This is a genomic window from Paenibacillus sp. DCT19, from assembly GCF_003268635.1.
In the GTDB taxonomy this organism is placed as follows: domain Bacteria; phylum Bacillota; class Bacilli; order Paenibacillales; family Paenibacillaceae; genus Paenibacillus.
Map to the genome: position 1 here is coordinate 2,777,863 of NZ_CP029639.1, position 461,373 is coordinate 3,239,235.

391 protein-coding genes, 43 pseudogenes, 3 riboswitches and 2 other annotated features (2 of these 439 cut by a window edge) are annotated in these 461,373 nt (G+C 43.6%); of the genes and pseudogenes, 341 read left to right on the plus strand and 93 right to left on the minus strand.

Going from position 1 to position 461,373, the window contains the following annotated elements; genetic code table 11:
- Positions 1-196, minus strand: the 5' end (the start) of a protein-coding gene (locus DMB88_RS12635) for a MerR family transcriptional regulator (protein ID WP_128101639.1). It extends 215 nt beyond the left edge of the window; only the first 196 of its 411 coding nucleotides appear in the window; it begins with the start codon at positions 194-196; the stop codon falls past the left edge of the window.
- Positions 197-380: 184 nt separating this feature from the next.
- Here DMB88_RS12635 and DMB88_RS12640 point away from each other — a divergent pair, with 184 nt between their 5' ends.
- Both DMB88_RS12640 and DMB88_RS12645 read left to right on the plus strand, forming a co-directional pair.
- Positions 381-1,421 carry an NAD(P)-dependent alcohol dehydrogenase gene (locus DMB88_RS12640; protein ID WP_128101640.1) on the plus strand — a complete coding sequence of 347 codons (1,041 nt, stop codon included), beginning with the start codon at positions 381-383 and terminating at the stop codon, positions 1,419-1,421.
- A 250-nt stretch (positions 1,422-1,671) separates the two neighbouring features.
- Positions 1,672-2,043: an iron chaperone gene (locus DMB88_RS12645; RefSeq protein WP_128104424.1), complete on the plus strand. Its 372-nt coding sequence runs from the start codon at positions 1,672-1,674 to the stop codon at positions 2,041-2,043.
- Positions 2,044-2,268: 225 nt separating this feature from the next.
- Here DMB88_RS12645 and DMB88_RS12650 read toward each other — a convergent pair whose 3' ends face one another.
- Positions 2,269-3,732 (minus strand): HAMP domain-containing sensor histidine kinase, encoded by a 1,464-nt coding sequence (locus DMB88_RS12650; RefSeq protein WP_128101641.1) that lies wholly within the window; start codon positions 3,730-3,732, stop codon positions 2,269-2,271.
- Entirely contained in the window at positions 3,717-4,403 is a 687-nt protein-coding gene (locus tag DMB88_RS12655; protein ID WP_128101642.1) for a response regulator transcription factor, read from the minus strand. The genes DMB88_RS12650 and DMB88_RS12655 overlap by 16 nt, the downstream gene beginning before the upstream one ends.
- 193 nt (positions 4,404-4,596) lie before the next feature.
- Here DMB88_RS12655 and DMB88_RS12660 point away from each other — a divergent pair, with 193 nt between their 5' ends.
- From DMB88_RS12660 to DMB88_RS12690, 7 genes are all read left to right on the plus strand, one after another.
- Positions 4,597-5,313, plus strand: a complete 717-nt coding sequence (locus DMB88_RS12660; RefSeq protein ID WP_128101643.1) for a YceI family protein — start codon at positions 4,597-4,599, stop codon at positions 5,311-5,313.
- A 254-nt stretch (positions 5,314-5,567) separates the two neighbouring features.
- Positions 5,568-8,144 (plus strand): glycosyl hydrolase 53 family protein, encoded by a 2,577-nt coding sequence (locus DMB88_RS12665; protein WP_128101644.1) that lies wholly within the window; start codon positions 5,568-5,570, stop codon positions 8,142-8,144.
- Positions 8,099-9,091, plus strand: a complete 993-nt coding sequence (locus DMB88_RS12670) for a discoidin domain-containing protein (protein ID WP_254438638.1) — start codon at positions 8,099-8,101, stop codon at positions 9,089-9,091. The genes DMB88_RS12665 and DMB88_RS12670 overlap by 46 nt, the downstream gene beginning before the upstream one ends.
- Positions 9,092-9,168: 77 nt before the next feature.
- Positions 9,169-9,945, plus strand: a complete 777-nt coding sequence (locus DMB88_RS12675) for an S-layer homology domain-containing protein (protein WP_164848688.1) — start codon at positions 9,169-9,171, stop codon at positions 9,943-9,945.
- Positions 9,946-10,144: 199 nt separating this feature from the next.
- The gene (locus DMB88_RS12680) at positions 10,145-11,185 is read left to right on the plus strand and encodes an SPFH domain-containing protein (RefSeq protein WP_128101647.1); all 1,041 of its coding nucleotides are present in this window, start codon (positions 10,145-10,147) and stop codon (positions 11,183-11,185) included.
- A complete protein-coding gene (locus tag DMB88_RS12685; RefSeq protein WP_128101648.1) occupies positions 11,182-12,201 on the plus strand; it encodes a diacylglycerol kinase catalytic domain-containing protein in 1,020 nt (339 codons plus the stop codon). The genes DMB88_RS12680 and DMB88_RS12685 overlap by 4 nt, the downstream gene beginning before the upstream one ends.
- A gap of 150 nt (positions 12,202-12,351) precedes the next feature.
- On the plus strand, positions 12,352-12,693 hold the full coding sequence (locus DMB88_RS12690) for a cupin domain-containing protein (protein WP_128101649.1): 342 nt from the start codon (positions 12,352-12,354) through the stop codon (positions 12,691-12,693).
- Between the two features lie 162 nt (positions 12,694-12,855).
- On the opposite strand, the gene DMB88_RS12695 is transcribed toward DMB88_RS12690, so the two are convergent.
- From DMB88_RS12695 to DMB88_RS12715, 5 genes are read right to left on the minus strand one after another with little or no spacing between them, the layout of a single operon-like run.
- Positions 12,856-13,155, minus strand: a complete 300-nt coding sequence (locus tag DMB88_RS12695) for a metal-sulfur cluster assembly factor (RefSeq protein ID WP_128101650.1) — start codon at positions 13,153-13,155, stop codon at positions 12,856-12,858.
- 25 nt (positions 13,156-13,180) lie between these two features.
- Entirely contained in the window at positions 13,181-14,413 is a 1,233-nt protein-coding gene (locus tag DMB88_RS12700) for a hypothetical protein (RefSeq protein WP_128101651.1), read from the minus strand.
- 13 nt (positions 14,414-14,426) lie between these two features.
- Complete coding sequence (locus DMB88_RS12705; RefSeq protein WP_128101652.1) at positions 14,427-15,032, minus strand: DUF2249 domain-containing protein; 606 nt, start codon at positions 15,030-15,032, stop codon at positions 14,427-14,429.
- Complete coding sequence (locus tag DMB88_RS12710) at positions 15,019-15,393, minus strand: hypothetical protein (RefSeq protein WP_174715286.1); 375 nt, start codon at positions 15,391-15,393, stop codon at positions 15,019-15,021. Before DMB88_RS12710 ends, DMB88_RS12705 begins: the two co-directional genes overlap by 14 nt.
- Positions 15,394-15,410: 17 nt before the next feature.
- Complete coding sequence (locus tag DMB88_RS12715; RefSeq protein WP_128101653.1) at positions 15,411-15,644, minus strand: DUF2249 domain-containing protein; 234 nt, start codon at positions 15,642-15,644, stop codon at positions 15,411-15,413.
- Positions 15,645-16,068: 424 nt separating this feature from the next.
- On the opposite strand from DMB88_RS12715, the pseudogene DMB88_RS31070 reads away from it, so the two are divergent.
- The 7 genes and pseudogenes from DMB88_RS31070 to DMB88_RS12745 all read left to right on the plus strand — a co-directional run.
- Positions 16,069-16,436 (plus strand): annotated as a pseudogene (locus tag DMB88_RS31070) (radical SAM protein); the annotation flags it as partial.
- 99 nt (positions 16,437-16,535) lie between these two features.
- The gene (locus DMB88_RS31075) at positions 16,536-16,961 is read left to right on the plus strand and encodes a GTP 3',8-cyclase MoaA family protein (RefSeq protein WP_254438639.1); all 426 of its coding nucleotides are present in this window, start codon (positions 16,536-16,538) and stop codon (positions 16,959-16,961) included.
- Between the two features lie 87 nt (positions 16,962-17,048).
- Positions 17,049-20,765, plus strand: a complete 3,717-nt coding sequence (locus DMB88_RS12725; RefSeq protein WP_302476289.1) for a nitrate reductase subunit alpha — start codon at positions 17,049-17,051, stop codon at positions 20,763-20,765.
- The gene (gene narH, locus DMB88_RS12730) at positions 20,755-22,227 is read left to right on the plus strand and encodes a nitrate reductase subunit beta (protein ID WP_128101654.1); all 1,473 of its coding nucleotides are present in this window, start codon (positions 20,755-20,757) and stop codon (positions 22,225-22,227) included. Before DMB88_RS12725 ends, narH begins: the two co-directional genes overlap by 11 nt.
- A gap of 17 nt (positions 22,228-22,244) precedes the next feature.
- On the plus strand, positions 22,245-22,901 hold the full coding sequence (gene narJ, locus DMB88_RS12735; RefSeq protein ID WP_128101655.1) for a nitrate reductase molybdenum cofactor assembly chaperone: 657 nt from the start codon (positions 22,245-22,247) through the stop codon (positions 22,899-22,901).
- A gap of 14 nt (positions 22,902-22,915) precedes the next feature.
- Complete coding sequence (narI, locus tag DMB88_RS12740; protein ID WP_128104426.1) at positions 22,916-23,623, plus strand: respiratory nitrate reductase subunit gamma; 708 nt, start codon at positions 22,916-22,918, stop codon at positions 23,621-23,623.
- Positions 23,624-25,134, plus strand: a pseudogene (locus DMB88_RS12745) (MFS transporter). It abuts the gene before it with no gap.
- Positions 25,135-25,455: 321 nt separating this feature from the next.
- On the opposite strand, the gene DMB88_RS12750 reads toward DMB88_RS12745, so the two are convergent.
- Positions 25,456-26,157: a Crp/Fnr family transcriptional regulator gene (locus DMB88_RS12750; RefSeq protein WP_128101656.1), complete on the minus strand. Its 702-nt coding sequence runs from the start codon at positions 26,155-26,157 to the stop codon at positions 25,456-25,458.
- A gap of 63 nt (positions 26,158-26,220) precedes the next feature.
- On the opposite strand from DMB88_RS12750, the gene DMB88_RS12755 reads away from it, so the two are divergent.
- Both DMB88_RS12755 and DMB88_RS12760 read left to right on the plus strand, forming a co-directional pair.
- A complete protein-coding gene (locus DMB88_RS12755; RefSeq protein ID WP_368028337.1) occupies positions 26,221-26,961 on the plus strand; it encodes a YwiC-like family protein in 741 nt (246 codons plus the stop codon).
- A 173-nt stretch (positions 26,962-27,134) separates the two neighbouring features.
- Positions 27,135-27,860, plus strand: coding sequence for a ZIP family metal transporter (locus DMB88_RS12760; RefSeq protein WP_128101657.1), 726 nt, complete (start codon positions 27,135-27,137; stop codon positions 27,858-27,860).
- Positions 27,861-28,018: 158 nt separating this feature from the next.
- Here the strand turns inward: DMB88_RS12760 and DMB88_RS12765 are convergent, their stop codons facing one another.
- From DMB88_RS12765 to DMB88_RS12775, 3 genes are all read right to left on the minus strand, one after another.
- Complete coding sequence (locus DMB88_RS12765; RefSeq protein ID WP_128101658.1) at positions 28,019-28,447, minus strand: YlbF/YmcA family competence regulator; 429 nt, start codon at positions 28,445-28,447, stop codon at positions 28,019-28,021.
- Positions 28,448-28,564: 117 nt separating this feature from the next.
- Positions 28,565-29,251 (minus strand): Crp/Fnr family transcriptional regulator, encoded by a 687-nt coding sequence (locus tag DMB88_RS12770; RefSeq protein ID WP_128101659.1) that lies wholly within the window; start codon positions 29,249-29,251, stop codon positions 28,565-28,567.
- 52 nt (positions 29,252-29,303) lie between these two features.
- A complete protein-coding gene (locus DMB88_RS12775) occupies positions 29,304-30,290 on the minus strand; it encodes a multicopper oxidase domain-containing protein (protein WP_128101660.1) in 987 nt (328 codons plus the stop codon).
- Positions 30,291-30,669: 379 nt separating this feature from the next.
- Between DMB88_RS12775 and DMB88_RS12780 the strand changes: the two genes are divergently transcribed.
- Genes DMB88_RS12780 through DMB88_RS12805 form a run of 6 tightly spaced genes read left to right on the plus strand, consistent with a single transcriptional unit; the run spans position 30,670 to position 35,273 of the window.
- Positions 30,670-31,278 carry a hypothetical protein gene (locus DMB88_RS12780; protein ID WP_128101661.1) on the plus strand — a complete coding sequence of 203 codons (609 nt, stop codon included), beginning with the start codon at positions 30,670-30,672 and terminating at the stop codon, positions 31,276-31,278.
- Positions 31,279-31,310: 32 nt separating this feature from the next.
- Complete coding sequence (locus tag DMB88_RS12785) at positions 31,311-31,967, plus strand: hypothetical protein (RefSeq protein WP_128101662.1); 657 nt, start codon at positions 31,311-31,313, stop codon at positions 31,965-31,967.
- A complete protein-coding gene (locus tag DMB88_RS12790) occupies positions 31,964-32,521 on the plus strand; it encodes a hypothetical protein (protein ID WP_128101663.1) in 558 nt (185 codons plus the stop codon). Before DMB88_RS12785 ends, DMB88_RS12790 begins: the two co-directional genes overlap by 4 nt.
- Before the next feature lie 52 nt (positions 32,522-32,573).
- Positions 32,574-33,326: an SMI1/KNR4 family protein gene (locus DMB88_RS12795; protein WP_128101664.1), complete on the plus strand. Its 753-nt coding sequence runs from the start codon at positions 32,574-32,576 to the stop codon at positions 33,324-33,326.
- A gap of 4 nt (positions 33,327-33,330) precedes the next feature.
- Positions 33,331-34,632, plus strand: coding sequence for a WD40 repeat domain-containing protein (locus DMB88_RS12800; RefSeq protein ID WP_128101665.1), 1,302 nt, complete (start codon positions 33,331-33,333; stop codon positions 34,630-34,632).
- Between the two features lie 29 nt (positions 34,633-34,661).
- Positions 34,662-35,273, plus strand: a complete 612-nt coding sequence (locus DMB88_RS12805) for an SMI1/KNR4 family protein (RefSeq protein ID WP_368028338.1) — start codon at positions 34,662-34,664, stop codon at positions 35,271-35,273.
- A 51-nt stretch (positions 35,274-35,324) separates the two neighbouring features.
- On the opposite strand, the gene DMB88_RS12810 is transcribed toward DMB88_RS12805, so the two are convergent.
- Positions 35,325-35,687, minus strand: coding sequence for a hypothetical protein (locus tag DMB88_RS12810; RefSeq protein WP_217363774.1), 363 nt, complete (start codon positions 35,685-35,687; stop codon positions 35,325-35,327).
- A gap of 106 nt (positions 35,688-35,793) precedes the next feature.
- Here DMB88_RS12810 and DMB88_RS12815 point away from each other — a divergent pair, with 106 nt between their 5' ends.
- From DMB88_RS12815 to DMB88_RS12830, 4 genes are all read left to right on the plus strand, one after another.
- Positions 35,794-36,876: a leucine-rich repeat domain-containing protein gene (locus DMB88_RS12815; RefSeq protein ID WP_128101666.1), complete on the plus strand. Its 1,083-nt coding sequence runs from the start codon at positions 35,794-35,796 to the stop codon at positions 36,874-36,876.
- Between the two features lie 145 nt (positions 36,877-37,021).
- Positions 37,022-37,801, plus strand: coding sequence for a cupin domain-containing protein (locus DMB88_RS12820; protein WP_128101667.1), 780 nt, complete (start codon positions 37,022-37,024; stop codon positions 37,799-37,801).
- A gap of 96 nt (positions 37,802-37,897) precedes the next feature.
- A complete protein-coding gene (locus DMB88_RS12825) occupies positions 37,898-38,344 on the plus strand; it encodes a carboxymuconolactone decarboxylase family protein (protein WP_128101668.1) in 447 nt (148 codons plus the stop codon).
- Between the two features lie 49 nt (positions 38,345-38,393).
- On the plus strand, positions 38,394-39,320 hold the full coding sequence (locus tag DMB88_RS12830) for a sigma-70 family RNA polymerase sigma factor (RefSeq protein ID WP_128101669.1): 927 nt from the start codon (positions 38,394-38,396) through the stop codon (positions 39,318-39,320).
- A 128-nt stretch (positions 39,321-39,448) separates the two neighbouring features.
- Here the strand turns inward: DMB88_RS12830 and DMB88_RS12835 are convergent, their stop codons facing one another.
- Together DMB88_RS12835 and DMB88_RS12840 are read right to left on the minus strand one after the other, a co-directional pair.
- A complete protein-coding gene (locus DMB88_RS12835) occupies positions 39,449-40,411 on the minus strand; it encodes a hypothetical protein (protein ID WP_128101670.1) in 963 nt (320 codons plus the stop codon).
- A 251-nt stretch (positions 40,412-40,662) separates the two neighbouring features.
- On the minus strand, positions 40,663-41,304 hold the full coding sequence (locus tag DMB88_RS12840; RefSeq protein WP_128101671.1) for a spore coat protein: 642 nt from the start codon (positions 41,302-41,304) through the stop codon (positions 40,663-40,665).
- A gap of 138 nt (positions 41,305-41,442) precedes the next feature.
- Between DMB88_RS12840 and DMB88_RS12845 the strand changes: the two genes are divergently transcribed.
- A complete protein-coding gene (locus DMB88_RS12845) occupies positions 41,443-42,129 on the plus strand; it encodes a DUF1361 domain-containing protein (RefSeq protein WP_128101672.1) in 687 nt (228 codons plus the stop codon).
- Between the two features lie 50 nt (positions 42,130-42,179).
- Positions 42,180-43,199, plus strand: a complete 1,020-nt coding sequence (locus tag DMB88_RS12850; protein ID WP_254438550.1) for a serine hydrolase domain-containing protein — start codon at positions 42,180-42,182, stop codon at positions 43,197-43,199.
- Positions 43,200-43,284: 85 nt separating this feature from the next.
- Here the strand turns inward: DMB88_RS12850 and DMB88_RS12855 are convergent, their stop codons facing one another.
- Positions 43,285-44,304, minus strand: coding sequence for a serine hydrolase domain-containing protein (locus DMB88_RS12855; RefSeq protein WP_128101673.1), 1,020 nt, complete (start codon positions 44,302-44,304; stop codon positions 43,285-43,287).
- Between the two features lie 339 nt (positions 44,305-44,643).
- On the opposite strand from DMB88_RS12855, the gene DMB88_RS12860 reads away from it, so the two are divergent.
- From DMB88_RS12860 to DMB88_RS12910, 11 genes and pseudogenes are all read left to right on the plus strand, one after another.
- Complete coding sequence (locus DMB88_RS12860) at positions 44,644-45,150, plus strand: hypothetical protein (protein WP_128101674.1); 507 nt, start codon at positions 44,644-44,646, stop codon at positions 45,148-45,150.
- 20 nt (positions 45,151-45,170) lie between these two features.
- Positions 45,171-46,979, plus strand: coding sequence for an ABC transporter permease (locus DMB88_RS12865; protein ID WP_128101675.1), 1,809 nt, complete (start codon positions 45,171-45,173; stop codon positions 46,977-46,979).
- A gap of 11 nt (positions 46,980-46,990) precedes the next feature.
- Complete coding sequence (locus DMB88_RS12870; RefSeq protein ID WP_128101676.1) at positions 46,991-47,755, plus strand: ABC transporter ATP-binding protein; 765 nt, start codon at positions 46,991-46,993, stop codon at positions 47,753-47,755.
- Positions 47,756-47,817: 62 nt separating this feature from the next.
- A pseudogene (locus DMB88_RS12875) lies at positions 47,818-48,455 on the plus strand (TetR/AcrR family transcriptional regulator).
- 13 nt (positions 48,456-48,468) lie between these two features.
- The gene (locus DMB88_RS12880) at positions 48,469-49,722 is read left to right on the plus strand and encodes an MFS transporter (protein WP_254438551.1); all 1,254 of its coding nucleotides are present in this window, start codon (positions 48,469-48,471) and stop codon (positions 49,720-49,722) included.
- Between the two features lie 209 nt (positions 49,723-49,931).
- Positions 49,932-51,004: pseudogene (locus tag DMB88_RS12885) on the plus strand (ankyrin repeat domain-containing protein).
- 196 nt (positions 51,005-51,200) lie between these two features.
- Positions 51,201-51,794, plus strand: a complete 594-nt coding sequence (locus DMB88_RS12890) for a cupin domain-containing protein (protein ID WP_128101677.1) — start codon at positions 51,201-51,203, stop codon at positions 51,792-51,794.
- Between the two features lie 221 nt (positions 51,795-52,015).
- Positions 52,016-52,717 (plus strand): hypothetical protein, encoded by a 702-nt coding sequence (locus DMB88_RS12895; protein WP_128101678.1) that lies wholly within the window; start codon positions 52,016-52,018, stop codon positions 52,715-52,717.
- Between the two features lie 537 nt (positions 52,718-53,254).
- On the plus strand, positions 53,255-54,844 hold the full coding sequence (locus DMB88_RS12900) for a methyl-accepting chemotaxis protein (protein ID WP_128101679.1): 1,590 nt from the start codon (positions 53,255-53,257) through the stop codon (positions 54,842-54,844).
- Between the two features lie 23 nt (positions 54,845-54,867).
- Positions 54,868-55,293: a chemotaxis protein CheW gene (locus DMB88_RS12905; protein WP_128101680.1), complete on the plus strand. Its 426-nt coding sequence runs from the start codon at positions 54,868-54,870 to the stop codon at positions 55,291-55,293.
- Positions 55,294-55,308: 15 nt separating this feature from the next.
- A complete protein-coding gene (locus DMB88_RS12910) occupies positions 55,309-57,312 on the plus strand; it encodes a chemotaxis protein CheA (RefSeq protein WP_128101681.1) in 2,004 nt (667 codons plus the stop codon).
- A gap of 139 nt (positions 57,313-57,451) precedes the next feature.
- Here the strand turns inward: DMB88_RS12910 and DMB88_RS12915 are convergent, their stop codons facing one another.
- The gene (locus DMB88_RS12915) at positions 57,452-58,336 is read right to left on the minus strand and encodes a LysR family transcriptional regulator (RefSeq protein WP_128101682.1); all 885 of its coding nucleotides are present in this window, start codon (positions 58,334-58,336) and stop codon (positions 57,452-57,454) included.
- A 111-nt stretch (positions 58,337-58,447) separates the two neighbouring features.
- Here DMB88_RS12915 and zwf point away from each other — a divergent pair, with 111 nt between their 5' ends.
- From zwf to DMB88_RS12955, 8 genes and pseudogenes are all read left to right on the plus strand, one after another.
- Positions 58,448-59,971: a glucose-6-phosphate dehydrogenase gene (zwf, locus tag DMB88_RS12920; RefSeq protein WP_128101683.1), complete on the plus strand. Its 1,524-nt coding sequence runs from the start codon at positions 58,448-58,450 to the stop codon at positions 59,969-59,971.
- A gap of 97 nt (positions 59,972-60,068) precedes the next feature.
- Positions 60,069-60,734 carry a fructose-6-phosphate aldolase gene (fsa, locus tag DMB88_RS12925; protein ID WP_056689807.1) on the plus strand — a complete coding sequence of 222 codons (666 nt, stop codon included), beginning with the start codon at positions 60,069-60,071 and terminating at the stop codon, positions 60,732-60,734.
- A gap of 98 nt (positions 60,735-60,832) precedes the next feature.
- A pseudogene (gene gndA, locus DMB88_RS12930) lies at positions 60,833-62,211 on the plus strand (NADP-dependent phosphogluconate dehydrogenase).
- A 303-nt stretch (positions 62,212-62,514) separates the two neighbouring features.
- On the plus strand, positions 62,515-63,618 hold the full coding sequence (locus DMB88_RS12935; RefSeq protein ID WP_128101684.1) for a metallophosphoesterase: 1,104 nt from the start codon (positions 62,515-62,517) through the stop codon (positions 63,616-63,618).
- A gap of 406 nt (positions 63,619-64,024) precedes the next feature.
- Positions 64,025-64,867: a BglG family transcription antiterminator LicT gene (gene licT, locus DMB88_RS12940; RefSeq protein WP_056689816.1), complete on the plus strand. Its 843-nt coding sequence runs from the start codon at positions 64,025-64,027 to the stop codon at positions 64,865-64,867.
- 163 nt (positions 64,868-65,030) lie between these two features.
- A complete protein-coding gene (locus DMB88_RS12945) occupies positions 65,031-66,947 on the plus strand; it encodes a beta-glucoside-specific PTS transporter subunit IIABC (RefSeq protein ID WP_128101685.1) in 1,917 nt (638 codons plus the stop codon).
- 20 nt (positions 66,948-66,967) lie between these two features.
- Positions 66,968-68,430: pseudogene (gene ascB / locus DMB88_RS12950) on the plus strand (6-phospho-beta-glucosidase).
- A gap of 122 nt (positions 68,431-68,552) precedes the next feature.
- Complete coding sequence (locus DMB88_RS12955; RefSeq protein ID WP_254438552.1) at positions 68,553-69,026, plus strand: 5' nucleotidase, NT5C type; 474 nt, start codon at positions 68,553-68,555, stop codon at positions 69,024-69,026.
- A gap of 228 nt (positions 69,027-69,254) precedes the next feature.
- Here DMB88_RS12955 and DMB88_RS12960 read toward each other — a convergent pair whose 3' ends face one another.
- Complete coding sequence (locus DMB88_RS12960) at positions 69,255-70,127, minus strand: AraC family transcriptional regulator (protein WP_128101686.1); 873 nt, start codon at positions 70,125-70,127, stop codon at positions 69,255-69,257.
- Between the two features lie 133 nt (positions 70,128-70,260).
- Here DMB88_RS12960 and DMB88_RS31085 point away from each other — a divergent pair, with 133 nt between their 5' ends.
- The 11 genes and pseudogenes from DMB88_RS31085 (at position 70,261) to DMB88_RS13010 (ending at position 83,854) form a co-directional block, all read left to right on the plus strand.
- Positions 70,261-71,463, plus strand: coding sequence for a family 78 glycoside hydrolase catalytic domain (locus DMB88_RS31085; RefSeq protein WP_254438553.1), 1,203 nt, complete (start codon positions 70,261-70,263; stop codon positions 71,461-71,463).
- Entirely contained in the window at positions 71,460-72,950 is a 1,491-nt protein-coding gene (locus DMB88_RS31090; protein ID WP_254438554.1) for an alpha-L-rhamnosidase-related protein, read from the plus strand. Before DMB88_RS31085 ends, DMB88_RS31090 begins: the two co-directional genes overlap by 4 nt.
- Before the next feature lie 175 nt (positions 72,951-73,125).
- Entirely contained in the window at positions 73,126-73,515 is a 390-nt protein-coding gene (locus tag DMB88_RS12970; RefSeq protein WP_128101687.1) for an acyltransferase family protein, read from the plus strand.
- 146 nt (positions 73,516-73,661) lie between these two features.
- Positions 73,662-73,853 carry a hypothetical protein gene (locus DMB88_RS12975; RefSeq protein WP_128101688.1) on the plus strand — a complete coding sequence of 64 codons (192 nt, stop codon included), beginning with the start codon at positions 73,662-73,664 and terminating at the stop codon, positions 73,851-73,853.
- A complete protein-coding gene (locus DMB88_RS12980; RefSeq protein WP_128101689.1) occupies positions 73,850-74,218 on the plus strand; it encodes a hypothetical protein in 369 nt (122 codons plus the stop codon). The genes DMB88_RS12975 and DMB88_RS12980 overlap by 4 nt, the downstream gene beginning before the upstream one ends.
- A gap of 231 nt (positions 74,219-74,449) precedes the next feature.
- Positions 74,450-74,752, plus strand: coding sequence for a hypothetical protein (locus tag DMB88_RS12985; RefSeq protein ID WP_128101690.1), 303 nt, complete (start codon positions 74,450-74,452; stop codon positions 74,750-74,752).
- Between the two features lie 404 nt (positions 74,753-75,156).
- Positions 75,157-75,995, plus strand: a pseudogene (gene licT / locus DMB88_RS12990) (BglG family transcription antiterminator LicT).
- A gap of 168 nt (positions 75,996-76,163) precedes the next feature.
- Positions 76,164-78,104: a beta-glucoside-specific PTS transporter subunit IIABC gene (locus DMB88_RS12995; protein ID WP_128101691.1), complete on the plus strand. Its 1,941-nt coding sequence runs from the start codon at positions 76,164-76,166 to the stop codon at positions 78,102-78,104.
- Positions 78,105-78,760: 656 nt separating this feature from the next.
- Positions 78,761-80,023 (plus strand): group II intron reverse transcriptase/maturase, encoded by a 1,263-nt coding sequence (gene ltrA / locus DMB88_RS13000; protein ID WP_128101692.1) that lies wholly within the window; start codon positions 78,761-78,763, stop codon positions 80,021-80,023.
- Positions 80,024-80,452: 429 nt separating this feature from the next.
- Positions 80,453-82,364: pseudogene (locus DMB88_RS13005) on the plus strand (beta-glucoside-specific PTS transporter subunit IIABC).
- A gap of 47 nt (positions 82,365-82,411) precedes the next feature.
- Positions 82,412-83,854 carry a 6-phospho-beta-glucosidase gene (locus tag DMB88_RS13010; RefSeq protein ID WP_128101693.1) on the plus strand — a complete coding sequence of 481 codons (1,443 nt, stop codon included), beginning with the start codon at positions 82,412-82,414 and terminating at the stop codon, positions 83,852-83,854.
- Between the two features lie 112 nt (positions 83,855-83,966).
- Here the strand turns inward: DMB88_RS13010 and DMB88_RS13015 are convergent, their stop codons facing one another.
- Entirely contained in the window at positions 83,967-85,127 is a 1,161-nt protein-coding gene (locus tag DMB88_RS13015) for a S8 family peptidase (RefSeq protein WP_128101694.1), read from the minus strand.
- A gap of 217 nt (positions 85,128-85,344) precedes the next feature.
- On the opposite strand from DMB88_RS13015, the gene DMB88_RS13020 reads away from it, so the two are divergent.
- From DMB88_RS13020 to DMB88_RS13035, 4 genes are all read left to right on the plus strand, one after another.
- Positions 85,345-85,878 carry a GNAT family N-acetyltransferase gene (locus DMB88_RS13020; protein WP_254438555.1) on the plus strand — a complete coding sequence of 178 codons (534 nt, stop codon included), beginning with the start codon at positions 85,345-85,347 and terminating at the stop codon, positions 85,876-85,878.
- 51 nt (positions 85,879-85,929) lie between these two features.
- Positions 85,930-86,382, plus strand: a complete 453-nt coding sequence (locus DMB88_RS13025; RefSeq protein ID WP_128101695.1) for an SMI1/KNR4 family protein — start codon at positions 85,930-85,932, stop codon at positions 86,380-86,382.
- A 50-nt stretch (positions 86,383-86,432) separates the two neighbouring features.
- Complete coding sequence (locus DMB88_RS13030; protein WP_128101696.1) at positions 86,433-87,308, plus strand: Cof-type HAD-IIB family hydrolase; 876 nt, start codon at positions 86,433-86,435, stop codon at positions 87,306-87,308.
- A gap of 83 nt (positions 87,309-87,391) precedes the next feature.
- Positions 87,392-87,655, plus strand: a complete 264-nt coding sequence (locus tag DMB88_RS13035; protein ID WP_128101697.1) for a hypothetical protein — start codon at positions 87,392-87,394, stop codon at positions 87,653-87,655.
- Between the two features lie 195 nt (positions 87,656-87,850).
- Here the strand turns inward: DMB88_RS13035 and DMB88_RS13040 are convergent, their stop codons facing one another.
- Positions 87,851-88,951: a hypothetical protein gene (locus DMB88_RS13040; protein WP_128101698.1), complete on the minus strand. Its 1,101-nt coding sequence runs from the start codon at positions 88,949-88,951 to the stop codon at positions 87,851-87,853.
- A 173-nt stretch (positions 88,952-89,124) separates the two neighbouring features.
- On the opposite strand from DMB88_RS13040, the gene DMB88_RS13045 reads away from it, so the two are divergent.
- Positions 89,125-89,304, plus strand: a complete 180-nt coding sequence (locus tag DMB88_RS13045; protein ID WP_056689867.1) for a YjfB family protein — start codon at positions 89,125-89,127, stop codon at positions 89,302-89,304.
- Between the two features lie 147 nt (positions 89,305-89,451).
- Here the strand turns inward: DMB88_RS13045 and DMB88_RS13050 are convergent, their stop codons facing one another.
- Positions 89,452-90,087, minus strand: coding sequence for a YwqG family protein (locus tag DMB88_RS13050; RefSeq protein WP_128101699.1), 636 nt, complete (start codon positions 90,085-90,087; stop codon positions 89,452-89,454).
- A 71-nt stretch (positions 90,088-90,158) separates the two neighbouring features.
- The gene (locus DMB88_RS13055; protein ID WP_128101700.1) at positions 90,159-91,043 is read right to left on the minus strand and encodes a hypothetical protein; all 885 of its coding nucleotides are present in this window, start codon (positions 91,041-91,043) and stop codon (positions 90,159-90,161) included.
- Positions 91,044-91,205: 162 nt separating this feature from the next.
- Here DMB88_RS13055 and DMB88_RS13060 point away from each other — a divergent pair, with 162 nt between their 5' ends.
- Entirely contained in the window at positions 91,206-91,898 is a 693-nt protein-coding gene (locus DMB88_RS13060) for a pseudouridine synthase (protein ID WP_128101701.1), read from the plus strand.
- Here the strand turns inward: DMB88_RS13060 and DMB88_RS13065 are convergent.
- Positions 91,890-92,831, minus strand: coding sequence for a DMT family transporter (locus DMB88_RS13065; protein ID WP_128104431.1), 942 nt, complete (start codon positions 92,829-92,831; stop codon positions 91,890-91,892). The genes DMB88_RS13060 and DMB88_RS13065 overlap by 9 nt on opposite strands.
- Positions 92,831-93,678: pseudogene (locus tag DMB88_RS13070) on the minus strand (AraC family ligand binding domain-containing protein). The gene DMB88_RS13065 and the pseudogene DMB88_RS13070 overlap by 1 nt, the downstream one beginning before the upstream one ends.
- A gap of 161 nt (positions 93,679-93,839) precedes the next feature.
- Here DMB88_RS13070 and DMB88_RS13075 point away from each other — a divergent pair.
- The 4 genes from DMB88_RS13075 (at position 93,840) to tyrS (ending at position 98,395) form a co-directional block, all read left to right on the plus strand.
- A complete protein-coding gene (locus DMB88_RS13075; protein ID WP_128101703.1) occupies positions 93,840-94,145 on the plus strand; it encodes a Dabb family protein in 306 nt (101 codons plus the stop codon).
- A 340-nt stretch (positions 94,146-94,485) separates the two neighbouring features.
- A complete protein-coding gene (locus tag DMB88_RS13080; RefSeq protein ID WP_128101704.1) occupies positions 94,486-95,955 on the plus strand; it encodes a protein adenylyltransferase SelO in 1,470 nt (489 codons plus the stop codon).
- Positions 95,956-96,167: 212 nt separating this feature from the next.
- On the plus strand, positions 96,168-96,608 hold the full coding sequence (locus DMB88_RS13085; RefSeq protein WP_128101705.1) for an Imm63 family immunity protein: 441 nt from the start codon (positions 96,168-96,170) through the stop codon (positions 96,606-96,608).
- 185 nt (positions 96,609-96,793) lie between these two features.
- Positions 96,794-97,015, plus strand: a binding site (T-box leader).
- Positions 97,016-97,135: 120 nt separating this feature from the next.
- Complete coding sequence (gene tyrS / locus DMB88_RS13090) at positions 97,136-98,395, plus strand: tyrosine--tRNA ligase (protein ID WP_128101706.1); 1,260 nt, start codon at positions 97,136-97,138, stop codon at positions 98,393-98,395.
- 76 nt (positions 98,396-98,471) lie between these two features.
- On the opposite strand, the gene DMB88_RS13095 is transcribed toward tyrS, so the two are convergent.
- The 4 genes and pseudogenes from DMB88_RS13095 to DMB88_RS13110 all read right to left on the minus strand — a co-directional run bounded on the left by DMB88_RS13095 (position 98,472) and on the right by DMB88_RS13110 (position 100,678).
- The gene (locus DMB88_RS13095) at positions 98,472-98,753 is read right to left on the minus strand and encodes a YxcD family protein (protein WP_128101707.1); all 282 of its coding nucleotides are present in this window, start codon (positions 98,751-98,753) and stop codon (positions 98,472-98,474) included.
- Between the two features lie 5 nt (positions 98,754-98,758).
- Positions 98,759-99,259, minus strand: coding sequence for a hypothetical protein (locus DMB88_RS13100; RefSeq protein WP_128101708.1), 501 nt, complete (start codon positions 99,257-99,259; stop codon positions 98,759-98,761).
- A gap of 102 nt (positions 99,260-99,361) precedes the next feature.
- Positions 99,362-99,927, minus strand: a pseudogene (locus DMB88_RS13105) (PadR family transcriptional regulator).
- A gap of 187 nt (positions 99,928-100,114) precedes the next feature.
- Entirely contained in the window at positions 100,115-100,678 is a 564-nt protein-coding gene (locus DMB88_RS13110; RefSeq protein WP_128101709.1) for a beta-class carbonic anhydrase, read from the minus strand.
- A 417-nt stretch (positions 100,679-101,095) separates the two neighbouring features.
- Between DMB88_RS13110 and DMB88_RS13115 the strand changes: the two genes are divergently transcribed.
- The 22 genes and pseudogenes from DMB88_RS13115 to DMB88_RS13220 all read left to right on the plus strand — a co-directional run bounded on the left by DMB88_RS13115 (position 101,096) and on the right by DMB88_RS13220 (position 127,229).
- Positions 101,096-102,610: a carboxypeptidase M32 gene (locus DMB88_RS13115; protein WP_128101710.1), complete on the plus strand. Its 1,515-nt coding sequence runs from the start codon at positions 101,096-101,098 to the stop codon at positions 102,608-102,610.
- Between the two features lie 156 nt (positions 102,611-102,766).
- Complete coding sequence (locus DMB88_RS13120; RefSeq protein ID WP_128104432.1) at positions 102,767-103,771, plus strand: ABC transporter substrate-binding protein; 1,005 nt, start codon at positions 102,767-102,769, stop codon at positions 103,769-103,771.
- A gap of 30 nt (positions 103,772-103,801) precedes the next feature.
- Positions 103,802-104,596, plus strand: a complete 795-nt coding sequence (locus DMB88_RS13125; protein ID WP_128101711.1) for an ABC transporter ATP-binding protein — start codon at positions 103,802-103,804, stop codon at positions 104,594-104,596.
- 38 nt (positions 104,597-104,634) lie between these two features.
- Positions 104,635-105,432, plus strand: coding sequence for an ABC transporter permease (locus DMB88_RS13130; protein ID WP_128104433.1), 798 nt, complete (start codon positions 104,635-104,637; stop codon positions 105,430-105,432).
- Between the two features lie 654 nt (positions 105,433-106,086).
- A complete protein-coding gene (locus DMB88_RS13135) occupies positions 106,087-107,064 on the plus strand; it encodes an aromatic acid exporter family protein (protein ID WP_128101712.1) in 978 nt (325 codons plus the stop codon).
- Positions 107,065-107,139: 75 nt separating this feature from the next.
- Positions 107,140-107,699: pseudogene (locus DMB88_RS13140) on the plus strand (outer spore coat protein CotE).
- A 707-nt stretch (positions 107,700-108,406) separates the two neighbouring features.
- Positions 108,407-109,149 (plus strand): annotated as a pseudogene (locus tag DMB88_RS31095) (hypothetical protein).
- Between the two features lie 234 nt (positions 109,150-109,383).
- Complete coding sequence (mutS, locus tag DMB88_RS13150; protein WP_128101713.1) at positions 109,384-112,176, plus strand: DNA mismatch repair protein MutS; 2,793 nt, start codon at positions 109,384-109,386, stop codon at positions 112,174-112,176.
- Between the two features lie 22 nt (positions 112,177-112,198).
- Positions 112,199-114,381 (plus strand): annotated as a pseudogene (gene mutL, locus DMB88_RS31100) (DNA mismatch repair endonuclease MutL).
- 17 nt (positions 114,382-114,398) lie between these two features.
- Positions 114,399-114,677, plus strand: coding sequence for a hypothetical protein (locus DMB88_RS31995; protein WP_368028340.1), 279 nt, complete (start codon positions 114,399-114,401; stop codon positions 114,675-114,677).
- Positions 114,659-115,183, plus strand: a complete 525-nt coding sequence (locus tag DMB88_RS13165; protein ID WP_368028341.1) for a class I SAM-dependent methyltransferase — start codon at positions 114,659-114,661, stop codon at positions 115,181-115,183. Before DMB88_RS31995 ends, DMB88_RS13165 begins: the two co-directional genes overlap by 19 nt.
- Positions 115,167-116,114, plus strand: a complete 948-nt coding sequence (gene miaA / locus DMB88_RS13170; protein ID WP_128104434.1) for a tRNA (adenosine(37)-N6)-dimethylallyltransferase MiaA — start codon at positions 115,167-115,169, stop codon at positions 116,112-116,114. Before DMB88_RS13165 ends, miaA begins: the two co-directional genes overlap by 17 nt.
- 192 nt (positions 116,115-116,306) lie before the next feature.
- A complete protein-coding gene (locus DMB88_RS13175) occupies positions 116,307-116,552 on the plus strand; it encodes a hypothetical protein (protein ID WP_128101715.1) in 246 nt (81 codons plus the stop codon).
- 218 nt (positions 116,553-116,770) lie between these two features.
- Complete coding sequence (gene hfq, locus DMB88_RS13180) at positions 116,771-117,013, plus strand: RNA chaperone Hfq (RefSeq protein WP_056689929.1); 243 nt, start codon at positions 116,771-116,773, stop codon at positions 117,011-117,013.
- A 167-nt stretch (positions 117,014-117,180) separates the two neighbouring features.
- Positions 117,181-119,861, plus strand: a pseudogene (locus DMB88_RS13185) (PBP1A family penicillin-binding protein).
- A 286-nt stretch (positions 119,862-120,147) separates the two neighbouring features.
- Entirely contained in the window at positions 120,148-120,711 is a 564-nt protein-coding gene (locus DMB88_RS13190) for a ribonuclease FAU-1 family protein (protein ID WP_056689934.1), read from the plus strand.
- A 187-nt stretch (positions 120,712-120,898) separates the two neighbouring features.
- Positions 120,899-121,873: an AAA family ATPase gene (locus DMB88_RS13195; RefSeq protein WP_251381500.1), complete on the plus strand. Its 975-nt coding sequence runs from the start codon at positions 120,899-120,901 to the stop codon at positions 121,871-121,873.
- 155 nt (positions 121,874-122,028) lie between these two features.
- Positions 122,029-123,315 (plus strand): GTPase HflX, encoded by a 1,287-nt coding sequence (gene hflX, locus DMB88_RS13200; protein ID WP_128101716.1) that lies wholly within the window; start codon positions 122,029-122,031, stop codon positions 123,313-123,315.
- 84 nt (positions 123,316-123,399) lie between these two features.
- Positions 123,400-124,653 (plus strand): methionine gamma-lyase family protein, encoded by a 1,254-nt coding sequence (locus DMB88_RS13205; RefSeq protein ID WP_128101717.1) that lies wholly within the window; start codon positions 123,400-123,402, stop codon positions 124,651-124,653.
- 82 nt (positions 124,654-124,735) lie between these two features.
- Positions 124,736-125,149, plus strand: a complete 414-nt coding sequence (locus DMB88_RS13210; RefSeq protein ID WP_095286436.1) for a MerR family transcriptional regulator — start codon at positions 124,736-124,738, stop codon at positions 125,147-125,149.
- Positions 125,150-125,277: 128 nt separating this feature from the next.
- Positions 125,278-126,606, plus strand: a complete 1,329-nt coding sequence (gene glnA, locus DMB88_RS13215; protein WP_128101718.1) for a type I glutamate--ammonia ligase — start codon at positions 125,278-125,280, stop codon at positions 126,604-126,606.
- A 338-nt stretch (positions 126,607-126,944) separates the two neighbouring features.
- Positions 126,945-127,229, plus strand: coding sequence for a hypothetical protein (locus DMB88_RS13220; protein WP_128101719.1), 285 nt, complete (start codon positions 126,945-126,947; stop codon positions 127,227-127,229).
- 105 nt (positions 127,230-127,334) lie between these two features.
- Here DMB88_RS13220 and DMB88_RS13225 read toward each other — a convergent pair whose 3' ends face one another.
- Entirely contained in the window at positions 127,335-127,940 is a 606-nt protein-coding gene (locus DMB88_RS13225) for a TetR/AcrR family transcriptional regulator (protein ID WP_128101720.1), read from the minus strand.
- A 267-nt stretch (positions 127,941-128,207) separates the two neighbouring features.
- On the opposite strand from DMB88_RS13225, the pseudogene DMB88_RS13230 reads away from it, so the two are divergent.
- The 3 genes and pseudogenes from DMB88_RS13230 (at position 128,208) to DMB88_RS13240 (ending at position 131,718) form a co-directional block, all read left to right on the plus strand.
- Positions 128,208-129,520 (plus strand): annotated as a pseudogene (locus DMB88_RS13230) (MDR family MFS transporter).
- Between the two features lie 176 nt (positions 129,521-129,696).
- Complete coding sequence (locus DMB88_RS13235) at positions 129,697-130,119, plus strand: hypothetical protein (protein WP_128101721.1); 423 nt, start codon at positions 129,697-129,699, stop codon at positions 130,117-130,119.
- Positions 130,120-130,416: 297 nt separating this feature from the next.
- Entirely contained in the window at positions 130,417-131,718 is a 1,302-nt protein-coding gene (locus tag DMB88_RS13240) for an aldehyde dehydrogenase (protein ID WP_128101722.1), read from the plus strand.
- A gap of 108 nt (positions 131,719-131,826) precedes the next feature.
- Here DMB88_RS13240 and lexA read toward each other — a convergent pair whose 3' ends face one another.
- Positions 131,827-132,453 carry a transcriptional repressor LexA gene (lexA, locus tag DMB88_RS13245; protein ID WP_128101723.1) on the minus strand — a complete coding sequence of 209 codons (627 nt, stop codon included), beginning with the start codon at positions 132,451-132,453 and terminating at the stop codon, positions 131,827-131,829.
- Between the two features lie 295 nt (positions 132,454-132,748).
- Between lexA and DMB88_RS13250 the strand changes: the two genes are divergently transcribed.
- The 8 genes from DMB88_RS13250 to DMB88_RS13285 all read left to right on the plus strand — a co-directional run bounded on the left by DMB88_RS13250 (position 132,749) and on the right by DMB88_RS13285 (position 139,774).
- Entirely contained in the window at positions 132,749-133,126 is a 378-nt protein-coding gene (locus tag DMB88_RS13250) for a cell division suppressor protein YneA (protein WP_128101724.1), read from the plus strand.
- A gap of 96 nt (positions 133,127-133,222) precedes the next feature.
- Entirely contained in the window at positions 133,223-133,432 is a 210-nt protein-coding gene (locus DMB88_RS13255; RefSeq protein ID WP_056689967.1) for a DUF896 domain-containing protein, read from the plus strand.
- A 133-nt stretch (positions 133,433-133,565) separates the two neighbouring features.
- Positions 133,566-134,078: a hypothetical protein gene (locus tag DMB88_RS13260; protein WP_128101725.1), complete on the plus strand. Its 513-nt coding sequence runs from the start codon at positions 133,566-133,568 to the stop codon at positions 134,076-134,078.
- Positions 134,079-134,106: 28 nt separating this feature from the next.
- Positions 134,107-134,898: an HAD family hydrolase gene (locus DMB88_RS13265; RefSeq protein WP_128101726.1), complete on the plus strand. Its 792-nt coding sequence runs from the start codon at positions 134,107-134,109 to the stop codon at positions 134,896-134,898.
- A gap of 547 nt (positions 134,899-135,445) precedes the next feature.
- Positions 135,446-136,408, plus strand: coding sequence for an ABC transporter permease (locus tag DMB88_RS13270; RefSeq protein WP_174715287.1), 963 nt, complete (start codon positions 135,446-135,448; stop codon positions 136,406-136,408).
- Between the two features lie 12 nt (positions 136,409-136,420).
- Complete coding sequence (locus DMB88_RS13275; RefSeq protein ID WP_128101727.1) at positions 136,421-137,290, plus strand: carbohydrate ABC transporter permease; 870 nt, start codon at positions 136,421-136,423, stop codon at positions 137,288-137,290.
- 68 nt (positions 137,291-137,358) lie between these two features.
- Complete coding sequence (locus tag DMB88_RS13280) at positions 137,359-138,990, plus strand: ABC transporter substrate-binding protein (protein WP_128101728.1); 1,632 nt, start codon at positions 137,359-137,361, stop codon at positions 138,988-138,990.
- Positions 138,991-139,099: 109 nt separating this feature from the next.
- The gene (locus tag DMB88_RS13285; RefSeq protein ID WP_128101729.1) at positions 139,100-139,774 is read left to right on the plus strand and encodes a GntR family transcriptional regulator; all 675 of its coding nucleotides are present in this window, start codon (positions 139,100-139,102) and stop codon (positions 139,772-139,774) included.
- 88 nt (positions 139,775-139,862) lie between these two features.
- Here DMB88_RS13285 and DMB88_RS13290 read toward each other — a convergent pair whose 3' ends face one another.
- Entirely contained in the window at positions 139,863-140,414 is a 552-nt protein-coding gene (locus DMB88_RS13290) for an acireductone dioxygenase (protein ID WP_056689982.1), read from the minus strand.
- Positions 140,415-140,592: 178 nt separating this feature from the next.
- Between DMB88_RS13290 and metH the strand changes: the two are divergent.
- The 31 genes and pseudogenes from metH (at position 140,593) to DMB88_RS13440 (ending at position 168,367) form a co-directional block, all read left to right on the plus strand.
- Positions 140,593-144,032: pseudogene (metH, locus tag DMB88_RS13295) on the plus strand (methionine synthase).
- Between the two features lie 77 nt (positions 144,033-144,109).
- Positions 144,110-145,048, plus strand: a complete 939-nt coding sequence (rnz, locus tag DMB88_RS13300) for a ribonuclease Z (protein ID WP_128101730.1) — start codon at positions 144,110-144,112, stop codon at positions 145,046-145,048.
- A gap of 354 nt (positions 145,049-145,402) precedes the next feature.
- Positions 145,403-146,212 carry a TIGR01457 family HAD-type hydrolase gene (locus DMB88_RS13305; protein WP_128101731.1) on the plus strand — a complete coding sequence of 270 codons (810 nt, stop codon included), beginning with the start codon at positions 145,403-145,405 and terminating at the stop codon, positions 146,210-146,212.
- 8 nt (positions 146,213-146,220) lie between these two features.
- Positions 146,221-147,041 (plus strand): annotated as a pseudogene (locus DMB88_RS13310) (Fpg/Nei family DNA glycosylase).
- Entirely contained in the window at positions 147,031-147,879 is an 849-nt protein-coding gene (locus DMB88_RS13315) for a deoxyribonuclease IV (protein WP_128101732.1), read from the plus strand. Before DMB88_RS13310 ends, DMB88_RS13315 begins: the two are co-directional and overlap by 11 nt.
- Before the next feature lie 21 nt (positions 147,880-147,900).
- Positions 147,901-148,242, plus strand: coding sequence for a cyclic-phosphate processing receiver domain-containing protein (locus DMB88_RS13320; RefSeq protein WP_128101733.1), 342 nt, complete (start codon positions 147,901-147,903; stop codon positions 148,240-148,242).
- Positions 148,239-148,556, plus strand: coding sequence for a thioredoxin family protein (locus DMB88_RS13325; RefSeq protein ID WP_128101734.1), 318 nt, complete (start codon positions 148,239-148,241; stop codon positions 148,554-148,556). The genes DMB88_RS13320 and DMB88_RS13325 overlap by 4 nt, the downstream gene beginning before the upstream one ends.
- Positions 148,557-148,558: 2 nt before the next feature.
- The gene (locus tag DMB88_RS13330; protein WP_128104437.1) at positions 148,559-149,332 is read left to right on the plus strand and encodes an ABC transporter ATP-binding protein; all 774 of its coding nucleotides are present in this window, start codon (positions 148,559-148,561) and stop codon (positions 149,330-149,332) included.
- Positions 149,333-149,338: 6 nt separating this feature from the next.
- Positions 149,339-150,388 (plus strand): 23S rRNA (cytidine(2498)-2'-O)-methyltransferase RlmM, encoded by a 1,050-nt coding sequence (locus DMB88_RS13335; RefSeq protein ID WP_128101735.1) that lies wholly within the window; start codon positions 149,339-149,341, stop codon positions 150,386-150,388.
- Positions 150,389-150,796: 408 nt separating this feature from the next.
- Positions 150,797-151,624, plus strand: coding sequence for a serine/threonine protein kinase (locus DMB88_RS13340; RefSeq protein WP_164848690.1), 828 nt, complete (start codon positions 150,797-150,799; stop codon positions 151,622-151,624).
- Between the two features lie 2 nt (positions 151,625-151,626).
- On the plus strand, positions 151,627-152,274 hold the full coding sequence (locus tag DMB88_RS13345) for a P-loop NTPase family protein (protein ID WP_128101737.1): 648 nt from the start codon (positions 151,627-151,629) through the stop codon (positions 152,272-152,274).
- A gap of 64 nt (positions 152,275-152,338) precedes the next feature.
- The gene (locus DMB88_RS13350) at positions 152,339-153,367 is read left to right on the plus strand and encodes an SAF domain-containing protein (RefSeq protein WP_128101738.1); all 1,029 of its coding nucleotides are present in this window, start codon (positions 152,339-152,341) and stop codon (positions 153,365-153,367) included.
- A 101-nt stretch (positions 153,368-153,468) separates the two neighbouring features.
- Positions 153,469-154,182: a ParA family protein gene (locus DMB88_RS13355; RefSeq protein ID WP_128101739.1), complete on the plus strand. Its 714-nt coding sequence runs from the start codon at positions 153,469-153,471 to the stop codon at positions 154,180-154,182.
- Positions 154,179-154,709: a CpaE/TadZ family protein gene (locus DMB88_RS13360; protein ID WP_128101740.1), complete on the plus strand. Its 531-nt coding sequence runs from the start codon at positions 154,179-154,181 to the stop codon at positions 154,707-154,709. The genes DMB88_RS13355 and DMB88_RS13360 overlap by 4 nt, the downstream gene beginning before the upstream one ends.
- Positions 154,694-155,008 (plus strand): hypothetical protein, encoded by a 315-nt coding sequence (locus DMB88_RS13365; protein ID WP_128101741.1) that lies wholly within the window; start codon positions 154,694-154,696, stop codon positions 155,006-155,008. The genes DMB88_RS13360 and DMB88_RS13365 overlap by 16 nt, the downstream gene beginning before the upstream one ends.
- Before the next feature lie 6 nt (positions 155,009-155,014).
- Positions 155,015-156,841 (plus strand): ATPase, T2SS/T4P/T4SS family, encoded by a 1,827-nt coding sequence (locus tag DMB88_RS13370; protein WP_128101742.1) that lies wholly within the window; start codon positions 155,015-155,017, stop codon positions 156,839-156,841.
- Positions 156,842-157,118: 277 nt separating this feature from the next.
- The gene (locus tag DMB88_RS13375; RefSeq protein ID WP_254438556.1) at positions 157,119-158,897 is read left to right on the plus strand and encodes a hypothetical protein; all 1,779 of its coding nucleotides are present in this window, start codon (positions 157,119-157,121) and stop codon (positions 158,895-158,897) included.
- Positions 158,898-158,984: 87 nt separating this feature from the next.
- A complete protein-coding gene (locus DMB88_RS13380) occupies positions 158,985-159,470 on the plus strand; it encodes a hypothetical protein (protein WP_056690030.1) in 486 nt (161 codons plus the stop codon).
- A gap of 16 nt (positions 159,471-159,486) precedes the next feature.
- Entirely contained in the window at positions 159,487-159,885 is a 399-nt protein-coding gene (locus DMB88_RS13385; RefSeq protein WP_128101744.1) for a hypothetical protein, read from the plus strand.
- Positions 159,882-160,433, plus strand: coding sequence for a hypothetical protein (locus DMB88_RS13390; protein ID WP_128101745.1), 552 nt, complete (start codon positions 159,882-159,884; stop codon positions 160,431-160,433). The genes DMB88_RS13385 and DMB88_RS13390 overlap by 4 nt, the downstream gene beginning before the upstream one ends.
- Entirely contained in the window at positions 160,420-160,797 is a 378-nt protein-coding gene (locus DMB88_RS32000) for a hypothetical protein (RefSeq protein ID WP_368028343.1), read from the plus strand. Before DMB88_RS13390 ends, DMB88_RS32000 begins: the two co-directional genes overlap by 14 nt.
- Positions 160,776-161,414 carry a hypothetical protein gene (locus DMB88_RS32005; RefSeq protein ID WP_368028344.1) on the plus strand — a complete coding sequence of 213 codons (639 nt, stop codon included), beginning with the start codon at positions 160,776-160,778 and terminating at the stop codon, positions 161,412-161,414. The genes DMB88_RS32000 and DMB88_RS32005 overlap by 22 nt, the downstream gene beginning before the upstream one ends.
- Positions 161,415-161,537: 123 nt before the next feature.
- Positions 161,538-163,087, plus strand: a pseudogene (gene abc-f, locus DMB88_RS13400) (ribosomal protection-like ABC-F family protein).
- A 76-nt stretch (positions 163,088-163,163) separates the two neighbouring features.
- A riboswitch (TPP riboswitch) is annotated at positions 163,164-163,272 on the plus strand.
- A 218-nt stretch (positions 163,273-163,490) separates the two neighbouring features.
- Positions 163,491-163,712 carry a hypothetical protein gene (locus DMB88_RS13405; RefSeq protein ID WP_128101746.1) on the plus strand — a complete coding sequence of 74 codons (222 nt, stop codon included), beginning with the start codon at positions 163,491-163,493 and terminating at the stop codon, positions 163,710-163,712.
- 17 nt (positions 163,713-163,729) lie between these two features.
- Positions 163,730-164,113 (plus strand): thiamine phosphate synthase, encoded by a 384-nt coding sequence (locus tag DMB88_RS13410; RefSeq protein ID WP_164848691.1) that lies wholly within the window; start codon positions 163,730-163,732, stop codon positions 164,111-164,113.
- A 48-nt stretch (positions 164,114-164,161) separates the two neighbouring features.
- A complete protein-coding gene (locus tag DMB88_RS13415; protein ID WP_128101748.1) occupies positions 164,162-165,181 on the plus strand; it encodes an NAD(P)/FAD-dependent oxidoreductase in 1,020 nt (339 codons plus the stop codon).
- Positions 165,109-165,450, plus strand: a complete 342-nt coding sequence (locus DMB88_RS32010; RefSeq protein WP_368028368.1) for an NAD(P)/FAD-dependent oxidoreductase — start codon at positions 165,109-165,111, stop codon at positions 165,448-165,450. Before DMB88_RS13415 ends, DMB88_RS32010 begins: the two co-directional genes overlap by 73 nt.
- Positions 165,389-165,592 (plus strand): sulfur carrier protein ThiS, encoded by a 204-nt coding sequence (gene thiS, locus DMB88_RS13425; protein WP_056690049.1) that lies wholly within the window; start codon positions 165,389-165,391, stop codon positions 165,590-165,592. Before DMB88_RS32010 ends, thiS begins: the two co-directional genes overlap by 62 nt.
- A gap of 3 nt (positions 165,593-165,595) precedes the next feature.
- Positions 165,596-166,362, plus strand: a pseudogene (locus tag DMB88_RS13430) (thiazole synthase).
- A complete protein-coding gene (locus DMB88_RS13435) occupies positions 166,359-167,408 on the plus strand; it encodes a ThiF family adenylyltransferase (RefSeq protein ID WP_128101750.1) in 1,050 nt (349 codons plus the stop codon). The pseudogene DMB88_RS13430 and the gene DMB88_RS13435 overlap by 4 nt, the downstream one beginning before the upstream one ends.
- Before the next feature lie 320 nt (positions 167,409-167,728).
- On the plus strand, positions 167,729-168,367 hold the full coding sequence (locus tag DMB88_RS13440; RefSeq protein ID WP_128101751.1) for a winged helix-turn-helix domain-containing protein: 639 nt from the start codon (positions 167,729-167,731) through the stop codon (positions 168,365-168,367).
- Positions 168,368-168,537: 170 nt separating this feature from the next.
- On the opposite strand, the gene DMB88_RS13445 is transcribed toward DMB88_RS13440, so the two are convergent.
- Positions 168,538-169,038, minus strand: coding sequence for a C40 family peptidase (locus tag DMB88_RS13445; RefSeq protein ID WP_128101752.1), 501 nt, complete (start codon positions 169,036-169,038; stop codon positions 168,538-168,540).
- A 280-nt stretch (positions 169,039-169,318) separates the two neighbouring features.
- Positions 169,319-169,959: pseudogene (locus DMB88_RS13450) on the minus strand (thiamine diphosphokinase).
- A gap of 371 nt (positions 169,960-170,330) precedes the next feature.
- Between DMB88_RS13450 and DMB88_RS13455 the strand changes: the two are divergent.
- Both DMB88_RS13455 and DMB88_RS13460 read left to right on the plus strand, forming a co-directional pair.
- A complete protein-coding gene (locus tag DMB88_RS13455; RefSeq protein ID WP_254438557.1) occupies positions 170,331-171,005 on the plus strand; it encodes a trimeric intracellular cation channel family protein in 675 nt (224 codons plus the stop codon).
- Positions 171,006-171,010: 5 nt separating this feature from the next.
- On the plus strand, positions 171,011-171,481 hold the full coding sequence (locus DMB88_RS13460; protein WP_128101753.1) for a low molecular weight protein-tyrosine-phosphatase: 471 nt from the start codon (positions 171,011-171,013) through the stop codon (positions 171,479-171,481).
- A gap of 158 nt (positions 171,482-171,639) precedes the next feature.
- On the opposite strand, the pseudogene DMB88_RS13465 reads toward DMB88_RS13460, so the two are convergent.
- Positions 171,640-172,373, minus strand: a pseudogene (locus DMB88_RS13465) (alpha/beta hydrolase).
- Between the two features lie 256 nt (positions 172,374-172,629).
- On the opposite strand from DMB88_RS13465, the gene pdhA reads away from it, so the two are divergent.
- From pdhA to DMB88_RS13510, 9 genes are all read left to right on the plus strand, one after another.
- Complete coding sequence (gene pdhA, locus DMB88_RS13470) at positions 172,630-173,697, plus strand: pyruvate dehydrogenase (acetyl-transferring) E1 component subunit alpha (protein ID WP_128101754.1); 1,068 nt, start codon at positions 172,630-172,632, stop codon at positions 173,695-173,697.
- A gap of 105 nt (positions 173,698-173,802) precedes the next feature.
- Positions 173,803-174,780, plus strand: coding sequence for an alpha-ketoacid dehydrogenase subunit beta (locus DMB88_RS13475; RefSeq protein ID WP_128101755.1), 978 nt, complete (start codon positions 173,803-173,805; stop codon positions 174,778-174,780).
- A gap of 176 nt (positions 174,781-174,956) precedes the next feature.
- Positions 174,957-176,279, plus strand: coding sequence for a dihydrolipoamide acetyltransferase family protein (locus DMB88_RS13480; protein WP_128101756.1), 1,323 nt, complete (start codon positions 174,957-174,959; stop codon positions 176,277-176,279).
- Positions 176,280-176,282: 3 nt separating this feature from the next.
- Positions 176,283-177,698, plus strand: a complete 1,416-nt coding sequence (gene lpdA, locus DMB88_RS13485; protein WP_036613658.1) for a dihydrolipoyl dehydrogenase — start codon at positions 176,283-176,285, stop codon at positions 177,696-177,698.
- A 276-nt stretch (positions 177,699-177,974) separates the two neighbouring features.
- Complete coding sequence (gene thyA / locus DMB88_RS13490; protein ID WP_128101757.1) at positions 177,975-178,769, plus strand: thymidylate synthase; 795 nt, start codon at positions 177,975-177,977, stop codon at positions 178,767-178,769.
- A gap of 52 nt (positions 178,770-178,821) precedes the next feature.
- On the plus strand, positions 178,822-179,310 hold the full coding sequence (locus DMB88_RS13495) for a dihydrofolate reductase (protein ID WP_128101758.1): 489 nt from the start codon (positions 178,822-178,824) through the stop codon (positions 179,308-179,310).
- A 630-nt stretch (positions 179,311-179,940) separates the two neighbouring features.
- Positions 179,941-181,428, plus strand: coding sequence for a glutamate synthase subunit beta (locus DMB88_RS13500; RefSeq protein ID WP_128101759.1), 1,488 nt, complete (start codon positions 179,941-179,943; stop codon positions 181,426-181,428).
- Positions 181,429-181,634: 206 nt separating this feature from the next.
- Positions 181,635-182,126: a ferric iron uptake transcriptional regulator gene (locus DMB88_RS13505; RefSeq protein WP_285858534.1), complete on the plus strand. Its 492-nt coding sequence runs from the start codon at positions 181,635-181,637 to the stop codon at positions 182,124-182,126.
- Positions 182,127-182,252: 126 nt separating this feature from the next.
- Positions 182,253-184,598 (plus strand): type IA DNA topoisomerase, encoded by a 2,346-nt coding sequence (locus tag DMB88_RS13510; RefSeq protein WP_128101760.1) that lies wholly within the window; start codon positions 182,253-182,255, stop codon positions 184,596-184,598.
- A 106-nt stretch (positions 184,599-184,704) separates the two neighbouring features.
- Here the strand turns inward: DMB88_RS13510 and DMB88_RS13515 are convergent.
- Positions 184,705-185,461: pseudogene (locus tag DMB88_RS13515) on the minus strand (HAD family hydrolase).
- 42 nt (positions 185,462-185,503) lie between these two features.
- On the minus strand, positions 185,504-186,424 hold the full coding sequence (locus DMB88_RS13520) for an ArsR/SmtB family transcription factor (protein ID WP_128101761.1): 921 nt from the start codon (positions 186,422-186,424) through the stop codon (positions 185,504-185,506).
- A 208-nt stretch (positions 186,425-186,632) separates the two neighbouring features.
- Here DMB88_RS13520 and DMB88_RS13525 point away from each other — a divergent pair, with 208 nt between their 5' ends.
- From DMB88_RS13525 to DMB88_RS13545, 5 genes are all read left to right on the plus strand, one after another.
- Entirely contained in the window at positions 186,633-187,823 is a 1,191-nt protein-coding gene (locus DMB88_RS13525) for an MFS transporter (protein WP_128101762.1), read from the plus strand.
- Positions 187,824-187,907: 84 nt separating this feature from the next.
- Positions 187,908-188,627, plus strand: coding sequence for a phosphonate ABC transporter ATP-binding protein (locus tag DMB88_RS13530; RefSeq protein ID WP_128101763.1), 720 nt, complete (start codon positions 187,908-187,910; stop codon positions 188,625-188,627).
- 27 nt (positions 188,628-188,654) lie between these two features.
- On the plus strand, positions 188,655-189,971 hold the full coding sequence (locus DMB88_RS13535; protein WP_128101764.1) for a hypothetical protein: 1,317 nt from the start codon (positions 188,655-188,657) through the stop codon (positions 189,969-189,971).
- The gene (locus DMB88_RS13540; protein ID WP_056690105.1) at positions 189,964-190,662 is read left to right on the plus strand and encodes a response regulator transcription factor; all 699 of its coding nucleotides are present in this window, start codon (positions 189,964-189,966) and stop codon (positions 190,660-190,662) included. Before DMB88_RS13535 ends, DMB88_RS13540 begins: the two co-directional genes overlap by 8 nt.
- Positions 190,659-192,116, plus strand: coding sequence for a sensor histidine kinase (locus DMB88_RS13545; protein ID WP_128101765.1), 1,458 nt, complete (start codon positions 190,659-190,661; stop codon positions 192,114-192,116). Before DMB88_RS13540 ends, DMB88_RS13545 begins: the two co-directional genes overlap by 4 nt.
- Before the next feature lie 50 nt (positions 192,117-192,166).
- On the opposite strand, the gene DMB88_RS13550 is transcribed toward DMB88_RS13545, so the two are convergent.
- Entirely contained in the window at positions 192,167-193,393 is a 1,227-nt protein-coding gene (locus tag DMB88_RS13550; RefSeq protein ID WP_128101766.1) for a glucose-1-phosphate adenylyltransferase, read from the minus strand.
- 195 nt (positions 193,394-193,588) lie between these two features.
- Between DMB88_RS13550 and glgB the strand changes: the two genes are divergently transcribed.
- Positions 193,589-195,595 carry a 1,4-alpha-glucan branching protein GlgB gene (glgB, locus tag DMB88_RS13555; protein ID WP_128101767.1) on the plus strand — a complete coding sequence of 669 codons (2,007 nt, stop codon included), beginning with the start codon at positions 193,589-193,591 and terminating at the stop codon, positions 195,593-195,595.
- The gene (gene glgA, locus DMB88_RS13560; RefSeq protein ID WP_128101768.1) at positions 195,592-197,034 is read left to right on the plus strand and encodes a glycogen synthase GlgA; all 1,443 of its coding nucleotides are present in this window, start codon (positions 195,592-195,594) and stop codon (positions 197,032-197,034) included. Before glgB ends, glgA begins: the two co-directional genes overlap by 4 nt.
- A gap of 134 nt (positions 197,035-197,168) precedes the next feature.
- Here the strand turns inward: glgA and DMB88_RS13565 are convergent.
- Positions 197,169-198,915, minus strand: a pseudogene (locus DMB88_RS13565) (alpha-glycosidase).
- A gap of 263 nt (positions 198,916-199,178) precedes the next feature.
- Complete coding sequence (locus DMB88_RS13570) at positions 199,179-200,375, minus strand: M20 family metallopeptidase (protein ID WP_128101769.1); 1,197 nt, start codon at positions 200,373-200,375, stop codon at positions 199,179-199,181.
- A 253-nt stretch (positions 200,376-200,628) separates the two neighbouring features.
- Between DMB88_RS13570 and DMB88_RS13575 the strand changes: the two genes are divergently transcribed.
- From DMB88_RS13575 to DMB88_RS13585, 3 genes are all read left to right on the plus strand, one after another.
- Positions 200,629-202,086, plus strand: a complete 1,458-nt coding sequence (locus DMB88_RS13575) for an ABC transporter substrate-binding protein/permease (RefSeq protein ID WP_128101770.1) — start codon at positions 200,629-200,631, stop codon at positions 202,084-202,086.
- Positions 202,073-202,795, plus strand: a complete 723-nt coding sequence (locus DMB88_RS13580; RefSeq protein WP_174715288.1) for an amino acid ABC transporter ATP-binding protein — start codon at positions 202,073-202,075, stop codon at positions 202,793-202,795. The genes DMB88_RS13575 and DMB88_RS13580 overlap by 14 nt, the downstream gene beginning before the upstream one ends.
- 395 nt (positions 202,796-203,190) lie before the next feature.
- Positions 203,191-203,384: riboswitch (cyclic di-AMP (ydaO/yuaA leader) on the plus strand.
- Positions 203,385-203,440: 56 nt separating this feature from the next.
- Positions 203,441-204,061 (plus strand): 3D domain-containing protein, encoded by a 621-nt coding sequence (locus DMB88_RS13585; RefSeq protein ID WP_254438641.1) that lies wholly within the window; start codon positions 203,441-203,443, stop codon positions 204,059-204,061.
- Positions 204,062-204,242: 181 nt separating this feature from the next.
- On the opposite strand, the gene DMB88_RS13590 is transcribed toward DMB88_RS13585, so the two are convergent.
- Entirely contained in the window at positions 204,243-205,022 is a 780-nt protein-coding gene (locus DMB88_RS13590; protein WP_128101773.1) for a polysaccharide deacetylase family protein, read from the minus strand.
- A gap of 155 nt (positions 205,023-205,177) precedes the next feature.
- On the opposite strand from DMB88_RS13590, the gene DMB88_RS13595 reads away from it, so the two are divergent.
- From DMB88_RS13595 to DMB88_RS13615, 5 genes are all read left to right on the plus strand, one after another.
- The gene (locus DMB88_RS13595) at positions 205,178-205,522 is read left to right on the plus strand and encodes a prenylated flavin chaperone LpdD (protein ID WP_128101774.1); all 345 of its coding nucleotides are present in this window, start codon (positions 205,178-205,180) and stop codon (positions 205,520-205,522) included.
- 118 nt (positions 205,523-205,640) lie between these two features.
- Entirely contained in the window at positions 205,641-206,312 is a 672-nt protein-coding gene (locus tag DMB88_RS13600; protein WP_128101775.1) for a PspA/IM30 family protein, read from the plus strand.
- A gap of 95 nt (positions 206,313-206,407) precedes the next feature.
- Positions 206,408-206,809, plus strand: a complete 402-nt coding sequence (locus DMB88_RS13605; RefSeq protein WP_056690140.1) for a DUF350 domain-containing protein — start codon at positions 206,408-206,410, stop codon at positions 206,807-206,809.
- Between the two features lie 49 nt (positions 206,810-206,858).
- Entirely contained in the window at positions 206,859-207,365 is a 507-nt protein-coding gene (locus DMB88_RS13610; RefSeq protein ID WP_128101776.1) for a DUF4178 domain-containing protein, read from the plus strand.
- A gap of 11 nt (positions 207,366-207,376) precedes the next feature.
- The gene (locus DMB88_RS13615; protein WP_128101777.1) at positions 207,377-208,111 is read left to right on the plus strand and encodes a DUF4247 domain-containing protein; all 735 of its coding nucleotides are present in this window, start codon (positions 207,377-207,379) and stop codon (positions 208,109-208,111) included.
- A gap of 118 nt (positions 208,112-208,229) precedes the next feature.
- Here DMB88_RS13615 and DMB88_RS13620 read toward each other — a convergent pair whose 3' ends face one another.
- Entirely contained in the window at positions 208,230-208,535 is a 306-nt protein-coding gene (locus DMB88_RS13620; protein ID WP_128101778.1) for an HNH endonuclease, read from the minus strand.
- Positions 208,536-208,698: 163 nt separating this feature from the next.
- On the opposite strand from DMB88_RS13620, the gene glp reads away from it, so the two are divergent.
- Complete coding sequence (gene glp, locus DMB88_RS13625) at positions 208,699-209,967, plus strand: molybdopterin molybdotransferase MoeA (RefSeq protein ID WP_128104440.1); 1,269 nt, start codon at positions 208,699-208,701, stop codon at positions 209,965-209,967.
- Positions 209,968-209,970: 3 nt separating this feature from the next.
- Positions 209,971-210,498, plus strand: coding sequence for a molybdopterin-guanine dinucleotide biosynthesis protein B (gene mobB, locus DMB88_RS13630; RefSeq protein ID WP_128101779.1), 528 nt, complete (start codon positions 209,971-209,973; stop codon positions 210,496-210,498).
- A gap of 134 nt (positions 210,499-210,632) precedes the next feature.
- On the opposite strand, the gene xerS is transcribed toward mobB, so the two are convergent.
- On the minus strand, positions 210,633-211,727 hold the full coding sequence (gene xerS / locus DMB88_RS13635) for a tyrosine recombinase XerS (protein ID WP_128101780.1): 1,095 nt from the start codon (positions 211,725-211,727) through the stop codon (positions 210,633-210,635).
- Positions 211,728-211,910: 183 nt separating this feature from the next.
- On the opposite strand from xerS, the gene DMB88_RS13640 reads away from it, so the two are divergent.
- From DMB88_RS13640 to DMB88_RS13660, 5 genes and pseudogenes are all read left to right on the plus strand, one after another.
- Positions 211,911-212,399, plus strand: coding sequence for a GNAT family N-acetyltransferase (locus DMB88_RS13640; RefSeq protein ID WP_128101781.1), 489 nt, complete (start codon positions 211,911-211,913; stop codon positions 212,397-212,399).
- 212 nt (positions 212,400-212,611) lie between these two features.
- Positions 212,612-213,507: pseudogene (locus DMB88_RS13645) on the plus strand (aldo/keto reductase).
- Positions 213,508-214,135: 628 nt separating this feature from the next.
- Positions 214,136-214,236: riboswitch (guanidine-I (ykkC/yxkD leader) on the plus strand.
- 99 nt (positions 214,237-214,335) lie between these two features.
- Complete coding sequence (locus tag DMB88_RS13650) at positions 214,336-214,677, plus strand: DMT family transporter (protein ID WP_128101782.1); 342 nt, start codon at positions 214,336-214,338, stop codon at positions 214,675-214,677.
- The gene (locus DMB88_RS13655) at positions 214,674-214,988 is read left to right on the plus strand and encodes a DMT family transporter (RefSeq protein ID WP_128101783.1); all 315 of its coding nucleotides are present in this window, start codon (positions 214,674-214,676) and stop codon (positions 214,986-214,988) included. Before DMB88_RS13650 ends, DMB88_RS13655 begins: the two co-directional genes overlap by 4 nt.
- A gap of 116 nt (positions 214,989-215,104) precedes the next feature.
- Positions 215,105-215,962, plus strand: coding sequence for a Cof-type HAD-IIB family hydrolase (locus tag DMB88_RS13660; protein ID WP_128101784.1), 858 nt, complete (start codon positions 215,105-215,107; stop codon positions 215,960-215,962).
- A 170-nt stretch (positions 215,963-216,132) separates the two neighbouring features.
- Here the strand turns inward: DMB88_RS13660 and DMB88_RS13665 are convergent, their stop codons facing one another.
- Together DMB88_RS13665 and DMB88_RS32015 are read right to left on the minus strand one after the other, a co-directional pair.
- Positions 216,133-216,726: a helix-turn-helix transcriptional regulator gene (locus DMB88_RS13665; protein ID WP_128101785.1), complete on the minus strand. Its 594-nt coding sequence runs from the start codon at positions 216,724-216,726 to the stop codon at positions 216,133-216,135.
- Between the two features lie 24 nt (positions 216,727-216,750).
- Positions 216,751-216,930, minus strand: a pseudogene (locus tag DMB88_RS32015) (AraC family ligand binding domain-containing protein); the annotation flags it as partial.
- Between the two features lie 335 nt (positions 216,931-217,265).
- On the opposite strand from DMB88_RS32015, the gene DMB88_RS13675 reads away from it, so the two are divergent.
- Both DMB88_RS13675 and DMB88_RS13680 read left to right on the plus strand, forming a co-directional pair.
- Positions 217,266-218,465, plus strand: a complete 1,200-nt coding sequence (locus tag DMB88_RS13675) for an MFS transporter (protein ID WP_128101786.1) — start codon at positions 217,266-217,268, stop codon at positions 218,463-218,465.
- A gap of 334 nt (positions 218,466-218,799) precedes the next feature.
- Entirely contained in the window at positions 218,800-219,474 is a 675-nt protein-coding gene (locus tag DMB88_RS13680; RefSeq protein ID WP_254438558.1) for a gamma-glutamyl-gamma-aminobutyrate hydrolase family protein, read from the plus strand.
- Positions 219,475-219,579: 105 nt separating this feature from the next.
- On the opposite strand, the gene DMB88_RS13685 is transcribed toward DMB88_RS13680, so the two are convergent.
- Positions 219,580-221,904, minus strand: coding sequence for an MMPL family transporter (locus DMB88_RS13685; protein ID WP_128101787.1), 2,325 nt, complete (start codon positions 221,902-221,904; stop codon positions 219,580-219,582).
- 48 nt (positions 221,905-221,952) lie between these two features.
- Entirely contained in the window at positions 221,953-222,573 is a 621-nt protein-coding gene (locus tag DMB88_RS13690; RefSeq protein ID WP_128101788.1) for a TetR/AcrR family transcriptional regulator, read from the minus strand.
- Positions 222,574-223,218: 645 nt separating this feature from the next.
- Between DMB88_RS13690 and DMB88_RS13695 the strand changes: the two are divergent.
- The 3 genes and pseudogenes from DMB88_RS13695 (at position 223,219) to nspC (ending at position 226,628) form a co-directional block, all read left to right on the plus strand.
- Positions 223,219-223,676: pseudogene (locus tag DMB88_RS13695) on the plus strand (nucleoside deaminase).
- A gap of 584 nt (positions 223,677-224,260) precedes the next feature.
- On the plus strand, positions 224,261-225,499 hold the full coding sequence (locus DMB88_RS13700) for a saccharopine dehydrogenase family protein (protein WP_128101789.1): 1,239 nt from the start codon (positions 224,261-224,263) through the stop codon (positions 225,497-225,499).
- 1 nt (position 225,500) lies between these two features.
- A complete protein-coding gene (gene nspC, locus DMB88_RS13705; RefSeq protein WP_128101790.1) occupies positions 225,501-226,628 on the plus strand; it encodes a carboxynorspermidine decarboxylase in 1,128 nt (375 codons plus the stop codon).
- A 123-nt stretch (positions 226,629-226,751) separates the two neighbouring features.
- On the opposite strand, the gene DMB88_RS13710 is transcribed toward nspC, so the two are convergent.
- Positions 226,752-227,534, minus strand: a complete 783-nt coding sequence (locus DMB88_RS13710) for an SDR family NAD(P)-dependent oxidoreductase (protein ID WP_128101791.1) — start codon at positions 227,532-227,534, stop codon at positions 226,752-226,754.
- Positions 227,535-227,647: 113 nt separating this feature from the next.
- Here DMB88_RS13710 and DMB88_RS13715 point away from each other — a divergent pair, with 113 nt between their 5' ends.
- Entirely contained in the window at positions 227,648-228,004 is a 357-nt protein-coding gene (locus DMB88_RS13715; RefSeq protein WP_128101792.1) for a MerR family transcriptional regulator, read from the plus strand.
- 142 nt (positions 228,005-228,146) lie between these two features.
- Positions 228,147-229,019: a YitT family protein gene (locus DMB88_RS13720; RefSeq protein WP_128101793.1), complete on the plus strand. Its 873-nt coding sequence runs from the start codon at positions 228,147-228,149 to the stop codon at positions 229,017-229,019.
- Between the two features lie 57 nt (positions 229,020-229,076).
- Here the strand turns inward: DMB88_RS13720 and DMB88_RS13725 are convergent, their stop codons facing one another.
- Positions 229,077-229,748 carry a cyclase family protein gene (locus tag DMB88_RS13725; protein WP_128101794.1) on the minus strand — a complete coding sequence of 224 codons (672 nt, stop codon included), beginning with the start codon at positions 229,746-229,748 and terminating at the stop codon, positions 229,077-229,079.
- A 633-nt stretch (positions 229,749-230,381) separates the two neighbouring features.
- On the opposite strand from DMB88_RS13725, the gene DMB88_RS13730 reads away from it, so the two are divergent.
- Genes DMB88_RS13730 through DMB88_RS13740 form a run of 3 tightly spaced genes read left to right on the plus strand, consistent with a single transcriptional unit; the run spans position 230,382 to position 231,819 of the window.
- The gene (locus DMB88_RS13730; protein WP_128101795.1) at positions 230,382-230,627 is read left to right on the plus strand and encodes a hypothetical protein; all 246 of its coding nucleotides are present in this window, start codon (positions 230,382-230,384) and stop codon (positions 230,625-230,627) included.
- 1 nt (position 230,628) lies between these two features.
- Entirely contained in the window at positions 230,629-231,117 is a 489-nt protein-coding gene (locus tag DMB88_RS13735) for a hypothetical protein (RefSeq protein ID WP_128101796.1), read from the plus strand.
- A gap of 33 nt (positions 231,118-231,150) precedes the next feature.
- Positions 231,151-231,819: a hypothetical protein gene (locus DMB88_RS13740; RefSeq protein ID WP_128101797.1), complete on the plus strand. Its 669-nt coding sequence runs from the start codon at positions 231,151-231,153 to the stop codon at positions 231,817-231,819.
- Positions 231,820-231,854: 35 nt separating this feature from the next.
- Here the strand turns inward: DMB88_RS13740 and DMB88_RS13745 are convergent, their stop codons facing one another.
- Positions 231,855-232,586, minus strand: coding sequence for a MurR/RpiR family transcriptional regulator (locus DMB88_RS13745; protein WP_128101798.1), 732 nt, complete (start codon positions 232,584-232,586; stop codon positions 231,855-231,857).
- Positions 232,587-232,810: 224 nt separating this feature from the next.
- Here DMB88_RS13745 and DMB88_RS13750 point away from each other — a divergent pair.
- The 5 genes and pseudogenes from DMB88_RS13750 to DMB88_RS13765 all read left to right on the plus strand — a co-directional run bounded on the left by DMB88_RS13750 (position 232,811) and on the right by DMB88_RS13765 (position 237,324).
- A pseudogene (locus tag DMB88_RS13750) lies at positions 232,811-234,234 on the plus strand (glycoside hydrolase family 1 protein).
- A gap of 137 nt (positions 234,235-234,371) precedes the next feature.
- Complete coding sequence (locus tag DMB88_RS13755; RefSeq protein ID WP_128101799.1) at positions 234,372-234,560, plus strand: hypothetical protein; 189 nt, start codon at positions 234,372-234,374, stop codon at positions 234,558-234,560.
- Between the two features lie 118 nt (positions 234,561-234,678).
- Entirely contained in the window at positions 234,679-235,968 is a 1,290-nt protein-coding gene (locus DMB88_RS31105) for a helix-turn-helix domain-containing protein (RefSeq protein ID WP_254438559.1), read from the plus strand.
- A complete protein-coding gene (locus tag DMB88_RS31110; protein WP_254438560.1) occupies positions 235,893-236,711 on the plus strand; it encodes an ABC transporter substrate-binding protein in 819 nt (272 codons plus the stop codon). Before DMB88_RS31105 ends, DMB88_RS31110 begins: the two co-directional genes overlap by 76 nt.
- Positions 236,712-236,736: 25 nt before the next feature.
- On the plus strand, positions 236,737-237,324 hold the full coding sequence (locus DMB88_RS13765; RefSeq protein WP_128101800.1) for a nitroreductase family protein: 588 nt from the start codon (positions 236,737-236,739) through the stop codon (positions 237,322-237,324).
- A gap of 116 nt (positions 237,325-237,440) precedes the next feature.
- Here DMB88_RS13765 and DMB88_RS13770 read toward each other — a convergent pair whose 3' ends face one another.
- A complete protein-coding gene (locus DMB88_RS13770) occupies positions 237,441-238,331 on the minus strand; it encodes an AraC family transcriptional regulator (protein ID WP_128101801.1) in 891 nt (296 codons plus the stop codon).
- Positions 238,332-238,646: 315 nt separating this feature from the next.
- On the opposite strand from DMB88_RS13770, the gene DMB88_RS13775 reads away from it, so the two are divergent.
- From DMB88_RS13775 to DMB88_RS13785, 3 genes are all read left to right on the plus strand, one after another.
- Positions 238,647-240,314: a glycoside hydrolase family 43 protein gene (locus DMB88_RS13775; protein WP_128101802.1), complete on the plus strand. Its 1,668-nt coding sequence runs from the start codon at positions 238,647-238,649 to the stop codon at positions 240,312-240,314.
- 20 nt (positions 240,315-240,334) lie between these two features.
- On the plus strand, positions 240,335-241,573 hold the full coding sequence (locus tag DMB88_RS13780; RefSeq protein WP_128101803.1) for an MFS transporter: 1,239 nt from the start codon (positions 240,335-240,337) through the stop codon (positions 241,571-241,573).
- Positions 241,574-241,768: 195 nt separating this feature from the next.
- Positions 241,769-242,905 (plus strand): serine hydrolase domain-containing protein, encoded by a 1,137-nt coding sequence (locus DMB88_RS13785; protein ID WP_128101804.1) that lies wholly within the window; start codon positions 241,769-241,771, stop codon positions 242,903-242,905.
- A gap of 167 nt (positions 242,906-243,072) precedes the next feature.
- Here the strand turns inward: DMB88_RS13785 and DMB88_RS13790 are convergent, their stop codons facing one another.
- On the minus strand, positions 243,073-243,945 hold the full coding sequence (locus DMB88_RS13790; RefSeq protein ID WP_217363775.1) for a DMT family transporter: 873 nt from the start codon (positions 243,943-243,945) through the stop codon (positions 243,073-243,075).
- A 226-nt stretch (positions 243,946-244,171) separates the two neighbouring features.
- Between DMB88_RS13790 and DMB88_RS13795 the strand changes: the two genes are divergently transcribed.
- Both DMB88_RS13795 and ppsA read left to right on the plus strand, forming a co-directional pair.
- Positions 244,172-244,645 (plus strand): ASCH domain-containing protein, encoded by a 474-nt coding sequence (locus tag DMB88_RS13795; RefSeq protein WP_174715289.1) that lies wholly within the window; start codon positions 244,172-244,174, stop codon positions 244,643-244,645.
- A gap of 340 nt (positions 244,646-244,985) precedes the next feature.
- The gene (gene ppsA, locus DMB88_RS13800; protein WP_128101805.1) at positions 244,986-247,583 is read left to right on the plus strand and encodes a phosphoenolpyruvate synthase; all 2,598 of its coding nucleotides are present in this window, start codon (positions 244,986-244,988) and stop codon (positions 247,581-247,583) included.
- A gap of 139 nt (positions 247,584-247,722) precedes the next feature.
- Here the strand turns inward: ppsA and DMB88_RS13805 are convergent.
- Positions 247,723-248,354 (minus strand): annotated as a pseudogene (locus DMB88_RS13805) (class I SAM-dependent methyltransferase).
- Between the two features lie 201 nt (positions 248,355-248,555).
- Here DMB88_RS13805 and DMB88_RS13810 point away from each other — a divergent pair.
- Complete coding sequence (locus DMB88_RS13810; protein ID WP_128101806.1) at positions 248,556-249,104, plus strand: spermidine/spermine N(1)-acetyltransferase; 549 nt, start codon at positions 248,556-248,558, stop codon at positions 249,102-249,104.
- On the opposite strand, the gene DMB88_RS13815 is transcribed toward DMB88_RS13810, so the two are convergent.
- On the minus strand, positions 249,058-249,915 hold the full coding sequence (locus tag DMB88_RS13815; RefSeq protein ID WP_128101807.1) for a helix-turn-helix domain-containing protein: 858 nt from the start codon (positions 249,913-249,915) through the stop codon (positions 249,058-249,060). The two genes, DMB88_RS13810 and DMB88_RS13815, sit on opposite strands and share 47 nt — an antisense overlap.
- A gap of 99 nt (positions 249,916-250,014) precedes the next feature.
- On the opposite strand from DMB88_RS13815, the gene DMB88_RS13820 reads away from it, so the two are divergent.
- On the plus strand, positions 250,015-253,194 hold the full coding sequence (locus tag DMB88_RS13820) for a discoidin domain-containing protein (protein ID WP_128101808.1): 3,180 nt from the start codon (positions 250,015-250,017) through the stop codon (positions 253,192-253,194).
- A gap of 107 nt (positions 253,195-253,301) precedes the next feature.
- Here the strand turns inward: DMB88_RS13820 and DMB88_RS13825 are convergent, their stop codons facing one another.
- Complete coding sequence (locus DMB88_RS13825) at positions 253,302-253,847, minus strand: GNAT family N-acetyltransferase (protein WP_254438561.1); 546 nt, start codon at positions 253,845-253,847, stop codon at positions 253,302-253,304.
- Between the two features lie 51 nt (positions 253,848-253,898).
- The gene (locus tag DMB88_RS13830) at positions 253,899-254,468 is read right to left on the minus strand and encodes a TetR/AcrR family transcriptional regulator (RefSeq protein WP_128101809.1); all 570 of its coding nucleotides are present in this window, start codon (positions 254,466-254,468) and stop codon (positions 253,899-253,901) included.
- Positions 254,469-254,749: 281 nt separating this feature from the next.
- Here DMB88_RS13830 and DMB88_RS13835 point away from each other — a divergent pair, with 281 nt between their 5' ends.
- The 9 genes and pseudogenes from DMB88_RS13835 (at position 254,750) to DMB88_RS13875 (ending at position 264,624) form a co-directional block, all read left to right on the plus strand.
- Positions 254,750-255,076, plus strand: a complete 327-nt coding sequence (locus tag DMB88_RS13835; protein WP_254438562.1) for a nuclear transport factor 2 family protein — start codon at positions 254,750-254,752, stop codon at positions 255,074-255,076.
- Positions 255,077-255,434: 358 nt separating this feature from the next.
- Positions 255,435-256,427 carry a LacI family DNA-binding transcriptional regulator gene (locus DMB88_RS13840; protein ID WP_128101810.1) on the plus strand — a complete coding sequence of 331 codons (993 nt, stop codon included), beginning with the start codon at positions 255,435-255,437 and terminating at the stop codon, positions 256,425-256,427.
- Positions 256,420-257,298 (plus strand): ribokinase, encoded by an 879-nt coding sequence (gene rbsK, locus DMB88_RS13845; RefSeq protein ID WP_128101811.1) that lies wholly within the window; start codon positions 256,420-256,422, stop codon positions 257,296-257,298. Before DMB88_RS13840 ends, rbsK begins: the two co-directional genes overlap by 8 nt.
- Positions 257,298-257,699 carry a D-ribose pyranase gene (gene rbsD / locus DMB88_RS13850; RefSeq protein WP_128101812.1) on the plus strand — a complete coding sequence of 134 codons (402 nt, stop codon included), beginning with the start codon at positions 257,298-257,300 and terminating at the stop codon, positions 257,697-257,699. The genes rbsK and rbsD overlap by 1 nt, the downstream gene beginning before the upstream one ends.
- Positions 257,700-257,714: 15 nt before the next feature.
- Positions 257,715-259,196, plus strand: a complete 1,482-nt coding sequence (locus tag DMB88_RS13855) for a sugar ABC transporter ATP-binding protein (protein WP_128101813.1) — start codon at positions 257,715-257,717, stop codon at positions 259,194-259,196.
- 1 nt (position 259,197) lies between these two features.
- The gene (gene rbsC, locus DMB88_RS13860) at positions 259,198-260,166 is read left to right on the plus strand and encodes a ribose ABC transporter permease RbsC (protein ID WP_128101814.1); all 969 of its coding nucleotides are present in this window, start codon (positions 259,198-259,200) and stop codon (positions 260,164-260,166) included.
- A gap of 14 nt (positions 260,167-260,180) precedes the next feature.
- Entirely contained in the window at positions 260,181-261,113 is a 933-nt protein-coding gene (rbsB, locus tag DMB88_RS13865; RefSeq protein ID WP_128101815.1) for a ribose ABC transporter substrate-binding protein RbsB, read from the plus strand.
- A 330-nt stretch (positions 261,114-261,443) separates the two neighbouring features.
- Positions 261,444-263,541, plus strand: a pseudogene (locus DMB88_RS13870) (serine hydrolase domain-containing protein).
- 228 nt (positions 263,542-263,769) lie between these two features.
- Entirely contained in the window at positions 263,770-264,624 is an 855-nt protein-coding gene (locus DMB88_RS13875; protein ID WP_128101816.1) for a cupredoxin domain-containing protein, read from the plus strand.
- Between the two features lie 135 nt (positions 264,625-264,759).
- Here the strand turns inward: DMB88_RS13875 and DMB88_RS13880 are convergent, their stop codons facing one another.
- Positions 264,760-265,605 (minus strand): helix-turn-helix transcriptional regulator, encoded by an 846-nt coding sequence (locus tag DMB88_RS13880; RefSeq protein ID WP_128101817.1) that lies wholly within the window; start codon positions 265,603-265,605, stop codon positions 264,760-264,762.
- A gap of 140 nt (positions 265,606-265,745) precedes the next feature.
- Between DMB88_RS13880 and DMB88_RS13885 the strand changes: the two genes are divergently transcribed.
- Complete coding sequence (locus DMB88_RS13885; protein ID WP_128101818.1) at positions 265,746-267,689, plus strand: glycoside hydrolase family 127 protein; 1,944 nt, start codon at positions 265,746-265,748, stop codon at positions 267,687-267,689.
- 168 nt (positions 267,690-267,857) lie between these two features.
- Positions 267,858-268,232 carry a hypothetical protein gene (locus DMB88_RS13890; protein WP_128104443.1) on the plus strand — a complete coding sequence of 125 codons (375 nt, stop codon included), beginning with the start codon at positions 267,858-267,860 and terminating at the stop codon, positions 268,230-268,232.
- 93 nt (positions 268,233-268,325) lie between these two features.
- Here DMB88_RS13890 and DMB88_RS13895 read toward each other — a convergent pair whose 3' ends face one another.
- On the minus strand, positions 268,326-269,819 hold the full coding sequence (locus DMB88_RS13895; RefSeq protein WP_128101819.1) for a glycoside hydrolase family 43 protein: 1,494 nt from the start codon (positions 269,817-269,819) through the stop codon (positions 268,326-268,328).
- Positions 269,820-270,046: 227 nt separating this feature from the next.
- Here DMB88_RS13895 and DMB88_RS13900 point away from each other — a divergent pair, with 227 nt between their 5' ends.
- The 4 genes and pseudogenes from DMB88_RS13900 (at position 270,047) to DMB88_RS13915 (ending at position 276,109) form a co-directional block, all read left to right on the plus strand.
- Complete coding sequence (locus DMB88_RS13900; protein ID WP_128101820.1) at positions 270,047-270,967, plus strand: ArsR/SmtB family transcription factor; 921 nt, start codon at positions 270,047-270,049, stop codon at positions 270,965-270,967.
- Between the two features lie 245 nt (positions 270,968-271,212).
- Positions 271,213-273,795: a X2-like carbohydrate binding domain-containing protein gene (locus DMB88_RS13905; protein WP_128101821.1), complete on the plus strand. Its 2,583-nt coding sequence runs from the start codon at positions 271,213-271,215 to the stop codon at positions 273,793-273,795.
- 213 nt (positions 273,796-274,008) lie between these two features.
- Complete coding sequence (locus DMB88_RS13910) at positions 274,009-274,599, plus strand: TetR/AcrR family transcriptional regulator (protein ID WP_128101822.1); 591 nt, start codon at positions 274,009-274,011, stop codon at positions 274,597-274,599.
- 119 nt (positions 274,600-274,718) lie between these two features.
- Positions 274,719-276,109, plus strand: a pseudogene (locus DMB88_RS13915) (MFS transporter).
- Between the two features lie 22 nt (positions 276,110-276,131).
- Here DMB88_RS13915 and DMB88_RS13920 read toward each other — a convergent pair.
- The 5 genes from DMB88_RS13920 to DMB88_RS13940 form a co-directional block, all read right to left on the minus strand.
- Positions 276,132-276,725, minus strand: coding sequence for a DUF5412 family protein (locus tag DMB88_RS13920; RefSeq protein WP_145407501.1), 594 nt, complete (start codon positions 276,723-276,725; stop codon positions 276,132-276,134).
- 274 nt (positions 276,726-276,999) lie between these two features.
- Positions 277,000-278,277, minus strand: coding sequence for a glycoside hydrolase family 27 protein (locus DMB88_RS13925; protein ID WP_128104444.1), 1,278 nt, complete (start codon positions 278,275-278,277; stop codon positions 277,000-277,002).
- Between the two features lie 109 nt (positions 278,278-278,386).
- Positions 278,387-279,268, minus strand: a complete 882-nt coding sequence (locus tag DMB88_RS13930) for an AraC family transcriptional regulator (protein ID WP_128101824.1) — start codon at positions 279,266-279,268, stop codon at positions 278,387-278,389.
- An 87-nt stretch (positions 279,269-279,355) separates the two neighbouring features.
- Positions 279,356-280,030, minus strand: coding sequence for a class I SAM-dependent methyltransferase (locus DMB88_RS13935; protein ID WP_128101825.1), 675 nt, complete (start codon positions 280,028-280,030; stop codon positions 279,356-279,358).
- A gap of 116 nt (positions 280,031-280,146) precedes the next feature.
- Positions 280,147-280,503 carry a winged helix-turn-helix transcriptional regulator gene (locus DMB88_RS13940; RefSeq protein ID WP_128101826.1) on the minus strand — a complete coding sequence of 119 codons (357 nt, stop codon included), beginning with the start codon at positions 280,501-280,503 and terminating at the stop codon, positions 280,147-280,149.
- A 145-nt stretch (positions 280,504-280,648) separates the two neighbouring features.
- Here DMB88_RS13940 and DMB88_RS13945 point away from each other — a divergent pair, with 145 nt between their 5' ends.
- From DMB88_RS13945 to DMB88_RS13960, 4 genes and pseudogenes are all read left to right on the plus strand, one after another.
- Positions 280,649-281,563: a DsbA family protein gene (locus DMB88_RS13945; protein ID WP_128101827.1), complete on the plus strand. Its 915-nt coding sequence runs from the start codon at positions 280,649-280,651 to the stop codon at positions 281,561-281,563.
- Positions 281,564-281,773: 210 nt separating this feature from the next.
- Positions 281,774-282,208, plus strand: a complete 435-nt coding sequence (locus DMB88_RS13950; protein ID WP_128104445.1) for a ribonuclease domain-containing protein — start codon at positions 281,774-281,776, stop codon at positions 282,206-282,208.
- Between the two features lie 11 nt (positions 282,209-282,219).
- Positions 282,220-282,492 (plus strand): barstar family protein, encoded by a 273-nt coding sequence (locus DMB88_RS13955; RefSeq protein ID WP_128101828.1) that lies wholly within the window; start codon positions 282,220-282,222, stop codon positions 282,490-282,492.
- A 325-nt stretch (positions 282,493-282,817) separates the two neighbouring features.
- Positions 282,818-284,457 (plus strand): annotated as a pseudogene (locus DMB88_RS13960) (ABC transporter substrate-binding protein).
- Positions 284,458-284,692: 235 nt separating this feature from the next.
- Here DMB88_RS13960 and DMB88_RS13965 read toward each other — a convergent pair.
- Entirely contained in the window at positions 284,693-285,580 is an 888-nt protein-coding gene (locus DMB88_RS13965) for a helix-turn-helix domain-containing protein (protein WP_128101829.1), read from the minus strand.
- A gap of 199 nt (positions 285,581-285,779) precedes the next feature.
- Here DMB88_RS13965 and DMB88_RS13970 point away from each other — a divergent pair, with 199 nt between their 5' ends.
- The 6 genes from DMB88_RS13970 to DMB88_RS13990 all read left to right on the plus strand — a co-directional run bounded on the left by DMB88_RS13970 (position 285,780) and on the right by DMB88_RS13990 (position 294,113).
- Positions 285,780-287,297, plus strand: a complete 1,518-nt coding sequence (locus tag DMB88_RS13970) for a glycoside hydrolase family 43 protein (protein ID WP_128101830.1) — start codon at positions 285,780-285,782, stop codon at positions 287,295-287,297.
- A 61-nt stretch (positions 287,298-287,358) separates the two neighbouring features.
- Positions 287,359-287,553: a family 43 glycosylhydrolase gene (locus DMB88_RS31115; protein ID WP_254438563.1), complete on the plus strand. Its 195-nt coding sequence runs from the start codon at positions 287,359-287,361 to the stop codon at positions 287,551-287,553.
- A gap of 29 nt (positions 287,554-287,582) precedes the next feature.
- On the plus strand, positions 287,583-288,890 hold the full coding sequence (locus tag DMB88_RS13975) for a glycoside hydrolase family 43 protein (RefSeq protein WP_254438564.1): 1,308 nt from the start codon (positions 287,583-287,585) through the stop codon (positions 288,888-288,890).
- Between the two features lie 355 nt (positions 288,891-289,245).
- Complete coding sequence (locus DMB88_RS13980) at positions 289,246-290,703, plus strand: extracellular solute-binding protein (RefSeq protein WP_254438565.1); 1,458 nt, start codon at positions 289,246-289,248, stop codon at positions 290,701-290,703.
- Between the two features lie 24 nt (positions 290,704-290,727).
- Positions 290,728-292,494: a sensor histidine kinase gene (locus DMB88_RS13985; RefSeq protein ID WP_368028346.1), complete on the plus strand. Its 1,767-nt coding sequence runs from the start codon at positions 290,728-290,730 to the stop codon at positions 292,492-292,494.
- On the plus strand, positions 292,479-294,113 hold the full coding sequence (locus DMB88_RS13990; protein ID WP_128101832.1) for a response regulator: 1,635 nt from the start codon (positions 292,479-292,481) through the stop codon (positions 294,111-294,113). Before DMB88_RS13985 ends, DMB88_RS13990 begins: the two co-directional genes overlap by 16 nt.
- Positions 294,114-294,273: 160 nt before the next feature.
- Here DMB88_RS13990 and DMB88_RS13995 read toward each other — a convergent pair whose 3' ends face one another.
- Positions 294,274-295,038 carry a helix-turn-helix domain-containing protein gene (locus tag DMB88_RS13995; protein WP_128101833.1) on the minus strand — a complete coding sequence of 255 codons (765 nt, stop codon included), beginning with the start codon at positions 295,036-295,038 and terminating at the stop codon, positions 294,274-294,276.
- Positions 295,039-295,310: 272 nt separating this feature from the next.
- Here DMB88_RS13995 and DMB88_RS14000 point away from each other — a divergent pair, with 272 nt between their 5' ends.
- From DMB88_RS14000 to DMB88_RS14045, 10 genes and pseudogenes are all read left to right on the plus strand, one after another.
- The gene (locus DMB88_RS14000; protein ID WP_128101834.1) at positions 295,311-296,672 is read left to right on the plus strand and encodes an extracellular solute-binding protein; all 1,362 of its coding nucleotides are present in this window, start codon (positions 295,311-295,313) and stop codon (positions 296,670-296,672) included.
- Positions 296,673-296,781: 109 nt separating this feature from the next.
- On the plus strand, positions 296,782-299,679 hold the full coding sequence (locus tag DMB88_RS14005; RefSeq protein ID WP_128101835.1) for an extracellular solute-binding protein: 2,898 nt from the start codon (positions 296,782-296,784) through the stop codon (positions 299,677-299,679).
- A gap of 19 nt (positions 299,680-299,698) precedes the next feature.
- Entirely contained in the window at positions 299,699-300,655 is a 957-nt protein-coding gene (locus tag DMB88_RS14010; protein WP_128101836.1) for a carbohydrate ABC transporter permease, read from the plus strand.
- 2 nt (positions 300,656-300,657) lie between these two features.
- Positions 300,658-301,532, plus strand: a pseudogene (locus DMB88_RS14015) (carbohydrate ABC transporter permease).
- Between the two features lie 15 nt (positions 301,533-301,547).
- The gene (locus tag DMB88_RS14020; protein ID WP_254438566.1) at positions 301,548-303,011 is read left to right on the plus strand and encodes an NHL repeat-containing protein; all 1,464 of its coding nucleotides are present in this window, start codon (positions 301,548-301,550) and stop codon (positions 303,009-303,011) included.
- Positions 302,995-303,630: a YIP1 family protein gene (locus tag DMB88_RS14025; protein ID WP_128101837.1), complete on the plus strand. Its 636-nt coding sequence runs from the start codon at positions 302,995-302,997 to the stop codon at positions 303,628-303,630. The genes DMB88_RS14020 and DMB88_RS14025 overlap by 17 nt, the downstream gene beginning before the upstream one ends.
- 205 nt (positions 303,631-303,835) lie before the next feature.
- A pseudogene (locus DMB88_RS14030) lies at positions 303,836-306,216 on the plus strand (DUF5696 domain-containing protein).
- A 53-nt stretch (positions 306,217-306,269) separates the two neighbouring features.
- Entirely contained in the window at positions 306,270-307,115 is an 846-nt protein-coding gene (locus tag DMB88_RS14035; protein WP_128101838.1) for a carbohydrate ABC transporter permease, read from the plus strand.
- 17 nt (positions 307,116-307,132) lie between these two features.
- Positions 307,133-308,077, plus strand: a complete 945-nt coding sequence (locus tag DMB88_RS14040) for a carbohydrate ABC transporter permease (protein WP_128101839.1) — start codon at positions 307,133-307,135, stop codon at positions 308,075-308,077.
- 34 nt (positions 308,078-308,111) lie between these two features.
- Positions 308,112-308,513: a hypothetical protein gene (locus DMB88_RS14045; RefSeq protein ID WP_128101840.1), complete on the plus strand. Its 402-nt coding sequence runs from the start codon at positions 308,112-308,114 to the stop codon at positions 308,511-308,513.
- Positions 308,514-308,628: 115 nt separating this feature from the next.
- Here the strand turns inward: DMB88_RS14045 and DMB88_RS14050 are convergent, their stop codons facing one another.
- On the minus strand, positions 308,629-309,771 hold the full coding sequence (locus tag DMB88_RS14050; protein ID WP_128101841.1) for a family 8 glycosyl hydrolase: 1,143 nt from the start codon (positions 309,769-309,771) through the stop codon (positions 308,629-308,631).
- Between the two features lie 233 nt (positions 309,772-310,004).
- Here DMB88_RS14050 and DMB88_RS14055 point away from each other — a divergent pair, with 233 nt between their 5' ends.
- From DMB88_RS14055 to DMB88_RS14075, 5 genes are all read left to right on the plus strand, one after another.
- The gene (locus tag DMB88_RS14055) at positions 310,005-311,288 is read left to right on the plus strand and encodes an SGNH/GDSL hydrolase family protein (protein WP_128101842.1); all 1,284 of its coding nucleotides are present in this window, start codon (positions 310,005-310,007) and stop codon (positions 311,286-311,288) included.
- Between the two features lie 66 nt (positions 311,289-311,354).
- On the plus strand, positions 311,355-312,122 hold the full coding sequence (locus tag DMB88_RS14060; RefSeq protein ID WP_128101843.1) for an alpha/beta hydrolase: 768 nt from the start codon (positions 311,355-311,357) through the stop codon (positions 312,120-312,122).
- A gap of 380 nt (positions 312,123-312,502) precedes the next feature.
- Positions 312,503-312,877, plus strand: coding sequence for a response regulator transcription factor (locus tag DMB88_RS14065; RefSeq protein WP_128101844.1), 375 nt, complete (start codon positions 312,503-312,505; stop codon positions 312,875-312,877).
- Positions 312,867-313,502 (plus strand): chemotaxis protein CheC, encoded by a 636-nt coding sequence (locus tag DMB88_RS14070; RefSeq protein WP_128101845.1) that lies wholly within the window; start codon positions 312,867-312,869, stop codon positions 313,500-313,502. Before DMB88_RS14065 ends, DMB88_RS14070 begins: the two co-directional genes overlap by 11 nt.
- A complete protein-coding gene (locus tag DMB88_RS14075; protein ID WP_128101846.1) occupies positions 313,495-314,460 on the plus strand; it encodes a sensor domain-containing diguanylate cyclase in 966 nt (321 codons plus the stop codon). Before DMB88_RS14070 ends, DMB88_RS14075 begins: the two co-directional genes overlap by 8 nt.
- A gap of 236 nt (positions 314,461-314,696) precedes the next feature.
- On the opposite strand, the gene DMB88_RS14080 is transcribed toward DMB88_RS14075, so the two are convergent.
- The gene (locus DMB88_RS14080) at positions 314,697-317,234 is read right to left on the minus strand and encodes a tetratricopeptide repeat protein (RefSeq protein ID WP_128101847.1); all 2,538 of its coding nucleotides are present in this window, start codon (positions 317,232-317,234) and stop codon (positions 314,697-314,699) included.
- A gap of 130 nt (positions 317,235-317,364) precedes the next feature.
- Between DMB88_RS14080 and DMB88_RS14085 the strand changes: the two genes are divergently transcribed.
- The 20 genes and pseudogenes from DMB88_RS14085 to DMB88_RS14180 all read left to right on the plus strand — a co-directional run bounded on the left by DMB88_RS14085 (position 317,365) and on the right by DMB88_RS14180 (position 333,281).
- On the plus strand, positions 317,365-317,748 hold the full coding sequence (locus tag DMB88_RS14085) for a tautomerase family protein (RefSeq protein ID WP_128101848.1): 384 nt from the start codon (positions 317,365-317,367) through the stop codon (positions 317,746-317,748).
- Positions 317,749-317,807: 59 nt separating this feature from the next.
- Entirely contained in the window at positions 317,808-318,443 is a 636-nt protein-coding gene (locus DMB88_RS14090; protein WP_128101849.1) for an FMN-dependent NADH-azoreductase, read from the plus strand.
- Positions 318,444-318,639: 196 nt separating this feature from the next.
- Entirely contained in the window at positions 318,640-319,323 is a 684-nt protein-coding gene (locus DMB88_RS14095) for a metal-dependent hydrolase (RefSeq protein ID WP_128101850.1), read from the plus strand.
- A 335-nt stretch (positions 319,324-319,658) separates the two neighbouring features.
- On the plus strand, positions 319,659-320,684 hold the full coding sequence (locus tag DMB88_RS14100) for a M14 family metallopeptidase (RefSeq protein WP_128101851.1): 1,026 nt from the start codon (positions 319,659-319,661) through the stop codon (positions 320,682-320,684).
- A gap of 24 nt (positions 320,685-320,708) precedes the next feature.
- Positions 320,709-322,259, plus strand: coding sequence for an ABC transporter substrate-binding protein (locus DMB88_RS14105; protein WP_251381606.1), 1,551 nt, complete (start codon positions 320,709-320,711; stop codon positions 322,257-322,259).
- 52 nt (positions 322,260-322,311) lie between these two features.
- Positions 322,312-323,229: an ABC transporter permease gene (locus tag DMB88_RS14110; protein WP_056690418.1), complete on the plus strand. Its 918-nt coding sequence runs from the start codon at positions 322,312-322,314 to the stop codon at positions 323,227-323,229.
- An 18-nt stretch (positions 323,230-323,247) separates the two neighbouring features.
- Positions 323,248-323,559 carry a hypothetical protein gene (locus tag DMB88_RS14115; protein WP_128101852.1) on the plus strand — a complete coding sequence of 104 codons (312 nt, stop codon included), beginning with the start codon at positions 323,248-323,250 and terminating at the stop codon, positions 323,557-323,559.
- Positions 323,532-324,086 (plus strand): ABC transporter permease, encoded by a 555-nt coding sequence (locus tag DMB88_RS14120; protein WP_164848692.1) that lies wholly within the window; start codon positions 323,532-323,534, stop codon positions 324,084-324,086. Before DMB88_RS14115 ends, DMB88_RS14120 begins: the two co-directional genes overlap by 28 nt.
- Before the next feature lie 84 nt (positions 324,087-324,170).
- Positions 324,171-324,815, plus strand: coding sequence for a hypothetical protein (locus tag DMB88_RS14125; protein ID WP_164848693.1), 645 nt, complete (start codon positions 324,171-324,173; stop codon positions 324,813-324,815).
- Complete coding sequence (locus DMB88_RS14130; protein ID WP_128101855.1) at positions 324,773-325,177, plus strand: hypothetical protein; 405 nt, start codon at positions 324,773-324,775, stop codon at positions 325,175-325,177. Before DMB88_RS14125 ends, DMB88_RS14130 begins: the two co-directional genes overlap by 43 nt.
- Positions 325,177-326,019, plus strand: coding sequence for an ABC transporter ATP-binding protein (locus tag DMB88_RS14135; RefSeq protein WP_128101856.1), 843 nt, complete (start codon positions 325,177-325,179; stop codon positions 326,017-326,019). Before DMB88_RS14130 ends, DMB88_RS14135 begins: the two co-directional genes overlap by 1 nt.
- A pseudogene (locus tag DMB88_RS14140) lies at positions 325,994-326,509 on the plus strand (ABC transporter ATP-binding protein); the annotation flags it as partial. The gene DMB88_RS14135 and the pseudogene DMB88_RS14140, both read left to right, overlap by 26 nt.
- A 185-nt stretch (positions 326,510-326,694) precedes the next feature.
- Entirely contained in the window at positions 326,695-326,775 is an 81-nt protein-coding gene (locus tag DMB88_RS32020) for a hypothetical protein (protein ID WP_128104448.1), read from the plus strand.
- Positions 326,776-326,847: 72 nt separating this feature from the next.
- Positions 326,848-327,396, plus strand: a complete 549-nt coding sequence (locus tag DMB88_RS14150; protein ID WP_128101858.1) for a carboxymuconolactone decarboxylase family protein — start codon at positions 326,848-326,850, stop codon at positions 327,394-327,396.
- Between the two features lie 259 nt (positions 327,397-327,655).
- Positions 327,656-328,366: a FadR/GntR family transcriptional regulator gene (locus DMB88_RS14155; protein WP_128101859.1), complete on the plus strand. Its 711-nt coding sequence runs from the start codon at positions 327,656-327,658 to the stop codon at positions 328,364-328,366.
- Positions 328,367-328,662: 296 nt separating this feature from the next.
- Positions 328,663-330,008 (plus strand): annotated as a pseudogene (locus DMB88_RS14160) (MFS transporter).
- A 129-nt stretch (positions 330,009-330,137) separates the two neighbouring features.
- A pseudogene (locus tag DMB88_RS14165) lies at positions 330,138-330,970 on the plus strand (transketolase).
- Positions 330,967-331,917 (plus strand): transketolase family protein, encoded by a 951-nt coding sequence (locus DMB88_RS14170; protein ID WP_254438567.1) that lies wholly within the window; start codon positions 330,967-330,969, stop codon positions 331,915-331,917. The pseudogene DMB88_RS14165 and the gene DMB88_RS14170 overlap by 4 nt, the downstream one beginning before the upstream one ends.
- Before the next feature lie 74 nt (positions 331,918-331,991).
- Positions 331,992-332,750 (plus strand): SDR family NAD(P)-dependent oxidoreductase, encoded by a 759-nt coding sequence (locus tag DMB88_RS14175; RefSeq protein WP_128101860.1) that lies wholly within the window; start codon positions 331,992-331,994, stop codon positions 332,748-332,750.
- 105 nt (positions 332,751-332,855) lie between these two features.
- Positions 332,856-333,281: a DUF3237 family protein gene (locus DMB88_RS14180; protein WP_128101861.1), complete on the plus strand. Its 426-nt coding sequence runs from the start codon at positions 332,856-332,858 to the stop codon at positions 333,279-333,281.
- A 24-nt stretch (positions 333,282-333,305) separates the two neighbouring features.
- On the opposite strand, the gene DMB88_RS14185 is transcribed toward DMB88_RS14180, so the two are convergent.
- On the minus strand, positions 333,306-333,977 hold the full coding sequence (locus tag DMB88_RS14185; RefSeq protein ID WP_128101862.1) for a Crp/Fnr family transcriptional regulator: 672 nt from the start codon (positions 333,975-333,977) through the stop codon (positions 333,306-333,308).
- Between the two features lie 142 nt (positions 333,978-334,119).
- On the opposite strand from DMB88_RS14185, the gene DMB88_RS14190 reads away from it, so the two are divergent.
- The 11 genes from DMB88_RS14190 to DMB88_RS14235 all read left to right on the plus strand — a co-directional run bounded on the left by DMB88_RS14190 (position 334,120) and on the right by DMB88_RS14235 (position 344,622).
- On the plus strand, positions 334,120-335,298 hold the full coding sequence (locus DMB88_RS14190) for an adenosylhomocysteinase (protein WP_128101863.1): 1,179 nt from the start codon (positions 334,120-334,122) through the stop codon (positions 335,296-335,298).
- A 207-nt stretch (positions 335,299-335,505) separates the two neighbouring features.
- Complete coding sequence (locus DMB88_RS14195; protein ID WP_128101864.1) at positions 335,506-336,444, plus strand: glycoside hydrolase family 43 protein; 939 nt, start codon at positions 335,506-335,508, stop codon at positions 336,442-336,444.
- Positions 336,445-336,555: 111 nt separating this feature from the next.
- A complete protein-coding gene (locus DMB88_RS14200; RefSeq protein WP_128101865.1) occupies positions 336,556-336,954 on the plus strand; it encodes a GNAT family N-acetyltransferase in 399 nt (132 codons plus the stop codon).
- A 109-nt stretch (positions 336,955-337,063) separates the two neighbouring features.
- Complete coding sequence (locus DMB88_RS14205) at positions 337,064-337,582, plus strand: RNA polymerase sigma factor (protein WP_128101866.1); 519 nt, start codon at positions 337,064-337,066, stop codon at positions 337,580-337,582.
- Positions 337,566-339,176: a DUF4179 domain-containing protein gene (locus DMB88_RS14210; protein WP_128101867.1), complete on the plus strand. Its 1,611-nt coding sequence runs from the start codon at positions 337,566-337,568 to the stop codon at positions 339,174-339,176. The genes DMB88_RS14205 and DMB88_RS14210 overlap by 17 nt, the downstream gene beginning before the upstream one ends.
- A 192-nt stretch (positions 339,177-339,368) precedes the next feature.
- Positions 339,369-339,947: a TetR/AcrR family transcriptional regulator gene (locus tag DMB88_RS14215; protein WP_128101868.1), complete on the plus strand. Its 579-nt coding sequence runs from the start codon at positions 339,369-339,371 to the stop codon at positions 339,945-339,947.
- Positions 339,948-340,145: 198 nt separating this feature from the next.
- Entirely contained in the window at positions 340,146-340,517 is a 372-nt protein-coding gene (locus tag DMB88_RS31120; protein ID WP_254438568.1) for an SDR family NAD(P)-dependent oxidoreductase, read from the plus strand.
- A 5-nt stretch (positions 340,518-340,522) separates the two neighbouring features.
- Entirely contained in the window at positions 340,523-340,849 is a 327-nt protein-coding gene (locus DMB88_RS31125; protein WP_254438569.1) for an SDR family NAD(P)-dependent oxidoreductase, read from the plus strand.
- Between the two features lie 451 nt (positions 340,850-341,300).
- Complete coding sequence (locus DMB88_RS14225; RefSeq protein WP_128101869.1) at positions 341,301-342,056, plus strand: carboxymuconolactone decarboxylase family protein; 756 nt, start codon at positions 341,301-341,303, stop codon at positions 342,054-342,056.
- A 22-nt stretch (positions 342,057-342,078) separates the two neighbouring features.
- Positions 342,079-342,477: a cupin domain-containing protein gene (locus DMB88_RS14230; protein WP_128101870.1), complete on the plus strand. Its 399-nt coding sequence runs from the start codon at positions 342,079-342,081 to the stop codon at positions 342,475-342,477.
- 156 nt (positions 342,478-342,633) lie between these two features.
- Complete coding sequence (locus tag DMB88_RS14235) at positions 342,634-344,622, plus strand: glycoside hydrolase family 2 protein (RefSeq protein WP_128101871.1); 1,989 nt, start codon at positions 342,634-342,636, stop codon at positions 344,620-344,622.
- A gap of 138 nt (positions 344,623-344,760) precedes the next feature.
- On the opposite strand, the gene DMB88_RS14240 is transcribed toward DMB88_RS14235, so the two are convergent.
- On the minus strand, positions 344,761-345,306 hold the full coding sequence (locus tag DMB88_RS14240; protein WP_128101872.1) for a TetR/AcrR family transcriptional regulator: 546 nt from the start codon (positions 345,304-345,306) through the stop codon (positions 344,761-344,763).
- Positions 345,307-345,627: 321 nt separating this feature from the next.
- Between DMB88_RS14240 and DMB88_RS14245 the strand changes: the two genes are divergently transcribed.
- Positions 345,628-347,211: a histidine-type phosphatase gene (locus DMB88_RS14245; RefSeq protein WP_128101873.1), complete on the plus strand. Its 1,584-nt coding sequence runs from the start codon at positions 345,628-345,630 to the stop codon at positions 347,209-347,211.
- Between the two features lie 127 nt (positions 347,212-347,338).
- Here DMB88_RS14245 and DMB88_RS14250 read toward each other — a convergent pair whose 3' ends face one another.
- Positions 347,339-348,196 carry an AraC family transcriptional regulator gene (locus tag DMB88_RS14250; protein ID WP_128101874.1) on the minus strand — a complete coding sequence of 286 codons (858 nt, stop codon included), beginning with the start codon at positions 348,194-348,196 and terminating at the stop codon, positions 347,339-347,341.
- Positions 348,197-348,353: 157 nt separating this feature from the next.
- On the opposite strand from DMB88_RS14250, the gene DMB88_RS31130 reads away from it, so the two are divergent.
- The 10 genes from DMB88_RS31130 to DMB88_RS14290 all read left to right on the plus strand — a co-directional run bounded on the left by DMB88_RS31130 (position 348,354) and on the right by DMB88_RS14290 (position 362,123).
- Positions 348,354-348,893 carry a hypothetical protein gene (locus tag DMB88_RS31130; protein ID WP_254438570.1) on the plus strand — a complete coding sequence of 180 codons (540 nt, stop codon included), beginning with the start codon at positions 348,354-348,356 and terminating at the stop codon, positions 348,891-348,893.
- Between the two features lie 80 nt (positions 348,894-348,973).
- The gene (locus DMB88_RS14255; RefSeq protein ID WP_254438571.1) at positions 348,974-350,347 is read left to right on the plus strand and encodes a hypothetical protein; all 1,374 of its coding nucleotides are present in this window, start codon (positions 348,974-348,976) and stop codon (positions 350,345-350,347) included.
- A gap of 138 nt (positions 350,348-350,485) precedes the next feature.
- Entirely contained in the window at positions 350,486-351,484 is a 999-nt protein-coding gene (locus DMB88_RS31135; RefSeq protein WP_254438572.1) for a glycoside hydrolase family 95 protein, read from the plus strand.
- Positions 351,481-352,800 (plus strand): glycosyl hydrolase family 95 catalytic domain-containing protein, encoded by a 1,320-nt coding sequence (locus DMB88_RS31140; protein ID WP_254438573.1) that lies wholly within the window; start codon positions 351,481-351,483, stop codon positions 352,798-352,800. The genes DMB88_RS31135 and DMB88_RS31140 overlap by 4 nt, the downstream gene beginning before the upstream one ends.
- 573 nt (positions 352,801-353,373) lie before the next feature.
- Positions 353,374-354,873, plus strand: coding sequence for a response regulator (locus DMB88_RS14265; RefSeq protein WP_368028369.1), 1,500 nt, complete (start codon positions 353,374-353,376; stop codon positions 354,871-354,873).
- Positions 354,874-354,893: 20 nt separating this feature from the next.
- Entirely contained in the window at positions 354,894-356,609 is a 1,716-nt protein-coding gene (locus DMB88_RS14270; RefSeq protein ID WP_254438574.1) for a sensor histidine kinase, read from the plus strand.
- Between the two features lie 120 nt (positions 356,610-356,729).
- Complete coding sequence (locus DMB88_RS14275) at positions 356,730-358,391, plus strand: ABC transporter substrate-binding protein (protein WP_128101877.1); 1,662 nt, start codon at positions 356,730-356,732, stop codon at positions 358,389-358,391.
- Positions 358,392-358,431: 40 nt separating this feature from the next.
- Complete coding sequence (locus DMB88_RS14280; RefSeq protein WP_128101878.1) at positions 358,432-360,108, plus strand: ABC transporter substrate-binding protein; 1,677 nt, start codon at positions 358,432-358,434, stop codon at positions 360,106-360,108.
- A gap of 137 nt (positions 360,109-360,245) precedes the next feature.
- Complete coding sequence (locus tag DMB88_RS14285) at positions 360,246-361,187, plus strand: ABC transporter permease (RefSeq protein ID WP_128104450.1); 942 nt, start codon at positions 360,246-360,248, stop codon at positions 361,185-361,187.
- Positions 361,188-361,202: 15 nt separating this feature from the next.
- Positions 361,203-362,123 (plus strand): carbohydrate ABC transporter permease, encoded by a 921-nt coding sequence (locus DMB88_RS14290; protein WP_128101879.1) that lies wholly within the window; start codon positions 361,203-361,205, stop codon positions 362,121-362,123.
- A 308-nt stretch (positions 362,124-362,431) separates the two neighbouring features.
- Here the strand turns inward: DMB88_RS14290 and DMB88_RS14295 are convergent, their stop codons facing one another.
- Together DMB88_RS14295 and DMB88_RS14300 are read right to left on the minus strand one after the other, a co-directional pair.
- Positions 362,432-363,199, minus strand: coding sequence for a sulfite exporter TauE/SafE family protein (locus DMB88_RS14295; protein WP_128101880.1), 768 nt, complete (start codon positions 363,197-363,199; stop codon positions 362,432-362,434).
- Positions 363,186-364,661, minus strand: coding sequence for a carboxylesterase/lipase family protein (locus DMB88_RS14300; protein ID WP_128101881.1), 1,476 nt, complete (start codon positions 364,659-364,661; stop codon positions 363,186-363,188). The genes DMB88_RS14295 and DMB88_RS14300 overlap by 14 nt, the downstream gene beginning before the upstream one ends.
- Positions 364,662-364,802: 141 nt before the next feature.
- Between DMB88_RS14300 and DMB88_RS14305 the strand changes: the two genes are divergently transcribed.
- The 15 genes from DMB88_RS14305 (at position 364,803) to DMB88_RS14365 (ending at position 381,599) form a co-directional block, all read left to right on the plus strand.
- On the plus strand, positions 364,803-365,693 hold the full coding sequence (locus DMB88_RS14305; protein ID WP_128101882.1) for a LysR family transcriptional regulator: 891 nt from the start codon (positions 364,803-364,805) through the stop codon (positions 365,691-365,693).
- Positions 365,694-365,795: 102 nt separating this feature from the next.
- The gene (locus tag DMB88_RS14310; RefSeq protein WP_128101883.1) at positions 365,796-368,057 is read left to right on the plus strand and encodes a glycoside hydrolase family 3 N-terminal domain-containing protein; all 2,262 of its coding nucleotides are present in this window, start codon (positions 365,796-365,798) and stop codon (positions 368,055-368,057) included.
- 325 nt (positions 368,058-368,382) lie between these two features.
- On the plus strand, positions 368,383-369,132 hold the full coding sequence (locus DMB88_RS14315; protein WP_128101884.1) for an FCD domain-containing protein: 750 nt from the start codon (positions 368,383-368,385) through the stop codon (positions 369,130-369,132).
- Between the two features lie 15 nt (positions 369,133-369,147).
- Complete coding sequence (locus DMB88_RS14320; RefSeq protein ID WP_128101885.1) at positions 369,148-371,202, plus strand: hydantoinase/oxoprolinase family protein; 2,055 nt, start codon at positions 369,148-369,150, stop codon at positions 371,200-371,202.
- Complete coding sequence (locus DMB88_RS14325) at positions 371,199-373,172, plus strand: hydantoinase B/oxoprolinase family protein (RefSeq protein ID WP_128101886.1); 1,974 nt, start codon at positions 371,199-371,201, stop codon at positions 373,170-373,172. The genes DMB88_RS14320 and DMB88_RS14325 overlap by 4 nt, the downstream gene beginning before the upstream one ends.
- 107 nt (positions 373,173-373,279) lie before the next feature.
- Positions 373,280-373,426, plus strand: a complete 147-nt coding sequence (locus DMB88_RS31145; protein WP_254438575.1) for a hypothetical protein — start codon at positions 373,280-373,282, stop codon at positions 373,424-373,426.
- An 8-nt stretch (positions 373,427-373,434) separates the two neighbouring features.
- On the plus strand, positions 373,435-373,764 hold the full coding sequence (locus tag DMB88_RS31150; RefSeq protein ID WP_254438576.1) for an extracellular solute-binding protein: 330 nt from the start codon (positions 373,435-373,437) through the stop codon (positions 373,762-373,764).
- Positions 373,740-374,414 carry an extracellular solute-binding protein gene (locus DMB88_RS31155; protein ID WP_254438577.1) on the plus strand — a complete coding sequence of 225 codons (675 nt, stop codon included), beginning with the start codon at positions 373,740-373,742 and terminating at the stop codon, positions 374,412-374,414. The genes DMB88_RS31150 and DMB88_RS31155 overlap by 25 nt, the downstream gene beginning before the upstream one ends.
- 98 nt (positions 374,415-374,512) lie before the next feature.
- A complete protein-coding gene (locus DMB88_RS14335) occupies positions 374,513-375,583 on the plus strand; it encodes an ABC transporter ATP-binding protein (RefSeq protein ID WP_254438643.1) in 1,071 nt (356 codons plus the stop codon).
- On the plus strand, positions 375,580-376,497 hold the full coding sequence (locus tag DMB88_RS14340; protein WP_128101887.1) for an ABC transporter permease: 918 nt from the start codon (positions 375,580-375,582) through the stop codon (positions 376,495-376,497). Before DMB88_RS14335 ends, DMB88_RS14340 begins: the two co-directional genes overlap by 4 nt.
- The gene (locus tag DMB88_RS14345) at positions 376,490-377,323 is read left to right on the plus strand and encodes an ABC transporter permease (protein WP_128101888.1); all 834 of its coding nucleotides are present in this window, start codon (positions 376,490-376,492) and stop codon (positions 377,321-377,323) included. Before DMB88_RS14340 ends, DMB88_RS14345 begins: the two co-directional genes overlap by 8 nt.
- A gap of 5 nt (positions 377,324-377,328) precedes the next feature.
- A complete protein-coding gene (locus DMB88_RS14350) occupies positions 377,329-378,552 on the plus strand; it encodes a M24 family metallopeptidase (RefSeq protein ID WP_128101889.1) in 1,224 nt (407 codons plus the stop codon).
- Between the two features lie 79 nt (positions 378,553-378,631).
- Positions 378,632-379,831 carry an MFS transporter gene (locus tag DMB88_RS14355; protein WP_128101890.1) on the plus strand — a complete coding sequence of 400 codons (1,200 nt, stop codon included), beginning with the start codon at positions 378,632-378,634 and terminating at the stop codon, positions 379,829-379,831.
- Positions 379,832-380,109: 278 nt separating this feature from the next.
- Positions 380,110-380,604, plus strand: a complete 495-nt coding sequence (locus DMB88_RS14360; RefSeq protein ID WP_128101891.1) for an RNA polymerase sigma factor — start codon at positions 380,110-380,112, stop codon at positions 380,602-380,604.
- Positions 380,601-381,599 (plus strand): hypothetical protein, encoded by a 999-nt coding sequence (locus tag DMB88_RS14365; protein ID WP_128101892.1) that lies wholly within the window; start codon positions 380,601-380,603, stop codon positions 381,597-381,599. Before DMB88_RS14360 ends, DMB88_RS14365 begins: the two co-directional genes overlap by 4 nt.
- A 97-nt stretch (positions 381,600-381,696) precedes the next feature.
- On the opposite strand, the gene DMB88_RS14370 is transcribed toward DMB88_RS14365, so the two are convergent.
- On the minus strand, positions 381,697-382,146 hold the full coding sequence (locus DMB88_RS14370) for a GNAT family N-acetyltransferase (protein WP_128101893.1): 450 nt from the start codon (positions 382,144-382,146) through the stop codon (positions 381,697-381,699).
- 129 nt (positions 382,147-382,275) lie between these two features.
- On the opposite strand from DMB88_RS14370, the gene DMB88_RS14375 reads away from it, so the two are divergent.
- The 4 genes from DMB88_RS14375 (at position 382,276) to DMB88_RS14390 (ending at position 385,775) form a co-directional block, all read left to right on the plus strand.
- Complete coding sequence (locus DMB88_RS14375; protein ID WP_128101894.1) at positions 382,276-383,091, plus strand: MerR family transcriptional regulator; 816 nt, start codon at positions 382,276-382,278, stop codon at positions 383,089-383,091.
- Between the two features lie 99 nt (positions 383,092-383,190).
- Positions 383,191-383,706 carry a ClbS/DfsB family four-helix bundle protein gene (locus DMB88_RS14380; protein ID WP_128101895.1) on the plus strand — a complete coding sequence of 172 codons (516 nt, stop codon included), beginning with the start codon at positions 383,191-383,193 and terminating at the stop codon, positions 383,704-383,706.
- A 298-nt stretch (positions 383,707-384,004) separates the two neighbouring features.
- Positions 384,005-384,928, plus strand: a complete 924-nt coding sequence (locus DMB88_RS14385; protein ID WP_128101896.1) for a copper amine oxidase N-terminal domain-containing protein — start codon at positions 384,005-384,007, stop codon at positions 384,926-384,928.
- Positions 384,929-385,319: 391 nt separating this feature from the next.
- Positions 385,320-385,775 (plus strand): NUDIX domain-containing protein, encoded by a 456-nt coding sequence (locus DMB88_RS14390; protein ID WP_164848694.1) that lies wholly within the window; start codon positions 385,320-385,322, stop codon positions 385,773-385,775.
- 174 nt (positions 385,776-385,949) lie between these two features.
- Here DMB88_RS14390 and DMB88_RS14395 read toward each other — a convergent pair whose 3' ends face one another.
- Positions 385,950-387,443 (minus strand): arabinosylfuranosidase ArfA, encoded by a 1,494-nt coding sequence (locus DMB88_RS14395; protein ID WP_164848836.1) that lies wholly within the window; start codon positions 387,441-387,443, stop codon positions 385,950-385,952.
- A 204-nt stretch (positions 387,444-387,647) separates the two neighbouring features.
- On the opposite strand from DMB88_RS14395, the gene DMB88_RS14400 reads away from it, so the two are divergent.
- Both DMB88_RS14400 and DMB88_RS14405 read left to right on the plus strand, forming a co-directional pair.
- Positions 387,648-388,568, plus strand: a complete 921-nt coding sequence (locus DMB88_RS14400; RefSeq protein ID WP_128101899.1) for an ArsR/SmtB family transcription factor — start codon at positions 387,648-387,650, stop codon at positions 388,566-388,568.
- A gap of 271 nt (positions 388,569-388,839) precedes the next feature.
- Positions 388,840-389,850, plus strand: a complete 1,011-nt coding sequence (locus DMB88_RS14405) for a phosphotransferase enzyme family protein (RefSeq protein WP_254438644.1) — start codon at positions 388,840-388,842, stop codon at positions 389,848-389,850.
- Positions 389,851-389,983: 133 nt separating this feature from the next.
- Here the strand turns inward: DMB88_RS14405 and DMB88_RS31160 are convergent, their stop codons facing one another.
- Together DMB88_RS31160 and DMB88_RS14410 are read right to left on the minus strand one after the other, a co-directional pair.
- Complete coding sequence (locus DMB88_RS31160) at positions 389,984-390,124, minus strand: helix-turn-helix domain-containing protein (protein WP_254438578.1); 141 nt, start codon at positions 390,122-390,124, stop codon at positions 389,984-389,986.
- Positions 390,121-390,834 (minus strand): AraC family ligand binding domain-containing protein, encoded by a 714-nt coding sequence (locus tag DMB88_RS14410; protein ID WP_254438579.1) that lies wholly within the window; start codon positions 390,832-390,834, stop codon positions 390,121-390,123. Before DMB88_RS14410 ends, DMB88_RS31160 begins: the two co-directional genes overlap by 4 nt.
- 176 nt (positions 390,835-391,010) lie before the next feature.
- Between DMB88_RS14410 and DMB88_RS14415 the strand changes: the two genes are divergently transcribed.
- On the plus strand, positions 391,011-392,408 hold the full coding sequence (locus DMB88_RS14415; protein ID WP_174715290.1) for a family 4 glycosyl hydrolase: 1,398 nt from the start codon (positions 391,011-391,013) through the stop codon (positions 392,406-392,408).
- Positions 392,409-392,512: 104 nt separating this feature from the next.
- On the opposite strand, the gene DMB88_RS14420 is transcribed toward DMB88_RS14415, so the two are convergent.
- Positions 392,513-393,397: a LysR family transcriptional regulator gene (locus DMB88_RS14420; RefSeq protein ID WP_128101900.1), complete on the minus strand. Its 885-nt coding sequence runs from the start codon at positions 393,395-393,397 to the stop codon at positions 392,513-392,515.
- A 129-nt stretch (positions 393,398-393,526) separates the two neighbouring features.
- Between DMB88_RS14420 and DMB88_RS14425 the strand changes: the two are divergent.
- From DMB88_RS14425 to DMB88_RS14470, 10 genes and pseudogenes are all read left to right on the plus strand, one after another.
- A pseudogene (locus DMB88_RS14425) lies at positions 393,527-394,272 on the plus strand (acetoacetate decarboxylase).
- Between the two features lie 14 nt (positions 394,273-394,286).
- The gene (locus DMB88_RS14430) at positions 394,287-395,333 is read left to right on the plus strand and encodes a ketopantoate reductase family protein (RefSeq protein WP_128101902.1); all 1,047 of its coding nucleotides are present in this window, start codon (positions 394,287-394,289) and stop codon (positions 395,331-395,333) included.
- Positions 395,334-395,666: 333 nt separating this feature from the next.
- Positions 395,667-396,317, plus strand: a complete 651-nt coding sequence (locus DMB88_RS14435) for a hypothetical protein (RefSeq protein WP_128101903.1) — start codon at positions 395,667-395,669, stop codon at positions 396,315-396,317.
- Between the two features lie 37 nt (positions 396,318-396,354).
- Positions 396,355-397,233 carry a phosphotransferase family protein gene (locus tag DMB88_RS14440; RefSeq protein ID WP_128101904.1) on the plus strand — a complete coding sequence of 293 codons (879 nt, stop codon included), beginning with the start codon at positions 396,355-396,357 and terminating at the stop codon, positions 397,231-397,233.
- The gene (locus DMB88_RS14445; protein ID WP_128101905.1) at positions 397,230-397,601 is read left to right on the plus strand and encodes a hypothetical protein; all 372 of its coding nucleotides are present in this window, start codon (positions 397,230-397,232) and stop codon (positions 397,599-397,601) included. Before DMB88_RS14440 ends, DMB88_RS14445 begins: the two co-directional genes overlap by 4 nt.
- 14 nt (positions 397,602-397,615) lie before the next feature.
- Complete coding sequence (locus DMB88_RS14450; RefSeq protein ID WP_128101906.1) at positions 397,616-398,173, plus strand: GNAT family N-acetyltransferase; 558 nt, start codon at positions 397,616-397,618, stop codon at positions 398,171-398,173.
- A gap of 331 nt (positions 398,174-398,504) precedes the next feature.
- Positions 398,505-399,782 carry a cytosine permease gene (gene codB / locus DMB88_RS14455; RefSeq protein WP_128101907.1) on the plus strand — a complete coding sequence of 426 codons (1,278 nt, stop codon included), beginning with the start codon at positions 398,505-398,507 and terminating at the stop codon, positions 399,780-399,782.
- Entirely contained in the window at positions 399,751-401,019 is a 1,269-nt protein-coding gene (locus DMB88_RS14460; protein ID WP_128101908.1) for a cytosine deaminase, read from the plus strand. Before codB ends, DMB88_RS14460 begins: the two co-directional genes overlap by 32 nt.
- Positions 401,020-401,364: 345 nt before the next feature.
- On the plus strand, positions 401,365-402,324 hold the full coding sequence (locus tag DMB88_RS14465) for a helix-turn-helix transcriptional regulator (protein ID WP_128101909.1): 960 nt from the start codon (positions 401,365-401,367) through the stop codon (positions 402,322-402,324).
- Positions 402,325-402,551: 227 nt separating this feature from the next.
- The gene (locus DMB88_RS14470; RefSeq protein WP_128101910.1) at positions 402,552-402,740 is read left to right on the plus strand and encodes a hypothetical protein; all 189 of its coding nucleotides are present in this window, start codon (positions 402,552-402,554) and stop codon (positions 402,738-402,740) included.
- A gap of 293 nt (positions 402,741-403,033) precedes the next feature.
- Here DMB88_RS14470 and DMB88_RS14475 read toward each other — a convergent pair whose 3' ends face one another.
- A complete protein-coding gene (locus DMB88_RS14475) occupies positions 403,034-403,651 on the minus strand; it encodes a TetR/AcrR family transcriptional regulator (protein WP_128101911.1) in 618 nt (205 codons plus the stop codon).
- Between the two features lie 130 nt (positions 403,652-403,781).
- Here DMB88_RS14475 and DMB88_RS14480 point away from each other — a divergent pair, with 130 nt between their 5' ends.
- Entirely contained in the window at positions 403,782-404,546 is a 765-nt protein-coding gene (locus DMB88_RS14480; RefSeq protein ID WP_254438580.1) for an alpha/beta hydrolase, read from the plus strand.
- Positions 404,547-404,615: 69 nt separating this feature from the next.
- On the opposite strand, the gene DMB88_RS14485 is transcribed toward DMB88_RS14480, so the two are convergent.
- Both DMB88_RS14485 and DMB88_RS14490 read right to left on the minus strand, forming a co-directional pair.
- The gene (locus tag DMB88_RS14485) at positions 404,616-405,833 is read right to left on the minus strand and encodes an NAD(P)/FAD-dependent oxidoreductase (RefSeq protein WP_128101913.1); all 1,218 of its coding nucleotides are present in this window, start codon (positions 405,831-405,833) and stop codon (positions 404,616-404,618) included.
- Between the two features lie 101 nt (positions 405,834-405,934).
- Positions 405,935-407,065, minus strand: a complete 1,131-nt coding sequence (locus DMB88_RS14490; protein ID WP_128101914.1) for a GerAB/ArcD/ProY family transporter — start codon at positions 407,063-407,065, stop codon at positions 405,935-405,937.
- 154 nt (positions 407,066-407,219) lie between these two features.
- Positions 407,220-407,472, plus strand: a binding site (T-box leader).
- Between the two features lie 69 nt (positions 407,473-407,541).
- On the opposite strand from DMB88_RS14490, the gene trpS reads away from it, so the two are divergent.
- Complete coding sequence (trpS, locus tag DMB88_RS14500; RefSeq protein WP_128101916.1) at positions 407,542-408,528, plus strand: tryptophan--tRNA ligase; 987 nt, start codon at positions 407,542-407,544, stop codon at positions 408,526-408,528.
- A gap of 64 nt (positions 408,529-408,592) precedes the next feature.
- Here the strand turns inward: trpS and DMB88_RS14505 are convergent, their stop codons facing one another.
- The 3 genes from DMB88_RS14505 to DMB88_RS14515 all read right to left on the minus strand — a co-directional run bounded on the left by DMB88_RS14505 (position 408,593) and on the right by DMB88_RS14515 (position 412,215).
- Positions 408,593-410,302, minus strand: coding sequence for an AraC family transcriptional regulator (locus tag DMB88_RS14505; protein WP_128101917.1), 1,710 nt, complete (start codon positions 410,300-410,302; stop codon positions 408,593-408,595).
- A 200-nt stretch (positions 410,303-410,502) separates the two neighbouring features.
- Positions 410,503-411,450, minus strand: coding sequence for an ABC transporter substrate-binding protein (locus DMB88_RS14510; protein ID WP_174715291.1), 948 nt, complete (start codon positions 411,448-411,450; stop codon positions 410,503-410,505).
- Positions 411,451-411,585: 135 nt separating this feature from the next.
- Positions 411,586-412,215 carry a GNAT family N-acetyltransferase gene (locus DMB88_RS14515; protein ID WP_164848695.1) on the minus strand — a complete coding sequence of 210 codons (630 nt, stop codon included), beginning with the start codon at positions 412,213-412,215 and terminating at the stop codon, positions 411,586-411,588.
- A 135-nt stretch (positions 412,216-412,350) separates the two neighbouring features.
- Here DMB88_RS14515 and DMB88_RS14520 point away from each other — a divergent pair, with 135 nt between their 5' ends.
- From DMB88_RS14520 to DMB88_RS14540, 5 genes are all read left to right on the plus strand, one after another.
- Positions 412,351-412,911: a TetR/AcrR family transcriptional regulator gene (locus DMB88_RS14520; RefSeq protein WP_128101919.1), complete on the plus strand. Its 561-nt coding sequence runs from the start codon at positions 412,351-412,353 to the stop codon at positions 412,909-412,911.
- A 294-nt stretch (positions 412,912-413,205) separates the two neighbouring features.
- Positions 413,206-414,504: an NCS2 family permease gene (locus DMB88_RS14525; RefSeq protein WP_128101920.1), complete on the plus strand. Its 1,299-nt coding sequence runs from the start codon at positions 413,206-413,208 to the stop codon at positions 414,502-414,504.
- Positions 414,505-414,717: 213 nt separating this feature from the next.
- The gene (locus tag DMB88_RS14530) at positions 414,718-415,701 is read left to right on the plus strand and encodes an alpha/beta hydrolase (protein WP_128101921.1); all 984 of its coding nucleotides are present in this window, start codon (positions 414,718-414,720) and stop codon (positions 415,699-415,701) included.
- A 79-nt stretch (positions 415,702-415,780) separates the two neighbouring features.
- Complete coding sequence (locus DMB88_RS14535; RefSeq protein ID WP_254438581.1) at positions 415,781-416,770, plus strand: alpha/beta fold hydrolase; 990 nt, start codon at positions 415,781-415,783, stop codon at positions 416,768-416,770.
- A gap of 189 nt (positions 416,771-416,959) precedes the next feature.
- Positions 416,960-418,171 carry a multidrug effflux MFS transporter gene (locus DMB88_RS14540; RefSeq protein WP_128101923.1) on the plus strand — a complete coding sequence of 404 codons (1,212 nt, stop codon included), beginning with the start codon at positions 416,960-416,962 and terminating at the stop codon, positions 418,169-418,171.
- Positions 418,172-418,372: 201 nt separating this feature from the next.
- Here the strand turns inward: DMB88_RS14540 and DMB88_RS14545 are convergent, their stop codons facing one another.
- A complete protein-coding gene (locus tag DMB88_RS14545; RefSeq protein ID WP_128101924.1) occupies positions 418,373-419,320 on the minus strand; it encodes a DMT family transporter in 948 nt (315 codons plus the stop codon).
- A 167-nt stretch (positions 419,321-419,487) separates the two neighbouring features.
- On the opposite strand from DMB88_RS14545, the gene DMB88_RS14550 reads away from it, so the two are divergent.
- The 7 genes and pseudogenes from DMB88_RS14550 (at position 419,488) to DMB88_RS14585 (ending at position 426,221) form a co-directional block, all read left to right on the plus strand.
- The gene (locus DMB88_RS14550; RefSeq protein ID WP_128101925.1) at positions 419,488-420,330 is read left to right on the plus strand and encodes a LysR substrate-binding domain-containing protein; all 843 of its coding nucleotides are present in this window, start codon (positions 419,488-419,490) and stop codon (positions 420,328-420,330) included.
- Between the two features lie 141 nt (positions 420,331-420,471).
- Positions 420,472-421,349 (plus strand): annotated as a pseudogene (rarD, locus tag DMB88_RS14555) (EamA family transporter RarD).
- A gap of 975 nt (positions 421,350-422,324) precedes the next feature.
- Positions 422,325-422,609 carry a DUF4258 domain-containing protein gene (locus tag DMB88_RS14560; protein ID WP_128101926.1) on the plus strand — a complete coding sequence of 95 codons (285 nt, stop codon included), beginning with the start codon at positions 422,325-422,327 and terminating at the stop codon, positions 422,607-422,609.
- Positions 422,610-422,713: 104 nt separating this feature from the next.
- Positions 422,714-422,965: a hypothetical protein gene (locus DMB88_RS14565; protein ID WP_128101927.1), complete on the plus strand. Its 252-nt coding sequence runs from the start codon at positions 422,714-422,716 to the stop codon at positions 422,963-422,965.
- Positions 422,966-423,791: 826 nt separating this feature from the next.
- A complete protein-coding gene (locus tag DMB88_RS14575; protein WP_128101928.1) occupies positions 423,792-424,985 on the plus strand; it encodes a chromate transporter in 1,194 nt (397 codons plus the stop codon).
- 160 nt (positions 424,986-425,145) lie between these two features.
- Entirely contained in the window at positions 425,146-425,523 is a 378-nt protein-coding gene (locus DMB88_RS14580; protein WP_128101929.1) for a hypothetical protein, read from the plus strand.
- A 56-nt stretch (positions 425,524-425,579) separates the two neighbouring features.
- Positions 425,580-426,221 carry a YdcF family protein gene (locus DMB88_RS14585; protein WP_128101930.1) on the plus strand — a complete coding sequence of 214 codons (642 nt, stop codon included), beginning with the start codon at positions 425,580-425,582 and terminating at the stop codon, positions 426,219-426,221.
- Between the two features lie 165 nt (positions 426,222-426,386).
- Here DMB88_RS14585 and DMB88_RS31165 read toward each other — a convergent pair.
- Both DMB88_RS31165 and DMB88_RS14595 read right to left on the minus strand, forming a co-directional pair.
- Positions 426,387-426,482, minus strand: a pseudogene (locus DMB88_RS31165) (ROK family protein); the annotation flags it as partial.
- A 16-nt stretch (positions 426,483-426,498) separates the two neighbouring features.
- Positions 426,499-426,846 (minus strand): winged helix-turn-helix transcriptional regulator, encoded by a 348-nt coding sequence (locus tag DMB88_RS14595; protein ID WP_128101931.1) that lies wholly within the window; start codon positions 426,844-426,846, stop codon positions 426,499-426,501.
- 145 nt (positions 426,847-426,991) lie between these two features.
- Here DMB88_RS14595 and DMB88_RS14600 point away from each other — a divergent pair, with 145 nt between their 5' ends.
- Complete coding sequence (locus tag DMB88_RS14600; protein WP_128101932.1) at positions 426,992-427,876, plus strand: SDR family oxidoreductase; 885 nt, start codon at positions 426,992-426,994, stop codon at positions 427,874-427,876.
- A gap of 518 nt (positions 427,877-428,394) precedes the next feature.
- Positions 428,395-429,572 (plus strand): annotated as a pseudogene (locus DMB88_RS14605) (MFS transporter).
- Positions 429,573-429,641: 69 nt separating this feature from the next.
- Here DMB88_RS14605 and DMB88_RS14610 read toward each other — a convergent pair.
- Positions 429,642-430,538 (minus strand): annotated as a pseudogene (locus DMB88_RS14610) (LysR family transcriptional regulator).
- Positions 430,539-430,815: 277 nt separating this feature from the next.
- Here DMB88_RS14610 and DMB88_RS14615 point away from each other — a divergent pair.
- The 4 genes from DMB88_RS14615 to DMB88_RS14630 all read left to right on the plus strand — a co-directional run bounded on the left by DMB88_RS14615 (position 430,816) and on the right by DMB88_RS14630 (position 435,924).
- Positions 430,816-431,673 (plus strand): aldo/keto reductase, encoded by an 858-nt coding sequence (locus DMB88_RS14615; protein WP_128101933.1) that lies wholly within the window; start codon positions 430,816-430,818, stop codon positions 431,671-431,673.
- 402 nt (positions 431,674-432,075) lie between these two features.
- Complete coding sequence (gene murB, locus DMB88_RS14620; protein ID WP_128101934.1) at positions 432,076-432,966, plus strand: UDP-N-acetylmuramate dehydrogenase; 891 nt, start codon at positions 432,076-432,078, stop codon at positions 432,964-432,966.
- Between the two features lie 186 nt (positions 432,967-433,152).
- Positions 433,153-434,355, plus strand: a complete 1,203-nt coding sequence (locus DMB88_RS14625) for a DUF418 domain-containing protein (protein ID WP_254438583.1) — start codon at positions 433,153-433,155, stop codon at positions 434,353-434,355.
- 396 nt (positions 434,356-434,751) lie between these two features.
- Positions 434,752-435,924, plus strand: a complete 1,173-nt coding sequence (locus DMB88_RS14630; RefSeq protein ID WP_128101936.1) for an FAD-dependent oxidoreductase — start codon at positions 434,752-434,754, stop codon at positions 435,922-435,924.
- A gap of 91 nt (positions 435,925-436,015) precedes the next feature.
- Here DMB88_RS14630 and DMB88_RS14635 read toward each other — a convergent pair whose 3' ends face one another.
- Positions 436,016-437,167: an MBL fold metallo-hydrolase gene (locus DMB88_RS14635; protein ID WP_254438584.1), complete on the minus strand. Its 1,152-nt coding sequence runs from the start codon at positions 437,165-437,167 to the stop codon at positions 436,016-436,018.
- 161 nt (positions 437,168-437,328) lie between these two features.
- Here DMB88_RS14635 and DMB88_RS14640 point away from each other — a divergent pair, with 161 nt between their 5' ends.
- Positions 437,329-437,724 carry a VOC family protein gene (locus tag DMB88_RS14640; RefSeq protein WP_128101937.1) on the plus strand — a complete coding sequence of 132 codons (396 nt, stop codon included), beginning with the start codon at positions 437,329-437,331 and terminating at the stop codon, positions 437,722-437,724.
- Between the two features lie 166 nt (positions 437,725-437,890).
- Here DMB88_RS14640 and DMB88_RS14645 read toward each other — a convergent pair whose 3' ends face one another.
- A complete protein-coding gene (locus DMB88_RS14645; RefSeq protein WP_128101938.1) occupies positions 437,891-438,343 on the minus strand; it encodes a hypothetical protein in 453 nt (150 codons plus the stop codon).
- Positions 438,344-438,488: 145 nt separating this feature from the next.
- A complete protein-coding gene (locus DMB88_RS14650; protein ID WP_128101939.1) occupies positions 438,489-438,833 on the minus strand; it encodes a hypothetical protein in 345 nt (114 codons plus the stop codon).
- Positions 438,834-439,159: 326 nt separating this feature from the next.
- Here DMB88_RS14650 and DMB88_RS14655 point away from each other — a divergent pair, with 326 nt between their 5' ends.
- From DMB88_RS14655 to DMB88_RS14670, 5 genes are all read left to right on the plus strand, one after another.
- Entirely contained in the window at positions 439,160-439,798 is a 639-nt protein-coding gene (locus tag DMB88_RS14655; RefSeq protein ID WP_128101940.1) for a hypothetical protein, read from the plus strand.
- Positions 439,799-439,839: 41 nt separating this feature from the next.
- Positions 439,840-440,160: a hypothetical protein gene (locus tag DMB88_RS31170; RefSeq protein ID WP_254438585.1), complete on the plus strand. Its 321-nt coding sequence runs from the start codon at positions 439,840-439,842 to the stop codon at positions 440,158-440,160.
- Positions 440,157-440,771: a poly(ethylene terephthalate) hydrolase family protein gene (locus DMB88_RS14660; protein ID WP_254438586.1), complete on the plus strand. Its 615-nt coding sequence runs from the start codon at positions 440,157-440,159 to the stop codon at positions 440,769-440,771. The genes DMB88_RS31170 and DMB88_RS14660 overlap by 4 nt, the downstream gene beginning before the upstream one ends.
- Before the next feature lie 75 nt (positions 440,772-440,846).
- Positions 440,847-441,731 carry an AraC family transcriptional regulator gene (locus DMB88_RS14665; RefSeq protein ID WP_128101941.1) on the plus strand — a complete coding sequence of 295 codons (885 nt, stop codon included), beginning with the start codon at positions 440,847-440,849 and terminating at the stop codon, positions 441,729-441,731.
- A 137-nt stretch (positions 441,732-441,868) separates the two neighbouring features.
- On the plus strand, positions 441,869-442,306 hold the full coding sequence (locus DMB88_RS14670; protein WP_128101942.1) for a hypothetical protein: 438 nt from the start codon (positions 441,869-441,871) through the stop codon (positions 442,304-442,306).
- A gap of 189 nt (positions 442,307-442,495) precedes the next feature.
- On the opposite strand, the gene DMB88_RS14675 is transcribed toward DMB88_RS14670, so the two are convergent.
- A complete protein-coding gene (locus DMB88_RS14675; protein WP_128101943.1) occupies positions 442,496-443,014 on the minus strand; it encodes a hypothetical protein in 519 nt (172 codons plus the stop codon).
- A gap of 265 nt (positions 443,015-443,279) precedes the next feature.
- Here DMB88_RS14675 and DMB88_RS14680 point away from each other — a divergent pair, with 265 nt between their 5' ends.
- From DMB88_RS14680 to DMB88_RS14720, 9 genes are all read left to right on the plus strand, one after another.
- On the plus strand, positions 443,280-444,716 hold the full coding sequence (locus DMB88_RS14680; RefSeq protein WP_128101944.1) for a Gfo/Idh/MocA family oxidoreductase: 1,437 nt from the start codon (positions 443,280-443,282) through the stop codon (positions 444,714-444,716).
- Positions 444,717-444,784: 68 nt separating this feature from the next.
- Positions 444,785-445,321, plus strand: a complete 537-nt coding sequence (locus tag DMB88_RS30485; protein ID WP_174715292.1) for a hypothetical protein — start codon at positions 444,785-444,787, stop codon at positions 445,319-445,321.
- Between the two features lie 543 nt (positions 445,322-445,864).
- The gene (locus tag DMB88_RS14690; protein WP_254438587.1) at positions 445,865-447,046 is read left to right on the plus strand and encodes a right-handed parallel beta-helix repeat-containing protein; all 1,182 of its coding nucleotides are present in this window, start codon (positions 445,865-445,867) and stop codon (positions 447,044-447,046) included.
- Positions 447,047-447,327: 281 nt separating this feature from the next.
- Positions 447,328-447,627, plus strand: a complete 300-nt coding sequence (locus DMB88_RS14695; protein WP_128101945.1) for an immunity 53 family protein — start codon at positions 447,328-447,330, stop codon at positions 447,625-447,627.
- Between the two features lie 95 nt (positions 447,628-447,722).
- Positions 447,723-448,403 (plus strand): response regulator transcription factor, encoded by a 681-nt coding sequence (locus DMB88_RS14700; RefSeq protein ID WP_128101946.1) that lies wholly within the window; start codon positions 447,723-447,725, stop codon positions 448,401-448,403.
- Entirely contained in the window at positions 448,400-449,416 is a 1,017-nt protein-coding gene (locus DMB88_RS14705) for a sensor histidine kinase (RefSeq protein ID WP_128101947.1), read from the plus strand. Before DMB88_RS14700 ends, DMB88_RS14705 begins: the two co-directional genes overlap by 4 nt.
- A gap of 271 nt (positions 449,417-449,687) precedes the next feature.
- Positions 449,688-452,117 carry an RNA polymerase recycling motor HelD gene (gene helD / locus DMB88_RS14710; protein WP_128104455.1) on the plus strand — a complete coding sequence of 810 codons (2,430 nt, stop codon included), beginning with the start codon at positions 449,688-449,690 and terminating at the stop codon, positions 452,115-452,117.
- A gap of 178 nt (positions 452,118-452,295) precedes the next feature.
- Entirely contained in the window at positions 452,296-453,918 is a 1,623-nt protein-coding gene (locus DMB88_RS14715; RefSeq protein ID WP_164848697.1) for a helix-turn-helix domain-containing protein, read from the plus strand.
- 22 nt (positions 453,919-453,940) lie between these two features.
- Positions 453,941-455,692 carry a cache domain-containing sensor histidine kinase gene (locus DMB88_RS14720; protein ID WP_128101949.1) on the plus strand — a complete coding sequence of 584 codons (1,752 nt, stop codon included), beginning with the start codon at positions 453,941-453,943 and terminating at the stop codon, positions 455,690-455,692.
- Between the two features lie 96 nt (positions 455,693-455,788).
- Here the strand turns inward: DMB88_RS14720 and DMB88_RS14725 are convergent, their stop codons facing one another.
- From DMB88_RS14725 to DMB88_RS14735, 3 genes and pseudogenes are all read right to left on the minus strand, one after another.
- Positions 455,789-456,679 (minus strand): carbohydrate ABC transporter permease, encoded by an 891-nt coding sequence (locus DMB88_RS14725; RefSeq protein ID WP_128101950.1) that lies wholly within the window; start codon positions 456,677-456,679, stop codon positions 455,789-455,791.
- Positions 456,680-456,694: 15 nt separating this feature from the next.
- Positions 456,695-457,584 (minus strand): annotated as a pseudogene (locus DMB88_RS14730) (ABC transporter permease).
- A gap of 92 nt (positions 457,585-457,676) precedes the next feature.
- Positions 457,677-459,281 (minus strand): type 2 periplasmic-binding domain-containing protein, encoded by a 1,605-nt coding sequence (locus DMB88_RS14735; protein WP_128101951.1) that lies wholly within the window; start codon positions 459,279-459,281, stop codon positions 457,677-457,679.
- Between the two features lie 336 nt (positions 459,282-459,617).
- Here DMB88_RS14735 and DMB88_RS14740 point away from each other — a divergent pair.
- The 3 genes and pseudogenes from DMB88_RS14740 to DMB88_RS14750 form a co-directional block, all read left to right on the plus strand.
- A pseudogene (locus tag DMB88_RS14740) lies at positions 459,618-459,899 on the plus strand (cytochrome P450); the annotation flags it as partial.
- A gap of 254 nt (positions 459,900-460,153) precedes the next feature.
- Positions 460,154-460,597 carry an Hsp20/alpha crystallin family protein gene (locus tag DMB88_RS14745; RefSeq protein ID WP_128101952.1) on the plus strand — a complete coding sequence of 148 codons (444 nt, stop codon included), beginning with the start codon at positions 460,154-460,156 and terminating at the stop codon, positions 460,595-460,597.
- Between the two features lie 207 nt (positions 460,598-460,804).
- A protein-coding gene (locus DMB88_RS14750; protein ID WP_254438588.1) for an ABC transporter ATP-binding protein crosses the window boundary here: on the plus strand, positions 460,805-461,373 show its 5' portion. Its footprint extends 25 nt past the window's final position; 569 of the gene's 594 nt are visible here — the first part of the coding sequence; it begins with the start codon at positions 460,805-460,807; its stop codon lies off the right edge, out of view.

Below are 461,373 nucleotides of genomic sequence, written 5' to 3' on the forward strand. Positions count from 1 at the left end.
TAATATCTTTGATTGGCATTCCGGTTGCTTTCAGACATTGAATGATCTTAAGAAAATCAATGTCAGATTCCTTGAATAACCGAGTTCCATTAGAAGTCCGTTCAACAAAAGGCATGAGTCCCTCTCGATCGTAGTAGCGCAGTGTATACACCGTAAGATCTAATTTTTTGGCAACCTCGCCAATCGAATATGTCATATATATGATTTTCCTTTCCATTAAGGTTAGACTTGGAGTTAACTATAGGATTGATCCGAGTGAATACTACCATGACGCATGATTAGATGTCAAAGTTGGAACTTAATAAAAAAAGTATTTGACCTAGAGTTAACTGTAGGGGGTACGATAATGCTGTATTCGAAATGAATAGGAGGTTTTTACATTGATTATAGCTAAAGCGAGAGCAGTTGACGGACCAGACCAACAATTTCGAAATGCCGAAATTAAAAGACGGGATCTTGATACCAGTGACGTACTGATCGAGATTAAATATGCGGGCATTTGCCATTCTGATATTCATACTGCACACGGTGACTGGGGGCCTGTGAACTATCCACTCGTTCCTGGACACGAAATTGCCGGCATTGTAACGGATGTAGGTACAGGTGTAACCAAATATAAAGTAGGCGACCGTGTAGGTGTTGGATGTATGGTGGATTCTTGTGGCGAGTGTGACAATTGCCGCAAAGGTGAAGAGCAATACTGTCTCAAAGGAAACATTCAGACCTATGCTGGGGTAGACAAGTATGGTGAGCCTACCCAAGGTGGTTACTCTACACATATCGTTGTAACAGAGAACTTCGTTGTTCGAATCCCTGATAATATTGCGCTTGATGCAGCTGCACCATTGCTGTGCGCAGGTATCACGACGTATTCACCACTACATCACTGGGGAGCTGGCCCAGGCAAAAAAGTAGCGGTAGTAGGTATGGGCGGACTTGGTCATATGGCTGTTAAAATTGCACATGCGATGGGTGCGGAGGTTACTGTACTATCCCAATCGCTTAGCAAGAAGGAAGACGGCTTGCAATTTGGTGCTGCCCATTATTATGCGACAAGTGAACCGGAAACATTTGAGAAACTTGCAGGTTCTTTTGACCTGATGATTAATACGGTAAGTGCCAGTATTGACATTAATGCATACCTGTCTCTGCTCACGCTGGATGGTACAATCGTTAACGTTGGTGCGCCAGCAGAACCATTGCCCGTACAAGTATTTTCTCTCATTGGTCACCGTCGTTCGTTCGCGGGTTCCATGATTGGCGGTATTCGTGAGACACAGGAGATGCTCGACTTCTGTGCTGAACATAACATCGCACCCAACATTGAAGTGATCTCAGCAGATCAGATTGATGAAGCTTACAAACGTGTACTTGCTTCAGACGTGAAATATCGCTTTGTTATTGATGCGAGTACGATTTAATAGGGTCAATTCGATAATAACTACACTAATCGTCGTTGATTAGCGCACGTATAAATGTACGCAATATAGCAGATATATTAAAAAGCAGCTAACCCTTGTGGTTACTGCTTTTTATACTATTTTATTACAAGTAAGCATATGTGTTTGCAATTGCGAGAGGTTACGGAGATATGATGAGTTTTGATTAAAAGGTAATTAGAGACTCCCTATTCATGATAGAATGGATTGGAGTATAAGGGGGAGGCATATGATGGAGACTTTTGCAGAATATTTAGCAAGCATTGATAACCCGGAGCATAAGGAACGAACGGAAGAGGTTTTGAAATGGGTTACGGAGAAATTTCCAAGTTTAAAGCCTAAGATTGCGTGGAATCAGCCGATGTTTACTGACCATGAGACCTTTATTATCGGTTTTAGTGTGTCGAAGCAGCATCTGGCTGTTGCTCCCGAGAAAGTAGTTATTAATCAGTTCTCAGAAGAGATCGTGCAGGCAGGTTATGAGCATACCAATCAACTCATTCGTATGAAGTGGAAACAGCCGACTGATTTTTCGTTACTTGAAAGAATAATTGAGTTTAACATTAAAGATAAAGCAGATTGCACTACGTTTTGGCGTAAATAGTCAGAGAAGGTGGAGCCGTTTCCTTCCATATCATTTATAAGAGGTTATTCAAAAAGTCCGCTTTAGATTATGATGCCTAACCGACATTTTTGAACCGTACTATAAGTAAAAAAAACGCGCACCGATGATCCATCGATGCGCGTTTGTAGTTAGTATCTCTCGCTTCATCTACTTGATCAAGGAGAGCACAAGTAGAGGCAAGCTGTTGACGCAACTGTAAATAACTCAGGCTTTAACTGGAGAAGGATACGTTTGCTCTTTAGTCACATGTTTAGGCGTTGTCCAACGTGGTAGCCTTAACGTGAACCTACTTCCATCAGGTGTGCTTGAGGTGAGAGACAGTTCTCCGTTCTGGGCGTTGGCGAGTAGCCTGCTGTAGGTAAGTCCAAGCCCCAAACCGCGATTTCTGCGTTTTTTGATCTCTCCGCGATAGAAACGTTCAAATATTTTCGGTTGATCAGCCTCGGATATACCTGTGCCATAGTCCTGTACATCTATAAATAGATTGTCACCTTCTGCCCGCAATTCAATGTCGAACTTGGCTGTTTGACCAGAAGCAGTAGCTTGAAGACCGTTATTCAGTAAATTAACGATAATTTGTTGAATACGCAAGGTGTCACCAATGGTGTACAATGGGCCTGCAGGTGCATGTAGTTCAACCTCGGGTGTCTTATCTTCGTACGCAATCTTCCACTGATAGATGATCTCGCCAACCAATAACTTCAGATCCGTTCGTTCCTTGCGCACAGCAACACTTCCGGCAGACATCGCATTGTAATCGAGTAGATCTGCAATCATCCGCTCCATGCGTTCCGATTCCTTCAAGGCAATATCCAAAAACTCTTTTCCTTCCTGAGGACTCACCACATCGTCGCGTACCGCCATAACGAGCCCTTTAATGGAAGTGACGGGTGTCTTGAGTTCATGACTCACGCCTGCTAATGAAAGAGTACGCCATTCCTCAAGTTGTCTTAAACGTGTCGCCATATCTCGGAAGGAGCTTACGAGTTCAGTGATCTCACGTTCTCGGGTTTTGATATCGAGGCTAACATCGTAGTTACCACCACGAATTTGTTCAGCCGCATAAGCTACTTGGCGAATAGGCCGGGATAACTTGTTGGATAGCAGATAGATCGTAAACCATCCACATAGAATCAATCCTCCCAGAATTAACAGCACAAGCCACATCGTTTCTGGGCCGAATGTAAGAGATTGTTTAGATTGCATAACCCATACTTTTCCAAGGGTTTGATCACCTTCGTTTATGTTGACGGTTACTCCTGCATATTTGTTATTTCTTGGTTCACGAAAATCGTCGGACAGTCGATAAAATACCTCTTCTTGAGTCATTTTAGGCTGAGAGAAAATCAATTGATTGTTGTTGTCCAACACCATGACACAGAAATAATGATCTGTATTAAATAGTTTCTCCCTCTTGGTTACCATCATGTCTAGATCGGGTGGTACATGAAGCTTATTATTGTCAATGGTTACACGATCGGCAATCTCCAGTCCTAACAATTCTGCGGTCTTGAGACTTTTCTCAATCGAGGTTGTACGGATCCAATAGAGCGCTCCTGCTACAATTATGGTGAAACCAATGCACAGGATCAGAAAATATCGAAGTGTCCAGTGGGACAAAATGGATGTTGAAGGTCTCGGTCCCTTTCTTCTCAGTTTGCGATCCAAAATTGATACCCCATTCCTCGCAACGTCCGAATTTCTCCTGTCTCTGGCAACCAGTGGGAGAGAGCCTGACGTAGTCGTTTAATCGATAAATCTACAGCACGATCACTGCCATCGTAGTCCATACCCCACACCTGTTCGATCAGATGATCTCTCGTAAATGTACGGTTCGGATATTCAGATAGAAATATGAGGAGTGATAGGTCACGTGGAGTGAGTGCAACCTCAGCGCCATTAAGCAATACCTGCTTGGCAGCGAGATCAATAACGAGATTGCCGTAACAGCGTTTATCCTCACTACCCGAAGTATAGTGAGGGTTACGTCGCAGTACAGCATTAACTCTTGCAACAACCTCTTCGGGGACAAATGGTTTGCTCATATAATCGTCAGCACCGGCATTTAATCCGTTGAGACGATCTCGAATGTCATCCAGTGCGGTTAGCATGATCACAGGACAAGCACTTTTTTCACGAATAATGCGCAGCAGATCCCATCCGTCCATTCCAGGTAGCATTACATCAAGTAAAACTAGGGAAGGATTCACGGAATCAAAAAGGGTAAGTGCAGTGGGGCCATCTGCTGCATGATGCACCTCAAATTCTGCTTTTCTCAGATAAGCAGCCAGAACCCGTGCAATGGCTTGCTCATCCTCGACGATGAGTATGGATTTCAAGAAAAGCGGTCTCCTTTCACTTCAAGAAGCTTGTGTACTGATTTTACATGAGCAAGAGCCTAATGCCAATGCTGTATTAGAGGATTCGAAAAAAATTGGTACATGTCCATCTTTGACTTCTTCCTGACACATTGGGCTGATATTATCCATATCAACAAGTAATTCAACCAATAATGTACTGGAGGAAAAATAAATGAACAAGAAGACCAAAACATGGATTATTACAGGGGTAGCTGCTGTGGCTATCATCGGAGGTGGAGGATATTACTTTACCAATAGTTACCTCGGCAATAACGTTGAAATCGAGCAAGTGCTTCCTGCTAGTACAGCAACATCAACCACGGCAGTAGATAGCACAGGAACGGCAGTAACAAGTGATGTTGTTGGCTCAGAGCAATTGAATGGAGACTGGAACATCAGTGAAGGCTCAAAAGTATATTTCTCTGTAACAACTTCACAGGAAACGGTTAATTTTGTGGACGAGCAGGTATCTGGTAAATGGACAATCAATGTAGATGACGCATCTCAGATGAAAGCAGAAGGACAGATTGAGATGGACGGTATTGACTCTGGTAATGGTCAACGTGACGGACATGTGAAGCAAGCGGATTTCTTCGATATTGCTACATACCCTCAAGCAACATTTACAGCTACCTCATTTGAAGGTTTACCAGCGGAATGGCCTGTAGGTCAGACGGTTGATGTGAAAATGAATGGTACATTGACTGTAAAAGGTGTTGAAAAAGAAGTCATTTTTGATGCAAAAGCTGCTTATGACAATGATCAGGTGTTGTTGTCTGCGACTTCAATGGTAACGTTCGAAGACTTCGGTATGGAAAACCCTCACTCTGTTGTTCTCTCAACAGAGAATGACATTAAGCTCCAGCTTGAGTTGAAGCTCACGAAATAAGCAAAATGGATCAAATGTACCAAAGCGAATCTGTTCTGTTCTACCTCAGGGTAGCGGAACAGATTTTTTTGCTTTCTATTAATTTTAACAAGACGACCAGGATGTGCGAATCAGCTGTGACACACAATTTGTTAAAATAACTGCTGTTTCCTTTGGATTATACCGTGTCGTCTATCAACCTGAAGCGCTTACAATGAAAAAGGTTAAACGCATTCATTGATCAATTTACAACGATAAAAAGGGGGAGATCAAGAGTGAACAAGAGGTACATAAGTGGTTGCCTTGTATTGCTACTGTTATTTTGCGAGCTAGGTTTGTTGGTTCAGCCGGCAGACGCGGCAACGAAGGTGAATGTAGCATTAAATAAAGAGGTGACCGTAAAATCGGAATATCTGGAGTATGGGAGTAATAAAAACCATCTGGTGGATGGTAAACTGGATACACATTGGAGTTCCAAAGAAGCAGCTACCGAAGAAGCTCCTCAATGGATTCAGATTGATCTGGATGGAGAGTTTCGCTTAAACGGGGCAGAGATTGTATTGAAAGAACAAAAGAAGATTCATCTTGATGTTGAGGTTTCTTTCGACGGGGAGAATTGGGAGCAAGTAGCAACTCATAGAGAAGAAACAACAGAGCAGCAGCTCAATTTTGACTTTCAAACCGATCTAGTTCGATATGTAAAAGTGACTATTCCATTTTATGATCAACAGGGGGCATGGCCAACGCTGTCCGAGATTCGTATTTTTGGACAACAAGAAGGACGTGAGCCGGAAAATATTACAGCATATGATGACGTGAATATCACGACAATCATTGGTGGTGCGCCTGTCTTACCTACCGAGGTTCGGGCACAGTATGGTGCGGATCAATCAGGTCATGTAGCCGTAGTCTGGGACCATATTGATCCTGAACAATATCAGTTGGCTAACACATTCAGTGTAAACGGTCATGTGGAAGGTGCGACAATTCAACCCACCGCTTCGGTAACGGTGCAAGGGTATCAAGATGATTTTATCAGAGGTGTCGATATTTCTACGTTAACGGCGATTGAAGACAAAAAGGGTAAATTCCTCGACAGCAACGGTACCGAAAGGGACTTGCTTGATATTCTTAAAGACCGTGGTGTAAATTACGTCCGTATTCGCTTGTGGAATGATCCACAAAAATCAGGAGGTTATAACGATAAAGAAGATGTCATCCGTTTAGCCAAGCGAGTGAAGGAAAAGGGCATGAAAATCCTGCTTGATTTCCATTACTCTGATGAGTGGGCGCATCCGGGTCAACAGCTACGTCCCAAAGCATGGGAGAATCTGACCTTCGATCAGTTGAAGCAGGCTGTATACGATTATACGTATGAGGTTGTTGGTGAAATGAAGGAAGAAGGTGCCATGCCAGACATGGTGCAAATTGGTAACGAGATTAACAGCGGAGTGCTTAATGGATACGTGAGTACAGTGAATCAGACGGAAAATGTTGCTCTGCTACAACGTGGTGTTGATGCTGTACGTGCCCTTCAAGGAGATCAGCACGTTCAGATTATGATTCATCTGGCTGAAGGTGGACAAGCGGATATGTTTGATACCTACTTCGGTGAATTGGAGAAAGGGAAACTGGATTACGATATTATCGGTCTCTCTTATTATCCGTTCTGGCACGGTACGTTCGCAGATGTACAGGAAACGATGAACCGAGTATCCCAGAAATACAAAAAAGATGTCGTTATTGCTGAAACATCGTATCCATTTTCCTTCAAAAATGGTGATGCCCATGGCAATATTATCGGTGGCCCGGACAAATTAAATGTCGGAGGTGCGACATTCCCAGCAACAGTGCAAGGTCAATATGACGCTATTGCTGGCATTATGGACTTGATTGCTGAAGTGCCCGAAGGACGTGGAGCTGGGTTCTTCTATTGGGAGCCTGCCTGGATTCCTGCTGGAGTGGGCTGGATTGCTTCCGAAGGGGATGCATGGGAAAATCATGCGATGTTCGACTACGATGAATTCCCAGGGAACGGAGGAAATTCCTTAGAAGGACGTGCATTGCCATCCCTTGATGTGTATAAACGCGGAATGCAGAATGTTCCTGCGGATCGTCAGCATTTATCTGCAGCAATTACACGTGCACAAGGTTTGGTAGCCAAAGATTTCGAAGAACAGAGCTGGCAATTGCTTGCGCCGGCGATTGAAGCTGCTAATTCTGTATACCGAATGGTATATACATCAGCAGGAGTAACGCAGGAAGAAATTAATGATGCAACCTCTTCTCTTAAGCAAGTCATGGATTCAATGGAAGTAATCCCCGCGAATCGAGCGTTGCTTCAAGCTAAGGTAGACGAAGCGCAGACATACAAGGAATCGGATTGGTCAGCGGTCACATGGGGGATTGTTACTAAGGCGCTTGCACATGCGACTCAGGTTCTATCAGATCCTAGAGCGACCCAGACTGATGTAGATGCGGCGGAGAAACGTTTACATGAAGCCATTAGCGGACTATCTGATGTAGACAAAACCAAATTAACGTTGCTGATCGGTGAGATGCAGCAGCAGAATGCCTCATCGTATACCCATCGAAGCTGGAAGACGCTAATGGATGCGTTGCAGGCTGCAATCGTTGTGAGAGATAAGCAAAGTGCAGTGCAATCTGAGGTTAATCAAGCTTTGGAAACATTACAGCAGGCCAATCAAAGTCTTGTTCGCCTGCAAGCTCTAGCAACCCATAAGACAGCGACAGCTTCTTCAAGTGCTGGACAAGGTGGGGTCAGGCGAATTCACCAGAAGGAGCAATCGATGGCAATACAACGACGTCATGGGGAACAGATCAGAGCGTAGGTAGCTGGTGGGAAGTAGACCTTGGTAAGGTTGCCTCTGTTCGCACGATTGAAATGTCAATGTGGAGTGGTGGCATTAAGTACAAAATTGAGGTCTCCAAAGACCGTAACGAATATGTAAAAGTCGTGGACACAACAAGTGATGTTATTGTTTCAACAGGGCCAAGACACGTTCTCCCTGATCAGACACAAGCACGTTATATTAAGGTTACGATAACAGCGGGACCAGAATGGGTAGGGTTCATGGATTTTGAAGCATATGGTACGTTCCCAGCGGATAAATCTGTTCTTGAAGCAAGCGTGAGTTCAGTAGCCGAATTGAAACAAAATGATTATACGACAGCAACCTGGAATGAGTTCAGCAAGGCGCTTGAGCACGCAAAGTCTATTATCCAAGATGAAGAAGCTTCCGTCCAAGATGTTGGTGCTGCTGATGAAGAGTTGCAGGCTGCAACTCGTCGACTCAAACGGGAGGAATCTACACCTGGCTCTGGACCTTCGCAGCCGACTCAACCATCACAGCCAAGCGAACCGTCACAACCATCCAGTTCAGGAGCGGTTCCATCAACGGGAAATTCCAATGGTGTGACACCGGCTGATACGAATAATCGACCTGAGAAAGGTGCAATTTCTGTTGATGGCATCTTAACAGGTAATGGAAACTATGCAATTCGTCCGACTGCACAGCAATTAAACGAAGCGGTTCAATCGATGGAGGCAGGAGCGCAGCAATTAAAGCTAATTGCTAAACTACCTGACAACTCCAGAGCCGTATCGTTCCAATTAAACACGAATCAACTTGCAGAATGGGTCCGTTCGCAGGCTGTTACATCACTAGATCTAATCGTAGGGGGACTTCGATTCGCATTCCACTCAAATCTATTCCGCTACAAGGTGAAGAAACTGCCGGAACATTTGATGTTGAGGTGTCTGAAGGATCAAATATAGCTTTAACGGAATCACAAAAAGCAGCCATTGGTAACCGATCCATCCTTAATGTTAATGTATTAATGAATGGGGAACCAATGGTCTGGACAGATAGAGCGATTGAAGTCGTCATGTCCAATGAAGGCGAGCTTCAAGGAAGCGATGCCGTTCGAATTGTACAATCGATATCGGAGAATGGTGAGATGAAGCCAGTAACGTACTCTGTAGCGAATGACAACAACGAAACCATCGCGTTCAAGCCTACACAATCCGGAAGCTTTGTCATTACTGAAGTTCAAGTTCCGTTAAATGACATGCAAAATCACAATTGGGCGAAATCAGAGGTACAGAATCTCTATGGTAAAGGGATTATTAAAGGCATGAATGCCACAAACTTCGTTCCAGATGGTAACCTCACGCGTGCACAATTTTTGCAAATGATCATTAAAGGAATTGGAGATTCAAGTCTGCCAGATGCAGATGTGCTAACTCCAACAGATGTGCAGGAAGGTCAATGGTATGCTGATGCGGTGCGAATCGGTTTGCAGATGAATATTATCCAAGGCCGAGCAGATGGAACCTTTGGAGCGAATGAGCCTGTTTCCAGAGAAGATATGGCCGTTATGCTGAATCGTGCGTTGCAATCTTTGAAGCAAGAAACAAATACAGCAGCTCCAGTGGCGCAAAAAGAGAATACATTCGAAGATCATACAGCCATTGCTGGGTATGCAAGAGAAGCCGTGGTGTCAATGCAGCAACTTGGACTATTAAATGGCATGGCAGATGGTACGTTTGCGCCTAAACAAACGGCTAATCGTGCTCAAGGAGCTGTTGCGGTCGCGAGATTGATGGAACAGCTGTATGCTAAACACTAATTTATACGCAGGAGAGATCGGGTCATAAGACTCGATCTTTTTTTTGTTCAGAAAATTGATCTTTATCTCTTTCATGATGTTGTACCTTCATACCTCGAAATAAACTAAAACTCATTAATGTCATATTGACAGTAACGATTTTGTTTGTTATCATTTCGATAATATCATAATGACTATATTGAGAAATGAGGAATGAATCATGTTCGGATTTCGATTTGTAAAATTTCAGCCCAGTGAATACGTCATGAAAGTGAAGAACGGTCAGGTGCAGCGTCAAGGCGTAGGTTTATCTTTCACATATTATGAACCGACCACTTCGGTTGTCGTTTTACCTGTATCGTCTGTAGAAGTGCCTTTCATGTTCGAAGAAATAACTGCAGATTATCAGACCGTAACGGTTCAGGGACAACTTAGCTACCGCATTGTGGACTACATGAAAATTACACAAAGCTTGAATTATACGTATAATTTACGTAAAAATCGGTACATTTCAGATGATCCCGGTAAGCTTGATCAACGTGTAATCACGATTGCCAAAGTCTTGACCAAGAAGCATCTGGAACAAATGCCATTGAAGGAAGCAATTCAATCCAGTGAACGGCTGGTAACGAGTATGAAACGTGAGGTTGCCCAGAGCCAAGAACTGGAGAAGCTGGGCGTAGAGCTAATGAGTTTATCGATTCTGGCGATTTTGCCTAACAAAGAAACGATGCGTGCGCTGGAAGCGCAGGCTCGGGAAGAAATTTTGCGTCAGGCTGATGAAGCATTGTATGTGCGCCGTAATGCGTCCATCGAGCAGGAGCGCAAGGTGAAGGAAAACGAACTGAATACGGAAATCGCAGTTGAATCCAAAAAGCGACAAATTCGAGAAACGCAATTGCAGGCAGAACGTTCCATCAAACAAAAGCAAAATGAGATGGAGCAGGAGCAGCTCCAATTCAATACAGCGATGGAAGAACGAAAACAACAGCTGATTGAGCTGACGATTGCCAATCGGAATGCAGAAGCAGATGCAAAAGCTTATGAAATGGCAGCTGTAATGAAATCACTGCAGGATGTCGAACCGACCGTTCTGCAGTCGATGGCAAATATGGGGATGAATTCGGATAAACTCATTGCACTCGCATTCCAGGAACTGGCGGAGAATGCAGGTAAGATCGGACAATTGAATATTTCACCTGATCTGCTGCAAGGTTTGATGTCCACCTCGAACAGAGAGCAAGGGGGAAGAGGGAGATGAGACGCTTAGGAACCGAAAAGTCAGCATCAATAACAGTGACGGAAGAGCATCGATTAACGGAACATAAACTTATTTTGATCAAACGAAGAACACGACTAGAGGAATTAATCGTTCGTTATAATACGGTGCAGCAGGCACAATTCTATATTGAACGTCTAGGAGCAGATTTTAATGATTATATTGCGGAGGATGCTCGTTATCGGGAATCCGTGTCACAAGCGCAACAAATTCTTGGTTCGCTCGGAAGAGTTCAAACGATAGATCGGGAGCATGTGCCTAATTTTATATTTGGTAAACAGGATATTATCGTCGTTGTTGGTCAGGATGGTCTTGTTGCAAATACACTCAAATATTTATCAGAACAGCCGCTGATTGGGGTTAATCCTGATCCCATGCGCTGGGATGGGGTGCTGCTTCCTTTTACAGTGGAGGATTTGCGTTTTATTATTCCTGACGTGATTCGTAGACGTCGTTCACTGAAAGAAGTTACAATAGCCAAAGTTGAGCTGAATGATGGTCAGTATCTCTATGGCGTTAACGATCTGTTTATTGGTCGGAAGACACATGTCTCTGCTCGTTATGAAGTGCAATTTGGTTCAATCGTAGAAAGGCAATCCTCCAGTGGTGTTATCGTATCTACAGGAATGGGCGCCACGGGTTGGTTCAAAAGTGTGCTGGCAGGTGCAACCGGCATTGTGAACTCGAAAGCTTGGCAGCGTATGAATACCAACGATGATATGACGACTACACATTGGGAGCAAAAAGGGATGAAGCATTTTGGTTGGGACGCACCCTACCTTTACTTCACAGTGCGCGAACCATTTCCTAGCCGTACAACGGCTGCCAATGTCGTATTTGGGCAGATCCATGCGAACCAACCTTTACGAATGGTTTCCCAGATGCCAGAAGACGGAGTTATATTCAGCGATGGCGTTGAACAGGATTTTCTTGAATTTAATTCAGGTGTAGAGGCAACCATTAATCTTGCGGACAAACGAGGTCAGCTCGTCGTATAATGTCTCAGTTCTATCTATTACGCTAAGTCAAACTAAATATTGGGATAATCTTTCATATAGCCTGGAATTTCTTGATTTAGATCAAGGAGTTTCGGGCTATGTCACGTTATGATGGATCTAATCACAGATTACAGAGGAGGATGAATGAATATGAGTATCACATCATTGCAAGACGTAAAAGAATTTAGTACAGATCGCTTTACTAAACGGGTATTATTCCGACACGACGGCGGGGTTACGTTTGTACTTCATTTCTTGCCAGGTCAACAGCTTCCGGTACACAAACACCCAGGAACAGATGTTATCTTGCTGGTGGTTGAAGGCACAGGAACGATGATTCTGGATGGCGTTGAACAGGAGGTCAAACAAGAGGATGTACTCTGCTGTGGAGGGGATACAGAATTTTCCTTCCATAATACAGGTAACAGTGAAACTCGTTTATTTGTTACACTGAATAAAGTACCTAACGAATCCTACGCGCAAAATATATAGTGAGAACACGGCAACACTCTATAATGAGGTGTAATTACACCTGTATATCGTAGCAAGTAACTATAAACTTGATAACGATTAAACAACAAAAAGCGTACTTATGTCTCTGGCAGGAACAGAGCTTAAGTACGTTTCTTTGTGATATGAACACTTCATTCAATGTCAGAAATATCCTAACATTTCTTTTGCTTCATTAGACATGAGCTGTGGTGACCATTGAGGTTCCCATACAACTTGTACATCGATATCGGCCTTGCCTGAATTTTCTTGTAACACCCACTTCACGGCGCCTACAATCGTATCATGCAGTGGGCAGCCAGGTGTGGTCAAAGTCATTCGTACGTACACACGTTCAGGCTCTTCGCGTACTTCATATACAAGCCCGAGATCTACAATGTTGACGCCTAACTCAGGGTCGTATACTTCCTTCAGACATTCTAACAAATGGGTTGTTTGTTCCATGGTTATCGCTCTCCAATCCTCCAAATTAACGTTTAAAAACCAAAGCAATATTTGCGATATAAGCAATGGAAATCAGGGAAAGTATGGTTCCTCCGACCATCATTACTTCTGCCAGATTTATTAAAATTCCACTCACCAACAATAGACTGCCGCCCACCATGGCGATGATTCCCCATTGTACGTAGCGTTCACTCAGCATGCCAGCCATAAGGGGTACTCCAGGTCTGCCAGCTTGCTTTCCATACTTATGTGTCCACCATAGAAACGGTACGATTTTGGAAGCATATCCTAATATCGTGAGTGAAACCCAGCCTCCGAGATATACCCATCCAGATAGAAGCACTACCCGTGGATGGAGCAACAGATCGGTTCCTTGTGCGGAATAGATTAGCAATGCCACAACATATACGGCAAAAGCACGACTTACATACACTGACCAGCGTATACCTGGTCCTGGATTTTTTTTATGCCGTTTCTCCTGAATCTGTTCTAAGTGATATACATAACAGATCATTGCTGCACTTAGAAGCAAGAGTGCGAACCAGAGTAACCCGTCTTGGATACCTGTTAAGAATGCGATGACACCTGTGATTACCGCTGCGTTCCACAAATACAAGACGATCTTTTGCAGCCGTATGGAGTAATCATGGGACAGGTAGAACATAGGTAACATCTTATAGCTGAATCCAGTGATTAACATGCCGAACCAGCCGAGGGTTCCCATCCAAATATGTGCTCCGAACAAGCGCTCATGGAGACCGTTCCATTGCCCAAAAGCAAAATTCAGTCCCATCAGCATACCGGAAAGTCCGGTCAGAACAAGATACAGACAAGAACAGGCGGCACTAATCGTTACCGGATTCCACTGAGAAGCACGGAAGAGTGTTACCGCCATATTCCATCCGAACAATAAAATACCAATTAAGGCTAGCGTAGCTGAACCGGCAATCCAATGAACATCTCCACGGATGAAACCATATAACATACCAGTAAGCCCGATGGTGAAGAAGAAGTAATGACAGTAGCCCAGCAGCAGACTGTAGATATTAGATTGCAGAATTACGTGGATCAATTGATATATCGCACCCATAGCAAGCATGGTTGCCCACCCCAGAACAAAGAGGTGAGCGTGAAACCAGCCTTCAGGGCCTCTTAATTCATCACCAAGCCAGCCTGTTAGCGAGAGCAGGGAGAAGGCGTGATACATAACAAATCCGAAGATGCCCGTGATGATAAAAAGAAACGGCAACCTGGACATGGCTTTCGCCTCCTTACCCTTTTTCAATTCTGACTTTCGCCGTACCGTCCGCTTGATCCTCAACCGTATATGGACAACCCAAATTGTTTAACTCTTCTATTAAGAACACGGGAACGCGATCGTTGTGAATGAGAACAACATCTCCAGGGTTGCAACGCTCGAGTGCAGCAAGCGTGCGCATCATCGGTTGTGGCGGTTCTAATCCGCGATTATCAAGCATTATGGTTGCAGATTTTGGCTGTTCTTCACCTTTCATTGCAACGGTAACTCCTTCAGGTCGCCCTAGACATGCTTCTTCATCTGATGCTGGCGACACATCAAGAGTAGACTCAACATTTTCAAGCTGCTGCGCAGATAATACATTTGCGCCTTTTTTGTTTTTCTTGTGAATGAAAGTGGTGACCCAGTGATCCGAGCTCATTCGTTCAGAAGAGTTGGAGTACCCTTTCAATTTGAGAATGCCAAGTAGCGGCGTTGGCTTAAATGGGGCATGAAGTACAAATACATCTTCAGGATGCAGACCTTTTACCGTATCCATAATGAGTTGAAATGGCTCCAGCTTCTTACTTAAATGAGGCCGTACATCCAATTCAATAATATTGACATCAGCTCGAGACATGTGCGTTCACATCCGATCCTGTACCCGCTACATTCGCCTGTTCGAGCAAGTGTTGTGATGACTCATATAGAGCAGCCATTCCGCCATACAGCGCATAAAAGAATGACTCCGGTGCATCCAGAGAGAAGGACAGGTATGCCTTAGGATCCATATCGAGCAATCGCTCAAAAAGTCTCGCACTGTCATAGGCGTAAAAACAAAAGTGTGTATATTCGAATACCGGCATTTTTTCATAAATCGTAATGATCTCGTGTGCATATTCCGCTTGATTCTGTTGCGCCATCTGAATCATGGTCATCGCATCTTCCAGCCGAAGCGTGATGCGAAGTGTGGTGTCATTTATGATATCAACTTGCGGCATGGCTGCTCATCTCCAATCTATCGTTTGCTGATTTTGACCTGGAAGGTTGTAGGTCCTTGTTCAATGTACTCCCAATCGAAGCCTTCAGGATGTGTAGATTGGAACTGGAATCGCAAAGGTTTCGGATCGTGATCATTAATAAGGAGCATTGATTCTTCCGGCTGCAATTGATCAAATGTTTCGAAAATGATTTTATGTTTCAGATGAGGTGGATACTCAGTGGCATTAATAGTAGCTGCATATGTGTTCATGATTCATTCCTCCAAGTGGGTTAGTGTGGTGCTGCAATTTGATTATAGAAAACGATAAGAAGGGGCTGTGTGAGCAGGCTCACATTTCCTATTGTCATAATCTTGCCTTATTTAAACGAGAATCCTGTTTGGAAAGGGATTGCGACGATTTTATAAATGTGCAAGTGTGCGCTATGTTTCACTTCTTGTGATATTTTGCACAGTTAGGCGAGCTAGACATCCTTATATTTAGCACCAAGATGACAATTGATGAGAGGAAGCATGTTTCCTCCTTCAGCCGAATATAGACAGCACCCTAGAGAAGGGAGGTACGTGTATGGAATCAAAATTAATGGATCCGTTCGGAAGAGTTCATGACTACTTGCGGATTTCGGTTACAGATCGTTGCAATCTGCGCTGTTTATATTGCATGCCAGAAGAAGGAATGCAGTTTGAACCGACAGAACGAATCCTGTCTTATGAAGAAATCACGTCGATCGTCAAGGCGCTTGCTCCACTGGGTATTCGGAAATTGCGTTTGACTGGGGAGAACCTCTGGTTCGCAAGGGGCTGGATCAATTGATTGCAATGTTATCCGCTATTCCAGGGATTGAGGATATTGCATTGACAACCAATGGCATCTATTTGGCAGCTTATGCGGATCGACTAAAGTCAGCGGGGTTAACTCGGGTCAACATTAGCTTGGATTCACTCAAGCCGGAGCGATTTGCAAGCATTACACGAGGCGGTAAGGTACATCGTGTGCTGGAGGGCATCAAAGCCAGTCAAAAGGCTGGATTTCAGCCCATCAAGCTAAATGTTGTTCTGATGAAAGGTGTAAATGACGATGAGGTGGAGGATTTTCTGCGCATGACACTGGAGGATCCAATTGATATTCGATTTATCGAGTACATGCCCATCGGTGATAGTGGGAGCAGCTGGAAGTCGAGTTATTTGCCGCTTGAACATGTGCTGAAGACTTGTGGAGCTAAATGGAACTACGAAAGCTGCGGTGATGTGTACGGCAATGGTCCAGCAGACAGTTACCGAATTGCTGGAGCCGCTGGAACGTTTGGTCTGATTCATCCCGTCAGCAGTCATTTCTGTGGTAGCTGCAACAGGCTCCGGTTAACAGCCGACGGCAACATTAAACCGTGTCTGTACTGGTCGGATGAGTACAATGTTCGCCCACTTGTTGGCAACGACAAGGCGGTGCAGGATCTGTTTTACAAGGCGCTCGGCTCCAAACCCGAAACTCATGACATGGTAAAAGCCTTAAAAGGGCAACAGATTGACGGAACACCTACGCTGCGGCATATGTCGCAGATCGGAGGATAGCAAGAGCAGCTTCGAATTCAGTTTAATCTCGATCTTAATTTCAGGTGCGGTATCGCATCAACAGGTCACATTTGTGGGAGGACAACAATGAGCAGCAAAAGCATGCCCTGGATGGGCAAACTGAAGTATTTTGCCAAACGTGAAAAAAACGCGGAAGGCTGGAGTGAGATGTCCCCGGTAAACCGGGACTGGGAGGACGTGTATCGTCGCCGCTGGCAGCATGATAAAGTGGTGCGTTCCACACATGGTGTTAACTGCACGGGTTCATGCAGCTGGCAGATTTATGTGAAAGACGGCATCGTGACGTGGGAAACGCAGGCGACGGATTATCCCTCTACCGGGCCGGATATGCCTGATTTTGAACCACGTGGATGCCCGCGTGGAGCAAGCTTCTCATGGTATTTATATAGCCCTTTGCGTGTGAGGTACCCTTACGTGCGTGGTGCCCTGCTGGAAATGTGGCGTGACGCTCTAAAAACTTATGGTGATCCCGTACAGGCATGGTCAAGTATTGCGAATGATCCGGTCAAAGTAAAAAGGTACAAATCGGTACGCGGTAAAGGCGGACTAGTTCGTGCATCATGGGGCGAAGTGACACAGATTATCTCTGCTTCCATGATTCATACGATCAAAGATTACGGTCCTGACCGTATCATTGGGTTCTCACCGATTCCAGCGATGTCCATGGTCAGTTATGCTGCTGGTTCGCGTTTCTTGTCTCTGGTTGGTTCACCATTGCTTAGTTTCTATGACTGGTACGCGGATCTGCCGCCGGCATCCCCGCAAATCTGGGGAGATCAGACAGACGTGCCGGAGAGCAGTGACTGGTACAACTCTGGATACATTTTGGTGTGGGGTTCCAACCTGCCAATGACACGTACACCGGATGCTCACTTCCTCGCTGAAGCGCGTTATAAGGGGACAAAAGTGGTATCCATCAGTCCGGATTATGCGGAATATGTGAAGTTTGCAGATACATGGATGTCCGTAAAACAAGGAACAGATGGTGCTCTTGCCATGGCTATGGGACACATCATTCTGAAAGAATTTTATCTGGATCATCCTACAGATTACTTCATGTCCTATGCGAAACAGTATACTGACTTCCCGAATCTGTTGATTGTCGAAGAGAAGGATGGCGTAAACATAGCAGGCCGATTCTTGCTCGGGGAAGACCTAGGTATCCAAGGCAACAACATGGCATGGAAAACCCTTGTATATGATGAGAACTCCGGCACTTATGCTATTCCAAAAGGGAGTATGGGCTTCCGTTGGGGTGAAGAAGGTACGTGGAATCTCAAAATGGAACAGGTGGATACTGGCGAGCCGATCGATCCACGACTATCCATGCTTGGCGTGCATCATGATCTCGTAACCGTGCATCTGCCATACTTCGATGATGAAGGAAGTCATGTCATGGAGCGTCAAATCCCAGTGCGCCGCATCTGGGTTGAAGATCGCTGGATTACCGTTACGTCGGTATACGATCTCGTGCTGGCGAAGTATGGTGTTGATCGTGAAATGACACGTTCTGCAGACTCTACTGAGATCGTAGCAGGAGTCGTCGTGGAAGCTGAAGAGGATAAACCATTTACACCAGCTTGGCAGGAGAAAATTACTCGAGTTGACCGGGATACCGTCGTTCAGATCGCACGTGAGTTTGCACAAAATGCAGTTGATACGCAAGGTCGCTCCATGATTATTATGGGTGCCGGGATCAACCACTGGTACAACTCCGATGTCATCTATCGTGCCATTATCAACCTGCTTCTGATGACAGGCTGTCAGGGGGTTAACGGTGGTGGCTGGGCTCACTATGTAGGTCAGGAGAAGCTGCGTCCGGCGGAAGGTTGGCAGACGATTGCTTTTGCACGTGACTGGAGTGGACCTGCTCGTTTACAGAACGGAACATCGTTCTTCTATTTTGCAACTGATCAATGGAGATACGAGGAAACCCAAGTCGGAGAGCTTACTTCGGCACTTGAAGGTGATCCGCGCTTCCAGCACGTTGCTGACTATAATGTCATGGCTGCTCGCATGGGCTGGCTCCCATCTTATCCACAATTCAACCGTAACTCGATTGATTTGCATCAGGATGCACTGGATGCGGGGGCAACAACGAAGGAAGAAATCGGCGCATATGTGGCTTCCGAACTTCAAAATAAAAATCTGAAATTCTCGATTGAGCAGCCGGATGATCCAGCGAACTTCCCACGTGTGTTGTTTGTCTGGAGAGCAAACCTAATCTCAAGCTCAGGCAAAGGACATGAATACTTCCTCAAGCATTTGCTTGGTGCAACAAACGGATTGCTCAATGATGATGATCATGGACTACGTCCGGAGCATGTGGAGTGGGTGGATGAAGCTCCGGAAGGCAAGCTTGATCTTATGGTCAATATGGATTTCCGCATGGCAGGTACAGCGATGTATTCCGATATCGTATTACCAGCAGCAACATGGTATGAAAAAAGCGATTTGAGCAGTACGGATATGCACCCATTCGTGCATCCGTTCAACCCGGCGGTAGCTACGCAGTGGGAATCCCGTTCCGACTGGGATACGTTCAAGGAGATTGCACGTGTGTTCTCCGAAATGGCTTCACAGCAGTTCGATGGTCCACAGAAGGAGATTCTGGCTACACCGCTGCTGCATGATTCACCAGATGAACTCGCTCAGCCGTATGGTGAGATTAAAGACTGGAGTGCAGGAGAATGTGAAGCCATTCCAGGCAAAACGATGCCGCATATTCAGGTGGTTGAACGTGACTATGCTGCGGTCTATAACAAAATGATCAGTCTCGGGCCGAACGTGAAGGATAAACCGATTGGTACGAAGGGTATGTCCTGGTCAGCGAGCGAAGAATACGAGAAGTTGAAGGGTGTTTTGGGTGTGAACCGCAAAGATGGCGTTGGACAAGGATGTCCAGATCTGAGTTCAGATCGTAACGTTGCTGAAGCCATTCTGACGCTGTCCACCACAACGAACGGTAAGATGGCTGTACGTGCGTGGGAGTCTCTGGAGAAGAAAACAGCACTGCATCTGAAGGATTTGGCAGAAGAGCGGTCAGAAGAATGCTTCACCTTTGACGAGATTACTTCGAAACCCAAAACGGTCATCACATCACCTGCATTTAGCGGATCGGAAAAAGGCGGACGGCGGTATTCACCGTTCACGACCAACGTAGAACGACTGATTCCGTGGCGCACATTGACGGGCAGACAACAATTCTATATCGACCATGCGATGCTGCGTGAATTCGGTGAGACGCTGGCTACCTTCAAACCGATTTTAAAACACACACCATTCCATCCAAACAGTAAACGTCCGATTGAAGGCGGCAAGGAAATCGTGCTGAACTACATGACACCGCATAACAAATGGTCCATCCACAGTATGTACTATGATGCGCAGCCGATGTTGACCTTGTTCCGGGGTGGTCCAACGATCTGGATGAACCATGAGGATGCTGAGGAAGCGGGTCTGGTGGATAACGACTGGATCGAATGTTTCAACCGCAACGGGGTCGTTGTGGCAAGAGCGGTAGTCACACACCGTATTCCTCGCGGAGTAGCCTTTATGTATCACGCCCAGGATCGACACATTAACGTTCCGGGGACGAAAATTTCACAGACACGCGGTGGTACGCATAACAGTCCAACTCGTATTCATGTGAAGCCAACACATATGATCGGCGGTTATGCTCAGTTAAGTTATGGTTTCAACTATTATGGTCCGACAGGCAACCAGCGTGACCTGAACGTCATCATTAGAAAACTGCAGGAGGTGGATTGGCTTGAAGATTAAAGCACAAGTCAGTATGGTCATGAACCTGGACAAATGTATCGGCTGCCATACATGCAGCGTAACATGCAAAAACACCTGGACGAATCGTCCAGGTGCAGAGTACATGTATTTTAACAATGTCGAAACAAAACCAGGTGTCGGTTATCCAAAACAATGGGAGGATCAGGAGCGTTATCGCGGTGGCTGGGAGATGAAAAATGGCAAGCTGGAGCTGAAATCCGGTACACGTGCAAGACGTTTGCTTAACATTTTCCACAACCCAGATCAGCCAACGATCGACGACTACTATGAGCCTTGGACCTATGATTACGAAAAACTGACCAATAGTCCGGAGAAAAAACACCAGCCAGTCGCAAGACCAAAATCCCAAATTACCGGAGAGTACATGAACCTCGAATGGGGTCCAAACTGGGAAGACGATCTTGCTGGTGCCCATATTACGGGGATGGAAGATCCGAACATGAAGGGTGTCGAGGAATCGATCAAAATGGATTTTGAACAGGTATTTATGATGTACCTACCACGGATCTGTGAACATTGCCTCAATCCATCCTGCGTGTCCTCCTGTCCATCAGGCGCAATGTACAAACGTGAAGAGGACGGGATCGTACTTGTAGACCAAAATGCTTGTCGTGCATGGAGATTCTGTGTGTCGAGCTGCCCATACAAAAAAGTTTATTTCAACTGGCAGACAAACAAAGCTGAAAAATGTACACTTTGCTTCCCACGGATTGAAGCGGGTCTACCAACGATCTGTTCTGAAACTTGCGTTGGACGTATCCGTTATATCGGCCTGATGCTCTATGATGCTGACCGCATTGAAGCAGCAGCTTCGGTGGAGAATGAAAAGGATCTGTATGAGTCACAAATGGATGTTTTCCTTGATCCAAATGATCCTGAAGTGATCCGTGAAGCACGTGCAGCAGGCATTCCGGAGGATTGGATTATTGCAGCACAGCAGTCCCCAATCTACAAAATGGTTATCGACTGGAAGATTGCACTTCCACTTCACCCTGAATATCGCACAATGCCGATGGTATGGTACATTCCGCCGTTGAGCCCGATTACTAATCGGGTAGAAGGTCAAGGAAGCTCGCTCGAAGCGAACGATATCTTCCCGGCGATTGATAACATGCGTATTCCGGTTGAATACCTAGCGAATCTGCTCACGGCAGGAGATACAGGGCGTATTCGTGAAGTATTGCGCAAAATGGCTGTGATGCGGATTCACATGCGTAACCAACAGACTGGCAAAACAAGCGAGTCAGACTTACTGGATTTTGTCGGCATGAGTGCGCAGGAAGTTGAAGATATGTACCGTCTGCTCGCTATTGCAAAATACGATGACCGCTTTGTGATCCCGCCAGCTCACCGTGAAGAAGTCGCAGACCTCTTCAGTGAACAAGGTAGCTGCGGCCTTGACTTTGCAGGCGGCCCTGGTTCTTGCGGCGTATTCTCATAGGAGAGGAGACAACAACGATGACGATCGATATTAATCCAGAACCTATCGTAAAGCAGGTGTATGACACGGATACAAGACGAATGGTCTGTAAACTGATCTCTTATTTGCTGCAATATCCGGATACCGAGTGGAGAGAAGGATTACAAGGAGTACAAGAAGCCGTTCTTTCGATCTCTGAAGAAGAAGTGAAGCAGATCGTGTTAACCTTTATCAGAGATGCACAGGCTGTAGATGCCATTGGATGGCAGGATGCCTACGTACGTGCGTTTGACTTTGACAAAAAATCTAATCTCTATCTCACCTATGCGTTGCATGGTGATGAGCGGGATCGCGGGCCAGCACTGATTGATTTGAAGCGCAGATATGAAGCGGCTGGTTTCTATATGGAAGCCAGCGAGCTGCCGGATTATTTACCGATGGTGCTTGAATTCATTGCCGAGGCTCCGGAGAAAGATGCCATTGGAGTTCTGAGTACCTGCCATAAAGCACTGGTCACAATGACCGAAAGTATTGCAGGACAAAACAGTCCATACGGGTCGCTCCTCACGCTGATGTTACAGGTGATGCCCGAGTCGTCTGTTTCGGACGTACCTGAACCAAGCAAAGAAGAACAGAAACAACCGCTTGGCGGTCTGAACGAGATCGTTGAGCTGATGAGGAGGGGCAATCGGTGAGTACACTGGAGTTAATGTTATGGGGTGCTCTCCCGTATATGGTCATTGTGTTTTGTATCACGGCGACCATCTGGAGATATGTAACCAATCCGTTTAGCTGGACATCGAAATCAAGTGAGATGCTGGAGAAACGTATGCTGCGATGGGGAAGTTTACTCTTCCACATCGGTATTTTCGCCGTCATCTGCGGACATATTGCTGGACTGCTTGTGCCGATTGAATTCTATCATTGGATCGGTCTAAGTGACGAAGCGTATCATATGGGCGCTGTGTTTGGAGGATTACCGGCTGGTATTATTGCATTTGCCGGTTTGGTTATTTTGTTGGTGCGCCGGTACACGGCTCGCAGAGTGCGGGCAACAAGCAGCGTCGGGGATTGGGTGGCATTGGCTATGTTGATCATTGTCATTGTGACCGGGATTCTGGCAACATCGGCTAATGCGGTAAACCATAGTGGATTCGATTATCGTACAACGATTAATCCATGGATTCGTGGTCTGCTCGTATTCCAGCCTGACCCGACTCTGATGCAGACGGTACCAATGAATTTCAAAGTACACATCCTGCTCACATTTGTTCTGTACAGCGTATTTCCATTTACACGTCTGGTTCACATGCTCAGTATGCCTCTGGGATACCTGAAACGGAGTTATGTCCTGTATCGCAGAAGAGATGGAGCAGTGTATCCGAATCAGGAACAACAAAAGGAAAGGGCGATGTAAATGCAGCAAAAAGGTAAAATTCAACTGCCCTTGCAAACGGCAAGTCTTGTTCTTGGCTTTATGGTATGGGTGATTCTCTCGTCACTCATGCCTTTCATCAAAGAAGATATCGCACTTTCATCTTCACAGCTGGCTTGGGCGACTGCCATTCCGGTATTAATCGGTTCGATTGCTCGTATTCCGATTGGGTACTGGACGAACCGCTACGGGCACGTAACATTTTCATGATCAGCTTTGTGTTATTGCTTGCTCCGGTATGGTGGGTTAGTCGTGCAACATCATTCAGTGATCTCGTTATTGGCGGATTTTTCCTCGGAATCGGTGGCGCTGTATTCTCTGTCGGTGTAACATCACTGCCGAAGTATTATCCCAAAGAACGTCATGGTTTTGTAAACGGGATATATGGAATTGGTAACCTTGGAACGGCGTTATCTGCATTCGGAGCACCGTTGATTGCCGATCGTATGGGATGGTCTACAACGGTATTGCTATATAGTATTTTGTTACTCGGGATGGCTGCACTGAATTTTGTTCTCGGGGACAAGAAGGAAACACGTGTTAATGTTCCGCTGATGCAGCAGTTAAAGGCCGTATCGCGAAACAATAAACTGTGGCTGCTATGTTTGTTCTATTTTTTAACGTTTGGTTCATTCGTTGCATTTACAGTATATCTGCCCAACTTCTTGGTTACTAACTTCCAGATGGACAAAGTAGATGCAGGTATTCGTACCGCAGGCTTCATTCTGGTTGCAACGATTATGCGACCTGTGGGTGGCTGGCTTGGTGACAAGTTTAATCCGTTCAAAATATTAATGTTTGTGTTCGGCGGATTAACTATTGCTGCGATCGTATTATCGTTTGCACCTTCATTCTACATTTATACAGTTGGGTGTCTGACTGTCGCGCTCTGCGCGGGTACAGGTAACGGTACAATTTTCAAATTAGTGCCAATGTATTTCGTCAAACAAGCAGGTATCGCTAACGGGATGATCTCGGCTATGGGTGGTTTGGGCGGTTTCTTCCCTCCATTAATGCTGACGCTGCTGTACAGTATGACAGGTCATTACGCGATTGGATTCATGGCGTTATCCCAGATTGCACTGGTAAGTCTCGTGCTCGTCATCTGGATGTTCTATCAAGAGAAACTTCAATTGTCTTCTAGCATTCTGGAGAATACCATTGAAGCGATCCTGGTGACAGATACGAACAGTGTTATTCGTTCTGTGAACCCAGCCTTTACGGCGGTTACAGGTTACACAGCTGAAGAAGCGGTGGGACAGAAGCCAAGCATGCTGAAATCAGGCAAGCAGGATAAGAAGTTCTATGATCAGTTGTGGCAGGAACTGCGTGAAAAAGGATACTGGCAGGGCGAGATCTGGAACCGTAAGAAAAACGGTGAGGTTTATCAGGAATGGCTTAGTATTACAGCAATCCGTAATGAAGCTGGAGAAGTCAAATATTACGCGGGTATGTTCAGTGACATGAGTAAACCCGATCTAACGATTGCCTAAGCGATTCATGTAAACAGAACAGTTATTGAAAAAGTGATCCAACATACAGCAAGAGACCTTAACTTGATTTACAGTAGTTAAGGTCTCTTTTTGCACAAGCGATAGTTCAATACACAGAGGATGTGATTAACATTCCTGATGAATGTGGCTCAACGCTGAGCTGTCATTGTGAATAACAGAAAGAACAAGTTAGAAGCAGGGAGCAGGCTGTAAGAAACAAATTAGTAGCAAATAGCAAGCAGCAAGTAGTAAGAAACAAGAAGTAGCAAGCCACAAACAGCAAGAAGCAGCAAGATGCAGGAAGCAGTCTTGCTGTTATGCTCAAGCGTCTCGCTGTTCTTTTAAAGCTTGCAGATTGTGAATGATGATGCGGCTGCGATCAACTTCAAGAAACTCATCTTTTGCAAGCTGGTTTAGCAGTCGATTGGCTGTCTCTCTTGTCGTTCCGATGGAATTGGCGAACTCCTGGTGTGTCATGGGCAGATTGATGATGATCTTATCCCCTTGCTCCTGACCATGCTGCTCCGCAAGCATGAGAAGAAAGGAGAGCACACGATTACGTACGTCCTGACCGGAAAGCACTTGTAATTTGTCTTGTAATTCACGTATTTTGTCGCCTAGTACACGCATGATTTTGATGGCAATTGAAGGTGTACTTAGCATGAGCCGTTCAAAATGTCTGACGGGAATCGCGAGTAGACTTGTCGGCGTGATCGCAACAGCGGTAGCGGGATAGGGATGCGCGTTGAAGAATCCGGTATGTGGAAACATATCACCTGTTTTGAGGAAGGATACGATCTGTTCATGTCCGTTCTCATCTGTTTTGTAAGCTTTGACAATGCCGGTACGGATGAAGAATACAGCTTCTTTTTCACTGCCTTCACTAAAGATCACTGCCTTTTTGTTGATGCTCCGTGATATGGCGATATCTTCAACCTGTTTTAACTCTTCGGGGCTCAGATCCTGAAAAATAGGAAATTGCTGCAGAAATTCAGCTGCATTATCTTTGTTTACCCTGGTCATACAAGTTCATCCTCTCTGTGAAGCTTTTTGTAATGATAAACCTGATAGGAGGTTGTGATTGAATTGAAAAACAATGGAGGTACAAACGCAAATCCAATCGTTATTCCCCATGAACATGGTGGATGGGCGATGGTCAGCGTACCTTTTCTCGTTGGTGTGGCGGCAAGCAGTCCCCAGTGGCTTCATGTGCCGCTGTTCTTTGCCTGGCTTGGCTTGTATCTAACCGCCTATCCTTTGCTGCAATCGCTCAAACGAAACGCGAATCGGCAGCGCTTATATAAATGGGCCGGCATATACGGTACGATCGCCCTAGTATGTCTCATTCCGGCTGTGATTGGTCAATCATCGCTGTTATGGTTTGGCCCCATGTTGGTTGGGTTGCTCTTGGTTAACATCTGGCATGTGAGACATAAGGCCGAGAGGACACTGACCAATGATCTATGTGCAATGATGGTCTTCTCCCTTGGCGGAGCGGCAGCTTATCTGATTGGCAGCGGTGAATGGGACTATGGAATGGCCATCGTTGTGTTATTTTCCTTTTTACATTTTACAGGAAGTACGTTCTTTGTGAAATCCGTCTTTCGGGAACGTAGCAATCCGCGCTGGATCAGGTTGTCACGTCTTGTCCATGTTGTACTGCTCTTCATTCCGGCTGCAGTTGGGTATCCATGGATGGGGCTGGCCTATGTCTATTCCGCTGTGCGAGCATTTCGATATGCAGGTAAAACAATGCGTCCTATGAAGGTGGGAATTATCGAAATTATTGGAGCGGTACAGTTCCTGCTCTGGTTCATCCTGCTGTAAATCACATCATTTTATCATAACGTGATTTGTATCCACATCAGGTGATATACGTCACACCGTCAATGGATTGACATTTATAAATGAAGTCCACACGTTCTGTTGATTGTTTTTGAACTGGCAGCCAGGGTTAATGGGAGATAAAACAATCTGGAACAAGAGAGGGGCGAGCCCAAATGTGGACGGCATTGATGTGGGGCGGTATCTCCGCCTCAGCGGTTGTGATCGGTGCGCTTGCAGCACTATTTATGAAGATTCCGAAAAGGGTCATCGGCTGGATTATGGCTTTCGGGACAGGAACACTCATTGGTGCTGCTACGTTTGAGCTTCTTGGAGATGCATTGAACGATGGAGGCATACTGCCAACAGCTATCGGTTTTACCGCCGGAGCCTTGGTATATACACTGTTTGATCTGCTCATCTCGTCCAAAGGTGGTTCAGATCGGAAACGTTCCAGCAAGAAAGATTCAAGCCAGCAAAGCGGGCTCGGGATATTCGCAGGCACGGTGATGGATGCGATTCCTGAGTCGATCATGCTGGGTGCCAGTTTGCTGGCAGGTAAAGGTGTCAGTGTGGTGCTGGTCGTATCCATCTTTGTCAGCAATATTCCTGAGGGCTTATCCAGTACAGCAGGACTGAAGAACAGCAAGTATAGCAAAGGCAAAATTCTGTTGATGTGGGTCGGTGTATTGCTAATCTCTGCACTTGCCGCTTTGGGCGGGTATCTGTTTCTAGAACAGCTTCCGAAGGAGATGGGAGCAGCGATTGGTGCTTTTGCCGGAGGAGGTATTATAGCCATGCTCTGCTCAACGATGATGCCTGAGGCTTTTGAAGAAGGAGGTCCTGTAGTGGGGTTGATCGCATCGATGGGATTGCTTGTATCCTTGCTGCTGGACATTTAGCTCCAAACATTTTCTAATCCCCTCAATGTAAACTCTATTACCATCAAACGCTGATAACTTCAACATATGAAGATAAGAAAAAGAGTATCCTCTCAGATCGATCTGAGTTTCGGATACTCTTTCTTATGAGTTAATGCAATTTAGCGGCCAAGGAGAAATTAGTGACCAGAGCAGCTTCCGCCGCAGCCACAAGCTTCTTTGCCAAGTTCTTTTGATTCAGGCAAGCGGTTCAATTCAACAGACTTTGTAAAATAGTTGCTGATCTGCTGGTGCAATTGGCTGAACTCACGCTGTGCATAGATAAATCGACGAATGAGAGGGTTATCATATAGTGCGCGTTCTTCCTCTTCATACACCTTAATTTCGGACTCCAACAATTCGATATTTTGCCGCTCTTTCTCTTCCAATGCTTGATGCTTCTCCATAAAACGTTCATATTGGGTTGTCGCTTGTTCATCCGCTGCAAACTCATCAATCATGTCACGCATTTCTTTATAGCCTTCGTCCTGCAATAGAAGGGAGCATAGCTCCTGCATTTTGTGCATAATAAGCTGTTTATCTAATTTTACAACGGTATTTGTACTCATGTGGTCAACCTCCTGATCTTTCCTTAACTGTATAATGGAATGAAGCTGTATACTGTGACGTTACTCACATTCCATGTGAAATTGATTACTTACCTGAAACGAGATTCTCTTATTTTTTCAGTGAGTTAGCTTCTCCTTGAGTTGTTCTAATTGAAGAATAAGGATGCAGTTACCTGTAACCTGCAAAAGCCCTTGTGTCTGCATAACGGTGAGCTTACGACTAAGCGTCTCGGGCGTAATTCCGAGCAGCAGTGCCATATCCTTTTTGAAGACGGGCAAACGAATTTCATGTTGTGCATGATTTCGGCTGTGAAAATACAACAGCAGCTTGGCGATCTTCTGTTCCGTTGTCAGAGCGCTAAGGGAAATGTTCCATTCATCTGTATCACGCAGCAGCTCAGAGACGGCAAGCAGAAAATGATATGCAAGCTTTGGATCATGCTCAAGCAATTGATCAAAGTCACGTTTGTTCATAGAGCAGATGGAAGAGGACTCCAGAACCTCAGCATTTGCAGGATGAGGCTTCTGATGAAGCAAGGAATCTTGTCCGAAGAAATCTCCGGGAAAAAGGAAACGAACAATATGCTCCTTGCCATTCTCCGTATATTTAGATAGCTTCACACAACCCTGATGAACCACATAAAGCGTATCTGAACGCTCACCTTCCTGAACGATATAATCTCCCTTGTTATATTGCCGAGAGTGAAGGAGTGAGAGCAGCAATTCGGAATCTGCCGGGTCAAGATGCTGGAACAGGGATACTTTGGAGAAACAGGCATCCTGATTTTCATGTGTACATATCATCTTGTGAATCACCTCGATTGTTCAGAATAGTATGAAGCAGTCAAGTCATGTCTTAATGTGTCATCGCTGGCCCACCATGATCTGTGCCATCCTTCGTTACACGAAGAACTGCAGACGCTCCTTTGGCAACATGGTTGAACTGGTGCGTTACAATAGGATAATCGCCTTCTTCGGTTACCGTGAATTCGACGACAGCACCTCCGCTTGCGGGTAGCATAACGGTCTGTATGCCGTACTGAATATTACGTGGATTGCCATCTACATACACACGATCCATAATGGTACCGACAACATGGAAGGATGAGACTTTATTCGGCCCAGCATTGCTCACATAAATTCGAACCGTATCACCAACTCGGGCTAATAATGGATGTTCTTTTAAGCTATAGTCATTGCCATTAAATACGACATAGTTAGGTTCTGCATTCACAAAAGCATCATAGTCATGCTCTTTGTACCACTCACTCTGAACCAGGGTATATTCCCGATCCACCAGATGATCAGAAGGATATCCCGCTTTGGGTTCAACAATAATCATGCCATACATGCCATTGGCGATATGAGCAAGCACCGGTTGTGTTCCGCAGTGATACATGAATACACCAGGCGAGGATGTAGGATAGGTGAATGTCCCTTTCTCTCCGGGCATGACATCAATAAATTTGCTGCTCGGGGAAGCATGCACGGCATGAAAGTCCATAGAATGTGGCATGCTGGCATCTTTATTTTTCAATGTGAAAATCAGTGTATCTCCTTCGGTTACTCGTAGGACGGGACCAGGCACGGTTCCATTGAATGTCCAGGCATTGTACATAACGCCTTTGGAAATTTCGATATCGGTGACTTGAGCAGTCATCTCAATGTACACGTTCGTCCCTTCTCGCCGAATAATGGGATCGACAGGCTCTTGACTGATTCGAGTTGCCGTCTCTTCAGCATGATGATCAGGCTTGACTGCGTCTGAACTACAGTGGGCGAGGGTAGCTGTGAATATGACAAATACCAATGACAATTTCATTACATGGATTAAAGAGAACATGGGCGCACAACCTTATCTTAGGACGTGTCTCAAAACGCGCTGAAGTACCTCTTTCACGACCTTTTCGCCCCCTGCTGCGTCAGTTTCCCTTGATGTGCGCCTGCACGCCTGCAGAAACCTGCCTTGCTTGGAACGAAAATTCGGCGAAATCTGCGTCCTTGGGAGTTTTCAGACGCGTCCTAGTGATTTAATTCACAAAATTTAAAGGATTACTTTTCTTGTATATATAGAGTACATAAATGTGATGAGAACGGGTGTGATACGAAACACACTTGAGTCATCGAAAGAGAAAATGTTGAAATAGAAGAGGGCGTTTCTTGTACTACATAGCTGAGTTACATATAATTTAGATAGAGAATTGGTGAAAGGTGGAAGTGAAATGAAACGTTTCGAAGATGAAGGGGCATATAAGTATAACTACTACTATCTACTTCATCGGGGGAAGCAGATCGACGTTAAATGTAAGGAATGTGGTGGGCATGCGGTTATTTCTAAGTCTGGTGATCGGTTGGTGTGGGCGTGTTCCACTTGTTATGCTCAAGGTGCGGATGAACCAAGCTATCGTTATGATGCTAAGGGAACTTGTGTCTTATGTGAACGATGGTTCAATGTGCAAGTCACGGATGAGAAAAGAACACCTCACCAATCAGCGCATGTGGAGTGCCCACATTGTGGTAAAGTCAATCAAGCTCTGTTGTATCGTCGAGAGACACATCGAGGGTATTATCCAGAAATTCGGGAAGGGCGAGATCCGATCTTTGGTATGGAGCTGTACTTTCTCGATCAGGTAAGAGGCAAGCACGTCTGGGCAGTCAATCGCGAACATTTGAATTATCTCATTGCATACATCTCTGCAGATCTGCGAGTGAAGCCTGCCAACTCACCTATGAAAACGGCCTCGCATGCGATCCCTGCTTATATGAAAAATGCCAAAAATCGAGCGCAGGTTGTTCGCACACTAAAAAAGTTGCAGTATAAAACAGGATAACAAGCAAGAGATATTGTGGTGGAGGATTACGAATGAAAAAAAGAGTATCACTGTCTGTTTTTGCATTCATTTTCGCTATGTTAAGTATTCCAGCATTTTTTATCATGCAAAGCTATGGTGTTTTTCAGAAAGAGAAAGTGCTATCAGACTATGCCTTAGCTATCGAAGTGAACGGCAAATCATATGCGACCTGGCCACTAATTAATGGTTATGCTGCGATGGACAAAGCTGAGGAGAACCGTCAATTTTACTACCGTATGGATACAAGTGGTCTTCAAAATCTGTTTCAATTAGCATACCAAGAATATGAGATTGAGCCGAATGATACGAACCCATATTTGGCGGGACAAATAAATTATTCATCTGACGCAATGAATTATGTCCAGGAAGAGCAGCAATATCTCAATGCCAACGACTTCATACCTATAGTGAAGGTGTTTAATCACGATGGTCAACTGATCTATACATATGAAAAAACAGGCAAAGGCGATGGCAAATTAGTTCAGTCCATTATTCATCAAGGCATGACCCGTTCGAATGGCAATGGAAGCAGTAAGGCAGCCCGTGACCCGTATCTTAATATTACGGCATTGTTCCGGGATCAACTTCATATGGATGTTCAATTAACAGTGGATGAAGAACGTAAGATCGTTTCGATTCGAATCAATAAACCGGAGGCGAGATCATGAATGAATTAGGAGTACAACAAGGCCCAGCCTACCTCGAAGGATTGGTACAGAACTTGAAGAAGGAACAAGCTCATGAAGTAGAGTGGAATGGAAAAGTACAAACGCCAGATGGTCACGACAAGTTCCATATCTTTTATTATGGTGACTTGATCGACGATGATCTCATAAGCTGGCAGGATTCGACACCACTACTTGTGTATGCAGAGCATACCGTAACGGGTGAGCGTTATCTGCTCTTTGATGCTGCCAAACATGGCTATGATGCCATGTTATGTGAAACGTATCCTGAGGATGAGCTTAAAAATAGGCCTTTGCGTCCTTATCTGGACGTAGAAGGAGAGGATATTTTTGAAGTGTATTTAACTGCCTTCTATAATGTGCCGTATGATGATGAGTTAGGGGAAGATGTCAATGAAGATGGAACCTATGAACTGATCACAGGTGAACATCTGAATTTTGACTTAGTAAAACGTAATGGATATGATGCATTTGCAATTCAGATTACAAACCGTAAAGGGGTCACAACGGAGATTGTTCAGGAAGAGTTGGCGTAAGGTGGGCTAACTACTATAAATAGCATGATCTGAAGATGGGGGATGTCATCCTATGTATATCGTATCTCAGGCAATGAAGCCCATAACGGCTGAAGAACTGAACCTTTTTGAAGAACAACATAAAATCTCATTACCTTCATCCTATCGTAGATGGCTCGAGCAGTACGGGGAGGGCACTTACACTGGCTGGATGAATATACAGCGGCCCGATCGAGATGTGCTAGCTCCTTTTGTTGAATATGACTTCTGGATTCATACGGAGGATACACCAATTAGTCAGCGTCAATTACAGGAATGTGTGAGTATCGGAAGTTCAGTGGATGGAGACTTCTTGGCGGTACACCCTCAGGTCGAGGGATTGCTCTGGTTTCCGCGCCATGATGAACATATTACTGTATGGGCTTGTGAGGATGCGGAATTTGGTGAACTGCTAGATCGAATATACTGTGGATATTATCAACAAGACAAGCCGTTAACTCCACATTATTATGAACCGTGGAATGAATTACGACACCACACATTTTATCATGTTGAGAATGGTGAGCAAGGTGATTCCTTATATGAGGTGGCTCAACGCTGTAAAAAGGAATTTAAGTGGGATGTTGTGATGGAGAATGAGCATACCTGTATGTTATTTATGGCATCAATAGGCGGTTATCTGCGTTTTAATTATGCCTACGGTAGAGAAGTCGCCATGTTCTACGAAGAAACAGGTGATTCAGGTGGAGGTAGGGATCACGAGCTGCATTTGTTCTTAATCGCACATCATTGTCGCCCTGTACATATCGGTGGAGTGGAGGAATGATTAATTGAGTTGGTTAAACGAGAAGATTGCACAGCAGTGGCGTCAAGAAGGTAGACGTTATGCACTACATGTGAATGAATTTGTACGCAAAAGTATAGCTGGTGAGACCCCAGATGAATCCGAGCTGGAGAATGATGGTCGAGCCAGTTTTAGTGCTGAAGTCTGGGAGATGGTGAAACAGGCAAATGCGCAAGAGGATGTGCTTCGCCTACGAGCTGAATTGCCGCCTGCTTCATGGCCTATGAGTGAACAGTTTCAGTCTGTTATGCAGGCAGTACAGGTTGTTGGATTTATCGCACAGGATGTCGTTGTATTTAATATTGGCGGTCATACGCAGGATGGCGCCGTATACACCGCAGATTCACAAGGAGTAATCGCTTCTGCCCATTATCATTTTGCGGGATGCTCACCCGATGGCGTTGATTATGCGTTAGCGGATGAAACTGTTATTCGAATCATTCGAAGGCCTGACCGGCATTTGGAAGGTCAAGAGCTTGCTATGTATCACTGGGAAGATATTCAGTCTAGTCTTCATAACACGCTTCCTCAGATCGAGTCGCTCGCAGATTGTGAATATCCGGAACGTTCACTTATTGAGCTGATCCCATTCAACGATGGGCAATCTCTTCTTATTTTGTCCACGTATGGCGTTCATCTGGTCGAACAATCCCAAGTTTCCTTGCTTCATCCCGATCCGTCGGAGATTCAGGAATATGAATTGGAAGATACCCAAATTGATATGGGTCATGCGGCAGTTTCAAGGGATGGACGCTGGATTGCCTTTGGCAGTCAGGTGAGTAACCACATGTTACTGGATCGGACTCAGGATCATACGTATTCTTTGTATCCGGAAATTAGCTACCCTCATCATGCAATTTTCACCCAAGATAATCGTACCGTTTGGTTTAATGCATGTCACTTCTATAACGGTGTTACGATTCAGGTTAAGCTGGATGAAGTAGAGGTCAATGAGAAGAAAGAAGATTGGCCAATTATGGATGAGAATGCACGTGTGTATGCCTCGGCAGAGACTAAGCAAGGCATTGTGATTGGGGATGCATATGGTTATCTACGTTGTGTAGGCACTCAGGGACAGGAGGTATGGCGTCATTTTGTAGGCGGTACAATCTCGTCCATCGTGGTCTCGCCTGATCAATCCAAGCTTGCAGTAGGAACATACAGTGGCATGCTGCATGTTCTCGATTTAACTTCAGAAGGGATGGACGATTACGGCATTGGCACAGGCACGATTCGTGAATGCGAGCGTTATGTGTTATGGCGGGGAGAAAACCCAATGCGCTGGTAGGACGTTAGGGAGAATAAGGAGGACTTTTGTTGAAATCAGATATACACTCCAGGATCGATCAACTAATGGACGCTTTGCATCAATTGTTGGATGTTAAAGTGGTGGATGAAGAGATTAATGAATTGTACCAACAGTATAAACAGATCGATTGTACCTCCAAGGAGAGTTTGGCGGCGTTTGAAGCGGATTTTGATATTAAGTTGCCAGCGGATTTTCGTGCTTTTTACGAACGTAAAAATGGCAGTGGTTACGGATTTCATGTGTTGTACCCTGGGGATGAAGAGGAGCAACGGAGTATTCCATTCTATCTGATGTCCTTGGATGAAATTCGTGAGACCAAACGATTCTTTTGTGAAGTGGATGAAAAGCTAGAAGAGCATTATTCTGAGGAAGAGATTCGCAAGCTCGATCCCGAGATTAAACCATTTTTATTCCATAAGCAGTGGATACCTTTTGCAACGATGGCAGGTGGTTCGCTGTATATCATGCTGGATTTTGATCCAACAGAGCAGGGCAAGTATGGGCAAATTATTATGTATGTGCATGATCCGGATTTTGTCTATTATCTTAACGAATCATTCGAAGAACTACTTGAAGCATCCAATCGAAATCTCAGTTTGAAGGATGAAATCGATTATTGACGAACGAAGACAGGAGCTACATCAAGTAGCACCTGTCTGTGATTAATTACCTTACCACTGGAACAAGCGATGACCGTGAGATCCGCCGCCCGGTCCTCCACCATGAGGACCCCCTGGGTAGCCGCCGCCCGGTCCCCCACCATGAGAACCCCCTGGGTAGCCGCCGCCCGGTCCCCCACCATGAGGACCCCCTGGGTAGCCGCCGCCTGGTCCTCCACCGTGAGGACCACCCGGATAGCCGCCACCTGGATAACCACCATGCCACCATGGGCCGCCTCCGATTGGATAGGGGAGCGGGATGGGGAAGAAGGGTGGGTACGGATAAGGGTAGGGATAAGGTGGAGGTGGTGGATAATATGGATAAGGATACCCTGTAGGTGAAGGGTACTGAACAGAGCGTAAATCATATACCATGATTGTGCCTCCCATTAGTTCGAATGATGATATCAGCCTATGCCTGAATGCATGCTCATGACACAAAACAAATTCAGTACGAACATAACAGTGGAGGAGGAAGTGAATGATAGCTGTATCTTTATATACCGATCCAAGAGAAACTGCCTATAATCAGCTTATTGATGAATTAATAGAGAAGACGGATCGCTTCTTAATCGTGGATCGAGAATATGCATTAGATGATACACCTGAACGGGTTGCTCAAGTTTTAGATCAATTGGAGCCCTATCTAATCGAAGTTTTCACAATGGATGAGGCGATGGTAAGAGAGCGATCTATGCATAATAGTAAGATAAACAGTCATGCGATGTACTCCAGCGGCAGTTATTACATATATTCATGCACTCCAGAGTCTGGGCAAGTGCTTAAGCAAGAGGCTACTCGATTTGGGGATTGGTCGTACCCCTCATTACCAGATGATCTCTGTTTTCTAAAGGAAGATGGCAGCGATTACTTCTATACCGTGGCACATGAAGGAATGTATGGCATGGGAATTACGGAGGAAGAAGCGAGCGGGTTAATGGAGCGCATTCCCGGCTTATTTTTCAAATTACAACGGCATGAGCAGTTTGATTGCTTCCTTGATGATGCCATCCAACACCAGACAGATCGTCTCAATATAACGGGCTATCTATTGTCTGAAATTCCAGATCGCATTCGCGAGCTCAAGCAATTGAAGGAACTTGAAGTTTTTGAGCAACATGTGAGTGAGCTTCCCCAGGCTTTCTTCGAATTGACCGCATTGGAGAAGTTGACCATTATGACAGCCGATCTGAAGGGGATCCCGCAAGATATTGGGAAGCTTACTCAGCTCAAGGAGCTTACGATTTATGGTGGCAGTGCGTATCATGTCGAACCTGGATGGAAACCCAAGCCTAAGCGGGAACTGGAGCTAAAACATATCCCTGCTGAGATTGGTGAACTGACAGAGTTAGTGAGCTTGAATATAGGTTACTCAGGAATTCGGGAGTTGCCTCCAGAGCTAGCGAAATTGAAGAAACTGAAGTGGCTAAATATCACTAATAGTCTGATTGAAGGAACTCCTGATGTGGTGTCTCAGATGCACTGGGTAGAACATGTTTGCTTGAGTGAACATTCTCTCGGTCTCAGTGTAGAAGCCCTGCTGGATGAGGAAAAAATAGAGTAACATAGCTACCCCTAATAGACGTTTTCTATTCAGGGGTTTTTGTCATTTCGGTTTAACGTTCAGAATTGGGCTCACGAATGTAGGCTGATGACATAAGCTGGCGTATAGGTTTTTACCTAACCGTAGAATGAAGGGCAGGCGTTAAATGTTGGCAACCTCGAATATGGATTACACGTCACCGAATACTGAATTCACCTATGATGTGAATCAAAATTTACTATTTAAGAAAGACGAACGAAATTATATCAATTCCCTCTCTATCGAACAGCTCAATACCCTAGGCAATACCTCATTGTTGGACATTTTTCTCAGCACTGGAAACGTAGTAGAGCCTCATATTCATCAGAATGCAACTGAACTGGTCTATTGTATTAGTGGTGCAGCTGTTGTCTCACTAATCAATCCTTTTACGAACGAATTGTTGAATTTTCCGATTACTCCCGGTCAAGTGGCGAATGTACCACAAGGCTGGTGGCATTACGAAATTGCTACTGTAGATGATACTCACTTACTGGCGATTTTTGATGCACCTGTGCCTGAAGCTATTTTTGGTTCAGATATTCTGCGCCTTACGCCTCCTAGTGTACTTGCTCATACCTATTGTCTGGATGAGGCGCAAGTCCAAGCTACCTTGGCTCCAATCCAGAAGACCGTGTTTATTGGCCCACCCGCGGATTGCGTGACAGGTGTCTCCACCTCTCCTAACGCTGTATGCAAACCGAATAACCAAGCAAACAACCAGCCCCATGTAAATGCCCAGCCTTATGTCCAATTACAGACTTCACTTCACGCAGAGCATTCGTATGGAGATGCCGTGAATCCAGCTTATGAACATTTGCCCAACGCGTCTTACATGTTGCCGACTTCAAACTATACGCCATATACGATGCAGCGGCAGTTGATTGGTAATGGTTGGAGGTACTGATCATTCATCAATGTTATAAAAAATATGAGAATCTTGTCACAGATGGAGCTCTTCATTTGTCTTCAGGTTGTAAACCAATTTACGGAGGCGAATGTAATGAAATTAAGATTGAACTATAGGAAAGTAAACCCAAGTGCGTATAAAGCGATGATGGCACTTGAACAATATGTATCTGGGCAAATGGAGGACAAGGTATTATACGAGCTGCTCAAAATCCGGGTATCTCAAATTAACGGTTGTTCCTTTTGCCTGGATATGCACGCTAAAGACCTGATGAAATTGGGGGATTACGCAGATCATATTCTGCTGTTAAGTGTATGGCGCGAAGTGCCTTTGTTTACAGAAAAAGAACGTGTTATGCTGGAGCTTGCTGAAACGGTGACTGAGATTTCGCATCAAGGCGTGCCAACAGAGCTGATTAATAAAATACGGGAGCATTTCAGTGAAGCAGAACTGGTGGATCTGATCATGGCGATTAATACGATTAATAGCTGGAACCGGATTGCAATTACAACAGGCATGTATCCGGGATGTTTTAATTAAATCAATATTCGATTAGTTCCGAAACCATCTGCCAGAGGAGGCTGTTCATATGAATTCCAAACCACTCCCCAATGAACCAGAATTGTCTTCTCTGGAAGTTGGTGAACTATATACTCGTTACAAATCTTATGCATTCGCCGTCGCCTATCGCATGCTTGGAAGTGTTGTTGAGGCGGAAGACATTGTGCAGGACTGTTTCACTGGTCTTCAAAGTCAACCTTCCACGGTGATTCATAACCCTAAGTCGTATATTGCTAAACTCGTGGTGAACCGGAGTTTGAATGTGCTCAACTCTGCCCGTAATCAACGCGAACATTATATCGGAGAATGGTTGCCTGAACCACTTTCGGATCGGGAAACTGGCTTAGAAATGGAAGTGGAGCAGAAAGAGATGATCTCATACGCATACCTCGTTATGTTAGAATGTCTCTCGCCAACAGAGCGCGCGGTCTTTGTTCTGCGTGAGGCATTTCAGTATGACTATCAGACGATTGCAGATTGGCTTGGAAAAAGTGAAAGTAACTGCCGGCAGATTTTCAGCCGTGCGAAGCGGAATTTACCAGATGATTTATCCTCTGTGCCACGAGCACAGACGACGAATAAGGCTCATGAGCAGATGCTGGAGCGTTTCACTACCGCTTTTCTGAATTATGATGTCAATGCAATGATGGAAATGTTGGCTGAAGAGCCTGTGTTTACTGCCGATGGCGGTGGACGTGTGCATACAGTCATGAGATCAATGAAGGTGTACAAAGGTGTATTAGCACTACTTACTTCACGCAAAGTGCTAACTCGCTTACGATCACGGCAATGGGTTTCCACACCAATTAATGGAGAGCTTCAGTTAGCTTTACTGGACGATGGACAAGTAACCGAGGTTCTGTGTCTGGAGTTCGACTCGACTGGAGAACGGATTCGGGGCGTGTACCTGATGGTGAATCCGGAGAAACTGGGATCGATTTTTGTGAACATATGAAATATAGAACAGCATCATGCCAAGGAAGTTGGTATATGAACTTGAGGAAATATGAACTTAAAGAAAGCGGCAACTCACTCATTGGAGTAGAGTTTATGCCGCTTTTTTGTGATTCTAACCATGTCTGGTTACTCAGGAGAATATTGATCCAGAATAGATTCTATCTTGGCTTGGATGTCAGGTGTAAGCCTATCATTAGTTTGTTCCAGAAGAGTTAACACCTGCTCTAAACTTTCAAGTATTGCGCTTTTTGTGTCAGGTTCCCTTTTCGCTAATGCTTTCTCATATGCCTGTTTCACTTCAGGAATCAATGTGCGGATCTCATCTTCGGTGAACCAATCGTATGCGGGTGTATTATCACTTCCATAAAATAAAAAATGTACATACAAAGATAATGAATACTCTACCGCTGTCGTGCGGCTGGATTGTGGGTATGAATTCAAAAAGGCCTCCATTGCTAACGTGCGCTGGATCATTTCGCCCCAAGGAATGATAAGGGCAGCATCTGAGGTCGAAGCCTGATTTGATTCAGCAGCCATGATATCAATATACGCAGCGATGTCGGGGGCAACGTATGGTTGAAGTCTTTTGTAAGCTTCATAATTGATAATGGGATAATATAAGCCTTCACTGGTCTCCAGTTTGTATCCGAGATCGGAAGCCTCCTGCAATAACTTACGCACCGCGGGATCTTTGATTTCTTTGAGCAAGCTACTGTACGTCAGCTTCTGATCGTATCCTATATTGTCATGAGCTTGTGAGATCGTTGCTTGAACAGTTCCTGTATACATTTTTTCATCGATATCGGCTAATTTAAGCTTCTGTAACGTTTCCAATTGTATGGTCATCAAGGTAGCCTGTCTTGTATTAACCTTATGCACATGATTCAGCAGATATTTACGTGCCTGAATTAAACTAGCAGTCGATTTTACGGCATTATTTCGATACTTCTGGAACTGGTGGTATACTGCTTTGGATTCTGGGACAGGTGCTGCCCATGTGGTTTGTGGTATAGACAGTGCTGCACCCACAGTGGTACATCCTAATGTCAGCGCAAGAATGCCTAGTTTGATCGAAGAGTTCAATCTCATTCCAGTACCTCCCATGAAAAATGTAATGTAGTTTCCCGAGTTCGTTGCGGATGTAAACCTTGAGTGGAACCAAAAATTTCAAGCTATACATAGGGTTTGCTTTGATTAAACCAGTTTGTGGAAAATCAATCAAGGTTCTATTCATTACATTTATGATTTTCAACCGGAGAACAGACGGAGAACAGACAAAAGAGCAGTCCTCCGACAACTCAGTGGCTGTGTGGACTGCTCTTTCAATAGTTGTACGTGATTTATTGGAGTGGTGCGTTGTTGCTTCGAGGCAACTGTGGAGCCCCGGTTGCGGGAACATAAGCTTTAAGCATCTGTTGTGTATCGTTTGCATTAAGCTGCGGCACCTGATAGTAAGCATGTTGATTTTGATACATAAAAATCTCGTAAGCCATCTCAACAAAATGTTGAACCTGTGAAGCGACTACGCGCCGTACAGTTGGGTTTGTTATCTCAGGGGAAGACATTGCCAGTAATGATGCATGAGATTTAATTAGACCTAACATATGACCGCTAATTCCAGCATCCTTCACATCGGCAAGGGACTGATTGGGTTTCTTCGGTGCAGATGGCCTAAGTCCATACACTGGTGGAGTCATATTCGGAATCATATACGTAGCAGTCTCCTGAGATGGCTTCTGTCCTGTAGCAAAACATTCTGCAGTCAAGTTGTACTGCGACAACATAAAGTTGTATTGGCGATCCAAAATATCGAGCAAAGCTGTATCCACTACAAAAGTTCTAAAAATCATGTACTGGTCCAATACATTAATTGCACAACTTAATATTTCATGCATATCGAACATCTCATGTCCGCCGTGGTTCAATTGAGGGATAAACCCTGGGTTAACATGATTTGTTGGATTGATTTGATTTTGATTCATGTGAATTTAATTCTCCTTTGGGAAATGGTATGATTCTATTATGTTTATTTCCAGTCAAATTATGTATTGTAGGAGGAAACTTAATCATTTTCAGAAGAGTCCTATCATTTTAGTTTAATGTCAAGTGGAGGAAGATCATTGAGAGAGCTGAACTACGTTAAAATTTTTATTTATCTAAGTATAGTTACTGTTGTCACGGTAGGTTTATATTTTGTTACTGCAGCTTGGCTAGATCAGAGATATTTTCGATTTTTGATCTGGAATCTGTTTTTGGGATGGATTCCGTTTATATTCTCCTATGTAGCTTATGGCTTTAGTCATGCCAAATGGAGAGGAGCCCCATGGCTTGCGATTGCAAGCGGTGCATTATGGCTGTTATTTTTCCCGAATTCATCCTATATCGTAACAGATCTCATTCATCTGACGGCTCGAAGCTCGCGTTATTATGGTGGTCATGGTCTGAACTTTACGTATTGGTATGACTTGATTGTTGTGCTCATGTTTGTCTGGGTTGGATTATTGATTGGATTTCTCTCGATGTATCAGCTTCAGGAAGTAATCTATCGGAGAGTTGGACGGATGGCATCTTGGATTTTTGTATTGGCGGGTTGTGCACTAGGAAGTTATGGTGTCCTCCTTGGACGAGTCTACCGGTTAAACAGCTGGGATGCATTAACGAACCGCTCCTCACTCATCGCATTGATGCAAGAAAGTGTAAGTCGTCCATCCCTGGCGTTCTGTATGTTCTTTGGCACGTTTATTCTGACTATCTATGCAACACTGTACTATCTGATCAACACAAGATCTACACGGATGAGTAGTTGATTGAACGAGGTGAAGTTGGAGAATCAAAATGACGAACGGAGGATGATGGAGTGACAAGTATAACGAATGTAATACGTAAGGTAGAGGAAGTTATGGAGGAAAAGGACTTTTCCGGTGTAGTATTATTACAGCAAAATGGAAAAACTCTCTTCTCGAAGGCTCGCGGATACGCCAATCGTAGTGAACAGATCTCGAATACAAGTGGAACGCGATTTGGCATTGCCTCAGGCTGTAAAGTTTTTACTGCGGTGAGTATAGGTCAGCTGATTGAGCAGGGGAAATTTTCTTACGAGAGTCGTCTAGTTGATGTATTGAACATTGAATTTCCTCTGTGGGATAAAGAGATTACGGTACATCAGTTATTGACACATACTGCGGGCATCCCTGATTACTTTGATGAAGAAGTCATGGAGGATTTCGCGGAGCTATGGCAGGAGCGACCAGTCTATATGATGCAACAATTACATGACTTTTTGCCAATGTTCCAGAACTTAGCAATGAAATCTGCGCCAGGCGAACGCTTCCACTATAACAACGCAGGTTATATTGTGCTGGGGCTCATTGTTGAACAACAATCAGGTCAATCCTTCACTGAATATGTGGAAGCACATATTTTCAAACCAAGCGGCATGAAGGATTCTGGTTATTTTCGAACAGATCAGTTACCTTCTGACACGGCCATTGGTTATGTTGATCAGGAAGACGGTACGTGGAACACAAATATCTTCTCGATCCCGGTTCAAGGCGGGTCTGACGGCGGAGCCTATGTCACCGCGCAGGATATGATTCATTTCTGGAATGCATTGTTGGGACATACATTGTTAACGGAGGAGAGCACTCGGAAGCTACTTACTCCGTATTCGCATCAAGAGGATGATGATTATTACGGACGAGGAATCTGGATTGACCAAAAAGGGGAAGAGATCTTCAAGTATCATGTCATGGGATTTGATCCTGGGGTGTCATTTATGTCCTCTGTGTATCCGGCACAAGGCATTCAACTCGTTGTATTATCGAATCAGGAGTGGGGCCGTATCCAGTCACGGTTGCTATTGAAGAATCACTTTTGATTTAGTGGAAGAAGAACCCTCAACCCGGTAGGTCATTCCTAACGAGACGAGGGTTCTTTGTTATGGCAAGGAAACACTTTGACAGTCATAGATAACGCAACAATTGAGGAGCGATTAACCTTGGAAACACATCCAAAGGAGGCTTCTCTTTTTTACGTTTATCATTGGTCAGCACCACAACCAGTTCAAGCGCGGGCACGATATATACGAATTGACCGCCAAATCCACGAGCGTAATAGTAGTTGAACGAAGGTAAGGCAAGGTCTGAAGCAGCCATGGTTGTGGTAGATTGTACGCTTGTAGGATGCTCATCCTCTATGAATGGAGAAGACTCTGCTGAACAGGTATCGACCCACCAATGCCAAGCATAATATCCGTGATTAGGAGGGGACACCGCGATTGCAGGGGTGGTGGATCGTTCCACCAGATCTTGCGTAATTAATGTTTCGCCATTCCACTGACCTCTCTGCAGGAACAGCATACCGAACTTAAGCAAATCCATGGGCAGCATTTTAAGACCGAAACCACCAGTGTGCACGCCTTGAGGGTCACTTTCCCATTCATAATCTATAATTCCCAGTGGTTCAAATAAATAGTGTTCTGCAAACGTATTGACGCTCATGCCGGTTTGCTGCATCAGAATCGCTGATAAGATCTGTGATACGCCAGAATTATATTCCATGTGTGTACCTGGTGCATGGCTTAAGGTCTGTTCCAATGCAAAATGAACCCAATGATCCGTGCGTGTCATACGTGGAAACGAATTTTGTCCTCCGAACTCATCCCAGTTGAACCCAGCTGTCATCGTTAATAATTGCTCCAGTGTGATCTGTGGTTTTCTTGCATCTGCGTCAGTCTGAACTTCTGGGAAGAAGAACGAGAGCGGGGTTGATGCGTCTGGAATCTTGCCTTGATCCATCGCTATGCAGATCAGTGCGGAGAGCACGCTTTTCGTACAGGAATTAACTTTTGCCTTACTTGTCTGCGCTTCTTCGTTACGGTAATGCTGGTAGATCAATTCTCCTTTTACACTGACGAGACAGCTTCTCAGGTCTAATGTGGGAATGATTGAATGTAACATGTCATGTATAGATGAAAGATTCATAGTGTCCTCTCTGTCGCTCAGTTTTTGTCGTACACCATTAAGTCGAATAGGAGTGTCCATTATCTTAGCATAGGATCGGAGCGAAGCTCAATAACGGCAGCATGTTCACGACAATGAATCACCACATAAACCTAATTTCTTCCTCTACGAATCAATGTTCCGCCATCCTCAGGCATTATCATCAACCTGGACTGGAGACTGATTTCAATTCTCCTTCTTATTGATACACTGGAGAATAACTACAAATGAATTGAGGTGATTCAGCACACAAACGTTGAAGTTACATATCATGTCCCGCGCGTATCTACGTGATACCAGACAAAGGAGAAATGAACAATCATGCTAGCACGGATGCTACAAAATGAGTTTAGGCGAAAAAAAGGAATCACGCTCACATTATTTATGTTTGTTCTATTGGCGGCCATATTAGTCGCATCAGGCACCCGAATGATTATGGAGTTAAGCACGTCAATTCAACATTTATTCACAGAATCTAAGACTCCGCATGTGGTGCAGATGCATTCTGGGGAACTGGACAGGAACAAGGTGAGTCAATGGACACAGGCCAATGACCTCGTGGCTCAACACCAGATCGTAGATATGATTAACGTCGATGGTTCCCATGTTTACTTTGGAGCGGAATCTGAGAAGGGCAGCATTATGGATATGGATTTTGTTGTTCAAAATAAGGAATTCGACTATTTGCTTAATATGAACAATGAAAAGATTCAGGTGAATGAAGGGGAAATTGCTGTTCCCGTTTACTATCTCCAGGAGAAACAACTGCAACTCGGGACAGTGTCGTTATTCAAGACGGTTCGTTCAACCGATCCTACCGCATCGTAGATTTTGTTCGAGATGCACAGATGAATCCGTCGATTATTCATTCCAAACGGTTTGTGATTAGCCCTCAGGACTTTCAAATGCTCAAGCAAAGAACGGGAGAGACGGAGTACCTCATTGAATTTAGACTTGTAGATCCGAATAAAACGAACGAATTCATTCAGACCTATCAAAATGCAGCTCTACCCAATTCAGGGCCACTCGTCACCTATAGTTTGTTTCAATTGCTGAATGCACTGACAGATGGGGTTGTTGCAGCAGTAATTATTATGGTCAGTATAATTTTAATTGTGATCGCAGTCTGTTGTATACGGTTTACAATGCTGGCAACGATTGAAGAAGATTATCGGGAGATCAGTGTTATGAAAGCCATCGGTGTATCTGGACGTGATATTCGAACGTTGTATTTAAGCAAATATGTCGTTATAGCGGGTCTGGCATGTATTGTGGGTTACCTGTCCTCTATATATGTGAATAGATTGTTCACGTCCAACATTATGCTGTATATGGGATCAGCTCCAGCAACATGGCTGAATGAAGCATTGTCCCTATTCGCCGTTATTACTATTTTTGCTATTGTCCTAGGATGTTGCATCTTAGTGCTCCGTCGTTTCAATCAGATCTCTGCGATCGAGGGGCTACGGTCAGGGAGCCTTGGTGATACGGATGTATCCACAATGAAGTTAAGTTTATCTAACAGCAGGTGGTCACGTTCTGTTCCCGTTTTCTTGGCTTTACAAGATGTGATTCAACGTAAGAGGTTGTACCGACTGTTACTGCTTGTGTTTACAGTTAGCTCCTTAATCATAATTGTCCCTGTTAATTTCCTGAACACCTTGCGGGCACCTAGCTTCATTTCATATATGGGTGTCGGTCAGAGTGATATTCGCATTGATCTGCGCTATTCCGAAGATGTGGAGCAGAGATATGCCGAGTTACTCGAACATGTACGGACAGACAGCGATGTGCTGAGATATTCACCACTTGTAACTACCCAATTCAACGTTCGCAACAATGAAGGAGGGTATGACCAAATAAGTGTCGAGACAGGGGACTTCAGTATCTTCCCTTTATCTTATCTGAGTGGCTTGGCACCCAAAACCGATAATGAGATTGCGCTATCTGATGCTAATAGTCGTGAGTTGGATAAAAAGGTAGGAGATTCTATTGTACTTATGGTAGAAGATCGGGAGAAAACTATGGTCGTTAGTGGAATATACCAGGACGTCACCAATGGTGGAAAGACTGCAAAAGCACTACTGCCGTATGACAAGAATCGTGTGCTCTGGTATGTGGTTAGCTTGGATCTGAAGGATGCAAGTCAGATTACAGATAAAATTGCTGCGTATGAGCAGGCATTTTCGCCGGCAAAGGTCACCGATTTACAGGGATATTTACATCAAACACTTGGCGGCACCATTGATCAGTTGAAACGGATTACGATAGCCGTGCTTGTTGTGGCTGTGTTGGTCTCCATTCTCATTACGTCGTTATTTCTCCGAATGCTTGTAGCTAAGGATCATGGAGATATTGCCATCTTACGAAGCTTGGGCTTCGCTCTCTCTAACATCAGGTTAAAATATGTCATGATCACCCTCATCGTATTAGGTATCGGCGTACTTGCGGGTACGATTCTAGCAAATACCGCGGGACCATTGCTCATCAGCGCAATTATGTCCTCATTCGGTGCATCCCATATGGAGTTTGTCATCAATCCGTTGCAAGCGTACATCCTATGTCCTCTAATGCTGGCAAGTGCTATCACCATAGCTGCTTTGCTCAGTATTCAGTCCATTCGAGAAGCGAGCATTGTCAAAATGATTGTTGAATAAGGAGAATGAACATGACAACGATATTAGAAGCCAAACACGTGAATAAGTCGTATACGGTTCATCAGCATGAGGAACACCAGATTCTAAAAGATATTAATCTGCTATTAAAACAAGGGGAGTTTGTCACCATTATGGGTCCTTCGGGTTCAGGCAAATCTACACTATTGTACAATATCAGCGGTATGGATCAGGTTAGTGAAGGAAGTGTTTACTTTGCAGGGGAGAAGATCTCTGCGTTGTCTGAGAAAAAATTGTCGAAGCTGCGGTTGAACAAGATGGGTTTTATTTTCCAGCATAGTCATCTATTGAAAAACCTGAACTTGCTCGACAATGTTTTGTTATCGGCATATTTGGCTAAGAACAGCAGCAAAGAGGTTATCGGTGCACGAGCGCTCAGATTAATGAAACAAATGGGTGTGGATGGGTTGGCCAGCCACAACATTACACAGGCTTCGGGAGGACAATTGCAGCGCATTTCGATCTGCCGAGCGTTAATTAACAATCCAGACATTTTGTTTGGCGACGAGCCAACAGGAGCACTGAATTCAAGCACAACTGCGGAAATTATGGATATACTGCACGATATTAATGCTGCGGGTACAACGATTTTGCTTGTGACTCACGACGTCAGAGTGGCAGCCAGATCCCAGAGGGTATTATTTATGCTGGATGGCAAGCTTGTAGCCGAGCGTAACATGGGGAAATATAACAAGCAGCAGAACATCAGAGCAAGGGAAGCGGCTTTATCTGATTGGCTCACCGAGCAAGGGTTCTAAATTGGCACAATTATGACTAGAATAGACCGACAGTCGGTCTAATGCTATTGGAGGTCGAACACATGAGGATCATCAAAAATCCAGAGGAGCGTCGGAATGAAATATTGGATGCAGCCGAGACACTGTTTATTGCGAAAGGGTATACCAAAACGACAATAATTGATATTTTACAGGCGGTGAATATCGCCAAAGGCACGTTTTATCATTATTTTCAATCCAAAGAAGAGGTCATGAATGCCGTCGTGATGCGCTTTATCGCCGTTGGTGTAAATGCAGCGAAGCGCATTGCGGAGGATGATTCTTTAGATGCACATACCAAGATTTTAACATTATTACAGCTCAAGGACAGGATGTGGGCAACAAGGAACAATTCATCGAAGAATTACACCAAGTCCATAACGTAGAGATGCATCAGAAAAGTTTGGTGGAAACGATTCTGCAGCTCAGTCCGATCTTGACAGAAGTGATTGAACAAGGCATTCGGGAAGGGGTGTTTCATACTCCGGCGCCAAGAGAAGTGGTTGAGTTTTTGCTAGTCTCGTCACAGTTTTTATTGGATCAGGGCATATTCCAGTGGACAGAGGAGGAACTGCAACGCAAAGTCGAAGCGTTTATGTATATTCTGGAATGCACACTTGGTGCGGAAAAAGGGAGTTTCTCGTACATCATGGAGAGATATCGCCCGAATGAATTAAATTAGGGGGGGTAATCCTATGGAATTCACCGAACATCAATCATTTGGTAAATTTCTAATTGTATGGTTTGGGCAGCTGATCTCGACAATCGGCATTGGACTTACGGCATTTTCACTTGGTGTCTATGCTTTTGAACAAACGAGTACAGCGACTTCGGTAGCCCTAATTACTTTGTTCACCTTTTTACCAAATATCTTATTGCGTCCAATTGGAGGTGTGCTCGCGGATCGATATGATCGTCGAACGATGATGGTCATTGGAGATTTAGGGTCTGCGACAGGGTTACTCTTTATTTTAGCCATGATCATGACAGGAAATATCGAGGTGTGGCACATTTATGTTGGTGTTGCATTCAGCTCTGTATTTTCAGCTATTCAAAGTCCTGCCTATAAAGCATCGGCTACCGATCTGTTGGCAAAAGAGCAATTTTCCAAAGGCAGTGGCTTGTTACAGCTCGCTGAATCCTCCAAATTTCTATTATCACCCATTATTGCAGGCATTCTACTTACGATCACTTCAATTGAAGTTATTTTAATCATTAATATGCTTACCTTCCTTATCGCCATTCTGGCTGTACTTGTCATTCGGAGAAGCACCAAAGTGGATCGAGATGCTAGGGAAGAGAAGCCTTGGTTCACAGATCTTATCGAAGGCTGGCTCGAAGTGACCACGAATAAGGGTGTGCTGCTGCTCGTCATCATTATTTCAATGGTTACGTTCTATCTTGGATTCTTGGAAACACTCATCGGTCCAATGATCCTATCGTTCTCGGATGCCAAGACGTTGGGAATGTTTCAATCCATTAGCGCAATCGGTATGCTGATTAGCAGCCTGTGCATTGGTATTTTTACAATGACTAAGAAATATGCCAGTGTATTAGTAATTGGTTTAGTTATGTCAGGTATTTCGTTTTCCCTTATAGGTGTATCGACGAATCTCTACTTTATTATCTTTGCCGGATTCTTGTTCCTGGCGTCCCTTCCTTTTGTGAATATGAGTGCTGATGTGTTGGTACGTAACAACATTGCTAACGAAAAGCAGGGCAGGGTATGGGGCATTATCGGAATTCTCTCTCAATTAGGATTTATCGTATCTTATAGCCTAGCGGGTTTCCTGGCAGATCGTGTGTTTAATCCGTTGCTTGTTGAAGGGGGAGCCCTTTCTACGACCTTAGGTTCCATTATTGGCGTTGGACCTGGCAGAGGTATTGCTTTGTTATTTATTATTGGGGAGTGTTTGTGGTCATTATGGCTGTCATCACTTCTCGGTTAAAGCCGATTAAGCTTCTGGAGCATGGTATGGAAATGTTGCCCGCGGAGCCTGTAGGTCTAATACAAGATTGAAGACATAGTCAATGACTATCGCTACGCTCAAAGGCAGGCTACTGGATAAGGTGTAAGCATTCAATCGTCAAGAGTAACGTGATAAACTTATGAGAGTGATTATGGTAATTTTTACTTTTCTCATAGGAGGTTACATCTGTGTTCAAAATCGGAAACCAAGGAACGTTCAAAACATTGCCAGATCAAGCTCAGGCCATTTACCAAGGAGATACCGCTGCGGTAGAAGAGTTCATTGAACAGGGCATGGATCTGGAGGCTGAGATTGTACTCAGTCAATACACCGCTATGACACCTATTGATCTTGCTCTAATCAGCAATCAGCCGGCAGTAGTCAGGTTGTTAGTCTCGCACGGAGTTAATCTTAATGCCAAAAATAATCCGGCGATCCTGAAGGCCGTGAGAAGTTGTGGAGAAGAGATGGTGAGGTATTTGTACGAGAATGGTGCGAAATTAAACGGACTTAACCGTGTAAAATCAAGCGCTTATGATGAAGCTTATTATGGTAACAAAAAGAACATCCCTCTCCTGAATGAGCTTGGACTCGATATTCGTAAATATGGCGGGAAAACCTTACGCAAAGCGGTAGCTGATCACGATATGAAGACCCTCCAGTATTTGCTAGATGAAGGGTAGATATTAACTATAATGAGCCAGATATGGTCTATCCGTACAAAGCGACACCGCTCACGGTAGCGGCAAGATCGAATAACATGAAGATGGTGCGATATTTGGTGGAGCATGGTGCCGATGTAACGATTCAGGAGAAGGATGGAGAACGGGCATACACTATTGCGCTTAGTCATAAAAATGAAGAAATGGCGGAGTATCTGAAATCACTTGAACCGAAGGAATTCCATGACCTCAGCAATAGGTTGCTGGCGTTGAAGCCATACAAGTTGCCGAAAGAGTTAATTACGTTTCTATCCGAAGCACCACGGCGGATTGAAATTGCTGAGAATGAGTCCAACGTCCAGTATGTTGACATATTTAATCTTGTAGATACTGTTGAGATGAAAATGGGTAGACAGAAGCTGCTTCGCATCTCCTCGGAATTGGATCAATACTCGCATTTAATTATGGTATGGCATCCTAGTCAGAAGTGTATTGGATTCTATGATATTGAGCACCAAGAGTACGAGAATGTTGTTGCGCTTGAAGCATTTTTAGCTGATCCCGGAACTTCAATCGCGAACTACATGAATCAGCTCTGATTGATTCTGATATGTTTCAAACTTCAACCATGCTGACGAACATATTAATAAAAGTCTGGTTCCATGAACCAGACTTTTTTGAATTTCAACATTTTTTTGGCATGGCGACGAATGGAGTTCCATTTTTCTAGTTTTAAAATCGCTATATGCAACATAAAGTACACAATGAGATGAATGTGTAGAAGGAGGAAACGGCATGATCGATCCTATATTACAGGCTCCGAACGTACAGTTAGCAGGGGATTCAACAGCCGTGTTGAACTACAAGCGGGATCCACGGAATTATGTAACTCAGTTGTTTGGAGAACAGCTACCTACCATCAAAAATGGTTTCTTCAACGTTCACATGAGCAAGGGTATAATTGTGCAGCCACATTGGCACACGAATACCACAGAGATGATTGTGCTAATTAGCGGAGAGATAACAACCTCTGTATTTGACCCATTTACCCGTAAACGAATCAGTTACCATCTAACACCTGGGCAAGTGGCAATCTTTCCTAAAGGGTGGTTTCACTGGTTTGTGGCAGATACAGATGATGTGCATTTGCTCACTATTTTTGATGTGCCAACACCTGACATTGTGCTTGGTGCGGACTTCCTTGCCGCAACGCCGCCTGAGGTGGCGCATCGCGCGTATTGTATCGACGAGGAAGCCTATTCCAAGGCGGTTGCCTCCATTCAAAATGATGCAATTCTTGGTCCACCGATTGGTTGTGGAGACTCAGTATTAGGCCAGTCCAGTCAACCATCCAAAGCATCCAAATCAGACAAATCATCAAAAACTTAAATCTCACTTATATGATAGTAATACATAGACTCGTCAACTGGGATAGCATCCAGATACGGGTCTTTTTCTTGATTTTGAATCGTGTGGGTTACATAAGAAATGGAATAGAAGGCGTGTAAATTAATTTAAAAGTACATATTTCTCTGTTAGAATAGTTGGCATATATCATTTTTTTCGGTCATCAAGTTACTCAATTAACTTAGAAAGTGGAGGGCTAGACTATGGCAATGGCAGAGGCAGATATACTGGAAATCGCTGCAAAATATGCACCAGTTCTAATGTTTGATCTGAATGAACCCTTTTATCCAGACTTTGTAGGGATTTCAGTTTTGGAGCGTCCCGGAGCATCTCCATCATTCAGAAGAGAGATCGATTTTCCGATGGAGGCAGTGCAATATGTTATTGAATATGCCATCTGGTGGGATTATGAGATTGGACATTTGTACGAAATGGAACATGTATGGATCTATGTTGGTCACGACGGTGAAGTCGTGGATTGTGAAGCCAGTTTTCATGGTAAAGTACTCCGTGGCATGTTGAAGGATCGAATGAATGTTGTCGACAATCAGGTGTTTCTGTACTCACAACCGGGCAAGCATGCTTTTTCACCTTTACCTGTCGTATTTGAACTGTTGCCAGACTTATATAGTGCAGCAGGAGCGAAGGCTGGGTGTGATGGTTTGTTAGTCAATGAGTTATTCCAGGACTATTTTGAAACAAATGCTGAGATTGATGCCCGTGTGCAGAAATATCTATTAAGTAAATCGTTTATCCCTGCAATGGTGTTTGAAGAATACCACTTGAAGCTGGAAACCTTTATGCCATGGGATCAGTTGTTTACACTCATTCCACAGCGAATCAAAAGTCGATTGAAAGAACTGGAACATTGGTTTGAGCAATCTTCGTCTTCATCTTCATCTTAGTTTAGTAGCTAAGACTCAATTCTATAACTTATAAGAACAGAGAATCAAACTCTTTAGAAGAGTTTGATTTTTTTGTCATCTATGAAGATATCATCTCAATTGGATGGAATTTGAAATTCTAACCTGAATCCAAAGTCACAGAAATGCACAACCGCTAATTTGCACATGGGGTTTGCTTTTGAGTGTATGTAGGTCTTTGTGCTTGGTATAAGTGATTCTAAATACCTTACATCAGATTGAATTACAGATATATTTAAAATGTTAATGAATTTAATAGTTGTTTAGATTTTCGTGATTACGAACAATTAGTGTCTAATTTTATGGATATTTAGATTTTATTTTACAAAAAGAAAGGTGCTATAGAATCTTTTATTTTTTTCGTAATAGCGAAAAATTTAATAATTACAAATCTTCTATTCACATTTTTGATAGTAATGTCGAAATAAATCGTAAGTTGTCTAGAGCGTTGCCCGGGGGAAGGGGTTACAGACGCAATAAATACATAACTGGACACGAAGATGCCTAGGAGGAGATTAGATGAAGTGGTTCGGTAATTTGAAGACAGCAACAAAGATTATTTCAGCATTTTTAATTGTGTCCATGATTCTGGCAGCACTCGGGATTTATTCAGTCATTACATTGAGAAGTACGAACGAACGCATGCAAGAAATGTACAACAACAATCTCATCTCTGTACGAGAAATATCAGCAGCACAAGTAGATTATCAACGGATGCGTGTAGGTGTGCGTGACCTCAACACAGAATCCATTGACGCTGAACAAACTAGAATTATGGATAATATCACTTCAATTCGTCAAACGCTTGATGAACATATCAATGTCTATCGTCCATTAGCTACTACTCCTCAAGAGAGTGACCTTCTTCGCAACTTCGATACACAATATGCAAGCTATTTAAAATTATTTGACCAAGGAGCGAACCTAGCTCTTGCAGATAATTCCGCTGAATTTACCCGTTTTCTTAGAGAAACATTAAAGCCTTCTGGTGATATTGTTGTACAGCTGTTGTCAGACCTTGTGGATACGAATGTAAGCTTAGCTTCAGAAGCTAATGCCAAGTCAGAAGCGGCATATTCTTCTGCTTTTATGGTAACCATCATTTTAGTTGTTCTAGCAGTGATCTTTAGTGTATTAATCGGATATATTATTTCACGTTCCATTTCCAAGCCGTTATTGTCCATGGTGGACTTGGCAAGAGAAGTAGCGGGCGGTAATCTTACCCTCAAGTCCAATATTTCATCCCAAGATGAAGTGGGACAACTAGCCCAAGCTCTGAATCGCATGGTCGATAACTTGAAAACATTGATCGACAGCATTGTAATGAACTCACAAAGTGTTGCTGCATCATCTGAGCAAATCTCAGCAAGTACACAAGAAATTGCAAGCACAAGCACAAGTCAGTCGAGCGAGGCAGCGAATATTTCTGAACTGTTCAAGGAGCTTTCCCTTGCCATTAACTCCGTTGCAGCAAGTGCTGAAGAAGCGGCAGAGCTGTCCAATGATACCGTGAAAACAGCACGTGAAGGTGGACATGTCGTGCAAACTTCACTCGAAGGCATGCAGGCTGTGAATGTCAAAATGTCACAGTTAGAAGAAGATTCTCGCAAAATTGGTGACATCATTGAAGTGATTGATGATATCGCAGAGCAGACGAATCTACTTGCACTGAACGCAGCCATTGAAGCGGCTCGGGCAGGCGAACAAGGACGTGGGTTTGCAGTTGTAGCCGATGAAGTACGTAAACTCGCAGAACGAAGCGGTGAAGCAACGAAAGAGATCACGAACATTATTAAAGTGATGCAAGAAAATACAAGACAGAGTGTTCGTGCAGTAGCAGATAGCGTGGAGCAATCCTCCATGACAGGACAAGCATTTGATCAGATTATTGAGATGGTCAATAATTCTTCACACAAAGTAAACGAAATTGCGGCTGCGTGCGAAGAGGAAGCGGCACAGGCAGCAGAAGTGATGAGCTCTGTTGAATCAATCTCAGCATCTAGTGAGGAATCCGCTGCGGCTTCAGAGGAAACTGCTGCAACATGTCAATCACTGGCACACCTGGCTGAAGAGCTGGCTCATTCCGCATCTGCATTTAAGACTCAATAATCATATCAAACAGAGGTGACCAGATGTCTTCACTTCAGCAAGAGCAGTACATTGAACTATCCGTTGGGGCTGAAACCTGCGCGATCCGGATTGAAGAGATTCATGAAATTATTAAAATGCTTAGTATTACAGATATTCCTTACAGCCGTCCGGAGGTAAAAGGTGTTGTTAATCTTAGAGGTAAGGTTGTATGTGTAGTGAGTTTACGCAATCTGTTAGGAATGCCTGATGAGCCGGATACAAGATCAACACGAATTATTGTTGTCCGTTATCAGGAGGAATATGTGGGACTTATTGTCGATAAAGTCAACAAAGTGACTACGTATAATGAAATTCATCCTCCGACGAGCGGGCATGCCCGAAGCCGAGAAGCCGTCTTTCTTGGTGTTGGACAACGTGAAGACCAACTTGTGGGCATTTTGAAATTAGAAGAAATATTGGGCGGATAGGGAGGGGAACATGAAATGATGGATTTATCTGCCTACCGCGACATCTTCATAGAGGAATTAAATGATCAGTTGGAGCGCATGGATCAATCGCTGTTGGAACTGGAACGTTCTCCATCGGTTGAGCTTGTTCAGACGCTTTTCCGTGCAGCGCATACCATTAAAGGATCAGCTTCAACCATGGACTTTAGGGAACTAAGTGATCTAACCCATGAGGTGGAGTTTGCACTGGAATGGGTGCGTGACAAGAAGCCTGAGATAAATTCGGTGCTTATAGATACGCTGTTCCGTTCTCTAGATGCAATGAAGGTGCTACGGGATCAGTACATTAGTGGTCAGCCATTTCAGAATTTTAAGAGCGTGGTTGCGGAGATCCAATCCCTTATTCAAAAGCCCGTCGTTATGGAGCCAGTGAAGGCTCCCGAGCTTAAGAAGTCGGAATGGTTAGTTGCACAAGAGGCTGTAGATGCGGGGCGTCAGCTTTTCTCCATTCGAATTACGTTGGAAACGGCTTGTATGATGAAGGCCGCAAGATACTTTATTTTGAGGCAGAGAATTGAAGAACATGGGGGTACAATCATTGCAGCTTCTCTGGCAGATCAAGTAGCTAGTGGGGAAGACGATGATCGATACACCAATTGTGTTATTGTGGCGGCAATTGCAGACAACCCACAGGTTATGCAGGCAGAACTCTCCAATGAGTCAGATGTGCAGGGTGTGGTCATAGAGGCGTATGCTAGAGAGTTGGCCGTGGTTCCTAACGAACCAATGGTTGTTCAGGAGATAGCTGAAGCAGGTCTTGTTAACCCATCTGCGGAAAAATCACTCTCGGACGACCGTAACAAAGGTACCCAACCTACCGTAAGAGTAAACGTTGAGCGTCTGGATCATCTGATGAATCTGGTCGGAGAACTACTCATTGACCAGACCTCACTTGCTGATCTGAGTGGCGAAGGGGCACGTAGTACCCCTTCGCCGTTAATGCAGAGCATTGGCGGTGTCTCGGATCATATGGGCAGAGTGATCAAGGAGCTGCAAGAAGGCGTAATGAAGACACGTATGCTGCCTATTGATCAACTATTCAGTCGTTTCCCACGTCTAGTTCGTGATCTATCCCAGAAGCTGGGTAAAGAATTGGAACTGATTATTCAAGGCGGAGAGACAGAGCTTGATCGGATGATTATTGAGGAATTGAGTGACCCATTGATTCACTTGATTCGAAACAGTGCAGATCATGGCATTGAGAGTCGAGAGATTCGAGAGCAACAGGGTAAACCCACCAAAGGAAAAATCACACTTACCTCATTTCACGAGGAAAATCATGTCGTTATCCGATACTCGGATGATGGTAAAGGCATTGACGGTGAACGAATTAAAGCTTCTGCGTTAAGCAAGGGCTTAATTACGGAGGAGCAAGCCTCACATCTGACAGAGCAGGAAGCAGTTCATCTCATCTTTGAACCAGGATTCTCTACCGCTTCCTCGGTGAGTGAGGTTTCAGGCCGCGGAGTGGGTATGGACATTGTGAGAAGCCAGATTGGTCGACTGAACGGCATTATTGACATTGACACGGAGCCTGGTAAAGGAACGACATTCACCATCCGGTTACCTCTTACGCTTGCGATTATCAAAGGCTTACTTGTTAAAGTTTCGGGTCGTGTATTGATCATCCCAATGTACAATATTGCGGAGATCGTTCGCATCGCTCCAGAAGACATTCAAACGATACAAGGGCAGCTAGCTATCTTGAATCATGGACGTATTGTGCCGTTCCATTGGTTGCGGGATAAACTGAATTATCCGCCCACAAGCCGGGAATCCAAGACGATTCCTCTCATTATCGTTCGCTCTGTGGACAAAACCGCGGCTTTTGCTGTGGACGAAATCATGGGCAATCAAGAAGTTGTTATTAAGAGTCTAGGATCGTATCTAGGGGCAATGAACCATCTGTCTGGTGCAACAATTCTGGGCAATGGACGAGTGGCTGTCATCCTTGATGCATCGTATTTGGTAAGCCAATAGATAAGCGAACTGTCAAATCAAGATCGAATAGTAACACCATTGAGATATCATAATGGGAATAACAAAAGAGTGCTTTATTATCCTGCTGCTTAGGATGATAGGGCACTCTTTTGCGCATAAATGTTCGTTTTTGACTAAGTTACGATTTGAAGATTAGATCCATGAAGCGGTTCGTTACCAGAGAAGTAGGCATATTGCGCTTGGTCATAATTCCGACGTGGGAAGGAGGTAAGGACACATCCAGCTGAATTTCGAACAATGAGCCTTCCTCCAGTTCCTTGGATATAAACTCCCGAGTTACATATGAGATTCCTAGCCCCCGCCTTGCCAGCTCAATGAGGAGATCGACACTACCTACCTCAATTTCCGGTTTAAGCGTATAGCCATAGGAATTAAACAATTCCGTGATGGCCATCCGTACCCGGCTATTCCGAGAGAAGAGAATCAACTGATGTTCAAGCAGCATCTCCAGAGACAGCACCTTGTCTTTAAGTTCAGCATAGCGCTCCCCAGCGACGAAACAATCCTTGAGCTGAATACTTTCTCTTACTTCTAATTGAGGGTCAACAATTGGCATGCGGACAACGCCTAGATCGATTTTACCCTCTTTTAGAAATGTGATCACTTCCGGCGTGGTTCCGTGGCTTAGATGCAGCTTGATGTTTGGATATAGAACGTGAAATTCTTCGAGATAAGACAACATGTAATGTTTAAACAGGGAATCACTACCGCCAATTCTAAGCTCACCGCTATCCAAGCTTTTTAATGCAGCCATCTTTTCCTCAGCCAGAGATATTAGAATCTGTGACTGTTCAATGTAAGAGTACAGGCTCATGCCCTCTTGCGTCAGCGCGACACCTTTGGAGTTACGGTAAAACAATGTTAAACCAAAGCTTTCTTCAAGCTGCTTGATCGCATGACTGACACTTGGTTGCGTAATGTATAGTACTTTTGCCGCTTGAGTTAAACTTCCCGTTTTGGCAGCCCAATAAAACACCTTATATAATTCATAATTTGTTGTCATAGATATGGTCTATAGCTCCTGTGAAATATATTAATTACTTGTATGGCTATAAAACGTATTATAGTGTAACTACAGCAAAGAAACCAGAGTTACTTGGAAGGAGATAGTGAGATGGAACCAACATCCCTAATTTTGTTTGGTGCTACTGGCGATTTAGCCAAAAGAAAAATATATCCTGCATTATATAATTTATACATTGAGCAGAAGCTTCCAGAATCTTTCTCCTTGATTGGCTTAGGTCGTAGAGAATGGTCTGATGAATTCTTTCAGGCACAAGTGGAAAAGTCGCTTCATGAGTTTTCCAGACGCCAGGCTGATCCGGCACAAGTGAAGTCTTTTGTAAAAGCTTTTCGCTACAGTGTATTGAATATAAGCCATAAGGAAGATTATATAAAGTTGTTAGATCTTGTTCAGAAGAGAGAAGCTGAGCTGAGCATTCCTTCCAACCGTTTGTTTTACCTCTCCGTTGGACCGGAATTCTTCGAGCCAATTGCGCAGAATATCCAAGAGAGCGGCTTAGGCTCAACAGAAGGCTGGAAACGTCTTGTTATTGAGAAGCCATTCGGACATGATCTCCAGTCTGCTCGTGATCTTAATCGCAACTTGAGTGAGTCTTTCACTGAGGAAGAAATTTATCGGATTGACCATTATCTGGGTAAACCGATGGTACAACGCTTGGAGACACTGCATCAAAGTAATCCAATTATGAAGGCGTTGTGGAACAATCGCTACATCTCGAATGTGCAGATTACAGCCAACGAGACAGTAGGTGTAGAGGAACGGGCATCTTATTATGATCATGTAGGTGCAGTGCGGGATATGTTCCAGAATCACATGCTGCAATTGCTGATGATGATGGCGATCCAGCTTCCTTACAACAGCACACCGGAAAAAGTAGGCTTGAAGAAAAAGCATATTATGGAATCCATCTTACCTTTGCAAAAACAAACGGTTGGAGCGAGCGTAATCCGTGGACAATATGCAGAGGGAAGCATCCAAGGCAAACCTGTTAATGCTTATACTGCTGAACCAGGTGTAGCTGAGAACACCATGAACGATACGTTCATCGCTGCGAAGCTACAAATTGATGATTTCTTCTGGCGTGGTGTTCCATTCTACATCCGTACGGGTAAAAGAATGAAGGAGAAATCCACACGCATCGTCATTGAATTCAAAGAACCATCCGGTCAAGCTCATGGAGTCAAGAGCAACGGCTCCAAACCTAATTTGCTTGTCATTGAGATGAGTCCTGATCAAAGTATGACATTGCAACTGAATGCAAGTGATCCGCAGAATAAGGGAGACTTCAAGCCAGTACACATTGATCTTTCTCCTGATCGCGAAGATCTAGCCGAAGCGTATGAGAACTTGATTCATGATGCATTGCATGGCGATCCAACATTCTTCGCACACTGGGATGAAGTTGAGTTGTCATGGGCTTGGGTGCAACCGATTTTGGATGCTTTTACTGAGAATCTGTTACCTCTTCACTTATATCCTGCAGGAAGTTACGGTCCAGCAGAATCAGATGCGATGCTTGCGGCCGAAGGCCACCATTGGTGGTTTGACGAGCCGACTGATCAGGATACAACATCCGTAACGGATGTTCCTTTGGCAGTGAATGGCAACCTGTAATACCTAACACATGTATTCAACCAACGAGCCACTTCGAAGGATAGGTTGGAATGGCTCTGTTGGACACTAAAAATCATCTTAATGGAGGGAATTAACCATGAAATTTTTCATCGATACAGCAAACTTAGAGGATATCAAAAAAGCGTATAAAATTGGTGTACTTTCAGGCGTAACAACTAACCCATCTTTGGTTGCCAAAGAAGGCATTAAGTTTGAGGATCGCATTGAAGAGATTTTGCGTGAAGTGCCAACGGTTGAGTCCGTATCTGCTGAGGTTACTCCAGATGCTCTTACTGCAGAAGAAATGATTGCACAAGCGAATGAGTTGATCAAAATCAACAATAACGACAAAAACATAACAATTAAACTGCCAATGACACTCGCAGGTTTGGAAGCTTGCCGTTATTTGACGGAGAAAGGTGTAAAAACAAACGTTACACTGATCTTCACTGTTAACCAAGCGCTTCTGGCGGCTCGTGCCGGCGCAACATATGTATCTCCGTTCTTGGGACGTCTGGATGATATCTCAGAAGATGGAGTACAACTGGTTGCCAAAGTTGCTGAGTTGTTCCGTACACATAACTTGGATGCACAGATCATTGCAGCGTCTGTTAGACATCCGGATCACGTTACACGTGTAGCAATGGCTGGTGCTCATATCGCTACAGTTCCATTCTCTGTCATTGAGCAGATTTCCAAACACCCACTGACAGATCAAGGTATGGAGAAATTCGCAGCAGACTGGAAAAAAACAGTACAATAAGGTCTGATAAGAATGTTAGATTGAGATAAAAATATAAACATGGACTTCGGGAGGACATAATGAGTAAACAACAGATTGGTGTTATTGGATTGGCAGTAATGGGTAAAAACTTGGCTTTCAATATCGAGAGTAAAGGGTTTTCTGTATCGGTATTTAACCGTTCACCTGAGAAAACGCATGACCTCTTGAAAGAAGCTGAGGGGAAAAACCTAATCGGTACGTTCTCAATTGAAGAGTTCGTAGCATCTCTGGAATCCCCGCGCAAAATCCTGATCATGGTTCAAGCGGGTAAAGCAACAGATGCCACAATTGAACAATTGCTTCCTTACCTAGACCAAGGAGACATTATCATTGATGGTGGTAATGCGTACTTCCCTGATACTCAACGCCGCAGCAAAGAGCTGGAGGAAAAAGGATTCCGCTTTATCGGCGCAGGTGTATCCGGTGGTGAAGAAGGTGCTTTGAAAGGCCCAGCAATTATGCCAGGTGGTCAAGAAAGTGCGTATGCCTTAGTTGAACCGATTCTGACAGCAATCTCGGCTAAAGTTGGCGACGATGCTTGCAGCACATATATCGGACCAGACGGTGCAGGACATTATGTTAAAATGGTTCACAATGGGATTGAATACGGAGATATGCAATTGATTGGTGAAGCCTACCACTTGCTCAAATCCGTATTGAACGTCTCTGTAGAAGAGCTACATGAGATCTTCACAGAATGGAACCAAGGTGAGCTGGACAGCTACCTGATCGAAATTACAGCAGACATCTTCTCCAAATACGATCCAGAAACCGGTAAACCAATGGTCGACGTGATCTTGGATGCAGCTGGACAAAAAGGAACAGGTAAATGGACAAGCCAAAGCGCGCTTGATCTCGGCGTACCGCTGTCCATGATTACCGAATCCGTATTCTCCCGTTTCTTGTCTGCGATGAAAGACGAGCGCGTGGCAGCAAGCAAAATTCTGCATGGTCCTGCGACAGAAGCATTCTCTGGCGACAAAAAGCATTCATTGAGAATGTGCGTAAAGCACTGTTCGCAAGTAAAATCGTATCTTATGCTCAAGGCTTCGCTCAGATGCGTGCTGCATCCGATGAGTACGGCTGGGATCTGAAATACGGTAGCATCGCTATGATCTTCCGTGGTGGCTGCATCATCCGTTCACAGTTCTTGCAAAACATCAAAGAAGCATACGATAAAGATGCAGCGCTCAAAAACCTGCTCTTAGATCCATACTTCCAAAATATCGTTGAATCTTACCAAGGCGCATGGCGTGAAGTCGTAGCTGCCGCTGTACAACAAGGAATTCCGGTTCCTGGCTTCTCCAGCGCGCTATCCTACTACGATAGCTACCGCACAGAGCGTTTGCCTGCAAACCTGCTGCAAGCACAACGTGACTACTTCGGTGCACACACGTTCCAACGCGTGGACAAAGAAGGTTCATTCCACTTCCAATGGATGGACACGAACGAATAAATATATGTTATAGATGGTACTTAAAATGAATTAACTCCATTTATACAGCAAAAGGACATCCTTCTGTTCCTTCATGAGTACAGACTCATGAAGGAACTAGGGTGTTTTTTTATGTTTAACATCATGGTCGAAGAATGTTTGAATTTAAGTATCATCAAATTGTAATAAAATGTACGCAACTACTTGAGGTAAATAGATGCGTCGACCCCATTAACTACGTTATACTCATGTATAGAGGTGAAATTTGTCTATTTGATTCAAATAACAACTTATACTTAATTTGACGTGGGGGTTAAGCTTGGCATGTTTGTACTTGTAGGTATATTGTTTTTGCTTGTATATGGTCTTTTAGTGTTCTACATAGGATGGAGCGGTTGGAGCTGGATGAAGCCTGTTGTGGCAGCCAGATTCCGTTTGCTGTACATCATTGTACTGGTGTTCCTGTCACTGTCGTTTATTTTGGCGAGAATGTTTGGTAACATTTCATTTTTGAGCATTATCGGTTCATACTGGCTCGCTATCTTCTCTTTGTTATTAATCATTTTGCCTGTTGCCCATTTAGTACTTTGGTTACTACGCTTAACTCGTATTCCAAGACATCACGCACATAAATGGGGCGGTGTGGTTACGCTGATTCTGCTTCTGTCTACATTAGGATACGGTATTTTCAATGCGTATAGCCCAGTCGTTAGACAGTATAGTATCCAGGTGGATAAAAAGGTTGAGGGTATGGACAAACTCAAGATCGTGATGGCAGCAGATATGCACTTTGGACTGTTATCAGGCCCAGCTCATGCGAAGCGTATGGTAGAGGAAATTAATGCGCTCCAGCCGGATCTGGTGTTATACCCTGGTGACATTATTGATGACAATCTGGACATGTATCTGAATAGTGGGATTGCAGATATTATTCGTGACATCAAAGCACCTTATGGAGTCTACGCTTCCTTGGGTAACCATGATAAGTTTGATGGGCCGATTGAAGATCTCATCGCGGCGTTAGAGAAGAGTAATATGCAAGTATTATACGATGATAAGATTATGTTAGATGATAAAATCACGCTTATTGGACGTAAGGATCGAACAGAGAAGGATCGTGCTGAAGTAGCGACATTGATGCAGGATACGGATCTAAGTCAACCGGTGATCATGTTGGATCACCAGCCGTATGATCTGGATATTGCGGAGCAAAACCATGTGGATCTCGTTGTATCAGGTCACACGCATCGAGGACAGATTGCGCCGGCACAGTTCATCACAGCAGCGATCTACGAGAATGACTGGGGTTATCTGCAAAAGGGTGATATGCATTCCATTGTGACCTCTGGATATGGCTTCTGGGGACCTCCAATTCGGACAAGCAGTCGCTCTGAGATTGTAGAGATTAATGTAACGTTTAAGCAATAGTACTAAAGCCCTTCGTGAGAAGGGCTTTTATGTGGTTTCAAGATGATTAGACACCAGTATAAGCGATCATCCGTTGTTTACTCACTTTCCATGACTTTCAATCGTCCAATCTATATTTTGAATTAGACGAGATTTTCAATGGATCGCCATTAAAATCTGTGGGTCTGAGCTTGAGGCTTCTCTAAGAATGATGGGTTTTAGGTGTTTGTTCCTACATCAAAATGTAAATATTATAAAAGTACAGACAGTGGCAGGAATTTCTGTTGACACCGTTTTCAGCTTGTGATAAATTATATCCGAGGCTTGTTACCGGTAAAGCGGGCAAAACCACTATGGAAATGATTTTATTATTTCTGTTTTGGTTTTGCCCTTTTTTATGTCTCAAAATAAAGCAGGTGGGTCCATTATGATTATCAAACAGATATTTAACAACAATATCGTCAGCACAGTGGATGATAAAAATCAGGAATTGCTGATCCTCGGCCGGGGTATCGGATTTAAGTTTAAAGCTGGCGATGAGATTGACGAAGAGCGAATTGAAAAGGTGTTTCGTCTTCAGGATACATCGATTTATGAGAGATTCAAATCCATCGTGGCGGAAGTGCCCATTGAAATTCTGCAGGCAACGGATGATATCGTGACGCTTGCGCGGACGCAGCTGAATAAAACGATCAGTGACGGAATTTACGTCTCCCTGTCAGATCATATTCATTTTGCCGTTCAGCGGATGGAAAACGGCATGATTACGCGTAATCCACTCTCGTGGGAAGTACAGCATTTCTATAAGGCAGAGTACGATGTGGCTAGAGAAGCATTAACCTTGCTCAAGGAACGACTGGATATCGAGTTTCCTAAGGATGAAATTTGCAATATCGCTTTGCATTTCATTAATGCAGAAGTCAATGATTCAATGAATGATGTCACCCATCTGATGCAGTTGCTTCAGGAGATCATGAATATTATCAAATATCACTTTAATGTAGAATTGGATGAAGATAGTGTTAACTATTTCCGGTTCATCACACATTTGAAATATTTCTGTCAGCGGGTCATTACACATTCGTCACATGATGATGCAGAAGAGTATTTGTACGAGGTCGTTCGGAAAAACTATCCGGAAACCTTCAAATGTATTGGTAAGATTGAAGCTTTTATCCATAAGAACTATCAGTATGACATGACACATTCGGAGCAGTTATATCTGACGCTCCACCTGGAGCGGTTGATGAAGACCAAGCGAGATAGATAAATGACTCACATCTATTGCACCATACACCAGTTGTAGTAACAACAATTGAATATTACTGGGCTTGTTACTGTTCAATCAGGCAATACCCGAATGAGATGACGTCAGAAATCTGCGTTGTATTCGTTCGGGTATTTTTTATTGGAAAAATGAGGAGGAGCTCCATATGAAACATCAGGAAACGGCACAGGGAATCATCAAAGCCGTCGGGGGTACAGACAATATTAACTCGGTATATCATTGCGTCACACGGTTACGTTTTGATCTGAAAGATAACGACAAAGTGGATAATGGTTCCCTAAATCAACTAGATAAAGTCATGGGCACGAATATCTCTGGTGATCAGTTCCAAGTAATCATTGGTAATGATGTATCTAAAGTATTTGATGCAATGGTCAAGGATCATCCAGCCATTGGGCAAAGTTCAGAGACGAAACAGCCTAAGCCAGATAAAAACAAAAACATCATTCTTAACATTTTTGAGACGATTGCGGGTGTATTTGCCCCGATGCTGCCAGCCATTACAGCGGCGGGTATGCTCAAAGGATTGCTTGCTCTGTTTGTATCTGTGGGCTGGATGACAGCGGGAACAGATGTATATCGGATTCTCTCAGCTATTGGTGATGGGGTATTCCACTACTTACCGCTACTCATCGCAGTAAGTGCTGCTCGTAAATTCGGCAGTAACCCGTTTGTAGCGATTGCGCTGGGTACGGCACTAATGTATCCAGATATGACAGCGTTACTATCTAGTGGCGAATCGGTTGCGTTTCTCGGTATTCCAGTAACAGCTGTAAGTTATGCTTCATCGGTTATTCCGATTTTACTTGCGGTATGGCTGATGTCCTATGTAGAGAAATGGGTTGACCGCATCATCCCAGCAGCACTGAAATTGTTGCTTGTACCTCTAATTACCTTGCTTGTGATGGTTCCGGTGACGTTAATTGCGATTGGTCCTCTGGGAACCTTTGTAGGTAACGGTTTGTCGGGCGGTATTAACTGGTTGCTGAATGAAGGTGGCCTGATCGCGGGTATTGTGTTGGGCGGCGCGATGGCGTTGATCATCATGACGGGAATGCACTATGCGTTAGTACCCATCATCTTGAGTAACATTGCAACATTGGGCTTCGATAAGTTCTTGCCACTGACGTTCATCTCCAATATGGGTCAGGCGGGTGCAACATTGGGTGTATTCTTCCGTGCGAAGGACAAAAAACTTAAAACCGTTGCCTTGTCAACAAGCTTCACGGCTCTCATGGGTGTAACCGAGCCTGCAATGTACGGCGTAAACATGAAATACAAAAAACCTTTTGCTGCAGCGATGATTGGTAGCGCAGTGGGTGGTGGATTCGCTCTCGCATTTGGTGCTAAAGCATATGTCCTTGCAGGTAACGGTGGTCTTCCGGGACTTCCATCGTTGATCGGACAAACCTTCTGGTATTCATTAGGTGGTATGGCGCTAGCGTTTATTGTAGGAACGATCATGTCTGTCGTATTCGGTATTAAGGAGGAAGAAGGCGATGCTGAAGCATTGGCTCAATTCTCTCCGAGCAACACAGCTTCAAACAAAAATACACCTGCAAATGCTGAAACAGTAGACGTAGACGACATGGGTGCACCAGCACCTACAAGTAACGCAACAGCAGTTGCACCAATGACAGGAAAAGCAATCCCACTGCAAGAAGTTAATGATCCTACCTTTGGAGATGAATTGATGGGTAAAGGTGTTGCTTTCGTGCCTTCGATCGGTGAACTCGTATCTCCAGTTACAGGAACGGTAATGAATGTATTCAAAACAAAACATGCGATTGTCGTTCGCAGTGACGAGGGGATGGAATTACTGATTCATGTCGGAATCAACACTGTGAAACTGCGTGGACAGTATTTCGAATCCCATGTTACATCAGGTACTCGCGTGCAAGCCGGAGATCTTATGCTTACGTTTGAACTTGATGAAATTGCGAAGGAATATGACATCACTACAGCTATGGTAGTTACCAATACAGCCGATTATCGTGCAGTTCAGCCTGTGCAATTGGGCGACATTCAGATCGGTCAGGATGTATTAAAAGCGGAACTGTAAAAGAGAAGAGGAGGATAACGATGAGCAATCGACAAGGTTTTCCCGAAGGTTTTTTGTGGGGCGGCGCTATAGCCGCTAACCAGGCAGAAGGAGGATTCGACGCGGGAGGTAAAGGCTTCTCCACGGCGGATATGGTTCCTTATTTTGAGAAAAAAGACTATACGAACTTAAGAGAGCTTATGCATGTAACGAGTGCAACGGTTGAAAAGGCCATGGCTCACCACAGTGCGGAAGGGTATCCGAAGCGTTACGGAATCGATTTTTACCACCGTTTTAGAGAGGATATTGCGTTATTCGCTGAACTTGGCTTCAAGACGTTCCGGTTGTCCATCAACTGGCCGCGTATCTTCCCTAATGGTGATGAAGCTGAGCCGAATGAAGCGGGATTGCGCTTCTACGATGAAGTGTTTGATGAGCTGCGCAAATATGATATCGAACCACTCGTGACGCTCTCGCATTATGAGATGCCGATGGGGCTTGTATTGAAGTACAACGGTTGGGCAGGCCGCGAGGTGATTGGACATTTTCTGAGATATGCAGAGACCGTGATGACGCGGTATCAAGACAAGGTGAAGTATTGGTTAACGTTTAATGAGATTAATACAACCATTATCGAGCCGTTCACTGGCGGAGGTATTATCGAGGATCGTGTGGAGAACACCATGCAGGCTTCATATCAAGCGCTCCATCATCAGTTTGTCGCCAGCAGTCTGGTTACGGAGAAAGCGCGTCAGATTAATTCAAATTTCCAGATCGGCTGTATGTTAGCTCGTATGATTCATTACCCAGCTACATCGAAGCCAGAAGATGTTCTGCAAGCACAGGTGGATAACCAGTTGAATTTGCTGCATACAGATGTTCAGGTTCGTGGTAGTTATCCCGCATATATGGATCGTTATTGGGGAGAGAACGGAATTTCCGTTGTGATGGAACCAGGAGATAAGGAGATCCTTCGTGCACATACCGTTGACTTTATCTCGTTCAGTTATTACACATCACTGGTGTCGGCAGTGAATCCCGAAGATTATGGGTGACTGGAGGCAATCTCTATAGCACAATCAAGAATCCGAATCTAGAACGTACAGAGTGGGGCTGGCAGCTTGATCCCATCGGACTACGTATTGCATTGAAAGAGCTGTACGATCGCTACCAATTGCCGTTATTCGTTGTTGAAAATGGTCTTGGAGCCAAGGATACGCTGGAGGCTGACGGTTCCATTAACGATGATTATCGGATCGATTACCTGAGAAGACACATTACTCAGATGAAAGAGGCTGTAATGGATGGGGTAGACCTTATGGGGTACACCAACTGGGGCGCTATTGACATCATCAGTGCATCAACTTCGGAAATGTCCAAGCGTTACGGCGTAATCTATGTGGATCAGGACGATCATGGAAAAGGCACGCTCAATCGTTTGAAGAAAAAAAGCTTCGGATGGTATAAGAAAGTGATTGCTACAAACGGTCAAGATTTAGATTAATATCCTGGGCGGTTCTTGCATGTCGATGTTGCGGCGCAAGAGCCGCCTTTTGATTATGGCTGAAAAACAATAGCCTCCTAACATGTATGGTGATATACTGTGTTCGTATCGGGGGGATCTAGATGAATAAACCAATTATTGCAGTTGACATGGACGACACCATATGTCAGCTCGTGAAACGCGCTATATATCATAACAACATTAACTTCCCAACACATCCGCTGCGATACGAGGATATGCTTCATTGGGACACCTCTCACTTGCGCCATCCAGAGAGTACCCATGATGTTTTCTATGGTCGCCCGGGTCTGTTCGAAGAGTTAGAGCTATATGACGAATATGTAGTGGAAGAGATGGAGAAGCTGAACCAAGCGTATGATCTGATTATCGTTACGGCGGCGGAACCAAGGACAGTGGTAGAGAAGTGGAACTGGCTTCAAAAGTATATGCCTTTTATTACCGCAGATCAATTTATTACATGCAAAAGAAAAAATCTACTCGGCTTTGATCTATTAATCGATGATGGTGCTCATAATTTGATCCCTGCGTATGAAGATGGCAAGAAAGTCATCTGTATTCCCATCCATGGAATGTAAAAGAACGGGAGCAGTATGGGTTTCCATTGATGTCCACATGGCATGGGGCGAAGCAGTACATCGATAGAATGCTTGAAACGGTAAACGTCTGATTAAACTATTCTATAAGTGCGTGTTCAATAAGTTCACTTTTGGTTATGGTGAATGTTTGGTGGTATCTCATCTGCTTATTATGCAACAACGAATTTTATAAATGATGAACTGGTCTTAGGCGTCTTGAGCTGCAGGTTAATCTGATGTATAGCTTTTGCGATACATATGGGGTGTAGTACCCGTAATTCTCTTGAAGACGGCGTAAAAAGTATCTACATCCCGGTAGCCGACCAATTCGGCGATTAGGCTGACATTATGTTGTGAACTCTTTAGGAGTTCACAACTTTTTTGTATGCGCAGATGTTGAAGATAGGAACCAAACGTCTGCCCTGTATGTTTTATAAACAAACGTCCGAGGTGTTTCTCGCTCCAGCTGGATATACGCACGAGATCACGTAGATGAATCCGTTCTTGAATATGGTGACTCAGATACATAAGGATGTGTTCAAAATCATCTGTACTCGAATACGTTTGCATATAATCCTGTTGGTATTGTCGATAAGTTGTCACAACCAGTTGGCTAACCAAGGTGTATAGCATTGTTGAAAAGCCGGTGTCCAGAAGGGACGATTCTTTATACAGTCTAATCATTATTTCTTCAATCTGCTGATTATGATCTACGACATGTACGTAAGGCATCTGATTAAGTTCTAGATGTTTGAGGTGATCGCATATCGCTTGCTCCTGAATGATTGTACTAAGCGTTGAGGTCAGTTCAGCATTAAACAGGCAGTTATAAATAATAAGTGGAGTCACGGATAGGTTGGGACTGGAAGGCCGAAATACATGAGGTATACCGATCGGGATAACAAACAGCATACCTTTGTGCACAGAAATGACGTCTTCACCAATATGATGAAAGCCCTTTCCTTCTGCGACATAACAATACTCTACGAAGTCATGTGCATGGAACGGGGCATCAAAATTTTCCGAGCATCGATTCACAAATAATTTAAGACTATTGTTTAAAAAGAATTCACTTTTAAATAACTCAATCGCTGATCTCATAGGTAACACCTCAATTCATGGCCGAATTACCGGGTTAATTCGTCTGTATCACCGGGTATGATCTCTCAGAGGATCGATATAATTATAGCGTAAGACAGAATATGAAACCACGATGGAAAGGGATGTTTCTCTTATGTTGACGGTTCATCATCTTCGCTGTGAATATAAAATAAATCCAATCGGTCTGGATGTGAGGTCACCAAGATTAAGCTGGCATCTACAATCAGACCAGCGAAACTGTGTTCAGGTCGCCTACCAGATTCAATTAGTTCTACCGGATTCGCATGAGCAGATCGTGTGGGACTCCGGTAAGGTAATCTCCAACCAATCCATACATGTTGAATTAGATGGCTGGCTCCCAGCGGCGCGAACAAGGTATGTTTACCGGATTAAAGCCTGGGATAACTTCGAGAACGAATCAGACTGGTCAGATAGCGCGTTCTTCGAGATGGGGCTAATGGATAGCTCGGATACTTGGCGAGCAGCATGGATCTCGGCACCATCGCCAGCAGAAGAGGAGAAGGATGAATCATGCCCGCGTCTACGCACGTCGTTTCAACTGAGTAAGCCGGTAACTAAAGCAAGAATTTATGTCACAGCCCTTGGGTTATATGAACTTCATTTGAATAATAAACGTGTGGGAGAAGCGTATTTTACGCCGGGATGGACGAGTTATAGTAAGCGATTACAATATCAAACGTACGATATTACGGACTCTTTAGAGCTTGGTGAGAATACACTCGGCGCCTACTTAGGTGATGGATGGTATAAGGGATATCTGGGATGGAAGAATGAACAGCAATTTTATGGGAAAAGAACAGCCTTATTACTTGAACTTCACATCCTGTATGCAGACGGTTCAGAGGAATATATACTGACGAATGAACACTGGCAGTCTTCTTCAAGTGCAATTCTGATGTCTGATATCTATATGGGGGAGACATATGATGCCCGCCTGGAAACTGCATGGACAGATATTGATCCGTCTTCCTGGTCGCCGGTAGAAATACTGGATCATCCGAAAGATATCATCGTTGCTCAAGAGAATGTACCCGTTACGCAAGTGGAACATCTTCAACCTATAGCTATACTTACCACACCGCAGGGTGATCGTGTGCTTGATATGGGTCAGAACATGGTGGGATGTATGAAATTCACGATACAAGGTGAGTCAGGTCATGAAGTTGAGTTGTTACATGCCGAAATATTGGATCATGACGGTAATTTCTACACGGATAATCTGAGAGCTGCCAAGCAGCGAATTCAGTATACCCTCAAGGGAGGCGAGGCCGAGACGTATGAGCCCCACTTTACGTTTCAGGATTCCGTTATGTGAAGTTGATTGGTTTCCCAGAAGTGATTAATCTGCAAGATTTTACAGGAGTTGTTCTCCATTCCCATATGGAGCAGACGGGTGAATTCAAATGTTCTAGTCCTCTTGTGAATCAACTGCATCACAACATTTTGTGGGGGCAAAAGGGGAATTTCCTCGATGTGCCGACAGATTGTCCACAACGTGACGAACGTCTTGGGTGGACGGGAGACGCACAGATGTTTATCCGAACAGCGTCCTATTTGATGAACACGGCTCCATTCTTCACGAAGTGGCTTCGTGATCTAGGAGCAGACCAGCGTGAGGATGGCGGAATACCCTTTTACGTGCCTAATCCGAGTAGTGATATATTCTCCAATGATATGCAAGATACAGCTCACTCGTCAGCAGCCTGGGGAGACGCGGCGGTGATCTGTCCATGGACACTGTATGAAATGTACGGTGATAAACGACTGTTAGCTGAGCAATATGAAAGTATGAAACGCTGGGTGGACTATATTTATAATCAAGGTGAGAAGCCTTATCTTTGGAATACGGGTTTCCATTTTGGAGATTGGCTAGCTCTAGACTCCAAACCAGATAGCTACATTGGAGCGACCGATTCGGATTATGTAGCGACAGCCTTTTATGCCTATTCTGTATCTTTAACTAGAAAAGCAGCCTTGGCATTGGCACAGAATGAAGAAGCAGCGCATTATGGTGAATTACACGATCATATTGTTAAGGCATTTCGTGAGGAATTCGTAACACCTTCAGGTCGAATTGCGGTACCAACTCAGACGGCTGTAGTGCTGGCATTGCACTTTGATCTATTGGAGGAGTCTGGACGAGAACGAGCGATTGAGCAACTGAGCAAACTTATGGCTGAAGCGAATAATCATCTGACTACGGGATTTGTAGGCACGCCTTATCTGAATCCTGTACTTAGCGAGACAGGACAACATGAACTAGCTTACACCTTACTATTTCATGAGGATTATCCATCCTGGCTATATCAGGTCACTCAAGGTGCCACTACGATCTGGGAGCACTGGGATGGTATCAAGGAAGATGGCCGGATGTGGAGTGCTGACATGAACTCATTCAATCACTATGCATACGGTTCAATTGGCGAATGGTTGTATCGTTATGTGGCAGGTATACGTGCAGACGAAGAACGTCCTGGTTTCCAAGCCATCCATATCGAACCACAACCAGGGCCTGGGCTAGAATGGGTAGAAGCTAGTGTGGAGACGATGTATGGGAAAGTGGTTTCCAGTTGGACACGACAAGAACAGGGTGAGATACAGCTCAGTGTAGTTGTTCCGGTGAATACGACAGCAACAGTTGTGCTTCCCAATGTAGTATCTGATACAGTCCTGCTTGATGGGGCAGCGTTGGATCAGGCTTCAGATGTAAATGGCATTCATTTAAAGGCTGATCAGCTTCAAGTGATGTTGGGATCAGGAAGTTATACATTTCAGTATCCGGTGCAGTTAACGGAAGCGTAAAGATCATGTATTTTGAAATGAATGTCGAACTGTGTAGTATGTTGGAATATATAGTCGAAAAATGATATGTATCACCATTGTATTAGCCTCGCTCGCTGATTAAAATGAAGCATGGAATCTGGATTGCGGCCGGAACCTATCTTCTTTTATATCAGGCATAAGCGAGGTTTTATGTATGAATCAATCTGTTAATCGGCCCAAGCATATTGGCTATCTGGATTTCTATCGTGCCATTGCTATTATTGCAGTAGTTGCGATTCATGCTACTTCTACAGCAGTTACACATTATGCGAAGAATACGTTCCAGCAAGAGTTTTATTATTTTTGGAATCAATTTTTCCAATTTGCTGTACCGGCATTTCTATTTTTGTCTTCGCTCGTGCTATTCTACAATTACAACTCTAAGGCGAGAGATCGTGGCTGGGTTCCGGCCTTTTACAAGAAGCGTTTGCTGTATATTTTTGTTCCTTATCTCGTATGGTCATTCATTTACTTTGTCGTGAAGCAGGTTATTGCAGGTAAACAGCCTGTGGATCATTTGGAGCGATTTGCGGGCAACTCTTAACGGGAACTGCGCATACACATCTATACTTCTTTCTGATTATTCTGCAATTTTATGTTATCTTTCCTATATTGTTGTCCTTAACGAGGCATGCTGTCTTCACCAAATATATGCCACTATACTTCATTGCCGCACAGGCGGTGTTTTATATGATTCATCTTCAAGTGCATTTTGAACGTATGGGCAGTATGCTACCAAGTTATTTCATCGTCATTGGATTTGGAGCCTGGATGGGATTGAATTTCGAGAAAGCTCTTCGAATATTACATTCGTTTCGATTTGTTGTTCTTGCGGCGCTAATTGCCGGGGAGGCATTTTCATCTATGGTAGTTCATATGTGAAAATAATACTTGAAGACATGCCATTTGTTACATATGCATTATTGTTTGTATTTCGTAATCTGTTTACGTTGACGGCATGCTTACTGTTAATGCTAATCTGTGAGCAATTAGGGACTCGGAAAATAAAACATTCAAGCCCACTCAAGGTTAGAGCAATTTTGAATTCGCTTGGAACTGTCGCCTTTGGTGTGTTTCTCATTCATCCACTGGTATTGTTATTCTGGAGACGTGAGTTTACAACGGTGTTTGCCTCACATTTTAGTATGGGCATCATATTATCGTATCTTGCAGCTCTAGGATTGTCATGGTTACTTGCACTTGGTATTCGCAAAGTGAACTGGGGATGGGTATTAATTGGCCGTTAGATATTAAATATCATACTAATACATTGCTGAATGATAGAGATTTCAAGCTTCCTAACGAGGATTGCACGAAATCTCTTTTTTATTTTACTTGGAGCATGTATGATGGGTTAATGTTTAGTAAATTCAATATTTTGGAATTGGCGAGAGAGTTGCTGTAGACCTGCTTCCGAAGCAAATTTTGTTGAACTCATGGGTTACGCTGAAGGGAAATTAATAAAGGAAGTGAGAAAATTGTATATGCTTTTGGTACTTATTGTGGCAGCAGTGCTTGCTGTGTTAGTCCCGTTTGAGCCGATTCTGTTAATTGGTATTGCAGTAGCATTGGTGGCAGAGAACTACCGTCAAACGATGAAAATGCGAGAGGATATTTTGGCGATTAAGAACCATCTGGGACTGATGAATAAACAAGAAGCTGAGCAGTATGAGATGGAGCGTAAGAATAAAGATGTAAGTCAGTTAAGCCCTGATGAGATGAAAAGTTTAAACCAGGAGATTGAGGCAGAGCTTGAGCGAGATAGCAAAAAGAACACATAAGCGTTAGCGTCCTTATAAGTGTGTTCAAAAAGTTCAATTATGGAACTACCTTTTTGTACACGGACTTTTAGATCGGTATGATGCAGCTATATGGCAATAAAAATTAAATGTAACACGGCAGGCATGATCATGCTCATTCTGGCAATATTATGATTATAGATCGCTAAGGTGCGATGCCTTCTAGAGAGACAGATGGTTCTAATCATCCAAGACGACAGTAGTGGAGCGTAAGCCCTACAAAAGATAACCATGGAATATTAACTTTTTGTTGCACTATGTAGAATTTTGTAATAATATGAGGGAAGCGCGTACAACATATCGGGTTGTAACTGTTGAATCAGGCAAAGCCGTATACCTTGAGAAAAGGGATTGGTTTGTCTTTTTCTGTATATTGGAGTGATAAAGTGAAAATCGAGAAGGTGCTGAACAATAATGCTGTAGTTGCAATGAATGACGAGCAGGAAGTTATTATCATTGGCCGGGGATTGCTTACCAGAAGCGGGCGGGTGATATTGTTTCCGAGCAGCATATCGATAAGATATTTACTTTACAGAATGAAGATATTCAGGAAAACTTTAAGGCATTAATCTCAAGCATTCCTCTGGAGTACATGAAAGTGTCCGAGGAAATCATCGCCTACGCCAAATTAAAACTTGGCAAGAAATTGAATGAGAGCATCTATCTTCATCTTACAGATCATATTCACTTTGCCATTGAGCGGTATCGCAAGAACCTGCCTATACGTAACGGATTAATCTGGGAGACGAAGCAGTTGTACAAGGAAGAGTACGAAATCGGTTTGGAAGCACTTAATATGATCTGTGATCAGTTTGGTGTAATTCTGCCTGAGGACGAAGCCGGTTTTATGGCACTTCACTTTGTAAATGCTGCTTTGAATGAAGAAATGCCGAACATCAAGAGTATGACGCAGGTCATGCAAGAAATTCTGACAATCATCAAATATCATTTCAAGATTGATTTTGATGAGAATTCACTGACATTTTATCGCTTTGTGACGCATTTGAAATTTTTCGCTCAACGTTTAGTGAAGGGGAAACATTACAAGAGCAACAATGATGATGAACTGTTCCTGATGATTCAGAAAAAGTATCCAGCAGCACATAAGTGTTCCGAGAAGATTAAGAAATTCATTGAAAGCAACTACACGTATCAACTGACTGACGAAGAAATGATGTACTTAACAATTCATATTGAGAGAGTTGTGAACGCAACTTCTGAATAATCCCATAGATCAGCTTGCAGGGTTGCAACCACAAGGGCAAAACCTGAACGATTGAATGCAGAGCACTACCCCTAATAGGGAAATGTTTTGACATTCAGATGTTCAGGTTTTTTTTATTCTCTCCAATATACCTTTAATCCGTGTTTAATCAGAAAGGAAGAATAATACATGAAACACGAGCAATTAGCCAAAGACATTCTAACTGGTGTTGGTGGCAAACAAAATATTAATAGTGTTGTACACTGCGCGACCAGACTGCGATTCAAATTGAAAAATGACAACAATGCCCAAACGGACGAGCTCAAAAACCTCGACGGTGTTATCACTGTTATGCAGAGTGGAGGACAATATCAGGTCGTCGTAGGTAACGAAGTATCTGATGTCTACAAAGCACTGCTTCAAGTTGGGAATATGAGTGCTGATGAACCCGTGAGCGCAAGTGATGATGGTGACTCATCTGGCAAAAAAGAAAGCTTGCTTGGCCGTTTTATTGATTTGATCTCAGGTGTATTTACGCCAATTCTAGGTTTGCTTGCTGCAACAGGGATGATCAAAGGTTTCCTGTCCATGTTTACTTCACTTGAATGGATCGATCCTGCTTCCGGTACGTACCAATTGTTGAATGCAGCAGGTGACTGTCTGTTCTACTTCTTCCCAATCTTCTTGGGATACACAGCTATGAAAAAATTCGGTGGATCACCATTCCTTGGTATGGCATTCGGTGCATCACTGGTGTATCCGACGCTATCCGGATTAAGCACTGGAGATCCGCTGTATACGTTGTTTACAGGCACGTTGTTTGAATCACCGATTCATATTACGTTCTTAGGTATTCCAGTTATTTTGATGAGCTATTCTACATCCGTTATTCCAGTTATTATTGCTGCTTATTTTGGTTCCAAAGTAGAAGCATTCTTCAAGAAAATTATTCCGTCTGTGGTGAGAACATTCCTCACGCCATTCTTCACTATTCTCATCGTTGTACCCGTAACGTTCCTTTTGATCGGTCCAATCGCAACATGGGCAAGTCAGTTGATCGGTGCAGGTGTAACAGGTATTTATGACTTGAGTCCTTTGGTAACAGGTATTGTTGTTGGTGGATTGTGGCAAGTATTGGTTATCTTCGGTCTTCACTGGGGAATTGTGCCGATCATGCTTCTGAATCTGTCCACATTAAAAGCAGACCCTATTTTGGCTATGATGTTTGCTGCTTCATTTGCACAAATTGGTGCGGTTCTTGGTGTCATGTTGAAAACGAAAAATACTAAACTTAAATCATTGGGTGTACCTGCTTTTGTATCAGGGATCTTCGGTGTAACCGAGCCAGCAATTTATGGTCTTACGTTGCCACTGAAAAAACCATTTATTATGAGCTGTATTGCTTCAGCTGCAGCGGGTGGTATCGTTGGATTCGCAGGTTCCAAATTGTTTGTATTCGCTTCAGGGATTTTCGGTATCCCTGCTCTAATTAGCCCAACAGAAGGAATTAACTATGAATTCTGGATGGCTATGATCGCTACTGTAGTTGCCTTTGTACTGGCATTTGTATTGGTATATGTGATTGGGTTCAATGATCCTGCTAACCCAGAGGCTGCTAAACAGACACCAGAGCCAGTAAAAGAAGAGAAGACTGCTCTTGAGCCTAATCCGAACAATCGTTACGAAATTTCCAGCCCAATGACGGGTGAAGTTGTTCCACTGCAACAAATTAACGATGCTACATTCGCGGGTGAGCATATGGGTAAAGGGATTGCCGTTCGTCCAACAAGTGGTAGAGTAGTATCCCCTATTAATGGTGTGGTGCAGACGATTTACCGTACTAAACATGCGATTGGACTTGTGGATGATCAAGGTGTAGAGATTCTAATTCATATTGGTCAAGATACGGTACAGCTCAAAGGTCAGCATTTCACAGCACACGTGAAGGATGGAGACCGTGTGAGTGTTGGCGACCTAATTGTTGAGTTTGATCTGCAAGCCATTGTTGAAGCAGGTTATGAGATTGTCACGCCTATTATCGTAACAAACACAGCGGACTATCTGGATGTGGTAGGTACGACTGCTCAGAACGTGCAAGAGAAGGATAAATTGATCACCGTAATTGGTTAAATCTAGTTTATTGTGCAATCATTTATTGGATCATATGATACAACTCAAAGACAACTTCGAGCTTTTCGAAGTTGTCTTTTTCTTGTGCGCCCAGCATGGACGCTATCTTTAGGGTTCAAGTCCCGAATGGCGAAGGCAGTAGTAGCCATAGCTCAAGGCAAGGGTGTCCATCGTGAGGTGGAATCTGAAGGAAGCTGGCGGCAAATCTCCGGCCTGAGGAATACGAACTTCATATAAGGCTAACGTGCGTTGGATGAGACTGCAAGACAAGTCAAAGTCCTTACTGCCGAAGGCGTGCGAGAGTAAATGGAGCAGGTAGATGGAGAGGAAGATAGCGTTCTTACCTGGGGAGATCTGTACGAGAGCGAAGTGAACTTCGTAACCTTGTTCGCGAGGACAAGATGAACGTACAGAAGTCAGCAGAGGCCATAGTACGCAAGCTGTTGCAACAGCTTGCGGAAGGGCTGAACATGAAATAGGAACGGATCAACTTGGCGTTCGGGGATGAGCGTTGAAAGCAGACAATCCCAGTTTTTTTTTTTTTGAAGGGACCTATCCGAGGAAAGTAGCGGTGAATACGCGAGGGTACTCAGGAAGGGCAGAGCCCTCTACGGCACAAAGAGAAGAAACGTTCACGCAAGGGAGTGTATCGAAAGATGATTGAGAAAATGCTGTCACGAGCAAACATGCTGTCGGCTCTAGCAAGGGTCGAGACGAACAAAGGAAGTCATGGCGTAGATGGCATGTCGGTAAAAGACTTACGCAGACACATCGTACAAAACTGGCAAGCCATTCGCGAAAGCGTAGAGAGCGGAACCTATGAGCCCAGTCCAGTCCGTCGGGTCGAAATCCCGAAACCGAACGGTGGAACTCGGGTTTTAGGGATACCTACTGTGACAGACCGACTCATTCAGCAGGCGATCACGCAAGTATTAACACCTGTATTTGACCCAACGTTTTCCGAGCGAAGCTATGGATTCCGTCCACAAAGACGAGGACATGACGCAGTGAGGAAAGCACGGAATTATATGCAAGAGGGACATCGCATTGTAATAGACATAGACTTGGAGAAATTCTTCGACCGTATCCATCATGACCGCCTAATGGCGAAGCTGGCGGAACGAGTTACGGACAAAACAGTACTGAAACTCATTCGAAAGTATTTGCAGGCAGGAGTCATGGAGGGTGGTCTTGTTCAAGCATCAACGGAAGGAGCGCCGCAAGGAGGTCCGCTGAGTCCGTTATTATCCAACATCGTCCTTGACGAATTAGATAAGGAACTGGAAAAGAGGAACCTTCACTTCGTGAGATATGCCGATGACTGTAACATCTACGTTAAAACGTGGAAAGCAGGGCACCGCGTGATGAAATCCATTACCGCATATATCGAAGGAAAACTGAAACTGAGGGTCAATCGAGAGAAAAGTGCGGTAGACCGCCCATGGAAACGGAAGTTTCTAGGGTTTACATTCAGCTGGGATAAGAAGAACCCACGCATAAAGATCGCAAAACCATCTTTAGAGCGAGTCAAAGCAAAGATCAGAACGATCACTTCACGCAGCAAAGCGAGCCCAATCGAGATGCGAATAAAGGAATTAAATCAATATTTGACGGGTTGGTGTGGTTATTACGCACTCGTGGATACGAAAAGCGTGTTCCGAGAGTTGGATGAATGGACAAGAAGAAGACTTCGGATGTGTGTCTGGAAGCAGTGGAAGGAACCCAAGACAAAGGTAAGAAAACTGCAGTCGATGGGAGTCCCGAAGCAGAAAGCCTATGAGTGGGGAAACTCGAGGAAGAAATATTGGCGTATCGCATGTAGCCCAATTCTCCACCGAGCGCTGAATAGCCAATACTGGTCAGCCCTTGGTCTGAGAAGCCTAACGGACAGATATAATCAATTGCGGAATATGACATGAACCGCCGTATACCGAACGGTACGTACGGTGGTGTGAGAGGTCGGGGGCTTGGCGCCCCCTCCTACTCGATTTCCAAATACCGGGAAATAAATATTAGAAATTTTTTAAAAAAACTGTTGCAAATGTAGTTCAGATGTACTATTATGAATTCAAGAAGTAAGCGCATACATCAATCGGATTGTAACTGTTCAATCAGGCAATTCCGACCAACCTTGGTCAGTGAAGATTGATCGCAACTTACTTTAGTTATTAAGATAACTAAATACCAATGTGTACAGCCTTACAGGGTTGCAACCGTTAAGGGCAAAACCTGAATTGCTGAATAACACGACTTATTTCCGGATGATCCGGTACGTTGTGTATGTTCAGTAGTTCAGGTTTTCTTTGTTTCAAAGGCATGGATGAGACACACTTAGAGGGGGAAATACAATGAGTAACTACGATCAATTGGCCAAGGATATTCTGTCACGTGTAGGTGGTCCTGAGAATGTTAACAGCGTGTTCCATTGCGTAACAAGATTGCGGTTTAAACTGAAAAATGAAAGCGTAGCCAAAACGGAAGAACTTAAAAATCTACCAGGTGTTATTACCGTAATGCAGAGTGGTGGACAGTATCAAGTAGTTATCGGTAATGAAGTGCCGGATGTATATAAAGCCGTAGTAAAAGCAGGAAATTTGTCTGCTGAAGGTCAGGTCGATGAGAATGATGCAGACTCTGGTCCTAAAGGAAATTTGTTTAACCGTTTTGTAGATATGATCTCAGGGGTATTCACTCCAGTGCTCGGCTTGCTAGCAGCGACTGGGATGATCAAAGGTTTCACAGCTATGTTCGTAGCGTTGGATGGATTAATAATACTGAAGGTACGTATGCATTGCTGAATGCAGTGGGAGATTGCTTATTTTACTTCTTCCCGATCTTCCTTGGATACACAGCAATTAAAAAATTTGGTGGAAGCCCATTCCTAGGTATGGCGATTGGAGCATCGCTGGTATATCCGACGCTTGCGGGAATTCGCGCTGGAGAACCGTTGTATACATTGTTTGCAGGAACCTTATTTGAATCACCGATTCGAATTGAGTTTCTAGGTATACCGGTTATCTTGATGGATTATGCTTCATCCGTTATTCCGATCATCATTGCAACATTCTTTGCAGTCAAAATTGAAAGATTCTTTAAAAAGATTATGCCTAAAGTAGTCAGCAATTTTTTGGTTCCTTTCTGCACATTGCTAGTTATCGTACCACTTACGTTCTTGGTCATTGGCCCGGTTGCTACATGGGCAGGTCAACTGTTGGGTGCATTCACATCTTCGATTTACGGCTTGAGTCCACTGCTTACAGGTATCGTGATTGGTGGTTTATGGCAAGTGTTCGTTTTGTTCGGACTTCACTGGGGACTTGTTCCATTAGTATTCGTTAACCTGGCAACTCTTGGATATGACTCGATTCTGGCCTTGTCTTTCGCAGCATCATTTGCTCAAACAGGAGCCGTGCTTGCAGTAACGCTCAAAACGAAAAACGCGAAGTATAAAACGCTGGGCGCACCGGCAGTGATATCAGGTATTTTTGGGTAACTGAACCAGCCATTTATGGTATCTCGCTCCCATTGAAAAAACCATTCATTATGAGCTGTATAGCTGCAGCAATTGGTGGCGGTATTCTCGGCTTTGTTGGAACAAAAGGATACATTATCGGCGGACTTGGTATTTTCGGATTCCCAAGCTATATCAACCCTGAGGGAGGAATGGATTCTGTATTCTTCTGGACGGTTGCCGCTACAATTATCGCATTTATGCTAGGCTTCATTCTGACTTATGTTGTAGGCTTCAAAGAGCCAGCAGAAAAAGTGGCTGCTCCAGCACCAGTACTTGATCCAAACCCAAACAGCAGATATGAAATCATGAGCCCAATGGCTGGTGAAATCGTTCAACTGAAAGAAATCAATGATGTAACGTTTGCAGGAGAGCACATGGGTAAAGGGATTGCAATTCGTCCAACGAGTGGTAGAGTGGTGTCTCCAATTACAGGTACAGTACAAACGGTGTATCGGACTAAACATGCGATTGGTCTTGTAACTGATGATGGTGTAGAGATGCTCATCCATATCGGACAGGATACAGTACAACTGAAAGGGCAACATTTCACAGCACATGTGAAGGATGGAGATCGCGTTAATGTAGGTGATCTGATTATGGAATTCGATCTGCAAGCGATTAAGGATGCAGGATATGAGATTGTGACACCTATTATCATCACAAACACTTCAAGCTATCTGGATGTTGTAGGAACCAAAGAAGCATCTGTTCAAGAAAAAGATAAATTGATCACTGTACTAAATTAAGTCCAATCAAATAAACAGAATTCACAATGATATGGGAGGGCTACGCAATGTTTGAGAAGTTGACAGCCTTCCCAGAGAATTTTCTCTGGGGAGGAGCAACAGCAGCGAATCAATTGGAAGGTGCTTACCTAGCAGATGGTAAAGGCTTGACGACCGTAGATTTGATTCCAACGGGAGCCAATCGAATGAACATTGCGCTGGGTAATCTAAGTTCTTTTGTGCCTCAAGCTGGAGAGTTTTATCCTTCACATGAAGCGATTGATTTTTATCATCGTTACAAGGAAGATATTGCTTTATTTGCCGAAATGGGATTCAAGTGTCTTAGACTTTCCATCGCTTGGGCACGGATCTTCCCAAATGGAGATGAGGCCGAACCGAACGAAGCAGGTTTACGATTTTACGATAATGTTTTTGATGAATTGTTGAAATATAACATCGAACCGGTAGTGACGATTTGCCATTTCGATGTGCCGGTTCATCTGGTTGAAACGTATGGTGGATGGACAAACCGTAAGATGGTTGATTTCTTTGAGAAATATGCGAAGACGTTATTCAACCGTTATAAGGGTAAAGTGAAGTACTGGATGACTTTTAATGAAATCAATATGTTGCTGCATCTGCCGTATATCGGTGCTGGAATTGTACTTAAGGAAGGACAAGACAAAGAACAGCTATTATATCAAGCAGCACACCATGAATTGGTGGCAAGTGCACTAGCAGTTAAAGCTTGTCACGAGATTATTCCGGGTGCACAGATTGGATGTATGCTGGCGGCTGGGATGGTATATCCGTACACGTCCAACCCGGATGATGTATGGAAAGCGATGGAGTTAGATCGAGAATCCTTCTTCTTCATTGATGTACAGTCGAAGGGAGCATACCCAGGCTATACGAAACGATTCTTCAGAGAACATAACATTCAGATTGAGATGCACCCGGAAGATGCAGATATTCTTCAACAAAACACGGTGGATTATATCGGGTTCAGCTATTATGCGAGTCGCTGTACGAGTGCTGATCCAGAAGTCCTGAAGAATTCAACCGAAGGTAACGTTTTTGGTTCTGTGAAGAACCCTTATCTTCAAGCTTCAGAGTGGGGATGGACCATTGATCCAAAAGGGCTTCGCATTACATGTAATCAGTTGCATGACCGTTATGGCAAGCCACTCTTTATTGTTGAAAATGGACTCGGTGCAACGGATGTCTTATTAGACAACGATACCGTAGAAGATGATTACCGGATTGAATATCTGAACAGCCACTTCGCGGAGATGGCAGAGGCCATTCAGGATGGCGTTGAGATTCTTGGTTATACAAGCTGGGGCCCCATCGACTTGGTCAGCGCAGGTACTGGTGAGATGAAGAAGCGTTACGGATACATTTATGTAGACAGAAATAACGACGGAAGCGGAACACTTCGTCGTGTAAGAAAGAAAAGCTTCCATTGGTATAAAGAGGTTATTGCTAATAATGGCGCACAATATTTCTAATGTAATCTTCTGGTGATATCTAAAATAAACAAAGAGCAATCTCGTTATAACGGGATTGTTCTTTGTGTATATGGCCTAAATATGACCGTTAACTTCCTATAAATGTAGTGAATTAAGGTACTTGCAGGCTCTGGTAGGCGTTCAACCGTCCATACTGCCAGTAAATGCCTGAACCCGATACAGGATCAGAGGCGAAGCAGAGTGCGTCACGTATCTGTGCGTTTGTCTTACCCTTGGCAGCGAGTAGAGCAGCTACTCCGGCTACATGCGGAGCCGCCATTGATGTTCCACTAAGATAAGCATAAGAGCCGCCGAGATATGTGGATAAGATGGTGTCTCCTGGTGCAGCCATATCGACCCAAGGGCCATAATTGGAGAAATTAGATTTTAGATCAGAAGGGTCTGTTGAAGCAACCGCAATAACGTTGGGATAGGAGGCAGGCACGATTGGATATGAAGTGTTGTCATTGCCTGCTGCAGCGATAATGACGGCACCTCGATCCCAAGCATACTGTACGGCAGCTTGAAGGAATGCTTCACCCATCGGACCACCCAAACTTAGATTGATCACTTGAACACCATTGTTGGCTGCAAAAACAAGCCCGTTACCGACATTCCCCATTGTTCCTTGTCCGTTGTTATCCAGTACGCGAAGTGGAACGATGGAAGCTAGTGGTGCAACGCCTGCAATCCCGACACCGTTATTGGTGATGGATGCAGCAATGCCGGCTACATGGGTACCATGACCGTTGCCATCTTCAGGAATATTATCATAATCAACATAGTCGTAACCAGGGAGAAGCTTGGCGGCAAGTTCGGGATGATTCAGTTGCACGCCTGTATCAATGATGGCGATTTTGATCGTGCTGTTGCTCTGATTAATATCCCAGGCAGCAGGGGCATTGATTTTTGGTAGGTTATACTGGTAAGGAAAAAAAGGGTCGTTAGGCGTAAAAGAGGCATTAACGTAATAGTTGGGTTCCGCATGCTCAATCAGTTCATGATCCTTGTAATGTTTGAGCATACGAAGCATGTTTTTACGAGATTCCAGACGGAACCAGCCCATATCTTCATACGTTTCAGCAACGTTACATCTACCTTTCCGGTGAAGCGTATGCATCTCGTCGGGGGTTGTCCCCTCTCTAAATTTGACTAAGAGCTGCTTGGGAGCGTGAGGATGAAACTTACTTTCTGCCATATGATCCACATAACGATAAACGAACCAGGTTATCATCATGATCGTTACTGCACTGATGCTAATCCATAACCACATGGAAGATACCCCCTCTAATTTGGATTGTGATACGACTTATCGTATGCAGAATCTATTAGATGGCTTGGGTGCTCTACCAATTTGGTTAGATGTGCAGATAGATTGATAGGATGACGGGAATTCGGTAAGATGGATGGAAGAGCAGATCGGCACGAACAGTATGCTGAGAAGTGCCAGTAATAAGCTCCAAATACAGAGATAAGGAACGTGGAATGTTTTGACACAATTTCTGATTAAACCGACAGTATCGCCTGTTCAGGTGCACCAGATTCAGGAAGCCATTGATTTTGCCATGCGAGTACGTCGTGAAGTGTTTACAATGTTGGATCACACGAGATTACCTCTAGATTTTGAGCAATTCAGTGCACATTATATGAAGTCCAAAGATGCTATTTTCTTGGTAGCTACGGTGGGTGAAGGTCAGATCGTTGGTTCTATCGGAATTCTGCCATATGATGATCGAATTGAAGCGATACAGGGGCGATATCCACAAGAGTCCGCAGCCGAGATCGTGAAATGTTATGTCGATCCTGCATATCGCAGATATGGTATTGGTTCGATGATGTTGCAAGCCTTGGAAAACAGGGTGATTGACATGAGGTACACAACGCTGTACTTACATACACATCACTTTTTACCTGGCGCCGTAGATTTTTGGAAACGTCAAGGGTTTACCATTATTACGGAACAGAACGATGACTGGCAGACTGTACATATGGATAAGCCAGCAGGCAAGGTCGAATTGACTTAATGTTTACGAACTTTCTTTATTACCTAATATCACGAATTGGGGGAGTTATCTGTGTATACGAGTCTAATTGAGAAACTGGAGCATACCCAAGTCTTACGTTGGTTTCCGAATCGTCAGGTTCAAGAGAGCTGGATTGTTGAAATTGAACAGGAGCTTGGTTTTCCATTACCACCTTCCTATCGCTGGTGGCTGCTAAATTATGGTGTAGCTCTCCTAAGTGGGACAGGTATTCTTACGATATCTCCTCCCGAACACCGAGAATACGCCGATACGGATATTTTGTATATGTACCGTCTTGCTGATGAAGATGCGAAGCGGGAAGGGAAGCTGGAGCTTTTTGTCCCGGATGAGGATGAAATATATTATTTCGATGTTCGAACAGCAGATGCCAATGGGGAATACAAGGTAATTAGGCTTGACTATTTAAATGGAGAACCTGAAGTGTATGCAGATTCTTTTGCTGCATTTTTGGAGAGGTTAATCGACGAACGCACGCCAAGGTAACTCATTATCGTATTCACAGACTATAGACTTACACAATGAGGGATAACGAGATGAAGAGAACGAATCAGAACACAGTGAAACCTAAAATGGTGTTTATTGATATTGATGGTACGTTGGTAGATGATGAAGGGAACATTCCGTTATCAGCACGACAAGCTTGTCAAAAAGCACGCGAGAATGGGCATTTGCTTTATCTTTGTACAGGTCGTTCCAAGGCTGAGGTCTATGATGCGATCTGGGAAGTGGGGTTTGATGGCCTGATTGGTGCAGGCGGCGGTTATGTGGAATTTGGCGAACAGGTGTTATATCACAAAAAGGTTACAGTCGAAGCTGTACGCCAGATGGTTGATTTTTTCAACGAACATGACATTGATTTCTTTCTGGAATCGAACTCCGCACTTTATGGCAGCCGGAACCTGCAAGGTCACCTTGAGCGACGCATATATGGCGACATAGATAATAATCCATTAGCACGAGCCAAAAAAGAGCAACAGCCTCATCCTTTTATTGCAGGGATCACCTATGGTGAAACAGATCTGTATAAGCAGGACGTCAACAAGGTTTGTTTTCTGGAGAGTCCTTCAGTACCGTTTGAACGGATTAAACAGGAGTTTGATGGAAAGTTCGGTGTCATTCAATGCACTGTGCCCATCTTTGGAGAAGGTAGTGGAGAACTCACGATACTAGGTGTACACAAGGCTGCCGCGATCGCTGATCTGATCGATCATGTAGGGATAAGCCGAGAAGAGACCATTGCTATCGGTGATGGGATGAATGACGTGGAGATGTTAGAATTCTGTCATGTAGGCATTGCAATGGGCAATGCGAAACCTGGACTAAAAGCGATTGCAGACGATGTCACGGGAACTGTCCAAGAGGATGGGTTATACCATAGCTTTGTGAAGTACGGGTTAATTATAGGGTAGCTCCAGCTTTGTGGGTGTGGAGGAACAAAGACCATTGAAGTCTAAGTGCACCCATATATGGTGAAAGGACGGTTGATGAATGAATGTCGGATCTGATGAAAATGGAATTCGAAATTACGGCCTTTGGATTAGAAGGTCACGAGGGGTATTTCGAGGCTTATCGCCAGAATGAGATTGTTCACACAAAACTGGTATCGAGAGACACCACGTTAGGGGAAGTCGAAGTGGTCATTAAGGAACTGATGGCAGAGATCCGTCAGGAATTCATTCAGCCACCAGAATACGTTAATGCCAAAGTCGTTTTGAGGGTGAAAAGCGAGAATGGAGAATTGAAGTATTTAGGGTGAATTTATTAATTGGACATCATCCGAACAATTGCAACTAATGCGCCAACCATTGCTCCTACAATGATAATACTGACTACCGTGAATATGAGCGTGAATTTTTTGCCATTCATATCTATCCCTCCTTGTTGTGAGTGTAACATATTTTGTAATTAGATAGAGAGCAGAAGCGCTGCTCTCTATTTATTGTGTTTTTCATTAATATCTTGACCAAGAATGTACCTTTCCGTTGTGGAAATTGACGTATGTGTTTCCGTATACCCATACTTCAATGGAACCTAATGCGCTGGTGTATTCACTCGTGCGTGACGGGCCACCCCATGACAACAACACCTGATTAAATGTCATACCAATCTGTATCTGCTGTTTAGTAATGGCTTTCCATATAGATGATGACCATTTGGGGTAGTCTTCTCTAGGGTCTGTGTAATAAAACTGACCATCCAAAAAATCGTTTGGATCGTTTGTTAAGGGTAATTGGAATGAAACTGACTTCCCACTTGCACGTGTAGCTTTTACAATGACTTTATGGCTCTTGATTTCAACAGAACGAATCTTTATCTTTTCTAAATGATACAAGGGGTTGGATGAAGGTAATGCATTTTTGTCAGCCCATCTTTCGGCTCCTTGATATAACCAAATAAATCTTTCGTATTGATAATAATAACAGTAATTTGGAGCTTCACTACCAAATATGGATTCCTGAATCGTTTTGCCATTAACGAATTGAATGGTTACATCGGTTATGATACTAGAACGTGACATCGCAACGATCCACCCCACCTGATCCGCCTTGTAGGAATATATTTTCTCTCCGAAGTCGCTACGCTGTTCTTTCGGTACATTAGATAAGTCTTTCATAATCTTTTCGGTTTTTGCTGATCCCTTTTCGTCACCCCATAAGAAAGCTACCATTAGGTTCTCTTCATTTTTGACAGAATATCCAGATGCAGCCCTAAATTTTTCTAATGATATGTATGTTGTTCCTTTGTACAAAATCGTATCTTTTTTATCAATATGCTGCTCTTTAAGTTTTGTTTTTACTTGAAAACCGTTACCTGAAGCGACTATTGAACCGATCTGTTTAAACATTTTAATCGGGATATATACCGTGCCACCGTCGGCTAAATAGGCTTGATCCTTATGGCTGGCAAGATTTCCATCAATAAATGTAGTGTAACGTACATCTTTGTAGGATTGTTCGAGCGCGTTCTTGGCTGCAAACGAGTGATGGGGTAGAAGGATCAATACTAAACTTAACACAATGAAGGCCAGTAACCCTTTACGTTGAATCGTCATAATATTCTCCTTTATTTTATTGTATTTTAAACTATAGCACGAAGAACGGATCTAGGAACAGCTAAAACATAATAAAGAACAACATAACAAGTTCATTTCTTCATCATTTCGACATCTCTGTCCGATATATATGATGTGCGTTCAAAAGCATAAAACCGAAAGGAGTGTGGAATTTGGATATTGCAGCATTGTCTATAGTTATGAGTCAAGCATCGGTTAAACAGTCTGCGGGCTTGCAAGTGATGTCGATGTCAAAAGATATGGCACAACAGCAAGGTCAGCAAATGGCTGAAATGTTGAAATCAGCAGCTCCACATCCCAATCTGGGAGGAACATTGGATATCTCTGTATAAACGTTGCTCCAATGTATGATGTATTCAATTGGTTCAACCTGCAGCAAGCAAGCCCGAACAGCTCCAGTTCGTAAGAATTGAGGCCGTTTGGGCTGTTCTTATTATTAGGGTTGAGTTTAACGTAAATGTGCATAGGAGAATCCAAATCTAAGCAGTCTGTACAAAGAAAATTCCTGCTAGTGGTGCTTCGGGTGCCTCTTTATCGTTACGCAAAAATAAGTATCCATTCGCATCGGTAAGTCCTAATATATCTTGATACGGTGCGGGAAAATCTCCTGAATAGATCTGACATACGATACCGTATTGGTCTAATAGATGTGTAATCCCGTGTATACCATTAGGTGGACTTGAAGTGAGAAAGGAAAATGCAGGGAATTCTTGCTCGTCTAATTCAACTTCCGAGAACGCTACTCCGCACGACGGTATACACGCACCAGGGCTATGGGACATATATGGCGAGGTAGTTACTGAGACAAATGTACACCCACCCACTATGTTCTCATTCCACTCCAGCTCATCGCCGGTATATGTTACTTGATCTAGAAAATAATCTGTTGCCGAATAGGTGGAGAATACCGAGATGAGCGTATCTGCTGGCAAAGTGGCAGTATGAATATGCTTGGCAAGTTGATTACAATCGATTGAAAAGAGATGAATTAAAGGATCACCCTCTGGATTAAGGGGCCACTCTTGTACATATGCTTTGTCACCGCCGATCCATATCCCTGATTCTTTATTGGCATGATTGGGTTCAAATGTCATTTTCGTAACTTGGTTCATCATAAGCTCCTTAGTTGTTAATGCTATGGCTTCGAGTGTCTTACTTTCAGTGTTGAGTGAGAAAATGAAGAGATTTAAGACTGATCTTGAATAACATATCCGAAAATCTGCTTCGCATGGTTCCAATCGACACCGTAATTCCCTCTCCAGCCAGCCCATGGCATTTCCATATCTGAACGGCCGTTGGTATTGTTTAATTGTAACCCCGCTAGGTGAAGATCCTCGACATTTGTCCAATGGTTTGGGCTGAGGCTCAGCACCTGATTGGGTAGAATCCCTACCATAGCGAGAGATTGCAGTATGCCACGACGGATACCAGGCGTACCTTTGATTAACTTATTCGAGGTGAGACGCTTCTCATATTTTCCCGGAGATTCATCATCGGTGGCCTCATCTAGGCTGACAAGCAGTTGGTTGAAAATGTTGATATCGTCTGCTGTAGGTGTAATCGGTGTAGTCTCCAGCAGGTGTATGAATTCATACAGATCCACATAAGCACCGCGGCTAGTGCCTCCATAATAATTCCCCAAGTGGATCGCATAACGAATCCAGGAGATGTTCTCCCAGCCTTGGTCGTTGTGGCTAAACCCGCAGATTTTGCACATGAGAAACTTATCGGCTTCTTCGTAAGTATGGGGAATGGTATGAATCATCATATGATAGCTTGCAAGTGTCGATATGCCCCTCGGATAACTGCCGCCTACTCCTGCAATAAAAGCATCGGTAATTGTACGCCAGGAGAGGCTCTCATTTTGTTGTAGAGCAATCAGCTTGTCTATAATTTCATCATGTTCGATCTGTACGATGTCATTCACATTCCAATTGTGAACTTGCAAGAGTTCTTGTTCTGCAGCAGTCAGTGTATCAACCTGGTACAATGTAACTTGACGTTCACGGTCGTATACTCCATTCGAGTAATGATATAATTTCTTCAGAGTCCTAAGTAACTTCTTGTCCATAAAATCTCCTCTCACTGAACATTAGGTTAGCGTTCTTATACATAAGGATGGATTGTATTGTTTCTCTAAATTATATAAGGATAAGACAGGAATGGAAATCAGTACAAGGTACTAAATGGAGTTGTTTATAAAGTTCGTTTTGATTGCAAAGGATGGTGGAACATGAGAATTAACAAATACATCAGTGAGACGGGTTACTGTTCACGCAGAGAAACCGATCGCTTGATTGCAGCTGGACGAATTACGATCAATGGAGAAGTCTGTGAAAAGGGTGCTGACGTTGAGCCAAGTGATATCGTGCTCATCGATGGACAAGAAATTCCTAGAGAAGAGCGTGAACGTGTATACATAGCACTGAATAAGCCTATTGGCATTGTCTGTACGGCTGCCGAGAGTGTTACGGGCAATATCATCGAATACGTCAATTATCCCTCACGAATTTTTGCTGTGGGTAGACTCGACAAAGCCTCAGAGGGCTTGATTTTATTAACCAATGATGGAGACATCGTTAACAAAATGATGCGCTCTGAGCATAATCACGAGAAGGAGTATACCGTAACTGTTGATAAGCCTCTAACCGCAGAGTTTATCCATGCCATGTCGGTGGGTGTGGAGATCTTAAATGTCGTTACGAAGCCTTGCGAGGTGTATCGCCAGGATGAATTTGTTTTTCGCATCATATTGACACAGGGGCTTAATTTGCAGATCCGCCGCATGTGCAAAGCACTGGGATACAGGGTGCTGAAGCTGGAGCGAGTACGTATTATGAATATTACGCTGGATCATCTGGAACGAGGCAAATGGAGACATTTAGAGCCAGCAGAACTGGACAAGCTATTTTCCCTGTTACAATGATCGACTAGTGGATTGCACAGCTACATGACTTGAACTGTCCACATGACCGGTACTTCTTTTTTCAGATAGATAAGATCCAACCAAGGTTAGCACAACCCCCAGCACGGTTACCCAAGTCAGCGCTTCATCTAGAATGAGTGCAGATGCAACGACTGTGATTACAGGAACAAGATAAATATAAATGCTCGTTTTCACGGCACCAAGTACCCGTACAGCTCGGTTCCAAGTGACAAAGCAGAGTGCAGAGGCTCCTATACCTAGAAACAGGAGATTGGCAAGATTGTTCATGTCGGCGAACCGCATCAGATTGAGATCAAAATCAAACATAAACAAGGTTGGCAGCATGAATACCAAGCCATAGAAGAAGACTTTGCGTGTTGCACCGATCATATGATAGGGTAAAGCGCCGATTTTGCGCATGATAACGGAATAGACTGCCCAGACCATAGGGGCGAGAAAGGCGAGAACATCTCCAATCGGATTCAGCTTCAGCACAAAACTGCCATTCAGGCTAATGAGTATGATGCCAGATAGTGCAATTGCGAACCCTAGCACAAAGGAGCGATTTAGACGCTCTCCATGAAGGAAAAAGTGTGCAAGCACAGCTGTGAAAAATGGAGCAATGCTGACAATGATCCCTACATTTGATGCAAGTGTGTATGTTAAGGCAATATTTTCGATGAGAAAATAAAGCGTTACCCCGCACAAACCTGCGGCTGCAAATAACATTTCTTCTGTTAATGAGACCAAGGGTATACGTTTGGAATACAGCAGCAACAAAACAACATATCCGATGACGAAACGAAAGAACAATATCTCCACAGGAGTGAAATCGATCAGCAGGAGTTTGGTAGAGACAAATGTTGTTCCCCAGATGAGTATTGTAAATAGAGCAAGTAGATGCCCAGTTGAGAGCTGACGTTCATGTGTCATCATATGCTATCTTTCGTAGCGCTGGCGTTAGCTTCATGATTGAAAATGCGTCTATACTGCCGGGGGTGAGCCCAATCAGTTTTTTGAAAAAATTCGTAAAGTGACTCTGGTCACTGAAGCCTGTCCGCGTAGCAACTTCAATGGGCAGTGCGCCTTGTTCAAGCAGCTTCTTGGCATGACTGATGCGAATTGTTTCCAGGTAGCGATAGGGTGATATTCCTTTTTGGGTCGTGAATAAACGTAGCAGGTGGTATTTGCTCAGACCCGTCATCTCGACAAACTGATCCAGCATAATCGGCTCCATATAATGGGCTTCCATGTACTCGCAGATACGTCTGATCTCGGTTGTGAGATCCTGTGACCCTAAGGGAGGCAGGGCATCTGCATAATCTCTTATCAATTGATCCAATAGCATTAACAATGCTTCTTCCTTATGAAAATCTGATTGACCTTCCAGGATCATCAAATGTAATTCATGTAACGACGTGCAGAGTTCACTCTGATACAGCACAGGTTCTGTAAACCGGGGAAGGTAGTCTTGTCCGGTAATTTCCTGCACATATTTTCTCATCACGTCAGGTTGGATATTGATGCATCGATAGTCTAGTGTTCTACCGTCTACCCCTTCACAGGCATGAGGATCCTGCGGATTGAAAATAATGACATCACCACTGTTCAGCATATATTCCTTGTTATTGCAGGCGAGATAGCGTTTGCCTTGCTCAATAAAACCAATGACGTAATAGTCATGAAAGTGATTCGGGAATTTCTGCATAATACCTTCGAACTGATAGGCTTCCAATTGTAGATCTGTATCATAAACGACGGTTCGGACTTCACGCGTCATATGGTGCACCTTCTTTCTAGTAAGTTATAGATAGTATAAATTGAGAAGAAGGAATTTTCTTGAATGATATTGCTGTTTGAATTACAATTTGAGCATCTTAGATTGTAATCGATTAACATCTAACATGCTATGCTTCAAGGCAAACAAAGGAGGAAAATAACGTGTTTGAACATTTAGTTATTTTTAATTTTAACGATCAGACTACATTACCTAAGCAACAGGAGTTTGTAGATCAATTATTAGCGCTAAAAGAGCAGATTCCAGGCATTGTTGAACTGACAGCAGGGATTAACCAGACGGAAGAGACAGACCGAATTCAAGGCTATACAATTGGTTTAAGAGTAACATTTGAAGATCAGCAGGCATTGCGCGCCTACGGTCCACATCCTGCTCATCAAGCATTTGTAGCATCCTTGAATGGATGGATTGAGAACGTCATCGTATCAGACTACCCGCTGTCCAATTAATTAATTAATTAAGATAAGCCAGAAACAGCTAATTTATGGTTTAGACTATGGATTCGCTGTTTTTGTGTTGTCGTTAGAAAAGTTGAATCGTTTACTTATTGATAATTGTGATTGGACGATAGTCAGGTTCATCTTTATACTATTTATCATAGTTAACAGCTCTGTATTTACGGGATAAGCATGCAAAATTAAACTAGATATGCTACAGTTTCTACAAGAACATGAGTGCCATGTTCACGATCAATGAATTTCATGCGACTACATAAATGAGCATTGTTTGGTTAGGCAACAATAATACAACAGGAACCTTGTTTTCAAGGAAAAGGAGTGTAGTGATATCATGCCAACAGCAAAGCTTGCGACAGGCTGGAATTTTGATAATAGTTATGCACGATTGCCACAGACGTTTTATACGAAGCAGGGAGCGGGACATGTGCAATCCCCCCATTTAATCATTTTTAATGATACAGTTTCGAGGAAGCTTGGTTTAAATACAGAAGAGCTGAAGAGTGATGAAGGAGCTGCGATTTTGGCGGGCAATCTCATACCCGAAGGAGCCGAGCCCTTAGCTCAAGCATATGCAGGTCATCAATTTGGTAATTTCAATATGCTGGGTGATGGACGAGCACTGCTCCTAGGTGAACAGATTACGCCTGACGGAGAACGCGTAGACATTCAGCTAAAAGGATCGGGCAGAACGCCATATTCACGCGGAGGAGATGGACGTGCGGCTGTTGGACCGATGGTTCGTGAATATATTATTAGTGAAGCGATGCATGCCTTAGGCATTCCAACAACGCGAATTCTATCTGTAGTATCAACAGGAGAGACGATTACTCGTGAAACGGAGCGACCAGGTGCGATCTTGACCCGTGTGGCTTCCAGTCATTTGCGTGTAGGTACATTCCAGTATGCTGCAAGGTGGGGAACGGTAGAGGAATTACGAGCACTGGCAGATTACACGCTGGAGCGTCACTATTCGTATATTAAGCTGGATGAGCATCGCTATCGCTCCCTGCTTGAGGAAGTAATCAAACGCCAGGCAACACTGGTGGCACAATGGCAACTGGTTGGTTTTATACATGGAGTCATGAACACGGATAATATGACGTTAAGCGGTGAGACGATCGATTATGGACCATGTGCTTTTATGGATGTATACAAACCTGGGACTGTGTTCAGCTCAATAGATACTCAGGGACGGTATGCCTATGGCAATCAGCCTTACATTGCAGGATGGAACCTAACGCGTTTAGCGGAGTCGCTATTGCCGTTATTACATGAGGATGAGGATCAGGCTGTGCAAATTGCCCAAGATGCCATCGCCCAATACTCCGATCTGTATCATCAAGCGTGGTTGTCTGGCATGAGAGCCAAACTTGGGTTGTTCAATGCGGAGCCGGAGGACGAAACATTGGTGAAGGATCTCTTGGAAACGCTGGAGCAGGCCGGAGCAGATTATACCAATACCTTCCTGGCTCTAACTTTTGATAAGACTCATCATTCTAATCTTGCTGACCTTGCTCAATTCAAGGAGTGGCATACACGCTGGCAGGCAAGATTGGAGAGACAGCCTCAATCTAGAGATGAAGTACAACAGCAGATGAGCAATCACAATCCAGCGGTCATTCCGCGGAATCATCGAGTGGAGGAAGCACTGGATCGTGCGGAAAATCACGGGGATCTTAGTTTGGTGGAAAAGTTAGTTCAGGTGCTGTCGAATCCATTCGACCATTCAATTGAACGTTCAGAGTACACCGAAGTCCCGGCCACATGTGACACATCCTATCGGACATTCTGCGGAACTTAAGCCTAACAATAAGACTTGAAAAATGATACCGTCGCACCATACCTAGCGATTATTCCGAAAATGAAAAAAATTAAGGCTGCCTAAGGGCAGCTTTTTTAATGGAATAGTGTACGAATGGAGGTTAAGATATAAAAAGTGAATCAATGTCTTTGATGAGCCTTGAATAATGGAGGGCAATCGTATATTAAATCGGCAGCCATAGGAGCGTGAACATGTCACATTTGCTGAACAAACAAGAAATTGCAGCTGCACTAACTGAACTACTCAATCGCACATCCTTGCCGCCAGAACAGGTAGCGCGTAGTGTTAATCGTTTATTTGAAGAGTTTAAATGGGAGGGTGTGCCTTATGTAGAGGTGGGCAAAACTGCTTATATGGTCACGATCTATGAGCGAGGAATGCCTATGTTGAAGAAGCGATTGAAGCAGACGGACGAAGTTCTATACTGGTTACTGGCAGATATTATTTTTACGATTGCGCATGTTGAACTGATGAAACGGCATGGAGTAGATAATGTACATACATATTTGAAATACACTGAAGCTATTTATGCAGAACTGAACGCGGATGTTCAGAAAGCTTTCCAACAGATTGGTGGAGTCTATCTACGTTGGCATGAGAGCGGTAAAAGGCAGGAGCTTGAACAGAGCTGAAGAGCATAAGCACTTATCTACTTGTGTAAAATATGGACGAGCGTTGTTTCCAAAGCACATTTGCAATGAAATATCTGGAAAATATTGTGGGTGAGTAACGATAGGATTGTAAAGCATGTAAGGTAGAAGTTACTTGGTCTTGCATTGGCTCTAAGGTTCCGCTATACTGGCTATAATCTAATACATGAACTACGATGATAGAGCGCAGTAGCGGCTTTGTCCCTGTTACAGAAAGTCAGGGGTTGATGGAACCTGATACATACAAGGGCTGCGAATTACACTCTGGAGTATCTTGGGTAATGCCAAGCGGGATGGCGAACGATATTTCGCCAAAAGCGGTACAGACAGGTTCGATTTCGAATGTCTGTGCAAGTTGGGTGGTACCACGGTTATGAATCGTCCCTATGTCAACAGATGACAAGGAGGCGATTTTTTTGTGTCCAAAAAAGCTGCCCAGATGTGTTTCTTGCTGACTCACGTAACTCATGAGCTGAGGATTATGATACTGGAGAAGGAGTTGTATATTCGTGAATATTATTGATGAATTAGAATGGCGCGAAGCCATTAATCAACAGACGGATGAGGAAGGACTGCGTGAACTGATTGGGTCGAAGTCGGTCTCCTTGTACTGTGGTGTCGATCCTACAGGAGACAGTATGCACATCGGGCATTTGATTCCTTTTATGATGCTCAAACGTTTCCAGCAGGCAGGACATCGTCCAGTCATTTTGATTGGCGGAGCGACAGGTACGATTGGTGATCCGAGTGGACGTCAGTCCGAGCGTTCTTTGCAGACGTTGGAACAGGTTCAAGACAATGTGAATGCATTAACAGCACAGTTGAAAAAGCTCTTTGTGACCGAAGGCGACAATCAGGTGCGCATGGTCAATAACTATGACTGGACACACCAGATCAATGTCATTGAATTTTTGCGTGACTACGGCAAGAACTTTAACCTGAATACGATGCTTGCAAAAGACGTCGTGGCGAGCAGACTCGAAGACGGAATTTCATTCACTGAATTTTCCTACCAGATTCTCCAATCCCTCGATTACCTGCACCTGTACAAGAATGAAGACGTACAATTGCAGATTGGCGGCTCGGATCAATGGGGTAACATCACGAGTGGTCTTGATCTCATTCGTAAAAAAGAAGGCTCTGAGGCTAAAGCGTACGGTCTGACGATTCCGCTTATGCTCAAAGCAGATGGCACCAAGTTCGGTAAATCAGCAGGTGGTTCCATTTGGCTGGATCCGAACAAAACAACACCATTTGAGTTCTACCAGTTCTGGGCGAACACGGATGATCGTGATGTTGTGAAATACTTGAAATACTTCACGTTCTTGAGCAAAGAGGAGATCGAGGCCTTGGCGCAAAAAGTAGAGACAGAGCCACATAAACGTGAAGCACAAAAAGCACTTGCTGAAGAAATGACGAGATTCGTTCATAGTGAGGAGATGCTGGAGCAGGCTAAACGGATTACAGCAGCCTTGTTCAGTGGAGATATTCGCTCGTTGACGGCAGATGAGATCGAGCAGGGCTTCAAAGAAATGCCTACCTTCGAAACGGAAGGCGAAGCCAAAAATATCGTTGACTGGTTGGTGGATCTTGGTCTAGAGCCATCGAAACGTCAAGCGCGTGAGGATATTACCAAAGGTGCTATCTCTTTGAACGGTGAGAAAGTAACAGAGCTTGAATTCAACGTTTCTGCAGAGCAAGCTATCGGTGGAAAGTTCATCATTATCCGTAAAGGGAAGAAGAACTACAGCCTGGTGAAATTGAAGTAAAAAGCGACATTAACACAAAACCGCCCCCTTTGATTAGATCAAAGGGGGGCGGTTTAATTCGTTGCTTTGAGCTCAATTAGTGTTGATTTACAATCGCTGTAATCTCTTCATCAAGATCCAGTCGCACATCTTCACGATAAGCTCGAATATTATATTCACTGTGGAGATAACGCAGAATTGCTTCAATCATGTTGGATTCAACCAAAAATTGACTTCGGCCTTGAATCCAGACTTCAGCGGAATATCCTGTATCTTCCTCCCAGCTCAATTCAACGTTAACATCAGTTGGTCGTACACCTTTACGTTCTGCCATGTGAAGGCAAATCGCATTCACAATTTCATCCATGCTCAGAACCATAGGGATTAGTACCGTCCGTTTCTGTTGCGGTCATCATCACGATCGTCACGACGATCATAACGTCCGTCTGCCGCTGGTTTACGGTTGGTGAGCTTTCTGAAGAGTGTCATTGCAAGCATAACAATCAACATAATAGCAGCTACGTTTACGAGCAATCCAAGGATATTACCCAGAGCTCCCATGCCGCCGAACAATCCACCGAACATCAATCCAGCCAAACCACCAAGCATCATGCCTTTCATGAATCCGCCGCCACCGCCGAAGAATCCACCACGGTTTGTTGCAGCTGCACCTGTACCTGAGTTATTGTTGCTGTTCGATTGACTTACATTGTTATTGGAATCCGATTTCTTAGGAGTATTGCTATAACTTTTCGTACCTGATTTGAAACCGCCGCCACGTCTTGCATCGGCTGAATCTGGGTTAACCACACCAACTGTTGCGAACAGTAATGTAAATGCCATGAACACCATCATAAGATGTTTAATACCGAATTTTTTCTTCATTGTAAAGATCGTAACCCCCCGATTAATGTTGTTGGATTTCTCCATAAAATACAGCCTTACTCAAGTAATACGGTGAACTCACGGAAACGTTTCAAATTTTTCTTAATTTTCCGAAATGACTGGGATCGGGTCTTGAATCGCCGCTTGACCATCTAGTAACTGGGTAACCCAATTACACCATTCAAGGCCAGTTTGAGCGTTCATTAAGCCTTTCTGCACGAGAATATAGCTCCCGAACTCTCGACTTCCCACACGCAAATTATCCTGAGGGATGCGAGATTTCAAATCTTCAAAATAACGTATTCGCTCGTTAAACCAGTTTTTACGCTCATTCAGGATGCGTCTCATGCTTCCGTCCTCTGCAATACCGACACACAATATGCGAAGATTGAATTCATCGCGTGTAACGGGCGCAGTAACGGGAGTGATCATCCATCCAAGCAGTTTTTCAATACCTTTGTCCGTAACTGCGTACATTTTTTGTCCGGTTTGTCAGACTGTTGCACCCAGCGGGAAGATAATAACTCTTCGTTTTCCATCTTGGACAGGAGGGGATAGATCTGACTATGCTTAGCCTGCCAGTGTGGCTGAATTTTCAGCATCAGATCATAACCTGAAGACTCCTCGCGGGTAAGCAGCCCGAGCAATCCGTAGGAAAGTATGTTCATGCACATGTCTCCTTAATATTAGGGCTGAGCCAGAGAAAACAATACAATTGTAATCTTTGACCGCTTTCATAAAAGTGTACACTGAAACTGTATGGTTTGACAACCTGACAGCTAAACTGCCTTAATTTAGACAAAAAAAGAGTGCGAACCTGGAAGGTTCGCACCCAAAAGCATATGAGAGAGATGTCTACACGCTATACCCATCAGCGACAAGGTCAAGTTTACCCGTATGTGGGTCAATTACCAAGCCGTGAACGGGTGCGTTAGGTGGAAGTAGTGGATGTTTCTTAATCACTTCCACAGTATGTTTTACCCCTTCTTCAACACTGTCAAACCCGCGCAGCCACTTGTTCAGGCGGATGCCAGAGTTTTCAAGTGTAGACAATACTTCCTCTGATACGCCGCGCTCGAGCATATGACCAATCATCGTTTCTGCATGAAGAGAAGCCATACCACATTCCTTATGACCAACTACAACAACTTCATCGGCTCCAAGCTCATAGAGAGCGACAAGAACACTACGCATAACACTACCAAAAGGTTGGGAAATGATCGCGCCTGCATTTTTGATGATCTTTACATCGCCATTTTTCAAGTTCATGGCTTTGGGCAGCAATTCAACCAACCGGGTATCCATACATGTGATGATAACCATTTTTTTGGTTGGGAACTTACCAGCCGTATACTTTTCGTATTCTTTTGACTCGACAAATGTTTTGTTGTGTTCCAGAATCTCTTGAATGTTGTTCATATCCATTGCCTCCTGTGATTAAATACGATGAGCACGGCCAATTACATTACGTGTAGCTTGTCCTAATCTAAGCCGTATTGCTTCAATCATTATACTACTAATACCGTCAGCATCTATCATTATGGCTTCATTAGGTTGTTCAAAAAGTCCGCTTTTGATTACATATGTATGCCTAGCGGCATGATTAGCATCGAATATGGAATTCACCCGAAATGTCCGTTGCTCACGTAGCTTGATCTACGCTCCGCTACTCCATTTCTAGCTTCATCCCATCTTCTCGGTACTGAAAACCAATCTTTTTGAACGAACACTTTAACAACCCTAATTCAATTTGCCTCTGTTAAAAGTTGATTATAGCCATTTCAAAAAGTATCATCAATAGGGAAAACTATTAAATTTCGAGAGGTGAGCGTAACAATGGATCAACAAACACTAGAACATTTAGAATCTTTTCGTCTTTTAGTTCGCAAAATCAAAAGTTATCATGAAGCCATTGGATTGCTTCACTGGGATTTGCGCACAGGTGCGCCTAAGAAAGGTGTTCCGACACGCTCCGAAACCCTTGGTATGTTGTCAACCGAAGCTTTCAAGCTGCAAACTTCTGTTGAAATGAAGTCATACCTCGATACATTGACTCAGCCTGACGTATTACAACAACTTGAGGATCTTGATCGCCGCCAAGTGGAAGATTGCAAAAAGGAATACGATCGCAGTCAGTCCGTTCCTCCGGAGAAAGTTCAAGCCTACACTGTGCTGACGGCAAAATCAGAAACGGCGTGGGAAGATGCCAAGCATAACAGCGACTTTGCTGGATTTTCTCCGTATCTTACCGATATTGTTAAACTCAAGCAGGAGTTTATTGACTACTGGGGTGTCAAGGATACACGGTATGATACGTTGCTGGATATGTACGAGCCTGATCTTACGGTGGAGAAGGTCGATGCGGTATTCGCTCGTCTTAAGGATCGTCTGGTTCCTCTACAGGAGAAGATCAATGCTTCCAATCACAAACCTGACACTGCCTTCCTGAATCAGTTGTTTGATACCAAGCAACAAGAAAAATTCAGCCTGTTTATTTTGGAACAGATGGGATATGACTTTGAAGCTGGACGTTTGGATGAGAGTGTTCATCCATTTGCTACAGGGCTTAACCCGGGTGATGTGCGGATCACTACGAACTATTTGCAGGATGATGTTGCAAGTGCAGTCTTCAGTTCATTGCATGAAGGTGGACATGCCTTGTATGAGCAAAATATTGATGATAGCCTGGCAGGCACGCTACTTGCAGAAGGAACATCAATGGGGATTCACGAATCTCAGTCCCGTCTTTGGGAGAATATGATTGGTCGTAGTCGTCCCTTCTGGGCACGATACTACAAGGATCTACAGCAACATTTCCCGCAGCTTAGCGAAGTTGAGCTGGAGGATTTCTATCGGGCGATTAACCGTGTGGAGAGTTCGTTAATTCGGATTGATGCAGATGAGCTGACCTATAACCTGCATATTATTATCCGGTATGAGATTGAGAAAATGCTGTTCAATGAAGGGCTTGAAGTGAAGGATCTACCGGAAACGTGGAATGAGAAATACAAGGAGTATCTTGGGATTACGCCGCCGAATGATGGTGTAGGTGTGCTTCAGGATGTTCACTGGTCCGGTGGGGATTTCGGTTATTTTGCATCGTATTCACTTGGTAACATGTATGCTGCACAGATTCTACATACGTTGCGCCAAGAGATGCCCGAATTTGATGCCCACATCGCTGAAGGTAATCTCATTCCAATCAAGGAATGGTTGACGGACAAAATTTATCGTTATGGCAGAACTCGTACACCTTCTGAATTGATCATGGCCGTAACGGGAGAAGAATTGAATCCTGATTATTTGGCTGATTATTTGGAAGAGAAATACGCTGAAATATATAAGCTGTAATTTAGCTGTAATTCAGAGGCAACAACCATATGAAATCTGCAGGAGCGGGGCGAACGAGCCTCGCTCTTCTTTTGTGTGCAACTTCTTAACCTTTTGCTGGGCTCCCGCATATGGTTAGTAGAGAAACAATGGAAGCCCGAAAAGGAGGGGAATATGATGAAATACACGCCCTGGTTCATCCGAGCGATTGTTATTTTGCTCATTGTCATCGTTGCACTCACCAGCTGTAACCAAGAAAAAAATGAGTCCAAAATTACAATAGGCGAGGTTACGCGTTCAGTCTTCTACGCACCAGAATATGTTGCTGTGGCTCAAGGTTTTTTTGAAGAACAAGGGCTTGAGGTGGAGATTCAAACGACGGCTGGCGGTGATAAAACGATGGCGGCATTGCTTGCTGGTTCTGTTGACATCGCCCTGGTGGGAGCAGAAACGTCCATCTATGTGTATCAGCAAGGTGCTGAGGATCGGGTCATTAACTTCGCACAGCTCACCCAGACCGACGGAACGTTTCTGTTTGCCCGGAATACAGCGGATACCTTTGACTGGGATCAATTAAGACAGAGCACCTTCTTGGGACAAAGAAAAGGCGGCATGCCGCAAATGGCAGGAGAGTTTGCCTTGAGCAAACATGGAATCAATGCACATCAGGATCTGGAACTGATACAAAATGTGGATTTTGCGAATATTGCGTCTGCTTTTGCATCCGGTACAGGAGATTATGTGCAGTTGTTCGAACCACAGGCATCTATTTTTGAACAAGAGGGACGCGGAAAAGTCGTGGCATCATTCGGAACGGAGAGTGGGAAGCTGCCCTATACCGTGTTCATGACCAAACAAAGCTTCATTAACGACAACAAAGAAGTGGTTCAGAAGTTTACCAATGGATTGCACAAAGCACAGCTATGGGTTGATTCTCATACTGCAGAAGAGATTGCCGAGGTCATTCTTCCATTCTTCAAGGATATTGATCCAGCGATCCTGATCAGCAGCGTGAATCGTTACAAGGAACAAGGTACGTATGCGACTGATCCGATTATTGATGAGGATGAGTGGAATAATCTACTGGATGTCATGAGTGCAGCAGGAGAGCTGAAGGAGCGCGTAGATGCAGAAGTCATTGTGGATAATGCGTTTGCAGAGCAAACTGCGGCATCGAAGTAAGAAGGTGTTCAGGAAAGGAAGTGAACGTTAATGCCTGAATCCGAAACGGTAATTCGACTGGAAGGAATCTCGCAAGTGTATGTCAGTGAACGTGAAGCTTCCTTGGTGATTGAGAATCTGAGCCTTTACGTGAATCAAGGTGAATTTGTCAGCCTGGTAGGCCCAAGTGGTTGTGGCAAAACGACTTTATTATCGATCATCGCCGGTCTGCTTACGCCGACTGCTGGTGAGGTTAGCGTCAAAGGAAGGCTGGTTGAAGGCCCGTCTTCCCAGGTAGGTTATATGTTGCAACAGGACTATCTGTTCCCTTGGCGGACCATTTTGGATAATGCTCTAATTGGACTCGAACTTACAGGCAGACTGGATGATCGAAGTCGAATTCGAACGCGGGAACTGCTCTCAGATATGGGGCTTGCGGGTACGGAGAATCAGTATCCTTCCGAATTGTCTGGTGGTATGCGACAGAGAGTTGCTCTTGTACGCACACTTGCGACGGATCCTGGATTATTACTGTTGGATGAACCATTCTCCGCGTTGGATTACCAAACCAAGCTTCAATTGGAAGATCTGGTATCTGATATTTTGAAGGACTCAGGGAAAACGGCAGTGCTTGTAACCCATGATCTATCTGAAGCTATTGCTGTAAGTGATCGGATTATTGTACTTGATCGTAATCCGGGTCGCATCCGCAAGGAGTTTGTTGTTCCGGCGTCAATTCGGGAGGCGCAGCCTTTTTTTGCTCGGGAGCAGGAAGGATTCAACGAACTTTTTCAAGCTTTATGGAGTGAGCTTGAACAGTCCGGAGGAGGTGAGAATATCGAGTGAATCAGGCAAAACGAAAGCAGGAAAACCGCGAGGTCTGGATGAAAGAGTTGTATCAAAATCATATCCAGCAGGTAGCGAGATGGCGTCGTCAGGTGCTTGCGGTTCAGTTATCCCTGCTGGTAGGTATGTTTCTTTTATGGGAGCTTGCAGGAAGGATGCGCTGGATTGATGTATTGCTGTTCAGTTATCCGAGTAAAATATTCAGTCAGATTGGCAAGGATGTTGCGAGTGGGGAGATTTGGGCGCATGTTGGGGTTACTGTAGGGGAGACGGCAGTCGGTTTTTTGCTGGGGACGCTCGTAGGAACACTACTTGCTGTCCTGATCTGGTGGTCTCCTTTTCTCTGCAAGGTGCTTGATCCGTATATGGTTGTGTTCAACAGTATGCCAAAGGTAGCGCTGGGGCCGATTTTTATTGTGATGTTTGGTGCTGGTTTTACAGCCATCGTGATGACGACGTTATCCATTACAGTCATCATTACGACCCTTGTGGTGTACAACAGCTTCAATGAGGTGGATAGCAATTATGTTAAAGTGATTCGCACATTTGGTGGGGATCGTACTGAAATTTTCACCAAAGTGGTGCTGCCTGCATCGTTTCCAGCCATCGTGTCTACACTCAAAGTGAATGTCGGCATGGCTTGGGTGGGCGTAATCGTAGGTGAATTTTTGGTTGCGAAACAGGGTCTGGGCTATCTGATTATCTATGGATTCCAGGTGTTTAACTTCACGTTGGTACTGTCCAGCTTATTAATTATTGCTGTTGTCGCCACTGCGATGTATCAACTGGTGGTATATGTTGAACGTAAATTAATAGCAGGACGCAGATCGTTATAGAGGTTGTTCAAAAAGTCCGCTTTTGATTACGATGGATGCCTGAAGGCATCTCAGCATCGAAGATGAAATTCAGCCGAAATGTCCGTTGCTCACGTAGTTTTGCCTACGCTCCGCTACTCCATTTCTATCTTCATTCCATCTTCTCGGTACTGAAAACCGACCATTTTGAACACGCACTTATAGTGCCTCTTCAAAGGTTTATTTAGACTGCGTAATGATATGTATACAATTTCACAAGAGGTGTCACGTTGCCCGAACAGACAAAATCAAGTACCATAAAATTACGATATTCCGCACAGTCCGGAATACAGGTGACAATTGGGATAGAGAGCCTGATGGTTCCGTCGCATGGATTAGCCAGCGTCCTCTTGAGGGCGCGTTGTTGTGACCGGCATGCCTGTGCATGTCGGTTGATGTCGTTTGTCATTTCAATTATAACCGGGTTATGTATCATTCCTTGTTTTTATTTGGGAAAAGCAATGGATTGTTGCAAGTTGTGTAATACTAGACATTATCGTCTGTATCGTTATGCATGCCATCAGCGGGATCTGTTGTGACAGGGGATTGAACGCTTATCAGCGTGCAAGCGTTGAATTCCAGAGGGAGACGAGCTGGCTATGAATTTTTTTCAGCTTAGAGGAGATGGAATGTTAAATGGGTTTTAGGGTAATAAAAACCGCAATTGCAGCGCTAATGGCTGTTCTGATTGCGGATTGGTGCGGACTGCCTGGTCCGACATCAGCAGGATTGCTTGCTATTCTAGGCGTGGATGTAACCAGAAAAAAAAGTATTCGCACGATATCGGCGCGATTCTTCGCTTCAGTCGTGGGTTTGCTGTTTGCCAGTGTGCTTTTTCATTTTCTCGGCTTCCATTACTGGGTATTGGCGGTATACATATTAATTGCATTTCCGGTCATTGTTCGTGCCGGATTCAAAGAAGGCATTGTGACAGGTTCTGTCGTCGTGTTCCGTGTATTTAGCGGTGGAGAAATGGATGTGCACGTTATTCTAGTGCAAGTCGCACTGCTAATGATTGGTCTGGGTTCTGCGATGATCGTTAATCTGGCTTATATGCCTGCTGCAGATCCGCAGATGTTACGTATTCGCAAACGAATCGATGAACTGTTCTCAGTCATTTTCAAAGAATTTGCAGCTACACTTCGTAATCCGAATGAAGTATGGGCAGGTAAGGAGCTTATTGAAGCTGACAAGGCCGTTCTCGGTGGTATTGAAGCAGCAAAGCGCTCGCTCGAAAATCAAGTGATCCATCCTAATGAGGAATGGAGTGTATATTTCTATATGCGGAAAACGCAGCTGGACTCGATCCAGCATATGATGCATCTCGTATCTCAGATATATCAGAAGATGCCTCATGCAGAGATGGTTTCAGAGCTGTTCGATCAGCTCAGTCAGGATGTTCTGACAGAGTCTTATACTGGACGAACCGAAAAACTTCTTGCAGATGTGCAAGAAGAATTCAGGCGTATGGAACTGCCAGATACAAGGGAAGAATTCGAGATTCGTTCTGCAATTCTCCAGCTATGCCGCGAACTCGCGCTGTATCTTAAGATCGCGAAGAAGGACAAAGCGCCGTCACCAATTTCGGATCGTTCTCAATCTACAAATGAATAATAGAAAATAGTTGTCACCCTAGACGGATGCCCTGCATACACTTGTAGTGAATGATTGTATGGAGGAGGTTTAAAGATGTCATTGAGTCATAAACATCAATGTAGAGAGATCATCACGAAGGCGATCTGCGGCAAAGGTCGTAAGTTCTCTACCGTAACACATACCGTGACTCCGCCAAATGGTCCGACCAGTATTTTGGGGCTTGGATTATCAACCACCAATATGAAGCCGTATCAGCGGGAGATGGGATTGAAGTTATTGGTACTTACGATATCAACATTTGGTATTCCTATGACAAAAACTCGCAGACCGATGTAGCCAAAGAAACAGTGTCGTATGTAGAACATGTGCCTCTGTCTTACCTGGATCCGAAGCACCGGGCTTCCACGGTAGAGGTATCTGCGGAATCAACGCAGGAACCGAGTTGTGTGGAAGCCACAGTATCAGCAGGTGGAGGTAGCGTAATTATCCGGGTGGAACGGGAATTCGCTGTTGAGCTGGTAGCTGAAACTAAAGTTTGTGTGAAAGTGTGCACGGACGGTTGTGGAGATTATGAGGATAAAGACTACGACTATGGCAGCAGCGATGGAGATTATGACGATCTCGATCCCGATCTGCTGGACGATGAGCTGTAAGTTCATCGTACCTGTTTTGCAACTTTAAGGTATCATATGCGCCGGAAGCGGCAACGAAGAGGGCGTAAGCCCTCTTTTTTTATTTTTATTATGTTGGCAGCATGAGTCTTGGAGAGGTCAAATAAACGTTGAATGTAATGTACTATTGAGCGCGATAAAATTTATCATAAAACTTGTTGAAGGGAGGGGACAGGATGAATGTGCTTGAGGAAGCGGAGGAGGCTGTCAGGCGGTACCATGAGATGCTCTCTAGTGAACGCATCAGGCGGCTGGAACAAGTAGGCATAGAAGTGGCTTCGTCACAAGAAAGGCAAAGGCTTAAGTCTGGACTACGCGCTCGTTATGAGGTGGAGATATGCTGTCTTCAGGCTATTAAAATTAAACGAAAAGATACAAGTGGTATGAACAGTTCGCAGGAAAGTGTGCTTGATCGTGACGCAGCATCCACATTGTACAAACGCATCGAACGGTTAGCGGTCAAAACATTGTATACGCTTGGATTAGATCATGGCTCTGTTAGGCTTGAGGCCTCTGGTAAGAGCGGCTGTGCAGTAATCTCGATTGATCCCCGTCCATGGAAAGGGATGACAGATCTCACAACCCTGTATCGTGCAGGTTGGAACGAGCTTCAGACAGCGTTGGATGAAGAACGCCGTAATCAGGTCGTTCCGGTACTCGGGATGGATCCAGAGTTCTTGCTTGTACAGATGCCAGAATCCAAAATCGTTCCTGCCTCCCGATTTCTAGAGCGTTCAGGGCTTGCCGGGTGTGATTCAGTGACAATCGGTGGTCGACGGATCTATCCTGTCGCAGAGCTGCGTCCATCTCCAAGCGCCGAGCCACGTGAATTGCTGACCCATTTGCTTCGAGCCTTCAATCTAGCCTCACGCAGCATAACCGATCACTCGTTGATATGGCAGGCTGGGGGATGCCGCAACGAGGTTTACCGCTTGGAGGACATATTCATTTCAGTGGGATTACCTTAAGCGGACAGTTGTTACGCACTCTGGATAATTACTTAGCGCTACCGCTTGCTTTTTTACAGGATCCTCGGGGAGATGGGCGGCGTCCACGTTACGGAGTTCTTGGGGATTTTCGTGTAAAGTCCTATGGTGGTTTCGAGTATCGTACACTCCCAAGTTTCTTGGTGTCTCCGTTAGTTGCAAAAGGGGTCGTTGCTCTAGCTCGTCTCATTGCAGGCAACTTTCTGAATTTACTTCAGCGCCCCCTGGCTAAAGAGCATGTTCACACGGCTTTTTATGAGGGAGACCGGGGTGTGATGCAGAGATATATTCCTACGCTTCTGGATGACCTGACAAGACTGCCTGGATACGAAAAGGTAGAACGATACGCAGCGCCCCTCATTCGTCAATTGAGAGAAGGCAATACATGGGATGAGAGTCGAGATATTCGCAAACTCTGGAATATTCGAGCAAATCATGAAGAATGAATATTTTTTTGTTATAATAAGATTCGATCAGGTTCGGATATAGCTACGGAAGATTAGGCATGGAAGCAACTTACAGGGTTATGGAGCAAACCAAAATACAAGGCGGAGGCATGATTAGATGCTTTACCGCCTTATTGTTCCTTCAAGAGGTCGTTCAAAGTGTGCCAAAAGAATACGCGTTGTAAGGATCGGTGCACACCCTGACAAGTAAAAGCAAACGGATGGAGGATATTCATGGCTCAGTATACGCCAATGATTCAACAATACTTGCAAGTTAAAGCTGAAGCACAGGATGCTTTTCTTTTTTTTAGATTAGGTGATTTCTATGAAATGTTCTTCGATGATGCAATCAATGCAGCTCGTGAGCTTGAAATAACATTAACCGCACGGAATGGCGGTACAGAAGATAAAATTCCGATGTGTGGCGTACCTTATCATTCGGCTGACAATTACATACAGCGTTTGATTGAAAAAGGTTATAAAGTAGCAATCTGTGAACAAATGGAAGATCCAACCGTAACAAAAGGGATGGTACGCCGTGAGATTGTGCGTGTCATTACGCCTGGTACTGTTATGGAAGGTAAAACACTCGGTGATAAAACGAATAACTATATGGTGTGTTTAACGGGAAATGCCAATACGCTGGCTTTGGCGGCGTGTGACTTGTCAACAGGGGAGTTGTACGTCACATCCGTTCCGTACTCTGCAGAGTGGCTTAAGGATGAGATTGGTATCTACGAACCTTCGGAATTCGTGGGGGATGCTGCCTTGCTTGATGTCGTTGCAGCCCAGTCGTCACCAATTGGTCGGCCGGTAGTATATACGCCATGGGTGAAGAGCAAAGGGGATCTGGTGCAACAGCAATTCGGTGAAGCGGTATGGGCTCGTCTGGAGCCAGAGCGTCAGGAATGTATTGCCCGCCTCTTCTCTTATCTAAGTGAAACGCAGAAGCGTTCGTTGGGTCAGCTCACACAGATTTCGACGTATGAGCCAGAGCATTATATGATCCTCGATCCGTTCACCAGACGTAACTTGGAGTTGGTAGAAACGGTGCGGGAACGATCCAAAAAAGGTTCATTGCTGTGGCTACTAGACCGGACAGAAACGTCGATGGGTGCACGTATGCTGCGTCGCTGGATTGATAAACCGTTGCTGCAAAAAGGCAAAATTAATGAGCGGCTTGAAGCGGTGGATACGCTATATAACCAGTTTATTTTACGTGAAGACCTTCGTGCGGAGCTTAAGGATATCTATGATCTGGAGCGTCTAGTCGGGCGAATTGCGTTTGGCAATGCCAACGGGCGGGATCTGAATGCACTGAAGCACTCTTTGGACAAAGTACCGCGCTTGCGTCAGCACTGTGCAGACTCGCCGTCTCGTACTCTTCAACAAATTGCACAGGTGATGGACGATTGTGAGGATCTGCGTGATATCATCGGGCAGGCGATTGTGGATGAGCCACCCGTATCGGTACGAGACGGTGGATTAATTCGAGCAGGATATCATGAGCGGCTAGACGAGCTGCGAGAAGCTTCTGTGAATGGTAAGCAATGGATTGCGGAATTGGAAGCGAGAGAGCGTGAAGCTACCGGCATTCGTTCACTTAAAATCGGTTATAACAAGGTATTTGGCTATTATATTGAGATTACCAAATCGAATCTTGCTGCCCTGCCAGAGGGGCGTTATGAGCGGAAGCAGACTCTTGCGAATGCGGAGCGTTATATCACACCAGAACTGAAAGAGAAAGAAACTTTAATTCTCGAAGCGCAGGATAAGATGGTTGATATCGAGTATGCGCTATTTACGGAACTACGGGACAAGCTCAATTTAGAAATTGCCAGATTGCAGAAGTTGGCTGAACAGGTGGCCGAGATTGATGTGTACCAATCCTTCGCAGCCATCAGTGCGGAGCGTAGCTTTGTTAAGCCTACAATAACGGACGGGTATGATCTTGTCGTTGAACAAGGTCGACATCCGGTGGTCGAAGCAGTAATGCGAGACGGGGCGTTTATCGCCAACCAAACCGCGATGAAGAAGGATGAGGCTCGGATTCTGTTGATTACTGGTCCCAATATGGCTGGTAAAAGTACGTATATGAGACAGGTGGCACTCATATCCATTCTAGCGCAAGTTGGATGCTTCGTTCCTGCTGGACAGGCGGAAGTACCCATAATGGATCGGATTTTCACTCGAATTGGTGCGGCGGATGATCTGATCGGTGGTCAGAGTACATTCATGGTGGAAATGGCTGATATTCAGGTCATGACGGAGAAAGCGACACCAAGAAGTTTGATTATTATTGACGAGTTGGGACGAGGCACTTCCACAAGCGAAGGTATGGCTATTGCCCAGTCGGTTATCGAATATGTACATGATGTGATTGGATGTAAAGCTCTTGTATCGACTCACTTCCATGAACTTGCTCATCTGGAGGAAAGCTTAGACAAGCTGGCGAACTACTCCATGGCAGTTCAAGAAAGTGGTGACAAAGTCAACTTCCTGCGTAAACTCATTGCTGGTGCGGCAAGCAGCAGCTACGGAATTTATTGCGCACGGTTGGCAGGTCTGCCGGACAGCATTATTGATAGAGCCAATGGACTGCTTCATGGGTTTGAACATGCTGCCGCTCAGGTCGCTGTAGGAAGTGAGACTATAGTCAAGCTCAGTGAGCGTGAGGTTTTCTCCAGAGAGGACACAGCACGGATCGATATTTCTTCGATCATCCGTGAGGAAAAAGCATCTTTGGAGCCAAACGAATCTGTCGAAGGGTCTAATCAACGAAACGAACAGGAGAACAAAAGAGGTAATAAGGGGCAATCTAGTCATAAGTCTCCTGAGGTTGTGCAACTGTCTATTTTCGGGGATGAAGAGCCGAGTGTAGCTCAGACTCCAGTTGTCCAGGAGATGGATCAATCTACGAAGGAATTCATTCACCATATGAAAGACATTGATGTCATGAATATGACGCCACTTCAGGCAATGCAAGTATTGAATGAACTCAAATTAAAGGCGCAGCAGTTATCCTGAGAATACGGGAGGGGAGAAACCTGTGGCGAAAATACATGTATTGGATGAACATATTGCGAACCAGATAGCAGCAGGTGAGGTTGTTGAGCGTCCTGCTTCTGTGGTGAAAGAGTTGCTGGAAAATGCGGTGGATGCTGGAGCTACCAAAATCGAGGTTGCAGTCGAAGAAGGTGGACTTCTCAGCATTCGCGTTAAGGATAATGGATCAGGCATAGAGCCTGATGATCTAGAGACTGCTTTTTACCGTCATGCTACAAGCAAAATTACCCATGGGCGTGATCTATTTCAGATTACCAGCTTAGGGTTCCGCGGCGAGGCTTTACCCAGTATCGCGGCTGTTTCTAAGGTTGATGTACTGACAGCGAGTGGAGATGATGGTCGAGGACGTCGCATTATCATTGAGGGCGGAAAGCTCACTTCACATGAGGATGCGACATCACCACAAGGCACGGAATTTGTCGTGAAGGAGTTATTTTATAACACACCAGCGCGATTAAAATATATGAAGACCATTCAGACCGAGCTGGGACATATCTCAGACGTATTATATCGTATGGCGATGTCTCATCCTCATATCTCATTTACGTTGCGGCACAATGCCAATGTGTTGCTGCAAACGCTAGGTAATGGCGATCTGCTGCAGGTCGTTGCCGCCATTTATGGAACAAGTGCAGCTAAGGCGATGTTGCCGATTGAAGGAGAAAATCTGGACTATCGCGTGAGCGGATTAATCAGTCTGCCAGAGTGGACGCGTGCTAATCGTGGTGGGATGTCAACGATTGTGAATGGGCGTTTCATTCGAAATTATGGTCTTAATCAGGCCATTCTTAAGGCATACCATACCTTGCTACCTATTAATCGTTTCCCACTCGTCGTTATTCAACTGGAGATGCATCCATCACTAGTGGATGTGAACGTGCATCCAGCCAAGCTTGAGGTGCGGTTCAGTAAAGAAGCGGAATTATACGAATTTGTGGAAGCAACGGTGCGTGGTATATTGCGGCAGGAAGTTCTTATTCCCCAGGTCAAGAAGCAGCAGATTAGACGTGGAGACGATAGCTCTTTTATCCAGGAACAGTTCTTATTCCCAAGAGGGCCGGTTAAGGAATACGGAGATACAGAAGGGCATCATCAGCAACGAACCACAGGAGATGCATCTGCACACGAATCGAAGCTTGGATCAAGCAATGGATCGGGGACTATCTCAAAGCCCATCTCGGGGCAATCCTTCCTTCTGAGGAGGATGATCTAGACGCTCCAGCTGATGTTCAACCTGGTGAGGCTACTGAACTCTTGAACCAGTTAGCTCCGCTGCCTGAGGCACCACCTGAACATGATGGTTCATATGACCCATATGCTTCGTTAAGTTCGAAAGGTGCTGTGCTGGAGCAGGAGAGCGAAAAGGACAAGCGAGACGATTATTCTAGTTCATTACCATTACAAAATGATCCAAATGATAAACCATCTGTTAATCAACAACGCTCTACAGATTATTCGGTTAGAGAAACACGTTCCTCCTACAGTCCGAGTAATACTGCAAAGGGAGAACGGAGCTGGAGAAGCTCCAGTCTGCCGGATACGGCGAAACTGGCTTCTGCCATTCAATCTAATAGCTCCATGCCTGCATTTCCTGATCTTAGTCTGATCGGGCAGCACCATGGCACGTATCTTATAGCGCAGAACGAAGATGGACTCTATTTGATCGATCAGCACGCTGCACATGAACGAGTGAATTACGAGTATTATTATGAGAAATTTGGCAATCCAGCAACAGCTTCACAGGAGTTGTTGTTACCCATTACGCTGGAGTTTACGCCATCGGAGACGGAAAAGCTGAAAACAAGATTGGCATGGTTTGAACAGGCAGGTGTTTATCTAGAGCACTTTGGTGGACAGACTTTCCGAGTGCGCTCACATCCGTTTTGGTTTCCTAAAGGGGATGAGAAGGACATCATTGAGGAAATGTCTGAATGGGTACTGAGTGAACGAAGCATTGATGTGGCGAAAATGAGGGAAGCTGCTTCAATTATGTGTTCGTGTAAGGCTTCCATTAAGGCGAATCAGAAGCTGACTGATCAGGAAGCGGAAGTGTTGATTCAGCGGCTTGGTTCGTGCCGGCAACCGTACACTTGTCCACATGGTAGACCGATTGTAGTTTCATTTTCAACCTATGATCTGGAAAAACTTTTCAAACGGGTAATGTAATCATTTAGGAGGAAGTTATGTATATTACAACCGGTGACACGGAGGCTACATCTCTCGTGGAACGGGCACGTAAGCTAGCACAATCAACAGGCGGAACTTATGTGCCACGCAACAGGACATCATTGGCAAGAATGCTAGAACGGTACGGAGTCAATGAGATTCTTGTTGTACTGAAAGGAAGAGCGCGTTTATTTCGCAAGGACGCACCCCAACTGGAGTTTCATCCAAGTATGGGGTTTGTTCGTGCAAAGCGTGTGCTAAGGGAGAGCCTGACCCTATGCTTGAAGCAGGCTTAGTATGTGAAGGAGATACTATTCTTGATTGCACAGCAGGCTTAGGTACGGATGCGATGGTTTTCTCTGTTGCTGCTGGCAAAAGAGGTCGTGTGATTGCATGCGAAAGCTCACCAGCCCTTTACGCATTGTTAGTGGAAGGCATGTCTCATTATGAGAGCAATCAGCCCGCGGTAGATGAAGCCTTCAGACGCATTGAGCTCCATCATGCGAATCATCTGGATTTACTCCGTTCGCTGCCTGACCGAAGCTGTGATACGATTTACTTTGATCCGATGTTTCGTGAGCCAATGATGGACTCCAGTGCCATCCAGCCTCTACGGGAGTATGCGAACGCCAATGCTTTAGCGGAAGAGAGCATTGTTGAAGCAAAGCGAGTGGCACGTAAGCGGGTAGTTATGAAAGAAAAGCGCGGCAGCGTTGAGTTTACGAGACTTGGATTTGAGGTACTCGATCGAGCTAATGCAAAAACACTGTACGGAGTGATTAATGTTGAAAGTGGAAGCTAAGCCGAAATTGCTTGTATTGGTTGGTCCAACAGCAGTAGGCAAAACAAGAATGAGCATTGAGCTTGCCAAGGCGTTTCATTGTGAGATTATCTCAGGAGATTCGATGCAGGTATATCGCGAAATGGATATTGGCACGGCTAAAATTACCGAAGACGAGATGCAGGGCATACCCCACCATCTAATTGATATACATGAACCGGAATATCCTTACTCTGTGGCAGAGTTTCAGGAAAGTGCTACACGTTTAATTGGAGAAATTCAAGGACGTGGCAAACTTCCATTCATTGTAGGCGGAACCGGGCTGTACGTGGAATCGGTATGTTACGGATTTCAGTTCTCGGAAAGCGGCTCTGACGAAGTATTTCGCGAAGAACAATTTCGTTATGCGGACCAACATGGGCCTCAGGCGCTTCACGATAAATTAAGAGCAGTCGATCCTGTGAGTGCAGATCGTTTGCACATGAATGACCAACGAAGAATCGTGCGGGCGTTGGAGATCCATCATTTAACGGGTGAGAAATGGTCAGATCAGCTTGCTGCTCAAAAGAAAGAGTCACCATACGATCTAAGCATCATAGGACTTACGATGGATCGTGCGAAGCTGTATAGCCGGGTAGAAGAACGAATCGACCTCATGATTGAGCAGGGCTTGGTCGATGAAGTGAAATCCTTGTTAGATCGTGGTGTTGCCAGAGGGCATATTTCCATGCAGGGGCTTGGCTATAAGGAAATTGCTGCATATCTGCAAGGTGAAGTGAGCTGGGAAGCAGCGGTGGAATGGTTGAAAAGAGACACTCGTCGATTCGCCAAACGCCAATTGTCCTGGTTCCGTCATATGAAAGATATCGAGTGGGTCGATGTGACAGATACTGAAAATTTTGCAGGCAATCTTGAGCAAGTGTCTGGATTAATTAAGCAGAGATTTAGTTGATTTTTGGGCAATTATTGGTGTGCAAGCAGGGCTTTTGAACCTCTCTCTTTTGATAAAAAGAGAGAGGTTTTATTATTTTTATGATTAATAACGAGATGTAATTATTAAATCGGTTGTAAAATAATAACATAAATAATAAAATGGACATAGTTTACAATTAAATGAGGTGCTTTTTCCTCCGGTGTGAAAGGAATGATTCAAATGCATTTTGAGCCATCTGGTGTGACAACCATATATATGTTTTTCTCAGGTTTATTTGGGATTAGCTTTGCAATAGCAGGCTTGGTTGCTCTAATCTGGGCAATTATTGTGTTATCCAAGACCAACACATATTTGAAACTACTTATTGAGGATCGAAGAAAGCGAGATTATAGTTCGCAGAATCAGCATGCGACAAGTTTGAAAGAAGAACAGTGGAATCCAGAAGAAAAGCGTTAATAATCGAAGGATTTGTCCCTCTTTTGTAAAACTGACAAGCGGTGTATAATGGATAAGTCTTCTAGTTATTAATGTGCTTGTAACAAGGTGCAAAATAGCAGACAAGGGGTTTTTGTGGATTATATGAAACTGTTCATGATATAATAGCACGAAAGCTACTCAGCGATATTGAATATTACTCAATCACGAATTCAAATGAACCAATGGGGGTACGGCTAATGAACAAGTCCATCAACATCCAAGATACGTTCTTGAACCAACTGCGGAAAGAAAACATTCCTGCTACGGTCTATCTGACCAACGGCTTCCAAATCCGCGGAACGATCAAGGCATTTGACAATTTTACGATCGTCATTGACAGCGACGGACGCCAGCAAATGGTCTACAAGCACGCCATCTCCACGTTCACGCCGCAACGCAGCGTATCGCTGATGCAGCAAGACAACAACGGCGAAGCTTAAAAAATTACGAAACCTTTTTAACAACCATTTCGTCTACATGTATAGGAATTGAAGCAGAGCAACCTGAATAAGGGTTGTTCTTTTCATTCCGGGCAAAATAAGTTTAATATAAGCTTAGCCAACAGACGAATAGAAATTACGCAACCGAAAGGGAGTCAGGAGGTAACATGCCAAACGATCCGTTGTCGAGGTCTAATAATCGCAATAACAATACTAAGTCAACCAAAAAAGCGAAACCAAAGACCTCTAAAAAGAAAAAAATTACGGGTAAACGCGTTGGATGGACACTGTTTTTCACAATGGCAATCGCCATTTTCTGTGCACTAGGTGGGTATTTGTTTATTATGGTGAGTGGGCAGAAGCTGCTTGAGGCCAATATGGACAAAACCACGATTAACGAAACGTCCAAGGTGTATGACCGCAATGGTCAACTAATGGGCGAATTATCCATCAAGAAATTAGAACCGGTGGATAGTGATGCTATTCCAAAATTATTGAAAGAAGCCTTTGTTGCAACAGAAGATAAACGTTTCTATGAGCATCAGGGTGTAGATATCTGGTCGATTGGACGTGCCGCGGTAAAAGACGTCATGGCTCGTTCAATGGTTGAGGGTGGGAGTACATTAACTCAACAATTGGCCAAGAATATGTTTTTGTCACGTGACAAAACATTTTTCCGGAAAGCAACGGAAGTATCTATTGCAATGGCGCTGGAGCGCAAATATACAAAAGACGAAATTTTGACGATGTATCTGAACCGGATTTTCTTCGGTCATCAGCGTTATGGCATCAAAGCGGCGTCAGAATTTTATTTTGGTAAAAAAGATTTGAATAATTTGGATTTGTGGGAAATTGCAACGCTGGCTGCTATGCCAAAAGGGCCATCAGCTTACAATCCACTGAGTAATCCTAATGATTCCAAAGCGCGTCGTGCTGTTGTTCTACAACTCATGTATGAGCAAGGTTACATTAGTAAAGCTGAGATGGACAAAGCGAAGGCAGTTGATTACGACTATACGCCACCAGAGAAAGAGAAGAAGTATCAGCCATTCATTGACTATGTTCTTCGTGAAGCAGAGCGAGTAACGGGCAAAACAGAAGATGATCTCAATATCGGTGGATACAAAATTTACACAACGATGGACGCTCAGGCTCAAACCGCAATGGAAACAGCCTTTGCAGATGATAGCTTATTTGAAGAAAGTAAAGACGATCAGAAGGTTCAAGGCTCGATGGTTATTATGAACCATGAAAATGGCAGTCTCGTTGCACTTCTGGGTGGACGTGATTATCAAACCAAAGGGTATAGCCGGGTAACACAGAGCCGTAGGCAGCCGGGTTCAGCTTTTAAACCGATCGTTTCATATGCACCAGCGCTAGAGTCAGGTGACTATAATGCCAATTCAGCTCTAAGCAATGCGAAGCAATGCTTCGGTAATTACTGTCCGAATAACCTGCATGGATATTCATCGACGATTAGTATGACGGATGCAATTACTAAATCAGAGAATATTCCGGCTGTATGGCTGTTGGACAAAATCGGAGTGAACACGGGCATAAACTTTGCCAAAAGTGTTGGTATTCAAATGGCAGATGAGGATAAGAACCTTGCGATCGCACTAGGTGGTCTGAGCAAAGGTACGAATACACTGGAAATGGCTCAGGCATATAGCGCCTTTGCGAATCTGGGTGAGTATCAACAGGCTTATTCAATTAAAGAGGTAGTAGACAGCACGGATAAACCGATCTACAAACATGATAAGTCAGACACAACTCGTGTCATGAGTGAACAGAATGCATATCAATTGACTCAAATGCTGCAAAATGTAGTTAATGATGGTACTGGACGTTCTGCACGCTTGGATCGACCAGTGGCAGGTAAAACAGGTACTGTTCAAAGTGGCATCGCAGGTAATAGTGCGAACCGTGACGTATGGTTTGTTGGCTATACGCCAGAATGGACAGCAGCCGTGTGGATGGGATACGACAACCCTGATGCGACGCACATGCTTAAGAACAGTAGTAAACTGTCAGCAGCTTTCTTCGCCAAAGTGATGAGTGATGCGTTAAAAGGTGTACCGGTCAAGGAGTTCAAGGCGCCGCAAGGCGGACAGACACCTATTCCGGAGCCAGAACCAGAACAACCGCAACTGTCGGTAAGTGGACTGAGCGGGGCGTATGATCCAACATCGCAGATCGTATCACTCAACTGGACAGGAACAGGGGATGCGAATACACAGTATCGGATCTACCGGAAGGAAACATCTGAAGCACAGTTTACACATCTTATTGATTCCATAGGAGCAACCAGTACGCAGGATTTAAGTGCTCTTCCGGGACTAACCTACGAGTACTATGTAACTGCTTATGATTTGGCTACTGGAGTTGAAACGGCTCCTACGAATACCATATCTCTGATGATTGAGGCACAGGAAACGATACCAGACGAAACTGAGCCAGAGCCGGATCCAGGATTGGATCCAGGGACAGAGCAACCAGGAGTAGACAATCCGGATGATGGATCTACAGGTAACGGCAATCCTGGGACAACAATGGTAACGGGAATTCAAATGGTAACAACGGAAACAATGGAAATGGCAATAACGGTAATAACGGCAATAATGGTAATGGCAACGGAAATGGTGGATCGGGGCAAGGTGGCGGTCAGCCAGGGGACGGAGGTACTCCTCCAGATCAAGGTACGACTGACCCTGGTAACACTGGTGATGGTTCCACAGGTGGGGCTGTTACGACACCAGGTGAAGTTGTGACTCCTGATCCTGGTACTGATGGCACAACCCAAGAGTCTGATACGCCAGCCAGTACTCAATCAGGAAGCGATGGATAATTCGCTACGTTGATTCCAATCTTTCCATGCATAAGAACCTGCTTCCCGATGAACTGGGGAGGCGGGTTCTTTTTTTGTTTTTTTGTTAAGTAATCGGTAACGATTGAGGTAAGTTACAGCTTAATTTTGAGTGTATAACTCAAATATGGTAAGCTGTAACTATTCGTAATACGCCTGCGCAAAGCCGAATAAGAGCTTGCTGCTCGAAGTCCGGCAATGGGGCGTATACATTGTTCACCAATAATAGCGCAGGTCACGAACCTGTGGTCGGCAAAGAGGGGTTCGTATGAAACGGAAATTCGGGGATCGCGCAAACTGGCGCCGGATTACGAACCGACAATTTACATGCCGGTTTGTTCAATCCAAAATATTTACAGGATACATCACGTTGTATACGATACAAGATCTCAAAGAACCTCTATGGAAAACCTATGGAGGGAGCACGTTCTGTATCGCAGATAAAGGGTACTCTTGGTTACAGTATTATCCCAAAGGAGAGCACTTTGTTGTCACAGCAATGTTTGATGATCAGGAGCGTATCGTAGAATGGTACATTGATACATGTCGCAGTCAAGGCATAACGGACCAAGGGGTACCGTGGTTTGATGATCTCTACTTGGATGTTGTTGTGTTAAAGGACGGAGAGGTGTTTTTGCTGGACGAGGATGAGCTCGAAGATGCCTTGTCTCGCAAGCACATTACGACTGGAGATTACGACTTGGCAAACAAGACCGCTAAAGAGTTACTACATGCAATTGATGCACATGTATTTCCGTATTTTCAATTGTCGTTGAAGCATCGACAAACGCTGTTCGAGAATGGAGAGTTTAGAAAGAACGTTCAGATTTAAATGCTTAACAATGCTTTAAACAATTGAAAGCTTAGGGCGTGGTTCCTTCTGAAGGGAGCCATGCCTCTTTCTTATGCTTTTGAAAATGCAAGTTGAGATTGCTCTACAATCTTCCGTCAGATAACTTGGAATTGGTTGCATGAGGTAATTGACTCATCGCATATACTGTCTTAACGAGGTGATTACTGTGGACGAGAGCGCCAGAAAAATAACTGTAAATGATTCTCGCATTAATATTGTTTTCAAAAGCCAAGATCTCTTAGAGATTACATCCGAGCAAGCGGAGGACATGGCATTAATCAGTAATCATTATGAATCGGCAGCGGATATTTTTCGCGATATGCGGGAAATGATTGGTTTGGAAAAAGTAAAAGATCTTATTTACGAAATTTACGCGCTGATTCAGGTGAAGAAATTCCGGGATGAGCAGGGTCTTAAAAGCAGCAAGCAGGTTTATCATATGATTTTCAAAGGCAATCCAGGAACGGGGAAAACTACAGTTGCGCGAATCATTTCCAAGATGTTGAATCGGATGGGTGTGTTAAGTAAGGGGCATCTTGTTGAGGTGGAACGCGCAGATTTAGTCGGTGAATATATTGGGCATACTGCATTAAAAACAAGAGAATTAGTAAAGAAAGCTATGGGAGGCATTCTATTTATAGATGAGGCGTATAGTCTTGCCCGTGGCGGGGAGAAGGATTTTGGAAAAGAGGCCATCGATTGTCTTGTTAAGGTGATGGAAGATAAAAGTGAGGATCTAATTATTATTCTCGCGGGGTATCCGAATGAAATGGGAGATTTTTTAGAGATTAATACGGGTCTGCCCTCAAGATTCCCTATACAAATCAGCTTTGATGATTATTCTACAGATGAATTGATGCTGATTGCGATGAAGATGGCAACGGAGAAGGACTACAATATTACATCTGATGCCATGATCAAATTAAAGGAATTAATTCAATATGAAAAAGACATTCGTAATCATTTTAGCAACGCGAGATATGTTAGGAATGTGATTGAAAAGGCGATCAGGCATCAAGCGGTTAGACTCATGGGCAGGCCAGGTAATATCTCCAAACAAAATCTAATGGATCTACTCGCGAGAGATATCTCCTCCAAAACGATGGAAGCCAGCCTCAACAATCATATTATTTTCCAATAATGCTGCCTAGAACATTTGAAGTTTCTGCTAAAGTAAGCGATAATATAATTTTGGATCAGCCGGCCGGGTTAACCGGTTCGGCTTGACGTATGCGATGCCATAACGTCCTGTTAGAATGGGACGAGTTGATGTGGATATAAGGAGTGAGTTGACTAATGACAAGTGGAACACATGATACAGATCAAGTTAAAAAAGACCGCGCTATTTTGGTTAGTTTGATTACGGACGAAGTTAAACGATCTGGTATTAATCCAGAGTATTCCTTGGAAGAGCTTGTGAAGCTCGCCGAGACGGCTGGCGTAGAAGTATTAAGTGTGCTCTCTCAAAATCGGGAGACACGGGATACAAAATGGTTTATCGGTAAAGGTAAAGTGGAAGAGCTTCGTGCAGCAGCAGAGGAGTTAGGAGCTACCACCGCTATTTTTGACCAGGAGTTGTCTGGGGCTCAGGTTCGTAATCTGGAAGAAGCATTGGACCTCAAAATTATTGACCGTACACAACTGATTCTAGACATATTCGCCCAACGTGCCAACACACGCGAAGGTATCATTCAAGTTGAATTGGCTCAGTTAAGTTATCTATTACCTCGCTTGTCGGGACACGGTAAAAACCTATCACGACTTGGCGGAGGAATCGGGACACGGGGGCCAGGGGAAAGCAAGCTAGAGACGGATCGTCGTCATATCCGTGGTCGTATAGATGATCTTAAACGGCATCTGGAAGAAGTAACAAGGCACCGTAAATTGCACCGTGAGCGGCGTAAGAAGACGGGTATCGTACAGGTTGCTCTTGTTGGCTATACCAATGCGGGCAAATCCACGTTGCTTAAACAATTAACTTCAGCTGATGTATATATCCAAGATCAGTTGTTTGCTACCCTTGATCCGACATCTCGTACAATGGAACTTCCGAGTGGCAAAGAGATTGTACTCACCGATACCGTTGGATTTATCCAAAACCTTCCGCACGATCTGATTGCGGCGTTCCGTGCAACGTTGGAAGAGGTCAATGAAGCCGATCTCATTCTTCACGTTGTTGATGCTTCCTCGGCAATGCGTGATGATCAGATGAGAACGGTAGCGGATATCCTACAGCAGCTTGGTTCGGGGGACAAGCCTCAACTGGTTCTCTACAATAAAAAAGATGCGTGCACTCCTGAGCAACTAGAAATGTTACCTTTGGATAAAGATCATATTAAAGTGAGTGCTCTAGACGAAGCAGATCTTCTGAAAATTCGTGAACGTATCCAGGAAGAATTAACAGGGGAAACCAAAAGATTCCGTATTCCTGCGGAACGTGGGGATCTCACCTCGGTGTTATATAAAGTTGGAGATGTAGTGGAAACTACATTCGAAGAGAATGATGTCATTTATCAGGTAGAACTGCAGACGGGTGAATATGAGAAATACGGATATTTACTTGAAGATTTCATCGAATCGTAATATTCGTGACACATTCATGTGATAAGTTGACACAATACATGCGATTCAGCGTCAGATTCGAGCAATGAAGGGGAATGAAGTACGATGGCAAGCTTTGATTCAACAATTGTTGAGCTTCAACAACAAGTGGAAATTCAGATCGAGCAACAATTGAAAAAGATAGATCAAATTACAGATCATAACCAATGGAAAGTGATTGATGCTTTTCAGCGTAGAAAAGTAAGTGATTTTCACTTTGCTGGTTCTACAGGCTATGCCTATAATGATCGTGGTCGTGAGGTGTTGGACGAGGTATATGCGGACGTATTCGGCGCAGAAGCTGCGTTGGTACGTCCTCATTTTGCGTCAGGTACACATACCATTGCGACAGCCCTATTCGGAGTATTACGTCCAGGAGACGAGCTATTGTACATCACAGGTAAGCCTTATGATACATTGCATAAAGTTATCGGCAAGCCGGGTGATGGCACGGGCTCTCTTCGTGATTTTGGCATTGGATATCAAGAGACGGCATTACTTGAAGATGGTCGTGTAGATTGGGAAGCGGTAGAGAAGTGCATTTCACCCGCGACAAAAGTGATCGGCATTCAACGTTCCCGTGGGTATGACTGGCGCTCTTCTTTCTGCATCGACGAGATTTCAGACATGGTGGCAAAGGTGAGGGCGATCAAGGAAGATGTCATCGTATTTGTCGATAACTGTTACGGTGAATTCACGGAGCAACTGGAACCAACCCAAGTGGGTGTAGACCTTATGGCAGGATCGCTAATCAAGAACCCTGGCGGAGGGATTGCTGAAACCGGTGGATACATATGTGGGAAAGAAGAGTATGTTAAGCTTGCAGCATATCGTCTGACCGCACCTGGCATTGGTGGTGAAGTTGGTGCTATGTTGGGGACGACTCGGGGAATCTACCAGGGACTTTACATGGCGCCAACTATTGTTGGACAAGCCATCAAAGGCAGTATCTTTGCGGCAGCGATGTTTGCAGCATCTGGTTTTGTGACTAAACCGGCATGGAATGAGCTGCGCACTGATCTGATTCAGGCTGTACAATTCAGCTCTGCAGAGCATTTAATAGCTTTTGTACAAGGAATTCAGCGCGCTGCAGCAGTAGATAGTCATGTTGTCCCTGAACCATGGGATATGCCAGGATATGAACATCCTGTCATTATGGCGGCAGGTACATTCATTCAAGGCGGAAGCTTAGAATTATCGGCGGATGCACCGATTCGTGAGCCTTTTATTGGCTATATGCAAGGTGGATTAACATACTCCCACGTTAAATATGGCGTTTTGATGGCATTACAAGCGATGAAAGATCGCAAATTATTGTGAGTTTATCTAACACGTCATTGACACTTGGTAACATCTAAAGGTACAATAAGGTGAAGAATAGATGACTGGAAGGTTGATGAACATGGGTGACGAAATTCGCAGAAATATGGCCTTATTCCCGATTGGTATCGTAATGAAACTGACGGATCTGTCCGCACGGCAGATTCGTTATTATGAGCAGCACAGCTTGATTGTTCCAGCAAGAACATCAGGTAATCAGCGTTTATTCTCATTTAATGACGTTGAACGTTTGCTAGAAATCAAGGCTCTGATTGAAAAAGGAGTTAACATTGCAGGTATCAAGCAAGTGATGAATCCAGTATCTAAAGAATCCGAAGAAGCGACTGTGATCACAGCCGATACGGAAGTGAAGCGCAGAGAATTGTCGGATACGCAACTGCATCGTTTGTTAAAACAACAATTGGTGTCAGGTAAGAGACCTGGACAAGTATCTCTCATTCAAGGAGAGCTTTCCCGTTTTTTTAATAAAAAGTAAGTTCGTATAACCGGGAGGGTCAGAGTAAATCCTTCATTAGGGAAGCATCACTCCTTGACCCGTGGAACTTTCTAATGTACAAATATAACAAGCAAGCCAAATACGCAGATAAGAAAGGGAGAGGAATCATGAGTTATACAAAAGAAGACATTCTCCGCATCTCCAAAGAAGAAAACGTACGATTCGTTCGATTGCAATTCACCGACTTGCTGGGGGCAATCAAAAACGTTGAGATTCCTGTAAGCCAGTTGACGAAGGCTTTGGATAACAAAATGATGTTTGATGGTTCTTCCATCGAAGGTTATGTTCGTATCGAAGAATCCGACATGTACCTCTATCCGGATCTTGACTCTTGGCTTATTTTCCCATGGGTATCCGACAATCGCGTTGCGCGCTTAATCTGTGACGTATATCTTCCAGATGGCAGCCCATTCCCAGGTGATCCACGTGGCATCTTGAAACGTAACCTGAAGGAAGCTGAAGAAATGGGATTCACTTCTTTCAACGTTGGTCCTGAACCAGAATTCTTCTTGTTCAAGACGGATGAAAAAGGAAACCCAACGAACGAACTGAATGACCAAGGTGGGTATTTCGACCTTGCGCCAACAGATCTTGGCGAAAACTGTCGTCGCGACATCGTAATCACACTTGAAGAAATGGGCTTTGAGATCGAAGCTTCTCACCACGAGGTAGCTCCAGGTCAACACGAGATCGACTTCAAATATGCGGATGCATTGAAAGCGGCAGACCAGATCCAAACGTTCAAACTGGTTGTTAAAACAATTGCACGTCAGCATGGATTACATGCTACATTTATGCCAAAACCATTGTTCGGTATGAACGGTTCCGGTATGCACTGTAACCAATCCTTGTTCCGAGGCAATGAAAACGCATTTGTTGACGAGTCGGACGAACTGGGTCTGAGCAAAACTGCACGTCACTTCATGGCTGGAACTCTGAAGCATGCACGTGCGTTTGCAGCGATCACTAACCCGACTGTGAACTCCTACAAACGTCTTGTACCTGGTTACGAAGCACCATGTTACGTAGCGTGGTCTGCAAGTAACCGTAGTCCAATGATCCGTATTCCAGCTTCACGTGGTTTGAGTACACGTGTTGAGGTTCGTAACCCGGATCCGGCAGCTAACCCTTACCTTGCTTTGGCTGTGTTATTGAAAGCAGGTCTGGACGGCATCAAACGTGAGCTTTCCTTACCAGCTCCGATTGACCGTAACATCTACATTATGTCAGAAGAAGAGCGTGTGGAAGAAGGTATTCCTAGCTTGCCAGCTGACCTGAAAGAAGCATTGAACGAATTGATCCGCAGCGAAGTCATCTGTGACGCTCTTGGCGACCACGCTCTGGCTCACTTCTACGAGCTGAAAGAAATTGAGTGGGACATGTACCGTACACAAGTCCACCAATGGGAACGCGATCAATATATCACATTGTACTAATCCCCGGATCCCTTGCGCTACATGGCGTGAGGGGTTTTTCTTTTTGTGGGCAAAAGTTTTTTTAGTGCGGTGTAAGCAAGTGTCCCCCGAATATCCCCTCGAATGCCCACAAACCTTTGATCGTAGAGCTGACCATAGTGATTCAAACGGTGAAAATAATCGAACAGACTACTGAAAATCGATAGATTAGAGATAAGTTAGATTACAGAGCTAATATAAATTTCAAGTATAGTGATTATGTATTTCAGAGAGTTAGTGTATCAAATGTTACATAAAATATTGTAAAAATATACTATTATTGTATTTGTGATACATACAAAACACTAGGAGATGATCTTGTGGCTTTGAAAAAAATATTAACTGCTTCTGTTTTGTCCCTTTCTCTCTTGGCAATCTCTGTAACAGCAATGGCAAGTCAAGCCTCTGATATTACCATTATGAATAAACAAAAGAATGTGACGATATATCAAGATTTTCCTTCGTCTGCTGACATTCCTGCGACCAAATTTTATTCTGATGCAGATGGTTATTACGGGATGCTCAGAAGAACTAATATTGTTCAAGTTAGCCCATCACATGTGAGAGCCTACTATTCAGGAACTGTTGTACAAGATCTGGGCTAAAAGAGATAACCCGCTAACCAAAAAGGTTTGCGGGTTATTGTTTATACTAAGTTTTAATTAACGTACCTGGTCAAACGACTGGGTATTTTTTGATGCTGAATATTCTTAATCTTTGAACTCCAAACCAGCCGACCCGAGTCTGGAAATATTGGAAAATAAAATAGCCATTTCGCTCGGGGATAAATCAAAATCCCGTTGTATCCAAAGCTGTAACGAACCAATATATGCTGAGGCCAAATAGGAGAATAAATAGAGCTGTTTCACAGGAATGTCAGTTGGTTTGAGATGACGATACTTCATTAAGTAAGTGGATTGAAATTGATTTTTTAGAAGATTAGACATTTGCTTCGTGAATCCAGTTGAATCAACTGAACCCATGAAAATTCGAAAAAAACGTTCGTGTAGCTGGACAAATTCAAAGGGACGTACAAATCCGACAGGTGGATCAACAAATGGCTCTCGCCCTCCGTTATGATATCCGAGTTTCTTAATGATACTGTGGTATTCCTCTAAAATTTCATTTTTAAGCTGTTCCAGAAAATCGTTCATGTCCTGATAGTGCACATAAAATGTACCCCTATTTAATCCTGCTTGATCAGTGAGCTCTTTAACCGTAATGTTCTCCAGCGGTTTATTCAATGCCATATCAAACAGCGCTTCCCTTAGAACTTCGCGCGTGCGTAAACTTCGACGATCCATTTTTGCGTTCATGGCTTCCTCCTGAAATACAAAAAATTCAGTGTTTATTAATCACAATGATGCTGAGTGTTGATTATTGAACATATCGACAATGGATGGTCATTACAAATGATTACTTTGACATTATAATGGCTCAAGACAAAGTTATTCAACACGATGTTCAATAAGGGGGAAGGAAACATGAATAAATCGATACCTAAAAAAGAAAACAGAGCACTCATCCTTGCTCTCTTGGCTATTATTCCAGGCATGATGATGGTTATGATCAATAGCACAGCAATGAATGTGGCTATTCCAAATTTGAGTGAGGGATTTAATGTACCCTTTGAAACCCTTCAATGGGTTATTACCGGATACATGCTAGCTATGTCAGTGACTATACCATTGGCTGGTTGGTTTTCGGACAGATTTGGTTCAGGGAGGGCCTTTCTGTATACTGTTATTTTGTTTGTTTTAGGATCGTTATTATGCGCTATGGCTAAGGATGTTAATCAATTAATTATCTATAGAATTGTGCAAGGTTTAGGGGAGGCATGATCCAACCGATGGGTATGGCAATGATCTTTCGTTTGGCGCCAGCTGATCGAAAAGGCCAAGTGATGGGGATGTTAGGTATACCCATGTTAATAGCACCAGCCTCAGGACCCATACTGTCCGGTTGGCTGCTTGAATTTATCAGTTGGCATTGGATTTTCTGGATTAACCTCCCCATAGGCCTTATAACGATTAGTTTAATTCTACGTTTTCTTTTAAAGGAAGATTCGGTACAAAAGACTGAAACAAACAGCACAAGCTTAGATGTTGTTGGACTGCTCATAGCTCCAACATCATTTGTGTTACTGGCGTTAAGCATTAATTTGAATTTGGATGCCTGGATCGTGTGGGGAATGGGATTAGTAGGTGTTTCTCTATTAGTATGGTTGTGGTTTCATGAAACGAAACATCCTAACCCTTTATTAGAGCTCCGTGCTTTCAGAGAAACTCGCTTTCGAAGAGGAATGGTTGTAAGTTGGATACAATACATCGCGCTGAATGGTTCCATTGTATTTATTCCACAATATTTACAACACTTCAGGGGTTATAGTCCTCTCGATGCTGGAATTGTCATGAGCATGTTGGCAGTAACTTCAGGTCTACTCATGCCAATAGGAGGAAGATTGTTCGATCGTGTGGGGATTCGACCACTTGCAAGCTCGGGATTAGGAATCATAGGGTTGGCTCTAATGATCCTGTCGCAAATTTCTACTGAGGCAAACGGTTTAGTTATTGGAGGTATTGTTGGATTACTTGGCATTGGAATGGGGCTATGTATGATGTCGTTGAATACGTATATTTTGCAATCAGCTCCATCTGAATCCGTCAATCGTGTTACACCTCTGACATCAGCCAGCGCTAACCTCATCATTCCTCTGTCGATTGCTGGATTGGGGCAATTTCTTGCCCTCCGATCGAGAATATCGGGCGTAGAAAGTTCAAGACAACCTATTGCCGAAACGATGACAGCTTATGCAGATACTTTCTTACTAGCCGCAAGCGTAGCGATAGGTGGAGCCCTCTTCAGTTTATTACTAAAGTCAAACGTTAAAAAATGATATTCAAATTGTATCAAGTCGCCAGATTGGCGACTTTTTTTGTTTTATCTGCCTTAGTCCTCTATAAATAATGAATGTATATTCCTACAACATTTAATAAAGTTTACTTATAATTTTATGTAGGTTATATTTTAATATGTAACAATAAGTATAATTTTAGATTTTTGGGGGATCTCATGAAATTTATTTTACCATTAGTAGTAGTCATGTTAGTTGTAATAGGAATTATAGTAGGTCTACAATTATCTAGTTCCCATAAAGAATCAGTCAGTGAAAAGCAATTCAATACAACTTCACATAGCATACATATCCTTAAGGATGAGGCTCTCGCAGGTACTTCATCCACCAAACTGATCAGTGTTCCTACAGAGTTTAATCAGGTAAAAATAGATTTTATAAACTCAGGCTCGAAGCCGTTTACGTTTACCTTAAACCAGGGGACGATCTCGGGTCATGCGCCAATGTCTGGCACGGTTCCAGCAGATGGTGGGATCCATACGTTTTCTAGTGAAGAGGCGTGGTCAACTGGAGAGTATTATCTGAATGTTTCATCTGCGCAAAATATGTCAGGTACTGTGAACGTGGATCTATCGAAATAATTACATAAAGATGAATGTATGATAACTCAACCTACAGCCTGTGGCTGATAGGTCTTTTTTATTAATTTAAGCAAATATGGACATCAAAAAACAAATAAATTTTTGGTAGACGGGTTAAGTATATAAGTGTAAATATCATTATTGGCTTCTATGCTTACTGTGTGATTCAAAAATTGTGCAAATGTTTTAACAGTATTAAGTATGTTGAAAGTTTCATATGAATGAGTTATAATTCATTTATATTTTGAACAATTTAATTTTTAAAAATTAAAAAACTCATTAATTGGAGATGTTAATATGAATCAAGCAAAGCAACTTGTTTCCGAACAACGGACATTTTTTTATACAGGTCAAACTAAAAACGTTGAATACCGCATCCATGCTCTTCAGCAACTAAGAGCAGGAATTGAGAAATATCAGCAACGCATATTAGATGCATTACGTGCTGATCTGAATAAATCTGAGGCTGAGGCATACGGATCTGAGATTCGAATCGTACTGGGTGAATTAGATTTTGCATTGGAGCATTTAGCGGAGTGGGCTACGCCTAAATCTGTACCTACAGCTGCAGCGATACCTGATGGAGTAAGTATCATATACGCTGAACCGTACGGAGTTGCGCTAATTATTGCACCTTGGAACTATCCATTCCAACTGGCATTTGGGCCACTCATTGGAGCGATTGCAGCGGGTAACTGTGCCGTTATTAAGCCATCTGAATTAACACCAACGGTTTCTCGTCTGATTAATGATCTGATTCAGGATGTATTTCCTAGAGAGTACATTGCAGTTATGGAAGGTGAAGTTGAGACAAGTACAGAACTGTTGAATGAACATTTTGATTATATTTTCTTTACAGGTAGTACTGGTGTTGGGCGTATCGTCATGAAAGCTGCTGCCGAACATCTAACTCCGGTTACGTTGGAACTGGGGGGCAAAAGTCCGGTCATTGTTCACAAGGATGCGGATCTGAAGCTTACGGCTCAACGTATTGTACGTGGTAAATACCTCAATGCTGGACAAACCTGCGTAGCACCAGATTATTTGTTTGTACATGAACAAGTGCACGATGAATTGATTGCATTAATTCAAGATGAAATTCAGGACAAATTCGGAAATGATGTAATGAAGAACCCGGACTTCCCGCATATTGTTAATGCCCGTAACTTTGATCGAGTGTCGAAATTCCTTGAGGATGGTAAAGCGTTGATTGGTGGTCGTTCTGAACGTGATAAACTACTTATTGAGCCTACTGTATTGGGTGATGTGGACTGGAGTTCAGCGATAATGCAGGAGGAGATTTTTGGCCCAATTCTTCCGGTTATGACTTATCAAGATCTTAACCCCGTGTTAGATGAGATTGTCCGTCGGCCTAAACCGTTGGCACTATATCTCTTCACACAAGATGAGCAATTACAGGAGCAAGTTCTGAACCAAGTGTCCTTTGGTGGAGGTTGTATTAATGATACGTTATCTCATATGACTTCACATTACCTGCCATTTGGAGGCGTAGGGGAGAGTGGTATGGGTTCGTACCATGGACAGCAAAGTTTTGATGTGTTCTCCCATCACAAAAGTATTATGAAACGTACCCAGTAATAATCTTGGAAGTTGCAACGTAAAAAAGAGGTTGTCCTAAAAATTAGGACAACCTCTTTGTGTATTTCATTTCATGTGTGATTATTGAAATCTGAAAATCAAATCTTATTAATGAAGATCGCGGAAAAGACCTATAACTTTACCTAAGATGCTAACATGTTTCAAACGAAGCGGTTCAAATGTGGCGTTCTCCGGCTGAAGACGAATATGATCCTTCTCCTTATAGAAGGTTTTTACTGTAGCTTCGTCGTCCTCAGTCATGGCAACAACGATATCACCGTTATCAGCAGTTTGCTGCTGACGTACAATCACGTAGTCCCCATTAACAATACCTGCTTCAATCATACTATCCCCAACAACAGAAAGCATAAATACCTTTTGTTCGCCTACATAATGAGTAGGAAGAGGGAAGTAGTCCTCAATGTTCTCGGTTGCTGTGATTGGAACACCGGCAGTTACTTTACCCACAACAGGAATGCGAGCAACGCTGTGTGCGAACTGGTGGGAGTGCTCTGATTCCTCTTGGCTTAACAATTCGATAGCTCTTGGTTTCGTTGGGTCTCTTCTAATGAGACCTTTCTTCTCCAAACGATCCAAATGTCCGTGAACCGTAGAGCTGGAAGCTAGTCCAACCGCTTCTCCAATTTCCCGTACGGAAGGAGGATACCCCTTCAACCGGACTTCATTGCGTATAAACTCCAGAATAGCCTGTTGCCTGCTGGATATCTTCGACATACCGTATCAACCCCATTTAGTAACGTTTGGGAAAATTATAACATAGAACCTCCGTTCGTACAAACATAAGTTCTAAATAAAATGGGATAAAATCAAGAAATTTGCTACAAAAAGATGGAATTTCGAGCATAGATAATAAATCCTGTGACTTAGGGAACAACCTAGGGAAGATTTAAGTCGGAAATAAAGCGAGAAAAAAGCGAACAATTGTTCCGAAAAAGTTGTTGAACAAAACAAATGTTCGTGTTATATTGTTTTCAACAGATAGGAACAAACGTTTGGAGGTCGATTTTTAATGAGATATTCAACTTATCAAAGTATTTATGAACCAGTAAATTCCGAAGCGGTTAAGACTAACATAGGTAATCTCCAGAAATCATTCGCACAGCTGAAGATGCCAACCTGGATTTTGAAACTGTCTTTGGTGGCTTTCATTATAATTGTTGGATGCAGTACAGTGCTTACAGTATTTGCTGGGAATGAGAACGATTTGTTGCCCGGTGGCAAAATCGCAGTTTCTGAGGGAGATACGTTATGGAGTATTTCTGTAGATTACAAACCGGAAAGCATGGATACGCGCGTATATATAGAAGCAATTAAGCAAGTGAATCAACTTCAATCGACTACAATTCGAGCTGGACAAGTGTTGGTTTTGCCCCAGATTTCCCAATAAAGAGTAGATTCTAACTAGTCAGCAACCACCGACCTTGACAACCCGTCCCGATCATGTCAAAGTTAATATGACTTTGTAATTTTGGAGGGGACAAGATTGGATATAGATAGCCTAGTAGCACGTATTAACGAATTGGCTCGCAAACAAAAATCTACTGGTTTATCAGAGGAAGAGCTTGCTGAGCGTGCAAAACTTAGAGAGATTTATTTGAACAACATCCGCAGCAATTTCAGACAACAGTTAGATTCCATTGAAATTGTGGATGATGAGAAAGATCAAGGCCGCCAAGGCAAACTCAAACACTAGAGAAACCTAATGATATCATTACGATATTTAGGTTTCTTACTGTTATTTTGAGAATGCTGTTTTTTTAGATAAGGGGGAACTTTTGGTTTACAGTCATGTAAGCCGATACAAAGACAAAATAAGGGGGATTCTCATGGCTCGTTCGTTCGAGAGAACGGTTCGCAAAAATTCTAAGCAGTTGAATCATCAACGCAAAAAGAATGGTCAACAAGTTTCAGGTACACCAGGTGTCGATATTTTTAAAGGTCGCAGCCTGTTGTTCCCTATATTCTTGATTGGACTTGCGTTTCTGTATCTATTTATGAGTACATTTCTTGTTAAAGCTCCAATGACAACTTGGGATTGGGTTACCATGCTGCTGTACGTATTTTTGGCTGTAATCTTTCTTCTCCGTCGTCCTTACCTTAAGATTGGAAACAGCACAATTGCGACGATTAAAGGTAACCGTGAGCGGTCAATCGGTGTTGACGATATCGTGAAGTTCCGAATTGAGCCTGGTACAGTTGTCATTGAGCACAACGGTCGTGGTAAGAGATGGGTATTCACTAAATTGTTGAATCGTTACGATACAGATGCGATTACCGAGCGTCTTCTGAGATTTGCCAAGTCGCATCAGATTACTGTGGAAACTTACGAGAAAAAGTAATTACTGCATAAAGGGGAAGATGACCGTAATGACGTTAAAAGCAATTTTGTTCGATCTAGATGATACATTGTTATGGGATGAGCGCAGTGTCAGAGAAGCTTTCCATGAAACTTGTCTTGTAGCTGCGGCAGAGACGGGTGTTGATCCGGCTGCACTTGAAGAAGCTGTTCGTAATGAAGCACGGAATCTGTATGAATCCTACGAGACATTTGCGTTCACCAAGATGATTGGAATTAATCCATTTGAGGGTCTATGGGCTAACTTCACAGGTGGAGATCAACCTGAGTTCCGTCAGTTAGAGCAGCTTGCGCCTGCGTATCGTAGAGATTCATGGTATCGTGGTCTCTTGAAAATGGGTGTAGACCGTCAAGATCTTGCGGACAGATTGGCATCCCAGTTTGGGGCAGAGCGTAGATCTAGACCTCATATCTATGAGGAAACGATCGATACGTTAAGTCATCTTAAAGGAAAGTTCAAACTTTTGCTTTTAACGAATGGTTGTCCAGCTCTTCAACAAGAGAAGTTAGATGGCGTTCCTGAGATCGTGCCTTTCTTTGATGAAATCATTATTTCTGGTTCTTTTGGTAAAGGTAAACCTGACCCTTCAATCTTCCAGCATGCTTTGGACAAATTAGGTGTTCAACCTGAAGAGAGTATGATGGTTGGAGACAAGCTCACGACAGATATCCGAGGTGCTCTATCTACTGGGATTAAGTCAGTATGGATTAATCGTGAGAACAAAGAGAACTCAGAAACCTATACACCGGATCATGAGATTAAGCATCTTTCGGAATTGGAACGGATCATTGCTACATTTTAAAGAAATTTGCAGTGTGGTGTAATTTACAAACATCAATGACTTATGTTGAGATGGCAGCCCATCCAGCATGGTCATTGATGTTTTTTTATTTTCGGAGAAAATAGCAGCTATGGAGAGCGTAGTCAATGTTTATTTTTTTTGTAAAAGTTGTTGAAATAATATTTTACCTGCATTAGAATATAACTAACATACTAGTATGACTAGTATATGGAAACTGAATGTATGGTTATTTCAAATTTTGGTCTTAATGTGAAGTTTGAATATACCGTATTAATTTTCATTTATTTTGTAAGCGCTTTACATAATTTTGATTCAGTCAAATAGGAGTGTAGAACTGAAAAATACCAGATCTTCTCCAGGTAAAATGTCTAAATGATGCAACGTTTATCCAACAAAATGATATCGCTTACATTCGTGATTTGTTTATTCCGTAGTGGGGGTGAAGTTGGTCTGTAAGATGTCTTCAACAGGAAGAAGAGGTGGGAGTTGCAATTGAAGTATTAGTTCTCAGTTACATTATCAAGATAGGGATCGGAGTGAATGACACATGGAGTCTGAAACAGCTAAAGCCACACTAACGATGACATCTTTACGTAAAGAGAGCAAGCTTAGAACAATGGGAGCAATGTTCCGCAAGGACTGGCAGTTGTACTCATTGTTAATTCTGCCCATTATTTATCTTATCATTTTCAAATATGGACCAATGATCGGCAATATTATTGCATTTAGACGTTTTGTACCAGGAGGAAGTATCTTTGGAGAAACTTGGGTTGGCCTAAGGTACTTTCAAATGTTCATCCAAGATCCAACCTTCTGGAAAGTGTTTAGCAATACGTTAATGTTAGGTGGACTCGCATTGCTATTTACTTTTCCGGTTCCAATCATTTTTGCTCTTTTGCTGAATGAAGTGAAAAGCAAACGTTTCAAAAAATTTGTGCAAACGGCTTCCTACCTTCCACATTTTCTGTCCATCGTAATCGTAGCAGGTATGATTCTACAATTGACCTCAGTGAATGGTTCTATTAATAGTCTAGTATCATTTTTTACGGGTGAGAGCATTCCGTTCATGCAGAGAGCTGAGTGGTTTAGAACGATCTATATTACCTCTGAAATCTGGCAGGGAATGGGCTGGGGAGCGATTTTGTATCTTGCGGCATTAACAACGATTGATGATTCCTTATACGAAGCAGCACGCATTGATGGGGCAAACCGTTGGAAACAAACGATTCACGTGACAATCCCAGGTATTTTACCAACGATTGTCACCTTGCTGATATTGAACATGGGTAATTTCTTAGCTGTCGGTTTTGAGAAGATTTTGCTCTTGTACAATCCGCTTATATATGAAACTTCTGATGTTATTTCTACCTATCTATACCGCGTCGGCATGGGAACAGGTAACTTCAGCTATGCAACGGCGATTGGACTATTTGAATCCATCATTGGATTGATACTGGTATTCTCGGTTAACGCAATCTCACGCAGACTGACACAGCGAAGCTTGTGGTAGAGGAGGGGCAGCATGATTGAATCTAAATCCTATAAAGTGTTCAAAGTGTTTAACGCCATCTTTCTGATCTTTGTTGTATTCATCACGCTATATCCGTTCCTTAATGTTGTAGCGCAATCATTCAGCAGTGAGTCCTACATTAACTCAGGCAAGGTAAGCTTGTTCCCGAGAGGTTTTAATGTTGAAACGTACAAAACCATTTCCGCAGACAGCATGTTCTGGACTAACTATAAAAATACGATCATTTACACCGTTGTTGGTACGCTGATTTCAATGTTCATGACAACGATCTTCGCCTATGCCCTCTCCAAAAAGAGACTCATGGGAAGAAAATTTCTAACGATGTTTGCAGTGTTCACCATGTTTTTTAGTGGAGGATTGATTCCGAACTATGTGTTGATCAATTATCTTGGTTTCAACAATACGATGTGGGCGATTGTAGTCCCTGGTGCAATTAGTATATATAACATGTTAATTATGAAATCATTCTTTGAAAATATGCCTGAGGAGTTAGAGGAAGCCGCAGCCATTGATGGACTGAATACGTATGGCATCTTGCTTAGAATCATACTGCCGCTGAGTAAAGCGGTAATGGCAACAATGGTTCTATTTTATGCAGTAGGTCATTGGAATTCCTGGTTTCCCGCATTTTTGTACCTCGACAAAAAGGAACTGTTTCCCGTCACGATTTATTTGCGTAATATGATTGCCGGTGCAACTGGTGGCGCTTCAGCGGGTGCCTCGGCCGATAACTTAACTCAAATTGCCGCAAACATTAAATCCGTTACGATGGTTCTTACCATCTTACCGATTCTCACGATATATCCATTTGTTCAGCGATATTTTGTAACCGGTATCATGTTGGGATCCGTTAAACAATAGTCCCAATTGCATATAGTTCTCATTTGATTTGTAAGGCCGAACTTAAACCACATGCAGGGGGTAACGAAATGAAACACAGACCACGTAAGCTTGTAGGCAAGATGGTTTTGGCAACAATGATGAGTGTTGTACTGGCAGCCTGTAGTAGCGGAGGTGGCAGTGAAGGGAAAGTAGAAGCTGAGACGTTAGGCGCGATGGAATCGTATAATGTCGGCGATACATTTAAAGCCACGGAACCATTCAAACTTCCAATTCTGTATAGTGATCATCCATCGTATCCGTACAATAAGGATTGGCTATTAATCAAGAAAATAACGGAGCTAACGGGCGTAACATTGGATCCAACGATTGTTCCCATGAGTGATTATCCTCAGAAAAGATCCCTTCTGATCAGTTCTGGTGACGCGCCTTTGGTAATTCCAAAAACATACCCTGGCGAAGAGTCAGCCTTTGTATCCTCAGGTGCGATTCTGCCTGTGAGTGATTATGTTGATATGATGCCTAACTTCAAGGATAAGGTGGAGAAGTGGGGACTGGAAGATGAGCTTGAAGGATTGCGACAAGAGGATGGAAAATATTATGTACTCCCAGGTCTTCATGAAGAAGTCTGGCCTGATTATACACTGATTGTCAGAACGGATCTGTTTGAGAAAAATAATATTGCGATCCCTACGACATGGGAAGAGTTATATGATGCAGCTAAAAAGCTTAAAGAAATTTATCCAGAGTCCATTCCGTTCTCCGATCGTTTTGAATTCAACAGCACATTGAACATCGCTGCCACTGGTTTTGGAACAAAAGGTGGATGGGGATTTGGTAACGGCTTGACGTATAAGGCAGATCAGGATGAGTTTGTGTATACTGCAACAACACCAGAGTACAAGGAGATGCTGACGTACTTTAACAAGTTGGTGTCTGAAGGACTTTTGGATAAAGAAAGTTTCACACAAGATGATGATCAGGCTACGCAAAAATTTGTCTCTGGTAAATCGTTTATGATTAACGGTAACTCGCAAACCCTTGTACTGCATCGCAATGATATGAACAAAACATTAGGTGAAGGGAACTTCTCCATTGCCAAAATTACCGTACCTGGTGGCCCGAAGGGTCAACTGATGTCTGGTTCTAGACTTGAGAACGGGGTTATGATATCAGGCAAAATTAAAGATAATGATTACTTTAAAGCAACAATGCAATTTATAGACTGGTTATATTACAGTGACGAAGGTCAGGAATTTGCCAAATGGGGTGTTGAAGGAGAGACGTATACCAAACAAGATGGTGTCCGTAAATTGGCAGACGACGTGAATTATAACGGATTGAATCCAAAAGGAACGAAGGATTTACGTATTGATTATGGCTTCTCAGGTGGTGTATTTGCCTATGGTGGAACGACAGATCTGCTTCATTCCATGTTTAGCGAGGATGAGTTGAAGTTCCAACAGGCTATGAAAGATACGAAGGAAGTCATTCCGGCAGAACCACCTATTCCATACTCTGACATTGACCGTGAACAGGTTACATTGTTAAGCACGCCTTTGAAGGATTACTCGGATCAGAATACGCTGAAATTCATTCTTGGCGATCGTGAGATTTCAGAATTCGATACGTTTGTACAAGAATTAGAGAAACAAGGTTTGTCGCAATATATTCAGATCTCTAATGAAACGTACAAGAAGTACAAAGAAAATAATCAGTAATAGTATGTAATCTATAATGTACCCGATTGCCGTTACACTGACCTAGTTTTAGTGGGACGGCAATTTGTGGTAGTATGGTTGGATACGGCTGATAGAAAGAGGTTAAGCGATGTCACTTCACCAGAAGATTAGAGGCTCGACCCGAGCTTATTCATACAACCTCATCAAGGAACGCATATTTCATCTAGAGCTTGAACCTGGAACGAAGATTTCGGAGAAAGAAATTGCTGATGAATTGCAGGTTAGTAGAACCCCAGTACGAGAAGCATTTATGAAGCTTGCCGAAGAGGAGCTGCTGGATATCATTCCTCAGAGCGGAACCATTGTTTCCAAAATTAATTTGGAGCATGTTGAAGAAGGACGCTTCATGAGAGAGAAGATTGAGAAAGAAATCGTTACGCTCGCTTGTTCCTCCTTTGATGATGAATACAAATTCAAAATGGAAACCAATATTGCGATGCAGGAAGTGAGCGCGGACAAAAACAATTTTTACAGATTGTATGAGTTAGACGAAGAATTTCATCAGATTCTATTTCAAGCTACTGGGAAAATGAGAACCTGGAAAATGCTTCAGCAGCTTAACATTCCTTTTAATCGATTACGGATTTTGCGTCTCTCTGAGGTCTCCAACGCCAGCAATATCATTTCGCAGCATAAGGAAATTTATCAACTTATTGCGGAACGCAAAACAGATCAAGCTGTAGAAGTGATGGAGCAGCATCTTCGTCTCGTCGTGGTGGAGCAGGAAACGATTAAGAGCAAATATCCGCATTATTTCATATAAAAATTCAAATGGTATATAATGACGTCATACACAAAACCCCTGTTCCGCGGAACAGGGGTTTGTTGAGCACACACAATCTCGTATGTGATTAATTTTGAGCTTGTTTAATGAATGTAGGATCCGGATACGGATCAGCGATCCAACCATTTTTCTCGATAAAGAGACGAACGGCAATAATTTGTTTGTTCTCCATTAATGTGAAGAAGTGCGGTGTGCTTTCTGGTACAGAAATAACGTCTCCAGGAGACAACTCAACATTAAAATAGCCTACATCGTCAGTGGCTTTGATAACAAAGATCCCTTTGCCCGCTACGATTGCACGGATTTCATCCTCAGCATGAGTGTGAATTTCTTCAAATTTAGCGAGTTTCTCCTCAATGTCTGGAGTTTGTTCAGATAATGTGATTACATCCCAAATCTGGTACCCGCGGCGTGCAGCCAAGTCCTTGATCTCATGGTCAAAGGTTTCGAGAACGGCGCTTTTTTGATCATCCGTAAGTGCAAAGTTGTTTTGCAGCTCGGAGTCCAATTTAGACGCATCCCATTTTTCGTACAATACTTCATATTTGTCTAAGAAATTTCGAACATTCTCGTCTCCAGTGATACGTTCGTTCGTATTTCGGATTACAATTTCAGCCATGTTCTTTCCCTCTTTTCCACTTGGTTTAATTGATATTATATCGGCTGTAACGAATTTTGTCGATTCACATTTTGTCACAGTGTGCCTAAAAACCGCTTTAACACGGTTTAAAACCGATCTTTCACAATAAGTTAGTTTCTGTTAAACTAAGATTTAACGTTTTGCGGGGGTGAAGATATTGGATAAGCTTAGTCTACACGATGCAATAAAACAACGAATATTAATCCTCGACGGTGCAATGGGGACCATGATTCAACAGGTTGATCTTACCGGCGCAGATTTTGGCGGTGAAGATCTGGACGGGTGTAACGAGATGCTCGTACTTACAAGACCTGACATTATCCAGCGTATTCATGAAGAATATCTGGAGGCAGGAGCCGATTTGATTGAGACCAATACGTTCGGAGCTACCTCTGTCGTACTGGCTGAATACGATATTCAGGATCGTGCTCGCGAGATTAACTTGGAAGCCGCAAGAATTGCCAAAGCTGCGGTTGACAAATTTTCAACGCCTGAGTCTCCACGTTATGTTGTGGGTGCAATGGGACCAACGACCAAAACGCTTTCCGTTACTGGTGGTACTACGTTCCAGGAACTTATTGATAGCTATTTCGAGCAAGCCCTCGCTTTAATTGAGGGAGGCGTTGATGCGCTACTGCTTGAAACTTCTCAGGATACGTTGAATGTAAAAGCAGGCAGTATTGGAATTCAGTTGGCTTTTGATCAGAGTGGTGTGAAACTGCCTCTAATGATCTCCGGAACGATTGAACCTATGGGCACAACTCTTGCTGGTCAGAATATTGAAGCCTTTTATATATCCTTAGAACACCTTAACCCAATTTCGGTTGGACTAAACTGTGCAACTGGACCGGAATTCATGCGTGACCATATTCGCTCACTTTCAGGAATGGCTTCTGTAGCTGTAAGTTGTTACCCTAACGCCGGCCTTCCAGATGAGAATGGTAACTACCATGAATCACCTGAGTCACTTGCGCAAAAAATAGGGGCTTTTGCCGAACAAGGCTGGTTGAATATTGCTGGTGGGTGTTGTGGGACAACCCCTGCTCATATTCGAGCAATGCGAGACACGCTAGACCAATATCCTCCAAGACAAATGAACGGAACTCATCCGCCTGCACTGTCAGGCATCGATCCTGTCTATGTTGAACAAGACAATCGTCCTTACATGGTGGGTGAACGAACAAACGTGCTTGGATCACGGAAATTCAAGCGACTGATCGTTGAAGGGAAATATGAAGAAGCTTCCGAGATTGCCCGGGCTCAAGTGAAAAGCGGCGCTCATATCGTCGATGTCTGCGTTCAAGACCCGGATCGTGAAGAAGCGGAAGATATGGAGAAGTTCCTTGAACTGGTCGTGAAGAAAGTTAAAGTACCATTGATGATCGACACAACGGATGCTCAAGTAATCGATCTTGCGCTTCAGTACTCCCAGGGTAAAGCGATAATTAACTCCATTAACCTTGAGGATGGCGAAGAAAAGTTTGAACTGGTTACACCTCTCATCCACAAGTATGGTGGAGCAGTTGTTGTCGGCACCATTGATGAGCGCGGTCAAGCGATTAGCAGAGAAGATAAACTTGACGTAGCCAAACGTTCCTACGATCTTTTGGTGAACAAATATGGTCTTAATCCAGAAGACTTGATTTTTGATACACTGGTGTTCCCTGTGGGTACGGGGATGAGCAGTACATCGGGTCGGCTAAGGAAACGATTGAAGGGATTCGCGTAATTAAGGAAGCAATGCCTGAGGTTCACACGATTCTGGGTATTAGTAACATTTCCTTTGGATTACCAGAAGCTGGTCGTGAAGTATTGAACTCCGTATTTTTGTATGAATGTACGAAGGCAGGCCTTGATTATGCGATTGTAAATACAGAAAAACTCGAACGGTATGCGTCGATCCCAGAGCATGAGCGCAAACTCTCCGAAGAGCTTCTATATAATACGAATGACGACACTTTGGCAGCCTTCGTTGCAGCGTTCCGTAACAAAAAGGTAGAGAAAAAAGAGAAAATATCCAATCTCTCACTTGAGGAACGATTAGCTTCTTACGTTGTTGAAGGAAGTAAGGAAGGGCTGATTCCAGATTTGGAACAGGCTCTAGGCAAATACTCTGCACTCGAAGTCATCAATGGTCCGCTTATGCGGGGTATGGAGGAAGTAGGGCGACTGTTTAACAACAATGAACTCATTGTAGCCGAAGTACTTCAAAGTGCTGAGGTAATGAAAGCTTCCGTAGCTTATCTGGAGCAGTTCATGGAGAAAAATGAGACATCGGTTAAAGGTAAAATTATTCTGGCAACCGTTAAAGGTGATGTTCACGACATCGGTAAAAATCTGGTGGAGATCATTCTATCCAATAACGGTTACCGGATCATTAATTTGGGTATAAAAGTACCACCTGAACGTATTATCGAAGCGTATCGTGAGGAAAAGGTCGATGCAATTGGATTGTCCGGTCTACTAGTTAAATCAGCACAGCAGATGATCGTCACGGCTCAGGATTTACGTACAGCAGGTATCGATGTACCTATCATGGTAGGTGGAGCTGCCTTAACTCGTAAATTCACGAAGAACCGTATCCGTCCAGAGTATAATGGAATGGTTGTATATGCGAAGGACGCGATGGATGGTCTGGATCTGGCGAACAAGCTGATGAATCCTCAGACGCGTGAAGTAATGCAGTTGGAGATGGATGCTGAAAAAGAAGCAGATGCTGCGAATTCAGATAATACTCAGCAACTACCAGAGCTTACCCGGGTAGAACGTTCTGATATTTCAATTGATCATCCTGTGTTAGTACCTCCAGACCTGGAGAGACATACGCTTCGTAACTATCCGCTATCTCATATTCTGCCTTATGTGAATATGCAGATGCTGTTAGGTCACCATCTAGGCCTTCGTGGTTCGGTAGAGCAACTACTTGCGTCAGGTGACCAGAAAGCAACCGATCTGAAATCTGTCGTCGATGAAATTATGCAGGAAGCAGTTCGGGACGGTATTATTCAGGCGCATGCGATGTATAGATTCTTCCCTGCTCAATCGAGTGGAAACAGTGTCATCATCTATGATCCTGAGGATACAAGCAACATCTTGCACACATTTACGTTCCCACGTCAAAAAGTAGAACCTTACTTGTGTCTCGCAGACTTCTTGAAGCCCGTGGAATCTGGTCAAATGGATTACGTAGGTTTCTTGGTAGTGACTGCCGGACATGGCGTACGTGAATTGTCAACGAAGTGGAAGGAAGAAGGAGAATATCTCCGCTCCCATGCTCTGCAATCCGTAGCGCTTGAAGTTGCTGAAGGTTTAGCTGAACGGGTTCACCATATGATGCGGGATATATGGGGCTTCCCAGATCCAGCAACCATGACTATGAAGCAACGTCACGGTGCTCGCTACCAGGGTATTCGTGTTTCATTCGGATATCCAGCGTGCCCAGATTTGGAAGATCAAGGGCCGCTGTTTAAGCTAATGCAGCCTGAGGATATTGGTGTGGAGCTGACAGAAGGTTTCATGATGGAACCTGAAGCATCTGTATCAGCGATGGTATTCAGTCATCCACAAGCGAAGTATTTTAATGTAGAAAAGGCATAGTATAATAAAATGGTCAGGCAAAGCCCTCCGCATTGTCGGAGGCTTTTTGCTGGCAGCAGAAAGAGGTGCGATCCAGAGTGGAACTATATTTCCTAGGAACTAACGCTGGTGTACCTACGCTGCAGCGGAATGTAACTTCCATAGGACTTCGAATGTTAGACGAGCGAAGAGCGCTGTGGTTGTTTGACTGCGGGGAAGGAACACAACACCAGATCTTAAGCTCTCCGCTTAAATTGAGCAAATTGGAGAAAATTTTCATTACGCATCTGCACGGAGATCATGTATTTGGTCTTCCAGGTTTATTGTCGAGCAGAGCATATCAGGGTGGGACAACGCCACTGACGTTGTACGGACCACCAGGAACTGAGCGTATGGTATCAACCGCTATGGAGTTAAGCCAGTCTCGTATCAACTATGAGCTCACGATCGTGGAGCATACGGGTGGTCAGATTTTTGAAGACGACAGCTTCATTGTTGAATCTGAGCTGCTGGAGCACCGAATTGATAGCTACGGGTATCGAATTACGGAAAAAGATCGTCCTGGCAGCCTAGATTCTGCGAAGCTTGCGGAATACGGATTGAAACCAGGCCCGCTCTTTGGACGGCTTAAACGTGGTGAGAAGATTACGTTGGAAGATGGCACCTTAGTACGTCCGGAGGATGTTCTGGGAGCGCCTAAACGCGGGAAAGTCATTACGATTCTGGGAGATACACGTCCGTGTGCTAATGTGCGAACACTTGCTCAAAACGCGGATGTGCTCGTTCATGAGGCTACATTTATGCATGATCTGGCCGATACTGCCCACGAGTACTATCACAGCACAGCTCAGGAAGCGGCTGAAGCGGCAAAAGCATCCAATGTAGGGCAGTTGATTTTGACTCATTTTAGCTCTCGCTATAAAGATGAAGAACAACTACGACCACTTTTGGAAGAGGCGCAGGCATTATTTCCGAATACGTTACTTGCGATTGAGCATCAACTGATTCCCCTTGCATCGTGGAAGGAAGGACTATAATTCTGTAGCAGATTGATCCACTACTGATCAAGCCTGAATGAGGAATTCATGAACAACCGGGACTGCGGGAAAGTTACTCCCAAGGTCCCTTTTGCAATCTGGCGAGAAAGCGTGTAGGATGTGCAATATAAGCAGGGAAATAAATCAAATTATTTTCCGGGAAAGCGCAGGAATTGACAAGCTTGTACAGAAGGTGCGCGATGTCATATGTCCGTGTTCGATTCAGTTCGACGTGTTGTGACTCAGTGGGAAAACACTCTGTTTAGGTCTGCATACATAGCTTCACGTTGGATTTAAGGTTCAATAGTTAAGGACATGAAATGTTAATGGAATAAAAGAAAGGGCGTGTTATGTGTGGTTAAGGCCTATTTAATTGACCTGGACGGCACACTCTATCATGGGAAGCATCGTATCGAAGGAGCTGACAAGCTCATTCGAACATTAGACGAACAGGGTATTCCTTATTTATATGTGACCAATAACTCTTCACGAACACCCGAGGGAGTAGCGGAGCACTTGAATGGTATGGGTATTCCTGCAAAAGCTTCTCAGGTGTGTACATCTGCGGTGGCTGCAGCTGAGTATGTTGCCCAAGAATCTCCAGGTGCCAAGGTGGCTTGTATTGGGGAAGACGGATTGTTAAGAGCTATTGATGGAGCAGGACTTGAGCTTACTGATGTTGATCCACAATACGTTATTCAGGGAATTGATCGTGAGTTTACCTATGCTAAATTAACGAAAGCCTTACGGTGGATTAACGCTGGGGCTCAATTTATCATGACCAACCCGGATCTTCAGCTCCCTTCTGACGATGGATTAACGCCAGGCGCAGGAACGATTGGCGCTGCCATTGAAGCAGCAACCGGCGTTCAGCCAACGGTGATCGGAAAACCATCCAGCATTATTATGAGATCTGCCATTCACCGCCTGAATCTAAGAGCGGAAGATGTTGCTGTAATTGGAGACAATATGCGAACAGATATTGCAGCAGGAGTGGCAGCGGGGTGTGAAACGTTACTGGTACTCACCGGTGTTACAACACGTGAAAATATGGATGGACATATTCAGGCGGCGAAGGCGCGTCCTGATCATGTGTTTGAAGATTTGCATAAACTGATTGAGTGGCTGTCGCAGACGACAGGCCAAGCATCCAAGAAGGGGTAGATATTATCATGCCAGAACTGCCGGAAATGGAAAATTACAGAGTATTACTATCTGAAAAGATATTGGATCTACCGATAACAGGTGTGATTGTTAATCGGGATAAATCCATTAATAAAGAAATTCAGACTTTCTCACAAGAGCTTGTAGGAAATCGAGTTATTTTTGTCGAGCGTAGAGCGAAGCACCTCATCTTCCATTTAGCTAATGGGAAGCGGCTTGTTCTTCATCTTATGTTAGGTGGAATGATCTACTGGGGCACGGAATCGGAGCGTCCAGATCGTTCTACACAAGTCGAAATTCAATTTGGAGAATATACATTGTTCTTTATTGGCCTTCGTTTAGGTTATCTGCACCTGATGACTTCGAAAGAAACAGAAGAAGCGATGTCGGATCTTGGCCCAGAGCCACTAGATCGCCGTATGAATGCAGAGCGTTTTGCGAATTTGCTGAAAGGAAGAAGGGGGACACTCAAAACTACCCTGGTTAATCAGCATATTATCGCAGGCATCGGTAATTGTTACTCTGATGAAATTGCATTTGCAGCCGGGCTCAGACCAAGTTCCAAAACGCAAAATATTGCTTCTTCGCCTGAACTAACGGAGCGTTTATATCGCGCGATGCAATCCGTTTTAAGGGAAGCTGCTTCAGAGGGTGGTTATATGGAAATGCCCTTAATGAACGGAGATACAAAGACAGGTAGTTATGATGAACAATGCCGAGTATATGATCGTGAAGGGGAAGCTTGTCCGCGCTGTGGGGAACAATTGAGCGAGTAGAAATTACGGGCAAGAAGGCATTTTTCTGTCCGAATTGCCAGCATGAGGCCTAAACAAGGAATCGGTGCACATGTGAGCACGCGGGGAGGGTTTCTTCAAGCAGCCAAGAGGGCGCATGGGATTGGAGCGACAGCTTTTCAATATTTTCCGAAAAACCCTCGAAGTCTTGTTCTGAAGGATTTCGACCAGACTGATGCGAAACAGTGCAGGGAATGGTGTGAGCAGCAGGGGATAGCCTCCATAGCGCATTCACCTTATCCTACGAATCCAGCAATAGGCATGATCCGTGGAGAGGCGGCGTTTCATGCCATAATTTCATCGATCCGTAACGATCTGCAGATTGCCGAGGCCTGTGGGTCGGTTGGAACGGTCGTTCATTTTGGTCACATGAAGAGTACTAACCCTTTAGAGGGTTATCAAAATCTCATTCAATGCCTGGATACAGTTCTGCAAAGCTGGGAGGGGCAGGCTAAAATACTGCTTGAGAATCAAGCAGGTGACCACGGTTCCATGGGAACCACGATGGAGGAATTAGTACAAATTCGCAAGCTTAGCCAATTTCCTGAACATATTGCTTTTTGTTTTGACACTTGCCATGCTTTTGCTTCAGGCATGTGGGAGCGAGGAAATGAAGAGGCGATGTTGGAAAAAGGCAGACAGCTTGGATACTGGGAATGGCTTGCGGCAGTTCATTTTAATGATTCGAAGTATGCATCTGCATCCTGTAAAGATAGGCATGCCAGAATAGGGCAAGGATATATAGGTCTACAAGGGATGCAGGAGCTGCTAGGCTCGTCTGAATTTCAACAGGCTGTTGTTGTTCTGGAGACGGAATCAGGCGAAGATGGAACGCACCGTGATGATCTTTCGCTCATGCGTTCCTGGTTATAATCAGGGGAGAGGAGCGATTGTATGCATGTTTTTTTGGATGATTACAGAGCCTGTCCGAAAGGTTTTGTATTAGCTACGAATGCTGAAGAGTGTCTGATGCTTCTTCGAGAAGGTGATGTGGATATACTATCTCTCGATTATGAGTTGGGTCCTGATTCACCGAACGGCGGAGAGGTAGCGGCTTCTATTGTGAGAGAAGGATTGTATCCTCGTGAGATCTATTTGCACACATCGAGCATGTATGGCAAACGGCAGATGTACGAAATGTTATATAGTAACAAACCGGAATCTGTAACCATTCATAACGGGCCAATGACAGGAGAGGTTATGCTTCGAGTGGCTTCAGAGGGCGATCGCGTATGAAGCCTATTACGTCCAAAATGTTAATGCGCGGTGTATGGGAAGGAATGCCACAGGCTGTATTCATATATACGCCTCTGTGCGGTACATGTGCTGCTGCGCGTCGTATGCTGGAGATCGCCGAGCATCTGTTACCGGCTGATATTCTGTTCGAGATGAACATTCATGATATTCCTGAACTTGTACAACAATTTCAGATTTCGAGTGTGCCTGCCGTAATGATCTTCGATGGACAGCAGGATGTGCCCAAAATGGTCTATCGAATGAATTCAGTAGAGCATTTGCTGAATGAAATTCGGAAGGCGGTGCTAAAATGAGTATAATCAAGATGCAGCATGTCTCACTTAAACGGGAAGATCTTCAGATTCTTGATAACGTAGATCTACATATCCAAGAAGGTGAGCATTGGGTCATTCTAGGTCGAAATGGCTCTGGCAAGACAACGCTGCTTGAAATGATGAATGGATATATGTTCCCGAGTCATGGACGAATAGAAGTGCTCGGTAATCTATACGGACAATGTGATGTTAGAGAAGTGCGTAAGGAAATAGGTTATATCAGTCAAACTTTGATTGAAAAGCTCACGCCGCGAGATCCAGTATGGGAAGTCGTGGCTACAGGTGCGTATGCATTTTTACGTTTTTATCAGACCATTCCAGATGAAGTCAAAGAGAAAGCGCTGAAACTTCTTGATGAGATGGGATTTGCTAAACTAGCCAATCATGCACTGGGAACACTCTCACAGGGAGAACGAAAAAAAGTCATGCTGGCGCGATCCTTAATGGCAGATCCCAAATTACTTATTATGGACGAGCCCTGCGCAGGCTTGGATCTCTACGAAAGAGAGAAAATGCTGGCAGAGATTGATCGTCTACGCAAGCGTAATATAACGGTCGTGTATGTGACCCATCATGTCGAAGAAATCGTACCCTTGTTTACACATGTGGCATTGATTCGTGATGGCCGTATCGCTGCAGCGGGGCCTAAACACGATGTATTAACAGAAGAAACAATTAAGCATACGTACGATATTCCGGTCGAGATCCAGTGGGATGCTGGACGTCCTTGGATACACGTACGTTCTGGAGGGTAACACAATTTGAGTACACAGTCGTCTTGGGGAGAAGGAAACTTTTCCCGATTTATATGCACTGCCAATCATGGATTTGCTCCATATGCTCAGGAGGAGCTGCGCCGTGCTTTTGGTGCAGTTAAGAGCACAGTCGTTGTACCAGGTGAAATTTTGCTGGCGGGTCTGCCTGTCGCTGAAGAAGAAGTTTCGAAGAAACTACTAGAGGAGTCCCCTACGTTTTTGCGGCATATTCAACCTGTTCAATTCCAGGAAAGTACAGAGAATGCAGAGCAGGCAGTAGATAAGTTCGTTGCTTTTGTACTGAATCGATCCGAATTGACGGGTGAGCGTGTTGTATTGCAGGTTCGCAAAACAGAGTCAGCCTTCTGGGAGGAAAATGCTGCTTCGTTGAAGCAACTGTTAAGCGATAAGCTGGAAGAGCTCAACTGCGAATGGGTAATTCGCGATGCGGATTTTGTTATTTCTGTGTTTGTTTCAAATGACACGTTATATGCTGGAATTTCTAAGCCTGAACAGAATCTCTCTGATTGGAGTGGCGGAGCGATCCGCTTCCAGAAAGAAGAAGGGCAGATCTCCCGTGCGAAGTTTAAGCTACTTGAAGCAGAGCAGACGTTTGGAATCGACTTTACATCCTTCCATAAAGCGTTGGATATTGGAGCAGCACCTGGTGGTTGGACGTCTTTCTTGTTGGAGCGTGGGTTAGAAGTAACCGCTGTTGACCCTGCCAAAATGGATGCAACCTTGCTGCAGTCACCTCGATTGACATTTTTGAAGAAGAATGCAGGGGATGTTCGTTTCCGTGATGGAGAATTTGACTTGCTTGTATGTGATATGAGTTGGAGTCCCAAGTTGATGAGCCGGCTCGTATCTGATCTTCTGTATAGTCTACAATCCGGCGGAACTGCTGTTGTTACAGTGAAGTTACTGCATAAGAAGCCACTTGCTCTCATTAAGGAAGTTATAGATACGTTTGAGCGCTCACGTATGCAGATTCAACGCTCCAAACAGTTGTTCCACAATCGGGAAGAGATTACACTTTACATGATTAAGTATTAACTTGAACGTTAGAGCGTTAATTTGAATTTAAGAGGTTGTTCAAAAAGTCCACTTTTGATTACGAGGGATGCCTGCCGGCATCTCTGCGTCGAAGTTGGAATTCAGCCGAAATGTCCGTTGCTCACGTAGTTTGCCTACGCTCCGCTACTCCATTTCTATCTTCATTCCATCTTCTCGGTACTGAAAACCGTCCTTTTTGGACACGCACTTTAAGTTTAAACGATCCAGTACGTGAACGAACTTAAAATTTATTGCTTTACAATCTATTATTGCATGTACTATAATGATACCAATATTAACCATAACGAATTGAAGGGAAAGCATCCCGAAGTGAATGAACCAATAATTTTGGTTCGTAGCTTCGGTGAAGCTTTCCCTTTTTTGTTGTGTAAGAAAGGAGTGTGGCATATGAGACATCCGGCCAGACTGGAGCATGGAAGCCTGCTGGGCGGAAGATACCGAATCGTGTCTGTTTTGGGTATAGGCGGGATGAGTCATGTATATAAGGCTGAAGACTTGAAGTTGCCAGGTAAGTTCTGGGCGATTAAAGAGAGCATAACAAGCGTGTCCTATGAAGGAAGTATGGAGGCTGAAGCGGCGCTGTTAACGTCTCTTCGTCACCCTAGACTTCCGCAAATTGTTGATTTTTTCGTTCCGGATGAAGAGGGATATACGTATCTGGTCATGGAATACATCGAGGGTGAGACGCTTAGTGAGTACTTTAAGAAGTGCAAAGGCAAAATCCCGATGGAACAATTGACTGAATTCATATTACAGCTTCTGGATGTGTTGAGTTATCTACATGGACTGAATCCGGCTGTAATTTATCGGGATCTGAAACCATCGAACATTATGATCATCTCGGATGATGAGGTAAAGCTGATTGACTTTGGCATTGCGCGGAGCTATAAGTCTAACCATGTAGAGGATACCGTCAAGCTAGGAACGGCTGGTTTTGCTGCTCCTGAACAATACGGATCAGGTCAGACGGATGCCCGCTCAGATTTATATGGTTTAGGAGCATTAATGTTATATTTAATGACTTCTGGTGCATATACAGAGTGGATTCAAGGCGTTGAAAGTGCGATTCGGAGCGATGTTCCTCGTACATATATCCCTGTCGTGAGGCGATTGCTTAGGCTGAGCCCGGATGAACGATTTCAGTCTGCGGAGGAAGTGCGTAAAGAGTTACTTCGTAGACCCGGAATAGCAACTACGGGGGAGAAACAACGCTGACGATGAGTGGAGGAACAAGGGTTATTGCTCTGACCGGAGCTTCATCTGGCGTTGGAGTTACCCATACAGCTATCGCCATTAGTCATTACTTGGAACGGCAAAACTTCAAAGTTGCTGTGATTGAAATGTCTCCACGCTCTCAATCTTTTTCCCGAATTCAACAGATTATTCAATCAGGTAAGCCATCATCATCTGGTAGACAGTTTGAAGTTGATGGTGTGCACTATTGGAAACAATCCGGACGAGCTGATATTTTGTCTTTGCTGGGTGGAAGTTATCAATTCATCATTATGGATCTCGGAAGTGGTCAGGATCAGAATCGACTTGAGGAATTTCTTAGAGCTGATCTACCCATTGTGATTGGTTCAGGCGCAGAGTGGAGACAAGCCGAGATTAATGCCTTTGTCCGTTCGAATCACCGTTTTCCTAGAGACAAATGGATATACTGTCTGCCACTCGCTTCAGCGGATGCTGTCCAGCGTATTCGCAAATCACTGGATACGTCCAGTGTATACAGTTTGCCCTTAAACATTGATCCATTTGATCGAGAACCACATATGGATAAAGTATTTGCTCATCTTTTTACTCATATGCTTGGACAGTTGCCGAAGAAGCGCTCGTTATTTGCACGAAGAAGAACTGGAGTTTGAGAGTAGATATTTGAAGGCCATTTGAAGTTAGAATTACGAGGAGATTATGAGAGGAGAGCCCTTTTTGTCTAAATTAAGAAAGCAAAGTCGTCAACTCATCTATGCCAGTCTTACTGGAGCCGGTGTGGTAGGTTTGTTGTTCGGGGGATACGTAATCTACAACATGAAGACGATGAGTGACACGAGGACTCAGATGGAGTCCCATTATTTATCCGCTTATGAACAAAAGGAAGCTGAATTATTACAGCAATGGAATTCTGGGGCACAGGGATGGGTGACGGTCCGTGATGTGGAGGCCGGAGAGAAAATTATGTCTGAGGACATTAAGCTCATTGCCGTTCCTGATGCACAGGCTCCACGTAACTTGTGGTCTAGTACAAAGCAGATGAATGGTCAGGTTGCCAAAATAGAACTGAAAAAAGGAACAGCCATTACAACGGAAATGGTGTATGAGGATACACCGGCACCTCCCGACTTGAGAAACCGTGAACTGCAAGTTGTTCTCTTACCTTCATCACTGGCTAAAGGAGATAATATTGATATCCGGATCCAGTTTCCGACAGGTCAGGATTACATCCTATTATCCAAGAAAAAAGTAGAGCGTCTAAATGCAGCAACGTTATGGATCACGATGACAGAAGAGGAGATATTGACCTTGTCTAGTGCAATCGTGGATGCCTATTTACATAAAGCTTCAATATACGCACTGACGTATGTCGAACCTCAGTTCCAGACAGCAGCAATCCCAACGTATCCCGCCAATAGTGAGGTGTTGAAGTTATTAGAAAGTGATCCGAATATTGTTCGTCGAGCCGAACAGGAGTTATCAAGACAGGTTAGGAATTCGCTAGAGAGCTCTCTAGCAGCTTCGATGACAGCACCTTCGCAAGGTGTTGAACAGGATGTAGCTCAGTCATCAGTCTCTTATAACAGTAGACCGGGAACCAACAGTACGGCTAATGATGTCATCTGGAATGATGGATCAGGTAGTGTAGGGAATGACAATTCGTCGAACTCGTCCACAAACAATAATTATACTTCTGGTGTAACAGAGTACGATGAGCAGAAGAGCCTGCTGACAGGCGGAGAATAAGTAGTGGAATCTGAACTCAAAAGTAGAAATCAAAAGCCATATCAGAAACATGTTTCTCCTAACAACGAATTATAGAGTTATGAAAGGAGCCGTGGTTTCATTTGCAAACATGGATATTCGCAGGACTATGCGAGAAAAACGACTTGTTATTGTATTTATCTAAAATTTTGGCTGCTTCAGGAAAGCGTGTCTTGCTAGTGGACGGGACATTGCAGCAAAAGTATGGCTACTGGACAGGGGAAGTCCAGCATTCATTACGAATTACCGAGTTCGAAGGATTCGATATCGCTAGTCATTTTGTAACATCTAATGCAGTCGAGAGCCATCTTGAAGCAAATGGAGAGAAGGTGGATTCGTATGATTACATTATTTATGATATCGAAACCTCTCATTTTGCATCCAGAGATCTGTGGTTAACTGCTGACATCCGTGTCTGGGTGAGCAACTACGAACGATACAATCTGGAACGGGGCAAGTTGTGGTTAAAGCAGCTTCTTGAGGAGCAGTCTTTGCCAGCAGAGCTTTCATTTCAACGTATTTTAATCAATGCGGTTGACTGTAAGCTTGAAGAACGCTATTTATGGGCGTATCTGGACGGAAGTCCGTTTGTCTGGACAGGGGATGCGTTACTTCTTCCTTGGGATGAATTGACGGCAGCAGTGAAATTAGAGAACGAACATCATCGCCGGGTGTTACTTGCGCCATTATCGAGAAATTACAAGAAATCATTATGCCGACTGGTAGAGCAGCTGACGGGTTGGGAAAGTGTCCTTAGCCGTCGGACGATGAAGGAAGCGGAAAGGATGAGGGCATGAGTATCATTTCGTTTTGGAGCCCTTTTGCGGGCACTGGCACGACTTCAAATGCTTTAATAAGTGCGTATGCTATGGCACTCCACTATAGAACAAGAATATTGTTAGTTAACACAGGCGCGACTGGAAGCAGCGTTGAAGCTGCACTTCCACCAACTGAGATTGAGGATGCTGATTCACTATTTAGGTTTGAGGAAGGGGGTTGGGATGCAATTGAACGTTTGTACATCAGCGGTAGTCTGAATAAGCATAATCTGCGTGATTATACTAAGCCCTTGCTTAAGGAGCGTTTGGATCTCTTAACCGGTAGAATTAATCGGATGGAAAGGTCGCCTAAGGAGTACAGGGAAACGTTAAAGACCCTACTTCAGGTTGCAAATGAATATTATGATCTGGTGCTCATGGACGCGGGTAGCTCAGCTGTGAACGAATCTTTATTGCTGGAGCAAGCCGACTATGTTGTGGTGAATCTATCTCAGAATATGAGAGAGTTAGAGGTGTTTTTGAACATATTTTGCCGAATTACTTGAGTGGTCAGAAGGTTCACCTGGTGTTAAACAAATATGATCCGAACGCTAAAGCCTCGATAAGCAACATCCGCAGACGTTTTCGTTACAAGGGCTCGATCTCTATTCTCCCTTATACAACCGGATTTTTGGATGCCGTCAACCGGCGTGATGCAGCAGCATATTTACTTTTGGAAGGTCTAAGTGACAATAAAAACGTACGAAAAGGAAGCTTTACGGCAAGTATGGCTGAACTTGCTCGCCTAATAATGGACGGCGCAGGGATGCGCACGGCTCTGAAGAGGCTAGAAAGGGGTGCCTGACCCTAAATGTTCTGGAACATAATCGGTATAGGTTTAATTATCGTTGCGGGTCTTGGTTATGTAGGGTTCAGATACCGGGCGTATCATCGAGAACAACGTACAGATGTGACTGAAGCGGGCAGCTTCACGATCGAAAGTTTAACCGAAAAGGTGAAAAACTCACTTCATGAACTAAGCCATGGTCAGCTTGCTGACGCTGGATTGCATGAAGAGGAGTATCGGAGAAGGATCAATCAACGAGCTGAAATGCGGAAGGCACTGAAAGGGTGTGTCTCCGGTAATATCAGTGACAAAACTTATGTTAAAAATCTAATAAGTGATCTGTTAACACGAAGCATAGGGCTGAATAAGTCGAATGTGGATGAGGTCATTCCTTTTGCAGAACCTGAACTTCTAACAAGTCAGGATCAATTCGAAATTGTATTTTATCTCTACCAGCAGCAATTCGGCATCGATGCGTTATCCCGTCTGATTGATACGTATGATCTGGGTAAACTGCGAATGGAAGAAGGCATCCAGGATGGGGGAGGATTTTATATCTCTGAGGAAGATATTCAATATGTGTTTGAATGCGAGTATCGGGAGCTTGGATTCAGAGAGAAAACAGATATCATTGTGCAACGTATCTACCAACACTACAAAGGATTCTCGGTTGTAGATGAAATTCGAGATCAACGTATTGACGGCGTGAGTGGTGGAGTTAGTGGCATGCTTGATGCGCTGCAGGATGTACGACTTCGCCAGCCTAGTTCGTGGAATGATTTGTTGGAAGGCGGGCTTGAAGATCCTCAGACGGAAGCTCCATTGAACGGTATGCAAAGTGTGTGGATTTTCTATAAAGGGAAGTCGATTCATCTAGCCTTTCTGTCCTTTGGCAGCATCCGTGAACTGAAAAGGGTATGTCAAAATATTTATAAATATAATTATCCGGGTCAGCTATCTGAGGCAAATGGTTACAAGGTGAACGAAATGAAGGATGGTTCTCGTGTCGTCGTGGTACGTCCGCCATTTGCAGAGTCATGGGCATTCTTTGTAAGGAAATTTGATATTCCTAATGCCTCGCTGGAACAACTGATCACAGGTACGAATGCAGAGCTTCCTATAACTATACTGCAGTATCTGATGAAAGGAAGCCGAATTACTGCAGTGACCGGAGCACAGGGTTCGGGTAAAACAACCTTGTTGATGGCTATGGTGAAACATATCTATGCATCATATACGTTGCGTGTACAGGAAATGGCGTTTGAATTGCAGCTTAGACGGATCTATAGCCGCCGTAACATTTTGAGTTTCCGTGAAACTGAGCATATTTCAGGTCAACAAGGGCTCGATCTACAGAAAAAAACGGATGGTACAGTCAACATATTAGGTGAGGTTGCCAGTGATGAGGTTGCTGCATGGATGATTCAGATGTCGCAGGTAGCCAGTTTGTTCACGTTGTTTACGCATCATGCTAAGACATTTCGCGATCTGGTGTTTTCACTTCGAAATTCACTGCTCAAAACAGGGATGTTTCAACATGAGCATATTGCTGAGGAACAGGTAGTAAGTGTCATTAATTTTGATGTACATATGAAAAAGGATGCCGAGGGACGACGATATATAGAACGAATTACGGAGTGTTTGCCTCGGGCAGAGCAGAGCGATAGCGTTGAAGAACGCAATGGATTTACGTTTCGAAATGTCGTGGAGTATCAAAATGGCGGCTATGTCGTAACAGCTCCCATTTCGGACGGAAGCATTATGGATATGCGAGATCAGATGACGTTACAGGATGCTGCGGAATTCGACCGATTTATCGCACAATATTGGGGTGACCACTATGACCATTAAATCCATACTAACCATCGTATTAGGGATATGTGTCACAGGTATGATTGTCACTTTTCTTATCCTTAGTTTACTTCGACAGAGAGGAGGTGGATCCAATAAAAATGTAGCCGCAGGGTTGGCACCTGTTAGTAATCGATCATTAAAGCTCGCATCATTCCTATTGCGACTGTATCGATGGGGGATGAAGGTTCCACTTCTATCCTCGTACATCGTCCAAGTAAAAAAGCGGATTTCATTCCGACACGTTGGTGATGAACCTGCTCTCAGAAGAAGGACGATGACGGTTGTTCTGATTATTGCCGGAGGGTACGGAAGTGTCAGTCTAATTTTGTTCCTCATGCAGCCAGGCATTGCTTTTATTATCTTGTCTGTGCTCTGCGGTGTTGTATTAAACAGTCTAATCCTGGATATGTATCTGAATCAAATCGAAAAACGACTATTGGTACAGATGCTTGAATTGTTTGCAGATGTTCGTCATCGGTATCACCAGCATGGAATGATTGAGGAAGCACTCTATGAAGCAGGCGAGTTAGGTAACGGAGAAGCTGCCGAGCAAGTGATGCTTATATACGAAGCGCTGACGTCGCCTGATCCGAGTGAAGCATTAGAACGATACTATGAAGTTGCGCCGAATCGTTTTCTTAAGGGTTTTGCGGGGATATCCTACATGGTCATGGAGTTTGGGGATAAGGATCGAGCACAGGGTTCCATCTATCTGAAGGGATTAAGCAATCTTACCCAGGAAATTCATTTAGAAATACTGCGCCGGGATAAGTTAGATTATCTGTTAAAAGGTCTAAACATCATTGCTCTTGCTCCTGTGTTGTTCACAGCTCCCATTGAACGTTGGGCGAGAGGCAGCTTTCCAACGATGGATGAATTTTATCGCAGCAAGCTTGGGTTTATCACCAAAATATCAATATACATCATCATCATCCTGGCTTACTTGTTATTACAAAGGTTACAGCAGTATGATGAAACGCGCTTTCGAGCTGGTAGAAAGCAAACTTTGTTTGCACGCATGTTGTATAACCAGATATTCATTCGTAAATTGGCGATGTTATTCGCCCCCAAACCAGGAAGCACTCAGTACAGCCAGACGGTAAGACTTATGCGGGAGAGCAGCTCAGAGTTAAAGTATGAATGGTTAGCCATTCGAAGGTTAGTTTTGTTTGTGACCTGTTTCATTCTAAGTATAATGTGCGTGTTATTGTTGCATCAGGTTGAACGAAATCACATTATGTATGACCCGGTGCGAGACGATCGGATGTTTGGAGCGATGGCTGAAGCCGAGCTGGAGCAGGCCAAAGAAAAAGCAGCCCTGGATCGATCTGTCATGCAGAAGATTAAAATGAACCGTTGGGCTAGTTATGATGATATCGCTAGCACCTTACAACAGAGCTCACCTGTTCAACTAGATCATGATACACAGACTGAGGTCATTGCGAGAATTATGAAAAAGATGGATTCGTATAACAAGCAGTTCTTGCACTGGTGGGAAGTTATTATTGCTGTTGTCATCGGGATAGCAGGATTTTATCTACCAATCTGGTTAATGCTGTTTCAGCGTAAAATGCGCAGTATGGATATGCGACATGAGATTTATCAATTCCAGACGGTCATATCCATATTACGTGAGATGGATCGAATGTCTGTCGAGGAGATTCTGGAATGGTTAAATCGATTTGCTGTCATTTTCAAACGTCCGCTCCAAAAGTGTCTACTGCATTTTGAACATGGGCCAGAGGATGCACTGGAGCAATTAAAGACAGATGCCGGATTGCCTGAGTTTCAGCGGCTGGTTGATAAATTACAACTTGCTCTTGGTAGAATTTCGATTCGTGAAGCGTTCGATGATTTGGATAGTATGATGGCTTTCTATTTCGAACAGCGTAAGCAGGAATATACCAAAATGATTGATGCCAAAGCAGCTTGGGGACGAATGATCGGATTTACTCCGATGTATGCTCTAATTTTCCTATATCTTGTCATCCCACTTGTTGGAATGAGTTTCTTACAAATGAACATGTATTATGAACAGATTCAGAAGCTGTGATCAATAAAGTGTTCAAAAAGTAAAACTGAATTAGCATTAAAACGGCTTTCGTTATAATCAAATTCTATATTAATTGGAGGATTTATCATGAATAATGCATCAAGCGCTTTAAAGGTGGCAGCAGGGATCTTTTTGACCATTGCGCTCATTACTATCGTAGTTTTGCTCTTTATCTCAGCACAGGAAGCTACCAAGACTGCACAGAACAATTTCGCCGATATCCAGACAGAATTGTCTCAGGCTGCCTTTACAGTATATGACGGTACTACAATTAGTGGATCACAGGTTACCAATGCATTGCGGAAATACGCAGACAAAGACCAATTCGGCATTCAGGTGATTACAGGTAAAAACAAAGGTGGACAATGGTATGGTAATGAGTTGAATATCTCCCAAGACCTCAATAATGAGAGTTATGGCTCAGTGATCAAAACGAATGAAAAGGTAGGAAATATTAATCAAACGATGAGTGAAAAAGAGAATCAGTATGTGAATCCAAGTGGGAAGTTCAAAGCACTTATCGTGAAGGATAAATCGAATGTGGTCAGAGGACTCATTTTCCAGCAATCCTAACAGGAGTGGGTTATAGATGTTCAGAAACGCTCAACAGCTTATGTTGTTCAGTACGGCAGCTGTCCTTTTTGTGACAGCCTGCCTGTACGGGCAACAACTAATTAGAACGATGACTGATGCTCTTATCAACACGACACAAATTACAGTAGAGATGGAAGGAAGAATGAACACAACGCTCCATACAACGAGTCCAAAGAGATATAGCGGTGTTGAAGTGTTACATACCGTAAGGCAAATGACCGGGACATCCATTATGGTGGAAGTGGACGGACAGGCACATATGATAGACCCCTTAATAAATAGAAAGAAGACCATTCCCGTTCAGCTCAGCAGCACATATAGACCAGAGTTCGTCAGAGATGAACAGGGAGTGCTGTTGAAAATCCAATTCTGGAAGGAGGTCAGCGTTCATTGATTAATGCTGCATCCAAGCTACTCGCAGTTATGTTAGCTGTAATCCTGCTGTACATCTATCCAACGGCTGAGACGGCTGACCGACAGGATGATCTGGCGAGAATGACCGTGAATCAGAGCGTTATACATTTTGTAGATGCGGTTAGAACCAAAGGGTATATCTCACCAGCTATGTACAGCGAATTGGAAGAACAATTGGCGCGAACAGGTAATGCGTATGAGATTCTGATTGAACATTTACACAAAAAATATGTACCACATTATACCGACCCAATGAATCAAAATACGTTCACAGGTACGTATGAAACCGTTGAGGATGGGTATTACAATCGACAGATTAAAGATCGGTTATTCCCTGCTGCAAGTGGGTTAACTGCTGACGACCCCGGACGTAGATATACGCTAGTCATGGGCGATTTTATTACGATAACCGTCCAAAGCACCAATCGGACATCCAGTATGTTGATCCGGGAATGGTTGAATGGAACACCCACTGCACCTGCTGTGCTCACCACCTATGGAGGTATGGTTTTAAATGAAGATTACTGATTTTTCAATTTTATTTGTAATTATCTTCTTGCCACTATTCTGGATTGTATCCCTTCATACGCGGGATGCTGAGGAAGCACAGCTTTTAAGCCAAAAGTATAGGTCTGCATTGCAGACTGCTGTGCTCGATGCAGGAGCAGTAATGCATCAAAATGAAAAGCAAAATAATGAAGCAGGCTATGATTCTACGAAATTTGTGAAGGCGGATAAGGAATTAGCCTTGCTTACATTTACACAAACGATGGCCTTGAATATGGAATTCAGGATGATCCGGCTGCTATTCGATCATTATTTGATTACATACCGGCAATTGTTGTACTGGATTATGATGGATACTACATTTTGGCTAAGGAAGCGGAAATGACAGGAAATACCGAGCTTACATACAAGCAAGTCTGGAGTCCCAAGAAACCATATACATATGCAGATCCAAACGGCAGCAGCATTAACTTTACATTGGATGGATATGTATACGCTTATGATGCTATCCAAGGGAAATGGATTGAAGGTTTTCAGAAGGAACTGGCATCTAACACGCAAATCCCATTGTTACAGGATACCGACACATTTGAGCAAGTGAGACGAAGTTGGATTGTGACCAGTGTTCAGGAAGATCTTGCTGATGTTATTAATCGTCATAACGAATTCGCGCGTAGAAATGGCATATCTTATACGTTTACGTTACCGTTAATCCCGCAGGAGGATTGGTATAATTCGATTAACGATACAGGTATTATGGCATTTATCCAAGGTATACCTGTAGGGGATCAAAAAGTTAATAATTATGCTATTGGTGGAGGCAGACTTGTGAAGAAGACGGCAGTGGTCGGAGGAGTAGATCCATCAACTGGAGTCAAATATTACTATCCTTCTACATGTAACTATGGCTATAGAGCAGAAGAGGTCTTTGGCGACGGAAAACAAGCTGCAGCGCAAGGTTATTTTGAGCGTAATTGTTATGTCAGTGAACAAGCTCCATAAGTGAAAAAGTTTGCAAGAAGACATTACTTTCAGAAAAGACAGGTACGTGCTAGAATAGGTCTTTGGTACAATGTCTAAATTAGTGATTAAGTAATGTCAAATAGATAGGAGCAACCTCATCTTATGAGTTTATTGTCAGTTGAGAACGTGAGTCACAATTTTGGAGATCGCACGTTATTTAAAAATGTATCTTTTCGTTTACTGTCAGGTGAGCGAGTAGGTCTTGTTGGAGCAAATGGTGTAGGCAAATCCACGCTAATGAATATTTTGACTGGGAAATTGCTTAAAGATAGTGGGAAAGTAGAATGGACACCTAAAGTTCGTTATGGATATTTGGATCAGCATACCAAGCTTACGCCAGGTAAAACGATCCGGGATGTGCTGAAGGATGCATTCTTGCCACTGCTTGAGTTGGAAAAAGAAATGATGGCAATTACCGATCAGATGGCCGATGCTGACCCTGAGCAATTGGAACAGTTGCTTGAGGAAATGGGCGACATCCAAGAGCAGTTGGAGCAGGGCGATTTTTATTTGATCGATGTAAAGGTAGAAGAGATGGCAAATGGTCTGGGGCTGTCCGTTATCGGGCTTGATCGTGACGTTGCTTCACTTAGTGGGGGTCAGCGTACCAAGGTACTTCTGGCTAAGCTTCTCTTGGAGAAGCCGACAGCGCTTCTGCTGGATGAACCTACGAACTACCTGGATGTAGAGCATATCGAATGGCTGACCCGGTATTTGAAGGATTACCCGTATGCTTTTATCTTGATCTCCCATGATACAGAGTTCATGAATGAAGTAGTTAACGTGATCTATCACTTGGAATTTGCCAAGTTGACAAGATATGCTGCGAACTACAACAAGTTTCTTGAGATGGCAGATATGCAGAAGGCTCAGCATATTGATGCTTATGAGAAGCAACAGGAGTATATCAAAAAGCAGGAAGACTTCATCCAGCGGAATAAAGCACGTGCATCTACATCAGGTCGTGCGAAGAGCCGTGAGAAGCAATTGGGCAAAATTGAACGGATTGATCGTCCGGATGAGGCAGCCAAACCTACTTTCAAATTCAAAGATGCTCGTGCCAGCAGTAAAACGGTGTTTGAGGGCGTTGATTTTGAAATTGGATATTCTCATGCCTTATTACCTAAAATGACAATGACCATTGAACGTGGCGAAAAGATCGCCATCGTGGGTTGTAACGGTGTGGGTAAATCCACACTACTCAAAACGATTCTGGTAAAATTCCGCCAATCAGTGGCAAAACATTTTTGGGAGATTATCTGGAAACCGCTTATTTTGAGCAGGAGGTACGAGCGGGGAATATCACTCCAATCGAGGATGTATGGAATGAATTTTCGCATCTGACGCAGAATGAGGTTAGGGGACATCTGGCACGTTGTGGATTAAAAAACGAACATATTACTCGTCCGCTTAACATGCTCAGTGGTGGAGAACAAGCGAAAGTGCGCTTGTGCAAATTGTTAATGCGCGAAAGCAACTGGATTTTGTTTGATGAGCCGACCAATCACCTTGATGTAACAGCCAAAGCTGAACTGAAGCGCGCCCTGCAAGAATTCAAGGGCACAGTGCTTCTCGTATCTCACGAACCTGATTTCTACGAGGATTGGGTTACGAAGACCTGGGATGTTGAAGCTTGGTCTGAGCAAAATTAGTCTACGTAGTCAAACGGGAATCTGAAATCCTCGGTGACAAAAAAAGGACTCTATGGTAATATAGGCTACAACTTCATATCAACACTAGGGGGCCGCACGATGCGGCTGAGATGGAAGAATGCGATTCCGGACCCTTTGCACCTGATCTGGATCATACCAGCGTAGGGAAGTGGCGCGTTTTCGTTTATTAGGAACAGCACTCAGCATGAATGAGAGAATGCCTGTAGCTAAGAGAACAGCATGTTGTTTCTATGAGATTTTGCAATGGGGTATTCATTGCATGAATAGAACCTCTGTGTGTTGTTCAACACTTATTAAACGAATCAAAGCATATATTTCGCAGCCACTCCCCTACGGGAGTGGCCTTTTTGTTATGTCATTGTTTAAGAGAGGAGGTTATCTTTTGGTAATTACTGAAGAACATGACTCCAATGTCACAGCTTCTTTTGAGCTGCATGTTATCTCTCAAGGCGTAGGGAATTTGCACAACTTTGTAAGTGTATCGAAGGATATATGGCCATGGGTCGACTATATTCATATTCGAGAAAAACAACAGCCACCTAAACAGCGTAGGAGTGGGCAAACCAACTGCATCAATCAGGCGTTCCGTCTGATCGGATTGTGATTAATGGTGTGCATGAAGTGGGTCAAGGTGAAGGGTTGGCAGGTGTGCATTGGGGTCAGGAAGATTTCTCTAAAAGCGCGTTATCTATTAGTGACATTCGAAAACGGATTCGCATCGGTGTATCCGTTCATTCTGTAGCTGAAGCCAAGGCTGCTGAGCAACGGGGTGTAGACTATGTTTTTTTCGGTCATATCTATGACTCCAATAGCAAACCAGATATTCAGCCTAGAGGGCTGAAGCAGCTAGCTGAAGTGTGCACTAATGTAACTATTCCAGTAATTGCAATCGGTGGCATTGGGTTGAGCACGTTCGTGACCTTCGCAGAGCTGGAGCAAGAGGCATTGCTGTCATATCACATATCTGGGCGAGTGAGAATCCAAAGCATGCGATTCGTGTACTAAGACAGGCGATCGTAGAATCGGAAGGTTAATCTTGAGCAAGGAGATGAGATGGTGAACGATGGAGCGAGAGTTCGGAGACGAAGCATTAACCGAGATTTACGTAAAACATTGTCTCGCAGTAGAACCAATGCTGGAATCCACGGAAAGCTTCATGCAGAAACAATTGTGATTGGTGGGGGCGTGATTGGTTGTGCAATTGCTTATGAGCTTGCAGCACGAGGACAAGATGTTCTTCTGCTTGAACGTGCGCGGATTGCAGAGGGTGCATCTTGTGCAGCGGCTGGAATGATTGCAGCAGATAGTGAGCATTTTTCTTCACCTATGATGGCGAACTTGGCAACCATGAGCAGACAACTTCTGCATGAGCAGTGCGAACAACTGAGCTCCCTGAGTGGGATGCATATTGGGTTTCAACAAAATGGTTTTATTACTCCTGTGCGTTTGGAAAAAGATTTAAACAGCGATTCCACTGCTACAGCACCACGATCAATCACGTCTGAAATTTGGTGGGATGTTATCAAGGCACAACAAAAGGCTCCATGGTTAAGCAAAAATATTTATGGTGCCTACTATCGACCGCTGGAATGTGACGTTCTACCTGTTAATTTGACTCAAGCTTATGCAAAATCAGCTCAGGCACTCGGAGCACGGATTATTGAAGGCGTGCATCATGTTAATCTTCGAGTGGATGCAAACGGAGTACAAGGCGTGGAAACTTCAATTGGAACGATGACATGTCGCAATGTCATTGTTGCTAATGGTTTGCAAGGGGAAGTGTTAATGAAGCAGGCTGGGCTTCAATTGCCGACTATGCCGGTCAAAGGCGAAATTGCAGCAGTGCAGTTCTCAGATCATTCTGGACAACTTGCCCCAGACAAAACGGTATACGCAGAGGACATTTATATCGTACCTAAGGCCAATGGAGAAGTATGGATTGGTGCGACCGTTTTACAGGGGAATCTGATCTACATGTTTCAGCTGCCGGGTTACAAAAACTGCTTGAACGTGCTGCCAGCTGGGTACCTGGCATTGCAGAAGCTCAGTTTGTACGGGCATGGGCCGGAGTAAGGCCTTCAACACCCGATGGATTACCATACCTCGGCGCATGTGAGAGCATGCCTGGTTTATATGCAGCCTTTGGACATCATCGCAATGGAATCCTGTTAAGTGCTGTAACGGGTAGCCTACTAGCAGATTTTATTGGAGGTAAATCTTCAGAGGAGCTGAATGTGCAAGGTTGTCGTCCAGAACGCTTCAATAAAAGGGGATCCTGCATTGAATATTATCGTCAATGGTCAACGGATGGAGATAGAAGACCGCTTGAACCGTGTAGATAAACTGCTGCACTCATTCGATCTTCATGTGAAAACTGTCGTTGTTGAGTTGAATCGCCAGATTCTTACTCGCGAACATCATGAGACGACCCATTTAAAAGATGGGGATCGGGTCGAAATTGTACATTTTGTAGGAGGGGGCTAAGTGATGTTGAAAATTGGTGAGCATGTCTTTCAGTCTAGATTATTGTTGGGTACAGGTAAGTTTGACGATTTAGAGGTACAGTCTCAGGCCATTGAAGCCTCAGGCACAGAGGTGCTTACGTTTGCCGTGAGACGTCTTAATCTTGAGGAGCGTAACAAAAAGCACTTTCTCGATAGGGTAGATCTTGATCGCTATACCTTGCTGCCTAACACAGCGGGCGCTTCTACCGCGGAAGAGGCTGTTCGAATTGCTGAACTCGCCCGTGCTTCCGGACTTTGTGATATGATAAAAGTAGAAGTAATCGGCGATGGAATTACATTGTTACCAGACCCGATTGAAACGTATAAAGCCTGTGAGATGCTGCTACATAAGGGCTTTACGGTTCTTCCTTATATTTCTGATGATGTTATCTTAGCCAAACGACTCCAGTTACTTGGTGTACACGCTGTTATGCCTGGGGCTTCACCAATTGGATCAGGCAAGGGAATCATTAATCCATACAACCTTGAGGTTATTATTGAACAGGCAGTTGTACCTGTGGTTGTAGATGCTGGACTTCGTTCACCCAGTGATGCTGCTCGTGCGATGGAAATGGGGCAGACGCTGTGTTGTTGAATACAGCCGTGTCTGGATCCGGTTACCCTGTGGATATGGCCAAGGCCATGAGACTCGGAGTGGAGGCAGGAAGGCTGGCATATGAGGCAGGAATGATTCCGGTAAAGCGTTATGCAGCAGCGAGTAGTCCGGCGGAAGGAATGATTCATACATGATGAATGAGACGTGTTCACCTGACCAAGGAGATCGATACTCCAGACAAGAGCGTTATGCTCCCCTTGGCAAGGAAGGACAGCGCAAACTAAGTAACGGTAAAGTTTTGATCGTTGGTGCAGGTGCACTCGGCACTGGAATTGCGGAGACACTGGTACGTTCTGGTGTAGGGCATGTCACGATTGTAGATCGGGACTATGTAGAGTGGAGTAACCTGCAACGACAGCAATTATATATTGAACAGGATGCATTGGAGAGAATGCCCAAAGCGATTGCGGCACAAAAACATCTCAGAGCGATTAATTCAACTGTTACAGTTGAGGGAATCGTGATGGATGTAAGGGCAGATGAGCTAGAGACTCTGATCCCACATGTTGATCTAATTATGGATGCAACAGATAATTTTGATACCAGATTATTGATCAATGATATGTGCCAGAAATATCGTATCCCGTGGATCTATGGCGGATGTGTCGGCAGTTATGGGATTACGTATACATTTGTACCAGGTGAGACACCTTGTTTGAATTGTCTGCTAGGAGAGGTTCCGCTTGGTGGCGATACTTGTGATACTTCTGGAATTATTCCTCAGGCTGTCCAGATGGTAACAGCGAATCAGACAGCCGAAGCGCTGAAATGGTTAAGTGGTCATCCAGAGGCATTAAGACGAAAGTTATTATCCTTTGATCTATGGCGTAATGAATATATTTCGATTAACGTGGATGGTGCCAAAAAGCAGCAATGTGCTTCCTGTGGCGAAACAGCTACATATCCATATCTCTCTGCTTCGAATTTGGAGAAGACGGACGTATTATGCGGCAGAGATACAGTACAGATTCGCACTGCACGCCCAACGAAACTTGATCTAGAGCGTACAGCTGAGCGTTTACGTGGACTTAATGAAGGTCAAGTTGAGGCCAATCCCTTCCTAGTTTCGTTCACAACGGGAGCACAACGCATGGTTATTTTCCAGGACGGGCGTATTCTTGTGCATGGAACGAAAGATACGGCAGAAGCACGAACACTTGTACATCGTTACTTTGGCTAAGTGGTCAATTTACCCAAAGAACATTAAACGATATGAACTAAACATTTCAATTAATACTAAGTTTGTACCGTATGCAGCACCCAGCACGCGGTATCCTGCCTCAATACAAGGGTTGTCAGCCACAGTCCATTCCTATAGGAATGGACTTCTTGGTTATGCGGCATGATAAACAAATAACGAAATGCTGTTCTGCATCTTGTGTTTATTTGTGATTAACTTTTGAGTGTGCAGAAATAACATGGCGAAGTTTGAGATAAGCCGGGTGAATACTACATGCAAATATCCATCCTTCTGGTGGGAGCACAGATCGGACTGCACCTATGAAAGAAGTACTCCTGAATAATTCATATACCGTTGCAGAGCTTGGTTGGCAACAATTGCAGCAAGAGCAAGATACCCAACTGGATTCAATCCGTATGATCATTCTCTTGCGCGATGCGGATTCTGGGAAAGAACTATTGGAAGGCATTGAGTATCTAGCTCGAAAGAGTAAGCCTATTCCTATAGTGGTACTCACTTACCAGGCTTCGGATGAAGAAGTTGTGCGCTGGCTCGATCTTGGGGCGAATGATGTAATTGTAGAACCTGTTCACTGGAATGTCCTACTGGCACGCATTCGTAATTTGTTAAGGTTATTTGTGAGTGTTGGCCAGATGGATGAAGAGGTCATAGTAGTACATGATCTAAAAGTGAATTTGCGGTCTCGGCGGGTGAGCCGTGCAGGGGAATATTTGATGTTAACACCTAAAGAGTACGAATTGTTGGAGTATTTGGCTCGTCATGTTAATGAGGCTTGTACGCGTAGCATGATTTTAAGTGAAGTATGGGGATACGAATTTGCAATGGATACGAATGTAGTGGACGTATATATTAAACATCTTCGCGTAAAAGTGGACAAAGGCAGATCCGAGAAATTGATTCATACCGTACGTGGAATAGGTTACATGCTTCACATCTGAGTACCGTGTTCAAGTATGAGTTATGACATATGTATTCAATAAACATTAATGCCTTTTGATATCAATCGAGTAGCTAAAAGAAGCAAACATAAAGAACCGAATCCATGGATTCGGTTCTTTCAAAGTTGTTCGTAGCATTAGCAATCAAACGTACACTTTCAATCAAAGCTCTAAAGTACGCGACGAGCTTTGATGTAAGTTCTTTCCCAAGTGCCAGAGTTCAGATCTGACAGAGTCACACCCGGGGAACCGTAAGTGTGGAGAATCTGCCCATTTCCTGCATAAACGCCGACATGAGTAATGTTAGAACCAGTAGAGCGGCTGCCGCTGGAGAAGAAAACAAGGTCGCCTACACGCAGATTTGCTTTAGACACAGCTGTACCTTCTTTGGATTGCTTCACGGAAGTACGTGGCAAGTCAACGCCATATTTCTTGAAAATATACTTCATAAAAGAAGAGCAATCAAAATACTTTGTTGTTGTGGTCGAAGCGCCAAATTTATATGGAGTTCCAGTGAACTGTTTACCGTAGTTTACAATTTGCTGTCCAGTTGATACCGATGCGCTCGCTGCTTGTGCAACAGGTGCGTTAGTCATAAGTACTGCTCCAAAACCTAGTGTAGCGCACAACCCCACGGTTACGGCTTTTTGGACTAAGATGTTTGTTTTCATGTGAGTACCTCCAAAATTCGTTTTCGTTAAGTTGCTAGAGCTACTATAACAGGTTTGTAACAGCCTAGAAATTGGATAGGTACGTATAATCCCTTGTGTCGCAAAGGATTGGGATTCATTATTAAAAAACAATTAAAAATGTCAAAAAATTAATCATTGACGGATAAATACGATGGAGAAAATGAAAAAGACCCTTGTCTATCAAGGGTCTTTGCGTTGATTTCAATTCATTTATATTTGAATCATAGATTACAAAAACGTAACTATTTTAGATCCAACGTTAATCTTTACTCTGGATAATTAACAATACTCCACTATCTATAGAGACGGTTCCAGACTTATCTAACAACTTATTGCTTATCCCTAATGACATTCCCATTCGAATGGTAGCTTGATCAAGAGGGTACTGGAACCCTTCCAAGCAAATTCCTGTTACTTCAGGCGTCAAAGGTAACAAAGAGACATACTCATAACCACGATCTTCGACCACAGCTTCAGATGTCGTTAACATCATGTAATTATTTTTGTCTTGCAAAGAACAGATGATATGATGTTGCATTGCCCGAACCATGATATGTACATTTGCCAAGGTGTGATCCATACGAGTCCCTGTAGCACCTAACATTAGAATATGAGTTGGCTCGAAGTCCAGGGCTGTTTCAAAAGCCATCTCTGTATCTGTCCAGTCTTTAAGTACAGGATCTACTGTAATCATTCGTCCGCTTTTTTCGTGCACTAATTGTTGTTCTTCTTCCGATATGGAGTCAAAATCCCCAACGGCTACATGTGGCGTAACCCCATGTTCTATTAGGAATAATGCCCCGCGGTCTGCTGCAATAATGATGTCATCCTTATGAATTACCTCTAGGAACTCAGGAAATAGCTCCCACCGGTAAAAATGACAATACGTTTCATAGCCATCCTATTCATCCTTCCTTCTAATGAAGAAAGTATATCATTTTTTCATGTTACTTCGAAACTCTACCATAGATGGTGGCAACATCTCATTTGGACATCTGTCTATAGAAGCATGTGTTATATGAGAGTACTAGACAACGGACACGGGTGACAATATATTTGAAAAGCTTTGTAAAGAAATGCGGATATTTATAAGTTTTCATTACAGTAATGTGAACAGATTGAGCTTGTTTTTTATTGAATTATAGGTTGAAAGATTAAAATTCAACAAAATACACGTACATTGGACAAAATGTTGTTGCTTAATTTTAGTCCTCGCGGCTACAATGGGTAGAGCGACATGGAGATGACTTGAAAAGTGAGGTTTGAACAGGTTGGACTTACACATTTTTGACGTATTCAGTATTATAGGAACTATTGCGTTTGCGATGTCCGGTGCGTTCGTGGCGATGGAAGAGGAGTATGATATCCTCGGGGTATTGGTACTGGGTCTTGTTACAGCCTTTGGCGGCGGAATTATCCGTAATGTGTTGATCGGAGTACCAGTAACGACCTTATGGAGTCAGGGTGGACTTATTATGTTGGCGCTTGTATCAGTTGCGATTGCATTTATTCTTCCATTGCAATGGATTAGCCATTGGAAGCGCACGGAAGCACTGTTTGATGCGATCGGACTTGCGGCATTTGCGATTCAAGGCGGCTTGTACGCTGCCAAAATGGGACATCCCGTGAGTGCAGTAATCGTAGCTGCGGTGATGACTGGTATTGGTGGAGGGATTATTCGAGACTTGCTCGCAGGACGGAAGCCGCTCGTGTTACGTGACGAGATATACGCTGTGTGGGCGATGGCCGCTGGATTTACGATTGGAATGGGTTGGTTTACAAGCAACATGGGACTACTAATCTGTTTCGCAGGGGTTGTGTTTTTCCGTATGTGCTCTGTACACTATAAATGGAAACTGCCACGCCGTTCACTTGTTGCATCGGACACCATCCAACCACAGACAACACAGACTGCGTTAAGTCGTACGTTAAGCAAGGGGGATTAATTGTAATGATTCATGTTTTATTCGTTTGTCTCGGCAATATTTGCCGATCACCTATGGCTGAAGCTGTGTTGCGCCACAAAATTCAAGCGCGCGGATTAGCACAGCAGATTAAGGTTGATTCAGCAGGCACGGGAAACTGGCATGTAGGTAAACCGCCTCATGAAGGGACTCGTAAATTGTTAGATAGCGTTCAGATTTCATACGCGAATATGGCAGCAAGACAGTTCGCAAGCAATGACTTTGAGCAATTCGATTATATTGTCTGCATGGACAACTCTAATGAAGCGAACGTACGCAACGTTACAGGTGGTGCAGATGCCGATATCATCAAGTTCATGGATCTGCTTCCTCATGAAACACTTCGTGAAGTTCCTGATCCGTACCATACTGGTAACTTTGAAGAAGTGTATCAATTGGTTGATGCAGGCTGCGATGTGTTATTGGAGCGAATCACTACAGAACATGCGTTGGCTTAAGTTGTTGAACAGGCGAATGTGCGAAGTAAAGTAACGAATGATAGTAGAGCTGGGTTAAGAACAACATCCAGCTTTTTATAGAAAGTGAATGTAAGCGGTAACATTGATACATAAAACAAAAGCGGCATTTCAGCCGCCTGTTTCATTTCGATACACATTTATTTTTCTTGAAGAAAATATAGCAGTGCTTCTGGCAGTTCCTTTTGCCAAAATCCCCATTGGTGGTTTCCTTCCTTCTCCCGGTAGGAGACAATGGCACCACGTTTCTCCAATAGATCACGAGTATCTCGGTTCAATTGAACAAAGTCATAAGTTCCTGTGTCTGCTTCAAATGCCGTCTCTTGCAGACCAACAATCATCCATATGGAAAGCCAGGACAGATTTTCTTCTGCGGCATAAATCTCTTGAGAAGCTGAATAGAAGGCTCCGGACAAGCTAATAACGCGATGGAACAGATCGGGATAGAGTAGGGCAAGATGCAACGATACACTGCCACCGAGTGAGTCACCAGCTAGAACACGTTCTTGTGGTGAGCGGCGCACAGGATATTTCTCTTCTACATAGGGAATAATCTCTTCAGCGAAGCAAGCAGTATAAGCCTTAAACCGATCTCCGAAGGGAGCGTATTCCTGTGTCCTAACAGATACGTCAACCTGAACGCCAACGATAATGAAAGGTTCAGCGCCCTCGTCAAGGATAATGCGGTTCGCTGTTGTAGCGATTCGTCCAAAGTTAAAAAATTCTTCGCCGTCCTGACAATATACGACAGGATAACTAAGCAGTTCATTGTAGCCTGGGGAAGGTAAATTCGTAGAGTCCGCTTCTCTCCAAGATAACGACTTTCAATCTCTTCCTTCACAATTGTACGTTTCAAATAGCGAGAATCCGTCATAAAACGTCACCTTTCTCGGTTTTATTTTTGCATTCGACCGCGCAATACGGTAAGATTAACCTTATGCGGGTTTAGGTAAAAAACGCAAACATGTACTATGCTGTTATACCAATATTAGATCCCTGTTATACATACAATCCGAAAGAAAATATAAAAAAATTACGGATATCTTTGACGTATGCAGTGAAACAGGTGTATAATAATATTATAACAGCGGAACTTGATATTCAAATTTTTTGTTGAGGTGAAGAAAAAAATGAGCAAGGTTCCTTATGAAGTATATACGGAGGATGTAGAAGCTCTGTCCGTGCTGTCTCCTGACGGCGAAATTGTTAACAAAGACATGATGCCTAAGCTTTCCGACGATCAATTAAAAGAAATTATGTACCGCATGGTATTTACCCGTACTTGGGATGACCGTGCAGTAAACCTGGGCCGTCAAGGTCGTCTTGGTTTCTATGCTCCAGTATCTGGTCAAGAAGCTACAATGGTTGGTAGTGAATATGCACTTGAAAAAGAAGATTTTGTTGCTCCAGGCTATCGCGACATTCCGCAACTCGTGTGGCACGGACTTCCTCTTTATCAAGCGTTCTTGTACTCCCGTGGACACCAACATGGTGGACAAATTCCAGATGGCGTTAACGTATTGATGCCACAAATCATCATTGGTGCACAAATTCTGCACGCAATGGGTATCGCTATGGGTTACAAGTTGAAGAAACAAAAACAAGTAGTTATTACGTACACAGGTGATGGCGGTTCTTCTGAAGGTGACTTCTATGAAGGTCTGAACTACGCTGGTGTATACAAATTGCCAGTGATCTTCTTCGTACAAAACAATGGTTATGCCATCACAACTCCTTTTGCTAAACAAACAGCAGCTCTGTCCATCGCTCATAAAGCGGTAGCAGCAGGTATCAAAGGTGTTAAAGTTGACGGTATGGACATTTTCGCTGTTATCAAAGCTGTTCAGGAAGCTGCTGAACGTGGACGTAACGGAGAAGGCGCTACATTGATCGAAGCGGTAACTTATCGTTTCCGTCCCCACTCCCTTTCTGACGATGCTTCCAAGTATCGTACAAAAGAAGAAGAAGCTGAGTGGAGCGTTAAAGATCCAATCGCACGTTTTGCTAAGTATCTGGAGAAAAAAGGTCTTTGGACTGAAGAAGATACAGCTCGTGTGAAAGAAGAAGCAAAAGCTAAAGTAAATGAAGAGATCAAAAAAGCGGAAAAAACCGAGAAAATGACGATTTCAGGCTTGATCGACAGCATGTTCGAACAAACGCCTAAGCACTTGGAAGAGCAAAAAGCTGATTTCCAATAAGTTTTTTCCGATAAAGCATAAACATCCGGCGCCAGTTGTGGTGTCTCGGTATACATGTATGAATTCAAATGTGAACTGTCAATGTTTAAGGAGGAAATGAAGCAAATGGCACAATTGAACATGAAAGAAGCAATCCGTGATGCGCTTCGCGTTGAGTTGAAACGTGATCCTAACGTTCTGCTTTTCGGTGAAGACGTAGGTAATGTAGGCGGCGTTTTCCGTGTAACGGAAGGTCTGCAAAAAGAGTTTGGCGAAGAGCGTGTATTTGATACTCCGCTGGCTGAGTCCGCTATTGGTGGTTTGGCTGTAGGTTTGGGTATTCAAGGCTTCCGTCCGGTAGCTGAAATCCAATTCGTTGGTTTCATCTTCGAAGCACTTGACCAAATGGTAGTTCAAGCTGCTCGTATGCGTTTCCGCTCCGGTGGAAAATACAACTCTCCAATCGTATTCCGTACACCATTCGGTGGCGGTGTAAAAGCGGCAGAATTGCATACAGATTCTCTGGAAGGTTTGCTCACGCAAACTCCGGGTATTAAAGTAGTAGTTCCATCTAACCCTTACGATGCAAAAGGTCTGATGATCGCTTCCATCCGCGACAACGATCCTGTATTCTTCATGGAGCATTTGAACCTGTACCATGCTTTCCGTGCAGAAGTGCCTGAAGAAGACTATGTTGTTGAATTGGGTAAAGCAAACGTTGTTCGTGAAGGTTCCGATGTTACGATCATCACTTACGGTATGATGGTTCATACTTCTGTAAAAGCTGCAGAAGAGCTTGAAAAACAAGGAATCAAAGTAGAAGTAATCGACCTTCGTACGATCAGCCCGATCGATATCGATACAGTTATTGCTTCCGTTAAGAAAACAAATCGTGCAATTGTTGTACAAGAAGCTCAAAAGAGCGCAGGTGTTGCAGCTGAAGTCATTGCACAAATCAATGAAAAAGCAATCCTGCACTTGGAAGCACCGGTACTGCGTGTAGCAGGTCCGGATACTGTATATCCTTTTGCACAAATCGAAGATACATGGCTGCCTAACCCAGCACGTATTGTTGCTGCGGTTAACAAAGTCGTAAATTTCTAATTTAATCATCTGACATGCCGCAAGGCGCAGTATGGTGATTCACACCGCAGCGCAGGCTGCACTGTAAACAGCCATTAGCCCCTTGAGTAACAGTTATTTGCATTAGCAGTAACAGTTGTTTCTTGGAGTTAAGGGTTGTTTTCAGGATTGAGCACATAATCAAGGAGGTTTTTCAGTTGGCTAAATTTGAATATAAATTCCCTGAACTAGGCGAAGGCCTTCACGAAGGCGAAATCATCAAGATGCACATCAAAGTCGGGGACAAGGTAACTGACGACGATATCATCATGGAAGTACAGAACGATAAAGCGGTAGTTGAAGTACCTTGTCCGGTTAACGGAACAGTTACTGAAGTTTTCGCAAAAGACGGTCAAATCTGCCACGTTGGTGAAGTTGTAGCGATCATCGACGCAGAAGGCGAACTTCCTGAGCAAGACGACGCTCCTGCTGGCGATCAAGGCGAGCAAGAGAAAGATGCAGCTCAAGGCGGAGCTGACACTAGTGGTTCTTCTGCAGCAGCTTCCAGCTCGAATGCAGCTCAAGAAGGCGGCAATAACAGCGTTCCAGCAGTTCCTGCTAAAGACGTTCTGGCAACTCCAAGCGTGCGTAAATTCGCTCGCGAACAAGGTGTAGACATCGCTCAGGTTAACGGTACTGGCAACAACGGTAAAGTAACCAAAGAAGATGTTGAATCCTTCAAAAATGGTGGCGGTTCTTCCGCAGCGGCATCTTCCGAAGCTCCAGCTCAAGAAGAGAAAAAATCCGCAGCACCAGCAGCTGCAGCAGCTGATCAACGCCTTGAAGAAGAGCGCGTACCATTCAAAGGTATCCGTAAAGCGATCTCTAACGCAATGGTTAAATCAGCTTACACAGCACCTCACGTTACAATCATGGACGAAGTTGACGTAACTGAGTTGGTTGCTTTCCGTACTCGCATGAAACCAATCGCTGAGAAAAAAGGAACAAAAGTTACTTACTTGCCATTCATCGTTAAAGCATTGGTTGCGGCTTCCCGCCAATTCCCTGCTCTGAACGCAATGATCGATGAAGAAGCTAACGAAATTGTTTACAAAAAATACTACAACATCGGTATCGCTACAGATACAGACAACGGCTTGATCGTTCCTGTTATCAAAGATGCTGATCGTAAATCCATCTGGATGATCGCAGATTCTATCCGTGATCTGGCAGCTCGTGGCCGTGATGGTAAACTGAGCGCGAACGAAATGAGAGGAAGCACAATCTCCATCAGTAACATTGGTTCTGCTGGCGGTATGTTCTTCACTCCGATCATCAACTTCCCTGAAGTTGCTATCCTCGGAACTGGACGCATCAGCGAAAAAGCGGTTATCAAAAACGGCGAAGTTGTTGCAGCACCAGTAATGGCTCTTTCCTTGAGCTTCGACCACCGTATCATTGATGGCGCAACTGCACAAAACTTTATGAATTACATTAAACAGCTGCTCGCTAACCCTGAGTTGCTTGTTATGGAGGTGTAAGATATGGTAGTAGGCGATGCTTCTCTCAATATCGACACATTAGTAATTGGTGCAGGACCTGGCGGCTATGTAGCTGCCATCCGTGCTGCACAACTGGGCCAAAGCGTATTGATCGTAGATAAATCCGAGCTGGGCGGCGTATGTTTGAACCGCGGATGTATTCCATCCAAAGCTCTGATCTCTGCTGCACACCAATATGAGTCTGCACTTCACGGTGAAGCATTTGGTATCTCTGCTGAGAACGTTAAAGTGGACTTCAGCAAAACTCAAGAATTCAAAAACGGCGTTGTTAAGAAAATGACTGGCGGCGTAGCTGGTTTGCTCAAAGGCAACAAAGTTGAAGTTTTCAACGGTGAGTGCATGTTCATCAACGAAAACGAAGCTCGTGTATTTAACGATCACGAGTCACCACGTTACAAATTCAAAAATGCAATCATTGCTACAGGTTCCCGTCCAATCGAACTGAAACCTTTTCCGTTTGGCGGACGCATTTTGTCCTCAACAGAAGCATTGAACTTGCCTGAAGTACCAAAAAGCATGATCGTAATCGGTGGCGGTTATATCGGTGCTGAGCTTGGTCAAATGTACTCCAAATTCGGTGCTAAAGTAACAATCATCGAAGGTTTGGATACTGTATTGCCAGGATTCGATAAAGACATGACTAGCCTTGTAGCTAAAAACATGAAGAAAACAGGCATCGAAATCGTAACGGGTGCAAAAGCTGAAAGTGCTGAGCAAACGGATAAAGATGTAACTGTTAAATATTCTGTAAATGGTGAGTCCAAAGAAGTAACTGCAGATTACCTGCTTGTTACTGTTGGACGTCGTCCAAACACAGATGGTGAGCTTGGTCTTGATATGATCGGTGTTGACGTTGACGAGCGTGGATTCGTTAAAGTTGACCACCAAGGTCGTACTAGCATCCCGCACATCTTCGCAATTGGTGATATCGTATCTGGTCTTGCTCTGGCACACAAAGCTTCTTATGAAGGTAAAGTGGCTGCAGAAGCAATCGCAGGACAACCATCTGTAGTTGACTACAAATGTATGCCAGCTGTTGTCTTCACAGATCCAGAGTGCTCCAGCGTAGGTTACACTGAAAAAGAAGCTAAAGAAAAAGGTTACAAAGTTAAAGCAGGTAAATTCCCTTATGCGGGTAACGGCCGTGCAGTATCTTTGAACCATGCTGAAGGCTTCGTGAAAATCGTAGCTGACGAAGAGAGCGGCCTTGTATTGGGTTGCCAAATCGTTGGTCTTGAAGCTTCCAACCTGATTGCTGAGCTTGGTCTTGCAATCGAGATGGGTGCAACTTTGGAAGATCTGGCGCTTACGATCCACGCTCACCCAACTTTGGGCGAAATCGTGATGGAAGCAGCGGAATTGGTTATGGGTCACCCGATCCACATCATCTCCCGTTAAGATTCTCTAAGCTTCGGATTCGTCCGGCATTATACGTAGATCCAAGAGGTGAGTAGTGCATTAGCGCTACTCACCTTTTTTTTCTGAGTATACGAGACTTCTTAAGGGAATATCTTGCACTTAGTGCTGTAAAACGTGGGCAAAATTGAATGTGTCTCAACTCTTTTTCCATCGTGCACAGTGTGATAAACTGTTAAGATGTTCAGACATGATGTAATTCAAGTCAAACTGGAATTGAGTGGCAACATATATAGAGAGATGCGAGGGGAAATCAATTTGAAAAACTATCTCGATTTATTACAAGATATATTAGACAATGGCGTACACAAAGGAGATCGTACGGGAACGGGAACACAATCTGTATTTGGCAGACAGCTCCGTTATGATCTATCAGAAGGATTTCCACTTGTAACAACGAAACGAATTCATCTCAAATCGGTAATCCATGAGCTTTTGTGGTTTTTGAGTGGCGATACAAACATCGCTTATTTGAAAGAAAACGGTGTGAAGATCTGGGACGATTGGGCAGATGAAAATGGTGATCTTGGGCCAGTGTATGGCTCACAGTGGCGTACGTGGGAAGCGCCAAACGGGGAGAAGATTGACCAGATTGCGGCTGTTATTGATTCGATCAAAAACAACCCGGATTCTAGACGTCACCTTGTAAGTGCGTGGAATGTGGCCGAGATTAATCATATGAAGCTTCCACCATGTCATTTCGCGTTTCAGTTTTATGTTGCAGAGGGTAAATTATCATGTATGCTTACGATGCGTTCAGTGGATACGTTCCTCGGGTTGCCGTTTAACATTGCCAGTTATGCGCTCCTGACCCATATGATTGCGCAGCAATGTGACCTTGAAGTGGGTGAGTTCATCTGGTCAGGTGGAGATGTGCACATCTATTCAAACCATGTAGAGCAGGTCAAAACTCAACTGACGCGTGAACCTTTTGCATTGCCTAAATTGGTGATTAAACGCAAGCCAGAATCCATTTTTGACTATAAGTTTGAAGATTTCGAATTCGAGAACTATCAGCACCATCCAGGCATTAAAGCTCCAATTGCAGTATAAACATGCAGTAGTGGAATCAATTTTGATTTTGGAATGAAGGAGTGTATAACCTTTGAGCATTGAACTTGTATGGGCAATGGGAGAGAACGGCGTGATTGGCCTAGATAATTCGTTGCCATGGCATCTACCCAAGGATATGGCCTTTTTTAAACAACAAACGCTGAACAAAACCATTATTATGGGACGAAATACGTGGGAATCTTTTGGCGGCAAACCACTTCCTAAACGTCGTAATATAGTTGTAACTAGAGACTTAGACTACAAAGCAGAGCAAGCTGAAGTGGTACACACCATCGAAGAGGGTCTAAGTGTTACTAAAGGGGAAGAACTGTGCGTTATTGGTGGTTCACAGGTATATCGTGAATTTTTACCGTTCGCCGATCGTCTCGTCGTAACCAAGATTCACGAACACTTTGAGGGAGATACGTTCTTCCCTGAAGTGAATTGGTCTGAATGGGAGCTTATTAAACAAATTGAAGGTGAGCAGGATGAAAAAAATGTCCATGCTTTTACCTTTGAGTTTTACGAACGTAAACAATAACATTGAACGTTGTTTCATTCGTTGTAATACGTTTTGAAGTGAATTTATGAAAAAAGTTGAGGCGCTGATTCCGAAATATTCGTGAACAGCGTCTTTTTTCATTTTTTACAGAACATTTTTAATCTGCAGAAAATGGTATATAACATTTATGTAACATATTGCATGGGGGATTATGTATAATATACATATAGATCTGCATTCATAAGACAAAAAGTGTAAAAGTTGTAGGGATTCAACGTTGTAAAGCCCTAAAACAAGTGTAATATTCGGAAATAAGCATCAGTTATGAGCAAATAAGTTGATTTTTATGGTAAATTATCTGACATTTACGTGACGTTCTGAACTTTGAAATGGTTAACACACGCCTGTTTGTATATTGAAAAAACTCATTTGGCACCAAAATTAGGGGATTGACCATGAATAGATTCAGACGATATGATGTATAAAATACAAATAATTATGCGGATAATCCATTTAATATTCAGATGTCGAAATGCTACTATAATTGAAATATCTTCGAGAAGATTTTGTGATACAATAGACAAAAAACGCAGATCAAGAGTAATCCATTTCATATAGAATCGTGCAGATGAAGGGATTAAGACAAGAACGGATGGGGGAAAACGTAAGATGTCTACACCTACTGGATTTATGGAATACAAACGGCAATTGCCAGCGGATCGCGAGCCAGCCGAGCGGATTAAGGATTGGGAAGAGTTTCATAAACATATGGCGGAAGAAGAGCTCAGAACACAAGGTGCACGATGCATGGATTGTGGTACCCCGTATTGCCATACAGGTATAGATATGATTGGTGGCACATCAGGATGCCCCGTGCACAACCTGATTCCGGAATGGAACAACCTTGTCTACCGTGGATTGTGGAGAGAAGCACTTGAGCGTCTTCACAAAACGAACAATTTCCCTGAATTTACAGGTCGTGTATGTCCAGCTCCTTGTGAAGGATCTTGTACCGTTGGATTGATTGGTCAGCCTGTAACGATTAAAACGATAGAAGAAGCGATTATTGAAAAAGGTTTTGAAGAAGGATGGGTAGTTCCCCAACCTCCAGAGAAACGCACGGGTAAGCGTGTAGCTGTTGTTGGTTCGGGTCCAGCAGGACTTGCTACTGCAGCTCAATTGAACAAAGCAGGTCACACAGTAACAGTATACGAGCGTTCTGATCGTGTTGGTGGTTTGTTGATGTACGGTATTCCAACAATGAAATTGGACAAAAAAGTAGTTCAACGTCGTGTGGACTTGCTTGAAGCTGAAGGCGTTCAATTCATTACAAATACAGAGATCGGTAAAGACATTCCTGCACAGCAGTTAGTAGACGATTATGATGCTGTTGTATTGTGTGGTGGCGCAACCAAACCACGTGAATTCAACATTGAAGGTAGTGACCTGAAAGGCGTACACTACGCTATGGACTTCCTCAATAGCAGCATTAAGAGCTATTTGGATTCTAATTTGGAAGATGGCAACTATCTGTCTGCACAAGACAAAGATGTTATCGTTATTGGTGGCGGAGACACAGGCTCTGACTGTGTAGCTACATCGCTTCGTCATGGTTGTCGTACCATTACACAATTTGGTACTCACACTCAAGCACCTATGGAGCGTGACCGCATCAATAATCCTTGGCCTCAGTTCCCTAATGTGTACACATTAGATTACGCTCAAGAAGAAGCCAAAGCGTTGTTTGGTCAAGATCCGCGTGAATTCTCCATCATGACAACGAAATTTGTTGGTGATAAAGAAGGCAACTTGAAAGAGCTGCATACCGTTCAGATTGAGCGTATCGTAGATGAGACAGGCCGCAAAATTTATCAACCAATCCCTGGAACAGAGCGCGTTTTCCCTGCTCAAATGGCGATGATTGCGATCGGTTTTGATGGACCAGAACAGACACTGGTAGAACAATTGGGACTTGCAACAGATCGTCGTACTAATGTTAAAGCTCGCTATGGCAAATACAACACGAACGTTGACAAAGTATTTGCAGCAGGCGACATGCGTCGTGGACAAAGTCTTGTTGTATGGGCAATCAATGAAGGTCGCGAAGCGGCTCGTGAAGTTGATAAGTATTTGATGGGAGCTACAGTTCTCGTATAATTGATAGCGTAATTTCAACCCTCGCCATTATGGCGGGGTTATTTATTTGTTTTCTATCTACGTTTTTTTAGTGTAAGTGTGAGGTAGAGCATTGCTTTTTATCCCCTAAAGATTTATTATTATATTATAATAATTATAAATAAGAGTTTTTTTAAAATATGAATATCAATGACGTGAACATATAACATTTGGAGGTGCAACCAACTATGGCAACGAACCGGGACAAATGCATTTCAGACCAGATTTCTGATATTAAGAAACAATTGGTTGAGAAAGGGTACAAGTTGACTCAGCAGCGGGAAGTGACCGTTCGTGTTTTACTTGAACATGAAAAGGATCATTTTAGCGCCGAAGAAGTCTTCTTGCTTGTGAAGGAACAATTCCCTGAGATTGGCCTTGCCACCGTATATCGCACACTTGAATTGCTGAGTGATCTGCAAGTGGTCGAGAAAATTAATTTTGGAGATGGAGCTGCGCGGTTTGATCTACGTAGCACGGACGGCTCTCATCATCATCACCATCTCATTTGTACAGACTGTGGCAGTGTAGAGGAGATTATGGAGGATGGTCTGCTTCGTTTAGAACAGCAAATTGAGCGGCAATATGGATTTGCTGTTACGGATCATCGACTTGATTTTCAAGGCGTATGCAAGGAGTGTAGACAAAAACGAGCTTTAAATGAGCCGGCTGCAGGTTAATTCAACCGTGGAGGGATGCTCCCGGACTCAAAATCTGATATAATATGTTTCAGAAGCAAGGGGCTTCCGTGGGCGGAAGGCCCCTTTTTGCCGTCATGCGGACGGTGAAGGAGGAGAGATGGACGGATGAAGACACTGGTTATAGCGGAGAAACCTGATATGGGTCGAACCATTGCTGCCGTCATAGAACCAAAGGCCAAGAACAATCGCAGCTACCTTGAAGGGGAGCATTATATTATTACTTGGGCGATTGGTCATTTGCTCGGGCTGGCTGAACCAGATGCATATGATACGAAGTACAAGCGATGGAACATTGCTGATCTTCCGATCATTCCGGATCAGTTCAAAATCGTTCCTAACCCAAAAACGAAGGATCAATTGAAGATCATCGGAGAACTTTCCAAACGCGCCTCTGCTATTGTAAATGCATGTGACGCAGGGCGTGAGGGTCAATATATCTTCGCACTGATTCAGCAGCAATTGAAACTTCGTCAACCGGTTAAACGGTTATGGATATCAGATCTGACTGCCGCAAGTATTCAAAAAGGTTTTGATGGACTGAAGGATGCATCGGAATTTGATAATCTAACACATGCTGCTCGTGCACGAAGCGAGGCGGATTGGCTGATCGGAATGAACGCTTCGCGTGCTTTCACGACGCGTCACAATGCCTTGTTGTCTGTTGGACGTGTTCAGACACCAGTACTCGCACTGATCTATGACCGGGAAATCGAGATTGAGGCTTTTCAGTCGCAGACCTTTTATGAAGTGGCGGCTTGGTTTCGTCAGGAAGGTGTTGAATATCGTGGTTTGCGGCAAGGAGACAAGCTCACTGATCCAGAGGCAGCGGAGGCTATTGCAGCCAGTGTGAAGGGCAAAACAGGACGTATCACCAAATATGAAGCGAAACAAACGAAGGAATATCCCTATCGCTTGTATGATCTTACACTTTTACAGCGTGAGGCTAATGCGAAGTTTGGTTACGGTGCGAAGAAAACGTTGGATATTGCGCAAGCCTTATATGAAAAGCATAAGGTGATCTCTTATCCACGGACGAACTCTAACTATGTAACGGAACAGAATATCGAAGGTATGCACAAAACACTGAATCTATTGAAAAATGGAACGTATAGCGAGCTAGCTCAAGGAGCTAAGCCAGAATTGGTGCACAAAAACAATAAAGGGGTCTGTAACCCGTCACGGGTTGAGGATCACCATGCAATTTTGCCAACGTTGAAGCGACCGGGTACGTTATCCAAGGATGAACAGAACATCTATGATCTGATCGTTAGACGTTTCTTATCTCATTTCTACCCACCAGCCGAGTATAAACAGCACACTGTACTGACAGAGGTTGAACAACATCAGTTCAAAACGTCTGTGAAGGAGTTATTATCATTGGGGTGGAAAGTGGTGCTCTCTTCATCAGATCAGGAACAGGGTGGCACTGGGAAGAAGAAAACCAAGAAGAATAATAATGAAGAAGAGGAAGCAGAGGAGTGGACGGACAAGTCCTTCTCCGTTCAACCTGAATTACCAGTTCAATGCACGAAGAGTGAGTTTAAGGAGAAGGCTACCCAGCCTCCCAAGAGTTATACCGAAGGTACATTGCTCAAGGCGATGGAAAGTGCCGGCAAGCAGATTGAGAATGAAGAGCTACGTGATGCCATGAAAGACAGTGGGTTAGGAACACCTGCAACGCGGGCTGCTACGATTGAGCGGCTCAAAAATGTCGGTTATATCACCATGCAGGGCAAAAAGATGCAACTTACGCTCAAAGGGCGAACGGCCATCGAATTAATCCGGCGAGCAGGTGTAGACCTCTTAACGTCTCCAGAAATGACAGGGCAATGGGAACGAAGATTGTACCAAATCTCCAAAGGAGAAGCAGGTCAAGACAAGTTTATGGAGAACGTGAAGAAATTTACCATGTCGATTATTGATAAGGTTAAGGTGCAGGCTCCTGCACCAGCAGATGCATTCGGTGAAGACACTCGTGGCGGTCGAGGAAAAGGAAAGGGTGCTAGAAGCAAAGGGAGCGGTGCTAAATCTTCAACTACAGCAGCGGCGGGTTCTTCTGCATCAACTTCACGTGCATCTTCTGGAGCTTCCGGCAACGGCCGTAGCGCAACTGGCACAGTAGCAGCAAAGTCTAAGACAACCGTTTCAGCTTCTAGTCCGTCTGGCGCTCGTGAGCTGTTGGCTTCGTGTCCTGCACCTGGTTGTACGGGTCAGATCATTGAAGGTAAGAAAGGTTATGGATGCACACGATTTAAGGAAGGCTGTGGCTTTGTCATCTGGAAAGAATACATCGGCAAAAAAATAACAAGCACAATGCTGAAAGCGTTGATCGACAAAGGAAGCACACAAGTGCTGGCCTTCAAACGAAAAGACGGTAGTACGGTCAAAGCTCGTATTGTGTTGCAGGACGTGCTCACAGGTAAACTGACAGCCGAGAAGGTAGACACGTAACAGATCTGCTTTTGGACTCTCTGGTGCCGATTAAAGAAACATAGGTAATGAGTGCATTACAATAAATGAGTGCTATGAAAACCAGTACACAAAAGACCCTTTAAGATTAAAGGGTCTTTTGCTGTTGCTGCTCGATATTCTCTTGTATAACTTTGGGTACCTCTTCAAGTGCCGTAATCGTATATAAAGCCCGTTCAGGATTAGGTTTAAGCTCTACGATATTGTATTGCCACTCATTAGGCTGCTTAATATATATGCTGTGAATTCCAGCCGTTACAGCAGGCATAATATCTGTTCGTAAGGAGTTACCAATCATCCACGTAGCCGTACGGTCAAATGTACCCGAAGACAGAATGCCTTCCAGAGCTTCAACGTTTTTGTGCTGGCGTATATAGATGCGATCACCGAAATATGCAGATAGTTTCATCTGATCAATTTTACGTTGTTGGATTACAGTTTCCCCACCTGTATAGAGATAGAGGGCATGTCCAGCAGACTGTAAGTTCTCCAACGTTTCAACCATATGAGGATAAGGTTCCACCTCTTGATCATACACGCTCATGCCAAGTTTGCTTAAGTAGTTCTCCTCTTTGGGGAGGTAGACCTTGCGAAATTTTGCGAGAAGTAGCGATACGTATCAATCAGAGATTGGGGAAGTGGTGACTTGCGAATCCAACCTTATTAACCCCGGTTACGTCGATCTCTAATTGCTTCTCACGAATCTGTTGAATGGTTAGAGCATCACCGTCAAACCACTCCTGCATGTTTTCGAAGAATTCACCCAGAATGAGATTGAAGTATTTGTTACAATATACAAGCGTATCATCTAGGTCAAACAAAATATGTTGTTTCGTGTTGCTCATATCAAAATCACTCCTTGTAGCCGGTACCTCAGTTTAATGCATTTATATGCGAATGTAGGATTCCAGGAACATGTTCAGTTCAGACACGCCATCCGGCCGAATACTATATTTCTCTTTACGGTTGCTTCCAAGAAGATGTGTTCTCAGCAAGCCCGCGATGCGCAGCGCCATTACCTGGTCTTTGACCATGTCTTCGTCCTTATCGAGCTCCTCACACATTTCAGCTAGTGATTTCGGTTCGCCCGAAACGTAACGTAACAAGCGAAGTCTCTCGGGATCAGCCAGAGCATGAGTGAATCGCAGCAAGCAGGTTGGCGGTTGATCCTCATCTTCCTCAGGTGCATCAATCGGATATTGCATAATCATCATGCCTTCATAGAAACAGTACATATTAATAGGCCGGTTATGAATGGTTGGAAACAGAATCACTTCATTCAGTCCAGGCATAGGTTCAACAATGACACCTGCTGTCGCGTACTCAATTAACAGTTCTGGTCCCATTTTGTCTAACAGAATTTGTTTTTCCTCCGCATCCTCTTCGAGCCATGTACGATAATCTTCACTGATATTCTGGCAATAATGCTCGTCCCACAAGCGCAAAAGCGGAACATAACTGTCCCGAATCCGTGTGGACTCTTCCATTGTAATGGAAGGCAGTAAAGGGGAAATTTGTGCAAATAATTGCTCTTCTGACATATCCGAAAGCATGTTCAGGAAGTCCTGGTTCTTTGAATCACAGTTTCGGTATGCAGCCCATGCAAACAATACGTCAAAATCATCAAAAGGCCACGTAGCGGCTGGAGCCAGCGCAGCTCTCACGTTGGAGCTTAGTTTGCCTTCGACCTCAAGGATCCATTCTGGACCAACGTCCAAATGCTGGATCCACTTTTTGGTGACATAAACCAGAAAACTATTAAGCATCTCATATATCGGTGAAACATCAATTTTAACTTGATAAGGCATATGATGTAGAATCCTCCCGTCACATCTAATATACACAGCGACTTATGTACTATTATGGCTTGTTTTGCACGGCGTTGTCCACTATAATGTTCAAGTCCCGGCCAATGTCCCGGATATCCGTGCTTGAGCAAAAGAATATGAGGATCATACGAAAAGTCGTCAGCGATGGCGATTTTTCTTTGTATGCTTGCAGGAGGGAAATTATTTCGTGTCATCTATTCATACAGCTAAACCGTCACATTCCATCTCCAACTACCTGATTTTGATTACGGTTATTGTTGTGGCAGGCATTAGCCAAGGGCTTCTACTACCTGTATTGTCTATCTTCTTGGAACAAAAAGGGGTATCGCCAGGTCTCAATGGACTTAATGCTGCCGCATTGTATGTTGGATCGTTTGCTATGACCCTAGTGGCAGAGCGTTTATTAGGAGCAATTGGTTTCAAAAAATTAATCATTGGCGGGCTCATCTTTGTTATGATTCCCTTAATCTTATTTCCTTATTTTCCGGATATCAAAATATGGTTCATTCTACGCCTCATCGTTGGCGTTGGAGATAGTGCTCTGCATTATGCCGCCCAGCTCTGGGTTCTGCTTGTGACGGCTCCAGAGAAAAGAGGGCGTTACATATCCCTATACGGCATGTCCTATGGATTAGGATTCAGTATTGGTCCGCTCGGCATCAAGCTGCTGGGATTCGGTCAAGCAGTTCCTTTCTGGGTGCTTTTCATCTGTATGGCCGCTGTGCTGGTGCTTGTATTAATGAAGCTTCCGAATTCAAGACCTGAGAAGGTAGAACAGGGACAAATGCCAGAACGTCGATTCCGGCGCAGCTTGACCTGGGCATGGTATGCGTTAATACCAGCACTTTTGTATGGTTATATGGAAGCGGGAATGAACAGTAATTTCCCAGTGTACGGTCTACGCATTGGCATGGATGCAAATCAGATTTCATCATTGCTTCCATTTGTCGGAATAGGTGGACTGTTCCTGCAGTTCCCGCTGGGCATATTAAGTGATCGATTGGGTAGAAAAAAGGTGCTCATGTCAGCTGGTATTGCAGGAGGAATTACATTTATGCTCATTCCGGCAGCCGGAACGCATTTCTGGTGGACGTTGGTATTACTAACGATTGCCGGAGGGCTAGTTGGATCGTTTTTCTCTCTGGGACTCGCTTATGCAGCAGATATATTGCCAAAATCGCTGCTGCCAGCGGCTAATGTCGTAGCATCCTTCTATTTCACGATTGGTAGCATTATTGGGCCTAACCTCGGTGGTCAGGTTATTAACTGGTTCTCACCAGGAAGTATGTTTATTTGGATGGGCTGCATGTATCTTCTGTTTGGAGTTGCAGGTGTGCTCTTTAGACGTAAACCTGGGCTTCAATCTGTGGTAGAATAGAAGCTGGTGTTCGCATGGAAATTGATGTCCGTTTCCGAGTACACTATGAAGTAGGGAAAACCTTGGACAAGGGGAGACATCGCGATGATCAGAGTTGAGAATTTGAGTAAATCCGTAGGATCGGACCGAATTCCGGTTTTGCGGGATATACGATTTGATATGCAACAAGGAGAAATGATCGCTATTGTAGGATCGAGTGGCAGTGGGAAGAGCATGCTGCTTAAATGCCTGGCGATGATGGAAAAATGGGATAGCGGTAAGTTTACCGTGGACGGAGCCGAAATATTAAAAGAAGGCATGTCCGGTAAACGGAAAATAAAGCGTGAATGGGCATACTTAGAACAAAATCCTGAATTATTTCCAAGAAGATCAGCACTCAAAAATGTGTTGATTGGTCGTTCAGGTCAAACACCCGTATGGAGAATGGTCACGGGTATGGTTCGTTCAGATGATTATATGGGGGCTATGGATTATTTGGAGAGCCTTGGTCTTCTGGATAAAGCGCATCAGCTCGCAGAAAAGCTTAGTGGTGGAGAGAAGCAACGTGTAGCCATTGCGAGAGCATTGGCTCATGGTGCTAAAGTAATCTTGGCCGATGAACCTGTTATTGGACTCGACCCGCATACAGCCGACGCTGTTCTGGAAACGTTGCGTAAATTATGTGAAGAAGAACGTGCAACCGTGATTGCGGTATTGCCGATTGAACTCGCAGAGAAACACGCGACGCGGATCTGGGGGTTGGCTGAGGGCAAGATTGCTTTTGATATACGTGGACGGCGGCTGACGCAGCAAGAAAAAATATGATTTAAACTATTGAAAAGAGTGATGAACTTGCTTAACTCACGTTGGGGACGCTTGATAGCAGGTGGAGCGATAGCAATGTTGCTCGGCTCTGTACTAAGCGGATGTACGGTAATTAGTGACCCCAAGATTTTGATGCGTAAACCGATGATGTCAACGGATAAAGAAAAACTATATAACGTTGTGCAACTGGAGCAGCCACCCGAAAGTGAACTCATTCGTCCGAAAGATCTGAGCAATACCAGCATGATCCGTGTAGAAGATCTTAATGGAGATGGGACGAGGGAAGCCATTGCTTTTTATGAAACGCCGAATGAGAATGTTCGGATTCATGGATTGCTTTTGGAGGAACAGGGCGGCGCATGGGTCAAAAAACTAACGTTTGATGTTCCAGGCAGTGAGCTACAATCCTTCAAGCTGCTGGATATTACGAATGATGGCAACCCCGATATTATATTGGGTGTAAGCTTGCAGGATCAAAAGGCCTTAACGGCTTATTCCTACAAAAATGGTGCGCTGGAACAGGTATTAGGCGGCGTACCCTACAATCAATTTATTATTGATGATGCACAAGGCAACACACTTGACCTAAATGGTGACGGAAAAAGTGATTTTACGATTGTATCCCTGAGTAGCAGTGGATTCGCAACGATTGCATTGTATCAATACGATGAGGGTAGCTTCAAGGAAGTGGATCGTTTGCAGACGGACTATACAGTAAAAGAGATCTATAATGCACTTGGAGGCCAGATTGCCAAGGATCAGACGGGGATTGTTCTGGATGCCGAGCTGGATGATAAGAGTTCATTTTCTCAACTCATCTATGTGAAGGATAACAAACTGGTGAATGCGTTCAAATCTCCGGATCAAACGTATAGAGATGACAAAATTTTAAGCGGTGATTTCAACAATGATGGTATTATTGAATTTGGGCTTAAAGAAACTCCGAAAGGTTGGGAGCATTACGTTTTTGACTCGCGTATGTGGTTCTATACCTTCTATCAATGGGATGGCAAGGACGGTAAGGAGTTTGTTTCATTCCAATATCGGGATGACGCCGACTTATTCCATTTGAATCTTAAGTCTGAGTGGTACGGTAAAATCACCATTGATACCCGATCCGAAAAGGAAAAATACATTCGGTTCAAAATGATTGATACCGATGAAACGGTAGCTGAAATCAAGTACTTTACACTGTCCCAGTGGGAACAGGAAAAAGGGAAACGGTGGAAAGAAATTACGCGCACGAACGATCGAGTTATTGCTTCGCGTGTAGCCCAACCGAATACTGATGGATTACTAGATAACATGTCGCAACTGAACAGAAAGGACGAACTAAATGAGTAAAGTGCTTATTTTAGAAGATGAAGAATCCATCCGCAGTTTTATCGTCATTAATTTAAAAAGAAATGGATTTGAGGTGCTTGAGGCAGGAGATGGTCACGAAGCACTGCGAATTTTGCAATCCGTGCCGGATATTGACTTGGCGCTTTTGGATGTTATGGTACCGGGCATTGACGGATTCGAAGTCTGTCGACGCATTCGTGAGACCAATGAACGCTTAGGTATTATTTTCTTAACAGCTAAGGTACAGGAACAGGATAAAGTATATGCTTTATCGGTCGGAGCAGATGACCATGTGAGCAAGCCTTTCAGTCCAACTGAGCTGATTGCTCGGATTCAGTCCTTGCTACGTCGTGTGAATGTGCACCGGGAGACAGCGGCTAAGGTTACTTTCCAATCGGGTCCATTCTCACTTGACCTGATCTCGAAGCAATTTAAGAAACAAAATGAACTGATCGAGCTTACGCCAACGGAATTCTCATTGATTCAATTTTTCTTAGAGAAGGAAAATACACCGCTAAGTCGGGATTTGCTGCTGGATCATGTCTGGGGCAAAGAGTACATGGGTGACCCCAAAATTGTGGATGTAAATATACGTCGCTTACGCCAGAAAATTGAGAACAACCCTTCCGAACCTGAATACCTGCAAACTGTATGGGGTCACGGGTACAAATGGAAGGGCAGGGAGCAATGATAAAAAAAGGTATTACGCGGCAGATTGTATTACACTACTTTTTCGTAGTTTTTCTTGCTCTGCTGCTGGTGGAATTTGTATTTATGCTGGCGGTGCAGCGATATTACTACGATAGCATCTATAACACCATAAGTACTCATATCTCGAATTCCAAGGATTTTTTCGAGCCAATCTCGCGCGCAAATAATGCTGAGGATGGTAACAATCTGTCTAGATTGCTTGAAAATCTGAAATTATCCAATACAGAATTGCAGATTCTTGATCTGAATGGACGTGTATTGGCAAGCTCCACAGCTTTTGAATCCGATCGTGCTGTGCTGCAAACGAGTGATGTTTCAGTAGCGCTTAATGGTGCGATGGGGCGATGGGTAGGCAGGGAACCTTCAACAGGGGAACAGATTATGGCTGTTTCGCACAAATTCGACCTTGGTGGAGATCATACATATGTCATCCGATATATGACGGCACTCACTATGGTCAACTCAAAATTGCTGGTTATGGGTTTACTAGCTAGTGCGGTAGGTGTAGCTGTACTTGCCATCGTATTAATTATTAGTATCGGTATGGCGAATTCCATTGTACGTCCGATTAATAATATAACTGCCGTGTCTGCTCAGATGGCACGTGGGCGACTGGATGTTAGGGTTAAAGGTAATTACAAGCATGAACTTGGAGAGTTGGCTTCTACACTGAATTTCATGGCACATGAAATTGTACGAAGTAATCAGATTAAGGATGACTTCATATCCTCCATCTCACATGAGCTGCGTACACCTCTGACAAGTATCAAGGGCTGGAGCGAAACATTGGACTCTGGAGGTTATGACCCAGATGAGACACGCATCGGGATGAGTATCATTTCCAAAGAGACCGAGCGTCTAATTGGACTTGTTGAAGAGATGCTTGATTTCTCCAAATTGCAACAAAATCAGATGAAGCTGGTGAAGGGAACAGTCAGCATTCGTGAAATTGTGCAAGAAACGATGCTGAATGTCTGGGCCAAAGCGGAACAAAAGCAAATTCATCTGAAGCTGGATGCCGACGAAACGTATCCATATAACGTATTTGGGGATGGCAACCGATTGAAGCAGGTATTCCTTAACATTGTAGATAATGCGATTAAATTTTCACATGAGAACTCATGGATCTACTTGTCCGTCAAAGAAGAGAACGGTCAGATCATTGCAGCCATTCAAGATACTGGGATCGGCATCAGTGAGGAGCACTTAATCAAAGTACGAGACCGTTTCTTCCAGGTGAATCATCAGAACGGGGGAACAGGACTTGGACTTGCCATTACACAAGAGCTCGTGGAACTACACGAAGGTACGATTACGATGCAAAGTGAACTCGGATCAGGTACAACCGTTACGATTACATTACCAGCGCTCATTGAAGATAAACAGGAAAATGAAGAGAATATCCAGTCTAATGATGGATCAATTCTGAATTAAAAACACAAAAAAAGGTGGATTCCTGAGGAATCCATCTTTTTATATCTGTCTTATGAGGACAGCTCTCCAGCACGTAAGCGGCCTGTTTTTTCGTAAACTTCTTTAAATATACGAGTAGGTTGAGTACGTACAGCCGGTTTGGCTGCTACAACTTCATAAGGTCCAACAACCATAATCTCATCCGCAGTGCCTTTAACGATCGCACCATCTTTAATAATGGCACCTTCCCCGATAATTGCACGTTCAATGTGAACTCCACGTCCGATGCGAGCATTCGGCATCACCACGCTGTCAAGAACTTCAGATCCTTTGCCAACCTCAGCTCCGCAGAAAATGACGGAACGATCTGCGTGACCTTCAATGGCGCAAGAATCATGAATTAAGGAGGAGAGATGCTCGATCCGGCTATTACGAGCTTTGTACACAGTTGGTTTTGTTCTCCACTCGCGTGTGAACATTGGCCAGTGATCTTTTTGCAGACTCCAATTCTCTTCGTTATGGAGCAGATCCATGTGAGCATCCCACAAGCTTTTCACCGTGCCAACATCTTTCCAGTACCCATCAAAGTTATACACGTAAAGTGGATTATTCTCATTCAACATCTGTGGAATAACGTCTTTACCAAAATCATGGCTAGATTGTTCGTTTGCCGCGTCAATTAGCAGATGACGTTTCAGATACTCCCACTTAAACACATAGATACCCATAGAAGCCAGGTTGCTTTTTGGTTCAGCAGGCTTTTCTGCAAATTCAGTGACACGTAAATTCTCATCGGCAGCCATAATACCGAATCGATGTGCTTCCTCCCATGGGACTTCCATGACAGAAATGGTTGCCGCTGCACCATTTGCAATGTGAGCATCCAACATTTCGCGATAATTCATATGGTAAATATGATCACCCGACAAAATCAGCACATTTTCGGGGTTTTGTTTGTCAATATAGTCAAAATTTTTATAAATGGCATCCGCCGTTCCCAAGTATTCGTCATTTCCTGTATGATAAGATGGAAGCAGGGATATTCCTGCATCAACCGTATTACCCATTCTCCAAGGTTCTCCTTCACCAATATGATCGTGCAAAGAGTCAGCTTGGTACTGCGTAAGCACACCTACAGTGTCGATGCCTGAATTAACGCAGTTGCTGAGAGGAAAATCGATAATACGGTAGTGCCCGCCAAACGGTACAGCGGGTTTTGCGATACTTGAAGTTAAGGGGGCTAATCTTTTACCCTCTCCTCCCGCCAACAGCATAGCGATGCAATCTTTATTAAACATGATCGTTTCCCTCCCAAGATATTTTTCTAGTGTAGTAGATACATAAACGCAAGGTGGAGCCATTGAAACGATATATACTGTAAAAATTCTGAAAATATACAACATTTTTTTAAACGCGTCATTTTTCTTTTCAAGTTGGCTAGAATGGGGTAATGGTTGCTGTTATGACTATTTTCTTAGGAAGAAGGTGATCTCTTGGCTATTCAACCATTGACAAGTCCGGTTATTTCACCGGAGGATATTTATTTGTTTCATGAAGGAAGCCTTCATCACAGTTATCGTATTTTAGGTGCACAGCCTGCGACCGTGGATCGCCGTCAGGGGTACCAATTTACCGTATGGGCTCCGAATGCCAAAGAAGTAGGGCTGGCTTTAGATCGTAATGGATGGAACGGTCAACAGGATCCTCTATATAAGATACCCGATTCTGGATTTTGGACTCGTTTTTTTCCTGAAATCCATGAAGGAACTTTATACAAATTTCGTATATTAACGGAAGATGGGACGGAACTGCTTAAAGCAGATCCATACGCCTTTGAAGCTGAGGTTAGACCGCAGACCGCTTCTGTAACGAGTTCCATTCAAGGTTATAAGTGGAATGATGGCGCGTGGAGACGCAAGCAAAGAGGCGTCTACAATAAGCCTTTACATATTTATGAAATGCACATTGGAACTTGGAAGCGTAAAGACGATGGGTCGCTTTATACCTATCGAGAAATGGCTGATCTTTTAGTTCCCTACTTATTAGAAATGAAATATACCCATGTGGAAATGATGCCCCTAAGTGAGCATCCGTATGACCTTTCCTGGGGATACCAAAATACGGGTTTTTACGCCCCGACCAGCCGTTATGGACATCCGAAGGATCTGATGTATCTCGTAGATACTCTACATCAGGCAGGGATTGGTGTATTGCTTGATTGGGTTCCGGCTCATTTTGCCAAAGATGCTCATGGTCTGCGAATGTTCGATGGAACACCACTATATGAGTATTCAGACCCATTGTTAGCAGAGAAGCCGGGTTGGGGAACACTCAGTTTTGATTACTCTAAACCTGAAGTTTGTTCGTTCCTAATATCCAATGCTTTGTATTGGATGGAAATGTATCATTTTGATGGGCTACGCGTAGATGCCGTAACAAGCATGCTGAAACTTGATTTTGAAAAAGGGCCAGGTCAATTCCGTCCGAATAGGGATGGGGGATTGGAGAATCAGGAAGCTGTAGCCTTTCTCCAGCAATTGAATCAAACGGTGTTTCAATACTACCCTTATGCACTAATGATGGCTGAAGAATCAAGTGCGTGGCCACTCGTGACCTCTCCGGTCGACGTGGGAGGGTTAGGCTTTAACTACAAATGGAATATGGGCTGGATGAATGACACGCTGGATTATATCGAATCTGATTTCCATGAACGTCCATCCAAACATCATTTGCTCACATTTCCTGTCGTCTACTCCTTCTCTGAAAATTATGTGCTTCCTCTGTCCCATGATGAGGTCGTGCATGGCAAAAAGTCATTGCTGGACAAGATGCCAGGAACGTACGAGCAAAAGTTTGATGGGATGCGTGCTTTCTTAGGATACTTTATGACGTTTCCTGGTAAAAAACTGTTGTTCATGGGAGGAGAGTTTGGCCAGTTCATCGAATGGAAAGATGAAGATCAACTGGACTGGTTCTTACTAGACTATGACAGTCACCGCAAGCTTCACCAATTTGAGCGGGATCTGTCTGCGCTTTACTGCAACGAGAAAGCGTTGTGGGAGCTTGATCATTCCTTAGACGGTTATGAATGGATTGCTCCGGATGATCATGCACAGAGCGTCATTTCATACGTTCGTAAAGGAAAAAAACCGGCGGATACACTCCTTGTGCTCATCAACTTTCAACCGGTCAAGCGGGAGCGTTACCGGATTGGCGTCATGCGTCCCGGTATGTATACCGAAGTTCTGAACAGTGATCATTCCGATTACGGAGGATCAGGTATACTAAATGATATGCAGTTGCCTACGGAAAAGATTCCTTTTCACGGGCATCCACATAGTCTCGAAATTGTCTTACCTCCGCTCAGCGTGGTTATTCTAAAAAAGACGACGCGCCGGAAAACGGATGAGACAGCGAACCAAGTCACTTCTGTCAGTCAGAAAACGATTGAACCTACTGTAAGCACCCCGGTCAAAACAAGAAGGAGGAAAAAGGCGTGAACATTTTATTTGCTGCCGCAGAGGCACATCCATTTATCAAAACAGGAGGACTTGCTGATGTGATTGGAGCTTTGCCTCAAGCCTTGCAAAAGGCTGGGGCAGATGTTCGGGTCATTTTACCCAAATATAAAGGCATTCCTGATGAATACAAAGAGGCTATGAAACCTGTTATTGTGACTGATGTACCACTTGGCTGGCGCAGGCAATATTGCGGAATTGAAATGATGGAATATGAAGGCATCCCGGTGTACTTTGTCGACAACGAATATTATTTTGGTCGGGATGGCGTGTATGGTTATATGGATGATGGAGAACGGTTTGCATTCTTCAACCGAGCTGTGCTCGAAGTATTGCCTCTTCTGGAGTTTAAGCCCGATGTACTACATACTCATGATTGGCATGCGGGTATGATTCCTCTGTTGCTGAAGGCTCATTATGCCCATGATGCGTTTTATAGTGAGATACGAACGGTCTTTACTATACATAATTTGCTGTATCAAGGCGTATTTCCACATTCATTGTTCAGTGATTTGCTTGAACTGGATGATCGTTACTTCACGATGGATGGCGTGGAATATTACGGTAATGTGAATTTTCTAAAAGCAGGCATTGTCTATGCAGATCATGTCACTACCGTAAGCCCAACCTATGCTCAGGAAGTACAAACTTCTTATTATGGTTACGGGCTGGATGGGTTGCTTAGTTCTCTGGGAGATCGCTTCAGTGGAATCGTAAATGGAATTGATACCAACAGCTATAATCCGGCAACCGACAACAAAATTGCAGTGAAATATCGAACAAGTCTGTCCAAGAAAATGGAGAACAAAGTAGAACTGCAAAAGGAGCTCGGACTACCTGTTCGTCCAGACGTTCCTCTGATGGTTATGGTAACCCGTCTTGTCGATTCTAAAGGACTGGATCTCGTCTGCCGTGTGCTTGATGAACTGCTGTATTACGATGATATTCAGTTTGCAGTGCTCGGCACAGGAGACTCCGATTATGAGCATTGGTTCCGAGAGGGAGCCAATCGTTTCCCGCTCAAAATGTCTGCTCAGATTACATTCAATGATGGATTGTCCAGGCGCTTCTATGCAGGAAGTGATCTCTTCTTGATGCCTTCACGATTCGAGCCATGTGGCATCAGTCAGCTTCTAGCCCTTCGATATGGCAGCATTCCCCTCGTGCGCGAAACAGGCGGATTAAATGATACGGTTCAGTCTTATAATGAATTTACGGGGGAAGGGAACGGATTCTCGTTCACGAACTTTAACGCCCATGATATGATGAACACGATTCGCCGTGCTGAGGAGTTCTACAGGGATAAGGAGCATTGGAAGACGATTGTGAAAAATGCGATGAGCGGTGACTATAGCTGGGATGTCTCTGCCGAAGAATATATGGATATCTACAGGGGTATTAGTATTGCAACTGAAAAATAAAATAACTGAAGAATAACATTTAAACTTTGTCCATTTCATAAGGCGACCAAAAAATGATCCAATATGTGTAGATAGTCTACGCAAATTGGATCATTTCGTTTATTACTGCACAGATGGGATTTGAATTAACGCTCTTAAAAATCAAGCAGTCGATATAAAATACGGTATCCGTAGGGATCAAGCTTGATATGCATAATACCATCGATCGGAACGACCTCTTCCTCGGTTAAAGCATCTTTCCAATCACGGGTCTCCATAGGATGTGAAAGGGTACGATTCTCTGGCGTGTTGTTCATCCAAACGGTAAAATGAAGACGTTCATCCATACGCTCGTAAACAATACAGGGGTCATGCTGATCTGCCTTTAAGAAGCGAAACCGACCTTTGCGAAGTGCTTCATTACTTTTGCGCAAATCGATCATGAGTCGGTAAAAATCGTATAGCTCCCGATCTTGCTTGGCGGGATCCCACTCCATACACTTGCGGCAATCTGGATCACCTTCACCACTTATGCCGACCTCATCTCCATAAAAAATACATGGGTTCCAATGTAAGTGAAAAGGAAAACAACCGCAAGTTTCAGTCTTCGTTTATCTTGTCCACTTCTGGATAGCAAACGTGGGGTATCGTGGCTACATAACATATTGAAAATAACTTCATTCGTTTGCTGGGGATAACGCATAATAAGTGTCCCCATCTCGTTTGCAAAATTGTAACCATCCATCGACCCACAGAAGAATTCCAGCACTTTATCCGCAAAAGGGTAATTCATCACCGAATCGAATTGATCTCCCATGAGCCAGGTCAAGGAATCACTCCACACTTCACCTACGATATATGCGTCAGGATTGGCCGCTTTCACCACTTTACGAAAGTCACGCCAGAAATGATTATCCACTTCATTTGCGACATCCAGTCGCCATCCATCCAGTTTAATTTCTTTGATCCAATATTCAGCGACGTCGAGGAGATAAGCTTTAACTTCAGGGTTAGCTGTATTGAATTTGGGCATGTTGCCATAAAAACCGAATGTGTCGTAGGAGGGGATACCTTCCTTGATCTGTACGGGGAATTCATTGATGTGGAACCAGTCTGCATACTTGGAAGCTTGTCCGTGCTTTAGCACATCCTGAAAAGGGGGGAAGTCTTCACTGCAATGGTTGAATACCGCATCAAGCATAACGCGAATGCCACGGCGATGGCAGGCTTCGGCTACTTGTTTCAGCAATTCATTATCTCCAAAATGCGGATCTACTTTTTTATAATCAATGGTGTCATATTTGTGGTAGGAGTTGGCTTGAAAGAGGGGGTGAAGTAGATGGCGTTAACGCCTAGCTCGGTTAAATCGTGTAGATGATCCAATACACCTTGCAGGTCACCACCAAAATAATTATCTAGTTCAGGTGTGCCACCCCAAGGTTGTGTTTCTTCGGGATTCAAATCTGGATTACCATTCGCGAACCTCTCGGTCATGATTTGATAAAAGACAGCTTCCTTTGCCCATTCCGGTACCTTGAATACATCGATTTCATGAATGTAAGAGAACTCGTAATATCCTCCAGTTGGGTAGGGCGGGGTATGATGGATACCATCGTCAGCCAGATATATATTTTCCGAGCCTGATGTAATTCGAAATATGTATGATACTCGCTTGAACTTTGGTTTAACCGCGATCTCCCAATAATCGAACATACTGTCCGCGGCAGCCTTCTCAAGTTGAATTTCTTTAAAGGTTCCTGACCAATTATATTTGTCACCAGTCAGTGCAGTTACATACTGTACATCATCTCTCTTGGTGCGCACACGCAGATGAATCGTAGACGGATCGTAGGCATAAGCCCATTTGTCTCGAGGAACGTGGTACAACGCTTCGAGTAGCATGACAGCACCTCCTGAAATTTTAAGATAGGGTATGTGTATATAACCAAGTTAGCGAGCGTTGAATCGTTTTTCTTGCATAATTTGTGGAAATAATGCATTATTTTCAACATTTACAATATCCTTTTCACAGCATCTCCAGGTTGGTGGTCTCTATACATACGCTACATAAAGAAAAAAGTCTACTCTTAAACTTCCTAACTAAGGGAGTGAGTAGACTCTAAGCAGTACGATTTAGTTCATCTGATTAATATTTAAGTGCGTAATCAAAATTGGACTTTTTGAACAACCTCTTCAAGTTGCTTAAACTCGGACTGGATCTCTTCTAGCAATTCCGGCTGAGTTAATACATCATAAGCTGTTGTTGCAAGCGCTTTGGCACCCAGAATCATGCCGTCCAGCGCACGTTCCTGTAGAGCTAAGTCGCGGAATTCAATGGAATGCAAGGTATGAACTTCATCCACAACACGAATGTAAGGGTGAATCGCTGGACAACGAAGGGATACATTACCAATGTCCATCGAGCCATGATCATTGCCACTTACAATCTCTTCTTGTGGAATCCCGAGCTGAACTAAATTTTGGCTGAATGTGTTTGATAATCGCTCGTTGGTAACCATCTCATCATAAGAAGTTTCATAGTTGGACGTGACCAGCTTACATCCAGTCTGCAATGCCGATCCTTCAGCAATTTGAATCACCCGCTCAGTAAGGACATTCAATTCTTTACGAGTTGCAGCCCGTACATAGAATTGAGCAGAAGCATAATCCGGAATAATATTCGCGGCTTGCCCACCATGATTGATTACACCATGAATTCTAACTGTGCTTTTGACTTGCTGACGGAAAGCATTAATGCCATTAAAGGTCTGGATGACGGCATCGAGTGCATTGATTCCTTCATGCGGACTAGCAGCAGCATGAGACGATTTGCCATGGAATTCAAACTGCACAGCATCAATCGCGAGCGAGCTTCCTGATCTCTCAAAGGCATAGTAAGGGTGAGCCATAATGGCAATATCACAGTCATCGAACATGCCCGCCTCGGCCATAGGAACTTTGGCACCACGCGTCTCTTCGGCAGGTGTACCGAACACTTTAATGGTTCCTCCAACTTCATCGAGGATTGCCTTCAGACCTACAGCTGCACCGAGACTCATCATACAGATGAGGTGATGACCACAGGCATGACCAATCTCAGGTAAGGCATCATATTCGCACAATAAAGCAATGGTTGGCCCAGGTTTAGCTGCGGTGTAAGTTCCGATAAAAGCTGTATCAAGGCCGAGGATCGGTGCTTCTACTTCGAAGCCATGATACGTTAATTCTTCTTTTAAGCGAGCGGAGGCAAGATACTCTTCGTTGCCAAGTTCGGGATTTGCACCAATGTATGATGAAATTTCTTTAAAACGGGAAGCATATTGGTCAATAACCGTTAAAATGTGTGATTTAGTATGTGTCATAGTGGACTCCTTCTGCAAAAAAATAAAAATGTGAAATGATTATATCATGTTTGTTCATATTTTTCAGAAACAAGTCAAGATTTGTAAAAACAAAATGCATTGCATAATCATGCATTGTACTTTATAATGACTCAGGCATCGATATGAGGCTTAGGCATCATTTTTATGGGTAGCTATTTAGAAGCACATTATATCGAGTGAAGTAAAAACATGGACAAAGTCGTATACAAAGTATTGTAAGGGGAGAACAGGGTTGAAATTGATTAGTCGTTATACCATGATGCTGCTGACTTTTGTGCTGATGTTGACGGTTGCTGTACCAGCGGCACTCGCAAGCGGCACTACGGACAGTTCAGGCGGTAAAAAATTGGTGCTCGGCACAAGTGCCGACTTCGCGCCATATGAATTCCATAAAGTGATTAATGGAAAAGATGAAATTGTTGGATTTGATATTGAAATCGCAAAAGAAATCGCTGCTGATCTAGGAGCAGAGCTTGTCATTGAGGATATGGGATTCGACGGACTTCTTCCGGCACTCCAAAGTGGTCGTGTGGACTTAGTTATCTCAGGCATGACACCAACGGATGAGCGTAAGAAAAGCATCGATTTCTCTGATACGTATTATAAATCGAAACAAGTTATTATGATTCGCACCGAGGATACAAATAAATATCAAACGATGGCGGATCTGCAAAATGAAAAAATCGGGGTTCAAAAGGGTTCCATTCAGGAAACCATTGGACAGGGGATCTCAGGTGCCAAATTAACGGCATTGGATAAAATCTCTGATATCGTTCTGCAGTTGCAGACCAAGCGTGTAAATGCAGCGATTGTAGAAGATACCGTAGCTGCTGGTTATCTGGACGATGTCATCGGTCTTGCACCTATTGCGGTGGACGAAGAGCAGGTCGAGGCTGCGATCGGGATTCGCAAAGGCAATACAGAGTTGCTGAATGCCGTAAATAGTACGTTGGAACGTCTTAAGAGTGAGAATAGAATTGAAGAAATGGTAACGGAAGCAAGCCAATTGATGGCAGGTAAAGATACCAAAAATATTTTCCAAGTATTCTGGGAATACAAAAGCTTCTATGCTACAGGTATAGGTTACACCCTTTTGTTATCTGCACTCGGTGTATTATTCGGGGTAATCATCGGTTTGATTATCTGTATGTTCCGGATGCATGATATGGCTATTCTGCGTTGGATCGGTACAGCGTATGTTGAACTTATTCGCGGTACGCCAATGCTGGTGCAATTGATGATCATCTACTATGGATTGTCTTTAACCTTTGGAATTAACTTCTCAGCGCTACAAGCCGGTGTAATTACACTTTCCATTAATAGTGGTGCTTACCTTGCGGAGATATTCCGTGCAGGGGTTCAAGGTGTGGATCGTGGTCAATTAGAAGCTGCTCGTTCACTTGGAATGGGTAGAGGTGCAGCGATGCGCTACATTATATTGCCACAAGCGTTCAAGGCTGTCTTGCCTGCAATTGGTAATGAGTTCGTAACGATTATTAAAGAGTCCTCCATTATCTCAGTGATTGGTATGGTCGACATTATGTATCAGGCAAGTGTGGTCAAAAATATTACGTACCAAGGAATGAATCCATTCCTTATTGCAGCAGCCATTTATTTTGTAATGACCTTCATACTGTCCAAGCTGCTGGGACGACTGGAAAGGAAGTTGAATGCAAGTGATCGACGTTAGTCAATTATATAAATCCTATGGAAAAAATGAAGTGTTAAAGGGCATAGATGTAACCATTGGCAAAGGCGAGGTTGTCGTTGTCATCGGACCGTCAGGTTCGGGTAAAAGTACGTTTTTGCGTTGTCTGAACTTGCTTGAGCAGCCGACGTCAGGCGAGATCCTATTTGAAGGTGTTTCGATTACGGAACCAAAGCATAATATCAATGCTACTCGTGAGAAAATGGGGATGGTGTTTCAGCATTTCAACTTATTTCCTCACAAAACGATCCAACAAAACATCACAATTGCTCCAATCAAAGTAAAGAAACAATCTGTGCAGGAAGCAGATCAGATTGCCGCAGATTTGCTTAAAACGGTTGGGTTGTCTGACAAAAAAGATGCTTACCCTAACCAGTTGTCCGGTGGACAAAAACAGCGTATTGCGATTGCGAGAGCACTCGCGATGCAGCCACACGTAATGTTATTTGACGAGCCAACTTCAGCACTTGATCCAGAGATGGTTGGAGAGGTGCTTGATGTCATGAAACGCCTAGCAGAGAATGGGATGACGATGGTCATTGTAACACATGAGATGGGCTTCGCTCGTGAAGTAGGAGACCGGATTTTGTTTATGGATGGCGGCGTGATTATCGAGCAAGGAACACCTGATGAAGTGTTTGGTGCACCTAAAAATGCACGTACACGTGATTTTCTTGCCAAAGTGTTATAAGACCATGTTCTAAGCTGCGAAGGTATAAAGGTAGAAATGGAGTAGCGGAACGTAGGAAAAACTACGTGAGCAACGGACATTTCGGCTGAATTCCATATTAGACGTTGAGATGCTTCAGGGCATCCTTCGTAATCAAAAGCGGACTTTTTGAACCACCTTTTAAACTAAAAGTAAAAAACGGCCTTGTCGACATCATCGTTGACAGGGCTGTTTTATTTGTTCTTTTGGGAGTCATAAGCGAGAAGATTTATGAAATGAAAGGTAACTTTTTTGTCATTTATTCGTTAGAAATAAGCTAATAAAGGCACGGGAAAGGCTCCATTTATTAACCAAAATCTCGATAATGCAAACGTACTGGTAAGATTTACTACAACTTTAGGTTACAATATTGTGATATATTGTTCCTGCCGAAACTTCTGAGGAGGAAGTGCGGGGGATGTAACGATGCAGATACGACGATTGATGATCACGTACTGCTTGGGGTGAATTAGGGCGTACATAACGATAAAGTGCTGTGATTGAACCTATAGGGTGGTTTCCTCCATCCGAATCCGACAACTAACCTCGCAGGCATAATGAGGGAGGAAGACCATGTTTAACAAGAAACGTATTGCAAAAGCAGCAACAGCATTGCTGACAGCAGCTATGCTCATTCAGGCCGTTCCAGCTTACGCTGACTCTGTTCATGTGGCCAAAGAGGGAGATACTTTCTATACCTTATCCAAACAGTATGGTGTAGGTATGGAAGCACTCATTAAAGCAAATGCGAATATTTCACCTTATAACATCTATGGTGGGCTAAAAATTAATGTACCTGGACAAGCCAACACCGTCTCAGCGGCAGCCGCTCCAGCAGCCAAAGCAGAGACTAAAACGATCACCACAGCGAGTCTGGACGTCAATGCAGACAGCAAAGTGGTCGAAGCATGGGGCAAAACTTTTGATTACAGTAAAACGATTGAAATGAAGGCAACTGCCTATTCAGCAGATCCATCGGAGAATGGCAAATGGGGTGCAGTGGACTACTTCGGTAATCCGCTTGAGCTGGGTACAATCGCTGTAGATCCAAGTGTGATCCCGCTGGGAACGAAAGTTCTTGTGACAGGTCACACACACCCAGGACTGCCGAAACAAGCGTTTGTAGCTACGGCGCGAGATACAGGTGGTGCGATCAAAGGCAAACGCGTTGATATTTTCATTCCTGGTAGTAAACAATCCGTGAGCACATTTGGTTTTCAGGATGTAGAGCTTTACATTTTAAAATAACATATGTACCAGTAATCTAGGCGTAATCAAAAAGGGTGTCTTCCATTCACAGTCTGATGTGAGTAGAGGACGCCCTTTTTTAGTTAAACCTTGGATCAGACGATGCAGATGCAGTTATTCATCATTTGTGTTTACCGAAAGTTCATTATCGAAGTGATCTTGCAAAACGTTAATACTTAATTCACTTACTCTTCGAGATGTTTAACATTTCGTCCAATGTTACAAGACTATACCCTCGACTTCGCAGTTCCTCAATGATTTCTGGTAACGCATCAATTGTACCTTGCAGATTAGAGCCTACTCCACCACCTGCATGTTGAAGAATGATTGACCCGGGTTTAACCGCGGATAAGATGTTCTGCTTCACTTTGTCTTTGGAAAGACCTTTCCAATCGAGTGAATCCACGTTCCAGTTCACAATGCTATACTGCTGCTTTTGAGCCCACTGGAGTTGTTTTTCATTAATGTCCCCGTAAGGCGGACGAATCATTTTTGGCGTGTACCCGGTCAGATTGCGAATGATATCCCCGGTATGTAAAATTTGTTTGCGAAAATCATTCATCGTCAGCTTACTGAATTCAGGGTGACTATAGCTGTGGTTACCAATGATATGACCTTCACGAACCATGCGTTTAACCAGAGCCGGATGTTTTTCCGCTCGCTTGCCTACAATAAAAAAAGTCGCCTTGACCTTATATTTCTTCAGAATATCCAGTACTTGTGGTGTGAATCTTGGATCAGGAACATCATCAAAAGTCAGCGCAACCTGTTTCGTGGAAGGTCCATTTGTCTTGAACGTATCTGAATATTTCTGTCTAAGTTGACCTAGTGTGAGTTGTTCATCGCCCTGTGCGTCGACAGGTGTACTAGCTTGGTTCGGTTGAGCTGACAAATGAGCAGGTGCGAAAATTCCGCTCAGTAGTAGCGTGATAAATGATAATGCGATGAGGCGAATACGCATAATAGCAGCCCCCTTTTCCCAAAATGCGTTCTCTATGGTATGCCCGATATAATCTTGATTTATTCGACATGTGAGATGTTTCATTGTCAGTGACTCTAATCTTGTTCATAATTCGGACCATAACATGAGATAAAGAAAAGGATAGGTGGATCAGCATGAGTAAATATGATTTGAGTACCATTCGATTACAAGTTCTAGAAGTGGGACACGACAAAGTATTCTTGGTTACAGGCGGCGACGCACATATAGGCGCTGTAGCAACGTATTATGTAGATCACGAGCGGCTTAGTGGGGCTACGGTTCATGTTCCAGGACATAAGGAGCAGGAGCTATGTGAGAGGCTTGCACGCAAGGCGGCACATCAGTTGAAAGTTACGGTGACGGTCATAATGGGCATTCATTTTGATGCGATTACACGCATGCAGATTGATGAAATCGTGCAGACTGCAGAGAGACTCATTGATGAACATCTGCAAATAAAAGATGAAGTAAATGAATAATTTTACATGGTGAAGAAGTTTATCGTGATTTTTTTTGCTAAAAATGAAACGGGTTGAGGATTATCACGTATGTATGATTATATACAAGGATGTAATATCGACTAGGAGGAATAACATAATGTCCATTTTCAAACGTTTACGAGATCTAACGATGTCCAATATTAACTCCATCATTGATAAGGCAGAAGATCCAATTAAAATGACAGATCAGTATATCCGTGATATGCAAGAGGATTTGCAAGATGCAGAGAAGGCTGTAGCAGCACAGATTGCCATTGAGAAGAAGTTCAAGCAGCTATATGAAGAGCAAGAAGCTTTAGTGAAGAAACGCGAAGAGCAAGCGCATACTGCAGCACGTGCACAAAATATGGACTTGGCTCGCCGAGCGCTTGAAGAGAAGAAAACAGCTGAAGAAAAAATGGCTGAGTACAAAACAAGTTATGATCAGAACAAAGCTTCCGCTGACAATCTGCGTGGTAAGTTAGACGAGATGCGCAAGCAGTTAACGGAGATGAAAAACAAACGTGAGACGTTGGTTGCTCGTTATAACGCAGCGAAGGCTCAAACTGAGATCAATAAAGCTTTGAATGGATTCAGTTCTGACACAGCAAGCGCTGGAATGAAGCGTATGGAAGAAAAAATGATGCAAATGGAAGCACAAGCTGAAGCAAGCAACGAAATGTCCTCCAAAGGAAAATCCTTGGATGATGAATTCGAGAAGCTTGGTAAAGATCAGGCGGTTGAAGATGAACTGGCTGCATTGATGAAGCAGTACGAGAACAAGAACTAACGGTTGTGATGAAGTAAGAAAACTAGCGGAGAAGAGACATGTGTTTCTTCTTCGCTTTTAAATGCGGTTCATGTTGAAATGTGGGGGCTGTTGAAATGGATTTGAACATTTTGGCAATGCTGGTCTGGACGTTATCGGGTTCGGTTTTGCTGTTTGTCTTGATGTATGTGGATTCATTGTTTACGAAATACAAGGATTTTGCTGAAGTAAAAGCAGGTAATATGGCTGTAACCACCCGGATGGTTATGAAGCTTTTTGCCCAAGGTTATGTACTTGCGACCTCAATCTCGACCGCAGGACATCTTGGTGAGGCTTTGCTCGTATCTGTCGTTTCCTTTATTATTTTGCTCATTCTGGAGAACGGCGTGCATTATGTTATCCGTACAAGAGCCAATCTAGATCTGGATACAGGGATTCAGCAAGGGAAGACGGGATACGGTCTCTTCTCAGGTGCATTGCATATTGTAGGCGCATTAATCATTGCAGCTTGCTTATAAATTGAGAGTTAACCAACCTCTAGAAGATATAGAACGGGAGTTAATGGGCATGAGTGTATGGAAACGGATTAAAGGAATACTAGCTAAACCCGAACCGCCTCGGGCAGAGAAGACGATGTTACAGCTTGCACCTGGTGATATCTGTGAAGTCTCTCTTGTAACATATGAGGTTGTTGGGCGGGTACATCATCGTTCAAGAAATGCTGTCGTATTAACATTGCAGGATGGTACAGCTTTCAGACATTTGCACATTGAAGAACGTGAATTGACGCGTTATGCTCTCTACACACCTATTGATGGTCGTTTAGATACGCCTGATGAGGTGCCAACCTTATTAGATCTAGATGGACGCGCATACCACCTGGAGGAAGAATATGGAGGTATGGTGACGACTGCAGGCAGAACACCGTATGGTCAGGCAGGAGAGCAGCTCGTGTGGCAGTATCAGTCTGATGATCACAAGCTACTTCGTGTGGAGTGGCAAGACAGACGTTTTACACTTTATGAGGGTGAGGTTATCCTTCCTGCGGATATCAAAGTGATTCGTTCGAGCTAGGAGAGGTTCCCATGAAAAAACGCATGGCACATGGTTTAAAATTAATGTTTGTTCTTAGCCTTGTGATGTCACTGTTGTCCGCTTGCGGTGCACCAACCGTACAGGACACCTATCCACTTGAATCTGTGAGTGGTAGCGGTAACACCACATCCTATGTATACCGGGCTGCTGACCGTACCGTTCCAGAGGTTGCCCAGGAATTGTCTGAGCAGCGTCAGCCAGATCAGATTTCGGCTGAGAGTACCGAGCGGATGTTCCTGGTGTATCAGGATCAATATTACCATTTACAGCAGGATCCCAATAAAGCGGAAGACACGTTAATTGAAGTCGATTCCAAAGAATACGTTCGTCAGAACTACGATTCTTCCTTTTTACAGGGATATTTAACCGCTACGTTAATCGGAAATTTGTTTGATTCCTTTGGTGGTGGCGGAAACGGGAAATATCGTGGATATACAAACAAAGATACGTACAAACCAAGCGAAGGTACATATCGCGCTCCTACAAGTAATGACAAAAAGCTTGCTCCACCGATTACCGTGGATCGCAAAGGTTCAATTACTAGACGTGGAGGCGATACGGATACCAGTGTAGGTTCTGGTGGAGGTTTGTTTAGCCGTAAGAAGGAACCAAGTTCAGGTAAGATTGATCGCGGTAAAAGTGGCGGATTATTCGACTCACCCAAAAGCTCTTACAAAAAGCCAAAAACGAGGGTGGGCGGAGGCCGAATCATGAGGCGAAGATAGCAATGACTTTTCTAATTATTACATTGTAGTTCATAAAAAGAACAGCGAAGAGGTAAGTGGAGTAGAAATATAATCCACTATAACAATTAACCTCGGACGCTGTTCTTTTTTTATTGTTTCAGGATTTACGAACATGATTTGATTTGCGAATTCGCGGGATCGTTGTTGCGGGTTGTTTGCGAATCCAGCGAATAAAAGGAGTCATGCGCTCATGCTCTCGAAGAGCCTGAAGCGTAGTTAATCCCAATGTCATAATATCGCGGTTCGTGTAGAGGGAATGAATTTGTTTGTGGCAAGCAATACACAGGTTCGCGGTAGGCATCAAACTGCCACCCATCTGCTTGGGCGTAAGATGATGGACGGTTGTCTCCACAGGCTCTCTACCACATAATTCACATCGATCATTCACATGGGATTCCTCCATTTCTTCAGCATATTATGGTCAATCCATGAACAAATCATGTTATATCCGTTACAGAATAGGGATAACGCTTGTCACCTTATGACTTTCAAGCTACACTTTTAGTCATAGAGATTGCTCATTAGGAGGCTCGACTTCATTGAAATTAAACCCGCATACTGATGATATGACAAATGCTAAATTCAATCGAACGGCTGTACAGGTTTCCGATGCTCAAGCTAGAATTGCTGCCCATGTAAGACCAGGCACCATAGAAAAAGTGTCATTAGAATCGGCTCATGGACGCACGCTTGCAGAGAAGATCGTTGCACCACATCCGTATCCATTCTTCCGCAGATCAGGAATGGACGGCTATGCTATTGTAAGCAGCGACACGCTGCATGCTAGCAGTGAACAGCAAATCTGGCTTCGTGTTGTAGATGAAATTCCTTGTGGGTATACATCGGATCAGACGATAACATCAGGTACAACAGCACGTATAATGACCGGTGCACAGGTACCAGAAGGCGCAGACGCTGTTGTTATGCTTGAGATGACCGAGAGCAAAACAGAAAATGGCGAGCAATGGATTGGCTTGAAGCGTCATGTGCAGGCGAAAGCCAACATTACGCCAATTGGTCTTGAAGTAGAAGAAGGCCAGTTGCTGCTGGATGCAGGTACGCTGATCCAAGCGGGTGAACAATCCGTATTAGCGACATTTGGTGTAGCTGAAGTGCCTGTATTTCGACGTCCGAAGGTGGCGATCTTCGCAACAGGGACAGAATTGTTAGCATTGGACGAGCCATTGCAGCCAGGACGGATCCGTAACAGTAATAGTTATTTACTACGTTCACTCGTTGTTGAGTCAGGTGGTGAACCCATCATGTATGGTTCTATCGCAGATGATGTGGGAACCGCACGTAAGACACTCGCAGAAGCAGTTAAGCACAACGATATAGTGGTTACAACAGGCGGCGTGTCTGTAGGTGACTATGATATTATGGGAGATCTGGTTCGTGAAGACGACATGGAAATGCTATTTAACAAAGTAACCATGAGACCAGGCAGTGTTACAACCGCAGCCATCGTGGATCAGAAAAACCTATTTGCATTATCAGGCAATCCCGGAGCATGTTTTGTCGGATTTAACTTATTTGTGCGGCCTACACTTCGTATGATGCAGAATGATCCTCATCCTTATTTGCAAGAATGGACAGCGATCTTGGATGAAGGGTATACGAAGGTAAATAACTATACCCGTTTTGTGCGGGGACGAATAGAAGTTCGGAATGGTGAAGTTCACGCATTGCCGGCAGCAGCACGGGTTGATGAATCTAGTGTGATGATCACAATCAAGGATAGTGAATGTTTAATTATTATTCCGCCAGATAAGAAGGGCGTTCCTGCGGGTGAGCTTGTGCGGATTCTTAAGCTCCCTACAGGTCTTGTGAGATAGGATATGTCAGATATCCGAACAAACAAGCCTCATATTGTACAGATCGTGGGATATAAAAACTCAGGTAAAAGTACGCTAACGGCGGCGTTGACTAAACAACTGACTCTTCTTGGACGGCGTGTCGCTGTCATTAAACATGATGGACATGATCACTTTCAGATGGATCATGAGGGAACGGATTCATTTAACTTCACTTCGAACGGAGCTTCGGCTATCGTTGTCATGTCTGCCACGCGGACGGCGATCATTGAACAACGAGCTACAGAGCTTCGTGAAATGATTGAATATCTATCCGAATATGACTGGATTCTGATTGAAGGCCACAAACAAGCTGCATATCCCAAGCTTCTGATGATTCGAGAACCCGAAGATCTCTCATTGTACGAACAATTACAGGGAATCTTAGCTGTGGTGACAAGAGTACCCCTAATGGGACGTGAAGATGTTACCTGTGAGCAGTTAGTTTGGCACGATATACAGGAGACAGAGCATATCGGGAACTGGCTTGTGCAACGTATAGAGGGGATCTAAGTTCGACCGTGTTGAGTTAGATTTGGAAGTGTTGTATAGGCTCTAATATGCAAAAATAATAGAGCAATCGATCCTAAGAATTGAGATCTTGGGATCAATCGCTCTATTATTATTTTGCCATAGATCATGCTAGTTTAAGACCCGGTGCCTTCACTACGACGTTCAATCGCTTCGGACATCGTTTTGTCGGTGAGATGGGCATAAATTTCAGTGGTCTCAGTAGAAGCATGCCCAAGTTGTTCTTTTGTTTTGTATATGTCATTCTGCAAATAATAATCGGTGGCAAAGGAATGGCGTAGCTTATGTACGGTCAAATAAGGTTTGCCAAACCGCTTAGCGTATTTCATAATCATCGCTTGTATCGCGCGCTTCGTCATTCGACTTCCCTCAGATTCCCCATTGCGTAGAGCAATAAACAAAGCCTTCTCCCGTTTCGGTGTACGGTACCTTGTCCGTCTAAGGTTGGTATAAATGGCAAGCTCGTCTTTGGCCTGTTCTCTGAAGTAGACAGGTGTCTTGTACGTTTCGTCATTGTTACCTTTGCGGTAAACATATAACAGCTTGTTATTTAGATCAAGATCATCCAAATTCAGATTAACTATTTCGGATACCCGCAATCCGGAGTTCAAGATGAGGCTGGCAATACAGGCATCTCGTTCTTTGTTCAGCTCATGTGAGTATAGCGCTTGTTTATTCTTCTCCACATCCACCGCATAACCTTCCAAAATGTATCCGATGAATTCCAGCAATTCTTCATCTTCGAGAATTTTACCTTTTAGCTTGGCGGCAGTATCCTTCGGTTTATGTGTGCGTTTAATTTCAATTTTGGCCATGATGTTGCGTTTGAGCAGGGGATAGAAATCTTCATCTTCGGCAATTTGGCTTAAGTAGTGAAAGAGTGAACGTAGGGATGATAATTTTCGGGATACCGTAATTCTGGAATTAGCTCCCTCACGCTTGGTTGTAAGGAACAACCGATAAGCAGTTACGGAATCCATACGGAGCACTTCTAGCTCTAACAAAGTAACCTCTGTGTTGGTGCTAGCTGCAGACAAGCCTTCCGCACGGAGCCAGCTAAAGAACGTATCATAGTCTCGCAGATACTCCAGCAAGGTGGAGGGAGAGAGATCAGGTAGTTTATAGTCAATGAATTGCTGAACAAACCAGGGCATGGTAGGTAGCTTCTCATCCAGTTTGCGTCGGTCAATTTCTTTTTGAACATTAGTCAATGTTGGCACCTCCAAGATCAAGCATTTCTCAAGATAGTCTATGCTTAAGTGTACCATAATTTACATGGTCACAGTCTGTTCACGAACGTAGTGTAGGCTGGTTCGTCATTCTTGCCCTTCGGCGATCAAACCTTTAAAGTAATAAGTAGAGCAATAGAACGTAGAGCAGGGGAGATGAACCGGATGAATATGAAACTGGAGCTGGTTCCCTGGGAACGTCGTCAGGTGATTCGGCATTTAATGCAATTCTATCTATATGATTTCACCAAATATCTTAACATTGATGTAGATCATAATGGTGTATTTCCAGAATACCCTGGACTGGATGCATTCTGGACAGAAGAAGGGCGCAAATTCCCATTCTTGATAACGAGTGATGGGGCGCCAGCTGGATTCGCTTTGGTAGAGCGCTTGGAACCTGGGAGTATTGACAATGATTATTACTTAACTGAATTTTTTGTGATGCAAAAATATCGGCGAAGCGGGGTGGGAACACAAGCGGCGCATGAGTTGTTCGAACGGTTTCCTGGTCGTTGGAAGGTTACTCAGGTACGGAATAACGTAGTCGCTCAGGCTTTCTGGCGTAAAGTTATTGGAGCCTATACCGGTGGACGTTTTCGAGAAAAGTTCCATCCGGAGCTTGGTAACCCCAGTCAATATTTTGTGACTTAATGGATAATTGAAGTAGATACTACATATTGCGAGGTAGATAAGGAGTGTATAAAATAAACAAGCCGGAATTTCATCTGGACACTGACCGAAAAGCTCTTAATTGACGGTGGAATGTCTATTTATGGGTTTTAGGATCAGTTGGAATGGGTAATAGTTCTGGTTAGGCTTGTCTTCATTAACGATATTACGAAGTTTGGAAGGAGAATTCATCCATGGAACGACGTGAATATGGGAATACAGGTATGCAAGTAAGTACACTTGGATTTGGTGGAGCTGAGATTGGACAGAACGTTTCCAAGGAAGATGTAGCGACATTGTTGAACAGTGCGTTAGATGCAGGACTTAACATCATTGATACGGCTGAATGTTATGGGATAGTGAGGCATTAATTGGTGAGGTGCTGTCGCACCGGCGCGATGACTATTATCTGTTTACCAAATGTGGACATGCTGCTGGTATAGAAGGACCGAATTGGGATGCCAAAGTGCTGGAGCAAACCATTGATCGGAGTCTGAAACGCCTGAAAACTGACTATGTGGATGTCATTCATCTACATAGCTGTTCGGAAGAAGTACTTCGGCAAGGGGCAGTTATAGAAGTTCTTCAACGTGCGAAAGAAGCAGGGAAAACCAGATTTATTGGATATAGCGGGGATACGAAGGATGCGCGGTACGCCATAGAAACTGGGGCATTTGACAGCTTGGAGACATCTCTAAATATTGCTGATCAAGAAGCGATTGAGTTGACATTACCCGAGGCACGTAAAAGAAACATGGGGATCATCGCCAAAAGACCGATCGCGAACGCAGCATGGACACATGAGACGCTTCCGGAAAAGGATTACTCTTATGTATATTGGAAGCGCTTGAAGGAACTAGACTATGCATTTCTCAGAGATACTGACGTGCAGAAAGCTGTTGAAACGGCTTTACGCTTCACATTGAGCACAGAAGGTGTGGATACAGCAATTGTTGGCACCTCTAAGCCAAATCGTTGGCAGCAAAATGCGGATCTGGTATCCAAAGGCGTATTGCCACAAGACATATATGAAGAGATTAGAGCGCATTGGAAGAAGATTGCAAGACCTGATTGGACAGGGCAAATATAAGAGGCAATAATTTTTTTGAAAAATAAAGAATCTTCCAATGTGTAATATATTGTGTGAAAATGATGTTGAGCCAGCATGCTCTTAATATAAGTTGAAAAGGCCGCCGATGGCGGCCTTTTTTTGCGTTTCTTGATCTCTATCCGATGATAGAGAAATTTGATGGAATTCAGCTGGTGGACGACATTTCATAGTTTCAACATATGAAAAATTCACAACAAAGTGCATCCATTAGAAGTTCAGGAAGCATAGAGAAGCGAATTAACAGCAACCATCAGTTAGCACACTGAACAGCAACTCAGTTACAACAACAACAACAACAACAACAGTAACTCAACAACAACAACACTAGAATCTTTAGCTAACGAAAAATTATTATAGTAATGTTTCAATATATGAAAAATTCATAATAGTAAACGCAATTGTACTTAGTTTCTACCCACCGTCACTGTTAATATTTCCCCTCCTGCACTAGAGAAAAAGAAACCAATCCTCAACCCTATAGTCAACCTTACATTTTAAGAATAAGATCCGTTTGATAATCGGCTTGAATTTTTAGAATGGATTACTGAATAAGTCTTGATTGCAATTAAGTAAATAATGTGTATAATTGGTTGGACAATAGAATTACATGAATGTTTTCTAGGGTTCCGCGACAGAGATGTCGGTCTGGTCCGAGAGAAAACTCACAGCCATTCGGTTGTGTCACGGAAGGATAAAAGCCTGGGAGATAAACTGCGTAATTGCAGTTTGTTTCCTGGGCTTTTTTTGTTTTGATTGCATGTAATTCTATGGTAATAAGCAACTTATTCAAGAAGGAGTGTGGAAAGAATGAACAAAACCTGGTTATCGGTGATCGTAGCGGCAATTTTTGAGGTGGGCTGGGTCATTGGCTTGAAGCATGCCAGTGGAGTGTTGGAATGGGGGATAACCCTGTTTGCAATTATTGTGAGTTTTACGTTGATGATTGCAGCTTCGCGTTCACTAGACGTCGGCACGGTATACGCCGTATTTGTTGGTCTTGGTACAGCAGGTACTGTGCTTGCAGAGATTATTCTATTTGGTGCGACCGTGCAGACGGGAAAAATGTTGCTCATTGGACTGCTCTTGCTTGGTGTGGTTGGTCTTAAAATGTTAAGCAAAGAGAAAACAAAGGAGGTGCATCATGAATGAGCTGGATTTTTCTAATTATGGCCGGGATATTTGAGATGGTCGGCGTGCTTATGATCAATAAGCTGCACCAAGACCGGAATTTGGTTTCATTGATTTTGTTAATCGCAGGGTTTGGCTTGAGCTTTTGGTTCTTATCTCTGGCGATGGAGACTCTTCCTATGGGAACGGCTTATGCTGTGTGGACGGGAATCGGCGCCTCTGGCGGAGCAATTTTAGGCATGATTTTTTATGGAGAACCCCGAAATGTACTAAGAATTGTATTTATTACAATGGTGCTCGGCTCCGCAGTAGGATTGAAGTTAGTGAGCTAGACGAACTAAAGCTTGACTTGTAACCCGTTTCAGCCGATACACTCAACTCATGAAATAGATTTAACGTAGGAGTGCGCTCCAACACATATAGCTTTTCATGAGGGGGAAGTAAGAACATGAGTCAGGATCAACGTAGAATTATTTTTATCGATATCGATGGAACACTTGTGAGGGATGATGGCAGTGTACCGGAGTCTGCTCAAACTGCTTGTCGTTTGGCGCGAGAGAATGGTCATTTATTGTTTCTGTGTACAGGCCGTTCGAAGGCGGAAATATATGATGAGATCTGGAATCTGGGATTTGATGGGCTAATCGGTGCAGGTGGCGGTTATGTAGAAGTGAATGGAGAGACTCTCTATCATAAAAAAGTGCTTCCTGAAGATGTACTCGACATGGTTCAATTCTTCAATGAGCATGACATTAACTTCTATCTTGAATCTAACTCGGCGCTGTATGCAAGTCCTAATCTGAAGCTTCATCTGGAGAAATTGATGTATGGAGACATAGAGAATGATCCTGCAGCACGGCAACAAATGGAAGCATCACCACATCCGTTTATTACTCAACTCACTTATGGGGAAACGGAATGGAACAAAGAGGATGTCAACAAAGTATGCTTCCTAGAGAGCAAGCTTCCATTTGCAACGGTTAAGCAACGGTTTGAAGGGAAATTTCAAGCTATTCAGTGTACGGTGCCAATCTTCGGGGAAGATAGTGGAGAATTAATGCTCCCTGGCATTCACAAGGCAGTTGCGATTGCAGACGTACTGAAGCATCTTGAGTTGCCCGTGGAGCATACAATTGGAATCGGAGACGGGATGAACGATGTGGAGATGCTGGAATTTTGTAAATTGGGAATCGCGATGGGCAATGCCAAGCCTGGCTTGAAAGAGATCGCTGACGATATTACAGATGATCTAGAGAATGATGGGCTTTACAAAAGTTTTGTGAAGCATGGTCTCATTTCCGTTTAAACAGATCTATTGATATACGCATATCCCATCTGGTGTAACATGTAACATCATACCAAGTGAACAGTTCGAAAAGTCGCCGATTGGCGGCTTTTTTAGCTTCTTTGATAGGAATTGAAACGTCGCTCATGCCTACGAAAGCCTGTCTATAACAGATAGCCAGCTCAGAATGGCTACCTGTTTTTTATTTTTACGTTACGTGGATCAAGTCTCGACGAACATATCCTTTTGATTTTGTTTTCGGAAGCTACGGGAGACTCACCAACTGTTTTGGTGAAAAGAATCGTGAAGTAGTTCGGATTTTCGTAGCCAACGAGCTTTGCAATTTCCCATACTTTTTTCTTGGTAGAGACTAATAACCGGGTAGCTTCTCCCATCCTACGCTGGATCAAGTAATGATAAGGAGACGTACCATAGTGTTTGGAATACATATGAATCAGATAATAGAAGTCAATGTGAAAATGATCTGCAAGCTCTTTTAGCTTAATGGGTTGCCTGTAGTTGGTATCCAAATAGTCTTTGATTCTCTCCGCAAGATTATTGCTTAGCACAATTTCGCTCGCTGTGCGTTGATGGTGGGACATCCGATGAATAATGACGAGTATGGCTTTTAGAACATGATTAGAGATATATTCGTATCCGTCTTCACGGATTGAAAACTCATTAAACAGCGTCTGCATTAACGAACAGAGTTCCTCTGAATAGCGGTTCGAGCGAATGACAGGCTCGCTGCCTGGTGGTACAACCCAATCTCTGTCAGGATGCATCCCTTCGTGGAAACGAAAGCCGCAATAATAGGTGGATAACGGGAACTCAGGATCAGATTTCTCCTCGTGTAACGTTCCTTTGTTATAGACAAGCAGATCGCCTTGTTGAGCCGAATGCTTCGTGCCGTTGATTGTGAACGAACCTTTGCCATCAATGACATAAATAATTTCATGCAGATCGTCATGCTTATGGGTTGGAAAGCTCCAATGGGGATTACCGCAAGCTTACCTACGTAAATAATAGTACATTCTTGATCATCATATCGTTGGGCGGATTCGAAGTGTGTATTCATTCAGCAATGTCTTCCCTTCAGTGCATCTGTGAATCAAATGACAACATATATCATGTTTATGAATAAGACCACAACAACCTTGATTGTCGCTTAACCTCATCTGACAGTACAATTTGACTATTCATATGTACTATATATCGAACTGAGGGGAAGGGAAAGCATATTGCATGACATCAAATAAATATTAGAGACATAGAAAGGTTCGCAACAATCGCAACAATAGAGAGGAATAGTGAGGGCTTATTCATGACTAGAAATAGAGAAACTTTACTTATATTAACGCTTACGCTAGTGAGCTTTGTATTAGGCACGACGGAATATGTCATCGTAGGGGTATTAAAAGAAATAGAGCATGCGATGAAGGTATCGTTGGCCGCAGCGGGTGCGCTTGTGTCTGGCTTCGCGATTGCCTACGCTATCGGAACACCATTTGCGGTTGCATCCTTGTCCAAACTGTCACGCAGAAGCTCCATTCTGATTGGTTTTGGCATTGTGCTTGTGTTGAACCTGTTGACGGTGTTCGCTACAACATTCTATTCATTGATGGCTATTCGTATTGTATCAGCGGTCGCTTGTGGGCTCACCGTTTCGCTGTCGATCTCCATTGCTAGCGATGCAGTTCAGCAGGAAAGAAGGGGCGAGGCGATTGCTTGGATCCTGGGTGGATTTTCTATTGCTAACGTGCTTGGCGTGCCACTGGGGACATTCATCGGACAGCATCTGAACTGGTGGATGACCTTTGTAGTAACCGCTGGGATTGGTGTTATACCGTTCATACTGATGTTCCGTATTCTTCCGCGGCAAACGACAACGATTACCAGTTCATTCAGTGATCAAATGGTATTATTTATGAAACCTCGTATCCTGCTGGCCTGCTTGATTCCAGTACTAGGTAATAGCTGTATCTTCGTGACATTTACGTACATTACTCCATTATTGGGTCAGTCTATGGGCGTACCTGCACGTTGGATCAGCGGTGTGCTCCTGATCTATGGAGCTTGTAGTATTTTGAGTAACTGGATCGGAGCGAAAATTGCCAAAGGCGATTTCTTATCCAAGCTCAAGTGGCTTTTTGTTATTCAAGCCGTCATCTTCGTGGGGTTGAGTTTAGCGGTATCGAATCTATGGCTTGGGCTGACCTTTTTATTCCTGATCGGATGTCTGTCATCCTCCTTAAGTGCGGCTTCCCAATTGTACCTGTTTGATGTATCTGGCGTAGTTGCGCCAAAATCCAAAGCCTTTGCATCCACCTTACTGCCTGTATCGGCAAACCTAGGTATTGCGCTCGGCTCCGGATTCGGCGGGCTTGCGGTTAATTTGGGTGGCGTAAACTGGGTTCCCCCGGTTGCCGTGGTGTTGGCATTATCGGCTTTTGTAATTACGAAGGTATGCCAGCGTTCGATTCAATTGAAGCCAGATGGAGAAATGGCGACGAATGCAGCCTAATGGACTGCCTAATTAGATTGAATGATTTTACTAAATGAATAACGGAATAGGATTTAAGAGATACCATACAATTTTGCTGCTGTTTAGCGAAGGTGTATGGTTTTCTGTTGTTCTATATTAACTAGTGCATTCCCATGTAGCTGAGATATAGTAAAAAAATACAATCTTTTGGTGAGCTTGTATGTAAGCAGATTTGATAGAATGATAAAAAGATTTCCTGATTCCAATCGGAAGTTCTATGACATGAGGAGGTAAAGTCAATGAAAAAGCCAATCATCGGTGTTCTGCCGTTATATGATTCAAATAAAAAAGTTATTGGATGTTACCAGATTATATGTATGCCATAGAGAGTGCGGGCGGAATTCCAATTATGTTACCTCTGACGACTAACCCCGAAATTATGATACGGTTGGCTCATGAGTTTGACGGATTTTTGTTTACCGGCGGACATGATCTCAATCCAGAGCTCTATCATGAAAAGGTGGAGGATACGTGCGGGGAGCTATGTTATGAACGGGATCGAATGGAGGCACTTCTTTTTCAAAAGGTCGTTGAACTGGATAAACCAGCCTTCGGGATTTGCCGTGGATTGCAGCTATTTAACGTCATGTTGGGTGGGTCTTTGATTCAGGACATTCCTACCGGATTTCAGGTAGCCACACCAGTTCAGCACAAGCAAAGTCCGCCGTATACGAATCTTGTCCATGATGTACATATCGTTAATAACAATTTACTTCACGATATTGTTCAGACCAACACGATTAAAGTGAATAGTTATCATCATCAAGGAATCAAAGTTTTAGCTGATCAATTAACGGCAGTCGCTGTTGCCGAGGATGGTCTAGTGGAAGCCGTAGTGATGCCAGATCGTACATTTGTTATGGCTGTTCAGTGGCATCCAGAATACAGTTTCAGTGTAGATGAGTATAGTCAAAAATTGTTTTCAAGCTTTGTGTCTTCGTGCCAATCTCTTGGCTATGATCAGAATATCCAAGACATCATTGCTTAGATCAATGGATTGGCGAGTATGTAAAATAAAAAAAGACCTCCAATGAATTCATCAGAGGAGGTCTTCGTATTAGGCATATGATGATTAGCTAAGTCTACTAATCATTTATTTATTTTTTGATCCAGAATTAGAAGGTGCTTGATCGCTCGCATTCAGTGATGCAATCAGCTTCTCACCCTCAACATCCAGATTCGGCAGGATGCGATCCAGCCATTTAGGAAGTGTCCAGGCTTTGTCGCCGAAGATCGCCATAGTGGCAGGAACAAGTCCCATACGAATGATGAAGGCATCAATAAGGATACCTACGGCCAACGTAAAACCAATCTGCTTGATCATGACATCATCAGTGAAGATGAACCCTGCGAATACTGAAACCATGATCACCGCTGCCGCTACAACAACGCGACTGACCTGATTGTATCCATGAACCACCGATTCGCGTCCTCTGTGACCATGTACATACGATTCGCGCATCGAGCTGACAAGGAACACTTGATAGTCCATCGCTAGACCATACAAAATACCGGTTACGATAATCGGCATGAAGCTTAGCAGTGGACCGCCCGTATCGAAGCCAAAGAGCGAATGCAGCCAGCCCCATTGGAACACCGCGGTTGTAATCCCGAATGTAGCCAGGATACTAAGCAGGAAGCCAATCGTTGCTTTGATCGGAACGATAATGGAACGGAATACAAGCAATAGAATGATAAGTGAGAGTAGAATAATAATACCTACATAAATAGGGAATACCTGTGCCAGTTTGGCCGACATATCAATGTTGACCGCTGTCAGACCTGTAACTCCAATTTTAACGTCATTCTGCTGTGCAAAACTGGCATCGGCAGAGCGTAGATCATTGACTAGATCTTTGGTGGTCACATCGTTCGGACCTGTCTTCGGAATGAGACTAAATATCGCCAGATCTTCTGTCATGCCAAGCGGCGTGACCTGTGCAACATTATCCTGACTTTGCAGACCCATCATCAGGCCGCCTACTAGTTCAGGGGTGACCTGAGCTGAAGAGTTGTTAGGTTCTGCGACCAAAATAAGCGGGCCGTTGAATCCTTCTCCGAACCCTTCAGAGATGGCATCATAACTCTGTCTTGCTGTTGTGTCCAGATTTGCCGAGGATGCTCCAGGGATGCCCATTTCCATTTTGGTGATTGGTGTAGCGGCAAAGCCCAGAATAACAACGATGGCAATAATAGCAGCCCAACGGTTTTTGATAACAAATTTAACCCATCTGTCAGCAATTCCGTGATTAGACGTTTTGGATGATTGCGTACCCTTCTCACGAGCTTTAGTTGAACAGATGCGTTCTCCGACAAGCCCCAGTAGAGCTGGCAATAGGGTCAACGCAACAAATACGTTAATAAGCACGGTCGCAGCTGCAACAAGAGCCATCGTGGATAAGAAGGCAAGCCCGATAACAAGCATACCGCAGAGTGCAATGATAACCGTTAAGCCAGCAAAGAATACGGCGCTGCCTGATGTACCAATTGCTCTTGCCGTTGCTTCTTGTGCGCTCAAGCGCTGATCAATAATCATTCGGCGCTGGCGATTGACAATGAACAGAGCGTAATCGATGCCGACCGCCAGACCAACCATAAGCGCCAGAACGGAAGTGACACTAGGCATTTCGATAAATTTGGAGATTGAGAATGCTCCGCCGACCCCGATCGCAACCCCAAGAAGAGCTGTAACCAGAGGTAACCCCGCGGCAACAACGGAACCCAGCGTGATTAACAGAACAATGACAGCGATAACCAATCCGACAATCTCAGCAGAGCCGACGCCGATTGATACCGTTTTGAGTGTTTCACCCGGCAGTACAGTGATATTGGTTCCTTGCTCTACCTTCATAACGGATTGAATTACTGAGTCGAATACATCCTGTGTAATAGCAGACTGCTCAATCGTGAATTGGAACTGGAATAGAGCGATGCTGCCGTCCGAAGAGATTAATACACCGGGAACAGGAACACCTTCTACCATCAATGGCCCGTATGGAGGTGGTGTTGTATTTCCGGATTGTGCTGCTGCACCGGCAGCCTGAGACATGTCTGCAGACGCACCGGCACTGCTTGCTTCTGCTGCATAATCGGCGGGATTAATGACTTGCTCTAACCCGTATACCTCGCTGACACCTTTCATAATCGCACCAAGACGTTCAGGTGTATCCAAACGTTCGTTATCAGGTGCCTTGAAAACGACACTACCTTGACCGCCAGATGCGGCTGGCAGTTCTTCCGCTAATTGATCCAACACTTTCTGTGACTCTGTACCTTCGATCTTCATTTCAGAGCTGATATGTACACCATTGATGCTGATCATCGAAATGACAATGCCCAGAATCAGTACCCAGCCAATAATGAAGTATCCCGGTTTGCGAAAAGCAGTTTTTCCCAATTTGTATAATAACGTAGACATTTCTCTCTTTTACACTCCTTTGAATAGATGCATATGAATGATGGGAGGCTAGAATCCTTTTCGCAAATGATTAAAAACAGTTTCTAAAAACTGGTCGAACGTGATTGCACCTTCTCTGGTATCATGTGTAGCAACTTGACCTGGCAATAACACGTTGAGCCTTCCATCAATTAATGGAAGTATTGTCCCATAGATCGAGTTAAGTAGAAGATAAGTATAGATTTCATCGTACTTTCCATCAGACAGATCCAGCAGCGTTTCTTGAGCTTGTGTCTGCATCTGGTGCATTGCCCCGAGGTAATGTGGCTCCAGCACGGGATAGGTCTTCGACAATACTAAGAGTTGATGCAATCTTCCTATTAGCTCTGTAGTGAGCTGCATTTTAATTAATTGGTAGAGGACATCGAGCAGAGAAGCGTGCTCGGGCAGTTCGGTGAGCAAATGCTCTAGTTCAGCCGTATTCTGAACCGATGTAGCTCCTCTGGCAACAGCTTCTTCCTTACAAGTGAAATAATTGGCAAATGTTCTGCGAGAATACCCCGCTTTTTGCACAATATCTTCGACAGTAAAACCATCAAGCCCATGCTCCAGTGTAAGTTCAAATGCAATGCTGGCAAGCGCCTTTTCGGTCGCTTCTTTTTTTAGATGTCTTAAATTTCGTTTAATCATGAGCAGTCGCTATGCGTTCATCTCCATCTCCAGCGATGCTGGTGGAATTAGTTATTTTGTTTAACGTGTAAATAGAATTCCCCCTTATGTCTAATAAAATTTAGTCTCACGAGAATATAGGGCAGAGAAGTAATGATGTGAAATTATCATAACAACAACTTACACAATGTGCAAATTTACTCAATGAGCAAACTTTAAGGTGATTCAAATGGCGGATTTAAAATCCATTTTCTATGATGTTTGTAATTTATATGGGGATTTCAGTCATGTCAGTGAACGATTAAATTAAAGGGGAAGTTTTATAAAGAAATGAATGAATATCCAACCTTACCTCATTAATATTCGTACCATATATGACTTGTTCGGGTTCACATGATTAAGATGCGGAAGGTAGATTTGGCTTAACAGGAGTGGATACAGGGCAGATATCATTCTGTGGATTGGAATCATCGAATAGAGTCGAAACAGAGACGGTTTACAAGTGAATCCTTTGTATGAACGGCTCTCACTTGAATTTTAAAGGATGTCGGTCATGCTTATATCGGTTTTCATGTTAGAATAGGAGTATTCGGCAGATGTTGTAGAAATGGATGCAGTATAAGCTTACTTAAATGTTGGATTAATAATGTTCTGGAGGTTAGTTAGATGAGAAAAGATGAATATTTTATGCATAAAGCTATTGAGATTGCACAACAAGCCCGTCAAAGGGAAACGAACCTTTTGGCGCAATTCTGGTTAAGGATGAAGAAATCGTCATGATTGGTGAAAATAAAATTAATACGTTTTGTGATCCGACCCATCACGCCGAAATTGGACTTATACGAAAATTTTGTTCAGAGCATCACGTATTTGACTTAAGCGAATACACTTTGTATACGAGTTGTGAACCATGCGTAATGTGTTCCGGAGCGATGGTATGGTCTAATCTGGGTAGACTTGTGTATAGTGTATCCCATGATCAATTGGCAGAAATTGCTGGCAGTAACATTATGATCTCTTGTGAAGAAGTGTTTGAGAAAAGTCCGCAACAACCTGAGGTTGTAAAGGAATTGCTCAATCGTGAAGGGCTGAAAGTATTCGAGGGTTACCAATTCCATGTATAGTTTAATGGCCTCTCCAAATTAATTTTAAATTATACCTTGATTTTTTCGGAAACGTCTGATAGTGTAATACCTGTGATTTTGGAAAGTTGATTTATCAATATGAATTAGAGCTTTCCAGCAGATAAATTTGACCACTTCCACCAGGAAGTTAAGGCCATACGGACAGCCGGGTCAAACGCCGATTGGCAACTTATGTTGCCTTATTGATTGAGTTCAAAGCTCAAATTTTATAAGTTGGTTACTTTACAACCAGTGCAATTGCACATCAACTTGTGAAACGGTCAATAAGAGTGGTAAAGGCGAATTATTTGCTATATAGACTCTGATCCAATATTGATATACATGAAGGAGCTTTCCGCCAAAGGAGTTCTTGTGAATTTTTTTGGTCAAGGAGACTTCACGTCTTATTTATGATGTATATCAACAAGCAAGTGTGATGATGCGCAAACATGCGGCATTTTTCACCTTGCTTTTTTTATTGTATCAGTAGCGGGTGAACGTTGCATAATGAAACAATACAATCTGTGATGGCATGGAATCGTACAAAAAAAACAAACCTACATATGGGGATAGGAGAATGAAAAATGGGAAAAGCACTAATCATCGGCGCCGGCGGCGTTGCTTCTGTGGCAGTACACAAATGCGTTCAAAATAGCGAAGTTTTTGAGGAGATCTGTATCGCGAGTCGTACAAAATCCAAATGTGACGAACTTAAAGCGAAGCTGGACGGCGGCAAAACAAAAATTACAACAGCACAAGTTGATGCGGACAATGTTGACGAGTTGATCGCGCTGATCAATGAAGTTAAACCGGATATCGTCATGAATCTGGCTTTGCCATATCAGGATCTGACGATCATGGATGCTTGTCTTGCAACGAAAACAAACTACATGGATACAGCGAACTATGAGCCAGAAGATACAGCAAAATTCGAATATAGCTGGCAATGGGATTACAAAGAGCGCTTTGAAAAAGCAGGCATCACTGCACTGCTCGGAAGCGGATTTGACCCTGGCGTAACTGGCGTATTCTCTGCATATGCCCTGAAACACTATTTCGACGAGATCGAATACATCGACATTCTTGACTGCAATGGCGGTGACCATGGTTATCCGTTCGCAACAAACTTCAACCCTGAGATCAACATCCGTGAAGTTTCAGCTAACGGAAGATACTGGGAAAATGGTGAATGGATCGAAACGAAGCCAATGGAAATCAAGCGTGTCTATGACTTCAAAGAAGTTGGCGAAAAAGACATGTACCTGTTGTACCATGAAGAGTTGGAGTCCTTGGCGAAAAACATTCCTGGTCTGAAACGTATCCGTTTCTTCATGACATTTGGTCAAAGCTACCTGACTCACTTGAAAGCATTGGAAAACGTAGGCATGACTTCAATCGAACCGATTGAATATGAAGGTAAACAAATCATTCCTTTGCAATTCTTGAAAGCAGTATTGCCAGATCCAGCATCTCTTGGACCACGTACAGTGGGTAAAACGAACATCGGTTGTATTTTCAAAGGTAAAAAAGATGGTCAAGACAAAACGTACTATGTGTACAACATCTGTGACCACCAAGAGTGCTTCAAAGAAGTTGGTTCCCAAGCGATTTCTTACACAACAGGCGTTCCAGCAATGATCGGTGCAGCAATGGTTATGACAGGTAAATGGAATAAACCAGGCGTATTCAACGTAGAAGAGTTCAACCCAGATCCGTTCATGGAAGAACTGAACAAATGGGGTCTCCCATGGGTAGAAGACTTCAACCCGGTATTGGTTGATGAGCTGCCAGAAGAAGCAAAAGAATCGGAGCTTGTTCGTTAAAATGCGGTTTGAGCAATTACCGACGCCGTGCTTTGTTGTTGACGAGAGCCTGATTGAGAAAAACCTGAAAATCCTGAACGGGGTTATGCAGCGTACAGGTGCCAAAATTGTGCTTGCACAAAAGGCGTTTTCCATGACTGCGATGTATCCTCTCATTGGAGAATACCTGAGTGGTGCGACAGCAAGTGGACTGTATGAAGCACGTTTGGGTCACGAAGAAATGGGCAAGGAAAACCATGTCTTTGCGCCAGCTTACCGTGCAGAAGAGATCGACGAGATTATTTCGATCTGTGACCACATCATTTTCAACTCATTTTCGCAGCTTGCGAAATTTAAGGATAAGGCGCTTCAGGCTGGCCGCAAGGTTGGTTTGCGCATTAACCCGGAATGTTCAACCCAAGAAGGACACGAGATCTATGATCCGTGTTCTCCGGGTTCACGTTTTGGAGCTAAACAAGAGGATTTCCGAGCAGAACTGCTCGAAGGAGTATCGGGACTGCATTTCCACACATTGTGTCAGCAAAACTCCGATGATCTGGAGACAACACTGAACGCAGTGGTAGAAAAGTTCGGTCAATGGCTGCCACAGATGGAATGGATTAACTTCGGCGGTGGACACCATATCACGCGTGAAGACTACGACATTCCAAGATTGGAAGCTTGCATTAAGCGTATGCAGAACGATTATGATCTAGAAGTATACCTGGAGCCGGGGGAAGCCGTTGCTCTAAATGCAGGTTATCTGGTTACTTCTGTCCTGGATTTCCACAAAAACGGCATGGATATCGCCATTCTGGATACTTCAGCTACATGTCATATGCCAGATGTACTTGAAATGCCATATCGCCCGCCGTTGATCGGTTCGGGAGAAGTGGGAGAGAAAGCGCATCTGTATCGTCTGGGTGGACAAACCTGCCTATCTGGTGACGTTATTGGAGACTATTCATTCGATCAACCTTTGCAAGAAGGTGACCGCCTCGTATTTGAGGACATGGCGATCTACTCCATGGTGAAAACCAATACGTTCAACGGCATGCCGCTGCCAGCTATTGCAGTCAAACGAAAAGATGGCGATTGCGAAATCGTACGTGAGTTCGGATACCAGGATTTCAAAACAAGATTGGCTTAATACGTTATTATATATCCTAAGTTTATCAGCGATAGCACTCTAGCGATGTATATTGTAATTATATAAGTAAAAAGAGCAGTTCCCAAATCACACTCGTGTGACCTGGAACTGCTCTTTTTTGCTTTACTCGTTTGAATCAACGGGTTTACTTGCTGCTCTGGCGGCATAAGGAAAGATGGGATCTTTCAGTTCAAATTCATACGTTAATCCATTAACGATCCCTACGACATATTCGCTGTCATACAGATCTAGTAAGAATCCGGCCATCTGCTGGGCTGTATGGAACTTAGGCACACGCCCCTCATATTGGAACTGATCTAGATCAAAGGCACGTTCGGCAAACTCGGTTTCTGTAGCAGCAGGTGCGAGTACTTTGGCTTGCATGGGAACATGTTTACTTTTAAGCTCTTGGGCCAGACCTTCGGTAAAGGCGCTGACATAAAACTTGGTTGCGCAATACGTTACCGCATCCGGTACAATCGTATAACCGCCTCCTGAAGAGATGTTGATAATCTGTGTGCCTGGAGTTTCGGCATAATCCCGAACATAGAGAGTGGAGAGAATCGTAAGTGCTTCGATATTGAGATGAAGCATTTGTTCAATTTTAGGTAAATGTTGTTCACCAACTGAGGCAAAATTGCCAAAGCCAGCATTGTTGATCCATGTTTCAATGGAATAACCGTTCAAGCTTTCATAGAAAGCATGTACATCCGCGGCAATGGATAGGTCTACGGTACGAATGACAACGTCTAACGTGTTATCGATCTCGGCAACTTTGGATTTTAACTGTTCCAACTCAGCGGTTCTGCGTGCAGCTAAGATTAGACGTTTGCCACGTGCGGCAAATGCCAAAGCTGCTTCATATCCAATGCCTGAACTTGCTCCAGTAATTACGGTGTATTTCATGAGAATTCCTCCGAATCTAATTTCAGTATTTATTATTGTGATGTGGCTACGAGTTGATTATACTGATTAGAGCTTACTCTAAGTCAAGCAAGAAAATGGAAAGGAGTACAACCATGCATACCATTGGTGAAGTCGCTGAATTGCTCGGGATCAGTGCCCACACGTTGAGATATTACGAGAAAGAGCAGATTATCATTCCACTTCGTGATGCCGGTGGAGACAGGCGATACAATGAGTCTCATCTCAAATGGCTGCAGTTTGTCATCAAGTTAAAAGAAACACAAATGCCGATCGCTGTCATTAAAAAGTATGCTTCGTTATTTCAAGAAGGCGAGCATACGGCTCCAGAACGTTTGAAGCTACTGGAGAATCATAAGAGAGCCGTTGAAGATCAGATGAACAACCTTCATGCCGCGAACGAAATGCTTGAACTCAAAATTATGGCATATCGATCATTTATCGGGAAATAATGTAATGAGGTTGGATTCAATAGGAGCATAACCTGCTTTGATTAAATGACCTTCTATTGCCAAAAGTGTGATTTTTGTTATAGACTATTTTTTATGTTTGCTAAAATTCATGTTGTTCATCGTTCATCAAGGGGGAAATGGAATGAATCAAAACAGAATACAAAAATCGAACAAGCTGAAGATCCTCTCCAAAGTATTGTTAATCATTATCGGGGGATTTATCACGGCATATGGTCTGGAAGCCATATTGATTCCTAACAATGTCTCGGACGGTGGCGTAACCGGCCTTAGCATCGTAGGATCACAATTGTTCGGACTACCACTCGGCATGTTAATCGGGCTTATTAACATTCCTTTTGTATGGCTCGGTTATAAGCAGATCGGTAAGAGCTTTGCCTTATATTCGGTCATCGGTATTGCTTCACTTGCAGTTAGCACCAGTCTGATGCACCATGTACCAACGATTATTCAAGGTGATACCTTGCTGGTTACCGTTGTTGGAGGTATTATTATCGGTTTTGGTATGGGTCTAGCACTACGTAATGGCGGAGCATTAGATGGAATAGACATGTTGGCTGTGTTGTTATCCCGTAAAGTCCCATTTGGAACGAGTGACCTGATCCTGTTCCTCAACATGTTTGTGTTTATCGTCGTGTCTACCGTATTCGGTTTGCAAGGCGCGATTCTGTCAGGGCTTGCGTATTTTATTGCTTCTAAAGTTATACATATCGTTGAAGAAGGCTTGAGCGGTTCCAAGACATTCAAAATTATTACGAATCAACCAGAGATTATGGTCGAAACCATTCGTGATCGTCTAGGACGTGGGGCAACATATACCGATGCGTATGGTGGATACTCTAACGAGCAATTCAAAGAAATTACGTGTGTCATCAACCGGATGGAAGAAAGTAAAATTAAAGATATCATTCATGAAATTGATCCTACGGCTTTTGTAGTCGTATACGATGTAGCTGAAGTTAAAGGCGGGAATTTCAAGAAGAAGGATATTCACTAGAATGAATCAAAAACGCGCTAGAGAGAAAAATTCTCTCGGCGCGTTTTTTTAATACAATTAAGTTTCGGTAAACACCGTTGCAAAACTGCTGTCTACCCCTTCAATATATAATGGGATAGCATATACCTTACTAATATTAGACAGATCATGATTCAGATTCATGTCTTCAATCACGAGAATATACTTGCCGTCTACCCGGTCTTTCCCTAAAATCGTTTGGTGAAAGGCAACGGCCTCATCTGGATGATTAGCCGCACCAGCTGAGATCGCATCCAATCCAACCGCACGCAACGAGTCAAAGACCATCAGGTAACGGGCGGCAGATGCTGCAAGACCCGGGTTATGATTGCTGTATCGGGCAGGTTCTGTTGACCGAATATTGCCAAAACCAGTGCGAATCAACACTAGATCCGAGCCGGCAATTTGATGTTCATACGGTTCAAGATCTGCTTTGGTAATCAGCTCATCATCTTGTTTAGGGATATCAATAACGACTGGATGGTTAAAGATGAAGTTATCTAACGGAATCTCTGTTAACTTTTTGCCCTGAGGATTAAAATGCCATGGTCCGTCAATGTGTGTACCGTTGTGGTTAAGGGAAGTGATAATGAACTGATTATACAGCTTACCTTGATCTATACTCGACTGCTGCTGGATCTCCACCGGAGGATTTCCGTTATATATGGGAGTATGTGTGCTAAGAGGATAGGACAAGAGCATTCGTGTCATCTTCCAATCGCTCCTTTATGTACTAGCTATTATTATCTAGATTGTAATAGCTGAAGAGGGTCATGCAACCGAACCGTGTCTGAAATACAATACCATTTATCGTTTTATGCAGTGTGTGCTTCTTTCATGAATGATATTACATGATATTAGACAATAAAGTTGCTTCATTACATGTTTCATCGTTATCATTTATGCTTATTCTCTTATTTAAACTACTGTAAAATAGTAAGATCTGACTATGTTGAGGTGGAGTTGATTCTATTTTATGAATGCATATAAAATAACTCATTTTGTTTCAGTGTCCGAATATGAATCGTTTCAGACGAGATTTGGGGTCAGCCAGATTGGCTAACTTCTCCAGAGTGGCCGGTCAGTGCTGCATGGAATGATCGGCCTATGAAATTTATAGGGCAGGTTCGGTTAGACGAATGGTATGATGATGTGTCTTCCATCAGAATGGCATACATTTTTGTGACACAGCCTGAAGACCAACAAGATTCTTTTTTTTGATCCGGATATTATATATCCATACGAAGGTGAGAATGCGGTTATTATTCAGGCCGAGGGTAATATACCAAGCTGCATATCGATTCGAGAGCATGTTACCGGTCCAACCACAGATGAAGATTGTGTTTGGATACCCAGGTTAAGCAGGTAACCGAGGAGCATGCATCAAACTTTGAAGAAATAGACATCGACAAAATTGGAGGTATCCCCGCATGTATTCAAGGATCTCCAATACAAGATAATGATTGTTTATTACTGCAACTGCATACGAATTGGTTACCTTTCTATATCAATGCTGGCGGAGCGCCAACCATGTTTGTTTTCCTGAAAGAAGCTAAAAATGAAGGCTATATTATGGTGGAGGATACCTAAGATGATGAAACGAATTCATAAACCGTATCTGTTTTTCCTGCTCTGGAATGTGCTGATGGTCGGAGGTGTACATATTTCAACTATTCAGCATGAACCGGGTAGAGGAGTTTCTGGTAACGGGAATCTGGGTCTTCTCGTTCTATTTCCATCCATACTGACATTTATTATCCTGTGTATATGGACGATGACGTTAACCAGAAGGTGGCTTAATGATCATCGTGATCGCTCGGGTCCGATGTATGCTCTGATACCTATTGTAGCTATTTTGTTGTGTGGTCTCTTTATCTTCATGGAAGTTCAATTCATTCATAATTTAGGCGAACAGCTGAACGGTTACACGAATGATCCCGATTCGGCAGTCTACCGCTTTGGCTGGCTGAACCAGTATACCAATACACTGTATTATAACTTTCCAATCCTGCTTTTCGGATTGTCGTTCTCTATATTCATAGGCTGGATAATGGAGCGGATACTGCGAAACAGATCATGAACATTTTCTAAACTGAAATGGAGAAAAAGGATAATGAGAACGAACACATTAATGGCGGCATTGTTGTGCAGCTTAACAATTGTTGTATTGGGCTGCTCAACGGATCAACAACTCGTTGCAAGTCTTACCGATGACAGAATAGAAGAACTACGTGAAGAATATCCACTTTCAGCAGGTAGTCCTGCGTATGTACAGACGATAGATGTCTCCTTTGATCAAATTCTAGAGATATCCGATGCAGTAATTATAGCTGAAGTGTTGAAACAAAATGAGAATTTCCAAGCTACTTTATCTACAGAACCAGGAACACCAGAGGGGGATTTTGCCGAGAAGGATAAGGCTCAAGGCATGGAGCCATATAAACCAACGTTTGTTTCCTATAAGGTTAAGGTACACCGGGTAATCGTGGGAGAAGAGGTTAACGAGAACATTAATTTATTTTATAATGCTGACTTCGTTGGAGTTGAACCCAATCTGAAACCCGGTATGAAAATAGTGACTTCCATCAAAGAAGGAACTGCCCCTGAACAAAAGGGGAGTTACTCTTTTACTAGGTATGCTACGTATTACGTTGTAGATGATAACTATGTACTATCTGCGTTCCAAGGGAACACGGAAGAGATGATAAATTTTACGAAGCAAACAGATGGGAAGACACTAAATAACTTGGTAGAGCGCATCGAAGAACTCTGGGCAAATTAGGTAGAACAAAGTCTTGCTTGAGCAAAATTTATGACTCATTCATGTTTGGAAACCTCTCGAGCCATCCATTCCAATAGAAAGAGAACAGGGAATTGGGTGGTTATATTTGCTGATTCATAGTACTCCTCATTTACATAATAGGGAATATTAATATCGGAGATTTTGGCTATCGTGGATTGGCGATTATTCGTAATACTCACAATTTTATTTTTCTCCTGCTTAATTTGCGTTAGATGGGGTAGTATGAATGGATTTTCACCCGAGGTCGATAATGCAATCGTAACACTGTTCTCTCGTATTTTGGCATGGACAGGGAACTGAGGATCATTAATATACATCGAGAACGTGCCAAGGCTTGAGAAATATCTAGCGCCATATTCCGCCATAATTCCTGAACTCCCCGTACCGATAAAAATGACACTGCTGGCTGTAGAGACCAATTGTGCTGCTGTTCTAATCTTCTCTTCCAATTCAGGCTTCTGGGAACGCTCGAAAAATTCATACACAGCATGATGAGGACTTTTCAAGGCTTTTGTTGATTTTCTTTTGTGCTGAGCCAGTAGCATTTTCAGCTTCACTTTAAACTCCGAAAACCCCTCACATTGGTTCTTTCGACAAAATCGAAGAATCGTTGCAGTAGAGACATGCGTCTCATCTGCCAACTCTCTTATACGCATGTAAGCAACCTTCTCCATGTTCTGTGAAATGTAGTTATAGATCGATAGTTCCAAGTCGTTATATGAAGAAATCTGCTCGTTAGAAAACATGTAATATACCCTCCTTTAATTCTTTAGAACGTACAAAATGCAAGTAACCTTTCTAATGTAATATAACTAATCGTGAAAAACAACCTGTTACATGGATGTAACAAATGTGAATCTTTGTTAACTCGGACTAAACGCCACAAAGTATATATTTTGATCCGTAATACAAGTAACATTAGTTAAGCAACATATATACGACTAGGTTAAACTTGAAAGGGTGGAACAGCATGAAGCAAGCAGCATTTACATTTCCCGCTGATTTTCTGTGGGGAGGATCTGTATCGGCTAACCAATTGGAAGGTGCTTATCTAGAAGACGGAAAAGGGTTATCCATTCAAGATGTTATGCCTAATGGGATCATGACGCCTCCCACAGCAGAACCGACGGAAGACAATATGAAGCTGATGGGCATTGACTTCTATCACCGATACAAAGACGATATTAAACTGCTTGCCGAGATGGGCTTTAAAGTGTTCCGAACGTCGATCGCGTGGTCTAGAATTTTCCCGAAGGGCGATGAACTTGAGCCAAATGAACAAGGGCTGCAATTTTATGATGATCTCTTTGACGAGTGTCGCAAATACGGCATTGAGCCTTTAGTTACCATTTCTCATTATGAAACTCCTCTTCACCTGTCCAGAGAATATGATGGTTGGATTAATCGTAAAATGGTTGGTTTCTATGAGCGATATGTGCGAACTATATTTGCAAGATATAAAGACAAGGTGAAATACTGGCTAACATTCAATGAGATAAATTCTATTTTGGAGCATCCGTTTATTAGTGGAGGGATCAGTACACCTAAGGAACAACTGACGAAACAGGAGTTATATCAAGCGGTTCATCACGAATTTGTTGCAAGTGCACTGGCAGTGAAGATTGGCCATGAAATGAATCCGAATTTCAAAATTGGGTGTATGGTTATCGCAATGCCGATATACCCACTCACTCCAGATCCTGATGATGTCATTCGAGTGATGGAGTCTGACCACCAAAATACATTTTTTGCAGATGTTCATGTCCGTGGGCATTACCCGGGTTATATGAAAAGGTATTTGAAAGAGAATGGCATTACGATTCATTTTGAACCTGGAGACGAAGAAATTCTGACACACACTGTTGACTTTATTTCGTTTAGTTATTACCAAAGTAGCTGTGAAACTGCTGATCCAGCCAAACAAATTAAAGGTGAAGGTAACTTAATTGGTGGTGTGCCTAATCCATACTTGAAAGCGAGCGATTGGGGATGGCAGATCGACCCTCAAGGTTTGCGATATATTATGAATGCGTTCTATGACCGTTATCAGAAACCGTTGTTTATCGTTGAGAATGGATTAGGTGCCTTGGATGACTTGATCACATATGCCAACGGTGAGAAAACGGTAGAGGATGACTACCGGATTGATTATCTGAAGCAGCATTTGATTCAAGTCGCTGAGGCAATGCAGGACGGTGTTGAACTAATGGGTTTGCGACATGGGGATGTATAGATCTAGTCAGCGCAACAACGGCTCAGTTGAAGAAACGATATGGATTCATCTATGTTGATCGTCATGATGACGGCTCAGGCACACTGGAACGTTATCGTAAAAAGTCATTTTACTGGTATAAAGATGTGATCCAGAGCAATGGCGGTAGTTTATTCGAATAAGCGTTAAACGATGTGCTGAATAGAGTTGTTAAATGCAATCGTTAATTGCAATTCTTCATGCATAAGCTTTGCGTCCTTATGGAAAACTTATGTAGTGCGTTGAAATAAACATGATTTTATTTAGGGGAGGTAACCTCATGACTAATCAGGATCCACAACAGCTTCTGAAGCAAAAGCATGAACAGGATGAACATAAACGACAGTTCACCCGATTCTCCCGTAACATTTCAGGACATGGCGAGATGGAAGCAGGTCAAGAATTCAGTCAAGACCATGTGTCTGACGACCAGAACCGCATGAAATCTGTTGAGAACAGACGCACATAAGCAGTAGAAAGTTAACAAATAAGCTGATCCTTCGGGATTGGCTTATTTGTTGTGTTATTGAGTTAAGTCCAAAGATATCTATTGTCGTTGAGAATTATTCTCGATAGAATGGAGGAAAGTGAAAGTATGGTTTATTACGCCGATGATAAGCTCAAGTGAACTGTTGTGGAAGGTGGAAGACATGCACGTAGAAGAACATGTTAAACTTTGGAATTTGGCCTCTATTAAAATATGGGATGTGCGTCACGTTATTATGCGTGCTGGCGAGTCGATTAGTGCCTATCGATTTCCAATCAGTGGTTTTATCTACACAGTACGAGGCAATGCGATGGTGGCACTAGATGACACAATATACACAATTGATCGAATGCAAATATTACATGGAGGTAAGGGAGTATGCTTGAATATTGACTCCATTGAAAAACAGTTTGAATACTACCTCATATTCTATCGTGCTCAGTTGACGTTACCCATGAGCCGCGAGAATCAAGCGTTATTGAAGCAGCATATTCCTTTTCATGTTCAATATGCGTTTGTCCCCGAGTATCCTATTGACTTATACAATAAGGTTAAAAACATAAATAACGATTGGAATCGGAACAATGCGTTCGCAAAATTTCAGGTGAAGACGTTGTTCTATCAATTTATAAATGAATTGTTGCGACAGTTAAGTGCGCAGAGCATTGAAGCAGTGAAGCCTAATCTCGTAGCTCAAGCTGTTCGTTATCTACATGAAAACTATACATTACCAATTATGGTGGAGCCGCTCGCAGAACTTCTGGATTGCAGTGCAGGTCATTTGTCGCGAATCTTCAAGAAAGAGACCGGCAGCAGCCTGATTACGTATTTAACCCGGATTCGAATGGATAAAGCGACGGAGCTGCTGCTGCATACCGATGCGTCTCTGCAGCAGATTGCTGACAGTATAGGCATTCCAGATGTTGTATATTTTAATCGCTTGTTCAAAAAGCATGTAGGGCTTTCTCCAGGTCGGTTCAAACAGAAATGTATCCCACTGCGATCCGATCAGAATTATGCTATGCGAGAATCAGAATTGTCCATTGTCAGCCCTAAGTATCGAGGTTATGATCCTATTGATGATGATAATTATTATCAATACAAACCCGAAGGAGAGTCATATACATCTATGAGATCGAGAAAACCCATTGCATTGCTTTTAATGCTCAGCCTTACCTTATTAATCTCTGCTTGTTCACCCACTTCAGGGAATTCAACAGTGAATAGTAATGGGACAAGCAGTACGAATCCACCAGCCACCGAAGTTGCTCAGACAGCCGAAGCAACACAACAAGAGCGAGTTGTAACGCATCCATGGGGGAAACCGTTATTAAAGGTGAGCCTCAGCACATTATTTCTCTGTTTCCAGCGGCAACGGACTATTTGTTAGCACTCGGTATCGTACCTGAAGCAGCATCAAGTAATGAGGAGGGTAGTGATCAGTTTCCTACTTATCTGTCTGACCAGTTGCAAGGAAGTAAAAATATAGGTTGGCAGGTTGACCCGAACTTTGAAAGTATATTGGCAGCAGAGCCGGATCTCATTATTGGTCAGGATTTCATGAGTGATGCCTATAGTAGCCTCAGCAAAATTGCACCCACTTTACTAGCTGAGAAGTTAAAAGACGACCAGGGCATTATTCGTATGAAAACGAGTCTTCTTCATATGGGAGATATGTTAGGGAAGACAGAGCAAGCTAAGCAAGTTATTGAAGATTACGAGGCGAAGGCTAAAGACGCTCAGGCGAAGATCAAGCAAGCCATTGGGGATGAGACCGTTATGTTCCTACGCTTATCGGACAAAGAAGTCAGGTATTACAGTAAGAGAAACTATGAGGTTCTGTACGACGATCTTGGACTTACGCCTCCGCCATCCATACCTGATCCGTCTGAATCAATGAAAGTGATCTCGATGGAAATGTTGCCAACGATCAATCCAGATCATATTTTCCTGTTGTCTTCCGATCCGAATGAAACGAGCGAGCTTGAGAAAACGGCCGTCTGGAAAGGACTGAACGCTGTGAAGAACAACCATGTATACAATGTGGATTACGGCTTGTGGTTCCAAGGGCCAGGAGGGCCGATCGGACAGACCAAAATTATAGAGGAAACGGTGCAGTTTCTAACTCAATAAGGAGTGGAAGGGAGGACAATATACGATGGGAACATCTGCGATGGAGACGTTAATTCGTAAACGAAGAACCATTCGTCAATTCAATGGAAAACGACTAACAAAAGAAACGATCCTTCAGTTGCTGGACGCAGCTGTATGGGCACCGGTGCACTCACGTAAAGAACCATGGCGCTTCATATTGTTTATGGAAGAGGGTAGGAAGCAATTTTCTGATGCAGTGCTATATACATTCTCGAAGGAAGAGCGGGAGCGTTGGGCAGAGAAATTAGAGAAAGACTATTGTGATTCGATGCAGGCGCATTTGCTCGTTGTGATTGATGCTGATCCAAGACAACGGGTGTGGGAAGATGCCGTAGGTGCAGCTTCAGCATTGATTCAGAACATACAGCTCCTGGCTTGGGAGCAGGAAATTGGTGTTGTGTGGAAGACGAATGAGTATAACTTCGATCCAGACTTTTACGCTCGTACGGGTGTAAGAACGGGTGAACGGATCATCGGCACATTGCATCTCGGTTACTTTGATTCGAACAAGGTTCCCAAACCACGTCCACGTACACCTGTGCATCAACTGCTCACTTATATCTCCAGCGCAGAACAGAGCCAACAACAGTGAACATAGCTGGTTAAAAGTTCATATGAATCCACTTCAAGTCGCTATAATAGCGGCTTTTTTTGTTTGATGATCTAAGTTTTACCTCTTAGAAGAGGAAGGGGAAATCCTCTTCTAAGTTAAAAATTCGTTTTGTTGCGAAACTCCGTTGGGGTAATTCCAGTCCACCGTTTAAACTGTCTGCTGAAGTGAGAAAGGTTTTTGTAGCCTAGACGATGTGCAATCTCAAATAAGGATATTTCCGGTTGTTGTAACAGGATTTTGGCTTCCTGCAATTTCAGATCGGACAAATATTTGCGAGGTGACATCTGATATATTTTCTGGAACACTTCCAGTCCATAATTCGGGCTTATGCCAAGAGATGCAATGATCGGCTGAATATGGATGGTTCGATCTTCCGTATCGTTTGAGGTAATGCATTGTTTCTTAAAGCTGCGCTTAATCGCTTCAGCAATTTCTTTGGCATGCTTGGCTGTAGTCATGGATTGGTTGGTGCGGTTGTCCTTATGTAAAGGCTGTATATCAACCAGAACGTCTAACAATTCAAAAAGGTAAATTTGTGCTCTTATTTTGGCTTTGGCGAACAACAAATCAGGTTCGGCGAATATATCAAGCCATTGCTGCAGGCAGGCTTTGAGCTGGCCGTGGTACGGATTAGAAGGCTCATAGATCCAATCACAATTTTTCATAATTTCCATTCGTAAGGACGGTTCATCAATGTCAAAGTGAGCACAGAAATATGTCATGGGCTCCGTGGAGATACATTTATTCGTGTGCTCAAAGCCAGGAGGAATAAGAAGAATATCATCCTTCTTAATGATCAATGGTTCACCTTCAACGACCGTTTCCTGTGCACCTTCTAATACAATTAATATTTCAAAAGCATGGTGAGACTCCTTATGCATTGACCAATTCGAATGCACCGTTTGTTGGTGTGCACCGAAGAAACGGATGTTCCAATCAATACGTGGCAGGATGTTTGTTTTAGTTCCAATCAAGCTTTTATCCATGGTGAATGCCCCTTTGATTTGGGTAAATTTAGCCGTAATTGTACAATCGCCTTCTCCAATTAAATATGATTATAATAAATCTATGCAATAGGAAATCGCTTTCGTGGCTGGTGTGATTATCCCTATGTTATCGATAATGTGGCGAATCGTACGTTTATTATAGTCAATTGAGAAAACGGTATCAAATGTTTGTTTTGCAGAAGAATTTTCATGTAAAAAAGGGCAAACAAATAGGTATCAAAAAGAAAGCGCTTCTATGAAGGCTTAATGGCACCATAATCTATTAGATTAAACGAATAGGATGGAGGAAGGAACATGAGAGAAACGGAAACGATCCAAAATCCTGTTATTCCAGGAATGGCACCAGATCCATCAATTATTCGGGTCGGTGAAGTATTTTACATTGCAACTTCTACGTTTCATTGGAATCCGGGCATACAAATTTTCAAATCAACAGATTTAGCCAACTGGGAGCCGATTGGGTTTGTACTAAATAACGGTGAGGTTAATCTTCGCGGAACGAATACACCGGCTGGGATCTGGGCTCCGCACTTATCCTATGATGCCTCGACCCACAAATACTGGTTAGCCTTTTCTCATATGGTCAATATGGCAGGACGTGAATTCAACTCGGATTCTTATGCAATGTGGGCAGAAGATATCAACGGACCATGGTCAGATCCCATCTATATCACATCCATTGGCTTCGATCCGGCTATTTTCCATGATGATGATGGCAAACATTATGTTACCATTCTTGAGTGGGAAACACGTCAAGGGTACCAAGCCCCAGGACATATTGTCATTGCTGAATTGGATCTGGAGCAGGGCAAGGTCATTGGCCAATGGCACCGTGTAACCCAGGGATTCACGACTCGTGGCTGTGCAGAAGCACCTCAAATTTATAAATATCAAGATTATTATTATCTCATTTTGGCTTCGGGTGGAACCGGTTATGCACATGGCGTTGAGATTGGGCGAGCGAAAAATATTTTTGGTCCATATGAGCCACATCCATCAGGGGAACCGATTATTACCTCATCACCTCGACATCTATTCTCACTTGGTGATCCGGATGCAGGACATGTCGAGATGTACAATCCACATTCCTTTATGCAAAAAGCAGGTCACGGATCATTAGTTCAGACTCAGAATGGCGAATGGTACATGGCCCATCTGATGTCACGTCCACTGGAAGGAACACTCCTGAATCCATTGGGGCGTGAAACCTCGATCCAAAAAATGAAATGGACGCAGGATGGATGGTTAGAAATGAGCGATGGCTCAAATCTCGCTAAGATGCAAGTCGAAGCTATGAAAGGTATTGGATTATCTGAGATGATATCTCATGACGTCGTGGATCATTTTAATAATAATTCATATAATAAGGTGTTTATGACTCCGTATCGCAATCAATTAGCGAATTGGGTGAACACGACTGAGCGTCCTGGATATTTACGCATTCATGGTGAAAACTCATTTTTCTCGCAAATGAATCCGGCGATTATGGCTACACGAGCAACCTCGTTTCATTATGAGTTCCAGACAAAAGTTGAATTCAATCCGGATCATTACTCGGAAACAGCGGGTATGGGACTTTATTATGATTCCAACAATTGGATTTATGTACACATGACTCATTCGGAATCGACTGGGGGTACCATTTTAACTGTATTACAGGCTAAACTAGGCGAACGCATCGAGCACGTGCATAACAGGTTTGCTATACCTGATGGTATGGTTGAGTTGAAGCTTGTCTACAATGCCGGTACAGCTCATTTCTTCTATCGTTTGAGTGAAGATAGGGAGTGGGAGGTTGCTCTGGATCAAGTCGATGTTGCATATTTGTCTGATGAAGGTGTGAATGGAGAACCTGGTGAAATTGGTGGATTTACAGGATTGTTTAACTTTGTTGGCTCTGTGGATGCGCACCAGCACGACTCGTTTGCAGATTTTGAATACTATTCTGTTATGAATTTGTAGTCTTAGAGAGGAAGTTCAATATGAATACGATACCACTTAAACGTCTAGTGCCAGGATTAATTATCGGACCTGCTTCCTGGCTGGGGCCATATATAGCAGCGGCAAGTTTGTTTTTGCCTGCCATGATTCAGCATTTGGATGCAGATAATAAAATTGAAATTGTAGCTCTATTTTCAGCACTCGGCATGGTCGTTGCCGCACTATCCAATATGGTAGCTGGTTATTTATCAGACCGGACGAAATCTCGTTTTGGTCAACGCACTCCTTGGTTAGTATCCGGCGCATTCGTATTTATGTTAGCGATGATCTTGGCATCCATGTCCACTTCGATTCCATTTTTGTTAGTCAGTTGGATGTTGGGACAGGTTGCATTGAATTTTATTGTAGCTCCTATGGTCGCTTGGTTAGATTTGGCACCTGAACAAGGGAAAGGCACAGCTTCATCTGCTTATGGCGGGTTAGGGATGGCCCTTGGTAATAATGGTTTTACGATTATTGCAGCTATGTTTCTAGGGCAGTTTCGATTAGGCTTTATCTTATTTGGGATTATTACGTTTGTAGGTACGTTGATCGCAGCTTATATTGTTCGTGAACCATCCAATCTACATGAAAAATTAGATCCAGCAGCAGCGGTAAGAAGGGAGAAAATAACGGCTAAAGAATTAATAGCTGTGATTCCGAAGTGGTCTGTTGGACGAGATTATTATTTGGCTTTATTCGGCAAATTGGCTCAGGGGATTGGAAACTTTGCGATTACAGGTTATTTATTATTCATCATGACAGACTTTCTACACAAAGATACATCTGCTACACAGCAGTCTATTCAATTAGTAAATATCGTTATGTTAATCTTCGGTATTGTTATGGGATTCATTGCAGGCCCCATTTCAGACAAATTTAATCTACTTAAATTACCCGTAGGTTTGTCTACTATTTTTCTGGGCATTGGAGCGTTAAGCATTTTCTTTCTACAAAATGATACCGGTATCATTATTTATGCGTTTATGGCTGGTCTGGGAATGGGGATCTGGAACTCGTTAGATAACCTTCTTAATTTGCGAGTTATTCCTGATAAGAACCGAGTGGGGTTATTTCTCGGAATTTATAATCTCGGAAATACGGTAACCCAAGCGATTGCACCTGTTATAGCTGCGATTTTGATCTCACAGATCGGGTTCTCGTCCATTTTCATCATGTCCTTTGTGTTATCTACAATCGGGGGCATCTCCATTCTTGCTATTAAATCTGTATCTAGATAAGTGATCTGAAACGGTAGTAGCGCCAGTTTTCATGATTCTATCCTAACCATTCTCGGTATTATACCGAGAATGGTTGTTTTGCTTTTACTGGAGACGTATATTAATAGAGTGCGCGGAATGTGGGTGAGTGTAGACCACATCGGCAATTGATCATCTATAATGATCATAGATTCTACATACAAGGACGGGGAAAACATGGACTTTAAACCGCTTGCTTCATTTATTGATCGCATCACATCCTGGCGAGTACCGTGGGCAGAGGTGCTTGTCATGCATCAAAATGAACCCGTTTTCCATTATCGGAACGGGTATGCCAATCTAGAGGAGCAAACGCCAATCGGGGATGGAGCGATCTTCAATCTGTATTCCATGACCAAAATCATGACCTGTGTTGCGGGACTGCAGCTGGTGGAGAGAGGCGATATGCTGTTAAGTGATCCGTTATCCGAATATTTGCCAGAGTATGCGGACATGAAAGTGAAGAAAACGATGGCGAATGGGGAAGTGCGGCTGGAACAAGCGACCAGAGCGATAACGGTACGTGACTTGTTTACAATGACGGCTGGATTCTCATATGATGTGGGTTGTCCAAGTATACAGGAGATCGTACAGAGTAGTAACGGAACCGCAAGTACACGGGATTTTGCGAAAGCGCTTGCCAAAGAACCGTTGTTATTTGAGCCTGGCACACATTGGAATTACAGTATGTGTCACGATGTACTGGGAGCTCTGGTAGAGGTTGTTAGTGGTAAACGGTTTGGTACGTATTTACGTGATGCAATTATTGAACCACTAGGCATGAAGGATACGGCGTTCGATCTGAATGAAGAGCAGCAGCGTCGTTTGATTCCGCAATATGCTTACAATGATGAGCTTGGGCAAGCGGTACGGATGGATGGCAATGGATTCCGTGTAAGTACAGAGCTGGAGAGTGGTGGAGCAGGGCTGATGTCCACGGTTAGCGACTATGCTCGTTTTCTGAATGCATTGACAGGTCGAGGCACAAGTCCAGACGGTGTGCGAATTCTCTCCCAGGCTTCAGTAGAGCTTATGCGAACAGATCACCTGAATGAAATGACCCGAGGGGACTACTCCTGGGATCATATGGATGGGTATGGTTATGGATTAGGTGTACGTACGCATATCTCCAAAGCAGGCAGTGGATCACTTAGTCCATTAGGTGAATTCGGATGGAGTGGTGCTGCGGGCTGTATGGCGATCATTGATCCGGATTCCGAGCTGACCGTGATGTATGCACAGCATCTATTGAACAGTCAGGAGCCTTACGTTCAGCGGCGGCTGCGTAATGTCGTGTATTCTTGTTTGTCATAAAAAATGTAAGAGCCGCGAATATTTAATTTCGCGGCTCTTTGTAGTAATTATTCCATTCACGTATTAAGGTTTGTAGTTGGTGACCAACCCTTTATCGCCCTTGGCAGAGACTACCCGATTTACCATGTAGATACCGAGTGATACAAACACCAATGCAACCAGATTTTTCAGTTCCAGAACCGTTTCCCCAAGAACATTGCGGATAGAAATGCACCGAATACAGGAATGAGGAAGTTGTACACAGATACTTTTCCGACTTTGTTGTATTTAAGAAGCAGATTCCACAGGCAGAATGCCACGGAAGATAATAAGGCCAGATAAATTAGGTTTGCTGTAGATGCTAGAGTAAAGTGGGTAACACTTCCGCCGAGTGATAGACCCAGCAAAGTCAGCACGACCCCGCCAACAAACAGGCTGATTCCTGTAATAATCATGACATCAATAGTGGCTGTCAAACGTTTGGCGTAGATCGCAGTCACCGAGAAAACTAATGCAGCTATAATCACGAATCCTTCGCCTGTAAGTGAGAAGGAGAACGTGAGCAGATCTGCATGGAAATTTACAATGATAACGCCTACGAACCCGAGCACGCAGCCGACAATTTTATTTTGACTTAACTTATCATTCTTATAGATAAAATGAGCCAAAACAACACTGAAGAACGTTGTTGTTGCATTCATGATGGAGCCTTTTACACCTGTTGTATTGGCTACCCCAACGTAGAAAAACATATATTGCAGACCGGTTTGCAGTACACCGAGTGCACTTAAGCTAGCCCACTCACGACCGGTCAGCTTCAATCTCTGTTTTCTCACTGTTCGAAACAGGACTAGAAGCAGTATACCGGCTAATGTAAATCGATATCCAGCAAATACGTATTTAGAAGCGATGTCCTCCGGCAGAATGTTAAAAGCGACATATCCAAGCTTAATGGATGGGTAAGCACTTCCCCACAACAAGCAGCATAGACTTGCTATGAGCATGACAAACAATGGGTCTTGAAATTTACTTCGTTTCTCTGTTTTCTCTCTCTCAATCACGTTCCATCTTCTCCTCGCAATTTCGTGCACATATGGTTGTATTAATCTCATCTCCATCACTGACCATATCATAATTCGTACAACTTGTATCGCTAAATGTAAGTAAAGGTCTATTTTCAATAAGATGTGATCAAGATTCGATGGAGCCTGCAATGATCAATACCAGATTAATATGTTAAGATAAGATGAAATCCAACGGAGTATATAGTTATAGGGGGAACGTATAGTGTCAGCAAGTATAATACAGGAATACTGGCATAAGTTTGCCAAACAAAACGAGTTAAATATGGACACGCCAAGTGCTTGGATGTTTGGAGACGGATCAAAAGCAATGGGAGATGAGTTAGGCGGATTAGTTGTTAGTGGCATGAAAACCGGAACGTGTTCTGCTCATTGTACATACGAGCTAGAGAACGAGGAACTTCCAAAGGTAGGTCGGTACGATATTGTATTAGACGGAGATAACAATCCGTTGGCGATTATCCAAATGACTCAGATTGAAGTCGTGAAAATGAATGAAGTTAGTCATGAGTTTGCTCGATCGGAAGGCGAGGGTGATCTGAGCTATGCGTATTGGTATCAGGAGCATGTTGAATTTTTCACATGGCAATTGAGCCAGTATGGACTTACGTTTACTCCAGAAATACTGCTGGTTTGCCAGACATTTAAAGTTGTGGACGTGTACAGAGCAGCGGTATAGGTACGAAGTGAGTTCTGCGAATGACAGCGTTGCTAGATGAATAGATTGGTACTTGTATACATATCAAGTGGCGAGGCGTGCAATAGTGTAATAATAGAGTTCTAACATGTGTTTGCAATAATAGGGCTAGTCTATGATAAACGATAAAAAGAACCTGATGAAAATTCATCAGGTTCTTTTTGGTTATTGTATGTAAATAAGTACGGTGATATAATCGGAATACAAATTCCTATAATAAGTTAATCGGCATAATGAACCTATCTTCTATTATTAATTTATCATGCCGATAAATTCTTGTCAAATGTTTTTTTTCAAAATAGGCGGATTGGAGTGAGGCTGAATGAGTTCATTCGTTCTCGATTTTCAGGAGATGCACGCAACACAATTGATGCTTGTTGGTGGCAAAGGGCTTAATTTAGGGAAGCTATCCACAGTTGAGGGGATTCATGTTCCTAATGGATTTTGTGCGACTACACGAGCATTTCAACTAGCGCTTGAACAAAATGAAAGTTATCATGCTTTGCTCAAGCAGCTAACGATACTAACTGTACAGGATCAAACAGAGATCGGTGAAATGAGTCTGAAGATTCGTCAAACGATTATGGAAACATTGATTCCTCTAGAAGTAATTCAGGAAATTACAAGCCATCTATCTAAGCTAGGTGTGGATCATGCTTATGCGGTACGTTCGAGTGCTACTGCTGAGGATTTACCTCATGCCTCGTTTGCTGGGCAACAAGACACGTACTTAAACATCATTGGACAAGACGCAATCCTTCATCATATACGCAAATGTTGGGCGTCACTGTTTACCGATCGTGCAGTCATTTATCGAATACAAAATGGGTATGATCACCAGCACGTGTATTGCTCCGTTATCGTGCAGAAAATGATATTTCCACAAGCTTCTGGAATTATGTTCACAGCTGATCCGGTCACATCCAATCGCAACGTGGTATCCATCGATGCTAGTTTTGGACTCGGAGAAGCGCTAGTCTCTGGCATAGTCTCCGCTGACAATTACAAGATCCAGGCAGACAACATTATCAATAAAATTATCAGCACCAAAAAGCTGGCAATCTATGGCCTGCAAGATGGGGGAACGGAAACACGGCAGATCGAACCTGATCAGCAGAGTCTTCAAACCCTTACGGATCAGCAAATGGTACAGCTCGCACACATCGGCAGACAAATTGAGGATTATTTTGGATTTCCACAAGATATTGAATGGTGTCTGGCCGAGGATACTTTCTATATCGTTCAGAGTCGCCCCATTACGACTTTATTTCCAGTCCCTAAGGTGGATGATGCTGACAATCACGTCTATCTATCTGTGGGTCATCAGCAGATGATGACAGATGCCATCAAACCGTTGGGTTTATCCTTTTACCTGCTGATTACGCCAGCACTGATGCGCAGAGCCGGAGGTCGATTATTTGTGGATATTGCACCGATGCTGGCGTCAGCTGCTGGCCGGCAAGCGTTGTTGAATAATTTAAGCTCCGATCCACTTATTGTAGGTGCGCTCAAGACGATCATCGAGCGAGATTTTATAACTGTGCTACCAAGCGACCAGGCATCTGCACCTCCTGCTAGACGTAACACGGATACCCTGCCACCACTTGAGCCTGATTCTAATATCGTTGCTGAATTGATTGAGCGAAGTCAGACTTCAATTAATAATCTTAAGCATAACATTCAAGATAAATCGGGAGCGGAATTGTTTGAATTTATATTGGAAGATGTGCAGGATCTGAAGAAGCATTTATTTGACCCACAAAGTACCGCTGTATTTATGTCTGCTATTCAAGCGTCCGCATGGATAAACGAAAATATGAATGAATGGTTAGGTGAAAAGAATGTAGCGGATACACTCACACAATCGGTAGAGGGCAATATTACTTCGGAGATGGGTCTGGCGTTAATGGATGTCGCGGATGTCATTCGTCCCTATTCAGATGTAATTGATTATTTGCAGCAAACGGATGATGATAACTTCCTAGATGAGCTCGTGAAGCTGGATGGAGGACAGGAAAGTCGGGATGCAATTCTTGATTTTCTGAGCAAGTACGGCATGCGATGTGCCGGGGAGATTGATATTACAAGAACTCGTTGGAGTGAAAAGCCATTAACACTGGTTCCCATGATTCTTGGTAACATCAAAAATTTTGAGCCGCAGGCGGGTAAGCACAAATTCGAGCAAGGGCTCAAGGAAGCTTTGGAGAAGGAACAAGAGTTAATAGATCGCTTGAAGCAATTACCTGACGGTGAGCAAAAAGCTCATGAAACGAAGCAGAAGATCGAGCTTGTCCGCAAGTTCATTGGTTACCGAGAATATCCGAAGTATGGCATCGTCAGTCGTTATTTTGTTTATAAGCAGGCTCTATTGAGAGATGCTGAACGACTTGTTCAAGCTGGACTGATTCAGAATGTAGAGGATATATATTACCTTGCTTATGAAGAGCTTCACGAAGTTGTCCGCACGAACCAACTGGATCAGCAGTTGATCGATCAACGGAAAGAGGATTACCGATTATTTGAAAAGCTTACGCCTCCACGTGTGATGACATCCGAAGGTGAAATCATTATAGGAGAGTACAATCGGGAACATCTGCCAGCAGGTTCGATTGCAGGTCTGCCTGTCTCTTCTGGTGTCATTGAAGGAAGGGCACGAGTTATTTTAGACATGAAACATATCGATCTGGAAGCAGGGGATATCTTAGTCACTTCGTTTACTGATCCTGGCTGGACACCTTTATTTGTATCTATACAAGGTCTAGTGACGGAAGTTGGCGGACTGATGACGCATGGTGCAGTGATTGCCCGCGAATATGGGTTACCCGCAGTTGTTGGTGTGGAGAATGCAACCCAATTAATCAAAGACGGGCAACGAATTCGTGTGAACGGAACAGAAGGGTATATTGAAATACTTTCATAACCACGAGCACGTTTAATTAACGGAGAGAGAGGCTTGCTACTACGCAAGCTTTAAACAGTTGTATGGATTCTGAGCAGAGGGCGGATACGTATGCTTCAAGCGTTGTTCGCCCTTTTTATCTATCACTTTTCTATTATGATTAGGCTAATTCATCTTTCTTGCATCGAATAAGCAAAAATGGGATCGAAGGTTTGTTTTTCATCATTTTGTTGGGCTCTTCAATTTCAGAAATTTCAATCTGTCCATATGCTCCGAATTCTTCTTGAATGGACTCATCATCATAGAAAAACATCTTAAGTCCTTCCATGATCTCATAATAATGATGATCGAGTTGTTGTCCTTGTCCAAACATCGGTGCTTTTGGAGAAACGCTTGTAAAAACCATATATCCATTAGGCTTTAATTGCTTGTAACAATTCTGAATAAACTGTTCTCGTTCCTGTCTGTTCAATAGATGAATCAGCGCATAACAAAATATACCGTCGTACAAATGCTCATCAAAAGGCATGTCGGTGACAGAGCCATGAGCAATTGGGAAATCAAGCCCATGCTGTCTCGCTAAAAGGATTGCGGTTTCGGAAATCTCAATTCCGGTGACATGGATTCCGGCATCAATGAAGGTTTTGGCATTTCGACCATAGCCCACACCTGGGATGAGAATATCTTTAACGTTCTTTTCGAGGAAAAACGCCTTGGTTAGAATGCTCGATTCTGTCGGTTCGAATCCCACATCGTTTGTTTATCAATAAAACTGGATTCCCAGAATTCCATGGCACAGCCATCTCCTTTTTCATTATACATATATAAAAGACATTTGAAGTCTTTAATAACTCTAATATATCTTTAGTTCTTTGTAAATAGTAAATTCCTGAACTTATTATGTTGCATTTACAACAAAATTACATTAAATTTAGGATACAACTTGTATAGGCATAAATTAAACTTATTAATTTTGTAAGGGGCGATCCATCCATGAGCGTGAAAATAATAAAATGCACTCTTAACGAAGTGCTTCAACTTCAAGATATCAGTATTGAAACGTTCCATGACACGTTTAAAGATCAGAATTCACCTGAGAATATGAAGGACTATTTGGAGCGAGCGTTTAATGCTGCGCAATTAGAAAAGGAGCTGGCTAACAGCTCTTCACAGATATATTTCATCTACTTCCACGACGAGCTTGCCGGATACTTGAAGGTTAATATGAATGATGCTCAGTCCGAAAGCATGGGCGAAGAAGCGATGGAGATTGAACGCATTTATGTAAAAAAAGCATATCAGAAGCATGGTCTAGGTAAACATTTGCTCAACAAAGCCATTGAAATTGCTACCGAACAGAACAAACACAAAATCTGTCTTGGCGTCTGGGAGAAAAATGAGAATGCGATTGCATTTTACAAGAGAATGGGATTTGTGCAACAGGGATCCCATTCATTTTATATGGGGGATGAGCAGCAGACGGACTTCATTATGGTCAAAACACACCATCCCTACAAGTCTTCCGATAGTTTGATGGAGTGACCCCAAAATGAGTGGAGAATTGTCTCGAGAAATAATCGGGTGAATGAAAACCAACGGTTAGAGCAATCTCGGTTATGGGGCGAAGCGTGTACTTCAACAGCTTCTCGGCTTGTTTCAGACGAAGCTTCATCAGTGTGCCCATAATGGTATCGCCGACTTGTTCCTTGAACAAATGAGATAAACGCGAAGGAGACAGACATACGCGCTTACCTAGATCCTCAATAAGAAGTTGTGCTGTGTATTCCTGAGATATGATGTTGAGCACTTCCTGTACGCGTGCGTCTAACATCTTCTGCGACTGCTTCTGGCTGGCGACTAACAAAATGACTTCTTCAAGTGCGTTTAAGGTCAGCTCATCTCTCAACGCATCGTCACCGTGTAATCGATAGGAGAGCACTCTCCACAAGGCTGATTCAATCGCTTGTCGCAAATGTTCGTTAAGTAGATCGAGTTGAATTAAAGGGCCGTTTGTATTGCTGGCAGGCATCCAATCGGCCCAGCTTAGGCGTGGGATAAAGTGAGCCCAGAGCTTCTCCCACACGCCTCCTTCCTCCGTAAAGTAATCTTGAATCGTGCCAGGAGATACCATGGTTAACGTCCCTGGTGTGCAGCTTAAGTATCCTTTTCCTCCATTATTAATCCATCCTTGTCCTGATAGCGTATAAATGATTAACCAGTCTTTGGTTCCATGTTCACGATAACAAGAGTAACCATAAGGCTGGATATAATGATCGGACACGAGAATTCCGGGAGGATGTGTATATTGCTGTTTCGTCATTATCATAGCAGGATCGTTAGGGTTATTAGCCATATCCTCATTCCTTTCTGAGTAATCCTTATTCTAAAATAATATACGAGAGTTACTCAAAATTAAAGCGTTTACTAAGATGTGGGATAAGGAGTGAACTGCATGTCAGAGCAGCAGAAGGACAGGAGAATACTTCAACTTGCAGGGGCGTGGAAATATGCGCTCGACCCCGAGGATATCGGAGAATCAGAACAGTGGTATGACTCGTTTGTACCAGGTTCAGGCGAGACTGTATCGCTCCCAGGTACACTCACCGTTAACGGAATAGGTGAAGCAGAGAAGTGGGGAGATACAATGGATCGGGAGTCGATCCGATCTCTACGTCAGCGCTATCGTTATATCGGAGCAGCGTGGTACGAAACGGAAATCGACATTCCTGGGGATTGCATAGATCGACGTTTCTTTATATTTCTTGAACGCGTAATGTTTCAATCTACCCTATGGGTGAATGGAGAATTGGCTGGGCAGCAGGACAGTCTGTCAGCACCGCATGAATACGAGGTGAGTACACTCATTGAACCTGGAAAGGTAAACCGGTTTACGCTTCGGATCGATAATCGGGATGTTCAGAATCTGGGTACTCATTCGAGTGCATACACGGAAGAAACGCAAACGATATGGAATGGCGTCATTGGACGTATCGAGTTGCATGCGTTAGAGCCTTATTGGATCAACAATGTGCATATCTATCCTCGGCCTGACCTGCGTTCTGTTATCGTAAAGGGGACATGTCATAACACAACAGATGCCGGGGCTCATTTTCAATTAAAGGTAAGAGCCTCAATGAAGCAGGGGACGGCTCCACATGTAGGCGATGAGATAACAGAAGAAGTGAACGTGCCTGCTTCATCAGCTCAGAACTTTGAATTGGAATATCCTATGGGGCAAGATCCTTTGTTATGGGATGAGTTCACGCCTAACCTGTATGAGATGAAGGTAGAAGGAACCATAGTGTTAGATGAACATAACCCGGTTCGCGTCGTAACACATCAAACCTTTGGTTTACGCTACTTCAATCGTGAAGGCAGAATATTAAAAATGAATGGTCGGGCAGTCTTTTTGCGAGGAACCTTGGAATGCTGCATTTTCCCACATACCGGTCATCCTCCAATGGACATTGCATCATGGCAGAAGATCTTTCAAACAGCTAAGGAGTATGGGTTAAATCATATTCGTTTTCATTCTTGGTGCCCGCCGGAGGTGGCGTTTGAAGCAGCGGATCAATTGGGGATATACTTGCAGGTTGAATCTCCGATGTGGATGGATACGTGGAACATGGCTGTTGGAACACATCCAGAGCATTACACCTACTTACCGCAAGAAGCTCGCAGAATTGTGGAAGTGTACGGCAATCACCCCTCGTTCTGCATATACAGTAACGGCAATGAACTGAATGGTGACTTTGAGCTGTTGCATCAGATGGTTGCAGAGCTGAAAGTGAACGATGATCGACGTTTGTACACACTCACCACCAACTGGGATCGACCGCTTGATCCGGCAGACGACCTTTTTATTGCCCAATCGGTTGATGGTATTGGTGTTCGAGGACAATATTTTCCTGAAAAGCTAGCCTTGTCAACAGAGCTCGATTTTCGAGAAGCCGTAGCAGCGCGGTCTGTTCCGGTCATCTCCCATGAAGTGGGACAGTATGCGGTATATCCAGACGTGCAAGAGATAGAGAAATACACTGGTGCGCTTCGTCCGGTAAATCTAGAGGCCATCCGTGCAGATATGGAGACACGAGGATTAGCAGAGGATATTCGCTCCTTTGTCCATGGTACGGGGATGTTTGCCCTGCAATTGTATCGTGATGAGATTGAGGCTGCATTGCGCACACCGAGTCTGGGAGGGTTCCAGTTGTTAGATCTGCATGATTTCCCAGGACAGAGTACAGCTACGGTCGGCATCCTCAATGCATTTTGGGAATCGAAAGGCTTGACTGAGCCTCATCAATTTCGCGAATTCTGCGCACCAACAGTGCTGCTGCTCCGTATGCCAAAGCGCATCTATACCAATACGGAACAATTCGCTGCGGAGATCAATATTTCTCATTTTGCTGCAACAGATATCACGCCATCCTCTATCCAATGGGTTATTAAAAATAGTGATGGGCAGATTCTTGACCAAGGCTCATTACCAACGAATATCATCCCAAATGGGTCAGGGCAATCACTGGGAAATATCGTATCGTTGGCACCACAGTACATCAAGAAGAGTGACAGATTAACGATTTCCCTAGAAATTTTGGGTAGCGAAGTGCGGAATGAATGGCCATTTTGGGTGTACGAATCCCCAGAGAAGCATAGTGAATTCCCGCAGTCAATCATGGTGAAGCGAAGTCTGGATGATGAGATGGAACAGCATCTTACAGCAGGAGGACATATCCTCTTTCTGACGCAAAAGGGTAAGCTGCAACATACGAGCCCGGGAAAATTTTATCCTGTGTTCTGGAGTCCGGCTCATTTTGCAACAGAAGCACCATGTGGTATTCTCGCTTATACTAACCACATGGCATTGAACGGATTACCAACCAGAGAATATGCAGAGCATCCATGGCAAGACTTGCTGGATCAATCCGTATCATTTGTAGTGAACGAAGGCATTCCATTCAACCCAATTGTTCAGGTCATTCCTAACTTCTATCACAATCGCAAGCTGACGAACCTTGCCGAATATAGCGTCGGTCAGGGCAAGGTGTTGATTTGCGGAATCAACATTGAAGACGATCTGCAGCATCGCCCTGTTGCAGATCAGCTTCGTACAAGTCTAATCGACTATGTTTCATCCGATTCGTTTGAACCCACAGTAGAGATTGAACTAGATCAGCTTCGTCAATTACTTGCCGAAAGTGAGCAACCTGCCGAGGCAGCATCCGATTATACAGTTGCAGCTAAAGACCTTGCACACATGAAGGCTACATCCAGCGATAGTGTACGTGAAGGCCATGAAGCGATGTATGGAAACGACAGAAACAGTCACACCTACTGGCTGGCAGAAGATGATGCGCCAGGTCACTGGTGGCAGGTCGATCTGCTACATGAACACTCTATTACAGGAACGAAGGTGGAGTTTCATCAGGAAGGTAACTTCTTGTATGTGATTCAGGTTTCAGGTGATGGGCAACAATGGAGCGTTGTTTCGAATCAGACGGGTCAGACATCGACTGAATTGACGCGTGTAGATCGGTTTGAAGCGAAGGGAAGGTATGTGAGAATCGTATATAACGGGTTGCCCAGTGGGGTTCGAGCGGGACACCGGGCATTTGAGGTATACGGAAGTTAATAAGCGACAATGTGAGTTCCAAGAAAGAACGTCACTCTAGGGTGCCGTTCTTTTCTCACTTCTTCCTATGTTGGAATGAATTTATTACTTATTCCGCTAAAGCCCTGTTACTTGAATAATTTATACCAGTACAAAGTGGTATCGATATCAGAATTATAAGACTGCTTTAGTGTGTCAACTCCACCGAGTATGAATCCTTGTTTTACATAAAATCTGCATGCGCCCAGATTATCATCTTGGGCTTCCAAGGACATTCCGATAAGGTTCCTTTGTTTTGCCCACTCTTCCGCTTTGTTTAAGAGCAACTTTCCGACTCCACTGCCTCTATAATCTTGTTTAGTAGCAATATTTTCAATATAACAGAAGCGATTCCAATCCTTAATGATTCTGATCTGACCGATGCAAACATTATTTATATAAGCTAAAAATAAAGCTTTATCATCTTGGTTTATATATTGACTCCACTCAAGTTTATCATCTGGAAAACGTATTTCTCTCGTTTCATCAAACAGAACTTCGGTATACGACCATTTTCCTGATTGCAAACTGGGGACAACTTTACCATACAACGTAAAATAATCATTGGTCATATTGATATCCTCAATTAAGTCATTAGTTAATGGAGTAATCATAATATTATTTTCACTGCTCAATAGTATACACTTCCTTTTATGATATTTAACAAAATAACGAAGAGAATAGCTTTAGTTAATAACTTGGTTTCGCTTCAATACACCCCATAATTGCTGTGCAACATCATCTGCTGATAGCGGCATATGGTTCAGAATCCACCACTCCACAATTCCGACAAAAGCGGAGGCCATGAATTGAGTAATCAACTCTTTATTATAGTTTAGATTAACCCCATCCATATTGATATGAATGTTAATGTGAGTTGTCGTAAGCTCTAACATACGGTCGCGGAATGCGGGAACGCCTTTATTGGAGAGCATGGAGAAGTAAAAATGGTGGTTCTCTTCAAAATAGCGCATTACAGGAAGAAATGAAGATTCGATGAGATCGATGGTTTCTCCATTGCGATCCGTTGCTGTTGTTACTGCAATCATCTGATTCAAGTTTTCTTCAATGCATTTGTTCAACAAGTCGTACTTATCACTGTAGTGAAAGTATACTGTTCCTCGATTAATATTTGCTCGATCGGCAATTTCATTGATCGTAATGTGCTCGAAATTTTTTTCTGCAATTAAAGAAACGAAGGATTGAAAGATTGCTGCCTTTGTTTTTGCAATTCTTCTATCGATTCTGACCTCCATCGAACTAACCTCCAGATAAGATATCTAACACCTCACTCCATTACGTTGGATATCCAACACAATGGGCTAGATTAACGATTGAATTGATTCGTATATCTCATATAATAGTCAATAAGCGTTATTTATTCAACAAATGTTGGATTAATTAATAAGCGAATAACGTCGAGCATAGAAAGGATGATCCGTTGAAATATTCCTATAAAGGAATGAAATGATTCAGATGTCTGAGTCGGATAACAACGTATTATCAAACTAATATTTTACCCAAGGAGGATAACTTCATGTCATTAGAAATTTTACAAGCAAAGTCCGAACTAAGAGACCTCATTGATTCGTACGCAACATTAACCGACGCCAAAAAGGTCTCGGAACAGATGTTATTATTTACGCCAGATACACGATTTAAAGTGTATTTCGGAGATCAACTGGTGTCTGATGTTACGGGGACTAAACAGTTAGAGGAAGAGTTCAATGGTCATGTTGCACTGGTGAAACGTTACTTCACGGCCAATGCACAGCATGTTGTGCAAGTAGATGGGGACTCAGCAACGGGTGTTGTATTTTCGCAAATGAAGATGGTGAGGGATGAAGAGGGCAAGACGTGTTAACGGATTATAGTGTGCAATACCACGATGTATATGTTCGCCAAGACGAGAAGTGGTTCATTCAGGAACGGACATCGCATTATATCATTGTGGAAGCAAGAGTATTACAAGGATAAAGGATGTGCTGGAATTTCAGAATGGCAGGGTCGTGTTAACCACGAGCTTGTCATTTTGGCTTTCAGATTCACATCCGTATGTGGCTTAGTTCTGAGTCAACAGATACGATCTGAAGAGCTATTATGAGCATAGATTGAAGCACTCATCCGGCTTGCTAGGATAAATTTCCAGTAACGAAATGCTTGTCAAATGAAATAGAATGTGATAATTTATGTCTGTAACCGGTTACACATAAGGAGAAAAAATGACGAAAACGATAAAAGACGTAGCAAATCTGGCTGGCGTATCTGTAGCCACCGTATCAAGAGTCATTAATGACAGGGGTTACGTTCATGCGGATACTCGCAAGAAAGTAGAAGATGCCGTGAAGGCGCTCAACTTCTCCCCAAATGAAGTGGCTCGCTCATTATATAAACGCAAATCCAAACTGATTGGCTTGTTGCTGCCCGATATTGCAAACCCTTACTTTCCACAGCTTGCTCGCGGAGTTGAGGATCGGATGCAGGAGCAGGATTATAGACTGATATTCGGAAACAGTGATGAGGATGAGCGAAAGGAGCAGGATTACATCCAGACGTTCATTCAGAATAACGTGGTTGGTGTGATCTCTTCAACGAACTACCCTCATTCTTCAATATATGAGAACCTGAAGATTCCTGTAGTGTTTCTCGATAGAACCTCTTTAGATCGACCTTCTGTGTATGCGGATGGTAGAGAAGGGGGAAGGCTAGCAGCCAAGGAGATTATCAGACGGGGCAGCCGCCGGATCACGGTTATGCAGGGACCGACACATATTCGCCCAGCTCAGGATCGCTTTGAAGGAGCTATCGAAACTATTCGTGCAGCTGGACTTGATTACCGGGTTATTCAGACAACCTCATTCTCGTTTAACGAGGCAGGTGTGTGGGCTGAAGAGTTATTCAAGAATTATGCCGACACGGATGGAGTTATTGCCAGCAATGACATCGCCGCGATGGCCGTTCTGCATGAGGCAGCACGAATTGGAAGGAAAGTCCCTGAGGATGTTCAAGTCATTGGGTTCGACGACATTCCGATGAGTGGTCTCTTATCGCCAGCATTGTCCACGATTCGCCAACCGGCATATGAGATGGGAAGAGAAGCGGCGGGATTACTTATCAAGCTTGTGGAACAAACTGCAATTGAGGATAAAAACATACAGTTGCCTGTTGGATTCATTGAGCGGGGAACAACGAGAAAGGTGAGTACAGATGGCTAAAATTTGCGTGATTGGTAGCAGTTCTATGGATTTAGTCGTTACTTCTTCAAGAAGACCAGGAGCGGGTGAAACCGTTCTTGGCGAGAGCTTCAAAACAGTCCCTGGCGGCAAAGGAGCGAATCAAGCTGTTGCTGCTGCCAGACTGGGAGCTGAGGTTCATATGATCGGACGGGTAGGGGAAGACACCTTCGGTACGGACATTTTGAACAACTTTGAAGCAAATGGTGTAAATACGCAAAATGTGAAACCGGTTACACATTTAGAAAGTGGAACGGCTCATATCATTCTCGCGGAAGGTGATAATAGTATTGTTGTTGTTGAGGCGGCGAACCGTGAAGTGACTCCCGCTTATGTCGATGAGGCGGTTGATGTGATACGTAATGCAGATATCGTATTGATCCAACAGGAGATCCCAGAGGAAACGGTGGTTCACGTTAGTAGACTGTGCGCGAAGTTTGGAACACCGCTGTTATTGAATCCAGCACCCGCAAGAGCGATATCACAAGAGGTCATTGAACATGCTTCCTACATTACGCCGAATGAGCATGAGGCAGAAATATTGTTCCAAGGTGTAAGTCCAGCAGAGGCGCTGAGACAGTATCCGAACAAATTGTTTATTACAGAAGGCAGCAAGGGCGTACGTTATTATGACGGAGAAAAGGAAGTTCTTGTGCCAACGTACCAAGTGAAGGCCGTTGATACAACTGGCGCGGGAGACACATTCAATGCCGCATTTGCAGTCGCTCTGGCTGAAGGCAAGCCGCTACAAGATAGCATTCGCTTCGCTAATCGAGCTGCATCATTGTCTGTGACCAAGTTCGGAGCGCAAGGTGGAATGCCAACGCGAGCTGAAGTGGAGGAGAGTCTGTAATGAAAAGACATGGCATACTCAATAGTCACATTTCCAAAATACTCTCGGATCTCGGTCACACGGATCTGATTGCGATTGCGGATGCCGGACTTCCTGTACCGGAAGGAGTACGCAAGATTGATCTGGCTCTGAAGCTGGGAACACCGAGTTTTCGTGAAGTCGTAGAAACGATTGCGGATGATATGGTCATTGAAAAGGTTATTGTGGCAGAAGAAATCCGAGAGGCAAACCCCGAAGCGCTGCAATTTATGATAGACAGATTCGGAGAGGACAACGTATCTTTTTCTGTCAGTCATGAGCAATTCAAGGTGTTAACAAGGCAGGTAAAGGCGGTTATCCGCACAGGTGAGGCTACGCCTTATGCCAATTGCATTTTACAAGCAGGAGTCCATTTTGGTTAACAAGGAGGTTGCGTTATGCATATTCAGATGCACAACATTCACAAAGCGTTTGGCACCAATCAGGTGCTAAGCGGAGTGGATTTTGAACTGCAAGAAGGTGAGGTTCACGCCCTAATGGGGGAGAACGGAGCAGGCAAATCCACACTGATGAATATTCTGATTGGTCTTCATCAGCGGGATCAAGGCACAATTAAGATCGACGGAAAGGAAACGTATTTCACCAGTCCGAAGGAAGCAGAGAAATTAGGCATCACATTTATTCATCAGGAGCTGAACGTCTGGCCTGAAATGACGGTGCTGGATAACCTTTTTATCGGGAAAGAGGTCACTTCCTCGTTTGGGTTGCTCAATACAAGACAAATGAAAGCGCTTGCCAAAGAACAGTTCAGCAAATTATCTGTGGACATTCCACTTGATCGACCTGCGGGAGAATGCTCCGTTGGTCAACAACAGATGATCGAAATTGCAAAGGCACTAATGACAGATGCAAAGGTAATTATAATGGATGAACCAACAGCAGCACTTACAGAGCGAGAGATTCAAAAGCTGTTCGGAGTAATCACGTCACTGAAGAAAAATGGTGTATCCATCGTCTATATCTCTCACCGCATGGAGGAAATATTTACAATCTGCGAACGGATTACGATTATGCGTGATGGCATAACCGTAGATACCAAATCAATTCCGCAGACGAGTTTTGACGAAGTCGTTCGAAAAATGGTTGGTCGAGAATTAACGGAACGTTATCCCGCTCGAAATCCTTCTTATGGCGAGGTTGTTCTGGAGGTCAGAAACGCGAGCAGCAAAGATTCATTTCACGATGTGAGCTTTCATGTTAGGGCGGGTGAAATTCTAGGCTTCTCAGGACTTATGGGCTCTGGACGAACAGAAATGATGAGAACGATCTTTGGTCTGGACAAGCTGGATCAAGGGGAAGTAGTGATTCGCGGTAAAAAGGTGAACATTCGTAAACCCGTTGATGCGGTCAGACATGGTATTGGCTTCATTACCGAAGATCGCAAGGACGAGGGTCTTGTGCTCGACTTCTCCATTCGTGAGAATATGGCACTGCCAAATCTGTTCAGTTTCTCCAGCAAAGGTTTCATCTCGACTGCAAAAGAACAGGAATTCGTGGATACACTGATCAAACGATTACAGATCAAAACACAATCTTCCGAAACGGCTGCTCGCAATCTATCGGGTGGTAATCAGCAGAAGGTGGTTATCGCAAAATGGGTCGGCATCGGTCCAAGTGTGCTCATCCTGGATGAACCTACACGAGGCGTTGATGTTGGAGCGAAGCGTGAAATCTATCAGCTCATGAATGAACTGACAGACCGGGGCGTCGCCATCATTATGGTGTCGTCAGAGCTACCCGAAGTGCTCGGGATGAGTGATCGAATCGCGGTTGTGCATGAAGGGCACATTAGTGGCGTGCTGTCTAAAGAAGAAGCCACTCAGGAAAATATTATGACATTGGCCACAGGGGGACAGTGATATGACAACAATGGACAACAAAACTGCCAAAAGCGGCTTCCGTTTCTCAACCGTAACACAAAAATTAGGACCGTTACTGGGCTTAATCATTCTCATTCTCATCGTTTCAATCTTGAATCCTAGCTTCTTGGAACCGCTTAATATCTTGAATCTACTGCGTCAGGTATCGATTAATGCGCTCATTGCGTTTGGGATGACATTTGTTATTCTCACCGGCGGAATTGATCTATCGGTTGGCTCGATCCTCGCGTTATCCAGTGCTTTTGTTGCCAATATGATGTTATCTGGTTTAGATCCGATCTTGTCGATCATTATCGGGGTAGCACTAGGTGGTGTTATGGGGATGGTCAACGGTCTTATGATAACCAAAGGTAAGATGGCACCTTTTATCGCAACATTGGCAACGATGACGATATTCAGAGGATTAACGTTGGTTTACACGAACGGTAATCCAATTACAGGTCTTGGTGATAGCCTACTGTTCCAATTGTTTGGACGTGGTTACTTGTTAGGAATTCCCGTACCAGCCATTACCATGCTGATTACGTTTATGATTCTGTGGATTATTCTGCACAAAACAGCCTTTGGTCGCAAAACATATGCTATTGGTGGTAATGAGAAAGCTTCCATTATCTCAGGCATCAAGGTTACACGTGTTAAAGTGATGATCTATTCTTTGGCGGGTATGCTTGCAGCGCTGGCAGGAGCGATTCTTACATCACGCTTGAACTCTGCACAACCGACAGCGGGTACTTCCTACGAGTTGGATGCGATTGCTGCAGTTGTACTCGGTGGTACGAGCCTTTCTGGAGGAAGAGGACGCATTGTTGGTACGTTAATCGGTGTTCTGATTATTGGTGTATTGAATAATGGATTGAACTTACTCGGGGTGAACTCCTTCTACCAAATGGTCGTGAAGGGCGTTGTTATTGCCATTGCAGTCCTGCTGGACCGCAAGAAAACAGCATAAGGAGAGATGCAACTATGAAAAAAATAACTTTGACACTCATAAGCATGCTAATGATTATTGTACTGGCAGGTTGCTCCTTGGAACCTCCGGGTTGGGCTAAGCCAGACGCTGCCGGAAGTAAAGGACAGAAGAAAATCGGGCTATCGATTTCAACGTTAAATAATCCATTCTTTGTTTCACTGAAGGATGGGGTCGTGGCTGAAGCGCAAAAACAAGGCATCCAGGTCATTGTCGTTGATGCACAGAATGATTCGGCGAAACAAACGAACGATGTGGACGATCTGCTTCAACAAGGTGTAGATGCATTGCTCATTAACCCTGCGGATTCTGCGGCAATCTCTACAGCGGTTCAGTCTGCGAACAGTGTGGGAATTCCAGTGATTACACTCGACCGTTCCGCAGATAAAGGTGAAGTGGCCGCCTTGGTGGCTTCGGATAATGTCAAAGGTGGACGCATGGCAGCTGAATACTTTGTGGAACAGCTTGGTGAGGGCGCAAAAGTTATCGAGCTTGAGGGTGTACCAGGAGCTTCCGCAACACGGGAGCGGGGCAAAGGTTTCCATGAAGTTGCTGACGAGAAACTCGACGTGGTGGCTAAACAATCAGCTGACTTTGACCGTTCCAAAGGGTTGAATGTCATGGAGAATCTGTTGCAAGGTAATCCAGATGTGCAAGCGGTATTTGCCCATAACGATGAGATGGCACTTGGTGCAATTGAAGCAATCCAAAGTTCCGGTAAAGACATCCCGGTTATTGGATTCGACGGTAATGATGATGCAATCAAATCGATCCAAGATGGTAAGTTGACAGCAACGGTCGCGCAGCAGCCTGTGTTAATTGGTAGCTTGGCGGTACAAGCAGCGCTGGATGTACTGGACGGCAAACAGGTAGAGCAATCCATTCCGGCTGAACTGAAGCTGGTCACGAAGGAAAACGTAAATGAATAAATCGTTCTATTCTCCATATTGAAATTGAAATAATAATTAGTATGGAGATATAGATAGACTCGCCCATCGATTAAAAGTCGCATCATTGCGACTTTTTTTCTTTATTTAGATTACTTCCTCGTACTTCAAGTTGAACCGACCCAACATACTCTCCAACAAGCAATATTTTACAATCCCCTTAGTGAGCACCATAAAATCGTTGCAACAGGGGCGTGTGTGCAGATTTATTCATGTTCAGTTCATATCGTCGTCACGACCAGTACATCTTCTCCCATTACACTTTATTCAGTACCAACATAATGATTCTCAGACACAGAAAAACAGGAGATGATGAGATTGTCACGAAAGAAACGAACTTCGATAACGGCAATTACCTTAGTACTTGCCATGTTGTCTCCCACGTATGCCTTGGCTAGTTCGGATACGGGGAATAGCGCTAATCTTACTTACAGATCGACGGAGAGAGCTGTCATTGAGAAAGCTAACCTTTTAACCCAGTCATATGGCACAACAAGTGTGCAGTATGCACTTATGGATGAGGGAAAGATCGTACTCTCTGGACAAGTAGGGTAAACGACCTCAAGGGAGAGATTCCTCTTACGGCAGATACGATGTATGGTATTGGGTCAACGAGTAAAATGATGCTTACGACTGCTGTAATGAAGCTCGTCGATGAAGGCAAGGTAAATCTAGATACACCTATCGTGAACTATATCCCGGATTTCAAAATGAAGGACAAGCGTTATCAGCAAATTACACCACGTATGTTATTGAATCATTCTTCCGGGCTTCTTGGGACGTCGAGCAATAGTGCCATCTTATTTGGAGACAACGATACGTATGCACATGACACTTTACTGGAACAACTAGCTAACCAAAACCTGAAGGCAGATCCTGGCGCCTATTCCGTGTATAGTAACGATGGTTTTACATTAGCTGAAATTCTGGTGGAGAGGGTTAGCGGTATGAGTTTTACTACTTTCATGCATCGTTACATCACCGAGCCACTGGATATGAATAATACTCAAACGCCTCAAGACCGGGTGGATCTAAGTCAAATGGCAGCAACCTATTCTGCCACGAATGCGAAACAACAACTTCCATTAGAGACCACGAATATGATCGCTTCAGGAGGTATCTACTCGACTGCGGAGGATCTAGTGAAATTTTCGAGAATTTTCACAGGACAAGTCGAAGGTATTCTCTCACGTGAATCTGTAGATGCGATGGAACAAGAAGAATACAAGAGCGGTATATGGCCAGAAGAAAGCGATTCGTCCATTGCCTATGGACTAGGTTGGGACAGTGTTAATCTGTTTCCGTTCAACGATTATGGGATCAAGGCAGTTACCAAAGGCGGTAATACCATAACGTACCATTCATCGTTAATTGTGCTTCCCGAATTCAATATGGCAGCAGCTGTAACGTCCTCGGGGGCACGAGCACAACAGATCAACTCCTTGCAACTGAACTGTTACTGGGCGCGCTGGAAGAGAAAAATATCATTCCAGAGCGAAAGCCCGAAAAATCGTTCTCTACACCTGTAACAGCAGCGATGCCAAAGGAGTTGTTGAGTCATACAGGTATATATGGCGGCGGAGCCAATTTGGTAATGAAGTTGGATGTGAAGGATAACGGACAATTAACAGTGTCCACTCCATCTGCTCCAACCAATTCAGATCAGAGATATACGTACACTGCTGATGGTTCTTTTGTTAATGACGAGGGAACGGAGAAATTGCAGTTCGTTAATGAGGACAATGGAAAAGTTTATCTATGGTCACGCTCATATAAGTCCGTACCTGGTCTTGGTCAGATTGCTTCTTCCGAATACAAGGCTGAAAAGTTAGAGACAAATGAATTGCCTAACGATGTGGCAGCTGCTTGGCAGAAGCGAGAAGGCAACACATATTACTTGGTAAATGAGAAGCATACATCAACACTGTATAACATTGCTCTTCCGGTTATCCCCATTCACACCTTTAACGAATGGCCAGGATATATCTATACGAACAAAATTATCGGAGCAAACGAAGCAATGAACCAACTCCAAATTCCTGGCTTAGCCGGTCGTGACACGATGAATTTTGAATTCTATCAGGAAGATGGGGTTGAATACGTTACGGCAGGAGGAAACGTCTATGCCAGTCAAGAGGTTGTGAGACCGATCTATTCGGGACATCAATCAAAGACAACCATTCAAGCCAATGGAAACGCCACTTGGTTTACGGTACCAGCCTCAGCTGCAGGTAAAACGATGACGGTTCAAATGCCTTCAAATGGTGCATTTGCTTTATACAACGAGGCAGGTATAGGGTTGAATCACACGGTGGTTAGCGGTCAGAATGAAGTTGTGTTGCCAGAAAACGGTAGCATTGTGTTTGCCGGTGAGCCGGGTTCGACGTTTGAAATCTCACTGAGAAAGTAACATTGGTACCAGTTTTGATGATCAACCAATATAAGCCTACAGAAAGTCGCGTAAACGCGGCTTTTTTGTGTTCTTGTTTTGCTAAAGCATCCCAGGTTAGAAGATGTTGATCGAAAGATTATGAAATATTTAAGAATGTTTAAAATTTGAATTGTATTTGCTCCATTCAGTGCACTACAATGTGTAGTATGGAACTATTCAAAATGTTATATATCAGGAGGTTCATATATGTTAATTTCCATACTAAGCATTCTCATCATTGTTTTTCTATCCGGATATATCATATTGAACACGTATAAACGCAAAGAGAACCTCAATGGTATGCCTGGCATGATGATTGCCATGAGTATAGGCATGATGGCTAGTCTTGCTCTAGGGTTTCAGTTAGGCGTAGTGTTCAATCACGATCTGGCGGTGCCTTCCATGATCGCTATTTTATTTGGATTGGGGACGGGGTATTTTGCAGGAAAGCCCATCAGTGTGCTCGCTTCGTTGGATGGCATGTTAGCCGGGATTATGGGTGGAATGATGGGAGCCATGCTCGGCTCTATGCTTGGTTTCAGTTATATCATGGTACTGTTCGTTGATATTTTGTTTATCCTTATCTTCTGCGTTGTTCTTCAAATTATAGGTTCAGATGCAGCTGAGACGAAAGCACCCAAAAGGGACGGAATAAGTGTAGCGTTTATTGCAGGTATAGTCACTGTTGCGTTCGGCATCGTCTCGGTTGGCGTACTCCTGTTAAATCAATATCAAGATAGCCGAAACCCTACCGTTCATGCACCGACAAAAGAACAAACTTCTGTTCAACAAAATGTGAGCTATGACGTTATTCCAATTGATATACAATCCAACGGTTTTAGTCAAAATAACATCGTTGTACAAGCAGGTGTGCCAACCCAGATTAACTTTATTAAACACTCCGGCTACACTTGTATTAAGAGTATTGAATCCGCGGATCTAGGGTTTGATGTGTATCTTGAGAAGGGTGACAATTATATTACGTTAAAGGATTTGAAACCTGGCACGTATCATTTTAATTGTGGCATGTATATGTACTATGGAACCATCACCGTTGTATAAAGCGACCAATCATTGCATCTGCAAAACTCAGCCTCAAAAGTAAACTGAAACACCTGATCTCAGGTATGGTGATCAACCAATATGATTCCTACAGAAAGTCGCGGAAACGCGGCTTTTTTTGCTGCATGGCTGCCATCATCTCAGATATTGCTTACGGAATTGCAGTGGGGAGATTCCCATCTTACGTTTGAAACACGCGGAGAAGTAAGGGGAGTAGCGAAAACCAACTTCTTCGGCAACACGTTCAATAGACCAATCGGTGGTCACCAGCAAACGTCTAGCACGATCGAGCCGTATCTCCTGCAAATAGTCCGAGGGGGTGCAACCGTACCTGGCTTTCATGCATCGTACAATATAATTGGGGTGAAAATGTAAGGCTTCTGCAAGCAGCTCATTGGTAACTTTGTTCTGATAATGAGCCTGAATGTAGGTAGCCGCGCGTTCTGCTAAACGGGTTGCAACCGATTCGGTTTCTCTTGAGCCACTCTCTTCAAGTATGCTTAGTAGGTTGCCTAGCAGTTGCTGCTCTCTCCAAAATGTAGCGTTCGTTGGTAAAGTCAGCAGTTGCTCAACTATGTCGTACACAGCCTGAGGATCTGGGAGACGTAGGTACTTAGGCAGTCGAAGCATGTAGGAATTATCGAAAGGGCGTGACGAATACAGCGCAGGACTAAGACTTGTGTCATCTGTTGCCAGGGTGCACTGCCTTGCTTCGTGCTCAAAATGAATCCAGTAAAATAACGTATCTTCGGTGCAGGGTTGAAACGAATAATGTTCGCCATCTGGCAAGAGCAGCAGCATATCCCCACTCAACAAGCGCCACTCTGAACCGTTCTCACCCATGAATAAACCACCTTCAGCAACGATGAGTAGATCGTAGATGCCAAGCTTGCTTCGATGAGGATGATGATCTCCAGTGCTGTATTCTGTACGACCTGCGCCTAGGAAATAAGGGATTGGTGGCAGTTCAAGTTCAATCATGGTGTTATCGCTCAGATGAAACACTCCTTATGTTGTGTTATTTTTTATAGAAAAAGGTTCATTCCGTTCCTATTAAGCTCATTCTATCAAGAATATAATGGAGGACATGGAGAGTCAATTACTATAGGAGGCATGACGAAGTGAATACAACAAATGTACGCATCGAGGACAAATTCTGGGAAGACTATTCTGCATTAGTAAGAGATACGGTCATCCCGTATCAATGGCAAGCATTAAACGACCGTGTAGAAGGAGCGGAGCCTAGTTATGCTATTCGGAATTTCCGCATCGCCGCTGGACTTGAAGAGGGAGAATTCGGAGGATGGGTGTTCCAGGATAGTGATCTATATAAATGGTTGGAAGCGGTTGCTTACACACTTCGCTCTCAGCCTGACCCGGAATTAGAGAACATCGCAGATGAAGCGATTGAACTAATCGGCCAAGCTCAACGAGAAGACGGATATGTGAATACGTATTTCACGATTAAGGAACCAGGTAGAGAATGGACGAATTTATATGAAGCTCACGAACTCTATTGCGCAGGACACCTGATTGAAGCCGCTGTAGCCTATGCCGAAGCAACGGGCAAACGTCGATTGTTAGATATTGCATGCCGCTTCGCTGATCTGATCGATCATTTGTTTGGGGTGGATGCTGGTCAGAAGCAGGGGTATTGCGGGCACCAGGAAATTGAGCTTGCGTTGGTCAAGTTGTACTATGCAACGGGAGAGCAACGTTATCTGAAGCTCAGTCGTTATTTCATTGATCAACGTGGCAGTCTTCCAAGTTATTTTGAGGAAGAATGGGAGCGACGCGGTAGAAAAGGTCACTGGTCAGATAGTAAACCTAATCTGGAGATGTACCAGTCCCATCTGCCTGTACGTGAGCAGACAGCCGCAGTTGGGCACTCCGTGCGTGCAGTTTATATGTACACTGCGATGGCTGATCTCGCTCGATTGACTCAAGATACTACCTTGAAAGAAGCATGTGAGCGGCTATGGGAGAATACAACGCGGAAGCAGATGTACATCACGGGTGGGGTTGGTTCAACCCATCGAGGAGAAGCTTTCACCTTCGACTATGACTTGCCGAACGATACGGTGTATGCAGAGACCTGTGCTTCCATCGGACTTATATTCTGGGCACGGCGGATGCTTCAGCTTGAAGCAAAGAGTGAGTATGCGGACATTATGGAGCGGGCGTTGTACAACAACGTACTAGGTAGTATGTCTCGGGATGGCAAGCACTTTTTCTATGTTAATCCACTTGAAGTATGGCCTGAGGCAAATAAACGAAATCCGGATAAACAGCATGTTAAGCCTGTTCGGCAGGCATGGTTTGGCTGCTCTTGCTGTCCACCAAATGTAGCACGCTTGCTCAGCTCGCTGAACGATTATATTTACGATGTATCTTCAGAAAAGAATGAGATTCATGTGCATTTATACATTGGTAGTCATCTGCAATTCACATCAGCAGACGGTTGTGATGTATCCCTTCGCCAGACATCGGAGCTGCCTTGGCAAGGCGAGGTGGAATTTAACGTGTCACTGGATGATAAGCATGTAGGTGGAACTACTTTTGCACTAGCTTTACGAATTCCTAATTGGCATCAGAGCGGGCAGTCTGTTCTCAGTGTCAACGGAGAGGTTCAAGTATATGATGTGAAGGACGGCTATGCGCAAATCAACCGAATCTGGAACGATGGTGATGTGGTGCAGTGGTCAATACCATTAGAAACAAAGCTAATTGCCGCTAACCCACAGATTAGAGCCAACGCAGGCAAGGTAGCTATTCAGCGTGGACCACTTGTCTATTGTGTGGAGGAGGCAGACAACGATGCATTGTTATCCTCACTTTCACTTGCAAATGGAACTCCATTAATCGAACGTGAAGCTTCTGATCTATTAGGTGGCTGTATCGTCGTTGAAGGTGACGCAAGGAGAGAGAACACCTCTGGATGGTCGGCGAATGAATTGTACAAGCCCCTGGCAGCTGAGCCAACGCAGGTTCGCTTTACAGCGATTCCTTATTATTTGTGGGGTAACCGCGAGGCTGGGGAAATGAGTGTTTGGTTGCGTATTTGATAGATGGATGATATAGGAGTTAATGATTATGCATAGAATAAATGACCCCATGAATAAATAACACATAGAGATCCTTAGTTTTGGTGACTAAGGGTCTCTGTTTGTTGTTGTTCATATGATAAGATCATTAACATACTAGTAGACAAGGGAGGTGTGTGCAGGATGCGTATAGAGAACATATCTAGTGAAGAGCGAATGGAAGCGATTAGAGCCTTTGAATCCACCATTCACAAATTAGAAAATGCCTTAGTGAATATGACTCAGAAGGGCACGACGAATACAACCTTGGTACAGAAACGGCTGACAGCGGTACACATCGGATTAGCTATGCTGGATCATACATGGCATGGTACACCACTTTTATACACCGAAGAGGAAATCAGAGAAGCTCACCATACAATAACGGGTTTATTCCCAACCCTTGAGATTCAGTACGCCAAAGCCAAAGCAGGCAGTGCTCAAAAAACATTATTAGAGAGAAGAATAAGAGCCTTCGAGCTAGCTGTTCAAATGATGTCAAATAAAAAGGCAGCAGACGTCTAACATCTGCCACCCTTGAATCTTCAAGCGATAAGCGTTGTAATCAACGCTTACTATGTTTTTCTTTTCCCAGTAGACTACTTCATTCCTACCTAGTTATTCGTTATACTTGCATGTAAAGTTAGTGAATTCAGCGACAGAACCTGTCTTAAAAGCGTAGAGACCGATAAGCACGCCTGTGAATCCTCCAGCCACCTCGGACGATAGATATCTGGTCTGTGCCGTTCCGAGCGAAATATCCTTACCATCATAGTTCAAAATGAAAGTATAACGATCAGGAGTGGATTGAATAGTGAGCGTAGCTTGATTGCTTACCCCCACATACTCTTCCTGTTCAATCGACTTGATATCCCCAATATTCAGACGTTTAACAACGCTATATCCGTTATCAACTTGGCGAATAGCCAGGTCATAATGATGATTCTCATCCATATAAAGCGTAATACCCGCTTCTCCTCCAGTTAATGTGACATCACAAGAAATAACTGCATTGAAATCTCTCTGACGTATGCCGATAAAAGTAGGGGATAACGGAGTATCCAGTGTGACATCTGTTCCTCGAAGAATCACCTTGTCTGGAGCTAGTTCATACTGCTGCCTAGCAGGATGACGTAAATAACACCAGTCCAGATTCCAATCGGTATTCTCAAACGTATAGACGTTGCGCTCCTTTTGAATGGTTTCTTCTGAGATTCGATCCGTTTCAAAGCTCGTAAGCACTGTACCTTTATACCCCGCGGTAAACCAACCATCTTCGTCAAACGTAACCGGTGTAAGAAAGACTTCGCGTCCCAGGTGGTGATACGTCTGCCATCTTCCAATTTGGCGGAAACCAAGATGAAGCATCCACCAATTGCCATTCTCGTCCTGAACAAGGTCTCCATGTCCAGCGCCCTGAAGCTCATAACCGCCCAAGTTGCGGTTGGTCAGAACAGGGTTATGTGGGTAAGCCTCAAACGGACCTGATGGTGAATCGCCTCTTGCATAGGTAACCATATGACCATACTCGGTTCCACCTTCTGAAGCCATGAGATAATACGTTCCATTTATTTTATACAGATGTGGACTCTCCAAATAGCGACCGCCCGTACCGTTCCAGATCATGCGTCCTGGAGTTAGTTTACGTCCAGTTTCGATATCAATCTCACTTTGAATGATGCCTCCAACGCCATGATCGTCGGTGCCATTACTCATAAACAATGCTTTGCCATCCTCAAAGTATAGATCTGGATCTATGCCGCCTTGATCGACATAGATTGGATCAGACCATTCACCGTAAATATCGTCCGTCCAAACGTAGAAATTCTGACGGGTGGTGTCATTGGTTGTTGTCATATAAAATCGGCCATTGTTATGACGGATGGTTGGCGCGAATACGCCACCGGAACTGTTAACCGTCTCTAATTGAATTTGGCTTGGCCGAGTTAAGCAATGTCCGATCTGCGTCCAATTGATCAAGTCTTTACTCTCGAAAAGGGGAACGCCAGGGAAATACTGAAAAGAGCTACATACGAGATAATACGTGTCTGCAACTTTGCAAACGCTAGGATCAGGATAGAATCCTTTAATTACTGGATTAGTATATTTCATTTTTCAGTGCACCTCATTCTAAATTCATATTTATAAGAATTTAACTCTAGTGGGTAATGGTATTAAGGTATGTTTTGCAATCAGCACTAGATTTCTAACAAACTCCACTTCAAAATTAAACAATATAGCGGCCATGTTTACAATGATTTTAGTCTTGATGGAACCATGAAAATCCGTTAAATTAACATATATAGCATTTCAATAACTGGAGCTAGGAGAAATGTTGAATGATTAGAGCTAATGGAGATTCCAAATACATGCCACTGTATGAAGCGCTGGCTAGTGAAGTACGCTGGAGAATAATGAGTCTGCTCTCTGATGGGGAGATGAATGTGAAGGATCTGGCTGATGTGTTGGAACTTAGTCCCTCCATCGTTACGATGCATGTTCGTAAATTGGAGCATGCGGAATTGATCGGCAGTCGCAGAGTAAGACTGAATGGAGGAACACACAAAATGTGTTTTCTCAAACAAAATGCAATTGAAATTGAATTGCCTTCGGTGGGTTCATTAGCAAACATCAAAGAACAAAGCATCTCTGTGGGTCACTATACAGCGTTCGAAGTACATCCGACCTGTGGGCTGGGTACTCCTGAGAAAGAAATTGGCGTATGGGATGATCCCCGCTATTTCCTTGATCCTGAACGTGTTCACGCAGCAATCCTATGGTTTGGTCGTGGGTATGTCGAATATAAAATACCTAATTACCTTCTGCCTGAGGATACACCCAGTGCGATTGAGATCTCAATGGAAATTGCTTCGGAGGCGCCTGGTTTAAGGGATGATTGGCCCTCTGATATCACATTTTCATTTAACAGTGTGCGGCTTGGCACATGGACCAGTCCTGCTGACTTTGGGAGAGCTGCTCGTGGAAAATACACCCCGTCATGGTGGCATAGGAATGTTAACCAATATGGCCTACTGAAGACGATCCGAGTGGATGCTCAAGGTACCTCAATAGATGGAGAGCGGTTGTCAGTTGTATGTATTAAGGATATCAAGCTGGAGGAGTTATTCTGGACGCTGCGATTTTCCGTGGAGGAGCATGCTACACATGTTGGTGGTTTGACGCTGTATGGAGCAGGCTTTGGTAATCACAATCAGGACATCATCATTCGTACCATACAGTCAAAAGCGGATATGGGTTGATATACCCTTCTGAAACCCCGCTATTCTTATTAATGGCGTTGGGGGGGGACGGTAACATAGAAAATAATACTCGTATTCGCTATGTTAGCGGCTTTTTTGCTTCTCAAAAAAACGTAAGAAAAAAATAAAATGACCATATATTTACAAAATTTGATGCGCATGCTATGTTTACTTTGAAAGCGCCATCATGAATGGGTTCATTGACAAATTTCATTATCATATCTCAAATGGAAGGGAAGATGAAAATGGAAAATTGGCTTAGAAAGGCAACCGCAATGATGCTGGCATTTGCTCTACTACTAGGATTGATGACAGCGCCCGTTCATGCAAACAATGCACTTTTCACTATCGAGGCCGAAGATGCTCAGCTCACTTCGGATCTTCAAGTAGTCACCGAGATTTACGGACAACCCAAGCCTGGATACTCAGGTAGCGGATTCGTCTGGATGCAGAATTCAGGTACATTGACTTTTACAGTGAATGCTCCTGAAACGGGCATGTACGCGATCTCTACTCGATACATGCAGGAGCTTAGTGCAGATGGTAGAGTTCAATATTTAACCGTGAACGGTGTGACCAAGGGTTCGTATATGCTGCCGTACACGACAACATGGTCGGATTTTGATTTTGGTTTTCACAAACTGAATAAAGGAAGCAACACGATCCAGATTAAGGCTGGCTGGGGCTTTGCTTATTTTGACAGCTTCACAGTGGATCATGCGGATCTTGATCCCCTGAATGTACAACCGATTCTTACCGATCCTCAGGCAACACCAGAGACACAAATTTTAATGAATTATTTAACGGAGGTATACGGAAACCAGATTATTTCAGGCCAACAGGAGATTTATGGAGGAGGGAATGACGGAGATACAGAGCTTGAGTTTGAATGGATTTATGATCTTACTGGCAAATATCCAGCGATTCGTGGCTTCGATCTGATGAATTATAATCCGCTCTATGGTTGGGAGGATGGCACAACGGATCGGATGATCGACTGGGTCAATAACCGGGGCGGCATTGCAACAGCTTCCTGGCATATCAACGTCCCGCGTAATTTCAACACGTATCAGCTTGGGGATTTTGTGGATTGGAAGGAAGCGACCTACAAGCCGACAGAAACTAATTTTAATACAGCCAATGCCGTTATTCCTGGTACGAAAGAATATCAATATGTGATGATGACGATCGAAGATCTGGCAGAACAATTGCTAATCCTCCAGGATAACAATGTGCCTGTTATATTCCGACCTTATCATGAGGCCGAAGGTAATGGTGGTCTGAATGGCGAAGGTGCATGGTTCTGGTGGGCTTCAGCAGGAGCAGAGGTTTACAAAGACCTGTGGGATCTAATTTATACAGAGCTTACGGAGACGTACGACCTGCACAACCTGATTTGGACGTATAACAGCTATGTGTATAGCACATCTCCAGCTTGGTATCCTGGTGATCATCAAGTAGATCTGGTTGGATACGATAAATACAATACCATCTATAATCGGTATGACGGCTTGTCTGGAGTCCCGAATGAGGACGCCATTACGTCGATTTTCTATCAGCTTGTGGATCTGACGAATGGTAGCAAAATGGTTGCTATGACAGAGAACGACACGATTCCAAGTGTGCAAAATCTGAAAGAGGAGAGAGCCGGCTGGCTGTACTTCTGCCCTTGGTATGGCGAGCACCTCATGAGCACGGCATTTAATTACCCAGCGACCTTAACCACACTTTATCAGAGCGATTATGTTATCACATTGGATGAACTGCCGGATCTAAAGGTCAATAATCCTAATCCGAGCGCATCGATCTCTCCGGGAACCGTCGAGTTTGACAAATACACGCCTAACCAAAACGACAAATCGGTAACAGTGACTGCTAATGGGAATACGCTTACTGCTCTTCGGGCAGGCAATACTGCGCTTAGCGCAACAACGGATTATTCATTTAACGGAAATACCCTGCTACTAAAAAAGGCTTACCTTGCGACACTACCCGTAGGTGAGCACTCCATTGTATTGGATTTTAATCAAGGGCAAGACCCAGTGTTAAAGGTTAAAATTGTGGATTCAACGCCGAGTTCCAATGCGACCATCATACCTGTGAATGCTACATTTGACAAAGCAACGAGCGCAGCGCAAGATGTTTCCGTTACGCTTAACCTGAATGGCCGTCAGCTTACAAGCATAACAAAAGGGAATGCTACACTCGTATCGGGTCAGCATTATACAGCTTCTGGTTCGACGGTGGTGTTGAAGCAATCCTATCTCACAACGCTTCCGCTCGGTCAAAATTCCTTGACCTTCCACTTCAATGGTGGAAATAACGCAGTGTTAACCGTGAACGTTGTAGACAGTACGGTTACTGTACCGCCTACTGGAGACTTGACTATCCAAGCATTTAACGGCAATACCAGTTCGTCGACCAACGGAATTTCGCCCAAATTCAAATTAATCAACTCGGGTAATTCAGCGATACAGTTAAGTGATGTGAAACTTCGGTATTACTATACAATTGATGGGGAAGAGGCGCAGACCTTCTGGTCCGATTGGGCAAGTGTTGGCAGCGCCAATGTAACAAGCCAATTTGTCAAACTGGCAACTCCGGTTGCCGGAGCTGATCATTATCTGGAAGTTGGCTTCACAAGTGCAGCCGGAACGTTGAACGCAGGTCAGAGTGCCGAGATTCAAGCACGTTTTTCCAAAAATAACTGGTCTAACTACAATCAGTCTAATGACTACTCGTTCAAGGCATCTGGCACGCAGTTTGCCAACCATGAACAGGTTACCGGTTATGTAGGCGATGAGCTTGTATGGGGAATTGAACCGTAACGAGGTGTAACGAATGGGTGGAGAAGGAGTAAGTCCTTCTCTGCTCTTTTTTTGAATTGAAGAGAAGATGCAAGATGAAGAATTGGCATTTAAAATAAACAGACAGTAATCATAATCACAGCTCAGAGAGCTTCTTGACATAAATAAGATGATTCGTTACTATTTCAAATATGACAGTAAGCACTGACATCCTTTAGAAGAGAGGACAGAGAAATGTCTAGTCGTAAAGACTATAGCAGCAAAGAACGATTAATGATGGCGGCAATTGATTTGATGTCAAAAAAAGGATACAAAAGCGTAACGACGATGGAAATCGCGACGACTGCTGGCTTAAGTGAGAAAACACTGTTTCGTCAATTCGGAACCAAGCAGAATCTTTTGGAATCAGCATTTGATCAGTATTATTACTCCGAAGAGATGACTAGAGTTTTCAATGAAAAGCTAGTCTGGGATTTGCACACTGATTTGCTTTTGATCAGCAGGACGTATCACGAGATCATGAACCGCAACCGGAAGTTGTTTTTGATCGGTTTTAAGGAAGAGGAACATCTGCCAGGGCTTCGAGATCGCACGATTAAACACCCAAGGCAGCTCTTGGAGATAATAACCGAGTATTTTAGCATCATGTATGACAAAGGCAAGCTGGTTCAAACGAACTTTGAGCATCAAGCTTTTTCATTTATGGCTTTGAATTACGGTGTATTCATTAACAATCTGGATGGAGATGCTCCTTTCCCATCGCTCACTTTGGATAACATTATTACAGAGAGTGTGTGGACGTTTACTAGGGCTTTAACGCCCTAGTTTTTTTGGACCTCAGATGTCAGTAAGCACTGACAGTCATTTTATATTAAAAGTCACAACATTATTAAGAATCAGCTCAGATGAGTAACACATCTAGATCATAGAAATGAGGAACATATATGCTTACCAATCCTTCTGCTTCACAGAGCAAAGAGACGTTATTACTCCGAGTTCTTGTCTTCACCCTGATCATTTCAGTCATGAATGGCATGATGTTTAATGTGGTTTTGCCGGTAATTAGCAAGCAATTTCAACTTACGGCTTCTCAATCAAGCTGGATAGTAACAGGTTATTTGATTGTATATGCCATCGGAACGGTCACTTATGGCAAGCTCACCGATAGGTACAGCATGAAGCACTTAATTACGTTTGGTCTATTATTGCTCGCCGCAGGTTCTGTAATCGGAATCGTAGCGACTCAATATTGGATGATTATTGTTGCACGTATTGTGCAAGCGGCTGGAGCTGCTGTCATTCCTGCACTTGCTATGATTATTCCGGTTCGTTATTTCTCACCTGAGAAGCGTGGTCAAGCGCTAGGCACTTCTGCCATTGGTATTGCTCTTGGATCTGCGCTAGGCCCTATTGTAGCCGGATTCGTATCTAGTGCCTTAAGCTGGCAGTTTTTATTTGCTATTCCGTTGCTTTCGCTTGCGACACTACCCTTTTATCGAAAGTATCTGGATGACGACAGAGGAGTCAGTGAAAAGATGGATTATATCGGGGGTTAACATTAGCAGGGACAGTTGCTGCATTGTTGCTTGCGTTGACTCAATCCAACCTGTGGTTTTTAATGACAGGCATCGTGTTTCTGATATTGTTCATCTTACGAATTCGTTATGCTGAAGCACCGTTCGTTAAGCCAGCCGTATTCCGCAACAAATCATATGCCACGGGGATGGGCATTGCATTCGTGCTGGTCGCGATTGGTTTTGGCATTCCATTTATAACGCCACAATTGCTGGCACAAGTACATGGCTTCTCACCAGCTCTAACCGGAATGATCATGCTCCCATCTGCGCTCGTTGCTGCTCTTCTAGGACGTAAAGGCGGCAAGCTCGCCGATGAGAAAGGCAATCCTTATCTGTTATATACGGCATCGATATTGCTCATCATTGGTTTCATTTGTTTATCCTTTGTTGTAAGTGCGTCACCGATTTGGGTTGCGATATTTCTAATCTTGGCTGTGTTAGGTCAATCCTATATGCAGATCGCCATGTCCAACACGATTGCACAGACACTTCCCAAGGAGCACATCGGTATCGGTATGGGATTGTTATCCATGTTCAATTTCATCGCGGCATCTGTATCAACCGCAGCTCTTGGCAAGGTACTTGATCAAGGTGTAACCTCTGTTCATTTGAACCCTTGGGTAGAAGTGAAGAGTGCCTTCGTGTATAGTAACATTTTTGTTGTGCTCGCCTTGAGTGTCCTTGTGATGACGTTGCTATATGTGCTGCAATATGGACGTAAACCCGTCTTAGACTTACGGCTCAAACAGAACCGTTAACAGATTGGGGGACAGTCACGAATTATTCGGACTGAAACCCCCAAGTTTCACCTTTTGCGATGTCGATGGTATGTCCATTCACGATAACCGTATGACTGTTGTGCCACTGAAGCTTTACTTGATCATTCTTACTCTCCCAATACAATGCTTTTCTGAACCATAGTGGTCCTTGTAACTCTCCTAAAATTCCGAAGCTGCCCATGGCTCCAGCATCCGTTTTATAAAAGTTAATCGTATAGTGCTGGTCAGGTGAGTGCGTGGTAGTGAGTAGTACTTTTGCTCCTGAGAAGATAGATGTAAATGTGACAACAAAAAGCAGGATGGAGACTAATAGGAATGAGAGGATCGTCGAGATCCAGCTTCGTATCTTGGCAAATAAACTTGATGTGTCCATAAAACTTATGATGGAGAGGATGAACGCTAGAATAGCGAGAATAACCAATACATAACCAGGTGGAGCGATCCTCCACATATGATGGATACTTGAATATAAGCTATACAACGAAATAGAGTACAACAACAGGATAAGCACTAATGCAATCCAGCTTATTTTTTTGACGATGATGAAGCCTCCTTTCGCATATGATAGATTCAGATCACGGCATCCCAGAGCCATCTTAATCAAAATATGTAAACATATCTTCCTAATATACATAGTATTATAAGGTTTTATTGGGAGAAATGTCCACAATATCAACTTCTATTAAGCTTCATCATTCCTCGTTGGAGCGGTACAGAACTATCTACATCATCAAAATCCCAGCAGGCATTCCTCATGCTTCAATCTGCAAAAAAAACAAAAAGATGATCCCTGTGAATACATTGAGTACAGGGATCATCTTAGATTATTCATTCGATCGTTCTCTAGAAGTGAAGAGACTAATTAGTAATCAAAACTGATAAAGGCGTACACCATGCGGAGGAATGGTTGTACTTAAACGGTTCTCGCTTAACTCGGCTTGATCGCCACTCCACAGTTCAGTGCCCTTTGTAATGCCAGAGAGGTTAATCTCTTCGAGGCTGAGTTCAAGTGGCAGAGGCTTATCGCCAACATTGAAAATAGCAGCATAAGATGAGCCTTCAGCGTTCTGTGCAGTCCAGACGATCAGATCATCACGGCGCAGCGCTTCTCTCGCACCATAGCTGTCGCGATGCATACGTAGAACTTCACGGTTGGTTAGTAGCGAGAGCGTCCATTCATCGTTGTCTCGTAGTTCACCGCCGAAGATGAGTGGGGAGCGGAAAATGCTCCATAGCGACATCATCGTCAACTGTTCATCCGGCGTGAAGCGAGTCCAGCGGTTGGCTCCACCACCGTCAACAGAACGGATGCCGATGTGACCCAGCGGTAACATATCACAGTCAGGCCAGCAGCCTTCCTTAGGAATTCCCTGCCAGGTTCGGCAGCGGTCAAACATATCTAGTAACAGCGGCCATAGATCCCAGAAGTCATCCGTGACTCGCCACATATTTGCATGTTCAGTGAAATGTTCAGCGTATTCTACTGGAGCAGGCCCAGGAGACAGGCTCAGAACCATGGGGCGTCCGGAACGCTCAATAGCTTTGGCGATCATCTCAATCTCCGGTTGATGCGTATCGTAAAGTCTGGAAGCAGCAATATCGTCTACTTTTACGAGATCAACACCCCATTGCGCATACAATTCAAAGAGCGAGTCGTAATACGCCTGTGCACCTTCTTTGGAAGAATCCACACCGTACATATCTGTATTCCACGGACAAATGGAGTTCGTATGTGCAATATCACGCGCAGTCGCAGTTGTGCCAAGAATAGGTGTAGCGGCATGTGCAGCTTGTCTTGGAATGCCACGCATAATATGGATACCAAATTGTAGCCCTAGGCTATGCACATAATCGGCTAATGGCTTGAATCCTTGCCCACCTGCAGCAGATGGGAATCGATTCTCCGCAGGCATCAGGCGGGAGTATTCATCCATGATTAATGGAACGAATGGGCGGTATTGTGAAGAGTTAGCGAGAGGTTCGTACCACTGAATATCGACGGTAATATAGCTCCAGCCAAAGTCTTTGAGATGCTCTGCCATGTATTCGGCGTTGCCGCGAATTTCAGCTTCCGTTACGGCTGCGCCATAGCAATCCCAGCTATTCCAGCCGAGAGGTGGGGTAGGGGCTACAAGTTTATGATTCATCATCATGCTCCTTTACTGATTCTTTATTGCTCTCAATACATTCATCATAGTATAGGATAATATCAATTATCTACAGTAATCTAGATGAACCAATAGCAATATATTGCGGTCAGTCGAAGAACAATTTACGATAAATCAGACTTTCTCCTCCACTGCGAAAATCACCTGGTGTAATGCCGGTTAAGCTGCGGAATGCTTTGATAAAGTAGCTTCCACTGGAATAACCAACATGTTCTGCAATCGTTTCGACACTGAAGTTCGTGCCACGAAGCAATTCCATTGCTTTCTCGGTACGGACGCGGGTCAGATAAGCTCCAGGGGTTAAGCCTGTGCTGGAGGAAAAGCGGCGAATGAAATGATATTTGGAGAGAGACACATACTCGGACAATTGATCCATACTGATCATTCTGGAATAGTTATTTTCGATAAAATCAACGGCTCGTTGAATAGGTTCAGACCAGGTTTCTCTGTTCTGCAGGGTTGTTTTCTGTAATCTCACCAACTCCGTCATGAATTGATAGACGCACGAGGACGCCATTAGCGGATCTGTAATTCTGCCCGCCGCTGCATCGGTCACGATCATTCGCAACAATTGAATCGGGGCACATTCGTAAGGGAGATAAGGAATCTCTCCTGATTCACGAAGGAATTTGCGCCAGTGAGGCAGTACCAGATTAGGTCTGAACAGCAAAAACATGAATTCCCACGGTTCTTGCGATTCCGAAGGATAATAATAGCGATGTGAACTAGGGATTTCAGCCAAGAATGCTTGCCCTGCGGTGACGCGGTGAACTTGACCTTGTGACTCAAATACACCTTCGCCGGAGATTGTATACTGGAACAACAGCAAAGGCCCATCCGTGCGTTCCAATCCATCCCAGTGATAAGAAGCATCAGTTATCGCATCAGACCCTACTGCATATAGAACGCATAGCTGTAGATCGGTGTCCTCAGCGAACCGAAAGCCGTAGGTACCTCTGGGAATGTTCATAACGTACTTCCTCCTAATTTTTTCGTAGTGATAGAGTTTAGTGAGTAACCGTTCATTGATCTTAGCAAGGCATGCATCCTAATTTTTTTATTTTTTGGCGTAGAAGACGGCAAAATCCAGATATTTATACATGCAATCAACCTGTTGAAAGCCTGCTTCCTCCAACCATTGCAATTGTTCATCTTGTGTGGCGTTAATATCTAATTTACGGCGTTCAATCGCAGCTGAGATGGATTCCTTGCTTAAGGAACTTTCCTGGATAGCATCCAACCAGCGACGGCGATAATAGCTGTCAGTTTCAGCGGTTCTACCTTGAACTTGATCCGCATTAACGAAGATTCCACCCGGTTCCAGAAGCTTATGTATGGTGCTAAACAAACTTTTTTTGTCAGCGTGCTCCAGATGGTGAATGGAGAGTGAGGAAATAATAATATCGTAGGAACCGCTGAAACGATGCTTAGCGTAATCCCCAACTTCGTATTGCACCTGATTTGATGCAGCCAATCTTTGGCGGGCGCCTTCTAACATTTGTTCACTGATGTCGATCAAGGTTAGCCGCGCATGGGGATACTTATGCAGAACCATTCCGGAGAGCAGACCTGTTCCAGCCCCCAAATCAAGAATGCGAGGAGCTTCCAGCGAACTGTCGATCAGATCCAGAGCCATGCCATAAAATCCATCAAAACAAGGAATGAGCGCCCTGCGTTGCTGATCGTAATCCTGAGCTACTTTATCAAACAAATATTTAACTGAAGCTTTCATGTGTGAATCACTCCTTCAAGTTTTTCAATATTTTACAAGAGAGAGTGAATAAGGGGAAATAGCGAATATGGATAAGTTCATAGGTTAGACCTATGGGGGACTATTTATCTCACATTTTATTCCGTTGTTGAACATGCACTATTACTGCTGGAAGGAATATGCTGCTCGCCCCATTTCACAATCGATTCAATCAAAGGTACTAAATGTTGCCCAGAGGTGGTAAGTGAATACTCCACTCTAGGTGGAACTTCATTATATTGCTCTCTATGAACAATGCCGTAATCGATGAGGTCTTTCAAACAATTCGTAAGCATCGTACCCGTTATGCCGTGAAGTCTTCTCTTTAATTCATTGTAACGGATCGTTTCACTCTCACTAAGAATTGCTAGTATAGGCAAATTCCATTTGCCTCCAATCACCTGAAATGCATATGTTGCTGGACATAATTGTTCCAGATTGAAGTCGTATTTCACTTGAAAACCTCCATTAGTATACTTTTTTATACTTAGTCAGAAAAATAATAGTACTTGTTGTTCCGAATGCAACTATTATAATCATACGAGTAAGAAGAGATCAATTCATTTTGAAGCTCCGAGTAAATGAAAGGTGTGATTACGAATGGCAGATGGACCTATGATGTGTGACTTAGCAACAGGCGTATGTGGGCCTGGAGACGAAGATATGATGCAAGAGGTGGATCTTAACTCATCGGAGAAGAAAATCACTTTATATTACGCGACAGATCCAATCTGTTCACACTGTTGGGCACTTGAACCTGTATTGAATCGTTTTGTAGAGGCGTATGGCCAGTACGTTGATGTGCGGATCATGATGGGAGGGCTGCTGGCGAGTTGGCAAGGTTTCTCAGATGGAGCAAACGGAATTCAGAAGCCTTCTGATGTTGCAGGTCATTGGAGAGAAGTGGGTGAACATTCGCGGATGCCGATTGATGGCTCTGTGTGGCACACCGATCCGATCCTATCATCGTATCCCCCATCACGTGTATTCAAGGTCATACAACATACACATAAGGGCAAGGAACATGAATTCTTAAGACGAGCGCGTGAAGCGGTATTTGTATTCAATCGGAATATTGGCGATGAGCAAGTGCTTATGGATATAGTCAACCAACTCGGCTTAGATGGTAAACAAATTGTGGAAGAAGCCAGTCAGCAGTCCGCACAGGATCTGTTGGAAGAAGATTTTGAGATGGTAGCGCGCCTTGGTGTCAGAGGTTTTCCATCGATTGTGATGGTGAATGAAGAGAACAAAGGTATCAAAGTGGTTGGTGCACGCTCTCTGGACACTTATGTACAAGCGCTGCAACAAGTCACAGAGCGAGAACTTCAACCTAGAGCCATTCCGAGCTTATCAAATAAGTTAAAAGAGGCACATATGCTCTTCTCCAAAGAGATTGAAGCGATGTACGATCTGGAGCAACATGCGGTAGAAGCATTTATTACATCTGAATTGGCTCCGGACACCTATGAAACGCAACAGATTCTGGGTGAACTCTACGTGGTGCAACGGTAACATAGAAGAAATCCACTTCTGCATATGAAAATGATTCAAATAAATCGGCATCCAGTTGTCGGTTTATTTTTTTATCCATGGATACATCTTCACAATAACTTTTATTCTATGAATGGAATGAAAGGATTTGATTTATCGTACACAACTCGGTAACATTAAACTCATTGTCATTACAGACAGAATGCAAGATTATCCAAAGGAGAAATGATGATGTTTTTTAGAAAAATCGGTTATACGTTGTTAATCATCCTCGCTGCACTGGTATTCTCAGGCTGTACGCCGCAGTCGATCCTGGATGATAGCTCTACCTCGGTTTCGCAGGATATGGGATTTGATGAGGTCGCCAAGTATATATCGGAGCACAATGAGCTGCCGCCAAACTATATTACGAAGAAAGAGGCCAGAGCGTTGGGCTGGGAACCAAGCGAAGGCAATTTGCACGAAGTTGCTCCAGGCAAAAGCATCGGTGGGGATGTGTTTAGAAATCGGGAAGGCTTGTTACCGAATAAAAAAGGCCGAACATGGTATGAAGCCGACATCCATTATTCAGGTGGAAGACGCGGAAGTGATCGGATATTATACTCCAGCGATGGATTAATCTATAAGACAACAGATCATTATGAATCATTTGAGCAGTTAAAATAACGGAGGGTGTTATGAATATCATTCAGATTGATGGAGAGCAATTATCTGCAAGAGATGAGCTACATGACATGCTTCAAGCGCAGCTTGAGCTGGGAGAACATTATGGACGTAACTTGGATGCGCTCTGGGACTGTTTAACAGGAGAGGTGAGCATGCCACTCACCATCCAATGGTTTCATTTTGAGAAGAGTAGACAGGTGCTAGGAGGATATGCTGACCAAGTCATTGATTTGATGCGTGAGGTAGAAGAGGAGATCGAAGGATTCTCACTAGAATTAAAGTAGTGGGTTCTTTCACAGCGATAGTGATGTATTTAGTACGAGGCGATGGGCGACCATCGTCTTTTTGTATATTTATTGAATGCGTGAGTGGGCAGCATGTTGATGGGAGTGAAGTTCGAGTGAAATGTCTAGATCATGCTAGACTTATGGCTTGAAAATCAAGGTTTGGAACATTATAGCCGTTTAGTATAAATTTAAGCGCGCAAATTGAAAGCGTATTCTCGGTTACAGACTGACCATTGTTTCATTATTCTATGGAGGGGGCATAAAAAAATTGAGAGCCGTTTCAAAAACATTGGGAGCATGTCTTGTCGCAAGTTGTATTGTGATCGCCACGGGATGTGGGGATTCTAAAGATCAATCTGATTCAAGTAGTAGTGATCTGGATAGCCCAATTACGTTTAGCTTCTTTGGAGCTGATGCAAGTCCCAACTGGAACAATATGCAGGATGCAGTAGGCAAAAAGATTACGGAAGAGACCGGTGTAACTATTGAGGCTGATTTTGATATTTCAAGTGGAGGCGGGAATGACCGTATTTCCTTGATAGCTGCTAGTGGCGATTACCCAGACCTTATTTTTCCTAAAGGCAACTTGTCTAGATTGGTTGATGCGGGTGCAATGATTGATCTGACGGATCTGATTGAGGAACACGCACCTAATTTGAAAAAAGTATACGGCGAGCATTTCAATCGACTGAAATACAGCAACGATGACCCTTCAATTTATTGGATTCCAACCAATGGTGCGGTGAACCAGATTTATTTTGATGCTACGAACGGGGCGGCTATTCAGCACCGCGTAGTAAAAGAACTTGGCTATCCGGAGATCAAAACGTTAGAAGATTATGAGAATGTGCTAAGACAATATTATGAGAAGCATCCTACCACAGAAGACGGTCAGCCAACGATTCCGTTGACACTTAGCGCAGATGGCTGGAGACGGATGATTACGGTAACCGATCCTGCGGCGATGGCTACGGGGATTCCTGGAGATGGGGAGTATTATATTAATCCGGATACGTATGAGGCGATCCTGCACTATAAACGACCTGAGGAGAAAAGATATTTTGAGTGGCTGAACAAGATGTATAATGAAGGATTGCTGGATAAAGACAGTTTTGTTCAAAAGGATGACCAGTATAAATCCAAAATCGCCAGTGGACGCGTCTTGTCATTGCTTGATCCGAACTGGGGCTTCAGCGATGCGGAGAATGCATTGAAAAGTGCTGGCAAAGACGATATGACATATGGATACTATCCAGTTACCCTTGACGAGAGCTTCCAGCGCAAAGATTTCCAAGATATCGGGTTTGACGGTTATGGCATCGGCATCACAGTGGATTGCGAAGATCCGGTTCGAGCGATCAAGTTTCTGGACTGGATGTCCTCCGAAGAAGGGCAAGTCCTCAGAAATTGGGGCGTTGAAGGGGAGCATTATGTCGTAGAAGATGGTGTTCGCAACATTCCAGCAGACGTACAAGCGCAGAAGAATAAGGACAACAATACGTTCTCCAAAGAATCGGGTGTTGGATTGTACTATATTTTTGGTGCACATTACGGCGATGGTGTGAAAGATTCAACCGATAACTACTACACAACCAATTATCCTGAACAGATTCAACAAGGTTATTCGGATGTGGAGAAAGAAGTTTTGAAAGGCTACGGCATAACCACCTGGAAGGATCTGTTCCTTTCTGAAGAAGAGTTTCCGGTTAAAGAGTGGGGCGCAGCTTATAACATGCCAATTCCTACGGACAGTGCCGATTATACAGTTGCGTACCAAAAAACGCAGGATATTGTCCAGAAGCGAATTGCAGAAGCAATAACCGCTTCACCGGATGCTTTTAGCCGCATATACGATGATATGCTTACCGAGATTGACAATGCGGAGCAGTAGCGATGGAGCAGCAGTATACCGAGTGGATTAAAGACCGCGTACGCTTGTGGACGGGAAAGGAAATGGATTAGTAAAAATAGAATAGTAACCATCTTAATAATGGTTGGAGAATGGTATTACCGGGTTAAATCCCCTCAAAAACATCGAGCTCAGATCCTTGACTCGATGTTTTTGGCTATTCCACGGACCGCCTGGCGAACCTCGCTGACCTCAACTTCGTTTGTACAAGGCATTGGTGAAGCCTCTACAATGAACGGGTTCTCGCTAGCTAGCGTAGTCTTAACAAATGCTTGTCTCCATAGCCATTTACGAATTGGGTGAAGAACTTACAGCAGACTTGAACGTATCCCGTCGTTTCTTAATATATTTGCCTGGTGAGATGCCAACCAATTTGGTGAAACTCCGAATAAAATTGGCGTAATCACTGAAGCCCGATTGAAAGCAAGCGTCCGTAATGCTCATCCCTTCAGAGAGGTGGAACTTGGCAAGCTCAATACGGCGACCCAGAATGTAGGAGCGGAGGGTTAGTCCGGTATGCTTTTTAAATTGGCGACTGATCGAAGTGCTGTTCATATAGAACTCTTCGGCAAGTTTGCCGAGTGTAATATCTTGTGCGATATGCTCTTCAATGTACTCCATAGTGTTACGTACCAATTCTGGCATGATGTCGTGAGGTACAAAAGAATTGTTGTGAAACCATACATTCAGCATAATTAGTAATTGGGCGATGGCTGCATTCAGTTTGATATCCGTACCATAAGCGTCGGAAGTGTGTAATTCTTCAATTTGTTCGGTCCACTGTAACATCTGCTGCAGACGATTCTCGTCCAGATGAATCATGTTGCCTTTTCCTTTGGGTCGATAATCGAAGCAGGATGACAAATTAGTTGAAGCTGTAGATAGCTGGTGCAGATACGTTTTCTTAAGGTTAATCGTAATACGATCATACTCTGTCTCATCCAATATAAAAGCACGATGCATCTCTTGAGGTGACATAACGAGCAGATCACCCCGCTCCATATGGTAACAGCGATTTTCTATATAGAAATGAACATTGCCACGAAGGAAGAGATAGATCTCATAGGCATTATGCCGATGATAGATCGTTTCCAGTTTATAAGTTGTCACCCGGTGCTGATACAGAAGCTCAGGCTGAATGGGATCGTAAAAATATTCAGAGGATGATCCGTTCATAGCGTACCTCCCGTCATCTCGCGCAATAAATAGAGCAGATTAAGCAATGAAATTGTACTCAGCTTACCTTAAAATGTAATCATCCTATCACGAAGCTGTTTTTATTGCAAACGCTTTCTAATGAACGATTCAAAACCTGATGTATATCGCATGACCTAGAGCAACCACGATCAAACGATCCGAGGGGGGAATGAATGAAATGAATCATCATGTTACTCCACATGCTGGCAATCAGAATGAAGGCACGGATGAACGGGTTCAACCTCAATTGCAACCAAAGGAAATCGGCAAGCTTCGTCCCAATGCTAATCCGTTGATAGCACATAAATTTGGAGCTGATCCATATGCACTGGTGTTCAATAATCGAGTGTATTTATATATGACCAGCGACAAGCTCGAATATGACTCAGAGGGGATAGCTCAGAAGAACAGTTATAGTTCAATTAACCGGATTACGGTTATCTCTTCGAATGACTTGATCAACTGGACTGATCATGGTGAGATCAGGGTTGCTGGCCCCGAAGGTGCAGCAACATGGGCTTCGCAGTCTTGGGCTCCGGCGGCTGCTCATCGGAAGCTAGATGGGCAAGATTGTTTCTTCCTTTATTTTGCCAACAATGCCAGTGGCATAGGTGTTTTGTCTGCACCAACACCTGTAGGGCCTTGGAAAGACCCTATAGGGAAAGCATTGGTGACAAGAGAAACCCCGGGCGTAGAAGATGTCACTTGGTTATTCGATCCCGCTGTGCTGGTTGATGAAGATCATCAGGCATATCTTTATTTTGGAGGCGGAGTGCCTGAAGGGAAATCTGAAAGACCTGACACCGCCCGTGTCATGCGATTGGGAGATGACATGATCACCGTAACTGGCAAAGCTAAAGTCATTCCTGCACCTTTTATGTTCGAGGATTCAGGGATACATAAGCATCAACATCTCTATTACTATACGTACTGCTCTAATTTCCATGAGGTTACTCGTGCCGAGGGTGATCCACCACCTGGTGAAATTGCCTACATGACGAGTGCTCAGCCCATGGGGCCATGGACGTATCAAGGCACAATTCTTCAAAATCCAGGTCATTTCTTCGGTATTGGTGGCAACAATCATCATGCTATTTTTCAATTTGCCGATCAGTGGTTCATTGCTTACCATGCCCAGACTCTCTGTCAGGCGATGGATATTCCAGAGGGTTACCGCTCCACACATATCAATCGAATCGAATACGAAGAAACAACAGGTAGAATAAAGGAAATTCAGGCGGATTATCAAGGTGTAAGTCAGCTTCACTCTTTTGATCCATATCAAGCCGTTAGTGGAGCAACAATTGGCTGGAGCGCAGGAGTGAGCACGCTGCAATTAACCAGTGCCGAACATGGGCTAGCTTTAGCATCTGATGTGGTTGTAAGTAGGCTGCATGTGGGGAGCTGGATTGCGATCTCGAATGTGAATTTTGGGGAAGAGGGTGCGTCTGGGTTTGCGGCATTGATCTCCAACCAAGGAGATGCAGCTACGCTTGAACTACGACTTGGTCGTGAAGACGGGACAAGGGTTGGAGAGATTACCATTCCGGCAGCGAGTGAAGCTTTTCAATGGAAAGAGCAGTCAACCACGATTACCGGTGCGCAAGGTATTCATGATCTATATATCGTCCTTCGAGCATCTTCAGAGCATTCGAGTGCTATTTTGTTGCAAGAATGGAAGTTCAAGAGACTATAACAGGAATAGAATGTAACCTGCGTTCATATACGCAGGAACTAAGATGAGGTGAATGGGAAGCATGTATTCAAATCCAATTATTTGGGCTGATTACCCGGATGTTGATGTTATCCGGGTAGAAGATACGTATTATATGGTCAGCACAACCATGCATATGATGCCGGGTTGCGTTATCCTGCGTTCGTATGATCTGATTCAATGGGAAGTAGCGACGCATGTGTACGATAAGCTGGATAACACCCTGCCCAACGACTAGAGAATGGGCAACAGATTTATGGTAAGGGCATGTGGGCAGCATCTCTGCGGCATTATCAAGGCATGTTCTATGTTATCTTTGTTGCTAATGATACACGTAAGACGTATTTGTACACATCACAAACGATATCTGGCCCGTGGAAGAAGCAAATTATAGAAGGATTCTATCATGATTGCTCCCTATTTTTTGATGAAGATGAACGAGTCTATCTGGTGCATGGCAATGCTGAGATTCAGTTGACCGAGTTAAGTGCAGACCTGTCCGGGCCAAAGCCCGGCGGTGTACAGCGGATCATTGTGAAAGACAAACAACCATACTACCTTGGTTATGAAGGTGCCCATTTCTACAAAATTCATGGGAAGTATTACGTTTTCCTCATTCATATGACCAAGGCAGCAGGTCGGAGGACACAGGCATTTTATATGGCTGACACCTTGGATGGTGAGTTTGTTGGCGGGGAAGTGTTTAACGATGACATGGGATATTTCAATTCAGGTGTAGCTCAAGGAGGCATTGTGGATACTCCGAATGGAGACTGGTATGCCATGTTATTTCAGGATCATGGAGCAGTTGGAAGAATCCCTGTACTGGTTCCTCTACAATTCAAGCAAGGTATCCCAGTATTTGCGTCTGAAGCCCCCAAATCCATCGATATTGCGAGCACCAGGCCGGGATATACCTATAGACCTCTTGTTGGGAGTGACGGCTTTGAGTACAATGCTCAGGAAGATGGCAAGGTGCGCCTTCAGGATTTTTGGCAGTGGAATCATACACCGCACGACGAGCTCTGGTCAGTCACAGAAGCGCCGGGCGTGTATCGAATCCGAACGGGTCAGCTTAGTCCGAATCTGACCTTTGCCGTAAATACACTAACGCAGCGTTCGGTTGGGCCGGCTTGTGAAGCAACGGTTACGCTGGATGGCAGTGGTTTAAACGATGGAGATTATGCAGGTTTATGTTTCTTGATTGGCACGTATGGTCTAATTGCACTGACGAAGAATGAAGGTCAGTATTACCTTGTTATGCAGGCGAGAGAGAGCGAGGATTCGAGCATATTTGGTAATCTGGTTGATGAGCAGCCAGCAACAGAGCATGCACGGATTCCTATCGATGGACCGGTGATTACTCTCCAGGCAACAGGGAATTTTATAGATAACCAGGATGAATGTTCTTTTGGTTACTGGGATGGAACAGCGTGGAAGAGTCTCGGTATCACTCACCGAATGTTCTATAAGCTGGATCATTTCATGGGTTGTCGTATCGGGCTGTTTCTGTACTCCACGGAAAGGATTGGAGGCATAGCTGACTTTTCAAATTTCAATTATCATATCAAGTGATCTATATCATGTAGGACGCCAACGCATAAAAGTCGCCAAATGGCGGCTTTTTCGTTACTCAGACTCTACTCGTTGTTGTACAATGATGGATATTCCAGATAATAGAAAAATGAATATGTTCATTCCAATCGAACTGGGGGCATGTCGTCGTGAATAAAAGATGGCTGTACAGATCAAGGTGGACCTTTATCATCGTTCTTGCTGTGTGTATTCCCGCTAACCATACACAAGGGAATTCTGGGCAATTGCATTCCTCGTCTGATGGACGGCAGCAACAATCTTCAACGGTGCTAGGGAAGTATGATCCCCCCATTAAAGTCTCTTTTGTAAGAGAAACCGGGAAGACCTGCAGCGGATGATTGATCAGTTGCCTGATGAAACCCTTACGAACAATCGCTGGACCCGCTTATATGAACAAGAACTTGGCATCCAGATCCACTATGATTGGATTGCTACTGGTGATGTATATCATCAAAAAATGGGAGTATCTCTTGCGGCAGGCCGTTTCCCCGATGTAGTCAAAGTGAATCCATATCAGCTCAGGCAACTAAGCAACGCTGGAATGATTGAAGATCTGACCGAAGTATACCGGACACACGCTTCTCCGTTAACCAAAAGAATATTAGAAGCCGAGGGAATGGGTGCGTTTAATGCTGCTACAATTGATGGCAATCTCATGGCTATTCCAGAATCCTCTTCTTCGATTGAAACAGCACAATATCTATGGATCAGAACGGATTGGTTGAAGAGGTTAGGTCTACAGCCGCCTGAAACGATGGAAGATGTACTTCAAATATCGAAAGCGTTTACAGAGCGAGATCCTAACGGAAATGGTATGAAGGATACGTATGGGCTAGCGTTGACTAGCTATCTGTGGGATCCCGTGATGGGTGCTACCGGATTCATGGCGGGGTACGGAGCTTACCCAAGTATATGGATCAGAGATGAGAATGGCGACCTTAAGTATGGCGGCATACAACCTGAAGTGAGAACAGCGCTGGAGGTATTGCAGAAGTTGTATCTTGAAGGTCAGCTTGATCCGGACTTTTCTTACAAAAACGGCAGCAAGGAGTTCCGATTAGTTCAGGATGGGAAGATCGGCATGCTTTATGGTGAACAGTGGACTCCATTTATGCTACAGACTACTCGTGATACAGACCCCAATGTACAGTGGCAGGCTTACCCTATTGTGGCTGAGGCTAATCGTGACCTTTTGGTTCCGCTTCGTTCCAACACAGGTCAGTACTTTGCAGTAAAGAAAGGCTTTGCTTACCCAGAGGTTGTCGTAAAACTTATGAACCTGCATCTGGATAAAAATTGGGGAGAAGAAGCCGAATATGAAACGTACTACAATGACGATTCGCACGCTGTATGGATGTTATCCCCGGTAACACCTTTTCCCGGAACCAAAAATCTCGACGCTTATCGCCAGATCCATGCCGCTAGAGAGACAGGAGATTTCTCAAACCTGGAGAACGAAGCGCTTGCGATCCATAAACGAATTGTTGCCTATGAATCAGAAGGTTTGAAGAGTGGATGGGGATGGAAACAAACGTATGGTCCGACAGGTGCCTTTAGTATTGCGGATACCTATGATCAGAATGGACAGCTACTATATGACGAATTCACCGGCGGTATAACCGACACGATGATTGATCGGCAAACCATTCTTCGAGATCTGCAACTCGAGGTATATATGAATATTATTCTTGGATCCCCCATAGAAGAGTTTGATCAATTCGTTCAGAATTGGCGCAGGCTGGGTGGGGATGAAATTACATCGGAGGTGAATGCGTGGTTCGTAAAGAGGTAATTCCTTCAACCTGCAAGTCAGGAGGTGAACGCGTTGTTGAAGATACCTGCTAAATCGTGGCATAACAGTATTTTTGCACGATTAATTATGACGTATCTGATCTTTGTACTGCCGCTGATTTTTCTAGGCGTGTATTTGTACCACTGGAGCTACGATACAGCAAGCGAGGAAATTTCCCTGTCTACGGATAGGCGATTGAGTCAATATGCAACAGAGTTGAACAGGGAGATTGAGTGGATGGAATTGCAACAGTTTGATATCGCAGAGGATCGTAAACTGAATCGTCTTGCGATTCTGTGGGAGATGATGGAGCAAGTCGACAGACGTGAAATATTAGGTTACTTGACTGAACGTCTGGCTGCTTTCAAAAACAGCAGTTCGTTTATTAAGAACGTTTATGTACATATCCCAATAGTCAACATGAGCATTTCAGCTACACAAGGCATTGATGAATTAGATCAGGACTCATTTGATTTTTTTCGTTCGACATTACAAGGGGAGGACTCTCGATTCACTGTAAAAGATGATACCTTGAACCTAAGTGCCGTGCGGTTAACTGGAAAACGAGATGAGCTACCTCTATTCGTAATCCAGGTCGAGTTGGATACGTCGCAATTGCAGCAAGAATTATCAGAGCTTAATCTCTACCCAGAGAGTGCCACGCTGTTAATGGAGAATAGAACAGGGCACGCCATCATGGATCAGCATCAGCGAAACGTCATTCTTGCCAGTTACCGTGAGTACAGTCAGAAGAATCTGCAGGGTCACTTTCGCATGAAAGTGGACGGCATTATGTACCATGTGAATCAGCTTCACATCGATAAGTTGGGGTTGTCCGTGGCTACGTATCTGCCTGAGAAAATCGTAACCAAACCTCTTAGCAGATTCAATCAGTGGGCCTGGATTTTTGCAATTACATCCTTTATTGCCATTGCAGCTTTTCTGTACTCCAGCTATAGGTTGATACACATCCCCTTGCTGTTATTGGTCAAGAGGTTCAAGAAAATGGAGGGAGGTGTGCTCAATATTCCGATCATTCACCATCGCACAGATGAATTCGGATTTTTGTACGGCCGCTTCAACCACATGATTGAAAATCTACAACAGCTCATTGACCGTGATTTCAAAAAAACAATGATGATGCAGCGTGCTGAATTGAAGCAGCTCCAGTCCCAGATTAATCCTCACTTTCTATACAATAGCTTCTTCATTCTGAACTCACTTGCCAGAACAGGAGAAACAGAGCGAATTGAGCAGTTTACGAATATGCTTGGTGAATACTTTCGCTTCATCACCCGGAACGGAACTGATTATGTACCATTAAAAGAAGAGGTGGAGCATTCCCGAATATATACCGATATTCAGCAATTGCGCTTCTCTAGACGAATTAAGGTAGAGTTTGGAGAAGTGCCATCTGGCATGGAACATATCCAGGTACCCAGACTGATTATCCAACCAATTATTGAGAACGCTTACGAGCATAGTCTTGAGAAAAATACAAGTATGGGGCTCTTACGCGTTCAGTTTCATATGGAAGCTACGTATGCCGAGATCATCGTGGAGGACAATGGCAGTGAGTTGCAACATAAAGATATCATGCTGCTTCAAGCACGAATTCGCAATAAGGCCGGTGTGGATGAAGTGACCGGATTAACGAATATTCACAGACGTCTGGTTCTGACGTATGGGGAAGGAAGAGGTCTTTTTCTATCCCGCAGCGAGTTGCAGGGCTTGAAAGTTACAATTCGAATCCAATGGGAAGAGGGGAAGAAGGAATGTATCGACTTCTGATTGTGGATGATGAGGAGATCATTACAGACAGTCTGTATGAAACATTTTCTAGACATATGCCAGATCAACTTGACGTATGCAAAGCCTACTCCGCCATGGAAGCATTGAACTGGATGCGGCGAACTAGAATGGATATGGTACTTACGGACATTCGTATGCCAGGCATGAGCGGGCTGGAACTCACAGAAGAAATTCAGACTCAGTGGCCGCAATGTCGCATTATTTTTCTTACAGGACACAGCGATTTTGATTATGCGTACAGAGCGCTACAAATGCCGAATGTGCGTTATTTACTCAAAACGGAAGGATACGACAAGGTGTTAACTATGGTTGAACAGGTGATGGAAGAGATCAGGCAGAGTCACCACATGCTCGAAGTGCTGGAACAGTCGCGTGAAATCCAATTTCGGCTGGACGCGTTCCAACAGGAACAGTATGTACGCCAATTGCTCCAGGACTGTAACTCTGCTCCAATCTCTCGATCTGAAATGTCTGAGATGCAAACTGAACTGACTAAGAGAAACATCGAATTGCAGGCGGATGCCCCTGTACATCTGGTGCTTGGTCGATTCAACACACCGCTAGATGCTGGAATAGACCTTAGACAGGTTCAGGATTCCATCCGTATTATTGGCTCTTCATTATTGAGTGAACAATCAACGCTAGTGACCGCTGCGGATCATTATGGTGATGTCATCTGGCTACTCCAGCCGAAAAGAGAGAAGAGTTACGAACACAACCAGTTTACTAGCTATATTGAGGGTACGTTGGAGCTTGTACAGGCAGCTTGCCTTGCTTCTCTTGACATGTCCATCGCGTTTACATTAAGTGGGCGCGCATGCGCTTGGTCACAGATTCCAAGACAATATGAACGGCTAAGATTGCTGCAGTGGATGAAGGTTGGCGATGGGGTATCGATGGTGTTGACCGATAATTACGAAGGTTTCGCTGCTGGGGCTGTGAAAGACCCGGTTCGAATCTCAAGCCGTATAGACGTCATGTCAGGATATTTGGAAACCGGACGATTTCAATCCTTTTATGACATATTTGAAGAGCTTGTGGGTGAACTAATGCTGCAAGAAATGACGATGGAACGAGCGATGGAGACCTACTATCATCTAGCGCTGATGTTATACTCAACGTGCAATCGGTGGGGGCTTCAACAGGATACTACTGATCAGCGAAGCTTGCTGCAACTCGGCGATTATGCTTGCATGAAAGATGCAGTGCAATCTCTATATCGCACTGCGGACGAATTGGTTCATTTCAAGAGATCAACTGAGGAGGAACGCACAAACCTGGTAATCCAGACGTTAGGCCGTTATATCAAGGACAATTTAGAGAAGGACCTCTCGCTTGTGAGATTGGCAGAGTTGAATCATTTTAACCCATCCTATCTGTCCAGACTTTTCAAACAGGAGATGGGGATCAACTTGTCAGAGTACATCGACGACTGCCGCATCCGTAAAGCGAAGGAGTTATTGCATAACATGGATCTTATGGTACGTGAGGTGGCGCTACAGGTTGGTTATGAATCAGCGCATTCCTTTACCCGCCTCTTCAAGAAGCTGACGGGCATGACACCCCAGGAATTCCGTGAATCACTGTTGGTGCGCTAGATGTGATAATGAGTAACAGCTATACCAATGATTAATCATGATAAGCGGGATATAGAATACCTACGAGTCGCTGGCTGAAAAGAAAACCGGTGTCTCGTAGGTAGAGGAATGCCAATTTATTTACTTCAATTATGTGCATATAGATCCTGATAATCCATGCCTAAGCGGTGTGGATTTTTTGTCGTCGATACGCATTGGGGCTTGATCCCGTACAAGCCTTGAACTTTTTGTAAAACCAGTCGATATCCTTATAGCCTACACCAACAGCAATTTCGTATATTCGCAGATCCGTGGATAGGAGAAGCTGTTTCGCTTTTTCCATCCGCTGCTGCAGCATGTAGTCATTGAAGGACATCTTCTCTTCAAGCTTAAATTTCTGTCCGAGATACGCACAGTTAAAATGCAGCATATCCGATATTTTTTTTAGTGTGATCTCATCACCCAGATGATCTCTTACATACGCTTTGACAATTCGAATCACATGACTAGAGTCCATCGCCTTACCATTAATTTGAATAGGTGGTGTGAGGGCTGCTGTTTTCTTCGTAGATGACGGTTCCAGCTTCGTGCGTAGTTCATGCAGACTACTAAGCAGAGCGGAGGGACTGACAGGAGAAGGCAAGTAATCATTCACCTGATATGTTAACGCCTTGCGTACAAGCTTGAAGTGATCCCTTCCACCCATGAGCAGGATAGGGATTTCGCTTATTTTGCGAATGTAATGACATAGCCACAGTCCAGCGGTATCACACTGCTCTGTATGTATGACAACGACAGTAAAGTCCTGTTTAGATATAGCGGTCAAAGCAGCTGCTGAGTCAAAGACGTAATCCGCAATCTTATAGTCTGATTTGTTGTGTTGTAACAGGTGTTGAAGCTCTCTGCACAAACGACGACTATAATCCACAAGTAATATGTTGTACATAAAGCAAGACCTCACCTTCTCCTGAATTTTCAACCGATAGTTCCACTGAAATAAGGCGTACTTTCATTATGAGAACAAAAGAAAGCGCATACAATGTCCATATTTTTGCAGATGGTGCATTTCTTTACCATTTGAAGGTGTAACGCTTCGTTATTGGCTAGAAAGTCAGGTGTTCTATAGTTCATCGGGGTAAATACCTGCATTTTGGCAGGTTGTTTGCGCTTTCATATGAGCGATACACTTTGAGAGCAAACGACATTAGGGGGAAGAGGATGAGAAAAAACAAGTTTATGTTATTGAGTTTGGTATGTGCACTGATGTTATTGATTGCAGCATGTAGTTCCGCACCTACAGCTCAGCCCGAGCCGGAAACACCAGCACCGCAAGAGCAAGAGGAGCAAGCAACGACCGAAACAGAGGCAAAAAATGAATTGTCCACACCAGAGATGGATTTTGATATGGGAGGAAGAACGATCAAAGTGGTTGCCTGGTGGGATATGGAAATTACAGATAGCAACCCGGACAATATTCAGCGAATGGAGAATCTGGAAGCATTGAAGAAAAAGCATAACTTTGAGATCGAATACGTCTCGATTGATTTTGGAGAATACCAGGAGAAAGTGGTCGCTTCTCTGATGGCGGGTGAACCGCTGGGTGATCTGGTGAGGTTAGGCAAAAACTATGCGATTCCAGCGTTGACCAAACAAGATCTGTTGTGGCCGGTGGATGATTACATCAAAAACGACAAGGTATTCAATCAGAAAACGACCAAGGAATATATGCAATACGAAGGAAAGGGTTATGGATTTACGGAAGATAAGTCTTCGTTCATCAATGGAATATTCTATAACCGTACATTAATGCAGGAGCTCGGCTTGAAGCCGCTACAGGAATATGTCGATGCTGACGAGTGGAACTGGGATACGTTCATTAGTGTTGCGAAGCAGGCGAATCAAGACCGCAATAACGACGGTAAGCTGGATACGTGGGGGTTAGCACAGACGGGTCTGCTTGAACCGATCCTCTACTCGAACGAAGCGTCTTTGACAAAAGAGGATAAACAGAACCTGGAAGATCCGAAAACCAAAGAAGCATTGAACTTCCTGTCTAAGCTTGCGACAGAGAAGGTTGGCAGAGCGACGGAAGGCGGCGATTGGACGGAGCCAGCTACGTTTTTCCGTCAAGGCAATACGTTGATGTATTCCGGTGCGATGTACGAGGTTAGTGGCATTATGACAGACATGCAGGATTACGACATCGGCTTTGTGCCATTTCCGAAAGGGCCGAGCGCTTCAGCATATCATTCCGGTGAATCACGTTACCAAGCACTAACGATTCCTAAAGCGGTGGAGAATCCCGAGCAATTAATGTATATCTGGGAAAAAATCAATGAAATTGATTCGGTCTATGATTATCCAGAACAATCTTCGTTAGAAACTAATCTGGCAGATGAAGCCGACATCAACAATGCCAGAACGGTAGCAGAGGGCATGTTAGTGCTTGATCATAATACGTTCCCTTCCCTGCCTTTCTGGGATTTCGACGCTGAGCTGAAGGAAGGCGTATCGGTATCGACCCTGATCGAGAAATACAAAGCACCATTTCAAGCTGCAATTGATGAGGTATACCAATAAACTACACTATTAAAATCCCAGGTAGATCGCCTCTAGGACGCGGTCTGCCTGGATTAGCTCATCATGTCGTTGTTGCTTACGCATACAGGAAAGGGGGATACATTCGAACATGCGGTCACGAAAGAAAAAGGCACTGATCCTTGTGCTCGTTGTGGCTCTGGTGTTCTCCATATGGACCTTATATCCATCGCGGGATCGGAGTCCGGGAATAGTGCATGCGCTTGAGGATTATGAGGCGATATCGGGTACCGAGGATTCAGGCAGCTATGAATATTACCTGACTACCCATTCGAATGCAGCCAAACCTTTACAAACCGTGCGAATTGAAGGCGAAGCTTATGCCCAGACCGATGGTGACGGGTTTGAGGTCGTGCAGGGTTATGCCGGATTGGATGGGAGTGCTGTAATTACGCCGGAAACGGGAAGTATTCGGTGGGATGTTCCTGTGCAGGTGAGTGGGCTGTACCACCTTCGTATTCACTATTATCCCGTTACAGGCAAAAGTTCAGGCATAGAACGGAGACTGGAGCTGAACGGGGAGGTTCCGTTCCGGGGAGCAGACGTCCTTTTATTCGACAGAGTATGGGGCAATCGTGAAGATAGCATTCGCAGGGACGATCGCGGCAATGACCTCAGACCAAGACAAGTCGAACAGCCTGAATGGCAGCTTGCTGCGTTCAAAGATAGTGCAGGCTACTTCGAGGAACCATTTCAGTTTTATTTGGAAAAAGGAAACCAACAGTTATCGCTCACCTCGCTGAGAGAGAGTATGGCGATTGATTACATTGAGTTGTACCAGGAAGAGGACATTCCTTCCTATGCAGACGTAGAGAAGGTCTATGCCTCGCGCGGTCTGACAGAAGCAAGCTCATTGATGCTGAAGGTCCAAGGAGAACAGGCCGTGAGTAAGTCATCCCCTACGCTTGCACCAATATCGGATCGTTCGAGCCCTTCGCTGGAGCCCTACGACGTATCCAAAATTCGAGTCAATGCCATTGGCGGCATCAATTGGAAGTTGCCTGGCGAATGGATCGAGTGGGAGGTCGAGGTGCCTGAAGATGGGCTATACCAGATCGCGTTAAAGGTGAAGCAGGATCAACTGCGCGGTGTCTATGCCACCCGTAGTCTGACCATTAACGGCCAAGTTCCATTTAAGGAGATGAAGCGTCTTCGATTTAACTACAGTCCAGCCTGGCAAACTCAGGTATTGGGAAGTAGTGATGAGAAGCCCTATCTGTTCCATCTCGAAAAAGGCACGCATCGACTGCGAATGACGGTAACACTTGGGGATATTGCGCCGCTCCTTCGTACTGTGGAATCCAGTGTGCTTGAACTGAATGAGATGTACCGCAAAATATTGATGATTACCTCCAAAACACCTGATCCGCTAAGGGATTATCAATTGGAACGCCGCATCCCAGAGATGACAGAGGTCTTTGAGCGGCAGGCGAATACACTTCGTTCTGTAGCAGATTATCTGGAACAGGCAACAGGAGAGCAGAGCGACAAAGTTGCTATCTTGCATGCGATGGTCGTTCAGCTAGAGGATATGGCGGCTAGACCGGAGACGATACCCAAACGTCTGGATACGTTCAAAATTAATGTAGGTGGACTCGGCACGTGGATTTTGTCAGTCCGAGAACAACCAATTACATTGGATTACTTGGTTGTGTCTTCGCCAGATGAGACATTGCCAGAAGCAGAAGCGACCGTATTTCAGCAAGTGAAGCACGAGATGGGTGCTTACGTCGCATCCTACACGGAGGATTACGACAGTATCGGTAATGTGGAACAGAAGAAGGACTCCATTACCGTATGGATTACGACCGGACGAGATCAGGCTCAAGTGTTAAAAGGATTGATTGACGATTCATTTACACCAGATACCGATGTCTCCGTACAATTGCGTCTTGTGCCGCCTAACATCTTGCTACCTGCGACACTTGCTGGCGAAGGACCTGATGTGGCTATGCAGATGGGTGAAGATATTCCCGTAAACTATGCGATGCGGAATGCGGCAGCCGATCTGAGCACGTTCTCCGACTTTGAAGAAATTGCTGATCGGTTCCGTGCAAGTGGATTAACGCCTTACCGATACAACGATGGCGTCTATGCACTTCCGGAGCAGCAGCAATTTCCAATGTTATTTTACCGAAAAGATGTTCTCCGTGAGCTGGAGTTAGAACCGCCCAAAACGTGGCAGGACGTGTACAACGCGATCGCTGTATTACAGAAGCATAACATGGAGTTTTATCTGCCTATTGAGGATACGCTGAATAACGCCAATCTGGTGCCGAATGCAACCTTTGCTATGCTCCTGTATCAGAATGATGGCACCTTCTATGCCGAGGATCAGAAGAAGAGTGCGCTGGATTCGGAAATTTCGATGGATGCGTTCAAGCGTTGGACGCAATTTTATACCAATTACAAATTCCCGCTGAAAGCTGATTTTCCGAACCGCTTCCGTACTGGAGAGATGCCAATTGGTATTGCTGATTACACCACGTATAACATGTTGACGGTCATGGCGCCGGAGATACGTAACCTTTGGGACTTCACAATTGTTCCGGGTACAGAGCTTCCGGATGGTTCGATTCGACATGAAGTAGCTAGCTCGACCAGTGCCGTGATGATGCTTGAAAATGCCAACAACAAAGAAGCCGCATGGAAGTTTATGAAATGGTGGACGGATGAGCAGACACAGATTGAATACGGCAGAGAAATGGAAGGTCTGATGGGCGCGGCTGCTCGTTATCCAACAGCCAATATGGAGGCTCTGGAGCAATTACCTTGGCCTGTGAAGGATTATCAAAACCTGGAGAAGCAATGGGAGTGGGTACAGGGCATTCCGCAAGTTCCGGGAGGATATTTTACCGGTCGACATCTAGATAATGCCTTCCGTAAGGTTGTTAACGCCAATGAGAATCCACGTGAAGCCTTGTCCGATTATGTATTGTATATCGATGATGAGATTGAATTGAAACGTAAGGAATTTAATCTGAAATAGAGGAAAGGGAGGGTAACGGTTGCAAGCCAAAACAACCAAGACAGCCGCCGCTCCTGCCATCCAAGCGCGCCACGTCGGCTGGTGGACCCTGCTTAAACGGGATCTATATCTCAGCAGGCACTATTATATTTTGATGGCACCGTTCATGTTGATCTTTTTTATGTTTACGGTCATTCCGGTCGGTATTTCGCTCGGCTTAAGCTTTTTTCACTTCAATATGTTGGAGTTGCCGCGATTTATCGGTTGGCAGAATTACTCACGCCTTTTCTTAAATGACGACGTATTTCTGATCGCACTCAAAAACACGCTGCTTTTTGCTGTTATCACGGGTCCAGTTAGTTATATTGCATGCTTTTTATTTGCCTGGATCATTAATGAGCTGTCACCCAAAATTCGGGCAGTGATGACGCTGGTATTCTATGCACCTTCGATATCGGGCAATGTCTTCTTCATCTGGCTGATTATCTTCTCTGGTGACAGTTATGGGTATATGAACGGATTTTTGATGCGGCTTGGCATCATACTGGAGCCGGTTCAATGGCTGTCTAATGAGAAATACGTGTTAGCCATCGTCATCATTGTACAGCTGTGGCTTAGTCTAGGTACTAGCTTTCTAGCCTTTATTGCAGGGCTTCAGACCATCGATCGTTCTCTAGTAGAAGCTGGCACTGTGGACGGTATTAAGAACCGGTGGCAGGAACTCTGGTTTATTACATTGCCTTCGATGAGACCACAGTTAATGTTTGGGGCAGTCATGCAGATTACCGCTTCGTTCGCAGTAGCAGAGATCTCCATTGCATTAGCAGGTTTCCCAAGTGTGAACTATGCTGCGCATACCGTTGTCACTCATTTGATGGACTTTGGTACGATTCGCTTCGAGATGGGATACGCCTCGGCAATCGCTACCGTCTTGTTTGCACTGATGCTGGGGACGAACGTTCTAACGCAAAAAATGCTGAGAAAGATAGGTGAATGACAATGACCAGCAAGGTACGGGCTGCCTTTGGTATGCCAAAGAAACTCAATCGGTCATTTACCGTCAGCTTGATGTTATTCGCACTGCTTGCTCTGTTCGGGTCATTTATGGTACTTCCGCTCATCTATGCCGTGAACAATGCCTTCAAGCCACTGGATGAGTTATTTATTTTCCCACCTCGCTTCTGGGTGAATAATCCGACAACGGAGAACTTTGCAGATCTAATTAATCTTATGGGCAACTCATGGGTACCGTTATCCAGGTACATTGCTAATACACTGCTTATTACGCTGGTCGGAACTGCAGGGCATATCCTTCTGGCTTCTGCAGCAGCTTATCCGCTAGCCAAATATCGTTTTCCTGGCTCCAAAGTGTTGTTCACCATCGTCATCTTGTCACTGATGTTCTCACCACATGTCACTGCAATTCCCAACTACATGGTGATGTCATGGCTTGGCTGGATTAACACACACACGTCCATTATTGTGCCTTCACTTGCATTCTCACTGGGATTGTTCCTGATGAAACAGTTCATGGAGCAGATTCCCGATGCGTTGCTCGAGGCAGCCAAAATCGACGGAGCCAATGAATATCGAATTTTCTGGAGCATCGTAATGCCCAATGTGAAGCCTGCTTGGCTTACACTTATGATTTTGCAGTTTCCTGCACTATGGGGAACCGATGGCGGAAGCTTCATTTATAGTGAGAATCTCAAAACGCTTCATTATGCACTCAGTCAGATTGTTCAAGGGGGATTGCGAGGGCAGGGGTCGGTGCTGCTGTCGCCCTGCTGCTCATGATTGTACCGATCACCTTGTTCATCATCTCCCAGAGCAGTGTTATGCAGACGATGGCCACTTCTGGCATGAAGGACTAGAAAGGAGGCAGCTAGGTGCAAGCAAGCACAAGGAAGAAACGAAAATGGATCATCATAGGCATGGTCTGCCTCCTGCTGTTCGGGCATGGGGCACCTCTAGTCAACGCAGACGGAACGTCAGACGCATATCATTATTCCTATTGGGGCGAAGCGGTTCCTGCTCCAGCCGCATATGAAGCAACGGCAATCATTACGGGCAGGAAGCTGAACACGGATGCGTTCAAAGAACCGAGCGACCTGCATGTTACAGCCGATCAGCGGGTCTTCCTGCTGGATTCGGGCAACGGACGGATCATTGAGATGGATCGTAACTTCAAGCTCGTTAGGGTGATCGATTCATTTGAACGGGAAGGGCAGACAGACCATTTTAATAACCCTCAAGGGCTATACGTCACGGATAAAGGGCATTTGCTAGTGGCGGATTCAGATAATCAACGTGTGATACATCTAGATGAACAGGGGCAACTGGTCAAAATTGTAGCTGAACCGCAATCAGATCTGTTACGAGCAGACTTTCAATTTAAGCCTATACGGGTTGTCATGGACAAAGGGGAACGCATTTACGTCATGGCTGAAGGTGTCTTTGACGGATTCATGGAGTTTAACGCAGATGGCACGTTCTCCTCATTTATCGGAGCTAATCGGGTTCAGGTTGACCCGGTAGAGTATCTGTGGAAACGATTTGCAACTCGTGAGCAGCGGAGTCAGATGGTCATGTTCACGCCAACCGAGTTCACGAATCTGGATATGGATGAAGAGGGATTCATCTATGCTACAAGTGGAGATCGTGGCAAGGATCCAATTAAGAAGCTGAATGCCCAAGGAACGGATATCTTGCGCAGAGAAGGCTACCAGCCACCTCAAGGAGATATGATGTACACCACTGAGACAGGGCCATCGCGACTGATTGATGTTGACGTGGGGGACAGTGACATGTACTCCGTGCTAGATGCGAATACAGGGCGAGTCTTCACCTACAATGGTGACGGTTATCTGCTCCATATTTTTGGTGGCATTGGTAATCGTCAAGGACAATTTAATACACCTGTTGCACTTGAGCGTGCTGGGGAGAGGATCCTTGTACTGGACAAAGCACTTGGTGAAATCACTGTCTTTCAAACGACCGAGTATGGGCGTACATTACACGATGCGGTGCGCAGTTATTATAACGGTGACGAAGATCATTCGTCGTTGCTGTTTGCCAAAGCTGCCGAGATGAACGCCAATCTGGAATATGCCTATGCCGGCATCGGCAAAGCTCTGCTTCGCCAGAAGGAATATGCAGATTCTGCACAATACTTCAAGCGTAGCATGGAGCGTCTTGGTTATTCCAAAGCGTTTCTGTTGTTCCGCAAAGAGCTGATGCGTGAGCATTTCTCATGGATGATGTCCGGACTATTCCTAGCGGTAGGTTCGCTTGTCACCGTCATGATTGTTCGTAGGCAGAAAAGGAGGACAACGAATGCTGGCGTCAAGTAAGCAATTATACCAATATCCGCTGCATCTCATTTTTCATCCGTTTGACGGGTATTGGGAACTGAAATATGAGCGGAATCAGAAAATGACACTGCTGATTGCAGGTGTGATCATGCTGCTTTTGATTATGACTAAGATTTTGCATGCACAGTACAGTGGTTTTCTAATCAATTTTAACAATCCGAAACGTCTAAACAGTCTGCTTGAAATGGTATATGTCATCGTTCCAGTGCTGTTCTGGTGCGTTGCGAACTGGTCCTTAACGACACTGATGGATGGGGAAGGCAAGTTCTCCGAAATTTTTATGTCTACATGCTTCGCCTTGGTACCATTGTTGTTGATTCACTTTCCATGGATCTGGCTGAGTCTTGTCATCTCTGTACAGGAAACCGCTTTTTATTATTTCTCTAATGCAATTGCTATTGTCTGGACGGTGTACCTGTTATTCGTGGGCAATATGACGGTTCACCAGTATACGCCAGCCAAAACGATACTCACCATGTTCCTAACACTTGTAGCTATGGCATTCATGGCATTTTTGTGCCTGTTATTCTTCAGTCTCGTACAGCAGATCGTATCTTTTGCAGTGACTATCTATCAGGAATTAGTACTTCGGGGCTAAGGGAGGGGAACATGCAATGAAATACGCCGTAGTCAAAAAAATAACTGGAATGCTGCTCATAAGCAGCCTGCTTCTCAGCGGTTGTCAGTTCTCTCCCTCACCATTAACCCAAGTGAGTGCGAATGCCGTTGATCAGGCTGATCTACCTTCCCTGCCTCCCGGAGAAAAACTAAAATCCTCCTTTCGTGATGATCGTCTACAAGGCATGCTCGGGATTGCCCAAAATGAAGCGTTACAACTGTTCATTCATGAGGAGACTGCCGAAATAGCAGTTATTCATAGGGAAAGTGGGCAAATCTGGCGCAGCAATCCGACAGATCGAGAGCAGGATGCGATTGCAGCAGGGATTAACAAAGATCTTTTATCGTCGCAAACCAGGCTCAGCTTCTTTAACAGTCTTGGTCAGAGCAGTACTGTGAACTCTTATACCGATAGTGTCAGACATAAGCAGATAAGCTATGAAGCATTGCCAAATGGTGTACGGGTTCACTATCAGTTTGGGAGTACCGAGCGTTCGATCGAAGACTTGCCAGTCAAGATTAGCAAAGAACGTTTCGAGCAAGACTTACTCGCTGAGCTCGACAAAGTTGGGGAACGAGCCCTGAAGATTGGTTATGCAGAAGACAAGGACGAGGGCGTCTATGTTCGAAATGATAAAGCGCTGCAAGGGTTGCAGTTATCCCGAGCCTTGAAAGCTTTTGATGAAGCCGGATACACGGAAGAGGATCTGGTGCAAGACCATGCGGAACATGGCATCGAGCAGGAACGAAGTGGGCCACGACTCTTCATGCTTACGATGGAATATGAGCTGGACGGACAGGATCTGTTGGTACGGGTACCTGCCTCGGGCATTCATTTTCCAGAGGAATATCCAATTAACAGCCTATCTGTGCTGGAGTATTTCGGTGCAGGTAGTACAAGTGAAGAGGGCTCTATGTTGGTTCCCGACGGCTCAGGAGCGTTGATTCATTTTAACAATGGGAAGACGTTATACCCTGCCTATCAGCAGGATATATATGGGCCGGATCTCACGATGAAACTGCGGGAAGCGAGTTCTAATGAAACCAAAGCAAGATTGCCGGTCTTTGGATTAATTCGGACAGAGGGGCATTTCTAGGCATTATTGAGGAAGGGGATGCCGTTGCTGTTGTCAACGCGGATATCAGTGGCAAGCTGAATAGCTACAACAACGTATATCCAAGTTTCTACGTGGTAAACAAGAGCGATATTACACTACAGGCGAGTGATATGGTACGAACACTTCCGAAATTCCAGGAGAAGCCGACGGTATCTGACTTTGTCGTTCGTTATGCTTTTGTAGGTGCAGAAGAGGCTAGTTATTCGGGTCTTGCCTCCGTGTATCGAAGTTACTTGCAACGAACTGGCGGGGTGCCTGAGGAACAAGCTAGCAAGGAACAGGACAGCATCCCTTTTTATCTCAAACTATTCGGAGGTATAACAACAAGACAGCATATGCTGGGCATTCCTTACGATTCTACACAGGCGTTAACCACTTTCGACGAAGCAGAGAAGATACTCTCTACGTTAATGGAGAAGGATGTTGCTAATATTCAAGTTCGTTATGCAGGATGGCTTAACGGAGGAATTCATCACCGAATACCGGATTCAATTCAAGTCGACGGAGCCATCGGCGGGCAAAAAGCAATGCGTGAATTCAGCACGTTTGCTCGCGATGCCGGCATTGGATTTTATCCAGATGTTGCAGTCTTAAACGTGCATTCTAAGGGTGGATTCAAACCATCCAGAGAGGCGTCCCGCACGCTAACCCAGCAACCGGCGGTGCTTTATCCGATGAATCTTGCAATCCAACGTCCCAACCGGGATCGATCGCCTTCATACATTCTCTCTCCGAATCTACTGGGCAATGTAACGGATAAAATGCTCGGTTCGTTTAAACCGCTTGAAACGGAGGGGCTATCCCTGTCAGATCTGGCAGAACAATTAAATAGTGACATGAATCCGAAGAAGCTGATGGATCGAACTGAGGTGCTGGGCAGGGTAACTACAGCACTTGAACAGATCAAGCAGCAGGCTGGTTCCGTGGTTGCCGAGGGAGGGAATGCTTATGCACTTCCTTATGTCACAGGTCTGACAGATGCTCCCATGACTAGCAGCCGATTCAAGCTGGAGGATGAAGAGATTCCGTTCTTTCAGCTTGTCATGCACGGAAGTATCAGCTATACCGGTTCGCCTTATAATCTATCGACATATACGAACGCAAGACAGTATGTGCTGAAGTTGATTGAATATGGTGCAAGTCCATATTTCGCTTGGTTTAATGCGCCCAATCATGTGGTGAAAGAGACTGATTTTGATCATCTCTATGCGGCGAATTATGAGCAATGGATTGACCTGGCAGCAGAAATGTACAGAGAGGTTAATCAGGCAAACCTGCCGTTTATAGGTCGTTCGATGATCACGCATCAACCCGTCTCAGAAGGTGTATTTCAGACAACGTATGAGGGCGGCGGATTCGTCATCGTGAATTATAACGACTTTCCTGTGGAAGTTGAGAACCATACTGTGGAAGCTCAAAGTTATGTGACTGGTGGTGAGCAGCTCTGAAGACGCTCCTGAAGTGGAAATGGGGAAGTCGTACGTATGCTCAGCAGAAAGCCATGTGGGGCATGATTTACGTGCTTCCCTGGCTTGTTGGATTTGTTTTGTTTTTCTTCGTCCCGTTGCTGGCTTCCCTAAGGTACAGCCTGAGCACAATTCAGGCGAATGCAGAAGGGATCGCAATTCAATTCACTGGGGTTGCCAACTATATTCAGGCATTGACCGTGAATACGAGCTTCAACCGGGCACTCATCGAATCGGTGACAGATGTACTTGTGAACGTGCCGCTTATTGTCATCTTTAGTTTGTTCCTTGCGGTTATCCTGAACCAGAAATTCAGAGGTAGAGCGGTAGCGCGTTCGATCTTTTTCTTGCCGGTCATTCTTGCATCAGGTGTGATCATGACACTGGAGAGCACAAGCCTGATTGATGCGGTTAATCAAAGCAGTACAGGTGGTAGCTCGCTGGGGACTTTCGAATTGGAGAACCTGATGCTTGATGCAGGAGTAAGTGAATGGGTTGTCACCTATTTAAGCAGTGCCGTAGATCGAATCTATCAGATTGTTAGTCAATCTGGTGTACAGATTTTGATCTTTCTAGCCGGTATTCAGACGATCTCTCCTCAACTCTATGAGGCGTCTAAGATGGAAGGTGCAACCGGATACGAGGCGTTCTGGAAGATCACGTTTCCGATGGTCAGCCCGCTAATCTTCGTTAATGCAATCTATACGATCATTGATTCTTTTGCCAATAACGCCATGACAAAACTAATCCGGGATACTGGCTTCGTTAAATTTGATTTTGGTCTAAGCTCTGCTATGGCATGGGTCTACTTCTTAGCGATTGCGATTATTCTGGTCATTGTATCTATTATTTTTTCAAAACGTGTCTTCTATCAAGATTAGAAAGGAGGAGGTTCAGTGTGACGACTTCACGATTATTATCATTGGAACATTGGAAGGGCTGGCTGTGGTCCATCATCCGTTTTGTTCTAATTACCGGACTCTCTTTTGTCATCCTCTTTCCTATATTTCAGAAAGTTTCAACGTCCATTAAGGATAAGGGAGATCTGTATTCAGCAGTCGTTGTATGGATTCCCCAGAACTTCTCCGTGGACAATTTCAAGGAAGCAATTCGCGTCATGGATTACTGGGTAACGCTGTTTAATACATTTTCGTTATCTGCTACAACGACGCTACTAACGACAGCTTCATGCGCACTTGCTGGTTACGGGTTCGCCCGATTGAAATTCAAAGGCAGTAACTGGTTGTTTGCTGGCGTAATTCTGACGATTCTTGTTCCACCAACAACGATTCTGATTCCAGTCTATCTTAATCTAAAAAGCTTTGATCTGATGGGTCTTATAACGCTTATCACAGGCAAACCCATTAACCTGCTGAACACGTACTGGCCGTTCATTCTTACTGCCATTACGGCGAACTCACTCAAAGCGGGGTTGTATATTTTCATCTTTCGCCAGTTCTTCAGGGGAATCCCTAAAGAGGTGGAAGAGGCAGCATACGTGGATGGTGCAGGAATTGGCCGAACGTTCACCAGAATTATGCTACCTAATGCCATCCCTTCGATGGTAACTGTGATGCTGTTCTCCTTTGTTTGGCAGTGGAACGACAGCTTCTACACGACCACATATCTGACATCCAGCAAGGTGATGTCAACCCAGTTGTCGTCTCTTCCGTACAATCTGGCTCAGCAAGTCAGCGACGGCGCTTCGAAGGCAGACCCTTTCTACCTAAGTATGATTCAAGATACAGGCGTTTTGCTGGCGATCTTACCGTTGATCGTAATTTACTTGTTTGTACAAAGATACTTCGTAGAGAGTGTGGAACGTACAGGAATTGTCGGCTGAACCAACTGTATGGTTGCGGGGATTATGCTATAATATGGGCAAAAAAAGAGGAGATGTCCTTATCTCTAGCCGACTAGCGATTTTGATTCTTTTTGCTTCATTACTGGGTTTATGCGGCTGCACCACATCAGTTAATAATGAGCGATTAGTAGCCAAGTCAGAACATTGGATTGTTACAATTGATCTTATTTATACCAAGGGTGAGTACGAAGAGGTTCCTTCCGTTCAATACATTGGAGAAGATCCAGTTGATGAACAGGTAGAGATTAATATTCTACACCCTAATAACAGTTCTACTAGTAACACACTTCATGTTTCTATTAAGCCTAATGAAGTCATTCAGCTGCAAACTAGAAGTAGTGTAGAAGACTGGAGAGATATCGAAAGTGTAATTGTAACTTGGGGTGAAAAAGAGGAGATTCTTTCGTTCGAATGATACAGTTTAGATGACATTCAAGAATTAGGATGAGTAAAAATTCAGAAGACGCATAAAACCCATTGGCTCCTAAAGAAACCAGAGGGTTTTATGCGTCTTCTGTTTACGATGTAAATTAATAAATCCGATATCTGCCGCTTAAGGCAAGCAGACTGAAGAAGTACAAACAATTGTCGTAGTAGCGCCGTTCTCCTTGGCGTAGAGGTGTGTTCCAGAATTGATGGACAAATGAATCTGCATGTGGACCGTCTGCCGCAAGTGAAGCCATAGCGTTGGTAGCAAGCAAACCTATAGGGTGCAAGGAAGGTTCGTCAAAGGCTTCGCCTTCAATGGTATAACGACGATAATCGGATACGTCAATGTCGCTGAAGAAAGACTGAATCCGATTGGATTGTTCGACTTGCCAGTGATCCTTGCGGAACCATTCCCAGTCCAGCGCAACATTTGCTGCGACCCGATAGGCATCACTGTAAAAGTGTCTATAGTCACCGTGAGGCTGAATGGGAGCAGGTGAGCCATCATAATTGGCGTACTCTGGCGAAAGTCCTGTAACAGGGTGGCAGGCGGTATGCAGATATGCCCGACTTGCTGCCGCGGCCTCTTGCCAGAATGCCTGATCGCTCTCATCTGCGTAGATGGCGAACAGTTCATAGAAGTGGGGAAGATGATAAGATGGATCACTGAATGGCGCTTCGGGCACGAATTTAATGAGCCGAGTCTCTGGATCCCACATGGGATCACCCTCACCGTTCTCACCTTGATGAATGCAAGCACGGAGAATTTTTCGAGCTTGCTCTAGGTAATTGTAAGGAGCATCGCCATCTCCCCAGCGGTTAGAGGCGAATAACAAAGCCATGGCAAAGAACTCTTCACCATCAGGTGCAGGTCCTTGTGAGATCCGGGTTCCGTCAGGCTTACAGTGCCATGCAAAATAATGTTTATATCGTCCTTCGGTGTGCTGCATGTATGTGTAGGCATAGTTCCATAGACGATCAAATTCTTCTTTTTTGTTCATCTGTACAGCCATCATCATCCCGTAAGACATACCCTCAGAGCGTACATCGTGGTTACCTGTGTCAAGCAAAAAGCCTTTGTCCTCACCCATGGGGTAATAGATTCGTGTCTGCTCATCTCCATAAAACAGTTCGTCCCATGTCAACTCCAGTCGTGTGTTAATCTCTTCTTCGCTATATCCTAATTGTTGAAACTTATTGGTATACGTACCTGAATCATATGCACTCTGCCCTGTAATTTGCATGATTTACCTCCTCTAATGAATCCGTTTATCCTATTGTAACATCGGTTCGACTCTATAAATTAAAGCGTTTACATGAGAAATTATAGGTTTTCTTTATCATGTCTGTTAGACACCCAATCCAAATGATATATTGAGGCAAGTTCTATATTTTGTCAGGTTGTTGTTACAGAATGTGAGCGCTACACTCGGAGGGAAAGAGCTAGATGGGAACAGAAAGGACGTGATGATACAACATGTTAGACGATGAAAGAAACGTAGATGATAAACGAGAATATTCAGCACCACGTGATCCTGTAAGCGTTGTACAATCAGCGAATGAGACGCAGGTGGACTTTGAATCTCAGGCATATCGTGAGTTGATCGAACGATCTCTACTGAACAAAGGTAACAATGTTAGGTTGAAGCGAGCTATTGAGAAAGCTAGAACAGGTGACATGGTTAATATTGCTTACATTGGGGGTTCAATTACCCATGGTGCAGGTGCTATCCCCATCCATCTACGAAGCTATGCTTATCTTTCATATGAACATTTTAAAAATAGGTATGCTCCCTCAGACGGAGGTTCGATTAACCTGATCAAAGCCGGTGTGGGTGGGACACCTTCTGAGCTTGGAATCATTCGTTATGATCGGGATATACTTCGAGATGGTCAGGTTCAGCCGGACATTCTAATCATCGAGTTTGCCGTTAATGACGCGGATGACGAGACCAAGGGGAATTGTTATGAAAGCTTGGTGGTCAAAGCGCTTGCTGCTGATAACAAGCCAGCGGTGATCTTGCTTTTCAGCGTGTTCGAGAATGATTGGAATCTACAGGATCGACTAGCTCCAATCGGATGGCATTACGATCTGCCCATGGTAAGCATGAAGGACGCTCTGGTAGAACAATTCCAGAAGAACCCAGCCGAAGGCAACGTGATTACCAAAGAACAGTATTTCCATGATATATATCATCCGACAAACTTGGGACACCGGATCATGGCCGATACGCTTGTTCATCTGTTTGAGGTTACGGATCATTCTGTCCCCGATGAGGAAGAACAGACGCATGAGAAGGAACCGTTAATTGGAAATGATTTTGTAAATGTTAAACTGCTAGATCGAAAGAACGTTGATCAGATTGCACGAATTGAAATAGGCGCTTTCCGACATACGGATACAGATCTACAGATGGCGGAGATGCATGATCATGACTATGGCACGCCTCTATTTCCTAATAATTGGATGTACAACAAAACGGGCACGCAAGAGCGGAATCGTTTTACATTACATTTGCGGTGCAAGCGTCTTATATTGATTTTCAAGGATTCCAGTAGTGATGAATTTGGTACCGCTAACATTAGAGTAGATGATGAATACATCAAACAAGCTGATCCACACCAAGTAAACTGGACACATTGCCATGCGATGCTTTTATTTAATGAGGATGAGGTCAGTGAGCGCAAGATTGAGATTGAAATGGCGGAAGGTTATGAAGACAAGAGGTTTACCATTCTAGGTTTCGGATATGTCGATTAACAAAAGGCGGCCTAGATGTAGCTCTAAAGGTGAAAGTATACGTTGAGCTGAAGGGAGTCATGGAAAATGAACTTTGTAGCACCAGCAGGATTTGATCAATATCGGGAGAACATCCCGCGCGGTGTAATTAAGACGGTGGAATATAACTCTACAACGGTAGGCAATTTGCGTAAAGCATTGGTATATACACCACCGGAGTACTCATCGGAAGGGACGTATCCTGTTCTTTATCTCTTGCACGGGATTGGTGGAGACGAGACGGAATGGTACAATCATGGCGGACCGCAGATCATTCTCGACAATCTATATGCTGACAATCTGCTTGAACCGATGATCGTTGTATTACCTAATGGTCGTGCAATGCCGAATGATCGAGCCGAGGGAGATCTGTTTGATCCGGAGAAAATAGCAGCCTTTGAACGCTTCGAATCGGATCTTATTGATGATCTTATCCCTTACATTGACTCTAATTATCCCACTAACTGCGATAGAGAGAATCGTGCGATTGCTGGCCTATCCATGGGCGGAGGTCAATCGTTAAACATCGGACTTCATAATATGAATTCCTTCGCCTGGGTCGGAGCTTTTTCCGCTGCACCGAACACCAAAACGCCAGAACAGCTTGTGCCCGACCCGGAAGAGGTGTCGGCACTCCTCAGGTTGTTATGGCTCTCCTGTGGTGATCAGGACAATCTGCTTCATATTAGCGTAGGAGTTCATGACTACTTGCAGCAGCAGGGTATGGCTCATATCTGGTATGAAGAGAGCGGAGGACATGACTGGTCGGTGTGGAGGAATGACCTTTATTTATTTTCCCAACGTTTATTTAAATAACCTAGAGTGCCACCGTAGTCCTCCATGCGCAAGCTAAACCTTGTGTAGAGAGGATAGGGTGGTGCTTTTTATTAATGCACTGCATCGACGTGCGTATTCAATAAATACCATGTAAAATGCAATAAACTACAAGCAAAATACCATTGTGTTATAGGACGGTACGACTTATTTTGTGCGAATTAATGCGTAAATAGATCGATTTTATTCTATAATATCGTTGACAATTTAATTAAAGTTACTATAATTTATATTGTTTTGCTTGAATAACCAGTCAGTCACTTGTAAGGGGTGCCACTATGCGCAAAGCTCCTTCTCAGAACTGTCCATAGCGCTTGCTCATCCTGCGCCCTTCAAATTTTATCGAGGAGACTGAGTAAATAATGAAAGTGTTAATTGTGGAAGACTCTATCTTTGTACAGAAAATGCTAAGTAAGCTGATTGCAGATCATTTTCCAGAATCAGAAATTCAGACAGCAAACAATGGAGAAGACGGATACCAACAATACCTGGAGTTCAAGCCGGATTTTATAACGACGGATCTGCTCATGCCTAACCTTAGTGGTCAAGAGATGCTTCGTATGATTCGTGAGAACGACCGTGAAGTCAGAATTATTATTTTATCCGCAGATATTCAGAAGGTGACTCGTGAAGAAGTTGAGAGCCTGGGGATCTCTGGATTTTTGAATAAGCCATTAACTGTAGAAAAAGCAAACACTTTGATTCAAATGATTCAGGTGGCACATCATGCTGAATGAATTGCAGAAGGATATGCTGACTGAACTTGTGAACGTTTACGTTGGACAAGCGGCCAATATGCTATCCGAGATTGTCGACAAGCACATTGTACTGAGCATACCGGAAGTAGAGCTCATCTCGATATCTGACGTTGATCCAGGAGATCGACGATATAAACTCTTTTTCAGCGAAGGTCATCTGTTCAGATCGTCTTTGCAGTTCGGATACGATTTTCAGGGGAAAGCGTTCCTCATGTTCCCTGCTGAGCAGGCTAAAGTGTTAGCGAATATGTGTCTTGGAGAACTCACAGAGACGATTGACCCGGAGGAATGTCGCTTATTGGACACAGATCTAGATGTGCTCAAGGAAGTTAGCAATATTTTGCTTAATGCCATCATTGGAGAATTCGGTAATTTTCTGGAGATGAAATTAGAATATGTGTTGCCGGATATTGAACTGCTGCATGTGACACACTCTGATCCACAAATCCTGCTTCAGAACGATGTATATGTGCTGGTTCTCCATACTTCATTCTTACTTGCTGATACCAATGTGAAAGGGATCATTCTTATTGCGCTAAGCATGAACTCTATCTCAAGCCTATTGGAAAAAATGAATGCATTATTGGAGGAGCACCATGGATAATCTCGTCATACAGGCTTTGGGCAAAATCAACATGGGCATCCTTATCATTGACAGGCAACTGAAGGTGATTCTCTGGAATGGCTGGTTGGAACGATTCACTGGTAAAAGTAAAGAAGAGGTGATTGGGCAGAATTTGCTTGAAGTATGCCCAAGATTCAAATTAAACATGTATCAGAACATACTGCAAAATGCGTTGTACCAAGGGCAAAGCAGGTTCTGTTCAAGCGCTCTACATAAGGCATTTATCCTGCCTAAAGAAAACGAAGATGAACACTTCTTCAAACAAAACATGCATGTTGAACCCTTATACGAAAATGGTCGTAGTTATGCGATGATTCAGATCAGTGACATGACAAATACGAGCACACGGGTATATAAACTGAAGAATCTGATCAAGGAATTGGATGTTGAATATAACAAAGTTAAAATCTCCGAGAAGATCAGCAAACATCTGTCGATGCATGACTCTCTTACGGGATTGCCTAATCGTCGCGCCTTCAACGAACGTCTAGTCTGGGCCATTAACCATGCCGAGCCAAGTGAGGGGAGATTCGCTGTTCTTTTTGTGGATACCGATGGATTCAAGCAGATTAATGACACCTACGGACATGAAGTGGGAGATCAGGTGCTTGTGGAAACTGCGAAACGATTGAAGGAAAACATTCGGAGTACCGATAGTGTGGCTCGGCTAAGTGGAGATGAATTCAGTATCATCTTAAACCAATTGAACGATGACCACGATGCAGAGGTGGTATGCGAGAAGCTGGGAGCATCTTTTGTCGTGCCGATCGAAGTCTCCGGATATTCCATTAATCTATCACTCAGTATTGGGATTAGCATCTATCCACGTCATGCAGATGAACCAGCTGAGCTTCTAAGGTATGCAGATCAAGCTATGTACCGAATTAAGAAAAATGGTAAGAGCGGTTACGCCATGTATGATTCCGAAAGAGATTAATATTGGTAATGGTGCATTATAGTCCGATTTATCCTGTCACCAGAACCGGAACCCCATCATGAAAGTTGCTTCTATAGCGACTTTTTTTGGCGTTGAAAAGCTTGCTAATCTTAAAGCCCCACAAAATAAGCGGTGGATCTCTTCAATTGTGAAGAAATCCACCGCTTATTTCATTCGCTCAAGATCATTGTCGTAAAAATATATGTAGAATCGTAACGGTCAAAATTCGATACAAGTTATATCTCCAAAGCATAGGCAAGAGCTTGCGCCTGAGACATGCCTCTACCTTTCGTCCACCATTCCCGGAACTCCTGATCAGACACTGTGTGCTGAAGAGTAAGTATAGCCTCTTCATATTCTAAGGGGAAATTCGGCGTATTTTCCGCGTCCAAGTTCTGCCGTCCTTTCTCCGCAGCTCCAAGTAGAACAATAGCCTCCAAGAGGGTGTTTTTTCCATATAGAGCAAGACCCAAACCTTCCAATCCACGTGAAAGAATCCAGGAGCCATTGTAAATCTGGCTGGCGACGATGCATTTTTTGAAATACGCAATCGACTGTTCAACATCCATTAGCTTCAAGGCAGCATAACCAAGGCACTCGTATGGTCCTGAAACTTCCCACTGATCATGGACGGACTCGAAGAGCTGAACACTCTCCCTCAGGATTATCGTTGCCTCGTCGTATTTCTTTTGCTCCAAACGAAGTCTCCCATACGCATGTAAAGAAGAGGCCAAATTCCATGAATCACCTGTTGATCTGGCGATGTCTACACTTTGCTGCGCCAGCGTTTCGGCTTCTTCCATACGTTGCATCTTGATGTGCAGAAATGCAGACAACCGGAGGCAGGAAGCCAGCAGAGACTTTTCCTGTAAATGACGTGCGATCTCTACGCTTCGGGCTGTCGCTTCCATGGCACCTTGAATATTGCCCTGAACAAATCGAATGACACCTTGTCCATGCAACGCCTTAGCTCCATCCACTACAGCGAGATTTATATCGCTATAACTGTCCAGGAAGCGATCCAGCCAATACAACCCTTCCTTCAGCCTGCCTTCGTGGAGCCAGAACCAGTAGAGCTTGGACACGATATGTAGCCCGAACGAATGAGCATGTGGGTTGGCATATGACCATTGAAGGGCAGAGCGCAAATTGGCGTAGTCTCGTCTTACTGCTTCTATGCATGCCTCGCGCTCACGAGTCCTGAACTTCGGTTCTTCACGTTCCAAGCATTGTATGTAAAATTGGGCATGGCGTTCAGCGAGAGCGTATTGCTTGTGTTCGTTGGAATCTTCCTGCAATTTCCCGCCTGCATATTCCTTAATGGCTCCGAGCATGAAATACCGGATCATCCCATAATTTTCACCGACCTCAGTGGTTACGAGAGATTTGTTCACGAGTCCAGACAGTAAATCCAGCATATCCTCTCGCGTAATTCGATCTTCATGGTCAGGCATCCCAGGTTCACAGATACAGACTTCTTCGGCTGCTTCCAGCGTGAAGCCACCTGCAAATACACTTAGTCGTCTTAGCAGAAGGCGTTCCTTGCCTGTTAACAAGTTATAACTCCAATCAATCGTTGACCGGAGTGTTTGGTGCCGGGGTGCAGCTGTTCGTTTCCCAGCAGTCAACAAGGTTAACAAGTTAGCTAACCGCTCCTCAATTTGTTCAAGGGTCAGCATATTCATTCTGGCAACGGCTAGCTCGATAGCCAGCGGAATGCCCTCGACCTTTTTGCAAATGGCGGCAATCCGTTTGAGGGCAGTTAACGTAGGCTGAAACTGCGGAACCAAAATACGTGCCCGCTCCAAAAATAATTGTACCGCTTCAAACTGCAATAGCTCTTGTTCATGGAGTTCTTGCAGTGAACAATCATCAGCAGGATAGGACAAGGGAGGAATACGGTATACGGATTCTCCTGCAATATTGAACGGTTCTCGACTGGTGGCAAGAATGGTTAACCCAGGTGCAGCGGATAACAGCGATTCGGCGGTAGCTGCAATGGCATCAATCAGTTGTTCACAATTATCAAAAATGAATAGCAATTTACGGTTAGCGATCCTGTCCATTACAGCCTGAAGATCTGTTTGGTTCGCCTGATTTTGTAAACCCAACGTAGCTAGGAGCAATTGATCCAGGTCGTGTGATTCATTAACAACGCCGAATTCAAACATCCACACCCCATCCGGGTACATGTCTATCAGCGATGAAGCGACTTCAACGGCAAGAGTGGTTTTACCAATACCTCCTGAACCTACGATGGAGACTAGGGAGTGAATACGTAGCTGTTCCACCAGATCGACTTTGGATTGATGCCTTCCAACAAAGTTGGAGGCGAGCCTTGGTAAATGAATTGTCGCCGTAACGGAGGGGAAGGAGGCCGCCTTCACATCTCTAGTCTGATTAGATTCCAGGCTCTCCGTGACAGCTAATGTTGCAAACCACGTAGCGTCAAAATCAGGAAACTCACGGCCAGTGGCCGAACGTGCTTCGGAAAATCGTTTGACAGCTAGCCATAGCTGCTCTGCCTCTTGAGCGGGATCTATTTCTAGAAAAAGGCCTTCTTCCCAGAATGCCTGGATGATGAGCTTGAGGTTACCAACACTGGGAAGGCGATCTCCATTCTCCCATTGCTGAACCGTTCTAGGGTCAACACCGACTCTCTTTGCCAAATCAATCTGACGCATTCGTTTGGATGAGCCTCTTCTGGTCGGTCTGGAACGTATTTTTTTGATCCACTCATGTGGCCAATCTTTCGATAATTTGCCTTCTTCCATATCATCACCTGAATTCCGTAGACTAAGCAAGTTCAACACGAACAAACACGAACTTAAGTACATTCGTGTTCTGGATTCTAGCAGATAAAATAAACCATATCAACAAAAACAAAACAAGGAGGTAACACAAATGCCTTTAACTCGCATCGTAACTTTGAGGGGTCGCTCCAGTGAAGAGAAAGCACAAATTGGTGAGATTGTCCTGCAAACGATTGTAGATAAACTGCATGTACCTGCGAATGATCGTTTTCTGATTATTGAAGAACTGGATCGTGAACATTTTAGTTTTGATCCGACTTGCCTGGATATTGAGAGAACGGATGGATTCCTCATTGTGCAAATCACGTTGAATGCTGGCCGTTCCGGGGATGTGAAGAAAGAATTTTATGCGGAATTAGCTGAGCAACTGCATCAACAGCGTGACATTCGTAAAGAAGATGTGTTCATCAACCTGATTGAAGTCACCAAAGAAAACTGGTCATATGGCAATGGTGAAGCTCCATTCATCGTTTGACCTCAATAAATTTAAACATCAATTTCTCATATTCGTACTAAAGAGAGGAAGTTATAACTATGTCAACACTATTATACATCACAGCTCATCCAGGTAACCCAGAAGCATCGTACAGCCTTTCAGCTGGCGAACAATTCGTACAAGCCTATAAAGAGAGTCACCCTACAGACGAGGTTGTGCATGTTGATCTATATCAACGTAACATTCCTCATATCGATGCGGATGTATTGGACGCGTGGGGCAAGCTGCAAACAGGTGGTACATTTGATCAATTGAGCGCATCACAACAACAAAAAGTATCCCAGTTAAACGAACTGCTCGACGAGTTCGTGGCAGCAGATAAGTATGTGTTCGTTACACCGATGTGGAACTTCTCATACCCGCCAGTGATGAAAGCATACATTGATTCCTTCTGCGTTAGAGCCAAAACGTTTAAATACACGGAGAATGGTCCAGTTGGGCTGCTCGAAAACAAAAAAGCATTCCACATTCAAGCTAGTGGCGGCGTATACTCTGCAGGTCCTGTCGCTGATCGTGAGAATGGCAATCGTCACCTGCAAACGGTATTGAACTTTGTTGGTATTACAGATGTTGACCACCTATTTATTGAAGGTGTATCTACAGCCGGTGAACGTGCTCCACAGATCAAAGCAGAAGCTATTGAAAAAGCTCGTAACGCAGCGCAAAACTTCTAAGAATTAGATCTCATAAGCGGTGTATCCCTGCTTACAATTTGCCCATCAAACTATGCCGGATCATCAGCCTGCGTTTGATGGGTTTCCTTATGAACGGTCGGGTGCATGTAAGATTGCCCAATCGGTTATACCAATGGAAGCCTGACACTGCATTATGCAATTCAATGTTATTTGTCTGAATAAGGAGGAAATAAAGATGAAAGTAACTTACCATGGACATTCTGTTGTCAGAATAGAAACGAACGGAAAAGTCATTTTGATTGATCCGTTTATTACAGGCAATGCAAATACTGATCTAGATGCGTCTAACGTTCAAGCGGATGTAATTCTGTTAACGCATGGACACGGGGATCATGTGGGGGATACCGTAGAAATCGCTAAGCGGAATAATGCCCTGGTTATTGCGACGGCTGAACTGGCTGATTTACTCAGCTGGGAAGGTGTAAATACGCATGCAATGAGCATAGGTGGGGCGTATACATTTGAGTTTGGAAAAGTAAAGGTAACACAGGCATTTCATAGTTCAAGTTATGTGAATCCTGAGACCAAAACGATTATTTACACGGGCATGCCTACAGGAATATTGTTTACTGCTGAGGGCAAAACCGTGTTTCATGCAGGGGATACAGGACTGTTTTATGATATGAAAGTCATTGGAGAACGTAATGAAATCGATTTGGCTTTTCTACCGATTGGGGACAATCATACGATGGGTTCTGAAGACGCTGCAGTTGCAGCAGAATGGCTTCAAGCTAAACAGGTAGTGCCGATACACTTTAATACATTTCCTAATATTCAGCAAGATCCACATGCTTTTGTTTCGCTCTTACCGAGTGGGGTAGGCAAGGTGCTTGAACTTGGAGAAGGGATTGAACTGTAGTCTGCTGCCGCGTCTACTTGGCGTGTAAATTCAGGGAGTAGAACGAGAGCAGTAGCTGAAGAATATATTACATCTCCGTGCATCATGATAACGTTATACGAAGTCGCTTTAGAGCGGCTTTTTTCGTATGTTTGAGTAATTTCTTCATTATATAATTAAAAATCCTCTTTTTTTGTAATCGATATCAACTGTATATCATCAGTGTTTTTTCGACATATATCGCTATGCGTATACAATTTATGACATTGACAGAATGACGCGTCGTTTGATAGTATCAACTAAATTTTATAATTCATACAAGAATACTCGGTTATAGAAAGGCGGTTCATTTCATCATGCAGCAGTCCCTATTGGTAACCTCCATTTTTGCGAAACCTTATCCCGTATATGTAAGTCTGGAACAAGCTTTCAGTCAACAGTCATCGGCAAGTGTATCCCGAATTGATGAGATTCATGAGGAGCAAACGATCGTTTTGTTTTTGGTCAAGGGAATTCAAGAGGGGCCGACGGTATGGGTGCAGGCTGCACTACATGGAGACGAGCATGATGGTATTATCGCTTGCGCTAAATTATTGAACGATATTGTGCCTGAGCATTTGTATGGAAATTTGATATTGTGCCCTGTTACGAACCCAACCGCGATGCTTGCGGGAACAAATGGCAGCCCACTGGATGGCATCAACCTGAATCGGGTTTTTGGCCAAAATGCAACAGATGATTCATACTCTGGTCGTTATGGTCGCTGGTTGGCTAACCATATCATTGCATATGCTGATTTTCTGATTGATCTGCATGGAGGTGGTCGCTGGCTGGATGTCTGTCCGTTTGCAATGGTCGCAAGCGACCACGAGGCAGCATTCCAAAGAAGTATGGCGGCGCTAAATAAGATTCCACTTACAGCAACATATGTCTGCCAGTCTGGAACCAAGGGGATGTTGATTAATGAAGTGTGTGAGCAGGGAATCCCGGCTGTCTTACTTGAGAGTGGCGGAGGCAACTACTGGACTTCCGCAGCCGTTGATACACATCTACACGCAGTGCAGATGATCCTTGATCAACTTGGCGTATATTCATCTGAACAATATTCCCAGGCAGAAGAAACACTTGGCATGAATCGAAAACCTGCACGGATCTCAGACATCGTTGAAATGAGATTTGAAACGAGCGGTTTGTTAACGTTTAGTAGGCAGGCTGGAGAGAACGCTCGGCTGGGAGAAGAGCTGATGCGTGTATTGTCATATCCGGGACTTGAAGAGCATTCCATAACCTGTCCCATCGAACATGGTGTCATTTTATCCATTCATGCAGCATCGACAGTTCACAAGAACGGTTACGCGGTCATGTTGGGCAAATTAGCATAATTTAATTAACGGGGGTTGTACATCATGAAAAAGAGTAAGTTTTTGCTAATCCTGACACTGCTGGCCGTATTCGCCGCAGGCTGCTCTACAACGAGCAAATCAGGAGCGGGTGAAGAAGCAACAGGTGAAGGGCAAGATCAAAAATTAGAAATCACGATTGCCCGCGCATTTGACGTAAACGGATTGGATCCGGGTTTTCTGACCGAAAATGCACAGGTCGTGGACAATATCTTCGATACATTGGTTAAACGGGACGCAGAAGAAAAGCTCGTACCTGGTCTAGCGACAAGCTGGAGCCAGATCGATGATACAACATGGCAATTCAAATTGCGTGAGGGGGTTACCTTCACGAATGGTGAGGCGTTCAATGCTGATGCAGTGAAGTACTCCCTTGATCGTGTGCTTGATCCAGCGAACAATGCACCGACAGCTAGTTATGTATCTACAATCCAAGAAGTTAACGTAGTTGATGAGTACACGGTTAATGTTGTAACGAAGAAACCTGATCCACTTGTACCAACACGGTTTAATCGTTATCCAACCGAAATTGTACCTCCCAAATATGCTGAAGAAGTAGGGCAAGAGCAATTTGCTCAAAAACCGATCGGCACAGGCCCATACCAGTTCGTAAGCTGGGACAAAGGCAGTAACGTAGTATTAGAAGCTAACCCAAATTACTGGGGCGGCGAACCAGATGTGAAGAAGGTTACTTTCCGTTCTATTCCTGAAGCTTCGACACGTGTAAGTGCGCTGCTGAACGGTGAAGTTGATCTGATCACAGCTGTATCTCCAGAAGATCGTGAGAAGATTGAGTCATCTTCTACTGCACGTCTCTCCACTGTTGAACGCGCGGGCAACACGGTATATGTTGGCTTCAAAACCGATGTAAAACCTTTTGATGATCCAAAAGTAAGACAAGCGCTGAACTATGCAATCGATGTTAAATCCATTGTAGATAAAGTGCTTCAAGGCGCAGCTGTTCAGACCAATAGCTTGATTGGTCCAAAAGACTTCGGATATGCTGGCGAACCAGAAGGATATAGCTATGATCCGGAAAAAGCGAAGCAATTGTTAGCAGAAGCAGGCTACCCGAACGGATTCTCTGCAACACTTGATACAGTAAGCTGGTACATCAAAAACACGGATGTAGCACAAGTCATTGCAGAGCAACTGAAAGCCGTTGGCGTAAATATCAAAGTCAATAACGTAGAAAGTTCAGTGTATCGGACACTCGTACCTGCGGGCAAACAATCGGATATGTATGTACTCGGTTGGAGCAGCACGAACACGCTTGATGCAGATGCAGCGATCTATGCCATCCTTCGTTCAGGAGAGTCTTACTCCACTTATGCGAACAAGGACGTAGATGCTAAGCTGGATGAAGCGAGATCGGTCACAGATGAGGCTAAACGTAAACAGCTATATCAAGAAATTCAGGACGAAGTGTTGAAAGATGCACCGCGCATTTTCCTATATCAGGAGAACCAGTACTATGGCGTATCTGATCGATTGAAATGGGACGGTCGTGTGGATGGCTCCATCCCGGTATCGACGATTTCAGCAGGTAACGAGTAAATCGGCAGGCGTCTTATGTGACTTGGCCAAGCCCGGATGGGAGTGTTAACCATTGAAGCATTACGTGCTTAAACGTTTGGGACAATCGGTACTTGCAGTCCTCGGTGCGGCAACGCTTGTATTTTTCATTATTCGCTTGTCAGGTGATCCGGCGCGCCTAATGCTTCCACCTGAAGCGAGCGAAGAACAGGTGACCGCGCTTCGAGAGAGCTTAGGGTTCAATCAACCTCTCTGGATGCAGTACATCGATTATCTAAAAAACCTATTTACCGGCGATTTGGGAAATTCGCTGTATTACAAAGAATCCGCGCTGAAGCTAGTACTCGAACGAATGCCAGCAACCATAGATCTGGCCATGTTTGCGATCATTATTGCAGTCACTGTTGGTTTGCTGGCTGGGATCGTGTCAGCGTATAAAAAGAATAGCTGGATCGACTATGTGGTCAACGGTTGGATTTTCTTAACCCAATCACTGCCGGTATTCTGGATTGGGATTGTGTTAATCATGATTTTTGCAGTGAATCTCCACTGGTTGCCAACGTCGGGCAATCGGGGATTAGAGTCGATTATATTACCAGCGCTGACTCTAGCAGCATACCCGATTGCTCCGATTGCCCGCACCATGCGAGCCTCTCTTATTGAAGTCATGGATAAGGGGTATATGATTACAAGTCAAGCCCAAGGATTCTCCAAACCTAGCCGGATTTTGAAACGCGGACTCAAAAACGCGTTTCTGCCGGTTATTACCGTCATTAGCCTGGAATTCGGAGTCATGATTGCTGGCGCAGTGGTGACCGAAACGATTTTCTCATGGCCAGGTGTGGGACAGTTGATTATACAAGGTGTCAGCAACCGCGACTTCCCGCTGGTGCAGGCAAGTATCCTTGTGATCAGCATCATCTATATCGCCATTACACTTGTGACGGATCTGATCTATCATCGCCTTGATCCAAGAATCAAAGTGCACTAAACGAAGAGAGGGATAATCATGAAAAAACGATCTTTGCTTCGTGCGAATGCCAAGGGCATTGCCAGCATAGGTTCGTTGACCGTCATCTTCGTGCTGACGGTCTTTGCCCCGCTATTCGCGCCATTCGATCCGTATAGGCAGTCACTGCAAGATATTCTTATTCCGCCAGGGAGCACGTATAGCGGAGACGGCGGTATGAGCTTGCTTGGCACAGATCAGTTGGGCAGGGATGTACTCAGCAGATTGCTCTATGGGGCAGGCTCTCGCTCTGGATCAGTATCATCGCTGTTGCCATCTCAGGTGTGCTGGGCAGTATCATTGGCATCGTAGCCGGATACTTCGGTGGTAAAACGGATGCAGTATTAATGCGTCTTGCGGATATCCAGATGTCCATTCCAAGCATGCTGCTCGCCATTGTTATGGTTGCGGTGCTTGGATCAGGTCTTACGAATATCGTTATCGTGCTGGCAGTGACAGGCTGGGTAACCTTTGCACGTGTTGTTCGTAGCCAAGTACTCTCACTGAAAGAATTGGAATACGTCGAAGCTGCTAAAGCGATGGGTGTACCAAGCATTAGTATCATGGCGAAGCATATTTTACCGAATACCCTGTACACGATCGCCACACAAGCTGCTTTACAGATGTCACACATGATTTTGCTCGCAGCAGCATTAAGCTTCCTTGGGCTCGGTATTGATGTGTCTACACCGTCTTGGGGCGGTATGGTGAATGACGGCAAGAGTTATATCAGTTCGGCATGGTGGTTATCTACCATACCTGGACTCGCTATTGCTCTGGTTATTATGACAATTAATCTGTTTGGCGATTGGCTTAGAGACCGAGCGGAGTTCCGATGAATATGAAGCGGCTCGAAGGAAAGCGATTCGAAGCAACAGGGCAACAACTCATGTCATGTCACAGCAGGAAGGAGGATGGAGCGAATGTACTTCGTATCACGAGATAGCATCAAGCAAAGTGGGATAGCTGACCCCTTAGTTGCACAACGTCTGATTGAACGAACCTTTAGTCAAAAGGCACAGGGGACAGCAGTAAGTGCACAGGAGATAGCGATGGCTGCTGGGGCTAGAGAAGCGGGAGCATTCTATTCCTTACCTGCGTATCTTGCTGAGGAAGGCGTGGCTGGACTGAAATGGACTTCCCATGTGCCACACTCCGATCCTTCGATACCGTATACACATCCGGTCGTTGTGCTCAATGAATTAGCAACAGGCAGACCACTTGCACTCTTGGAAGGCGAGTTGATCAGCGGGCTCCGTACAGGTGCAGTATCTGCAACTGCGATCAAAGCGTTAGCAGGATCTAAGGCATCATCATTGTTCATCTGTGGATCTGGATTTCAGGCGAGTCACCAGCTTCGCAGTATTGTGCCGTTCATGCCTGAACTGAAAGAAGTTCATGTGTGGAGTCGTACGATGCAGCATGCAGAGCAGTTGCTTGAAAATCACGCAGATCTTCTTAGAGAACGGGTATTCAGAGCCGTGTCCATGAATCTCTTCCAGAACGACTTGATTGTGCTGAGGTTGTGGTCGGGGCGACATCCGCTTCAACTCCTTACTTACATGTAGATCATTTCGTTCCCGGCCATCTGTATCTTCATATCGGCATGCGTGATATTGATGCAGAAGCCATTGAATCATTTGACCATATTGTATGTGATGATTATGAAGCTGGCGTTCCATCTAGCAGTCAGTCGCTATTCGGTCTTGCGCGCAAGACACCGGAAATTGGTGATAAGGTAATCCTGTTAGAAAAGCTTCTGGCTGAGCCTGATCAGGCAATCCAGCAGCATCCTGAGCGTAAATTAATGTTTAATGCGTTCGGTCTGTCCATATTTGATCTTGTGCTTGCTCATGAAGCCTTACAGCGGCTTCTGAAACAGCCGGATTCGAATGTGGTGCAATTCGACCTTAGCAAGGAGAGAAGCTAATGACAGATACATCACTCCTGCGCATCAATGAATTAGGCGTTCGCTTCACCAAGCGTGACCAACATACGGACGTGCTTCATCATATATCCTTGGATATCCGTGAAGGTGAGATCTTGTGCCTGGTTGGTGAGTCGGGAAGCGGCAAAAGCGTTGCCGCTAAATCGATTATGCAATTGCTGCCGCGACCTGCTGCAGAATTTACCCATGGGCAGATCTGGTTCGCCGGTCAGGATTTGCTGACATTAAATGAGAAACAGATGGAGCGTATTCGTGGCAAACGGATCGCTATGGTCTTCCAAGATGCACTGAGTGCATTAAACCCGGTTTACACGATTGGAACACAAATGGTGGATGTGATTCGTCTGCATGCGCCAAAAAGAATCAGCAAAAAAGTTGCGCTTGAAGAAGCAAAATCCTGGTTAACCCAAGTGGAGATCCGCAATGTGGATGACGTTGTGAAGCAGTATCCATTTCAATTGTCTGGCGGAATGAGGCAGCGTGTCATGATTGCGATGGCCTTGTCTTCACGACCTGAGTTGCTGCTTGCGGATGAACCGACAACAGCATTGGATGTGACGGTTCAAGCTCAGATTTTGCGGTTAATCCTGAAGCTAAAAGAGCAATATGGCATGACGGTGCTGTTCATTACGCATGATCTTGGTGTGGTTCATGAGATTGCTGACCGTGTGATCGTGATGAGACATGGCAATCTGGTTGAAGAAGGTACGAAGGAAGCGATATTCGGGCGACCGGAGCATCCTTACACCAAGCAGCTGTTAAACAGCATGCCCCGTATTTATTTTGAGGGGTGGATATATGAGCAAACATCTGTTGGAGGCTGAAGGACTTCATAAGGTGTATCGGACGAGGAATGGTACCGACTTTGCCGCGGTTCGAGATGTTTCGTTTTATCTAGGGCAAGGGGAGACATTAGGCATTGTCGGAGAATCGGGGAGTGGCAAAACGACGGTTGCCAAAATGGTCGCTGGCATGATTCCACTTACATCAGGCTCGATCGTCTTGGGCGATAAAGCCTTAAGTGGCACGAAGCGTATTCGCTCCGACAAGCGCAGCATCCAATATGTATTTCAAGATCCGGTCTCGTCCCTCAATCCAAGATGGAAGATCAGAGATATCGTGGCTGAACCGTTGAAGCTGTACTTTCAGATGAACGCCAAAGCGATTGATAAACGGGTCGATGAGTTGTTGGATGATGTTGGTTTACCCCGAGAGTTTAAATCGCGATATCCAGGAGAGCTGTCCGGTGGACAATGTCAGCGTGTGGGAATCGCCAGAGCACTTGCGGCAGAACCTGCCGTTATTGTCTGTGACGAACCAACCTCTGCACTTGATATGACTATTCAGGCACAGATTCTGGAATTGCTGAAGAAGCTTCAACAGCAGAAGGGTGTATCTTATCTATTTATCGCGCATGGCCTTGAGGTAATCTACAGCATTTCGCATCGTGTGATGGTCATGAAAGCCGGCGAAGTTGTGGAGGCGGGGAGACCAAGCAAATTTTCCACGATCCGCAGCATGAGTACACCCGGTCGTTGATTGATGCTATTCCGAGAATTAATATTCCACAATTTCAATAAGCTGTCCAAACATGATGGTTACTTATTACTTAAAGACGTCACATTAACTTTACTTAAGAGGAGGAATTTTACATGAGCAGTGTAGTACCCGCATTACAATACGAAGACATGTCTCAAGAAGCCAAGAACTTTGTGGATGAGCGAATCAAGAATGGCAATCGAGTAACGAATATGGTTAAAACGTTGTTGTATTCTATGCCGTCTTTTGATGCGATGGAATTTTATCCGGTACGTAATGAGTTGCAAAAAATCATTGGCAGTCGCGCGATTTATTTTTACTGTTATGCGATCTCGACTGAAAATGAGTGTCTGGTCTGCTCCACCTATCATGCCAAGCTTCTCCGTGATCTGAACATCAGCTTCAATGAATTCGAATTCACTGAAATCGAAAAAGTATTGATTGATTATGGGCGTGGATTGGTTAACAATCCAAACACCATCGATGAGTCCATTTATGATAAATTAAGAAGCGAATTCACCTCAGAAGAGATTGTGCTGATTACAACTGTTGGATGCAAGATGATTGCCTCGAACATCTTCAATGAAGCGATGAAGGTTGATTTGGACGAATATCTGTTCGAAGTTGAGTTTGACAAAAATATATTGCCTGCGAAATCTTAATGGTTATGCATTGAGAAGTGGGATTTGAAGAAAACATGATCGCGCTATGGCGGTCATGTTTTTTTATTGATTTTAAGACTGAGTTGTTGTCTTAATGGCCTCCGTTGTAAAAGTACTGGAAAAGGTTGTCCAATCGATGTACTTTTGTTGAATTCTAATGATTTGTTAATTATCATGTTGTCTAACAAGGTTCTAATTTATATAATGTTTATTGATATATCGTTTTGGTAATTAGATGTAATGAAACTAATCGAGGGAAGTGATTTCAATACAATTTAATCGCGTATCCAGCAATAAACTGTATATTCAAATTTACGATCAGATTCTCTCTGAAATACAATCAGGTACGTTCCAGATTGGGGACAAACTGCCAACAGAACGAGAACTATGTGCGCAATTCGGGGTAAGCCGGGCTCCGATCAGACAGGCACTGAGCGCTCTGGAAATGAAAGGGTACATCTATTCTAGACAGGGTGAAGGCGTTTATGTCAAAAGCACGATGGCTCAGGATGAGGCAGTGACGGACGATTCTTTCATCAATTCTGTATCGCCGGAGGATATCGTTGAAGCACGAATGAGTATTGAACCACTAATCGCCAGTATGGCAGCACAACGGGCTACCGCAGACGAGATTCAGCTTCTCCGTGAAACCATTAAACAGATGGAATCAGAGACAGCAGGTGGACATTATGTACCGGAAACGGATGAACGCTTGCATATGGAGATTGCCAGAGCTTCACATAATGACTTATTCATTCAGTTCATGACGGTAATAACCCAAGCGATGAAGCAGCAGGAAATGTGGAGATTTATCCGTGATCGCACGGTAACCCGCCCTGACTACCGTGATACGAACTTTAGCGAGCATAAAGAAATCATAGATGCGATTGAGAATAAGCAGGAAGATACGGCAGCCAATCTCATGACACAGCATATGCAAAATCTCTTTAATCGTTATTGGAAAGATTAATTATAATCCCTATGCATCGCAATTAGCATAGGGATTATTTGTTGTTTTTAATCCATCCAAAATTGAAAAAAAACTTATTGACAATTAAAAAGTTAATTGATATATTCAGATCAGCAAAACTTAGGATACAAGTTAACAAGATTACAAATCAACAGGAGGTGCATATCATCACAAGTATTTGGAAACGCTTCATTTCAGTGAATGATTTTGAAAATGCAGCACATCATTTTTTTATAACTGAAATTGTAAGCGTTTAATATAACAACGGATTGAATTATTTCATGGGAGGATTTCATATGGATCTGCAGCAATTGGAGAAATCAACAGTCCGCAAAGTCACATTACGTTTGATCCCATTTTTGTTTTTGTGTTTTGCCATTTCAATACTGGATCGCGTAAATATCGGATTTGCGGCATTACGAATGAATGAAGACCTCGGATTCTCCGAGGCCGTGTATGGGTTTGGGGCAGGGATTTTCTTCTTAGGTTACTTCCTGCTTGAGGTACCCGGCAGTGCAATGATGTCCAAGATTGGTGCAAGACGGTGGATTAGCCGCATCATGGTTTCCTGGGGAATCATTGCGATCATTATGGCATTTATCCAAACCCCAATCCAGTTCTACATCGTTCGCTTCTTACTCGTGTGGCTGAAGCTAGTTTCTACCCTTGCATGGTGCATTATCTAAGTGGATTCTACCAATCCAAGCATCACGCCAAAGCGATTGCTGGATTTATGATTGCAATTCCAGCAGCTAATGCTATTGGGTCACCGTTATCCACGTTCCTGTTACAAATTGATTGGCTCGGCTTGGCAGGTTGGCAATGGCTCTTTATTTTGGAAGCGATTCCAGCAGTACTTCTTGGCATTATCTGTTACTTCTACTTAACGGATCGGATCGAAGATGCCAAGTGGTTAACGGGCGCAGAGAAGACTTGGCTACTGGATGTAACTCGCAAAGAGGCACTGGAGAAACAAAAAGTTAAAAAGCCTACTTTCCTTGAAGTTTTGCGAGATAAGGATGTACTTATTTTGGCACTGGGATACTTCTTCTGGATGTTTGGTTATTACGGAATCAATATGTTCCTGCCAACCATATCAAGAGGTTTGACTGAATCGACAGGTTGGTCCTTACAGAGTATTGGCTGGTTGCTTGGATTCATGTATCTCTGTGCAATGATTGTGATGTATCTTGTCGGCAAAAGTTCAGATAAACATAACGAACGTAAATTCCATGTGGCTAGTTGTTTGACGGTTAGTGCGATTGCTATGATTGCAAGTGTATATGTTGCAGATTTCAGTTTGATGGGAGCGTTTGCACTCCTAACGATTAGTTTGTGTGGGGCGTTTGGAGCTTACTCTCCATTCTGGGCGATCCCGCCATCATTCCTGACGGGAGCAGCAGCAGGTGGTGCGATTGCATTGATTAATAGTATTGGTAATCTTGGTGGATTCTTCGGCCCGTATTTTGTAGGATTTATCAATGACATGACAGGCAGCCATAATCTCGGGTTGACAGTTCTTGGAATCAGCATGATAATAAGTGCGACTATCATCGTGTTCCTTGTCAAACAATCCGGTAAAAGTTATAAAGTAAGTCCGGGTAGACCATTGGATCATCCCAATTCAAGTAAAACAGGGTAACCGCAGGTGAAACGAGTATGAGAATCTGAGCAAAGTGCTCGTTTTTTTTACAACAACTTAGGATACAAGTTAACAAGTTTACAAGATGACAAAAGAAAATAACTACCAAATTCATATGAGGTGAGCATAATGACCAAGTCCAGCGTTGAAGAACTCAAGCAAAAGGCAATCGAATTGAGACAAACAGCGATCACGATGATCTATGAAGCACAGTCCGGTCATCCAGGTGGTTCACTATCTGCAGCAGATATCGTTACAGCTTTGTATTTCAAGGAAATGAACATTGACCCAGCTAATCCGAAATGGGAAGACCGCGATCGCTTCGTATTATCCAAAGGACATGTATGCCCGATTCAGTACGCTGCACTGCTTCACCGGGGATTTGTTCCAATGGAGAAGGTACACACGCTAAGACAGTACGGTTCTCCATTTCAAGGACATCCTGATATGAAAAAATGTCCGGGAATCGACATCTCAACAGGTTCACTCGGTCAAGGGCTCTCTTGTGCCGTAGGCATGGCGATTGCAGGTAAAAGGGACGACAAGTCATACCGAGTATTCGCGATGTTGGGGATGGTGAATGTCAGGAAGGTCAGATCTGGGAAGCTGCTCAAACGGCAAACAAATATCAACTCGATAATCTAATTGTGTTTGTGGATGATAACAACCTGCAAATTGACGGTACCTGTGATGAGATCATGCCAAACTTGGATTTGGAGCTGAAATTTAAAGCTTTTGGCTTCGATACCCGAAGAATAGACGGTCATGACATGCAACAGATCGTAGATACATTGGATGAAATCCGTAATATTCAACACGGGAAGCCAATCTGCATCGTATGCAATACCGTTAAGGGCAGAGGGGTTTCATTTATGGAGGATGTATGTAACTGGCACGGGGTTGCTCCGAAGGAAGCGGAATATCTACAGGCTTTGGAAGAAATTGCGGGAGGTCTGAAATGATGAGCACATATAACGTAACGGAGAAAAAAATTGCGACGCGCGAAGGTTTTGGACACGAAATTGTAGAGCTTGGCAAGAAGAATAAGGACATTTATGTCGTTGATATTGATATCGGTAAATCATGTAAAACAACAGAGTTTGCGAATCAGCTTCCGAACCAGCATATCAACGTGGGTATTGCCGAACAGAACGCAGCAGGGCTTGCCGCAGGACTCGCAACAACGGGAAAAATACCTTTTATTAGCACCTATGCTGTTTTTGGTTCGCTACGCATGCTCGAACAGATTCGTCAGGAAGTTTGCTATCCTCACTTAAATGTAAAAATTGCTTGCTCCCATGGTGGACTGACCCCGGCTAATGACGGCGGAAGCCATCAGGCTATTGAAGATATGGGTGTACTGCGCACAGTTCCCAATATGACGGTTATTATGGCTGCTGACTATCAATCTACGCGCAAGCTTGTTGCTAAGGCTGCTGAATATTATGGCCCAGTATATCTTCGGTTCACCCGTGATACAGTTCCGGTCATATATGGAGAAGATGAAGAGTTCGAGATCGGTAAAGCCAAAAAGCTGAAGGACGGCAAAGATATTGCCATCATCGCCAATGGGGACACTTTACACCTTGCCTTGAAAGCATCGGAATTGTTGGAGAACGAGGGTGTATCCGTTAAATTACTTGATTTCCATACGATTAAACCTCTAGACCGTGAGGCCGTTGTGGATTGCTTAAGTACAGGCCGGATCATCACGGTGGAGGATCATAACATTCTGAATGGTCTTGGCAGTGCAGTGAGTGAAGTTGTAGCCGAGGAAGGCGGAGCTATCGTCCGCAGAATTGGTGTTCAAGACAAATTCGGAGAATCTGCTCCCTACGAAAAATTGCTCGAAATGAACGGAATCACGATAGATAACATCGTAGCGACTGCACATTCCCTATTAAAATAACTTCTTAATCCGAAAGCACTGAGTAAGAATTTTGCTTAATGATCGCAATCAACCCATCTGAAGGAGTGTATAACATGTTTGAATTAAACAACAGAGTAGCCATTGTCACAGGAAGTGGATCTAAACGAGGAATTGGACGAACGATTGCACTAACATTAGCCAAGCAGGGGGCAAAGCTCGTTATTGCTGATATCAACCAAGAAGGAATTCAAGAGACCGTTGATGCTATTCGTGCAGAAGGCGGGGAAGCCATCGGGGTTGAGCTTAACGTTACCAGTCAAGAATCAAACCAGGCCATGGTGGAGAAGGTACTGCAAGCGTACGGAAGAATCGATATTTTGGTGAATAATGCAGGCATATCCCAGAAGGCAACTGTAGCAGAAATGACATTAGAAGATGTAACTCGTGTATTCAACGTAAACATGTTCGGACTCTTTCTCTGCACTCAAGCCGTGCTTGAACCAATGAAGAAACAAAATTATGGTCGAATCATTAGCCTATCGTCTGTATCTGCTAAACGGGGCGGCGGTGTCTTTGGTGGAGCGCACTATTCTGCATCGAAGGCAGCTGTTCTTGGTTTCTCCAAAAACCTCGCACGAGAAGTTGCGACAGATGGTATTACGGTTAACTGTATCGCACCAGGCCTAGTGAACACGGACATCTGGAAATCTCTAGATCAGCAAACTGCGGATGGCGTAATTGCAGGCATTCCTATGGGACGCCCGGGTGAAACGGAAGAGATTGCTTCAGCCATTGCTTTCTTAGCTTCTAGTGAAGCTTCCTACATTACTGGCGAGGAAATTGATATCAACGGCGGATCTCATATGGATTAATAGCCAATCACTATAGAGTGTAAGAAGCAAGCCGCTACTAGATAGCGGCTCTTTCCTTTATTTTGCCGCAGAGGGTATGATAGGATGCAGTAGAGGGGTGAAACTATGGAATTAGAAGAAGTGTTTACGGTTCATGTGAAGATCTTAGAAACGGTCGAATTACGCAATACCGAGGATGATTCTGTTGTTATGATTACGTTCACAGGACATGTAACGGGAAAATATTTTGAAGGCATCGTGCTTAATGGTGGCGTGGATACACAGGTCATTGGGAAGGGCGGAGATCGACACAGTCTGTCGGCAAGATACATGCTCCAAGGTGAGGATTTTACCGGACAAAGCTGTGAGATTTATATCGAGAATAACGGAAATATCAATAAAAAGTTGAAATCTTCATTGTTTCGCACTTCGCCTACAATCATTACGAACAGTACAGCACTATCCTTTCTGAATAGCGATATTCTCGTTGGTGAGGGGAAAGCGACCGACACTGGATTGGATATTATCATCTACAGAGTGTCTACCTCGTAAGAAGACTTGTAGTTGAGGAATCATTTAAAAATCGGTGGAATATCGCTGTAACTGCTTCATGTCTAAAATCTGAATCGTTTTGTTCTGTCTCAGGATAATCTTCTCTTCTATTAGATCACTGAGCAATCTTCTAATATGGCGGTCGGAGATGCCCATCATGCTGGACATGTCTTTCATAACAAAAGGAATCGTTGCGGATTCGAATTTTTCTGAGGTTTGTACAATCGTTTTGCACAGTTTATTTTTGGCTGGGTACAGCAGTGATCTTGCATTTTTCACTGAAGACTTCATCAACTTCTCCGTGAGAACCGAACACATACGCATGAGAAACGGGACGGATGTTGTTAGATGAGAGTGTACCACTTCTAGTGGAATGAGTAATATGGTTGTTGGTACGACAGCCACAGCCGTGTGAAGGTAATTGCAATGATTGAAGAATTCCATATCACCTAATACTCCGTTTTGCTCTACATAATCCACAACAGCTACATTCCCCTGCTCCGAATAGTTATGAATTGCCACTCTGCCTTCAATAATAATATAGAAAAATGCTAACGCATCACCCGAGACGACAACCGTCTCGTTTTTTGTGTATGTTCTTACTTGCAAGGTAGCTAGAGCTTCACCTGTAATGATATGATGTAGGTTTGCTTTTATAACGGCGGCCGATATATCCGGGTTAACCTTAGTTGGCATAGTAGTCAGTTCTCCTTTTGCACAAACGTGTTCGAAAATATAGCTCTGAAAAAGCGGACTTTTGTCCTTATTGCTTGACCTTGTATCATATTATACTTACCTCGAATTACAACACAACATGTAATTAACTAGGGGGTTCGTTATGAATAGTATTATTGATGATTCAAGTTTGGCTAGTGCTGGGGCATCTCGGATGCATTGGTTTAGAGAGAGGATGCCGATTGTGGCGGAGCTTAATGATTGGTTCCAAGAGGAGCAGGTGCTCAAAGGTAAAACCATTGCAATCAGTATGCATATAGAGCCCAAAACGGGATTCTGGATCGAGGGACTTCTAGCTGGTGGAGCCGCACACATTTACTTGGTCGGATGTCTAGGTACAACGAAAAAGGATACAGCAGCATATTTGGCCTCACTTCCTAATGTGACGGTTCTAGCCAAGGAAGCGGATCAATACGACGATCACAAACGTTATCTTAAGATGGTTATGGCTAACCGGATTGATCTCTTCTTGGATAATGGGGCAAGCCTGATTCTTGCTCACCATGAATTACAGCCGGGATGGAACCCGATTGGTGCCAATGAAGAGACGCGCACAGGCAAGCTGTTAATTGAGAAAAAGGGTGTCCAACCTGAATATCCTGTCATCGTGATTGATGATTCGCCCTTGAAGCAGATTTTCGAAAATGCGCTTGGGGTTGGACAGTCTGTTGTGGATGGCTTCATGCGAACAACAAGTCTTCTCGTAGGTGGCAAAAAGGTTCTCGTGGTTGGGTATGGTTATTGTGGAAGCGGTGTAGCGAAGAAGTTCCGTGGTTTGGGGGCTACGACACTCGTGTATGACGTTAACCCGATTCAACTGTTAAATGCCAAAACAGACGGGCATCTGGTCGGCGAATTGCACGAATTGATCCCTGAAGCTGATGTAATCGTCACGGTAACGGGAACCTTTAATGTAATTACCGAACAGCATATTCCTTTGTTCAAAGAAAAGGTTATTCTTGCTAATTCAGGGCATTACGGATTTGAAATCAACGTGGAAGAATTGAAGAAGGCTTCAAAGTCTGTTGAAGTTGTCAAAGAGGGTATTGAACGAATAACATATGCTGAGAAAAGCATCTATCTACTGCATCAGGCTAACCCGCTTAACTTGGCAGGAGCTGATGGCAATCCTATTGAGATTATGGATATGGGCTTTGGACTGATCTCACATGCCGCATATCGCATCATTACAGACGTTGAAACTCTTCAAACTGGATTACAACCTGTTCCGGAAGATATCAATTATACGATTAGTAAGAGGTTCGTGAATCTTCTTAACTAAAAGTGCCATGATCATCATTCGCTCTGAACAAGCTGATAATGGATTAAAACTATTTATTTAACCCTTACTAATCATTTAATATGTATATAGTCCTTACTAACGGTTGTTCCAAAGCTCACTTTACAAGTTGAAGCTTGGCAACTGATAGGACATTTAAGCACAACGGGATTACGTACCTCTATTAGATATTAGAAGGAGTGTTATATTGTGACAGGACAACATGTACCTTATACGGGTTATCTTCTAGTTCATTTTATTGGAGAAAGTGCGGATGGTGAACAGGTTTACTTCTCCTACAGTGAGGATGGGCTGCATTGGCAAGACTTAAATCAAGGTTTACCGGTTTTGCGATCAGCGATTGGGGAAAAAGGAGTTCGGGATCCATTTATCATTCGTTCTCCTAAAGATAACCGCTTTTATCTGATTGCTACAGATCTCCGGATTGCAAGCGGCAAAGGCTGGGATGCAGCCGTAAATGAAGGAAGCAAGGACATAATTATTTGGGAAACCGAGGATCTAGTGCACTGGTCATCACCGCGTGCAGTTACCGTTGGCGTATCCGATGCGGGCTGTGTATGGGCACCAGAGGCTATCTATGACGAGGCGACAGATGAATTTCTAGTATTTTGGGCGTCGGCAACAAGAGGATCCTCTGAATCGTCTGAAACCGAACGTAAACAGAAAATTTATAGTTCACGTACCAAGGACTTTCTTAGCTTTGCTCCCACGGAATTATATATTGAACGAGAGAACCACATTATCGATACAACCATTATCGCGCATAATGGGAGCTACTACCGTTATACGAAAGATGAAACGACGAAAAATATTCGGGTAGAGAAGGGTTCTTCCTTGAATAAGGATGCGTTCAGTCCGCTATCTGCTCCTATTTTGGAAGCGATTCCTGGCGTAGAAGGGCCTCAGATCTATAAGATGAATGACCGCAATGAATGGTGTTTGATTGTGGATCAATTTGCAAAGGGTGACGGTTATCTACCTCTATTAACCTCCGATCTGGATAGTGGAGAATTCCGGGTGGTGGATAAGGATGCATACGACCTTGGTAAAACTCATAAGCGACACGGTGGAGTAATCCCGATTACTGCCGCGGAAGTTACTCGTTTATTAGAGGCGTTCGGACAATAATATTGTACAGAAGAATAACATTGGACTAGTCCATTACAGGTAAATTGGATCTTCACACGATACCACTTTTCTAATATGTTCGATGTATATTACAATTGTGGGGTGTATCCAATGGACATTTTGTACAAAATGAATGCGGATCTTAAGACGGAAGATGTTCAGAATGTGTTTAGAAGCTCAGGAATTAAACGTCCTGTAGATGATCGGGATCGAATTCAACGAATGATTGAGAACGCATCGCTTACAGTCTCTGCTTGGCATGATGACCAATTAATTGGACTTGCGAGAGCGATTACGGATTTTGCGTATTGTTGTTATCTATCAGATCTCGCGGTGAGTAAGGAGTATCAGAGAAACGGCATTGGAAGACAGCTTATCGAACGTGTACGCAGCCATCTAGGTGAAGAGGTAGCATTACTGTTGCTCTCTGCACCAACGGCGATGGAATATTATCCACGACTTGGTTTTGAACAAACAGGGAAGGCATTTTTAATACCAAGAAGCATTTGATCATCTCAAAGTCGCTAATTTAGCGGCTTTTTTTCTTGTGATTTCCACAAAATGAACGATTACATAGCCTTATTAGTCTTATTACTGACAACCACAAAGGGGGTGCAGAATGACGGACCGAGAAATTTTCGAGCTGTATCGAGAAGACGTATATTATTTTTGCTATTATGTGATGAAAAATCAGGCAGACGCGGAGGATCTATGCCAAGAAGTATTTGTCAAAGTGATCATGGCTGATAGAACGAAGGTAAGGAATATGAAGTCTTGGATATTAAGAATTGCTTCGAATGAGTGCAACAGTGTCATTAGAAGGCGTAAAACAGGCTGGATGAAAGAAGTGCGCCACTATTTGTTATCCAAATCTCAGGATGATAATCCTGTGGAAAGGCGTCTAACCCATCGGGAAACCAAAGAAGAACTAGAAGGACTCTACAGCGAGCTTCCTGACAAAATCAGAATGGTCATTGTGCTGCGGTTCATCAACGAGCTGACTATACCTGAGATTTCTAAAGTGATGAATATCCCTGAAGGAACGGCAAAGTCGAGGTTATTCAAAGGACTAAAGCTTCTTAATAAAATGGTTGAACCCGAACTAAAGGAGATGAGAAGTAGTGAATCAGTATATTAAAAAGGATAATGATACTCCTCAGCCAGATTATGATGTCATGTGGTCAGCCATAGAAAAGGAAGTGCATCAGCGTAAAGCCAAAACGCAATCTTCACGAAGAGGAATGTTGCATCGAATTAAAGCTATCCCTGTTGGAATCGCATTCTCTTGCTTCTTACTTGTTGCCATTCCAGTATTCGCCAGTGTCACGATTGATTGGGATCGGATTGGTGGCCGGAACGTTGCCAACGCATTGCAAAATGGCATAGGACAGCAGTATGATCTGCAATCCTCCAATGCAGGGGTAACCATGAATTTGAATGGTGTGGTGACTGACGGAGAGAAGATGAAAGTGCTTATATCTCTAAGTACTGCAACGGATCTAACGCAATATACTGGGTTTGCTACAGAAATCAATACCTTGAATGGGCCTGATGGCACAGCAAAAGTCTATGGTTATTTGGGTTACGATCCTGATAGCCAGAAGCTCCTGGGAGTCTATGAAACACCTGATGCGCTGAAGGATGACGCCAAAAAGTATACATTTGAAGCGCAAAATCTAATTTTGTACCGTGATAAAGATATCCCTTTAGCATCTAATCATGAAACTGAAGGGACAATCGTTACTGGAGTTGCGCAATATCCCACAATTCATATGCAATCGGTTCGACATGTAGGAGATCAAACAGTTGTTCGCTATAAAGTGACGGCATCACCGACAGATTTAGGACGTGGAAATCCTCATATTGTAATGCATAATCAAGATGATGAATGGAATGCCATTCCAACGATTCTACCCAACGAAGGGTCAGATTTGTTGATCGAACAGGTATTTAACATGTCCGAGACAGAATGGAAGAATGCAAATCTTCATTTCACTTTTATTGAAGAGGCGAAGCGAATCGAGGGTACATGGAAGTTTGATTTTAAAGCAGATGGAAAAAAAGCGAGTGAAGCCATGTATTCTAAATCATTGATCACGAGTACGGAATTTCAAGAAAGAACAGGTGTTAGCATCGATCAACTAGCCATTACTCCATTAGATATTCAAGTTCGGATCAACAAGGAAGATTCGCTGACGAAAGGTATCGTTCACTACAATACAACAGAATTAATCATTGGAGCTCAGAAGATTACGGGTGGGCGATATTTGAAAGGAGACCAGGTTGAAGGCTATCAGCATTATTTTCAGTTTGAATCTCCGGTGTGGTATAAAGACTGGTCTGGTGTGCCTATGAAAATGATATTGCAAGATGCTGTAGTGGAGAAACGGGATACGACGAGGAACTGGGTTGCTCTTCATAGGCCAACAACAGAAAAGCAGCACACTAAACTTCAGGTGGATGGGTTAGAAATTCAGTTTGCGTATTACATGGACGGGCAAAGCTTGATGGTGGAGTCTTCTTCAACATCGCCTGATTTCAGGGGAGTTAACCAAACTACGTTACGTATTAACGGTAAAGAAATGGTTCCCGAGATTACTCCCAAAGGTATGGTATCTACGGGAGTAAATATAGATACCTATCGTGATATACCAACGGGTGCTACGCTAGAATTAAATCCTGGTATATATAAATACACTGATCCAAGTCGAAATGTAGAAATAAAGTTATAGTTTGCACAGAGCGGACAAGTGAAGCAGCTTTAACGACTAGTTTAATTGTAGCCGGAGTGCCAATGTTGTTATAAACGTTGGCACTCTTGGTGATACATACAGATTGCAGAAACATAGTATCAGCATATCAAAGTCGGTTAATTTTACTGATCGTTCCCATTGTGTTACATTATGTTGGGGAGGGAAGCAGCAATGGCTAGAAGTAAAGAATTCGAAGTTAACGAAGTATTAGATAAAGCGATGGATATCTTCTGGAAGCAAGGATACGAGAAAACTTCCATGAGTGACTTGGTTGAACATATGGGAATTCATCGTAGAAGTATTTACGATACATTTGAAGATAAGCATTCACTCTTTCTACGAGCTATGGATCGCTATGCTGATAAGGTCAATGCAGCACTACTTGCGGAAGTCAAAGCGTCCAAGACTGCAGTGGAAGCATTGCATAGTATTTTTGATTATATGATCGCTGAAACAGAAGCCATGCCTACAGGTTGTTTAATCGTAAATGCGGCAGTAGAGCTGGCATCGCATGATAACGAAGTGGATAACAGATCACTTGAATCCTTTAATTCGGTAGAGCAGATGTTTCAACGGATTATTGAATGGGGACAGCAAGAGGGAGAATTTTCTTCTGAGTTAGACCCTAAGGAAACAGCAGAGTATCTTCACAACATCTCCGTTGGCATAAGAGCTATGGCAAGAACCTCAACGGATAAAGAGAAATTAAACCGCATAGTCAATGTGTCAATTAATCTTTTTCTAGATTGATGCATTGATTATTGGTGCAGTCCATAACGTATTAACGAAATCGCGATGTAAATGAAGAGGAGTGAAAATAATACTTTACTGATCGTTCTACAATTGATATACTACATTCAAGTTAGATCACGTCTAACTGTTTTTTTTCATCATAATTAGAACGATCGTTCTCAATTAAAAAACATAACAATAAGGGAGTAATGCCAGATGGATATGACTAAACAAGTTGCTGTAGTAAGTGGTGCTAATCGGGGGTTAGGCAAGGAATTAGCACTTGAACTTCTTGCTAGAGGAGCCAAAGTGTACGCTGGAGCAAGAAATCCTGAATCCATTCATTTACCGGGAGCAATTCCACTGCAACTTGATATCACCGATCCAGAATCCGTGAAGGCTGCGGCTGAAATCGCAGTGGATGCAACGTTGCTTGTTAACAATGCTGGTTCTTCTACAGGAGCTTCTTTGCTTACAGGTGAGCTTCACGATATTCATTTGGAATTTAACACGCATGTATTCGGGACACTATCGATGATGCGCGCTTTTGCACCGGTAATTGAAAACAATGGGGAGGTTCAATCCTAAATATCTTGTCTGCCTTGTCTTGGATCAATACGGGTAATTCAGGTGCATATTCTACTGCAAAATCTGCGCAATGGGGATTAACGAACGCGTTACGATTGGAGTTAGCTGCCAAAAACGTAAGGGTTGCGGGATTACACGTCGCGTACATGGACACGGACATGACAGCAGGTATTGAAGCACCAAAATCCAATCCAACCGATATTGCCAAGATTGCAATTGACGGAATACAATCTGGGCTTTATGAGATTATCGCTGATGAGGTAAGTCGAAATGTGCAGCAAGGTCTGGCGGGTGGTGTTTCTGCCCTGTATCCACAGTTGATTCAACAATAACAGGAGTTCATTTTTCTCCTGCTCGTACCTATAAATGAAGTAAAAATCCATAGAAATCTGAACTAGAGAACAAGCCGTGTTATAAGGCTTGTTCTTTTTAGTTGCATGTCGTTTCGAAACACCATTCCATAGTTCTCAATATAGTTCCAATACGATTAGGCAATGATGTGAGAAGAATAGGTTAACGTTTTATTTTCGAAGCAATGTAGAATGAATTACATTCCACTGCGTTGGATAAAGTGGTCAGTGTGAAAATGTATATTTCAATCTATACCTTTCAGAGAAAACGCTGAAATAATAAGCAAATTCTAAATGATTGTTGAGTAATCCACACATCACGATGAAATGATTATTGTACCTTGCTTATTTAAGTCTATAATTATAGACCATAGTTGTTTAATCAATTAATGTTCATTTTATGGAGCAAACTGAAACAGGAGGTTTACTGAATATGAGCCGAATCGGCGTGAGTCAAGAAATGGTTAAAAAGTTGTTTGGTGATGGAATTCCTGCTGCCTATGCTACTGATCCTGATTTTCAAGACATACTCAGCCGCTTTATTTTTGGTGAAATATTTGATGAAGGGGAGATTGATAATAAGCTGCGTGAGCTTCTTACTTTGGTTGTACTTACAACGAATCAAACCTTCCCTCAACTCAGGGGACATGCTCATGCTGCGCTCAACGTAGGACTGACTCCTGTAGAGATCAAAGAGGCGGTATACCAATGTGCACCATACTTGGGGTTTCCCAAAACCTTAAATGCGATATCAGAAATTAATGCCGTTTTCCAGGAAAGAAATATTGAGCTACCTGTTGAAAGTCAAAAACGTGTTCTAGAAGAAGAGCGTCTGGACAAAGGACTGCGAGTGCAAAAAGAAATTTTTGGTGATGTTATTGATAAAAATCGGGAAAATGCACCCGCTAATCAGAAGCATATACAGGATTATCTTTCTGCATTTTGTTTCGGTGACTTCTATACCCGTGCAGGCCTTGATCTGAAAAGCCGAGAACTACTTACCCTTTGTATATTAAGCGCACTTGGAGGTGCTGACAGCCAACTCAAAGCACATGTTCAAGGTAATTTAAATGTTGGCAATGATAAAGAAACGATGATCACCGCGATTACTCATTGTTTGCCTTACATGGGTTTCCCTAGAACACTCAATGCGTTGAACTGTGTTAACGAAATTATTCCAGAGAAATAATAAATGAAAGCAGGGATTTACGATGAAAAATGAACACTTAAGCAACGGAGCCATCTTTCCCCTTGGGCAAAAAGTCGAGCAAAATTTTGTCGGTGACGCATTTTTGCAAATGGTGTTTACAGACCCCAGTCCGCTGAATACAGCTATAGGAAATGTAACATTTGCTCCAGGAGCCCGTAACAACTGGCACTCACATCACGAAGGACAAGTGTTGATTGTAACGGATGGAGAGGGCTGGTATCAGGAAGAAGGTAAGGAAGCACAATTACTCAAAGCTGGCGACGTTATTAACATTCCAGCTAACGTTAAACATTGGCATGGTGCTACAATTGATAGCTGGTTCGTGCACCTGGCACTAACACCAGGTCAGACCGATTGGTTAGAGCCAGTATCCGATGAGGCGTATAAAAATTTGAAATAGATTAAGCCATTATAGCCAAATCATCAGAAGCCTATCGAAAAATCGTAACGTTTTGCACTCACAATATTGTCCATGACATTCAGAGGATATTGAATGGTCATCCATCTGTGACTTCTATATCATGAATTAAACAACATTGTAGGGAGAGGGATCAGAGTGAGCGCGAGAACAATAGTTCCATTAGAAGAGTCATGGTTGTTTCAGGCAGCTCACAGGAATGAAGGGCTGTCACTAAAATGGTATGAACACGGCCTCGCTTGTGGCGAGAGCGTTAAGATTCCCCATACATGGAATGTGAAGCAGGGCTTAGAGGAGTTTCGTGGCACGGGCTGGTATAGCTATAACTTGTTTGTGCCCGCAGATTGGGAAGGTAAACTGCTTCGTCTCCAGTTTGATGCTGTTTATCGTGATGCAGTAGTATGGGTAAACGGAAAACGAGCAGGAGAGCATGCACATTCGGGATATACTTCCTTTATTGTCGAGATCACCGATTTCATTGATTGTGATGCAGACAATCGTATTGTGGTCTCTGTCAACAATGAGAACAGTCAGACAGCACTTCCGCTAGGAAACAGCTTCGATTGGGCAGACGATGGCGGCATTATTCGGGGTGTATCACTGATCGTTAGTGGGCGAGTGGCGATTGACTATTCCAAGCTCCAGGCGGTTCCTTTCTTTGAAGATGATCTGTCTGGAACGACTGCTACATATGGTTTGTTATCTGGTGAAATTCGGTTGTGGGAGCTCAGCTCTGAGGCAGATATTAAGTCTTTGCAGTTGAAAGTAACCCTATCCAATGAAGAAGGAGCCGTAGCATCACAGGAATGGAAGCTAGCTGAAAGGGAGGGAGCTTTACGCTTTCATGATATCAGGGTAGACCAGCTGAAGCTGTGGCACTTTGACCACCCTCACTTATATACGGTTCATCTTGCCATATACGTGGATGGCGTTCTCTCGGATGAGGTATCCACAACAGTAGGCTTTAGAGAAATTCGCTCTGATGGTAGTACATTATTGCTTAACCGCGAGCCTGTTCGACTCTTCGGTGTTGAGTGGATGCCTGGGTCGAATCCGGAGCATGGAATGGCCGAGACATCTGAGCAGCTCGCTGAGATGCTTCACCATATTAAACATGCGAACTGTGTCATCACCCGTTTTCACTGGCAACAAGATAGCAAGCTGTTGGACTGGTGTGATCGGCATGGCTTACTCGTGCAAGAGGAAATTCCTCACTGGCAGACACCAAGTGAACCGGGAGACGAATGGCTGAACATATCGATGCAGCATGCCGAAGAGATGATTCATCGTCATTACAATCACCCTTGCATTTACGCATGGGGATTTGGCAATGAGCTGAACGGTCAGTCTGAAATGACAAATCTGTATTTTGAGAAGCTGAAGTCTCAAGTACATGAGCTTGATAACACGAGATTTATCAATTATGTATCGAATACTGTCCATGAAAATCCCGCTCAGGATACAACGGGTGCAGGAGATTTGATCATGTGGAATGATTATATCGGTACATGGCATGGTGATCTGAACCGCCCAGAAGTCATTCGAAGTATAACAAAAGGCATACCTGATAAACCATTAGTTGTAGCTGAATATGGACTATGTGAACCTGCATTTGAAGGTGGAGACGAGAGGCGTACACAGATTCTAGTGGAGAACACGATGGAATATCGTAAGCATCCAGAGATCGCCGCACTCATTTATTTCAGTCTGAACGATTATCGGACTCAAATGGGCGAGGAAGGTGAGGGTAGGCTTCGCCAACGTGTACATGGATCGATGAATCTTAACGGCATGCCTAAACCCTCTTATGAAGTATTGCGTCAATTAGCATCACCGGTCACTGTAAGCGTTAATTCAGAGGTGGACAGTGTAGTCATAACCGTCGAGGTACGTAATGATATTCCCTGTCATCGGGTGTCTGGATATACGTTGGAGTTGAATGACGCGCACGGTGAACGGATTGTCAATGTAATTCCTGAGTTAGCACCAGGTCAGAGGCATGTATTCTCCTTTACTGAAATTCCTCAGAAACGTTGGAGTGAGATCAGCCTAGAGATCATTAGACCTACTGGATTTTCTGTAATTCGTGGCTCATTAAACGATCTGAATAATAACTTCATTGGATAAGATTACTAATACAATGAGAGAAAGCCCTAGAGATAATCCGTCACGAGGCGAGTTATTTCCGGGGCTTTCTTCATTTGTATTGTACGAAAAAATCTATAGACCGTTGTAGGGGGAAGTGCCCTGCCTCCCGTAGCTCAATTACAGGCTTCGTTCCAATAACACGCCAACTTGCTTAGCCATGATCTCAGGTGGATACGGCATCCCGTTACTAATCCACCATTCAACGATTCCTACATAAGCTGTTCCGGCATATTGCAACATGACATCTTCATTAAGGTCTTTATTTTTCCCGCTATCTCTGTCAATTTCTCCGCTGAACCCTGCCATCACATACTCCAGTAGCCGAGCGCGGAAAGACGGAGCCCCTTTACTAGCTAACATAGTTGCAAAGAACAGATGATTCTTCTCGAAATATTCGAAAAACGGGACAAGGCCATTGTTCCAATCCAATTTGCAAGCCCATTCGTCCAATTCCCCCAATTCCTCCATGTGGGACTCAATCATTTTGTCTAATAGGTCATATTTGTCTTTGTAATGTAGATAAATTGTACCGCGATTCAGATCTGCCTGATCCGCAATGTCTTGAATGGTAATCTCATCAAAACTCTTTTGGTTCATTAATTCAACGACAGCGCTTCGCAGTGCTTCTTGTGTTTTTGCAATTCTTCGATCTAACTTTGCCATCGGGTACTCCACCAATCTTTCATTATATAAATAAAGGTGCATTTCCATCTGCACAATCCCAATATCAACAAAATCCAAGTGCTTGCAACCACAGTTCATGTGGATTGCTCTTTCTTATAATAATAAACATGAGTTGATTAAACAACTTATTTTGTTAACTTCTTACGGATTGTATCCCTTAATTGGAGACACACACGCTCGTTATTAATAATTTTACATAAGATTAACAAAGGAAAGATATAGAATAAATACTATTCACCTATAGTATGATGAGCAAAAAATACGACTACCATCTGTAGATGAAGGAGAAAATCAACGAAAATGAACATTAAAAAAATCGGAATTTCAGTAGTTTCGCTTACCATGCTAACCTCTATAGGTGTGTTTGACGTGTATGGCGCAGGTTCCAAGCGCACGATCGAAGTATCACAGCAACCCGTAAATGTAGTTGTGAATGGTCAGAAGATGGAGGGTGAGCCATTTGTCTACAATGGAATCACTTATGTGCCCGCACGTGTGATTGGGGAAGCGCTAGGTCAGGAGGTAGACTGGGACGATAGCACACAATCCGTATTCGTCGGACAGAAAATCAATGATAAACAAGGTTATCGCGGTACGAAAACACCGTATCCTTTTGAAAATACAACAAGTTATACCGCGGCGCCAGCCGGATATGAGCCGGTCTTTATTAATTTTGTAGGAAGACATGGTTCGAGACATCTTTCCAGTTCCAAGTATGATAAGACGCTGTATGAACTGCTTAGCATCGCTGAGAAGGATGGGCAGATCACGAATCTGGGCAAAGAACTCAAAAAAGAAATCGCCAAGCTTATGGATATCGAGAAGGATAACTATGGTTTACTGTCGATCTCTGGCGGGGAAGAATTGAAAGGCATCGGATCAAGACTCGGTCAAAATTTCAAAGATATATTCACAGATGATAAAAAGGTCATCGCACAAGCAACCTTCAAGGATCGAACTCCGCAGAGCAGAGATCAATTTATTGAAGGTCTGGAAGAGAGCCTAGGCAACAAGAAGGTAGATATTGTTTCTTCAGCTTTTGAAGAAGGAAGTGACCCATATCTGCGTCCATACGATCTGGCGACGAAGTACACTGAATATGCCGAAGATGGAGCATGGGTTGAGCTGTACGAAAATTATGCTACACAGGAAAAAGGAACAACGTATGCTAAGGAACTACTGTCACCCTTGTTCTCTGATCGTTTCTATCAGAGGTTAGATGCGGGAGAGTTCCAATTGAAGGACGAGAAAGGAAAAGTGAAGCTGAGCAATCCAACCGAAGCAGCTTCCAATCTATATGAATTGTATATTATCTCATCGAACCTGAAGGAAGAAGGAAACCTGGAATTCGGAAGGTACTTCACAACCAACCAATTGAAATGGTATGAAAGCTTGGATAGCATTCAAGACTTTTATGAGAAAGGACCGTCTCTAACTTCAACGGATCTACCGCAGGATATTGCTGCACCACTCGTGAAAGAGCTGCTTGCCTCTACTGAACAGTCCATTAAACAAAAGGATACGGCGGGAATTTTTCGTTTTGCACACGCTGAAACCATCATTCCTCTATCTTCATTCTTGGACATTAAAGGGGCGAATGTAAGTGTAGACAACCCGGAGAAAGTGGCAGAGAGCTGGAATGGGGCTGAGATTTCTCCGATGGGAGCCAATATTCAATGGATTCTCTATTCCAATGGCCAGGATTACATGGTGAAGATGCTGAGAAATGAAGAGGAAATTGCCTTCCCGATCGAAACGAAGACCTACCCGTATTATAAATGGGAAGATGTGAAGACTTATTATCAGACAAAGCTCCAGAAGGTTGGGGTAGACATGAACAGTAGCTTAGAAGATAATATTGAGCTTTTACAGAAGAAGTTCTAATTAGAAAAGATACACGTAGCATCCCCTTATAGTAGACAGGAAGAAGTGAGCATCTGATTTTTGGATGAGCTTGCTCTTGCCTACTCAAGGGGATGTTTTTTTGATTTCACCAGTTGAACCTCCAGCCTTAATGTTCAGTATTACACCCGTTACGGATATATCTACCTGGTGAGATCCCAACCAGCTTAGTGAAACTGCGAATGAAATTGGCATAGTCACCAAACCCGGACTGATAACATGCTTCTGTGATACTCATGCCTTCACCTAAGTAGTATTTCGATAACTCAATACGCCGACTGAGAATGTAAGCTCGAATGGTGAGTCCCGTATGCTTGTTAAACTGCCTACTGATATAACTGCTATTGGTGTATAGAGCCTCGGACAAATGTGTGAGTGTAAGCTTTCCCGCCAGGTTGCTCTCAATATAGTCCATCGTTCTTCGAACCAATTCGGGCATGATGTCCGTTGGAACAAAATCTGTATGTTGAAAGGCACGATTAGTCATTAGAAGCAGTTGGGAAATCAAAACATTTTCCATAATATCTGCACCATAGTCATCCGAAGCTAATGCCTGTTCTAGCTTGTTCGTTAATTGCAGCAACTGCTGTAACTCATCGTTTTTCAAATGTACAATGTTTCCTTTACCCTTGGGACGATAATCAAAGCAAGCAGATAGATTCGTTGTTGCTGTGGACAATCGGCTTAAATAGGGCTTCTTCAGATTAATAGTAATTCGTTCATATTCGTTCTTGTCGAGCGCGAAGGAGCGATGCATCTCCTCTAGGTTTAGCACAATCAGATCGCCGGGCTGAAGATGATAACAGCGATTCTCAATGTAGAAATTCACGTTGCCACGAAGGAACACATACAGCTCATATGCATTATGTCGGTGATAGAATGTACCCATATTATGTGTGGTGACGCGGTGTAAATATAACAGATTCGTCTGAATGGGATCGTATAGGTATTCCGTGGATTCAGACATCTATGACACAACCTCCTTGTCGTTTGGCGCAATAAATATTGCGATGTATGCAATGAAAATGCAAACCTGAACCTATAAAATGTAACCATCCTAGCACTGAAAATTCAAATATGCAAGCGTTTTCTAAAATTCAGACCTAATGACATGATTGGAGGACATGATGGAACTAATCATTAGTGCAAGAAGCAGAAGACAGGAAAATACGGAGTATAGAACCCTGGACAAGCATATGCTTAGAGCTGATATCGACGTAGTTAGTGGAAAGGGAACGGCTGAAGATCCCTGGCAAGCGCATATCCTTATAAGCAATGAAGGAAGCAAGGCTTGGTCAGGAGTGATTCATGTTGAGTTGCCATTCAAAAAGCATCAACCGTGGTTCTTTTTACCTGCATTTATGTATGGTCGTAATCGTGGGGAAGCCCCGCAAAATGTCCCAAATGAATTTCCGAGGCTTCGAGAAGGTAATCCGTCTCGTCCTTCATCCTCATGGTGGATGGTTCGAAGTGATCGTCTATCCCATCCCGCTGCACTTGTCTATGATGAGGGTCAGATATTTGGCCTCAGCGCAAGCCCTTATTGGATAAAAATCCTTCAAGTGGTCAAAGGCAACAGTGGTACCCTGGGCAGAAAGGGATGTTTGTACAGTACGGTGGATTCACATGCTCCATTGACAAAGGCAGGATTGGATATACGTTAGGATATGAAAATGCCCCATTACACTTTATCAAATCAAGGCTTGTTCATGAGCGTGCTCCTTTGGAGGAGAATTGCTTTGAATTGTTGGCAGGAGAGTCGGTGGAATGTGTTCTTGAGTTATATCATTACGAGGCGTCATCTGAGCTAGGGATTAATGTTGCGATGGAATCGATCTACAACCGTTATCATGAAGCTCCGAGAGAAGGAAGTGACATGCAGACAACCGTGTCGGATTTATCCCATGCGATCTATGAATGCGCCTATCTTCCAGAGGATCGTCAGTACTCCACCTTCGTATATGAAGACGCTGAAACTGGAGGTTACCGATACAACAAAATCATCTCGATTAGTTGGACTAATGGGATGACAATCGCTACACCGATGTTGCTGGCTGCACTTCGGCAAGATGATGAGCTGATGCGTCAACAGGCGTTGTCCTGCATTACGAATATTATGGATAACGCCATGAACCCCGAATCAGGCTTTCCTTACGATGCCTATCAGGACGGCGTATGGAGCATAAAGGGATGGTGGTTCGATGGGATGCGAACTCCAGGACATTCTTCATATCTCGTAGCACAGGCAATGTTCTACATTCTCAAATGTTACGATTACGAAAAGCGCCTTCGTAACCATAGACATGAGGATTGGCTTGTTTATGTGAAACAGGTACTAGATCGTCTAGAGCGTACGAAGAATACGGATGGTGAGTATCCTACAATTTTGTCAGAACGGACAGGAGCAGGGCTGGAATATGATGCGTTTAGTGGTGCCTGGTGTCTCGCTGCTATGTCGTATTATAGCTGGATAACTGAAGATGTATCTTACTTGGAAGAACTTAAACGGAGCGAAGCCCATTATTACGATACCTATGTGAAACATATGGAATGTTACGGTGCTCCACTGGATGCAGATAAGTCAGTTGATTCAGAAGGTATTCTGGCTTATATCAAGGCTGTTCGTTACCTGCATGCATTAACTGGAGACCCACAATTCCTTGATCATATGAGAGATGCAATCAGCTATGAGTTCAGCTTCAAGTTTAGTTATAACTCACCTGTCCAGATTCCACCACTTAGTACATTGGGATGGTCTAGTTCGGGTGGAAGTGTGACTTCGGTAGCCAATCCTCACATTCATCCGATGTCCAGCAATCTGGTGGATGAGCTTTTGTATTATGTTCAGCAGCGTGAAGATGGCTATGTGCACCAACGGATGATGGATACGGTTGGTTGGGGATGTCAGACTTATAATCGGCATGATGGAGAATACGGATATGGCAAAAAAGGCTGGATGTCCGAGCGCTTCTGTCACTCGCAAGGACTGGTTACGGAGAAATACGCGGACGGCTCGCCTGCCAGCACTTGGTTTTGCCTGATGCCATGGGCGAGCGGATCTGTCATTGAGGGACTGGTTGGCGACTACTGGGATTACGCAATGCAGATTAAGAAGTAATGTTGCTTTTCAGCTAAACGGGTTAGGATCGTACATCTTTATGTTCGTTTTCTTCATTTCGTTCAACTACTGGTAGGAATACACTGAAACAGTAATGAAAGAAACGTATATATTCTTGAGTTCCTTTGGAGGTATGAGATGAATTCGAACAAAGTCTGGTTTGATCAACCTGCTGATATATGGGAAGAGGCTTTCCCTATAGGAAACGGTACCTTGGGTGGAATGGTTTTTGGGAAGACACATATGGAACGGGTTCAGTTAAACGAAGATAGCCTATGGTATGGTGGACCCATGGAGCGGAACAATCCGCTAACCCTTGAATCACTGGAAAAGATACGAAGTCTCGTTTTTGCTGGGGAGATACGTAAAGCAGAGGAACTCGCAGCGGTTGCTTTGGTAGGTGTACCTGATGGACAGCGGCATTATGAGCCATTAGGCGATCTATACATCGCAATGAACCATGGCGAGGCTGAGGCGTCTCATTATGAAAGGCATCTTGATCTTGACCAAGGTACGGTATGCGTTGAATACTCGGCTGGTGAGGTGAAACATCGGCGTGAATACTTTGCAAGTTTTCCTGATCAGGTCATGGCTATCCGTCTAACCGCAAGTGTCCCGGGTGAACTGTCTTTCTCCACCTTGTTCGGTAGAGGAACCGTGCTGAAGCCAAATCAATGGTCGGATACGTTGAGACATCCCGTTGGTTTTCAGGCGTATCTGGATCGAATTGAACAGAGTGGTAGTCAAGATGTAGTCATCCGCGGTAGAAGTGGCGGGGAAGACGGTGTGCGATTCTGCTGTGCCATTCGGATCGTGCCGGTGGGTGGACAGGTTCAATATGCGAGCGGCCAGCTTTCTCTCACCAATGCAACCGCGGCAACCGTTCTAATCGCAGCCTGCACAGACTTTCGCTTTACGAAGGAAGAACTGGTAGACGAGTGTATTCGCAGACTAGATGCAGCCACGGCCAAATCATATGACCAGTTGCGCTTAGACCATGTTAAGGATTATCAATTGTTGTTCAAACGGATGGATATCAACCTTGCAGGTGAGGGAGATAACTCGACCTCTGCCACACTTCCAATGAATCAGCGGTTGGAACAACTTAGAACAGGGGAGACGACCCTGAGCTGGTGAGTCTATATTTTCAATTCGGTCGATACCTGCTTATCTCCAGCAGTCGGCCGGGTTCGTTACCAACCAATCTACAGGGGATATGGAACCAAGACATGCTGCCGATCTGGGATAGTAAATATACGATAAATATTAATACACAAATGAACTACTGGCCTGCGGAGAGCTGCAATCTCTCTGAGTGCCATACCCCGTTGTTCGACTTTATTGAAAGGTTGCATGTTCGGGGCAAGGAAACCGCTAAAATGATGTATGGATGCGAAGGGTTCGTGGCTCATCACAATTCGGATATCTGGGCAGACACCGCACCCCAGGATGTATGCGTGACTTCTACGTTCTGGACGATGGGAGGCGCTTGGTTATCATTACATCTATGGGATCACTACGATTACACAGGCGACAAGCAATTTCTGCAACAGGTGTACCCAGTAATGAAGGATGCGGCACAGTTCATTCTGGATTACCTCGTGGAAGATCCAAGTGGACAGTGGGTAATCTGCCCATCATCTTCACCTGAGAATCGCTATGTATTAGCAAGTGGAGAATCGGGAGCGTTATGCTACGGTGCCTCCATGGACAATCAGATCATTCGAGAGCTGTTTACACATTACATTGCAAGTACACGGATTTTGCAGGAAGATCATGAGTTTGGTGAAACGCTGCAAGTAGCGTTAACCCGAATTCCGGAGATCGCAATCGGTAAACATGGGCAGATCCAGGAGTGGAGCTTGGATTATGACGAGGTGGAGCCGGGTCACAGGCACATATCTCATTTGTTCGCCCTCCATCCTGGGTCACAGATTACGCCTGGAGCTACACCGGAATTAGCCAAAGCTGCTCGGATAACGTTAGATCGCAGGCTGGAGCATGGCGGTGGGCATACGGGCTGGAGCAGAGCCTGGATTCTGAATATGTGGGCAAGATTAGAGCAGGCAGAACTGGCTCATGATAATGTGCTGGAACTGCTCCGTTCATCGACGTTACCCAATCTGTTCTGTAATCATCCTCCGTTTCAAATTGACGGGAATTTTGGAGGCACCGCTGGTATAGCAGAGATGCTTCTCCAGAGTCATGGCGGAGGCCTGCGATTATTGCCTGCTCTCCCTGAGGCTTGGGCAAAAGGTTCGATTCGCGGCCTGCGAGCGAGGGGCGGATTCGAAGTTGATCTGGAATGGGAACATGGAAAACTGGTACATGCCAGAATACAAGCAGACCAGCCATGTCAAGTTGTTGTTTCTTACCGGGAACAGCAAGTGGAATTCAACGTTCCTGAATCAGGGTATACCATCTTACTGCAAGGTCTAGATTGGAACACATAGCTACACCGAAATGAAAATGGCTGCATCGATGAGCTGTTGTATCACACTGTACCCAGTTTCCAGACCGTTGTGCACTCTTCATGACAAAAGGTGGCTAGCCATCCTGATCTAGTGGATGAAAGCTCTGTCTGGTTTCATTCAGCATTAATATGAGAATAGTTTTACGTCGTTGGCTCATTTGGGTCAGCGACTTTTTTCATGCTCAGAAGCTTTCTGCTCCTCATTTCAATGAATGCAATGTGCGAGTTCAAATGATCCGTTGTCGTTTCGCGCAATAAATTTATTAATCCGTGCAATGAAATTGCTTACATTAAGCTATAAAATGTAAGAAATCTGGCACATCTAGCTAGAATTTTGCAATGTACCGAGGATATAAAGCTCAATCGCGGAAAATGGGCTGTGTCCTTATTCATCATAGTGTGCAGAAGGAACCTCACTGGTTTCCACCCGCCAAGAGAGAACATGCGCTGGCGGTTTATTTTCGTTGAAGAGAAAGGGGACGAAATACATGTTAAAGGTTCTGCTAGTGGACGATGAAATGTTTGTTCGGAAGGGGATGCATGAACTGATTGACTGGCATGCCCTCGGCATGGAGATTACCGGGAAGCTGAGAACGGTTTGGAAGCATTACAAATGGCGGAATGTTTGCGGCCTGACGTCATCATTACGGATATTCGAATGCCTGTTCTAGATGGGCTGGAGCTGATCCGTGCTATCGAACAACTGCCCAATCTGGAGCCGGTATTCATCATCATAAGTGGATATCATGACTTCAAGTATGCACAGCAGGCCATCAAGTATGGGGTCCAAGATTACATTCTCAAGCCGATTGATGATGAAGAAATGACAGCAACATTACAGAAATCAGCTGATATGATCCAGAGCAAAAGAAAGCACGCATTCTTAGCAGAGGAACAAGCCAGCACAATTATGCTTGAGGACATCATCAAAGGTAAGGTGCAGAAGCAGCAGGAGCATCGGTACACCGAGGTATTAGGGATTCAGCCGCAGGACGATCTTATGATGATTTTGATGGAACCGCAGTCGGGTCTACAAGAAAGAAAAGTTAATGTCCAGCGAGTGCGTGAGGTGTTACAGGTGCTGGAGGATGAGCTCTTCAGATTGTTCGTTATGGAGCAGAGAAATAGGTTTGTCCTCATGCTTATATGGAAGGAGAATAACCGCAAGAGCATTGTGGAGGATAAGCTGAACTGTATTCACAAAAAGCTAAGTGAAAGTTTAAAAGTAGATATCGGACTGTATGCAGGCACACTCGTGAACGAATTAAGTGATGTTCCAAGGTCGTATGGTGAGGCGGAAGAAGCAATTCGTCACAAGTATGCTGAACATAGCGGAGTTGTAAGATATATGGAGATTAAGGAAAAACCGTTATATGTGTTCAACGTGAATCAAGATGATATTGAACCTATGATCCTAAGTTTGGAAGAGAGGAGTCAGGCTGCCTGTCTTCAAATAGTGAATGACATGTTCACGCAATTCCATGTGCGCCGGTTTTCCCCTCAAGCCGTTGCAGGTTCAATACTGCGATGTACCACAGGGATTCTTGCTGTAGTCCATGAGATGGGCGGGGATGACCAAGGACTGCAGCGGTTAAAGGAATTGGCACAGCAAAGTCATGAGGGATGGAATTTACGCCTGCTTCAAGACGCTTTCTTGGTCGCGCTAGAGGAGGCGGAGGAATACATTGCACAATTACGGAAAGAGCAGTCCAAAGGAGATATTAGTAAAATCAAGCGTTATATTGACTCGCATTATACGGAGAATATTAGCCTTAAAAGTATCGCTGCGCTGTTCTATGTGAACCCGGTCTACCTTGGACGTCTATTTCGCAAAAGTTACGACCTTTATTTCAATGAGTATCTGCTTGAACTACGGATTCAGGAAGCGAAGAAGCTCCTACGTCAGACAGATCTAAGAATGTACGAGGTGGCTGCGCGCGTAGGATTTCAGAATGCAGATTATTTCGTAACACAGTTCGAGAAGATTGTCGCCATGTCACCTACCTCATATCGAAATTTTATCAAAGAAACCAGTGAGCGAGGTGCACAATGATCAGGTGGAACCTGAATTACATGAAACTTCGGGACAAGCTGCTGCTCATGTATGTACTGTCTGTGTTCATTCCCATCGTTGTTACAAACGTTGTCTTCTACAATGTGACTACCGCCAATATACGCAGCCAGAAAACGCGTGATGCAGGAGTCGCCTTGAACAATCTGAAAAATGATCTGCGTGTAACGATAGATCAAGGCGTAGGCTTGTCTTATTCGTTGTATGCTGACCCTGTGTTCAATGACACACTTTCCCGTACATTCCGTAGTCATTTTGAATATATTGATGCTTACAATTCATATCTACAAGGAGAATTTTCCGGTAAATTGATTGAAGGAATTCGCTGGTATCAAGTATATACGGATAACCCTACCGTACTATCTTCAGGATACATTGACCGCTTGACCGATAGTGTCCGTAGCACGAATTGGTACCAGCAGTTTCAGAGCCATTCCGCTCCTTATCCTGCATTGATTGCAACGGATCAGATGTTAAGTCTGGTGCAGCGACTGGACAATCTGGATACCGGCGGGATAGAACAGCTTCTCAAAATTGACATGAATATGGATCTCATCAAAGATCATTTTCGCAATAGTGGTTTTGACGGGGACGTATATCTGCTTGATCCGGGAGGGCGTATCCGTTTCTCGAACGATGCCCAAACAATAGATCCCCAATTAGGGGAGCTGTACAGCAAAATCCAGTTTCCGAATAAAACAATTCAATTTGAACGCACATTCACAGGCATTAACTATTTGGAGGGCTGGTCCCTGCAAGGTGTCATGGATGAAGAAATTGTACTACGTGAGGTGCGTAAATCCCGTGCATTCGTCGTTTGGCTGGCTTGCATCAATTTTGTGTTGCCTACAATTATCATCGCAGCGATGTCCAGATCCATTCATGTCAGACTCGTACGAATTCTTAAACATATGAAAAAAGTGAAAACGCAGAAATTCCAGACGATTCCTCCTGAAAACGCCAGGGATGAGATAGGTCAACTTACGATGGAATTCAATCGGATGACCGAGACAATCCGTAATCTCATTGATGAAGTTTACCTAGCGGATATACAGAAGAAAGATCTGGAGCTGAAGCAACAGCAAGCGCAGCTTCACGCGCTCCATAGCCAGATTAATCCCCACTTCCTGTTCAATACACTTGAATCCGTTCGAATGCGAAGTCTGATCAAGGGCGAGAAGGAAACAGCCAAAATGGTGCACCACATGGCAAAAATGTTCCGGAAGTCCATCAGTTGGAACCAGCATGATGTGACGGTGAAGGAAGAATTGGAGCTGATCGAGAGTTTCCTGCAAATTCAGAAGTACCGCTTTGGCGAAAAGCTTCACTATCGTATTGAAGCAGATCCGTCCACACTCATGTATCGCATTCCCAAGATGGTCATTCTTCCATTTGTTGAAAATGCAAGTATTCACGGGATTGAATCAAGCCCGGACGAAGGTTTTATTGAACTGCTTGTTACTGCTAAGCATGATCGGCTTCATATCTCACTGCAGGATAACGGGATAGGCATGTCTCCTGCTAGGTTGGAGGAACTGCTGAGTTATCTGGATCAGAACACAGATATGGGTGAACATGTTGGCATGAAGAATGCGTATAGCCGGTTGAAACTATGCTACAAGGACGATTTTTCATTCCATATTCAGACATGGGAAGGAGAAGGCACACATATTGAAATTACGCTGCCACTTGATCCAGACAGCATTTGGGACGAGTGAAGAAGCTGAATATACTTTTCTAAGCAGAAGGTACATTTTCATGGGTAACTTTGAAAGCGCTATCTTGATATATTGAGAGTGCCACAGACACTAAGACTATTCAAAGGGGGCATCTGCTGCATGTTTAGAAAAAAAACACTGATCACAGGCTTGGCTATCCTGCTTGCGGTCACAATTGCGGGCTGTAACAAAGCCAGTCCGGAAGCTACATCCCCAGACAGCAATGACAACTCACCAGTTACGTTCAAATATTTCACGTTTGGCGGGGGCAAGAAGGACATCCTGGCTAGTAGTACAACGATTGGTAAGAAGCTTCAGGAACAAACAGGCGTAGATTGGAAAATGGAATATCTGGTGGGCGACAGTGCGACGAAGGCCGGCGTCATGATTGCAAGTGGTGATTATCCAGACATTATCGACTCTAGTGGTGAAATGGCGAAATTGATGGATGCAGGGGCATTCATTCCTCTGGATGACCTAATTGAACAGTACGGACCTAATATCAAACGAGTCTATGGCCCTGATATGGACAAATTCAGACAAGAGGATGGTCAAATCTACTTCTTCCCATATACCGCTAACATCGGGTATGTGTCTGAGCCTAATTTCCAAACGGGTTTCTACATTCAGCGTGCCGTGCTCAAAGAATTCAACTATCCCAAAATCAAGACATTGGACGAATATTTCGATTTAATTGAACAATACAAGCAGAAGTATCCTCAGATTGACGGCAAGGACACCATTGGCTTCGCTACCCTTGCGGGTGAACCTAGCAGCTTCTTCACCTTGCAAAACCCGGCGATGCACCTGGCTGGTTATCCGAATGATGGCAGCGTGATGGTGGATATTAACAGTCACGAAGCGAAGCTCGTCGCAGGTTCTGATTATCAGAAACAATGGATTCAGAAGCTCAGCGAAGTTAACGCCCAGGGTATGTTCGATCCAGAATCATTCACAATGAACCGAGATCAATACCTTGCTAAATTGACGTCAGGCCGGGTACTTGGGTACTTCAGTTATTCCTGGCAGGTTGGCGATGCCACGAGCAATCTCAAGAAGGCTGGCATGGATGACAAACGGTACGTGGCACTTCCAATCGTATTCGATAACAACGTTAAGGATCAGTATATTGATCCCCCGGGCTTTGTGAACAATTACGGTATCGGGATCACTGTGAATGCGAAAGATCCGGTACGGATTATCAAGTATTTTGACAACCTGCTTAAGGAAGAGAATCAGATCCTCGTACAGTGGGGCATTCAAGATGAGACGTATAGCGTGAATGATGAAGGACGTTTCTACTTTGAGAATGAGGAGCAGCGCAAATACCACGAGGATCCTGAAATGAGCCAGAAATTTGGCTTTGACTATTTCAACTACAGCTGGCCACGGTATGGTAATAACTCTTTGTTAGAGGATGGGAATGCCTATGGTCCGGGTAATCAGCCGGAGGTGGCTACCTTCAGTTATACCGATGGTGACAAACTGCTGCTAGAGAAGTACGGCGTAGAAACATTTGCTGAGTTGTTCAGTACACCGGATGAACGACCTTGGTCGCCTGCATGGTCCATTGCTCTGGAGCAGGGCTCACCTGAACAGATCTTTATTACCAAGGCAGATGATCTACAGAAGAAATATTTACCTAAAATGATTATGGAATCGCCTTCAAGCTTTGATAACACGTGGAATGAATATATGGGGCAATTGAATCAATTGGACAAAAAAACATACGAAGACACGATAACGCAAGCAGTGAAGGATCGTGTAGCAGGCAAATGGTAATCGAAGCCATTTAGACCACACGAACGGGGGAAATTCACATATGGTGAAACCAAAATTGAAAACGGCAGGTTTAGCCGTTGTACTCATGGCTTTGCTGGCTGGATGCAGCCAGAACAATTCGTCTTCCTCACCTTCAACGCCAACTGAGGATGATAACAGTCCAGTCACATTCTCATATTACATGTTCTCTCCAGGCAAGAAGGATACATTGGCAAGTGAAACAAGGATTGGTAAAGAGTTGCAAGAGCAGACGGGTGTGGACTTCAAGATGGAATACCTTGTCGGTGACAGTGCTACAAAAGCAGGGGTGATGATCGCCAGTGGAGATTACCCAGATGTCATCAGCTCCAGTGGGGAAATGTCCAAGTTATTGGATGCAGGAGCCTACATTCCTTTGGATGATCTCATTGAACAATATGGACCGAATATTAAGAGAGTATATGGACCGTATTTTGACAAAATGAGAAATGCAGAGGATGGAAAAATCTATGCGCTACCGTATACAGCCAATCAAGGCGAATACTCTGGTAATCCGAACGTAGGCGGCGGGGCGTTCTGGATTCAGCGTTCAGTGCTCAAGGAGTTCAACTATCCCAAGATCACTACGTTGGATGAATACTTTGATCTAATCGAGGACTACAAAGAGAAGCACCCAACGGTTGATGGCGCGGAGACCATTGGATTTGTATCACTCGCCGGCGTAGCCAATAACTTCTTCACCTTGCAAAATCCAGCCATGCATCTAGCCGGATATCCGAACGATGGTAGCGTTATGGTCAATATGGATACGCATGAAGCAAAAGTGGTTGCTGGAACCGATGAACAGAAAAAATGGGTTGAGAAGCTGAACGAAATTAATGCCAAAGGCATGCTTGATCCAGAATCATTCACAATGAACAAAGACCAATACTTAGCGAAGCTGACTTCAGGCCGTGTTCTTGGTTACTTCAATTACGGTTGGCAGATCGGAGACGCAAGTAAAAACTTACTCTCGGCAGGCATTGATGAGAAACGTTATGCACCGCTCCCGATTGTGTTTGATGAAGGGATCAAGGATCAATATATCGACCCGCCTGGGTTCGTAAACAATTATGCAACTGGCATCACGGTCAATGCGAAAGATCCGGTTCGTATTATCCAGTATTTCGATAACTTGCTGAAAGAAGAAAATCAGATCCTGGTACAGTGGGGGATCAAAGACGAGACGTATAGTGTCGATGAGAATGGACGATTCTATTATGCCAATGACGATCAGCGCAAAGCTCATGATGATCTAGAGCTGAGCCGCCAATTCGGATTCACCTATTTTGGCACAGACTGGCCACGTTATGGTGGTGAATCTACACTGTCTGATGGAAACGCATACAGCCCAGGTAACCAGCCTGAGGTAGCCGCAGCTTCATACACAGAAGGGGATAAGAAATTCCTCGACGCCTATGGCATCCAAACGTTTAGTGAATTGTTTAACAAGCCTGAAGAGCGGCCTTGGTTCCCTGCGTGGTCCATTGCACTGGAGCAAGGCTCACCTGAACAGATCTTCACGACCAAATCAGATGATCTCCAGCGCAAATATTTACCGGAGATGATTCTGGGATCACCAGCGAACTTCAGCAAACTGTGGGATACCTACATGGCAGAGCTGAGCAAACTGGACAAAGCTGGCTATGAAGCAACGATTACGAGAATTGTACAGGATCGAGTAGCTGGCAAATGGTAAAAGGTACGCTGTAAACAAACTGTTACATGCGCGGGAGAAGAAGAGAGAATCGAATATCAGTCTTGTCTCGCGCATGAATAACAGCATAGGAAAGGAGCAGGTTCAACGTGGAGAAACCTAATGTCCCCCTTCAGTCAATGCCTCCGGCTTCAGAACCGAAGGGAATCAAAGCAAATTCGTTCTTTAAACGGCTTATACAACAACGAACACTCGCCTTAATGTGCATACCATTTGTCATATGGGCTTTTATTTTCAAGTATCTGCCATTATGGGGATGGACCATGGCTTTTCAGAATTTCAAACCAGCCAGATCCTTCTCGGATCAGCAATGGGTAGGATGGCATCATTTCAGTATATTGTTCGAGGACAATACATTCTACCGAGTGCTGCGCAATACGCTGGTGATGAGTTCAATCAAACTTGTACTTGGATTCGTGACAGCGATTACGCTGGCTCTTTTGTTAAATGAGCTGAAAAACGTAATTTTTAAGCGTTTTGTGCAAACGGTCAGTTATTTGCCACACTTTATTTCTTGGGTAGTCGCTTCCAGCATTGTACTCACCGTCCTGTCACCAGATGGTATTATCAATCTGCTTCTTACGAAGCTGCATCTCATTGATAGCCCAATCTTGTGGATGGGGAAAGGCGAGTACTTCTGGGGTATTCTAGGAGCTACAGAAGTGTGGAAGGACGTCGGCTGGAATACAATTATTTATTTGGCGGCGATCACAGCCATTGACCCTGCTCAATATGAAGCTGCCGAGATTGATGGAGCTAGTCGATTCAAACGGATGTTATATATCACATTGCCCGGCTTGAAACCCGTTATTGTCATCTTGTTGATTATGAACATGGGAAGCATTCTCGAGTCTGGATTCGAACCACAATATTTGCTGGGTAACGGAATGAACATGGACTATTCGGAGAACCTGGATATCTTTGTACTGAAATATGGTTTGGGAATGGGGAACTTTTCCTTGGGTACAGCCGCAGGCATCTTCAAAACCGTAGTCAGCTTCATCTTCCTCTTCTCCGCGAACTTTATAGCGAAAAAAATGGGAGAAAGCAGATTATTCTAAAAGGAGGCCTATGCCATGCGAAAAGGAAAAGCGTCCCGTTTGCGCAATAGCAGCACAGGGGATCGGGCGTTTGACACCATAAACATTACCTTCATGGTGTGCCTGATGATCGTTACCATCTATCCATTTATTAATATGATTGCCGTATCCTTTAACGATGCCAATGATGCCATTCGTGGTGGAATCTATCTGTGGCCACGGGTGTGGACATTGGACAATTATAAGTATATTTTCGGTGAATCCGATATCTATCACGCGACGCTAATTTCGGCACTGCGGACAGTGATTGGAACGGTGGTATCCGTGTTCTGTACAGCGATGTTGGCTTACACGGTCAGTCGCCAAGAGTTTGTACTTCGCAAGTTTGTTACGATGTTCTTTGTATTCACAATGTACTTTAGTGGGGGATTGATCCCGGGATATCTATTGATCCGTGATCTTGGACTCATTGGTTCGTTCTGGGTGTATATCATTCCGGGTGTGATCGGTGTATTCAATATGATCGTCATTCGATCCTTTATTGAGGGACTTCCTGAAGGTATTCTAGAGTCCGCGCGAATTGACGGAGCAGGGGAGTTTACGACCTTTATCCGCGTGGTCCTTCCATTGACCATTCCGGCGATGGCAACTGTGTCGCTCTTTGTGGCGGTGGGACAATGGAACTCTTGGTTTGATGTATTCCTGTACAACTCATCGAATAAAGAACTTAGCACCTTGCAGTACGAATTAATGAAAATTTTGCAAACGTCAACAACTGCAGCTACTGCAACGGCAAGTGATGCGTATCAGTCTGCCGAGAGCAGTGGGACAGCGGTTACGCCTACGTCCATTCGAGCGACGATGACGATCATTGCGAGTGTTCCTATACTCATGGTCTATCCGTTCCTGCAAAAGTATTTTGTACAAGGTATGACCATTGGTGGTGTAAAAGGATAAATAAAAGCCTGCTGTACTCTTCTAAGTTTGGTAGAGAACACAGCAGGCTTTTTCGCTGTTCAAAGATATTGAGTGTATCTATACTGTGCAAGGACAATCGCTCATCTAGCGCATTTTGACTTGTTTTCAATAAGCGGATACATTGATACAATTGATTTGGAATAAGATGTTAATTTTTGGAAATTCCCTAGTCAATGGTAATGCATAATACCAAGTCATTATTTTAGGTTATATGTAATGTTATAGAGATTGTTATGCTCCCACTTAATAAGATCCATTGACTTGTGTCAATGGATCTTTCGTTTGGATTACAGCCACAGTATCGTAGCTCCAATCATGGGGGTGATCACCATACTTGTTTTGAGCCACAGTGCAGGTACGCGTTTCGTAAATTTGGCTCCTACATATGAACCGGACATGGTTCCAATCACAACAGCCAGCAGCAATTGCAGATCGAGGTAACCGATTTTCATATAACCGGCGCCTCCGGCTAGTGCAATAGGAATAATTACCAGCATCGTTGTGCCTGCGGCATATCGCATCGACATCCCCAACAGCAGCATGAGACCCAATTGGATAAATGGCGTGGAGCCAATACCGAATAATCCGGATAACATGCCAGTGACTAGACCGATCAGAATGGCATAGAACCAGTACCGCAATCCGCTGGTCTGTGTGGAAGGCTGTTCTGTAGTTATCGCTTTACGACGGGAGACGAGAATTAACCTTAACCACAAGGCAAGCCCTGATGCAAAGAGCATAATGGAGGTCAACATACCCAGCCGATCTTCAGGAATGAAGGAAGACCAGCCAGAACTAACCCATGCACCTGCTGCTCCTGACAGCCCTACGATGGCGCCTGTTTTTAAAACGGCATTTCCCTCCCGATAATGGCTAATAGAGCCAGACAGAGAAGAGAAAAACATCGCTGCCAATGCAGTTCCCAATGCGACATGAATCGGATATCCAAAAACGACGGTGAGAATGGAGATAATGAATCCAGAACCTCCAGCACCGACAAAACCCATAAGAAGACCAAGCACAATCATAACGAGTGTAATATTAATCAGTAACATGTGACATTCTCCAAACTTGATGATGAATACCAATACCTAGAGGTAGTGGCGGATTGACCTGCACGTAACTAACCTCATCGAGCAACATCGTACTGCGATAATGCAGATACATGGGCCATTCAGGAAGGGAGTTTTCATTGGGATCTCCCTCCTGGATAAAGGATAACCAAGATTTTCGCATATTACGTGCAAGTTCATATTGTTCTGGTGGTACCGAATGGGGATCATCGGAAGCACGGAACACAGGTGGTGGATCGCTTAATTGAATAAGGCTGCCTTCATAGCCGTGTGTTGCTCCCAAGACTCCGCCACTGCGTAATTGATACATCCATACAGGATTTCCAGCAGCACTTAAAGCCTCGGCGAATTGGATTGCTCCAATGGTATATAAATGCTCCGTTAGTACGGTAGACCAGGCTTTTTCTGCCGGCATCTTACTGCTATAAGATTGATACGTTTCCCAGACGACAGCGGCATTTAGTCCAAAAAAATGCTCTAAAACTGCCGGATCTGGAGACTGTAACGCCCGGTCATTGTGGATAAATATCGCTGATTCATCTTCATTGGTTCCTATCAGGAGAGGTGGTTTCTTGTCATGAGCAGTTAAATACGTCATTGGTTGTAAGGGAATAACAGATCCATCTGCGACAGGGCCAAACATATGAAGACTGCGGGAGGTGTCAGAACCAACTGCGCACTGTGCTTCAATTAATTGTTCAAAGGGCAGCTCAAGCAATTGAGTTGGATCGTTCAAAATATCCAATTGCTCCATAATCCGATGGGTGGTTACATGCGCCGTATCTGTATCCCGGATGGCCTGAGTTGCACCACTTTGGGCTATAGCTCTATTGAATAATCCATGAGCTCGTTTCATCGTATATAATGTAGCGATACATTTGGCTCCGGCAGATGCTCCCATAATCGTAACCTGTGACGGATCACCGCCAAAAGCGGAGATATTCCGCTGAACCCATTGTAATGCAAATACAATATCAAGCATGCCGTTGTTGCCTGAAGTGTTGTAGCCCTCGCCGAGAATATCTCCTAGGTGCATAAATCCTAACACACCAAGTCGATAATTAATGGATACATACACCAATCCATCTTCAACCACATATCGTGAGCCGTCACTGTCTGCTCCAGTGCCTGTTGTAAATCCGCCACCATGGATGGACAGAAGAACAGGCTTCAACTGATCTACAGCACCTGAAGTCCACACGTTCAGATTCAAGCAATCCTCGGATTGCACAAGCCCCTGAGCTTGAAGGTGTTCGTCCTTACGCTGAGGAGCGATGAAGCCAGGATGACTGCATTCTCTAATATCTGACCACGGGATTGCCGGTTCTGGAGGCTTGAATCTACCTTGCCCACCGGTTGAGGCGGCATAAGGTATACCACGAAATGCATATATCCCTTTGCAGTCCATTCCGCGCACTTTGCCTGATTCTGTATGTACAATCAAGGGTAACAGCTCCTTTCCAGTTGCTGTGAATCATTATATCTTGTTTCAATCATAATCTGTAATATATATTAATCTATAATATACATAACCAATACATTATGGAAATTGATCGAATAATGTGATTGAAGGGACGTGGACAACATGGACTTGCTTCAGCTCCAATATTTTCAGACGGTAGCACGCATACAGCATATGACCCAAGCAGCCCATCATCTGCATATTTCTCAACCGGCACTTAGCAAGATGATTGCTTTGCTGGAAGCTGAACTGGGTACCAAGCTTTTTGATCGTAAACACAAGGGCATACGATTAAATGAGCACGGCGAATTATTTTTGCAACAGGTAGATATTGCACTGAGGGCTTTGGAAGATGGCAAATTGCAATTGCAGGATCTCAAAGGATCAGCTTCATCTTCCGTAGCCTTTGATGTGCGAGTCGCTTCACACCTACTGCCAGATATATTGTCCGATTTTTGTGCGCAATGCCCCAATGCTGAGTTCAAGTTGCTTCAACATGCTTCGTCGCACATAGGTGTAGCGGATTATGATCTTTGTCTGTCTGATGGAGTTTCACTTTCCGATGATACACATTCCGTTACAATCCTGCGAGAAGAGATATATGTTGCTGTTCCGGCTTCGCATGCTTTCGCAGCTCGTGGACAGATTGCCATTAAAGAACTGCGTGATGAAAGCTTCATCATGCTTCCACCTGGTAAGTCGTTACGGGAGACAACCGATGCCTTCTGCCGGCTTGCAGGATTTACGCCCAAGGTTCGGTTTGTGAGTGATGATCCGGCAACGGTTCGTGGACTTATACGTGCAGGACAAGGGGTTGCTTTTTTCCCAGCTATTACATGGGGTGGATCAAGCGGTTCAGAGGTTACATTATTACGGCTTGAAGAAAGCTGGAGCTATCGTTCGATCTCGCTGTCATGGCCGCAAAATCGTTATTTGACACATACAGTCAAACAGTTTCGTGAATTTATTATAAACTACTTTGCCAGATTGGAAGACCTGCATCGTGTCCAGTAATCTGCACGTTTGTTGAACTAATAATCAAATGTAAGAGCAACAAAATATGTACACATAGCGTCTAAATATGTTGAATAGAACAGCAACAGGAGTGAAAACCAGATGTTTGTAAAATGTATGACACTACTTAGTACGATTCTTGGTTCTATGCTCATATGGGCAGGAAACGCGGGTGCAGAATCACGATTTACGGATTTACAGTATTCCAAATGGGCAGAGGACGGCATTCAATATATGGCTGAACGCGGGACAGTAGCGGGCTACGGTAACGGAATATTTCAGCCGGAGAAGTCTGTAACGAGGGCGCAAGCTGTTACCTTTATGGTACGAGAGTTATATGCAGACGAGCTTCAGCGGCCTGTACAAGGTGGCACTTATTCGGATGTTCCAACGACACATCCTTTCTATCGCGAGATTACGATAGCTGCCAAGAATGGGTTGGCGAGTGGGTTCCCAGATGGTAGCTTCCGTCCTAATGCACCGATTAGCCGTGCTGAAACGGCAGCATTTCTTACGCGAGCCTATCCTTTGGAAGAAGGGAAGCAATCCGCAAATTGGACTGACACAGGGTCTCATTGGGCAGCTGCACCGATTCTTATGTTGAGTTCCAATGGCCTGGTCGGCGGATACACAGACGGAACCTATCGGCCGAATCGATCAGTTACACGCGCTGAGTATGCCGTATTTATGTCGCGTGTTATCCGCTTTGAGCGTGAACAAGCTATACAGGCTCAGGACTGGGATAAGTTGATTTCGTATATGACGTTAAGCGAACAGGTTGGTCAGATGCTCATGCCAGACATTAGGCAATGGAATGGTAAAGTCACAACGACAGTTCATGAAGGTCTGAAGCGGAATATCCATGATCAGGATCTGGGTGGACTTATTCTTTTTGACAAAAATATCGTGGATGCAAGGCAAGTAGCTACGTTTACACATGATCTGCAGGCAGAAGCAGGTGACATTCCGCTATTTCTAGGTATTGATCAAGAAGGCGGCGTCATTAAAAGAATTCCAGGCGGTACGAATCTGCCGGGACAGATGGCGCTTGGTGCAACCGGAAATACAGCGCTAGCTGAATCTGCGGCTCAATTGACAGGAGAAGAGCTGAAGGCGCTAGGTATTCAGGTTAATTTTGCACCTGTTCTCGATATTAACAGCAATCCGGACAATCCCATTATCGGGATACGTTCCTTTGGCTCGAATGCTGATTTGGTGACACAACTTGGTCTTGCCATGATTAAAGGTTTGAAGGAATCAGGTGTCATCGCTGCAGTGAAACATTTTCCAGGTCATGGGGACACAGCAGTGGATTCTCATCTGGGCATGCCGGTGTTGACACATCAGCGTGAACGACTGGATGCCGTTGAACTGAAGCCCTTCCGAGAAGCCATTAACAATGGGGTCGATATGATCATGACCGCACACATTGCGTTCCCTGCGATCGATAATGAGCAAATGACTTCTCTGAAGGATGGCCAAAAAGTACCGGTACCCGCTACATTATCCAAGAGGGTACTCACAGGTCTGCTTCGGGATGAACTCGGATATGATGGATTGATCATCTCGGATGCTTTTACGATGAAGGGAATCGCTGAGCATTTTGGAGAGAATAAGGCGGTAGAGCGAGCAGTTTCCGCTGGAGTTGACATTATTCTTATGCCCCAAGATTCTGCAGCAGCCCATCAGACACTATTAAACGCAGTGATGAAGGGCACGATTCCGAAAGAAACCATTGAAGCGTCTGTCACGCGAATTTTGGAAGCCAAATCCCAATACGGACTATTTGAACGCAGTCAGTCACTTTCGGTCAAACTTGCACAATTGAACCGGGTTATCGGATCTGATCAGCATCGCGTCGTGGAACGGGACATTGCAGAGAAAGCAGTTACCGTCTTGGCAAGTCGAGAAGGGAAGCATGTTGATTCGATAACTAAAGGTGATCAGGTTGTGATTGTCGCAGCGGATGAACAGCAGGCACAGCAGCTTGAGAGACAGCTCCAACAATCGGCAAATAACCTGTCAATCAAAACAGGCATATCCGTAATACGTCAAGGGAATTCACAGGCAATTCTTCAAGCCCTCGCTAAAGCCGATTACGTGATTCTTGCTTCCTATCAATTCCGTAATGTGGCAAGTGAGTTTGGCTGGAGTGACTATCAAGTCTTGACCGATGACATGAACAGGCGTAATCAGCGATATACATTGTTGTCCCTTGGTAACCCCTACGAGACGATCCATCTGAAGAACGTACGCTCAGCCTTGGCAGTATACGGGAAACAGGAGCCTAATACGTTAGCAGGAATCAAGGTGTTGCTTGGTCAACTTGAGGCTGGTGGTAAGCTACCAGTGGAAATTAAATAAAATAGTCTCGTTCGCTTCATTGAACAGTAATCCAAGATAATAAATAATAATCTGAGATTTAAGCAAGTTAAATAAAATAAAAATAAGCCTAGTGATTACGCTGCAAATCAGCTTCAGGCTGAAATCATAAACCGCGCTCAGCGCGGTTTATTTTTGCTTTCAAAAGAGAAGTTATTCTCAACCAAGGTAGTGATAACATCCATTACTACAAATAATGATTACTAATTAAATTATAATTATTGAAAAATTTAGGAGATGGCATTATAATCTTGCTAATCATCAGTGAGTAACAGTAATTGGAAGAGAGTTTAAGGGAGGGGATCAGATGTCTCTTGAATTATTAGAGTTAGAGCTAGAGTATGAATTGCTGAAGCAGCTTCATGAGGCCAGTACGCCAATTGGTGCAAGCACGCTCGTACATACACTTGGCAAGAGCCATAACCTGAGTCAGGCTACGATTGGTAGAAGACTCATGGAGTTGGATGTTGACGGATATACCCTACTACAAGGGCGTAAAGGAAGAGTGTTGACAGAAGCAGGTCAAGAACGGATGAAGACACTAGAACGTGAACTGCAGCAAAAAAGTGTAAACATGCGTTTTATCCAGATGTTAAATCACTCAGGTGAAAAAGCACTGCTAGACGTTCTTGTGGCAAGAAGAGCGCTTGAGAGGGAGATTGCTTCTTTGGCAGCTGAGCGTGCGACGAAGGAATATATTGAACTGATGAAAGAGTCGATCGTGGTACAGAATCGCATGCTCGCAGATAATATGATTCCTTATGAAGAAGATAGAGAGTTTCATAGACTTCTGGCTTATGCAGCTCAGAACCAGATTTTGCTGCATGCCGTCGAGTTGGTATGGGAGACCAGTCGTGATTTCTTAGAAACAGCGTATATTCGGCGAACCGTTGGAAGCGAACTCGTTGTAGACCATCAGGAAATATTGGAGGCTGTGGCTTCCGGTTCACCTGAGCGAGCTGAGGCAGCCATGGTCAACCATATTAACCAGATGATCGAAGACGTCAAACGATACTTTGCGATGAGAAACAAAATACAACCGAAGGACACGGTTTAAAAAGGAGCTGAGCTTTTGGACACCATCTACCGTTTAGGCGTTGATATCGGAGGCACATTTACAGATGCTCTGGTCACTGACGATCAGGGGAGAATCGTTACCGCACTCAAGACACCGTCCATTGCTTCAGCGCCTGAACAGGCCATTTTTAATGCGCTTGATCAGCTTAAGGAACGTGGTGTGGATATCCAAGACATCGATCTGTTTGTACATGGAACAACGCTTGGGGTTAACACACTAATTGAGCGAAATGGTGCAGAAACGGGACTTCTGGTAACGAAAGGCTTCCGTGACATTCTTGAAATTCGTCGATTGCGATTGGAAGACACCACCAATCTGTACGGTGATAAGACGGAGGCGCTTGTCCCAAGGCATCTCGTTAAGGAAATTGATGAACGTGTCCTTGCAAGTGGTCGAGTGTTGCACCCGTTGGCTCTAGAACAGCTCCTTCAGGCTGCAGATGAGCTAGTTGAGCAAGGGATTACCGCTCTAGCGATCAGCTTCTTGCATGCCTATGTGAATCCCGCTCATGAGAAGCAAGCAGAGGAACAGATTAAGCAGCGACATCCTCATCTTTTTGTATGCAGTAGCAGCACGATCTGGCCACAGCAGCGAGAGTTTGAACGTACGCTTGCTACAACTATGAACGCTTATGTGGGAGAACGAATGGGATCGTACTTCCTAAGGCTTCAAGAAGGTATACAAGTATATGGATTAAAAGCCAATCTGCTATCAACGATGTCCAATGGTGGCATGATGACAGCCTCAAGTGCAGCAAGTGAACCTGTCCGTACGTTATTGTCCGGTCCAGCTTCAGGTGTAATTGCAGCAACACATATTGCACATGCCGCAGGCATTGAACAGGTTATTACATTTGATATGGGCGGTACAAGTGTCGATGTGGCTCTGATTGATGTTCACCCTTCTTATTCGACTGACAATAAAGTTGGTGATTTTCCAGTGATTATCCCTGCGATTGATGTGACAGCCATCGGCGCAGGTGGAGGCTCTATTGCCTGGCTTGATTCTGTAGGTGTGCTTAAGGTAGGACCTCGCAGCGCAGGAGCAAGTCCAGGCCCAGCTTGTTACGGGAGGGGAGGACTTGATCCAACCACAACAGACGCATATCTTCAGCTAGGCATCTTGCAAGCAGATCGCTTCCTGGGTGGACAAATGCAACTTCATCCAGAGCTTGCAACAAGTGCTCTTGATCGATTAGGTAACGCCCTGGGACTGGATGCGACACAAACGGCTCAAGCTATTCTAGATGTGGCGACAGCTAATATGTACGCCCAATTCTCACCGTTAATGGCACGAAAGGGTGTTGATCCACGTGATTTTACACTGCTTGCTTACGGCGGTGCTGGACCAATGCATGCCTTTTTGATGGCTCGTGAGGTGGGAATCCGCAGAGTGCTCATTCCGCCTTCACCGGGAACACTTTGCGCTATGGGATGTACGGTAGCCAACTTGCGCAATGATTTTGTTTTTTCGTTACATCAGAATAGTCAGGCTCTGGCTCCGGGAGAATTGAGTAGCCATTTCGAGGCATTAGAGCATAAAGGTCGCAACTGGGTTCAAGAGGAAGCCCAAGGGAGCTTGAAACTGGAGTCCGTATACTGCTTATTCAGTGCCGATATGCGTTATGAGGGACAGGCATTCGATCTGGAAATTTCGCTTACATCTGAAGAGATTAACACGCCTGAGCTCGCCAAAGCCAAATTTCATTCGCATTATGAACAGGTCTTTGGTATTCGTCAGGCTGAAGCAGAAGTTATGTTTATTAGTCTTCGCGTGACGGTAGTAGGCGTTGTGCCATCAAGCAACAGCATAGATCATGAAGTGCAAGCACACCAATCGTTAGATGAGAACGAACCAGAAGAACGTATGATTGTCTTTGACAACATTCCCAGAATAGCGAAGGTGTGCACCCGAATGCAGATTCCTCTCCATGCTGTGATGCAGGGGCCCGTCATTATTGAAGAATATGATACGACCATTTTCATTCCCGCAGGCTTTACGGTGTTCAGAGATATTCACGGGAATCTGATTGGAGAGATGCAGGCATGATCGCGGATAAGGTATTTCTGGAGATCTTCAATAATCGGATTCAAGCGACAGTAGAAGAGATGGCGAATGTGGTATTACGCACGGGGTTTACTGCTTTTGTCAAAGAAACCGGTGACTTTGGAACATATCTACTGTCTTCATCAGGTGAGACATTCGGCTCTCCGCTTGAAACGGGATACAATCTGTCACTTGGTATTCCTGCTGCTGCAACGATACAGAGCATCAATGATTGGCAAGAGGGTGATATCGTCATCTGCAATGATCCATATGCCACGCAAGGCATGGTAACCCATCTTCCCGATATGCATCTTATCAAACCCTTCTTCCATGAAGGACGCATTATTGCATTTGGGATGTGTTTTGTACATTCATCAGACGTTGGTGGCAAGGTGCCAGGAAGTGTGTCCCCCAGCGCTTATGATATTCATATGGAAGGCATTCGAATAGCGCCTATTAAACTGTATGAGGCAGGCGTTCTTAATGAAACTGTCCAGCGCTTATTTCTAGACAACAGCCGCATTCCTGAACAGAATTTGGGTGATCTTCGAGCTCTTATGGCGGCATTGAATCGTGGAGAACAGCGAATGGGCGAATTGATTGCGCGATATGGTGCAGAACGAATAGAACAGGGCATTGAAGAGTTGCTGGAATACGCGGAGCTGAAAGCACGAGCCATTGTCAGTGACATTCAAGATGGAACATATGAATTCTGGGATTACCTTGAAAAGGGACCAGGCGGGTATCCGATTCGTCTGCGATGCAGCATGACAATCAACAAGAGCGATATCTACCTTGATTTTAATGGTTCTGATCCACAGGTCAGGGCATCGTTCAACATTCCAACCCATAATCAACAAGGACACTACATGCTGGTGCCTGCTCTAATCCGTTATTTTCGTACACTTGATCCAACGATTCCGTGGAATTCCGGTATGATTCGTCTGGTGCGCAATTATGCGCCTCCAGCCTCCATTCTTAATCCAGAGCCTATGGCAGCGGTCGGCGCTCGGGCAGCAACCTTTATTCGTCTGATGGATGTCATCACTGGTGCTTTGAGTAAAGCACAGGGGAGCAAAGTACCTGCGGCAGGAGCAGGACAAGCCTGTATTGTCATGATGGCGATGACCGATGCAAACGACGGGAAGAAAAAGGTTGGCGTTATACAGCCGATCTGTGGTGGATCAGGTGCAAGACCGATGAAGGATGGTATTGATGGTATGGATTTTGCGGTAGGACATCTACGTAATATCCCGGCCGAGACGGTAGAGGCTGAGATGCCTGTCATGATTGAACACTACGGTCTGCGTCCAGATTCGGCAGGAGCAGGAACCTTCCGCGGTGGAAGCGGGATTGAGCTCCGTGTACGGATTCGCACACCGGATACGGTGATGACGGCAAGAAATATGGAGCGAATGGAGTTCCAGCCATGGGGTAGGCTTGGAGGCGGTGTGGGTACACACGGTGAGGCTATTCTGAATGTTGGTCTCGATACCGAAGAGCAGTTAGGTAGAATTGATGAATTGCTTCTTCAGCCGGGAGATACGGTTACCTTCCTATCCCAAGGCGGCGGCGGATATGGCGATCCTATAGAGCGTGATGTTCAACTCGTGTTGAAGGATGTTAGAAGTGGCTTAGTATCGACTCATCAGGCACTTGAACGATACGGCGTTGTAATCCGAAATTTAGCGTTGGATGAGGAGCAGACAAGGATTGAACGTGCTAAACGTGAGCAGGAGAAACAGGACTTCAACTATGGTCATACGAGAGAGAAGTATGAAACGTTGTGGACTGATGAGATGCAGCTGGCATTGGTTAATTCCCTGAGTAACTATCCTCTTGCGCTCCGTGATTATTTGAAACGTCGGACGATGAATGCTGCTGAACACAGATTCGTAGGCAATGCTTCCCTAACACCTCTCGATATACCTGTAATGATGGAAGAGTTGCGACAGCAGATTGGACTTCAATGAGAAAGAAAACGAAGAAAAAGTTAACGCTCTATTAAAACACATCAACTAAATAGGTTCAATTGATAACTTTGTTGCCTATATCACTTATTCGATGGGGGAAATTCAATATGTTCAAGTCTAAGAAGAATCGTTTTCTCAGTTTAGCTTCTCTCACACTGGCTGCTTCACTTGTACTCTCGGCTTGTGGGGAGCGAGTAATACCAGCAATTCTTCCGAAGGAAAGGATGCTTCAGGATCTGGTGGGGAAAAGGTAAAGCTCACGATGTTCATTTGGGCTGGTTCCAATCAGGATGTTGTACCAAAAGAAGTTGTTGCTGAATACGTGAAAAACCATCCAAACGTTGAAGTGACGTTCGAAGAATCAAGTAACTCCGTGATGTATCCGAAGATGGTTGCTGGCAAACAAGCGAGTCCGGACGATCCAATCGTTAACTTTGGTTACTTCAATGCCGACGCTACGGCGAAAGGTCTGAACGATGATATGTGGGAACCACTCGATACAAGCATCGTGACCAATATGAAGGATATTCCTGAACAATTCCATCAGCCAGATAATAAAGGGATCGTTTGGGGGTATCCAGCTTTGCACTAGTGTACAACAAAGATCTTGTTCAAACGCCACCAACCAGCTGGAATGACCTGTGGGAGAATGAGCAATTCAAAGGGAAAACCGCTCTGTGGGACTATATGTTTTATTCATACATCTCTCCGTTAATTGCGGTTAAAGGCCAAGAGATTGGTGCTTCATATGATAATCCAGAACCTGCATTCCAGTACGTGTCTGATCATAGAGATCAGATTGGTACACTCGTCACTTCCAATGATCAGTTAAAAGCACTTCTTGAATCGGGCGATGCTCTAATTGCACCATTCAGTGCACAAGTTGCTCAGACATGGATTGATGCAGGTTCACCTCTAGCTGTTGCTTATCCTGAAGAAGGCGCAATTTCCTTCCCCTATTCACTACAAGTGGTCAAAGGATCGACTCCTGAGCAGACTCGGGTGGCTAACGAGATCATTAACGAACTGCTGAATGCTGAGTCACTGACGAGTTATGCAGATGCTACCGGAACGCCTGTAACTAGCACGACGGCAACGGTACCTGATAAGTATAAGGATGACCCTTCTTTCTCCGTAGAAACACAAAGTAACGGCATTAATCCGGATTGGGACAAGCTTGCACAGAACAGCTCCGCTTGGAAAGAACTATGGGATCGTCTGGTGAAAACGAAGCTGCAGTAAAACAAATCTATTCGTAATACGAACGGGATAGATTGGAGGAATAAAATGAACAGCGGACGAGATACCGTTTCCATTGAAACGAAAGGTGTCACGAAGAGATATGGGGGCGAGCCGCCGTTGATCAGGTCACTCTTCAGGTTCATAAGGGAGAGTTCGTCTCCCTTCTAGGGCCAAGCGGCTGCGGCAAAACAACCCTGCTGCGCATGTTAGGTGGACTTGAACAGCCAGATGAAGGGGTCATTTTGCTGGGAGGACGTGATGTCACGGGAGTTCCTGCTTATGCTCGCAACAGTAATATGATATTCCAGCAGCTTGCGCTGTTTCCTCATATGGATGTATTCCACAATATTGCATACGGTCTCAAAGTAAAAAAAACACCGAAAGCGGAGATCAAACGGCAAGTCTATGACATGCTTGAATTAGTACAGCTTGGAGATTACAGTAACCGAGCCATCTCGCAACTGTCGGGAGGACAGGCTCAGCGTGTGGCTATAGCCCGTGCGCTAGTTAACCGACCAGAGGTATTATTGCTTGATGAACCGCTCTCTGCACTTGATATGCAGTTGCGCCTGGATATGCAGCACGAGCTGAAACGAATTCAGCGAGAGTTCGGGGGTACATTCATTTTTGTCACGCATGATCAGAGTGAAGCAATGAACATGTCTGATCGGATTGGCGTCATGCGAAGTGGAAAGCTGCTGCAATATGGGACGCCTGATGAAATTTTTGAGAATCCTGCGGATCACTTTGTAGCTAAATTCATTGGAGATACCAATCTGATTAATGTAACCATATTAGGATCAGATCGAGAGGTTGTTCGTGTTGATTGTTTCGGTCATACATTTGTTGTAAAAGAAAACAGGCGAGGCAACGCTCAACCAACGGGTACACCATCTGTATTGTCGTTACGTTATGAATATATCCGCCTTGGCGCTGAAGCCGAGGACAGTGTGAATGCGTTTGAAGGCAAGGTGATTGAGAGTGTGTATGGGGGTGCCAGTATACGCTACACCTTGGAAATAACATCCGAATTACATATTCAGGCGACCGTTCTTCATCAGAGAGGTGCATCTCGGTATGCAACAGGTGATATCGTATGGATTGGATTTGACCCGGATGATGCACTGTTGTTATCTGAGCCTGAATTGAATCAGGAGAATGGATCATGAAACGGGTAACTGAACGCGTTGTCAATCTGTATTCATCTCAGCATCGTCACTGGGTAACCCAATTTTTACTGCTCGTGCCTGCTTTAGCGTTGATGGGAGTGGTCTATCTTGGCAGCTTGCTGATCTTCGGCAGATACAGCTTCGACATTTATGAGAACGGTAAGTTAATTCGAGGATGGGACTGGGCTTCATACCGTGCGTTTCTATCTGACCCGTATTACTGGAAACTGATTGGGACGACGTTTCGAATTGCATTCAAGGTTACATTGTGGAGTGTGCTACTCGCGTATCCGCTGGCTTATACCATCGCGGGCTTGAAGAAACCAGGCTTGAAGCAGTGGTTGCTCCTGTTAACGTTTCTACCCTTACTGGTTAGTGCAGTTGTGAGATCCTATGGATGGCAGTTGCTCTTATCTAGGCAGGGCATGATGAACTGGTTGTTCACTCATCTTGGGGTTACCGAAGATGGCTTCAATATGATGTATAACGAGACGGGTGTTGTCGTTGCACTAGTTCATATTTTTCTGCCATTTATGGTTTTTCCTATCCTGAATGTGTTATCCCAAAGTGATGCATCGCTCAAAGCAGCAGCGCAGGATCTAGGTGCAGGCAGTTGGCGTACCTTTTTGACCATAACCCTACCATTATCAGCAAGAGGCATTGCAAGCGGAATCCAAATTGTGTTTACACTGTGCCTGACGGCATTCACCACACCTCAGCTTATCGGGGGAGGTCGGGTGATGACACTGCCTGTTTTCATATATCAGCGAACACTGGATACGAATTGGCCTATGGCAGCCGTTGCTAGCTTGTTCTTGCTGGTATCCTCCATCGTTGTCTCGCTCCTCGTCAACAAAGGCGCGGACATGTTGATGTTCAGGCGTTCTGGCAAAGGAGGTCAGGCACATGGTTAGTTCTAACAGAATTACGAAGCTGCTGCTCTATGTTTTTACAGGCATGGTAGCGATCTATCTGCTGTTACCATTATTGATGATCGTGATAACATCGGTAGGCTCTGGCTCGGCAAGCAAATTCCCACCAGAGGGGTTCACGATGAAGTGGTACGCTAATCTAGCGGAACAGACCCAGTTTTTGCATGCGTTCAAGAACAGCCTTATTGCTTCTACAGGTGCCGTACTACTGGCTCTTGTAACTGGAACGCTAGCTTCGCTTGCCATCGTACAATATCCGTTTCGTGGATCAGGGTTACTGCGGGCTTTCTTCGTCTCCCCAATGGTCATGCCCAAAATCACGCTGGGTATCGCGTATCTGATTCTCTTCTCCAAAATGCATATAGCAGGCGGCTTATTTGCCCTGATCTTGGGTGAAGCAGTCATAGTTCTCCCCTTTGTTCTGACAATCGTAGGTAGTGCGCTCGCTAATCTACAGCCTGTATATCGGGAGGCTGCTGCGGATATGGGCGCAAGTCCAATACGGATTTTTTTCACCATAACGCTGCCACAGCTTAAATTGTCCTTGCTCCTCTCAGGCTCTATTGCTTTTGTATTCACATTTGATCAAGTGGAAGCTGCTTTGTTGCTCTTGCGGCAGGATAGCTACACGTTGCCTATTCAGTTATTTCTGTATATGGAAAAATGGCAAGACCCTACCATTGCGGTGGTATCTGTTGTTTTAATCGTATTTGCGCTTGTGCTGTTTCTTCTAATCAGGCTGGTTCTGCGTTCTCTTACAGGAATGGAAGGCATGCTGGGTGGAAGAAAAAAACAAAGGAGGTCTTGATTTACATGGGAGATGTAAGCTCACAACAGCGTTCTCGTAGTGCTGGCTTGAACTGGGAGCGGGCAGAAGAAGTGATGAAGGCAAGAGGGATTGCGGCTCTAATTGCAACTACACCGGAGAATATTCAATATGTCATTGGTTCGCAGCTACGTGCGAGTAACTGGACGATGCAAATTTATGCGATACTTCCTGCGGATCGAACGGCAAGACCTTGTATCATCATACCGACCAATCGTCTGGGAGTAGTCGCACAATTTGGTATAACGAACGTTGATATTTTTGCATACAGCGATTTCTTCGTGGAAGGCACGGTTGAAGGCAAACCTTCAACCCCGGATATTGACCTGTTCTATTCATTGCTACAATCCACGGTTATTCACACAAGTCCGTTAGATGCGCTTCAAGCGGCAATTAAACAGTTAGATATTGAACATCAGCCTATCGGAATTGATGAAATGCGGATAGCGCCACAGATTTTGGAAGGAATTAAGAAAACGATCCCTAATGAAGCCGTTATACCTGCCTATGCACTATTTCGACATATTCGCTTGATCAAAACATCCTATGAAGTGAAGCGGCTACAAGAAGCAGCCGTTCTGAATGAACAGATTGAGAAGGAACTCATTGAACTGATTGAAGCAGGTGTTCATGAGAAGCAGATCGCAGACCACTATCGACTGGCCGTGATGAGAGGTGGCGGGATTCCTGCGATGACCGCAGTCGGCGCAGGGCCACGAAGCGCGCTGCCTCTGATCGAGAATTATTTTCACACGATTGAATCAGGTGATCAGGTTCGCTTCGATCTTTGTTTGCAATTGGAAGGGTATTGGGCAGATACCGGTCGCACAGTGGTTGCAGGTGAGCCTACACCTTGGATGAAAAAGCATTTTGATGCAGTAAAGAGTGGATGGGAGACGGCACTTGAACATGTGCGCCCAGGGGTCAAAGCGTCGGACGTATTTTATGCAGCGGTATCACGCGTGCAACGCGAAGGTATCCCTCATTATCGACGTCAGCATGTGGGACATGCGATTGGCCTGGAGCTGTATGATGACTTGACCCTCTCCCCGGGTGACCAGCACATTCTGGAGCCCGGTATGGTACTTTGTGTTGAGGTGCCTTACTATGAGCTTGGTGCTGGTGGCTTCCAAATCGAGGATACGGTGATCGTTACTCCAGATGGTTTTGAGTTTCTGACCCATATGGAGCGTAAACTGTTCACGAAATAACGATTGTTGGGAGGCTTCACGCAAGCGATCTGGCAACAGCCGATCAGGGAGCATTCCTGCCAGAAAGTTGGAAAATGCAATGATTCAGCAGGGAACGACAACATTTCGAAACATCAGTCTTGCATTGTTTGCCGGAGGATTTATCACGTTTGCATTATTATATAGCTTGCAGCCTTTGATGCCTGAGATCAGTACAGCTTATGCAATTACGCCCGCGCAGTCTAGCTTAACTCTCTCTGTTACGACCGTTGCGATGGCACTTACGATGCTGTTTGTGGGCTCTCTGTCTGACTTGGTCGGGCGCCGTTACATTATGACCGCTGCTCTAGTGATCTCATCGCTAATCGCCATACTGAGCGCGTTCAGTTCTGGATTCACAGAGCTGTTGTTACTTCGTATCCTTCAAGGTGTCGCACTTGCAGGGCTTCCAGCTACAGCTATGACGTACTTGGCTGAGGAGATTGACACCTCCAGTCTGGGGTATGCTATGGGTCTATACATCAGTGGCAATTCCATTGGAGGCATGGCAGGTCGTTTTATCAGCGGTGTGATTACAGACTGGTTCGATTGGCGCACAGCTATTGGTTTCATAGGTGTTCTGGGCTTATGTGCCGCTCTGATATTCTGGCTTGTTATTCCTCCGTCACGTAATTACGTGAAAAGCGCTGTAAGCTTCTCACGAATCATCCCGCTCTTATGGTCTCAATGTCGTAACCCACGTTTGCTCTGCCTGTATGGACTCGGTTTTCTGTTGATGGGTGGCTTCGTAACGCTATTTAACTATATTGGCTTTGAATTAGCTGGAGAGCCGTATAGCCTGAGTCAATCTGTCGTTGGAAGTCTGTTTGTTGTATATATTATGGGCACCTTGAGTAGTACTTGGATGGGGAGAATGGCAGATCGATACGGCAGATCACATGTGCTTATTTTGACGCTTGTCATCATTCTTGCTGGGTCACTATGCACACTACATGCTGACTTGTGGGTGAAAATTGTAGGACTTGCGTTGTTTGCCTTTGGTTTCTTCGGTGGACATTCCATCGCAAGCAGTTGGGTAGGCCTTGTGGCGAAGCAGTATGTATCCCAGGCGAATGCCCTGTATCTATTTTTCTACTATGTCGGTTCAAGTGTCAGTGGAACAGGTGGAGGGGTGCTGTACAGCGTACAAGGCTGGCAAGGTATCGCAGGTATGATCGTTGTCTATGTTATGATAGCGATTGTCCTGTGCCGTATCCTTGCACATCTGGATGAACGACCATCGGTCATAAACATGAAATAAGGTAGAACAGTTATTGATTCTCGTTTGTTGCGAACAAGTGGAAATCCAACTTATGATTTAAACAAACATTTGATCAAGAAAAATATGTGAGCATTAGGCTATTTCGGGATTGATCTCCTCCGAAGTAGCTTTTTTTTTATTTTAGTGAAAGCTCGCTAAAGTCCGGTTTTGATTAAGGATTTTGCTTCTAAATAAGAACATCTTACAAATTCTAAAAACAAAATGTGACCAAATGTCGTCCTTAAGAGTGTTTAACATATAAAGGAGGGCAAGACAACATGCAGCGATCAGTGCCCGAGCCGGGCGATCATGTGATGAACATCTACGAGGCATATGCGGATACACTGTTCCGGATTGCCATGGTACACCTCGGCAGACGAGAGGACGCAGAGGAAGCTACGCATGATACCTTCATCAAATATATAGAAAAAGCCCCCACCTTCAACGACGCAGAGCATCAGAAGGCATGGTTAATTCGGGTCATCACCAATCACTGCAAGTCCTTATTAGGCAGAGGTTGGCGCAAACGGGAGGTCAAGCTGGAGGGCGCAGATCCTCTCACAACAGAAGACCCTGAAGACCAGGCGTTGATTGAACTTGTGCTGTCCCTGCCTGTGAAGTATAGATCGGTGGTTCACTTATATTATTACGAAGATTATCCGATCCGAGAAATCGGCGCTATTCTACAGATTAGCGAGTCAGCAGTGAAGATGCGATTACAGCGGGGAAGACAGTTGTTAAAACTGGAGCTGGAAGGGGAAGAACAGCTATGAACGAGGAACAATTCAGACGAAATTATAAGAAAGCGGTGGATTCGATGAAAGCAGATGAGCAAATGAAAAAACGGATGGAGCAAAGTGTGAATGCAGAGCGCCGGCAACAAAAGCGTCAACGTAAACCTCTATACATAGCAGCCAGCGTTGCTATTGTTGCGAGTATTGGAATAGCCGCGCCTAGTGTATGGCAGCAATGGAACGCACCGAATGTACCGGTGACTAGTGTGGCTTCCAATGAAACCAACGACTCAAATGAAACCAATACACCGAATACATCCAATGATCCAGTTGTTATTCCAAAAACGGAATTACCAACCGCGGACGGTAAAGGTGCTATGGCAGATATGATGCAATTAGTCGTCTATCAGGGCAATGTCTATACCCAATCAGCGACATCGCTTGATGGTGCGGATGCGCTTGCGTTGCGTGGTGAGAAGCTTGGCACGACAACAGGTGGCATCAATGAGTTAAGTGGCCAAGATCAGTATACGGAGCTTGCTTCCAACATTGGTGAGGCAGACATTTATGCGGTAAACGGGTACGATCAAGACTTCCGAATCATGTCCTATACTGAGATTGATGGACAGGTGTACGCACAATTATTTGACAAGAACAATGATATCACGATTAATACTGGTGCCGATCTCATCGGTAAGTTGCACATTGAAGGTAATATTACGGCCGCGCAGTGGGAAACCTTTGCAAGCTGGAACAATGGATTACAGGAGCTGCAACAGCTACCAGCAGACGAATCATTGGATGCCTTTGTCTCGGCATTGAATGCTGCTAAGCCGATTGCAACCAGCCCAGAGCTGGAAGAGAAACTGTACGGACAGGAAGATCGCAAAATGATTTATCTTACGCTACAAGACAAAACGAAAGTGTCCTTAGTATTGTTCGGTGAAGGTCTAGTGCGTTACGGCAATGTACCCGTATTCCTTGAAGTGGAGCCAAGTGCATTTCAAGCGTTCTGGGATAGCCTGAGCGAATAAAATAATAGTTGAGCAGCGCGAGTGGAAGCGCGACGTAGAGCGAGCAAGGCATATCATTGCCTTGCTCGTTTTTCTGTATGCTTAAAGAATCTTTGGCTTAGATCAATTTAACCATCACATGTTCTCCATTAATGTCTTTTTCACCATTCAACCTGAAACCGAATTGTGTATATAACTTCATCGCTGCTTTATTATTTTCATACAGACTGAGATAAATTTTCGTGCATGAGTATAGACAGACCATATGATCAATTAATGATTGCAGCAGTATTTTACCTAGTCCACGACCCTGATATTGCATATCAATCAGATAACGATCTAACCAGACTCTACCATCTTCGCTTTCGTTCGGAAACAAACCGTACATAGCGAAGCCAACAAGTACTCCGTCCACATACAATCCAACGGGCTGATAAAAGGGACAATCTTTAGCATCTTGTAAGCATTTAGCAGGAGTTTCAATGTAGTCTTGTTGAGTGTGATGTACACGCAAGGATATGATATCACTTAAATTGTTTTGATCTACGTTTTTAATTTCTATTTGCATAGGAGACACCTTCTGTAACCCTCTAAGGACATCGTACTTTTTTCCCTTGGGGTTTGATTTTTGTATATTACTAAATTTAAAATAAGGTATCCGGTAACAGGATAGTCAAGCGCAAAAGGGAGAGAAAACATGGAGGGGCTAACATATGTTTCAACAGGTCAGTTTGCAGAGATATGTCATGTGAACAAAAAAACGCTCTTTCATAACGATGAGATTGGACTTTTCAAGCCGACTTATGTGGATGACAAGGGATATCGATATTATTCGTTGAACCAGCTAGATACCTTTTTAATGATCACTGCGCTGAAAGATCTTGGTATCTCGTTGAAGGAGATCATGACCTATCTGGAAGAAAGAACACCGGATCATATTTTGCAGATGTCGAATGACATGATCCACAAGGTGGACAAGGAAATGGACAAGCTAAAAAATATCAGAAATATTTTGCAAGAAACGATAGAGTACACTCATCGGGGATTACAAGCTTGGAAGAATGAGGTTCGTCTGATTGATCAAGAGGAGGAATATCTGATGCTTAGCCCACTAATTCAAGAATCGGATGTCCTGACGGATCTCCAGTGGTTAACATTCTTTAGGCAATTTGAGAGACGGACGCAGTCTGCCAACACGTCGTTTGTTGGAGCGATGGTTAGTAAAGATCATATTCAAGCAGGGAAATGGAATGATAAGAGCTATTTGTTTGCCAAAACTCAAGTTCCTGAACTTGCCACGATGATTAAACCAAAAGGAACATATGCGGTAACTTTTCATCACGGAAGCTACGAAAATATCGGGAATGCGTATGCAGAATTAATGACATATTTACAGCAACAAGGACTCAGTCTAGAGGCGTTCGCGTACGAAGAATATCTTGTAGATGAGGTGGCTGTTCAGAAGGAGGAAAATTATATCACTCAAATTACGGTGAGGGTATCTTCTAACTAGTATGAAAATTGTTTATAAATGGTCAAAAATCTAGAACAAGGATATCTATCAGAACGAGCCTACCCATGCTAAGATGAAGTTAAAAAGGAGTTATGGCTCATGATCGAAACGAGTGAAAAAGAAGAGTTATTATTCAATAGTGATCACCATTTCAGAACCTTGCTAGAACTTGTTGAATCTGTGCCCAGAGGTAAAAGAGGCCTTTCAATTGAAACAGAAGAGAGAGACAAAAATTTTCGCGATGTGCTGATGCATTTATATGAATGGCATGCCATGTTGGAGAGATGGTACCGAGAAGGCATGGATGGCGATGTCCCTTCGCTGCCTGCACCTGGTTTTAAGTGGCGTACGATTGGTCAGCTCAATATGCAGATTTGGGAAAACTATCAAGATGTAACTTTGAACCATGCGATCAAAAAATTAAAGTTGAGCCATGAACGAGTGATGGCGCTTATCCGGAACCATACCAACGAAGAAATCATGACCAAGAAACATTATAAATGGGTAAAAACAAGCAATTTGTACAGTTACTTTGCAGCTAACACGTCCAATCATTACGTGTGGGCAATACAGAAATGTGAACGGATCGCCAAGGCGTTAGGACATAATTTGTAGTATAAACGCTCCTTAGGTAAATGGAGTACATAGGAAGCTGAACGGCGTGTAATTCGTTAAAGTAAGAGAAATAGTGAATATACGAGAAAGCATTGGTATTAACAAAGGCCAGTGCTTTTTGTGTTTCTTTCGATAAGATAAGCCAAGCTTTTTGATGAAAAGTTAATCAAAACAATTGGTAAAAAAGACCTGTTAATGAATGTTATAAAATAGTATTATTTAACTGGGTATTAAGTCTTATTTTTATACAAGAAATAAATGATAATGCCTGCATAGCACACGGAAGGGAAGTTTTGTAATGAAAAAGAAGGTTGTCATCATCATGGCTTTGCTACTCACACTGATCGTCTCAAGTGTAAGTGCAGATGCAAGAAAGAACGTTATTGTCGACGGACAAACGGTTCTGTTCGATCAGAATCCTATTGTTGTTAACGGAACAACGTTAGTCCAATTCACACCTGTATTCAAAAAGCTAGGGATAACTTCGACTTGGGATCAACAGAAGAAGCAGGTGGTAGCTACAAAAGGTGGTACTAAGATCATCCTTAATGTTGGTAACAAAACAGCATATGTCAATGGCTCACCTGTGGAGCTTCAAGTTGCACCAACGGTTGTTGGAGGCAAAGTATTCGTTCCGTTAAGGTTCATCAGTGAAGCAACAGGTGCTTCCTTAAATGTGACGAACAGTGGGAATAACATTGAGGTGTATAGTGGTAACAGTACGACTTCTTCAAACCAGACGGTGACTCCAAGTTCGAAACCATCGACAACTAAAATTAAGCCTTCATCTCAGCAACTTGAGAACTATCTAGATCAAAATCACTCCATTTTGGTTGCAGATGGCAGTTTGTACGAGGTATCCTATGTTGGTTTTGTAGAAGATCGAATCGTCATTGGCGTAAGCTTTGACTATGAGAATTACGGAACACTAATTAATAACGCCTTTGATCACAGTCATATTTTCAAGCTAATGAAGCCAGTTGCACAAGACCTACAAGCAAAATACGGTCCATACGACGTGAACATGGTTATGTATCTAGATTTTGAATCTCCGATTTATACAACTAATTTTGGCGTGGATAACATTGAAGCATTAAATAACGGGAATTATCACGTCCTTAAGTCCGTCTTTTATTTAAACTTTCTAGCTAAAACGAAAGAGTTTGAAGGTTTCTTAATCGATGATGAAGAACTAATTCCGATGTATTCCACTACATATTAGAACTAGAGTAGGGAAACAAAGAAGTAGTATTGCGTGGATAGGCTCCTTATATAGTAGACAGGTCAAAGATTAGATCTGTTACTGTAGGGAGTCTTTTCATTTGTTAGGGTCAGAAGAACGAAGCACATCTTGAGTTTTTCAGCAAAGAAAAGTTCAGGCCAAGTTTCAAGTTTAATTGCAATTGTTCAGAATTTGTTGAGTATTATGTGTTAAAATCTTCTTCATAAAATCGTGAAGTTAAGCGGAATGAATCTGAAGCTCTGTATTGCAATTGACATCAGTAGTCAGGCATCATCAATAATCACGTTTATTGAGAACGGGACTACGCTTAAGTCAGCAGACTAAACCCTCAACAACTCGATTCAGTATAATGATAAAAGAGGGATTGAACGTGGAAAAAAAGATTAGGAATTCTGCGAAAGCATTGATTATCCAGGATGGAAGAATGCTTGCCTTGAAGCACAAAAATGAGCAAGATGTATATTATACGCTGCCTGGCGGAACCCAAAATGCAGGTGAGGCACTGACTGATGCTGTTAAACGTGAAGTCGCAGAAGAAATAGGAGTTCATGTAGAGCCGTTATCCTTGGAATTTATTAATGAAGGTGTATATGGCGAAGCGCTACATCGGGTAGATTTCTTTTTTCTATGCGAGTACAAAGGCATGGTGGAACAATCGAATCTGCACAATGAAGAGGCTAAAGAGGGGTATGAATGGTTAGAGATCCAAGATATTATGGGACAGCCCCTCAACCCGTCTAAATTAAGAAAACAAATTCTTCGATTGGTTGCTGGAGAGAAAACGGTTATGTATCTAGGAAATGAGGAGCATGAAGATCCAGAATGATTCCTATGAAGAGTGGGCTGAATATCAGGGTTCATTTGTATATTTGAGTTCAATAAAAGACCTCCAGCTTCGTTAGAAGACTAGAGGTCTTTGTCATATCGTTAGAAAAATCGTTATAGGCAGCATTGCTGTCGAAGACGCTGCAGGTTCGTTCGAGCGAACTCTACCAGTGAATTACGCTTGTTTAGTTTTAAGACGGATTACGTTCCATGATGCTTTGTTCAGGACAGCTTGCACTTTGCCCTGATCTACCTTCGTGTGGCCGCCGTTGTGAGGCATAACGTTATGCGGGTTTGTTTTGGTGTTGGTAGCTTTCAGATCGTCATTTTCCAGTACAATGTGCTCTACAAATGTAGTTTCGCCAAAAGAACGAAGATCTACATTCAGTTCCATCTGTTCGTCGAGATGTCTGTTCACCGCAAAGATGGTGATCATTCCATTCTCTTCATCATGCACGCTGATTGCTTCCAAGTAAGGCACATCAGTGAAGTCTTTGGAATCGTACTTCGGTGAAGATACGACAGATTGAAGCACGGTGCCACGTCCGAAGTTGGATGCATGCATGAACGGGAAGTAGGTTGTCTGGAACCAGATCGCTCCGTTATTCTCAGTCATGATCGGTGCGATAACATTGATCAGTTGTGCAAGACATGCCATCTTCACTCGATCAGCATGTTTCAGGATGGTAATCAGGTAACAGCCTACCGCGAGTGCATCTTCATGCGTGTACACATCCTCGAACTCCGGCGGTGCAATCTGCCAGCGTTCTTCCATACGGCTTGTACCAATAGAGTTCCAGACATTCCATTCGTCCAGGGACAGCATCAATTTTTTCTTACTACGTTTCTTCGCTTGCACGAAATCACAGATCGAAGCGACACTATCGATGAATTGATCCAGATCAAGGGAACTAGCCAGGAAGTCATATGTGTTGTCTTTATTATTGTTATAGTAAGCGTGCAGGGACAGATAATCTACATTCTCATAGGAAAGATCAAGAACTGTCGCTTCCCAATCAGCGAATGTACTCATGCCACGGCTCGAACTTCCACATGCGACAAGCTCGATATTTGGATCAACCCATTTCATAGCTTTTGCAGTTTCGTTCGCAATTCGGCCGTATTCATGTGCAGTCATTGCTCCGATCTGCCAAGGGCCATCCATTTCGTTACCTAGACACCAGGTTTTGAATTGGTGAGGATCTTTGTAACCATGGGAAATACGTAGATCGCTCCAATATGTGCCTGAAGGATGGTTACAGTATTCCACCAGGTTTCTTGCTGCATCAATACCGCGAGTACCCAGATTAACAGCCATCATTACTTCGGTTCCAACAAGCTTCGCCCAATCAGCGAATTCATTGGTTCCAATTGCGTTCGTTTCAATAGTCCACCAAGCAAGCTCAAGTCTGCGTTTACGCTCCGCTACAGGTCCCACACCATCTTCCCAATTGTAGCCTGATACAAAATTTCCGCCCGGGTAACGAACAATTGGCACATTCAATGCTTTGATGGCTTCAATCGCATCCTGACGGAAACCTTGTGCGTCGGCAGTTGGGTGACCCGGATCGTAAATACCGCCATAGACAGCACGTCCCAAATGTTCAACAAAGGAGCCATAAACTCGTGGATCAACTTCAGCAATCTGAAAATCTTTATCAATAAGCATCTTGGATGTAAGCAAAGTGAAAACCTCCATAGGATCGATTTGTTATTTTGTTTCATTCATAAGTGAAATATATTGGATTCGCCAAAAAGCAAAATCAAAATATTGATTTGTTATCTAATATGTATCATAATGCTTTTTTAGGAGCAAGATTATTTTACAGGGTTCGCAAAATAACGAATTCAAAACGAGAGGAAAGTGGAGTTCATGATGCTCGGTACGGATGCTAACTCGTTAATGGTCTACGAGGCGCTTGCAAGCGAAGCTCGGTTAAATATTGTTCGTTTATTACTACAAAAGCGAGAGATGCACATCAATGCACTCGCCGAAGAGCTATATTTGAGTAAAGCCATTGTCAGTACCCATGTGAGCAAGCTGCAGAAAGCCGGTATTGTTGGCAGTCGAATGAGACGGGAAAACGGTGGAACCTATAAATTTTGCTACATTCAGCAAGAGTTTATGACGATTAATTTATCACCAGAGCCAATGGCAGCACCGTACCACGAAGTTTCTATTCCGGTCGGACAATATACGGATTATGAGGCGTGGCCAACATGCGGGATTGCGACGACGACCCAAATCATTGGACAATACGATACACCAGCCTGCTTCATGGATCCGGATCGGGTAAATGCAGGCATACTCTGGTTGGCACGTGGCTTTCTTGAATATAAGATTCCTAATTATCTATATAAAGATCAGACAATCAAGGAGATTGAAGTTTCACTGGAGCTTGGCTCGGAAGCCCCTCAAGTGAATGAGAACTGGCCGTCGGATATACGTTTTACGCTGAATGGTCACTCTCTTGGAACGTGGACAAGTCCTGGTGACTTTGGGGATCGCAAGGGCAAGCTTACTCCCCAATGGTGGCATTCGGATGTCAACCAGTATGGTGTACTCAAAGTGCTGCGAATCAATGCTGAAGGCACGTTTATTGACGGTCAGCGCATCTCAGATATCAAAATAAATGACTTGAGTCTTAATTCTGCTACATATTGGACAATTCGTTTAAGCCCAGAAGAAGGCGTACCTGGTCGGGGTGGACTTACGTTATTTGGAAAGGGCTTTGGCAACTATAATCAGGACATCTTGATTCGGTACTACTATGAAGCAGTAGGTTCTGAATAAATTCTTCTAGAATATTTCTAAAATCAACTAGAATAATATGGAATTATAGGCTATATTGGTTACATCTAAACAAAAAAGGAGCGAATTTTAATGTCTAACAAGGTGATTGTGCTTTAGGTCTACAAGAGGATTATCGTTTACAACAGAGTCCTTTTGTGGACATTGTAATGCGGGAAACCGCCCCCATCAATGTTTACTGGAGGAGATTATTATTCATTTTAAGGAAGCTGTTCACATTAGCAACACGCATGTACTGTCACTCGCGTCCAAGGTGTTCGACCTGGAAGGTTACACGATTCAGCTTGTCCCACCTCATGAGGGAGGGCGGAATATCGTTTACTCTTGTGAAAAAGAGGGGCATGAGTCACTCATTCTCCGAATCTCTTTTATGCCTGATCGAAGCAGGAAGGATTATATGGCAGAGCTCGAATATGTCCGCTATCTGTACGATCATGACGCAAGTGTATCCAATGTTGTAAAATCCAATAAAGGTCGTTTACTCGAAGAAATCGTTCATGATGAGCATACATTCTATATCAGCTTGTTTGTAAAAGCCAAAGGCAAGCTGCTTGTAGAAAACCATTATCAGTACCGGGAAGGGGTTCCCATTAGCGAGTACTATTATAATTGCGGCAAAGTTCTGGGCAAGATGCATCAGGAATCGAAAAGCTATACGCCCGTTAATAGCCGATATCAATTTCTGGAAAGATACAACACAGAAAAAATCGCGAGCTTAATTCCTGAAGCGTTCCCTTTGCTCAAAGAGAAGATGACTGAACTGCTGCAAACCGCGAAGCAGTTGGATTTGAGTCAAGAGACATTTGGAATGATACATTTCGATTTTAATGACGGGAACTACTCCATTGATTATGATACGGGTCAGATCACGGTGTTCGATTTTGATAATTCTTGTTTTGGCTGGTACATGTTAGACCTTGCATCGATTTGGACAAACGGCGTTGGCTGGATTCAATTCGAACCAGATGCAGACAAACGTAGACAGTTCATGGACGATTATTTCCAAACCGTACTTGCTGGATATACTTCGGAAACGGAAGTTTCGGAAGCGATGCTGGAGAACCTACCGTTATTCATTCAACTCAACTTGCTGGAGAACATTCTGGATATGTTTGAGGTGATGCAGCATAACGAGCAGGAAGCGGAAGAAGATGATGAACTTCTGGCATATCTCATAAAATGTATGGAAGAGGACATACCGTACAAAGGATTTTTCCATGAGTTGTACTCTCCGGAAGCTCCTTTTGAATATGAGATGAAGTGAATATGGATGGATAACTAGCAATTCACAATGAAATGAGATTAGCCAACAGGAAGGGGCATCCGGTATAGACCGGTTGCCTCTTCTTTTTGTAGCTTGCTTTGATGTAGCCAAAATTTAATGTAATCAAGACGTATTATTCGAATTTGGAGGGTGGCACGTTATACATTTTTTTGAATGCTTTTGAGAAGGTGAAGGGATCGGGATATCCCAGAAATTCAGCGATTTGCTGGATGGTATATTTTTTCTCATACAGATAGTCTCTGGCGCGATTCATTTTAATCTGATTGATGTACTGTCCTGGGTAATGCCTAAAATTTTCTTGAACAGAGAGATAAAATACTTCTCGGAGATTCCCGCAACAGCCGCAAGCTCATTAACCCGGATGGCTCGATGCAGATTCGCCTCAACATACTGGAATACATTCTGCAGAACATCCAGACTCCCTTCGCTTTTTCGAGTTTTCCGATTCTGGAGGAATGCACCTGTATATATGCCTTGCCCATGAAGCTCCAAAATTTTGGCGATGACAAGAAGCAACGTCGCTTTAAGATAAAGTGGATTGCCAGAAGTACCCTTGTTCTGTTTAAACCGTCGATAGGAAGAGGCAAATAGCGTAGTCTCTTCTTGTATCAGGTTGCCAGGTACGATGCCTGGAAGTTGAAATTCACCCAGAATTCGTTTTTGCTCAGCGATGCTGAAATCAAAGTGCATGTAAACAAATCGGCACAGTTCTTCAGTTGTAGTTGCCATATACGGCATATCCGGATAAAAGAATATGACATCGCCCGTGTTTACTGTATGTTCGATTCCATCGACGGTTATTTGGACGGAGCCTGCGGTAACAAGCCATAGATCATAGTCGGAATGCGACTTATGCTCAATCCACTTTCGGTCGTGAGTCTGTTCAAGATAAGAGCTCATACGGAGTGTGATATGGTCAGAGAGCTCGTCAATTATACTCATATTTACACGATTTGTAGGCATCTGATCAACCTCGCTTTGTTTTACTTTATGACATCCTTTGATTTGTTCTAGTCTATAAAAGGTTTTGAAGTCTTGTTGTAATCGTACCATATGACATGTTTAGAAAACTATCACACATTCCGATTCTGTGCCACTTCCCTATAATGAACTTATATCGTTACGAGGAGGGTTAATGAATGAATAATGACACAACGATGCAACATCCCAAAGTGGTCGTGATTGGCGCGGGTAGCCTGTTTTTTGGTCGTCAGTCCATCTGGCAGATGGTTCACTCCCCATACTTGAATCAGGGTACACTTGCGCTTGTAGATACGGATGAAGAGAGACTCTCGAAAATGGTAACATTAGCTGAAAAGGTAGCGCGTGAGAACAACGTATCTCTTAAGGTAGAGGGTTCGGTGGATCGGAGACAAGTGCTGCCAGGAGCAGACTTCGTTGTACTCAGTTTTGCGGAACAATCGGTGAAGTATCGTGGTATTGATTGTGAGGTTTCTCTGAAATACGGTATTCGGATGTGCTCCGGTGATACGATTGGACCAGGTGGAATCTTTCGAGCTATGCGTGAGCTACCGGTTATTATGGAGTGTGCAAAAGACATTGAAGCCCTATGCCCTGATGCATGGGTCATTAACTATATCAATCCATCGACGGTTCATGGGATTGCGCTGCATCGTTATGCACCACAACTTAAATCCTTTGCGCTCTGCGATAGCCACCATATGCCACACAAGAAGGCCTACTATGCTGTGCGAGCTGGAATTATCGGAGACCATAGCGAGTTTAACCAACAGATTGACCAGAAATTCGATTTCCGCATCGCTGGTGTGAACCACTTTACTTGGCTGCTCAAAGCCGAGTTTGAAGGGGTGAATGTGATGCCCAACATTGCCGAAGCTATGCGCAAGCTGGCAGGGGATGAGAATAACGGCGGCGATCGTGGTGCTAAGGCTCTTTTTAATGATGCGATTACGTACGAGTTGTATGATATTTTCGGTATTATTCCTACATGTACAGCACACACGAAGGAATATGTTCGATACTGGCAAGGTCACGGCAAGAGTGCGGACACAATCCCGCCTTTATCGATCTGGGAGACAGAGGATCGATATCAGCGGCATGACGAAATGTGGAAACAGGTGGATGATTTTCTGGCGGGAAACATCCCGATTGCTGATTATATGAGCACATTCGGTCTAGATCATGCGACAGATATCATCGAAAATATGGTGGGCAATCTGGGCAAGAAGTTCTTCATTAATACTCTGAATCAGGGCGCGGTAACCAATATGAATAACGATTCATTCTTGGAGCTGTTATGTGACGTGAGTATGGATGGCGTTAAGCCTGTCCATGTAGGCGAGATGCCACGCGGAATCAGAGGTATGCAGGAACTTGTTCTGGATACGCATGAGCTTACAGTCGAAGCCGTGCTGAATCAGAGCTATGAGAAGCTGAGACGAGCCATGTTGACCGATCCGCTGGTGAACTCCATCAGTGATGCGGATAAGATCATACACGAATTGTTAGAACTTGAGCGTGAGATGATTCCAGACGGTTGGTACAATAAAAATTAATGAACAGACCACGTGAGTCCCTGGAAAGGGAATTACGTGGTCTTTGGTTATGAATCGTTATATTTACGTAGTCGTAGATATACCTAGTCCAGTTTTAAGTCACCTCAAATTTTAAACATGCCAGCATTCACCTTGTAGTATGAGATAATAAATTCACGAAACCCTTTAACCGCTGGAGAGAGCCATTTCTGCTTAACCCAAGACAAGCTGATCGGATATACGGAAGCTTCATCTGCAATTTGCATATAATTCAAGCCCAGATTTCTACATACTGACACGGGGAGCAAGGCTACACCTTGATCAAGCCGGATAATTTCCAGTAGCGTGTGCGAATCAACCTCGAATGCAAGATTGGGGAGGAAGCCAGCTTTTTCGCAGAGCATCGTTGTAAACCGACTGTACTCCTTATTGTCAGCCAGTGAGATAAAGGGCTCCTTCGCAACAACACCTAATGATATGGTCGTCTCGCCACGATAAGCGTGATTCTTAGGTACAACCAGTACAATGTCTTCTTCAACAAGAACAACACTTTCAATCTCCTCGTCCTCAATCGGATGCCCCGTTATCCCCAGATTCATATCACCTTTTTTCAAACTTGTAATAATCTCATTCCGGCTCCCAATGCCTTGCTGAAGCTTGGATTCAGGAGAAGCGTTAATGTAGTCTCCAATGAGACCCGTCAGAAATCGAGGATTCGTAATGGAGATTCGGATGGTGCTAGCGATCTGATGTTCTTCTGCTCTGATCTCCATCTCAGCATTCTCAATTTCTAAAAAAATTCGGTTCACATGCTTCAGCAGAATTCTCCCCGATGCATTCAATTCGATTGTTCTTCCTTTGCGGTGAAACAGAGGTGTTCCTAGTTCATCTTCCAACCGTTTAATGGTTAGGCTCAGTGAAGGTTGGGCTATGTTTAATTGAGCAGCAGCTTTAGAGATATGTTCCGTATAGGCTACTGTCTGAAAATATTTGAGTTGAAGCAGCTCCATTTATCTGCACTCCTTATTTATTGTGATAAATATATATAGTTCTTATTATGTATTATATTAAATTTAAACATTGATGTAGAATTTATTTATGAGATAGAGATAAATTTTGGATAAGGCAGGTGTCCTTTGATGAAAATCGATGTAAATAACATAGCTAACAATCTGAATACCCCTTAACGGCTCCGGCTTATCCGATGCCACCGTACAAATTTGTGAATCGCGAATATCTAAATATTATATACCGGACAGATGAGCAAGCTTTGCGGGCAGTAGTACCAGAGCCTTTGCAGATCACAGACCCTCTGGTTAAATTCGAAGTAATGTGGATGCCGGATGTATCTGGACTCGGAGCTTATACGGAAGCAGGGCAAGTCATCCCCGTTCAATTCAATGGTGAGCATGGCGATTATGTGCACTCGATGTATGTAGACAACTTCCCGGCGATTGCCAGTGGTCGAGAGCTGACGGCATATCCGAAAAAGCTGGGTGCACCCAAACTATACACGGATTCCGATACGCTTGTGGGCACGCTCGATTATGGAACACTTCTTGTCGCTACGGCGACCATGGGTTATAAGCATGTAGAAATGGACAAAGATGCTGCTAAACGTGAAATATGTCGTCCGAATTTTATGATCAAGATTGCAACGGACTATAACGGTAATTTGAGAATCTGTGATCTGATCCGCACTCAAATTACAGATATTGAGGTGAAGGAAGCCTGGACAGGGCCTGCCCGGCTTCAGCTCTTCGAGCATGCACTAGCACCTCTTGCAGATCTGCCTGTATTGGAAGTGGTATCTGCATCCCACATTCTTACCAACTTAACTTTAAATGCAGCACAGCCTGTATATAACTACCTAGAAGAGAAATAAGGAGGAAACACAACATGAGAATTGCAATTGTAGGAGCAGGATCTTTGGGAACCATCGTTGGAGCTTATCTAGCGGACGGTGGAATGGATGTCGAGTTAATTGATGCATATCAGGAGCATGTCGAAGCTTTAAATCAGACAGGTGCCAAAGTGACCGGTACCACAGCGTTTCAGGCTAACGTAAAAGCGATAACCCCTGAGCAGAAGTCAGGACAATACGATCTCGTGCTAATTCTGACAAAACAGCTATATAACGATGCGATTTTACAGGAATTACTTCCATTCTTGAAAGAAGACAGTATCGTGTGCTCCCTGCAGAATGGGATTCCTGAAGATAAAGTCGCTGCGATTGTTGGTGAACATCGTGTCATTGCAGGCTCCGTAGAGTTCGGTGCTACATTCATAGAACCTGGCGTGTCTAGCTTGACGACGGAATATACTCAGTTCAAACAGTATGCTTTTCAGATTGGCGAGCTAAATGGTGAAGTTACCGAGAGAATTGAGCGAGTTAAATCCGTTCTAGACCTAGTCGGAGGTACACATATATCGGATAATCTCGTTGGAACAAAGTGGTCGAAATTGTTGATTAACAACGCATTTAGCGGATTATCAGCAGCATTGAATGGACAATATGGAGATATTATCGACCACGAAGCTGGTATTGTGAGCGCGGTTCACATTGCGGATGAGACGATTAAAGTTGGACATGCAACTGGAGTTCAATTTGTGAAAATGAATGGCTTCGACATTGCTTCTCTTGAACTGAACAGCGAGGCAGATATTCCTGAACGAGTTCAAACATTACGTACGGTAATGGAACCTTCAAGACTGCTGAAAGCAAGTATGCTACAGGATCTGGAGAAGAAACGTAAAACCGAGATTGATTATATTAATGGAGTTGTATCCAGTAAAGCAGCAGGTACCGGGGTGGCCACACCGTACAATGACCTGGTCGTTGAATTGGTTAAACAGGCCGAAGAGACCCACACGGTTCCGCAGTTTAATACGAATATCGAAGCTTTTGAAGCATTATTAAATGAGCAACGTGCCAATACGATATAAATAATAATTTTGAATGCATCATGTTTATTGATTACTATGAAGGACCTTACTAGGCATCATCTGGTGAGGTCTTTTTGCTATATCAAAACGAAGATGAATTTTGTTGAACTAAAAATCCCCTAACATTTTACAAAGAAAGATTGTTAATTTGATATAATGGTTACTTGAATCAATTTCATAACTCATTAATATGTGTTTTAAGTAACTAGATATAGAGGAATTAAACCGTTTTGATCTATATCTAGCCTTGATTGAAGCAGCTAAAGGTATTATGAAATTGATTCACTTGTTGTTACTTTTCATGTTATTTACATCATTAGGGGGAGATTGGTTATGCGGAAGCTACGTTGGGAATTTGTTATGGCTATTATCGGATTTTGGTTTGTTTTGTTCATGACTTGGAATGAATATTCGAAAGTTCTAACGATAGGTGTTGTCTTGACAGGTATATTTATCGCGTTTATTCGGATTCATTGGTATCCATTGGCGTTTGATAAGAACATTGAGCGGGTTGAGTCCTATTTGAGGAATCAGAAAAACACACCCGGGATGTATATCAATTATGTCATGGCAAATAAATTAGATGACGAAGCAGAGGTTGTTATGGAGCAGGTACGGCTCAAATACAAACGGGAAGTGGCACAAGCCCCGTTCAAGGCAGCTTATGGATTTTATAACCAGGACATGAATGCAATTCGGGAAGCAATTCCTCATATTCGCTGGTCCGATTACCGGACATATTATGAAACGTATCTTCTGTTAGAGGAGGGTAACAGCGAACAAGCACGAGAACGACTGAAGTCTATTAAGAAACATTGGATGAGATCTGCGCTACTAGGAGCAATAGAACTCAAAGCGGGTCGAAGAGATCTTGCCATACAGCTTGCGAAGGAAGCCCTTGATGTCTCTAAGGGTGTCCACCATTATGTGCTCTATAAGGAATACGAAAGGTTATATCCAGAAGTTGTTAAGACCGTATCCTAAACACGACATTTAAGTACAGAAAGTAGCGTGGTAACTTATGAACATAGAGCAGATTATGCAAGAGTTAGTAAATCATAAAGTGTTGAACTCTATCGCTATTCCAGCCAAAGCATTAAGTGGAGGCACAGTAAGTAAGCTATATCTTCTAGAGCGTATAGATGGGAATGCATATGTCGTGAAAATGAATGAGCCTAGAGTGGTTAAGTCTGAATCGGTCTTTCTTAACCATTATCAATCATCAAACTTACTCCCGAAGCTTATATTTTTAGAATCCTCCAATACGTATCTCGTGTACTCTTTCATCACCGGTTCAACGGATTATCCTGAGGGGAATAAAAGAGAAATACTGCAAACGCTCATTCATGGGCTTGTTAATGATTATAAGCAGGTAAGCACTAAACAAGGTTGGGGATGGGCGGATCAGCCGAGCAAATCATGGCGTGATTTTCTTGAAGAGGAACGCTCTGAGAAATCTAAAATGATCGGCATACACCTAGGTGATGAAGATCATAAACTGATATGTCATTTGGTACAAACCATGGAGGAAGAGCGGGAAGCATTTTTATTGCATGGGGATTGTGGTGTACATAACTTTATATTTGAGGGTGGGCGACTACAGGGTGTGATCGACCCTACGCCTGTCATTGGAGATCCTTTGTATGATGTGATTTATGCATTTTGTTCATCACCAGACGAGCTAACGATAGAAACGTTCCATTCAATCTTGGATCAGATTCGCTTCAAAGGGGATACACCCGTAACGACGATCTATGAGAAAGTTCTCATCGGCTTATACCTGAGAATCGGAACTGCGATTAAGCATCATCCAAGCGATCTGGATTCGTATCTTATATCTTGGCAGTATTGGAGGGAGATTGTACTTCAGTGCAGGAATAAGGGAGGATTGGAATCATGATCAAGTTGACTAGAGATGGGAAATACGCCATGTCGATGAAGTTCGACCTGCATGGCGTTAATTTACTCATTGAAGCGTTTCAAAATGCATTAAATGGCGCTCAGGGCAACATTGAACTAGACGAACCAGCTATCGTTGGAAATAAGGGAATTAATAAGCTGACCTTCTCCTGTAACAATGAGCGGGATCAACTCAGTTATGCTGTATCCAGCCTGATTTTTGAATTGGAAGATGAAGTTATAGAATATAATCTGGGTCGATTGAAAGAGTGTGCCGTGAGTCTGAATTTTGCTCCTGCTGAACTCTGTGAAGTACGTTTTGGCAAGGTCAATATAACGATTTACGGTATTTTGGAAAACTCTTTGTGAAGAGGGTGAGTGATTTGATCAAAGTACATTTGCTTCCTCATGACATAGGTTATGCTAAACGGATATTCGAACTGGTCTCAGCTCCTCAGATCAAGCATGTACTCGGGATAAAAGATGAGTCCATCGAAGATACCGAAAGATTCATTCAATGGATCATAGAAGAAGAGCAAATGGGAAAGCAAATTTCAAGAGTAATATGTGATGAACACGGGGAATTAATTGGAATAACAACTCTCATGTGTATCAAACCACAACAGAAATTATGCCATATCGGGACATGGATTGGACACGAATTTTGGGGTCAAGGTTATAACCAAGCATCCAAGGTGGAAATATTAAAAATAGCTTTTTTTGATCTTGGTATGGAATATGTCATGGCAGGTGCAAGACAAACCAATATTCGTTCTCAGAGAGCTCAACAAAAATTACCGTACATCCGTCTAAACGTTGAGAAGCAGTTCCCGGATGAACTTCATTTTCTTGAGACAAAGGAACGACAGCTCTGTGTTCTTCACGCTTTTTATAAAGAGGATTTTATAGCTTATTTTAGCGAGAATAATACTCTGAGTTGACCTGTACAGAAAAGCATTTTACAGCCCGAAATTCGTGATAATAAATTAATCATTAATATTAAATGGTTAAAAATGACATTGACATCTTCAGCATTTTCCAAAATAATAGAGTTTAATTGAATACTGGTACCTTTAATTCAGTCCAGAGAGGCTGGCAAGGGCAGCGGATTTTATAATTACGCAGGAATCGGGGCATCCATCAGGGATGCTCTGCGTCTTCGCGCGGATTATAATGCAAGAAGAGGCTACTTGTCGGTGTATAACTTGACGAGTAGCCTCTTTTTTCTGCTTTTTCTATGGTATCAGAACACTTTACTTTGGAGGTATTCTGATGAGCAAACAAGATCAAGAGTTTTCATGGCAAGAGGTGCCTAAGACGCAACGCAATCATTTTTGGAAGACGTTATCCGTTATGCTGGGGTTCACATTTTTCTCAGCGAGTATGTTGGCAGGGGGAACACTTGGCGTCAGTCTGACGTTTATGGAATTCATCGGTATTGTACTCGCGGGTAACCTGGTGCTCGGTATTTACACAGGAGCGTTGGCACATATCGCTGCCAAGACAGGATTGTCCACACACTTGCTTGCAAAATATGCGTTTGGTGCGAAGGGTTCCTACCTTCCATCCTTCCTGCTCGGCTTTACACAGGTTGGTTGGTTCGGTGTCGGCGTAGCGATGTTCGCCATCCCGGTCGCGAAAGCGATGGACTGGAACGTATATCTGTTGATCATTGTGTTTGGTCTTGCAATGACCGCTTCCGCTATTTACGGCATGAAGTCACTGATCATTCTTGGTTATATTGCAGTTCCCGCGATTGCTATTCTGGGTAGCTACTCCATGTTTGAAGGGGCTAGCACGCTAGGTGGTTTGCAAGGATTACTTGACTACACACCAACACAGACGCTTACTGCGGCAGCAGCATTGACGATCTGCATTGGATCATTTATTAGCGGCGGCACGTTAACGCCCGATTTTGCGCGATTCTCCCGTACTTCCAAACAAGCGGTTACGGCGACAGTTATTGCTTTTTTCCTGGGGAATTCACTCATGTTTCTATTTGGTGCCGTAGGAGCGATGGCTTATAACTTGGCAGATATCTCAGAGGTTATGTTCCTGCAAGGCCTGATCATCCCGGCAATTATCGTTCTGGGTCTGAATATCTGGACGACGAATGATAATGCGCTGTATGCTTCTGGACTCGGTTTTGCCAACATCACCAAAATATCGAAGAAATTTTTCGTAATCGTTAATGGTATCGTAGGTACAGTGTTTGCGATGTGGATGTATAACAACTTCGTTGGTTTCTTGAATGTACTGGGCGCAGCTGTTCCATCGATCGGAGCTATTATTATTGCAGACTACTTTATTGTGAAACGCAGATCGTATAAACCTTTTGCTGAAATGAATTTCAAAAATGTAAACTGGATAGCCATGATTGCTTGGGCCATCGGCGTTGCATTTGCACAGCTTGCACCAGGGGTAACGCCACTTAACGCATTGCTCGGAACAGCGGTAGCTTATGTCTTGCTCATGCTGATTGTTCCATCAAAAGAAAACAAAGAAAAGGGGAATTTGAATGATTATACAGAACGCAAAATTGCGGGGTAAAGAAGGTCTTTGGAATATTGTAGTAAAAGATGGAAAGTTTGTGCAGATCACAGAAACGCTGGAGACAACAGCTAATGACGAAGTTATTAACGTCAACGGCTCACTTGTCCTGCCACCATTCATTGAACCACATATTCATCTGGATACAACACTTACGGCAGGAGAGCCAGAGTGGAATCTAAGCGGCACACTGTTTGAAGGGATTCAACGTTGGTCTGAACGCAAGGCGTTTTTAACTCATGAGGATGTCAAAACCCGTTCAAAAACGGCATTGAAATGGCAACTGGCTCAAGGCATCCAGCATGTACGGACGCATGTCGATGTGACTGATCCAAGCTTAATCGCAGTAAAAGCGATGCTCGAAGTCAAAGAAGAAATGGCTCCATATATGGACATCCAGCTTGTTGCTTTCCCACAGGAAGGTATTCACTCGTATCCAAACGGCGCGGAATTGCTGGAAGAGTCACTTAAAATGGGCGTTGATGTGGTTGGCGGTATCCCGCACTTTGAATTCACACGTGAATATGGCGTTGATTCCATGAAAGTTGCGTTTGATCTTGCTGAGAAATATGACCGACTGATCGATATACACTGTGATGAGATCGATGATGAGCAATCTCGATTCATAGAGGTTGTGGCGAAGGAAGCTTACGAACGAGGACTAGGTTCCCGAACTACGGCTAGCCACACAACCGCGATGGGGTCATATAATGATGCTTATACGTATAAATTGTTCCGTCTATTGAAGATGGCTGATCTGAACTTTGTGTCTAACCCACTCGTTAACATTCACTTGCAAGGACGCTTTGACACGTATCCGAAGAGAAGAGGACTGACTCGGGTGAAGGAGCTTCAGGAGGCGGGCTTGAATGTATGTTTCGGTCATGATGATATCTTCGACCCGTGGTACCCACTTGGTACAGGCAACATGCTTCAGGTGCTGCATATGGGCATCCATGCTTCACAATTGCTCGGATATGATCAGATCGTGAATTCAATTGATCTTATTACGAGCAATAGTGCAAGAACATTGCACATTGAGGATGTATACGGTATCGAAGAAGGTAAACCAGCCAACTTCATCGTGCTCGAAGCAGAGAATGAATATGAAGCCATTCGCAAACAAGCCGGTGTGCTGTATTCCTTCAGAAATGGTCGTAAAATCGCAGAGACGAAGCCGCGAGAAACATCCATTCTATTTGACGGTGGTTCGGAAAAGGTTACGTTCAACAAGTAAAAGATATGGTCTAATTGTGGTTGACCAAGAGTCACCAATAGTTTAGATGATCAGATTCTAATTATTTTCCCCTTTGGTAGACAAGAGAAAAGTCACTGTTAAGACGGACTTAATCTTGCTACGATAAGGGGATTTTTTTATGTATTGAACCATGGATTGTGCCCAAAACCGAGCTGCTATACTTAGGAATTAGAATGGGTTATATTGGAACAATAGTCGATTGAGGTGATTAAATGACAAACAAGAAGCTTTTGTCATTGTCACGAACAACAAGGTTAGTGTCAAAGAGCAATGTAATTAAATGAATAAAAGTATGATTTCTTACATGGTTAGTGGGGAAGAACAGTGAACAAAACGGAACGGCAGTTCGCAATAACGCTCGAACTTCAGCGCAATAATAAGATGTTGAGGGCGGAGGATTTGGCTGCTCAATTCGAGACTAGCGTGAGAACGATATATCGGGATATGCAGGCATTGAGCGAGGTAGGAGTGCCTGTTTTCGGAGCTCCCGGACAAGGTTATGCCTTGATGGACGGGTATTTTCTCCCGCCAGTTACATTCACCGCAGAAGAGGCTGTAACGCTACTGTTAGGTACGGATTTTATCTCACAGAGGCTTGATAACAAATACAGTGATGTAGTTGAACAAGTACAGCGAAAGATTGAAGCGGTTTTACCTGAAGGAGTACGTGAGGAGTCGACTCGTATACGCGAAACGATGAAAGTGATTCATGCGGGTGAACCGCAGATTGATGAAAAGGTGAAGAGCTATCTAAGCCAGGTACGCCAAGCCATTTTGGAGAGACGAAAAATACGGATGACCTATCTGAAAAAAATAGCTGAGACTGATGGAACTCGTATGAGCATACGAGAGGTCGACCCCTATGGTTTGACACTTGTTCAAGGGAATTGGACGTTGATCGGACGTTGTGATACCCGTAAGGATATTCGACACTTTCGTTTGTCACGAATGACAGAGTTGTTTGTCTTGGAATCACATTATGTTATGCCGCTGGAATTTCACCTTAGTAACTATCGTCCACAGGATAAGAGAAATCAACGAATAACGGTTAGAGCGAATGTTGAAATAGCTGACAAAATTGCGGAGACGGGTCACTTTTATATCGAGGCTATTGAGAAAAAAGACGATAGTCTTCTGGTAACTTATCGTGTCCACGATCCAGAAGAGTTGGTGCCTTATATTTTAGGCTGGGCAGGTGATGTCGAGGTGATTGAACCTCAGTCTTTATGTGAACGAATACAAGAAGAGGCCACTCGGATTCTTAAACGCTACTTACCCATTTGATCGAGGCTGGAGTCATCCTAATAATTTGAAAATGAAGGGTAACTTGACAGTATATTCGGTGCTAATTTATAGTTTATATAAATCTGGAGTTACAATTTGTACCAAGGAGAGCCTGCGTTTAAACAGTTATGTTGAACGTTATATCGATAGCATTTCATGATACAACAGGGCTCGCAGATCAGGTTTTATTTTTCAGCATGAGTGATGACGGAAAGGGGAATAATTCAATGCAAGCATCGGAGAGAACATGTAATGATTGTGGTGGAACTTCGTTCGTTGAAGCGATGGATTTTATTAATCTGCGCCCAGTGAATCAAAAGATGTCGCTTGGTTCTGAACGAGTGTACACCATCTGTCTTGATTGCGGTGAGGTTGTATCCATTAAAGTGAAGAACCCGGAAAAGTTGAAAAAATAAGATTACATTTACTCGCCTAACCACAGGCAGTTATATTCAGATTGAAATCATAGATTCACCCGAAGTCGCTCATGGAGCGGCTTTTTTGCTGCAGATTTACAATTTACATAAGAACCACACACCATAGCTTCTATGAAAAGCGGAACGACGAGAAATTCCGTTCTAAGAACGAAAGCTCCCGTCGATCCACAAGCTAGCAAATGGCTCAAGATCATGCATAAGTTAAATCCTATCCGATCGAGCTACCAATGTATGCCACCATAGAACAGTCATTCGTTCATTTATTCCTTCATTCAAGTTACCTTTGCGCCCTGCCAGAAAAGGGATACAATCTTTTGGGCGAGAGCGAGGTGGGATTCATACTTTTGCGGGTTGTTTTCACGATTTCCCATTAACATTAAGGTCGAGAAGGTCTCCGCCAAGAACATGGGATCTTCTTCACGAAGGATCTGCTGATCCATAGCGAGCTTGAAATGGTTAGCCAGCAATTCATGGATCTGCTGCTCAGCTTCACGGATTTCCCGAACTTGCTTTTCATCAAGAAAAGACTCAGCTTCTCTCATCATCGTTTCAATCTCCGCATGGGGGTTCGCTAATCTGGCCTCGGCCAATCGCACCAAACCATGCTCAAGATGCTCGGCTTCGTTCAGCAAATGTGAAGTGACCTTTCGAACATTGTTAAGCATTGTTGTCATGGCGACCTTGAATAGTTCGGGTTTACTCGCGAAATGATAATAAATAGTAGGTTTGGATACACCGCATTGTTTCCCGATCTGTTGAAGTGAGACCGCTTCATAGCCGGATTCCTTAAACAGTGTGGAAGCTGTATAAATGATCGTCTGCTGTATGGATATATCATTGTAATCCTGTTTAGGCCTTCCCCGTAAACGTTTTACTGGTTTCTCTGGCATTGCATTCGCTCCTTCACATGAATATTTTATGACAAATTTCGATCATTAGCAAAATTCTCTTGTAATTTTACTTACCGGTAAATATAATTTAAATGTAATGAAATTCGTAACAAGTAAAGGTGGTTATATTTTGAAAACGGCGCAACGCATGAGCAGATGGAAAAAAATACTGATATGGACAAGCGTGATCGTCGTTGCCCTTGTGGTTGGATTGTTTGTGTACCTATCATCGGTGACATACAGCCCATCCAAACAAGCTGAAGCAGCTATGCAAAGTGACGGACAGGTATTGGTCACCGAAGTACAACAAGGCTATCGCTTTGAACCTCAGGGAACGGAAGCTGTGGAGCCCAATATCGTTTTTTATCCCGGAGGTCTGGTGGAACCAACCAGCTATTCCCCGCTAGCAAGAGCAATGGCTGAACACGGTCACAGGGTATATATTGCCAAGATGCCTCTGAACCTGGCCATATTTGGACTAAACAAAGCAGATACATTCATTGCTGAACATCCAGATGAAGCATATGTAATTGGTGGTCATTCACTTGGTGGCGCATTTGCTTCACGCTATGCTGCGGAGCATGCGGATCAGCTTGAGGGAATTTTCTACTTGGCTTCCTACGCTGACGACGGTGGCAGCTTGAATAGTACCAATTTATCTGCATTGCAAATTACAGGAACCGATGATGGCGTATTGAACTGGGAAGAATGGGAGAAAACAAAAAACAATCTTCCGAAGGATACGACATTTGTCAGCATAGATGGAGGAAACCACGGACAATTTGGATCGTACGGCATGCAAAAGGGAGATCGTACACCTGAAATCACTGAGGATGAGCAGCTCAAACAAGTTGTTCAAGCGCTGGATAACTGGTTCAACTCGTTTAACAAGTAAAGCGAAAAAGGCCCGAATGAGTGAACCTGCGTGGTTACCATTTGAGCCTTTTTTTATTATAGAAGCTGGTTAGTGAGCGATGAGTGGTCTGCTTTGCAGATAGATATCCCAATCGGGACTTGATCCTGTTACGATTTTATCGGCAACTATTTTGGCTAACACACCGTTATACACCGTGCCATTATCACCGTATGCCATAATGACATAACAATGTGGGTATGATTCATATTGACCGATTATAGGTAACCCGTCGTGTGTTCCACCGTAGAAAGCTCCCAAATAATATTCCGGTTCTGCCGGAATGTCCGGAAACAATTGATTAAACTCATGAATGAGTTTGTCTTTACTTGCTATAAGCTTAGAATCCCTTGTTGTGGCGTAGGCTGTGTCCTTGTCCATACCCCCGATAATTATTCGATTGTCTGGCGTTGTGCGCATGTAGACATAGGGCCGGGCAGTTTCCCATATTAATGTTCGTTTATACCAGCTCGACCAATCTTCAATGGGCTTGGTAATGACAGCATAAGAGCTCGCGAGCGAGGCGTTTTTCTCCACTTTAAACTCACGATCTTCATAACCGGCGGCGATGATAACATGTTTTGCCCGAATTTCATGACGCTCCTTGGTGTAGAAAACGGCATAGTCTTGTTCAAAGCGTTTACCTGTTATTTCCGTATTTTCGTACATTAAACCGCCATTAGATGTTACTTTCTCAAGCAGCCCATATACAAACTTTAGCGGATTCATCTCAGCATCATCATAATAGTACAGAGCGCCTGCTTTTTGAAAAGGGTACGCCTGCTTGATGCGATCTTCATCCCACAGATCAACCTTGAATCCGTATTTCTGAAGCAAAGCATATTCTTCGTTTAGAGAAGAGACATCTTCCTTGTCGCTTGCATAGTACAAGCTGTCACGTCTGATAAAGTCCGGATTAATAGGCAGCTGGCTACTGAGTCGCTCAATGTCATTGATCGATTTTTCACATAGTTTAAGATGACGAGCAGCCATTTCTTCACCAAAGGAATTACATAGCGATACAAAGCTCTTCTCACCGGCATATTGAATCAGAGCTGTATTGGTGCTGGTGCTACCTTCTCCAGCTTTTCTTTTGTCCACGATCACTACTTTTAAACCTTGTTCACTAAGGATGTTCGCGCACTGGGCACCTGAACTGCCAGCACCAATAATGAGTACATCACAGGATAGGTCTTCTTCTAGCTTAGGATAAGAGGGTGCGTTAACAACCGTTGTTGGCCAGTACAATTTTCCACTTTGCAGATCCATACCAAGTCTCCCTTATATATAATTCGGTATGTAGTATTAGCATTATGATGCAGCCCGATGCAACGATGTAATAACCATTAACACCTATGAATGGATTGGCTTTAGCCTGAGTTTAAACCAGAGCCTTCATTAGACGATTGCTTACCTCCTTTTTTACGAATGATGCTGATGATCAGCAGCAGTAATGGCATCAGACCAAATAAAAAGAGGGTCATATTTCCAAGAAAATCACCTAAGGCGAACGTTTCTTCTAGATTTTTCGGTAAATAGGCGATGATATATAGTACAGGCAGCAACGCATATTCCAGACCTGTGATATTTTTGAGACGAAACAAATCTCGAATACCCACGGCGGCAAAATAGTGCTTAAACGCATACGTTGCAAAAATTTGCATGAGCCAGAAGACGATAAAAAGCGATTCGTACCGCTCAAAAAATACGCCTTCAATTTCGAAGCTACGTACCATGTCAAATGTTGGCCAAGTACGAGTCTCAATGCCTGGCAAAGACAAATTTCCTACGACCATGACAATGGTAACCAGATAAATGATGGTACAGATAAGAATGCTATATATAGCAGCTTTATTGCTGGTTTTGACGTCTGCCATGAGTGCTGTAATGATCAATAACACTTCATAACCGGAATAAGACAGAAAGGAAGGCTTAATTCCTTTTAGTACAGGCAGAATCCCTTCACCTAGAAGCGGTCTGAGATTACTAAGCTCAAACATCCTGCTGCTTAGAACAAAAACGACTGCTAACAATAAGAGGGTGACGGGTAATACAATTTCAAAAACACGGATGATTACTTTAAGACCACCGCTAATCATGTAAATACCGATCCATAAGCTGACCATAATGGTAACCCAGCTTGGTGTACGTTCAAGAATGTACATGCTTGTAATTTCAGCCATCACTCGAACTTCGAATGAACACAGAATAACAAAATACATAATAATCAACAGTCCAATAAGATAGGAAACCCATTTACCTGTAATTTCAGGTGTAAACTCAAAAACGGATTTGCCAGGAAATCGGCGACAAAGTGTAACGAGTAAAACACTTACTAATGCTACTAATACACCTGACAAGATGATGGAAATCCACACATCTGGTGTTTTTACTGCTTTACTAATTGTGCGAGGTAGTGTTAAAATTCCGGCTCCAAGGATCGAATTAATAACGACAATGACTACCCCAGATGTGCTGATCTTCGATCCGGACTGTTTCATGATCTCACCCCAAGCTGGAGAATTTTTTAGTAGCATTCCCCAGTGTAGCTTTTTTATGTAAAATGGGGTTTGGTGATGTACATCGTGATTTACCTTGTAAATTGAAGCTTGATTTTTGCTTTACATTCGGATAATATGTATTTTAATTTAGTAATAGTTAGCAATGAATGGAAAGAGTAATTGCATTGAATCGTCCAAGCGAGCCGGCGAATGGTGAGAGGTCCGGTACGAGAATGTGTAATGAATGGGTCCATTCGCTTCAATCCGAACTTCGCATGGCGATCAGTAGGCGTTGACGGTATCCCTCCGTTATCCATGGGAACCCTGTTAGTCGTTTTGACAGGTGTGAGTGCAGCCGAGAGGCTGAATTCGGGTGGTATCGCGGAGTCTAACACTTCGTCCCTTTTAGGGATGGAGTGTTTTTTGTTTTTCATCGGTTAGGTAATGAGAATTTCAGTGAACTAGGAGGAATGACAATGAAACAGAGAATTTTATCGGGTATTAAGCCGAGCGGTGACTTGAACATTGGAGGGTATGGTGGTGCTTTAAGTCAATTTATTAAGTATCAACATGAGTTTGAGTGCTTTTTCTTTATTCCTGATCTACATGCGATCACGGTGTATCAAGATCCAGAAGAATTACGGCGGCGGTCACGAGAAATTGCAGCATTTTATATTGCGGCAGGTGTAGATCCTGCTAAAGCATGCATATTTCTTCAATCCCAGGTTGCAGCACATCCTGAGCTTTCATGGTTGCTGGAAACGCAGGCTAGCTTTGGAGAGTTGAGTCGGATGACACAATTCAAGGATAAATCAGAGGGCAAGGATGTTGTCAGCTCTGCGCTGTTTACCTATCCCGTCCTAATGGCCGCGGACATTCTACTCTACCAGGCGACACATGTACCCGTAGGGGAAGACCAGAAGCAGCATTTGGAACTAACGCGTGATTTAGCCGAACGGTTCAATCATCGCTTTGGTGAAACATTCACCCTACCTGAGCCCATTATTCAAGAGATTGGATGCCGGATCATGGGACTGGATAACCCGTCGAAGAAAATGAGTAAAAGCAACCCGAATCTTAGCAGTTATGTGCTGCTCTTAGACTCACCTGAGATAATCAAGAAGAAATTTGCTCGTGCAGTCACGGATTCTGAAGGAAGCGTATATTACAATTGGGAGACGAAACCTGCCATTAGCAACTTAATTGAAATCTACTCTGTATTCTCAGACGAATCAATAGAGAACGTTGTGAAAAAGTTCGACGGACAGGGTTATGGTACATTCAAAAAAGAATTAGCTGAACTGGTCGTTGAGAAATTAGTCCCGCTTCAGAATCGATTCAAGGAAATCGTGAACTCGGCACAGTTGGATGAGATTCTTAAGGATGGTGCTGAACAAGCAGCCATACAGGCGAATATTACACTTACCAAAGCGAAACAGGCGATGGGATTAATCACATTTTAGATAACACATTGGTTATTTCTATTGCTATATCAATTGAACAAACACGAGGTTCTTTCCATATATCCTAAAGTATTCTCCTTTGTATTTTCGGATTTGTGAAGATCGATGGTAGAACAGACAATAACCTTTCACGGGTGATTGGATCGTCATAGTTCCAACTAGAATCTAACCAGTGAACGTTGTAAGGTGACGATTTTTCTGAAAATAACGGAGTGATAAATTGCAGGTCTGATGGATTGGACAGTACAAAGTTGCGGTCGCTTAGGTACCGGCTAATTTGATTAAGTTCAATTTGCACCCACAGCATGCCCTCTTGAATGAAGTGGTTAACAGGTGCAGGGGGACGAAAGCCAAGGGATTCATATAACGTAGCCGCAAACCCGTTTTGCCCCATGACATAGACATTTTTGCCCAATACAAGATATACCGTAGCGTGTTCTCCCACATGATATTGATCGGATAATTGACGCCGTAGACGCCGTATATTTGCCTCATATCGGTTAATCCACTGTTCTGCTACTTTATTTCGATTAAAAAGATCGGCGATGTAAAGTAACCGTTCGTAGGTGGTGTTTCTACCAGAATATACAATAGTTGGCGCTATGGCATCTAATTGTGACAGTTGACGTTCACAATAATTGCCTAACAGCATAAGATCCGGTTTTAACGGTGAAACCTGCTCCGGGGATGCTTGTAATCCGATATCTAAAATGCTGTGCAGCTTGTTTTTGTATATAACTTGCGACTTCATCGTAGCAATACCTGCTCCAATTGGCATAATGCCAATGGCAAGCAACTCACCGATTGTATTGGTTCCAGTTGCAACGATGCGATTAGTCGTTTCGGGAAGCTGTACCTTCCGACCAAGAGAATCAGTAACAATTCTTAGGTGAGTACGCGAAAAAATATTGGCAAACTCACGTGGTGCATAGCCTGTGAATTGATGAAAGCGCCGGCTAAAGTAGTATTCATCCTTAAATCCGACTTGCTTCGCGATTTCTCGTAATGTTTCAGACGAACGAAGCAACAGGTTTTTGGCATGCTTTACGCGTAGTTCTGTCAAATATTCAATCGGTTGTTTACCAGTAATTGTCTTGAATTTTTTGCTGTACTGCCATCGAATCATTCCTGTCATCTCGGCTAGGTATTCTACTGTCAATTCTTTGTTATAATGCTGCTCCATGTGCAGCAAGGATTGGTGTACTGCTTTTTCCTGATCTACTGAAGGGTTAGCTTGCTCCAGTTGAGCCATCATACCAAGGATTAGTTGTAGTTTAGCCTGAAGAATAAGATATTCCGGGGCAAAGGTGGGAAGTGGCTGCTCTTGTGTGCGAACTTCCCCGTGTTTTTGCACATGGACATTTCGTGGCCAGGAGCATTCCCAATCCTCGCCTACCAGTGTTGTTTTTAAGATGGACATAGGTAATTTGTACGGATAACCAGAAATAAGCGTAGCATATGGAACTCGACGCAGGATCAGACCGTCTACTTCAAAATTTTTAAAGGTAAACCACGCTACTCTTGCTTGAGAATTGTCTGTTTCAAGTCGGTAGATATGCTGATAAGAAAGGATAATACAGCTACCTTGGCGCAAAATTTGGGTAACGTTATCGATATGCAGGCGAACACCATGATCCATGATGATGAGTAAGGTACAGCAATCCGCATGATTATTCTCAATACGTATATTCTGAAGGGTACTCTCTGACGATAATGGGGTAGGACAAAGTAGAGCATACTTCTGTAATTGTATGTAAGGGGAAATATTGTGCATTCAGATGCCTCCTACTAGTGATAATTATTCTCAATAAAAGCATCTTATCATAATTAATCCTATAACGACTATCTATACAATGTTTTATTCTCTTAAAGTGACCTGTAGCTACTTTTTCGGATCTTGAAATATCAATAATTTTACTGAAAAAAATCCCCATAGCCAAAGAGCGGGGATCCATTCATAATTTTGAATTCAGATTAACGATTCATCCATTTCGGCAATTCTTTAAGTAGCTGCTCCAGTGCTAAAAGGTTATCTGTATTCCAATCCGCAGAGGCGGTGTAGACATGTCCTGCTTTAACGGCCGGCAAGTTTTTCCAAAGCGGACTCTTCTGTAAATCATCTGACTCTGTTTTGCTTTCGTTATTGTCCTGAGTGAGGACAAACAGATGGTCACCTGCATATTCAGGTAACAGTTCTTCTGACAACTCGATGAAAGTATACTTTTGAGAAATTATATTTTCTTCTACAGCACGCGGAACAGCAAATCCATGTTCCTGATATAGGACTGCACCGAGAGAACGATTACCCATCACATAGAGCTGTTTGCCGAGCTGTAAGAACACGGTTGCTGTTTCGGCCTCTGTTAATTTAATTTGATCCCACATCGCTTGAGTTTCTGAATCAAATTTGCTTATCCATTGCTCCGCTTCATCCTGTTTACTGAAAATGGTACCGAGTTCTTGTACACGTTCTTTGTATGGTAAAGCTGAGTTAAACGGAATGGTAGGCGCAATCTTGGAGAGTGCCGTGTTTCGTTCAGCATCCTGCGAGTATCCATTCAAAATTAAGTCAGGTTGTAAAGAAGCAATTTTTTCAAGATCGCCAGGATTCCCGACATCTTGAATATCTGTCAATAGACCTTCAGAAAAAATGTTATTCACATTGACAAGATTAGCTCCCACTACCGGTATTTTCATCGCTAACAGATCTTCAAGTGTAGAGCCTAGGTAGATAACCCGTTGTGGATGAGTGGGAATTTCGATCTGTTCATCTGTTTGGGTTGTATAGCTTTTTATTGCTGGAGTGGCTTGCTCCGCTGGTTGCGGATCAGTATTCTCTGACTGGCTGCACGCAGCCAATGTCGTTAACAGAAGAAGCAATCCCACCCATAACATTATATTTTTTTTAAATGCGTTATTCATATCTGCTGCCCTGCTTTCTTTTTTTTTGATATTGATAATGATTATCAATTACATTTTTTATTATAGACAGCAGTAAGAAGCGTTACAATGAACAAATAGCTACGATTTTATTTGGACAAATGTCAACATTTTATCTTAAGAGGAGTGGATAATCTGCTGAAAACTAAAATTTGTAATTGGATGATTACTCACTCCAATATTGTATTCACTAAAAACGCTAAAGCCGTTCTTCTCATAGAACCGTTTGTTTAGTTCAGTATGAGTGACGAGTGTGATACGACCTCCTCCTTGCTTGCTGATATGAGGGAAAATAAAGGAATGGAACAATGAGCTTCCTAGCCTTTGCCCCTGAAAACCATTAGCAACAGCTAGCGAATCAATGTACCAGGTATCTTTGCCGTAACGCTGACAGGCTTCTTTCATTTTATTTAATGTCCTCAGAATATAAATCAGTTTTCTTACCCCAACCTGGGCGGTCAGTTCTATTCCACCATTAAAGAAATATTGGAAAAAGTTTGGTCCATGTTCACCTCTTTTTTTTAGCAAAACAGCAGCAACGATTTTTCCTTCTAATACACAGACAAAGCAACTGTTCTGTTGATAGTATGATTTGGTATTTATATAATTCAGTTGATACAATAGCTTCTTATAGTCCTTATCAGACTTCAACATAAGTGGAAATAATGGATAATCCAGAAATGATTCGGTAAACAATGAAGCGACTTCGTGTAATTCATTTTTAGTAGCTAAGCGATATAATTTCATGGGCATCTCCTTTTTATTGAGTGATCTTATTGTTATTGTAATGAGCCAACACACCATAAAATATAGTGAATTTTAAGGTTTCTGTTCAATAATGAACAGAAGGATTCTAAATGTTCAGAAAATGAGGTTATCTATATGGGAGATCGACGATCAAAGAAAACGAAAGCAGCCATTAAACAAGCTTTTCTAACACTTTTGAACCATAAGATGTTTACCAAAATAACCATATCTGAAATCTCGGAGCTTGCCGACATTGGTAGAGGTACATTTTATTTGCATTATGAAGACATTTACGCCCTGTTTAGCGAAATTGAAGGTGAGATGTTTACTCAGCTTGATCAGTTTTACAACGATTCGTTCCCATATCAAGATCATCAAGATGTTCTACATTTTATTAACAAATTAACAGCGTACATTTATCAGAACAAAACCTTATTTCTTGTTCTGACTAATTCAGAAGATAGACTTATGACCTCTGCAAAATTCAAGTATTTTTTCAAAGATAAAATTCTGCAAGAAATGCTCGAACGCGACAGAGCTAAAAGTAATAGGACGTTGTTTGGGGAAACGGAAAGTTTGTTTATTGCATCTGGTGTTCAAGGAGTTATAGAGGATTGGATCATACGCGGGATGAAGGAGAACCCCACAGATATGTCAATTGCGATCCAGAAGTTGTTGCTCAAATTAGAAGAGTGAATCTGTTTGTAGTGGAACCTAAAAAACGAATAATATTACAAAATTAATCTAAATAGTTCGTAAATAATGTGAACAAATCGATTAATTCATTGACAATGACTGTTAAATTTATTAATATTCGAAATGGACATCAGGTTAACACAGAGATGGGTAAGATTATTTTTGGTTAAAAGCTTAGCTTTTAAATCCTAATGACGAATATAGGAGCGAATAGTTAACAATCCTATACGAAGATTAGGATTTTTTGATGTGTGGCTTAGGTTAATACTATGAAGGTTGGAGGCTGGCTTTACCATGGACAACTGGTTCAAACTGAAAGAAAGAGGCACGACTGTTTCAACAGAAATTATTGCAGGGATTACGACATTCTTCACGATGGTATACATAGTGATTGTAAACCCAGGAATTCTAAGCAGCACGGGTATGGACTTTAATGGTGTATTTATTGCGACTATTCTGGCAAGTATTGTTGCAACTCTAATTATGGGAATCTGGTCTAACTACCCGATTGTCTTGGCACCAGGAATGGGTCTTAATGCATTCTTTGCCTACAGTGTCGTTTCTGGATATGGCGTTTCTTGGCAGGTTGCACTTGGAGCGGTATTCATTGCGGGGATTTTGTTCATTATTTTATCAATCACTTCGTTCCGTTACATGTTGCTGGATGCTATTCCAGCGAGCTTAAAACATGCAATCACAGCAGGGATTGGTTTGTTTATTACAACGGTGGGTTTGCAAAATTCGGGCATCATTACCGATTCTGAATCGAATCTGATTACAATCGGAAACTTAGCAGAGCCAATGACGTATCTGACGATTATCGGATTAATTATCACGGTTGTTCTGATGGCTTACAATGTTAAAGGCTATTTATTCATCGGTATGGTGGTTACCGCGATACTTGCCTGGATCTTAGGACTATTTCAGATGCCAGAAACGATCGTATCCATGCCGCAAGGACTTGGGACGACAGCATTCCAACTCGATCTGGCAGGGGTCTTCTCGAATGGCTTGTACACGATTATATTCACATTCCTATTGATCACGTTGTTTGATACAACGGGTACGATGCTTGGTGTGGCTGAACAAGCAGGTCTGCTCAAGGATGGCAAATTTCCACGTTCTCGTGGAGCGTTACTGGCAGATGCGGTTGGTACAACAACGGGTTCATTGTTGGGAACAAGTCCAACATCCGCATATATTGAGTCCAGCACAGGGGTAGCGGCAGGAGGCAGAACGGGATTAACCGCAATTACAGTGAGTGTGTTGCTTGCCGTGACGTTGTTCTTCGCACCAATCGTAAGTGTGATCTCCGGCATTCCGGCGATTACTTCGCCAGCACTCATTATTGTCGGATACTTTATGATTAATGTTATCAGTAAAATTGATTGGAAGGATCTCGAAGAAGCATTCCCGGCCTTCCTCATTATCATTTTGACTCCGCTAACGCATAGTATTGCGACAGGTATCGGTATTGGTTTTATCTTCTATCCAGTGCTCAAGCTGCTTCGTGGCAAAGGCAAAGACGTACACCCGATATTCTACATTTTTGCAGTCTTGTTCTTCATCCAGCTCGTGTTCCTCGATCACTAAACGATGTCATGCTTAAGGAGAATTGCTTGTACACAGGCAGTTCTCCTTTTTTATATGCATTTTTTGGCTTGTTCATATTCAGTTCATATTCCCGTCACGAAGGGGACATCTTGCGTAAGTATACTTTGAAATGTGGATTCAAAATACTCTTTTTGAACCAATTCTTTACATAATGTTGCCATGGTAACATGACAGATATAAGGACAGGAGAAGATGAACGTGGCAGAAACAGTAGAAAACAAAGCAGGAACAAAAGGTCGTAAGAAACGGAAATTATGGTTGAAAATCATTGGAGGTATTGTCGGAGCGTTCGTACTGTTCTTGGGCATTACGTTTATCGTAAATATGATCAGTACCAGTATGGAGAAAGATAAAATTGAATCATATGGTCAATATGTTGAAGTGGATGGAAAGAAAATGAATGTATCTATTCAAGGCAGCGGTGAGCAAACCATCGTACTCCTGCCAGGTCAAGGAACGCCGTCACCGGTACTTGATTTCAAATTGTTGATTGATGAATTAACACCGAGCTACAAAGTGGTGGCAATCGAGCCTTTTGGTTATGGATTGAGTGATAAAACCGAGAAGGAGCGGACGACAGCGAATATCGTTAGTGAAATTCACGAGGCAGTGCAACAGCTCGGCATTGACCGTTATGTATTGATGGGGCATTCCATCACGGGATTATACGGAGTTACTTATGTGAACAATTATCCGGATGAGGTGCTTGCTTTTATTGGTATCGATAGCAGTGTACCCAATCAACCCGGTATGGATGTCAAATTGCCTCTGAAATCGATGCAGTTTCTTCAAACATCAGGTCTGATGAGATTAATCAAAAAAGTGAGCGGGGATTCATATAAATCGCTTGCATATGATGAGCATACCAAAGAGCAGATGAACCTAATCTCTAATCAAGTCTCAAGTAATGATACGATGATCGATGAGCTCAAGCATCTGGGTTCCAATTTCAAAAATAGCGAAAAACTCACCTATCCGAGTGATCTGCCTGTGCTACTCTTCGTGCAATCCAATAACGAACATAATCCACAGTGGATTCCGCTACACGAGGAGCAGGCCAAACATTCTGTACAGGGCAAAATGATTCCAATGGAGGGTTCTCATTACCTGCATCATACGAAATTCAAAGAGATCGCTACAGAATTCAAAGCGTATATGAAAGAAATCTCACTATAAGTGGAAGCATAAATTATAGGAATCCTGACCGTTGATCGTATGTATGCGATTAGCGGTTTCTTTAGAGGAGTTGATGAGTTTGAAACCATCCGTAGTGAAGGAAGGAAGACAACGCAGTAAAACCAAGAGAGTGTTATATATTTTACTTAAAATATTCGCTGCAATCCTTATAGCCATAGTACTGTTTATCGCTGGTGTGTACACGTATAATCAAATCGCTAGTCATTCAGAACAGAAGAGGATTGAACCCTATGGACAACAAGTGTCTGTGGACGGAAAACAGATGAATGTACTCATTCAAGGAGAAGGTGAGGAGACCGTAGTCATCCTCCCTGGTTATGGCAATGCGGCACCTGGACTTGATTTTGAGCCACTGTTATCAGAGTTAACACCTTATTATAAAGTTGTTGTTCTTGAGCCCTTTGGCTATGGACTGAGCGATCAGACGGATAAGGAACGTTCCACGGAACAGATCGTAAGTGAAATTCATCAAGCTTTACAAAGCCTTCAGATTAATCGTTATATTCTAATGGCTCACTCCATTTCTGGGCTATACAGTCTGGATTATGTGAACCAATATCCTGAGGAAGTAAGTGCGTACATCGGCCTGGATAGCAGTGTTCCAACACTGAGCGAACAGAAAATTGATTCATCCGTGACTCAGCAGATTAAATGGTTCCGTAATTTGGGCTTTCCCCGCATCCAATTGATGCTGAGCGATGACCCATATGAAGATCTGCCTTATGATGAAGAAACGAAAGAACAATTGCAAATATTGAGACAAAAAAATATGTATAACACGACGCAATTAAATGAAGCTGTGAGTATGTATTCGAACTTTCAATCAGCAGCACAATTATCTTTTCCACCCAATCTACCTGTCCAGCTCTTCGTTCAAGCCAATCATCCGGTAGTGCCGGAGTGGGTACCTGAACATGAGAAGCAGTTAGCGAATTCTGTTCATGCAGAGATGGTGTTATTGGAGGCAGGGCATTATTTATATCGAACCCATGCCAAAGAGATTGCTGCAAAAGTAAGAGAGTTTACAGGAGCATTAACGGTACAATGATTTTGAGCATGTGATCCCAGATGAATAGGCAACAAAACAGGAACGGACGGCTCGCATGTCTTCACTTGCGGCTCGTTCGTTTTTTATATTTAAAATTAATGATTGTAATTTTCATAGGTTCAACTTTAAAATATAACGATGTGTATCAATTTATTTAAAAATATAGATGAAGTGGAGACTCTAGGAATCATGACAAAAAGAAAGCAATGGAATGTGATTGGTCTAGCTCTATTATTGGGCGTATTTTCAACGTTAGGACCATTTACAATCGATATGTATTTACCGGCGTTTCCCGAAATTGCAGCCATGTTCAACACCAATGCATCGCTGGTTCAATTCAGTCTTACGGCTTGTTTGTTGGGGTTAGGTGTAGGACAGCTCGTTGTGGGGCCGATCAGTGATGCTCATGGTAGACGTAAACCTTTATTGATCTCAATGGCAGCTTATATTATCTGCTCGTTAGCATGTGCGTACTCTCCTAGCATTGGCATGTTAATTTTGTTCCGTTTCACACAAGGATTTGCTGCTTCCGCAGGGATCGTTATTTCTCGCGCTATTGCTCGTGACTTGTATAGTGGTCATGAACTGACTAAATTTTTCTCTCTATTATTGCTCGTAGGAAATCTCGGCCCTTTGGCAGCTCCAATTGCAGGTAGTGGGGTGCTCACGTTCACATCGTGGCCGGGTGTGTTTATTTCCCTCGCGATCCTCGGCGTTTTCTTGTACATCATGACGCAATGGCGTCTTAAAGAGACGAATCCACCTGAAAAGCGCGTCGCGCCTAATTTTAAACTTCAACTTCGTGGTTATGGTACAATGCTGCGTGATCGCAAGTTTGTTGGTTACATGCTGGCACAAGGTATTATGACCGCTGGGGTATTCGCATATGTGGCAGGTACACCGTTTATTTACCAGAACATATACGGCGTAAGCCCGACCGTATTCTCCATATTGTTCGCATCGAATGGAATTAGCTTAATCATTGGCTCGCAGATTGTGGGACGCATGTCACACCGTATTCCTGAGCAGACGCTTCTATTATCCGGACTGTGGCTTGCGCTCATATCAAGTGTTGTCGTTGTTGCGGTAACGATTGCTCAAGGGCCACTGTTTGCTCTGGTTATCCCATTGTTCTTCTTCGTATGTTCGATAGGTATTACGTCAACTGCAGCATTCCCGCTCGCTATGGAAAGCCAATCCAAAATGGCTGGTAGTGCAGCAGCGCTTCTAGGTGTCGTACCTTTTGTATTAGGAGCTTTGGTTGCTCCAATCGTGGGTATTGCGGGAGAGGACACGGCTGTTCCGCTCGGACTTACGTTGTTAGGAACGAGTATTGTCGCAGTTGTTACTTACTTTGTGCTAGTAGCGAAAAAAGGCCAGGACTCCGCTCAAACCCATTAAGCATTATTTGTGAATTGTACTAATTTTCAATTGTAAAATTTGTCTTTGGATAGTGTAATAGTGCGGATAAATGAATCAAGCATGAGTGATCTGCTGATTCTTAATCCGCACTCATTTTCATTAAAGCTTAAGTATAGACTGATGAATCAACTCGTATCCCTCTAAAACTCTCCCATACATATGATAGATTAACAACTTCATTTAAACTGATTCTCCACGAACACGCGTCTTACTCACAGATTTACGCTGGAAAAGGTTATTTTGGATTAATGCAAAAATGACCAGCAATGCACCATAAAATTCGTTAAGACTGACCGAATAGCCTTGAAACGACATCACGACAAAAGTGGTCACAGGAACCAAGCTGATAAACAAGATGCCGTTAACAGGTGAGAGCATTTTCATTCCTGCATTCCAGCTTAATAAAGCGATCGTTCCAGGGAAAAAAATCATAAATAACATCTCGTATTTAATGGACAACAAGTCATTCCAGTGGGGCGCGGGAAGCCATTGCAACAGCGTGGCCGATGTTACGATGACGAACGAAACGACCGTTCCCAGCAGGCAAGTCAGTGTAGAATATCTCAGTACAGACCACTGGGGAAAGGAACCCCCTCCGAGTGAATAAACAACCCAGCCTATCGCTCCCATAAAGATCAGTAATACAGGAAGAAGATGATCTCGTGCCATCATGAAAAATGAAAGATTGCCATTGGTGATCACAAGTAAAGCTCCGATCAGAGCAATGGTCATGCTGGTCAGTGTGGCTTTAGCTGGTGTGCTTTTGGTTCGATACCAGAGGATCACAATCGTAATCATTGGCATTAGCGCTTCCATAATTGAGGCTACAATTGTACCTGACTCTCCCATCAGATCTTGTCCAGAGAAAATCATGAAATTATATAATGTGAATCCCATCGTTCCATAAAACAACAGCTTGCGGCTGAGACCCTCAAACCGAAATGCCTGCTTTCCTTCCTTAAAATACAGCAATACAACAAGAATAATGGTGACAAATAAATAGCGGTAAAACGAAAAATATAGTGGGTCCATTCGTTGTAATGCACTGTGTGCCACTGGAAACATAGCTCCCCATGACATACTGGCAATCAGACATAACAACGTCCCTATTCCAACCTTCTTACTCATTTGTATCCTCCCTAATGCTATCAATTCAACGTGATTTATGTTACGTGACAGGCGAGAAGGAGTAAAATGATTGTAAATGCTATTTATCATCATTTAAAATGATACTTATACGAGCTTGATATGATCGATAAATACAAGATGGACGAGACTGAGATGGGGGAAGAGCAATGGACATCAATGACCTACGAATCTTCAAAACGGTCGCAACGCGAGGGAGTGTAAGTCAGGCCGCCTTGGACTTGAACTATGTTCAGTCTAATGTTACCGCCAGAATCAAACAGCTTGAAGCTGAATTACAGACGGCATTATTTGTTAGACACAAACGCGGAATGATCTTAAACTCAGAAGGCAAGCGATTGATGGAATATACGGAAGAGATTCTGACGAAGTTCGACGAAATCCAATATGCTTTTCAAACTACGGAAGACCCTCGGGGGATTCTTAACATCGGGATTGTGGATACGTTGACGAATTTACCTGGCATATTGTCGCCATACATTGATAGATATCCTCGTGTTGAACTCTCCTTACATGCAGGCGTTAGCGAAAATCTGTTTCAAGATGTGTTGAATTCCAGGCTGGATGGTGCATTTATGACGGGGCCAGTCAATCATCCGTTGATTGAAACACATCATGTTTTTGATGAAGAATTAATTATCGTTAGCAAAAGTGATCAATTTGATATCGAACACGCTTCAACCATACCATTGTTGTTATTCAACCAAGGCTGTGGTTATCGAGAAAGGCTGGAAAGCTGGTTAAGATCAGAGGGCATTATGCCTCGTAAAGTGATGTCATTTGGCACCTTCGAAACGATCATGGGAAGTGTTGCTGCCGGCATTGGCATCACTATCGCCCCCAAATCGTCAACTCGTACATGGATTGATGCTGGAAAGTTGTATGGGTACGATATCCCTGAAGAATTTAATAAGATCTCTACCGTATTCATCCGAAGAAACGATATTTATTACACGAATACACTCCAATCGTTTGTTCAGACATTGCCGTAATGAGCAAGGGCGGTGGTTCATTGTGCCATACACTCGAACCAGAGGACCTTTCTGCTGTCAGATTATTGTCTTTACTTACATATGGAATGAGGCGTATAATCCGTTCAGACATCATAGAGAGAAAAGAGGAATTCATTCGTTATGAACAACGGTTTGGTTAACGCTATTATTGCGTATATCATGTGGGGGTTCTCCCGCTTTATTGGAAGTTGTTTAATCATGTGCCGGCAGGTGAGATTCTGTCGCATCGGGTAGTCTGGTCATTTGTATTCATGGGTATTCTTGTCGCGATTCAGCGCCGCTGGGGCGAGATGAAACGGATTATGGCTAATCGTTCGCAACTGTTAGCACTCACCGCCAGCGGGTTGTTGATCGCTGCCAACTGGCTGATCTTCATCTGGGCAGTTAACAACGGGCATGTGGTGGAGACAAGCCTAGGTTACTACTTGAACCCGCTATTGAACGTGCTGTTAGCGGTGTTGTTCCTTCGTGAGAAGCCCAATCGGGGTCAATGGCTCGCCATTGCTATTGCTGGAATAGCAGTGCTCATCATTGCGATCGACTACGGGCGCTTCCCGTGGGTTGCAATCTCCTTAGCTGTATCCTTTGGGTTATATGGCCTAGCGAAGAAGAAAATCAAGCAAGATGCTTCAGTTGGTTTGCTTTCAGAGACGGCTGTCGTTCTACCCATTGCACTGGGTTACTGGATTTACTTGGGGATTGTCGAGAAGACAACGGCTTGGACGCTGCCGACACCGATGTTCCTTGAATTACTTCTTTCTGGAATCGTAACGGCGTTGCCGTTGTTGTTCTTTGCCCGGGCAGCTGCACGGTTGTCACTATCTACACTTGGATTCGTGCAATACATTGGACCAACGATCATGCTGGTACTCAGCGTATTTGTGTTTAAAGAAGCCGTATCACCGGTTCTACTTGTTGGCTTCGGATTCATTTGGATTGCACTCATCGTTTATGCTACGGCATCGATTCGTGCCACTAAACTCGCTAAGGTAAACTAAGACTAGATGCATCATAACATCTCAATGGCTCACTCCGCATAATCAGCGAAGTGAGTCATTTTTTGTTGTAAGCCCCTGTTAGTCTAAATAGGACTAATAGGTAAAGTACGTTTTTTATCATTATAAGAAATTGTTGAGATGGGCAATCCAACAAAAATTGAGATGTGTACTTTATATTATAATCTACTTTATAAAATTGTTCTAAAGGTGGGACAGCTATGCTTCATAATATAGAAAAAGTACAAATAACAGTTTCCAAAATTAACACACTTTGTGTAATTAACGGTTGGCATTCAATACCCCGTATACAAGTTTGAGACAAGGATGTTTCATTCGACGGGCACATGATGTGTTTCTGAAAATATGAAAAACAAAAGTAAAATTTCCTCGGGAAAGTTCCTACTCAAGTTAAGTCAACAGGAGTGCAAGAATTTAGTAGAGAAAATATTACATACACCTTTGTCTACTTTCTTTAATACCGGCGGTGTTCTCTTTAAGTAGGAGAGGTAAAAAATAGTGGAGACGTTAAATTATATTATAAGTCCCTTTTACCATTGGAGATCGGTGGAATCCTGAAAATTATGGTGAACAATAGACTAGAATTGATCGACTGCGACGACTTGACGAAACTATGATCTGTTCACAGGACTTGAGATTCAATTCTTAGGTCAGGAGTTCAAATCACCTGTTTTTTTCAGAAGTGGTTAACGAGTGGGAAACACATCAAGATTTCTTAGATGAATTACAATCTACATTCAGCATTTTAAGTCTCGGTCCTGACTTATAACTCACATTTGTTGGCATTGAAAAATTGGAGGATAGTGATGCAGACTTGTGAGAGTAGCTTAGCGAATATTGGCTAGAAAACTTTTTTATTATTGATCAGTTTATCGTTAGTACCTTTTGAATTCGAGTTGACTATATTATTTATGATATAATATTTTTATTGGCGTAGGGGAAAGAGGTGAAATCGCTTTGAATGAACCAGTTGCAACGGATGAGCTCATGATACTCATTCCGAATCTAGCATCACAAGGTAACATCGAGTTATCTTTCCATGCTGAACAGAGGCTTAATCAGCCAGATAGAAATTTCACTTTTGAAAAATTGTTATTGATACTTAAAAATCCCAAGACAATTACGACTGAATGGGATGAGAAAAGGGGGGAATACAAGTATAAAGTAAAAGGAAGAAGACGCCACGCTGTAGTAACGCTTATTGTCAGCAATACATATATCAATGTGGTCACGGTGTTTTAAAGCCGTGACTGCAATTTTCTTAATTATTACATAACTGTAGGGTATAATATAAGATGGTTGTTAGGTTTGATTCTAATCAAGGTACATATCAGGAGGTAGGAATCATGTCAGATTTCAAAGAGGCTCATAATAATGACAAGCTATTCAAGCAAAATTTAATTAGTGAGTTCATTTCAACTGAAAAACAGAATGATTATAATAAAGCAGTGGAATATTCAATTGATGACTTAATGGAAGTAATAGAGGCAGTAAAGGATAAAAGCGGTATATTTGACACTGATCAAAAAATAGAAGATCAACTCAAAATTTTCTTAGAAGAACATACTGTAAGATTATTAAATATAATTAAAAAATAGATATTACATATTTTTTTGAGAGGCATCTTTCACTCCGGTAATGGACTTATTAAATAGATTAAAAAATAACGTATGTATAAAATTAATGGACGTGTTCAAATTGTTACAATTAGCGTAGTTGATTTAATTAAGGTAGTGGTAAGACAGGTGTGCTAATGAACTTACAATCAAATTAATTGAGAACAAGTACATCTTATTTTACTCCATACCTAGACGAAGCAACACATATTAATCAATTATGTGAAGCTCAAAAGTTCTATGAACCATGAGTACGAACAATCTTGATAGTGAGACTTATTATGAATTGGCAACGGATGTTGCTTTTCATCATCCTTAAATAAACTATTTTCAAAACCTCATGAAAGGAATTGTGTAATATTGAGTCGTGAAAATAACATCATTATTTCACCATTAAATAATGACTTAATAGAGGATATCAATACGACAAATGATTATTTTGAGTTATGTGGTAGAGTCGTCCCCAGCTTCCAATCAGGAAAGTGGTCATATACTGAAGTTCTTTTTGACGAAGCCAGAAAATACGTTTTCCAGATGAGAAGCTTGAATGGAACCAATAAATAAACCAAGACGATAAAGCTTTGTTTTTAGCTTATATGAACAATACTTGCATCGGATACACCGTACAGTCGTTCCAACATCGGAATGGCTGTTTTTTTTTATATGTATCTTCTTGAAATCCATCACCTTGTATAAGAAATGTTATCATATTGTAATTTTTTTGCAGATGTGTTGTGAGAGCTTATTCGTATATGTTAGCATCCCATATAGACATGAAATAAGTAGAGAAAGAGTGGTTAACCCAACCATGAAGAAGCGAGGTTTACTTACATCGTTACTTGAGATCTTATGGGTATCAACGAAGTTAGGTTTGACATCATTTGGTGGACCTGTTGCCCATTTAGGTTATTTTCATCAAGAATATGTTCGAAAACGAAAATTGATGGACGAAAAAAGTTATGCTGACCTCGTTGCTTTGTGTCAATTTTTGCCGGGGCCTGCCAGTAGCCAGGTAGGGATTGGGATGGGAGTTATGCGGGCTGGAGTATTGGGAGGCATTGTTTCATTTCTTGGTTTCACCTTCCCCTCGGTCATCATGTTAATTCTATTTGCATTAATTCTTCAAGGGATGGATGTAAGTGGTACGGGTTGGATTCATGGATTGAAAATCGTTGCTGTCGCCGTCGTTGCACATGCAATTATAGGCATGGCTCAGAATTTAACACCGGATCTCAAAAGAAAAGCTATTGCCTTACTCGCTATGGTCATTACATTATTGTGGCAAACCGCGTATTCTCAAGTCGTCATTATTATTGGAGCGGCGGTCATTGGTTTCCTAGTATACAGAGAACATCATCAACATGAAGTGGATTCAGAGGATCGGGTTCGCTTTCCGATTAAACGCAGCGTTGCAGTGGTCTGTTTAGTGTTATTTGTGGGCTTATTAATTCTACTTCCTATTCTAAGAGAAGTGACTTCGATAAAGTGGATTGCAATGTTGGACAGCTTCTACCGCTCCGGATCTCTCGTATTTGGCGGCGGTCATGTTGTCCTACCCCTACTTGAACGTGAGTTTGTATCCACAGGTTGGATTAGCGAGGAAGCCTTTCTCGCAGGTTACGGCGCAACTCAAGCCGTTCCCGGACCGCTGTTTACCTTTGCCTCTTATCTAGGTGCAGTGATGTATGGATGGGGTGGAGGGTTGTTAGCAACCGGTGCTATTTTCCTACCTGCATTTCTATTAATCGTAGGAACCCTTCCTTTCTGGGACGCAATGCGTCGTAATCCCAAAGCAAAAGCAGCTTTTGTGGGGGTAAACGCAGCAGTAGTTGGTATCTTAATTGCAGCATTTTATCAGCCCATATGGACAAGTACGATTGTGAACCCGCTTGATTTTGCGTTTGCAGCGATCTTATTTAGCATGTTAGTCTACTGGAAGTTGCCACCATGGGTGATCGTGTTGGCAGGTGCGGTAGGTGGAACTCTGATTACTATGTTCTAGGTATGGATGCAGGCATTACAAATGCGTGCTGGGACAACCATCAAATCTACCTTGAATCTAAACGGGAGATAAGTCTCTCGTGTGGGCTGAAGTCACATGTTATACTTGGAGGAAAATGATTCCAAATGATCTTCCGTATTCATATTAGGAGGCGGTTATATTGACGACGGTTGTCATACTGATCATTGTTGCATCTTCATTAGTTACGAGTGGTATTGTGGTAGGTGTCGTTGTAACGCAATTGAAAGCTCAGCGTGGTGCGATTCATAAACGTAAACAAATTCTGTTAGAGGGGATTCCAGCGAAGGCTTTGATCCGTGCTGTGCATCCGACATCATCCTCTATGGACGATAACCCAGCAGTTACTCTTGAACTAACCGTTACGCAACAGGATGGACAGACCTTTCCAGTGGTTATTAAGACGTACATTCCCTTAATACATATTCCTCAATTTCAAGAGGGTAAAGAGATTGATGTTAAATATATGGAAGGGGAAAATGGACGAAACGTTGAGGTCGTAGGTGCTTACATTCCATAACTTGATTGATATATATGAAGCATAGAGTGCTGTGAAGCAAGGGGGTTGGGGCGAGGATGAAAAGTGAAATTGCAAAGGAACCGGCTGTTCCAAACCTAACTCAGGATCAGATCACTAAGATTACAGAAGCAGTGTTCATGCATAACGTTGATGAGAATATCTCGTGTGATGTTATTTTTGTTTTTGGCGGTACACATTCTGGTCACTGGACGAGAACGATCGCTGCATATAATAAAGGGCTAGGGAAACAGATTGTCGTTACAGGAAGGTGCAGTTGGGCTAGCCTTCAGAGAGGAATAGAGAACCAGATTCCAGAGTCACATGTAATTAGGCAGCATTTAATCGAGGCAGGCATTCCGTCCGAAGTTATTTTTGTAGAAACGAAGTCGGTTAATACACTAGAGAATGTATTATTCGCGAAGGAAGTCTTTGATTTCTCCAAAACTCGCTCGGTACTCGTGGTATGTAAGAGTCATGCTGCCGGACGACAATTTCGTACGTTGAAAAAACATCTTCATCCTGACATCGCCTATATGCCCGCACTTTTTGACACGGTATACAAGAACGTTGAGATCAATAGGCAAAATTGGGCGAATACTGAGATCGGAAGGTCTCGTGTGTACGGGGAGTATCTGCGAATCTGTAAGTACGGTGACCGAGGTGACATCGAAACGTTAGAAGAACGACTTAGGATTTGAACAGGTGAAGTAAAAAGAGAAGTAAAAAGAGAAGTAAAAAGAGAAGGTAAACCTTATTGGGGTTTCCTTCTCTTTATTATTAACGACTATTAATGTCTAACACGCAGTTTTTTCTTGTTCAACAAAGAAGTTATACAATGCGCCGTATAGGTTAGCATCGCTTCAGAAAGTACTAATGCCGCCACCTATGGCGAATAACTTAGGATCAAGAATGTACTGAAGGTTCATCATTTGCGCAGCTACCATGAGACAGTACGCATTGGGAGCAATTTCAACATTAAGCCTGATCTACGTCCGAGTTTTGTAAATAATTCGTTCCCCAATTCTGCAATTGCATGAGAATCGGCACCAAGCTTTTACCCGTATCTGTTAACATATATTCAACTTTGGGTGGAACTTCAGGATGAATGATCCGGCGGATCAGACGATCTTCCTCAAGCTCACGCAATTGTCGTGTTAGCGTTCGGTGAGTAATGGTTGAAAGTGTTTTCTGAAGTTCATTAAATCGTCTCGACTTATCCGAGATCAAGTGATACAAGATCAAGATTTTCCACTTACCACCAATCAAATTAATACTAGCCTCGACTGGACATCGGTCATCAGAAGCGTTAACGTGCTGTTTCATTTTGTCCCTCCTTAAGTATCTTATGGGATACTTAATATCTCAAATGTGCGTACTTATGCGGTCTAATTGGATTTGCTATATTGATAGTATCATTAGAAAGTCTAATGGTTCAATGTTAATTTGACCACGAAGGGGACTCACCATAATGAAACAAAATCATCTTTATTTAGTATATGGCGCATCGGGAGCACAAGGCGGAGCGGTGGCGAATCGTTTGCTTGCAAGTGGTAAGAAGGTAAGAAGCATTACGCGTAAGCCTGAAGCAGCAGAACGTCTACAGAGTATAGGGATTGAAGCTGTAGTAGGCGACATGTCAGATACTAAAGTTCTGGCTCAAGCTCACGCAGACGTAGATCGTGTGTTCTTAAACATTCCTGTTGAGTTTGATTCAGCCAAAGTTCAAACCTATATTGATAATGCTATTGAAGCAGCGGTTAACGCAAAAGTAGAATTGCTTGTTGTAAACACAGGTGGATTTGTCCCTCAACATGATACAACAAATACACTAGCCGTAGAGCTTAATCGGCAATTAATTGAAGATGTTAAGAAAAGTGGACTGCCTTACATCATTGTTGAGCCTATCGTTTATCTGGAGAACTTCATGATCCCTGGCGTGCTAAACGAAGGAGTATTGGCTTATCCAGTGCCTGCAGATCAAAAAATAAGCTGGATTAGTTTAGATGATGCTGCGCAGTATCATGTGTACGCACTGACTCATCCTGAATTAGCGGGAAGCATTTACGCTGCTCCTGGTCTCGAAGCCTACACGGGGAATGAAATCGCAGCGAAATTCAGCGAAGTGCTGGGACAAGAGATTCAATTTGTTTCCCTGCCTTTTGAACACTTTGAGGCAGCGATTAGTCCAATGTTAGGATCACAAAATGCAGAAGGACTTAAGGGGCTTTATCAATGGATAAGCAGTAACATCGACAAGCTTCCTACATTTAACGAAGTAGATGAGTCATTAAAAGATAATCTGAACCTTTCCAGCATATCGGACTGGATTCGTGTTTCCTTTTTGAAGAATTAATCATAGTGATTGAACGTTTATAAAAATGATCTGCTTGCATATCACAAGTTTACGCATGAATTAGCGTGGCTAATGATGATGTACAAGTGGGTCTTTTTTTTTGTAGCTGGATCTACCTCGTCAGTGAACTCTGCGAATCTTTCAAATTAATGAACCATTTCAATAGGTGTGAAATGCTTATGAGGTATTTCATGATATCAGTTATAGGTATTTGAAATATATGATATATCACATAAAATAGATATACAGGAGGTACGTTATTCGGCTGTACAGCAACGAATGCATAACAAGATACTTCCATCATACATGCTGATCACTTTATTAAGTTTTGAAGGTTGATGTCTGCTTATAATGAGTACTTTAGCTGGGGGAGAGGAACTCGGCTCGGTTTTGAACTGCCATTTTTGAAAACAAGTGAAATGTTACAAATGATTTTCATGCTATTTCACTGTATTGGATAGAAGGGGTGGCTAATCGCCTGATTTAACAATTTTACAATAACGACAGGAGAGATTTTTTTGCTTAGAAATAATAAATTATTAATATTTATACTTACGGTAGGTGTTTTTGGGATACTGAACACGGAGATGGGGGTTATAGGCATATTACCTACCATTGCTGAGAATTTTGGTGTGAGTGTTACACAAGCGGGCTTGCTTGTAAGCTTATTTGCACTAGGTATTGCTGTCTCGGGACCTATTCTACCGTTAGTATTCTCCGGCATGAACCGTAGAAACGTGATGTTGCTCGTGTTAGGTATTTTCGTGATAGGAAATATAGTGTCCATATTCACTTCAAGCTTTACAGTGTTGCTGATCGCCCGGATTATACCGGCTTTGTTCCACCCAATTTATATGTCACTGGCATTTACTGTTGCAGGATCATCTGTCAGTCCAGAAGAAGCGCCAAAAGCGGTAGCCAAAGTATTTATCGGAGTTTCAGCCGGCATGGTAGCTGGTGTACCGATCGTAAGTTTTATTGATACGGCGTTCTCATATGAAATGGCGATGACGTTTATTGCAGTCGTAAATATTATTGTATTTGTGGCTACATTGATATTTGTACCTTCTATGCCTGTGAAGGAAAAACAGTCGTATGGCGCTCAATTTTCGGTGCTGAGAAGACCTGTATTATGGGTTTCGATGTTCGCAGTGTTGTTGCTAAATGCATCTGTATTTGGCGTGTACAGTTATGTATCTGAATATTTATACACAGTGACGCAGATGACGCCACAATGGACTAGCACGACGCTTTTACTATTTGGTGGGGCTAATATGCTTGGGAACATTATCGCTGGTAAAGTACTGACAGATTATCCCGCCAAGTCGATCTTGTTGTTCCCACTTTTGTTGGGCGTCGTTTATATCGTACTATTCACCATTGGTGAGTATCAAGTACCTGTGATGTTGCTGACCATTGTATGGGGAATCCTGGCTGGTGGAATTATGGCCAATGTGAATCAATACCTGATCTCATCCGTGGCGCTTGAGGCACCTGACTTTGCTAATGGTTTATTTGTAACATCATGTAATGTGGGTACTACTGTGGGGTCAGCTCTTGGGGCGTATTGATCTCCACGATGGGTTTAAAATACATCATACTGGTCGGTATCCTTAGCGTTGTACTAGGATTGGTGATGATTGTGATTAGAAGTGCCTTGAAGAGCTCAGCCGCGCAAACATCAGCTTCATTATAAAACAGTGGACCACCTCGCTGAACGCAAATACGGACGGGGTGGTTATTCTATGTTGTGACACATGACACATTAAGATTCTGAGAAGCTTGCCTGTATTTCTTCAAGAAATTGTTCAGCGGCAGCGGAGAATAGTTGATGTTTTTTCCACACAATATTTAAACCAGATTCAAGCTTAGGCTCTAATGGTCTAAAGCATAGATTACTGTCTGAAGAGGTGTTCACAATCTTATGTAGTGTTATGGCGTAACCGACACCTTCTTCGACCATAATCGCTGCGTTATAAGCAAGATTAAACGTAGTGACCACGTTAAGCTTATCGAAATGATCACCAAACCAGTTGCGGAATTCATTGGTAGTAAAGGTCTGTTTCATCGCCTGACGTGAGCAGATGAGGGGTAAATCCAGTAGGTCTTCCACTTGGATGATCGATTTCTCAGCCAGAGGGCTGTCTTTTCTCATGACTACACCCCAGACATCCTTGGCCGGAATATTGACATAGTTGTATTTGGATAGATCAGCGGGTTGTATTAAGATTCCAAAGTCGATTAAACCTTTATCCAGTCTCTCCGTAACATCTTCTTCATTGCCACTATAGAGATGGTAACGAATTTCGGGATAGGAAGCCTGTATCTTCCGCACGATCCGTGCAATCTGCTTCATGGCATCAGTCTCACCGCCGCCAATGTAGACGTCTCCACGAATTGTTTCTTCAATCGATTGAAATTCGGACTCTAGCTTTTCCATCATATCCACGATTTCTTCGGCTCTTTTGCGGAGTAGCTGCCCCTCCTCTGTAAGAAGGATACTGTGACTGCTTCGGACGAATAGTTTCTTTCCCAGTTGCATCTCAAGCTCTTTGATCTGTCTGGAGAGAGTAGGCTGTGTCAGGTGAAGTAGTGTGGCTGCCTTCGTCATATTGCCTTCTCTTGCGATGGCTAAAAAATAACGTAATACTCAAATGTCCATGTTGTTCTCCTTTTAGTCATTCCATAGGGCGTACCCAGAATAATCTCAGCGAGATTTATAGTTGATACTTCATAGTGATATAGATAATGAACATCTTTCATGAATGTGTTAATAAATCGACAGATCCCAATACTTTAACTATTGAACGTGAGAATCTAACTTATATAATAATAGACGTGAGTCGATTAAACAAACTGATTTGAATTAATTCATTATAGCTGATGCATCTTAAGCTGATGCAAGCGAGTAAGGATCATCTAGAAAAGGAGAATATGATATGTACACAGAAACGTTCCAACTATCCAACGGTTTAACCATTCCTCAATTAGGACTTGGTACCTGGCTACTGAATGATGAACAAGCTCAGCAGGCTGTGCATGACGCGATATCGATCGGGTATCGTCATATTGATACAGCTCAGGCATATAACAATGAGACGGGTGTAGGGGAAGGTATTCGAGCCGCTGGTGTCGCAAGAGAAGAGCTGTTCATTACAACGAAGATTATAGCTGAAGCCAAAACCTATGATGAGGCTACGCAATCAATTGATGAATCTTTAGCCAAAATGGGTCTGGATTACATTGATCTCATGATCATTCATAGCCCGCAACCGTGGAAGGAATTCCGCGAGCAGAAGCGTTATTTTGATGAGAATAGAGACGTATGGAGAGCCTTAGAGGACGCATATGAAGCAGGCAAAGTAAAAGCGATTGGCCTCTCTAACTTTCTTCAGGATGATATCGAGAATATTCTTGCCAGCAGTAAGATCAAGCCCATGGTCAACCAGATCTTGGCGCATGTAAGCAATACGCCTCTGGAGCTCATTGAATTCTGTCAGCAATATGACATTCTGGTTGAAGCTTATTCTCCGATTGCCCACGGAGCCGTTCTTCATCATCCAGAGGTCAAAGTGATGTCTGAGAAGTACGGCGTATCTGTTGCGCAACTCTGTCTACGTTACTGTATCCAGCTTGGTTTAGTCGTAATCCCGAAGACAGCCAACCCAGATCATATGAGAATGAACGCCGAGCTTGATTTTGTAATCAGTGATGAGCATATGGAAAATCTTAAAAATGTAGCACACATTCAGGATTATGGTGAGCATAGTTACTTCCCTGTATTCAGTGGGAAATAGGACTCGTTGTGTTGAATTTCATACGTGAAAAGTGTAATTATTTACAAGCCGCTGCAATGCGGCTTTTTTGCTTTTGTTTGGGTACCGTCATCTCAAATAATCAATCATCAGATTTTCATTTTATGTATTATAAACATTTTTGTATAATGAATATGCCACTACAGAATGTAAACGATGTTTATAGTTATAGCGTAATTACACTTATCGTGTTATTTTGGTAGCTGGAGCAGAAGCGACTGTGGATTCGATCATAAACTTCTTCAGATGAATTGCGATGATCGCGGTATATTTATCAATAAAATTTCATACTGAAATATGAGGGAATACAGTTGCTGTTATACATGTACACAGAATGTTTAAAGTCTCATCTAAAAAACCAGTCAGTAGTAGGGAGAACGTTATATGGACATTTTTGAAAATGTAATACCTAGAGAAAAGCTTAGATCAAATGAACCCTTGAAAGACCACACTTATGTAAAAGTAGGTGGTTATGCGGATACACTGATCCATCCAACATCGACAGAAGAGATCGTAAACGTTGTACAAATTGCCAAATCACATCAGATTCCACTCACGATTATTGGAAAAGGGTCGAATGTAATCATAAAAGATAAGGGCATACGAGGCGTAACCATGTCTTTGAGTCATTTTGATCAAATTAAAGTACAAGAGGACACCATTATTGCTCAAAGCGGTGCCAATATTATCGATGTCTCACGAGCTGCGTTGGAACACGGCTTCACGGGTCTAGAGTTTGCATGTGGAATCCCTGGTAGCACAGGAGGCGCCATTTACATGAATGCAGGTGCTTATGGTGGCCAGGTGGATGATGTGGTTGAAAGTGCAGATGTCATTACTCGAGATGGACAGCGAATGACGATGTCTCGCGAAGAGATGAAGCTGAGTTATCGTAACAGTATCTTTAAGGATAATGAATACATTATTCTTGAGGTTACCTTTAAACTGCAAAAGGGTGATAAAGAAGCTATTGCTGCGAAGATGAAGGAATTAACGATGTTGAGAGAAGCCAAACAGCCTCTTGAATATCCTTCGTGTGGTAGCGTATTTAAACGTCCGGAGGGTCATTTTGTTGGAAAGCTCATTCAAGACTGCAACCTACAAGGAACTCGCATAGGCGGGGCGGAAATCTCATTGAAGCATGCGGGTTTTATTATTAATGCGGATCATGCTACTGCTCAGGATTATTTAGATTTAATCAACCTGATCAAAGAGACGGTGTACGCTAAATTTAATGTGCAGTTGGAGACGGAAGTTATCTTTTTAGGAGAGTAAACTTCATTATTGAAAAAAAGTGAAAAATGAAAGTATGTTCAACGTATAAATAGGATGTATCCTAGCATAACGCTACGGAGCATCCTTTTTTTGTGCTTTTCCAGCATGAAAAGTTAAGATGACTCTTTAGAAAAGATGTGCTAGAATTACTTTTTTACTAATATGGAAAAAGATAGGGGGAGCGAATTGAATACATCTCCTACGCGCATCAGGCTCATTGATGGATTGCGTGGTTTTAGTTTGGCTGGCATATTAATGGCCAATATGTTGGCGTTCCAATACGGGATATATGGTCAGAATGAACTTCAATTGTTCGGTGTTGAAGGCTTAGATCGAGCCGTCTACTCATTGTTAAAGATTGCTGTGGTGGGCAGCTTCATGCCGATTTTTGCATTTATGTTTGGCTTCGGTATGATTAAACTGACAGAAAGCCTGCAATCCCGAGAATTACGACCAAAGTGTCATCTGTCTCGCCGTTTTTTGCTCTTGTTCGTTATCGGATTGTTACATATGAATTATGTCTGGGAAGGAGACATCCTTGCGTTTTACGGTGTACTTGGCTTCTTCTTATTAATGTTTCTGAATCGAAAGCCGAAGACATTACTGATCTGGGCAATTATGCTATTGGTTGTAGCTGGTTTATCGGGTCTGCCAGCTTCCAATCCCATGAATCCTTTAGCCAACCCAACCTCTCAGATGGAAAGCTATGTCTTACAGAGTAAGGAAGTCTTCGGAAGTGGCAGTTATGCAGAGATTAAGGATTTCAATAATCATGGTGATCCGTTTGGCGATGAATTGAATCCGGCTTTGATTCTCCTGCTGCTGGTGTTTACTCCACTTATGACCATCCCGATGTTTCTTCTAGGTATGCACGCCGCAAGAATAGGCACCTTTGAAGATCCACAAGCTATGCGACAAGTTTATATACGTCGTGCTAAGCTGCTCATACCTGTCGGATTGGTGCTCAAAGCCTACAGCGTAATCGTGCAACTCATTCGTGGGGAAGAGGAATGGTTCGCGATCGGGATCGGAGAAGCAATTGGGGGCTCTTTGTTAGCCCTTGGTTATATTTACGCTTTTGCACTATTATATACGAGAGATAGCCGCGTGAATCTGCTGAATAGGTTCGAAGCCGTGGGTCGTTTATCTTTAACGAACTACCTAATGCAGAGCATCATCTGCACGATGATTTTTTATGGTTATGGTCTAGGCCTCTTTGGCCGTGCTGGCGTATTTGTAGGTGTGCTAATTGCCCTTGCAGTCTATGGTTTACAATTGTGGATTAGTCCACTTTATCTCAAGAGGTTTCGTAGCGGTCCTGTGGAACACATTCTACGGATATGGACATACCTGTCATGGAAAGGGCAGCCGAGGAAGAAGAAAAGCTAAGCTAGAATTTATATTATAAATAAACTTAAATGTCGTAAACTTTAGTAGCCTTAAAACCGCTGATCATCATGATCGCGGTTTTTTTGTTGTGTGGGCGTAAGGATAGAAGGTTAGACATTGCTACAGCCATGCGAACAAGATAAGAGAAGTGAAGCACGCTCTGATAATAAAATTAGAAATTTGATTTGAGTGTATTTATGATATATTATACTATCAAAAGATATAATTAACTATACTTTAATAGAGGGGTGATTAGTATGTATGTAATCTATAGAAAAGAAATGAAGTCGTGATGACATTTCTCCAGATGGAGCAAATACAAATCTATCCTTTAATGCATATTTTCATAGTAGTCAGCCCTACTAACAAATTAGTGAAAATAAGAGGAGGAAGGTTATGAATCATAAAGTCATCATTATCGGAGCAGGAATAAGTGGTCTTGCATTAGCAATTTTCTTAAAGAAGACAGGCATTGAATGCGCGGTCTATGAGAATTTTCCTTACAAAAGAGTAGCTGGATCTAGCTTCCGTATTAACAAGAGCGGTGTGCACGTAATGAAGGAGCTAGGCATAGAAGACCAAGTTCAAGAGAACAGTCACTCTGCAGATCGCATGAGGATCTTAACGACTGACGACATAGAGATTGCCTCAATTAATCTGATGCAGAATTCTGTTTTTAGCAGACGATCTATATACATGCAACGGTCTGACTTGGTTGAAATACTGATGAGACAAGCTGAATTGGTTGGCGTTGAGATACACTATAATAAAAAGCTTACCTACTTCACCCAGGATGCTTCGAACATCACCGCATACTTTGAAGATGGTCATCAGGAGACGGGGACGTTATTGGTCGGTGCAGATGGGTTACATTCAACGGTAAGAAACCAGCTATTTCCTAGTCATGTGTTGAGTTATGCAAAATCCTGGGCGTTGTATGGAATTGCCTCATTCAAGGATATGAATAGTGATCCGATCCGTCAGCTGATGGAGGGCAATGAACTGTTTTATTTTACACAAAATGCGAATTTTCTTGCTTCCAAAAGTCATCCCACGCATGAACTGAATCTCTCATGGCAAGCATCTGGACACCAGGAGAGAAAACGTTCAAAAGAGGAATTTGACTTCAGAAATCTAGATGAAATTAAATCAGATCTAATCCAGCAATATGGTGAACATGGAGCGTTATCAGAGATCATTCAAAATTCGGTTCAGATTATCCCGAAGCAAATATATTGCGTGGAGCCGATTCCGAGTTGGTCTAAAGGACGAGCGGTTGTCATCGGAGATGCTGCACATACCATCAACCCGAATACGGGCTATGGATGCTCGGTTGCGTTAGAAGATGCCATGTACTTAGCTTTAATGTTACAGAAACATCATTATGCGGACGCACTATATTACCTGGAGGCTGATCGTAAAGAGCGTATACGTGCTATTCAGAGCAGCTTAGATATTTTTGACGTAAGTAAGGGGTTTGATTTTAGTAGTGGTTTTGATATTGGACTATTTAGCGGATCTAAGATTGATGCAGATTATACGATTCATTGGGAAACAGAGCATCAATAAACGAATCCAAAAACACCCCATTGGTTTAAAATTGCTTTAAACAATGGGGTGTAATCTATAAGGCTATACCGTTAATTCTGTTGCCATTTGTTTAACCGTCAATCTCCGAAGGGTTATCCCACCAAGAAGGCAACGCAGGAGTAAGTTCTGCAATGGGGAGGGTTTCACCTATTTGAGGAACGACAATATCGACGTCTTTTTCTTTTGCTGCTTTAATAGCTCGTTGCACTGGATCTCTCCAGTCATGACTGGCTAAAGTAAATGCGCCCCAATGACTAAGCATCATTTTGGTGCTGTTAACGTCCAGGCTAGCTTGAATGGACTGTTCAGGAACCATATGAATATCAGACCATCTCTTGTCATACTGTCCACCCTCAATGACAGCTAGGTTGAAAGGGCCATATTTCCGGCCAATCTCCTCGAAATGTGCTCCATATCCACCGTCACCACTAATAAACAAGCGATTCTCCGTACCTGAAATTACCCAGCCTCCCCATAACGTACTGTTCATATTGAACAAGCTTCGACCAGAAAAATGTCTGGCTGGCGCTAACGCAAGATGGATTCCTTCAAAATCTAGTTCGTCCCACCAGTTTAATTCTGTGATTTGACTTGCAGGGACTCCCCAGCGTATTAGATGGCCACCAACGCCAAGCGGTACAATGAAGCGGGATACCTTGTCTTTTAGTTCTACAACTGTTGCGTAATCTAAATGGTCGTAGTGATCATGTGTGATTAACACCGCATCGATGGCGGGCAATTCAGAAACAATGTTGCTGTAAATGTCTGATGAATACGGATATCGCTTCGAACCTACAAATGACACAGGAGACGCTACCGATTCCAACATAGGATCGACCAGCATTTTGCGGTTATCGACACTTAACAGGTATGTCGAATGCCCCAACCAAGTGATACTGTCTTCGTTATTGTTAATTGTATTCCAATCGATCTCTACAACTGGCTGTGGGCTGGAAGGTTTCTTCTCTTTCCGTCCCGCACCATCTGTTGTAGCTTCAAACAAGGTTTTCCAGGAATCCAAGTCAGATTTGCCACTTACTTCATTCACAAATTTGCCGTTCGTGTAATTTTCAAGCTGCTCATAGCTTTCCTTTTGTTCTTTGGATGGATTGCCGCCAAAGCTCGGGTAAAGTAGCATAAATAATAGCGCTGCAACGATGACGAAGAGTATAAAGCTTGATATGTAGATAATCATTTTTTTAAATCTTCCTTTTCTTTTCATATTCGCCTCCTGACGTAACGATCATACTTCTAACCTTGTTATTCCGCAAAATTAGACAGGAATCGGAAGTGATCTTAGCATAGACATTTGTGAAAGTAAAGATAGGAACCTTGTGATGCTGGTTAATCTCAGCAGAGAATCAATCCAAAAAGCAAACAAGTTTGCCTCATTTAATAGGTAGTAAAGCGATAGAATTTTATACTCAAAAGTTGAATTTCACATTAATTGAAGATACGTATCAATCAGAGCAAGATAAACGATGGGTCGTGATTTCTCCTCCTGGTTCTGTAGGGACAACGATATTATTAGCCAGAGCTTCAACACCTGTGCAAGAACAGTTTATTGGCAACCAAACTGGCGGGCGCGTATTCTTATTTTTAAATACCGATGACTTTTGGAGAGATTATAATGAAATGGTATCTAGAGGAATAGAGTTTGTTAGAGAGCCGAAAGAACAACCTTACGGGATCGTTGCAGTATTCAAAGATTTATACGGTAATCTATGGGATCTACTAGAAATGAACGAAGATCATCCCATCTCCCAGAGAGTTATGTGACTCGTTAGCTTAAACGGTTACCAAGAGAACAGGATAACAACAAAAACAGCCGATCAACCTATGACTGAACCCCATTTGTTAAATACCACTAACAATGAGGTATAGTCAGGTGTCTGGCTGTTTTTGTGTTTAACTTAAACGAAATTCCCAAGTCGATGCGAACCTTCTAATCATCGGAGTAGAGGGTTGCATTAAAGCTTTCAGGTCCTAGTCGAATACCGTTCACATTATACAAAGGATTATAGCTGAACGTAGCATATACGGAGTAGATGATCTGACTACTACCAGCAGTTGGCACATTGTATTCAGAGCCGGTAAAGCTGAATACACATGGGCTGAAAAATTGATCTGCTACCACGATGGTGCCTGCACGATAAACCAGTTGCTGTGAAGCACCCAATCCTCGGTATACATCAACAACCAGATTTCCATTCACAGGCAGCACATTGGCTGTCAGCTCAACTATTCCACCGAAAAGTGTTCGTACGAATGGGCCAGGATTATTCACTTGTAGTGCAACCTGTGCAAATAAGATTGGAACCCCATTCGTGAAACTGGGAGTTAAGCTGTACAGCCCATTAGAGCCTTGGGAGGTTCGTGCGTCTAACGTTCTGACCATAGTCACCCTCCTTTCTCATTCATCATAGTTAGGATCTAATTGATCTAATCATCACTGTATGTGACTGCATTGAAACATTCTGGCCCTACACGGGTGGCTATCTCTGATGGCGAAGCCGGAACATATGTTACATAACAGGAATAGATCAGTTGTCCTGATGGGGAGCAGGCACATTGTAATCCGAACCTTCAAAGCTGGCTATAATGCTTCCAACCGTAGGAAATATCGGATTTTGAACGACATAGATCGGTGATCCTGTATTCGTGGAGCCTCTATAGATTTCAAATCGAACGGCAGAAGGGATCGAGGATAAGTTAGCCACAGAAATGCGGTAAGTTCCATTAAACTGTGTGCGGATTAATAGTCCTGGATTGATAATGTTTAGTCCGAGGATACCAACGAGCGTAGGCGTATTGGCAGGCAGATTAATGTTGAGTGGAGTAGTACCGTTTGACCCCAGAGAAGTACGAGCATCGAGCGTACGAACCATGATAATTCCTCCAATCTATACTATTTTCTTGATATAATCCGAATGAGGATACATGTGGTGATGACACGAGAGTTTGTCCCAATCTCAACAGTCCATAGCCCGGGCTAGCGGAGCAGTTGAGACTCGTTAATCGACTTAAATCTGCACAGAACTAGAGTTGGCCAAACTTCCGTTCTGTATTTTCGAGAATCCTTAAATGATAGAGTTGCTCCACCTCCAAATCTAAGAGATAACATAATATATGTGATACTATATACAAAGTATGGATGTTGTTACTGTAAAACGAAAAAAAGGCATAAATACTAAGTGTTAAAGGGATGTGTAGTATGGCAGTTGTGGGGATATTAGGCGTTGTGCACGATGATGAATTGCGAATTCGGCATCATTTAACACTGGATATTATAAAAGAGTTGATTTTAGATTTTGATCCAGACGTCATATGTGGCGAGGTGTTACCTACTAGTTTTGAGAAATATACGATCAATCCAGCAGAAAAGGGGTACTGGGGTGAGCCTCCGAGCGAATATTATGATCTTATATTTCCATTATGCGAGGAGCAAAACTATACATTTGTTCCTATCGATTGGGTTGAATTGGATGTCTGGAATGATTTTGATCCGCTGCGGAATTATACTGATTCACACAAAGAAGAATTAGAACATGAATTCGAGAACTGGTGGCAGAAACAGCTTGCAGCTTCAAGTCAAGGGGCAATCCCGTTTAATAATCAAGCGTTTGATGATGTCACGAAGCTTAAGTATCAGTGGATCGCGCAATTGGATACAAGATCACATGCGGTGAGGTGGGAATGCAGGCATGAACTCATGCTGCAACGTATCAAAAATGCAATCAAAGACAATGCCAACGCACGTATTCTATGTATTGTCGGCGCTGACCATAACCATGCACTTTACGAGGGATTACAATCCGTACATAACATTCAGATCAGATATCCGCTTAATTAGAACCTTTACATTCTCTAAAATTTGAGGAGGTACATCTATTCATGATCCAATCGTACCTAGTTCAGAGAAAGCGAAAATGGATGGTCTGGTTGTTAGCTATTGTTCTAATTATTGCTGTTCCAGTAACCATTTTCTTGAAGATCATTATCCACTCCAATGTACCGGAGCTTGCAGAAGGCAGCATTGAGCAGCATTATGCGCAGCAGGGGAGTCATCTTGTAAAGATAGAAGAAGTGAAGAATGCACTGGGAGAGCCTGCATATCGAATCTACTATCCCGAATTTCAAGGAGATGAGGCCTATCCTGTAATCTCTTGGGGAATGGGACAGGTGCTAATCCAGATCGTTATGATGGGCTCTTGAAGCATCTTGCTAGCTGGGGATTTGTTGTCATCGACTCCTATAGCATGACGACAGGAACAGGCCAAGAGATCGTGGAAGCGATTGATTATTTAACACAGGAGAACGAACGATCCGGCAGTATCTTTTACGAGAAAATACAAATCGAACATGTTGGTGTAGCGGGACATTCGCAAGGTTCTACGGGAGTTATTAATGCGCATACCAACTATACAAGTGGTTCACTGATCAAGACGATTGTATCTATCGCTCTTCCGGACTTGAAGCACTGTGATCCAGAAGATGTATACGACACATCGCGGATTACGGTTCCTTTCTTCATCATGGGTGGTACACGAGATTTTCTAATCTCACCTGTATCCACGAATCAATTGGCTCTACAACATACGGACAGCAGCACAGCTGTAATGATGGGAATGGCCAAAGGCGCAGCGCATACAGCGATTGAAGGGAATGGTGGCAATCACAGAGGTTATCTGACGGCTTGGATGAGCTATCGTCTGCTCAATGATCAGGAAGCGATGAAGGCATTTCAAGGAGAGGCTGCCGAGATGATGCATAATACCAATTGGAAACATGTTGAACAAGCGAATATGGCGGATACGTTTAAGTGATGAAACTTTTTTGTACACAGATGGTTGCGATACGAAACGTGGGTACACCTATACTTTGAATAAGAGGAGGATCAGATGGATTGGCTTATGAGGATGAATCGGGCATTGGACTACATTGAAGTTAATTTGAGCGGCGAGATTGAACTGAAGGAAGTCGCTAAGCAGGCTTGTTGTTCTTCGCATCAGTTTCAGCGGATGTTCTCATTCATTACCAATGTATCACTAGCAGAATATATCAGAAGAAGACGGCTTACACTTGCTGCAATTGATTTGCAAAATAACAAAATAAAAGTTGTAGATATTGCCCTCAAATATGGATACGAATCACCGGTTTCATTCGCGAGGGCGTTCCAATCGCTGCATGGTGTTAATCCGGCAATGGCTCGTGAAGAAGGAACTGCCCTCAAGGCCTATCCGCGGTTATCCTTCCTCATTTCAATTAAAGGGGAGACGGCTATGAACTATCGTATCGAAACCAAAGAGGCTTTTCCAATATTCGGAATGGAGAAGGTATTTCAAGTTAACGGGGTAGACACCCCAGCTAACCTATGGAAGCAAAGTCATGAACATGGGGAGGTTAAGCGACTCGCAGCAAATGCCGGTGATCAGCCTCATTTCTTGAATGAGCAATACCACAAAGTACATGCTGTCTGTAGCTACAAAAAAACTGGAGAAGACACCTTTCCATACATGTTATGTGCCTTCAAAAATGAAACAAGTAAAACGGATGGATACACCAGCGTGATGATTCCAGCTCATACCTGGGCGATTTTCTCATCCGATCTATTTACATGGGATCAATTTAATGAAACGATTGAAACCTTATACAAACGATTCTACTCGGAGTGGCTTCCTACTACAGGCTATGAACAAGTGGAAGGATTGGAGTTCGAAATTACGGGTGAAAGAGATGGTTTGAACTTTGTAGAGCTGTGGTTTGCTGTTAGAAAGGTATCTTAGTACGCATTAGGATTGAACGCCGCTGAATTGAGCGGCTTTTTCTATTGGCATGAACCTGATCGTCAGATGAAAAAGGAACATGTGTTATTATATACAATGATCGTACGAGTTGAACAAGAGGAGACTAGTGAACAGCATTGGAAACAATATATGTGGAAGTCCGACATTGGAATTTTTGGTATGGGATATACGGATTCTGTAACCATAGCCGCAACGATGAAATTACACTCTATTTGGATAAAGATAAGAATCATTTTCTAGGACATTTTGATTTGTTGACAGAGCCATGTCTGGTTCACCTTTTAACCAATGAACTTGATCGAGTAGAAGACCGAGAGTTCTGCGAAGAAATTGAAGCGTTTCTTGAAAATCAGCATGATGTCGTTTATAGCTACATATACCCGCGAGATGAGGAGGATCTGGCAGATCAAGTAAATCATTTTGCACCTTTTAATGAAAAAGGCCACAAACCCATATACATAAATGTCATGTCCAAACGTTCTGCCTACTGGGATGTAACAAGTATTAAAGATATAACTCGAAGACTCACTTCTGATTTTTGCAAGAAGAAATAATAAAGGTGGAGTTCATCAATGTTCCTACATATGGAGAGAGCCAAGCAACGTATGAACAGGACTATAAACGATTCGTAAAGTGAATAAAAATAAGAAAAAAGCCGCAAGCCGCGGCTTAAATCATAGATAACCTGATCCTACAAAGAAGTTCATTCGATATAACCTATAAACGATGGGAACGGATGATGATCAAAAGTTAAGATGGGTTAGTGGTTTGATATGCTGAGCTGCTGCATTGAATTGATCCGAAAATGGTGTAGAATCCTCGTATTCTTTAGGTAATTCGTCTAGAAAAAGCTTGATCTGATGGGCTACTTTTAATTGTGTCTCAGCATTTTGTTGATTACTTCCTAACTGTTCTCTCACAACATAGCCGTATTCATCTCTGAATATTGTGAAATCATTTCGTAACGTATCTAGATTTGGAAAGCCATTTGTTTGTTCTTTTATGCGAGTAAAGTGGTCATTTACAAAATTAATATCAAGAAGCACATCAAATTCCGGCACAGCATTACCGTTTGCCTCTGACTCTTTAATCTTATCGAGTGTCTGATCCAACTTCTGTACTCTCGAAACCAGACCTTGATAATACCGTGAATTAATCTCAAGGTTTTTATTGTTGTTATAATTATTAATGAGTACAACAATTGTGGCAATTGACAGTATAGCGGCAACCCAAATGATGAGTTTAGGATATCTTTTCTTCATAAAATTGACCCCCAGTTGTTATGTATGCACAAGTAGCGATATTACCATGACCATTGGTATTTTTTCTATATGAACAATTTACCAACTTAACTCGGCGAATATAGTAATGATTTATCTAAGTAGTTCGTTTAGAGAAAACTATTTCGAATGATACTCTAGTGGAATCAAGTTCTTCTATGCTTGCTTTTGCAGGTGCAATTCTTATATTCTTTATTAAACTGAACGTACACCAAAGAATGAAATATACATTATTGGGGGATTACAGATGATAAGATGGGGAATTCTCGGCGCAGGGTATATCGCAACTCGTTTTGCCACTGCACTACAACACGAACCTAGCAGTAAATTATATGCTATTAGTGGTCGCAGTGAATCGAAGTTAAAAGATTTTGCAGATAAGTACGCAACAGATCGACAGTATGTATCACATGATGAGATGTTGTTAGACCCTAATGTGGATGCGATCTATCTCGCATTACCTCATCACTTGCACCATGAATGGGCAATTAAGGCGTTGCATGCAGGCAAGGCTGTGTTGTGTGAAAAGCCTGCATCGTTGAATCTGAAAGAAATGCAAGATATCGTAGAAGTGGCTAGAAGCAAAAACGTTCTCTTTATGGAAGCTATGAAACAACGCTTTGTGCCACTATACATAGATCTGCGGCGCAGAGTAGAAGCGGGTGAAATAGGAGCGATCACTTCTATACAAGCGAGCTTATGCAACCAAATGCCTGATGGAATGAACACGTATCATGTTCAACAAGGGCCTGGAGGTTCATTGTTAGATGTAGGTACGTATTGTGCGAGTTGGATTGAGGACTTCTCGAACGGCAACATTAAACTTGAAACTGTGGCGGCATCTCAAAAAGATTCCATTGATTATTATATTGATGCCAAGCTGCATGTGGGTCATGTGAAAGCACAATTAGAGTGTGCATTTGATCGTCAAAAGGAACGGAAAGTAGTGTTACAGGGAGAACGTGGCAGTATTATTGTCGAGGATCTCCATCGGCCTGTGAGAATGTTCATTCTTCGGGATGGATATGAACTGGAAAAGGTTGAAATCCCATATGAGTTTGATGATTTCTACAGTGAGATTCATCATTTCGTAGAATGTCTTAAGAATGGACAGACTGAGAGCGACATCATGTCACTGACTGCTTCCCTGCGTTGTGCTGAGATTCTGGATACGATCCGTGCTGGTCTAACGTACACTCCAGAATGCTTAGACGTTTTGAAAGAACAAGAAGAAATTCTTCAATATAATCACTTCGGAGCTGCGGAAGCATTAAAGCTAGGCAATATCATTGCAGAACTTGCGAAGGAATATGATCGCGAAATTGCTGTGTCCATCATCAGAGAGAGTGACGAGCTTGTATTATTCCAATATATGATGGATAGCAAAGCTCAGAAAAATATTAGTTACATGGAGGGCAAACGCAGAGCGGCTAAGTTAGTTGGGCACTCAAGTCTGTGGATGCATGTTGACCATGTCTTGAACAATAAATGGAATGTAGAGATGGAGAATATTCCCCATTATATTCCTTCTGGTGGAGCGTTCCCGATCCGGGTACTCAATGAGTGGGTCGCAACGCTTGCGCTAAGTGGACTGCACGAAGGTAGAGACCATGAGATTGTCGTTCGGGCTTTGAGTCAAGCGCTTGAGAAGGAAGTCTCTGTTTTTCCAAGTGCAGCAATTTGAATTTGGAGCGGTAGAGAAGCATTAGACCTTGACTAGATACAAATAGGTTCATAACAAGGAGTTTGCAAATGAACGAAATCACAATAACGCCGCTTGTTGGGATCGGTCCTTTTCGACTAGGAATGAGTAGGGAAGAGGTAGAGCAGAAATTTCAGGAATTGGATCATTGGAGAGCAGATGATGGCATTCCCATAAATCCAAGCTATATGGAGATGTTATTTGTCCGTGAACATTTCGAATATGATGCCGATGGTCGAGTGAAATTTATTCAACTGATCAATCCACAGTATTCGGGAGAGTTTCACGTTCCTTGCTTGTTTCAGGGTGTGGATGTATTCAAGGCGAAAGCTGAGGCGTTGATTTATTCCCTTAGGGAAGATTATCCCACGGTCGGAGATCATGATCCAAAGACAGGATTTTCCTTTGCAATTCGAGCATTGGAACTGAGCTTCTGGCGAGAAGGAATTATGAATGATGACATCTTGAGAGATCCGGAGTTTCTGGAGATGAGTGAAGAGAATCAGGAGCTTGAGAAGAGGTATTTCCATTTTACGACTATCTCGATTGGAGCACCAGGGTATTTCGAGTTTTTAGATAACGATTAGTAGAAATGTGAGATTAGAGAGTGAACATCCAAAACTGAATTTACCTGATCATGATTAGAAAATGTAGACGTACAAAACAAGTGGTAAGGGCGTTCCAATATGGAACGCTCTTTTTGGTTAACTTGCAGAACATGTGTGATCTATTTATAAGTTATATACATGATTGAGTGAATGAAGTCCCTAAGACTCAGTCGATGATACGAAAATAGTCCTGCTATAGTATGTACCTTTTACGTAACAATGCTATCTATGCTCCATATATGACAATATAATCATGTTAAATACAAACTAAATAGGGAAAATACACCTATTAATAAGCTTCCTGTTAATCACGATATAATATTGGAGTTGCCAAACGGGATGAGGGAGGTATGGGAGTCACCCTTTTTATTGAACGTGGATAGGAAGGGCGAGAAGGCAACTCTAAATACATAATTAAATATTGTGAGGAGAAAATAGAGTGAAAAAAGGTATTCGTTTATTATTAATTAGTTGTATTTTTGCAGCGCTGTCTATGACTCTATCTGTTTATGCAGATGGAGGGTGAGTGCTTATTATGTCTCTCCTACGGGCAGTGATTCCAATCCGGGAACCAAACGTGAACCTTTTAAGAGTATTATGAGGGCACAATCTGCCGTCTCTTCTGGGGATACAGTGTACATCCGAGGTGGGGTATATGATGAGTTTGACATTGCGAGAACAGGGAACAATTATAATTACGTCCATGACATCTCGAAAAGCGGGATAACCTATGAGGCATACCCTGGGGAGAGACCTATATTTGATTTTAGACATGTACCCACGGATTTGCGCGTAGCAGCTTTTTATGTTGGTAATAGCACTACGGGCATCACATTCAAAGGCTTTGATGTTATCGGCGTCAAGGTCGGAGAACAAGCACAATCGGAAGCCTTCCAGATTAGAGGACAAGCTGATTTTATAAACATGGCTGCCCATGATAATGAAGCGATTGGCTTTTATTATACAGGGTATGGGACAGGTACGGTACTGAATTCAGACGCATATAACAACATCGGGCCAACTCCGCTATCGGCTGGAAACATAGATGGGTTTGGTGCTCACGGAGGAAATGTTTCTTTCATTAATTCCCGTGCTTGGAACAATAGTGATGATGGGTTTGACAGCATTAGTTCAAAAGGAAATGTTACCTATGATCACTGCTGGTCATTTGACCACCGGGGCAACCAGAACAAGATCGGAGACAAGAACGGTTTCAAAGTTGGTGGCTACGCTAGAAAAACCAGCGGTTTGCCAGATCCGTTGCCAGTTCATACTGTGAAATTTTCTCTCGCTGTTAATAATGGGGCAAATGGTTTTTACGCGAACCATCAGCCTGGTCAATCGGCTATTTGGACGAACAATACAGCATACAATAACAGTAGAGCCAATTTTGATATGTTGGAACGTGTTAGTTCGACAGATACAGCGGATATTCCGGGATATAGAGAGGTACTGCATCATAACATCGCGTTTATGGGGCAGGCGATTGTTAACGACAATCATGCCGCGGAGAATGTAACCCATAATTCTTGGTCGATTAACGGGGGGATTGAGCTCACGGCAGATGATTTTGTCAGTCTGGATACGTCTCAGCTATCTGCACCTAGGAAACCGGACGGTAGTTTACCAGATGTTACATTTATGAAGATTGCATCTTCTAGTCCGCTGTATGCTTATCAACTTGGGTATCTTGCTGATAAGTAAAATGAAACCTGTCAAAAAACCGTTGGTCTTATCTCAGGAGATCAACGGTTTTTCTTATTCTTTCTTATTAACACATTTATCCATGCGAAATGAGATAATCCCCGAGATCGGTACTTTATAAAAAGTATATTTATCCATATGAATTGTAATGAATATACTCTCTGTCTACATGTTGGCATGATCATATAACATCGGTGAAAATATATGAGCTTAATGGTAAATCATGATCCGAAAAGTTAGAATGGTGAGATAGTACGAATTCCGAAAAAGAGGTAATGAAGATGGATGCACTTACATGGATTCAAAAGTGGTACGCTCAACACTGCAACGGGGACTGGGAACACTCATATGGTGTGAAAATCGAAACAGTGGATAATCCGGGCTGGTCTGTTGAAATAGATTTAACGGATACTTATTTAGAAGATGTACCTTTTGATGAAATTGAAGAAGAGAGAAATGAAGAAGATTGGTTTTATTGTATTGTGAGAGATGGAATATTTCACGGTGCAGGAGGAGCAATGAATTTAAGAGAAATACTAGATGGTTTTAAGAATTGGGCAGCTCATGTGGATCAAGATTAACAAGGTTGCTAATGGGTGGAAACAAATTCAAATAAATGTCGGGAATATGTTAATCTGTATTAAGTAGACAACAAGTAGAGAGAGAGGAATGTTACTTGAAGAAAAGAAGCATATTATATATTGAAGATAATGAGAAAATAGGCAGTTGGGTAAAGGAAGAATTGGAACAGCGAGATTTTGCGGTTCAGTGGCTTCTTTCTGGTGAAGGAGCTGAAGAAGCAGTGAGTCAGCATGAAGTTGTTCTTTTAGATATCATGTTACCTGGTTTAGATGGATTTACTGTGGGAAAACGATTAAAAAAGGCAGCACCTACGGTTCCTATTATGCTATTATCCGCTCGAACATCGATCGATGATAAGGTAGATGGTTTGCAATTTGCGGATGACTATTTGACTAAGCCATTCCATACGGATGAATTAGTTGCAAGATTAGAAGTGTTAATCCGTCGAGGCGGGAGAACGCATTCCGAACGAATTCAATTAGGTCATCATATTGAAGTCGATTCAGCAGGCCAAATGGTATTTAACAAAGACACGGGGGAAGAAATTATACTGACAGGAAGGCAACATCAAATTTTAATGTATTTCTTACGCCATCCCAATCAGGTGTTACCAAAAGAACAAATCTATGAAGCAGTATGGCAAGAAGCATACATAACAGGTGATAAAACACTAATGGTACATATCCGTCGACTACGTCAAAAGTTGGAACGTAATCCAGATTCCCCAGAGATTATTGAAACGCTGAAGGGGATAGGCTACCGGGTGAAACAATGAAACAGAATAGATCATTATTTCGCCATTACCTAAGAGGACATTTTCTCTTTATTTTTTTGCCTCCCATGCTGCTTTTATTCTTCTCTATGTTCTTTAACTTATCTATCGATGGTGAGGAGTTTAATACTCTAAATCCAATGTTCGCAATGCTCTTTATTTTTGGTTTCATTATTGTCGCATTTGTTGCCATTTCGTGGCTGTTCTTCTTGCGACTTCGCAAACGTCTCACCCGCTTACAGGAACTTATGTCATATGCAGCGAATCATAATTCATTCCCTAAACCGATATCTGTTCAACTAGATCGTATGGATGAAATAGACCAGCTAGGAAGTTCTTTTAATTGGATGATTGAGCAGCTTGAAGAAAGTCGTAAGCGAGAATATGAAGAGCAGTTATTACGTCAAAGACTCATTGCCAATTTATCTCACGATTTACGTACACCCCTGACGATTTTGAGAGGACATGTCACTAGATTAAATAAAGAATCCATAACTAAAGAAGGGCAACAGTCGTTAACAGAGATGAATCAGACGATTACAAGAGTTGGCGTACTTATGGATGATTTGCTTTCCTACACGTTGCTAACTTCAGAGAAATATCCTTTTGAGCCCGCTTCAACAGATATTGTACGTTTAGTTAGAGCGTCTGTTGCTGCGTGGTATCCTGCATTTGAAGAAAATGAGATTCAGCTTAATGTTGATTTACCGACGGAGCAAACTTTTTATTGGGATGCAGATCCGAAGTGGATGTCACGGGTTCTGGATAATTTGTTTCAGAATATTCTTCGCCATGCTGCAGAGGGAAAATATGCGCACATTGTGGTTAATGTAGATCAAGAACAAATCATTGTAGCTGACAGAGGTCCAGGTATGGCTAACTCTTCATATGAGGGGGGAGCGGGTATTGGTGTATCCACTGCAAATTATATGTTGAACAAAATGAATCTAAAAGCGGAATTTGTATCTAATGAGGGTTATGGCACAAGAGTCATCATTGGTAGAACTAAGCAATAAGGCGAACTATTTGCGTATGGAACATAAAAGAAGAGGCCCCTGTGATCATTCAAGGAGCCTCTTCTTTGCATGGTATTTTATTAAAGTGAGATTTCCACAAGAAAAAAATAAATTGAACGTAAAAAAACGCTGTGATATAATCAAGAGCGCGTTTTATAAATTTATAAAAATATTATTATGTATTATCTCTAATCTTAGTATACCTCTGGCATTTGGATTTGTCAATGCTCTTTTTTGGACTAAAAAATGGGAAAAGGGTGGTTAAGGAATGATGGAAACGAATAATAATTGGCAACAAGAACAGGAACGACTGGTGTTAGTCAGAAACAAATTGCAGGATAGGCTCTCTGAGTTGGAGCCGGAAGTTGCCGGATTACATGATCAGGCGACGGATATCCGCAAGCGGTTCTGGGAAGAAGTTACGATGAACACAGGTACCAATGAAGATTTTGAAGAGTCATTCTACACCATTAACCAACAGTCCGCAGTATTGGCTGAACGAGAGCGTGGCCATCAGCGATTGAAGCAGCAGTGGAAAAATTTAAAGCGTCTGCTCCCATCTCCGTATTTTGGACGAATCGACTTTCGGGAGAAGGGACTGAGCTTCAGCGAGAGAATCTACATCGGTGTATCTTCCTTCGTCGATCAGGACGGCTTGAGCTTTCTGATCTATGACTGGCGTACGCCGATAGCTAGCCTCTATTATGACGCTTCTCCTGGAGTTGCTTCATATGTTACTCCATCTGGAACCATCGATGGTACGATGGAGCTTAAAAGGCAATTTCAGATTCAAAACGGAAAAATAAACAATATGTTTGATGCCAATGAAACCATTGGAGACGACTTGCTACAGCATGTGCTTGGCTCTGGTGCAGACTCGCAAATGAAGAGTATTGTAGCAACGATTCAGAAAGAACAAAACGCAATTATTCGTAATGATACAAGTCGAATGTTAATTGTACAGGGGGCTGCCGGCAGTGGTAAAACTTCAGCAGCTTTGCAGCGGGTAGCATACTTACTCTATAAGCACCGTCAGACTATTAAGGCTGATCAGATCGTTCTTTTTTCACCGAATCCGATGTTTGCCAGCTATATTTCCACCGTTCTTCCTGAGCTTGGTGAAGAGAATATGCAGCAGACAACATTTCAAGAATATCTCGACTATTGGTTAGATTCCACACTACGATCGGAGGATGTGTTTGATCAGATTGAATATGTGCTGACAGAGCATAGAACGCCAGGCTACGAGGCTCGTCTTAAAGGAATTGAATACAAAACTTCCGAATCTTTCTTACAAGCTCTACAGAACTATGGATTATGGCTGGGAAGTGAAGGCATGCAATTCCATGGGATTCGGATACAGGAACGTGATCTGATTACGGCAGAACAGATGAAGGAGCAATTTTACGGATATGATCGGAAATTGCCTCTGATAAATCGGGTTGCTCTCTTGCAAGAATGGCTACTGAAAGAACTGGCTTCGCTGGAACGCGCGGAACGGGAAGCTTCTTGGGTGCAGGAAGAATTAAATTATCTGGATACGGAGCAATACGTTGAAGCATTCGGGATGCTGCATAAGGAAAAAGAGATATTCGACGTTGCAGAGCGTTATCCAGCCATTCTTAGAGACGGCAAGAGCAAGCGACGTGGGGATGAAGGAGACTTTGATTTCACGCAGCGAGAGGAAGAACTGCTCCGTCAGAAGATTGTCAAAGCATACTTTAAACCGCTGAGGAAAAGTGTGAAAAACTTCTCTTTTGTCAATCTCCAAGCGATATACGGTCAACTGTTTGTCGACGAAACAGCATACAAAGATAGAACGAATGGAGCCCCTGTTCCTACATTATGGTCAGATATCTGTACGGGAACGAAGGAAATGTTGGATCAAAGCAAGTTGTTTTATGAGGATGTAACACCGTATTTATATGTCAAAGAGTTGATTGAAGGTGTTCGGACGAACACGGAAATTCGATATGTTTTTGTCGATGAGGGTCAGGATTATTCTGCGTTTCAATATGAATATTTGAAAAAACTGTTTCCTCGTGCCCGCATGACGGTGCTCGGTGATTTTGGGCAAGCCATCTTCATACAATCTACGAGTCTGGTTGGGGATCATTCGCCGCTGGTTCGCCTTTTTGGAGAAACGGACACAAGTCTATTCTGCCTTTTGCGTAGCTATCGCTCAACTAGAGAAATTGTTGAATTCACCAAAGCGATGCTACCAGGTGGTGAGGAGATTATACCATTTGACCGCAAAGGATCGAAACCTCGTTTGACCAGGTTAGTTAGTAGAGAGGAACGTGACACTAAGATGCTGGCAGACATTGCTACACTTCGAGATCAAGGATATGAATCTATCGCGATCATCACCAAAACGGCAGCCGAGAGCCGTGAAGTCTATGCCCGGTTACATTCTCAAGGAAACGAAACGATGCAGCTTATCACAAAAGAGACCAACCATTTTGAAAAAGGATTGATGGTGATTCCCGTTTATCTTGCCAAAGGAGTCGAATTTGACGCTGTTCTAATCTATGATGCTTCATCAAAAACGTATGGTGAGGAAAATGAACGCAAGTTACTCTACACCGCTTGTACACGTGCAATGCACGAACTTCATCTGTATACGTTTGAGGATTGGTCACCTTTTGTTCAGGCGCTACCTACAGATTTATATGAGAAATCATCCTTTATAGCTCAATGAGCAGATAATTGTAAATCCTACGAGCCTTGGTTGTATACAACCAAGGTTTTTTTGGTTCTAGAGAAGGTAGGCTCGTTGCCTCTGCAATGGTAGAATAGCTACAGAATGGCGCACATTTTTCATTCAACTTCAGCGTAAGATGCTGTAATCTATGAAACATTCCGATTGGAGGATTCTTATGTATAAACTGATGATCGTAGAAGACGAGTTACTCATGCGAGTTGGAATCCGTTCCATGCTTAACTGGGAGGAGTTCGGATTTCATATGGTAGGCGAGGCGGGGAATGGAAAAGAAGCCTTGGAGCTTGCTTTACAAGTTTCGCCTGATCTCATCATTACGGATATTAAAATGCCTGTGATGGATGGACTAAAGCTGATCCAAGAGGCATCTTGCGTACTTAAAACGTGTAAGTTTGTCATACTAAGTAACTTTGACGAATTTCATTATGTAAAAGAAGCATTGAAGCTTGGTGCATCAGATTATTTAATCAAGAGTGAGATTACAGAAACAACTCTGATCGAACTCCTGACTACTATCGCGGAGAAACTACAAATTGAACAGATCAACCCGGTCAACGTAGCATCTGTGACACTTGATTATTCCAAGAGCTTACGGCACTTGAAGGATAGCTTTTTCCAAGATATTGTAAGCGGATTCATAAATGAGAAAGAGATCGTAGCCAAAGCGGAGGAACTGCAGTTTCGCATCCAATCGGATCAGCTCGTCGTGATCAAGTTCTTCGTTAATTATTACGAGAAAGCGAAGAAAAAGTATATCGAGAAGGGGGAGAAACTACTTCGATTTTCACTCCTGAATATTATGGAAGAGATCATCCCATCCAAATGGGAGAAGGAGATTTTTGTGGAAAGCTCCTCTGAATATTGGATTATCGTCAATGTACATCCTGAGACTGGCTCGATCTACGATGATCTGAATAAGTTATGCTCTAAACTCTTAACCTCTGTAAAGGATTTTATGAATCTATCACTCACAGCAGCTGTAAGTAGTATCGTTCCTGACTTCCGTTACATTAGAAAGGCATGTGAAGAAGCAGAATTCGCTCTACATCAAGGTTTCTTCATGGGTAGCAACCAGGTGCTGCACTATAATGATGTACTTCAAGCCCCGGCTCGGCAAGAGGTAGATGAAATGTTAAGCCCGGAGCAGGAACGAGATTTTCTCAAATTGTGGGTAAGCAAGGACTACAACAGCGCGAAGGATTTCCTTGAAGCAATAAGATCAAATCTGGAGGCGCAACGAGCGAATGAGACCAGTGTACGGAAGCAATATATTTTACTGATGGAAACGATACACTCGCATCTGTCTCGTGGGACAGAACGAGGTAAACGTAACGTTACAGAGAAATCACCTTATGAAATTGTACTCAAAGGAGAGTGTTGGGAAGATATTCATCAAGATATGTTGGAGCACATCGCTTATTATTTCAGGAACAATTCTCAGGACATGCAGGAACATACCCATGCAGACGTTGCGATCGAGATCATTAATAAGTACTATGCTGAGGATATATCGCTCCAAGGCGTAGCAAACCAGATTAACGTTAATCCATCGTATCTTAGCCGATTGTTCAAGCAGGAAAAAGGGGAGAATTTTATCGCATATTTAACGCGAGTTCGAATGGAACATGCGAAGAATTACCTTTTGAGCAAAGAGCTAAGAGTGTATGAAATCGCAGAAAAGGTAGGTTACCATAACTACACGTACTTCAGTAAAATTTTCAAAAGATCTGTAGGGCATACCCCTGAAGAATATCGAGATCTACAGCAGGAATCCTTGTAAACCATGAATAGGGGTGCATCCGATGAAGCAAGTCCGATTCGTTCGAATCCAGCACAAAATCATGGTGATCTGCATAACGGTTATTATCCTTCCGGTACTTGTGATGACCATCAATTCCTATTATTCTTCTGAACGATTATTGACACAGAATTATACGAACGTGCTGAACGATCTATCCAAGCAGACCAATATTCGAATAGATGAGTTTCTAAAAGAAATCGAAAAAATTACACTCCTCGCGAGCAATGGACTTAGTAATGATCTATCTGCGACGCCTGAAGGCAGTTTTCCAATTCAAGACTTTCTACGAAATAGTGATGAGCAGCGAGAGATTGCAGCATACAATATTCTGATGAACTATATTATGATGAAGGATCGCGTATTCTCCATATATCTCTATAACCTGAACGGAGGACAAGATCTGTTTGTCAGTCCTCACCAGCCTATTGATCCAAACTACAAAGTAGCGAACGAATTGTGGTTCAAAAGGTTTTTGCATAGGAATGATCGAACCATCACCTTGACTACCCGAATTGATGAGCAATTGCAGAATAAAATCTTAGCAGTCTCACATGCGCGGAAAATTCATGATGTCTCTACGGGCAAACTGCTTGGTGTAATCGTCGTTAGCATTGATATTAAATTTATTGAAATCGTTAATCGTAACTTGCAGGAGGGGCTGCGCTCCAGATTCATGATCGTAGATGAGGACGATAAGATTGTATATAACGTGGATGAGCGCTTGATTGGTACGTTGTTTCGGGGAAACGTGCGTCCACCTGAAGCAACGAATGTTGTAGTGACCAGTCCTTTAAGTCAGCAAAAGTGGACAAGTTATCTTTATATGCCTTTGGATGAGTTAACAGCTGACGGTAAAATTTTGGGTCGTAACTTGGTAACGCTTGCCGTCGTCATGTTTCTTTTTGCAGTCGTGTTATCTGTCTTTCTATCTCATGTCATTACAACGCCAATTAAGAGACTGTTACGTAATATATCCCTTGTAGAGAAGGGGCAATTCGAACAAGTTGAGCATATTCGCTCACGAGATGAGATAGGGCATTTGTCAGTAAGGTTTAACAAGATGTCCCATGAGCTAAAACGGATGGTTGAGCGTATGCAGCAAGAAGAGATGGAGAAGGCTCAAGCCGAGATGCGTGCACTCCATCATCAGATCAACCCCCATTTTCTGTATAACACACTTGGATCAGTCAAATGGATTGCCTCCATGCAGCAGGCTGACAAAATTGTGGAAATGACAGATGCACTAATCTCTATGCTCCGTTACGCCACAAGATCAGATAATAGTCTAGTAACCATTCGTGAGGAGTTAGACAACATTAAGAATTATGTAACCATTCAGAATGTGAGATACTACGGCTGTATTCAGATGAACTATGAAATTGAAGATCGACTAATGGACTACCGGATGCCCAAAATGATTCTACAGCCCATTGTTGAAAATGCGATTTTTCACGGTCTTGCCGAACGTGAGGATGATGGTGTCATAACGATACGGATTCAAATGAAGGGGAGTGATATTACAATCGAAGTTTGTGATAATGGAGTAGGTATGGAAGAGCATATGATCCAGAGCTTTATGACTGAGAAGTTAAGAGCAAGTGATGGCACAAAAGGGATTGGTGTCCACAATGTGCAGCGTCGCATTCAGCTTCATTTTGGAAAGTCTTACGGGATCCAGGTGGAAAGTGCAGTAGGGGAGGGCACGATTTTTACCATTCTTCTACCGGCTATATCTGATGACGATTATATATAATGAGAGTGAATAAACAAAAGGACTTGCAGTTCAGCCTGCAAGTCCTTTTGATATCGTTATAGCCAGCTCAGAGCATGAAATGCACGAATCATTTGCTTATCCTTTGACACTACCAAGCACCAATCCTTTAGTAAAGTACTTCTGTAGAAATGGATATACAAGCAGGATCGGTATGGCTCCTAAGAACATTTGAGCAGCGCGTCCCGTTCTGGCGTTCATCATGGATAACAGCTGGGTATAATCCGATCCAGATTTCAGCATGATTTGTTCAAAGCTCTGCAGGAGGGTCTGTAAATAACTTTGTAATGGATAATTGGCTGGATTGTTCATATAGATAATGCCATCAAACCAAGAATTCCAGTGGGCGACGATGCTGAACAAGCCGACTGTTGCAAGGGCTGGTTTGAGGAGTGGAAGTAAAATACGCAGCAAGACTTGCACAGGCCCAGCCCCGTCAATGATGGCGGATTCCTCAATCTCTTCAGGTAAGCCTCTAATGAAATTCATGAGAATAATCATACTGAACACGGGTAGAGCACCGGGCAGAATCAGCGACCAGATGGAATCGATCAGCCCCATTTTGACGACCACCAGATACGTTGGAATTAACCCTCCATTAAATAACATGGTGACGATGAAAAAGCCCATATAGATATTACGGCCCATCACTTTGTCCTTCGATTTGGATAGTGGGTAGGCAGTGAGAACAATCAATACAAGATTTACTAACGTTCCGAGTATCGTTCGTTTAACGGCGATCCAGAGAGAGGAGAAAAACGCTCCGCCTGTTAAGGCAAACTCATATGCTTTCGTATTGAATTCGACTGGCCAGAATGTAACACTACCTGCAGATACGGCTGAACTACTGCTGAACGATACAGCGAGCAAATTGATAAACGGCAGGATACAGAGTAGAGAGATGACCAGCAGTATCGTATAGTTCACAATATGAAACAGACGCCTGCTCAAACTTTTATCATAGACCATAATGAGAGTTCCTCCTTAGAAGATACGATAACCGGCCACCCTGTATGCCAGAATGTACGAGACCGCAACCAGAATACTGGAGATGATGGATTTGAATAATCCGACAGCTGTACCAATCGAATATTGAGCTTGCTGAATCCCTAGTCGGTATACATAGGTGTCAATAATATCTCCCGTCTGATAGACAACAGGGGAATACAGGTTATAGATTTGGTCAAATCCAGCATTGAGCACATTACCGAGAGATAACACAGTCATTAAAACGATGGTTGGCATGAGCAGGGCAGCGTAATGTAGATCGTTTGCTTCCATCGTTTGGCTCCATCAATCACTGCGGCTTCATATAGCCCGGGGTCAATGCTCGTAAGAGCTGCTAAGTAAACGACTGTTCCGAATCCGAATCCTTTCCAGATGTCACTTACAATCATAGTCCAAGGGAACAGGGACGGTGTGCCAAGAAAGGAAATAGGCTGAATCCCGAACACACCAAGGAATGTATTAACGATGCCGTTGGCACTAAGGATATCTAGCATGATACCGGCCATGATGACCCAGGATAAGAAATTTGGGATATATACGAGGGTTTGAAATGTACGTTTGATTCCACTATGGAGCACCTCGTTAAGCAGTAATGCGAAGATAACAGGGACGACGATCCCACCGATGATTTTGAACACAGACATGTACAATGTATTCCAGATCGTTCTTACGAAGTTGGGCTGATTAAATATGTGTGCGAAGTTGTCCCATCCAACCCAAGGTGAGTTGAAGCCCAGACCAGGATTGTATTTCTGAAAAGCAATAACAAGCCCGTAAAAGGGGATATAGCTGAAAATAAACACCAAGACCAGACTCGGGATCAACATGAGATGGTAGGGACTCTGCTGTTTCCATTTTCGCAGCATTCCAATTCCTCCGTTCTAGATGTGTTACATTTGTAACCGCTATCAAAAAGAGGGGTGAGACGAATCTCATCCCCTCACTGTAACCGACCGATTTATTTGCCGTAGGTGTCATTGACCGCTTGAGTGGCTTCATCGCCTCCGGCAGCACGCCAATTCTGGACAAGAACATCGAAGTAATCAATATTCTCGCTACCCATAATAATCTTCGTGAAGCCTTCAGTCAGAATATCATCCAGTGTGGAGCCGTAATTTGACAGTACTTCTGGAGAAACTCCCCATAACGCTGTTTTGATATAGTTCTCGCTGTCCAACACCTTCTTGGCAAGACTATAGGCATTCTTCGGCGCTCCTTGCTGCAAATAATCACCGACGGATCCTGGCGTTGCATTCTCCATAAACTCGACACTGTTGTTGTATTTCTGCCACATGCCCGAAGTGGTTAATCCGCTAGTGTCTTTGGATTGAAGAGCTGCGGATACAGCCTCGTACTGCTCATAATCGGAGTTAGGATTAAGTACGCGGAACGCACCTACAACATGTGCAATATCGTTGTCCAACAAGTCGGACAAGGTTTCATCAGATTCTTTACCACTGCCTTCGTCCACGATGTATGCGTAGTCGTTCAGGATTTTGATCACTTCTTGTGGGTTAGCGAATCCTTTTTTCATGACAATATAACTGTTGTTAGCGAAGAAGATGGATTGCTTCGCTTCTTGCCCATCAATCGTAGGGATAAGATAAGGATAGAAGATGGCGTCTTTGCCCAAATTGGATACCGTATCTACCCCAGGATTGTAACCCCACCATTGGTAGAAAGGCTGTATCCCCACTTTGCCTGCAACGATATCGGCATTCATAGCATTAAAGTCTTTGATGGCGAACTCTGGATCAATGATGCCTTGTTTATACCAATCTGCCCAGTCAGCAAGTGCCTTCTTCATTTCCGGCTGGATTGAGCCATAAGCCAGTTTTCCGGTGGAATCCTCAATCCACATATCTGGATGTGCGCCCCATCCAATTGCGAGCAGGTTCAAGTAATCTAGACTTTGATCTACCGCGATGCCATAACCGCCGTGCTTCTCCATAAACTTCAATGCGATATCCTTGACATCACCCATTGAAGTAGGGTCTTTAAGACCAAGTTCTTCTTTCCAATCGTTCCGAATCCAGACAAAGTCAGGTTGTTCAATTAATCCCCAGTGCATCTGAGGTATCCCGTACAATTTGCCGTCCTTCTTACCAGATTCGTAACTGTCCTTGTCCATTTCCATATAACTTTTAACTCGGTCTGAAGCGTGTTGATCAAACACTTCGGTTAGATCCATGACCATATCCGCTTCGATCAGCTGCTTCAATTGAGAGGGGTTAACTCTGAATACGTCTGGTAGGTCATTGGATGCAATTGCGAGATTTAATTTGGTATTGTACTCATCACTAACCCAGTCCGTTTTGACATTAATATTGAACTTTTCCTGGTAGCGCCGTATCCATACATTGTTTGTAATATCGTCACCCTGCGGATATTTCGCAGCCGTGTGCTCAGATGTTACGGTATGAATCGTTATGGTTCCTGAATCGCTGGTATCTGTGTCCGGATTCGTTGGATTTTGACCTACGCCGCTATCATTCGAGCAAGCTGCGAGTAGTACGGTTGACATGAGTAAAGACAAAACCACAGATCTCGTTTTCTTGTTCATGTACTTTCCCCCTTAATAGCCATAATGGAGTGAATGGTGCCTTGAAAATATTGTAATCGAGAACGGAATATCGGGATATAAACGTTATTGACGAAAAGCACTAAGTTTTTTTACTTTATCAAATCACAGAGGAAAAGTGAATCGAAGGTACCATGCACTAATTTTACTAATGTCTGATCTTATTTTTACTTCGAAGGAAAATCAATATTTAGATGAACATTTCAACATATGAAAAATTCACAATAGAAAAAACATATCTCCGCTGATCATATTGCGTATACCTCACATCCGCACACGCACCTTGAAAAACAACAAAAAGTAGCACATCTCAACGTCGAATACTACTATTTTTTCAGTTATCCAATCGTGGTTCAGAAGAGAGCGAATCCTGGAGAGGACATTATATCTGACCTACTCGCGGTAGAGGTTGTTCGAACAACGATGTTGTTACTTGGAGCAGGTATTGAATCAACCAGCCATATGATATCGAGCATGTTCTACTCCTTATTGTATGATGATGCAACATTGTACAAGCAATTGAGAGAAGACCCTGGCCTGGTGCCTAACACCGTTGAAGAAATGCTCCGTTATCGTTTCCAGATCTCGAAGAGACATCGCTAGCCACTTCTGCACCTGGCCAAAGTCTGATTCGTTTACCCTTGCAAGTCATCTAAGATAGAAATATCAGAGAAAGTCAGAAGGTCAAAAAAGGTCAAAAACTAAGAAAAAAAGATCTATTTCGGTATAACAGGCCATATTGCAAAAATATCGTTTGTTTTCGTTTTTCTCGCATTTTGATGATCATTTATTAGCGGATTATAATCGTAGATGTAAGCAACAACATACCAATCATATTTAAGGAGATGATGTTAATGTTTGAGATGACTCCGTTTCGCAAACGAAATGAAGACCTGTTCGGACACATGCTGAAATCCTTCAATGATATGTTTGACAATCCATGGGTATCTCCCCTGGGCAATAGCAATCAGCCATTCCGAACCGATATTCGTGAAGACGAGGACAAGTATTGGATTGAGGCGGATCTTCCGGGAATCGCAAAACAAGATATTGATATTCAGGTTCAAGGCAATGAATTGATTATTCGAGCGAAACGTCATGATTTTCAAGAGCATAAGGATGATTCCAATCTTATTATTCGGCAGGAGCGCCGATCAGGAGAATTCCTTCGACGTTTCTATGTAGAACGAATTGATGAAGACAATATCAAAGCCAGATTGGAAGATGGCGTGTTAAAGCTTGAAGTTCCGAAACGCTCAGGGGATGAGAACAACCAGAAACGCATTCAGATTGATTAATATGACGATAACACTTACGAAAGATACTCCTCAAGTTACACAGTATAGGTATTAAATATTGAATTCAATCCTCCATGGCAACATGGGGGATTTCTTTATTTTGGAGAGCTTAAGGGCCAAAGTTAAACTAGAAGTAAACAGGTTGATCACCGAGATGTAACTTAGCCTCTATATAATGAAAGCCATAACAGAAAGGAAGTGTTGTGGTTGCTTACTATCAATAACGTAGTCAAACGTCGTGGGAATCAACAAATATTATCAGGTATAAGCTTCAAAGCCGAACCTGGTAGAGTAACGGGTTTTTTAGGTCCGAACGGGGCAGGTAAAAGCTCTACACTCCGCATCCTGCTCGGATTAGATCGCGCCACCTCAGGGAGCGCATTAATTAATGGGTTTCCATTCAGAGAATTACAGCATCCCCTAACTACAATAGGTGCTGCACTTGATGGATCAGGAGCTCATCGTATGCGAACAGGACGAGCACACTTGCGCTGGATTGCTCGTGCAGCGGGATTGTCGCTCACACGTGTTGAGGAAGTTTTGGAAATCGTAGGTCTGAGTGGCGCGGCTGGTAAAAGAGTAGGCAGTTACTCCCTTGGTATGGGGAAAAGGCTTGGAATGGCGGCTGCATTACTTGGTGATCCGCAAATATTGGTATTCGATGAACCTGTAAACGGGCTCGATCCAGAGGGTATTCGCTGGATTAGGAGGTTTTACGTGAGCGTGCAGAGTCTGGAAATACGGTGCTACTATCAAGTCATCTCATGGGAGAACTT

Excerpts from the sequence above, each read along its gene's own strand:
- DMB88_RS12645 (WP_128104424.1), top strand. The coding sequence starts at position 1,672 with ATGGAGACTTTTGCAGAATATTTAGCAAGCATTGATAACCCGGAGCAT.
- DMB88_RS12660 (WP_128101643.1), top strand. The coding sequence starts at position 4,597 with ATGAACAAGAAGACCAAAACATGGATTATTACAGGGGTAGCTGCTGTG.
- DMB88_RS12675 (WP_164848688.1), top strand. The coding sequence starts at position 9,169 with ATGGTCTGGACAGATAGAGCGATTGAAGTCGTCATGTCCAATGAAGGC.
- DMB88_RS12680 (WP_128101647.1), top strand. The coding sequence starts at position 10,145 with ATGTTCGGATTTCGATTTGTAAAATTTCAGCCCAGTGAATACGTCATG.
- DMB88_RS12685 (WP_128101648.1), top strand. The coding sequence starts at position 11,182 with ATGAGACGCTTAGGAACCGAAAAGTCAGCATCAATAACAGTGACGGAA.
- DMB88_RS12690 (WP_128101649.1), top strand. The coding sequence starts at position 12,352 with ATGAGTATCACATCATTGCAAGACGTAAAAGAATTTAGTACAGATCGC.
- DMB88_RS12695 (WP_128101650.1), bottom strand. The coding sequence starts at position 13,155 with ATGGAACAAACAACCCATTTGTTAGAATGTCTGAAGGAAGTATACGAC.
- DMB88_RS12700 (WP_128101651.1), bottom strand. The coding sequence starts at position 14,413 with ATGTCCAGGTTGCCGTTTCTTTTTATCATCACGGGCATCTTCGGATTT.
- DMB88_RS12705 (WP_128101652.1), bottom strand. The coding sequence starts at position 15,032 with ATGTCTCGAGCTGATGTCAATATTATTGAATTGGATGTACGGCCTCAT.
- DMB88_RS12710 (WP_174715286.1), bottom strand. The coding sequence starts at position 15,393 with ATGCCGCAAGTTGATATCATAAATGACACCACACTTCGCATCACGCTT.
- DMB88_RS12715 (WP_128101653.1), bottom strand. The coding sequence starts at position 15,644 with ATGAACACATATGCAGCTACTATTAATGCCACTGAGTATCCACCTCAT.
- DMB88_RS31075 (WP_254438639.1), top strand. The coding sequence starts at position 16,536 with ATGCCCATCGGTGATAGTGGGAGCAGCTGGAAGTCGAGTTATTTGCCG.
- DMB88_RS12725 (WP_302476289.1), top strand. The coding sequence starts at position 17,049 with ATGAGCAGCAAAAGCATGCCCTGGATGGGCAAACTGAAGTATTTTGCC.
- narJ (WP_128101655.1), top strand. The coding sequence starts at position 22,245 with ATGACGATCGATATTAATCCAGAACCTATCGTAAAGCAGGTGTATGAC.
- narI (WP_128104426.1), top strand. The coding sequence starts at position 22,916 with ATGTTATGGGGTGCTCTCCCGTATATGGTCATTGTGTTTTGTATCACG.
- DMB88_RS12750 (WP_128101656.1), bottom strand. The coding sequence starts at position 26,157 with ATGACCAGGGTAAACAAAGATAATGCAGCTGAATTTCTGCAGCAATTT.
- DMB88_RS12760 (WP_128101657.1), top strand. The coding sequence starts at position 27,135 with ATGTGGACGGCATTGATGTGGGGCGGTATCTCCGCCTCAGCGGTTGTG.
- DMB88_RS12765 (WP_128101658.1), bottom strand. The coding sequence starts at position 28,447 with ATGAGTACAAATACCGTTGTAAAATTAGATAAACAGCTTATTATGCAC.
- DMB88_RS12770 (WP_128101659.1), bottom strand. The coding sequence starts at position 29,251 with ATGATATGTACACATGAAAATCAGGATGCCTGTTTCTCCAAAGTATCC.
- DMB88_RS12775 (WP_128101660.1), bottom strand. The coding sequence starts at position 30,290 with ATGTTCTCTTTAATCCATGTAATGAAATTGTCATTGGTATTTGTCATA.
- DMB88_RS12780 (WP_128101661.1), top strand. The coding sequence starts at position 30,670 with ATGAAACGTTTCGAAGATGAAGGGGCATATAAGTATAACTACTACTAT.
- DMB88_RS12785 (WP_128101662.1), top strand. The coding sequence starts at position 31,311 with ATGAAAAAAAGAGTATCACTGTCTGTTTTTGCATTCATTTTCGCTATG.
- DMB88_RS12790 (WP_128101663.1), top strand. The coding sequence starts at position 31,964 with ATGAATGAATTAGGAGTACAACAAGGCCCAGCCTACCTCGAAGGATTG.
- DMB88_RS12795 (WP_128101664.1), top strand. The coding sequence starts at position 32,574 with ATGTATATCGTATCTCAGGCAATGAAGCCCATAACGGCTGAAGAACTG.
- DMB88_RS12810 (WP_217363774.1), bottom strand. The coding sequence starts at position 35,687 with ATGGTATATGATTTACGCTCTGTTCAGTACCCTTCACCTACAGGGTAT.
- DMB88_RS12815 (WP_128101666.1), top strand. The coding sequence starts at position 35,794 with ATGATAGCTGTATCTTTATATACCGATCCAAGAGAAACTGCCTATAAT.
- DMB88_RS12820 (WP_128101667.1), top strand. The coding sequence starts at position 37,022 with ATGTTGGCAACCTCGAATATGGATTACACGTCACCGAATACTGAATTC.
- DMB88_RS12825 (WP_128101668.1), top strand. The coding sequence starts at position 37,898 with ATGAAATTAAGATTGAACTATAGGAAAGTAAACCCAAGTGCGTATAAA.
- DMB88_RS12830 (WP_128101669.1), top strand. The coding sequence starts at position 38,394 with ATGAATTCCAAACCACTCCCCAATGAACCAGAATTGTCTTCTCTGGAA.
- DMB88_RS12835 (WP_128101670.1), bottom strand. The coding sequence starts at position 40,411 with ATGAGATTGAACTCTTCGATCAAACTAGGCATTCTTGCGCTGACATTA.
- DMB88_RS12840 (WP_128101671.1), bottom strand. The coding sequence starts at position 41,304 with ATGAATCAAAATCAAATCAATCCAACAAATCATGTTAACCCAGGGTTT.
- DMB88_RS12855 (WP_128101673.1), bottom strand. The coding sequence starts at position 44,304 with ATGAATCTTTCATCTATACATGACATGTTACATTCAATCATTCCCACA.
- DMB88_RS12860 (WP_128101674.1), top strand. The coding sequence starts at position 44,644 with ATGCTAGCACGGATGCTACAAAATGAGTTTAGGCGAAAAAAAGGAATC.
- DMB88_RS12865 (WP_128101675.1), top strand. The coding sequence starts at position 45,171 with ATGAATCCGTCGATTATTCATTCCAAACGGTTTGTGATTAGCCCTCAG.
- DMB88_RS12870 (WP_128101676.1), top strand. The coding sequence starts at position 46,991 with ATGACAACGATATTAGAAGCCAAACACGTGAATAAGTCGTATACGGTT.
- DMB88_RS12880 (WP_254438551.1), top strand. The coding sequence starts at position 48,469 with ATGGAATTCACCGAACATCAATCATTTGGTAAATTTCTAATTGTATGG.
- DMB88_RS12890 (WP_128101677.1), top strand. The coding sequence starts at position 51,201 with ATGATCGATCCTATATTACAGGCTCCGAACGTACAGTTAGCAGGGGAT.
- DMB88_RS12895 (WP_128101678.1), top strand. The coding sequence starts at position 52,016 with ATGGCAATGGCAGAGGCAGATATACTGGAAATCGCTGCAAAATATGCA.
- DMB88_RS12900 (WP_128101679.1), top strand. The coding sequence starts at position 53,255 with ATGAAGTGGTTCGGTAATTTGAAGACAGCAACAAAGATTATTTCAGCA.
- DMB88_RS12905 (WP_128101680.1), top strand. The coding sequence starts at position 54,868 with ATGTCTTCACTTCAGCAAGAGCAGTACATTGAACTATCCGTTGGGGCT.
- DMB88_RS12910 (WP_128101681.1), top strand. The coding sequence starts at position 55,309 with ATGATGGATTTATCTGCCTACCGCGACATCTTCATAGAGGAATTAAAT.
- DMB88_RS12915 (WP_128101682.1), bottom strand. The coding sequence starts at position 58,336 with ATGACAACAAATTATGAATTATATAAGGTGTTTTATTGGGCTGCCAAA.
- zwf (WP_128101683.1), top strand. The coding sequence starts at position 58,448 with ATGGAACCAACATCCCTAATTTTGTTTGGTGCTACTGGCGATTTAGCC.
- fsa (WP_056689807.1), top strand. The coding sequence starts at position 60,069 with ATGAAATTTTTCATCGATACAGCAAACTTAGAGGATATCAAAAAAGCG.
- DMB88_RS12935 (WP_128101684.1), top strand. The coding sequence starts at position 62,515 with ATGTTTGTACTTGTAGGTATATTGTTTTTGCTTGTATATGGTCTTTTA.
- licT (WP_056689816.1), top strand. The coding sequence starts at position 64,025 with ATGATTATCAAACAGATATTTAACAACAATATCGTCAGCACAGTGGAT.
- DMB88_RS12945 (WP_128101685.1), top strand. The coding sequence starts at position 65,031 with ATGAAACATCAGGAAACGGCACAGGGAATCATCAAAGCCGTCGGGGGT.
- DMB88_RS12955 (WP_254438552.1), top strand. The coding sequence starts at position 68,553 with ATGAATAAACCAATTATTGCAGTTGACATGGACGACACCATATGTCAG.
- DMB88_RS12960 (WP_128101686.1), bottom strand. The coding sequence starts at position 70,127 with ATGAGATCAGCGATTGAGTTATTTAAAAGTGAATTCTTTTTAAACAAT.
- DMB88_RS31085 (WP_254438553.1), top strand. The coding sequence starts at position 70,261 with ATGTTGACGGTTCATCATCTTCGCTGTGAATATAAAATAAATCCAATC.
- DMB88_RS12970 (WP_128101687.1), top strand. The coding sequence starts at position 73,126 with ATGAATCAATCTGTTAATCGGCCCAAGCATATTGGCTATCTGGATTTC.
- DMB88_RS12975 (WP_128101688.1), top strand. The coding sequence starts at position 73,662 with ATGATTCATCTTCAAGTGCATTTTGAACGTATGGGCAGTATGCTACCA.
- DMB88_RS12995 (WP_128101691.1), top strand. The coding sequence starts at position 76,164 with ATGAAACACGAGCAATTAGCCAAAGACATTCTAACTGGTGTTGGTGGC.
- ltrA (WP_128101692.1), top strand. The coding sequence starts at position 78,761 with ATGATTGAGAAAATGCTGTCACGAGCAAACATGCTGTCGGCTCTAGCA.
- DMB88_RS13010 (WP_128101693.1), top strand. The coding sequence starts at position 82,412 with ATGTTTGAGAAGTTGACAGCCTTCCCAGAGAATTTTCTCTGGGGAGGA.
- DMB88_RS13015 (WP_128101694.1), bottom strand. The coding sequence starts at position 85,127 with ATGTGGTTATGGATTAGCATCAGTGCAGTAACGATCATGATGATAACC.
- DMB88_RS13030 (WP_128101696.1), top strand. The coding sequence starts at position 86,433 with ATGAAGAGAACGAATCAGAACACAGTGAAACCTAAAATGGTGTTTATT.
- DMB88_RS13035 (WP_128101697.1), top strand. The coding sequence starts at position 87,392 with ATGTCGGATCTGATGAAAATGGAATTCGAAATTACGGCCTTTGGATTA.
- DMB88_RS13040 (WP_128101698.1), bottom strand. The coding sequence starts at position 88,951 with ATGACGATTCAACGTAAAGGGTTACTGGCCTTCATTGTGTTAAGTTTA.
- DMB88_RS13050 (WP_128101699.1), bottom strand. The coding sequence starts at position 90,087 with ATGATGAACCAAGTTACGAAAATGACATTTGAACCCAATCATGCCAAT.
- DMB88_RS13055 (WP_128101700.1), bottom strand. The coding sequence starts at position 91,043 with ATGGACAAGAAGTTACTTAGGACTCTGAAGAAATTATATCATTACTCG.
- DMB88_RS13060 (WP_128101701.1), top strand. The coding sequence starts at position 91,206 with ATGAGAATTAACAAATACATCAGTGAGACGGGTTACTGTTCACGCAGA.
- DMB88_RS13065 (WP_128104431.1), bottom strand. The coding sequence starts at position 92,831 with ATGACACATGAACGTCAGCTCTCAACTGGGCATCTACTTGCTCTATTT.
- DMB88_RS13080 (WP_128101704.1), top strand. The coding sequence starts at position 94,486 with ATGCCAACAGCAAAGCTTGCGACAGGCTGGAATTTTGATAATAGTTAT.
- DMB88_RS13085 (WP_128101705.1), top strand. The coding sequence starts at position 96,168 with ATGTCACATTTGCTGAACAAACAAGAAATTGCAGCTGCACTAACTGAA.
- DMB88_RS13095 (WP_128101707.1), bottom strand. The coding sequence starts at position 98,753 with ATGGTTCTGAGCATGGATGAAATTGTGAATGCGATTTGCCTTCACATG.
- DMB88_RS13100 (WP_128101708.1), bottom strand. The coding sequence starts at position 99,259 with ATGAAGAAAAAATTCGGTATTAAACATCTTATGATGGTGTTCATGGCA.
- DMB88_RS13110 (WP_128101709.1), bottom strand. The coding sequence starts at position 100,678 with ATGAACAACATTCAAGAGATTCTGGAACACAACAAAACATTTGTCGAG.
- DMB88_RS13115 (WP_128101710.1), top strand. The coding sequence starts at position 101,096 with ATGGATCAACAAACACTAGAACATTTAGAATCTTTTCGTCTTTTAGTT.
- DMB88_RS13120 (WP_128104432.1), top strand. The coding sequence starts at position 102,767 with ATGAAATACACGCCCTGGTTCATCCGAGCGATTGTTATTTTGCTCATT.
- DMB88_RS13125 (WP_128101711.1), top strand. The coding sequence starts at position 103,802 with ATGCCTGAATCCGAAACGGTAATTCGACTGGAAGGAATCTCGCAAGTG.
- DMB88_RS13130 (WP_128104433.1), top strand. The coding sequence starts at position 104,635 with ATGAAAGAGTTGTATCAAAATCATATCCAGCAGGTAGCGAGATGGCGT.
- DMB88_RS13135 (WP_128101712.1), top strand. The coding sequence starts at position 106,087 with ATGGGTTTTAGGGTAATAAAAACCGCAATTGCAGCGCTAATGGCTGTT.
- mutS (WP_128101713.1), top strand. The coding sequence starts at position 109,384 with ATGGCTCAGTATACGCCAATGATTCAACAATACTTGCAAGTTAAAGCT.
- DMB88_RS31995 (WP_368028340.1), top strand. The coding sequence starts at position 114,399 with ATGTATATTACAACCGGTGACACGGAGGCTACATCTCTCGTGGAACGG.
- DMB88_RS13165 (WP_368028341.1), top strand. The coding sequence starts at position 114,659 with ATGCTTGAAGCAGGCTTAGTATGTGAAGGAGATACTATTCTTGATTGC.
- DMB88_RS13175 (WP_128101715.1), top strand. The coding sequence starts at position 116,307 with ATGATTCAAATGCATTTTGAGCCATCTGGTGTGACAACCATATATATG.
- hfq (WP_056689929.1), top strand. The coding sequence starts at position 116,771 with ATGAACAAGTCCATCAACATCCAAGATACGTTCTTGAACCAACTGCGG.
- DMB88_RS13190 (WP_056689934.1), top strand. The coding sequence starts at position 120,148 with ATGAAACGGAAATTCGGGGATCGCGCAAACTGGCGCCGGATTACGAAC.
- hflX (WP_128101716.1), top strand. The coding sequence starts at position 122,029 with ATGACAAGTGGAACACATGATACAGATCAAGTTAAAAAAGACCGCGCT.
- DMB88_RS13205 (WP_128101717.1), top strand. The coding sequence starts at position 123,400 with ATGGCAAGCTTTGATTCAACAATTGTTGAGCTTCAACAACAAGTGGAA.
- DMB88_RS13210 (WP_095286436.1), top strand. The coding sequence starts at position 124,736 with ATGGGTGACGAAATTCGCAGAAATATGGCCTTATTCCCGATTGGTATC.
- glnA (WP_128101718.1), top strand. The coding sequence starts at position 125,278 with ATGAGTTATACAAAAGAAGACATTCTCCGCATCTCCAAAGAAGAAAAC.
- DMB88_RS13225 (WP_128101720.1), bottom strand. The coding sequence starts at position 127,940 with ATGAACGCAAAAATGGATCGTCGAAGTTTACGCACGCGCGAAGTTCTA.
- DMB88_RS13235 (WP_128101721.1), top strand. The coding sequence starts at position 129,697 with ATGAAATTTATTTTACCATTAGTAGTAGTCATGTTAGTTGTAATAGGA.
- DMB88_RS13240 (WP_128101722.1), top strand. The coding sequence starts at position 130,417 with ATGAATCAAGCAAAGCAACTTGTTTCCGAACAACGGACATTTTTTTAT.
- lexA (WP_128101723.1), bottom strand. The coding sequence starts at position 132,453 with ATGTCGAAGATATCCAGCAGGCAACAGGCTATTCTGGAGTTTATACGC.
- DMB88_RS13250 (WP_128101724.1), top strand. The coding sequence starts at position 132,749 with ATGAGATATTCAACTTATCAAAGTATTTATGAACCAGTAAATTCCGAA.
- DMB88_RS13260 (WP_128101725.1), top strand. The coding sequence starts at position 133,566 with ATGGCTCGTTCGTTCGAGAGAACGGTTCGCAAAAATTCTAAGCAGTTG.
- DMB88_RS13265 (WP_128101726.1), top strand. The coding sequence starts at position 134,107 with ATGACGTTAAAAGCAATTTTGTTCGATCTAGATGATACATTGTTATGG.
- DMB88_RS13270 (WP_174715287.1), top strand. The coding sequence starts at position 135,446 with ATGGAGTCTGAAACAGCTAAAGCCACACTAACGATGACATCTTTACGT.
- DMB88_RS13275 (WP_128101727.1), top strand. The coding sequence starts at position 136,421 with ATGATTGAATCTAAATCCTATAAAGTGTTCAAAGTGTTTAACGCCATC.
- DMB88_RS13280 (WP_128101728.1), top strand. The coding sequence starts at position 137,359 with ATGAAACACAGACCACGTAAGCTTGTAGGCAAGATGGTTTTGGCAACA.
- DMB88_RS13285 (WP_128101729.1), top strand. The coding sequence starts at position 139,100 with ATGTCACTTCACCAGAAGATTAGAGGCTCGACCCGAGCTTATTCATAC.
- DMB88_RS13290 (WP_056689982.1), bottom strand. The coding sequence starts at position 140,414 with ATGGCTGAAATTGTAATCCGAAATACGAACGAACGTATCACTGGAGAC.
- DMB88_RS13315 (WP_128101732.1), top strand. The coding sequence starts at position 147,031 with ATGAGGCCTAAACAAGGAATCGGTGCACATGTGAGCACGCGGGGAGGG.
- DMB88_RS13320 (WP_128101733.1), top strand. The coding sequence starts at position 147,901 with ATGCATGTTTTTTTGGATGATTACAGAGCCTGTCCGAAAGGTTTTGTA.
- DMB88_RS13325 (WP_128101734.1), top strand. The coding sequence starts at position 148,239 with ATGAAGCCTATTACGTCCAAAATGTTAATGCGCGGTGTATGGGAAGGA.
- DMB88_RS13340 (WP_164848690.1), top strand. The coding sequence starts at position 150,797 with ATGAGACATCCGGCCAGACTGGAGCATGGAAGCCTGCTGGGCGGAAGA.
- DMB88_RS13345 (WP_128101737.1), top strand. The coding sequence starts at position 151,627 with ATGAGTGGAGGAACAAGGGTTATTGCTCTGACCGGAGCTTCATCTGGC.
- DMB88_RS13360 (WP_128101740.1), top strand. The coding sequence starts at position 154,179 with ATGAGTATCATTTCGTTTTGGAGCCCTTTTGCGGGCACTGGCACGACT.
- DMB88_RS13370 (WP_128101742.1), top strand. The coding sequence starts at position 155,015 with ATGTTCTGGAACATAATCGGTATAGGTTTAATTATCGTTGCGGGTCTT.
- DMB88_RS13375 (WP_254438556.1), top strand. The coding sequence starts at position 157,119 with ATGACGGTTGTTCTGATTATTGCCGGAGGGTACGGAAGTGTCAGTCTA.
- DMB88_RS13380 (WP_056690030.1), top strand. The coding sequence starts at position 158,985 with ATGAATAATGCATCAAGCGCTTTAAAGGTGGCAGCAGGGATCTTTTTG.
- DMB88_RS13385 (WP_128101744.1), top strand. The coding sequence starts at position 159,487 with ATGTTCAGAAACGCTCAACAGCTTATGTTGTTCAGTACGGCAGCTGTC.
- DMB88_RS32000 (WP_368028343.1), top strand. The coding sequence starts at position 160,420 with ATGAAGATTACTGATTTTTCAATTTTATTTGTAATTATCTTCTTGCCA.
- DMB88_RS13415 (WP_128101748.1), top strand. The coding sequence starts at position 164,162 with ATGGTGAACGATGGAGCGAGAGTTCGGAGACGAAGCATTAACCGAGAT.
- DMB88_RS13435 (WP_128101750.1), top strand. The coding sequence starts at position 166,359 with ATGATGAATGAGACGTGTTCACCTGACCAAGGAGATCGATACTCCAGA.
- DMB88_RS13440 (WP_128101751.1), top strand. The coding sequence starts at position 167,729 with ATGAAAGAAGTACTCCTGAATAATTCATATACCGTTGCAGAGCTTGGT.
- DMB88_RS13445 (WP_128101752.1), bottom strand. The coding sequence starts at position 169,038 with ATGAAAACAAACATCTTAGTCCAAAAAGCCGTAACCGTGGGGTTGTGC.
- DMB88_RS13460 (WP_128101753.1), top strand. The coding sequence starts at position 171,011 with ATGATTCATGTTTTATTCGTTTGTCTCGGCAATATTTGCCGATCACCT.
- pdhA (WP_128101754.1), top strand. The coding sequence starts at position 172,630 with ATGAGCAAGGTTCCTTATGAAGTATATACGGAGGATGTAGAAGCTCTG.
- DMB88_RS13475 (WP_128101755.1), top strand. The coding sequence starts at position 173,803 with ATGGCACAATTGAACATGAAAGAAGCAATCCGTGATGCGCTTCGCGTT.
- lpdA (WP_036613658.1), top strand. The coding sequence starts at position 176,283 with ATGGTAGTAGGCGATGCTTCTCTCAATATCGACACATTAGTAATTGGT.
- DMB88_RS13500 (WP_128101759.1), top strand. The coding sequence starts at position 179,941 with ATGTCTACACCTACTGGATTTATGGAATACAAACGGCAATTGCCAGCG.
- DMB88_RS13505 (WP_285858534.1), top strand. The coding sequence starts at position 181,635 with ATGGCAACGAACCGGGACAAATGCATTTCAGACCAGATTTCTGATATT.
- DMB88_RS13510 (WP_128101760.1), top strand. The coding sequence starts at position 182,253 with ATGAAGACACTGGTTATAGCGGAGAAACCTGATATGGGTCGAACCATT.
- DMB88_RS13520 (WP_128101761.1), bottom strand. The coding sequence starts at position 186,424 with ATGCCTTATCAAGTTAAAATTGATGTTTCACCGATATATGAGATGCTT.
- DMB88_RS13530 (WP_128101763.1), top strand. The coding sequence starts at position 187,908 with ATGATCAGAGTTGAGAATTTGAGTAAATCCGTAGGATCGGACCGAATT.
- DMB88_RS13540 (WP_056690105.1), top strand. The coding sequence starts at position 189,964 with ATGAGTAAAGTGCTTATTTTAGAAGATGAAGAATCCATCCGCAGTTTT.
- DMB88_RS13545 (WP_128101765.1), top strand. The coding sequence starts at position 190,659 with ATGATAAAAAAAGGTATTACGCGGCAGATTGTATTACACTACTTTTTC.
- DMB88_RS13550 (WP_128101766.1), bottom strand. The coding sequence starts at position 193,393 with ATGTTTAATAAAGATTGCATCGCTATGCTGTTGGCGGGAGGAGAGGGT.
- DMB88_RS13570 (WP_128101769.1), bottom strand. The coding sequence starts at position 200,375 with ATGACACATACTAAATCACACATTTTAACGGTTATTGACCAATATGCT.
- DMB88_RS13585 (WP_254438641.1), top strand. The coding sequence starts at position 203,441 with ATGCTCATTCAGGCCGTTCCAGCTTACGCTGACTCTGTTCATGTGGCC.
- DMB88_RS13590 (WP_128101773.1), bottom strand. The coding sequence starts at position 205,022 with ATGCGTATTCGCCTCATCGCATTATCATTTATCACGCTACTACTGAGC.
- DMB88_RS13595 (WP_128101774.1), top strand. The coding sequence starts at position 205,178 with ATGAGTAAATATGATTTGAGTACCATTCGATTACAAGTTCTAGAAGTG.
- DMB88_RS13600 (WP_128101775.1), top strand. The coding sequence starts at position 205,641 with ATGTCCATTTTCAAACGTTTACGAGATCTAACGATGTCCAATATTAAC.
- DMB88_RS13605 (WP_056690140.1), top strand. The coding sequence starts at position 206,408 with ATGGATTTGAACATTTTGGCAATGCTGGTCTGGACGTTATCGGGTTCG.
- DMB88_RS13610 (WP_128101776.1), top strand. The coding sequence starts at position 206,859 with ATGAGTGTATGGAAACGGATTAAAGGAATACTAGCTAAACCCGAACCG.
- DMB88_RS13615 (WP_128101777.1), top strand. The coding sequence starts at position 207,377 with ATGAAAAAACGCATGGCACATGGTTTAAAATTAATGTTTGTTCTTAGC.
- DMB88_RS13620 (WP_128101778.1), bottom strand. The coding sequence starts at position 208,535 with ATGGAGGAATCCCATGTGAATGATCGATGTGAATTATGTGGTAGAGAG.
- glp (WP_128104440.1), top strand. The coding sequence starts at position 208,699 with ATGACAAATGCTAAATTCAATCGAACGGCTGTACAGGTTTCCGATGCT.
- mobB (WP_128101779.1), top strand. The coding sequence starts at position 209,971 with ATGTCAGATATCCGAACAAACAAGCCTCATATTGTACAGATCGTGGGA.
- DMB88_RS13640 (WP_128101781.1), top strand. The coding sequence starts at position 211,911 with ATGAATATGAAACTGGAGCTGGTTCCCTGGGAACGTCGTCAGGTGATT.
- DMB88_RS13650 (WP_128101782.1), top strand. The coding sequence starts at position 214,336 with ATGAACAAAACCTGGTTATCGGTGATCGTAGCGGCAATTTTTGAGGTG.
- DMB88_RS13655 (WP_128101783.1), top strand. The coding sequence starts at position 214,674 with ATGAGCTGGATTTTTCTAATTATGGCCGGGATATTTGAGATGGTCGGC.
- DMB88_RS13660 (WP_128101784.1), top strand. The coding sequence starts at position 215,105 with ATGAGTCAGGATCAACGTAGAATTATTTTTATCGATATCGATGGAACA.
- DMB88_RS13665 (WP_128101785.1), bottom strand. The coding sequence starts at position 216,726 with ATGCATCCTGACAGAGATTGGGTTGTACCACCAGGCAGCGAGCCTGTC.
- DMB88_RS13675 (WP_128101786.1), top strand. The coding sequence starts at position 217,266 with ATGACTAGAAATAGAGAAACTTTACTTATATTAACGCTTACGCTAGTG.
- DMB88_RS13680 (WP_254438558.1), top strand. The coding sequence starts at position 218,800 with ATGTATGCCATAGAGAGTGCGGGCGGAATTCCAATTATGTTACCTCTG.
- DMB88_RS13685 (WP_128101787.1), bottom strand. The coding sequence starts at position 221,904 with ATGTCTACGTTATTATACAAATTGGGAAAAACTGCTTTTCGCAAACCG.
- DMB88_RS13690 (WP_128101788.1), bottom strand. The coding sequence starts at position 222,573 with ATGATTAAACGAAATTTAAGACATCTAAAAAAAGAAGCGACCGAAAAG.
- DMB88_RS13700 (WP_128101789.1), top strand. The coding sequence starts at position 224,261 with ATGGGAAAAGCACTAATCATCGGCGCCGGCGGCGTTGCTTCTGTGGCA.
- nspC (WP_128101790.1), top strand. The coding sequence starts at position 225,501 with ATGCGGTTTGAGCAATTACCGACGCCGTGCTTTGTTGTTGACGAGAGC.
- DMB88_RS13710 (WP_128101791.1), bottom strand. The coding sequence starts at position 227,534 with ATGAAATACACCGTAATTACTGGAGCAAGTTCAGGCATTGGATATGAA.
- DMB88_RS13715 (WP_128101792.1), top strand. The coding sequence starts at position 227,648 with ATGCATACCATTGGTGAAGTCGCTGAATTGCTCGGGATCAGTGCCCAC.
- DMB88_RS13720 (WP_128101793.1), top strand. The coding sequence starts at position 228,147 with ATGAATCAAAACAGAATACAAAAATCGAACAAGCTGAAGATCCTCTCC.
- DMB88_RS13725 (WP_128101794.1), bottom strand. The coding sequence starts at position 229,748 with ATGACACGAATGCTCTTGTCCTATCCTCTTAGCACACATACTCCCATA.
- DMB88_RS13735 (WP_128101796.1), top strand. The coding sequence starts at position 230,629 with ATGATGAAACGAATTCATAAACCGTATCTGTTTTTCCTGCTCTGGAAT.
- DMB88_RS13740 (WP_128101797.1), top strand. The coding sequence starts at position 231,151 with ATGAGAACGAACACATTAATGGCGGCATTGTTGTGCAGCTTAACAATT.
- DMB88_RS13745 (WP_128101798.1), bottom strand. The coding sequence starts at position 232,586 with ATGTTTTCTAACGAGCAGATTTCTTCATATAACGACTTGGAACTATCG.
- DMB88_RS13755 (WP_128101799.1), top strand. The coding sequence starts at position 234,372 with ATGACTAATCAGGATCCACAACAGCTTCTGAAGCAAAAGCATGAACAG.
- DMB88_RS31110 (WP_254438560.1), top strand. The coding sequence starts at position 235,893 with ATGGGGGAAACCGTTATTAAAGGTGAGCCTCAGCACATTATTTCTCTG.
- DMB88_RS13765 (WP_128101800.1), top strand. The coding sequence starts at position 236,737 with ATGGGAACATCTGCGATGGAGACGTTAATTCGTAAACGAAGAACCATT.
- DMB88_RS13770 (WP_128101801.1), bottom strand. The coding sequence starts at position 238,331 with ATGGATAAAAGCTTGATTGGAACTAAAACAAACATCCTGCCACGTATT.
- DMB88_RS13775 (WP_128101802.1), top strand. The coding sequence starts at position 238,647 with ATGAGAGAAACGGAAACGATCCAAAATCCTGTTATTCCAGGAATGGCA.
- DMB88_RS13780 (WP_128101803.1), top strand. The coding sequence starts at position 240,335 with ATGAATACGATACCACTTAAACGTCTAGTGCCAGGATTAATTATCGGA.
- DMB88_RS13785 (WP_128101804.1), top strand. The coding sequence starts at position 241,769 with ATGGACTTTAAACCGCTTGCTTCATTTATTGATCGCATCACATCCTGG.
- ppsA (WP_128101805.1), top strand. The coding sequence starts at position 244,986 with ATGAGTTCATTCGTTCTCGATTTTCAGGAGATGCACGCAACACAATTG.
- DMB88_RS13810 (WP_128101806.1), top strand. The coding sequence starts at position 248,556 with ATGAGCGTGAAAATAATAAAATGCACTCTTAACGAAGTGCTTCAACTT.
- DMB88_RS13815 (WP_128101807.1), bottom strand. The coding sequence starts at position 249,915 with ATGGCTAATAACCCTAACGATCCTGCTATGATAATGACGAAACAGCAA.
- DMB88_RS13820 (WP_128101808.1), top strand. The coding sequence starts at position 250,015 with ATGTCAGAGCAGCAGAAGGACAGGAGAATACTTCAACTTGCAGGGGCG.
- DMB88_RS13830 (WP_128101809.1), bottom strand. The coding sequence starts at position 254,468 with ATGGAGGTCAGAATCGATAGAAGAATTGCAAAAACAAAGGCAGCAATC.
- DMB88_RS13835 (WP_254438562.1), top strand. The coding sequence starts at position 254,750 with ATGTCATTAGAAATTTTACAAGCAAAGTCCGAACTAAGAGACCTCATT.
- DMB88_RS13840 (WP_128101810.1), top strand. The coding sequence starts at position 255,435 with ATGACGAAAACGATAAAAGACGTAGCAAATCTGGCTGGCGTATCTGTA.
- rbsK (WP_128101811.1), top strand. The coding sequence starts at position 256,420 with ATGGCTAAAATTTGCGTGATTGGTAGCAGTTCTATGGATTTAGTCGTT.
- rbsD (WP_128101812.1), top strand. The coding sequence starts at position 257,298 with ATGAAAAGACATGGCATACTCAATAGTCACATTTCCAAAATACTCTCG.
- DMB88_RS13855 (WP_128101813.1), top strand. The coding sequence starts at position 257,715 with ATGCATATTCAGATGCACAACATTCACAAAGCGTTTGGCACCAATCAG.
- rbsC (WP_128101814.1), top strand. The coding sequence starts at position 259,198 with ATGACAACAATGGACAACAAAACTGCCAAAAGCGGCTTCCGTTTCTCA.
- rbsB (WP_128101815.1), top strand. The coding sequence starts at position 260,181 with ATGAAAAAAATAACTTTGACACTCATAAGCATGCTAATGATTATTGTA.
- DMB88_RS13875 (WP_128101816.1), top strand. The coding sequence starts at position 263,770 with ATGTTAATTTCCATACTAAGCATTCTCATCATTGTTTTTCTATCCGGA.
- DMB88_RS13880 (WP_128101817.1), bottom strand. The coding sequence starts at position 265,605 with ATGATTGAACTTGAACTGCCACCAATCCCTTATTTCCTAGGCGCAGGT.
- DMB88_RS13895 (WP_128101819.1), bottom strand. The coding sequence starts at position 269,819 with ATGAAATATACTAATCCAGTAATTAAAGGATTCTATCCTGATCCTAGC.
- DMB88_RS13900 (WP_128101820.1), top strand. The coding sequence starts at position 270,047 with ATGATTAGAGCTAATGGAGATTCCAAATACATGCCACTGTATGAAGCG.
- DMB88_RS13905 (WP_128101821.1), top strand. The coding sequence starts at position 271,213 with ATGGAAAATTGGCTTAGAAAGGCAACCGCAATGATGCTGGCATTTGCT.
- DMB88_RS13910 (WP_128101822.1), top strand. The coding sequence starts at position 274,009 with ATGTCTAGTCGTAAAGACTATAGCAGCAAAGAACGATTAATGATGGCG.
- DMB88_RS13920 (WP_145407501.1), bottom strand. The coding sequence starts at position 276,725 with ATGGCTCTGGGATGCCGTGATCTGAATCTATCATATGCGAAAGGAGGC.
- DMB88_RS13925 (WP_128104444.1), bottom strand. The coding sequence starts at position 278,277 with ATGAATCATAAACTTGTAGCCCCTACCCCACCTCTCGGCTGGAATAGC.
- DMB88_RS13930 (WP_128101824.1), bottom strand. The coding sequence starts at position 279,268 with ATGAACATTCCCAGAGGTACCTACGGCTTTCGGTTCGCTGAGGACACC.
- DMB88_RS13935 (WP_128101825.1), bottom strand. The coding sequence starts at position 280,030 with ATGAAAGCTTCAGTTAAATATTTGTTTGATAAAGTAGCTCAGGATTAC.
- DMB88_RS13945 (WP_128101827.1), top strand. The coding sequence starts at position 280,649 with ATGGCAGATGGACCTATGATGTGTGACTTAGCAACAGGCGTATGTGGG.
- DMB88_RS13950 (WP_128104445.1), top strand. The coding sequence starts at position 281,774 with ATGTTTTTTAGAAAAATCGGTTATACGTTGTTAATCATCCTCGCTGCA.
- DMB88_RS13955 (WP_128101828.1), top strand. The coding sequence starts at position 282,220 with ATGAATATCATTCAGATTGATGGAGAGCAATTATCTGCAAGAGATGAG.
- DMB88_RS13965 (WP_128101829.1), bottom strand. The coding sequence starts at position 285,580 with ATGAACGGATCATCCTCTGAATATTTTTACGATCCCATTCAGCCTGAG.
- DMB88_RS13970 (WP_128101830.1), top strand. The coding sequence starts at position 285,780 with ATGAATCATCATGTTACTCCACATGCTGGCAATCAGAATGAAGGCACG.
- DMB88_RS31115 (WP_254438563.1), top strand. The coding sequence starts at position 287,359 with ATGTATTCAAATCCAATTATTTGGGCTGATTACCCGGATGTTGATGTT.
- DMB88_RS13975 (WP_254438564.1), top strand. The coding sequence starts at position 287,583 with ATGTGGGCAGCATCTCTGCGGCATTATCAAGGCATGTTCTATGTTATC.
- DMB88_RS13980 (WP_254438565.1), top strand. The coding sequence starts at position 289,246 with ATGATTGATCAGTTGCCTGATGAAACCCTTACGAACAATCGCTGGACC.
- DMB88_RS13990 (WP_128101832.1), top strand. The coding sequence starts at position 292,479 with ATGTATCGACTTCTGATTGTGGATGATGAGGAGATCATTACAGACAGT.
- DMB88_RS13995 (WP_128101833.1), bottom strand. The coding sequence starts at position 295,038 with ATGTACAACATATTACTTGTGGATTATAGTCGTCGTTTGTGCAGAGAG.
- DMB88_RS14000 (WP_128101834.1), top strand. The coding sequence starts at position 295,311 with ATGAGAAAAAACAAGTTTATGTTATTGAGTTTGGTATGTGCACTGATG.
- DMB88_RS14005 (WP_128101835.1), top strand. The coding sequence starts at position 296,782 with ATGCGGTCACGAAAGAAAAAGGCACTGATCCTTGTGCTCGTTGTGGCT.
- DMB88_RS14025 (WP_128101837.1), top strand. The coding sequence starts at position 302,995 with ATGCTGGCGTCAAGTAAGCAATTATACCAATATCCGCTGCATCTCATT.
- DMB88_RS14035 (WP_128101838.1), top strand. The coding sequence starts at position 306,270 with ATGTGGGGCATGATTTACGTGCTTCCCTGGCTTGTTGGATTTGTTTTG.
- DMB88_RS14045 (WP_128101840.1), top strand. The coding sequence starts at position 308,112 with ATGGGCAAAAAAAGAGGAGATGTCCTTATCTCTAGCCGACTAGCGATT.
- DMB88_RS14050 (WP_128101841.1), bottom strand. The coding sequence starts at position 309,771 with ATGCAAATTACAGGGCAGAGTGCATATGATTCAGGTACGTATACCAAT.
- DMB88_RS14055 (WP_128101842.1), top strand. The coding sequence starts at position 310,005 with ATGTTAGACGATGAAAGAAACGTAGATGATAAACGAGAATATTCAGCA.
- DMB88_RS14060 (WP_128101843.1), top strand. The coding sequence starts at position 311,355 with ATGAACTTTGTAGCACCAGCAGGATTTGATCAATATCGGGAGAACATC.
- DMB88_RS14065 (WP_128101844.1), top strand. The coding sequence starts at position 312,503 with ATGAAAGTGTTAATTGTGGAAGACTCTATCTTTGTACAGAAAATGCTA.
- DMB88_RS14070 (WP_128101845.1), top strand. The coding sequence starts at position 312,867 with ATGCTGAATGAATTGCAGAAGGATATGCTGACTGAACTTGTGAACGTT.
- DMB88_RS14075 (WP_128101846.1), top strand. The coding sequence starts at position 313,495 with ATGGATAATCTCGTCATACAGGCTTTGGGCAAAATCAACATGGGCATC.
- DMB88_RS14080 (WP_128101847.1), bottom strand. The coding sequence starts at position 317,234 with ATGGAAGAAGGCAAATTATCGAAAGATTGGCCACATGAGTGGATCAAA.
- DMB88_RS14085 (WP_128101848.1), top strand. The coding sequence starts at position 317,365 with ATGCCTTTAACTCGCATCGTAACTTTGAGGGGTCGCTCCAGTGAAGAG.
- DMB88_RS14090 (WP_128101849.1), top strand. The coding sequence starts at position 317,808 with ATGTCAACACTATTATACATCACAGCTCATCCAGGTAACCCAGAAGCA.
- DMB88_RS14095 (WP_128101850.1), top strand. The coding sequence starts at position 318,640 with ATGAAAGTAACTTACCATGGACATTCTGTTGTCAGAATAGAAACGAAC.
- DMB88_RS14100 (WP_128101851.1), top strand. The coding sequence starts at position 319,659 with ATGCAGCAGTCCCTATTGGTAACCTCCATTTTTGCGAAACCTTATCCC.
- DMB88_RS14105 (WP_251381606.1), top strand. The coding sequence starts at position 320,709 with ATGAAAAAGAGTAAGTTTTTGCTAATCCTGACACTGCTGGCCGTATTC.
- DMB88_RS14115 (WP_128101852.1), top strand. The coding sequence starts at position 323,248 with ATGAAAAAACGATCTTTGCTTCGTGCGAATGCCAAGGGCATTGCCAGC.
- DMB88_RS14125 (WP_164848693.1), top strand. The coding sequence starts at position 324,171 with ATGTACTTCGTATCACGAGATAGCATCAAGCAAAGTGGGATAGCTGAC.
- DMB88_RS14135 (WP_128101856.1), top strand. The coding sequence starts at position 325,177 with ATGACAGATACATCACTCCTGCGCATCAATGAATTAGGCGTTCGCTTC.
- DMB88_RS14150 (WP_128101858.1), top strand. The coding sequence starts at position 326,848 with ATGAGCAGTGTAGTACCCGCATTACAATACGAAGACATGTCTCAAGAA.
- DMB88_RS14170 (WP_254438567.1), top strand. The coding sequence starts at position 330,967 with ATGATGAGCACATATAACGTAACGGAGAAAAAAATTGCGACGCGCGAA.
- DMB88_RS14175 (WP_128101860.1), top strand. The coding sequence starts at position 331,992 with ATGTTTGAATTAAACAACAGAGTAGCCATTGTCACAGGAAGTGGATCT.
- DMB88_RS14180 (WP_128101861.1), top strand. The coding sequence starts at position 332,856 with ATGGAATTAGAAGAAGTGTTTACGGTTCATGTGAAGATCTTAGAAACG.
- DMB88_RS14185 (WP_128101862.1), bottom strand. The coding sequence starts at position 333,977 with ATGCCAACTAAGGTTAACCCGGATATATCGGCCGCCGTTATAAAAGCA.
- DMB88_RS14190 (WP_128101863.1), top strand. The coding sequence starts at position 334,120 with ATGAATAGTATTATTGATGATTCAAGTTTGGCTAGTGCTGGGGCATCT.
- DMB88_RS14200 (WP_128101865.1), top strand. The coding sequence starts at position 336,556 with ATGGACATTTTGTACAAAATGAATGCGGATCTTAAGACGGAAGATGTT.
- DMB88_RS14205 (WP_128101866.1), top strand. The coding sequence starts at position 337,064 with ATGACGGACCGAGAAATTTTCGAGCTGTATCGAGAAGACGTATATTAT.
- DMB88_RS14215 (WP_128101868.1), top strand. The coding sequence starts at position 339,369 with ATGGCTAGAAGTAAAGAATTCGAAGTTAACGAAGTATTAGATAAAGCG.
- DMB88_RS31120 (WP_254438568.1), top strand. The coding sequence starts at position 340,146 with ATGGATATGACTAAACAAGTTGCTGTAGTAAGTGGTGCTAATCGGGGG.
- DMB88_RS14225 (WP_128101869.1), top strand. The coding sequence starts at position 341,301 with ATGAGCCGAATCGGCGTGAGTCAAGAAATGGTTAAAAAGTTGTTTGGT.
- DMB88_RS14230 (WP_128101870.1), top strand. The coding sequence starts at position 342,079 with ATGAAAAATGAACACTTAAGCAACGGAGCCATCTTTCCCCTTGGGCAA.
- DMB88_RS14240 (WP_128101872.1), bottom strand. The coding sequence starts at position 345,306 with ATGGCAAAGTTAGATCGAAGAATTGCAAAAACACAAGAAGCACTGCGA.
- DMB88_RS14245 (WP_128101873.1), top strand. The coding sequence starts at position 345,628 with ATGAACATTAAAAAAATCGGAATTTCAGTAGTTTCGCTTACCATGCTA.
- DMB88_RS14250 (WP_128101874.1), bottom strand. The coding sequence starts at position 348,196 with ATGTCTGAATCCACGGAATACCTATACGATCCCATTCAGACGAATCTG.
- DMB88_RS31130 (WP_254438570.1), top strand. The coding sequence starts at position 348,354 with ATGATGGAACTAATCATTAGTGCAAGAAGCAGAAGACAGGAAAATACG.
- DMB88_RS31135 (WP_254438572.1), top strand. The coding sequence starts at position 350,486 with ATGAATTCGAACAAAGTCTGGTTTGATCAACCTGCTGATATATGGGAA.
- DMB88_RS14270 (WP_254438574.1), top strand. The coding sequence starts at position 354,894 with ATGAAACTTCGGGACAAGCTGCTGCTCATGTATGTACTGTCTGTGTTC.
- DMB88_RS14275 (WP_128101877.1), top strand. The coding sequence starts at position 356,730 with ATGTTTAGAAAAAAAACACTGATCACAGGCTTGGCTATCCTGCTTGCG.
- DMB88_RS14280 (WP_128101878.1), top strand. The coding sequence starts at position 358,432 with ATGGTGAAACCAAAATTGAAAACGGCAGGTTTAGCCGTTGTACTCATG.
- DMB88_RS14285 (WP_128104450.1), top strand. The coding sequence starts at position 360,246 with ATGCCTCCGGCTTCAGAACCGAAGGGAATCAAAGCAAATTCGTTCTTT.
- DMB88_RS14290 (WP_128101879.1), top strand. The coding sequence starts at position 361,203 with ATGCGAAAAGGAAAAGCGTCCCGTTTGCGCAATAGCAGCACAGGGGAT.
- DMB88_RS14295 (WP_128101880.1), bottom strand. The coding sequence starts at position 363,199 with ATGTTACTGATTAATATTACACTCGTTATGATTGTGCTTGGTCTTCTT.
- DMB88_RS14305 (WP_128101882.1), top strand. The coding sequence starts at position 364,803 with ATGGACTTGCTTCAGCTCCAATATTTTCAGACGGTAGCACGCATACAG.
- DMB88_RS14310 (WP_128101883.1), top strand. The coding sequence starts at position 365,796 with ATGTTTGTAAAATGTATGACACTACTTAGTACGATTCTTGGTTCTATG.
- DMB88_RS14315 (WP_128101884.1), top strand. The coding sequence starts at position 368,383 with ATGTCTCTTGAATTATTAGAGTTAGAGCTAGAGTATGAATTGCTGAAG.
- DMB88_RS14325 (WP_128101886.1), top strand. The coding sequence starts at position 371,199 with ATGATCGCGGATAAGGTATTTCTGGAGATCTTCAATAATCGGATTCAA.
- DMB88_RS31145 (WP_254438575.1), top strand. The coding sequence starts at position 373,280 with ATGTTCAAGTCTAAGAAGAATCGTTTTCTCAGTTTAGCTTCTCTCACA.
- DMB88_RS31150 (WP_254438576.1), top strand. The coding sequence starts at position 373,435 with ATGTTCATTTGGGCTGGTTCCAATCAGGATGTTGTACCAAAAGAAGTT.
- DMB88_RS14340 (WP_128101887.1), top strand. The coding sequence starts at position 375,580 with ATGAAACGGGTAACTGAACGCGTTGTCAATCTGTATTCATCTCAGCAT.
- DMB88_RS14345 (WP_128101888.1), top strand. The coding sequence starts at position 376,490 with ATGGTTAGTTCTAACAGAATTACGAAGCTGCTGCTCTATGTTTTTACA.
- DMB88_RS14350 (WP_128101889.1), top strand. The coding sequence starts at position 377,329 with ATGGGAGATGTAAGCTCACAACAGCGTTCTCGTAGTGCTGGCTTGAAC.
- DMB88_RS14355 (WP_128101890.1), top strand. The coding sequence starts at position 378,632 with ATGATTCAGCAGGGAACGACAACATTTCGAAACATCAGTCTTGCATTG.
- DMB88_RS14360 (WP_128101891.1), top strand. The coding sequence starts at position 380,110 with ATGCAGCGATCAGTGCCCGAGCCGGGCGATCATGTGATGAACATCTAC.
- DMB88_RS14365 (WP_128101892.1), top strand. The coding sequence starts at position 380,601 with ATGAACGAGGAACAATTCAGACGAAATTATAAGAAAGCGGTGGATTCG.
- DMB88_RS14370 (WP_128101893.1), bottom strand. The coding sequence starts at position 382,146 with ATGCAAATAGAAATTAAAAACGTAGATCAAAACAATTTAAGTGATATC.
- DMB88_RS14375 (WP_128101894.1), top strand. The coding sequence starts at position 382,276 with ATGGAGGGGCTAACATATGTTTCAACAGGTCAGTTTGCAGAGATATGT.
- DMB88_RS14380 (WP_128101895.1), top strand. The coding sequence starts at position 383,191 with ATGATCGAAACGAGTGAAAAAGAAGAGTTATTATTCAATAGTGATCAC.
- DMB88_RS14385 (WP_128101896.1), top strand. The coding sequence starts at position 384,005 with ATGAAAAAGAAGGTTGTCATCATCATGGCTTTGCTACTCACACTGATC.
- DMB88_RS14395 (WP_164848836.1), bottom strand. The coding sequence starts at position 387,443 with ATGCTTATTGATAAAGATTTTCAGATTGCTGAAGTTGATCCACGAGTT.
- DMB88_RS14400 (WP_128101899.1), top strand. The coding sequence starts at position 387,648 with ATGATGCTCGGTACGGATGCTAACTCGTTAATGGTCTACGAGGCGCTT.
- DMB88_RS31160 (WP_254438578.1), bottom strand. The coding sequence starts at position 390,124 with ATGAATCGCGCCAGAGACTATCTGTATGAGAAAAAATATACCATCCAG.
- DMB88_RS14410 (WP_254438579.1), bottom strand. The coding sequence starts at position 390,834 with ATGCCTACAAATCGTGTAAATATGAGTATAATTGACGAGCTCTCTGAC.
- DMB88_RS14415 (WP_174715290.1), top strand. The coding sequence starts at position 391,011 with ATGAATAATGACACAACGATGCAACATCCCAAAGTGGTCGTGATTGGC.
- DMB88_RS14420 (WP_128101900.1), bottom strand. The coding sequence starts at position 393,397 with ATGGAGCTGCTTCAACTCAAATATTTTCAGACAGTAGCCTATACGGAA.
- DMB88_RS14430 (WP_128101902.1), top strand. The coding sequence starts at position 394,287 with ATGAGAATTGCAATTGTAGGAGCAGGATCTTTGGGAACCATCGTTGGA.
- DMB88_RS14435 (WP_128101903.1), top strand. The coding sequence starts at position 395,667 with ATGCGGAAGCTACGTTGGGAATTTGTTATGGCTATTATCGGATTTTGG.
- DMB88_RS14440 (WP_128101904.1), top strand. The coding sequence starts at position 396,355 with ATGAACATAGAGCAGATTATGCAAGAGTTAGTAAATCATAAAGTGTTG.
- DMB88_RS14445 (WP_128101905.1), top strand. The coding sequence starts at position 397,230 with ATGATCAAGTTGACTAGAGATGGGAAATACGCCATGTCGATGAAGTTC.
- codB (WP_128101907.1), top strand. The coding sequence starts at position 398,505 with ATGAGCAAACAAGATCAAGAGTTTTCATGGCAAGAGGTGCCTAAGACG.
- DMB88_RS14460 (WP_128101908.1), top strand. The coding sequence starts at position 399,751 with ATGATTATACAGAACGCAAAATTGCGGGGTAAAGAAGGTCTTTGGAAT.
- DMB88_RS14470 (WP_128101910.1), top strand. The coding sequence starts at position 402,552 with ATGCAAGCATCGGAGAGAACATGTAATGATTGTGGTGGAACTTCGTTC.
- DMB88_RS14475 (WP_128101911.1), bottom strand. The coding sequence starts at position 403,651 with ATGCCAGAGAAACCAGTAAAACGTTTACGGGGAAGGCCTAAACAGGAT.
- DMB88_RS14485 (WP_128101913.1), bottom strand. The coding sequence starts at position 405,833 with ATGGATCTGCAAAGTGGAAAATTGTACTGGCCAACAACGGTTGTTAAC.
- DMB88_RS14490 (WP_128101914.1), bottom strand. The coding sequence starts at position 407,065 with ATGAAACAGTCCGGATCGAAGATCAGCACATCTGGGGTAGTCATTGTC.
- trpS (WP_128101916.1), top strand. The coding sequence starts at position 407,542 with ATGAAACAGAGAATTTTATCGGGTATTAAGCCGAGCGGTGACTTGAAC.
- DMB88_RS14505 (WP_128101917.1), bottom strand. The coding sequence starts at position 410,302 with ATGCACAATATTTCCCCTTACATACAATTACAGAAGTATGCTCTACTT.
- DMB88_RS14510 (WP_174715291.1), bottom strand. The coding sequence starts at position 411,450 with ATGAATAACGCATTTAAAAAAAATATAATGTTATGGGTGGGATTGCTT.
- DMB88_RS14515 (WP_164848695.1), bottom strand. The coding sequence starts at position 412,215 with ATGAAATTATATCGCTTAGCTACTAAAAATGAATTACACGAAGTCGCT.
- DMB88_RS14520 (WP_128101919.1), top strand. The coding sequence starts at position 412,351 with ATGGGAGATCGACGATCAAAGAAAACGAAAGCAGCCATTAAACAAGCT.
- DMB88_RS14525 (WP_128101920.1), top strand. The coding sequence starts at position 413,206 with ATGGACAACTGGTTCAAACTGAAAGAAAGAGGCACGACTGTTTCAACA.
- DMB88_RS14530 (WP_128101921.1), top strand. The coding sequence starts at position 414,718 with ATGAACGTGGCAGAAACAGTAGAAAACAAAGCAGGAACAAAAGGTCGT.
- DMB88_RS14540 (WP_128101923.1), top strand. The coding sequence starts at position 416,960 with ATGACAAAAAGAAAGCAATGGAATGTGATTGGTCTAGCTCTATTATTG.
- DMB88_RS14545 (WP_128101924.1), bottom strand. The coding sequence starts at position 419,320 with ATGAGTAAGAAGGTTGGAATAGGGACGTTGTTATGTCTGATTGCCAGT.
- DMB88_RS14550 (WP_128101925.1), top strand. The coding sequence starts at position 419,488 with ATGGACATCAATGACCTACGAATCTTCAAAACGGTCGCAACGCGAGGG.
- DMB88_RS14565 (WP_128101927.1), top strand. The coding sequence starts at position 422,714 with ATGTCAGATTTCAAAGAGGCTCATAATAATGACAAGCTATTCAAGCAA.
- DMB88_RS14575 (WP_128101928.1), top strand. The coding sequence starts at position 423,792 with ATGAAGAAGCGAGGTTTACTTACATCGTTACTTGAGATCTTATGGGTA.
- DMB88_RS14585 (WP_128101930.1), top strand. The coding sequence starts at position 425,580 with ATGAAAAGTGAAATTGCAAAGGAACCGGCTGTTCCAAACCTAACTCAG.
- DMB88_RS14595 (WP_128101931.1), bottom strand. The coding sequence starts at position 426,846 with ATGAAACAGCACGTTAACGCTTCTGATGACCGATGTCCAGTCGAGGCT.
- DMB88_RS14600 (WP_128101932.1), top strand. The coding sequence starts at position 426,992 with ATGAAACAAAATCATCTTTATTTAGTATATGGCGCATCGGGAGCACAA.
- DMB88_RS14615 (WP_128101933.1), top strand. The coding sequence starts at position 430,816 with ATGTACACAGAAACGTTCCAACTATCCAACGGTTTAACCATTCCTCAA.
- murB (WP_128101934.1), top strand. The coding sequence starts at position 432,076 with ATGGACATTTTTGAAAATGTAATACCTAGAGAAAAGCTTAGATCAAAT.
- DMB88_RS14630 (WP_128101936.1), top strand. The coding sequence starts at position 434,752 with ATGAATCATAAAGTCATCATTATCGGAGCAGGAATAAGTGGTCTTGCA.
- DMB88_RS14635 (WP_254438584.1), bottom strand. The coding sequence starts at position 437,167 with ATGAAAAGAAAAGGAAGATTTAAAAAAATGATTATCTACATATCAAGC.
- DMB88_RS14645 (WP_128101938.1), bottom strand. The coding sequence starts at position 438,343 with ATGGTCAGAACGTTAGACGCACGAACCTCCCAAGGCTCTAATGGGCTG.
- DMB88_RS14650 (WP_128101939.1), bottom strand. The coding sequence starts at position 438,833 with ATGGTTCGTACGCTCGATGCTCGTACTTCTCTGGGGTCAAACGGTACT.
- DMB88_RS14655 (WP_128101940.1), top strand. The coding sequence starts at position 439,160 with ATGGCAGTTGTGGGGATATTAGGCGTTGTGCACGATGATGAATTGCGA.
- DMB88_RS31170 (WP_254438585.1), top strand. The coding sequence starts at position 439,840 with ATGATCCAATCGTACCTAGTTCAGAGAAAGCGAAAATGGATGGTCTGG.
- DMB88_RS14665 (WP_128101941.1), top strand. The coding sequence starts at position 440,847 with ATGGATTGGCTTATGAGGATGAATCGGGCATTGGACTACATTGAAGTT.
- DMB88_RS14675 (WP_128101943.1), bottom strand. The coding sequence starts at position 443,014 with ATGAAGAAAAGATATCCTAAACTCATCATTTGGGTTGCCGCTATACTG.
- DMB88_RS14680 (WP_128101944.1), top strand. The coding sequence starts at position 443,280 with ATGATAAGATGGGGAATTCTCGGCGCAGGGTATATCGCAACTCGTTTT.
- DMB88_RS30485 (WP_174715292.1), top strand. The coding sequence starts at position 444,785 with ATGAACGAAATCACAATAACGCCGCTTGTTGGGATCGGTCCTTTTCGA.
- DMB88_RS14695 (WP_128101945.1), top strand. The coding sequence starts at position 447,328 with ATGGATGCACTTACATGGATTCAAAAGTGGTACGCTCAACACTGCAAC.
- DMB88_RS14705 (WP_128101947.1), top strand. The coding sequence starts at position 448,400 with ATGAAACAGAATAGATCATTATTTCGCCATTACCTAAGAGGACATTTT.
- helD (WP_128104455.1), top strand. The coding sequence starts at position 449,688 with ATGGAAACGAATAATAATTGGCAACAAGAACAGGAACGACTGGTGTTA.
- DMB88_RS14715 (WP_164848697.1), top strand. The coding sequence starts at position 452,296 with ATGTATAAACTGATGATCGTAGAAGACGAGTTACTCATGCGAGTTGGA.
- DMB88_RS14720 (WP_128101949.1), top strand. The coding sequence starts at position 453,941 with ATGAAGCAAGTCCGATTCGTTCGAATCCAGCACAAAATCATGGTGATC.
- DMB88_RS14725 (WP_128101950.1), bottom strand. The coding sequence starts at position 456,679 with ATGGTCTATGATAAAAGTTTGAGCAGGCGTCTGTTTCATATTGTGAAC.
- DMB88_RS14735 (WP_128101951.1), bottom strand. The coding sequence starts at position 459,281 with ATGAACAAGAAAACGAGATCTGTGGTTTTGTCTTTACTCATGTCAACC.
- DMB88_RS14745 (WP_128101952.1), top strand. The coding sequence starts at position 460,154 with ATGTTTGAGATGACTCCGTTTCGCAAACGAAATGAAGACCTGTTCGGA.